Raw genomic sequence first — 461,373 nt, 5'->3', positions numbered from 1 at the left:
AATCACAGCATTTTATAAAAAAGATGACTACAATAATATTGGGATTAGTTATAATCGTTTGGGCACTTTCAAACTTGCCATCAGGAGTAGAGCCAGGTAGCAAAGATAGTTTAATTGGAATAGTAGGTTCAGTTATAGCACCAATATTTAAACCAGCAGGTTTTGGAACATGGCAAGCTGCAGTATCACTTATAACAGGTATTGGAGCTAAGGAAGCAGTGGTAAGTACTTTAGGAACAGTATATGGAGTAGGAGAGGATAATCTTACTACAATTATTCAACAGGTATTTACACCTCTTTCAGCACTATCCTTCATGGTAATGTCTCTTTTATATTGTCCTTGTGCAGCTACAATAGGAGCAATAAAAAGAGAAACAAATTCAAGCAAATGGGCTTTTGCAGCAGTAATATATACTTGTGTAATTGGATGGATAGCAGGAGTATTAGTGTATCAAATAGGAAAGCTTTTAGGTTTTAGTTAAAAAAATAGGGAAGTCCACGCTTTTGTTGAGAATGATTATTAATATTAATTGCAATGTGGACTTCCTTTATATTAGGAAAAATGATTAAAAAGGGGGATCTTCCATGAGTGTTTTGGTAATAGGAGGAGATAGAATCTGTAACATAAAAGAAAAGTTAAGGCAGAGTGGTTTTGACAGAATAGAACATGTAACTGGAAGAAAAAAAATGGATAGAAAAATAAAGATACCAGAAAGAACAGATTTAGTATTGGTATTGATAGACTATGTAGGACATAACGTAACGGAGATTGTAAAGGATGAGTCTAAAAGATGTGATGTGAAAGTTATGTTTTCCAAGCGATCATGGGCACATATGGAAGGAGTAATACGAACTTTTCTTAAGGAGACACCAAATGATAGGTAAGATACTTTTTAGATCTCGAGAAAAGAAAATTTATCATGATATAATTGAAAGCTTGGTAACAGCTCTTGAGGCTAAGGATTTATATACTAAAGGTCATTCGGAAAGAGTAGCTTTTATGACCTCTGAATTATCTAAAAAACTTGGTATAAAAGGATATGAATTAGAAAATATTCATATGGCAGCACATCTACATGACATAGGAAAAATAGGAGTACCGGATGATGTTTTAAATAAAAAAGGTAAGCTTGCACTGCATGAATGGGAATATATAAAAGTACATCCTAAAATAGGATTTGATATTCTAAGTAAGTCAAATAGGTTAAAGCATATTAGTAGGATGGTGCTATACCATCATGAAAGATGGGATGGTAAAGGTTATCCCGAAGGATTATCTAAAATGGATATACCTTTAGGGGCTAGAATAATAGCTGTCTGTGATTCTATTGATGCAATGACTTCAACTAGGCCTTATAGAGAAGCTATGAAATTTGAAGAGTGCATAAAGGAACTAGTATTGAATAAAGGATTAATGTTTGATCCATGGATTATTGACTATATTGAGGACAACTTAGGATTTATGAAAGATATTATGAATTTTAAACAAGCGTAGATGTAAAAGGGTGTTGGTAAAATTATGGGACAAATCAATTGTAAAAATTATATTGAAGATAAGTTAAAGTGTGGAGGATATAAAGTTACTTCACAAAGGCTTAACATAATAAAAGCCATTCATAAAAATAATAAACATATGAGTGCAGATGAAATATATAAAGAAGTGAAAGCTAAGAATATAGGTCTTACCACTGTGTATAGAAATCTTATGATTTTTGAGAAAATGGGATTAGTGAGAAAAATAAGCATAACTAACATTAATTATTATGAGTTAGAATTAATGAATGAATATAAAGTACATATACATGCTAGATGCAGTAAGTGTAATAAAATAATGGATATAGACGAAGTGGAAGCAACAGAAGAATATATGAGTTTAATTAAAAAACTAAAGAAAAAATTTAGAATTGCAGTTGAAAGTATCAGTGTTGTGGCTTCAGAATGCTGTGAAAGCTGCAATCCAAAATTTAAGGGAAGGTAATTTTCTAAATCTAAAATGAGGTGATTTTGATGAGTGTGGTGGAAAGTTCTATTAATAAAAAAATAAGCAATATTATATATAAATTTAAAAATAAATTTTCATTGGGAAGACAAGAAGGAGCTAACATTGATGATAAAATCGAAGTTAACGATAGTTCAATAGTGTATATCGAAAGTGAACTTAGGAAGGTTTCAAATAAAATATCTGATAATACTTCGGAGATAAAAAAATTAACTGATGAAATACAAAAATCAGCAAACAATAATTTAAGTGTATCAGAAAAGCTTATGGAAGAAATCTCTGATATATCTGCTAAATCTGAAGAAATGTATTCTTCTATAAAAGAAATTGAAAGTTCAACAGCCTTAATATCAAAAAAAGTTTTAGAAACTTCTCAAAACACTGAAATAATAAGTCATAAATCAAATAATCTAAAAGAAGGTGTGCTAGAGGCTATACAAAACTCTAAATCTATATTGGACAAGGTTAAAGTAGAGCTAAATAAAGCTATAGAAGACTCTAATGAGGTAGAAAAGATATATGGATTTTCAGAGGATATTATGAAAATAGCGAAACAGACTAACCTTTTGGCTCTTAATGCATCTATAGAGGCTGCAAGGGCAGGTGAGGCAGGTAGAGGTTTTACTGTGGTAGCAGGAGAGGTTAGAAAACTAGCTGAAGAATCTGAGAAAATTGTAAAGAGCATCAATAATATAATAAGTAATGTCAGTTCTTCCGTTAAGAAATTAAGTCAGTGTTCCACTGAAGTAGTTAATTATCTAGATGAAACTGTAACTAAAGACTATGATAAATTTATAAATGTATGTGAAGAATATGATAAGAATACGGTAAAATTTAGTGATATTATGAGTGATGTAAGTACATCTACAGAGGAGATAAGCGCTTCCGTAGAAGAAATAACTAAAGTAGTAAATGAGGTTACAAGCACTATAAATAACTCTTCTAATAATATTACAGAAATGTCTTTTGACATTTTAAATACAGTGGAAAAAGTATATGAAGTTGAAGAAAAGATTGAAGAAAATATAGAGAGTGTTGAAAAATTAGAGACATTAATCAAAGAATTTTAGTTTGGAGGGTTAGAGATGTTAATGAAGATTTTAAAAAGACTGTCTGAAGGTGGAATGTATTCAAATAAGTCGGTAGCAAGAGAATTAGGAATAGATGAGAGTTTAGTAGAACAAATGATATCCCAATTAGAAAACATGGGATACATTGAAAAAGATAATATGAGTAGCTGTAATGATAGTTGTGGATGCAGTTGCTCTCAAAAGTCAAACTGTTGTGGTAGCTCTGGTATTGATATTAATATATGGAAAGTAACCGATAAGGGAAGAAAGTATTCAAAAATTGCATAGGATATGAAAAAGCACTAAGAATTTTAATGATATTCTTAGTGCTTTTGTTAAGTTGCTCATATTTCGCTGAATGTAATATACTTTTATAATAATATTCTGATTTGTTATAGCATTTATTTGAAAAAAAGGGTTATTAAACACAATATAATATCCAAAATGCTACAAAATTTCCTTTTATAATCTTATAAAATATATTATACTATAAAAGAATTCATTTTTATTATAGGGGGGGAGTCTTATGAAAAAAGGATCTAAATTAAAACTTATCTTAACAACGCTAGTTTTATCCACTAGTATAGTATTCGGTTCTGGTTGTACTGATGCATCTAAGACATCAAAGGAAACTGAAAAAAGTACACAGGCAGAAGATACTAGGTACACAAGACCCGAAACTATTACATCAGCTGAAGAGGCTAAAAAGTTATTAGTTGATGGAAACAACAGATTTGTCTCTGGAAAAATTTTGAGTAAAGATTTGAGTGACACAAGACGAAAGGATTTATCAGTAAAGGGACAAAAGCCTTTTGCTGTAGTAATCACTTGCTCTGATTCTCGTGTACCACCTGAATTAATATTTGATCAAGCTCTTGGGGATATATTTGTAATAAGAGATGCAGGAAATGTTGTTGATCCAATAACATTGGGTAGTATCGAATATGGAGCAGAACACCTTGGTGGGCCTCTCATTGTTGTGTTGGGACACGAAAAATGTGGTGCGGTAAAAGCTACAGTTGATGGTGGAGAAGTACCTGAAAATATAGCAGCTATAGTTAATAAAATAAAACCTTCTGTTGAAAAAGCCAAAAGTTCTGCAAAAAACAAAGAAGACATCCCTGAGTTAGCTACTGATGAGAACATAAATAATACTATTGCAGAAATAAAGAAAAGCTCAGTTATTAAACATCTAGAGGAATCAAAAAAGGTGACAGTTGTAGGTGCTAAATATCATTTAGAATCTGGACAAGTTACTTTTACTCAATAATGAAGTGAAAACTTGAATCAGATGGGGTTTCGTCTACGACCCGGGGCTTTGCCCGTTAAATGCCATTTAGGCATTTACCCCCAACCTGATTCTTAGTTGAACGAATCCAGGGACGTAGCCGCTCGCAACGTACGCTTTGAGAAGCGGGAGTATTAGAGTGGGTAGTCATCGGATAAAATAATTTTTTATACAGGAATAAGGAGTTTTATTCCTGTATAAAAATTACACTTGAACTACTAGATTTCTTCCATTATTTTTAGCTTTGTAAAGTGCTTTGTCAGCGGCTTGTATCCATTCCTCCAATATTTGATATTTATTTTCTTCTCTTATGAGGGTTGCACTACCAATACTAATAGTAATGTGGATTTCTTGTCCATTTAGGTTGAAAATTTTCTGTTCAATATTTATTCTGATTCGTTCTGCTATAGAAAAAGCTGCCTTTTTAGAAGCAGAAGGTAATATTGCAATAAATTCTTCACCACCATAGCGTGCTACAGTATCTGAGTTTCTTATAGAATTTTTTAGTATTTTAGCAACTCCCTTTAATACAATATCACCCTGATCATGACCGTAAGTATCATTTATCTTTTTGAAGTAATCAAGATCCATAAGTAATAGAGAGGATGTATCTTGATTACAATCGTTGAATAGATTTTTCAACACTTGATCTATATGCCTGCGATTGAGTAAACCTGTCAAGAAATCAGTACAAGCTGCTTCTTTAAGTTCTTTACTCTCTTCTAATAATTTATTTTTTGTTTCATTTTTTTTAAGTATAATTTTGATCCTAACTTGTAATTCACGAAAATCAAAGGGTTTAGTAATATAGTCTACTGCACCTAAGGTTAAGCCCTCTAGTTTATCTTCTATGGAAGTTTTAGCAGTGAGAAATATTATGGGAATTTCTTTTTGATCTGGGTTTCCTAGAATTTTTTTAGCTACCTCAAATCCGTCCATATCTGGCATCATAATATCAAGAAGTATCAAATCACACAGATGCTCGTCAAGTAACTTTAAAGCATCATGACCATTTTTAGCCTGTAAGACTTCATACCCCAATTTTGAAAGCCGTTTAGTTAATAAAATAACATTAAACTGTTCATCGTCTACTACCAAAATTTTAGCCATAACTCCGTCACTCTCCCCTTTTATATATTATATGTATAACTTTTAAAATAGTTATATATGAAGTTACAGCTTTTTATTCAATACCATAATATAAAGTGAGGAGGATGAGGCTAATGAGAAATTGGAAATATTTATTTTTTATATTTATTACACTGTATACCTTAGTTTTTTCTATCGCAATTAATTTATTCGATAAAGAATCATGGGTTGGATTGTTTTTTATTGACACTATTTCTTTAACAGGTATTATAATTGGTATTATATTCTCATTCATTACAGTTATTAAATGTAATGAAAAAGCTAAATATTTTTGGTTGTTAATGCTCATTGGAAACACTAGTTATGCAATATCTGAACTGATATGTGACTACTATGATTTGATCTTGAAGATAAAAATTTCTTTTCCTAGTTTGTCAGATCTGTTTTGCTATTTGCAGATTTTCTTTTATATGATTGCTATTGCTTATAAGCTTTATGAAGTAAAAAATACCTATAAATCAGCAAAATTTTTTTTCGATGCAATTATTGTTATAATAGCACTTTCAACCATTAGTTGGGAATATCTTATGAATCCACTATTTATTCAAAGTAATCTGTCAAATTTGCATATAGTAACTTCAATAGGTTATCCAATAGGCGACCTAGTTCTACTCTTTGGAACTATTAGTCTATATCAAAGCTGTAATTATGTATTTCCTAAGACGGTAATACAAACTATTACTTTTGCATTTTTAATACTTATTTTAGCAGATTCATTTTATACATTTTTTTCATTATCTAATTCCTATAGTTCTGGAAGTTATTTTGATCCTCTCTGGCCAATAGCTATCATGCTAATAGGGTTTGCTGGACTTATTTATAGTGTCCAGTATAAATTTGAGACTAACCTATGCCATAATTCTTCGTTAAATTACTTTCAAGTTGATAAGCTTAGACTTTCTATTCCGTATGCCACTGTTATTTTTCTATTGATAGTTATTCTATTTAAACGAGAGAAATTAGATATCTTGTTTATAGGATTTTCAATTACTATTATTCTACTAGTTATACGTCAAATAATTACCTTACTAGAGAATCAAAATTTGCTGAAGCAGCTTAACATTTTGAATATGGATTTAGAAAATCAAATAACTGAAAGGACCCAAAAACTTAATGATATTAATACAAAGCTTATAAAGTCAAATGAATTTAAAGATGATATTATAGCATCTATGAGCCATGAACTTAGAACTCCTATACATGCTATTCTAAGTTATATTCAGCTAATTGAAGATGGTGATGATGGTCCCGTTGGAGATGAGATTTTATCGGATTTGCAGATAATTAAAAGAAGCTCAAAGAGGCTACTATTCCTTATTGCCAATCTTCTAGATTTAGCAAAAATACAAAGTAATAAAAACAGTGTAAAATTAGATAAAATAAAGCTATCAGATCTTATTCAACATACTTATGAAGAACTCTACTACCTAGCAGCGGAAAAAGAATTAGAACTATTGTTAAATATTGAAGACTCAGACAAGTTAGTACTATCTGACCAAATGAAACTTCAACAGATTTTGACTAATTTAGTAACGAATGCTATTAAATTCACATCAAAGGGATATATAAAGATATCTGCCAGTGTCAGTGATGATGCATTTCAAATCTGTGTGGAGGATACAGGGATTGGAATTCCCAAAGAATACCATAGCTATATTTTTCAAAAATTCACACAGATAGATCATGGCACTAGAAGACAATATGGAGGAACAGGAATCGGTCTAGCTATCGTCAAGAGTTTAGTAGATTCTTTACAAGGGAAAATAACCTTGGATTCTGAACCTAATTGTGGAAGTAAGTTTGTGGTGAACTTTCCTCTTTAGATGTTAAGGAGCAAATATTGACTTTTCATTTACTTCGTTATATGATTCAAAGTAAGTAATAATTTGTACCCAGAAGGGGGAAATACCTAGGATGAATAAAGATGATTATGTTGTACGTGCACAAACTGCATTATGGAATACTAGTATGAAAATTGGTGAGAAGGTTAAAAGTGAACTACAGGAATTTGGTGTGACTGAAACTCAGTTTAGTATGTTAGATTTACTATCAAAAAAGGAATCACACAAAGTTACTGATTTAGCTGAAAAAATGGGAGTGAAGCCAAGTGCAGTCACAACAATGATTGATAGATTGGCAAATAATGGGTTGGTTTCCCGACGCCACAGTGAAAATGATAGAAGAGCTGTATTAGTATCTATAACTGAGGAAGGCCGAGAAGTGATAAGTAAATTCGAAGGAAAATGCCGTAGTGTAATAAAAAGCTATCTTTCACATTTGGAACCCAATGAACTGGAAGCTTTAGCCACAATTTATGAGAAACTGGGGAACATTGATGAATAAACAGCAGTAATATAACTAGTATATGTTAACTTGTTATATTACTGTTGTTTATTATAATTTAGTCTAATCGCTTAAGTATACTTTCTGCAATTTCTACTGAACTTAATAATGTTGTTAAATCCTCTTTAGATAAGGTTATAAGTTTACGTGTTAGGTTTTCTTTAAGTGTTTCTAATAAGTTTTTGCAATACTCATTTCCTTTTTCAGTTAAACTAATATTTATAGTCCTTCTGTCCGTAGTATTATAAATTCTATAAACAAGGTTGCTTTTTACTAATTTATCTAAAATAATTGTCATTTGAGGTTTAGATATGAGAAGTTTTTTGCATATTTCGGAAATAGATAAGCTTCCCTGTTCATGAAGTGATCCTAATACCATTAGTTGATTTATAGACACTATGTCATTAGACTGCATATCAAGTCGAATAATTTTTTTAGTCATAATTGGACCAATAGTAAGTAATTTTTCAGCTAAAATATCTACTGTTTTTTTACACATATAGCATCCTCCTCGTAAAGATTAAAATAAAAATGCGTTGATTCTATGGTAATAAGACCAACGCATTTTGTTAAGAAATTTCCATTTTGGTATTTAATAGCTGAAAAGTTTATTTAACTACATTAATCTTGTCTCCATTACTTAATAAATTCTGACCTTCGATAATTACGTCGGCCCCTTCTTTTATATTTCCATTTATTTCTGTAACCTTATCATTTGAAATGCCAGTATCAACAGAGACTTTTTTAACTTTTCCATTCTCGGCTAGATAAAGATAGTTTACGTTATTCTCCATCTTAATTGCTTCGTTTGGTACGGTTAAGATATTATTCTTATTTTCAGAGGGCAAAGAAACTTTAGCAAACATACCTGCTGTTAGCTCGCCATTTGAATTATCTACTTTAACTTTTATTGTATAGGAGTTATCTTTTGAATTAGAGTTGGGACTAATTTTATCTATTACACCGGAGACTTTTTTATTCTCTAATGCGCTTATACTAACTTGTACAGACTGTCCAACTTGAACTTTTCCAATTATTTTATCTGGAACGCTTATTTCAGCTATAAAGCTACTTGAATCGATTATAGTAACTGAACCAGATTGGCTGCTAGCAAGCTGACCGACTTTAACATCCTTAGCCGATACCACTCCGGAAATAGGTGCAGTGATAGTAGCATTATTTAACTGAATTTGTGCAGAGTTAACTCCTGCCTGTGATTGAGCTACTTGAGCTGTTGCTACTTGTGTGGATTGAGGACCTGATTTTTCTATTAACAGATTTAAATTATCTTGAGCAGCTTTTAAATCCACGGAGTAGTTATCGTATTTTAGCTTTGCATTATCTAACTCTTGCTTTGATACAGCTCCTGCATCATATAATTTTTCCATCTTATTATAGTTGTCCTTAGCATTGTTATAAGCTATCTGTGCTTTGGCAACATTTTGTTCTGAAGATGTTATCTGCTGCTGAAGCCCAGAATCACTTGTTTTGGCTAAATTAGCGTTTGAGGCTGCTAATGCTGCCTGCTGAGCTTGAAGCTGTGCTTGAAGTTCAGCGGTATCTAGTGCAAATAACACCTGTCCTGCTGTAACCTTATCGCCTATATCTACATTTAAACTAGCAACCTTTCCACCGCTTTTAGGAAAGATTGTTACTTCTTGTACAGGATTTAATTTACTTGCATATTCTACTTCAGTAGATATTGAACCGACGGATACCTTTTCCACTTTTACGCTTTTTACATCTTGTTTTTCTTCTACTTTTTTGTTTTTGCCTAAAATAGAAGCGGAGCCAGCAATAATAAGTATTAATATTACACCGATTATTAAGTTCTTTTTATTTAAAATTCTAAACTTCATACTGTGTAACCCCCTTAGAATTTCTTTTTTTCTTAAATACAAACTTAGTTAAGTCATCCATTAAGGTATAAACTACTGGTATTACTATTGGAGAAAGGATAGTTGATGCTACCATACCACCAATTATTACTATAGCCATACTCTGTTTCATTTCACTTCCTTCACCCATAGACAAAGCAACAGGAAGCATTGAAACTATCATTGTTGCACTTGTCATTATAATTGGTCTTAATCTGGTAATACCAGATTCAATAAGGGCATCCTTTAAATTCATTCCTTTTTTCATTAATGTATTTGTGTAGTCTATCAACAAAGTACCATTTTTAGATGATAAACCCTCAAGCATTATTAAACCAATCATTGACATCAAGTTTAAAGTTTGGCCTGTTAATGCTAATAGACCAAATGCACCTATTATAGCACAAGGCAATGATACCATTCTTATAGCTGGAGTTAGGAAGGACTCATAAAGCACTACTAATATCATATAAACAAGGCATAATGAAGCTCCTAGGGCTAATCCAAGAGAACTGAAAGATTCTGCCATGTTTTTTTGAGTTCCGCCATAATTTATACTATAACCTGTAGGTATAGATAGAGATTTTAATTTAGATTTTATATCATTAGTTACTTCTCCGAGAACTCTACCTTGAAGATTTGCCCCTATGGTAATAACATCTTGTTTATCTTCTCTAGATAGTGATGGCTGACTAGCTGATTTTACAACTGAAGCAATCTGACTTAATGGTATTTGCTCACCAGATCCATTTGTAATTTTTATAGCTTTAATATCTTCAGCATTTCTTATTTGTCCATCCATAAACTTAAGTGTTATATCATTTTCTTCACTATTTGCCCTATATACTCCTGCTTTAGTACCTGCTAAAGCAGTTCTTACTGAGCTTCCTATATCGGAGGTAGCAATGCCGTATTGAGCAGCTGCTAGGCTATCTATATTTACTCTTAGTTCACTGCTTTTTATATTGGAAGAATTGCTTACATCGATAACTCCAGGTACTGTTCTTACTATCTTCTCAACTTCTTTTGATAAAGTTTCCAAAGTTTCCTGGTTATCACCTTTTATACTAATAGAAACAGGCTTACTGCTTCCACCGCCAGACTGGGATTCTGTTACGGTAAAATCTACTCCAGTCATCTTTTTACCAAAGTCACGAACTTGTGCTGCAAGCTCTGACTGGCTTTTTTTACGCTCACTCTTAGGGATTAGGTTAACCATAATTTCACCAGTGGCCTTATCTGAACTTCCTTGACTATTTGATCCAACCATTGAAAAGTAGCTCTTTACTTCCTTCATATCTTTTAAATATTTTTCAACTTGAGCAATTTTTTCATCTGTTTGTTTTAAGGTTGAACCTGGAGTAACAGACAAGTCAATAGTAAAAGAACTTTGGTCAGCTGTAGGTATAAACTCAGATTTTAATATTCCCATTGGAATAAGAGCTACACTGAGTACAATACAGATAATAACAGAAGATAAAACCTTTCCTCTATGTTCTAAGGACCATATGAGGGTGCTTTTGTATTTTTCTAGAACTTTACTAAAAAAGCCGTCTTTTTTAGTTTCTTCTTCTTTGTTTTCTCTCTTTAGTATACGGGATGAAAGCATTGGTGTAATTGTAAAGGATACTAAGAGCGAGAATATTGTAGCTACAACTATTGTAAGCCCAAACTCCCTAAATAGTTGTCCTATCATACCGGACATAAGAGCAATAGGAGCAAATACAACTATGTCACAAAGACTTATAGCTACTGCAGCCATTCCAACTTCATTACGACCGTCAATAGCAGCTCTTATAGGATTTTTTCCTAAGCCTAAGTGTCTTTGTATACTTTCTATTACAACTATGGAATCATCCACCAGTGTACCTACAACTAAGGACAGTCCCATAAGAGAGAGCATATTAAGTGTAAAATTAAGCTTATACATCATAAAGAAAGTAGCTATAAGTGATGTAGGTATAGCAACTAAAACAACTAGAGAAGAGCGGAAGCTGCGGAAAAATAAGTAAAGTACAACTGCAGTAGTTATAATTCCTTCTATGAGATTATGTTGTACTTGCTTTAGTGAAGAAGTAATAAAGGTGGTAGTATCAAAAGCGATATCAACTTTAATTTCGCTTGGAATAGTCTTTTTAATTGATTCTAATTCCTTTTTTACACTATTTGCTACTTCTACTACATTGGCATCACTCTGTTTCCCAACAACAACTGCCATAGTTTTATTACCGTTAAATCTTATTTGTGTAGTTGCATCTGGAGCATCCAAAGCTATTTTTGAAATTTCTCCTAGGCGTACAGTACCACCACTTGAAGTAGGCACTAGCATGTTTTTAGCATCATCTATACTGTGAAATTGGCCAATGACTCTAACGGATTGATCTAGCTTGTCTTGCTTAATTTCGCCAGCAGGCACATTTAGATTAACTGAGTTTAATTTACCTATTATAGTATTAATACTTATGCCATAATACTCCATAGCGGTTTTATCAAGCTTTATCATTAACTGCTTTTTATCGGCACCCATTAAATCTATTTTTCCAACACCAGGTATCTTTTCTAGTTTTTGCTTTAAAATATCAGATTCATTGTAAAGTTCATCATAACTGACAGTTCCATTTAGAGAAACTGCCAAAACTGGTATAGCATTAGTGTCCATCTTAAATATAGTAGGCTTGCCAGCATCTTCAGGAAGTTTTGATGAGGCATTTTCAACTGCTTTTTGAACATCAAGATATGCAGTGTCCAAATTAGCAGTGGATTTAAAGGTTACTGTAACAGTACCATAACCTTCCTTTGCAGAAGAATTAATAGTATCAAGACCACTTATTCCTGATACTGCATCTTCAATAGGTTTCACAACATCCTTCTTAATGTCTTCGGCACTAGCACCACTATAGATTGTGCTGACTGTTATAACAGGATTATTCATAGAAGGTAGTAAATTTGCTCCCATTTTTGTATAGCCAAAAACACCAAGTGCAATTAGCAAAATTACTACCATCCACATTGCAGCTGGCCTTTTTACTGATATTTCAGTTATTTTCATTTTTACCCTCCTAGCATAATATTTGGTTATTATTAAATATTAATACGATATTAATTTTAATATATATCAATATTTGATGTGAATTAATATTTAATATATGTTAAATATTAATATATATTAAATTATAGTATTATTTTACATGGAAATCAATAGCTTTTTATTAATTTTCATTACTGTTACTATTAAATTAAGGAATTTATTTAAAATATATATTGACATAGAAGTAGAAAGCTAATATAATATTAGTTAAATCAAATAAGTTTGCTAGGAATTTAATATAGTATAAATTTCTTATCCAGAGAGGTGGAGGGACTGGCCCTATGAAGCCCGACAACCGGCATTTTAATATGTAGCGGTGTCAATTCCTACAAAGTAATTTAAATTACTTTGATAGATAAGAAAAGTAGCTTGTTACATAATTAAAATTTTGTAATCAAAGGCTGTTTTTCTTATTTAAAGAAAAACAGCCTTTTAATCTTACCTAAATTCTTTACTCTCGTTTTTAAGAGGAGAGTATTAGATTGAGCAGTTATCAGACAAAGATAAAACCTAGTAAAAATATATGAATAATATGTACAAGAAGTGGGTTTGCAATTAATTATTAATTATTTACGTCAACTATAAAGGAGGATATGTAAAGTGCAAAAATTAAGTAACAGATTAGACTATTTTACTGAATCAGTAATAAGGAAGATGACTAGGATAGCTAATGATTGTGGAGCAGTAAATCTTTCACAGGGTTTTCCAGACTTTGACCCACCTAGAGAACTTATTGGTAGCTTAAAGGAAGCCGCAGAGAAAGGCCCTCATCAATATGAAGTGACTTGGGGATCAAAAGAGTTTAGAGAAAAATTAGCAAAAAAACAGGAAAGATTTATGGGAATACCCATTAACCCTGATGAAAACATAGTAGTAACTTGTGGTAGTACTGAAGCTATGATGGTAGCTATGATGTCTGTATGCAATCCAGGGGATAAGGTAGTAGTATTTTCACCATTTTATGAAAATTATACAGCAGATGCCATTTTAGCAGGAGCAGAACCTATGTATGTACCTTTAGTACCTCCAGAATTCAACTTTGATAAGGAAGTATTAAGACAGGCTTTTGAACAAAGGCCTAAGGCATTAATCTTATGTAACCCATCAAATCCTGTAGGTAAGGTATTTACTAGAGAAGAACTTATATATATAAGCGAGCTTGCAAAAGAGTATGATACTTATGTGATCACAGATGAGGTTTATGAACACATAATATTTAAACCTAATAAACACACTTATTTATCTTCTCTTCCTGGGATGTTTGAGAGAACAATATGCTGTAGTTCCTTGTCCAAGACATATTCTATAACAGGTTGGAGACTTGGATACGTTATTGCAAGTAAAGAGGTTATAGATAACTGCAAGAAGGTACATGATTTCTTAACGGTAGGAGCAGCTGCACCTCTACAGAAGGCAGCTTGTGCAGGCCTAGATTTTGAACAGGAGTATTATGATGAACTTAATAATACTTATGAGAGAAAAAAGAAACTGTTCCTAGATGGATTAGATGAAATTGGACTAAAATACTTCGATCCAGAAGGTGCCTATTATGTCTTAGTTGATATATCAGAATTCGGATGGGACAATGACTATGAATTCTGTAAGTGGATGGCAAAAGAAATTGGTGTGGCTGCTGTTCCGGGATCAAGTTTCTTTAGAGAAGATGTAAATAATTATATAAGATTTCATTTTGCAAAAAAAGATGAAACATTAATCGAAGCGATTAATAGACTGAAAAAATTAAAAAATAGTTAAATATTAGGAGGAATAAATAATGAATAAATTAAAAAAAATTATAGGAATAACACTAGCGTTAACATTAACTTTAGGATTTTCAGCTTGCTCAGGTAGTAAAACAACTACAGCTACACCTGAAAAAAATAGCAAAAATATAGTAATTGGAGTATGTCCTGGACCTTATGGCGACATGGTTAGAAAGGCAATAGCACCAGTTCTAGAGAAAAAAGGCTATAAAGTAGAAACAAAAGAATTTAGTGATTACGTACAACCCAATAAGGCTCTAGCTAATAAAGAAATTGATGCGAATTTATTTCAACACACAGCTTATTTACAAAAATTCTCAAAGGATAATAAACTAGATTTGTCACCAGTAATAGTTGTACCAACAGCTGGTATGGGTATATTCTCAAATAAAATAAAGTCTTTAGATGATTTAAAGACTGGAGCACAGGTTGCTATACCAAATGACCCATCAAACTTAGCAAGAGCTTTGATTTTATTAGAAAAACAAGGATTAATAAAAATTAAGGATAACATAGATGAGACCAAAGCTACTGAAAGTGATATTGTTGAGAATAAAAAAGATTTAAAAATTGTTATTACTGAGGCAGCTCAACTTCCAAGAACTTTAGATAGTGTAGATATTGCTGCTATTACTGGAAATTATGCAATTGCATCTGGGTTAGATTTTTCTAAAGCATTAAAGGTAGAAAAGCTAAGTGAAAATTATAAAAATGTAGTTGCTGTAAGAACTGAAGATTTAAGCAAAGACTTAGGAAAAGATATAAAAGAAGCTGTTGAATCTGCAGATTTTAGAACTGTTATTGAAGATCAAAATGGAATTTTCAAAGCTTTTGACAAGCCAGAATGGTATGTTAATAAGAAGTAAAAAAATGTCTAACGGAACTGCATTATACAAGGGTTTCTAGGTGGAAAGTTAACCTATACTTTGGAGTATAAGTCAACTTTCCACCTAGAAACCCCATAGATACTAAAATTATGATTAATAGTTTTAATGGAGGTGAGTTTATTGATAGAGTTAAAGGATGTTAGCGTGTTTTTTAATATAAAAGGAAACAATGTGGAGGCTGTTAAGGATATAAATGTTAAAATAAATAAAGGTGATATCTTCGGTATTGTAGGTTTAAGTGGCGCAGGAAAAAGTACTTTGGTTAGAACTATAAATCTGCTTCAAAAACCTACTAAAGGAAAGATATTTATTAATGACGAAGATATTACAGAATTAAAAGGGGAAGCTCTTAGGCAAATAAGATTAAAGATTGGAATGATATTTCAGCACTTTAACCTAATTAGTGGTAAGACTGTTTACCAAAATATAGAGTTTGCTTTGAAGGCTAATAATTATCCTAAAGATAAAATAGAAAATAGAGTAGAGGAATTATTAAAGTTAGTTTATCTACAGGATAAAGCAAAGGCATATCCTGCTAATCTAAGTGGTGGGCAAAAACAGAGAGTAGGAATTGCAAGAGCTTTAGCCAATAATCCAGAAATATTATTATGTGATGAGGCAACCTCAGCGTTAGACCTTGAAAACACACAAGAAATTTTAAAGTTACTAAAGGAGATAAATAAAAAGTACGGAATAACTATTGTTTTTATTACTCATGAGATGGAAGTGGCAAAATCATTATTTAATAGAGTTGCGGTAATGAATAGAGGAGAGATAGTAGAGGTTAATGATGTGTATTCTATTTTTGCAAATCCTAAGGATGAAGTTACAAAATCATTAATTCATAAAAATCTGAATATTGAATTGCCTCGAGGAGTAGAAGGTTTAATAGAAGAAGGAAAATTACTTAAAATATACTATAAAGGCGAAAAAAGTGTTAATCCTTTAATATCAGAGGTATCGAAAAAGTTTGAAGTTTATATAAGTATAATTCATGGAAAAATTGATTATATAAATGATAAGCCGTTAGGTATACTACTTATTAATATTACAGGAGACACAGAAGAAATAAGAAAAGCAGAAAATTATATAAGATGCAATGTGTCGCAGGTTGATAAAATTTATTCCTTTGAAAAAGAGGTGAAAAAGATTGGATAGTACTTTAGATATATTAGGAAGAGAGCTAGGAAAATCTTTCATAGATTCTATCCAAATGATAGGAATAGCTATGATCTTATCAATTGTAATTGGAGGAATTATAGGTTTAGTATTATATTTGACTTCTAATGAGTTGTTTTATAAAAATAAAATAATAAATAATATTGCAGGAATAGTTATAAACATTATTCGTTCGCTGCCTTTTGTAATACTTTTAGTACTTTTAATACCAATAACAAAAATTATTGTAGGTACAAGTATAGGTCCTAAAGCAGCGGCAGTTCCACTTTCTATTGCTTCGATAGCTTTTTTCGCAAGACTTGCAGAAGGTTCTTTTAGTGAAGTAGATAAAGGTGTTTTAGAAGCAGCTATTGCATCTGGGGCAAAAATGAGTTTAATCTTAAAGGACGTACTTATCGTAGAAGCACTCCCGGGTCTTATAAGATCTGTTACTGTTTCATTAGTAAGTTTAGTTGGATACTCTGCTATGGCTGGAATTGTAGGTGGTGGTGGTATTGGTGACTTAGCTATAAGATATGGATACTATAGATATGAAACAGGAGTAATGATATCTACAGTAGTTATATTGATAGTACTAGTTCAAGTTATACAATTTGTAGGAGATAGACTGTCATTAGTGTTTTATAAAAAATAATAAAGTAGACTTGGGTTAATATTTATGCAAAAACTTATGTATATCATTGTATAAAATTTATATTGTCAATCAAATATTCAAAAAGTGCTTGACTACGGTAATTTAATTTGATATACTTTAAAACATAGTAAATGCAAATTAAAAAACGAATATATACAATGTGATACAGAGGCCGCGGTTGTCATTAGTATTGTGTGTTTTCTTAAATGAACATTCAAGAAAGGGTCACTCGCCGAAATGCATGAAATAGATCATGTGTTGGGATTATACTGAATAAGTATAGTACTGTCTTCAGAAAGTTGCCCGATTTTCTAAAGAAGTGCTTATCATGTTGGGGCAAAAGGCGATGTTATTGTATATAACAGTCATGAGTACCTTTTGCTCGTGACTGTTTTTTATTACTTAGAAAAGAACAAACTTAATATATGCGATATGATATAGAGGTTGCAGTTGTCATTAGTACTCTTTAGGAAAGGGTCAACTGCCGAAATGCATGAGATAGATCATGTGTTGGGATTATACTGAATAAGTATGGTACTGTCTTCAGAAAATTGCCCAATTTTCTAAAGGAGTGCTTATCATATTAGGGCAAAAGGTGATGTTATATATAACAATCATGAGTACCTTTTGCTCGTGATTGTTTTTTTACTTTAAAAAATATAAAAAAGATTCAGAAAATGAAATTTAAATGGAAAGAGGATGGCAAGATGAAATTATTTGGAACAATGAATATAAATAATGAAGGTCATTTAGAAATAGGAAACTGTAATACCAATGATTTAGTAAAAGAATTTGGAACTCCTCTATATGTAATAGATGAACAATTAGTTAGAGATACTTGCAGAACTTTTAAAGGAAATTTCGTAGCGGATGGTGTTGATACTGAAGTTATATATGCATCTAAAGCATTTTCAAATATAGCAATTTATAAGCTTATTAAAGAAGAAGGATTATCTTTAGATGTTGTATCTGGAGGAGAGCTGTATACAGCTTTAAAGGCAGAGTTTCCTGCAAATAGAATCTATATGCACGGTAATAATAAAACAAAGCAGGAGCTTACTATGGCAATTGAAGCTGGGGTAGGAAGAATAATAGTAGATAACAGACAAGAATTAGAATTAATTGAATACCTATGTGAGGGATTAGATAAAAAAATTGATGTACTACTAAGAGTAAATCCAGGTATAGATGCACATACCCATGAATATATTCAAACATCAAAGGATGATTCTAAATTTGGAGAATCTATATTTAGTGAAGATATGATAGAAGTAATAAATAAATTTCAAAACAGTGAAAAAGTTAACTTAAAGGGTTTTCATTGCCATATTGGCTCTCAGATTTTTGAAGCAACATCCTTTTATGCAGCTGTTTCAGAAATGCTTAGGTTTTTAGACAAAGTGAAAAAACAATGTGGATTTATTACAGAAGAATTAAACTTAGGTGGAGGCTTTGGAGTATATTATTTTGAAGGAGATAAGCCAGTTGATCTAAGTAATTGTCTTAAAAATATGCTTTCAATACTTAAAGAGGAAAGCGAAAAATTAAGTTTAAATATACCAAAGGTAATGATAGAACCAGGAAGATCAATAATTGCAAATGCAGGTACTACTCTTTATGAGGTAGGAGGAACTAAAAAAACTTATGGAGGTAGAGAGTACATCTTTATAGACGGAGGAATGACAGATAATCCAAGAACAGCTTTGTACGATGCAAAATATGAGGCACTAGTTGCAAATAAATTTTATTCAGAAAATAAAAGAACCTATACTGTTGCAGGAAAATGCTGTGAATCTGGAGATGTTATAATAAAAGATATTGAGCTTCCAGAGGTTGAAAGAGGAGATATATTAGCAGTATTAACTACTGGTGCTTATAACTACAGCATGGCTAGTAACTACAATAGAATTCCTAGACCAGCAGCAGTTTTTGTCAAAGAAGGGCAAGCAAAGCTAGCGGTTAGAAGAGAAACTTATGAAGATATTATTAAGAATGATATAATATATACTTTTTAATTGAGGAGGAAGCTTATATGGATACAATAGTACAAAAATATGGAGGAACCTCTGTAGGAACTATAGATAAAATAAAAGCTGTTGCTAAAAAGGTAATAGATAGAAAGCAAAAGGGGGATAATGTTGTAGTTGTAGTTTCTGCAATGGGTAAATCAACAGATCACCTTATAGATATGGCGAAGCAGATTTCAGAAAATCCAAATAAAAGAGAAATGGATATGCTAGTATCTACTGGTGAACAGGTATCAATTTCTTTGTTGTCAATGGCATTTCATGAATTTGGGTTTGACTCTGTTTCATTGACAGGGTTTCAAGCAGGAATAAGGACAGAAGGTGCTCATACAAAAAATCGTATTTCTGATATAGATATCGAAAATGTTAAAAAACACTTAAATGATGGCAAAATAGTTGTTGTTGCTGGCTTTCAAGGTATAAACGAAAATGGAGATATAACAACATTAGGAAGAGGCGGGTCTGATACTACAGCTGTTGCCTTAGCTGCAAAGCTTAAATGTACTTGCGAAATATATACAGATGTTGAAGGAATATATAGTGTTGATCCAAGAGTTTGGCCTGATGCTAAAAAGCTAGATAATATAAGCTATGAAGAAATGATGGAAATGGCAAGCCTTGGGGCTGGTGTTATGGAAACAAGAGCCGTTGAAATAGGATGTAAATATAAAATACCTATTTATGTAGCATCAAGTCACGGAAATACTAAGGGAACTTATATAAAGGAGTATGATGAAACAATGGAAGGAAAAGCAATAACAGGTCTTTCAATTAGCGATGATGTTTTAATGGTTACGGTTAATAACGTACTACAAAACTCTAAAAATATAGCATTGGTATTTGAAAGATTAGCAAAATATAATGTAAATGTTGATATGATAAGTCAAACAGCTCCATTCAATGGATATGTAAATGTTTCTTTTACTACATCTAAAGAAGATGAAAAGACAATTGATCAAATAACTAAAGAGCTTAAAGAAGTAATAGAAGGAATTAAAGTATCTAAGGATTCAAATATAACTAAGGTATCTGTTGTTGGAATAGGTATGATGAAGCAAGCTGGAGTTGCAGCTGAGATATTCAGCATATTCTCAGATAACGATATTGAATTTAAGCAGGTAACTACTTCTGAAATAAGTATATCCTACACAATAGATGCTCAGGATAAGCAAAAAGCAGTAACAGTTTTAGCTAAAGCATTGAATTTATAAGATATAACTTAATCACAGGGGCTATTAATAGTTAATTATACTATAAAAAGTATTATGATAAAAAAATATTATATATGAGGTGATTGGAATGAAAAAAGCAAATGTTGGTATAGTTGGGGCAACTGGAATGGTAGGAAGAACATTTTTAAAGGTATTAGAGGAAAGAAATTTTCCTATTGATAACTTATATCTTTTCTCATCAAAGAAATCTGCAGGAAGTAAAGTAGAATTTATGGGTAAAGAGTATGTTGTAGAAGAGCTAACAGAAGATAATATTAAGAATAAAAAGATAGATTTTGCTTTATTCTCTGCTGGTGGAGATGTAAGCAAAGAGTATGCGCCTGTTTTTGCTAGATATGGTGCAGTTGTTATAGACAACAGTAGTGCTTGGAGAATGGATCCTGAAATACCACTAGTTGTACCAGAAGTAAATCCTGAAGACATCAAATGGAATAAAGGGATAATTGCAAATCCAAATTGTTCTACAATTCAAGCTATGGTTGCATTAAAGCCTTTACAAGATAAATATGGAATAAAAAGAATTATATATTCAACATACCAAGCTGTATCCGGTGCAGGGGTAGGTGGATACAATGATTTATATGAAGGTTATAAAGGAAACGCACCTAAGAAATTCCCATATCCTATAGCAGGTAACCTATTACCACACATTGATGTTTTCTTAGAAAACGGATATACAAAAGAAGAAATGAAAATGGTAGATGAAACTAAGAAAATACTTCACGATGATAATTTAAAAATTACAGCTACTACAGTTAGAGTTCCAGTAGCTTATGGACATAGTGAAAGCATTAATGTAGAACTAGAGAAAGAATTTGAACTAGCAGATATCTTTGAACTATATAAAAACGCTGATGGAGTAGTTTTAAAGGATGACGTAAAAAATCTAGTTTATCCAATGCCTATAGATGCAGCTGGTCATGATGAAGTTTTTGTTGGAAGAATTAGAAGAGACTTCAGCTCAGATAACGCTTTAAATTTATGGGTTGTTGCAGACAACATCAGAAAAGGTGCTGCTTCAAATGCAGTTCAGATTGCAGAGGTATTACTTAAAGATCTATAAAAAATAATAAAGAAATGTAAAGAATTAGGAGGAAATTATTATGTGTTTATTTGAAGGGTCAGGAGTGGCTATAGTCACCCCATATACAGAGAACGGAATCGATTATGAAAAATTGGGTGAAATAATAGATTGGCAAATAGAGAATAGTACAGACGCAATAATAATATGCGGAACTACAGGTGAATCTTCAACTATGACAGATGCAGAAAGAAGAAAGACTATAGAATTTGCAGTTAAAAGAGTAAACAAGAGAGTCCCAGTTATAGCTGGAACAGGAAGCAACAATACTGCTTATTCAATAGAATTAAGTAAATATGCAGAAGAAGTAGGAGCTGATGGATTATTAATAGTTACTCCTTATTACAACAAATGTACACAAAAGGGAGCTGTAGCACATTATAAGGCTATAGCTGATGCTGTAAAATTACCTATCATTCTTTACAATGTTCCAGGAAGAACTGGCTTTGGATTTAAAGCTACAACAGTATTAGAACTATCAAAAATAGAAAATATAAAAGCTATAAAAGAAGCCAGTGGAGATATAAGCTTAGTGGGTGAAATTGCTAGACTATGTGGAGAAGATTTTTATATCTACAGTGGTAATGACGATATGACACTTCCGGTTTTATCACTTGGAGGAAAAGGTGTAATATCTGTAGTTGCAAATATATTACCTAAAGATACTCATGATATGGTTATGGCATTCTTAAATGGTAATGTTAAAGAAGCAACAAGAGCACAGCTTAGAATGAACGGACTAGTAGGTGCCTTATTTATAGAAACTAATCCTATTCCTGTTAAGACAGCAATGAATCTTATGGGAATGAATGTTGGACAGTTTAGATTACCATTAACTGACATGGAGGAGGCTAACGTTAAGATATTAGCTAACTTTATGAAAGAATATGGTATTGACTTAAGGGGGTAAATTTATGTTAAAGCTAATAATTAATGGATGTAATGGAGCAATGGGACAAACGCTAACTAAAATAATAGGCGAAATGGAAGATGCAGAAATAGTTGCAGGTATAGATCAAAATCCAGAGAGATGTAAAAATAGCTACCCTGTTTATACTAATATACTGGATTCTAAAGAAGAAGCTGATGCTGTAATTGATTTTTCTAATCCAGGAAGTTTACCAGGCCTATTACAATATGGAACTAAAACATCAACAGCGCTTGTAATAGCAACAACAGGTTTATCTGCTGAAGATTTAGGGAAAATAAAAGAAGCTTCTGAAAAGATAGCTATATTCCAATCAGGAAACACATCCTTAGGAATCAACTTATTAACAAATTTAGTTAGAAAAGCAGCAGCTGTTTTAAATGAAACTTTTGATATAGAGATTATAGAGAAGCATCATAATAAAAAGATCGATGCGCCAAGTGGAACTGCATACATGCTAGCAAATGAAATAAATGATGAGTTAAACAATTCCAAAGAGTTTGTATATGGAAGAGAAGGACAAGTTGGAAAGAGAACTAAAAAGGAAATAGGTATCCATGCAGTTCGTGGAGGTACTATAGTAGGTGAACATACTGCTATATTTGCAGGATTGGATGAGGTAATAGAAATTAAACATACTGCAACATCAAAGGCTGTATTTGCTCAAGGTGCAATAAAGGCTGCTAAATTTATTGCTAAGCAAGATAAAGGCTTATACAATATGAAGGATGTACTTAAACTTGATTAAAAATAATTAAAAAAGACTAGTGAATTGCTTATTGTGCAGTTTACTAGTCTTTTTTAATGTTAAAAGTTAGTACGAGTAATGTCTGTTTATTGGTTAAAACATAGGTTAAAGAGATTAATATTTAAATAAAACTTTATTTTTTTATCACAGGAAAAAAAGAACAAGTACAATTTAGCTCTGTTATTAGTGGAAAATGGTTTTCTATTTTGAAATATATTTTTATGAAGGGTATTTCGGTGATATCTTTATTTAGAACTGAAAAGAATTTCAATAAATTCTTAGTGTTTTTTCCACCCTTAAACATTAACCCTTTATTAGGAACTTTTCCGCTTATCCAATTAAATACAATAGGAGTTATATCTATTTCTTCGCATATGCTTTTTTCATTTGTATAAAAACTTTTGTGTAGTGAAGAGACATATTCAGGTCTATTACTATAAGTTGTATATTTACTAAAGTATTCTGATAAAGGATATATTATATACTCACCCACATACGTGTTATTCATATTATGATTGTCATAATTACTGGAATTATAGTTATAATTGTTATCTTTACCATGTGATATAGGTTTTTTGAATAGAACCAAAGTTGCGCGCATATCTTTTATGTTTCCTGGGATTGAAGATATATCAAAATATAAGTAACTTATATATTTAATGGAGGATTCAGTTCCAATATATATATCGCTAATATTATCATTTGGAGATTTATTTGATATTGTTAAGCTTTTGATTGCAGGAATATCTAAACAAGGCATACATAACACCTCTAGAAATATTTATCTTTAGGGGGTTGAAACATAAAATTTCAAACCCTTCTAAATTGACTAGCTTATTTTAGAATATGAACCATATGCTTTTGCAGTTACGGTATCTGCGTCTGATGTAGCGGGAGTAATTGCAAGGTGGAAAGTATCTGTTCCTACCCAACTTCCTGCAGTATATTTGTTAGCCACAAAATAGTGTTCGGTTACTGCTGGCGCACTTTGTCTAACAAGAGAGACATCTACTAATACTGTAAAATCATAATCAGCAGATACTCCTTCTGCAGTTACTATTGTGGTAACTAGAGTACCGTCACTAGTTTGATTCAAAGTTAAATCTAGTTCTTTATTTAAAACTGTTGCCATAAAAATCATTCCCCTTTATGTTTTTTTTGAATTTCTCTATAATAGCATATGATATTCGTTCTTATTTGTTACTAATTTAGTATGCAAAATTGATTAAAAGAATATATATAATGATATTTAGTTTTTATTCTACATTAATGATTGTATATATAGAAAAACTAAATAAAAATAATGATATAGAAAATTCAATTATATCAAGTGTAGAAATGCCTGAAATTATATCGAAGCCTATAATTCGTTAAAATTTATCAATTAAGGATTGACTAAGGTGAAAAGAAAAATATCAGAAGTTCAGCTAATGACTGGAGTATCTTATATGATACCGATTATTGTAATAGGGGGAGTACTGATAGTTTTATCTATTGCCCTAAGTGGAGTAAAAGCAGGAACAGGTGCAAACGTTACTAATCCTATTTTGATAAAAATGATGAATATTGGAGCCAAAGCTTTTGGATTAATGGTTCCTGTTTTAGCTGGTTATATTGCTTTTGGTATAGCAGATAGACCAGGGCTTGCGCCAGGTCTTGTAGGCGGAGCATTAGCTAGTGAAATCGGAGCAGGATTCTTAGGTGGTATTGTAGCAGGTTTTATAGCGGGTTATACAGCAAAGTGGATAAAATCATGGAAAGTTCCAGCACAAATAAGAGCAATAATGCCTATATTTGTAATTCCTCTTCTAAGCGCTTTAGCAGTAGGTATAGTTATGTATATAGTCGGAGCACCTACAAGTAACCTTATGAAAGCATTGAAGATCACTTAAAGAAAAACAAATAGAATATTATTCTAGCTTTCCAATCACAATCATACAACATTGGGAAGCTAGTTCCATTTTTAGGATAACTGAATTATATTAAATATTAATCAGTTATTACAGTAGTAGCTTTATTATAATAGAGAGGAAGGTAAATTATGAACAGAATTATTAGATTAGAACTTGTTTTTAAGTATAGAGTCTGGGGTGGTACAAGATTAAAGCAATACTTTAATTGTGATATACCAACAGATAAGGCAGGAGAAGCTTGGGCTATCTCTGCACATAAAAATGGAGATTGTCAAAGTATTACTAAAAAGTGAAGAAAGTATAACCATTGATAAAATAGCTGAAAAAGTTAATGTATCAAATAAAACTGTTAGAAATGACCTGGAAAAAGTACAGGAAATCATAGAGGAAAATGGGTTAATTCTTTTAAAAAAAGCAGGGGTAGGAATAAGTGTTAATGGACCTGAAGAGAATAAAATTAATCTGTTACAAGCAATTACAAATAGAAATAATTATATAGAACCATATTCTTCTGAAGAAAGTTTACTATATTAAGAAAGCTATTCATGAGTAAAAAGAGGGTATTTGTTAATGAAATAGCAGAGGAATTATTTGTATCAAATACTACTATTCATAAAGATCTGGAAGAAGTTCAAAGATGGCTTGCAGATTTTAATTTGATTTTAATAAAAAAAGGAATCAAGGTATTGAGATTGAAGGGGAAGAAAATGATTATAGAAGAGCCATTTCAGAGTTAGTTTTTCAAATTAATAATTTAGAAAAGCAACAGCAATCATCTTATGTGGATTATGAAGGAAGACTAGATTATAAAACGAAAGAGCAGCTTAAATCAATAATTAATATAGATTATAAAAAATTAGAAGAATTAATAGCTAAAGTAGAAATAAGTATGGATTTTTCATTTTCTCAAGAAGCATATATAAGCTTATTGATGCACATTGCAATATGTATAAAAAGAATTAAAGAAGGAAATGATATTACTCTTTCACAAAAAGTTTTTAATAATATATATACTACTAAAGCATTTGAATGTGCAAAAGAGCTTAGCAAGGAGCTAGAATCTCATTTTAATATAAAGATTCCTGAACCTGAAACAGGATATATAACCCTTCATATATTAGGAAGTAAAATGCAGGAAAAAGACTTAGAGTATTTTCCGTTAAATAAAGTTGAGGAATTAAAATTAGAGGAACAAATAGCTAGAGACATGATAGAATTAGCAAGCAATTCTTTAAATATTGAGCTTGCAGAAGATAAAGCTTTTTTAAATGGATTAATATTGCATCTAAGGCCAACTATTAACCGATTAAGATATGGATTGAATTTAAAAAATCCTATGTTAGAGGAAATAAAAAGTAATTACCCAGAAGTATTTGGAATGGCTTGGATGTGTAATAGTATATTTGAGAAATATTTAGATTTAAAAATTCCAGAGTTGGAGATTGGATATATTGCTATTCATATCGGTGCAGCTGCTGAAAGAAATAGGAAAACAATAAAAACTTTAGTTATTTGCCATAGTGGCATTGGAACTTCACAATTGGTTTCCGCTAGATTAGAGAGGTCTTTTAAAGAGATAGAAACCATAGGTATTGTATCTTATGTAGATATAAAAGAGGAACTAATAGATAAGACGGAAATGATAATATCAACAGTACCTATAGATATAAATAAACCTGTTTTACTTATAAGCCCACTTATGACAAAAGAAGATACTAAAAAAATAGAAAAATATATTGAAAATAACTTAAATAAAACAAATGAAAAGGAAAAAAAGCCTATAAAAAAAGAGATTTTTTATAGAAGTAAAAAGTTTAATAAAAGAGAAGAAATTATTTATGATATGTGCAAAATTCTAATAGAAAAACAATATATAAATAGTCAATTTGAAAAGGATGTAATATCAAGAGAAAATATGATGTCAACAGAAGTTGGAAAAGGAATAGCAATTCCACATGGAAATCTAGAAAACGTTAAGGAGTCCTGTATTGCTCTAACGGTATTATAGCATCCTGTAAAATGGCACAGAATATGTTCAATTCGTATTTATGCTTTGCATAAGTGAAAAAGATAAAGGAAAAATGAAGAGTATAGTAAAGAAGCTATATGAAAAAATAGATGATTATAGCTATTTTGATGCATTAAAAAGCAATAAACATACTGGCATAAATATTTTAAATGAATTAGAATTTTAAGAAAAACCAAAAGAATCGTATAATCTTATACCCCTATTTACTACAGCTAAAGTAAGTAGGGGTATGTACTATATACTCTGTAAAAAAGTTTGAAGTTCTATGACTTCTTTTATAGTACCTTCCAACATTTGAGGTTTATTTTCAATTTCATCAGTATTTATGATTTCTATTTCTACTTCGTCAATAGACTTAAATAATTTATCATATAAATTTTTTATCATACTAATCACCTAAATACATAATATTTTAAAAATAAATTTTATCTATTATAATATATCGTACCAAATAATAGAAACTTTAGTGACTATTTTTTAATTATTTTAATAATGGAATTAAATTTGATTGAACATTGATATTGCATTATTAAATAATTTATGAAGCTTTGAAAAATGCCCCACATATTGCTTGGGCTACAGGAGGAAGTATGGCTCCCAAGGATACAATGGAACATTACTATAAGAAGAGAAAAGATATATTCGCTCGTAAAATATAATAAAATAGAACTTCTTATTATAAATTTTATACGAAAAAAAATTTTAATAGGACCATATTGCTATAAGCATATGGTCCTATTTTAAGTTTATTTGATAACTACTAGCTCTAATACTTTTAACTTTATAGTGAAATCATCTTCATAACGTCGAGAAGTGATTATTAATCTTCATCAGTGATAGTTTCTTCATCGTTAACTAATTCCACATTATTTAAATTTGACTTTCTATTATCTAAAGTATTGTGATTTACGTGTTCTGTAATCATGTTCTCAGGAGTGTTCATTATAAAGTTATGTAGATAAACTCTTCCTTGAGGAGAATTTGATATAGCATAGTTTTTACCATGCTTTTCATAGTAAACCCATGTATATCCGCTATTTAATACCTTATCTAAATCTTCTTTGTCTATCTTAGTTCTTGCCTTTTCTCTACCGTATTTATCTCTTAGTATTATAGAGATAGTTTTTTCGTCTTGTTTTTCATAATCATTAATACCTGCGTTTTGATTATATATTTCTATATTGCATCTTCTGTTATCAAGCGTATCTCCATTAATATGTCTAATAGGAGACTTAGGGTGTGCACCTAGAATAAATGAATGTAGAGTCTGTTTTTCTTTAGAAGGATAACTTACATTCTGAACTAAATAGCTGTTAAAGGTTTTATTCCATTCCGCGAACCAAGTACCCTTATCTAGCACCATCTTTAAATCTGCAGCGTCTATTTTAGTATCAATGATTGTTTCATCTTTTTTCTGCAATTTTATGTATGCAATGTTTCCTTTTATTTCATATTCATTAGCTTTGGCTTCATATTTACTTTTTATAATGATCAACCTCTTTCTTTTATTCCTTTATGGCATTATTCATATTAAATTTTACCAACATTGTTTATTATACCACATATTTGAAAGATGAATACTACAACATGGCGGTAATTTTCAGGCTATTCTCTTTGGAAAGGTCAATATATTTAGAGTCAACACTAATAATAGGTTCAGTAATAGCATGTGGCGGTATATACACAATCTCTCCAGACTGGCCGTTACTTAGCAGAACCTTTGATCCTACATAGCAAGCAGCTAAATTTTTTAAAAAAACATTCATTATATGTATGTCGAAACAGTGGATATTGCTATTCTGAAAGATTTGAAAAGCTTCAAAGGGAGTTTCTCTTTTTTTATATACTCGTTCCGAAGTAATTGCATCATACACATCCACAATAGCAATAATTTTAGAGTATAAACTCAACTCATTTTCGTTTATTCCCATAGGATATCCTGAACTGTCTGTTCTTTCATGATGCATTAAAATAGCTTTTTTTACTTCATCTGAAATACTATTTACTTTTTTCACGATATTATATCCGTAGAAAGGATGCTTTTTTATCTCCTCAAACTCATATGAATTTAATTTCCCTTTTTTATTTAAAATTTCAATTGGTACTTTTGTTTTCCCTATGTCATGAAGCATGCCAGCTTTAGCTACATCTTTAATTTCCCTTTCAGATAAGAATAACCATTTTGATAATAACATGCCGTATAGAGAGACATTTATACTATGATTATATGAATATTCATCTGCAGATCTTAATTCGTTAATCCATTTAACAGTGTAGTATTCATCATTTATAGAGCTATAAATAGAATTTGATATTTCATCTATTCTTTGAAAATTTATATTTTTTCCTTTAGATAAATCATTTATTAGTTCATTAATTTTTATGGCATTTTCTTTATAGTTTTTCTTTGACTTTAATAAAGTAGCATCAATAACTTTAGGTGATTCGTCCTTAGATGTCCCATATATCCAAATATACTTTATTTCAAATGTAACAAGTTTATTCTTTATATAATTATTTACAACTGTATTCTCTACAGCAATAATTGCACCATATTTACTTACTATTTTTTGTGCAATTACGTCTCCAGAAGTGCATTCTGAAACTAATATACATTTTTTCCCCATAATTATCTCCTTAAAAACATAAAACTTAATTTTTTAATTAATTTCATAATAATTATATCATTAAAATGAATTTTTTAGAATAATTTGGCATATAAAAGAGTTTTTATAAGCCGACACTGTTTTTTACAATGATGAAATTAATTAAGTTTTAATGATTATAATTCATTCAAATAAAAATAATTGCATTAAAATGAAAATGATAGTAGACTTTATAATAAAGGTTACATAGGGAGGAATAATTATGGATAAAACAATAGGTTTTATAGGATGCGGTAATATGTGTAAATCAATTATAGGTGGAATTGTTAAATCAAATATAGTTTTGCCAAGTAATATAATAGCATCTGGTTTAAATGAAAAAAACTTAAATGAAACTGCTGAAAAATATGGGATAAGAACAACTACTGATAATAATGAAGTGGCTAAAAATAGTGATATATTAGTTCTATCAGTAAAACCAAATATTTACCCAACTATTATTAAAGAAATAAAGAATCAGGTTAAGGATAATGTAATAATAGTAACAATTGCAGCGGGGAAATCTATTGAGAGCACTGAAGAGGCATTTGAGAGAAAACTAAAGGTAGTCAGAGTAATGCCTAATACACCAGCTTTAGTAGGAGAAGGTATGGCAGCTTTATGCACTAATGAAGAAGTAACAAAAGAAGAAACAGAGTTTATATTAAATATTTTTAATAGCTTTGGTAAGTCAGAAATAGTAAGCGAAAAATTAATGGATGTTGTAACTTCTGTTAGTGGTTCATCACCAGCTTATGTATATATGTTTATTGAAGCTATGGCAGATGCTGCTGTTTTAGATGGCATGCCAAGAAGTCAGGCATACAAGTTTGCAGCACAAGCAGTTCTTGGGTCAGCAAAGATGGTTCTTGAAACAGGAACACATCCAGGAGAACTTAAAGATATGGTTTGCTCTCCAGGGGGAACAACTATAGAAGCGGTAGCAACTCTTGAAGAAAAAGGATTAAGAGATGCAGTTATTTCAGCGATGAGAGTTTGTACTAAAAAGTCTAAGGAAATGTCTAAGTAGCGCTCAAATTTAATATATACAGATATTTATAATACTATATTTCAAGTATTGTTAATATAATATAATATAATATAATATAATATAATATAATATAATTTTAATATTTTACTAAGGGGGCAAATTGAATGTTCAAAACAAATGAGTATTTCGAAGGAAAAGTAAAATCAATTAGTTTCACTACAGCGGAAGGTCCTGCAACAATTGGAGTTATGGCTGTGGGAGAGTATGAATTCGGAACATCAAGTAAAGAAATTATGACAGTAACAAGTGGAATGCTAATAATAAAACTTCCAGGAACCGATGAATGGAAGGAATTCAAGCAAAATGAAACATTTGTTATAGAGGCAAATAATAAATTTAGGTTAAAAGTTAAAGAAGAGACTTCATATCTTTGTTTATATAGATAAACACGGCTGAAAATTGACTTATCCTGCGGGATATAAAACCAATCTTTAGCATGTTAAATGTTTTTTAGTAGTCTAAAAATCAGGATTCGTGAAAAACTTATAAAATCGTTATATTGACGATATTATTATATTGTAGTAATATGTCTTTGTAGGAAGAAATTAAATATTGAAAAATTAACAAGTAAACCCGGGGGGGCTGGTGTTACCAGCTGAGATTAAGAATAAAATTCTTAGACCCTATAACCTGATCTGGGTAATGCCAGCGTAGGAAGAGGATTTATATATTTTAAAAATGATTTATAATTTTAAAAATATAGGTACAAACCTCTTTGAGGTTTGTACCTTTTTTGTAACTCGTTATAATAAAATTGGGGGAATTAAAATGAAATTTTCAGAAAGTCTATATGAAAGTGTGGAAGATATTTGGCAATCTTATTATGAACATCCTTTTGTAAAGGGTATAGGTAATGGTACTTTAGAGATAGATAAATTTAAATTTTACATGATTCAAGATTATCTCTATTTATTAGATTATGCTAAGGTTTATGCATTAGGAATAGTTAAAGCTGACACAGAAGAGGTTATGCAGGGTTTTTCAACCATGGTTAATAGCATACTAAATGGTGAGATGAGTATTCATCGTTCTTATATGAAGAGACTAGGAATAACTTCTGAGGAGCTGAAAAATGCCAAAGCTTCCCTTGATAATATTTCATATACTCATTATATGCTGGCTGTTTCACAAATGGGTACTTTAGCAGATCTTTCAGTATCATTACTATCTTGTATGTGGAGTTATTTGGAGATTGGGAAAAACCTAAGTGCAATTCCAGGTTCCACAGAACATGAGTTTTATGGAGAATGGGTAAAGGGATATATATCAAAAGAATATGAAGAATGTACTCAATGGCTTATTGATTTAGTAGATAATCTTGCAGAGAATATGTCGGAGAAAGAGCTTCAAAAATTAAAAGAGATATTTATAAATACTAGTAAATATGAATATATGTTTTGGAAAATGTCATATAACAAGGGGATGTAACTTTTTATGTTGAAATTCTGTAATGTAAATTTTAAATATGAAAATGACTCAAAGCTTCTTATGAAGGATTTAAGCTTTGATGTAGATAAGGAAGAATTCATAAGTATAATAGGGCCAAGTGGTTGTGGTAAGAGCAGCATATTTAGGTTAATCTCAGGACTTGAAAGGAATTATGATGGAGACATTTTCATTAATAACAATAATATTAAAACTTTAAAGGGATACATAGGATATATGCCTCAGAGAGATTTATTAATATCCTGGAGAACTATTTTAGAAAATACTTCACTACCGCTAGAGATTGCTGGGAAAAAGTCAAAGGAAGCTGAGGAAGAAGCAAAAAAACTTTTAGAAAAGTTTGGTCTTGATAAATACAAAAATAAATATCCAAAAGATTTATCTGGTGGAATGAGACAAAGAGTTTCTTTTATTAGAACTTTACTTACTGGCTCAGAGATTATGCTCCTAGATGAACCTTTTAGTGCTTTAGATGCTATAACTAAAATTTCTATGCAGGAATGGCTTCTAACTCAATGGTCTACACTTAAAAAAACTATATTGTTTATAACACATGATGTAGAAGAAGCTTTATTTTTATCCAGTAAAATATTTGTCATTTCTGAAAAGCCTATTACAAAATTAAAGGAAGTAAAAGTTCCAATTGGATATCCTAGAGATAGACATATGTTAAATAGGCCAGAGGTAATAAGTATAAAAGAAGAACTAGTAAATGAATTGAAGCAGAGGATTGAACTATGAAGAAGTATAAATCATCAATAATTGTAGGTATTATATTTTTTATAATTTGGGAAGTTATTGCAAGAATTATAGATGCAGCTTATATACTTCCTTCTCCAAGCAAGATCTTAGAGAAAGCTTGGCAGTTAAAGGAGATTCTTTTTCTGGTGCATCTTCCAGCTACATTATTAGTTATGTCTATAGGTCTTTTTATATCAATAGTTCTAGGAGTAGCATTGGCTGTAGCTATGAGTTTAAGTGAAAAAGTAGAGAAGGCGATATATCCTATTGTAGTGGTGACCCAAACGGTGCCAATCACAGCGTTAGCACCAATATTTGTGCTTTGGTTTGGATATAGTATTTGGAGCAAAGTCATAGTAACTATATTGATAACTTTCTTCCCAATTACAGTGAATGTATATGACGGTCTTCGCTCAACTAAAAGGGAAATGGAAGAATTGTTAATTACTTATGGAGCAACTAAGAAACAAGTGTTTCTTAAATTAAAGCTTCCTTCATCAATGCCTTACTTTTTTTCAGCACTGAAGGTAGCGGTTCCACTAAGTGTAATCGGTGCAGCAATTAGTGAATGGCTTGGTGCTCAGTCTGGATTAGGTTATTTCAGTAAAAGGATGATGACACAACTAGATGGGGCGGCAGTTTTTGCTCCTATAGTAATATTATCCTTTGTAGCAATAATTTTGGTTTCTATAATTAATATATTAGAAAATAAAATAGTAAAATGGAGGAATGAAGTGTGAAAAAATTAAGAGCTGTATTATTTTTATTAATTTCCCTATGTCTAATATTTTCAGGCTGCGGAAACAAAAAAACTGCTGAAGATACTTCTAGTAAGCTAGAAGAAGTGGACTTAGTATTAGATTGGTATCCCAATGCAATACATACTTTTATATATGCTGCTATAGAAAATGGATATTTTAAGGAAGAGGGATTGAAGGTTAATATTAAATATCCATCTAATGCAACAGATCCTTTAACTCTACCAGCAGCAGGAAAGGCAACAATAGGAATCTATTACCAACCAGATATAGTAATGGCAAGAAGTAATGAAAAGGTTCCGATAAAATCTATTGGAGCAATAGTGCATACACCACTAAATGTTATTATTTCTTTAAAAGAGAAAAATATAAATACTCCAAAGGATTTGAGTGGCAAAACTATTGGATATTCAGGAAATCCTCTAAATACAGAGTATGTTAAGACTATGGTAAAAGCAGATGGTGGAGATCCCAATTCAATAAAAATAGTGGATGTGGGATTTGAACTCCTCTCTTCAATGATAACAAAGAAAGTTGATGCTACTACTGGTGGGCTAGTAAATCATGAAGTGCCAGTGCTAGAACATGAAGGTCATCCAGTAAATTACTTTGACCCAGCTAAATATGGAGTTCCTAATTATTATGAGGAAGTTTTTGTTGCAAGCGATAAAACTTTAAAAGAAAAACCTGAAACATTAAAGAAATTTTTAAAAGCTGCACAAAAAGGATATGAATTTACAAAAAATGATCCGGATAAATCCCTAAAGATATTATTGAATAATCAACAAAAGGATAATTTTCCCCTTATAGAAGAAGTAGAAAAGAAAAGTATTAATATACTCCTTCCAAAGATGGCGTCAGAAAAAGAACCATTTTTGTATCAGGATAAACAAGTTTGGGAGAATAACATAGATTGGTTATACAAACAGGGCTTGATAAAAGAAAAGGTTAAAGCAGAAGATTGCTTTGTAAATCTAAATGATGTTAAATAGATCTCTAGTTTAATATTGTTGAGTTAACTGATAAATGAGCCTGTATCTTTAGTAAAAAGATACAGGCTTCAACTTTAAAATACATTAAAGATTATGTTTAGGATTTTTAGATACCACTTCGATTGCTTGAGTCAGTTTACTTATAATATCTGTCTTGAATTGTTGATTTAATTCATTTAACCTTGAATATATAGTTCCCTTCTCAGTAACAACATATAAGGGTTTTAAGTTATTTAAAGCTATAGCTTTAATATCGTCAGTGCACTTTTCGCACTTACATATACCTGGATACTTATCCAGAACAAGCGGAAGATTTTCCTCAACGATATACTCCATATAATTTCTAATCATCTTTACCCCCAGCATTATAAATACTATCATTTCTAGGATAGGTTTATGTATAAATTATACAATATTAATACAAGTAAAGCAAAGAGGATTTACATTTCATTGCCAGCAGTAGAATTAAATTTTATTTACAATATTTTGACCGAACTGGCTACATCTTATTAAGCCTTCTTCATCAGGATTCCATAACTCTCTTATCCCATCATTTATCAGTTCAAAACCTGCCTTGTTTAATTCCTCAGAAATTATTTTTATGGATTCACCACCCCAGCCGTAGCTGCCAAAGGCTGCTGCTTTTTTCTCCTTAAAGCCAAGACCTTTTATCATTTCTAATATTGATGCGGTTGAGGATAAGATTCCTTTATTTATAGTAGAAGAGCCTACAAGTATTGCTTTGGATTTGAACACTTCAGATATAATATCATTTTTATCAGCTTTTGATGAATTAAATATTTTAATTGTAAGATCTTTATCTTTGGATTTAATACCATCAGCAATGGCTTCGGCAATTCTTCTTGTGCTATTCCACATGGTGTCATATATTAAAGTTATTTGATTTTCTTTATAATTTTTTGCCCATTCCATATACTTACTTATTATCTGAATCGGATTATCTCTCCATATTACACCATGGCTAGGGCATATCATGTCAACAGGTAAATTAAAACTTAGCACTTCTTCAATCTTTTTTACTACTAATGAACTATAAGGGGTTAGTATATTAGCATAGTATTTTAGTGCCTCCTGCATTAGTTCTGCATTATCTACCTTATCATTATACATTGATTCTGACGCATAGTGCTGTCCAAATGCATCATTACTAAATAATATATTTTCACCAGTTAGGTAAGTAAACATACTATCTGGCCAATGAAGCATTCTTGCTTCTACAAATATTAATTTACTACTTCCTAAATCTAGGGTGTCTCCAGTTTTAACCTCAACAAAATTCCAGTCCTGATGGTAATGACCCTTTATTATTTTAGCACCAGCTTTAGTGCAGTAAATAGGAGTATTGGGTATTTCTTTCATTAGCTCAGATAGCGCTCCGCTGTGATCTGGTTCCGCGTGATTTGCAATTATATAATCTATTTTGTTTAAATCTATTTGGTTTCTTAAGTTTGCCAAAAATTCTTTTGAAAATGGCTGCCAGACGGTATCTATTAAAACTGTTTTTTCATCTTTGATTAAGTAAGAATTATAGGAAGATCCTCTATGGGTAGAGTATTCTTCTCCATGAAACGTCCTTAGTTCCCAGTCTGTTTTGCCAACCCATTTAACTTTATCGTTAATTTTAAAACTCATATAACTTCCTCCAAATTGTACTATAATCTTAATACAACAGCTTAAAATATTTTATTAATATTATGAGCTAAAATATGCTGAATTATTAATAGAGTATTAATGATTAGCCTATATTTAATTGAGTGTTAATTGCTTAAACTAACTTAAATATAGAGCAAGCAAAATGAAAACCACCAACTAGCTAAAATGGCTAGTTGGTGGTTAAAACCTTAAAACACCAAAATAATTGCAATATATGCTTCTATACTGTATGCTTTAGCCTGTATCCCAGCTTTTGAGCTTTATAGTAGCAAGATACCAGTCCTGCAACATCATATCTAGCATCATGGAATCCAACATCATCACAAGCAAAAAGTTTTTTAGCACCTTTTAGCACTGTATCCTTATCTACATTAAGAAAATCCATTGTCTCTTCTAATCTAGGTTTTTTTAATCTTCCAGTTTTTGTTTTTGCTTGCACTATGTCTTTAAAGTATTCCATAGTACAAAAAAATTCAGATGGAGTCCAATTTATATTAAATATTCTATTAAATTCTGCAGAAACAAATTTTTTATCAAAATTAACATTATGAGCAACAAATATACCACCTTTTAAATCTTGTGCTACTTCCTCAGCAACAGATTTGAAAGTTTGACCATTGGATAAACGTCCTAAGGTTTTTACATCAAATCCATGTATTGCTTGAGCAGAAGGCTCAACATAGTTTACTGCAAAAAAGAAGTTTTTGGCACAACAAACCTTTTCTGATCCTTCTGCATTGGTATCACAAATGCAATATGTGAGTTGTAAGATTTCACCAGGCTCTAAGCCAGTAGTTTCTGTATCTAAAAAAACTTTTTTCATAAGTATAATAATCTCCTTCATAGACATAAAATATTATGTATACATTATAATATGTGTGTTTGCATAAAGTCTACTTTTCTTTAAGTGTAAGATTAACCTAATATAATAAAAAGCTCTTATGGTAATTAAATAAACCATAGAGCTTATGTTTGCTGAAATTAGTAATTTATGAAACTGTATGTAAGTTAATTATGAATGTTATTATAAAGTCCTTAAATTTCAATTTATATGCTTTCTTCAGAAGTATTAACAAGTAACTTCTCAATGCATGATTTGCCACCAGGGCAATTTTCAATATGGTCCTTAATTTTTTCAGCAATTTCTACAGTATTAATGCCTATGCTTTCAAATATAGACCCAATTTGAATTAAGCGCTGAGTTCTTTCGCTCTCAATTTTATTATCCATGACTAATCTCCCCCTAAAAAATTCTATATTATAAATATAGCATTAAGTAAGGCTTAAATCAAATAGAGAAAAGGACTATAGACGAAGGTATTTATCTCTGGATAAGCAAGTTACAGGAGATAAAAGTATTAGTTTTTCAATTTAAGTTATTTAAATACTAGCGTCATGACATTATCCTCATGGTGATGTTAAATATACTATCCACAGCATATTTAACATCTTTCAAGCTATTAGCATGTCCAAAACTAAATCTAACAGTACCTGCAGGGAAGGTTCCTAAGGTTTGATGGGCAGACGGGGCACAGTGAAGACCACATCTAGTCAAAATATTAAAGTCCTTACATAAAGTAAAAGCTACAGCTGCATTATCAAAATCAAAAGGAGTAAAATCAAGGGACACCACAGCAGTTCTATTTTTTATGCCATCTAAGCCTATTAATTTTACTTTAGGCATATTTTTAATTTCTGATATAAACTTTTCTGTTAAATATAATTCTTTTTCTCTTATATAGGATAGGCCTATTTCTTCAATATATTTTAGGGAAGCATTTAGTCCAAATACCCCAGGAATGTTCATAGTTCCACTTTCAAACTTGTCCGGCATATACTCTGGTTGATATTCACTATCTGAAGCACTTCCAGTACCACCTTCAATTAAAGGTGATATCATTGAAGCTAGTTTGTCATTAATTATAAAACCACCAATTCCCTGAGGACCTAGTAATCCTTTATGTCCAGTAAAAGCTATAGCATCTGCATTAAGTTTTTTCATATCTATATCCAAAAATCCAGCACTTTGGGCAGTATCTACTATAAAATATAGATTCTTTAATTTACAGAATTCACCTACTTCTTTTAAAGGTAAAATAGTACCACATACATTAGAGGCTTCAGTCATGATTACTGCTTTTGTGTTTGGTTGTATGTATTTTTCTAGTTGTTCAATATAAAGTTCTCCCTTGTTAGAACAAGGAATTTTAGAAAAGTTAATATCTCTTTTACACAATGAGTTTAAAGGACGCATAACAGCATTATGTTCTATGGAAGACACTATTACATGATCATTAGGTTTTAGAAGACCTTTTATTAGTACATTCAAGCTTTCAGTTATGTTTTTTGTAAAGATGACATTTTCAGCGGTTTCAAAGTTAAATATTGAACAAATTAATTCACGAGTTTCATAAACTATTCTTTCAGTCTGAAAAGCATCTTCATAAGTACCTCTGTTTATGTTGCAGCCTATATTTGTTATATAATTAGTGATAACCTCTGCTACATTAGGTGCCTTGGGATAACTAGTTGCACCGTTATCTAAATAAACTTTAGTCATACAAAATCTCCTCCTCTTACTTAAATATTATACAATGATTTTAAAGTATATAGTATAAATGAAAAAAATAGATAAATAGTTAACTATTAGTAAAACTTATTTAACAATTTAATGAAAATCTAGTAAAATAAAGAGGAAATAATAAAATTTATTAGGAGGTATAGTCTAATGAAGGGGAAATTGGGTATAGTCACTGCGGGCGCTTTAGTTGGTATTTTATCAGCATTGCTAGTGAAACTAGGAAATCCCGGAAATATGGGGGTATGTATTGCATGTTTCATAAGAGATACAGCAGGAGCTCTTGGATTACATAGAGCTGAAATAGTGCAGTATATTAGACCAGAAGTTATAGGTATTGTTCTAGGAGCCTTTATTATTTCTTTAAGCCAGAAGGAATTTAACGTAAGGGGAGGGTCATCTCCTTTTGTAAGGTTTGTACTAGGCTTTATTTTAATGATAGGTGCACTAATGTTTTTAGGATGTCCACTAAGAATGATACTAAGATTAGGTGGAGGAGATTTAAATGCGGTAGTAGGTTTAGTAGGTTTTACTGCTGGGATAGGTATAGGAATTATATTTTTAAATAAAGGTTTTAGTTTAAAGAGAAATTATAAACTTTCTAAATTTGAAGGTTATATTTTTCCAGTATTAAATGCAGCCTTACTAGTACTATTAGTTTCTGCACCAGCATTTATATTCTTTAGTAAAAAGGCACCAGGAGCAGAACATGCACCTATAATTATATCTTTAATTGTAGGATTAGTAGTAGGTATTATTGCTCAAAGAACAAGATTATGTATGGTAGGTGGCATTAGAGACTTAATAATGTTTAAAGATAGCTACTTAATTTCAGGATTTATTTCTATTTTTTTATTTGCTACCATAGGAAATTTAATATTCGGTTTTTATAAATTAGGATTTGCTGGACAACCTGTAGCCCATGTAGATGGAGTGTGGAATTTTTTAGGAATGCTTTTAGCTGGTTGGTGTTCAGTATTATTAGGAGGATGTCCATTAAGGCAGCTTATTTTATCAGCAGAAGGAAATATAGATTCTGTTATGACTGTTTTAGGAATGCTCTTAGGAGCTGCTTTCTGTCATAATTTCAGCTTAGCTTCAAGTGCAAAGGGACCTACAGTAAATGGTATGACAGCAGTTATTATTGGTTTTGTAGTAGTAGCCTTGATTTCCTATTTCAATATAGAAAGGACGGAAACTATAAAGATGAGAGGAGAGCTTAAAAATGAAACAGTTTGATGCTAGAGGGCTATCTTGTCCACAGCCTGTATTAGAAACAAAAAAGGCACTTGCAGAAAATCCTAGTGGAGTACAGATATTTGTAGATAATACTACTGCAAAAAATAATGTAGAAAGATTTATGAAGAATTCAGGCTATAAAGTTGAAGTTGAAGAAAGAAATGGAGATTTTCTGTTAACTGCGAGGCAATAAATATGACTGAGTATATAGCGTTGTTTTTTACTCACTCAGGAGCAATTAAGTTTGAAAGGTTTGTTAAGGGCAAGAATATAAAATCAGTATTGATGCCTGTACCAAGAAAACTTAGTTCATCCTGTGGAGTTGGAGTCAGATTTGAATTTAATAGTAGCATAAATGAAATACTTATAGATGAAATTGAAAGTTTATATGAGATTAAAGAAAGTAATTATAAAAAAATATATGTTTCAGACTAATTTTAGCTTTATAAAGTTTATCCTCAAATATAAAGTAGTATATGTGTATAGTGTATTAGTTTGTATGTCTGTACTTGATGCAGAGCCTTAGATATTAGTTATCTAGGGCTTTAAAATTTATAAAAATCCAATAAAAGTATAAGTCTAATTTATTTGATAACTAATATTGTTACATGATGGGATTTATAGATAAAATATTGAATTAATTGGAAAAATAAAAATCCATTATAAATATAAATTATTTGTCTATATATGACGATATATATCATAAATAATTAGAGATGCAAAAGCACAATTAACCTATGGGGAGGACTCTTATGAAGAAAATTAAAATTATGCATGGAATATTTATTTTGTGGATAATATCGTTGATAGCAACACTATCAATTGGTATAGTTGGAATTGTTGATATGTCCAATATGAACAAAAATGTTAACAAGATATATAGTGAAGAACTTGTTGGAACAAGGGTACTAGGTGAAATAAATGGTCAGATGGGAATTATAAGGAATGCATTGACTAAGTTAATTGATAGACAGTATGAAAGCTCTTATATTGATATAGTCAGCAGCAGTGATAAAATTATTAAGGCTAATATTGCTAAAGAGTTTGATTTAGTGACTGATCCTAAAGGAAAAGAGGCAGTTAACAATTTACAAAAAAAGTACAGTGAATATATGAGCAAAGTACCTGAATTGCAGCAAAAAAGAATGAATGGAATAGCAATTACAAAAGAATTCATGGATGAGTATGGAAAGATGGGTGATGAAGTATCTGCTGCTATACAAGCATTATCAGACTACCATAAGGAATCTGCAGAAAAAGTTATTAGCACAGCAACTTCTGAGTATAATTCAAGTAAAATAGTATTTATTATAATATTAACCTTTATGATTATATTTACAGCTGGTATTTTTACAGTAATTACATTATTTATTAGATTGTCAATTAAAGAGTTTACAGGAATATTAAGAGAAGTTTCAGAAGGTAAGCTTGATGTAAATATTGATACAAGATATAATAATGAATTCGGAATTATGAAAAAGGAGCTTGCATCTACAGTTAACGTGGTATCTGGTATATTACAAACCATTAAAATGGATGCTGAAGAAATGAGTAAAAATTCAATATCTCTATCTGCTGTATCAGAAGAAATGACAGCTTCTTCACTTGAGGCTAGTACTGCAATACAGGGAGTAGCTCAAGGTTCTACTTCACAGGCACAAGATCTTATTAGTATATCAGAGGTTGTAAATGATTTTGGCAGCGCTATGGATAATATAGTTCTTTCTGTAGACAATGTTAATAGTACAACTAAAAATATTAATGAAATGGCTGAAAACAGTAATTCAGAGCTAGGATACCTTTCTTCATCTATTAATAGTATTAAGGATTCTTTTAATAGTGTAACAATAAAAATGCAGGAATTAGGTAGTGATATTCAACAAATAAATTCCATTACCTCTCTTATTAATAGCATTGCTGAACAGACTAACTTACTGGCCCTTAATGCGGCTATTGAAGCTGCTAGGGCGGGTGAAGCAGGTAAGGGATTTGCTGTAGTAGCTGATGAAATAAGAAAATTGGCAGAACAGAGCCAAGCATCCTCTGCTAAAATTAATGATTTACTTAGTATAATTGCATCTAGAACTACAGAGGCAGTACAAACAACTAATAATGCAAGCAGCGAGTTGTCAGGTCAAGTATCCGTAATAGATAGTTCTGTATCTTCCTTTAAAAATATAATTGATGCTATTGAAAATGTGTTACCGCTAATCAATGCTGTTAATGTAGAAATTAATAGCATAAATAATAAAAAGAATGAAATAGTAAGTAAAATTGAAACTGCTTCTGCAGTAGCAGAAGAAAACTCTGCATCCTCAGAAGAAATAGCAGCATCGGTAGAACAGATAAATGCTTCAGCAGAAGGAGTAGTAAGATCTGCGGAAGATTTATCCAGTATGGCAGATGAAATGCTCACAATAATTCAACACTTCAAATTTAAATAGTAGATGAAATTTTAAAGGCTATCTAATGGATACCCTACGTAGATAGCTTTTATTTTTCTTCAAGATGCTCAAGATATTGACCACTAAGGAAATTCTAATAAAGGGTATAGGCTTAATGTAATATAATATATCAGAACAAATCTTTTCTTTTATAATATTCTAGTTATTAAGAATACTATAAGGAGATTTTGTATTATGGATGATAGATCTCTTTTTCAGAAAATATATTCATTAAGTGATAGGCAAATTGCTAAAAAGTATAAATACTTAGGAGAAGGTATAAGTAGAAAGGTTTATGCCATTGATGAAAACTATGTAGTGAAAGTATCAAAAAATAGTGATGGAATATATCAAAACAGAATAGAAAACTATGTCTATACAACTGTCGATAAAGATTTAAAAAAATATCTATGTCCAATAATATGTTTTAAGCCTGAAAGGATAATAATGAGGAGAGCAATACCAATATATGAACGTGGAAAAGATAAATGGATAGATCTTCATAAAATACGCTCAGAAGAAAGCTCATTTGGTGATTTAAATAGATTAGCAGCTAAATTTATGCTTGAATATGAAGATGTAATATCTGCAACTTCTTGGGGGTTTACGACAATGAAAATGTATTGATTGATTATGGCTGTACCAGTTATTTTGGTGATTTTGTTTACAGCGCTTTGTTCAAATGGTAATAAAATATTATTTTAAATATAGTTGTGGGTATTAAGTTAAATTGATATCATGCAAAGTGGTTATAAAATATTGTATCACTTTGCATTTTTGTTATTTTAATTATTCATGTGAGGTTTTATTTGTATAATCGAAAAAGTTTCCACATTTTTTTAATATAATTTTATTTGTAATAAAATAAGCTAAAGAAAATGCTAAACTATACGTTAATAGTATTACTATATTTTCAGGAGGAATTTATATGAATCTTAATAAATTAAAGCTATCTACTAAGTTAATTGTTGGTTTTGGATTAATACTTTTAGTATCCCTTTCGGTATCACTGCTATCAATTTACAGATTGAATCAAATACAGAAAATTGTCGGTGAGCTAGTTGATATGGATAATAAAAAGATTACATTTATGTATGATATGAGAGGATCTATAAATCAGATAGCAATCAGTGCTAGAAATTTAGCAATCAGTAATGATGTAAAGTACATGGAAGAACAGAAAAAAGCAATTGACGAAAATATTAAGAAATATAGAGAGTTAGAAAAAGATCTGGAGAAATTACTATATACAGAAAAGGGTAAGGAAATATTTAAAGAAGTTAAGACAAATGATCAAGCGGCGTTTACTGCCTTTGATAACGCAGTGAAAATAGGAACTAAAGTGGGAGTAACTAATGAGGAACTTCAAGTAGTACTTAATGGATTGGAAAAGCCTCAAAAAGATTTACTTAGTAGTTTAGGAAAACTGATAGAGCTTCAGGCGGAAGTATCAAAAAATAGAGCAGATCAATCAAAAGCAATAACAGAAAGTACATCTAGACAAACGATGATTTTTACTATAGTAAGTATTATCTTAGGAATATTAACAACATATTTAATTAGAAAAAGTATTATAAATCAAGTTAAAGAAGTGGCAAATGGTGCAAAAATGTTGTCAGAAGGTAATTTAAACTTTACTATGAAAGTTTCTTCAGAGGATGAAATTGGACAAGCAATAAAGGCACTAAATTCTAGTGTGGAAAATTTGAGAGGTAGCATAATAAGTGTAAAGGAAGAAAGTGACAGTATATTTGAAGGCAGCAAAAAAGCAAATGAAATGTTCTCCGAAGTAAGTGATAGAATACAACAAGTTTCTGCTGCTACGGAGGAAATTTCAGCTGGAATGGAAGAGTCTTCTGCAGTTGTTGAAGAAGTTACTTCTATGGCGGCAACAGTTCAGGAGGAAACAAATAATACTGCAATGAAAGCTCAAGAGGGCGTAAAGGTTGCCTTAAGTATACAGAGGAAGGCAGATGAAATTAATAAAGACTCTAAAGAGTCAAAAGAAAATGCTGAAAAAATGTATAGGGAATCAAAAATTAATCTGGAAAAAGCAATAGAAGAAGCTAAAATTGCTAAGGAAATATATGAAATGGCTTCAAGTATAGATAGTATAGCGCAACAAACTAATTTGCTTGCCTTAAATGCAGCTATTGAGGCTGCAAGAGCGGGGGAACATGGAAAAGGTTTTGCAGTAGTTGCAGAAGAAGTTCGTAAACTTGCTGAAGAATCATCCTCAGCAGTTTTAGAAATCCAAAATAAAGTTGGAACTGTTATAAGTGCAGTTGATGAACTTTCAAATTCTTCTAAGAACACCCTATTATTTATCGAACAAAATGTATTAAAGGATTATGAAAAACTTATTAAGATAAGTACTGACTACAAACAAGATGGAGATACGGTGAAAAATATTATAGAAGGTTTTGCAGAGATTTCTGAGAATATATCTGAGTCTGTTAATCAAATAACGAGAAGCATGGAAGATGTAACAGTGTCCGTTACAGAAGTAGCTAAATCTTCTGGTGATATCGCTGCTAATATAAGTGACATTAATAATAGAAATGATTTGGTTTCTAAAGAGACAAATAAAAATTCAGATAGTGCGAAGAAACTAGAGGAAATGATGAAAGGTTTTGTAGTTGGTTAATAACTAAAAATATTCCTATTGAAAAAGTTAGCTTATGTGTAGATGTAAGCTAACTTTTTTACCTGTAAAGACTATACTAACTATTGAAATTTACATTTTATGATACTATAATGGTTTAAACAGAAGAAATTGTCAAACAAGGGGGCTTTTAAATGAGTTTGGAAAGTGTAAAGCAGCAATTTGAACAAGAAAACCTGGGGTTAGAAGTTATGGAGCTTGGAGAGAGCACTGCAACTGTAGATTTAGCAGCTAAGGCTATTGGGGTAGAGCCTGGACAAATTGCTAAAACCATGGCTTTTGGACTAAAGGATAAAAATATAATTATAGTGTCTAAAGGAGATGCAAAAATAGACAACAGAAAATATAAGGATTATTTTAAGACAAAAGCTAAAATGCTAAGCAGTGATGAAGTATTAGAAATAACAGGGCATCCAGTAGGAGGAGTTTGTCCCTTTGGATTAAAAAATCCTTTAGAAATATATTTAGATGCATCATTAAAACAGTATGACTATGTTTATCCTGCAGCAGGAGCTCCAAATGCAGCAGTAAAAGTAACTTTAGAGGAACTTCCTCGAATTACTAATGGGCATTGGGTAGATGTGTGTAAATAGCTGAAGTTGAAATAGCAATTGAAGAAGAATAGAAATATTTAAAGAAGGTAGGGTTAAATTAATAACTCTACCTTCTTTAATCTATGTTCAGATAGGTAACAAATTGAAGATACAACTCTGCTGGATAGAATAAGTATTAAGTTCCTATTTATTTTAATTAAAAAAACATAAAAATACATATAAATAAATATGAATTTTTTACGATAAAGTAAGTAACTTTATTTAATTTTGTAAAAGTTTAGAGGGAGGTGACGGAAATGTGAATAAGGAGGAAAATACCCATTCTTATAGGAGCATTAATACTTATTAATATGTTGATTTCATGTACTCTGGTATATTATAAGGTGTCATCAAAGCTTTATAATTCTAGTGAAATTGAGATGAAATCTTTAAGCAATAGCTATACTCAAAATGTATTAGTTATGCTTAGTGAAGAGAAGGTAAAAGTACAAGGATTAGCAAATAAAAAATCTGTTGTTGAATTGTTACAACTTCATGATAATGCAGATGGTTCTGAGGCTTATAAAAGTGCTGTAGAATCTGTGAGTAAAGAGCTAGATGAATATGTAAAACAACAGGGGAATTTAGAACATACTTTTATAGTGGATAATAAGGGTACTATAATAGCAGACAGTGATAGGAAGCTTATAAATCAAAATTTAGCTGATAGAAACTATAATAAAGAGGCTCTAAGCGGTAAAGATGTAGTTAGTGAAACATTAACTTCAAAGTCTACTAAAGCTCAGATAATAGTAATAACTAGTACTATTAATTCTAATGGAGTTGTTTATGGATATGCTGCATCAGCAGTTAGAGCGGAGAATTTCTCAAAATATTTTAAGAATGTCACAGTTGCTGGAACAACTAACAGCTATGCTTATTTAGTAGATGAAAAAGATAATATGATTTATCATCCAACTAAAGAAAAGATAGGTAAACCAGTGGAAAATGATGTAATAAAGGCAATTACTAAAAAAGTACAAAGTGGTGAAAAGATAGAGAATTCTTCAGCTAAGTATATGTTTAATGGAAAAGAAAAAATTTGCTTTTATAGTATAATACCTGATGTTAATTGGATATTTGTTATAACTTCAGATAAAGCAGAAATAATTAATGATGCTAGAAAAGTTACACTTATGATTAGTATTATAATTCTTATTGTAGGTTTATTAGCAATGTTTGTTGGAAGTATTGTGTCAAAAAGGATAACAGATCCTATAGAAAAGGTTAAAGAACTTATGGACAAGACTTCTAACCTTGATCTAAAATATTCCCAGCAGTATGAGTATTTATTTAAATATAAAGATGAAACAGGAGATATGTTTAGGTCTATAGTTAATATGAGAAGCGTGTTAAGAAAATTAATAGAAGACTTGTTGGCAGTTTCAAAAAGTGTTAGTGACAATGCAGCTTTTGTACAGAAGCTTACAGAAGAGTTAAAATTATATGCAGAAGAAACTTCAAGTGAGACTGAAAATATATCTTCTGGTATGGAAGAAACAGCAGCTACTGCACAGGAAATTTCAGCAACCTCCAATGAAATGGAAAGAGCTGTAGCAAGTATGGCAGAAAAAGCAGAAAAAGGGTCGGAAAATTCTAATGATGTTTCTGTAAGAGCAGCTAAGCTAAGAGATTCTGCTGGAAAATCTATAAGAGAAGTAGAAAATATTTATAGAAGTGTAAAGTCTGAGCTTGAAAATGCCATTGAAGGTACAAAATCTGTAAATAAGATAAATGAACTTACAGAAGGTATACTTCAGATTACAAGTCAAACAAACCTTTTAGCATTAAATGCAGCTATTGAAGCAGCTAGAGCAGGAGAAGCAGGAAAAGGATTTGCTGTAGTTGCAGATGAAGTAAGAAAGCTTGCAGAAGAATCAGCAAGTACTGCAGGAAATATACAAAATGTAGTAAGTATAGTAGAGAATTCGGTACTTAAGTTAATAAATAGTTCTGAGAGTCTATTAAGTTTTGTTGAAGATACTGTAACAAAAGAGTATAAAAATATGGAAGATGTATCTAATCAGTATAATGATGATGCAAAGGGAATAAATGAATTTATGATAGACTTTAGTGCTGTTGCGGAGGAATTAAATGCCTCTATAGAAGGTATAGTAAAAGCTATAAATGAAGTAGCAGAAACTGTGACCAATGGGGCATCCGGAGCACAAAATATATCAGAAAAAGCTGCAAGTATATTTGAAAAAATACAGTATGTAAATTCAAGCGCTTTAGAAAACAAAAAAAGTGTGGATATGCTTGAGGAGATTATAAAGAAGTTTAATATTTAAGGAGAGAGCTGCATCTAGGCTTGTATAAGTTTACATGCAGCTCTCTCTTATAAGTTTTTTATTAAGATTAAAAAACTATCTCTTTACAAAATTACCCTTATAATGTAATATTACACTATAAGGGTAATTTTAGTTGTGAAACAATCTGATTAAAATATATAAGGTAGGAGAAGGGTATGGTTAAAAAATTTTTCGTTATTCTAAGTTCAATTTTAGTTCTATTGTTTATTATTGCGGGTGTGCATATGCTAGAGTTCCATAATAAATTTAAAAATTACCTAAAAACTACATATCCGAATGAAAAGTTCAGTGTAGGTATGGTTAAATATGATTTGATTATTAACAATATTTACTATTCGTCAGTATATTGTCTAGAAGATGGAACAAAATTTTATATACGTAGTACTAAAAGTGGGGAAATTTCTGAAGAATACTTACAAACTCTTAATATGAGTAGATTGAATAAATTACTAGAGGAATGTTTAAAAAAAGAAAAAATAAAAGATTCAATAAATAACATAAGGGCTGGGGTAGACAAAACCAGTGAATCTAATACTGACAAAAATATTGATTATAAAAACATTGATAAAACAGTATTTGTTGTATTTAATGAGAATAGATTTGAGAATAACCAAAAGTTTGCAGAAGCTATATATGAATTAATTAAAGTCTTAAAAAATAATGAAATAAAAATAAATTCAATAGTTTTTTGGTATAATGATGAAGAAAAGGCTTATGAAGTTAGATTAGAAAACGAAGATATTAATCGGGATGTTAATAAGATATACGAAAAAATTGAAGTTATTAAACAAATAAATAACTAAGATTTTTTTTGTTTAATTAGTTGGTGATGGTATTAATAGCATATTATATATGAAGAAAAGGAGATGAATATTTAGTGGGTTTATATAATTAATGTATATTTTCTTACTAAAGATAAGTAATGATTAGAGAAGAATTTATTAGTAAAGTGGATGAAAAGTTAAAGATTATTAGAACTGAAAAAGATTTAACTCAAGATAAAATGGCTAGCATACTTGGGATATCAAAAAAAACCTTAGTTCAGATAGAAAAAGGCAGAGGAAGTCTAGGTTGGAGTGGAGCAGTTACTTTATGTACCATATTTAAGGATAGTGAAATACTTCAAGTTACCTTTGGAGGAGACACTGAAGATATAATACTATCATTAGCCTTTCAGGGTTATGAAAATAATTATGAAAAGACTATGGGAGGAAAGGTGTGGTGGAATGAAATATGTAATCAGGGGAGGTATAGAGTACAACAAAATATTATATCAAAGCATTATAGAATTTTAGATGACATGGATAGACGCATATGTTCCTCCTTTGATATTGAATATATAAAAGAAAGAATGAATGAGCTCTGCAGTAAATGACTATGAGAGTAATAAAAAGTTATAGATGTAGGGGGTAAGGGGATGTGAAAAAAACTGAAAGCAGAGGAACTTTAAAGCTAGTACTTACAGCGATGCTAACTATTGTTTTTATATTTGGAACATTTATTTATCTTTCCTTTAATGGAAGTCCTGTTGAACGATATAAAACCAGGGGAAGAACCTTAAATTACTTGTTGGAAAAATATCCAAATACAAAATTTAAAGTTGAAAGAACTTTTTTCAACTTTAAGGATAATAGTTACAATGCTAAAGTTAAAGCAGAAAATAAGCTGCAAACTGAGTTTAATGTTACTTTCTATATAACAAATTATATAAGAGATACTTATATAGAAAAGAAATTTTCTCAAGAAGCAAAGATAATAATAGAGCCTAAAATTAGAAAAACACTCCCTAATGCTAATGTGTCAATTGATGTGTTTTTAAAAGAAGGAAGTAATTATGGTGAAAATAGTAAGTTCTCAATGGAAATAAAAGATATAGATATATTTTTAATGACAAAGTGGCAGGATGAGAAAATCAATAGAGAGATTTTTGCAAAAGAATGTGTAGACATTGTTAGATTATTGAATTCTGAAGGCATGTATTTAAGTGATTACTTTTTTTCCTGTAATGATGTTAAGAATGGTGATTATGTAGTTGATATAGGTAAAGATAGTGGCAGGAGCGAGGTGGAAATAAGTCTAGAGGAATTATTAAAGGGAGAAGAAATAAGCTATTTTAAACACCAGAACTAATGATAAAATAAGAGACTGGTTCATTTGCAGTTTTTCCAACTCCAACGATGGTACTATTCAACTTTCTTTCTCTCATAAGAATCACCTCAAATTTATTTTTTACATATTATTAAAATTTATGTTAATATAGTTAAGGAACATTTTTATTTATTCGATGACTACCCGCTCTAATACTCCCTACGCACGGTGTGAAAGCGACTCACACCGTGCGTAGGGAGTAAAGAGCGGCTACGTCACTGGATTCGTTCAACTAAGAATCAGATGGGATTCGAAACCCCATCTGATTCAAGTTTCCACTTCATCATTAATTAAAGGAGAAAATTAAAATGATTAAATTATTATGGTACACTTATTTTGGAATTTATCTTTTATTAAATACTATAGTTGGTAGAATAAAGTTATATTTTTTAAAAAGGAAGTCTACTGAACTTGCTGATAAATATGTGTATGATAAAGTGAAAAGTATATCAGATCATGTTTTAAAGAGATCTAAGACAACAACTATAGTAAAAGGACAAGAAAATATCCCTCAGGGGCCTTGTGTCTTTATAAGTAATCATCAGGCAATGTTTGATGGATTTCTTTTAATTTCATATTTAAATAAGCCTACTGGATATATTGCGAAAAAGCAGATTAAAAGCTATCCTTTAATCGGATGGTGGCTAAGTCAGCTGCATACAGTGTATATTGATAGAGACAATGTAAGAGAAGGAATGAAGGCTATAAATGAAGGTGTAGAAAACTTAAAAAAGGGGTATTCAATGCTTATTTTTCCCGAGGGAACAAGAAGCTTAAAATCAGAAATGGGAGAATTTAAAAAAGGAAGTATGAAATTAGCTCTTAAGGCAAAGGTACCGATAGTCCCAATTACTCTGGATGGAACTTATAAAGTCCTTGAAGTTGGAAATCAGGTAAGAGGACATTCACTTAAGATGACTATACATAAGCCTATATATTTGGATACTTTACCTGAAGAAGATAAAAAGAATTTATCAGAGATTCTATATGATACGATTGAATCTGCTTTATAGTAAAAGTAATATTATATGAGGATTTAGGGTATAGCTTCAGAAACTTATATATTAATTAAATGAAGAAATTACTTATAATTATAATTAAAAATTATAGGTAATTTTTTTTTGTTTTTGTAATAAAAAACAAAAATGTAGAAGTGATTGAATAAGACTTCCTTTTAAGTGAAATTTAGCAATACATACAATGCGAGTAATTGGCAAATATATAATTGTGAGAGTTTTAATCTGAAGGGAAAATAAGTTTGTTGAAAAAGGTGAACTAATTATGAAAAAAATATTTACTTGGTTTTTAATAACATTTTTATGTGTCAATTTAGGGTATACAGCAAGAGCTTTAGATAATAGTACTTCTGCATATGAAAGTTCTGATACCTATGAGACGACGATGAAACAGGATTTCTTATGCTTGATTATGGCTTATCCTGAGTATATTACTGGTATAGAACATAAAGGAGATGGAACTGTATATTTAGTAATGAGATCAGGTAAAAAGATTCTTTATGATGATAAAAAAGCCAAAAGTTTTGAACAAAAATTAGAAAATCCAGATTTACAAGATATGATGGAGCAAAAATATCCCCTAGAACCTATCTCTAAATTGATGGATAAAAATTGTGACCCTGGACGTTTTAGAGTATACGGTATATTGAAAGAAGTATATGGTGAATCTCAGAAACAAATAGAATCTAAACTTAAAAATGTTAATTTGGTGTACAGAAGTTTTCAATTTAATGGCAGCAATAAAGCAGCAGAGTGTTTGGATAGTGCAATTAAAGAGATTATACTAGTTGCACAGAAAAAACAGAATGTTAGCTCATGCCTGTTTCCTTGCAGCGGAACTTTTAATTATCGTTTGATATCAGGCACAAATCGTCTTAGTCCCCATTCTTTTGGTATAGCTATTGATTTAGCAAGGGATAAAAGAGATTATTGGAAATGGGCATCTCAGGAAGAAGGACAAAAAAGGTTAGCCTCTTACCCAAAGGAAATCGTAGAAGCATTTGAGAAAAATAATTTTGTTTGGGGGGGAAAATGGAGCCATTTTGATATTTTACACTTTGAATATAGACCTGAAATCATTTTGAAAGCTAGATACTTTGGAAATAAAAAAAGTAACTTAAGTACGTGGTATGATGGGGTACCTTCAGAAGAGATTGAAGGGAAAGATTATATAAAAAAAATTGATGATGCATTGAGATAAATAAACAAAATAAATAATTGTGATTATATTAAAGCAATTTGGTAATATGTCAAGAACAAAATGAAAAGAAAATCAAATGATTTCTTTAAAAATGGGTAACCTTAATAAACATACAGTCCAATGAGAAAGTATGTTCGTATAATTTATATAGATTAATCTACTCTATTTGAAGAGTAGAGCTGATTTTTAGCCAGCAATCCAAAAATCATACGAATAAGTTTACGAGATGTTAGCGCGAGTGCTCGTTTGTGCTGATGTGTAGTTACTTCAGCAAATTTCTTCTGATAGAACTCTTGATATTCAGGAATATGGCAAACAACACTTCCTGCAGCTTCTATGAGATAATAGCGTAAATAACGGTTACCAGCTTTGTTCATAGGTGTATTTTCAGCTTTAAAACCTCCAGATTGATTTTCTTTCCACACGATGCCAGCGTATTTAGCAATAGCATCATTACTAGGAAATGCATGCACACTTCCTAATTCAGCAAGAATGCCACTGGAGTAAACAGGGCCAAAACCAGGAATAGACATTAATATTTTGTATTCCACAGGATTCATTCCCATAACAGCTTTTTCAATGGCTTTGTTAATACCTTTAAGTTCTTTATCAAAAGCCTGAATACAGTTGAAAGAACAAGCAATAGAGGTTGTTAATGGCTCATACAAACATTTATCAAGACGGTATGAATTACGTGCAGCTTGCTGCAAAATTTCAGCAGTCATCTGAGGATTAGAAATCCTTTTCCGACTTTTTCTATTGACGAAGTCAACAAGTTCTTCAATTGATGTATTTGCAATATCTTCGGAAGATAGAAATTCAGTAAGTATTGAAGATGCGGTAGCACCGTATTTATTAGAAAAAGGATGATCTTCTCCCTGTAATAATGCAAATTCGCTGAACTTAAGAAATACATTGGATAACATGTAAGTTTTTTCTCTAGTTAAGCATTCAACAATATGAAGTCTGTGCCTTGTAAGTCTTTGCAGAGCAAGATATTGAGAACCACGCCAAGGTTCAATATGAATTCTGCCAACTCTTGCAAAGTCAGCAATAACAAAAGAGTCAATGCCATCATTTTTATCAAGAGAATTAAAGGATTCTTTGTAGTTAGCAACTTCCTTAGGATTCAAGCAGTAAACATAAGGTTTGTAAGTCATAAGTTTTTCACTAGCAGATAAAAAATTGGCTATATGTACTCCATAAAAGGAAGTAGATTCTAAGCCGATTATAACAGCTTTAAAAGTATTGTTTTCTAAAACCTTAACAAGCATGGATTCAAGTTGCTCTGCACCAAATTGCGTATTAGGAACAGGTTTCATCTTAATCAAGAATTCCTGTTCAAAATTAATAGCAGAGACAACATTTTGTCTCGCACCAATATCGATACCAACAAATAGAGTTGATAAGTAATCTAATTTCTTCATGAAATCACCACCTTTCAAAAATAATGAGGAAATTAGAAAGGATTATCCTAATCCAAAGTACTAACTGCAACCTCGCGTAATTAGCATTCATCCAGACGCAAAACCTTGCTGGTGGCTGCGAAAGGAGATGCAACATTTGTGTAAGCAGAATATGATACTTTGGTCAGGCTGCAAGCTTTACAGGCAATAACACAATGTGTTTTGCAGGAGGAATACAGCAGTAACCTTCGCTAAAGTTCCGTTATGACTATTTTAGCATTAGAAAATCCTTTAATAAATAGTAGGTTAAAACAGTATAGATCGGAAAGTATAAGAATCAGCAATACTGAATTGGGAGAATCCCCACTAGAAAAATTGAGATGCTTTCTTAATCTATACAAAATATAAAAAATAAATAAGTTTATAGGCAGTAAATAACTGCTATAAACTTATTATACGAGGAGTAATGCACTATGAATTTTTCTCCAAGAGAAGAAATTTTTAAAATTAAAATAAGGCCCATAATAATAGTAGTTTTAATTTTATTTATGAATGGATATCAACCTAACAGAGTATTAAGTAGTACTTTAGATTCTAAGGAGGAAGTTTCTAATTCGATAAAACAAATATTCGAGAATAGAAATAAAGCATTAGTAAATGGAGATTTAGAATTTATAGAATCCATTTATGATAAAAATACTAAATATGGAACATGGGCTTTTCAATATGAAGAAAGAAAAATGAAATATATTCAGAACTGGGGTGAAAAGCAAGGAGTAAAATTTATTGATATTACCCCTCAGGTGGTAATTAGAAGTATTAGAGGAAGTGATGATAAATACTCAGTTAACCTAATCTGTTCAACAGAGTATAAATATGCGTATGAAGATACTCCAGACATAATAAATATATCTAGAATTGGAACATCTCATATAGTGAGAATTGTAAACAAAGATGGTATGTGGATAATCAATAAGGAATGGTATAAAGATCCTTTTGCAGATTCTTTAAACTTAGATAACTTAAAAGTAGATTCTATGAAACAATACATGTTAGCCCAGACTCCTAGAGACTTTTCAGGTATAAACCAAAGAAGATTAAACGCAGCAGAATATGCTGAACAATATTGTGGAACTGCAAGTGAAGAAAAATATGGATTTAAGTATAATAAAAAATATAGAGATTATAATCCACAGGGTGGAGATTGCGCAAATTTTGCATCTCAGATTTTGTTTGAAGGAGCTAAGTTTAAAAAGAATTCTGCTTGGAATTATGATAGAAATGGTGCAACAAGATCTTGGTTAAATGCAGATGGATTCAAGGATTATATGATTAATAGTGGTAGAGCATCAGTTATTGCAGCTGGAAGCTATGAGAAAGTATATAAAGCATCTTACAAGCTATTGCCAGGAGATTTTGTAGCTTACGAGAAGAAAGGCGATATTACCCATATTTCAGTTGTAACCGGCGCCGATTCCAAAGGTTATTCTTTAGTAAGTTGTCATAATACAGACAGAAATAAGGTTCCATGGGATCTTGGATGGAGTGACAAAAACATAAAATTTTGGTTAGTTAGAGTACATTATTAGTTTTTTACAAGGTAGTTCTTAATATAAATTGATTTTTAGCTAAAAGAATTTAAAAAAGTAACACTACTAATCCTTCACACCTATGAAACATTGAAAGGATTAGTAGTGAATTAGGGAAAAAGCTTCGAATAAAAATATGTATAGCTTGATATTATATTTAACTTGACAAGTTTTTATGAAACTGTTAACATAGGACTATAGAAACAATAATTTTATATAACAGGATTGTTACTGATAATGCAGGCAAAACCTAAATTAAGATAAACTTTTTATGGTTTTATTTTAATTTGGGTTTTTTTGGTTAATTGTTACTTTTATAAGCTAGTACATTAAAATTTTTTACTAACAAAGTAAAAATATAAATTTAGAAAGTTGAATATTAATTAAAAAAGTTTATAATAACCTTGGAGTGATACAAATGAAAATTGAAAAAATACTAAATAATAATGTAGTAACCACTATAGACGAAGAAACAGGGCTTGAAAAGGTTATAATGGGACGAGGTATTGCATTTAAGAAAAAGATTGGAGAAGAAATTGATGAAGCACAAATACAGAAGGTGTTTTTAATTCAAAATAAGAATGAAAATTTAAAGTTTCAAAGATTAATAAATGAAATACCTTTGGAGTATGTGCAAGTCTCTGAAAAGATAATAAGTTATGCAAAGCAAATGCTGGATGTTGAGTTTGATGATCATATATATGTTGCATTAACGGACCATTTAGCTTTTGCAATAAAGAGAGCTCTTGCAGGTATACGAATTGAAAATAATCTTCTTTGGGAAATACAAAGAATACACAAAAAAGAATATGAGGTAGGACTTTGGGCTATTGAATTTATAGAAAAAGAACTAGGTGTAAAGCTTAAAGAGGATGAGGCTGGTTTTATAGCACTTCATTTAATCAATGGATCTATTGGAGAGATTATGCCCAATACAATGAACATAACTACAATAATCCAAGATGTGTTAAATATAATAAAGTACTACTTTATTATAGAATTTGATGAGGATGATTTGTCCTATGACAGACTTATAACTCACCTAAAGTATTTTGCACAAAGGATAATATCTCAAAAACAATTGACAGAAGATGAGGCACCTTTTCTTAAATTAATTAAAGAAGATTATAAAGATGTTTACAAATGTGCATTAAAGATTAAAACTTATATTCAAGACAACTATGATTATACAATAAGAGATGGAGAAATAGTATATTTAAGTCTTCACTTGCAAAGAGTTATGTCTAGTTTGAAGAAATAACTGATAATAAAACTTATTGAAATTAAACTTTTATTATATATATTTAGAACTTAATACAGGATTGTTACTGCTTTTGCAGGCAAAACCTAAATTGAGAGAATTATATGTTTAAGTTAATAGAGTTATGTGGTTAAATATTCGTTGCTTTATGGAATATTTAACTAAGGATAAATAGACTCTATTAACAAAATGTATACTCATCAGTTTGGGTTTTTTTATATAACTTTAAAACTTATTTTTAAGGAGGAGAAATTTATGGACTATAACAAAGTAGCCCAAAAAATATTACAATTAGTTGGTGGAGAAGAAAATGTTGAAAGTGCTACACATTGTGCCACAAGATTACGTTTTGTAGTTAGAGATGAAAAGAGAGTAAATCAAAAAGAATTAGATAGAATGAACGAAGTAAAAGGAGTTTTTTCAACAGCAGGTCAGCTTCAAATTATTATTGGGCAAGGTGCAGTTAATAAGGTGTTTAAGGCACTTACTCAGAATACAAAAATCGCACAAACAGATTTAAATGAGGCTAAAAAAGCAGCAATGAAGAATATGAATCCTTTTCAAAGATTTGCAAGAATGTTATCTAATATATTTGTACCAATCATTCCTGCAATAGTTGCCAGCGGTCTTCTAATGGGACTATTGGGAATGTGCAGCACCTTTGGTTGGGTAAATAATAAAAGTGGAATATATACCCTTTTGGATATGTTTTCTAATGCAGCCTTTGTATTTTTGCCAATACTAATCGCATTTAGTGCAGCCAAAGAATTTGGAGTAAATCCATTTCTGGCAGCAGCCTTAGGTGGTATATTAATTCATCCAGCACTACAAAATGCATGGACATTAGGTGAAGGTGTTAAAAATACAATAACTGTTTTGGGACTAAATGTAAGTATGGTTGGTTATCAAGGAACAGTTCTTCCTATTTTAATTGCTGTTTGGGTAATGGGATATATAGAAAGAGGATTAAGAAGAATTGTTCCGAATGTCATTGATATAATTGTTACCCCATTTTTAACATTAATGAGTACTGCGTTTATTTCGTTATTAGTAATAGGTCCTGTAGGGAGAATTATAGGGGATGGAATCTCTTTTGGATTACAAGCTTTATATAATGGTGCTGGAGTTTTTGCTGGAATTATATTTGGTGGATTATATTCAACAATCGTTATCACTGGAATGCATCACAGCTTCCATGCAATAGAAGCTGGACTTCTTTCAAACCCAGCTATAGGTAAAAACTTCTTATTACCAATTTGGTCTATGGCAAATGTGGCACAAGGTGGTGCAGCTTTGGCCGTATACTTAAAGACAAAAAACAAAAAATTAAAATCAATAGCTGCTCCTGCTGCTTTATCATGTCTACTTGGAATAACTGAAGCGGCTATCTTCGGTGTAAACTTAAGATTAATGAAACCATTTATCGCAGCTGCAATTGGTGGTGCGTTAGGTGGAGGTTATATAGTTTTAACTAAAGTTGCAATGACAGCTGTTGGAGTTACAGGTATCCCTGGTATAGCTATTGTTAAGCAAGGATCAATGGTTAACTATATAGTAGGTTTTGCTATAGCGTTTGGGGGTGCATTTATAGCAACATTTTTACTAGGATTTAAAGATGAAATTGAAGAAGTAGAGGCTGATAATGATACAGACACTAATAAAGAAGTTTCTTCAGATTCGCTAAAATGTGATATAATGGAAAATGATATAGTGTTAGCTCCTATGAAGGGAAAGGCAATGCTGCTAAAAGAAGTACCAGATAAAACTTTTGCTAATAAATTACTTGGGGATGGTATTGCAATAGATCCAGAAGATGGAGTAGTTGTGGCACCAGCTGACGGAAAAATATCCTTAGTATTTGAAACAAAGCATGCAGTTGCTATTCAAACAGATTCAGGAGCTGAGATTCTAATTCACGTTGGCATAGACTCAGTAAAAATGAATGGAGAAGGCTTTAAAGCCTTTGTAAAGAGTGGGGATATAGTAAAGGCTGGAGATAAATTGCTAGAAGTAGATTTGGAAATTTTAAGAGAAAAGGCTTCTTCAACTATAACTCCTATAGTTATAACTAACTCTGATAGGTTTAAAGCTGTAAAAGAATTAAGGGTTGGGCAGGTTAGTTTAAAAGATAAATTACTATTATTAGAAGTGTAAAAGTAAAATTGAATCAGATGGGAGTGTTTAGAGAAGAAATTCAGGTGTGATTTAGTAAATTAAGAATAACATTAAAAAAAGATAACTAGTGGCTTCAGATAGACTTTTGTTCAACTGAAGCCTTAGTTACATTAAATAGTAAAACTTTAAGTATAACTTAGGAAGGAGAATATAATGTCTAATAACATATTATGCGTAGGTGAATTATTAATTGATTTTATCTGTTCAGATGTAAATTCTAGTTTAACTGAGGGAACAAACTTTATAAAAAAGGCGGGAGGTGCACCGGCTAATGTTACAGCAGCAATATCTAAGTTGGGTGGACATGCTTCCTTTGCCGGAAAGGTTGGTAATGATCACTTTGGAGTATTTCTAAAAAACACTTTAGACTCTGTAGGAGTGGACACAAGCATGCTTGTATTAGATAATAACTCAAATACAACTCTTGCCTTTGTTTCATTAAAGTCAGATGGAGAAAGGGATTTTATATTTAATAGAGGAGCGGATGAATTATTAACTTATAAGGAGTTAGACAAAGAAAAAGTGTACTCCTCTAAGATAATTCATTTTGGGTCTGCTACCGCACTTCTTGGAGGTCCATCAAAAGTTACTTATTTAGAAGTAATGGAAAAAACAAAAGAAAAGGGGACTTTTATTTCCTTTGACCCTAATTATAGAGTGGATTTATGGAAAAATAGATTAGAGGAATTTGTATCTATATCTAAGAAGTGTTTAAAATACGCAGATTTTGTAAAAGTTAGTGATGAAGAAATAAAAATAATATCAGGAAAAGAAAGCTTGGAAGAAGGAATAAAAATATTTCATAAGCTCGGGGCAAAGGTTATAGCTGTAACCTTGGGGAAAGATGGAACTTTAATTTCTAATGGAACTAATATAGATACTATTGGTAGTATAAAGATAAAATCAATAGATTCTACAGGGGCAGGAGATGCTTTTGTAGGTGCTGTGCTTTATAAAATAGCACAGCAAGAAGAAGCTAAGAATATATTAGGTGATTTTCAAAAACTTAAAGAAATTGTTGCCTTTGGTAATAAAGTAGGTGCAATTGTATGTACTAAACTTGGGGCCATAGCTGCACTTCCTACCTTAGATGAAGTAGAAAAATGCTAATATACGTATAGTACAAAAGAGATGGTGATATTATGAACAAGAATGAAGAATTATTAAAAAAAGCTTATGATAGAATAGAGGAAACAAAAGAATTAGTAGAAAGTGATTATTATAGGTTAAAATATCACATTATGCCTCCTGTAGGGCTTTTAAATGATCCAAATGGCTTTGTGCAAATAAATGATGAATATCATTTATTTTACCAGTTTCACCCTTTTGGTACTAAACATGGTTTAAAATACTGGGCCCATGTTAAAAGTAAGGACTTAGTTAACTGGGTGGAGTGCCCTATAGCACTTGCGCCTAGTGAATGGTATGAGACACATGGATGCTATTCTGGAAGCGGAATTAATGATAATGGTGTATTAACTTTAATTTACACGGGAAATGTCAAAGATGAAAATGGAAATAGGGAAACCTATCAATGTCTTGTAACAAGTGAAGATGGTGTTAACTTTAAAAAGTATGAAAATAATCCTGTAATCTATAATCAACCAGAAGGATATACAAGACACTTCAGAGATCCTAAGGTTTGGAAAAAGGATGAAATATGGTATATGGTTATAGGTGCTCAAACTATAAATAATGAGGGAAAAGTTCTCTTGTTTAAATCCGTAGATTTAAAAGACTGGTCATTAGTAGGGGACACTGCTGGATCCAGTTTAAATGACTTAGGCTACTTTGGATACATGTGGGAGTGTCCTGATTTGTTCAGTTTGAAGGGTAAAGATATACTTATAGCATCTCCTCAGGGTTTAGAGTCAAAAGGAGATTTATATAATAATATATATCAATCAGGTTACTTTGTGGGAAAACTAAATTATGATTCAGGAAGGCTAATACATGGTGAATTTACTGAACTAGATAGAGGGTTTGAGTTCTATGCACCACAAACAACCCTTGACAATAAGGGTAGAAGAATACTAATAGCATGGATGGGACTTCCAGAAGAAGAAAATCACCCGACTACGGAGCATGGGTGGATCCATACAATGACTATATCTAGAGTATTAGAGTTAGTAGGCGATAAAATATACCAAAAGCCAGTAGAAGAGTTTAAGAGTCTACGTAAGAATGAAATGTTCTATCAGGATATTACAATAGATAACGACGTTATAGAATTAGAGAATATAAATGGTGATGTCTTAGAGCTATTGATAGAGTTTCAGGTAGAAGATGCAGCTGAGTATGGTGTAAAATTGAGGACCTCAGAAGATGGCAGTGAAGAAACAGTTCTTTTTTATAATAGAGAAAGTAAAAAGTTTGAGTTCAATAGAGAAAAAAGTGGAAGAGCACTTAGCGGTGTAAGACGATGCCAGCTTGAAGATAGAAAAATACTGAAATTAAATATCTTTATGGATAGGTCTTCTATAGAAGTCTTTATAAATGATGGGGAAGAGGTGTTTTCTGCTAGAGTTTTTCCTGATGAGAATAGTAAAGGAATTAAACTATTTGCTAGGGGTGGAAGAGTAAAAGTGAAAAATCTTATTATGTGGGATTTGCGGTAAGGATTAAAAATTATTATTGAGTTAGGGCACCCTTATAGTACTAATTGTATTATAGGGGTGTTTTGTTGTATGAAACTTTTTTTATATATAGGAAATAAACATCAACTATAAATCAACTACCATAATAATATACAAGTGAATTGTAATACAAGCCAGGAAGAGTGTATAAGAAAATTTGCAGTAGTAAACTTCAATGGAAATTAGCTTTATATGGCTTAAATAGATGGTTGGAACATTTTGAAATATAAAATTTATTCTTCGGCACCAAAAAAGTATTGACTATGAATCGGTTTCATAGTAGTCTATAAGTGTAGTTGTAATACAACTAAAATGGTGAGAAAAAGTATAGTGTAATCTAAATTAATATGTATAGGTTCTATTTGAAAAGTAATCATATACTAGGAGGGGCGATTATGATTGAAAAGTTAGAAACATTAAGAAGAATTGAAGAAGTTGGGGTAGTCGCTGTGGTTAGAGCTGAAAATGCGGAAAAGGCAGAGAAGATCTCTAAGGCTTGTATAGAAGGTGGAATACCAGCTATAGAAGTTACTTTTACGGTACCTGGTGCAGACAAGGTAATAAGTTCTTTAAAAGAAAAGTTTGCTAAAGAAGAGTTAATAGTTGGAGCGGGGACTGTGCTTGATAGTGAGACTGCAAGAATAGCAATACTTGCGGGGGCTCAATATATTGTAAGCCCGGGATTTGATTTGGAAACAGCTAAACTTTGTAATAGATATCAAATTCCATATATGCCTGGATGTATGACAATAACAGAAATGATAAGAGCTATGGAAGCTGGTGCAGATATTATAAAAGTTTTTCCGGGAAGTGCCTTTGGTCCAAGTTTCGTAAAAGATGTAAAAGCACCTCTTCCGCAGGCTCCTATTATGCCAACTGGCGGAGTTAGTCTAGAAAATGTGGATCAATGGATTAAGAATGGATGTATTGCAGTTGGAGTTGGTGGAAAGCTTACTGCAGGAGCTGCAACTGGAGACTATGAGTCCATAAGTGAAATTGCAAATCAATTTGTTGCAAAAGTAAAAGAAGCTAGAAGTAAATAACTTTAGGAGGAGACTTTGATGGCGAAGAAAGTAGTAACTATGGGTGAATTATTGCTTAGGCTGTCTACGCCAGGATACAAAAGATTCACCCAAGCGGAATCTTTTGATATAGTATATGGTGGGGCAGAGGCAAATGTTGCTGTATCCTTAGGAAACTGGGGAGTGAAATCTTATTTTGTGTCTCAAGTGCCTGATAATTTAATTGGGAAGAGCGCTCTTAATTATCTAAATAGATATGGAGTAAATACAGATTATGTAGTTAGGGATGGAGACAGACTAGGAATATACTACTTTGAGAAGGGTAATTCTGTAAGATCATCCAAAGTTATTTATGATAGAGCAAATTCGGCAATAACTCAAGTTGATGTAGATAAAATAGACTTTGATGAAATATTCAAGGATGCTGACTGGTTTCACTTTTCGGGAATCACACCGGCTTTGGGAGAGAGTTGTATAAAGCTTGTGGAAAAAGCTGCTGAAGCAGCTAAAAAGTATGATGTGCCTATAAGCTTAGATTTAAACTATAGAAAACAACTTTGGAGCTACGAAAAATTTGAAAAAGTAATGCCTAATTTACTGCAAAATGTGGATGTTTGCTTTGGATGGCTAAGCGGTGTAGAAGGAGAAACGGGAGAATACAAGGTGGCTGATTTTACAAAAGAAGAAGTGGATCTTGAGAGATTTGCGAATGTATTTAGTAAAATGAGAGATAAATTTAATATTAAATATATGGTATCAACTTTAAGAGAGAATTATTCTGCTAGCCACAATGCTTTATCGGCTTTTATTTATGATGGAAATGAAATATATCAGTCGAAGAAGTATGATTTTACTATTCAGGATAGAGTTGGGGCTGGAGATGCCTTTGCGGCAGGATTAATATATAAATTAGTACAGGGAGAAAATCATAAAGATGCTTTAGAATTTGGCGTAGCTGCTGGAGTTTTGAAACATACTGTGGATGGAGATGCTAATTTAGTTATGGAAAGTGAAGTAAATGAAATTGTAAAGGGTAACGTTTCTGGAAGTGTGCAAAGATAGAGGTATACAAATGGAAATATACATGTAAAAAGACATATAGTGTGATTAATACTTGCAACTCAGCTTGTATTAAATCGCTATATGTCTTTTTAATTTTTGTTATTTTAGGTATAATGTATTAGAACATCTTAAGTAATTAAGAATCAATATAGATTGATCGGGAGAATGATGTATGAAAGAGTTTAAAACAAGTGATATAGTTTTTAAAACAATACAGGAGAAAATATTTAATGGCGAATGGAAACCTGGTGAAAAGATTATGTCAGAGCCGCAACTATCTAAAGAATTAAATGTTAGTAGAGTGTCTGTAAGAGAGGCTATAGAGAAATTAGCTACTTTAAATATCATAAGTAAACGACAGGGAGAAGGTACCTTTGTTAATGATTTAAAACCATCTATCTATCTAAATAGCTTAATACCCATGATAACGCTAGATAAAGATAATTATTTAGATATTCTTGAATTTAGACTTATCACAGAGCCGAAAACTGCTAGAATGTGTGCTGAAAAGTGTAATGGTGATACGCTAAAGGAAATTGAAGAAAGCTACGAAAGAATGCTTGATTGGAGACAGGATATTAAAAAGTTTACGGAAGAAGATTTAAATTTCCACATGAAAATTGCAGAGGGAAGTGGTAATTCTTTAATTATAAAGGTGAATGAAATATTGAGAAATTTACTAGAATATCACCAAAGGGAGTTATATAAAACACTAGGACCTTCTGGTGGGCTTAGTGAACATAAGCTTATTTTAGATGCTATAAAAAATAGGGACTCCGAACTAGCAGATATTTATATGGTAAGACATTTAGAAAGAACTATAAAAGATATAAAAGAGATGAGATATAAATAAAGACTATAATAAATCAGTAAATGAAACACCCTTGTGATACAGTTGTATTACAAGGGTGTTTTGGTATGCTGAAATTTTTTTGCATATTGAAAAAATAAATATTAGTCATAAATCATCTGTTTTTCTAATACGAGCGAATTGTAATACAAGTTCCGGAGGCGTATAAGAAATTAGAAGTGTATAATGGTGTACAATAAAAACTAGATAAACTAGCTAATTTATGTGACTTAACACATTTTGCATATTAAAATTATAGTGATTTATCAAAAAAAGGTGTTGACCACGAATCGTTTTCATAGTACTATATATATAAGGTTGTAATACAACTTTGGCAACGATGAAACACATACTGAAATGAAATTCAATAAAAAATATTCGGCAGATGTAATACAAGTAAAATGATGAGGTGATTATTAAATGTTAAGAAGTCAAGAATTAAGAGAAAAGGCTCCGGAGCTTGATTCTCTAAGACTAGGATCAGGATGGAAGATAGAGGATTTGGAAAAACCACAAATAATAGTAGAAAGCAGTTTTGGACACAGCCATCCAGGTAGTGCTCATCTGGATGTTTTAGTAGAGGAAGCCTTTCAAGGGGTAACTGAAAAGGGTGGTAAAGCTGCTAAATATTTTGTTACTGATATATGTGATGGTGAATCACAAGGACATGATGGAATGAATTATTCACTTCTTTCTAGAGAAATGATGGCAAATATGATCGAAATACATGTACAAGCTACTCCTTTTGATGCAGGAGTGTTTATGGCAAGTTGCGATAAGTCTATGCCAGCCCATCTGATGGCTATTGCTAGACTGGATATGCCAGCAGTACTAGTACCAGGTGGAATTATGAATGCTGGTCCTGATATGCTTACGCTAGAGCAAATTGGAAAATATTATGCTCAACATGAGAAAGGGGAAATAACAAAAGAGGAGTTAACTTATTACAAACATAATGCATGTCCAAGTTGTGGAGCTTGCTCATTTATGGGAACTGCTTCAACAATGCAGGTAATGGCTGAAGCTTTAGGTATTGCACTTCCAGGAACAGCGTTGATTCCAGCTACTTTGGATGAGCTTAGAATAGCAGCAAGACGTGCCGGAGAGTATGCGCTTAAGCTTGTAGAGAAAAATATTAAACCATCAGAAATAATGACTAAAAAGGCCTTTGAAAATGCAATAATGGTACATGCAGCTATTGCTGGTTCAAGTAACAGTTTACTCCATATACCAGCTATTGCTCATGAGTTAGGAATAGAAATAGAACCGAAACTATTTGATGAGATACATAGAGAAATTCCATACATTTTAAATATAAGACCAAGTGGATTTTATCCTGGAGCATATTTTTGGTATGCCGGTGGAGTTCCTGCAATAATGGAGGAAATTAAAGAGTTTTTACATTTAGATGTTCTTACTGTTACAGGTAAAACCTTAGGTGAAAATTTACAGGAATTAAAGCAAAGCGATTATTATGAAAGAAGTAGTAAATTCCTAGAAGCTCTTGGAGTTAAAAAGGAAGATGTAATAAAGACTAAAGAAAATCCTATACAAGCACAGGGTGCTATAGCAATTCTTAAGGGAAATTTAGCCCCAGAGGGTGCAGTGGTAAAACATTCAGCTGTATCTAAAAAATTAAGACAGGTTGTATTAAAAGCCAAAGTTTTTGACTGTGAAGAGGATGCTCTAAATGCAGTACTAAAAAGGGTGGTGAATCCTGGAGATGCAGTATTTATTAGATATGAAGGACCTAAGGGGTCAGGTATGCCAGAAATGTTCTATACTACTGAAGCAATAGCATCAGATTCAGAACTAATAGAGTCAGTAGCACTAATTACAGATGGAAGATTCTCGGGAGCAACTAGAGGACCTGCAATAGGACACGTTTCACCAGAAGCAAGTGAAGGTGGTCCGATAGCTTTAGTTGAAGAAGGCGATCTTATAAAAATAGACATACCGGCTAGAAAGCTTGATGTTATAGGAGTAAATGGTGAAGAAAGAAGTGTAGAAGAAATAGAAGAAGCGTTAAAAGTTAGAAAAGAAAAGTGGGTAAAACCACAACCCAAATATACCAAAGGTGTTTTGAGTATTTATACTAAAAGAGCAACATCACCTATGAAGGGTGGATATATGGAGTAAAAATCTATATAGCAATATAAATTATAATCTGGATATATCACTACGCTATTATTTAGTGTTGATATATCCAGAGGGATAAAATAATGCTGAAGTTATATAATGTATTATAGTTTAAAAAGTCAGAATTCATCTATATATGTGAAATTTAAACGATTTAGTTTGTTAAAGTATTAACTAGAATTATAGTATGCAAATAATATTTACTACAAAAAATAAAATGTTTTAGGAGGAAAAAAATATGCCGTTATTGATTGTTGCAATTGGTGTTGCGTTATTATTATTGTTAATGTTAGGTTTTAAAGTTAATGGTTTTATATCCTTAATACTGGTTTCACTAGTTGTTGGTGTTGCAGAAGGAATGCCAGCTTTAAATGTAGTTAAGTCTATACAAAACGGTATGGGAGGAACCTTAGGTTATCTTTCTCTAGTTCTGGGTTTTGGAGCTATGCTTGGTAAGCTTATTGCGGACACTGGTGCCGCTCAAAGAATTGCCACAACTTTAATAGATAAGTTTGGAAAGAAAAATATTCAATGGGCAGTTGTTATTACTGGATTTGTAGTGGGAATTGCTATGTTCTATGAAGTAGGCTTCGTTCTTTTAATTCCGTTAGTGTTTACTATTGCAGCCTCAACAGAACTTCCGCTTTTATATGTAGGAGTACCTATGGCAGCGGCACTTTCTGTTACTCATGCATTTTTACCACCACACCCTGGTCCGACAGCGATAGCAGTTGTATATGGTGCAAACATAAGTATGACTTTAATTTATGGAATTATTATAGGAATACCTACAGCAATAGTAGCTGGACCTATATTTTCAAAATTTTTAAAGAGATTTGAACATGAACCACCAAAAGGTTTATTTAATCCTAAGATATTTAAAAATGAAGAAATGCCGAGTTTTGGAACAAGTGTATTCACTGCTTTAGTTCCAGTGATTTTGATGGCGCTTGCAGCAGTGTGTGAAATGACACTTCCTAAGACATCAGGAATTAGACACACTTTTGAGTTTATCGGAGACCCAGTTATGGCAATGTTTATCTCAGTTATAATTGCAGTATTCACTCTAGGAGTAAATAGAGGACATAAGATGACTGATGTTATGAATATAATTGCTGAATCAATAAGTGGTATTGCTATGATACTTCTAATTATTGGTGGAGGTGGAGCCTTCAAACAGGTCTTAATCGACAGTGGAGTAGGTAAATATATAGCAGCTATAATGGCTGGATCTACTATGTCGCCATTACTTTTAGCATGGCTTGTCGCGGCTATTCTTCGTTTATCTTTAGGGTCAGCAACTGTTGCAGCAATGACTACATCCGGAATCGTTCTTCCTATAATTGCTACTACTCATGCTAACCCAGCACTAATGGTACTCGCTACAGGTGCAGGAAGTGTTATATTCTCACATGTTAATGATCCAGGATTTTGGATATTTAAAGAATACTTTAATCTAAGTCTTGGAGAAACATTAGCATCCTGGTCAGTTCTTGAAACTATAATCTCTGTTATGGGATTGGCGGGAGTATTACTTATAAATATGTTTGTTTAGAGTATAATAAGTATCTTAAAACTATATAAATTGCTTTGATGTTTAAAAGATGTTGCTATGTAGATGGTAACATCTTTTTAATACAAGTGTAGATATTGCATGTAGTCTCCGAATGTGTATATAAACTACGAGATTAAATGTTCGTTATTGTGAGAAATATGGAAGTAATTTTTGTTTGAGTTTGTCATTTTGTATCAATTTAAGTTACAACATTCGTTATGTTACAAGAAAAATGTAAAAATAACAAGAAAATGTTCGACTTTTTATAGTGTTATGTTGTATAATATACATATATTAGTTAAAAACACGAATAATATCATATTTTCGGGTAAAAGGAGAGTATATAATGAATGGAGACAAGAAATCACTAATTTATCAACTTGATGGAAGACCATCCCTCGGAACAGCAATTCCGTTAGGACTACAACACGTTCTTGCGATGTTTGTTGGAAATGTAACACCTCTAATAATTATTTCTAATGCATTAAAATTGCCTGTTGAACAAAAAACCTTTTTAATTCAATGTGCAATGCTTATAGCTGGTGTAAACTCTTTAATTCAGTGTTATCCAATAGGACCAATTGGAGCTAGACTTCCTATTGTTATGGGTACAAGCTTTGGATTTTTAGCGGTATGTTTATCTATTGGAGGTAAATATGGACTTCCAGGTATTTTTGGAGCAGCGATAGTAGGTGGATTATTTCAAATAGTATTAGGACTTATAGTAAAACATATAAGAAAGTTTTTTCCGCCACTTGTTACAGGAACAGTGCTTTTATCAATAGGTTTAGGATTAATTCCAACAGGGATGAAATACTTTGCTGGTGGTGCTGGTGCTAAAGATTTTGGATCATTTCAGAATTTAGCTTTAGGATTTATTGTTTTAATTACTATTTTATTTTTTAAACATTTTACAAAAGGTATAACTAGTATGTCAGCTATACTTATAGGACTTATAGTAGGATATATTGTAGCAATTCCAATGGGAAAAATAAGCTTTGCAGCAGTAGCAAATGCTTCTTGGGTTTCATTTCCTATGCCACTTAAATACGGTATAGAATTTCATGCAGATGCTATATTTGCAATAATGCTTATGTATATAGTTTCTTCTGTTGAAACAGTAGGTAATGTATCTGGAATTACTCTTACAACTAAACGTCAAGCAACTGATAGAGAATTTTCAGGGGCCATAATACAGGACGGTTTTGGAAGTATTCTTGCGGCATTATTTAATGTATTACCAAATACATCCTATGGTCAAAATGTAGGTATTATTTCTATGACTGGTGTTGTAAATAGATTTTGTATTGCAACAGGAACAGCATTTTTAATACTTGCAGGTTTATTCCCTAAGTTTGGAGCAGTTATAGCTTTAATGCCTCAAAGTGTTCTTGGAGGAGCTGCTGTAGTAATGTTTGCTATGATGGTTGTAGGTGGTATAAACCAAATAACTTCGGAACCACTTCAAGGAAGAAATGGGACAATCATAGCAGTTGCACTAGGCTTAGGATTTGGAATTAGTGCAGTACCAGATGTATTAGCTCACTTCCCTCAAGGTTTAAAAATGGTTTTAGGGGGATCAGGGGTAGTTGTATCTGGAGGCTTAGCTATTCTATTAAATGTAATTTTACCTAAGGATAAGGTAGAAGTACCAGAAAAATCAGGAGAAAGCGTAGCCTAAACTAGAGAATAGAGTGTATAATATAGAATAGGGTTTCAGGGCAAAAATTTAACTTATACTGTGTAATATGTTGAATTTTAACTCGGAAACCCTATAGGTTTGTAGAAATTTTGATAGCTTGTAAGGAGGAATAATAGTGTTTACATTACTTAATTTAATACAACCAGAAACACTTGAGGAAGCATATAGCCTATTAATGGAAAGAAAAAATAATACTGTGCTTGGTGGCTGTGCTTTTTTAAGAATGGGTTCTAAAAGAATCGGTACGGCAGTGGAGCTCTCAAAGCTTAATTTAAATTACATAAAGGAAGAAGACGAATATATCGAGATAGGTGCAATGACAACCTTTAGAGATATTGAAATTAACCTTGTTTTAAATGAATATTTTAATGGACTATTACCTAAATCCATAAGCAATATAATAGGAGTACAATTTAGAAACATAGTTACAGTTGGTGCTACCGTTTATTCTAAGTATGGATTTTCCGATTTTATAACAGCATTATTAGCTCTAGATACTGAAGTTGAATTGTATAAGGCTGGAAGAATGCCTCTGGAAAAGTTTTTGGACAAGCCTTACGAAAAGGATATTTTAACAAGAATATTTATAAAGAAAAACGGAAGAAAGGCTTCCTATGGAAATTTAAGAAACGCTATAAGTGACTATCCTATATTAAATGTAGCGGTTTCAAGTATCGATAATCAGTGGAAGATTATTGTGGGGGCTAGACCAGCAAGAGCTAAAATTGCTAAAAATGCCTCAGAAGAATTATCAAAAGGAAGTTACAGTGACCAAGATATAGAAGCTGTAGCTAACATGGCAGCAGAAGAGATGTCCTTTGGGACTAATATGAGAGGTTCAGCGGAATATAGAAAGGCTATGTGTAAAGTACTGGTTAAAAGAGCAGTAATGGAGGTATTAGAATGCAGATAGAAGTTATTTTAAATAATAAAAAAGTTGCTTTTGAAGTAGCAGGAGATGAATTCCTAGCAGATACTTTAAGAGCCAATGGAATGCTAAGTATAAGAAAAGGCTGTGATACAAGCTGTTGTGGTCTTTGTACTGTATGGGTAGATGGAAAACCAACCTTATCTTGTTCGCTTTTAGCAATAAAAGCAAATGGGAAAAATATTACAACTATAGAGGGCGTTCAGAAGGAAGCAGAAGAGTTTGCAAGGGTACTTGTAGCAGATGGTGCTGAACAGTGTGGTTTCTGTAGTCCGGGCTTTATAATGACAGTACTCGCTATGAAAAATGAACTGGTAAATCCTACAGAAGAAGAAATAATTCATTATTTGACTGGCAACCTATGCAGATGTACAGGATATATGGGGCAGTTAAGAGCAGTTAAAAAGTATCTGGGGGTAGTTTAAATATGAAGATAGTTGGTAAAGGTATTGCAAAAATAGATGGAATGCCTATTGCTACAGGTAAACCTGTTTATACAGAAGATTTAGCAATGGCAAATGCTTTAGTGGTAAAAATACTTAGAAGTCCGCATGCTTTTGCAAGGATAAAAAATATTGACACATCAAAAGCAGAAAAAATAGAGGGAGTTGAATGTGTTCTTACTTATAAAGATGTTCCTAATGTAAGATTTACGTTGGCAGGGCAATCCTATGCAGAACCATCACCTTATGATAGATTAATTTTAGATCCTATAGTTAGATATGTAGGAGATGAAGTGGCAATTGTAGCTGCTGTAGATGAGAAAACAGCTGTGAAAGCTATGAAGCTTATTAAGGTTGAATATGAAGTATTTGAGCCTGTTTTAGATTTTGAAGAGGCAGAAGGCCATGAATCAGTAGTTCACCCAGAGGATGATGTTCATTGTAACTTTGATATAGGTATGGATAAAGAAAAGAACATAGTTTCCAAGCAAAAGGTAGAATATGGCGATGTGGAAAAAGAATTTAATGAATGCGATGTGGTAGTGGAAGATACTTATTACAATCAGGCACAAGCCCATTGCATGATGGAAACTTATCGTTCCTTTAATTATCTTGATCATACAGGCAGACTTGTGGTTGTAAGTTCAACACAAATTCCATTTCATGCTAGAAGAAAGCTAGCAAGAGCACTAGAAATATCACCAAGTAAAATAAGAATAATTAAACCAAGAATAGGCGGAGGCTTTGGTGGAAAGCAAACTATTGCAGTAGAAATATTTAGTGCTATTGTAACGATAAAAACAGGTAAGCCAGCTATGATTATATATGATAGAAAAGAAACATTTGAGTGCACAACAACTCGTCATGCTATGAGAACAAAGGTTAGATTAGGTGCGGATAAAGAAGGATATATAAGATCTATAGATATACAATGCTTATCAGATACAGGAGCTTATGGTGAGCATGCTTCTACAGTATTTGGAGTTGTTGGACAAAAGACTCTTCCTTTATATAATAAAACAAAGGCTGTTAGATTTATGGGGAATGTAGTTTATACCAATAAGACACCGGCAGGAGCTTTCAGAGGATATGGAGCAACTCAAGGTGCTTTCGCCCTTGAAGGTGCAGTTAATAAGCTTGCAGAAAAGCTAAACATGGATCCAACAGAAATTAGATTAATGAATTTAATAAAAGAAGGCGAAACTTCTTTACCATATGAAGGTAAGCTTTTAGGAAGTTCTGCGCTGCATAGATGTATAGATAAGGGTAAGGAAATAATAGGCTGGAATGAAAAATATCCAAGAAGAGAAGTAAGTGAAACCAAAGTAAGAGCTCTTGGTATGGCTGTTACAATGCAAGGTTCAGGAATTGCAGGTATAGATACAGCTTCAGCTCAAGTAAGATTAAATGATGACGGTAATTATACTCTTCTAATAGGTTCCACAGATATGGGAACAGGAAGTGATACAATACTGGCTCAAATGACTGCAGAAGTTTTGGAAACTTCCATGGATAAAATTATAGTAAATTCAGCAGATACAGATGTTTCTCCTTATGATCCAGGCTCCTATGCTTCAAGTACAACCTATGTTACAGGAATGGCTGTAGTAAAAGCAGCGGAAGCTTTGAAAAATCAAATTATTGAAAATGGTGCTAAGCTTCTTCAAGTATCTCCAGAAGAAGTAGAATTTGATGGGGAAAATATAAAAACTATTAATGGTGATAAAACCATGAGTCTAGAAAAAATGGCTGAACTTATGGTTTTAGGGGTAGGAAATCTTCAATTAGTAGGAAATGCTACTTATGGAAGTCAGGTGTCTCCGCCACCATTTATGGCAGGTTTTGCAGAGATAGAAGTAGATAAAGAAACAGGAAAGATAGATGTAATAAACTATGTAGCAGTAGGGGATAGTGGAACTATTATAAATCCAAACCTAGCTAGAATACAGGTAGAAGGTGGAATTGCTCAGGGAATAGGATTAGCATTGTATGAAGATGTTAAATTTAGTGAAAAAGGTAGATTACAAACAAATACCTTTATGCAGTATAAGATTCCATCTAGAAAAGATGTAGGGAATATAATAGTAGACTTTGAAGAAAGTTATGAGCCAACAGGTCCTTTTGGGGCAAAATCTATTGGAGAGGTTGTTGTAAATACACCAGCACCAGCAATAGCTCATGCTGTTTACAACGCTGTAGGAGTAAGAATAAACGCTCTTCCAATAACTCCAGAAAAAGTATTCATGGGAATGCAACAGAAACAGTAAAGGGTTCCCTTAAGGGAACTCTTTTAAATCTAAGAGGTGTTATATGGGACTAAAAAATTTGTTGGGTTTAAGAAAAGGTGATGTTATATCTATTGTAGGGGCTGGAGGAAAGACTACTTTAATGTATTCTTTAGCAGAGGAGCTTAGGGATGAGAATAAAGTTCTTGTGACTACTACTACAAAGATTTATATGCCAGAAGAAGAATATTATGATTTTTTAATTATGGGTAAAGATGGTTATAATGAATTTAATAAAGGTAATGGAGTGTATGCCCATGGTAAATCTGTAACAAACGAAAATAAAGTTAATGGATTAGATGAAAATGTTATAGATGGTGAAATATCATTCTTTGATTATGTATTAATAGAGGCAGATGGTTCTAAGAGAAAGCCTATTAAGGGATGGAATGAGACAGAGCCTGTTTTAATTGGTAAAACAACAAAAACTATAGGTGTTATAAGCATAGAGGTAATAGGAAGAGAAATAAATGAGTATAATGTTCATAGAGTAGAAAAATTTATGGAGATTACAAATTCAAAGAAAAATGAATCAATAACTATAGAGCATTTGACTTCACTAATATTTCATGATAAGGGGTTGTTTAAAGGTTCAAAGGGAGAAAAAATTCTATTTATAAATAAGATTGAAGGGTATAATGAAGCTACCTTAGCTTATAAGCTTTTAAATTGTATTAGAGAAAAAAATAAAAATTGTATAGATAAGATTATAATTGGAAGTTTGAAAAGAAAAGAATATGAATTGAAACTTGAATCTGATGGGGTTATTTAGAGTTTAAATTTGCTGGATAAGTTATAATTCCAAGGTTTAAAGGTGGAGGTTAAAATGATTAACGCCATAATTATGGCATCAGGGTATGGTAGAAGAATGGGTAAAGATAAGCTTTTGTTGCCTTTTAGAGGTAAGTTATTAGTTGAACATATTATGGAAAAGGTTATGGAATGTGATTTTTATAATAGAATAATTGTAGCAAGAGATAAAAGAATATTGAGTTTAGCCGCAAAAAAAGGTATTAAAGCTATAGAAAATAATAGTGCTCACAATGGTCAAAGTCAATCTATAAAATTAGGAATAAAAAATACTTTAAATGGCAATGGATATATGTTTTTCACAGGAGATCAACCTTTAATACAGATTGGTACTATAAGACTTTTAATGGATGCCTTCAATAAAAATAGTAATTCTATAATTGTTCCTAGGTTTGGGGACAAAAGAGGGAACCCTGTAATATTTCCAGTGAGGTTTGTAGAGGAACTTATGCTTATTGAGGGGGATAAAGGTGGAAAAGCCGTTATTAATAATCATATTAAAGATATAATATTTGTGGATATAGAGAATGAATATGAACTTATGGATATAGACACTTTCGAAGATTACGAGAAAATATTAAATATTAAGGAATGATAAATTATGTTTGAAGATATAGCTATAGTTAGAGGTGGGGGAGATATTGCTTCGGGAGCAATACAGAAGTTGTATAGAAGTGGATTTAAAGTCCTAGTTTTGGAAACGAAAAAGCCTACCTCAATCAGAAGAAATGTATGTTTCAGTGAAGCAATATTTGAACAATATGTGACTATAGAAGAAATAAAAGCTGTACATGTAAATAGTATAGATGAAGTGGAAAAAAACTGGGAAGAAGGAAGTGTTCCCGTTATTATAGATAAAGAAGGAAAATACATAGATATAATAAAACCAGAGATTGTGTTAGATGCTATATTAGCTAAGAAAAATTTAGGTACAAACAAAAATATGGCACCTATAACTATAGCACTGGGGCCAGGCTTTGAAGCAGGAAAAGATGTAGATGTAGTAATAGAGACAATGAGAGGACATAATTTAGGTAGATTAATATTTAGTGGTAGCGCTATGGAGAATACAGGTCTGCCTGGAAAGATAAATGGGTACTCAAAGGAAAGGGTAATATATAGTCCTGCAGAGGGTATTATTTCAAATGTAAAGGAAATTGGTGATTTAGTTAAAGCTGGAGAAACAATAGCTGTTGTAAGTAATATTGAAATTAAAACTTTGATTGATGGTATACTAAGGGGAATAATAAAAGAGGGCACTAATGTATTTAGAGGGCTTAAAATAGCTGATGTAGATCCAAGACTTACGGAAAAGGAAAATTGTTATACAATTTCAGATAAAGCCAGGTGTATTGGTGGAGCAGTTTTGGAAGCTATATTATATTTGAAAAATATTAGAACCGATATTCATCGAAAAAAATAAAAAAACTGATAGAGTGTGCAAAGCACAACCTATCAGTTTCTTACTGTTATAAAATTTTTACCTTCTTCTATGCTTAGGAAAATAAAAGATTGCTATAATTATTATTAAGACAAGTAAAGGTGCTCCTAAAAATAATAATTTGAATATTATAGCAATGACTGCAATAGTTATACCTATAGGTATAAGAACTGCTAGTATAGGAAGTGCTAATAAACTAACAGCCAGTCCAGTAATAATGAACAATCCTATAAATATAAGAGTTATTAAAGTTATCATAAAAATTTCCCTCCAAAATTCAACAAACAAAGTTTTTTGAAATGTTTTATATAGTATATTATACTATATAAAAATGTAATTACAAACTCTATTTTTACTAATATATAGCTTTATTTGGGCTAAAGAAATAGTTGGTAGTAAACTGCTTTTAATTGCTTTTAAAAGCTAATAATTGCTTTAATATATGAAAAAGACAAATGAAGTGAAAAAATATATTCCTTACTAATTTTAAAAATAGTACTTTCATAAGGATAATAATACCTATTATATGCTTTAGAAAGATATAATAGATCTTGAAAAAGTTAGTTCGCTCTTGTTAACATTAAATCATATGTATAAATTTTATTACTAGGAAACTATAGCAAGTGATAGATAAAAGGTAGAAAAATGAGTATTCTTTATACAAAATGAAAATTTGATAATATAGGAAGAAATTTAAAGAAATTTAGAAAAATGCGCCGAAAAAGCATATCAAACTGACTGTTAGAGTTGTTGTGTAATTACTTAATATTTTTTATACTATAGAAGTTTGTTTATAACAAGTGTATATAAGAAAATATTGGTAGTATATGACAGGAGGAACTCGGATGAACCTATTTAGAAAAAGATCTATAGAAGACTTTAAAGAATCATCTCAAAGAAGTGGACTTAAAAAGAAATTAAGTTCTTTTGATTTAGCAGCTCTCGGTATTGGGTCAATCGTAGGCACTGGTATATTTGTTGCAACAGGCCAGGGGGCAAAATTAGCAGGCCCCGGTGTTACGATATCATTTATAGTTGCAGCAATCACAAGTGCACTTTGTGCTTTGACATATTCAGAACTTGCAACTATGTTCCCAGTTGCAGGAAGTACATATTCTTATTCCTATGTAGCCTTTGGAGAACTTATAGCATGGATTATAGGTTGGGATTTGATTCTTGAATATCTTGTTTCTGCAGCAGCTGTAGCTTCTGGTTGGTCTGGAGCATTTATAGGAATTTTGCAGGGATATGGTATACATTTACCCGAAATGCTTATAAAAACTCCACTGGCAGGTGGAATTATGGATTTGCCAGCTATCTTAATAACAGCGGTAATAACCTGGTTACTTTTTATTGGTATATCAGAAAGTGCAAAGGTAAATAATATTATAGTTGGAGTAAAGATATTTGTAATACTTGTATTTATAGTTCTTGGAGTAACCCATGTACAACCTGTAAACTATCACCCCTTTGCACCTTATGGATTTAAGGGAATAATGTCCGGAGCAGCAATTATATTTTTCGCTTTTATAGGTTTTGATACTGTATCTACTGCAGCAGAGGAAGCTGAAAATCCCAAGAGAGATATACCAATGGGATTAGCACTTTGTGTTATAGTTGTTATCATACTTTATTTATCAGTTTCATTTGTACTTACAGGAATGGTTCCCTATAAATTAATAGATGTGGATAATGCTCTTCCAGGTGCTCTGTCACGAATAGGAATTACATGGGGATCAACACTAGTTGCTGTTGGTGCAGTACTCGGGATGATTTCCACTCTTCTTGTCACTCTTTATGGACAAGTTAGAATATTTATGGTTATGTCAAGAGACGGATTACTTCCGAAATCATTTTCTAATGTAAATAAGAAATATGGTACTCCTGGAACTTGTACAATAATAACTGGAGTTGTAACAGCTATTATGGCAGGATTGTTACCACTAGAAATAATAATAGATTTATGTAATATTGGAACTTTATCTGCATTTATACTTGTATCCGTTGGAGTTATTGTTTTAAGAAAAACTATGCCGGATGTTGAGAGAAAGTTTAAATGTCCTGGTGTTCCTTATACACCAATCTTAACAATAATTTTCTGCTTCTATTTAATCTCAAGCTTAAGTATATTTACATGGATTAGATTTGCAGCATGGCTTGGTATTGGAGTTGCAATATACTTTTTGTATGGTATAAAACACAGTACATTGAATTTTAGCTCAGATACAAGAAAAAAAGAAGCTTAAAGTTAAAGGTAATGAATATAGCTTGTAAATTAGGTTATGTTTATTACCTTTAATATTTATGCAAAATATAATTTTAAAATAAATAGGAATTAAGATTTAAACTAATGGGAAAGCTATTATAAAAATATAATTTGCAAATATTATATTATAAAGTTAGGTGAGGCTATGTGAGATGAAAATTCAATCAAATATTTTTTGTTGTGACATAAAAATAGTCAATTGTGTAATAAATTAAATAGAAGAGAATTACCTTGCAAGAATCACATAAAGATACAAGTAAATGTATAAAAAGTATTGAATAATTATATGGATAGCTATATAATTATTCAGAGAAAGATTATTAAAGGAAACAGGCAGGGGGAAATTAGAATGATAAAAAAGAGTTTAAAGAAATTTATTGCAGTAGCATTAATAGTAGGATCAATATTCCCGTTTTCAGCTTGTGGGAATAAAGATAATACTGTAAAGAATACAGATCAAAGTTCACAATCACAAGTTATGCAGAAAATAAAGAAGAATGGAAAACTTGTACTTGGAACTAGTGCAGATTATCCACCATATGAGTTCCATAGATCAGTAAATGGGAAAGATGAAATTGTAGGATTTGATATTGAAATAGCAAAACAAATAGCAAAGGATCTTGGAGTACAATTAGAAATAAAAGACATGAAATTTGATGGATTATTAGCCGCTCTAGATCAAGGAAATATTGATTTAATTGTATCTGGAATGACTCCAACTGAAGAGAGAAAGAAGAATGTAGATTTTTCAGATGTTTACTATACTGCAGTTCAAACTATAATTGTAAGATCTGGAGATAAAGATAAAATTAAGACAGTTGATGATTTAAAAGGAAAGAAAATAGGGGTTCAAAAGGGAGCGATTCAGGAAGAAATAGCTAAAAATCAAGTTTCTGGTGCTGAAGCTGTGGCTCTTCCAAAAATATCAGACTTAGTTTTATCATTAAAAAATAACAGAGTTGACGCAGTAATCTTAGAATCACCAGTAGCTACTTCAAATTTAAGTGCTAATAAAGATTTAGTTTTCTCTGATATAAAGCTAAATACAGAAGATGCAGGTTCTGCTATAGCTGTTAAAAAAGGAAGTTCAGACTTAGTAAACGAAATTAACAAGACTCTATCTAAACTTAAGGCTGATAAGAGTATAGATAAATTTGTTACAGATGCTAATAATTTAGTAGAGACTAAATAGAATATTCTAGTTTAGGCTGAACATAAATGTTAGGCAATTGTTATTGCCTAACATTTACTTTGAAATTAATAATAACTTAAATATAAAAATACAGGGAGGAACAAAGTATTGGATTTCAGTTTTTTATCAAAATATTATTTATTCTTTATAGATGGAGTTAGGTTTACAATATTACTTGCATTCTTTACAGTGTTAATTGGATCTGTGCTTGGAATATTACTAGCCTTAATGAGATTATCTAATAAGAAAATTTTAAATGTAATATCAGCAGCATACATAGAATTTATTAGAGGAACACCAATCCTTGTACAATTATATATAGTATTCTATGGTCTTCCGAATATTGGTGTTACCCTACCAGATACTGTAGCAGGTATCATAGCATTATCAGTAAATAGTGCAGCTTACATAGCAGAAATAGTGCGTGCAGGTATACAAGCGGTGGACAAGGGTCAAATGGAAGCAGCAAGATCTATAGGGATGTCGCATACTATGGGAATGAGATTTATAATTATACCTCAAGCAATTAAAAATATATTACCAGCATTAGGTAATGAGTTTATAACAGTAATTAAAGAATCTTCTATAGCTTCTATAATAGGTATACATGAACTTATGTACAATGCAGATACAGTTAGAGGTAATATATTCAGACCTTTTGAACCTCTAATAGTTGCAGCATTTATGTATTTTATACTTACATTTTCATTATCAAAACTTGTAGGTGCCTTTGAAAGGAGAATGAAAACTAGTGATTAAGGTAAAGGATTTAAATAAAAAATTTGATAAATTGCACGTTTTAAAAGGAATAGATATACACATACAAAAAGGTGAAGTAGTTGTAGTAATAGGACCTAGTGGTTCAGGTAAAAGTACATTTTTAAGATGTTTAAACTTACTTGAAGAACCAACAGGTGGAGAAATTGTTTTTGAAGGAATTCCTATAACTGATAAGAAAACTGATATTAATAAGTTAAGACAAAAAATGGGAATGGTATTTCAGCAATTTAATTTATTTCCACATTTATCAGTGTTAGAGAACATTACTATAGGTCCTAAAAAGCTTAAGGGTATGTCTGTGGAAGAGGCTAATAAAATAGCTTTTGATTTATTAAAGAGAATAGGTCTTAATGATAAGGCTGATTATTATCCATCACAACTATCAGGAGGACAAAAGCAAAGAATAGCTATAGCAAGAGCACTTGCTATGTCACCTGACGTAATGCTATTTGACGAACCAACCTCAGCTCTTGATCCTGAAATGGTAGGAGAAGTTCTAGACGTTATGAAGGAACTAGCAGCAGAAGGTATGACTATGGTAGTAGTTACTCATGAGATGGGCTTTGCTAGAGAAGTAGGAGATAGGGTTATATTTATGGATGGAGGAGTAATTGTTGAAGAAAATACTCCAGAAAACATATTCCCAAATCCACAACATCCAAGAACTAAAGACTTTTTAGCTAAAGTTCTATAATAATCAAAGCACAGCTTCAAATAGGGCTGTGCTTTGCGTTATAGGTAAATACTTTATTTGGAGGAAATTATGAAGGGTTTGATATTAAAAGAAGTAGAAAAGATAAAATATAAACTTTGGGAGATAAACGATTATATCTATAACAATCCTGAGATAGGGAATGAGGAATTTAAGGCGGTAAAGGAGTTAGCTGATTTTCTAAGAGAAAACAACTTTGTAGTAGAGTTGGGAATTTTAGATAAACCTACATCCTTTAAGGCAACATATAAGAGTGATAGAAAGGGTCCTAATATAGCTTATTTGTGTGAATATGATGCTCTTCCTGAGATTGGTCATGGCTGTGGACATAATATGATAGGTACCATGGGTGTAGGCGCTGCAGTTGCGTTAAGTAAGGTATTGGATTCAATAGGTGGGCAAATTACAGTTCTAGGTACACCTGCAGAAGAATGTGATGGGGCAAAGGTTGAAATGACTGAAAAGGGAGTATTTGACGATGTAGATGTGGCTATGATTTTACACCCTTCTGATGTTACTTATGAAAGTGGCAAATCTCTAGCTATGGATGCTATTCAATTTTATTTTAAAGGAAAGGCCAGTCACGCTGCTGCTGAACCAGAGGCTGCAATCAATGCTCTTGATGCTATAATTCTCACCTTTAATGGAATTAATGCTTTAAGACAGCATATTCCTTCAGATACAAGGATTCACGGCATTATAAAAGAAGGGGGAGTAGCAGCAAATATTGTTCCAGATAAATCTATAGCACAATTTTATGTTAGAGCGAGTACAAGAGAAGCTTTAAACAAAGTAGTTGAAAAGGTGAAAAATATAGCTAAGGGAGCTTCACTGATGACAGGAGCAGAACTTGAAATTAGTAATTATGAAATTTCTTATGATAATATGAAAACCAATATAACCTTATCTAAGGTATTTAACAATAACTTAAAATATGTAGGAGTAAAAGACATACTTCCTGCTAAGGAAAGTTATGGATCTGTTGATATGGGGAATGTTAGCAATGTAGTACCGGCAATACATCCTTATATAGGAATAGGTTGTTTTAATACTGCAGCACATACTAAAGGATTTGCGGAGGCCACTGTAACTGATGCTGCACATGAGGCACTTGTTCAAGGAGCTTCAGCCCTTGCACTTACAGGATACGAGGTAATTAAGGATAGCGAGCTTTTAATAAATATAAAAGAGGAATTTAATACTAGATAATATAGTTAAGAATCAATATTTCCAACTAAAGAAGAAGTAGGGAAAATTAATTTGACACTAATTTACTATAATGGTATAATGTTAAACAGAGTGTGAAGGTCACACGAAGGGGTACACCACCACGGGTGTAGTTTTTCGTGTGGCCTTTTTTGCATATACGGAAAGAGGTGAGAAAATGATAAAAGTAAATGGAAAAGAAGTAAATAATGCAAGTGGAATTGCTTTAGATAAGCTTCTTATTGATGAAGGATATTCCCTTCAGAGAATTGCCGTAGAATTAAATGGTGAGATAATACCAAAGGCTCAATACGGTCAGACAAATATTAAAGATGGTGATTCTCTGGAGGTAATTAGTTTTGTAGGAGGCGGCTAATATGAACTTATATATAAACGGGAAAGGAAGGGCAACGGATTGCTGTACTCTGCATTCGTTAAGGAAAGAGATATGTTCAGAAGATTCCTCAATCGTTATGATTTATAACGGATTTCAAACAGAAAATGATGTTCAATTATGTGAGGATGATAACATATCTTTTATAGAAAAGGGGGTAATGCCTTCAGAGGATGAATTGGAAGCATTAATGGTGTCAAGACATACACCCTATGTTCACGAAAAAGTAAAGAAAGCAAGGGTTGCAATTGCAGGTCTTGGTGGTCTGGGTTCTAACATAGCAGTGGCTTTGGCAAGAACCGGTGTAGGACATCTTCACCTGGTAGATTTTGATATAGTGGAGCCAAGTAATTTGAATAGACAAGCATATAAAATAAGTCATCTTGGGATGAAAAAAACAGAGGCGTTAAAATTGGAGCTTAAAGATATCAATCCTTATATTAAAATTACTACTGATGATATCAAAGTGACAGAAGAAAATGCTGTTTCTTTGTTTGGAAATTATCCAATTGTTTGTGAGGCCTTTGATAGACCTGAATACAAAGCAATACTGGTAAATACCTTACTAGAGCAGAAACCAGAGATCAAATTAGTAGCAGCTTCTGGATTGGCAGGCTATGAAAGCAGCAATATTATTACAACCAGAAAAGTCTTTAAGAATTTTTATTTATGTGGAGATAGAGAAACAGGTGCTGAGCCAGGAAGAGGGCTGATGGCACCTAGAGTCAGCATCTGTGCTGGTCATCAGGCAAATATGATTTTAAGATTAATTTTAGGTATAGAAGACGTTTAAAGGAGAAGATGAAAAATGAAAAAAGATACATTAATAATTGGAGGACATGAGTTCTCATCAAGATTTATACTAGGTTCAGGAAAGTACAATTTAGATTTAATTAAGGCTGCAGTAGAATATGCCGGTGCACAAATGATTACTTTGGCAGTAAGACGTGCAAATACCAATGGAACTGAAAATATTTTAGACTATATTCCAGAGGGTGTGACTTTACTTCCAAATACATCTGGGGCGAGAAATGCAGAAGAAGCGGTACGAATTGCAAGACTAGCAAGAGAAGTTGGCTGCGGAAACTTTGTAAAGATTGAAGTTATTCGTGATTCAAAATACCTGCTTCCAGATAACTATGAGACTATTAAAGCTACAGAAATTCTTGCAAAGGAAGGATTTATAGTAATGCCATATATGCACGCAGATTTAAATGTGGCTCGTGATTTAGTTAACGCAGGAGCAGCTTGTATCATGCCCCTTGCATCACCAATTGGTTCAAACAGAGGACTATCTTCAAAAGATTTTATAAAAATATTGGTAGATGAAATTGATCTTCCTATTATTGTGGATGCAGGAATCGGGCGTCCATCTCAAGCATGTGAAGCTATGGAAATGGGTGTTGCTGCAGTTATGGCTAATACTGCAATTGCAACTGCTGGTGACATTCCAATTATGGCAGGTGCTTTTAGACAAGCTATTGAAGCAGGACGAGCTGCATATCTTTCTGGATTAGGTCGAGTACTAGATAGAGGTGCGGCTGCATCTTCACCATTGACTGGATTTTTGGAAGAATAGGAGGTGCAATTATGAGCGAGGAACGTATAAATCATATGGAGTATATGCCAGGAATGGAAGTGCTCCAATCAGATGTAATGGATCAGGTTATTAGTCGTATGGAGGCCTATGATTATAACCAATATACAGCAGCAGATGTACAAAGAGCTTTGAATAATCATTCTCGTACAGTAGAAGATTTTGCAGCTTTACTATCCCCTGCAGCTGGTCCGTTTTTAGAGCAAATGGCTCAGCATGCACAGGAAGAGACAAGAAAGCATTTTGGTAATTCTATTTACATTTTTACACCTTTATATATTGCTAACTACTGCGAAAATTACTGTATCTACTGTGGTTTTAACTGTCACAATAAAATACGTCGTGCAAGATTAAATGCAGAGGAAATTGAGAAAGAATTGCAAGCAATAGCTAAAACTGGTTTGGAAGAAGTATTGATTCTTACTGGTGAAAGCCCCAAAATGTCCGATGTAAAATATATTGGAGAGGCATGTAAAATAGCGAGAAAATACTTTAAGTTGGTAGGTTTAGAAGTATATCCGATGAATTCTGACGAATATGAATATCTTCATCAGTGTGGTGCAGATTTCGTCACTGTATTCCAGGAAACATATAATTCAGATAAATATGAGACTCTTCATTTAGCTGGAAATAAGCGTATATTTCCATATAGAGTTAATGCTCAAGAGAGGGCATTAAAAGGTGGAATGAGGGGAGTTGGCTTTGCAGCGTTACTTGGACTGGATGATTTCCGTAAAGATGCCTTTGCTACAGGATTACATGCTTATCTTCTTCAAAGAAAATATCCACATGCAGAAATAGCATTTTCCTGTCCAAGACTTAGACCGATTATTAATAACGATAAAATTAACCCTAAGGATGTTCATGAACCTCAACTTTTGCAGGTGATTACAGCATACCGCCTATTTATGCCTTTTGCCAATATTACTATTTCAACTAGAGAGTGCCAGAGATTCCGTGATAATGTAATTGGGTTAGCAGCCACTAAGATTTCAGCAGGTGTCAGCACTGGAATTGGAAGTCATGTTGAAGAGGTTAATGATAAGGGCGATGACCAATTTGAAATTGCAGATAGCCGATCTGTAGAGGAAGTATATCAGGCGATTAAAGACCGTGGCTTGCAGCCAGTAATGAATGATTATGTTTATGTATAAATCATCTAAAAAAACCCCTTAATTAAAGGGGTTTTTTTATTTTATAAGTTACTATTTTTAATTCTATTATTAGTTAATTCTTAAAAATTATTTTTTGTTAAAACAAAATCGCATAGCATTAAATTTTAAGTGATGCTATTTAATGAATAACTTATTGCCAAAATGGTTAAAAGGTATATAATGATATTATAAATTAAAATATTTAGAAAGGAGTTTTGCATGAGAGAAACCTTAAGACAATTATCCAATAGACAGTTAGAAACATTAAATGTAATTCATAAGAAAGGGCTAATTACAAAGAAAAATTTGCAAGCAATAACGGGTATGACATTAACTACTTTAAATAGGGTAATGAAAAGTCTTGAAGATAAGAAATTAATAATAGAAGTGGGTACATCGGAATCAACTGGGGGTAGAAAAGCGGTAGAATACGGTGTGGCAAAAACAGGAGTATATGTTATAGGAATTGATATATCAAGAACATACGTAAAGCTGATTATATCAAATCTGAAAATGACTATAATAAAAAGAGAAGAGTTTTCTATGAATGATAGCTTTTCACCAGAAATAACCGTTGAAAAAATTATAGGTTTAATAGATCAGAAACTATTAGAGTTATCAATAGATAAAAGTGAAGTGTTAGGCATAGGGGTAGGTACTGTAGGACCATTGGATAGAGAAAAAGGTATTATGATAAACCCTAAAAATTTCTTTAATGAGAACTGGAGCAACGTTTCCTTAAAGGAGATGATTGAGCAAAAAACTTCGATTCCATGTTTTATAGATAATGGAGCTAATGCTGCTATTTTAGCTGAATACCTATTTGGTAATGGTAAAGATTTGAAGAGTATTGTATATATACATTGCGGAATTGGAATAAGATCAGCAGTTATAACCGACAGAATTATTATTAGAACAATGAATGATTCTGAAGATGCCTTTGCCCATATGATTGTAGAGTCAAATGGCGAAAGGTGTATTTGTGGCAACAAAGGATGCATAGAAAGTTATTCATCTATAGAAGCAATGATAAAAAGGTTTAATTTAAGAGTAAAAGGATCTAATAATGACGAAGAAATAAGAGAGGAAGATTATAAGAAAATATTTGATTTAGCACTTCGAAATAATGAGTTTGCTGCAGAAATTATTAATAAGGGTGCTGAAATTTTAGGCATTGGAATTGCTAATCTTGTGAGGATATTAAATCCTCAATTAGTAATTTTGTGCGGACCATTAATTAAAAATTATAAGTTGTACTATGATATGTGTATTAATACATTCCATAAGATTAATTATTTAAATAATGAGGTTATATTTAGTAAAGGTGGGAGGTTTAAAGAAGATGCCATTGCAATAGGTGCAGCCGCAATGGTAATAGAGCATTATATAGCAAAATGAGGAGGTAAAATTCAATGAGTAGTATTATTTTATTTATTGTTATAGGTTGTATCGCAGGTATTTTGAGTGGATTATTTGGTATAGGTGGCGGAATTATAATAGTACCTGCACTAATTTATCTATGTGGATTTAGTCAGTTAAAAGCCCAAGGTACATCACTTGCTATTTTGTTACCACCAGTAGGTATACTTGCTTTTATAGATTACTATAAAAAAGGTTATGTTAACGTTCAAGCAGGAATATTAATATGTATTTTTTTAGTGATAGGATCAGTTTTTGGGGCTAAGTTGTCTCATGTTATACCAGTAGATATGATGAGAAAATTATTTGGAATCTTAACGATGTTAATATCTATTAAATTAATTTTTGGTAAATAAAGATTATTGGAGGTGTTATAACTGGTTATGGTTATTGCAAAACAAAGGGGTTAGATTTTTTAGCATATTTAGATTTAATAGTACCAGTAATTGCACTTGCTCAAGGTTTTGGAAGAATTGGCTGCTTTGGAAGAGAAACCGATAGTGTTTTAGAGTGAGGCTAAAACTAATAACACATATTATAATGTTCAAAGGAGCTGTTCATAGCGATTTGAAAAATCGCTATGAACAGCTCCTTTATTTACGTATTTTAATATTCAATAGATTTCTTAGGACATTTATAAACACATCTGCTGCACTGGATACAGTCGTGGTGATTTATTGAGTCGTCTTTGTATTCATAAGGAGCAATGCCCATTGGACAACTTTTTTCACAGAGTTTACAGGATACACAACTTGTATTAACCTTCAATAATGCAGCACCATTTTTCTTATTGTTAAATCGGGAAACTAAAGCTGCTATACTTCCCATAGGACAGAAATTACACCAGGTTCTTTCATTGTAAAATAAGGATAGTACTATTCCAATTATAGTAGTGACAACTATTAGTCTATAGATTACAAAGCCCATGCCATAAAGGTTACCCCAGTTTTTCACCATACCAGTTGTAAACATAGTAAGCATTAGAATAGTAACAAATGCTCTGAAAAAAGATGATTTAATAAATTTAGGTACTTTTTTCTTATTGCTGAATTTTGATACTACATTATCATAGAAACTTCCTCGTGGACATAGATTTCCACACCAGAATCTTCCCTTAAAGAATGAAACAACAATTGGCGCAAACATACATAGTGTTGCAATTAGTCCAATTCTAAAATCAAACAAACCTATGATTATAAAAGCAATTAACAGTATATAAGAATATTTCTTCCAATAATTTAAAATAGGTTTCATAAAAATAACCTCCATAATATAATAATGTTATACCCCTATAGGGTATATTGGTATTATATTATAGGAATTTTTATGTGTCAATCTGTCAGGGTTCATTTATTGTTATTCATAAGGGGTTTTCTTAATATAGATTCCGATATCTCCCTATATCTTTATATTGCGATATAAGGATGTATAGTGACTTCCAGTAGTGAGTACTCCCTAAGTTCATCTATGTTTGAAATTTATTTATTAAAAGTAATGGATTTTGTAGGACAGGTATTAATGCAGGTTCCACAAGAGAAACAATCTGGTTTAATTTTATCTTTACTTAATATACTTTTCATAGCATTGGAAGGGCAGGCTGCTGCACATTCCTTGCAATTTATACATGTGGTAGGGTTCACTTTAATTCTAAACCTGCTGAATTTTTCAACAGTCCATCCTAAAAGACCAAAAGGACAGAACAGGTGACACCAAGGTCTGTAAATAAAAAGGCTGCTTATTAGAATTAGGGATATAAAAACAATACCTATTGATGTTAGAGCTGTTGGTTTAAATATAGTAAAAGGATTGATTGCTTCAATAATATCAAAGAACCACACAAAAGCAATTAAAGTAAATAGAATGAAAAATACAATTCGTAGTGTGTTAGAAACATAAAATGGAATTTTATATTGTTTAAAAATTCCCTCTCTATCTTTAGAATCTCTATTTAGGCGAAAAATGAAATCCTGAAGAGTACCAAGCTGGCATGCCCATCCGCAAATAAATTTGTTTGCAGCAACTACAATTCCTAAAAAAACTAGAAGAGCAATGACTCTAGGCGGAAATAAAATCCCCTTTATTGCAAAATTACTTACCATATCTTTAACTGTTGACATTGAATTTGGCTCAGGTCCGAGTATTACTCCAAAAATTAGAGTAGAAGATAGAAGTATGTATTTACTTAAAGCAGGTGACATTTTGTTTTTTCTCAATAAAAGAAAAACAACGATCATAAATACTGTCCATAGGATAAACTTTGCTACAATTAATACTACATTTTTGGAAGCTTCTTCTGCCTTAAAGTTTAAAGTCTTTTGTATCTTTGAACTTGCATCCTCTTCACTTATACCAAGTTCTCTCAATGTTTTTTCTTTACTACTGCTGTCCTTTATTTTTAAAGCATTTTGAATTAGTTCCTCTTGCTGATTGTTTTTACTAGCGATAGTGGCTATTGTCATATCTTCACTTACTATAATTTGTTTAGGGACATACAGTTTTTCTATATGTCCTCCAAAACGTTGTGAAATAAAGAAGGAAAGAGCAAAAATTATTGTAACAGTACTAAAAAATGATAGAATGACGCTTAATTTTGAATTCTTCATAGCACATAGTTCCTTTCAAAAATCTTTTATTTTAAGCTTTCTCTAGCTGTTTCAACTTCAAAATCTGGTACAAAGCTTTTAACATCCTTTAATTTAGTTTCCTTTGGCACTGTAGTAGGTATATTTAACTTTTTATATAATTCACCTATATCCATTTTTAAAGCAGTGGCAACTTCTTGGATAGTCATATAACCTTTAATTTCTTCCGGATTAAGAGTTTTAGAAGAAGTTACTGGTGCTGGAGTTGTTTGGTACACATTAGTCAGCTTAGTAATTCCAATACCACCGAAGAATATTGAAACTACAATAACTAGTACTGTTAAAGGAGCTATTCCTTTACCTAAGAATTTAAATTTAAGAGTATTCTTCTTTGGACAAGAGAATATACAGCTTTGGCAATTTAGGCATTCAGCAGATTTAATTGTTTTCATTTCAGAAACCTTAATGTTTGCAGGGCAATTTTTATTACATAATCCACAATTTACACAGGTATTTTCATCTCTAGTAATTTTGCTAGGGCTTACTTTTGATAATATTCCATAAAAGGCACCCATAGGGCAAAGATATTTACAGAAGAATCTATCGTATAACAGTGAACCAATAATTGTAACTAGCAATAATATAGATCCAACTGGGAACTCTTCTATAAGAGCAACAGGGCCTTCAATTACATGTCCATAGGCAGCCCATGGATCATAAGGTGACATCCATAATCCTGCAGTTTTCCATCCATAGTACAGGGTTACAAAGAGAACAACATATTTTAAATATCTTAGAGGATTGTCTATTTTTTTAGGTAACTCAAATCTTTTCTTAAAAAGCTTTTTGCCAAGCTTGCCGAAAAGTTCTTGAATAGTTCCAAAGGGACAAATCAGACCGCAGAAGCTTCTTCTAAAGATAAGTGCAAGGATCAATGTTAACCCCAGCAGGATGAAGGTACTAGAGAAAATCTTTTGTATAAAGGTACCGTTAAAGATTAAACTATACAAAGATTCTAGTGCACCATATGGACATAATGCATGGATTGAGGCGTAGTCTTTACCGCCAATAGCAGCATGTAAGTAGGATTGTATAGTAACAAAAATAAGAACAGCAGCTAATATTACATAACGAAGACTTTTAACTAATTTATTTTTCATAATTACTTATTCACTCCTTTTGATAAATTTTCACGAGTTTGAGCATCAGTATTTTCATCTTCAATAATTTCTTTAATATTGAATAATTCTGCAGTATCTATTTCACATTTTGTGTATCTTTCAAGAAGTATCAAGGAATATGGGCTTAGAAACTCATATTTTTCAATGATAACTTTACGTTTAACATAGTCATCGTAAGTAATAAGTCCTTCAGCATATTTTCCATTCAAAATATCTAAAAGTTTTATAAAATACCTGGTAGGGGGAACTGGTTTGTGTTTTGAGACTAAATATATAATTAATGCCATTAGAAGTACTATTATAGTCATAATATAGGGACTATATAAACCTAATCCTGAATAGTAACCGTGTCTCATAGCTTCACTCCTTTATATTTTTGTAATTTGAATCATACTGCATATTAGCTTCTTCCTTGTTTGCAATTTCATTATAGCAACCTTATTATCTGAAGTTGTGAAATAATTATGGACTTTATATATTTTTAAATACAATGGAATAAAAACTTGAATTATATAGGAATATTAGAGTGATTAGTTATGGGATAAAGCAAAAATAAATAAAGGTGAATGGGATTTGTAGTCCATTCACCTTTATTCATATAGATTATATTTTATTTAAGGCTTCTTCACATAATTTTTAGGATTAGGAGATTTTACAACAAAGAATTCAAGCAAATCTTCATCAAAATTATTTACATTCATTTTAATATTGTAGGGTATGTTAACAATCTGTCCACTATCATATTTATGTGGTTCCTGATCACCAAGTTTTAAGGTTAAAGTCCCTCTTATAATAATCATATACACATTTGAATTTGAATTGTGTTCAGGAAGGCCTGACCCCTTTGGAAGAACCATATGATTAATTGCTGAATAATCATCATCAATAACCTTTTCTATATTTTTTGTCTCTGTAGTTGAAAAATTATAAACTTTCTCTAGCATAAAAAAGCTCCTTTCATTTTAATATTTTTTATAGTATACTTCTTTTTAGAATTATAAAAAGTAACCATGGTAACTAATTTGAGGTGATTTAAAATAAACTTATATAGATATATAGATGTGATTTCTAATATTAGCCTTTTTAAAAGCTTTGCAAAGGAAGAGCTGATTAAAGTATTTGATACATGCAAACATAATATAAAAAAGTATGAAAAAGACCATGTTATTCATCTTGAAAATTATATATGTGATAATATAGACATTATTCTAGAGGGGAAAGTATCAGTTCAGAAAATAGATGAAAATGGCAGTGTATTGACAATCAATGTTTTCTCTGATAGAGATATTCTTGGAGAAAATCTTATATTTTCAAGTAGAAGTTATTATCCTATGACCATAACTTCTATGTCCGATGTCACTATACTTCATATACAAAAAGAATCAATACTTGATTTATGTGAAAAGAATCCAGTATTTATGCTTAATTTAATAACTGCAATTTCAGATAAAACCATTATTTTAACAGATAAAATAAATTCCATAACCTTAAAAACTATAAGGCAATGTATAATAGATTTTTTAAAATATGAATACCAAATACAAAAAAGTGATGTGATTAAACTTGGTATCTCTAAAAAAGATTTGGCTGAAAGACTAGGTATACAAAGAACATCATTAAGCAGAGAATTAAATAAAATGAGGGAAGATGGATTATTAGAATATGATGCAAAGACTATCACACTTAAAAAATTGATATTCTAAATTAGTGAGTATAATCTAAAAACCTAGAAGTACAAATATAATCATAATGCAAGCGAAGTAGAAACCTATGAACCTACATTATGACTATATCCTATAGCCTAAATTTTTTAATTTTTCATAATTGGTAAATAGATTTTTATAGTTGTGCCTTTGTTTAATTCACTATGGATAGAAAAATCACCCTGTAATAGTTCAATTATCTTTTTAGCGATGGAAATTCCAAGGCCAGTACCACTGTTTGAGGAACTTCTTGAGCTATCTGCCTTATAAAATCTTTCGCCTAAATGCTCAATATTACAGAAATCTATACCCACTCCTTTATCTCTAATAAGAACGAGGATGGAGTAATTATCCAATATAGATTTGATTAGGATTTCACTATTAAAAGGGGAAAATTTAATGGCGTTATCTAAAAAGATTAAAAATAGTTGCTTTAATTTATCGTAGTCGCTAAGTAGTGGCGGAAGACTACTATCTAAATCCAGAACTAACTTTATATTTTTATTCATAACTAGAGGTCTTATAGTTCTAGACATGTCATTAATAAGTGAGTTTGTATCGATTTTACTAAAACTCACCTGAACTCTACCAGACTCTAATTTACTAAGTTCTAGTAAATCTCTTACCATTCTTTCAAGTCTATTGGTTTCTTTCAAGAGCGTTATACAGCTTTCAGGAACTTGCGATGGAGAAATCATACCATCAACTATAGACTCTAGGTTTCCTTTCATTATAGTGAGCGGTGTTCTAAATTCATGAGATACGTTTGAAACAAAATCTTTTCGCATCTGTTCCAGAGCCTCTTTTTCACTTATATCCTGTATTAGAATTACCATACCAATGACTTTATCTGAGTCTATGCTAATTGGTGATAGGGAGAAATTAAGGGTTTTATTATGAAGCTTTTTTGATATAGCTTCCTTCTTATTATTGGTTATAGAATTTTTAATAAAGCTTTCCAAATCTAAAGCTTTTAGAACTGTTTTAATCTCAGGATTTAATTCACTTACGTTATAGGATAAAAGCCTTGCAGCAGAAGAATTAATATTTATTACCTCAAGCTCAGTGTCTAAGGCAATAATACCATCGCTCATACTAGTTATAATGTTACTAAGCTTTGTTTTCTCTTCAGTAAGTCTACTAATTGTATGTTTAAGCTTTAGTGACATCAAGTCAAAGGTGGAGGCTAGTTCACCAACTTCATCCTGAGAATAGATATCTGTCTTAATTCCATAGTTGCCTCTTGCCATTTCAAGTGCTGTAGAATTTATTTTTTTTATTGGTTTTGATATACCTTTAGAGAAATAATACCCCATAAAACCAGCAATAAATACTTCACCGATAAGAGCTAAGATTAAATATAAAAAGAAGTTATCCATAGAACTTGAAAGATCAGCAACAGAGGAATGTAGAAGTACAACTCCAATTACTTTACCAGTGCTGTCCTTAACAGGGGTTGAGATTGTCATCATTTTTTCTTCATAATATGGATTTAACAATTCATCGGAGCTTTCTATACTTTTTAGTCCATTTATTATAAGTAAATTATAGGCTTCTTTTATAGTGGCATTATCAATAGAAACTGATACATCATTTTCATTTTTAGAGATAGATGATAGTCTTTTTTCAGTGTCAACTATCCAGGTCTTTGAATTTGGAAGGGAACCTACAATGTTAAAAATATTTTTCTCATCCAGCAGAGTAGTCTTTTTCTGAAGCAGGGGAGATACAATATCAGAAATCTCATGGGCATGTTTTTTCATATTGGTTCTTTTAACCTCATATATATTATTTTTAAATATACTCAAGGCAATGATACCAATTAAAAGTGTTGAAATTACAACTATAGTTAAGAAACCAAAAGTGAGCTTTAAAGTAATACTTTTCTTAAACATCCTTCACCTCAAATTTATAGCCTAATCCCCAAATGGTTTTAATATCCCAATAGTATTGCCCATCCAATTTAAGTTTTGCCCTTATTCTTTTAATATGGGTATCAACAGTTCTAGGATCTCCAAAATAGTCTACTCCCCAAATGCTATCTAATAAGGAATCTCTTGAAAAAACAGTATTAGGAGAGCTTGCAAGGAGCCATAACACCTCAATTTCTTTTTTAGTTAAGTTAATGAATTGGTTTTCTAGCTTAACAGAGTAATTATTTATGTCTATTTCAAGAGGGGGATATTTTATTATAGTAGGCAAAGCTTTTTCTGAAGGCTGTATTCTTCGAAGAACTGCTTTTATTCTTGCCACTACTTCACCAGGACTAAAAGGCTTTACAATATAGTCATCTGCACCGTTATCCAGAGATAATATTTTATCAGCATCTTCACTTTTGGCAGTAATCATTATTATTGGAGTATTGGATTCTTGTCTGATTAGCTTACAGACTTCAGTTCCATCTAGTACTGGCATCATAATATCCAGTAAAATAAGATGAGGACTATAGGTCTTAAATTTTTCTAATGCATCTTTTCCGTTTAAAGCAGTAACAATAGTAAAACCTTCTTTTTCAATATAAGGCTTAAGAATTTTTATGATTTCAATATTGTCATCTGCTATCAAAATATTTTTATTCATATATAAGTATCACCTTCCTTTGACAATCTCTCCGATAACTATAGGCTCATTGGATTCCTTCAAGTTTTACTTCATTATATCATTCTTATTGTCTTTAAATGTGAAATAATTGAGGAATTTATATAGTTTTTAATAAAATAAATTGTGATAAAAATGTGATTAAATTATAGACATCATTTTTACAAAAATGACACAATCAGGACACTTTTTTATTCAAAATATATTTTATTATTGTATTGTACCCAGGAGGTATTAATTAAATATATTGGAGGAATTAAAATGAAAAACAAAAATTTAATCATAGCTTTAACAATGACTATTGCGGTAGGTATAGGAGCAACAGCATATGCAAGTACAGGATCAACTAATAGTACTAATGTAACTAATAGTACTTATCAAAGGGTTGGACTTGTAAGGGTTACCGGCATGAGAGGATATGATTACGTACAGTCAATTTTAAAGAATAATCTTGGAATGACAGATAAAGAGATAACAGATGGACTTAACTCAGGAAAGTCCATGTATGATTTAGCAAAGGAAAAAGGCATGACAGAAGAACAGTTTAAAGCAGCATTACTTGAGGAAAGAAATAAAGCTGTAGACAAGGCTATTGCAGATGGAAAGATAACAAAAGAGGAAGGCGTGGCAATGAAAGAAACATTGAAGAATAATCTGGAGAACTGCACTGGAATTCCAGGTGAAAGAATGGGTAATAGGGGAAGAGGAAAAGGCCAAATGGGTCATGGAGTTAGAGGAACAGGAAATTGTTATATAAATAATGTAGAGTAATAATAAAGGAGAATGGGATTTAGTGATCCATTCTCCTTTGCCTAGCATAGTAATAGGGATTTAAAGTGCTTGACATTTGTAATTGGATTGATATAATTATATTAAAGATATACCCTTACGGGGTAAGGGTAAAGTGTAAAAATGGAGGAAATATTATGAGTAAAATGATTAATATTACTAATAAAGCAGCTGAAAAATTAAATGAAGTTATACAAAAAGCTGATAGTCCTGAAAAAATAATGTTAAGGGTAACCTTTGCTGGTTATGGCTGAGGAGGCCCTAAGTTAGGAGTAGCTCTGGATGAGTTAAAGAATGATAACGATGTAGTTGAGGAAGTAGGAGATATAAAAGTTGTTTATGACTCCATGCTTGAACCATATGTAAATGGCATAGTTATTGATTATTCAAATAGCTTCTTTAACCGAGGATTTTCTATAAGAGGAGGAAGTTCTTCATCTTGTTAATAGATGAAAAAGTGGGTAGTCATCGGATAAATAGTGAAGGATGTGAATTGATTAAGATGCACAAATTTGATATTAAAAATTTAGAAAAACTAGACAATTCCAAAAGAAGAGAAAGTATGCCACCTGAAGAAACCTTAAAAAAGTTTAAAATAGGGGATAGGGGTACAATGCTTGATATAGGTTGCGGTATAGGTTATTTTACTATACCAGCGGCAAAAATCCTCACTAAGGGAAATGTGATTGGCGTAGATATAATGCCAGAGATTCTTGATATCGCAAGAGAAAAAGCAGGAGAAATATCAAATATAGAGTTCAAAAAAAGTGAGGAATATTCTTTTCCTGAAGAAGATAGTTCTATTGATTATGTTTTTGTATGTAATGTTGTTCATGAAATAGAGAATAAGGTAAGATTTTTCACTGAGGTAAAAAGAGTGTTAAAAAATGAAGGATACATTTATATAATTGACTGGGAAAAAAGAGATATGAAAGCCGGTCCACCTGTAAATGAAAGATTCTCAAAGGAAGAAGTAAGAGCCTTAGTTGAGCCTTTAGGTTTTACATTTTTAGAGGAAGTAAATATTAATACTGAGCATTATGGGTTAATATTTAAAGTATGATGAAAAGCTCTATAGATAGCTAAATTTAAAACTAAATTACCTATTTGTTTTGGTAATAGTGCTAAATATAGAGCTTTTGATATTTTAATGGTAAATACAAAAAACTATTGACTTAAATATGTGTATATCGTAATATATAAATATAATGATGAAAGGTTGATATTGTAACTAATCCTAAAGATTATAAATAAAAAGGATGATGATTTGTATGTTTTCATTTTTCAATAGAAATAGAGTAAATTCAATAAATGTTAATGAGTTAAAGGATTTATTAGGGAGAATAAATTTAATAGATATAAGGGAAACTTATGAATATAGGAGTGGACATTTACCAAAAGCTAAAAATATTCCTATGAGTAAAATATTATCAGAACCAGATAAGTATTTAAATAAGGATAAGGAGTATTATATAATTTGTCAGTCTGGTGGAAGAAGCATAAGCACCTATAGAAAGTTAAAGGCGATGGGTTTTAATATAGTAAATGTATCTGGAGGAACTAGCAGTTATAAAGGAGCATTAGCAAGATAACAATATAAAAATGTTTAATAAAACTAAGGAGTTGTTAATATGACAAAAGCATCAGAATATCATAAACAAGGTTATACATGTGGTGAAGCTATAATAAAAAGTTACAATGAAGAGCATAATACTAATATACCAATAAGTCTTGGCAGCAGTATGGGGACTGGGTATACTGTAGGAAGTTTATGTGGAGCGGTAGGAGGAGCAGCAGTAATAGTAAGCTCATTAAAGGGAAGAGAAAGCAACGATGAAACCAATGAAGCTAGAAAGTATACAAAAGAATTAATGATGAACATAAAAGAAAAATATGGAACAGAACTTTGCAGGGATTTAAAGAAAAATGGTGTTAGTTGTGCTGAAATTATAGATTACACATATGAAACTTTAAATAAAATACTTTAAAAAATAGTTTTTTTTAATTATTATATCGCTATATATAGATGTTACGATTATATAAAACTTCGAGAGGAGGAAAAACTATGGATAAGGATATTAGTAAATATATTGAAACGGCGGAAATACTTAAAGTACTAGCACATCCGGTAAGAATCTGTATAGTAAAAGGTTTACTAGATAACGGAGAATGTAACGTTAGTCATATGCAAAACTGTTTAAATGTTCCTCAGTCAACTATTTCTCAGAATCTACAAAAGCTTAGAGTTGCGGGAATAATTGAAGGTAGAAGAAGTGGTCTTGAAATATATTATAGGGTTTGTAATGAAAAAGTGGCTAATTTGATCAATATGCTTTTAAGCGGAGAGAAATAAATTATTATAATATTTATATTTGGAGGGAATGTATATGAAAAAAGTATTAATTGTAGGTGGAGTAGCAGGAGGGGCATCTGCGGCAGCAAGACTTAGAAGACTTGATGAAAATGCAGAAATAGTATTGTTTGAAAAAGGGGAGTATATATCCTTTGCAAACTGTGGATTACCTTATTATATAGGTGAAACTATAAAGGAAAGAGAAAAACTATTAGTACAAACTCCTGAGGCAATGAATGCAAGCTTTAATATTGATGTTAGAGTAAATAGTGAAGTAGTGGCGATAGATACTAAAAGTAAAAAAGTAAAGGTTAATAGCAAAGATAAGGGCGAATATGAAGAGAACTATGACTATTTAATTTTATCACCAGGAGCATCTCCTGTTAAGCCTCCTATACCAGGAATACAAAGTGACAAGATATTTACCCTAAGAAATGTACCTGATACTGATAGAATAAAAGCTTATGTAGATAAGGAAAATATAAAAAATGCAGTTGTTATTGGTGGAGGATTCATCGGAGTTGAAATGGCAGAAAACCTTAAGGAAAGAGGTTTAAATGTGGCCTTAGTAGAGGGAGCACCACATATATTAGCACCTTTTGATTCAGAGATGGTAGCTTTTGCTGAGAAGGAATTAGAAGACAACGGTGTTGGAATTGTACTAAATGATGGAGTTAAGGAATTTAAGGAGGAAGGAACTGGCTTAAGTGTAGTTCTAAATAGCGGAAAAACTTTATATGCAGATATAGTTATACTTGCTATAGGAGTAAAACCAGATACAGCATTTTTAAAAGAGACAGGCATAGAATTTGGTCCTAGAGGTCATATAATAGTAAACAATAAAATGGAAACTAATGTTGAAAGTGTATATGCAGTAGGAGATGCTATAGAAGTAGTGGATTTTATAAATGGAAGCAAAACTGCCATTGCACTTGCTGGACCAGCAAATAAACAGGGAAGAATTGCAGCAGACAATGTATCTGGTCTAAATTCAGTTTATAAGGGAACTATGGGAACATCTATAATAAAGGTATTTGGGTTAACTGGTTCAAGTACAGGAAACAACGAGAGAACATTAAAATCAAAGAATATACCTTATAAGGCAATATATCTTCACCCTAATTCGAGTGCTGGTTACTATCCAGGTGCAGCTCCAATGACAATAAAGCTTATTTTTAATAATGAAGGAAAAATATTAGGAGCACAAGCCTTTGGATATGTTGGAGTAGATAAGAGAATAGATGATATAGCAGTAACTATGAGGCTTGGCGGTACAATTTATGATTTAGCAGAGCTGGAGCTTGCATATGCCCCACCTTATTCTTCAGCTAAAGACCCTGTAAATATGGCTGGATTCATCGCTGAAAATATCCTAACAGGTAAAGAGGAAGTAATACTTACAGAAGATATAGATAATAGAGATAAAAATAATACTCAGCTTGTAGATGTGAGAACCGAATTAGAAGCTAGTAACGGTACTATTGAAGGCTCTATAAATATACCTTCAACTAATATAAGAGCTAGAATGAATGAGTTAGATAAAACTAAAGAAATATTAGTTTACTGTCAGGTAGGACTTAGAGGATATATAGCCGGAAGAATTTTAAGGGCAAATGGATTTAAAGTAAAGAACTTAACTGGTGGGTATAAGACTTATACTATGAGTAAGTTTAAACCAAAGGATGTTGTAATGAATAAGAATGATGAGGGCGGTTCTATGAATTTAAAAGGAAAGTCTTGTGATGTAAGTTTAGAAAGTAATTTAAATGAATATAAAGAAGCTGCTGAAGCATATAAAAAAGGAGACTTTGACAAAAATCTTGATGCTTGTGGACTATGTTGTCCAGGACCTTTAATGCGTGTTAACACAACTGTTCAGGATATGAAAGAAGGGGAAGTATTAAAGGCTACAGCATCGGATCAAGGCTTCTATGAGGATATAAAATCTTGGTGTGAAAAAACTAATAATGAGTTACTAAGCAGAGAAAAGGATAAAGGTAATATAATTGCTTATATAAGAAAAGGCAATAAAAAACAAGTAGCTGAAAATAATATGTCAGTTAATGCTGGTACTATTACACAGAAAGACAATAAGACCTTAGTTGTATTCAGTGGAGATTTGGATAAAGCTTTAGCATCTTTTATAATAGCCAATGGAGCAGCTGCTATGGGCAAAAAGGTTACAATGTTCTTTACCTTCTGGGGACTTAATATTCTAAGAAAGCATGAAAAAGTTAGTGTTACAAAAGGTTTTATGGATAACATGTTTGGATTTATGATGCCTAGAGGAGCTAAAAGATTAAAGCTTTCTAAAATGAATATGCTTGGAATGGGAACAAAAATGATGCAAATGGTAATGAAGAACAAAAACGTTTCTTCACTAGATGAACTAATCCAATCAGCTATTGACAGTGGAATAGAAATAGTTGCATGTCAGATGAGTATGGACGTAATGGGACTTAAACAGGAAGAGCTAATAGATGGAGTTAAGGTAGGAGGAGTAGGATACTACCTAGGAGAAGCTGAAGATTCTAATGTTAACTTATTTATATAATATAAATGCGTTGGTTTTGTTAACCAACGCATTTATTATAGGCTTTCATTTAAATCATATGGAGTTTCTTGATATACAAAATAATTGAGCCAATTTGAAAATAATAAATTTGCATGTGCTCTCCATTTTATTTCAGGGATTTTTGAAGTATCATCATTAGGAAAGTAATTTTTAGGTGGATCTATATTTAAGCCTTTTGCTATATCTCTATCATATTCTGCCTTTAATGTTAGGGCATCATATTCAGAGTGTCCCGTAATAAAAAATTGTCGGGCACCTTTATCTGCAACTAAATGAACTCCTGATTCATCAGACTCTGTTAGTATTTTTAAACTATCTACTTTCTCAATATCTTCACGTCTAACTTCTGTGTGTCTTGAATGAGGGACATAGAAAATATCATCAAAGCCTAACAATAATCTTGTGTTTTTTTCCACAATTTTATGAGCAAAAACACCAAACATTTTTTCCTTTAAAGGATATTTGGGGATTCCATAATGATAATATAATCCGGCCTGAGCACCCCAACAAATGTGAAGTGTAGAGTATACATGAGATAAACTCCAATCCATTATTTGTGTAAGCTCATTCCAATAATCAACCTCTTCAAAGGGAATTTGTTCTACAGGAGCACCTGTAATAATCAATCCATCAAACTTACTATTCTTTATATCCTCAAAAGTCTTATAAAAGGTCTCCAAATATTCTTCGGAAGTATTTTTAGGTATATGGGATTTTGGGTGCAGCAATACTACTTCTGTTTGCAAGGGACTATTTGCAAGTAGTCTAAGTAGCTGAACTTCAGTTGTTGTTTTAGTAGGCATAAGATTTAGAATAGCAATTTTTAATGGACGTATGTCTTGGCTAGAAGCCCTGCTTTCAGACATTAAAAATATATTTTCATCACTTAAAATTTTACTAGCTGGCAAATTATCAGGTATTTTTACAGGCATTACGCTAACCTCCAATGTAATTTTTAGAAATATTAATAAAATAAAAAGCCGTTTTTCTAAAAGAAGAAAAACAGCCTTGAAATATCATAGATTATTTATAATATTTGCTATTCTTCTTATCTTTCAGAATAAACACATTCTGCAGGAATTAACACCGCTACATTTAAATATAAATGCTGGTTGTTGGGTTTCATAGGGCCTGTCCCTCCACCTCTCTTGATAAGAACATAATATGTTAACTTTTAAAATGAACAAATTGAACAACTAATTAATAAATATGCTAAAGCATTTTTCATAAAATGTCAAGATGTTTTTCATAGCAGTTCATAGTGGTGTGGTGATTTTACTGAAATTAAAGGAAATTTCATTTAGAATTTGATTTTTTTATATAATATTTATATAATGTTATTGAAACTATAAGATTGATAGAAAAGGTGATTTTGTGAAGATTTCAACTAAAGGTAGATATGGATTAAAAGCACTGGTTGATATTGCTATGTATTCTAATTCTGAAGTAGTTACATTAAAAAGTATTTCTGCAAGACAGAATATTTCAGAAGGATATTTAGAGCAGATTTTTTCAACCTTAAGAAAAAGTGGTTTAGTAATAGGAAGAAAAGGGGCTCAAGGTGGTTATTCATTATCAAAACCTACCAACGAAATAACTATTGGAGAAATACTAAGAGTTTTAGAAGGTGACCTAGTCTTAGTAGATGTTAAGAATCTTAGTGTTGTTGACAATTTAGAAAAGTGCATAAACGAAAATCTATGGGATGTAATAAATAAAAATATAAATGATTATTTTGATTCTATAAATTTAGAAGATTTAGTTAACAAGTATAAGAGTGAATCAAATAATTTTATATATTTCATTTAATCAATTACATTCAGTGGAGAGTAAGTTTTCTCATTATTTTAGTGGGATTCACTTATTCTTTTGTTTTATATAATAGTAAAAACATCTATTAGAAGCTTTAGTTTAATATTAAAACCGGAAAGAATATAGGGACTATGAAAGGTTCGTGTGTATATTCTTTTTTTTATTCTTAAATATTACTTTTGTTCTAATATTTTACTTATATGGATTAATATAATCATAAATTTATAGTCTGCTAGTACGATAATTATCATATATAATACGTATAACTAGGAGATGAAATATGTTAAATAAACGAAAGTTAATGATATTGCTAAACTGCTTTTTATTTGTATTTTTTGTAATGTTTCCTGTTCAAGCTGCTTTACCATCTCCGCCAAATATAAGACTAGGAGGAGCTGACAGGTATGAAACGGCAGTAAAGGTTTCTCAAGATGGTTGGGCACAATCACATTATGTTATTTTAGTTTCAGGAGAAAACTTTCCAGATGCTATTTCTGCGGCACCACTGGCAAAAAAATATAATGGACCTATTTTAATAACAGAGGGTAATAAGTTAAATTCCTCAGTTTACGAAGAGATTAAGAGACTAAAGGCAAAAAATGTTATGATAGTAGGTGGGACAGGGGTAATATTACCAGCAGTTGAAGAAGAGTTAAAAGGTATTAATGTACAGGTTACTCGTATAAGTGGTCAAAACAGATATGAGACAAGTGTAAAAGTTGCAGAACTTATAGGTACAAGTAATGGTATAATACTAGCTTCTGGAGGAAACTTTCCAGATGCTTTATCCATAGCCTCCATTGCAGCTGCTAAGCAAATGCCTATATTACTTACAACAGATAAAGTATTACCTGATAGTGTTAAAAACTTCATAGATAATAATAGTACGAATAGTTATTATGTAGTAGGAGGAACCGCTGTAGTAAGTGATAGTATTATGAATACTTTGTCTAATGCCAAAAGATTGAGCGGTTTGGATAGATATGAAACAAATGTGAATATTATAAATGAGTTTTTAGGTAGTCTAAATTTTAGCACAGTGTATTTAACCTATGGTCAAAATTTCCCGGATGCACTAAGCGGTTCTGCTGCTGCTGCCAAGGATTCAGCACCAGTTATACTGACCAATTCTAGTGATTTTAAATCTCGGTCATTAATCCGATCAAAAATTGACTCAATATCCTTATTTAAAATATTAGGTGGAACAGGAGTTATATCAGATAGTTTAGTTAAAGAAATTATAAATCCTTCAAAAACTGTATTAGGATATACTACTTATTATTTTATTGGAGACAATTCATCCTATAATTCTTTATCTAATTACTCAAATTATATAGATGAAATTGCTACAGACACCTATTCAACAGATAGCCTAGGCAATATAAAAGGGTATATTCCTAGCAAGCAATTAAGCTATGCAAATAGTAATAATATTGTAACTTATGCAATGGTAGCAAATTATTTTGATGGCAACATTACTAAGACCTTGCTGGAAAGTTCTCAAAATAGACAAAGATTAATAAACAACCTTCTTCAGGCTGTAAAACAAAATAATTATAAAGGTGTAAATATAGATTTAGAAGGAATATACTCTTATAATAGAAATCATTTTACAACTTTTATGAGTGAACTTTATAGTGCTTTCCATTCCCAAGGACTTTTAGTAACAGTAGCTATTCCAGCTAAGACTTGGGACAATCCAGCAGATAGTTGGAGCGGAGCATTTGATTACGCACAGATCGGCAAGTATTCAGATAAAGTAATTATAATGGCTTATGATTTCCATTGGGCTGGTGGTGATCCGGGATCAATAGCACCTATAAGTTGGGTACAAAAAGTAGTTGAGTATACAGTGAAAGTAATTCCAAAAGAAAAAGTAGTTCTGGGACTAGCTGCCTATGCTTATGATTGGCCATCAAATGGAACAAAAGCAAAATCCTATAGTTTAAGCGAAGCCTATAGTGTGGCTTCTAAATACGGTGCTGAGATTAAATGGGATCCAGTTTCAAAGAGTTCCTACTATAAATATACTGATAGTTCTGGTATATATCATACTGTGTGGTTTGAAGATAGTACAAGCATTGGATACAAATTGGATATTGTCAACGATTATAATCTATCAGGAATTTCCATATGGAGATTAGGATTGGAAACCTCTGATTATTGGAAGGTAATTGGAACGAAGCTTAATAGGTAGATAGTAGTAATAATAAGGCAATGATATTTAAAGGTATCATTGCCTTATTTTTCTGTGGTGATATTTCAGGAAAAGCTATCCTTAAAAGTTTTGCTAGAGAAGTTGTAGAAACATATGGTAAAATAGATTATCTTATTAATTTATGACGGAAGGTGATATAATGCTAAAAACTAAGACTCTTGAAATGGGTGGAATTTACCGAGAAGATTTTGTAAAATACTTTCTCAAGATCGGAGGTAAGACGGAAGATCAAGAAACATTTAAAGGATTTTACTGGGAGGTACTGGTAGGTTCAGAAACTTGGAGAATGCTTGGTTCATTAAGAATACATCATGTTTTAATTACTTTTAATGTTGAGGAAGATAAATTTGATGAGTTCATTGCTGAATTTCGTTTAAACTTTCTCAGAGCCGGTGGGTAGACTATATCATATTCTTCTGAAAACTTAAAGTAGTAACGTTATAAGATATTAGTAATATGATGATATAATAAATGAGTTGTACTAGCACTCTGTTAGATAAGCATCAGTAGATATACTGATGCTTATTTTTTAAACTCTTTTTGAAGATATAGACAAATTTGAGTTAAGGCTTTATCTGCTTTATTTGTAATTTTACCCATTCCGATGAATCCGTGAATAACACCGTTATATCGAGTAACCTCCGCTTGAATTCCTGCTTTCTTTAACTTTTCTCCATAAGTCTCTCCTTCATCCCGAAGGGGATCAATTTCTGCTGTTATTATGAGTGTATCAGGTAGTTTACTAAAGTCTTCAGCTAGTAGAGGTGATGCGTAAGGATCTTTTCTATCTTCTTTTTTGGGTACATATACTGATATGTATTTTTCCATGTCTTCCTTTGAAATATTAAATCTACTAGCAAAATAAGACCAGGATTTGCTGTTAAGTTCAAATATGTTTGTAGAAGGATATATTAATACCTGGCAATCGATTGAAGGACCATTGTTATCTCGTGACATTGATGAAACTGCAGCAGACAGATTTCCGCCTGCACTATCTCCTACAATAGCTATATGGTTTCTATCTCCATCTAAAGTTTCTGAATTTTCATAAGCCCATTTAAGTACATTATATACATCAGTGAGAGCAGCTGGAAAAGGATTTTCTGGAGCAAGGCGGTAGTCTACAGATATTACAATTGCATTTGTATTTTGTGAAAGCTTTCTGCAAATACTATCATGAGTATCAAGGTTTCCTGCTATCCAGAAACCACCATGTGAATAGATAACTATAGGAAGAGAGCTCTCAGACTTAGGCGTATATATACGCACCGGTATTTTTTCAGAGTTTATCTCGATAGTAATGTTTTTAATATTAAAGAATGGTATAGGCTTATTAGACCATCTAGTTGACTGAGTATTTAAATATTCTCTAATTTCCTTTATTGATTTACCATTAAGTGATTTGGGATTAAGAATTTTGTCCAATTTTAGATTTGCGGAAATATACAGATTAAGCTTACCATCACTAGCTTTGTTTAAATTCTTAACAATGAAAAAACCAGATATAATAAGTATAAATATAATAACTGATATTATCTTTATAGTTTTTTTCATTTTATTTACCTCCACACATTATGAAAATTCTATAATAAAAAAGCTAGACTTATGTATGTATTTTTCACTGATTTTATTTTTATATACCTAAAATTATGAGAGCATTTTTATTAATTGCTTTAAAGGTAAGTTTTAATCACCCTTTTATATAAAATACATATAATATATTGTGTGTATTTTATCAGGAGGTAAACTATGTACTGTTATACCTATATAAATCAATTTGCTTGTATCTTTAATGAACTTCAATTGTGGACCCACATTTCTAGCGACCATCCAACTTTTCTTAAGACTGTAGCTGCTCTCTCTAAAATAAATTTACCAAAGGATACAGTGGATAAGCTTGAGGAGATTCATAAAGAATTTATGGGACTATATAATAATGTAGTATACTTAAAAAGAGTTGTAAATGCTAATCCTGCCCTATATGGACGACATATTGCAAATATAAAAAGACTAATCAATGAGTTTTTAATTCATGATACTAATGCTTTATCCTTTTATCCTCAATTGCTGAGATTTGGGAAAGAAAATGAAGCTTGGCAGGAGTTGGTTAAGCATATTATTGATGAACAAACTTTTATGCTTGAATTGTTTAAAGATTTAAGGCAACAAATAAGATAGTTTTTTAAACATTATATATAGAAAAGCTAAGTCTACAGAGCCTAGCTTTACAAATCCTAGAAGGGAACCTGAATTATCAGGAAAACATTAATGGAAAAAGTAAAATAAGCCCCAAATGTGGGGCTTATTTTAAAATATATTTGGGTCTTTTTTGTTATGTCCTTCACCTTGGTGCTTTAAATGATTAAACGCAGGTCCTTCAACATTATCACCATTATAGTTGAATCTAGAGCCGTGACAAGGACAATCCCAAGTTTTTTCGGCTTCATTCCATACTAATTCACAACCTAAATGTGTGCAAGTAATATCAACTATGTGCAGTTTTCCATCTTCATCGCGGTAAGCCCCTACTCTTTCACCATCTACGCTAATAACCTTGGCTTCTCCATTATTAATTTCTAGATCATCCGGTACAGGGGTAATTTTACCTCCTATAAGGGTAGATGCCACATTTAAATTAAAGGATGCTAACTTAGGTACTGAACTTATATTAAACCTTGATGGATTATATACTCCTTCCCATGGACTCTCACCTTTAGTAATCAGGCCTGTTAAAATTATTGCTGATGCCGTACTATTTGTCATACCCCATTTAGCAAAACCTGTTGCCACGAAGACATTAGAAGTTTTTGAAGTGATATATCCAACATAAGGAATACTATCTACAGGCATACAATCTTGTGTTGACCATCTAAATAGTATACTTTCTAAATCAAAGGTTTCTTTCGCAAAATTACCTAAGTTTTCATAGTGAACATTAGTATTTTTCTCACTACCTGTTTTATGATGCTCCCCACCTACTAGTATAATTTCACTATCATTAAGTTTTTGAGAACGGAGAGAACGTCCTGGATCCTCAGCAGTTATAAACATACCTTCAGGAAATGGCCCTCTAACTTTAACTCCTAATACATAGGATTTTTCTGCATACATCCTTGCAAAGTACATTCCAAGTCCGTCATAACAAGGATAATGAGATGCTACAATAACTTTAGATGCGGATATTTTTTTGTCTTGGTTTGTTAATACTATACAATTTTTGTTATCGTTATCATCAACATCAACAACTTTTGTATGTTCAAAAATATAACTTCCATCACCAGGTATTTCTTTGGCAAGTTCAAATAAATACTTCAATGGATGAAATTGTGCTTGGTCATCAAAGCGGACAGCAGCTTTGATATCAAAGGGGAGAGGGATTTTATCTAAGTATGAAGCTTTTATTCCTAGACTAGAAGCAGCTTTTACCTCTTTTTCAATTTTTTCTATGTACTCATCGGATTGAGTATATACATAAGCAGGACGCCAACAAAAGTCACAATCGATGTTTTTTTCCTTAATTAAATCTGCAATAAAGTGAATTGCAGATTCATTTGCCTCTGCATATTGCCTTGCTTTTTCATCACCCATTTTTCTTTTTGTTTTATCATAAATTAAATTATGCTGAGAAGTTATCTTTGCAGTTGTATGTCCTGTAGTACCGTGGGCAATTTTATTTGCTTCGACTATAGCAACCTTTAAACCTTTTCTTTTTAAAAGAAAAGCGGAGGTGATTCCAACCATACCTCCTCCGATTATAGCTACATCCACATTAATATCCTCGCTTAGTGTAGGATAATCCATTTTAGAAGTAGAAGTAATCCAATATGGCTCGTGAGTACTAGAAAAAACATCAAAGTTGGATAAATTTCCTTTATTCATTTATAAGATCTCCTTTAAAAATTATCAGTAATAATTTTAATAACTTATGTTTATCATGTGCTACAGATAAATATTTATGTATATATTCAATAACATAATTACTAATGATAGCTAAATGAGTAAAGGAGATTGATTCAAATAGGAATCATTAATTTAAGAAAGCCTTTGGGAACGTCACCCAAGACTTTCTTGTTTTAAATTCTGTGATTCAATACTAACTTAATCCTAATGCTTTTCTCTTTTGAACTATATGAGCCTCGATGTTCTTTGCAACTTGAACAGGATCATCACCAAGCGCTACCTTTCCGCCAGTTACATCTTCAGCCTTTTCGGTTAGAAGTTCTACTAATTGGGAAGCTCCTGTCATGAAAGGAACAGGTGACAAGTGAGTATAAGTACCATAAGCTACTGCGAAAATACCGTCAATTGTAGCCTTTTGTTCCATCCATTCTGGTGCAGTTACAGCTATAGGAAGATCAGAAACATCTACATCTAAATGATCTGCTAAAGCAGTAACAAGCATGGAGATTCTACCTGTATCTGTGCAGGTTCCAAAGCTTAGTACTGGAGGGATTTTTAATAGATTGCAAACTTCTCTTAGGCCTTCTCCTGCTATTTCATTAGCAGCTTCAAGGGTACATAGACCTGCAACTTCTAAAGCATGGTTTCCGCATCCACCAGCAACAACTAATATATCTCTTTTTATAAGTTCTTTTGTGAGATTTATAGTAACCCAGTCCTGAGGACCATTTCTTAAGGTTGAACAGTTTGCTAGAGCTACAACACCTTTGATTTTCCCAGCAGATATTACATCAACCAATGGATCTAGTTTATTGCCAAGAGCACCTAAAACTGCCTCAGTAGAGAAGCCAGTTATTGCTTTTTGTATTTTTTTAGGCACTTTAGCTTCAATCTTTCTTTCTTTTCTCTTTTTAAAGTTTTCTATGGCAAGCTCAATTAATCTATCTGCCATTTTATCAACTTCTGATGGGTCATAAGGAATTTTGTATTTAACTCCTGGTAAGTCAATTATTGTACTTACAGCAACTAAAGTAATTTGATATTTTTCAGCATACATATCTATAGCAGGAGGTGAGCAATTTTCTTCCATTGCGAATACATCTACAGTACCAGTAGCTAACAATGGCTCGATTGTTAACCAGTTTCCCATATGACCTACAAAAACATCATCTATTTCAAATCTTTGAAGCAATTCCTGACCAGTTTCTATAGAACCAACAATTCTAAGGCCTTTAGCTCCAGCAGCCCTTGCCATGTCTTGAACTTCTTTTGTTCTTGCTTTTAATATTGTTGCAACTCCAGGCCAAGGTTGGTGTCCATTGAATACCACATTAACATAGTCTGGATCCATTATTCCTAAATCCATATTTACTTCATGTGGTTTTGGTGTTCCAAAAAGAATATCTTGAACCATCTCTAGTCCTATTTGAGTATTGTATATGGTAGCTATTCCCAATTTTAAAGCTTTCATTGCTAAGGACACATGGCTACCATCTACGTTAGTTAAACAACTTGCTACACAGTTTTGTTCTTCGTGGATAGTTCCCGAAGGATAGATATCAAGTTTCTTCCAAACATCTTTTCTTTTTCTTGGAGCAAAAGCTTCAACCATTATATTGTGGTCATCTACTCCAATATGTTGTTGATCTTCAAGTAAAGTAGCAAGTTCAATTGCCATATCATTAATTTCTTGATTGGTATCTATACCGACCTTTTCACACATCCATTTAAGTTTATTTACATCTGTAATTGTAAATGGAGTCTTTCCCTCAGCTGTAGCCTTCAATGTACGGAAAGCTTCATAAGCATGATGGCTATATGTACCTGCTCCCATTATATTCTTAAGTAAGAAGTTTCTCATTGCCATTGCATCTGGTCCTATTCCGCAAACACCTTTGTCTTGACCACTTTTTTCACTTATCCTACAAGGGCCGTTGGAACATAGCTGACAGCTTAAACCCTGAAGACAGAAGTTACAACGGATTTTTTCTTGAGAAGCATATCTGTCAAAAACATTTGACATTCCGTCCTCCCTAATTCTTACAAGCATTTCTTCAACAGAGTCATGATAACTAACTCTGCCTTCTGATTTTTCTAATATAGTTTCACTCATAACAGGTTCACTCCTTTAAATTTTATCAGTAGTAAGTTTTCCCACATAATAGTTTTATTATGTAAATTTTTATGTAGAAAGATTTAATATTTACTATGAAAGATTTGTAACACATCTAAGATTCTTCTTTCAGCGATTAAATAAAAGAGAAAAAACTGAACCAGAAGATGATTTTTTATTAAGGAAAGTTAAAGAAAAATATAAAAAAGCTTATAATTGTATGCTTAAGGTTGAAAAATACCTAGAAACAGAGTTGTCCGATGAGGAAAAGTTGTATTTGACTATCCATATTCAGCATATGACTCAAAGATAAAATTAAATAATTTATGGATTGTTACTGGTAAAGCAGGTGAGACCAAAATATACATAGAGAAGCTGTATTTTATACACTTTTCTATATGTATTTGGTCTCGTCTTTTTTATATATAAAAACAATAATATAAAAATATGAAAGGAGATAACAAATGATAAATATTCTATGATAACGTCTTTGCTGAATTAAAGAAGTACAATATTGAACCATTGGTTACAATATCACATTACGAGGCACCTTTTAATCTTACTAGAGAATACAATGGTTGGGCAGATAGAAGAGTAATTGATTTTTATGTAAGGTATTGCGATGTTATCTTGAATAGATACAAAGATGTTGTAAAGTATTGGTTGACATTTAATGAAATTAATTGCTTAACAATGCCTTTTGGAACATTTTTGGCTGGTGTAATTATGCCTCAGGGCAATGGAGAGTTTACTAGTACTACTGGAGATAACGAGTAGATTAGATTCCAGGCATTACATCATCAGTTCATAGCAAGTGCAAAGGCAGTAAAACTGGGACATGAAATTAATAAGGAATTTAAAATAGGCTATATGATTGCTTATATGTGTTCTTATCCACTTACATGCAATCCAGAGGATTTACTACTAGCTCAGCAAAAGGATAACTTAAGCAACTTCTTATGTTCAGATGTTCAAGTGAGAGGGGCTTATCCAAGTTTTGCAGAAAGATACTTTAGAGAAAACAAAGCTTATCTGTAGTTAACAAGCTAAGAAGCTAATTATGTTAATATATTTAAAAAAAATAATTTATACTTGATAAAATACTATAATAACATTACTATTTAAAATATAGGAATCAAATTTTAAGTAAAATTGATTTAAAAAAGGGAGGAGATAGGATGGGATTATTTAGAAAAATATTATCAAGTGTAGGTGTTGGTGGCGCTGAAGTAAATACTGTGCTTTCACAGTCCACTGTAAGGATTGGAGAAGACATACAAGGTGTTGTTAATATTATAGGAGGCTCCGTAGAGCAAAATATCAACAGGGTAGAAGTAGAACTTAAGACAGAGTATACTAAAGAAGTAGATGATCGTAAAGAAAGACATACAGCAACTTTAGAAAAATTAATAGTAGGTAGAGATATACTAGTTAATCCTAATGAGAAGAAACAAATTCCTTTTACCTTTAGAGTACCTGACCATACACCAATTAGTATGAATCAAAGAAATGTGTGGGTAGAGACAGAGTTAGAAATTCCACTAGCAATAGATCCTGAAGATAGAGATTATGTAAATATTAAACCAAGTCATACAATGGAAGTTATCTTAGACGCAATGATAAATGTGCTAGGCTTTAGATTGAGAGAAGTAGAGTGTAAATCAGGGTATATTATTGGAGGTCAAGGCGGTTTTTTGCAAGAGTTTGAATTTGTACCTCAATCAGCATTTAGGGGAGCGTTAGATGAAGTAGAGATTACTTTTTTACCAGATGTTGAGGGAATTAACCTTTTTATTCAGGTTGATAGAAGGGTGAGAGGTTTTAGCTCTTTTATACAAGAAGCAGTAGGGTTAGATGAATCATATATAAGACTTACAATTACTAACTATGATGCATCACAAGGAAGTAGTTATGTAGCACAAATCTTAGAAAATACAATTAATAGCTATTGCTAAGTTTACACTTCATTAAGAGTTTAAAAAACCTCACTTTAAAATGGTGAAGTGAGGTTTTTAAGACAAATATTGGACTATTAAATAGGCATGAGATTATAGAAATCTATTTACAGTCCTAAATTATATACTGTTGATGCAACTATTTTATTTTTACCACTGTGCTTGGCTTTATAAAGTGCTTCATCTGCCTTATTAAAGAGTTCTTCTTTTGGTTCACCCTTATAGTATTCATGTACACCAACACTTACGGTGACATTGCTGTTTAACTCTATATGGCTCTCATCTTGTATTGCTTTTCTTATTGATTCTAGTAATGCTAGGGATTGTTCCAGTGTTTTGTTTGTTAATATTAATGCAAATTCTTCCCCACCATATCTAGCGGAAATGTCATCTACTGTAACCATTGTTTTTATTATACTTGAGATACGTTTAAGGATAATATCACCAACACTATGACCGAAAGTATCATTTATTTTCTTGAAATTATCAATATCTAATAAGGCTAACTGAAATCTGTTGTCAGCCCTTGAAGCTTGGTCTATTATAGTGTCGAAATATTCTTGAAATGTCCTATGGTTGTACATATCTGTCAAAGCATCGGTTTTAGACATTTTCTCCATAATGGCACTTCTAATTAATAGTTCCTGTTTATCCCTTGTCACTTTTTCTAAGTTATTTTCGAGCAAAAGCTGATACTCCTTGATCATCTGTAAATTTTCTATATATTTTGTTGTATTCCTGTATAGTATTATTGTTCCTATATATTTATTTTTACTAAACATAGGAGTTACTTCAATATTAAAGTAACAGATTCCATTTTCGAACTTGATTAATGTATCAAAACTTATTGAATCTTTTTTCTCAAAAGACATTTTTATATAATCTAGTAATTTGCTAGTATCTAGATTTTCTATTTTTAATGAATCCATAAATTCTTTAAAATCTTGATTTCTTCTTATTTCGTGCTTATCACTAAGCCAAAGCTGAGCTGCTTTATTAGAATCTATTATTTTTCTATTTTCGTCTATTACTATAAATCCATCCGATATATGGTCTACTATCTTCTGTAATGCAATGGGTACAATGTTAAACATATCTAACTTTAACGTTGCAATCCCAATTAGAAGTATCATTATAACTATACCGGGTATTGTTGAGTAACAACCTCCGCTTATTATGCCAAATGATGTTAAAACATTGATTGCTAATGGTGTACACATTCCTGCCACAAGTGTCATTGCTTGCTTTGAAAAAAGCCCTGAATTATTTACTGCGTACTTTATTAAATAACTCATTCCTATTGCTATGAATATGTAACAATAAATATAATGAGCCCACATTAAAGGACCTAGTACTGCATCTTTAATTATTATGCAAAATACTTTCATGAATAAATGATGTCTTTCGTTTGTTGCAACTGCTATTGCTGACCCTATAGGCAATATAAATAGTAATGCAAACCTCGATGTGATTACTATTCTTGTATGTGTAAAAACTACTCCTAGCAATAGTATGAATACTGATACTAGTGCTATACCAAAATAATTGCATGTTTGTATAAATGGATCAAAGTGGTATACATCTTCAGTAGCTACTTCTCCTAATGCTCCTATACACCAAATTAGTACACTTGACACTAGCATCATATATACATAATGAAATTGCTTTTTACTTTTTCTTGTACCAACATATATTATAGATGTTAAAATTATAATTGTAGATATTAGTACTAATATTACACTGATGCCCATACATTACCTCCTACTAAATACAGCTATCTTTAAACTAAATAATTTACTTCATATATAGTGGGCTGGAATTTCCTATTTAATCATTAATAACTTTTGTTTCTTTGAGTTTTTTAAAACAAAAGACCTTTATATTTTTTCCTTACATTTTATATTGACTTTTATGTCTTTAGTATAGCACGTTTATAGTATAATTTGTACTTCCTCATAAATTGGTATTTTATCTAAAGGCACATCTTGCTGTTCAAAGGGTATAATAAATTATCAGAAGTAGACACTAAAAAGGGCGAGTTGTGTTTATTATAGAGAGTAGATAATTAAAAAAATCATAGAATAATTAGCATTCTTACTTCATGCAAAAGAGAAAATTTGAATACAAAAATATAAAAAAGGAAGGGAGATACCATGACAGAGACAAAAGAATTAATAAGAACCGGGTGGAATTTAGATAACAGTTATGCTCAACTGCCAAAATCACTTTTTACCAGGACTAACCCAACTCCTGTACACTCACCAAAATTAGTTGTTTTGAACCATACTTTGGCCACATGCTTGGGATTAAATGTTCGGGCCCTACAAAATGATGATAGTTTAGAGGAGTTTGCTGGCAATCAGATTCCAGTTGGTTCTTCACCTATTGCACAAGCTTACGCTGGACATCAATTTGGTCATTTTACTATGTTGGGTGACGGTCGAGCTGTGTTGCTTGGGGAGCAGATTACTCCCTCAGGTGAGAGGTTTGATATTCAACTTAAGGGTTCAGGTAGAACGAGATATTCCCGTGGAGGCGATGGTCGTGCAGCACTTGGGCCTATGCTTCGCGAATACATTATCAGTGAAGCAATGCATGGGCTTAATATTCCCACAACTCGCAGCCTAGCAGTGGTAACAACTGGTGAATCAGTAATTCGTGAAACCGAGCAGCCTGGTGCAATTCTTACCCGTGTGGCTGCCAGCCATCTGAGAGTGGGAACATTTCAATACGTGGCAGAGTGGGGAAACATTGAAGAACTTCGCACCTTAGCAGAGTACACATTACAAAGACATTTTCCAGAGGTTGCCGATGACAAACCTTATCTTTCATTGCTTAAAGAAGTAATTAAGCGCCAGGCTACGCTGATTGCAAAATGGCAGCTGGTTGGGTTTATTCACGGAGTCATGAACACCGACAACATGACCCTTAGTGGAGAAACTATTGATTATGGTCCTTGTGCTTTTATGGATACCTATGACCCGGCAACGGTATTCAGTTCCATTGACGTCCGAGGTCGGTATGCCTACGGTAAACAGCCACAAATTGCCGCATGGAATTTAGCGAGGTTTGCTGAAACTTTATTGCCATTACTTCATGATAATCAGGATGAGGCTATCAAACTGGCTCAGGATGCTATTTCAGATTTTACTGAGTTGTATCACAGTAATTGGTTAGCGGGAATGAGGGCAAAACTAGGAATCTTTAACGAAGAGCCGGAAGATGAATCCCTTATTGAAGGTCTCCTCACCATTATGCACAAGTATCACGGGGACTATACAAATACCTTCCGTGGATTAACATTTGATAAGTTCTCAGACATGGAACTGTTTGATACTTCGGAATTTGCTCAGTGGAGAGAGCAGTGGCAATCAAGAGTAGGCAGACAACAAGAATCAAAAGCCTCCTCACAACAGCTGATGCAAAGAAGTAATCCGGCAGTAATCCCTCGTAACCATCGAGTAGAAGAGGCACTAGAAGCAGCAGTGAAACATGGAGACTACAGCGTAATGGATAGACTTCTTAATGTTCTTTCCTGTCCTTACGCCCATTCACCAGAACAGGGTGAGTATTCCATACTGCCTGGGAAATCAGAGCGTCCTTACCGAACCTTTTGCGGTACTTAATCAAAAGATGGAGCCCTATGGAATGCAACCAAAACTGAATTTGATGCTAAGATAGAATTATAAGGATCAAGAATAAAAACCAAAATGAACCGTACTGTACAAAAATTCAGTACGGTTGTTACATTTATCCGGAAATCTTTATTCCTGCTCCGGTCTGCCTGTCTTATCATAGGCAATTAGGTAAAGATTACTGTCATGCTGCTGATTTATTTGTTTTTCAGCTTCTCTAATGGATTTTAGCTCTTCTGTTGTTAAATTGCTAAAGGTATATCCTTCGGGCATAGTTTCCTTGCTCATAGATCCACTTCCTTTCTCTATAATATTATTTACAACTTATAGAAAAAATATTGATTGATTAAAACGTAAACATTAATGTAAGGCTTTTGCTTCATTTTTAATAAAAATGAATATAATGAAAATAAACAATTATGGATAAAGGTTTTATTATACGAGGAGTGTTGAATATGAAATCTGAAAGAGATAGATATGTTAAGTCACTTATGGAAAAGTATAATATATATAATGAAAGAGAATTAAATAGTGTAGCAACACATGAAGAATATAATAAAATGATAGAGTTAGAATTAAGTGTATTTAGAGGAGCCTAGAAGTAGGCTTCTTTTCATTAAAAAAATGTTTACTTATTATAACTAAAACATTTAATAAAGAATAAAGGACTAAGCAATAATAGATATAGGAGTTGATAGGAGAGATGATTAAAAGAACATACTTATTAGACACTAACATAGTAATAAAAATTTGGAGAGAATATCCTACTCTATTAGATGATATAGAAAAATCAGAGGAAATGGATTTTAAAATTCATCAAGATATAGCAGGTGAGTTATCTAGAAAAGAGTTTAAAGAAATAGGGGGAGTTCCTATACTTTCAAATAGGTTTATAAAGTTACTCAACCATATTATAAATAATGATAACAGTAAATCTACAGAAATTAATACATATAGTGACTTTATTAAGCATACTTCTAATAGTAACATGTATTTAGTTAATGGAAATAAAATTTCTGTAAATGACTTTAGCCTTATTCGTATTTGTAAAGAACATAAAGACTATATTTTAGTTACTGATGATAAAAAAATGATAAACAGTGCAAAGCATGTTTTGGATTCCTATAGGGTTTTAAATTTTAGAGAATTTATTGAAGACTTATTATAGTCAAACAGATAACTAATTAAAGATTGATATAAGGAATAAATTTTTGTCTTGAATTTATATATTACTTTTGATAGAATATAAATATTATATATTGATAATGAATATTAATTAATTATTATTTTATTTTAGGAGGACTGGAAATGTCATTTAAGTGGAAAGAAGATTATTGTTTAAATATTGATGAAATTGATGCTCAACATAAAAGACTTTTAGAAATAGGAGACGAGGTTTATGATATCGCTATATTGGATGATGGATATGATCATTATGATGAAATAATGACCGTAATTGATAAGCTGTTAGAATATACAGAATATCATTTCAGTTATGAGGAAAAAATGTTAAAAGAACTTAATTACAAAGAACTTCATGATCAAGAAGAAGAGCATTATTATTATATATATAAAATAAAATCAATAGCCTCAAGGGAGGATATTGATGATAATCAAAGAAAAACTATATTAGAACTTCTTGATTTCTTATCACAGTGGATTACTAACCACATTATGGTATCAGATAGAAAGTACGCTGATTATTTAAAGCAAAAATAGCTTAACAGTATATAACAAAGTCCCTATCTAAAATAATAGGTGGGGACTTTATTACATATAAAGTTGAATAAACTATTATTCTAATTCATAGAGAGTTTACTTATTTTTAATTGCAAAGATCTTTTTAGCTTCCCATAATCCTAATATGAGCTGCTTCCAAATACCTTCACTTTTTCTTGCTTTAATCATTACATAAGCAACTTTAATTGGAGAAAGTCTAGAGTCGTGTGCTATATATCTTGGTTCCCAGCGAGTGGGTGCAAATTTCTTCTTATAATCATGAAGTGCCTTAAAGTTATAACCTTGACTAATGTTTTTATAAACAAAGTCCATTCCTCTTTCAAGGAAGGTAGAACTTTCTTTTTCAGATAACATTCCAGCAAGAGGTGCTAGTCCAAGACTAACTATCTTAACTCCTTCGTTCTTCATCCTCATAGCGGCATCAACAATGGATTTTTCCATTACACCTGGAACTGAGTTTGAGCTCCTTCTCATAACATCTAGAAAATATCCTTGTCCATTATCAAAAGGGGAAAACATCAAAATTGCATGCAAATCATCATTTTCATCAACTGCAACAAAGTATCTTCTAGCTAGAGGAGTGTCCAAGTTTAATTCTCCCAAAGTAAATCCTAGCTTTCCATTTTTATTTGTAAGCCATTCTTCTGATATCTGTACTATTTTCTGCTCTAGATTATAGTCTCTCAGCTTCTGAGGGAAGTACTCTAATATTGTAATCCCAGCTTTTTCAGCTCTCTTTAGTTTCTGCCTTAATTTTAACTTACTACTGCCTTTTAGGTCATAAATATCTAAATCTAACAGGGCCTCTTCACCATATTTTGATATTAGAAATCCATGCTTTTTTAAAAACACTGAAAATTCCTTACTGATTGAGCAAAAACATACTCTACATCTTTTCATTCTACAAAAGGCTAAGAACTCTTCGAATAATCCTTCCATATTAGATTCTGAACAAACTGGGTTTCCCATACAAATTATTATCTTATCTATAACTACATAAGCAATGAAACCTTCTGTGTTTAACCCAAAGAAATGATTCTTATCTTTCTCTAAAGTAAGATAAGTTAGTGAATCTACTCCATACTGTTGCACTAATTTAGCTGCATAACTCCATTTATGACATGTTTCTCCTGCGCTGGAGGAGCCTTGTCTAGTTATTAGTTCTTTCGCAAATTGTTCCATTTAAGTTCCTCCTATAAATATCTAATTGGTACGCACAAGTAAATATACTTCGATATTGTAACATAAAAAGGTATTAGTGAGAAGCTGTAATTCATTACTTATTTGTTAGTGAGATTACAAAATCCCTAAACTTAGCTGCAATAGGGGACATGTAAGAATCTTTAATCCAACCCATATAAATAGTTCTATAGCCAATATCCTCTTTTATCTTTATTATAGAAATTGTATTTGTATTAAGAAGAGGATTATTGGGAACAATGGTAATACCAGCACCGGCAGCAACTAAGCCTCCAAGCATGCTAACTTCATTAGGTTCTATGGATATCTTAGGGGTATAACCAATAAACTCAGAATAAGAAACCATAGTGTCCTTGTCTCCTTGGTTAAAGACAATAAAAGACTCCTCTTTCAAGTCTTTTAAAGAAACTTCTGTATGATTTGAAAGAGGGTGGTTTTTTGGAACAATCAAAACATACTATTCTCTTTTTACTGGTATTGACTTAATTTCGGCATTTGCACTAATACTAGTGATTTTATCATAAAATCCTAAATCTATTTTACCATCCTTTAAATCTGTTAATACTTCTGGTGTAGATTCGTGATTAAATTGAAATTTAGTGTTAGGAAAGCAGCCTAAAAAATCACTAATGATAAAAGGCATGAAGTAAGTACCAATACAGTGAGTAGACGCAATAGAAATAATTCCTCTATCGGGGTTTGCCATATCTTCTAATTCACGAATTCCTTTTTCGATCTCTGACAAAGCTACATTAGCATGCTTTTGAAATGCTTCTCCAAAAGAGGTAAGCTTAATATTACGGCCATTTCTTTCAAATAAAGGTACATTTAACTCAGCTTCTAATTTGGAAATAGCTTTACTTAAAGCGGGCTGGGTTACCGATGCTAAGGCGGCAGCAGTAGTGAAGTTTTCAGTATCGGCTATTTTTTGGAAATATTGTAGTTGTTGTAAATTCATATATGCACTCCTTAATTATATGATTCCAACTATGAGTAATTAGGCTTTAACAATTGGAATTCTATATTTTATTAAAAATGAAATACTGTTTTCTATAACTTTAGGTTATAGTTAGGTGAATATTATTAATTAGACATAACTAATTGTTTGGTGATATAATCCTAATGTACTGATAAAAAGTTGTACACTTACATAAATTTATTATAAATTTTATTTATATATAAGTCAAAGAACTATTAAAATAAGAACTTTAGGGAGTGGATTATTATATGATGAATGTAAATAACGAAAAGTGTATTGGTTGTGGACAATGTGTTAAGGATTGTTTTCTAAGAGACATAGAAATAGTTGATGGTAAAGCTAAGATTAATAATGTAAGTTGTATGAAATGTGGACATTGTATTGCTGTTTGTCCTAAAGATGCAGTATGGACAGAAGAATATAATATGGAAGAAGTGAAGAATTATAATAAGGAAGATTTTTTAGTTGATGCAGACAATTTGCTAAATTTTATTAAATTCAGAAGAACTGTAAGACAATTTAAGGATAAAGAGGTAGAAGAAGAAAAGCTTTCTAAGATTATAGAAGCAGGTAGATATACTCAAACTGGAAGTAACATGCAGGATGTGTCCTTTATAGTAGTAAGGGATGGAATACAAGAGTTAAAAGAGCTAACTTTAGAAAGTCTAAAGAAAATAGGAGAAGAGTTATTAGCTAATTTGACTCCACAGACTACAGTATTTAAAAGATATGCAGAAATGTGGATAAAAATGTACGAGGATTTTAAAGCAAATCCTAAGGAAAATGATAAATTGTTTTTTAATGCTCCTGCAGTAATAATAGTTACAGCTAACTCAGATGTAAATGGTGCATTAGCTTCTTCAAATATGGAACTTATGACTAATGCTTTAGACCTTGGAACATTATTCAGTGGATTTTTAGTAAGAGCTTCACAAGGTAACGAGAAAATGATGAATTTTCTTGGTGTAAAGGAAGGTAAAAAAATAGTGACTTGTATGGTAATAGGATATCCTGATGTAAAATATTTTAGAACTGTACCAAGAAAAGAAGCGGATATAATTTGGAAATAAGTTGTTGATGGAGAGTTAATATAAAGGGTGAGGTGAAGAAAATTAACTCACCTTTATTTAGTTAAGCACATAAATAAAAATTATACTATTTCTGTAAGATTAACTGGAAATATGTTATAATTTATGTTATGTGATATAGTGCTGTCGTATTGTATTGATGTGCATTAATATGAAAGAATAAAATTGTATGGAAGGTATATCAACTTATGGAACAAAAATTAAAAAAACATATATACATAATATAGTAAAGAATTTTTAGAGAACTTTGAGAAAAGTATATTCTACAAATTAGGGGGGATAAAAATGAATATAACAGAGTGCAAAAGCACCGAATCAGGAAACAATCAGAAGTATTTAGGTAATAAAGGTCTTATAGCTTTCATAGCATTAATGAATGCCTTTATACCACTTTCTACTGATTTATATTTACCGGCTTTGCCTACCATGAGTTCATACTTTGCAAGTAATTCTGCTATAACCAATTTAACATTAAGCTCTTTTTTCGTTTGTTATGCGGTAGGGATTTTACTTTGGGGACCTTTAAGTGATAAATATGGTCGGAAACCTATTCTTACTGTGGGGGCAATAATTTATATAATTAGTAGTGTTTCCTGTGCACTTTCTACTGATGTTTATTTTCTTATTTTATCAAGGGCAATGCAGGGAATCGGTGCAGGTGGTATTACATCTGTTTCTGTAGCTATAATAAAAGATTGTTTTTCGGGTAAAAAAAGAGAAAGCATCTTGGCAATCACTCAATCAATTTCTGGTCTTGCACCTATGATTGCTCCAATTATCGGTGCTTTGATTTTGAAGTTTTCTGATTGGAGAGGTGCTTTTTGGGCCCTGACAGTAGTAAGCGTTATAAACCTGTTATTAACCATTTTGTATAGAGAAACACTAAAAGAGGAAGAAAGGTATACAGGAACTATCATAGGTTCTATAGGGCGTTTATTTACAGTATCAAAAAATAAAAGCTTCTTTATTCCAACAGTTATATTTTCACTAAATGCATTGCCATTTATGGGGTATATAGCTATCTCATCATATATTTATGTTGATTATTTTAGACTTAGTGAACAATCTTATAGCTATTTTTTTGCAGCAAATGCTTTGATATCTATTTTGGGGCCAGTTATATATGTTAAATTTTTAAGTAATATTAATAAAAAGGCTTTTCCAATAGGATGTTTTGCTTTATCTGTTTTCAGTGGATTATTGGTAATGTCAGTTGGTACATTGTCCCCAGTAATATTTTTGATGTCCTTTATTATTATGTCAGTAACTGGTAGTGCTATTAGACCTTTTAGTACTAACGTGCTCTTCGAACAACAAAAAGGGGATACAGGTTCAGCATCTTCACTAATTAATACTTTATTTACAATCTTAGGCAGCATAGGTATGTCAATAGCTTCCATGCCATGGGGGAATATGGTTGAGGGACTTGGAATTATAATAACTATTTTTTCATGTTTATCGCTCATAGGCTGGTATTTGTTTATGAAATCTAGTATTCCTTGTATAGGAGTAAAGAGAGTAGAGTATCCTTTAACTGAAAAATAAACAATATAGAATAAAGTTTATTATAATAATGCACTAGAAACATAATTTAACATAAGTTGCTAAATTTAGTTTTCATAGGTTGTTTCTAAAAAAATTAAAGGAGAGAAACATGATTAAGAGACTAGAAAGCTTTGAAATAGAAGAAGTTATGGATATATGGTTAGAGACTAACATTAGCGCACATAGTTTTATACCAAAGAATTATTGGATTAAAAATTATAATATTGTTAAAGAGCAGTACTTACCTGTGTCTACTACTTTTGTTTATAAAGAAAATGATATAATCAAAGGATTTATAAGTATTGTGGACGATTCATTTATTGGCGCATTGTTTGTTTTAGAAGAGTATCATAGACAAGGTATTGGCAAAAAACTAGTGAATTATTGCAAATCTCAATATTCCACATTAGAATTAGGGGTTTATACTGAAAATATATCAGCAGTGAATTTTTATAAAGATTGTGATTTTTTAATAAAGAAAGAGCAAATCAATGAAGACTCTAGTTATAAAGAATATATTATGTCATGGATAAAATAAAGACAAATCTAGATAAATCCCGGGAAACACTAGTTTATTAGGTGTAATAAACTAGTGTTTTTTTCTAAACTAAACATTATTGGTTAATTGAGATGAAAATTTATATAATGTTCTATTGAAATAAATAATATAAAGTTGTATAATGAATTATATAAAGAGTTAATTAATATCATATTAAAAGTTAGGAGAAAAGTGTATGGTTATTTTATGGTATTTCTTGTTTCCAATATTGTTTTTGAACTTTAACTTTAAAAAGAGTTCTAAGCTTGAACAAATTATAAGATATTTAATAGGTTTTGTTTATTCCTTTACAGTATTCTATGCTGGTAATGAAGATAGAAGTATATCATTTGTAATAGCAAACTTAAAGTGGGTTGCCTTGTTTCAGCTAATATTTGGTTCTGCTAGTGTTCTAAACAAAAGAAATCTAAAAGAGGGCAAAGATATAGTGGTAAATAAATTTAATGCTATGTTTTTAGTTCTTTTAGCAGCTAGTATAGTGTATTCTTCAGCTCCATACGTATATGGAGGAACAAAAAACCTATACACAATGACTAATGTAAAAGAAAGTGATAAGCAGTCACCTAAAATTGATACAGAAAATATTATAATTATTCCTCCAGAGACAGCTTATTATCAGATGCAGACACTAATAGGTTCACTACCTAATCCAAGTCTTTATAAAGTAGGACAGGTTACTCTTACTAAAACAGAAAAAGGCGCATATTATGTAGCACCTATAGATATAGAGGGTGATTTAAAGGCTTTTTTAAATAAGGAATTGCCTGGTATAATATATGTCTCAGCAGAAAGATTAGAGGATGCAAAGCTAGTATCTGTTTCTTATAAGTATGGTGAATCTCTTGTACTAAATCATAATATATATAGAAAACTAAGAGCTTATGCATCAGATAAAATACTATTAAATGCTAATGTGGAATTAGATGACAATTTAAATCCATACTACGTAGGCTCCTATGGACATTATAAGTATGGAAGAACTGGAATAATTGTAGAGGGAGTTCTTCTTTATAATACAAAAACTGGAGAGGTGCAGAATTTCTCAAAGGATAAGGTTCCAGCTTGGGTTGATCAGGTTTATACATCTCAAGTTGCAGAAACTTATAATAGATATTTCGGAAGATATCAAAGGGGATTGATTAACTCAGTAATTGGTCAAAAGGGTGTTCATATTCCAACTCAATGGGCTTCTAGTGTTAACTTAAAGGGGTTAGAAGTGGAGTCTAATCAGGTAGTTGGAGTTATAGGAAGCAATGGTGGTTTCTATTTCTTTACAGATCACACCAATACCTCTAGTACATCTACTACTATGACAGGATACACCCTAATGAATACAAGAAGTGGTGATATGACCTACTATAAAACACCAGGCTTCCTAAATGGAGAAGGATCTATGAACTCTATTGATAAGCTTTTAGGAGCTAATAAATCAAACTGGGCTACAGCTCAACCAATATTATATAATCTTTATGGAGTGGATACTTGGATTGTACCTGTAGTTAACAAGACTGATGGTTCCTTTGTAAAACTTGGACTTGTCACTGCTCAAAGTAAGTACTCAGTGCTTGCAGATAATAAGGCGGATCTATTAGAAGCATTTAAAAAAGCTATTGTTGATGGTTCAATAAATCAAAATTCTGATGTAAAAGTTAATAATAACTTGCAGCTAAAGAAAGTACAAAAGGAAGGCAAGATTGTAAGAATTAATGAGGTTGTGGAAAGTGGTAAGACTGTATTTTATTTGAAAATTGATACTGAATCTAATAGTATATTTATGGTGGATAAAGGTGTTAATGCAGATATAGTACTTGCAAGAGATGGGGACAATATAAAGCTAGAATATGTAAGTATAGAGAATCAAAAGGTTATTCCAGTTACAGAATTTATACTAAAACTTCAATAAAAATTCTAAAAGTCATTAATTAATATAAATAGAATCTATTAGGTTTTAGTGAATAATATACACTTGTTAATAAGGTTACCTATAAAAAACATCACCGTTTGTAAGTAGATATTTAAGCGACCTACAAGCGGTGATAAATATCTACTTCTGAGTTTTTCGCTGTATCAGAAATGAATTGAATAAATAGTAATAACTAAATATATAAAAACAATATATGGTATGGGATATATGTGGTCTGGTGGTGGAATAAATGAATAAGGTTACAGAAGCTTCATTTTATAGGACTTATTTTGCTTTTGGAGGACTGTTTTTATCAATTACTTTAGCTGTTGCTGCATTTATCTTATTTAATAGTGACATTCAAAGGGAGCAACTTATTCTTGCCATATTTATATACGTTTTTTTTATTTTATCACTGACAATTTCATTTATACTTTTATTAAAGAAAAAGATAACTTCAGTTATTAAAGCAATTGATGGCATCATAGATAATGCAATAAATAGGGAAAATTCTAAATGTATAAGCTATGAGGAAACATCCCTTTCAGCTCTAGAAAATAAAATGTACCGTTTTGTTTCCATGTCAAAAGCTACTACAGCAGCAATTGATGAAGAGCGAAATAAAATAAAAAGTCTTATTTCAGATATTTCACATCAGACAAAGACACCAATAGCTAATATATTACTTTATTCAGAATTATTGCTTGATAGGTCTACAATAAATCAGGAAGAACGAGAATTGGCAGAGGGCATAAGGGTTCAGTCTGAAAAATTTAAGTGGTTGATAGAATCCTTGGTTAAAATGTCAAGACTTGAAGTTGGAATTATATCTGCCAATAAAGCTCTTTTGCCAGTATTTCAAACTATTAGCAGGTCTATTGGCGCTGTGTTTTCTGAGGCTGAAAAAAAGAATATTCAAATTCACGTATCCTGCAGGGAAGACATTAAAGCATGTCATGATAGCAAATGGTCCAGTGAAGCTATCACCAACATACTAGAAAATGGTATAAAGTATACTGCTGCAGCAGGAAGGATTGATGTAACAGTTAAACAATATGAGATTTTTACGGAGATAGCCATTTCAGATACTGGAATAGGAATTAGAGAAGATGAAATTACCTCCATATTCAAGCGTTTTTATAGAAGTAAAGATGTATCTCAATATGAGGGGGTTGGCATAGGGCTTTACCTTTCAAGAGAAATTATAGCCTCACAGGGGGGATATATTAAGGTTAAATCTCAAATTAGCAAGGGCTCTGTATTTTCAGTATTCCTCCCTAATACTTAAATAAATATAAATATTACAAAACTGTTATATTTGAGAAAGCAGTTTGTTAGATTTATGGAGTATATTATGTTGATGTGAAGGATATATTTTGGGAGGAAACTGATATGCTAATTTTAAAGACTAGGGATTTAAAGAAAATCTACGGAGAGGGAGAGAATACAGTAAGAGCTTTAGATGAAGTAGATTTAAGTATTAATCAAGGGGAGTTTGTTGCTATTGTAGGCACTTCCGGAAGTGGCAAAAGTACACTTTTACATATGCTTGGAGGACTTGACAGGCCAACTTCTGGTTCAGTAGAAGTTGAAGGGAAAGAAATATTTAAATTGAGTGATGAAGAACTGACTATATTTAGAAGGAGAAAAATAGGTTTTATATTTCAAAATTATAACCTTATACCTATATTGAATGTCTATGAAAATATAGTTCTTCCTATTGAGCTTGATGGAAATAAAATTGATGAGGAATATTTAGAAAATATAGTATCTGTACTTGGATTGAAGGACAAGATAAACAACTATCCGAATAACCTGTCAGGAGGACAACAACAAAGGGTAGCAATTGCAAGAGCTTTAGCAACTAAGCCTGCCATTATTTTAGCTGATGAGCCTACAGGAAATCTTGATAGTAAGACAAGCCTTGATGTGATGGGATTATTAAAAACTACAGGTCAGAGGTTTAACCAAACCATAGTTATGATAACTCATAATGAAGAAATAGCTCAAATGGCGGATAGAATCATAAGAATCGAAGATGGAAGAATTGTAAATAAGGCGGTGAATACTGATGATAGAAACTGCTAATAAGAGGTCAATTTACAAGCTCTCCATCAGGAGTTTAAAAGCAAATAAACTTAGAAATATATTTATAATAATTTCAATAGCACTTACAACGATCTTGTTTACCTGCGTATTCACTATTGGAATGAGTATGTTAAAATCCATAGAAGAAAGCACTATGCGTCAGGTTGGAGGCAGTGCTCATGGTAGTTTTAAGTATGTAACTAACGAAGAATTTAACAAAATAAAAGACCATAAACTTATAAAAGAACTTGGTTACTCAATAATGGTAGGTTCCGCTGATAACAAAGAGCTCATAACAAGATCTACTGAAATACGATATGGAACGGATAAAGAAGCGGAATTAATGTTTTCTAAACCAACTAAAGGAAAAATGCCTGAAAAGGCAAATGAATTAGCTACAGATACGATAGTGTTGGATAACCTTGGAATACCACATGAAATAGGGAAAGAGATAACCCTTTCTTATAAAATAAACGGCAAGCAGGTTACGGACACTTTTATGCTTTCTGGATACTGGGAGGGAGATAAAGTTACCCCAGCTAGTTTAGCCTGGGTGTCAGATAAATTTATCAAAACGAGGCTTGCAGGTATAGATACAAAGCATGTTAAGAAAAGTATTAAAGAAGCCAATAGTATATCTGGTCTTATGTTTGTTGATGTAGTTTTTTCTAATAGTTTTAATGTAAAAGGTAAGCTTTTACAAATATTAAAAGATAGCGGATATACAGAAAAGGATATAGAAACAGGGGTAAACTGGGCCTATTCTATAGCAAACTTTCAGCTAGATTTCGGAACAGCACTTGGCTTGCTAGGTGCGATGCTGCTTATTTTATTAAGTGGTTATCTTATTATATATAATATATTCTATATTTCAGTGGCAAAGGATACTAAATTTTACGGTATGTTGAAAACCATAGGAACTACTGAAAAGCAAATAAAAATCATTGTTAAAAATCAAGCTAGAATACTCTCTGCGATAGGGATACCAGCAGGGCTCTTTATAGGATATATTCTAGGTTTGATACTACTTCCCTTTGCAATGCAAGTTTTAAGTATTACACAAAAATCCTTGTCCTTTAATCCTCTGATATTTATAGGTTCAGCCTTATTTTCAATTATAACTATATCAATAAGCTGCAAAAAACCAGCCAAGATAGCTTCGAAAATATCACCGATAGAGGCAGTAAGATATACAGGTCTTTCAAAGACGGAAAGGAAAAAAATTAAAAACTCAACTAATGGAGCAAAGGCTTCCAAGATGGCTTTAGCAAATATCTTCAGAAATTTTAAAAAGGCCTTTATTGTAATGCTTTCACTTTCTTTAAGTATAATACTTCTTAATAGTGTCTATACCATAGTTACTGGTTTTGATATGGAAAAATATATTAGCTATAATATGATTAGTGATTTCGCTATAGCTGACGCAGCATATTTTAATCCTGCTATGGGATATAATGGGCAAAATACATTATCAGAAAATACAATTAATGAAATAAACTCATTGCAAGGTTTAGAGCATATAGAAAGGGTATACTTTAGAGCACAATATCACAATCTTGATACTAAGGCCTTAAAATGGTTTGATACTTCAATTAAAAAAGAAGAAAAATTACGAGGAGGTGATGATTTATATATAAAGGAATCAAAACAAACATTAAGTAAAGGCGAAATACCTCTGAATATATACGGACTGGATAAGTTGATAGGACATAAACTAGAAATTGTCAAAGGGAATTTTGATGCAGGGAAATTTGCTTCGGGAAATTATGTAGTTATTGGAAGGCCATTCTTTTTAGGTCCAGATATGAAAGAAAGCTATTACGAAGTTGGAGATACTATAAAAATAAAATATGATAATGAAAAGGAAAAGAGCTATAAGGTTTTAGCAATAGGAGAAATTCCATATAATATTTCTTTGAAAATTTACAATACCTGTGGAATAGATATTTACATGACCTCTAATGAGTTCAAAGCTTTTGCAGACAATCCAATAATAATGACAGCAATATTTGATATGGAAGATAAGTATATAGATGGTACAGAAAAGTATCTTACAGACTATATTAAAACAAAAAATCCTATGCTTGAATATAAATCTAGAAAGACCTTTGAGAAGGAATTTGCAAAGACCCAATCTACTTATAGAATGATTGGCTATTCTCTCAGCTTTATAATTGCCCTTATAGGAATACTAAACTTTGTTAATTCTATGATAACAAATATAATATCCAGAAGACAAGAACATGCAATGCTTCAAAGTATAGGAATGACTAGAAAGCAGCTCTATAAACTACTAATTTTTGAGGGATTATACTACGCTTTATTTACTATATTAATAGTTTGTACTCTTGGAGTAGCTATCAATTACTTTATAGTTAAGACTGTAGCCGGTGGTATATGGTTTTTCACTTATCGCTTTACGTTAACACCTGTATTAATTTGTATACCTTTCCTTATAGTATTTTCTATAATAGCACCAGCTTTATGTTATAAATTTGGAAACAAGATGAGTATAGTGGAGAGGTTGAGAGAAATAGACTAATAGCCAAGAAAGTTAGTTTTAAATTATTAAATGTGCTATTAGAGATATTCATAGGAATATCTACACTAAGTCAATTAAGAATGGAGATAAATAGAGTGGGTTATAAACGTAATAGATTATTATATGGATTAATGATAACAATTGTAATTGCTTTAGGATTAACCTCAAGAAAGATGCATAATGTTATACCAGACTTTTTGAATACATATTTAGGTGACGCTCTTTGGGCATTAATGAGTTTTATTGCCTTTGGTTTTATTTTTAGAACTATGAAGACAAAGGGAGTTGCATTAATAGGAATAATATTTTGCTATCTTATTGAATTAAGTCAGTTATATCACGCAAATTGGATAGATAGTATTAGGAGAACAACCCTAGGAGGATTGGTATTAGGATATGGATTTTTATGGAGTGATTTAATAGCTTATGCTATAGGAATAGGAGTAGGTGTAGCTATGGAACTTCTATTTAATAAAATAAACCTATATATTATACTATCAAGAAAATAAGGCATGAAAAGTATAATATAGTTGAAGAATGGAGAGTCTATCATTAGTTATTGCAAACTATTAAAATAGTCTTTATTATTACTTATAAAATCAGTTCCTTTAAAAATGGAAAGAGATATACTTGGCCTCTTATTCCCTTTGAGTGGAAACCACTATCACATATTCTATTTAGAAAGCCAATACCACAAATTAAATGTAGTAAAAAATGGTGATTTGTATGTCTTTATATTATCTTCATATAAATCTGATATAATACTTAGGGAAAAAATTTATTGTATGAAGAGGAGAAAGTGATATGAGACGCAGCACAGCTTTACTAGTAGCCATAGCAATCAGCAGCTCCATATTTTCTTATGCTCATGGAGCTGGAATTGAAGACAGTCAGAACAAGTTAAACGAAATAAACAAATCTATTGAGCTAAAAAAGGATAAATTGAAAAATACTGCTGAAGACAAGAAGAATGTAGAAAAAGAATTAGAAGTCTTAGACAAAGATATGAATCAAGCAGCTTTAAGTTTACAGGAGTTAAAAAATAAAATTGTATATTTAAACGCCCAAATAAGTGAAAAGGAAAAAGAAATTGAAGTAAAAAAACAGGAGTTTTCTGAAAAGGATCAATTATTTAGAAAAAGAGTTAGAGCTATGTATATATCAGGAAACAGTGGATATCTGGATATAATTTTTAGTTCGAAAGATTTTCCGGATTTTATAAGCAGAATAGATATTATAAAAAAAGTTATGGAGTATGATAAGACTCTTATGAATGATATTAGAGAAAGTCAGGAAAATTTAGAAAAAAGTAAGACGGAATTAGAAAGTAATAAGAAAAATATTGATGTATTGAGGGCTGAGGCAGATAGAAAATATAAATCTCTGCAGTCTGTATCTAATGAAAAAAGAGAATTGGTTGCAAAACTTGAAAAAGATAAGAAGTTTTATGAAAGCAATATTTCCAGGGAACAATCAGAATCACAAGAACTTGCAAAAACTATTCAACAAATGAAAAAAGCCAGCAGTAAGGTTGCAGCTGCAAGGGGAAATAGTATCAGCTCATCTTCTTCACAAACAAGCTCTAAAGGAAAGTTGTTCTCTGTAACAGGAGGAGCATATCCAATCACATCTTCCTTTGGTATGCGGTTTCACCCTGTTTTAAATTACAGCAGGCTTCACGCAGGTATAGATATAGGGGTTCCAATGGGGACACCTATCTATGCATTAAAGGACGGTACAGTCACAGCAGCTCAGTCTATGTCCGGGTATGGAAATGTAGTTATGATTGATCACGGAGAAATAACCTCCGTTTATGCCCATAATTCCTCGTTAACTGTGTCTGTAGGACAAACTATCAAGGGAGGGCAGTTAATTTCTTATTCAGGTAATTCAGGTGTTTCCTCAGGGCCTCACCTTCATTTTGAAATAAGAAATTCAGATGGACAACCTATAGAGCCTAATGCTTATTACGTGCATTAAAAGTAGTGAAAATTGTAAATAAATGTTGTATACTCTTAATAAGGATAAATAGTAGCGAATAGTTACTAAAAGTTGGGGTTGTGATAATATGAAACAAAAAAAAGTAATTACTTTAGCAATAATTTTAGCTGTATTTATATCTTCAATAGGCTATCTTTTTTTTCAGTACAGTAAAATAAGTAATTTAAAGGATATATATTTTACTATCGACAAGGATTCAACTATAGAACAAATTGCTTTAGAATTAGAAAAAAAATCGGTTGTAAAATCTGAAAGTTATCTAAGATATTATGCAAAGGCTGCTGGTTTTAAGAATAATGTAAAAAGTGGTAATTACATTTTAAAACCTGAAATGAAATTTAATGATGTTTTAACTAAGTTTCAAAGCGGCAAGTCTGACTTTTATATTATAACAGTTCCAGAAGGCTATACATTAAATCAGATTGCTAGTAAATTAGAGAAAAACGGTTTGGTTAAGAAGAACAGCTTCATCCGTTCTAATTTGGAAGATATAGATACTGAGGCTTTTATTTCACACAAAAAAGACGTGTTTTATGATCTGGAAGGATATTTACTACCAGACACGTATTATATTCCGATGAATTCAACTGAGGAGAGTATAATAAAATTGATGTTTAACAATTTCAAGTCCGTATTTTCAGAGAAGGATATTTTGAGAGCAAGAGAATTAGGTCTGAGTATTAATGAAATTACAACTATAGCATCTCTAATTGAAAAAGAGGCTGCAAATGATAAGGAACGAAGTAGAATAGCTGGAGTAATATATAATCGTATTAAAAAAGGTATGGTTTTACAAATCGATGCTGCAGTTATATACGCAAATACAAAGGGTGAAAAAAATTTAGATAAAGTATATTATAATCATCTTAAGGTAGAATCAAAATATAATACCTATTTAAACAAAGGACTACCACCAGGACCTATTGCGTCTCCAGGTAAGGCATCTATAGAAGCTGCTTTATATCCTGAAGTTAACGATTATTTATATTATGTAGCAGCTAAAAATGGCCATGTATTTAGTAAAACCTATGAGGAGCATGTAGTAAATGTAAAGAAATATATAAAGTAGCTAAGAGTGCAAACTATTTAATTCATTTAAAGAATCAGTACGAAAAAAAAATTAAATTTTTATATAAAAGAATGAAGAGTTCATTTAGAATATTCTTTCGTTGATGCTTTAGCTGCTCTTGATATAAAGCCAGTAGGTATTGCCGATAATAATAAAAAAGATATTCTCATAAAAGCCATATCGGAAAAAGTAGGCAGTTATACTTCTGTAGGTACAAGAAGTCAACCAAATTTAGAAGTTATAAGTTCTCTAAAGCCAGATTTAATTATTGCAGATTTAAAAAGACACAAGGCAATTTATGAAGAACTAAATAAAATAGCTCCTACAATTGTATTGAAAAGCTTAGAGTCAAGCTATGATGAAAATATTACTGCTTTTAAAACCATTGCAAAAGCTGTTGGCCAAGAAGAAAAGTCAGAAAAACGCTTGACAGAACATACTGATTTGATAAATAAGTTAAAGACAGAGATAGCTTTTGATGGATCTAAAACTGTTTTACCAGCAGCAGTTAGAGAAGATTCTTTTAATACACATACATCTAGTTCATTTACTGGACAGTTATTAGAAAAGATAGGCATGAAAAATGCTATTCAGCAAACTAATGGTGCTTATGCTGAAATGAACTTAGAGCAGTTAGTGCAATTAAATCCAGACGTAATACTTGTAATGAAATCCTCAGAGAAAACAGTGATTGATCAGTGGCAAACTAATCCTCTATGGAAGGACTTAAAAGCAGTTAGAAATAATCAAGTGATTATAGTTTATGGAAATTTAAAGCATAAATTTTTACTTCCAACTTCAGCTATGTTAGGAACACTATTAATATTAGTATCTGATAGTATAGGAAAAGGACTTTTTGTGCCTGTTGAGATTCCAACAGGAATTGTAACCTCTGTTATCGGAGCTCCATATTTCTTGTATTTGCTTATAAAAAAATAGATAGTATCAGTGTTTGAAGAGGAGGAATAATAATGGCAATTTTGTCTGGAGAAAATTTATATATTTCTTATGAAGCTGTTTCAGTAATTGAAGATATCAGTCTTTCTATTCCAGAGGGGAAAGTAACTATCTTAATTGGAGCTAACGGTTGTGGGAAGTCTACTCTTTTAAAGTCTTTATCAAGACTAATTAAGCCCACTAAGGGAATGGCATATTTAGATGGAAAAGAGATACATAAGCAGTCTTCCAAGGATGTAGCAAAAAAATTAGGGATTTTGCCTCAAGGGCCTCAGGCTCCGGAGGGGTTAACTGTTAAAGAACTATGCCACTATGGCCGACATCCTCACAAAACCTTTTTATCCAAGCCTTCTAGGGAAGATGATGAAACTGTTAGATGGTCGCTAGAAGCTACAGGAATGCTAGAGTTTAAAGATCGTCCATTAGAAGCTCTGTCTGGCGGGCAGAGACAGAGAGCTTGGATATCTATGGCTTTAGCACAAGGTACCGATTTGTTATTGCTAGATGAACCAACAACCTATTTGGATCTAGCCCATCAAATTGAGGTATTAGAACTATTAAAAGAGTTAAACGAGAACTTTGGTCGTACAATTGTAATGGTACTCCATGACTTGAATGAGGCTGCTCGTTATGCAGATCACCTTATCAGTATAGCAAAAGGTAAGATTTATAAAGAAGGAAAGGCTGAAGATATATTTACAGAAAAAATGATATTAGATGTGTTTGGATTAGAGTGCTGCATCATAAAAGATCCAGTAGTAGGAAAACCTATGTGTGTGCCTACAGGCAGAAGAAATTCTAAAAAGAAAGTAAAATCTGTCTCCTAGGTGATATTGTATTCTAATTGTATGTAATAATGCAGTTAATAAAGAGTACACTCATAAAATAATATAGAATATGGTTATTTTATCAGGTAATACTACATCATAAGAGGTGGTATTTGTGAGGCATAAAAAGAACAAGATAGTTCACTTTCTTATATTTGGTAGTATATATTTGAACATAGAAGTATTTTTAAGAGCTATTGCTGGTGTATTAATAGGGGTCCAAGGAATATCTAAATGGAGTTTATGTGGATGGACTTCTTTATGGATGTTTCCTATAGGTGGTTTTTGTGCTGTAATAATAGGATCTTTTAATGATAAACCAGCGTACTACAATTTAAAGATGTGGCAGCAGGTAATTATGGGAGGATCCTTCATTATTGCAGTAGAACTGTTAACAGGACTATTTTTAAATGCATACCTAAATTTAAATGTATGGGATTATTCCCAAGATAAATTTAATTTTATGGGGCAGATATGCTTACAGAACTCTATTTTATGGTACTTTTTAAGTATAATAGTAATATGGCTTGATGACGTATTATCTCATTACTATTACGGAGATGAAAAGCCAGGCAATTTGTTCTGTTACTTAAAAAAGCTAGTTATGTTGCAATAGAAAACTATGGGTCAACGATATTGTTAATACCTTAGAAAACCCTTAATGTTTTTTAGTAATAATAAATAATGTACTTACAAGAGTTTGGTGATTCCTAGCTCTTTTTATTTTATACTGAAGTTATAAAGTAAATGGTGAACAGTAACTCATAAATAATGAAAGTTAGTGGTTCGCTAGTTTCTCTGGATGCATCTTCATAAAATCTTCACAGTTATGTTATAGTATAAATATACTTAATAAATTGGGGTGAGTTTTATGAAGAATATATTAATTATAGAAGATGAAGAAAAAGTATCGGGAGTAATAAAAGCATATTTAGAAAAAGATGCATATAAGGTTTATTCTGCGGCCAACGGAGCTGATGGATTAAAACTTTTCCATTCACATAATTTTAATTTAGTTATATTAGATTTAATGCTCCCTGATATGCAGGGTGAAGAAATATGCAGGATTATAAGAACTAAGTCAGATGTATATATCTATATGCTGACAGCTAAGTCTGCTCTTGAAGACAAAATAGAGGGTCTAAATATTGGAGCAGATGATTATTTGGTGAAGCCTTTTAGTCCTAGAGAACTGACTGCTAGAGTTAATGCTTTGTTCAGAAGAATAGATGCAGAGAGTAGTAACAACAATACAATTATTAGCGGTGATTTGAAGATTTTTAAGGATAGCAGAACAGTAACAGTAAAGGATGAGGAAGTTTCTCTAACCCCTAATGAATTTGATATTCTTTATTTGCTTGCAGTAAATAAGGGAAGAGCATTTAGTAGGGAACAGTTAATTGAAAAAGTCTTTGGAATAGATTTTGAAGGTTTTGACAGGACAATAGACGTTCATATAAAAAATATAAGAAAAAAGATAGAAGAAGATAGCAAAAATCCTAAGTATATTTTAACAGTTACAAGGTTAGGATATAAGTTTGGTGGTGAAAGCTGATGTACAGTATCAGGAGAAAACTAAGTATAATAATATTAGTTTGCTCAATATTAGCCACTATACTTACTGCACTCTTTGTAAATTTTACAATAAATAATAAGTTTAATGAATATATGCTTAACAATCAAGAGAAAAGAAACCAGAGAATAGTACAGTACTTTCAAGAAATATATAAGAGAGATAAGCAGTGGACAAAAGAATCAGGGATGGAGATGGAACATGAAGCTTTTATGAGCAATTATTGTTTAACACTATTGGATGCAAATAAAAAACTTATTTGGACAATGGACCCTAATGATATTAAAGAAAAAGAGCACTTAAAAGCTATTGATAATGCCAATGAAGGAGTTTATAATACTACCAATTTCCCTATAAATTACAACGGTAGTGTTGTAGGTTATATTGGAATAGGGCAATACTCTTCGGTACTATTATCCGCCGATGATATAAATTTTAAACTGTCAATAAATAAAGGAATTGGAGCAAGTATAATTCTTACACTTATTATTGTGATAGTTGTAAGCTTATACTTTTCAAAGCAATTCTCTGTGCCCATCAGGGAAGTATCAGATATTTCGGTAAAGCTTTCTAAAGGGGATTATAATTCAAGAACAAATGTAGATACAGATATACTAGAACTTAACAATCTTAAAAGCAGCATAAATACACTAGGAGATAGGCTTAATCAACAGGATATACTAAGAAGAAGGCTTATTTCTGACATATCACATGAAATAAGAACGCCTTTAAATGTACTTCAAAACAATTTAGAAGCGATGATAGATGGTATTTTTCCAGTGAATACGGAACAATTAACAGCTTTAAATGATGAGGTTATTAGATTTGGCAAACTCTTAAACAATTTAAATGTTTTGAAAAGGTTTGAATCAGAAGGTATTGTTTTAGATGAAGAAAAACTTCAATTAAATGAACTGATAACTTCTGTATGTGACGATTTCTTAATTGTCTCAAAAGAAAAGAATATCGAGTTAACTTATAATACTAAGCCTAATGAAAGCTATGTAATTTTAGGAGATAAGTATAAATTAAGGCAGGTATTTGTAAATATTCTATCTAATGCGGTAAAGTTTACAAATGAAGGTGGCAGCATATGGGTTAACTTAGCTAAGAAGAAAAATGAAATTATTGTTAGCATAAGAGATAATGGTATGGGTATTAGCAAGGAAGATTTACCGTTTATATTTGAAAGATTATATAGAGGAGATAAAAGTAGGAATAAGATTGAAGGAAGTGGGATAGGACTAACTATAGTGAAAAATATATTAACACTTCATTCAGCTTCTATAGATGTAGAAAGTGAAGTCAATAAAGGATCTAAATTTACTATACGCTTTAAATCTTTAAAATAATTGGTTCAAACATATTGTGTTTTTTTATAAAAAGTAGTAATATGAAGATATGATACCCCCACCTAGGGGGAGTCGATGAGATTGGCTAAATGGAAGGAGAAAGAAAAATGAAAAAGAGTATCATAGTTGAAGGAATGAGTTGTGGACACTGCGTTAACCATGTTAAGAATGCTTTAGAGGATATCAACGGAGTAACAGATGTAAATGTTGATTTAAATTCAAAAACTGCAGTAATTTATGCAAGTAGCGAAGTTAAAGATGGCGATATAAAATTTGCTATCGAAGATGCAGGATATGAAGTAGTTAGTATAGAAGAAGTATAATGATTAATAAGAAAACTCTGGAGCATGTAGCTGCCAGAGTTTTTATTATAATTTTATTCTCTATATTGTGGTTCCTCTGATTTTACAAACTCAAGTCTATTTTTTAGTGTCTGTGCTACATTTTCAGTTGTATGCGCCAGTTGTTTAAAAGTTTCCTTTGCCTGTTGATCGTTTGTATCTAGGGAAAATGTTTTTAATTGAGCTGCTAATCCTTGAGCACCTGTTAAAGCTTTTTCAAGGTCATTTACTGTAGCCATATTAAGTTCCTCCTTTAAAATATAAAATTTTATAACGTTATTATGTGTAGATTATAAAAACTTAGGTTACATACATAATGTAAGTATTTTTGCCTAAAATATACTTTGAGGTGATACTATGAATTTATATACTATCTTCTTTCAAGGTGAAAAGCTAAATATACTTGAATTATTTATTAGAGCATCTATTTTGTATTTTATGTTGTTTGGTTCAGCTAAGATAATGGGATTTCGTCAACCTGGTATACTAACATCATATAACTTTTTAATGGCTGCAGGTATTAGTCATATTGCAGCGTCTCGTATGGTCAATCCTAAATCAAGATTAATAGACGCAATAGTTATAATCACTATATACACTTTAATTAATTTATTTATTTCATACTTATATTTTAAAGCTCTATCTGTAGTTTCTCAAAAGCCTATAATACTGGTTAAAAACGGCAAGGTGATAAAGAATAATATTTCAAAAGCAAAGCTAACAATTGATAATTTATTTTCTATATTAAGGCAAAAAGATGCACATAATCTTGAAAAAGTGGAATATTTAATCGCTGAAGCTACAGGGGATTTTAGTGTTGCTGTAAATAACAATAATCTTCCTATAGCTAAATTAGATATGGCAATGGAATCATCACAAGACACTTTATCTCAAATTCTTATTTATAAAGGGAAAATAGATGAAAAAATTCTTAAAAAGAATAACTTAGATTATGATTGGATTGAGAAGGAAATTAAATCTAATAACATAGATAATGCAAATAATATTTATTTAGGAATTTTAGCTCCTGATAAAAAATTATATGTAAGTTCATAGGAGGGAGTTTATAGTGAGTTTTTTCGGTGTTATTAAAGATATTTCACTATTTGGGTATATAATAAGAACCTTTATAGTAGGTATAACAGCTTTTTTAGTAGGAAGATATATATTAAAAAGAACATTAAATCAGCTAACTGCTTATGACTTTGTATTGGTATGGATACTTGGAGCACTTACAGTTGCACCATTACTAGATGGAGAGATTTCTTTTACATATATAATGGCTCCGTTAATAACTTTATTTTTCTGGCATTATATAATTAGTTTAATATCTCTGAAAAATAGAGATTTATCTTTGTTTTTTAATGGTAAACCTATAATTTTAATAGATGATGGGAAAATAATAAGAAAAAATTTGAAAAAACATTTTATAAATGTTGATTTGCTTATGAGTGAATTAAGGCTTAAGAATATTTTTGATGTTTCGGAAGTCAAATATGTAATTCTTGAACCTAATGGACATTTTAGTACTATAAAAAAAGAAAACCTCAGATCAGTTACTCCAACAGATTTAAAGCTTACTGCGAAACCAGTAGATTTACCTTTGGTTATTATTAATGATGGAAAATTATTTGAAGAAAATCTAATTAAATCAGGAGCAAATAAAGAATGGATTATGAATAATCTTGCCATGTATAATGAAGATGATATGAAAAATATTTATCTTGCTACCATAGACAGTTCTAAAAAATTATATGTTTCTAAAAAAGATTAATAGTTCTGAAAGACTTAATATATTAAAGCCTAGTTGAAAACTGATTTTATCTTATCAAAATTTAGCTAAGCTTTTTTAAAAATTTAGTTCTTACTTATTTAGATTTTAAATTATATTTTAACCTAAGACACTATCGAAAGTATTAATGTATCTATATAATATTTTCTTAAGATCTAATATATCTTTCATTTCGTAGTATCCGGATTTTTTATAAATATAGTTTACTGGATTAATATCACGTAGTGCAAAAGCTTTCCTTGAAAAAGACTCATGGCTTATCTCTATTTTATCATCTTCACCAATTATTAAAACTTCATGCTTTCCTACTACGCCACTAGCACGTACTGCTTGGATAGGCATCTCTTTATCATAGGTTCACTATGCTTCCAGTCCATTTTCTATTTCATTTGATAGTTTTAGCGCAGTGCCTGGAGGTAATACTTTTTATTTTTGTGGTGAATCTCTGTAATATAATGGAATGCTTAAAAGAACAATAGTGGTAGGTTTGAAAAGCTTTAATGAATAATTAATTGAGGCTATACTATAGAAGTATTTGAGAAAGAACTTACTACCCCAATCAATATGATTTTTACACCAACTGAAGAAATATTTTTAGCTTCGGGCAAATCTAGAGGGTTTAAATAATGAAGCAGCTGATAAGAACTGATTACAAATGCCTATACTTTTAAGAATATAGGCATTCTTACCTAATTGTGGCTGGGGTATTTCCTACTGCTGTAGTAGCACAATATAATCTCTATATGGAATCTCCTGACTTACTATGTAATTTTCCTTTGGGAGTAATATAAAAGCACCTATAAGATCTTGTGCTGATTGTTGCTCCATTGTAGAAAGATTTTTAAGTATATTATGGTTAATTGGTTCTGCAACTAGGTGAAAATATCTAGTATTTCTACTGTAATGATATCTCGCAAATGGCACGTCTGGTGAAAAAAGTTTGTTTTCCCAAGTTCCCATTTATAATCCGCCTGAAGACTGATATATATAATATGAATATAGATGAAATTTTAGGACTGACTACTTATCAAGCCCTTTAATATATTCTTTCATCTGATCAGTATTCATTGGGCCTGTATGCTTTGATATAATATTTCCTTCTTTATCAATAAAAAAGGAAGTAGGAATTGCAGAAATTCCATATTGTGCTGCAACTTTTTGATTAGAATCCAAAAGTACCTTAAAGTTATAATTATTCTGATCTATGAATGTTTTAACATCACTTAAAGGTTCACCAATATCAACTGCAAGAATAACTAAATCGCTATTTTTTGTCTCCTGATAAAGCTTTTCAATTTCAGGCATTTCAGCTTTGCAAGGAGGGCACCAAGTTGCCCAGAAATTTAAAAATACTTTTTTTCCTCTAAGATCGTTTAGAGAAAGTTCATTACCATTTAAATCCTTTAATTTGAAGTCTGTAGCTTTCATTATAATAGAATCTTGATTTATTCCAACTAGCTCTGCAGTAGGTTTATTGCTGCTAGAATTAGTGTTACTCTTATTTGAACTGCTCTGAGTATCTTTAGTATCGTAGTTACTTGGCGATTTTGTTTTGTTATAGTTATTTACAGTATAAATAGCACCACCTACCATTAAGACAATGGTTAATGAAAATAGTATTTTCTTCATAATCATATCTCTCCTTCTTCTAAAAGTTAAAAAAGTTAAAGTAACGGCTTAAAGCATTCATTTTATTAGTAAAAATCATGATACCCATTATTATCATTAAAATACCACTTAATATAGAAACTGTAGGAAGATATTTAGAAAACTTTTTAAATTGTTTTGAGAAGCTTCCTATAGCAAGAGCTGTTAGTATAAATGGAACCGCAAGTCCAAGAGAATATATAACAAGAAGTAAAATACCTTTACTTAGAGTTTCCATACTGGTTGCATATATGAGAATAGAGGACAATATAGGTCCAATACATGGTGTCCAGCCTGCTGCAAAAGCCATACCCATAAGGACAGAACTAAACTTACCATGAATGCTATCAAAGGATATAAATCTTTTTTCATGATAAAAAAGTCTAATCTTAAATATCCCTGTAGTATGTAATCCAAATATAACTATTAGTATTCCTCCAAGTTTTTTAAAAATTATTTGGTGAGAGATAAGTAATTTACCTATAGAAGTTATAGATGCTCCCATAAAGACGAAGATAATAGAAAATCCTAGTACGAATCCAAAAGATCTGTACAAAGTAATAACCTTTGACCTACGGTCATTTAAGTTCTCAATGGAAGAACCTGTTAGATAACTTACATAAGCTGGAATCAGCGGCAGAACGCAAGGTGATAAAAATGAAAGAAGTCCAGCTGAAAAAGCTAAGAATACAGATATATTGGTCAAGGATAAATCCACCTCCGATAGAAATAGTTACAATAAGCAGAGTTGTTTTCTGAAAAAATTAATAATTAAATTTTCTCAGTATATGCTAAATAATATTATACAAGAAAAATGTGAAGAATTTATGTATAATATTAGATTATTAGAAAAAAATACTGTAAGAAAGGAGCAGAATCAAATGGATAAGGATATAAAGGATTTATTATTAAACATTCAGTCAGAAGTAAGACAAATCAATAATAGACTTGATCAAGTAGAAAGAATTGCATCTAATGGAGATTATGCTTATAGGGATAAAGATATAAATTCTAAGGAGTATAAAAATATGCATTAGGGTAAAATATCTAGCTTTACGTTAAATAATAGCTTACAGATTTATAGAACTTTATGTGGTTAAAACTTAATAAAGAAACAAGAAGCCTCTTCGTGTTTGATAAATTTTATGGAAAAGTATAACACAAGAAGGCTTTTTCAATTTCAAATTATTTCATAAGTTGTTATTGAAATAATTTAAATTATAACTTATAATTAAGACACACCCCTAGGGGGAGGGTGATGCGAATAAATAAATGTATACAGCATTTAAAAAATCTAAAAGGATAAATAGGTGACAATTATTATTTTAAGTTAGATATCATTTATTTAGATACAGAATCAATATTCATAATATCTTCATATCTTTCTGATAAAATATATATGAATAGTAAATAATAGATTTACTTTGTAAAATTATCAAGGATTAAAAAGTTTATAAAAAAATCCTATTAAATATAGCCATACAGTACGTATAAGAAATGAGGGGAAGAAAATGTCGAGCAGAACACTAAAAATAGAAGGAATGACCTGTGCCGCTTGTGCAAAGGCAGTTGAAAGAGCATCAAAAAAACTAGATGGTGTGACGGAAGCAAATGTAAATCTTGCTACTGAAAAACTAACTGTAAACTTTGATGAGTCAAAGCTGAAACTTTCAGATATACAACTTGCTGTTGAAAAGGCAGGCTATAAAGCTTTAGTTGAAGCTACAACCAAGACTTTAAAGATAGAAGGGATGACCTGTGCCGCTTGTGCTAAAGCAGTTGAAAGAGTATCAAAAAAACTAGACGGGGTACTGGAGGCAAATGTAAACCTTGCTACAGAAAAGCTAAGTATAAGTTTTGATGCTTCAAAGGTTGGTATTCCGGATATAAGGAAAGCAATAGAGAAGGCTGGTTATAAAGCTTTAGCTGAAGCTTCTACTAAAACACTGAAAATAGAAGGAATGACCTGCGCAGCTTGTGCAAAGGCTGTTGAAAGAGTATCTAAAAAGTTAGAGGGAGTATTAGAGGCTAATGTAAATTTAGCTACAGAAATACTAAGCGTAAGATTTGAGCCTTCTAAGGTTAAAGTACTGGATATAAAAAAAGCAATAGAAAAGGCAGGATATAAAGCTATAGAAGAAGATACTTCTGTAGATGTAGATAAGGAAAAAAAAGAAAAGGAAATAAAAGCACTATGGAATAGATTTTTAATATCTGCTATATTTGCAGTTCCACTACTTATAATAGCTATGGCACCTATGGTTGGTGAGAAATTTGGTTACATGCCTCCAGCTGCTATAGATCCAATGGTGCACCCGGAAGTATTTTCTGTAATACAGCTAGTGCTTGTATTACCTATAATGATAGCAGGAAAAAAATATTTCTCTGTAGGCTTTAAGTCATTGTTCAGAAGAAGTCCTAATATGGATTCACTTATAGCTATAGGTTCTTCTGCTGCATTTATATACAGTGTTTTTGCAGTTTATCAAATTCTCTTAGGAAATACGGATTATCATTTGTATTTTGAATCTGCAGGAACAATACTTGCCCTTATTACACTAGGTAAGTATCTGGAATCTGTTGCTAAGGGAAAAACCTCAGAAGCAATAAAGAAGCTAATGGGGCTTTCACCTAAAACTGCAGTGGTAATTAGAGAAGATGGAGAAGTAGAAATACCTATAGATGAAGTTGAGGTCGGAGACATAATTTTGGTGAAGCCCGGTGAAAAAATTCCTGTAGATGGTCAGGTTACAGAAGGAATGTCTTCTGTAGATGAATCCATGCTTACAGGAGAAAGTATACCTGTAGAAAAAAATGCTGGAGACTCTGTTATTGGTGCAAGCATAAACAAAAATGGTTCCTTTAAATACAGAGCTACTAGGGTGGGAAAGGATACGGCTTTATCTCAAATCATAAGGCTAGTGGAAGAAGCACAAGGATCTAAGGCACCAATTGCAAAATTAGCGGATGTTATATCTGGATACTTTGTACCTGTGGTAATAACTTTAGCTACAATAGGAGCTTTAGCTTGGTATATATATGGGGAAACTGGAGTGTTCTCACTTACAATATTTATTTCCGTATTAGTAATTGCTTGCCCTTGTGCCCTAGGATTGGCAACACCAACAGCCATTATGGTGGGAACAGGTAAAGGTGCTGAATATGGAGTACTTATAAAAAGCGGAAGTGCACTAGAAACATCTCATAAAATTCAAACTGTAGTTTTTGACAAAACCGGAACTATAACTGAGGGTAAACCTAAGGTTACGGATATAGTTACTATTAGTGGTATAGATGAAAAGTATTTGTTGCAATTAGCTGCTACTGCTGAAAAGGGATCAGAACATCCCCTTGGAGAAGCAATAGTTAAAGAGGCTGAAAATAGACAAATTGAATTTAAAAAATCAGATTTATTTAAAGCTATACCAGGACATGGTATAGAGGTGACCATAGACAAAAATAGAATTTTATTAGGAAATAGAAAGCTTATGGTTGATAGTAATGTTTCCTTAGAAGATTTAGAAGAAAGAGCACAGACTCTGGCAGCAGAAGGAAAAACTCCTATGTATATAGCTATTGAGGGAACACTTGCAGGTATAATTGCAGTGGCAGATACTGTTAAAGAACACAGCAAAAGAGCTATTGAAAAGCTTCATGAATTAGGAATTGAAGTGGCCATGATAACAGGAGATAACAAGAAAACCGCAGAGGCTATAGCTAAACAGGTAGGTATAGATAGAATACTGGCAGAAGTGTTACCTCAGGACAAGGCAAATGAGGTTAAAAAACTTCAGAGTGAGAATAAAAAGGTTGCTATGGTTGGAGATGGTATAAATGATGCTCCAGCACTAGCACAAGCGGATATAGGTATAGCGATAGGCTCTGGTACAGATGTAGCTATGGAATCTGCAGATATAGTTCTGATGAGAAGTGATTTAATGGATGTAGTTACAGCTATAGATTTAAGTAAGAAGACAATAAGGAATATAAAACAAAATCTATTCTGGGCCTTTGGATACAACATATTAGGTATTCCAGTAGCTATGGGAATACTGCACATATTCGGAGGACCACTTTTGAATCCTATGATAGCAGCACTTGCTATGAGTTTAAGTTCTGTATCAGTTTTAACTAATGCCTTAAGATTAAAAGGATATAAGCCTTTCATATAAGTTTATCCGATGACTACCCGCTCTAATACTCCCATCTTCTCCAAAGTGTATGTTGCGAGCGGCTACGTCCCTGGATTCGTTCAACTAAGAATCAGGTGGAGTTGAAACTCCATCTGATTCAAGTTTCACTTCATAAAATTAATCTATGAAGATTGTGTAAAAAAGAACGTGAAACTTTGACTTTGGTAAGGTATTCCTTCCATGCCTGACATAAGTCAAAGTTTCACGTCTTTATATAAAATTTTACTTTATATCACATATTATTGTTATCTTCATAAAATCTACATATAATTTTTGTATAATGTACTACATATATTTAAATTTTCAATAATTGCTAGAGTTAAGGAGAGATAACATTGAATAGAAGATTAAAAGAGCTATTAATGGTATTAGCACTTACGGTAACAGTTAATAGTGTAGTTTTTGCACAGCCGGCATCAAATACCAACAGTTCATATTCAAAGGTTCAGGAACTAGAAAGAAACATAGAAAACTTGGACAACCAGATAGAAGGAGTAATGACTAAAATTGCTGATAACAAAAATCAAATATTAGTGAAAGAAAAAAGTATTAAAAGTTCAGAAACTGAACTAAAAACTGCTGAAGGTGATATGAAAAAACAAAAGGAACTATTTAACAGCAGGATGAGAGCACTTTACATAAATGGTTCAAGTGGATATTTAGATATGCTGCTAAGTTCTAAGGGACTTGGAGACTTTATGTCAAGAGTTGATATGGTTAGCAGAATCATAAGCTTTGATAATAAAATCATTTCAGATTACAAGATAAAACAAAGGGATATTGCAGATAAATTAGACAAGTTAAAAGCAGAAAATCAAAAACTATTAGCATTAAAAACTGAAAATGAGAATAAACTAAGTGAACTTAATAAAAGTAAAAATGACCAAAAAAAATTAATAGATCAAGCTAAGCAGCAGCAAAGACAATATGCAGCAGCTGAACAATCAGCAGTAAGTGCAGCTGTAAATCAAGTTGCCAGTATAAGGAGTGAGGCACCTAAGATAACGTTATCTAGAGGAAGCTCACCTGTGACCAGTAATAATGTTGTTGCATATGCTTCGAATTTTTTAGGAACACCTTATTTATGGGGGGAACTTCGCCGAGCACAGGATTTGATTGCTCAGGTTTTACTCAGTACATATATAAACACTTTGGGATTTCTATAGGAAGAACTACTTATGACCAAATAAACGATGGTGTAGCTGTATCAAGAGATCAATTAGAACCAGGAGATTTAGTTTTCTACGGAAAAGGTGGTAATCCAACTCATATGGGGATATATATAGGAAATGGTGCCTATATACACTCTCCTCGTACAGGAGATGTAATTAAGATTTCACCTGCTGATAGAGGTGATTATATAACAGCCCGAAGAGTTAAATAGCATTTAGCTTAAACACAAACATATAGATTGTATAATAACAGACATTTTAAAAATCAAGTTTTTCTCCATATTTTCACCACATTTATAACTTATAATTAACTCAAAGAACAGATTAAATTTGTTAAAAAAATTAAATATGCTAGGAGGAAATTGATATGTTTTGTGGATTTGGAGGTCCAGGTATTGCAGCAGGTACTGGTTTTGGATTTAGTCCGTGGATGTATATGATGATGGGCATTAGAATGTTAATATTCATAGGTTTAATAATACTGGGAGTTAGGTTTTTAAAAAATTATACTATGAATTCGAACAGTGCTTTAAAAATACTTGATGAGAAATTTGCTAAAGGAGAAATTAGTGAAGAAGAATATATTAATAGAAGAACTGTTATTGTGCAAAAGAGATAATATAAGACATACTGATAGATGAAAAAATTGATTACAGACCCTCTAGCTTTAATTGCTAGAGGGTTGATTTATATTCAAATCTATAATACAAAGTCTTCTTTATATATTGGGTAGAATATTTATATAGAGTATAATTACATAAAGGAAGATATTGTGAGAAAAGAGGTAGCAATTATGAATGATGCAAAGACAATATTGGTAGTTGACGATGAATCTAAGATTGTCGAGGTAGTAGAAGCTTATTTAAAAAAGGAAGGATTTAAAGTGCTAACAGCGGCAGATGGTGAAAAGGCATTAGCAGTATTTAAGGATCAAATAGTTCATTTAATAATTTTGGACTTAATGCTGCCAAGAATATCAGGAGAAGAGGTTTGTAATAAAATAAGGGCAACATCAGATATTCCTATAATTATGTTAACAGCAAAGTCTGAAGAAGATCAAAAAATTGAAGGCTTAGCAATTGGAGCAGATGATTATTTAACTAAGCCTTTTAGTGCCCGTGAACTAGTAGGAAGAGTTAGGGCTTTAATTCGAAGGGCGTATAAAGATTCCAGTCCGCTTGCTGATTATTTGATTTTTAATGATGGAGATTTAGAAGTAGATATAAAAAAGATGAAGGTTAAAAAACGTGGTCAATATATAAATTTAACTGCTAATGAATTTAAGATATTGTTAGCACTTTTAGTAAACCCAGGTCAAGTGTTTTCAAGGGAGCAACTAGTTGAAAAGGCTTTTGGAATAGGTTATGAAGGCTTTGACAGAACTGTTGATAGTCATATAAAAAATATAAGACAAAAGATAGAAAATAACCATAAAGAACCTAGATATATTATTACTGTTTACGGTATGGGGTATAAGTTTGTAGATTAAAAGTAGGAATAATGATTTGAAATATTATAGGTTTATTAATGAATGAGGTGGACTAAATGAAAATGTCCTTAATGAAAAAGTTATCTATAAGCTTTCTTCTCACCGTAATAGGAGCGATATTAATAGCAAGTTTTGTTTCAAATTACATGGTGATAAGAAAGTTTAATAATTATTTAGTAGATGAGCATAAAGAGAAAGTAAATAAAATTATAGTTACTGCTCAAGATTTATATAATGATACAACAGGATTTTCGAATTTTAATAAAGACGAACTATTACGATATGCTGTATTAGAAGAACTTTATATACAAGTGAAAGATGCGAATGGAAATGTTGTGTTTGATTCAGGTAATTCTCATCTTCAGCATAAAAATATGATGGAAACAATGATGGGAAATATGATGAAAAATGGCATGGGTAAACATTTTAATATGAGCCTAGAAGAATATATGGAAGAGACACATTCTTTGGTAAAAGATAAAAAAAATATTGGGACAATAGTGGTTGGATATTTTGGAACTTCATATTTAAACCAAGGTGCACTGACTTTTAAAATGACATTAAATCATTCCTTTATACTTTCAGGTTTTATAGCATTAGTATTTGGACTAGGAGTAAGCTTTATTTTAGCTAAACAGCTTATGAATCCATTAGTTAAAATAACTAAAACAGCTAATGAAATGAGGGAAGGGAATTTAGCCGTTCGGTCAGAGGTTAAAAGCAAAACTAAAGAAATAGAAGAGTTATCTGCTTCAATAAATTATTTAGCAGAAACTCTGGAAAATCAAGAAATGCTCAGAAAAAGATTGACTTCTGATATGGCACACGAAATTAGAACACCGCTTACAACACTGAAAACTCATGTAGAAGCATTATTAGATGGGATATGGGAACCAACAGAAGAAAGATTTCAGAGTTTTTATGATGAGATAGAAAGACTAACAGACTTAGTGGATAACCTTCGTAATTTAGCAAAGTTAGAGCAGGCAGACTTAAAATTAAATAAGACAAAGTTTAACTTATCAGGTGAATTAGAAAAAATTATATTAAGTTTTGAGCCCCTTTATTCAAAAAATAATCATATTATTACCTCTAATATTGATGAAAATGTATGGGTACAGATGGATAAAGATAAGCTGAAACAGATAATGCATAATTTATTATCAAATGGTTATAAATACTTAAAATCACAGGGAAAAGTATTAGTAGAACTTAAAAAAGAAAAAGAAGGTATTTGTATTAAAGTCAAAGACAATGGAATAGGAATTCCGGAGAAAGATTTACCTTATATCTTTGAAAGATTTTATAGAACGGATTTGTCTAGGGATAAAAGTACTGGGGGTTCAGGGATAGGGCTAACTATCACTAAAAGCTTAGTGGAATCTCATGGGGGAAAAATAAGCGTAGAAAGTAAGGAAGGAGAAGGGAGCACATTTATCTTAGAATTTCCTAAAGGTATAATTTGTGAAAATGAGTAATTGTAATATTAGGATAATATGATATTTATCAATATACTGTAATAGCAAAAATTAAACGTACTTAACAATAGATTAAAAAAATTTGTTAAATAAGTTAAAACCCATATTTAGATTTTATAACTAAATACGGGTTTTAGCTTAAAAGATTCACAATAGCATCTATTTTTTAACTCCATAATGGATAGAAGCTATTCCACCAGTTAAGGATAAATACTCAGTTCTTATAAAACCAGTATCATCAAATAAAAACTTCAACTTTTCTTTCGGCATAAAGTTTTTTACAGAATCCCTAAGATATGCATAAGCACTTTTGTCTTTAGTGCCTATATAACCGATAGTGGGTAGAATAAAAGTTAAATATGCTGAATGAAGCTCTTTAAGAATAGGAAGTTCTGGATTAGATAGCTCAAGACAAACTAATTTTCCTTCAGGTTTTAAAACTCTATAAATTTCTGATAGTGCCCTATTTTTATCCTTAATATTTCTAAGACCAAAGGCGATTGTTACACAGTGAAAACTGTTATCTTCGAAGGGCAGCTGTATAATATCGCCTTTAATTAGTTTGTATTTATAATCTCCTATACTATGGTTAAGTCGTTTATAGCCAACATTAATCATTTCCTGATTGAAATCTAGTCCTATAACTTCAGCATTTTTACCTACTTTCCTGCAGGCATAGTCGATCATCTGACCTGTGCCGCAGCATAAATCTAAGACTTTATCGTTGACTTTCAAATCACACACCCGTATAGCTTTTTTTCTCCAGAGCTTATCTATATTAAAAGTTAAAATTGAATTCAACTTATCATACTTTTCTGCGATAGAGGAGAAAATATTTTGAACATCTATGGTATTATTCGCCATGCGTAGTATACCCCCTTTTTATAACTAAATGTATTTAATAACTACCGATGCATAACTAAAGAAGTTACATTAGTGGAAATAAGACAAATATTGTTAAATCCCAAATGGCATGAGAGATAATCACGGGAATGAGGCTCTTCTCTTTTTTATAAAGCCATCCCCAAAATAATCCACATACAAAAGCAGCTATAATTAGCATAAAGTTGGCTGTAACAATATGGACAGCTGTATATAACAATACGGAAAATAAATATCCTTTGTTCTCTCCAAATTTCTTATTTAAAGTATTTTGTATATATCCTCTCCAATATATTTCTTCACCTGGGCCAATTACAAAAAATAGTAACAATCCTATTAGTGTTAGATTAGCATTTGATTTATTACTATAAACTGATGCAATTTGAGCATCTTTAAAGGGAAACAGATATCCCGATATAATGTTTCCTACGAAAAATACTCCATATAAAGCTACAGCTGAGGTTATTCCAATAAAAATATGCCTCGGTTTTATTTTTCCAAATAGAAAGATATCTCTGTCAGCAAGGAATGCCATTAATATTAATAATAATATTGATTGACTCATTTGTATCCAAAAGTTAAAAGGCTTTACAACAAACATTAAGTACCATAAGATTGCTGCTGCAAATAGAGTAAAGGTTAAATATTTATAGTTTTTATTATTCAAGATAAAACCTCCTTTAATTTTATTTCATAGAAGAAAATAATATTGAAATAATAAGGATAACTCCAAATTGTCCTTGTAGTTTCGCTGTTTCTTGATCAAGTGTTGCCAGTTCAGAATTAGATCCATTAGATATATGCAATTTGTTTATGTTTTTCAACGCTGTTGGCAATGTAATTAAACAAAGTAGGCTCCACATAGGGGTAACTCTGAAATAAGTCATAGCTAAAACAGAAATATAGGATAAAGAAATTAAACCATAATAGATATAGTAGGAGCTCGTTTTTCCAACCATTATAGATAAGGTTTTTATTCCAGCTTTTTTATCATGATATATATCCCTAATATCATTTGCATGCAAAATTGCTGTAGTTAAAAGTCCAACTGGAATAGATAACAGAAGCACATTTGTACTAACTCTCTGAAGTTGAACAAAATATCCACCGAGCATCATTAAGGGCCCAAAGATTATAAATATTAAAGGAGCACCTAGACCTCTATACTTTAGCATAAGTGGCTTTCCAGTATAGAAATAACCGCTTAAAGCCCCGATAGTCCCTAGAATTAAAACAAAAGGTCCTTTTTTAAAAGCCAAAAATAATCCCAGCATACACCCTAAAGTTAAAACTAAGCGTCCTCCTTTAGATAGCTCTTCAGGAGTTAATAAATTTTCAAAAATAATACCACTAGAAGATCCAGATTCCTTTGTATCAACTTTATTTATAAAATCATCATAGTCATTAAGCATATTTGATGAAGCTTGCAAAAGTACAGCAGCTAATAAGGAAAGTAGATAGTACATTAATTGAAATTCTGATTCTTTTGTAGCAAATATAGCACCTATTGTAACTGGAATTATGGAAGCAGTTAAAGAAAAAGGTCTTGTAGCTCTCAACCATATTTTAAATTTATCTTTCATTTTTATCCTCCTAAATATATTTGTTATTATTAATCATGTAGTGATTTTAAAAAGCAGCAGATTTAAATTTTTGCTTTATATATACTATAAATTAAGAATGTGAAGATTTTATAAAGATTCTTAGAGGCAAGCTTTAGGTTTTGTTTAAATTAGGAGGTTGCTATAAGTTTTGTATGATTCAATCTATATATAATCTTTAAGTACCTGAACTTCACTAAATTTTAAAATTACTTAATCTTCATCTTTTCTTCACATGAAGTTTATATAATAGAGCGCAAGTAATGGAAATTGATTCTAGATAATAATTTATATAAAAATTGAAGGAGTTGTTGTTTAGTTGCATACTTTAGTTTGTGTGAAGCAAGTACCGGATACTACAGAAATTAAAATAGATCCGAAAACAAATACCCTAGACAGATCAAGTGCACCTACAATTATTAATCCTTACGATGCACATGCTGTAGAGGAAGCTGTAAAAATTAAAAATAAGTTTGGAGGTAAGGTTTCTATTATTTCAATGGGACCGTCACAAGCAGAAGAAGTTATAAAAAAGTGTATTGAAATGGGAGCTGATGAAGGTTATCTTCTTTCAGATAAAGCCTTTGCAGGTTCTGATACTCTAGCAACAAGTTATATACTTGCAATGGGAATAAAAAAAATTATGGAAAAGGAGCCTATCGACTTAGTGTTTTGTGGAAAGCAGGCTATAGATGGAGATACAGCTCAGGTTGGGCCGGGTATCGCTTCTAGGCTTGGAATACCGCAATTAACCTATGTGGAAAAAATAAAAGATTTAAATTTAAAAAGTAATACTGTAGTAATACACAGAAAAATTGATAATGGCTATGAAGTAGTTGAGTCAAAGCTTCCATGTTTAATTACAGTAGAAAAGGATATAAATGATTTAAGTTATTCTCCGCTGCCAAATATGATTAGGGCAGCACGTTATAAATCAACAGTTTGGGAAATTAGTGATTTTCAAGCAGATATGAGTCAGTTAGGACTTAAAGGTTCTCCAACTTCAGTTCGACGTATATTTCCGCCACCTCAAAGGCCTGGCGGGGAGTTGTTAGAGGGTGATGTTGATCATATGGTGAAGTTACTTACTTATAAGTTGAAAGGAGATATAGTTAGATGGCAGTTATAATTGCAGATTCCTGTAATGGATGTGAATTGTGTATTCCCAGTTGTCCCTTTGATGCTTTAGAGATTAGTGGGGAAGGTAAACTAGTAGCTAGTAAAGAAAAATGTATTGAATGCGGTAAATGTGTATCTGTGTGCCCGATTTCTTCATTGAATATTTTAGGTGATAAAAAGAAAGCTAAAGGTAACTTAGGGAAAGAAACTAATAAAAACCATATGGATTTAAAGATAGAAAAGCCTACTGGAGATGTATGGGTTTTTGCGGAACAATTTGAGGGGAAACTTGCATCTGTTACTCTTGAACTTATTGGTGAAGCAAAAAAAGTGTCTTTAAAGTTAGATGTAAAAGTATGTGCAGTTTTATTAGGTGATAAAGTCGAATCTATAATACTGGAACTTTTTGCACATGGTGCAGATACTGTATATGTTATAGATGATGAAGTATTTCACTTTTATAGATCAGAAACTTATAATAGGGCTTTCTGTTATTTAATAGATAAGTATAAACCAGAAATATTATTAATGGGAGCAACAACCACTGGAAGGGACTTAGCTGGAGCCGTTGCAACTGCAATGAAAACTGGACTTACAGCGGACTGTACACAGCTAGATATTGATTTAGATAAGGGAGTGTTACTTGCCAGTCGTCCAGCCTTTGGGGGAAACATAATGGCCACTATAGTATGTGAAAAACATCGTCCTCAAATGGCTACTGTTCGTCCACGAGTTATGCAGATGCCAGAACCTGAGGTGAATAAAACAGGCTCTATAATTAGAGAGTCTTTTAAAATTGAAGAAAAATCTCTTAGAACTTGGGTGCTAGAGATTATTAAGGAACAATCAGAAAATGCTAAACTTGAGGATGCTAAAATCATAGTTTGTGGTGGAAGAGGAGTGCAGAATCAGGAAGGATTTAAACTACTGGAAGAGTTAGCAAAGGTTATTGGTGGGGTAGTCGCAGGAAGTCGTGGTGCTGTGGAGAAAGGTCTAGTAGATTATAAACGTCAAGTTGGACAGACCGGTCAAACTGTATCCCCAAAGCTATACTTTGCTATAGGAATTTCTGGTGAAATACAACATACCGTTGGAGTACAGGGAGCGGAAACCATAGTTTCTATAAATACAGATCCAGAATGTGAAATGATGAAGTTGGCTACTTATGGAATCCAGGGAGATGTTTTTGAAGTATTACCTAAATTAATTATTAGTTTTAAGGAAGCTCTTGGAGATATTTCAAGTGCAAAACCTGAAGATTTGTGTGCAATTACGAAGGAGGTTTAAGAATTGGGTGAAAAATTTGATGTTATTGTTGTAGGCGCTGGAGTTTCGGGGCTTGCAGCAGCGTATGTAATGGCAAAAGAAGGTCTTAATGTTATTGTTATTGAAAAAGGTAAATATCCTGGCTCAAAAAATGTTATGGGTGGGGTATTATACCGTCACATGATGGATGAGATTATTCCAGATTTTTGGAAGGAAGCACCTCTTGAACGTCCTATTATTGAGCAAAACTTTTGGTTATTAGGCAAAGAATCTGTAGCAAAGACAGGTTATAGAGGAATGGAATGGTCAAAACCTCCTTATAATAACTTTACAGTCTTTAGAGGCAAGTTTGATCAGTGGTTTTCAAAAAAGTGTATAGAGGCTGGGGCATTGATTGTCAATGAGACTGTTGTAAAGGAGTGTATTGTAGAAAGCAATAAAGTTGTTGGAGTTAGAACAGATAGACCAGATGGAGACCTTTATGCTGATGTGGTTGTTCTTGCAGATGGTGTTAACTCATTATTAGCCAAAAGTCTTGGTTTTCATAAAGAATGGCGTAAGGATCAGGTAGCCCTTGCAGTTATGGAGGAATTAAAGCTGCCTTCAGATAAAATTGAAGATAGATTCAATTTGGACAAAGGTATGGGAGCAACTATAGAAATGTTCGGTGATGGGACCTTAGGAATGGTAGGTACAGCCTTTATCTATACAAATAAAGAACATATATCTATTGGATGTGGAGCTTTGCTTTCACAAATGATCGAGAGAAATGTTAAGCCCTATGAATTATTAGAGTATATCAAGCAGAATCCTGTTATTAAGCCTTTAATTGCAGGAAGTGAGGCAAGTGAGTATTATGCACACTTAATTCCGGAAGGAGGGTATAACAGTATACCTAAATTAGTAGGAGATGGAGTACTGGTAATTGGTGATGCAGCACAGCTTGTTAATGGTATTCATAGAGAAGGATCAAATTTAGGAATGACCTCTGGACGTTTTGCTGCTGAGACTATTATACAGGCTAAGAAACTAGGTAAATTCAATGAGCAAACACTTTCACATTATCAGGAACTGCTTAAAGAAAGTTATGTTATTGATGATCTAAAAAAATATAAGAATGCATCTAAAACTATGGAAGAAAATCCACAGTTCTTTAATCATTATATACCAGCAGTAAACAAGGTAATGAGTGAAATGTTTACTGTAGATGGAGTATCGAAAGGAGAAAAGCAAAAGTTAGCTATTAAACACATGGCTGGTGGAAAATCTTTATTAAGTATGGGTATGGATGGATTTAAAATATGGAGGGCGATGAAATAATGGAAGATACAAAAGTAAAAGTTAATATTGACGATAAGCTGTATTTAAATACTTACAATGTAGACACGCTTCCTCACCTAGCTATAAAGGATCAGAAGATATGTGAGACATGTAAGGAAAAGACCTGTACTTTCATTTGCCCAGCCCGTGTTTATGAATGGAAGGATGGACATGTTACTGTTGGCTATGAAGGTTGTCTTGAGTGTGGGGCATGCAGAATAGCTTGTTCTCACGATAACATTGACTGGAACTTCACAAGGGGAGGTTTTGGCATACAGTTCAGGTTGGCATAAGAGAATTATGAGTTACATAAAAATAAAAAATCTGAGATGTGATAAATGCATTTCAGATTTTTTAAAGTTATAGTTTACTAATAGCTAGTAAAGTCCGCTGCACTTAGTACATATAATAATAAAAGATACACATTAATATTCATTAAAGTGCAATATTAAGTATAAAGGTGGATGTTTATGGATTTAAGTAACTCATATTTAAATAAGCCAAATCTAAAAACTCTTAGTCTTGATACTGAAAACCAGGAAACACCAATTCACTTTATAACAGATGGAATAACTCCTACAAAATACTTTTATAGAAGAAATCATTTCTCCTACCCAAACCTAAACCAGCAATCTTTACTATTGCCAGTATACGGTGAAGTAAATACACCTCTCACATTTCCCTATTGCTATTTAAGGTCTATGCCAGGCAGGTCCATTGTCTCAGTTCTTGAGTGCTCTGGAAATAAAAGAGCCTATTTTAATCCTAAAACCTATGGAGACCAATGGCAAGATGGAGCAATAAGTCAAGGGATATGGAAAGGAGTCTCTTTAAGTAACCTATTAAATTTAACTGGTATAAAGAATACTGCTAAGGAGGTTTTATTTATTGGTCAGGACCAAGGAACTAGAACTGATTTGGATGGTATCTTTAACTATGCGAAGAGTCTTCCAATAGAAAAAGCACTTCATGAAGATACAATTATTGCGTATGAATTAAATAAAAGTATAATCCCTTACGAACATGGGTTTCCCCTAAGACTTGTTGTTCCTGAATGGTATGGAATGGCTTCAGTTAAATGGCTGAAGGAAATACAGGTAATTGATTATAAGTTTGAAGGACCTTTCCAAACTATTGATTACGTGTATTACCCTAATAAATATAATGATAAAGGTGCTGTACCAGTAACTACTATTAAAATTAATTCAATCATTAAACAGCCACTAAATTATTCCCTATTAGATACAAAAACTCACGAAATATTTGGTATTGCCTGGACAGGATCTGGTACTATTACTGATGTAGAACTCAGTTTTGATAATGGATCAACCTGGAAGAAAACAAATTTATATGGAAAGAGCAGTCAATCTTATGGATGGTCTAATTGGAGATACTTATGGGAGGTCAAAGATAAAGGAGAATATACTATTATGTGCAGAGCTAAAGGTTCAGCTGGAAACATACAATCATTAGAAGCTATATGGAATAGAAAAGGGTATGGATATAATGCTGTATATACTATTCACGTAAAAGTAGAATAGTGTGATAGAGGCATAGGAATGAGACTGGGACTATACTTTGCGATATTTAAAACCCCAGAGATATCCGGGGTTAAATTATTACTGGAAGATTTTAATGTAAAATCATATAAATGATTAAGGTATCTTATTTTTATATCTCCCTAATCCATGCTCATCATTTCATGATCAATAGACAGTATTTTGTTAATCATTACTTGCGCAGGATAGGTAATATATGATATATCGCCGAGAATAAAGCCATGCATAAATGGAGGACGAGGCATATCTTTCGGAGGTATAGGTTTTACTGATTTAATATATTCTTCAACTACAGATGGCACCATGTTATTTCCAGTTAAAAGAAGAGGGGTATGCTTGCCTATATGAGCAAAGGATACTCCAGCTATAGTATCCACCGGATGATCTAGCTCTCCGAAGGTAAAGTAATTAGGACTAATGTTCAGAATAAAACCTCTCCATAGTAAGATAGGTTTTGTTCTGCATAATATATTTATTTAGGATTTTAATAATGTATCAATGTTAATTTTTAAAAAGGTATCAACTAAGTTACTACCTATAGCTTATGCCATTAGGTGTTTTGTGTACTGAAACTGTTGATATCACTTTGTTGCTGGTATTATCAATTACACTGACAGTATCCTCACCCATATTAGCCACGTAAGCGTACTTACTATCTTTAGATATACGGAAACCGTGAGGGACATTACCAGTAGAAATTTTACCAGCTAAAGCATAACTTTTTGTGTCAATTACAGATACATTGTTGTCTTCGCTGTTTGTTACCAAAACATATTTACCATCAGATGTAAATACTATATGAGCAGGGTGATTGCCCACACCTACACTTTTAATAAGTTTATTGGTTTCAACATCGTAAAATAGTGCAGATCCATTCATACTCATAGAACCATGCTCAGTTTTGCCTTCTTCCATCATAGCGGCTGAGGTTGAAGCTACTATTTTACCATCCGGTGAAACTTGAACATTATGCGGAGCACCATCTACTTTAATGGTTTCTAATACTTTGTTTGTTGCCACATCTATTTTGGATATGCTTCCACCTTCATTCGCAGTATAGTAATAGGAAGATTTTTGCTCTATCTTAGTTGCATTAGGAGATTGTTCATTTTGTTTAGTGGTTTCATTTTTAGCTGTATACCACAACCAGCTAAAACTAAAGTAAAAGCCGTTAGAACCCCTATGACTTTGAAATATTTAGATTTAAACATTAGAATCATCCTTTCCTTAAGTTAATAAATCTCTCCATAAATTATTGTAATTAATTCATATTAAGGAATTCTGAATAATTTACATTATTTACCGAAAAATATACTAAGGTTGCATTTATAATTCAACACTTAGTATAAATAAAGTTAATTGTTTTTATTCTATGTTGCATAGTAACTTTATATATCAACAGAGAAAATGCTGCTAGAAAAATATTTTCTGGCAGCATCTAGACTACATACGCATTGACATTGGAAGCATGAATAGTACTATGTTTATAATACCTAATATTAGTATTAAAGCTCCATAAACTATTGAAGTTCCTAGGGACTTACTGTTCTTACCACCGTAATTACTCTTAGCAAGTCTATATGCAGTGTATATTGAACCTAAAGTTCCAAGGACAATTAAAAGGTACTGAAGAGCTTGTATTGTTGGGGTATCTAAAATAGCTGTTGAACCATGCATCTCCATACCGAATAATTCCACGAAAGTAAATAATATTGATTTACCTTCTGCTAGTAAGTGGAATAAGTTGTGGGCTATATGAGCAGCCATATCTAGTGGAATGATTGCGTATCCAAACTTGGCGAAGTTTTGTTTAACAGAATCCCCATTAAACTTCTTAGCAATCAATCCTGTTGCCGATAACATTAATATAGGAATTAGCATTGCAATAATAAATGTTATAGTGAAGGTTACATAGTAGCTATCTGTACCAGTAGCCTTTTCAAGCCAATTCAATATTGGTTCCCATATGTTAAGCATGGTGATATTCTGTACAAATACTATACCCATAATTACAACAGCAAGGAAAGATTCCTCCAGCTTAGGTTTACGGATAAACCATAATTCTCTAGTAGGTACACGTCTTGATATCTTAATAGAATTATTTGGACAACTCTTTACACAGTTTCCACAGAAGTTACACTCGGCATTGGTATCCATTGTTCTTGGAAACTCGAACATAGGACATCCTTCTACTTTACCATTTCCCTTATAACAGGCAGCAACATTACATTTATCACATTTTTCAGGAGTGGCTCTAAGTTCCATCATACCTGATCTAGTATAGTTACCAGATACTCCGCCTAAGAAACAGAGATATCTACACCAAGTTCTGCGTTCAAACACGGCTCCAGAAAATATTACTGCAAGAGTCATCATTAATAATAATGTTCCTGAACCTCTAGGTGACTCAACGACACCCCAAATATGATCACTCCAAGTTATTGCAATAAACATTGCATCTATAATCCAGATTCCATATTTTCTTAATAACTTAGGTACAGGACGATTATTACCAACAAATTTCTGAACTACGTCGTTAAGAAGTCCAAAAGGACATATTGCACACCAAAATCTGCCTAAAAGGAAGAATATAATTGGCAGCAAAGGCCACCATAATACCCAAGTAGCTGCTGTACCAAAGTTATCATGGGCACTAGTAGAACCAAATAAAAGTTCATAAACTATAAAAGCAAATACTACTGCCACTGGCCACTGAAAAATACCAGGATACCATTTACTTTTTATAAAGCCTGCAAATTTTTTGTTATCTAAAAGATTTTTATCCTCTGATGAATATGTTTTTTCCTCATCAACTGAAGTTTTCTTTTTTTCTGCCATAAACATTACCTCACTTTCTAGGATTTTACGGCTTTTTTATTCTTTTTTGATATTGCTGCAGTTACTATAATTAAGGCAGTTGCTCCTAAAAAACCACCAATAACAAGCCAGTTTGGACCACCACTTATTACGTCAACATCAAAGTCAGCCATTTTTTCCGTATTGTTTACTGCAAAGCTTGTTTTAACTTTCCAATGACCTTTATCACTAAACTTTACTGTTCCAACATATTCTCCATCTTCATGACCTTTTTTTAAGTCAATTACTTCAGGCTTGGCTTCTTTCATATTGTGGCTACTCATATCGCCATCGGATTCCATTTCAGCAACAACTTTAACGTTAGCATCAGTTACAGGTTTATCCTTATCATCGTATAGTTTTACTGTTAATTCATTTTCACCGGTTTTAGCGGTATCTCCTGGGAGAATAAGTGTCGCAGTAACTCCATCAACTTTTTGCTCTATCTTTTTTCCACTGCCGTCAGCTAATACCGATGTAGATAAAGTTAGAACCAGAGCTGAAATAATTGATAATTTTTTGATTGATTTGTTTTTCATTTTGAATACCTTCTTTCACTAAAGTTTTAAGTTTTTGTCATTTAGAATTAGTAGCAACAAACTTATGTCGCTGTTTTTATACTAGAATTTTTATTGAAAAGCTTACTTAACTTAGGCAGGATAAATCTATCAAGACCAAATAAATAAGCATTTGCTCCAGCAGCCATTAGTAGAATTGCTACAGTATATAAATTTGGATTTGTACTAGTTGTGCCAGCGAACATATAATTTAAGTTCATAAAGGCGCCACCAAGTAAACCAACAATTGTTAGAGCACCAAGAATTAAGGAAATTCCTACTAATACTTCACCATAAGCTACTAAATAGCTAAAAACTGTTGCATTAGGTAAGGCAACGCTCTCAACGAAGTTAGCATACCAACCCTGAACCAAAGGGTGATCTCCAGTTGCCTTAGCTAGTGCCCCCTTTAAGAAGCCTGTAACAGCTACACCAGCTTTATCACCTACCCAAACTGGGCTCGATATTTTTTCCATGCCCGCTGACAGCCATTGGTAACCAAGCCAAATTCTAAGGACTATCCATAAAGCAGCAAATCTTTTATCGCGGAAAATTTTCATCTTTATACTCACTCCTATCTTCTAACTAGAAATTTTATTTATTTAGGACTATAGTTAATTTACATTCTATTATTCATATATTAGAATAATGTGATATTTATTAATATACTGTAATAGAAAAAATTAAACATACTTAACATATAGACTAACAAAATATTATTTGTAAACGGAAGTTAAACACATGCTTACTATAATGCATTTACTGTCTTAGGGTTATAAAAATCTAAAACATAGTCTACTAGAATAATTAAGTTTTTCTTATATACTGTATCTTTTAAATTGTCAATAGAGGATTTAGCAGCAGATGCAAACTGAAAACCTTCTTCAATAGTTACAGTTTTCATTGCAGTAGAATCTTCATCTATATAATCATCTAATATTTGATATGCCATTCCTAGGTTTTCACCGTATTTAGAAAGCATGTTAGATTCCTCTTCACTGGCACCAACTATTAGGCTTCCAAGTCTACAACAAGCACTCATAAAAGCTGCTGTCTTTCCCTCAATTATTTTAAAGTATGTTTCTCGATCCGGAGAAGCATTGTTAGCATTTAATATTTCTGCTATACACATTGATTCGGTAACTCTGCCTATTGCTTGAGAGAACTCTCTAGGCAAAACATCTGAGAAAATAGTGAAAGCTCTTGAATACAAAGCGTCACCGGCTAGAACTGCTATCTTATTTCCAAAGGCTTTATTTAAGGTCTTTTGCCCGCGCCTCATTAGGTCGCCATCTATGATATCATCATGAATTAAACTGGCACTATGAATAAGTTCTAAACCTGCTGCTAGCTTAACTAACTTATCTTTTATAGATGGAGTAAGTTCATTATTTATAGCTCCTGCAGATAAAAAGGTTAAGGTAGGTCTTAACTTTTTCCCTGGAATTGAAAAAAAGTAAGTAAAAATATTTTCAGTAGTAGTATAATCTAATTTTGCTGCAATGACTTTTAATTCTAAATCAAGTTCAGTAAGTTCTTTTTTTATTGGAATTGAAATTTCATCAAATCTCATTTTTTCACCACCTATAGATTATAATAAAGACGTTTATATAATTGATTTCTTATACCTTAACTACAATTGTTATTATAAAGACTTGCTGTGAAGAAAATATGAAGAAATAAATCCTACGAGGAAAATAATTTTTACAATGTTAATCATTACCTGAAATATATCTCTTTTACTAACTGATTTAATAATATTAGACAGGCTATTTTTAAGGAGAGAACTCTTTATTATTTTGAGTCTCTCCTTAAAAACAGTTTTATTATTTCAAGCTTAAATTATTTCCTTGTCACTAACCTTTGATTCTTTACTATCGCAGCAACTTCCCTTTTTAGCACTCATCATCATTACTACCATAAAGACCATCATTATTGGACATAAAAATGGTGCTATTTTCCCAACTGCATTAGCAGCATTAGGACTTAGCTTTGCTATTAATGGCAATAATCCCATAATAACAATTGGTAATCCACAGCAGATAATCATATGCAGCATATGCTTTAATGGACTATGACCATGCTTTTTTTGTTTTTCTTTGTTATCTCCATGACAATTCATACTTATCCCTCCAAAATTAGTTCTTAGGTTTATAAAATAATTGTATTTTATTTGATTTAAGTTTTACTTTACTTGAATTATACATTGCACATATAAAGAAGTTATGAAGAAATAGAAAATCTAAAAATTTTTATAATTATATAAACAATATTAAGGGTATAAAGTTAAGTATTTAGAGCAAAATAAAATTTGTAAATATAGATATAAAAGATTTTAAGGAGGATTTAATTATGAATGCAACTTTAATGGCTCCTAATATGCAGTATCAATCTTGTATTGATGCTTGTAATAAATGTGCGCAGCTATGTAACGAATGTTTTAGAATGTGTCTAGTAGAACCAGATGTGAAGGCAAGAGAACATTGTATAGTTGATTTAGTTGAATGTGCAGAAATTTGCATGACAGCTGCATCATCAATGACTAAAAGAAGCTATCACGTAGACCGTATTTGCAATTTATGTGCAACAATTTGTGAAGAATGTGCAAGCGAATGTGGTAAGTTTAACGATGATCATACTAGAGCATGTGCAGATGCATGCCATCAATGTGCTGATGAATGTAGAAAAATGGATAATATGGTGTAAAAATAGTGAATTATAAAAAGGAGTAAATTCTTCAGAATTTACTCCTTTTCTGGTTCTGGTGATTTTTTCTTTCTTGAAGTTAAACTGAATCTTTGTATATTAGGATAGTCACAACTTCCAGATTCGTTTGGGCCTAATTCTAATCTTCTTAATGTTGAGTTATCTTCAAGTACTAAATCTTCTTTATTTTTTTTTGTCATCTATGTGTTCCTCCTAAATTATTTTTACATGTGATTTACTATGTCATAATCAAACCTATATCAATTACACAATATGTAAGCAAACACAGTTAGTAATAGAATAATATTACTAGCTGCGTTTATTAATTTACATACCAGTCATTTTTCTACATTCATTTGCACACATGCGGCACACATCTGCACATTTTTGACAGTGTTCATCTTTAAACATACTGCACTCTTTTGCACAAGCATCACAAATAGTTGCACAAGATTTACAATGTTCTTTTGCAAATTGTCCATTCATAGACATAAATGCTGCAGACATTTCACACATTTTTGCACATTCAACAAGAATTTTTACACAACTTCTTCTTGCATTTAAATCAGGTTCATTGATACATGCATCAAAACACTCATAACATGCCTGTGAACATTTGCTGCATGCGTCAATACATGATTGATAATTATTTGTTTTACATGATTCATTGTATGTAAAAGAGTGATGTTTATGTATGGAGTATTATGGTAAAACAGCATGTAATACAATAATAAAAGGTGTTGGGGTGTATATTCTATCAATAATTCTAGCCAGATTAATAGGGAGAAAACTTATATTTCAAATGACATTTTTTGACTTTGTCATAGTAGCAAATGCAATTGTTGGTCAGCAATTTACCTCAATGTCTGTTACAACTGCCGTTATAGTATTAGCAATATTAACAATTCTAATAGGGTATTTACATATTAAAAGTTTTACAGCAAGGAAGTTAATAAATTTAGAACCAGTAACTTTAGTTCAAAACGGAACTATTTTGGAAGAAAATATGAAGACTATTAGGCTAACAATTAATTTATGGGTATTTTAACGGTATAAGACCATCGCGTAAACTTGGAAAGTAAACTATAATAAACAGAGAAGTAGTATGGCTAATAAATGGGATATATCCTAAATATAGAGTTATAGCTGAGTTTAGAAAAGATAATATAGATGCACTAAATAGGGTATTTGAATATTTTGTTGATTTTTGCATAAAGCTTGGCTTATATGTCAAAGAACTTATAGCTGTTGACGGAACAGAAATTGAAGCATCAGCATCTAAGAGGAAGGATGCTACGTCGGCGTTATCAAGTTCTATGCATGTAAAAGATCTTTAGAACAATGTGAAGAAAATTGTGCCCCAACCTTAGGAGATAATAAGCAATGAAAATTTTACCATATGTTATTCGATGGGTTTTTATATTGTTAGTAACTTGGGCTGGTGTGCGCTTACTTAATCGGGAACAAATCTATTGCAAATATGACAACCTAGGACTTGTAGCTGTTATGCCAATTACTTTTTAATATTGATAGTCGTTAATTTTTGAAATTTATTTTCGACAAAATCTATAATACTATCGTTTAAAGAGAAAGTCAAAAAAGATGATTTCTTGTCAATGAAGAAATCATCTTTTAAAACTAAAATGTTAAACTTTTCCAGCAGGTTCTCTAGTTTCTCTTGGATTTGTAAAGCTAGGTGCTGTAGGTGAAGGATCAGCAAAATATCTTCCTGGAGTAGATAAGTCAAAATAAAGTTTTGAATCTGGTGTGACACCAAAATCTTTATTTGATCCTCTATCTTGCACTCTATTTAAAGCTTCTCTGAAAAGAGCATTATGTGCTTCTTCTCGATTTAGAAGAAAATCTATTGTTTCTTTAACATATTTATCATTAATTTGGCGATATAAGTACTCATACACAACCTTTGCTCTTTGTTCCGCAGCTATATTTGAAAGTAAATCTGCAGCAATGTCACCGGTGACATTGACGTAATCAGCTGTCCATGGATGACCTGATGAATTCACTAGACCTGGTGCTAATCCAGTTAATGTATGAGTTTCGATTTCACCGGCTACAGTCTTATTAAAGTCTACTTGGTGACCATTTAGGAGATTTATTGTTTGTGCAACCATTTCCATGTGGCTTAATTCTTCTGCTCCAATATCAAGAAATAAGTCATGTATTTCAGGATCCTTTATCCTAAAACTTTGAGAAATATATTGAAGTGCTGCTTTTAGCTCACCGTTTGGTCCGCCAAGTTGTTCCTGCATAAGTATAGCATACTGAGGATTTGGTTTTTCTACCTTTACCTCTCTTAATAGTTGTTTTTCATGTTTGAACATTATATTTACCTCCGTAGTACAGTTATTTAATTGAAATATATAGTTTAGTATTAGTAAACGTATATATTATTATTCAATGTTTAATCTCCTGTAATTATGGATAGATAATATAACTAGATTGTTAAATCACTTATCTTAAATTTTTCCAATTGTATATATGTACTGTAAGTCTATTTACTATACTTTTTAAATAAGTCATCAAGTGCTTCTCTTAGAAGGAATGCTTCCGTTCTATCGGTTGCCTTGGAAAGCCTAGAAAGTCTATCTAGTTGGGTTTTGGTAAAATAATTAGATTTTAAAACCATGCTTTCTGCTTCAGAAAGGCATATTCTATTTTTTCCCAATTCTTTTGCTCTAAACAGGGCACTATCTGCTACTCTAAAAAGTTCAACTACGTTTTTAGCGTCTCTTGGATAGCTTGCTACTCCAAAGCTTAAAGTGAAATAAATACTTTCTGCTTTACTTTCATCACCTAGAATAAAAGTGTTATCAGACAAATACCTTCTTATTTCCTCTAATTCCATGAAACTTCTTTCAGCACCCTTTTTAACAAGCAATATATTAAATTCATCGCCATTTCTACATACAATGTCCGTTGAAGATAAGTTGTTTTTTAATATTGAAACAAGCTTTTTTATAACTTCATCGCCAATAGAATCACCATGTAAATTATTCAAGATGTTAAAATCATCAATATCGGCAACTACTATGCTAAAGGGTCCTTCATTATTTGATATTAACTCTTCCATTTTTAATACTAACTCTTTTTTTGAAGCAAGTTTCTCATCCATAGGTAACCTCCATAAAATAAAATTATTAAGTTTTTATTCTCCTGAACCTATAATTTATAATGTTAACATCAAAATATATATACGTCAATATATGTATGTATGTATGTTAACTCTCATATATATATATTGACATATATATGTTAAAGTGATATGTTTATATATACAAGCAATATACATTAAAAAATAATAAAGTTTAAAGACGCTGAATCAATTTGAGCGGGAGAACCAATTTTTGGGGTGAATCTTGTTTTTATAAACAAGTAGGGTTAATTTCTTCGACCCGAATCCGTCAGCTAATCTCGTAAGCGTTGAAGGGAGGTTTCTTGGTATGCTTAACAATACTTTTTTTGGTATGCCTATAAATATTTAGAGCTTTGAATAAGCTGTAGAGACTTCTCTACAGCTTAATATTTTTAGCAAAATATTAAGGAGGTTAACTATGAAAAGAAATTATAGAAATATACCGATATGGATAAATGTTACAGAGGACCAGTGGAATAGCTGGGAATGGCAGATTGCTAATAGAATAACTTCAATTGAAGAATTAGAACGAGTAGTAAATCTTACTGAAGAAGAAAAAAAAGGTGTAAAAGCCAGTCTTAAAAAACTTAAAATGGCAATAACTCCTTATTATGCAACACTAATTGATGCTGATGACTATAATTGTCCAATTAGAAGACAAGCAATTCCTACTATTCATGAAACAAAGATATCTAAATATGACAGTAATGACCCATTACATGAAACTATTGATTCTCCGGTCCCCGGACTTACTCATAGGTATCCAGATAGAGTACTAATTCTTGTTACTGAACAGTGTTCTATGTACTGCAGGCATTGTACAAGAAGACGATTTGCAGGACATGAAGACAGTTCATTATCAAATGATGATATTTTAAAAGCTGTTGAATATATTAAAGTGCATAAGGAAGTACGTGATGTATTGATATCAGGCGGAGATTCATTGTGCATTTCCGATGAAAAACTTGAGTTCATATTAAAGAAACTCAGAGAAATAAGTCATGTAGAAGTTATAAGAATTGGAACAAGGGTACCTGTCGTTATGCCTCAAAGAATAACCAATAAACTTTGCAATATTATTAAAAAATATCATCCGGTTTGGATAAATACTCATTTTAATCATCCAAAGGAAATAACTAAGGAATCAATGTTAGCCTGTAAAATGCTTGTTGACTCCGGAATTCCATTAGGAAATCAATCTGTATTATTAAAAAATATTAACGATTGTCCCTATATTATGAAAAGTCTCATGCATGAGCTAGTAAAGAATAGAATAAGACCGTATTATATATATCAATGTGACTTATCTGAGGGAATTGAGCATTTTAGAACAACAGTTCTACTGGAATTGAAATTATAGAACTTTTACGGGGGCATACTTCTGGTTTGGCAGTGCCTACCTTTGTAGTTGATGCACCAGGAGGTGGGGGGAAAATACCTATAAATCCGCAATATTTAATTTCTCAGTCTTCTGAAAAGTTAGTATTAAGGAACTATGAAGGTGTACTATGCACTTATACTGAACCAGAGGACAAAACCCATCAGTGTAAAAATTGTGGACTGTGTGCAAAATTTAAAAAAGACGATTATAAAGGTCTAGAAAAACTCTTTAGAGATGAAAGAGTTTGCCTAACTCCAAGAAGTAATGTAAGAATGAAAAGGAGGGAACAGAATAATGAATATAGAATGTTGTAAATTGAATGATAAGAATTACTATACTAAAATAGATCAAGCTAAAATATATGTTGACTATATCAATAGCCGTATTAAAATAGTAAAATTCCACAATATTTCAGTCCAAAATATAAGAAGGATAGTATATTTTGCATCAAGACAGCATATAGGAAAAATTATTTGTAACTGTGATATAGAGTCTTTTGCAAACTTTGTTGAAGCAGAATTTCATCTAGAAGGAAAAATAGATGGTTACTTTAATGGAAAAGATGCATTTTGTATGTCCTATTTTATTAAAAGTAGTAGAAAACTTTATAGAAACAAAGATAAAGAAAATATAATTTTAATGAAGAGCTTAAATTTAAGAAATTCTTTTATATATAATGCTAATAATTTCAAATATCATATAAGGGATGCAAACGAAAATGATATAAAAAGTATGATTGAGTTATTTTCCAACGTTTTTTTCACATATCCTTCCCCTGTTCATGATGAAGAGTATTTAAAGAAGACCATGAATAAAAAAGTTTTATATAAGGTTGCTATTGATAACGGGAAAATAATCAGTATAGCTTCAGCGGACTTAGACAAGGAAAATTTAAATGCAGAAATAACGGACTGTGTAACTTCTCCACAGTATAGGGGGCAAGGTATACTATCTAATATTATTTATTCTTTAGAACAAGATCTTAAGCATAGGGGATTTATCGGTTTATATAGTTTATCTAGAGCGGTAAACCCTGGTATTAATTTTGTATTAAGCAAACATGATTATAGATTCAGAGGAAGACTAATAAATAATTGCAATATATGTGGTGGCTTTGAGAATATGAACATTTGGGTAAAAAATATAAATTAATGTAAAGTTATAATCTTTTAATTTTAACTCTATATAGTGTACTGTTTTAGATCACTATATAGAGTTAAAAATCTTAAAAAATAGTTTTTGTGAGCATGGATAAAATATATAATTATAAGATTTAGCCAAGTTGTTAGATAAATGGTAAGTATAATACATATATATTGAAAGCAAAACAAAAGAAACTTACTTAGGTTCTTTATAACTTATTCCAATTTTAATATATGAGGTTTGTTCACTTGAATCTTAATTAAAATTAAGATTTGTATTGGTTATTGGTTCAATTTGATATATAATAAATTACATTATTAATATTGAGCATGGGATTTATGAAGTAGCAAGGTAGTTCTAAATAAAATCACAGAATTAGAAAATTTATAATAAGATGGAGTATTAAGATGTTAACACATATGCTAGAATTTATAATAAGTTATGGGGTTATAGGCATTTTAATAGCAGCTTTAGTGGAACCAATTTTTATGCCAGTTCCTATGGAGCTGGTATTTATTCCTGTAGCTATGTCAAATCCTAAAAAGGCATTCTTTTATTCAATAATTTTAATAGCTTTTTCTGCAATTGGATCATTATTAGGGTATATAGTAGGTAAAAGTACAGGCAGGCATCTCTTATGTAAATTAGTTTCTGAGAAGACTTTAACTAAGATTGAGGATATGTATAATAAAAATGCATTTCTTACAATTTTAACATCTGCATTTACTCCAATTCCCTATGAGGCTTATGTACTTTCGGCAGGAATATTCAAAATAAATTTTAAGAAATTCATTACCTCAGCGGTGCTTAGTAGGGTAATAAGGTACATTCCTCAAGGAATTATTATAAGTCTATATGGAGATGCTTTAATAAATATAATAAAAAATTACACTATAGCATTAGGGTTAATTGTGTTCATAATGATATTATTAATAAAAAAAGCAAAGACCAGTGTTTCTTAAAGAAGTACTGGTTTTTGCTCATAATAATTATTGAGTATATGTTTGTCTAATCTTTTCTAAATCAGCATTTTTGATGTCATCAACAACTTCTATAATGCCTAGAATTCTACCATCCTTTACGATTCCATAGCCGCCAAGTTCGCTAAAGGTAATATCTAAATCAACAACTCCTTTTTTCCCATCAAAAGATTTAAAGGTGTCAGCAGTTTTGGCTGATACTAATTCGAATTTTCCATCTGGGTTATCAAAGGAAGTTAGGTCAAAGGTTAGTTTAGTTTTAATATCTTTATTTACTACAACTATAAGAGGTTTGAACTCATAACCAATACCCTTGATTGTGGCACTTTGATTTTTGCCAATTACCATTGCAGTGTTAACTATTGTTTCAGTTGATACTGTGCTTAAATCGCTTCCATATATGCTTGGAGTTTGTGGAGTAGTTGATGAATTACTGCTAGGTGGCACTGGACCGCCGCAGCAACCGCCACCGCCCGCAGGAGGAGCTGATGGATCTACCTTGGATGTGTCAACAGAATCTAGGTCATCTACTACTCGAATTACACCTCTTATCATACCCATCCAGCAGCTGAAGTTTAGGTCCTTATCTTCTGGTGTGAATTCTATTACATTTTCACCGTTATCCAATTGTTTCTTTATATTTAATGAAGGTACTACAATTGCATTGTTGCATGAGGTTATTTGTTTTCCATCTATTATCCACTTAACAGGAATACCTTTCTTTACATATAGTACATTAGGACTATATCCATTTCCATCTGCAGTCATATTTATTACTTGAACTCCGTCTTTTAAAACAGCTTTTGTACTGTTAGATCCAGAAGCAGCAAGAGATTGACTGTTACCTGATAACAGTGAGGCCATTGGAGGTACAAAATTTATACCAGCTAAAGATAAACCTCTATTACCCATTATAAATCCTAGAACAATTACAAGAACTCCACTAAACTTTAGAATTTTTTTAGTATATCCTTTGCTGAGTAGTCCTGAAACTGCACCAAAAGTTAACATTAAAGGTACTGTTCCTAGTGCAAATATAAACATAGAAAGAGCACCTTTAGCAGCGCTGCCTGTACCAAGAGCATATAGCTGCATAGTTTGAAGAGGTCCACAAGGCATTAAACCATTTAAAATTCCAACCATAAATGGAGTTTTAGGTTTATTCTTTATAGAGCAAAAGGACCAAGGGAGTTTAATTTGCAGCTTTCTAAATAGAGAAAAACCAGCCATATTAAAGCCCATAATAATCATAAATAAACCAGCAAATATTTGAAGAGCAGCTTGAGTTTTTATAGATAGTGATAGTACAGACCCTAAAGCCCCAACAATAGCACCTAGAACTGTATATGATATTACTCTTCCTACATTATAAAGAAGTGCAGGTTTTATTGCTGCAAATTTATTAGTATTTTCATTTGACAAACTTTGGGAGAGCATTATCCCACCGCACATTCCTACGCAATGTATAGAAGTAAGAACTCCAACTACAAAGAGCACAAAGTAAGTTGCTCCTTTAAGCATATTGTTCATATCAAATCCACCAGTTGAATTACCTATAAGGATAATTGCAACTGCTATCATTAATATGCCGGCAAGTCCAAAATTAGAGGAGTTCTGAGTGCTATATCCAGCATTATTTATAACACTTTTTATCTCTGCCAAACTGCAAAGATCAGAATCATATTCTATTTCTACAAATTGACCACTATAGTTAGCTTTCACATTAAAAACACCAACTAACTTTTTTAATGTTCTTTCTATGGTTTTCTCACAAGATGTACAAGTCATATTGTATACTTTTAGTCTTATATTTTTTATACTCATATATTCACCCCATTATATATTATCCTTCAATTTAATAATTCTAAAGATATGACCACTTTTAAGGTATATCTAAGGCCGTAGCTATCGAATAAGAATATTTGATAATAACAATATACATAATAGTTATGTAGAATTTATGAAGATGTGGAGAAAAAATATTAAAATATTCCATGACTGCCCGCTTTAACAATTCTATCTTCTCAAAGATATACATTACCAGTGGGGGGTCCACCATTTAATTAAGAGCCACGTGGAAAATGAAATCCCAACTGGTTCTTAGTGGAAACTCATAATGTTACCTAAAATTTATATAGTATCTACATAAAATCTTCATAACTAGTTGGTATAATAAGGGAAAATAATTTTTTGGGAGGAGATTAATATGAACATGACACATTATATGTCATTATTAGCTGAAAATCAGCCTTGGAATCTAATTATATTTATGGTAATTCCTGTAGTGTGCGCGGAATTTCTTACTATTACAGAATTTTTTATTATCTTTAATAAAATTAAGTCTGGTGGGTTAAGAACTCTAAATAAGATTGTTGGTATATTTGCTGGTTTTTATTTTACAGGAATTTTTGTATATCTATTCAATAATGCTGTTATTCCATTGACTCAAAGTGGTGGATGGCATACATGGGTAGATCAGGTGGCAGTTGGCTTCTATTTAAGTGGAGTTATTGCATTACTTCCAATTGCACTAATGGAACTTGGCATTATATTCAAGAATAAGTCTGATGATGAGAAAATGAAGATTCACTTTATTCTTATCAGTATTTTTTTAATTGTAGCACATATCGCTATGATATTCGGTATGGTTGACCCTTCAATAATAAATGATATGTCAGATATGGATCACATGAAAATGTAATGAAGTGGAAACTTGAATCAGATCGGGTAGTCATCGGATAGATAAACTGTGATAGATTTTGAGTTGCAATGCTTAAATCTATTACAGTTTTTTTATTTGTGTAAGGTTTATACATTTAATAGGTTTTGTTTAGAAACAGCAACTATAGAGTATAATACCAATTAAGTTGACAGAAATAAATAAGTATATTACTATTTGCTTATATTGTAATTTTTGCAATCAGGAGGCTTTATGGAAAAACAAGCTAAAATATTTAAAGCGTTAGCTCATCCTTTAAGACTGAAGATAATTAAGAAGCTAGCTAAAGGAGAACTTTGCGTATGTAAATTAAATGAAGATGTTGACTTTAGTCAATCTAATCTATCTCAGCATCTTAGGATACTAAAAGAAGCTGGTATACTAAACTCAAGAAAAGAAGGAATGTGGATGTATTACAGTATTGCTAATAATAAGGTTTTGGATATCATTTCGATGATTGAAGAAATAGATTAAGGGGTGAAAAATTTGAGAGATCTAAGGAAAATAGACATTCGAAATGTTGTTCGTGACAGCTACAAAAAAATCGCAGTTGGAAAAAACAATAGCTGTTGTGGCACAGAAGGTATATTAAAAAATTCTGCTGAAGAGATATCAAGAAAAATAGGATACTCAGATGAGGAACTATCAACGGTACCAAAAGAGGCTAATATGGGACTTGGTTGTGGAAATCCCCAATTGATAGCAGCTATTGAAGAAGGAGAAACGGTTATAGATCTTGGAAGTGGTGGAGGTTTTGACTGTTTTTTAGCCTCAAAAAAAGTTGGAGATAGGGGATATGTTATTGGAGTTGATATGACTCCAGAAATGATTAGCAAGTCAAGAGTACTAGCTGGAAAAAATAGGTATAATAATGTTGAGTTTAGACTAGGTGAAATAGAAAATCTCCCAGTGGCAGATAGTACTGCAAATGTAGTTATATCTAATTGTGTTATTAATTTATCCCCTAATAAACAAAGGGTATATAATGAAATATACAGAGTGTTAAAAAAAGGTGGTAGGATTGCTATCTCTGATATAGTTCTTATGAAAGCGTTAACGGAGGAGATGAAGCAGGATGAAAAGCTCTATTGTGGATGAGTAACTGGAGCATCTTCAGTTGAAGAACTAAGAGACTATTTAGAAAAAGCAGGTTTTAGTAAAATAAGCATTGAAACCCATGAAGTTTCAAAGGAGTATGCTGAAAAGTGGGGACATAACTTAAAAGTTGGAGAATATATTATGTCAGCCTCTATAAAAGGAAGAAAAGAATAAAGACGGCAGTCTTCAATGACAAAATATTCTTAAGTTGTTGCAATAATGTTGGGTGAAAAATTTTAACTGGGGGGAAATATCATGAATAAAGAATTATGGGAAAAGTGTGTAGAGTTTCACAGACATGAATGTCCAGGATTAGCAATAGGCTATAAAGCTAGCGAGGCTGCTAAAGAAAAAATGGAATTATCCTTTTCAAAGGATGAAGAAATTGTTTGTGTAACTGAAAATGATGCCTGTTGTGTTGATGCAATACAGGTTATAACGGGCTGTTCTACGGGAAAAGGCAATTTGATATGTAAAGATGCTGGAAAGATGGCTTTTTCATTTTTTAATAGAAAAAATGGTGAAGCTTTAAGGGTGGTTTTAAAGTCACTGAACAGGACTGGTGATAGAGAAAAGTTTAAGGAATATATTCTTAATGCATCCTGTGATGAGTTATTTGACTTTAAAAAACCAAATTTCAATGTTCCTGAAAAAGCTAGACTATTTAAAAAAATAGTCTGTGAAGTCTGTGGAGAAAGCACTGCTGAAAATAAGATTAGAATAATGGATAGTAAAAAGGTATGTGGAGATTGTTTTAAGGAACATTCTAGAGGTATCTAATTATGGATGTGGAATATTGCAGTAATTCAAAAAAAAATTACGCCTTAGAAGAAAGGTTTTGGGATGAGAGAGCTGAAGAGTACAATAAAAAAGATATACAGAAGAAAGAAAAAAGTGATTTTTCCGATATATTAGATTTTATTGAGCTAGGGCAAGATAGGAAACTTAAAAATGTATTAGATATAGGTTGCGGCACAGGATTTTATTCAATACAGTTTTCAGAGATATCTGAACATGTTACTGGTACAGATATCTCTGAAAATATGTTAGATTATGCTGAGAAAAATTCAAAGGAGAAGAATAGGAGGAATATAACTTTTGTAAAAAAAATTTGGTCAGAACTAAATTTGGAAGAGTTTAAGTGGAAGGAAAACTTTGATTTGGTTTTTGCCTCTATGACTCCCGCAATAGATAGTCACGAAGATCTTATGAAAATGATTAACTGTGGTAGAAATCTATTTTTTTTAAGCGGTTTTGCAGAAAGAAAGGATAGTATAAAGGATGAAATTTCTAAAGTGATTCTAGGCTATGATAATAGAAATCTTCGTAGAAACAAAGTATATCGTATTTTTAATCTCCTATGGGATATGGGGTACTATCCAAAGATAAACTACAAGGATTCTAATTGGATAAGATCCAAATCAGTAGATAAATTTTATGAAGAGTTTTTGATTTATTTTGGAGGTAAAAAAAGTTTAACAGAAGAAGATAAGGTTGTTATTAAGAATTACTTAGAAAGGGAAGCCGTAGGAGGTATAGTACAGGAAAAAACAACCTCTAAAGTGGCATGGCTTTACTGGAAAAAATATCAGTAATAGATCAAATTATATATTCATTATTGGCATTTGACCATAACTTTAAGTTGGTGTAATATGTAATTAGTTAGTGACAATTATTATAAAGGAGTGAAAATTATGTCAAGTTGCAATTCATGTCCATCAAATGATTCATGCGGTAAAGATAAAGAAAAATGCATGATAGAAAATAATCCAATGAATAACATTAAAAATGTTATAGGGGTTATGAGTGGTAAAGGTGGAGTTGGAAAATCCACAGTATCAGTTATGCTTGCAAAACAATTGAGAAAGCTAGGGTATAAGGTAGGGGTCTTAGATGCTGATATAACAGGACCTAGTGTACCAAGATTGCTTGGAATAAAAGATAAAAAAGCAGGAGCTACCGAACAGTGTATAATTCCAATAGAGACAGAAGATCAAATAAGAGTTATATCATTGAATTTATTAATTGAAGATGAGAATCAACCTGTAATATGGAGAGGCCCGGCTATCTCTGGAATTGTTAAACAATTTTGGACTGATGTATTATGGGGGAATTTGGATTACCTAGTAATCGATATGCCTCCAGGAACAGGAGATGTAGCTTTAACTGTAATGCAGTCCATTCCTATCAATGGGATTGTTATGGTATCCATACCACAGGATTTAGTTTCAATGATTGTTTCAAAGGCTATAAATATGGCAAAAAAAATGGATATAAGAGTTTTAGGTGTTGTAGAAAATATGAGTTACATAGTTTGTCCAGATTGTGATAAAAAGATAAGATTATTTAATGGAGAAAATGTAGGTCAATTCTTAAGAGAAAGTGATTTGCAACTTCTTGGCGAATTACCAATGGTAAGCACAATATGTAATATAGCAAGCCAGGGTTATGAAAATTCAGGTGAAAGTATAGATGAATTATTTAATCCGATTGTAAAAAATATTTTGGAAAGACTATAGAGAACTAAATTGTAATTACACATATCCATAACCAACTTGTAGGTCTATTAAATAGTGGATTACAGTTGGCTATGGATATTTTATATTAATCAGTATTATTAATATAAACATATTTAGAAGCAGGAGGATTTACCTTTTTAATACTTTGTACTTTTATTAATGGAATTAAAAAATTTTCTTTTGAACTACTATCAGTATAGTTTGTAGTATCAAGTACTCCTGTTATTTGTACCCAAGTATCTTTATCTAGGTTTTGCCCGTCGTAATTACATAAAAATCCAATTATTTGTGTATCTGCTGCACAATATACCATAAGCATTCTGGCAATAACAAATTGATTATGTTTTATACTATCATCTTTATAAACAAAACCTGTTAACGTTATCCTATAATCTTTAAATTTGTTTGGATCATCATTGATTCCATTAACATAAGTAAAAAAGTTTTTTTCATTTAAAATAATTTCATTATTTTTAGTAATAGTAGAGTTTTCTTTAATTGCTTTCGCATTTGTTTGAGAAGTATTTTGTACTACATTAACGCCTTTTGCGTCTGCTATTTGTTGATTTAATCCAACTGGATCAACCAAAATGCCAATGATTATTGGAATGGCAAATATTAAGTAACCAAACTTTGCCTTACCGTTTGGGGTATTTATTATTTTAGGTAATTGAAAAATTCCAAGAATTAAGAGAGCTATAGAAGCGAACAGAACATATTTACTCATACTAGGAGATATAAACATAGTTACATTTCCTGAAGAAACTAATTTATAGAAATAGAATGAAATTGCAAGAAGCAGTATAAACCAGGTAAATTCACCTATGTTAAAATTAATTTTTTTATTAGTAGTCAATTTAAATACCTCCCCAAATTTTTAAGCTAAGAGGAATTATGTAATTTGCAAATACAGCCATAACAAAGCATATGGAGACTATGAGAAAAATAAGCTTTATTGTAAATCTTCTGTTAAATGTTCCGGTTAGCATCAATGTATTTTTTATATCAAGCATTGGGCCAAGGATTAAAAATCCAATTATAGAGCCTACAGTAAATTGCCCAAGGAAAGTTCTGGCAATGAAGGCGTCTGTTTGAGAACAAATACATAATAAGTAAGCTAAAACAAACATAGTTAATATAGAGTAGACTTCACCCTGTCCGATAGAAAGTATATATTTTTTTGGTATATAGGTTTGAACAAAGGCTGATATAAGAGCACCTATAATAAAAAGCTTACCTGTATCATATGTCTCAGAACTTGTATGATAGATTGTATCAGATAAAAAATGAAGTTTATGCTTCACTTTATTATGATTATAATCATGATGTCCAGTGCAACTACAAACACAACTATTTACTTGAATGCTATACTTTAATACCTTTCCTGTATGTAGCAAATCTATTAGGTATCCTATAAGGACTGCACCTATAACTCCGCATATTAATCTTGAAATCAGTATGTATAGTTTTCCTGCAAATGCATAGTAAGTTGAAATTAGCACTATTGGATTTACTATAGGTACAGAAAGCATAAAGGCAATAGCTATGCCTGTAGGAACTCCTTTTTTTATAAGTCTTCTAGTTACAGGGATTATTGCACAATCACATACTGGAAAAACTAGGCCAGCAAGTGCTGCAAAAAATAAACCTATAATTTTATTTTTAGGCATTATTTTTAATATAGTTTCTTCTGAAATAAATATTTGAATAAATGATGAAATAAGTGAACTGAAGGTGAACCAACAACTAAAAAGATGGAGGAATTAATCAAATACTGTAAGGAAAATAAAATAAAAACCATATTTGTAGAGGACATGGTAAGTCCAAAGGTTTCAGAGACCGTTGCTAAAGAGGTTGGGGCAAAAGTAGAAAAGATATATACTGTTGAAAGTAAGGAAGATAATAAAGATTATATTCAAAGTATGAAGGATAATTTAGAATTAATATATAATAGTTTAAGGTAGAAACTAAATTTAGATATCTTTATGAAAAGTACTCTGGTAAGAAAAGACATATACCAAAGTACTTTTTATATTTGAGAGTAGAAGTAACTTTACAGTGTTTCCTAAGCTAGGAACAGCATATATTTTACGTTAATTTAACAATTTATATTATTTAAACTTGTTCTACTCTGTATTTAATATAAATATCAATAATTAAATACACATAATGATAAGAGGTGAAGAACAATTGATAGTTGAAAAGAATGGGGTAGCTAAAAAGTTTTTAATAGCAACTATATTTCTGCCATTTTTAGCTATTCTATATTTAAGTATTCCGTTACTAGTAGCTCCATTACATTTTTCCTATTCTAATATTAAACTCAGTTTCTTAGCCCCAAATAAAGTATTGCAAGGTTTTTCTACAATTTTTTTAAGCATAGTCTTAGAAGCAATTCCATTTATAATGATTGGAACAATATTGTCATCTATAATTCAGATATTTGTAACAGAAGAAACCTTGGGGAGAATAATTCCTAAAAATAGGTTATTAGGATTAATATGCGCTGCCTTAATAGGATTAGTATTTCCTATATGTGATTGTGCAATTGTACCTGTTGCAAGAAGATTAATTAAGAAGGGACTACCGTTACATATAGGTATTACATTTATGCTTTCAGTACCTATAATAAATCCTGTAGTACTTGTTTCCACTTACTACGCTTTTTCAAACAGCATTTACATGGTTATTGTACGTGCAGGTTTAGGTATTATCGGAGCTATGATAATTGGTAATATAATTGGCAATTTGGAAGAAAAAAATTCTATATTTAAAGCTGAAAAGAGAGTGAATTTCCATTTCAAGCCTCATCATGAACATCATGAGGACCACCATAAAAATTGTGGATGTGGACATTTACATCATAATATAGGAAAAAAGCATAATATTAAGTCAACAATCATAGAAGTACTTGATCATACTACTATAGAGTTACATGACGTTGGGAAATTTTTAATTGTTGGCTCTTTTTTATCTGCAATTATGCAAACCTTTATATCAGAGAAATATATTGCATTAGTTGGACACCATAAGACATATTCAGTACTTGTCATGATATGCTTAGCATTTTTATTGGCAGTGTGTTCTGAAACAGATGCATTTATAGCAAGAACATTTGTGGGTCAGTTTACAACAGGATCTATAATAGCATTTCTTATATTTGGACCAATGATAGACATAAAGAATACACTTATGCTAAGTGGAACTTTTAAAACTAAATTTGTAATAAGACTTGTTTTTGTGATTTTTCTAGTTTGCTTTATTATAGGAGAACTAGCAAATTTACTAGCTTTTAAAGGAGGATTAGTATTATGAAGCTTAATAAAAGTGAATTTAAATGGTTTCTGATACTTATAGGTTTTACCTGTTATGTTTTTAATCTGCTATCTACTGGTAAAATCTATCTTTTTCTTAATCCAAGAATGGTAAAGTGTGTCTACTTATCTTTTACTATTTTTCTTCTGCTGTCTATTTTTCAATTTAGAAGACTCTCTCTATCTACAGAAAATAGTAAAAGGAAGATTTCCTTTTGTATATTTTTAGTTCCACTGTTTCTTGGTGTTTATATAAACCCACAGGGATTGAATAGTGAAGTTGCCACAAAACGAGGGATAACAGTAATATCAAATGTTTCAACAAAACAACCTAAGAACGATACTTCTAAAATCCAAAAGAAAAGTTCAGCAAATGATTCATTAAAGGATAGTACTTTATTTATTGATGGAAAGAATTTTACCCATATAACAGATGATATTTGTTATAATGATCCAAATAAATACGAAGGTAGAAGAGTAACTATTATAGGTTTTATATATAGAGATGACCCAAATTTAAAAAATGAGTTTTTAGTTGCAAGATTGATGATGGTTTGCTGTGCTGCTGATACAGAAGTTGTAGGACTATCCTGTGATTGGTTGAAGGCTTCCATACTGAAAAATAATGAATGGGTTAAGATTACAGGAATAATTAAGTTAGAAACTTGTAATATTGATGGTGAAAAAAATATTAAACCGATTATAAGCGTTGAAAAAGTAGAACCTGCTGAGCAACCTAAAAATCAATATGTATATCCAGAATAGGATATGTTTTATAACTATTATTTAATTTAAGAAGAGTTATAAGATAAAAAGGTATGCTTATTTAATGTTTAGCATACCTCTTAACATTAAAATGGTTCAATTTTACAGCCTACATCTATAGGCTTAGCATAATATACTGAAGTTGTTACAATAGCATCAATTCCTGTTTTTGCATAATCCTCAATATTATTTTCATTAATGCCTCCAGCAGCTAAAATAGCTATGGAAGGATTAATATCTCTAATAATATCTACATTTCTCTTTAATGTATTAAAGGGAATTTTATCGAATTGAAGACCATCTACACCTTTTTTAGAAAGATCTATTGCTGTTTCTAAATCTTCCACTTCAACTATTACTTTTTTTTCGCAGGTTTTAGATTTAACTTTATTTAGTATTTCTGTCAACCCATCAATGCCGCCTAAAAAGTTTAAATGCTGTTTAAAAATTAATATAGTTTCTGATAACCCTAATCTATGAGGAAATCCACCGCCAGCTATCACTGCTTTTATTGCTAATTCCTTTGTTCCAGGTATGTTTTTTCTTGTAGTAATAACAGAAATATTTGGATTTATAGCAGCTATCTTATCTACTAAGTTCTTTGTTTTTGTAGCAATACCTGAACTATAATCTAAAATATTCTGGCAGGTCTTCCATGCTATATGTAAGCTTTCGGCACTTCCTTCACCTTCAAGAAAAATTTCGTTTTTCTTTATTAGGCTGCCAGAAGCACAGCTTTTAGTTACGTTTATATTTAATTTATTAAATATCCGTGCAACCTCTTCTGTACCACATAAAACAGCATTCTCTCTTGAAAAAAACTGTATTTTACCCTTTTGTCCACCAATTTCTAGAACTAAAGTAGTTAAATCTATGTATGGAACATCTTCTTTGATAAATCTATCAATGGTTTCATTGGAAATATACATTTGTAAAACCTCCTAGTGATATCTATTTTGATGAAGTAAAACTTGAATCAGATGGAGTTTCAACTCCACCTGATTCTTAGTTGAACGAATCCAGACGTAGCCGCTCGCAACGTAATTTTTTGGAAGAGGGAGTATTAGAGCGTGTAGTCATCGGATAAAATTACGAAAAGTATCAAAACGTATTATAAAATCTATAATTTATATGGATCATTCGTTTTTGTGCTGTTAAATACATTATAAAAAGTAATAACGTAAATTGCAACATAATTTTGTGTGTTTATTGGCATTTGACAACAATATTTAATTCGTATAATATGTAATCAGTAAATTCTAATAATTTGGTAAAAATAGGAATAGGGGTGAAATATATGTTTGCAGAAAATTATACAGATACAGTTATGGATCATTTTGTGTGCCCAAGAAATTCAGGGGTAATAAATAATGCAAATGGACAAGGAGTTATTGGAGAGGGGGGCTGTGGAGATTATTTAAGTAGATTTAGAGAATATGTGGTGGTGGTTAAGTGAGCCTAAAAATAACAACACTTATAGAGAATAGTCAAGGAGATAATAAAGAATTAATTAATGAACATGGACTATCTTTATATATAGAAGTTGATGAAGTTAAAATTTTATTTGATACAGGTAAAAGTGGAGATTTTATTAAAAATGCAGAAAGATTAAAGGTTGATTTAAGTAGATTAGATTATGTTATATTAAGTCATGGCCATTATGACCATAGTGGTGGTTTTGAAAAGCTTGTGGGAAAGATAGGAAGCTCTTTTAAGTTAATTGTGGGAGAAAAATTCTTTAATGCTAAACATAAATTGTTAGGAAAAGATAGATATAAGTATAATGGTAATCCTTTTGAAGAAGAATTTATTAAGCTTAATAGTATTCCTATAAAATATATTAATGAAGACATATTTAGTATTAATGAAGATATAATGATATTTTCTAATATTGAAAGAAAAAATAGTTTTGAAAAACTTAATGAAAACTTTTTTGTAAAACAAGTTGATGAATATAATATTGATACTTTTTTAGATGAAATTGTATTGGCAATAAAATTAAACGGTTACTTATTTGTTGTACTAGGCTGTTCTCATGTAGGATTAGTAAATATATTAGAAACAATATTAAAAAGAACAAATATGCCAATCTACGGAATTTTTGGAGGAACTCATTTGATTGAAGCCGATGAGTTAAGATTAAATAGTACAATTAACTTTTTAACAGATAAGCAGATCAGGATTTTAGGAATGTCTCACTGTACAGGAGAAAATGCGGTAAAAGAGTTTAAAGAGAAATTTAAGGGTAGCTTTATTCATAATAATACTGGAAATATAATAAATGTAAAATAAAATTATGATTATTTGGAGAGAAACGCTTTTAGGAAATTTACAAAAATATAAATTTTCTAAAGGCGTTCTATTTTTATGTAATTGGCATTTGACAATAATAAAAAGTTGGTGTAATATGTAATTAGCAAATGCCAATTATAATTAAGGGGAGTGAAAATCATGTCAAGTTGTAATTCATGTCCAACAAATGATTCATGCAGCAAAGATAAAGAGAAATGCATGATAGAAAATAATCCAATGAATTGTATTAAAAATGTTATAGGAGTTATGAGTGGTAAAGGTGGAGTTGGAAAATCCACAATATCAGTTATGATTGCTAAACAATTAAGACAGTTAGGATATAAAGTTGGAGTTCTAGATGCAGATATAACAGGACCTAGTGTACCGAGACTACTTGGAGTAAAGGATAAAAAGGTAGAGGTTAGTGATACGTATATGTTTCCGGTAGAAACAGAAGATGGAATAAAGGTTATGTCATTAAACTTGTTAATTGAAAATGAAAACGAACCAGTAATATGGAGAGGGCCGATGATTGCAGGAGTGGTTAAGCAATTTTGGACTGATGTATTATGGCAAACTTTAGATTATTTGATAATTGATATGCCACCTGGAACAGGGGATGTAGCTTTAACTGCAATGCAGTCTATTCCTATTAATGGTCTTGTTATGGTATCTGTGCCGCAGGATTTAGTTTCAATGATAGTTTCAAAGGCTATAAATATGGCAAAAAAAATGGATATCAAAATTTTAGGTGTTGTAGAAAATATGAGTTACATAGTCTGTCCTGACTGTAGTAAGAAAATAAGGCTATTTAATGGGGAAAATGTAGATGAGTTCTTGAAAGAAAGTAATTTACAACTCCTTGGTGAATTGCCAATGATAAGTACAATCGGTAACTTAGCAAGTCATGGTTATCAAGATTCAAGCGAAATTTTAGATGAATTATCTAATTCAATAGTAAAAAATATTTTAAAAGAGATAAAGGAGGAAAAGTAAATGAAAATTGCAATATCTGCAACTGGAAAGGATATTTACAGCTTACTGGATATGAGATTTGGAAGATGTGATTATTTTCAAATTCATGATAGTGAAAGTGGAGAAGTTAAAGTCGTTGAGAATAAAGGTCAATCCTCGGATGGTGGAGCAGGAATAGCAGCCTCACAGCAATTAGTAGATGAAAATGTAAACGTAATAATTACAGGAAGTCTTGGACCAAATGCTTTTAAAATTATTGAAAAATCAGATATTAGAGCATATAAATGTGGGAATATCTCTATAAATAATGCTTTAGAAAAATTTAAAAATAGTGAATTGCAAGAAATAACAATTGCAGGTCCAGCACATAATGCAATGGGCCATTAGTAAATGAGGAGGAATAGAGCTTGAATATTGCAGTACTAAGTGGAAAAGGGGGAACAGGAAAAACTACAGTTTCTACCAATCTTGCACTAGTTTTAAATGCAAATTATATTGACTGTGATGTAGAGGAACCAAATGGATTTATATTTTTAAAGCCCTCAGATATTAATAAAAAAGAAGTGGAAGTTGAGAATCCTTTTATTGATTATGCTAAATGTACTCATTGTGGGACTGTGCTGGTGTTTGCCAATTCAATGCTTTAGCAAGGGTAAAGGAATGTATAATTCTTTTTGAAAAATTATGTCACAGCTGTGGTCTTTGCAAAATTGTATGTAAGCATGAAGCAATAGAATATGAAAAAAGAGCTATTGGAGTTATTGAGGAAGGAAATAAAGATGATGTTCAGTGCAGGAGAGGGGTATTAAATATAGGAGAGCCAATGGCAGTACCTATTATTAAAGAGCTTTTAAAGGATATGAATAGTGGTACTAATATATTGGATTGTTCACCAGGAACCTCTTGTAATGTGGTTAACACACTTCAGAATGTAGATTTAGCTATACTTGTAACGGAACCTTCAGAATTTGGACTCCATGATTTAAAAATGGCAGTGGAGCTTGTTAGAAAGTTCAATATACCTATGGGTATAGTAATTAACAAAAATACAAGTGATGAAAATATAATAACTAAATATTGTAGAGAAGAAAATATTCCTCTACTAGGTTATTTACCTTATAGAAGAGACATTGCAAAACAGTATTCAACAGGAGAAATGCTTATAGAAAATAAGGAATATAGAAGCTTTTTTGAGAATATTGCTAAAAGCGTAAAGGAGGCATCACTGTGGAATTAGTAGTATTAAGTGGAAAAGGAGGAACAGGAAAAACTACAGTTGCTGTTGCTTTATCAGAACTTGCCAAAGAAGCTATAATGGTAGATTGTGATGTGGATGCTCCTAATTTTTATCTGTTTTATAAAGGAGAAGACTTAAAGCAGGATGACTTCTATGGAGGTAAAAAAGCTGTAATAGACAAAACTCTTTGTACGCAGTGTGGAATATGCGAAAAATACTGCAATTTTAATGCTATAAAGGATAACGAAATAAATGTTTATAAATGTGAAGGCTGTGGAGCCTGTGTTTATGTTTGTACTGAAAAGGCTGTTAAATTACTAGAGGAAAAAAGTGCAGATGTATTTATAACAAAAACTTCAAAGGGAATATTGTCTAGAGCAAAAATGGAGATTGGCAGTGAAGGATCAGGAAAACTCATTAGTGCTCTTAGAAAAAATAGTAAGGAATTTAAGAAAAAAGAAACTGAGGATATTAACCCGCCATTGTTAAAACAGATTAAAGGCATGTTTAAAAAAGAAACTGAACTAACTGTAATTGATGGATCACCAGGCATAGGATGTTCTGTAATTTCTTCTGTAACAGGTTGTGATTTAGTACTTATAGTTACAGAACCTACAAAATCAGGTATGGAAGATTTTATGAGAGTAATGGCTCTTTGTCAGCATTTTGGAGTTCTTACGCTAGTATGTATTAACAAGTATGACATTAATGAAGAAGTGGCAAAGGAAATTGAAAATTTCTGTAATGAAGAAGACTTTAAAGTAGTAGGAAAAATACCTTATGATGACACCGTTATGGAGTCAATTAATCAATTAAAGCCAATAACTAATTATGCTGATAGTCCTGCAAAAAAAGCTATAGAAAATATGTGGAATAATATAAAAACTGTTATCTACTAAAAATTAGTATGGATGGGGGAAGTTTAATGAGTAAAGTATTAGAAATTTATAAAGAAGGTTACAATTGTGCAGAGTCAATAGTAAAGACTATAAATGAAGAGAAAAAATTAAATATACCTGTTTCAGTAGCAAGTCCCTTTGGAGCAGGCATGACCGTTGGAAGCACATGTGGTGCAATTTCAGGAGCACTTGTGGTTTTAGGGGCAGTAAAGGGAAGAGAAACAAGCAAAGAGCAAAATAATTCCAAGAGTTTAGCCAAAGAAGTTATGAGTAAAATTGCTGAAAAATATGGAACCTTTGAGTGCAAAGAGTTAAAGAAACAAGGAGTATCCTGCAATGAAATTATAGAGTATGCTTACAAAGTTGTGGAAGAGTATGTAAAATAAAAAAATATAAAAACACTAATATATTGGAGGAATGTAAAATGATAATATCAATTGCAAGTGATGGAAAATTAGTAAGTGGGCATTTTGGTCACTGTGAAGGTTTTGCTACTTATGAAGTTGAGGAAGGAAAAGTTTTAAATAAAGATTTTGTGCAAAACCCAGGACATAGACCAGGATTTTTACCAGTATTTTTAAAGGAGTTAGGAGCTAATGTAATTATTGCAGGTGGCATGGGAGAAGCAGCACAACAGCTATTTAACGAAAATGGAATAGAAGTAGTTGTTGGAGCAAGTGGTGTTTGTGATGATTTGTTACAGCGATATATAAAAGGTGAATTAAGATCAACAGGCAGTATTTGCAGAGAACATCAACATGAAGGTCATTGTGAAGATTAATATTAAGGAGAATTAGATGGATAGGGATTTGATTTATTTTAAGAAAATAATTGAGAGTAAGGGTTACAAGTTTACAATCCAAAAACAATGGGTATTAAAAGCTATAATTGAATCCAGTATCCATCTAAATGCTGAAGAAATATATAAAAAGGTTAAAAATTATTCAGTTGGTCTTGCTACAGTTTATCGAAGTTTGAAAATGTTTAATGAGCTAAATATAATAAAAGAAATAAGTATAAATAGTGTAAACTATTATGAAATGAAGATTTTTAGTGGAAAACCCTTGCATATACATTTTAAATGTATAAAATGTAATAGTATAATAGATATAGATAATAATTCTTTAGCGTTAGATTATTTAAGGTTAAATAATAAAATTGAGAAGGAAAATAATTTAATTGTATCTGATGCCAACATAATGTTAATTGGCTTATGTACTAAATGCAGGGAGGATGAAAATGCCAAGACCAACTAAGTTTAGAAGAGTTGAGTTTTTCCCAGAGGATAACTATTTTGTACCATGGGGAAAACCTAAATGTGAAATTGAAGAAATAGTTTTAAAGGTGGAAGAACTTGAGGCAATGAGGCTTAAGGATATAGAAGAATTAAATCAAGAAGAGTGTGCTGAAAAAATGCAAGTATCCCGCCAAACCTTTCAAAATATAATTGATGTTGCCAGAAAAAAGGTTGCCATAGCACTAACAGAAGGAAAGGCTATAAGAATTAGCGGAGGATATTATACTACAAATCACTGTAAGTTTAAGTGCATAGATTGTGGAGAAGTTTATGAAATAAATTATGAGCAGGATAAATTAACTTGTCCTAATTGTGGTTCTCAAAGAGTGATGTGTAGTAAAAAAGCTGGATTTTGTGGACGCTGGTGTAATGGAGAAAACTTAACATAGTATATAATTGAGAACAAAAATACTTCTAAATTAAAACGGGAGATTCTATAGTGTTTTCTACAGCTATTATTGTTGTTGTTAGAAAAAAGTAAAAGATCAAGTATTTTTATTGCTTAAAAGGAACTTACATAGATTGTGTTTCCACAAATCTATGTAAGTTCCCTATAAAAAATAAAAGGGGTCATATTTAATTTTAATTCATCTCATAGATCTTTAAATTTAAGATTTATCAGATAAATAATGATTAATATCAAAATCAATCTTTTTACCAGTCCTTAACATGTTTCTCAAGTTAAGAATTTTATTGTCAAATTTGCTTAATACTTCTAAGTTTATTTTTTCAACATTATCTGTTTGAATTATTTTATCAATTCCACCATTCTTTATTACAATTCTTTTATCTCCCATAAGAGCTAAAATAGGATCATGGGTAGACATTAGAACTATCTTCTCTTTTTTTACTAGTAATTCCAGTGCTTTTTTTCTGTCTACTCCTGCGTTTTCAATTTCATCTATTAAGACAATTGGAGACTTACTAAGCAATGCTGTGTCAGCAATCATAAGAGCTCTTGACTGTCCACCGCTAAGTTGTGTAATGGGGACGGTATTTGAAAATACTTCACCAGCAAGTTCATTTGCACACTGAAGTATTAACTTTACAGTTTTCTCAATGTTATTAATCATTCTACTTTCTGCATGCATGGTAATAAACTCCGAGACAGTTACATCCATGACAAAATTCATATTTTGAGATAACTGTGCAATGAGATTGTTTTCTACAGAAAATCTCTGGTCTTCATCTGGGGTTTTTCCATTAATAAGTATTTGTCTTTTAGAAGGAGTGTCTTTTTGCGCCAAACATTCTATATCTCCTAAAAGTCTGCTTTTACCAGAACCTGTAGGTCCCACAATAGAAACTATTTCTCCTGGCTTTAGTATAAGCTTTGTATTTTCCTTCTCTCCAAGTTTATTATAACCTCCCACTATAGTTACGGATGCAATCTTATTTTCATTTTCCTTAGTGAGTTTGTTGAAATTTTCTATAAATAGTATAAAGTTATTTAAAATTTTTTCTCTACTAATACCCAAGTCTTGTAGATTGGTATCTGTAAAATTGCTAATTAATTGATTTATTGAACTATTTATATTTAAATTTTTAATTCCTAAAGTAAGAAAGAACTCTTGTATATAAGGATATTTTTCAATTACTTTGTATAGGGGCATTGTTTCTATACAATTATCTAAATTATTATGCATTGATATTCCACCTTAAAGCGCTATTTTTTTACATATCCGCTCTGATAATTATTTCCTATTCTTGTTTCTCCAAGACAATATGAGCAGACAGCAGAGGGCATTGTAAATCTTAAACGGCTGTTAGTTATTTCTTTTATTGAAAGTCCACTATTGAGATTTCTACATAAGCTAAATATACCCTGACCTGTAATACCGTTCACAAAGATTATTTTAACCTTTGGATTTGCTTGACGTATTTTGAAAGAAAAAACCTCCCTTTCTGCTTGTGATACTATATCACCTTTAGTTACCACAACTATATCAGCAAACTTAAGCATTGGCCCTATTTTTTTAGGAGTATCAACACCAGATAAGTTGTCGATAACACAAAGAGCTAAAACACCCTTTATATGAGGTGAACATCTGTTGCAAAGACCTGCACTCTCACTTATTAGTATATCTAAGCCAGTTTCAATTCCCCAATTTACACATTCTTCAATATTAGTTACAAAGAAATGATCAGGACAAAGGTTTCCGGATAATCCCATTTTTACAGGTATTTTTATTTTTTCATATAGTACATCATCATAGGTGTATAAACAGTCAAATTTAAGAACACCTATATTTAAACCAGTAGCTTTTAAGTTTTCAATCATCTTTAAAATTACAGAGGTTTTACCTGATGAAGGGGGGCCAGATACAGTAATTAATTTCATATAAATCACACTCGCTATAATTTATTTTGTATGTCCCTTCCATGCCTTAAAAAATATTTTATTTGCCTTTAACCTGAGTTCTTCGATATTATTTGTTCTTATATAATCCCAGCCCAACCACTTAAATTTTGCGTTTTTAGGAAGATGGTTGTCCACATTAGGATTAAGTGCAGGATAATAATTACTAGCACAGTTTGTTCCGAATTCAGAACTGGTTAAAAATTTATCAATACATCTGTTTCTTTCAATTTTGATTCTTTTGAAATAATACAAACAGGGCATATAAGTGCACCATCTTCAGGCCAAACAATTGAAACATTCTCTTGTTTTGGGCATGATTTTGCAAAGAATAATGGCATAACATAAATTGCAGCGCCTTCTGAATTTGACGTACCAGCAGTTTTTGACATTTTAACTGGATGCCAAGCATCTTTAATATTTTTGCCAAGGGTTTCTATACCCTCATCCCCAAATTCTTTATAGAAGTAATGTATTTGATCACCATATATTTCATCCTCTGATCCTCCTACTATTATGTTGTTTTTGTAAATAGGATTTAATAGATCAGTCCAAGCTTTAGGTAAAGGAAGATCTCCTAATTTTTTATTGTCAATAACCATTAAAACTGGCGATACAGAATACATAGTATAGATACCTTCTGGATCTAAACAGCCTGCCTCTAAAAATTCTTTATTTATGTTTTTATCCTGTGTTGATTTAAAGAAACCTTTATTTACAAGATTTTTTACAAAGTTATTATTAAACATATCTTTAAAGCCTAAAGCTGAAAAAATGTCTGGAAACTCATCGATGGTTTTACTATTTAATAGCTGTTCAACATCGTCATTACCATGACAGCCAGAAGGAATATAACATTTTAAATTTATATTTGTTTCCTCTTTACATTTTTGTAAGGTGTTTTCAATACTTTCTCTAAAAAGTTGTCTCATAGGACAGCTTGTCAAACCTAAAAAATTTAAATTCTTTAAATCATTTTCCTCAGTCATAAGTAAATTTTCTAAAGTTTCATACATAAATAATAACCTCCCTTTGTTTAATCTATTTTATTTTTTAAAAAATGATAATTGGTATATAACGTAATGAAACGTGATAAAAATTATTTTTCGATATGGTGTTTAGTTGTTTTGAGTTTTGTTAGAAAAGTAGTGAATTGTTAATATTAAGTATATTATAATGCTAAAATTATAAATTTCAATATATTTTTTTTAAAAATTAACATTGGTTTTCGAGAAATATCGATAAAAACTAATAAACAGAAGATGAATGGTTGAATTTTCAGTATATTCTTGTTAAAATGAGTATAACATAACATGGTGAAACATGACAATATGTAATCGAATGTAATTTTTAGTTAAAGGATGTGTAATTATGAAAAGAAGATTAAGATGTATAGCTATTGCTATTTCTGCAATTATTTTTTTATTAGCTGGATGCAGTAACAATACAAACTCACAAAAAACAGAAGAAAAAAAGCCGCAGACAAAAACAATTACTGATGCAGCAGGAAAAAAAGTAGAAGTACCTTTAAATATTAATAGAATAGGAGATGCTTGGCAGGCTCATAATGAGGTACTAGCTATGTTAGGAGCGGGAGATAAGGTAGTTGCCACCATTCTCACAGAAAAAGCAAGACCTTGGTTATATAAGGTAAATCCTCAAATGAACAAGGCAGTTACAGTATTTAGTACAGATACTGTGAATACAGAGGAACTTGTAAAAGTAAAACCAGACATTGTATTTACGCCTTTAAATGATAAAAGTGCAAATAAAATATCAGATTTAGGTATTTCGACTGTCCAATTAAATTTTACTGATTTTAAAGGTTTAAAAGAATGTTTTAAACTTACAGGGGATATTCTTGGAGATGAGGGAAAGAAAAGGGCAGAAGAATACATATCTTATTTAGACAACAAACTCAATATGATAACTGATGTAACCTCTAAAATACCAAAGGAGCAAAGACCTAAGGTGCTTCATGTAACATCACTTTCACCACTTACAGTAGATGGAAGCAATACAATAATTAATGCATGGATAGAAACAGCCGGTGGGGTAAATGCTGCTGGTGAAGTAAAAGGAAACAATAAACAAATATCTATGGAGCAGATGTTAAAGTGGAATCCAGACGTTGTAATATTGAGCAGCAATACTTTAATGAAGATAAACAATGGGAAAAAAATTATGGACACATTGTTAAAAGATCCAAACTGGCAGCAAGTAAGCGCTGTTAAAGCAGGAAAAGTATATTTTAATCCAGATGGAGCTTTTTATTGGGATAGATACAGTGCAGAAGAAGCTTTGCAAATACAGTGGTCTGCAAAAACTTTATATCCAGATAAATTTCGTAATATAGATATAGTTAAAGAAACAAGACATTTTTATAAAACCTTTCTAAACTATGACCTTTCGGAGGAAGAGGCTAATAAAATTATAAATGATGATCCGCCTATAAAATAGCTATATAGGGTTATAGACCCTGTAGTTTAAAATTTCTCAAACACTATCTGTTGAAAATTTATAATGAAAGGATGTAAATATGGAAATACAAGGAAAAATTAATAATTACTGGTCGAAACGAGCTAATGAATTCAGTGAATGCCGCCTTAAGGATTTGGAGGGGTTTCAACGAAAAATTTGGATAGATATTATTAGTGAAGCAGTCCCTGAAGGAAAAGGGCTTCGGGCCTTGGATTTAGGTACAGGGGCAGGGTTTTATGCCTTTTTGCTGGCTGATTTAGGTTTTGAAGTAACCGCTGTAGATTATTCGCAAAATATGATAGATAATGCAGTAAAAAACTCAGAAAAGCTTGGATACACAGATATTAAATTTATTAAAATGGATGCTCAAAATCTAGAATTTCAGAACGAAAGTTTTAATTTCATAATCTCAAGAAATGTTACATGGACATTGCTAGATCCTAAAAGGGCTTATGAAGAATGGTGCAGAGTACTTGTGCCTGGTGGTAAAATCATGAACTTTGATGCCAATTATGGACAAGGGTTTAAATTGGCAGAAGAAGCTGGTCAAAATTATAAGGAAATGCAAAATTGGTCACGCAGTACATATAGCCGTGCGGTTCAAAGTGAAGAACTTATTCGCCAGCGTAACGATTTTGCAAAACAGCTTTATATATGTGATATTGTGAGACCACAATGGGATGTAGATATACTGCTTCAAAATGGTATTAGTAAAATAACTATTGATACAGAAATTAGCAGTAGGGTATATGTAGATATACAAGGTAATGAAGAAGGAAATAGTGATAAAAAAAGTAGTAAAAGAAAATTTGGATCTGATTCAAATTTGTTTATGGTTTATGGTATTAAGGAAAGTTAAAGGAAAGGAAACTATCACATTATGAAAAATATTTTTATAACTGGTGAAAGAGGAATAGGAAAATCTACATTATTAGAAAAAATTATTAAAAACGTAGATTGTTCTATAGGTGGATTTATTCAAGAAAAAATATTTACTGATAAAACAACATGCTTTAATGTAGTTTCACTCTACAATTTGGAAGATAGTTATACCATTGGAATTTATCATAGAGAAAAAGATGTATTATATTCGGATATGAATGTTTTTAATAGTATTTCTAAAAATATTTTATTAAAAAGCTTAGGAGATAGGGAATTAATAATACTTGATGAATTAGGATTCATGGAGGAAAACTCCCCATTATTCAAAGATACTATTATTAAAATTCTCAATTGTGATACACCGGTTTTAGGAGTGTTAAAAGAATGTGATACAAACTTTATTCAACAAATAAAAATGAGAGAAGATGTAAATGTAATTAGAATTAATGAAAATAATAGAAATTCAATGGAAGATAAAATTCTTAATATGTTAAAAATTAACAATGTAAACTTAGTTCCAATAACTAATAAAAAAGATTGAGAGGAAACAAAAGGTGAATAAAAACCTAAAATTATTATGACTGTAGCAAATTCAGATAAAATACAGACAGACATAGGTATACCAGTAATATATGTAACAGGTATGACGGATTGTCTATACAAATATGGAATTAACATGCTTGCAAGTACTGTAGTTACAGATCGTAATAGAGTGTGGAATTGAATTAAGCAGGGAGGTGGAAGTGAGTTTTTTAACAATAGAGCATTAATGGTTAAAATGGATGGGAAAGGTGAAATTAGAGGAGGAGAGTTTTAATGGATGAGGAAAAAAAGGCTTTAGAATTTGATGAAATAGCAAGTAATGTATTTGCGCCTATTTATTCAGTTATTGCTTCTCAAATAAAAGAAAAAACAAATATAAATAAAGGAACATGTCTTGATATAGGTTGCGGCGGTGGGCATCTTGGTGCTGAGGTAACTAAGATAACCAATATGTTTACATTTTTGTTAGATATATCTCCTTATGCTTTAAAGATTGCTGACAATAGAATCAAAAATAATGATTTAGATTATAGAATGGAGACACTCTGTGGGGATGTTCATAATATTCCCTTTGAAGATGAAACAATAGAACTTGCAATTAGCAGAGGATCTATATGGTTTTGGGAAGATCAGGTGAAAGCTTTTAAAGAGATTTACAGAGTGCTTTCAAAGGGAGGCTGTGCATATATTGGAGGGGGCTATGGTAATGCAAAGCTTAAAAAAGAGGTGTTCGAAAAAATGGAAGCAAGGGAAGGAGATTGGGAAGAGCGCAGAAAAGGCTTTGTAAAAGACAACAATGCAGAAAAATTCAATAGGATATTAACCGAAGCAAATATACCTTCCTATGAAATAATTGATGATGATTCAGGCCTCTGAGCTTTTATCAAAAAATAATCTGCAATATCTAATGTCTGATGTTGTTACCCTACATTTTAAGGATATTAAAATAAGGAGGAGAAATAAATGTTAAAACCATTAGAGATAACGGATTCGTTAGAAAGTTCAAAATTAAAAAATCAAAAGGAAAAGCTAGTACAAAGAAAAACAACTTATTTTATGGTTATTATTGCAGCCTTGCCTGTATTGGCTATTTTAATTTCCTTAGTTGTAGGAAGATACTCAATAACTTTACCAGAATTTTTTAACGCTATGATATCAAAAGTTTTTGGATTGAGTACAGGAGAGCCTAGTACTATTGAAACAGTGCTCTTCAATGTTAGAATTCCTAGAATTTTGTCAGCGTTAATGGTTGGAGCAGCTTTATCTGTGGCTGGGGCTACCTATCAGGGCTTATTTAAAAATCCAATGGTATCCCCAGACATACTTGGGGCTTCTGCTGGTGCCGGATTTGGTGCAGCCTTTGGGATTCTTTTATCTTTTAGTGCTTTTGGTGTACAGATTTCAGCATTTCTATTTGGACTTACAGCTGTCACTATAACTTATTTAATAAGTGTGATTATAGGAAGAGGAAACAATGCCACGTTAGTACTTGTATTGACAGGTATGGTTGTTCATGCTTTATTTTTATCTTTTATTTCAATAACAAAGTATGTGGCTGACCCCTATGAAAAGCTGCCAGCAATAACTTTTTACCTTATGGGAGGACTGGCTTCTGCCACCATGAAAGATATAAAAATAATGCTGCTACCATTGATTGTAGGAGTTATACCACTTGTTTTATTACGATGGAAACTTAATGTACTTTCCTTTGGAGATGAAGAATCAAAGTCTCTCGGTATTGATACTTCAAAGTTAAGAATAATTATTATACTTTGTTCAACTCTAATTACAGCTGCAGCTGTATCAATTAGTGGCATGATTGGATGGATAGGACTTATAATACCCCACATATCTAGAATGGTTGTAGGGCCTAATTTTAAAGTGCTATTACCTGCTTCATTATTCATCGGCAGTACCTTTCTAATATTAGTTGATGATATAGCTCGCTGTGCCTTTGCTATGGAAATCCCTCTAGGAATTCTAACATCACTAATTGGAGCACCTTTTTTTATTTATCTTTTAATTAAAGGAAGGAGAGGATGGATATGAAATTAGAGGTTAAAAATGCTATTTGCGGTTATGGTACAAGAATTGTGGTAAAGGATATTTCCATGAATGTAAATTCTGGAGAAATATTATGCTTGCTAGGACCTAATGGTGTAGGAAAAACAACTCTTTTTAAGACTATATTAGGTTTTTTAAAGTTAAGAGGTGGAGAAATACTTTTAGACGGAGAAAATATACATAATTGGTCAAGAAAGCAATTAGCTAAAACTATTGGTTATGTACCTCAGGCACATACTCCTCCTTTTCCCTTTAAAGTATTTGACGTAGTATTGATGGGAAGAACTGCTCATCTTTCAATGTTTTCTTCTCCTATGAAAGAGGATGTAAGGATTGCAGAGGAGGCCATAAATACTTTAAAGATATCCTATTTAAAGGATAAGATATATACAGAAATAAGTGGTGGGGAAAGGCAAATGGTTTTAATTGCTAGAGCTCTTGCTCAACAGCCCAAAATACTGATAATGGACGAACCAACCTCTAATTTGGATTTTGGAAATCAGATAAGAGTATTAGAACAGATAAATAAGCTTTCTGAAAAAGGACTAGCAGTTGTTATGACCTCACATTTTCCTAATCATGCATTTCTATGCTCTACAAAAGTAGCACTTATGCGAAAAAATAATGTATTTACAGTGGGGAATGTGGATGAAGTTGTGACAGAGGATATGCTTAAGGAGGCCTATGGTATTAATGTGAAAATTATTACTACCATTAATTCTAATGGGAATAAGGTAAAAGCATGTATACCTATGATTAACTAATAAGAAAACAGGGGGAGATAAAAGTGAAAAAAGTATCCAGATTATTAATTCTATTATTGATGATTATGTTTTCTTTTGCGGGATGTGGGAAAAGTACAGTTTCAACAAATTCTGTAAAAGAAAATAAGAAAATCGTTGTGACAGATGGATTGGGAAGAAAAATAGAACTATCCAAGCCGGCAGAACGAGTTTTAACTAATTATACTGTACCAGTTCAAATGATTTGTACGTTAGGTGCACAAAAAACTCTAGTTGGTGCAGATGGAAATACCTTAAAAAATCCAATAGTAACTACTTTGTTACCTAACTCTAAGGAATTACCAGATTTCAAAAACAAAAATACTTTTAACATGGAGCAAGGAATTGCTTTAAAACCAGACCTTGTTTTAATAACTGCGGCAAATAAAAAGCTTATAGATGATATCGAAAGCCGTGGATTAAAGGTCTTTGCTATAAAAGCAGAAAGTCTTGATGAGTTAAAATCCACCATGACAAATCTGGGAATGGCCTTAGGAAAAGAAGAAGAAGCAGCAGCTTTTAATGATTACTATATGCAAAAGATAGATTTTGTAAAAAATAAGCTTAAAAATGTAGAACAGAAGGATAAACAAAAAGTATATATTGCAGGTTCTGACATGTACTCAACAGCTGGCAATGATATGTTTCAGAATTCTCTGATTGACTTATGTGGAGGAATAAATGTCTCTTCTGATTTAAAAGGAGGATGGGTTAAGGTTTCAGCAGAACATCTAATACAATGGAATCCAGATGTAATAATACTTACACAATACTGTGGAGTAAAACCGGCAGATGTACTCAATAACGGAAGTCTGAAAACTGTAAACGCCATAAAGAATAAAAAGATTTATCTAATTCCTTCAAAAATATCCCAATGGGACATGCCTTGTCCACAAACAGTTTTAGGGATATTGTGGTTAAGTGAGAGATTAAATCCTAAAGTATTTAATGATACTGATGTTATCAAAGAGGCAGATTCATTCTATGAAAAATTCTATGGTACTACTTTTACAAAGCTTGGTGGAAAAGTAGATTAACATATAAAAGGAGATGTATTTTATGAAAATAAAAGAAATATTAAGTTCAGTTCTAGGTTTTTTACTGGTTTCTACTATGTTTATAGGATGTGGACAAAAGGCACAAACTACCACTAATCAAAGTAATGAGGAGAAAGAATCTCTACTTGTCTATTGTGCTGCAGGAGTAAACAAGCCAATGGAGGAAATAGCACAAAGTTTCGAAAAAAAATATGGAACTAAAATTGAATACACTTATGCTAATTCTTCAGATCTTATAGCTCAAATGGAGGTTTCACATAAAGGTGATCTTTGTGTACTAGCTTCAGATGAAGATTATCAAACAGCAAATAAAAAAAGCTTAACTTCAGAAAAAAAGGATTTGGTTTATCATGTACCTGTAATTGCTGTACCTAAAGGAAATCCTGCAGGAATTACTAGCATAAAGGATTTTTCTAAATCAGGAGTAAAAGTTATATTAGGAGATCCTAAAACATCTCCACTAGGCAAGCTAGCATCCAAATTATTTGAAAAGGCTAGTATAGTGGAACAAGTTAATAAGAATGTAGTATCTACAGTTACTACAGTAAATGAAATAGTAACATTTCTTTCTATGAAAAAAGCAGATGCATCGATTATATGGGAAGATAATGCTTTGAATGCAGCGAAAGATATAGATTTAGTACAAATTCCTAAAGAAGAAAATACAATTAAAGTGGTACCTATAAGCACTTTAAAAAGTTCTAAAGATGCGGAATTAGCTAAAAGATTCATGGACTTTACTGCTTCTGATGAGGCTAAACCGATATTTGTTAAATATAATCTAAAGCCTGTGAAATAAAAGGTATTTAGGTTGAGTCAAATAATAACTTGAGAGGCTAATTAATGATGTTTAACAGGAATTACAAAGATATTCTTTTTAAAGTATTTATATCTATATTTGCAATAATATTTATAGCTCTTATAGTTTTTACTATGTGTGCAGTTATGCAAAGGGGTTTTGCTACACTAATAGAAAGTTTAAGTGATAAGGAAGTTCAATTTGCAATTAGGTTGACTCTATACACAGCAACTGTGTCTACTATAATTTGTTTAATATTTTCTGTACCAATATCTTATGGACTAGCTAGGTACAATTTTGGGGGAAAGAAAGTTATTAATTCTATAATACAAATTCCTAATTCCATACCACCTATTGCATCAGGAATTGCTTTGTTATTATTATTCAGTACAAAACAAATGGAGAGTATTGTAAGCAAATTAGGGATAGATCCAGTTTTTTCTGTAAAAGGGATTATATTAGCACACTTTTTTATTAATACTCCCTACATGATAAGGATTTTGAGAACAACCTTTGAAAATATTAATCCAAAGCTTGAATTTGTAGCTAGAACACTAGGGTATAGCAGTTGGGGTTCCTTCTTTAAAGTAACTCTACCTATAGCTAGAAATGGTCTAATTTCAGGAATTGTAATAACATGGACAAATGCATTAGGGGAATTTGGTACTGCACTTATGCTTGCAGGAGCTATTCGAATGAAAACAGAAACTTTACCAGCGGCTATATTTTTGAATTTATCTGGTGGAAATTTAGATAAAGCCTTATCAGCTGCTATTATACTAATAATTATGTCTATAGTTTGTTTGTTTATATTTGAACATCTAGGAAAAGGAAATATAAAAAATACTAAATAATATAGTGAAAAAGGGGTCGACACTATGCTTAAAGTAGAGCGCATTAATAAAAAAATTGGTGATTTTAAACTTAAGGATATAAGTTTTGAAGTAAAAGAAGGAGAATATTTTGTAATACTAGGACCTACAGGAACAGGGAAAACTATAGTTTTAGAAACTATAGCTGGTATATATAATCCTGATAGCGGCAGTATATACATAAACAATATAAACATAAGTAATGTGCCGCCGGAACATAGAAATATAGGATTTGTATACCAAGACTATTTATTGTTTCCGCATTTATCTGTTAGTGAAAATATCATTTTTGGGTTGAAGGCAAAAAAGATATCTAGATGCAGTAGGGAAAAGGCTCTAGATGAAATAAGTACAATGCTGAATATAAAACACTTATTAAAAAGAAATCCTTTGACCTTAAGTGGAGGAGAACAGCAGAGAGTTGCCTTTGCAAGAGCTATTATAACTTCACCAAAAATATTATTGTTAGATGAAGTAAGTAGTGCATTAGATCCAAATACTAAAGAAGTATTTCAGCGTAATTTAAAAAGTCTTCATAAAAAGCTTAGGACTACAACTATTCATATAACCCATGATTTTAATGAGGCAATATATTTAGCAGACAGAATAGCAGTCATGAAAAATGGTGAGATACATCAAATAGGAACTGTTGATGAAATATTTAACTATCCTAAATCAGAGTTTGTAGCTGATTTTATAGGATATAATAAAGTTAAAATGAGAAAACGAAGTTTGTATTAGGTTAAAATGTGACATTGAATTAGAACATAAAAAAGTATAAATTTAGCTGGTTGAAGTGGTTATAAGCCACCTTCACCAGCTTTGTAGATTACTGAAATGGAATTCATTACACTAAACCAATTAATCTTACAGTGCTTGCAACTATAAAGCAAATAGCAATGCCAGTAACAGTTGGCACAAGGAAAGAAATAATGGTCCATTTAAGGCTTTGAGTTTCTTTTTTTATAGTTAAGCAGGTGGTAGCGCAAGGCCAATGCATTAAAGAAAACAGCATAGTACATACAGCTGTTAACCAGGTCCAACCGTGAGAAACAAGAAGTGTTCTTAATTGTTCTAAGCTATCAAACTCAACTATGCTTCCTGTAGACATATAGCTCATAATTATTATAGGGACAACTATTTCATTTGCAGGGAAACCTAAAATAAAGGCCATTAAAATATAACCATCTAATCCAATAAGTTTTGCAAAGGGATCAAAAAAATTAGCACAATGGGTTAAAAGACTTATATTACTTATATGAATATTAGCCATTGACCATATAACTAATCCTGCTGGTGCTGCTACTACCACTGCACGAGCAAGTACGAAGAGCGTTCTATCAAATATAGATCTTATGATAATTTTACTTACTTGTGGTTTTCTATAGGGTGGTAATTCCAAAGTAAAAGTAGAAGGAATACCCTTTAATATTGTCTTTGATAGAATTTTAGATATTGTTAATGTTATTATAACACCTAGTATAATAACACTAGTTAGAATTAGCGTTGATACTACAGATTGAAAAGGTCTTGCTATAATTCCAGCAAAGAACATGGTTATAATTGCTATTAGAGTAGGAAATCTTCCGTTACAAGGTACAAAGTTATTGGTTATAACTGCGATTAATCTTTCTCGTGGTGAATCAATTATTCTACAGCCTACTATACCAGCAGCATTACAACCAAAGCCCATGCACATTGTTAATGCCTGTTTTCCACAGGCGCAGGCTTTTTTAAAAAAGTTGTCAAGATTAAAAGCTACTCTAGGTAAGTATCCTAAGTCCTCTAGTAATGTAAAGAGAGGAAAGAATATAGCCATTGGAGGTAGCATAACGGATACTACCCAAGCAAGAGTTCGGTACATACCCATAACTAATAATCCATGTACCCAAGGTGGTGTGCCTAACCAGGTGAAAAAGTCGGTAAGCCTGTCCTGAAACCAAAACAGTCCAGTAGCAATTATTTCTGAAGGTATGTTGGCACCAGTAATAGTAAGCCAGAAAACTACGCCTAAAAGAAGAATCATAATAGGGATTCCAAATTTCTTCGAGGTAAGATATTTATCTATCTTTCTATCAGTGCTATTGTAATGTTCATTTTTAACAGAGACTACGGTTTTATTTATTTTTTCTGCAGTGCTTACTAGTTTACAAACAATTTTATCACGAAATGTATCTGAATCGATTTTCTGTTCATTTAGAAAAGCTCTAACTTCATTGACTTCTTTTATTAGGTTATCTTCTTCAGTTAAATTGAAGTTAAGATAGTTATTAATAGAAGCTAACAGCTTTTTATCTCCTTCTATAAGCTTTAATGCTAACCATCTAGGATTAAGTTTATCTTGAAGCAGTGATTTGACTGCCTCTTCAACTTTAGATAAGGCTTTTTCAATTAATTCATCATATACAATATTAATAGTATTAGGAGTAGTTTTATTAGAAGCTACTTCAAAAACTGCATCCATTAATTTATCTAAGCTTTTTTTGTTAACAGCACTTGTGCCCACTACAGGAACTCCAAGTTGCTTTGATAGTTCTTCTAAATCTATGGATATTCCTTTTCGTTTTGCTTCATCCATCAGATTGACACATATAACAACCTTAGAAGTAATCTCCAGTGTTTGTAAAACAAGATTTAGATTTCTTTCTAAGCAGGTGGCATCTACTACAATTACAGTTGTATCTGGATTTCCAAAGCATATAAAGTCTCTAGCAACCTCTTCTTCAACGGAGCTTGCCATTAAGGAATAGGTGCCTGGAATATCAACTAAAATAAAATTGAGATCTTTATAATAATACTTTCCTTGAGCATTGGTAACAGTTTTACCAGGCCAGTTACCTGTGTGTTGGTTTAAACCAGTTAAGTTATTAAAAACGGTGCTTTTTCCAACGTTAGGATTGCCAGCTAGGGCTATTATTTTATCCTTTGATGTAGTTTTATCAATTCTAAGTTCTTTTTCTAATACTCCTGCTCCTGTTGATGTATTGGTTAGACCCATTAATATTCCTCCCTAAAAATACTACACTTATATATAACTTAAAAATAGATTTATGGATATAAATTTAAAGTTTTTCTACTAAAATCATGGATGCTACTTCAGTACGAAGAGCAATTACAGCACCCCTAATGAGATAAGCAACAGGGTCACCAGAGGGACTTTTCTGTAAAGATTCAACCACTGTATTATCAATTAATCCTAAGTCTAACATTCTTCTTCTTACTAAACCGTCAGAAAGTAGTTTTTTGACTTTACATTTTTTACCTAGCGGTAAATCGCTAAGTGGAATATCATAATTATTCATGTATAAAGGGACCTCCTAACAAAATGATTTTCTGTAGAGAAAAAAACTTTCCCTACACTAAAATATGATAAATACTTTTTAAGTGTTACTAGTATAAATAAAATATAGAAGATAATTTTATGATTAAAATAATGGTGGTGATTAAATGGACGATACATTTCATACTGTCCGTGGATATGAATTACAAAGGAATAATAAAAATATACTCACTTCTGCATTAGAGGATTATCTTGAGATGATTTATAGGAATAGTCTAAGTGAAGCTTATATTAGAATAAATATACTTGCACAGTTATTAAATGTTAAAGCTTCCTCAGCTTCGAAGATGGTAAAGAAGCTAGGACAGTTAGGCATGGTAAACTATGAGAAATATGGAATTGTAACTTTAACAGATGAAGGTAAGAAATTAGGGGAATTCCTGTTAAATAGACATAATACAATTGAAAACTTTTTATCTTTTATAGGATGTAAGGAGAATGCGCTAATTCAGACTGAATTGATGGAACATATTATTACTACTGATACAGTGAAAAATATGCAAATTTTATATGAATTTTTTGAAAATAACAAAGACATATTAGAAAAATATAAAGATTATAAAAAACAGGCTTATTATTAGATTTTTTCCGGAAGTTACTTTTAAACGTCCTGTTAACGGCAATGAAACTTTGATGTCAATAGACAAGGCAAGAAAAATGTTTGTGTTCTAAAGGATTTAGAATTCAATGATAATTACAGAGTATCTAGAGATTAAAATAGATTTTCTAGAAACTTTATTTCCAGGTAAAGTTGTTATAGTTATTCAAAATGGGGCACCTAATATAAATAATTTGGGGAAATTAAGATTATCTATTGATAGGCTGGAAACCCGTTTGAGGCAAGCTGGAATATCCTCAATAGAAGATGTCAAATATGCAACAATTGAAGTAAGTGGTCAGCTAGGATATGAATTGAAGGATAACAAGAAACCTTTAACAAAGGAGGATTTTATGACTCTAATGGCGGAAATATCACAAATGAAAGAAATGATAGGAGACAATATAAAACCTCAAGGCAATAAGAATGAACAAAATAATATTTTTCAAGAGATTAGTAGTAGGAAGTTTGAAGGAAATAAAAAAGAACCGTATAAATATTTATAAATTAGCTGGTTGAAGTGTTATAGAATGCTTTTACCAGTTTTTTTAAATTTCTTTTGTCAGCACTATTTATGCTTAAAATATTTAAATTGGCATTTGACAGTAACCTAAAAATGGAGTAATATTAAATTGGCAAATGCCATTATTGTTGGGAACGATTAAAGATTTGAAGGAATATTAATGAAGATAGCAATTTCATCAACAGGAAAAAATGTTGAAAATTTACTTGGTATGAGATTTGGAAGATGTGAATATTTTTAAATTCATGACATAGAGAGTGGAGAGGTTAAAGTTTTGGAAAATGAAGGTCTAAATTCCAGTGCTGGAGCAGGAATTGCTGCATCAAATCAATTAGTTGATGAGAAAGTAGACGTTATTGTTACAGGAAGTCTTGGACCTAATGCTATTGAAATTATTGAAAAAGCAGGAGTTAAAGCATATAAATGTGGAAATATAGCTATAAGTTCAGTACTTGAAAAATATAATAAGGGTGAACTAGAAGAAATAAAAATGCCTGGTCCTGCACATCATGGAGGAAGCCATTAGATTGGAGATGAGTATATAGTGAATATAGCGGTGCTTAGTGGAAAAGGAGGAACAGGAAAAACTACAGTTTCTACAAATCTTGCCCTTGCACTAAAGGCAAGTTACATAGATTGTGATGTAGAAGAACCAAATGGTTTCTTATTTTTAAAGCCTACAATAGATAAAACAGAAAAGTTTTGGTAGAGTACCCCTTTATAGATGATGACAAGTGTACATCATGTGGAGCTTGTATGGATTCATGTCAATTCAATGCTCTTGCAAAAGTAAAGGATGATATTATGCTTTTTCAAAAATTATGTCATGGATGTGGGGCTTGTGAAATTGCATGTAGATATGATGCCATAGCTTATAAGAAAAGAGAAATAGGCAAAATTTAAATTGGAAAAATAAGAGATATAAATTGCAGTAGAGGAATTTTAAATTTAATAAGAGTAGTAGCCTTATGTGAACACTTTGGTATTTTTACTATGGTATGTGTTAACAAATATGATATAAACAAAGAAGTAACTAAGGATATAGAAAACTTTGTTAATGAAAAAGGTTTAAAATTAGTGGGTAAAATTCCATATGATGATACTGTTATGAAGTCTATAAGTGAGTTAAAACCTATAACTTTTTACAAAGATAGTATAGCAAAACAAGCTATTGAAGATATGTGGAGTAATATAAAAAAATATATAAAATGATTAAAAATAAATTAAATTTATTAAATGTAAATATGAGGAGGAATATTAAATGAAAATAGCAGTTGCAAGTGAAGGAACTTATGTAAGTGGAGATTTTGGACATTGTGAAGGTTTTACAATATATGAAGTAGAAGAAGGAAAATCATTAAATAAGAGTTTTACTCAAAATCCAGGACATAGACCTGGCTTTTTACCAGTATTTTTAAAGGGATTAGATGTAAATGTTATTATTGCTGGCGGAATGGGAGAAACAGCAAAACAGTTATTTAATGAAAATGGAATTGAGGTAGTAGTTGGAGCACAAGGTCTATGTGATGATGTTTCAGGAAAGTATATCAAAGGTGAATTAAAATCAACAGGAAGTGTGTGCACAGAACATCAACATGAAGGACATTGTAATGAATAATTAAAAAAGATAATTATAAAAATAGGGGGAATTGTTATGGGAAAAGTTCAAGGAAATATGAAATCATGTCTTCAACCAGTGCCTAAAGTACTAGTTTCTTGTAGGGGTATTGATGGTAAAAATAATGCATTAGCGGTAGCTTACTGCTGTAATTGTAGTTTTGATCCACCAATGGTTATGGTAGGTATTGTTCCTTCAAGACATTCTTATAAAATGGTAAAAGAGACAGGAGTTTTTGTAGTGAATCTTGTTACAGAAGAACAAAAAGAAATGTTTGATTATCTAGGCAGTCACAGCGGCAAGGATGAGGATAAATTTGTAAAGCTTAATATTAAGGTTGAGGAAGGAATAAAGGTAAATGCTCCTTTATTAGCAGATTGTCCTGTAAATATTGAGTGCAAGGTAGTAGACTCTATAGTAACTGGTTCTCATGAGATGTTTGTTGGAAAAATCGAATACGTACACGCTGATAAATCATTAGTAGATGAAGAAGGTAATATAAAGTATTCTGATGTAGCTCTTTTATAAGCCTTCTAAAACTAAATGAGTGGTGTTTCATCACCACCCATTATTGGTATATAAACTATTTTAATGGTATACTGAATTTATAACTTATTATTGGGGGGATTTTCATGAGTCAAAATCAATTTTATACTAATTTATTTGATAGGTTCAAAAAACTAGTAGAAGATAATGGCTTATTAAATGAGGAAGTGAAAATAACAGGAAGAACTTTAACCACAGAAGAGGCAATAGGAAATACCGAAAGAAAGGACTTTCCTATTATAAAAGGAAAGGAAAAATTACTTGAAGCGGATTTTAGAGGTGTAAAAGGTCAGGCTTTTACAGATATGCCTAATAATTTTCAAGGAAATTTAAAACAAATAGTTGAAATGTCCTTAGAAACAAATTTTGATACTGCTGTATATATTGCTACTTTAAATGCTGTATGTAGATATTTAAAAATAACAGATAAAACAGTGCATTGTAAAGATGGAGAACCTGAAAACTGTGCTTCAGAATTAGTAGAATACATAAAAAATAAATATGGAAATCCTAAAATAGCATTAATAGGATTTCAACCAGCAATGTTAGAGAATCTAGGCAAAAACTTTAAAGTTAGAATTGTGGATTTGGACACTAGTAATATAGGAAAAGTTAAATATAGTGTAATGGTTGAGGATGGAAGTAAACCAATTGATGATTTATTAAATTGGTGTGATATTGTGGTTGCTACTGGTAGTACTATAGCTAATAAAACAATAACTAACCTTTTGTTAGATAAACCAACTATATTTTTTGGAACTACTCTTGCTGGAGCAGCAGCATTGATGAAACTCGAAAGATTTTGTCCCTGTTCAAAATAATGAAGAAGAATAAGGAAAATGTCAATGGATAAGGAGTGATTTTAATGGGAAAAGTAGTTTCTTTGAATATTAGTGAGAAAAGAGGAGTTGAAAAGACACAAGTTCCTTTGGTTAATGCAATTGAAGGATTTGGTATTGAAGGCGATGGACATGCAGGAGCTTGGGATAGACAGGTAAGTGTTTTTCCTGTAGAAGCTTTGGAAAAGGTTCCTTCTGATAAAATGGAAGAAGTTAAAAGTGGAGGATTTACTGAAAACATTACCATATCAGGTATTTCTCTTGATGACCTTAATGTTGGAACTGTAATCCAAATTGGTGAGGCTATAATTAAAATACTACATATAGGGAAAGAAGAATACAAGGAACATAGTAGACCTTATATAGTAAGTAGAGAAGGTAGATTTGGCACAGTAGTTAAAAGTGGGAAAATAAATATAGGTGATTCCGTAGAAATAATAGAAATGTAGATAAAGTGAGGGTAAAGTATGAAAATTGCGGTAGTAGCAGAAGGTAAAAGCCTGGATAGTCAGGTGTCAGAAAAATTTGAGAAATGCTTATACTTATTAATTGTTAATATGAATGATTTAAGTATTACAGCTATCAATAATGAAGAATTATCTGGAGAAAATCTCGCTAACGAGATATTAAAGTATGACTGCGAAGCAGTAATTACAGGTGATATAGAAAAAAGAGCATTTGATATTTTGGCAGATGCTTGTGTAACAAGATATTATGGTGTTGGATATTCAGTTGAAAAAGCACTTGAATTAATGGATAACAGATCCTTAAAATTAATTAGAAGCTATGATGGAACAGACAATTGTGGCGGTAATCATCATTAATTCAAAAAGAGTGAAGAATAATACTTTCCAGTAGAGAACAATTCTATTGACTATGTTTTTATATGTAATGTTCTTCATGAGATAGAAGATGAAGTAATCGTTAATACTGAACATTATAGGTTAAAATTTGAAGTATAGTGAAAAAGCTCCTTGATTAGCAGAAATGTTACTCAAGGGTCTTTTTTATATTATTAGGTTATAACACTAATCAAAAACCAGTGGTATTTTAGATAAAATATATCTTATAAAAGTTTGATTTTCCATTGAATATGAAATGCTAAAAGGCCAGCTGGAATGGCTTTGAAAACTATTCCAGCTGACTCTTTAATATTTTTGTGATAAATAAAAGTTAATTGTGGCATTCGTGTTCATGGCAACAGTCACCAGAATCTACAAGAGAGCCGTCAAGCCAACTTTGAGCTACTGCATTTATATCACCTGAACATCCACGTACTACATCAATGCCAGAGTTATTAAGTACTCTTACTGCACCTTCACCCATATTACCTGCAAGCATAAGCTTAACACCCATTTCTGAAAGAATACTTGCAATATTTGATTTACAGCCACAGCCTACTGGTGATGGAACAACTTGTGAATCAAGTATTTGTTTAGTAGATGAATCAACTGTAAAAACAGTGAAGTATTCACAGTGACCAAAATGGTCGTCAATTTGATTTCCACGAGATGGTAGTGCAATTTTCATATTAATACCTTCCTTCTAAATTATTTAATAGAGTAACATTTTTAATGCATATAAGTTACTGACATATGTCCTTTATATATTTATAATAAACTTATAAGTGGCATATGTCAATAACTATTATGTGATACTGACAGTAATATTGTAGAAGTAAGCCTTGCTAAATAAAGTGGATGGTGCTATAAAAGATTAAATTGGAGGTTTATTAGTTTGATTAAATTGATATAATAGATTCAAGACAAACTTAGCTAAGTGAGTGATTATATGAGGATTAATATTAAAAGAGATAGCAAAATTGCTTTATATATTCAAATAAAAAATCAAATAAGAGATATGATTTATTCTAAAAGACTTCCTCTAAATTATGTACTGCCATCTGAAAGAGAACTTGCTAAGATATTAGATGTTAATAGAAGTACAGTTAAGAAGGCTTATGAAGAACTTAAATCAGAAGGTCTTATTAATTCAGAGGTTGGACGGGGAACTTATGTTGTTTTTTGTGATGAAGATGAATTAATTACTAAATCAAATAATTGTAAAAAGCACTTGTTTTGGGATGAAATATATAATGAGAGTTCTAAAAATAATTATGCTGATGTTATGAGTAGAATAATGAAAATTAGTGATAATGATAAAACAATTTCTTTCGCTGGTGGTATTCCGTCACCTGATTTGTTTCCAAAAGATGAATTTGGAAAAGTTCAGATGGATTTATGTAAAAGCAAATTGGAAATTATGTTTTTACATAGTCCAGTATCTGGAAATAACGAACTAAAAAAAGAGATTAAAAAGTTAATGTTGAATAGAGAAGTTAGGGTATCAACTAATAATATCATGATTACTTCAGGTTCCCAACAGGGTTTAGACTTGATTGCGAGAACCTTTGTAAATTGTAATGATGTAATTTTAGTCGAAGAGCCTACATTTTTTGGAGCTATCCAATTATTTCAGACCTTAGGTGCCAAGGTTGTGGGTGTACCAATTGATGAAGATGGAATTCGAGTTGATGTACTGGAATACTTAGTAAATAGACTTAAACCTAAGTTTATTTATAGCATTCCAAATTTTCAAAATCCAACTGGAATTACAATGAGCTTGAAAAGAAGATATGAACTTATGAAAGTTGTTGAAAAATATGGCATACCAATAATTGAGGATGATCCTTATGGTGAAATAAGATATGAAGGAGAAGAATTGCCATCTCTAAAAGCGTTAGATAAAAATGGTTATGTTATTTATTTAAGTACATTTTCAAAGGTTATTTCATTTGGCTTAAGAGTAGGATGGATAGTTGCACCAGAAAGAGTAATCAATAAATTAAGTTTGGTTAAGCAATTAACTGATTTGCATGTAAATACTTTAGGTCAGCACATGATATGTGAATTCCTAAGGCAAGGTTATTATGAAAATCATATAAAAAAAATTAGAAAAGAATATCATTTGAAAAGAAATTTAATGATTAAAAAATTAGAAGAAAACTTTAAAGAGTTAGAGTTTTATAGGCCGCAAGGAGGATTTTATTTGTGGTGCAAATTTCCGGATAACATTGATTTCAATTTATTATTGGAAAAGTCAATGAAAAACGGAGTAAACTATATCCCGGCAAATTTCTTTTATGCTAATAATGAGGTAGAAAGCAAATTTATTAGATTAAATTTTACTTATCCCGCAAATGAAGAAATAATTACAGGTTTAAAAAGGCTAAGGAATAGTTTAGATGAAACAATTAAGGAAACAAATTGAACTAATAATATTCAAGGATTAGATTTATTTAGAAGTCACAATAATGAATATATTATATTAGGAGGAATAATTTATGGAGCAAAATGATGTGCGTTATCATGCATATTTACAAATATTAAAAGAAGAGCTGGTTCCAGCTATGGGATGCACTGAGCCTATTGCTATAGCATATGGTGCTGCTAAAGCAAAGGAACTATTGGGCACAATTCCAGATAAAGTAGTAGTTGAAGCTAGTGCAAATATTATCAAAAATGTAAAAAGTGTAGTTGTTCCTAATACGAATGGATTAAAGGGTATTGAAGCAGCAGCTGCTGCTGGTATTATAGCAGGTAAATCAGAAAAAGTATTAGAGGTTATTTCAGAGGTAAGGGAAGAAGAGAAGAAGCTTACAAGAGAATACCTTGACAGAAAATGTATAGAAGTAAAATTAGTAGATTCAAACATAACCTTTGATATTATAATCACTATGTATGATAAAGAATCCTATGTAAAATTACGTATAGCAGAATACCATGTAAATATCGTATATGTGGAGAGAAATGGAAAAGTTATACTTGATGTGGGAAACATAGAAGGAAAAGAAAAAGGGCTCACTGACAGAAGTTTATTAAATGTAAAAGATATTATTGATTTTGCTGACAGCGTGCTTATAGAAGATGTTAAAGAAACTTTAGGAAGGCAAATAGAATATAATTCAGCTATAGCAAAAGCAGGTCTTGAAGGAAACTACGGTGCCAATGTAGGAAGTGTCCTCTTGAAAGCCTATGGAAATGATATAAAAATTCGTGCAAAGGCTATGGCAGCGGCAGGTTCTGATGCAAGAATGAGTGGCTGTGAATTACCAGTTATCATTAACTCAGGAAGCGGTAATCAGGGGATGACAACATCCTTGCCTGTTATAGAATATGCAAAAGAATTAAAGGTTAGCGAGGATAAGTTATATAGAGCATTAGTAGTATCTAACCTTATAACACTTCATCTAAAAACAGGTATTGGACGTTTATCTGCATTTTGTGGCGTAATATGTGCAGGCTGCGGTAGTGGTTCAGGTATTGCTTATTTACATGGTGGTGATTACAAGGAAATCGCACATACAATAGTAAATGCAGCTGCAATTGTTTCAGGAATTGTTTGTGATGGAGCCAAGCCATCCTGCGCGGGTAAAATAGCAGCGGCTGTTGATGCAGGGATTTTGGGGTATTACATGTATAAGGAAGGACAGCAATTCAGAGGTGGAGATGGCATTGTTGCAAAAGGAGTGGAAAATACAATCACCAATGTAAGTCATCTAGGGAAAATTGGTATGAAAGAAACAGATAAAGAAATTATTAATATAATGCTGAATAAATGTTGCTCTTAAGAGAGTATATAAGGCACAAAATAAAAGATTGTATTGGAAATCTAATACAATCTTTTATTTTGCCTGTAGAAAGAATTTGAGAAGATACATACTTCAAATTTAGACGTAAGAAATAATTTTAGTATAAAAATTTATTGACATATATCGGATATAGAGTACAATGAAACTAAAATAGCATATGTCAATAACTAAGAGGAACTGTTAACTTTGTTGTAAATGAGGTGAATGATTTATGCCTAGACCAAGAAAATGCAGAAAAGTATGTTGTTTGCCCGAAAGAGATATATATGGGCCCCTTAACGTTCCAGTTAATGAAGATCATCTTATAACTATGACTGTTGATGAATATGAGACAATACGACTAATTGATTTGGAAGGATTTACGCAGGAAGAGTGTGCTAATAAAATGAATATTGCGCGGACAACGGTTCAGGGGATATATAATGATGCTAGAAGAAAGCTTGCGGAGTCATTAGTGAATGGAAAGGTGCTAAGAATTGAGGGAGGAGACTACATACTTTGTAATGGCTTTGAAAAATCTTGCGGTGGTGACAGATGTTGTAGACATAGATATGATAAAAACTTTGTAGGAAATGAGGATAAAGATGTATAAAAGAATTTTAACTGGCACTCAAATCATAATGTAATTAAAGGAGGTAGAAAAATGAGTGAAAATTGTAATAACACTTCCAACACATGGTGCAGTGAATACAGTGAGATGAATAGTTTAAGAAATCGTGCGGTGGAACTGTTTAAGCAGGGGTATAATTGCTCTCAGTCGGTATTTGCAGCTTTTTGTGAAGAATGTGGAATGGATTTTCAAACAGCACTTAAAGTATCATCTTCCTTTGGTGGAGGTATGGGTAGGCTGCGGGAGGTTTGTGGAGCAGTAAGCGGCATGTTTATGGTAGCTGGTATGAAATATGGTTATATTGATCCGAATGATAGATTGTCTAAGGCAGAACATTATAAGCGCATTCAACAGCTTGCTAAGCAATTTAAAGAAAAAAATGGCTCTTTAATTTGTAGAGAGCTTTTAGGATTATCTACTCAAAATGAAAGCTACATACCTGAGGCAAGAACAGATGAATATTACAAAAAGCGTCCATGTGCAGAGCTTGTTGGTGATGCGGCAGAAATCATGTATAAATTTATGAAGTAAAAATTTGAATAAGAAAAGGAAGGGGGGAAATCAAATATTGAATTCCCCCTAATTATATTTACTAGGCAGTCAAATTTTCTTCCATAACTTTGAACTCATCTATTACTGATGCATCAGGTTGTTCTGTTAAAAGACTTACAACCACAACAGATATAAGTGATAGAGCAAAACCTGGAATCATTTCATATAAATAGGATGATAATCCAGAAACAATCCATATAATAACTGTTAAACCACCTACAATCATACCGGATAATGCACCCCATTTAGTCATTCGCTTCCAGTAAAGACTTATTAGAATAAGAGGTCCAAAAGCAGAACCGAATCCAGCCCACGCTTGTCCAACTATATTGAGAATAGTTTTATTTGGAACATATGCAAATATTACTGCAAATGCAGCAATTATAAGCACAGATATTCTTCCTATAAACATTTGAGTTTTTTCTGATGCTTCTCTATTTAAAAATGTAAGATAAAAATCCTTTGTTATAGAACTTGAACAAACTAAAAGTTGAGAAGAAAGAGTACTCATAATGGCAGCAAGTACTGCTGAAAGTATTATACCAGTGATAAAAGGATGGAATAGTATATCTCCTAGACGAAGAAAAACTAGTTCTGGATCTTTTAGAGGCTGATTAGTAGATGTAAAATATACAAGACCTATAAGTCCACTTGCCATAGCTCCTAAAAGTCCAATAGCCATCCAGCCTATCCCTATTCTTCTTGCTGATTTTAGTTCCTTAGCAGATTTAATGGCCATAAAACGAACTATAATATGAGGTTGTCCAAAATAACCAAGTCCCCATGCTAAAAATCCAAGAATTGTAGGTAAGCTTGTTCCTCTAAGGATATCAAATAATGCAGGATCAATATCTTTTACTTTAGTTACGAAGGTACCAGGATCTACGCCTACATTCATATAAGCTACAACAGGAACCATAACTAGTACTACAAACATAAGGCTGCCTTGGAAAAAGTCTGTTAAAGTTACAGCTAAGAATCCTCCAAAATAGGTATATATTACAACTATGGCTAATGTAACTACTACACCAGAGTTGTAAGTAAGTCCTAATAAGTCCCTAAATAATTTTCCGCCAGCCACAATACCAGAGGAAACATATAGAGTAAAAAAAACAAGTATTATTATACCGGATACAAGTCTTAGCATTTTAGATTTATCTTTAAATCTATTCTCAAGATAGTCTGGAACAGTTAAAGAATCACTAGCAACTTCCGTATAGATTCTAAATCTTGGAGCTAAAAGACGATAGTTAAAATAAGCTCCTATAGTTAATCCCACGCCAATCCACATACTAGAAATACCTGTAGCGTACACAGCTCCAGGAAGTCCCATAAGCATCCAGCCACTCATATCACTGGCACCTGCAGATAGGGCAGTAACCATAGGGCCTAAACTTCTGCCTCCAATCATGTAATCTGAAATATCTTTGGTTTTTCTATAGGAATGATATCCTATTGCAAGTAAAATCACTAAGTATAAGCCAATTGCTAAAAGTGAGTAGTATTTCATATGAATTCTCCTTTATTGTATTATAAATTTTATAAAATGTATAAAAATACATAATTATATTATCATATTTATAAACATTTTGGAATAAAAAAGGATAAATTAAGCAAACCTTTATATCATTGAAGGATTCTTTTTATTTTAATTTATCATCAGCAAAATTATTGCTAAGTACAGAGCCCTTCTATTTTCGAGGGAGCATCTAATTTAGTTAGGGTATTAGCCTCTTTCATAAAAAACTTGTCATAGATAAAGAGTTTTTGACCTTTTAAAGAAAAAATTATATTATAAATATTAAAGGTTAAATTAAAAGAGGGAGGCGAATAAAATGAAGTCACCAATATCTATTGGAGCAATACTATTAATTTTATTTTTCATATTTTTATATATGATGTCTTGTTATTATATTGGTTTAAAGGGTAAGAATATATTTTCATATAGAAATAAAAAAATGACAACAAGGGTCTATTGGATTATATTCTGGCTTTTAGCACTTTCCTATATTATAAGTGCTTTGTTTAGAAGTTTTTTATCTGTTAATAACTTATTAACTTCAATATCTACATCAATTGGAACAATTTGTCTTGCTGTTATATTTTATTTAATTGCAGTTTTCCCTATTGTGGATATTATGAGATTTATATTTAGAAAAGCAGGATATAGAGGTACTACTAGAAATTATTTAAGTAGATTCTATGGAAATGGGATAACAGTTTTTTTATCAGTGTTTATACTCATAGGTTTTGGAGCATGGAATGCCGCTCATCCTATACTTACAGAGTATAACTTAAATATTAATAAAACCGCTGGCAAAATTAAATTTCTAAATATTGTAATGATCTCTGACGTACACCTTGGAACAGGTGTTAAAGAAAAAGGTCTTGATAACATGGTAGCTTCCATAAATAAATTGAATCCAGATATTGTTTTATTTGGCGGTGATATAGTGGATGAGAGTACCACTACAAAATTAAAAGCCTATTCTGCTAAAGCCTTTAAGAATATAAAATCAAAATACGGTGTATACGATATTACTGGAAATCATGAATATATTGAGGCAAGTCTACAGGAAACCCTCTATTATTTAGAAGAAGGAGATGTGAAACTTCTCCAGGATGAGGCAGTAAAAATTGATAATAGTTTCTACATAGTAGGAAGAAATGACCCTGCAGTCACTCGTATATCAAAAGAAACTGTAAAACCATTGAGTGAAATATTGAAAAATATTGATAAGACACTGCCTGTTATAGTACTAAATCATAGACCATCAAACTTGCAGGAAGCTGAGAATGAAAAAGTAGACTTACAGCTTTCTGGGCACACGCATAGAGGTCAATTTTTCCCTAACAACTTAATTACAAGAATGGTCTACGAAGATGATTATGGGTATCTTAAGAAAGGTGATTTTAATTTAATAGTTTCATCAGGTTATGGTACTTGGGGGCCTCCAATACGAATTGGAACCAATGGAGAGATAGTTAATGTTAAGCTTAAGTTCAAACAATAAACGAAATAAAACTAAATATAATAACTTTAATTTAAAATGCTTGACATTTGGAATTAAAGTTATTATATTATAATTATAGATACCCTATCAGGGTATAAAAATATTGACTTAATAATCACTATATCGTAATATATAAATATAGTGATTATACATAGACTTTTAAGAAGTATGGGGAGGAAATGAAAATGATAAAGGCATCAGAATATCACAAACAAGGATTTACATGTGGGGAGGCTATTATAAAAACCTATAATGAAGAACATAATACTAATATACCCATAGGTCTTGGTAGTAGTATGGGGGCTGGATATACTGTAGGAAGTTTATGTGGAGCTGTAGGAGCAGCAGCAGTGATAATAGGCTCATTAAAGGGAAGAGAAAGTAGCGAAGAAACAAATGAAGCTAGAAAGTATGCAAAAGAATTAATGATAAACATAAAAGAAAAATATGGAACAGAAGTTTGTAGGGATTTAAAGAAAAATGGTGTTAGCTGTGCTGAAATTATAGATTATACTTATGATATTTTAAATAAGATACTTTAGTTTTAAGTAATGAAGTGGAAACTCGAATCAGATGGGGTTTCAAACCCCACCTGATTCTTAGTTGAACGAATCCAGGGACGTAGCCACTCTTTACTCCCCTTTAAGAAGAGGGAGTATTAGAGTGGGTAGTCATCGGATAAAAAGTATATAGCGGAGGATAGGTTATTACAAGTTATCCTCTTTCAATATTAATGTATATTTAAATACAGGAATTGCTTTGAAGAAAAACATATAAAAAATTTTGAAGTTTAAATCATTATATCGTAATATATAAATATAATGATTATACATAAACTTCAAAAGAGGAGGGGAAAATCATAGATAAGAATGTTAATAAATATAATGAGATTGCTGAAATGCTTAAAGTATTAGCACACCCAGTAAGAATTTGCATAGTAAAGGGGCTCTTAGACAAAGGAGAATGTAATGTCAGTCACATGCAAAACTGTTTGGACGCTCCTCAGTCTACCATATCTCAGCATCTTCAAAAACTCAGAACGGCAGGAATAATTGAGGGTAGAAGAAATGGCCTTGAAATATATTATAGTGTTTGTAATGAAAAAGTAGCTGAATTAATTAATGTGATTTTAAGTGAAGATAAATAAATTAATATAATATTTATGTTGGGAGTGGTTGTTTATGAAAAAAATATTAATAGTTGGTGGGGTAGCAGGTGGAGCATCCGCCGCTGCAAGACTTAGAAGGCTTGATGAAAATGCTGAAATAATAATGTTTGAAAAAGGAGAGTATATATCCTTTGCAAATTGTGGATTACCGTACTACATCGGAGAAACTATAAAAGAAAGAGAAAAATTATTAGTACAAACTCCTGAGGCTATGAATGAAAGATTTAAAATTGATGTTAGGGTAAATAGCCAAGTAGTGGCAGTAGACACTAAAAATAAAAAAGTTAAAGTTAATAGTAAAACTAAAGGTGAGTATGAGGAAAACTATGACTATTTAATTTTATCGCCTGGAGCAGCTCCAATTAGGCCTTCTATAGAGGGAATACAAAGTGATAAAATATTTACACTAAGAAATGTACCGGATACTGATAAAATAAAAGATTATGTGGATAAAGGAAATATAAAAAATGCAGTTGTTATTGGCGGAGGATATATTGGAGTTGAAATGGCAGAAAACCTTAAAGAAAGGGGTTTAAACGTAGCCTTAGTTGAAGCAGCGCCACATATATTAGCACCTTTTGATTCAGATATGGTGACTTTTGCAGAAAAGGAATTAGAGGATAACGGAGTAGGGATTGTATTAAATGATGGAGTTAAGGAATTTAAAGAAGATGGAAATGGACTAAATGTAGTTTTAAACAGCGGAAAAGCTTTATATGCAGATATAGTTATACTTGCTATAGGGGTAAAGCCAGACACAGCATTTTTAAAAGAGTCTGGAATAGAGTTTGGACCTAGAGGTCATATAATAGTAAATAACAAAATGCAGACTAACGTAGAAGGAGTATATGCTGTAGGAGATGCTATTGAAGTAGTTGATTTTGTAAACGGAAGTAAAACAGCTATTGCCCTTGCTGGACCAGCAAATAAGCAGGGAAGAATTGCAGCGGATAATGTATGTGGATTGAATTCAAATTATAAAGGAACTATGGGTACAGCAATTATTAAGGTATTTGGTTTGACTGGTGCCAGTACAGGTAATAACGAAAGAACTCTAAAAGCCAAGAATATACCATACAGGGTTATATATGTGCATCCTAATTCAAGTGCAGGATATTACCCAGGTGGAGCACCAATGTCAATAAAACTTATTTTCAGTGATGAAGGAAAGATACTTGGAGCTCAAGCCTTTGGTTACGTTGGAGTAGATAAGAGGATGGATGACATAGCAGTTACTATGAGACTTGGTGGAACAATTTATGATTTAGCAGAGTTAGAATTAGCATATGCGCCACCTTATTCATCAGCAAAGGACCCTGTAAATATGGCTGGATTCGTTGCTGAAAATGTTCTAGCAGGAAGGCATGAAGTAATATTACCAGAAGATATAGATAATAGGTACAAAGAAAAAACTCAGCTTGTAGATGTAAGAACAGAATTAGAATATAGTAATGGCAGTATAGAAGGTGCTATAAATATACCTGTAGACAATTTAAGAGATAGAATAAATGAGTTAGATAAAAATAAAGAAATCTTAGTTCATTGTCAGGTAGGTCTTAGAGGATATATTGCTGCAAGAATTCTAATGGCAAATGGATTTAAAGTGAAAAATTTGACCGGTGGATATAAAACTTATACTATGAGTAAGTTTAAACCTAAGAATGTTGTAATGAACAAAAGTGACGAGGGTGATTCTATGGATTTAAGAGGAGATAAAAGTAACGTTAGCTTAGAAAGTAATTCTAATGAATATAAGGAAACTGTCGAAGAATATAAAAAGGGAAGTTTCGATAAAAATTTAGATGCTTGTGGATTATGCTGCCCGGGACCGTTAATGCAGGTTAATGCTTATATTAAGGATATGAAGGAAGGGGAGGTCTTAAAAGCTGCAGCATCAGATCAAGGTTTTTATGAGGATATAAAATCTTGGTGTGAAAGAACTAATAATGAATTACTAAGCAGAGAAAAAGATAATGGAAATATAGTAGCCTTTATAAGAAAGGGTGGAAAGAAGCATGTGGCTTCCAATAGTGACTTAGGTGAAGGTGGAGCAACAGCACAAAAAGACAATAAGACATTAGTTGTATTTAGTGGAGATCTGGATAAAGCACTAGCATCCTTTATAATAGCAAATGGAGCAGCTGCTATGGGTAAAAAGGTTACAATGTTCTTTACTTTCTGGGGACTTAATATTTTAAGAAAGCATAAAAAAGTTAGTGTTTCAAAGGGGTTTATGGATAAGATGTTTGGATTTATGATGCCTAGAGGAGCCAAAAGATTAAAGCTTTCTAAAATGCATATGCTTGGCATGGGTACAAAAATGATGCAAATGGTAATGAAAAACAAAAATGTTTCCTCATTAGATGAGCTAATTAAAGCAGCTATTGACAGTGGAATAGAAATAGTTGCATGTCAAATGAGTATGGATGTAATGGGACTTAAAACAGAAGAACTAATAGATGGAGTTAAAGTAGGTGGAGTAGGTTACTATCTAGGAGAAGCAGAAGATTCTAATGTTAATCTATTTATATAATATTAAAACCGGGCGAAGATTTGCCCGGTTTTAATATTAGGTAATTTAATTCAAGTTTCACTTAATGGAGAATACTGTAAAGGTGCTGATTTTTCATATATTGAGGTTATTGAGAATATATGCTAATATTAAAATACTTTTAATGTAAAGTTAATAATAAGTAAAAAGGGGAGAGGAATATTGAAGAAGATAATCACTTTAGTTGCTTCCTTTGCTATAATTTTTGGAGCATCAAATCTTGTTATGGCAAGAACTAACTATAATGTAAATAGAATATATGGGGAAAACAGATACAAAACCTCAATAAATATCTCTAAAAACTTTAGTAATGATAAAGTGGACAATGTAATCATAGCAAGTGGCAATAATTTTCCAGATGCTTTAGCTGGAAGTGTTTTGTCGAAAAAATTAAATGCACCGATATTGCTAGTGGATAAAGATATTGAAGGTAGCAGAGATTCTATAGAATATATACAGGATCATTTAAGTACAAATGGAACAATATATATTTTAGGTGGGAATGCTTCTGTAAGTGAAAGCTATGTAAATTATATTAAGTCTCTAGGATACAATAATGTAGTGAGATTAGGTGGAAAGAATAGATTTGATACAAATAATTCTATAGTTAACTTTATGAACATAGAAAAGGGAACACCTATAGTTATTGCTAATGCTTATGGATTTGCAGATGCATTAAGTGTTTCTAGTGTAGCTGGTTCAAAAGGATATCCTATTCTAATGAGTGATTCTAAAAAATTATCTGAACAAATAAAAGAGCAAATCAGAAATATTCAGCCTTCACAAGTTTATTTAATAGGTGGACAAGGATCTTTAAGTGATAATATAATATCTGAGGTCAAAGATCTAGTTCCATCCTTAGATAATAACATAGTGAGAATAGGTGGAAACAGTAGATATGATACATCGTTAGAAATATGCAAATATTTTAACTTAAATTCAGAAACAGCTGTAATTGCTAATGGACAGAACTTTCCAGATGCTTTATCTGGCAGTACTTTAGCTTCAAAAGAAAATGCTCCAATAATACTTACTGATGGAAAAGATATATCAAAACAAAAAAAATACATAGACGGCACAGATTATAAAAATCTGATTATCCTTGGGGGGACAGGAGCTGTAAGTCAACTATCAGAAGATTTGCTAAGTGGAGCAATAAGTGAATTAGATATAATAAAAAGCAAAAGTCTTTATAGCTTTGATATGAATGATGATAATGGACAAAATTATACAATAAATATTTTTAGCGATGATAATCAAATAAAAGAAGCTTCATATTTTTCAGATGAAGATTGGGCATATGTTTGGGCTGGTGCATCAGAAGGGGATAAATTAAGTAGAGGTCACTATAAAATAGCTTTGTCAAAGGGTGGAGAAGGTAATCCAGAAATATATGATGTTGACAACAATAAAGAGTTAACATTAAATCTAAGCAGAGAATTAATTAGGATTCATAAAAATACACAGGAGGGTCAGCCGGACTTTTTACTGATGGGTGCACCTCAGTCTAGTAATGCTTCAGCTATTGAAGTGTACTATATAAAAAATGGACAGCTTCAATTAGCAAATTTTGTAGCTGGAGGAGAAAGTTCTGATTATGCTTATACCTTTAACTCTGCAAGTCTTTTCTTTAAGCAAAAAGAGAATAATTTTTTTGAAACATCTAGCTATGATAATGTTGAAAGCTTTGGTTTTTATATTGAGTCCTGGAAGTTTAGTCTAGATAGTGGAGATTTTTCTCTTTTAGGTGATAGATTTATGAGTATGGATGATTATGTTAATTATTCTCAAGACTAATAAATCACAAATTTTTATAAAAATATATTGACAAAGAAGAAATAATTGTTAAAATAAAATTAGCACTCAGTTGAAGAGAGTGCTAACAAAAAAATAATTTAAAAAGGCGTTTTTAATTTTCATATTAGTAAGATTTAGTTGAAACAACAGAGTAGTAAGAACGGCTTGATTAATTTTAAAAATAACCATGCCAGCTTACTGTGAGTGGCATGGTTTTTATTTTTATTTGGATTATAGACTGTGCAAACTATGTACAGTTTATTTATGAATATAGCTTAGACAAGGAGCTTTATACCTTGCACATAAAAAGATTAATGAAAGGAAATGATAAAATGGCTGTAAAAGAATTTAAAGCAGAATCAAAAAGACTGCTAGATTTAATGATTAACTCAATTTACACAAATAAAGAAATATTTTTGAGAGAACTTATATCAAATGCAAGTGATGCAATAGATAAAAGTTACTATCGTTCGCTTGTAGATGAAAATGTTACTTTTAATAAAGAAGATTTCTATATTAGAATTGTTGCAGATAAAGAAAACAGAACACTTACAATTTTTGATACAGGTATAGGAATGACAAAGGATGAGCTTGAGAATAATCTTGGTACTATTGCTAAAAGTGGTTCCTTTGCTTTCAAAAATGAAAATGAACTAAAGGATGGAGTGGATATCATAGGTCAATTTGGTGTTGGTTTCTACTCTGCCTTTATGGTATCAGATGTGGTTACTGTAAAGAGCCGTGCTATCGACTCAAATGAAGCATATAAGTGGGAATCAAAGGGTGCCGAAGGATATGATATCGAACTATGTGATAAAGAAACAGTAGGAACTGAAATTATATTAAAAATCAAAGAAAATACTGAAGATGAAAAATATGATGAGTTTTTAGATGAATATAAACTAAGATCCTTAGTTAAAAAATACTCTGACTTTATAAAATATCCAATAAAAATGCTTGTAAAGAAAAGTAAGTTAAAAGAAGGCAGTGAAAATGAATATGAAGACTATTTTGAAGATGAAACTCTAAATAGCATGGTTCCAATATGGAGAAAAAATAAAAACGAGTTAAAGCCTGAGGATTATGATCAATTCTACATGGATAAGCACTTTGGCTTTGAAAAACCACTAAAGGTAATTCATGCAAATGTTGAGGGTATGGTAAGCTATAATACTATACTTTTCGTTCCTGCAAGAGCACCTTATGATTTTTATACAAAGCAGTTTGAAAAAGGGTTAGAGCTTTATTCAAATGGCGTATTAATAATGGAAAAATGTGCTGACTTATTACCAGACTATTTTAGTTTTGTTCAAGGTTTAGTTGATTCGGCAGATCTTTCTCTTAACATTTCAAGGGAGCTTTTACAGAATGATAGACAGCTTAAGCTTATTGCAAAGAAAATAAAGGATAAAATTAAGAGTGAGCTTTTATTAATGCTTAAGAATGATAGTGAAAAATACAATGAATTTTACAAGAACTTCGGAAGACAGCTTAAATATGGTGTCTACTCTGATTATGGAATGAATAAAGGTGAGCTTGAGGACTTAATAATGTTCTACTCTTCTACAGAGAAAAAGCTTGTAAGTCTTGATGAATATGTTTCACGTATGAAAGAAGATCAAAAGTTTATATATTACGCAACCGGTGACAGTATAGAAAAAATTGAAAAATTACCACAAACTGAACTAATTAAAGACAAAGGTTTCGAAATACTATACTTTACAGATGACATTGATGAGTTTGCTATTAAAATGCTTATGAAGTACAAAGAAAAAGAATTTAAGTCTGTTTCTAGCAAAGATTTAGGCTTTGAAGCTGATGAGAAAGAAAGTCAAAAAGAAACAGAAGAGAATAAGTATCTATTTGATTTTATGAAAGAAGCTTTAACTGGTAAAGTTAAAGAAGTTAGAGCATCAAAACGCCTTAAGACTCACCCTGTTTGTCTTGCTAATGATGGTGAAGTATCTATTGAAATGGAAAAGGTACTTAATATGATGCCAGATAATCAAAATATAAAGGCCGATAAAATTTTAGAAATAAACACAAATCATCAAATGTTCAATGCTATTAAAAAGGCATTTGAAGAAGATAAAGATAAGATAAAGATGTATTCAAATCTATTATACAATCAAGCATTACTAATTGAAGGACTTCCAATAGAAGACCCTGTACAGTTTGCAAATGATGTGTGTTATTTAATTAAATAAGAATTTACTAGAGAATGATAAAGAAGAAGAAGCTCTAAAACAACGAGATTCTTCTTCTTTGTTTATAATTTTCGAATTAATTGGTATACTTATGAAAGTGAGTATTAAAAACTTATGTTAAGGAGTTGTTAGCATTGACAAATTTAGTAAGCCAAATTTTAAGTAAGATGATAGCATATTTTGATGGTGACGTTAAGAGAATAAATCATGCAATGAAAGTTCATGGTTTTGCTAAAAGCATTGGAGAACTTGAAGGAATTTTAGAAGAAAAACTTAAAATCCTCGAAGTAGCCGCTGTTTTACATGACATTGGAATTAAGGAGAGTGAACGAAAATATTCATCATCTGCTGCAAAGTATCAGGAACTAGAAGGACCGCCTGTAGCTCGTGATATTTTACAGGGATTTAATTTAAGTAAGGATTTCGTAGATAGAGTTAGTTATTTAATAGGGAATCATCACACACATAGTAAAATAGATGATACTGACTTTCAAATTCTTGTAGAAGCAGATTTCATTGTAAATATTTTTGAGGATTCTCTAGGAAAAGAGCAGGCTCGTTTAATTAAAGATAAATATTTCAAAACTAATAGTGGTATTTCTTTTATAGAAAGTATGTACATTAATAATTAAAACTACATAAATTGAATCCTTAAAATTTTATAGGGGGAACAGAATGAATAAAAATTTTAAAAACATGATAATAGTTTTTGCAGGCTTTTTTTTCTTGTCTTTATTTTCTAACACAGTATCACCTTTTATAACAACTATAAAAAATACCTACAATGTGTCAGCTGATGTTATAGCAATACTCCCACCTGTAATTTACTTTGCTTCATTTATGATGAGTATAATTGGAGCAAAACTTATGTCTGTATTAGGCTTAAAGAAAGGATTATATCTAGGGCTTTTATTTGCAATTTTTGCAAGCATTATAATTATATTTTCAAGATCATTCTATATTCTTTTATTTGGATATTTTATATCCGGTCTATCGGTAGGTATGTCAGGATTATTCTTAGGAACAATCCTTTCAGTACTTCCAGCGGAATACCAAAAATTTAGTCTTGCAAATGCATGTTATGGATTAGGTGGAATTCTAATTTTACCAATAGATAGATTTATATTGAAAAGTGGAATAAGCTTCAATTATACTTATACCATTCATGTAGTAGTTATAGCCTTATTTATTATTTTTGCAACAAAAATTGATCTTACATCATCATTTAAGAATAATTATCAAAGTAAGGTTTCTTTTGATATATTAAAAAATCCTTTAGTGTTATTGCTTTCTATTGCAATATTCTTTTATGTTGGAGCAGAAATATCAACAACTAACTGGACTGGAAGTTTTTTAGAAAAATACTATGGGGTTAGTAAGGAAGAAGTTCCTAATATCCTTTCAAGCTTTTGGATTTTATTTACCATTGGAAGAGCAGTAGGGGATAAGCTCCTAGAAAAAGTAGGTAGATTACAATTTCTTTTAGTTGCTCCTATACTATCTGTTATAGGTATATTTATTATTTTATTCGGTACAGATAAAGTTCACGCCTTAGTAGGTCTTTCGGTTATAGGTATATCTATATCCGTAATATATCCTGCACTTCAAGGCTTTATTGTACAAAATGTGGATAAGAGGAGTGTACCCTCTGCGTCTGCTGTTATAATAATTTTTAATAATCTTGGGGCTACCTTTTTAACTTATATTATAGGTTTTGCAGGAGGAATAAAAATTACTTACGTTTTTATAATACAAATATTATTTTACCTATATATAGTGCTGGTTTCTGCACGTTATTTAACATTTAAAACTAAAAAGCAATTAAGTTAAAATAAAAAAATAATTTTAGGTAGCAAAAATAGGCCTTTTCTGTCCTCAAAATCACGACAGGAGAAGCCTTTCTATATTTTAAGGGTTAAAATTTTCTAAGAGAAATTTTAATTATTAAAATATAGTGAAAAGCTGTAGTTGAATAAAAAGTATTATTTTGTTATAATAAGTATGTTTTTTTAATGTTCGAATCCTAAGTATTATATTAATATTCGAATACTAATTATTTTGATAATGGAGATGAATTAGTTTATGTTTTCTGAATTACTTAATTATGTTATGAAAGATTTTTTATCAGTTTTTTTTACCTTTTTAATAGTTTTAATAGTTATTCCAGTATCCATTTATTCCTTGGGATATCTAAAGGAATATAAAAAGAATTATTCTATAAAGTATTTTTGGATTGTGTACCTTATATTTATTTTTTCAATGATAGCAGTGGTACTAGCTGGGGATGGCATAGTTTTTATGGTGTTTTGGGAAGTTATGTCCATATCTTCTTTTTTTCTTGTGATATATGAACATAAAAATAAAGAGACTTTAAAATCAGGAATAAACTACTTTGTAATGACACATATAAGCGGATTGTTTCTAATGCTTATGTTTGGATTTATATATAAATTTACAGGGACTATATATTTTACGGAAATTGTTAAAATGCAAAACTCAATACAGGATAAAGAGCTTATATTCACGATTGCACTTATAGGTTTTGGTGCAAAGGCAGGGTTGTTGCCTCTTCATGCATGGCTTCCTAAGGCTCATCCATCAGCACCATCGAATGTTTCTGCGCTAATGTCTGGAGTAATGCTTAAGGTTGCAGTATATGGCTTTATACGAGTTGTTTTTATTCTTTTAGGAGAAGTTTCCTATAAATGTGGCTTCGTAGTGTTACTTTTAGGAACCATTACAGCAATATACACAATAATAAATTCACTTCTACAATGTGATAATAAAAAACTTCTTGCGTATTCAAGTAGTGAAAATATAGGAATAATATTTGCTGTAATTGGACTAGCAATAATTTTAAATAATTTAAAATTATATGAAGGATCTGTACTAGCATTAACTGCAGGACTTTTTCATGTATTAAATCACGGTGTATTCAAAAGCTTGCTATTTGCTGGAGCAGGAAGTACTTTATATGCTACAGGAACAAAAAATATGAATGAATTGGGTGGGCTTTACAAAAAAATGAAATTCACAGCAGTATGTATATTTATTGGAACTGCAGCAATATCCGCTGTGCCACCACTAAATGGTTTTGCTAGTGAAAGCTTAATATTAATATCATTTATTAAATCAGCATATCTGTTAAATAGCAAAAAATTATTATTAGCTATTATTTTATGTGGCAGTATACTTGCTTTAGTTGCAGGAGGGGCAATATTTTCTTCTGTTAAGGCCTTTGGAATAACTTACCTAGGTGAGCCAAGAAGTGAAAAAGCAGTGCATATTCATGAAATACCTCTTTCAATGAAAATAGGGATGGGAATTTTAGCCTTATACTCAATTGTTTTTGGTGTTTTTTCACCCTTTATTATAAGTAGGATATCTAGAGGGTTATCAAACATTTTATTAAAAAAGCAATATACAGTAGATGCTTTTGGATATGAAGTTACTATTATTGCAGCATTATTTACTTTAATAATAGTATTCATATTATTGATTTCAAAAATATTAGATAAAGGTAAGAATCTAGAATTTAATGCAACCTGGGCATGTGGTTTCAATACCTTTAAAGGTAATATGCAGTATTCTGGAGATGGCTATAGTCAACCAGCAGCAAGATACTTTGGAACCTTTGCAGGTTACAAAAAAGAAGCTAGTGTTAGAAACGTAATTCTACTAAAGCAGAAAACTCAAGATAGTATAGAGAGAATACTATATAGACCAATAATTAGTTTTTTTAATCTTCTTTCTGATAGGATTGTGAAAATACATTACGGAAAAATACAGATTTATATAACTTACATATTAATAGCATTACTTCTTTCTATAACGGTTGTAATTAAATTTGCCTAGGGAGGTGAACATAAATGTTAATAAATTTTATTCAGAGCTTAATTTTACTAGTGGCTGCTCCATTTTTTATTGGAATTCTTAAAAGAATGAAGGCAATAATAAGGGGATATGAAGGAGCACCAATTTTTCAACCTTATTATGATATAAAAAAGCTTTTATCTAAGGGGCGGGTAATATCAAAAAGCAGTTCTTTTATAACTTCAGTAGGACCAACAATTATATTAGGGGCAGCAGTACTTTTGGCTTTTCTTGTTCCTGTAATATGGACAACTTCCAAAGCTTTAACAGGTAATATATTTATTATAATTTTTGTAATGACTATAATTAAGTTTATCACCACATTAATAGGTCTTGACTCAGCAAGTACCTTTGGAGGAATGGGAAGTAGTAGAGAGCTCTTTATATCCATGTTTGCTGAACCAGTTGGATTTTTAATAGTTGCTTTTTTGTATTTTGAAACAAAGAGTTTTAATATATATGATATTGCATTAATTAACAGTTTAATCAAGGGCTTATCTACTGCCCATATTGTTGCAGCAGTTGCATTTTTAATATGGATTACTGCTGAGAATGCCAGAATGCCTGTAGACAACCCAGAAACTCATTTAGAATTAACAATGATACATGAAGCTATGATACTTGACATAAGTGGACGGGACCTTGCTTATATTGAGCTGTCATCTTACATAAAGCTTATTGCGTCTCTAACTATATTTGCAAATGCTTTTATACCTTTTGGTATTGCAACTTCAGTAACCTTAGTAGCACTGATACAGGCATTAGTTCTATATGTAATAAAAATAATAGTGATTTTATTTGTTATTGCTCTAATAGAAACTACGATGGCAAAGTTTAGATTGTTTAGAGTACCAGAACTACTTGCAGTTTCCTTTTGTTTTGCTTTAACTGCAATATCAATTATTTACTTGAATTAATAGTACCACTAAAATTGAATAGGAGGCATGAAGATGCTTGAGATACTAGCTGCGGTTATATTAATTTCTGCCATTATAATGGCAGGTTTAAGAAGAATAAGTCTTTTAGTTAAAGGATTTTCAGTTCAATCCTTGGCAATAGCACTTATATGTTTTACGCTTGGATATTTAACTCGTGAAAGTCATTATTACTTAATAGGAGTTTTAACTCTAATTGCTAAGGTTATTATGATACCTTATATTGTCAATAAGTCAGCTAAGGATTTAACTATAAATAGAGAACTGAACCCAATTATAAATGGATGTTGGTCAAGCATTTTAATTGGAATATCTATTGCAATAACCTATGTTGTTTTAGAAAATTTTCATAGTGATTTTGTAAATGCTGGATTTGTCCTAATGGTTGTTGGAGTACTTATACTTGTTGCGAGAAAAAAGGCAATTACTCAGATGATGGGCTTCTTAACTCTGGAGAATGGTCTGGTGCTTCTGGAAATATCTATGATTAGAATGACTTTGATAATTGAGATACTTATTATATTGGAAGTATTAATTCTTTCTGTTATTATGGCAATTATGATTTTTTACATAAACAAAACCTTTAATACAGTTAATACTGATTATCTTTCAAATTTAAAGGAATAGGTGGTGAAGTAATGGAATTTATACTTATGCTATTTATTTTTATAATGACTATGGCTTTATCATTAGTTATAAAAAATATTAGGATAACTTCAAATATAAATATTATTGGGTCAATTATAAACTTTATAATTTCTCTTTATCTTGTAAGTTTATTTGATCATAAAGATTCAATTTTGTATTTTAATAATTTAGTACATTTAGATTCATTAAGTGTCATTCAATTATTTATTATAACAGCTGTTACTTTGATTTCATCAATATATTCATATAGATATATATTAAATGAACTTAATGAAGGAGAGATATCTGAGAGAAGAGCAAGAATATTCTATTTCTTATTTAATGGCTTTGTAATGTCTATGGTGCTGGTAGGCATAAGCAATAATGTTATGGGAATGTGGATAGGACTTGAGGGAACAACTCTTGCAACTGCTTTTTTAATAGGTTTTAATAAAAACAAACTATCATTAGAAGCTGCATGGAAATATATTGTTATATGTTCAATAGGATTGGGTATAGGGCTTATTGGAATAATACTTTTTATATATGCAGCAGGACTTGGCACTTCGGAAATAAATTTAAACTGGACAAGTCTTCTTGATTCATATAAGTCTTCAAATATTTTATATACCAAGATAGCTTTTGCATTAATATTTGTAGGTATTGGAACTAAGGTGGGCTTTGCACCAATGCATACATGGCTTTCAGATGGTCACAGTGAAGCACCCTCGCCTATAAGTGCAATGATGTCTGGTATACTTTTAAACCTAGCGCTTTATGTTATTATTAGGTTCTATATAATATTGAAGCATATATGTGGATTTGAAAATTTAAAAGCTTTTTTTGTAGCCTTTGCCCTTATTTCTTTAATTGTGTCATCCTTTAGTATCCTTAGACAGACAAACTATAAAAGACTTCTTGCTTTTTCATCTATAGAAAATATGGGGATTATATCTTTAGGCATAGGTTTCGGAGGATATTTAGGTGTATTCGGAGCAGTATTACATTCAGTAATACATGCCTTTGGAAAGACGCTCTTATTTTTAACTGCAGGGAATATTCTTGCAGCGCGAAAAACTAAAAGAATAAATAAGGTACATAAATTAATTAAAACAATGCCTAAAAATGCTGTGTTGCTAGTTACAGGAATGCTTATAATAGTTGGAAGTCCACCTTTTGGATCTTTTTTCAGTGAATTTAATATTTTAATTTCAGGTATACAAAAGGGGAGATATATTTCCGTTGGAATTTATTCACTATGTTTAATTCTGGTTTTTGTAGGATTTTTGAATATTTTTATAAAAATGGTTTTTAATAATTCTGAGGAGAACCAAGCTGAAAAAATAGAAAAAGATGATGATAACATATTACCACTTATTTTATCATTGATATTTGTAATTTTAATTACAGTAACATTTAATAACTATTTTTGCACAATATTAAATAAAGCAGTATCAATTATAGGTGTTTAAGCAGAGAGCCAAAATCTGTGATTTTGTGCGAATCGCTTACTCCTCTGACGTAAGGAAGAGGAGTTTCATAATGACTATTGAAAGTATGAAAGAAACACTTTCATGATGTTTTGTGACTCAAGAAAGGGATGAATATAATAATGAGGATACATGAGGTTAATGAAGATATATTAAACTTAGAATTCAATGTGAATACTGAAATAAAGAATGGAAATGAACTATATGTTTATATAAAGAAAGAAGATATAAAAGATATCGTAGATATAATGTTTACAAAATATAGGCTATACTTTGCAGGAGAATTCTGTATGCAGAGGGATAATTTTTTAATAAGTATTATACTTACAAATAGAAAAAAGGGATACTTTGTTATATTAAGATATGAGACGGAAAAAGAAATAATTTCTCTTCAAGGCTTTGCAAATCAAAGTCATTTATTTGAAAGAGAAATAAAAGATCTATTTGGTCTCCAAATAGTTGATGGTGAAGACAAAAGAACTATAGTAAAACATGAACTTTGGGAAAAGGATGTATATCCATTAAGAAAAGAATTTGAATACGGAAGAAAAATTAGAGATTTAAATCAAACTGAAGACTATGCCTTTAGAGAAGTGGTTACAGAAGGAGGGTATCAAATACCAGTTGGTCCTGTCCATGCAGGAATTATTGAACCTGGCCATTTTAGATTTAGCGTTATAGGTGAGCCAATAGAAAACCTACAAATAAGACTTATGTACAAGCACAGGGGTATTGAGAAAATATGTGAAAACACAGATATAAATAAATTAAACTTAATATTTGAAAGAGTTGCAGGAGAGTCATCGGTAGCCTATGGTGAAGCTTATGCGCAGCTTATTGAAAAAATGATAAAATATGGAGTTTCAAAGGAAATAAGGGCACTAAGAGTTGTACTTTTAGAACTTGAGAGAATTTATAATTTTCTTGATGATGTAGCTGGTATATGTGTTGATATTGGCTTTAGTTATCCAGCAAAAAAGTTTGGTTATTTGTCAGAGATTATACATCAGCTCTGTGAGAGAATTACAGGAAGTAGATTTTTAAGAAATTCAATAATTCCCTGTGGAACTAATATCAATTTTACTAAGGGCAATAAAATTGATATTCTTGAAACAGTTAAAACTGTTGAAAAGAGATTTAATGAGATAGTAGACATAACTTTAGGTTCAGTATCCTTCTTAGATAGAGTTGAGCATACAGGCATTGTAGAAAATAAAATAGCAAAGCATCTTAATATGACTGGTGTTGTGGGAAGAGCATCTGAAATTCATTATGATGTTAGAAGAAGTTTTCCTTATGAAATATATAAAGAAATAAAAAAGAGTACAAATTTTAAAAAGCTAGGGGGAGTATTTGAAAGATACAGCCTAAAGCTTGAAGAAATAAGGGATGCCTTTAAATTTATAAGGGAATCTTTAGATAGTATAAATGATGACATAAAGAAAAGTAGAGAAAAAATTCGTATTGAAGAAGGAAAAGAAGGTTTTGCAGTGGTTGAAACAGTAAAGGGAGAGTTAATTGTATATGGAAAGGTAGGGGAGAATAACGAATTTGATAGAGTTTATCTTAAAACCCCTTCTTTTACAAATTGGAAAGGGCTAACTTATGCAGTTTTAGGTGAGATCGTTCCTGATTTTCCTCTATGTAATAAGAGTTTTAATATGTCATATTCTGAAAATGATAGGTAGGTATGGATATGAAAATTTTAATAGATAGATTTAAATATAGAAGTGAAACTATTAAAAACCCTCTCAATAATAACAGTAATTCCTATGGAAAAATTATTGTTGATGAAAATAAGTGCACAGGCTGTAGAGACTGTGTAAAAGAGTGTATAACAGATGCTATTAAATTTACGGATAAGATAAGTATAGATAATAAAAAATGTATATATTGTAGAGAATGCATAGATAACTGTACTTCTAAGGCACTAACTATGAGCAGTGATTACAAACTTGCAGAAATGGCGGCTGAAGGGGATGAGCTTAAAAAAAAGATTTATAAAAGATTTAGCAGATCACTTATGTTAAGGTCTGTTGATACAGGCTCCTGTAATGCTTGTATGCTTGAACTTTCAGCATCGCAAAATAACTATTATTCATTATCAAGATATGGTATTAACTTTGCAGCATCTCCAAGACATTGTGATGGAATTGTGGTTACGGGGCCTGTTTCAATTAATATGAAAGAGGCATTACTTAAAACCTATTATGCTATGCCAGAGCCAAGAATTGTTATTGCTGTAGGAAGCTGTGCTCATAACGGAGGAGTATTTAAAGAGGGATACGGAAATTATGAGAGCTTAAATAAAATAATTCCTGTAGATCTTGTAATACCAGGATGTCCACCGTCGCCACAAAGCATTATCTATGGAATGTTGAAGTTAATGAACAGAATATAATACAGTAAAAGCACAATGAATATAATTGAAATTCATTGTGCTTCTTTTAATTATGAAAATTAAAGTTCAAATCTTTCATTAGAATTCATTTTAGACATCCATTTTGCGTGATTAAAATAAATAATTAATTTTAATCGCGCAAAATGGATTGTAGTTATTGGAAATTTAGTGTAAAATAATTACATATAATTTGGTGATTTTAGGATAAATAACAATTATTTTGGAGAACCTTGTGAAAGTATAATAAAAGCATGGAGGAGCTAAAACTATGACTATAAATTCTAATAGCTACATCGATGTAGATTCACTTGAAATAAAGGATGTTATCGATATCAATGTACTGCAAAACTTTCAGGATAACTTTGCAGAGAGCATGAATATTGCTAGTGTAACTGTAGATATTAATGGAAATCCAGTAACTAGACCTAGCGCTTATACAGATTTTTGTATGAATTTTATGCATGCTACCCTCGTAGGCGAGAATAGATGCGCTGAATCTCATAGAAAAGGTGGGGAAGAAGCTGCAAAACGTGGAAAACCGTACATATATAAATGTCATGCAGGATTAATTGATTTTGCAGCACCTATATTAGTGGATGGAAAACAAATAGGAACAATTTTAGGTGGACAAATATTAACATTACCTCCTATAGACTCAGAGTTCAAGAAAATTGCAGAAGAAATAGGGGTCAATGAAGGTGAATGCATAGAAGCATTAAAAAAAGTGAAAATTGTTGCAGAAAAAAATGTAAAAGCTGCAGCAGAGGTGTTATTTATAATTGCAAATGCTCTGTCAAAAATAGGCTATGAGGAATTAAAACTGAAGAAAATATCTAAAAATTTAGAGATTGAGGTAATAAAGAAAAATTTATTATTAGAAGAATCTAATAAATATAATAATTTAAAAACCCAGCTTTTTTCAATTATATCTCATGAATTAAAGACACCAATTAATATTATATATAGTTCTTTGCAGCTATTAGAAAGTTCTCATATGGATAGTTCAACTATGCCTATGGCTGGAGCATTTTTTAAATATTCAAATATAATGAAGCAAAATTGCTTTAGATTGATTAGGCTGATTAATAATGTAATAGATATGAATAAAATAGAATTAGGTTTTTTTTGTTTAAATTTAAAAAATGATAATATTATAAAAGTCATTGAAGATATTACTTTATCTGTAGTTGAATATGCAAGCCTAAAAAATATTGATATTGTTTTTGACACGGAGATAGAGGAAAAAATAGCTGCATTTGATTCAGAAAAACTTGAAAGAATCATGTTAAATCTATTGTCAAACTCACTTAAATTTACGAAGGCTGGAGGAAGAATAAATGTAAATATATACGAGAAAGAGGAACATTTACTAATTTCAGTAAAAGATACAGGAGTAGGTATTCCAGAGGATATGCTTGAAAAAATCTTTGATACATTTACACAAGTAGATGCTTCATTTAGAAGACATGCAGAGGGCAGTGGAATTGGTTTATCTCTTGTAAAATCCCTGGTGAAAATGCATGAAGGCGAAATTAGTGTAATAAGTGAACTGGGTATTGGAAGTGAATTCATAATTAGGCTACCTATTAGGCTTATAGAAAACGACTCTAATACATACAATCATGAAAATAGTGGAATAAATGGTAATGTAGAAAAAACTAAAATCGAATTCTCTGATATTTATTTTGTATAGTTATGATCCTTAACTTAATTTTCTTATAATATTAAAATATTCATAAGTACCGAATGTTGAAGAGAAATGATTTTAGTTAGTCACTTGTCCAGAAGATGTTGTGTTTTATAGAAAAATTCTACAAAATAAGTTATAATATGATTATAATATGATAAATTTAAACAATTTATATGGAGACGGGTGGTTAATGGTGTTAAAAAAAATGAAAATATCTCAAAAATTATTTGCAACAATTACAATTAGTGTATTATTTTTAATCCTTGTAGGTATTGTTAGCTTGTTAAATATGAATACCATGAATAATAATGCGGAAAAAATTTACAATGTTAATTTGCTAGCCTTAGAAAAATTATATCCTTTTCAAAGCAATGTTAACAAAACACTAAGGAATATGGAACACATTATTAATAGTAATTTTAAATATGATGTTATCAGTACGGAAGAAGAATTAAAAAAGATTACTGATACTAATAATCAGCTTCTTAGTGAATATGAGAAAATACCACATTCAAGTCAAAAGGAAGAGGAATATTATGGTAAAGCAAAAATAATACTAACTAAATACAGAGATGTAAGAGAAAAAATAGTAAGCAGTGCCAAAGAGGGGAATTATGAAGAAGCTATTAAGTTATATAATGGAGAATATTTTCCATTAAAAGAAGAGTTAGATGATAGCATAAATATGTTAATAGAAGACAATGTTAAATCTGCTGAGAATAGTTTTAATTCAAGCGGTGAAGTTTTCGAAAGTACTACTAAATTATATACTGCAATTATTGTAATTGTAGCTTTAATTATGACTATACTAGGTTTTGTATTTACAAAATGGCTTAAAAGGAGAATATCTGATATAACAAGTTATGCTGAGAACTTGGCTCAAGGAGATTTAACACAAGAAGTAAAGATAACAACCGAAGATGAAATTGGACAAATGGGAAGATCTTTAAATGTTGCTACAAGCAATATGAGAGAGCTTGTTTCAGAACTTATAAATGGAATGCAGGACATGAGTGCGGCAAGTGAAGAGCTTACGGCTACTATGGAAGAAGTTTCTGCAACAATGGAAAATATAAAGCAATCTACTCAGGGAATTGTTCAAGGGAATACAGAGTTAAGTTCTTCAACAGAAGGGTTAAGTGAAACATCAGAAGAAATAGGGGAGCTTACAAATAAGTTGGCGGACAGAGCTGTAAATGGGGACAAGGCTTCTACAAAAATTATGGAACGAGCAATAAACGTAAAGAATAAAGCAGAGGAATCATCAATTACTGCGACAAAGCTTTATGAGGAAAAGGAAGCCAAGATTAAGAAGGCAATATATGATACAAAAATAGTAGTAGAAATAGGTAAAATGGCTGAAGTTATAGGCGAAATAGCGGAACAGACTAATTTATTAGCACTTAATGCTTCAATAGAGGCTGCTAGAGCAGGTGAAGCAGGCAAGGGATTTGCCGTAGTAGCTGAAGAAGTAAGAAAATTAGCAGAACAATCTGCAGATGCAGTAACAAAAATAAGAAAAACAATAGTAGATGTGAGAGATGCTATTAAAAACTTGGTGGTTAATAGCAATGATGTATTAAAATTTGTAGATATTCAGGTTAAACCAGACTATGAAATGTTAAAGTCAGTAGGACAGCAATATCAGCAAGATGCAGAATTTCTAAGTCAAATGTCAAAAGAGATGTCACTATCATCAAATACAATTTCAAATAGTGTATCAGAGATGAATGCTTCAATAATGAGTGTATCTGCAACAACACAGCAGTCAGTGGGAAATTCAGAAGAAATATTGGGAAGTATATCTCAAGCAACTGCAGCAGCAGAAGAGGTTGCAAAACAAGCCCAAAGTACTTCAGAATTATCAGAGAAGCTTACTCAAATGGCTCATAGATTTAAAGTTTAGAATATAGTAATCTTCCATAATAATTAATACTTTGTAAAACTTGTTATACAAATAAAAAGCCTGTATTCTTTTAATTAGAATACAGGCTTTTGTAATGTGTAGTATACAATTAACTGATATGTCTAAATATCAATTATTTCAGCATTTTCAACAGAATCATTAATAAGTTTTTCTACATCTAATTTGGATTCAGAATTCTTTATAAGTCCTAATATAGGTTTTGTCTTAGGATGTTTTGGCACAAATATAGTGCAGCAATCCTCATAAGGAAGGATGGAAGTCTCATAAGTACCAATTTGTCTTGCTATATCCATAATATCAACTTTATCCATTGCTATAAGAGGTCTGAAAATAGGAATACTCGCTGCATCTGAACTTACAACAAGACCTTCCATAGTTTGGCTAGCAACCTGACCAATGCTTTCACCGGTAGTTAGAGATTGAATTTTATGTTTTTCTGCAAGGTTGTTGGCTATAGCCGCCATGAATCTTCTCATAATAATAGTAAGCTCATCATCAGGACATTTCTCAATTATCTCCATCTGAATGTCAGTAAAAGGAACGATAAATAATCTCAAGGAACCAGTATATTCTTTCAATAATCTTGCTAGTTCTTTAACTTTATCTTTTGCTCTTTCAGAGGTATATGGATGACTATGGAAGTAGACTGCATTTATTTTTACGCCTCTTCTAGCCATTAAGTAACCTGCTACAGGAGAGTCGATACCACCAGACAACAGTAGAAGGGTACTTCCGTTAGTCTCGTAAGGCATTCCGCCTACTGCTTTATTTCTTTTTGAATATACATATGCATCTTCCCTTATTTCTACGTTTAATATACATTCAGGATTATGTACATCCACTTGTATATTCTCAATGTTACTAAGAATATAGGCTCCAAGCTTTGAGCTTATTTCTTGTGATGTACCAGGAAAGCTTTTGTTAGCTCTGTTAGTTTCTACTTTGAAAGTTTTGTATCCACTGTCAGAAATCTGTCTAAGGGCCTCTTCACAAATTAAATTGAAATCTCTTTCAATTTGCGATACAACACATACCTCTGCAATACCAAATACTTTTTTTACCTTTTCAACTACCTTTTCTAAGTTCTCAGAATATATGAACCATCGTCCAGAATCTGTTATTAATTCATACTTCACATCTGCTAAAACTTTTTCTATATTCTTTTTTAATTTTCTTTCAAAACTGCCTTTATTTAATCCCTTTAAAAAAATTTCAGGTGCATATTTAACCATTAGAAGCTCTTTCATTTACTCAATCTCCTTAAAAATGTTAATGATTTATTTAGGTTCTCAATAACATAGTTTACTTCTTCTTCAGTATTTAATTCATTAAAACTAAATCTTATAGTACCCTCAGCCTCTTTTTTACTTAGACCTATCAGTGGAAGTAGGGAACTATGACTAAGTTTTTTTGAAGAACAGGCAGAACCTGTAGAAGCAAATATACCTTTATCCTCCAAAGCATGAATTAAAACTTCTCCTTTTACTCCCGGAAAAGATACATTTAATATGTTTGGTATAAACTCAGGCTGAGAAGGACTATTAATCAATACATTATCTATTGATGATAATCTTTGGATAAAATATTCTTTAAGATTATGTATCTTTTTATAGTTTTCTTCAAGATTTTTATATATTTTATTAGCTGCAAAAGCAAATCCACAAATAGCAGCTAAATTTTCTGTACCAGATCTGAAGTTACTTTCCTGGCCACCTCCATGTATCAGAGGCTCAGGCCTTAAGTCCTTTCTAACATAAGCAAATCCAATACCTCTTGGTCCATGAATTTTATGTCCACTGGCTGAAAGCAAGTCTATTTTATATTTCTGTACATCTATTTTTAGTTTGCCAAAGCTTTGCACTGCGTCAACATGGAATTTTGCTCTGCTGCTATTTTCTTTTATTAATATTCCTATCGCCTCTAGATTTTGAATAGCACCAAATTCATTGTTCACATGCATAATGCTTACAAGTGCAGTTTCTTTTTTTATGGATTGCTTTAGTTGTTCTAAGTTGATTTGACCGTACTTATTGACATCTAGATAGGTAACTTCTATGCCTTGCTTCTCCAAGTAGCTATATACGCCTGCTACACTTGGATGTTCAATTCTAGTAGTAATCATATGAAGTCCTGGTCTTATAAATCCCTTTATTAAAAAGTTATTACTTTCGCTACCCCCTGAGGTAAAAATTATTTCTCCTTCGCTGCAATTTAATATATCTGCAAAAATTTTTCTGCTCTCTTTTAATTTTCCTTCTGCCTTCACCCCAAGTGAGTGAGCAGAAGAGGGATTACCATAATAATTTTTCATTATATCACTCATGATATCTATAACTTCATCGTAAACCCTTGTAGTGGCACTATTATCAAAATAAACATCCATAATTTAACACTTCCTTAATAAAGTTAATGAAACAATTAAATTCCTATGTTTCAGATAAGTTTTATGATGTGAAACTTGAATTAGATGAGAGTTTCACATCTAATTCTTAGTTAAACGAATCCAGGAACTTAGTGCCACTTAGATATGTACAACAACTCTATTTACTAAAGTAAATTAGAGTTTTAATTCCCCAGTTCTTATAGAAATGGCAAATTAGTGGCAGTTAGTTATCGGATAAATTATCAGAAGAATTATAAACTAGTATGCGAATATTGTCAAGAAATTTCATTAAACTATAAATGTTTTAAAAAGTCTATTGACAAATCAATGGCAGACAATTATAATTCATATATATCCAATATATCATATATAACATATTAAAATACTAGGATTTGATTATCAAGAGTGGTGGAGGGACTGGCCCTATGAAGCCCGACAACCGGCATTCTCATTCGAATGTAGCGGTGTCAATTCCTGCAGAATATTATTTATTCTGGAAGATAAGAAAAAGGTTGAATTTAAGATAAATTAATTTGAACTTAAATTTTAGGCTGTTTTTCTTATACAAGGAAAACAGCTTTTTATTATAGGTTCTTCAGCAAAATATTAATAATATATTTAGTTTAGATTTTGAAAGGGGAAAAATAATGATAGAGATTACAGAACAAATACAACAAAGTATAGAGAACTTTAGAGAAAACTTACAACTGTATAAAGAAGGAAAGTTAGAGGCCTTTAAACCTTTTGGTGCATCTATGGGAATTTATGAGGAGAGATTGACTGGTACATATATGGTGAGACCAAGAAACCCAGGAGGAACTGTAACATTAGATCAATTTAAGGCTATAAGTGAAATTGCTAAAAAATACGCTAAAAATAGAATACACTTTACAACAAGGCAAGATGTTCAGTTTCATTCAGTGGAAATTGATGATCTAAATAATGTATTAGAAGATTTAATAAAAGTTGGATTAACTACAAAAGGAGCAGGTGGAAATACTGTAAGAAATGTAGCTTGTTCTCCACTTTCAGGAGTATCTGAAGATGATATCTTTGATGTAACACCATATGTTAAGGAAGTTACAAATCATCTTATGAGTGATCCGGCTAATATGAGTCTTCCAAGAAAATTTAAAGTGGCTTTTTCTAATAGTCCTGAAGATACTGCTAATGCTACTATATCTGATATAGGCTTTATTGCTAAAATAGTTGATGGTAAAAAAGGATTTGAAGTATATGGCGGCGGTGGTTTAGGTGGAAGAGCCAGAGCAGCTCTAACTTTATCAGACTTCATCGAAGCTAGTGAGGTAGTATACTATGTACAGGCAATGAAGGAAGTATTTGAAAAAGAAGGAGATAGAATTAACAGACACAAGGCTAGACTAAGATTTGTAGTACACAGATTAGGTGAAGAAGCCTTTATTGAATTATTTAAAAATCAACTTGCAAAAGTGAAAAGTGAACAAAAACTAGATGTTAAGATAGAGTTAAAGGAAGAACAAGAAAAGGGGATTGAAGATAAAAAAGTTACAGTTGATGAGAAATATAAAAATATAGTGGTACCACAAAAACAAGAGGGATACTACTCTTTATATATTCACCCGCAAAACGGTAATATCAGTACTAATAATTTAGATGAGATTTTGAATTTCCTAACTGATTTAGATTATGAAGTATCTATAAGATTAACACTTACTCAAGGAGTATTTGTGAGAGACTTAAAAGAAAAAGACTTACAGACCTTAGCGGATATAGTTTCTAAGTTTTCCTCAAACAATAATTTTGATAACTCAATTACTTGTGCAGGACCAAGAATTTGCAATTTAGGTATTTGTAACTCACAGGGACTTCTAATTGATATAAATGAAAACTTTAAGAAGCATGAAGAAAGACTAGAAGGTGAATTACCAAGAGTGTTTATATCAGGATGTCCGAACTCTTGTGGACAACATCAAAAAGGCTTAATTGGATTCAGTGGAAAAGCAAAACGTACTGAAGATGGCCTTATCCCAACTTATGCTGTGTCCTTTGGAGGAAAAGTAGGAGCTGGTGTAGCAAAGCTTGGAGAAGTATATGGAGACATTCCAGCTAAGAAAATTTCTAAATTTTTATTAGAATTAGCCCTTTTAAAAAGAGAGTCAGGATATGTGGACTTTGAAGAATTTATAAAAAATAAATCCTCGGAAGTAAAAGCTTTAATAAGTAAGTATGCTACTTTAGAAAGCTTCAGCGAGAATCCTGGCTTATATTATGATTTCGATTCGGAGGACAAGTTCTCAGTAGGTAAATAAATTTAAGGGGATTATCCAAGAACCAGAAAACATATCAAAGACAAATAAATTTATTTCTAGAGTACTTTTATAGATACTATGTAAAGTGGAATTAAACAAATATTGAAGAGGGGGATGGGCCTTGAGTTTAGTAATCGAAGGCATAAGTAAAAAATATAAAAAAGATAATACAGAGCTAGAAATACTTAGAAGCATAGATTTAACCGTAAATGACGGAGAATTTGTATGTGTTTTAGGTCCTTCAGGCTGTGGTAAATCTACTCTTTTGAATATTATAGCTGGGTTTGAAAAACCTAGCAGTGGAAGAGTTGTTTTGGATGGAAAAGAAGTAAGTTCACCAGGACCAGATAGAGCTGTGGTATTCCAAGAAAACGCACTTTTTCCATGGTTAAAAGTTATAGATAATGTGGAATTCGGAATGAAGGTAGCTGGAGTTCCTAAAAATGAAAGAAGAGAAAAGGCTCTTAAATACTTAAAAATGATGAATCTTACTAAGTTTAAGGACGCTTTTATTAGTGAACTTTCCGGAGGAATGAAGCAAAGGGTATCTATTGCTAGAGCACTTTGCTTAGATTCGAACATACTTCTTATGGACGAACCTTTTTCAGCTCTTGATAGTCAAACAAGGGATATCCTTCGAACAGAAACTCAGAAAATATGGTGGAATACTAAAAAGACTATAGTATTTATAACTCATAGTATTGAAGAAGCAGTACTTTTGGCTGATAGAGTTATTTTAATGCCAGCAAGTCCAGATTCTGAAAAGAAAGAATTTAGAATACAGTTAGCGAGACCTAGAAGGATAGACAACGTTGATGTAACCTATATGGTTTCATCAATTATGAAAGAATTTAAAAAGGAGGTGGAAGAAGTTGCAAGAGCAGAGTTCGATGAAGGATGGGATCTGGAACAAGATTCTATTCTATACGATAATGATAGTAATATGGGTATTGGCCTCTAAGCTAGGTAGCTTTCCATCGCCGGTCAATGTCTATAAAAGCCTTCTTAAACTTACAGCAAATAATACCTTAATAGTTGCAGTACTTATAAGCTTAAGGAGACTTGTAGCAGGTTTTATAATATCTCTTATTCTGGGATCACTTATAGGACTTCTTATGGTAAAGCTGAAAAACACCAGAGACAGTTTAGGTAAGTTTATTGGAGGCCTACAAAGTATGCCTAATGTGTGCTGGGTACCTTTTGCAGTTTTATGGTTTGGGCTAAATGAAAAAGCTATATTATTTGTAATAATTATAGGGTCAGTTTTTGCAGTGTCAATGGCAATAGAAAGTGGCATCAAAAATTTTACACCTTTATATATTAGAGTTGCAGAAATGGCAGGAGCTAGAGGGTTTGCTCTATATAAGGAAGTGATTTTTCCAGAGTCTATTCCCGTGATCTTGGCAGGAGTAAGACAAGGTTGGGCATTTGCATGGAGAGGCCTAATAGCAGGGGAAATGATAGCTTCTTCAATGAATGGTCTAGGACAAATATTAACTGAAGGTAAGAAATACAACGATATAAATCAAATTGTTGCAATAATGGTAGTGATTCTTTTACTAGGATTTTTAATTGATAAGTTAGTATTTGAAAAAATAGAATCTGCGATAAATCGTAAATATGGATTTGGAAAGGCGTAATAAGAGTTATTTTAAATCTAATCGATATTTAGTAATATTTATCTGAAAAGGAGTGCCATATGAAAAAGAAAATACAAGTAAAACAGTTAGAAACAGATATATTAATTATTGGCGGAGGCACAGCAGGATGTTATGCTGCCCTAACCATAAGGGAACATTCAGATGCTTCTGTATTAATTGTTGAAAAAGCAAACATCAAGAGAAGCGGCTGTCTGGCAGCTGGAGTTAACGCAATTAATGCTTACATTGTAAAAGGCAGAACACCTCAAGATTATGTAGATTATGCCAAAAAGGATGCCGATAACATTGTAAGAGAAGATTTGCTTCTTACTATGTCTGAAGGACTAAACAGAGTAACAAAAAAGATGGAAGACTTAGGCCTTGTTATTTTAAAGGATGAAAATGGCGATTACGTAGCTAGAGGAAACAGAAATATTAAAATAAACGGAGAAAATATAAAACCTATTTTAGCAGATGCAGTGAAAGCTCTTTCTGATGTAACAGTTATGAATCAAGTGAATGTAATTGATTATATTGTAAAAGACAACCAGATACTAGGAGCCTTTGCAGTTGGCGTAGAAGAGGAAACTCTTTATGAAATCAGAGCAAAAAAAGTGATATGTGCCACTGGTGGTGCAGCAGGGTTGTACAGACCTAATAACCCGGGGGTTTCTAGACACAAGATGTGGTATCCTCCTTTTAATACTGGGGCAGGTTATGCTATGGGAATCCGTGCTGGTGCGGAGATGACTACTTTTGAAATGCGATTTATTGCATTAAGATGTAAGGACACAATAGCACCTACTGGAACTATCGCACAGGGAGTAGGGGCAAAGCAGATAAACTCAAAAGGAGAGGTTTATGAGACAAAATATGGTCTTACTACTTCTGAAAGAGTTTATGGAACAGTAAAGGAAAATCAAGATGGAAGAGGACCTTGTTACTTAAGAACAGAGGGAATTAGTGCTGCACAGGATGAAGAACTTAAAAAAGCATACTTGAATATGGCGCCGAGTCAAACTCTTAAGTGGGTAGAGGCAGGCAAAAATCCAAGTGAACAAAATGTAGAGATCGAAGGAACAGAGCCATATATAGTAGGTGGTCACACTGCAAGTGGATATTGGGTTGATACGAAAAGAGAAACCACAATTAAAGGCCTTTTCGCTGCAGGCGATGTGGCTGGTGGCTGTCCACAAAAATATGTAACAGGTGCATTAGTAGAGGGTGAAATTGCTGCAAAGGCTGCAGTAGAAGGGATAGAAAAGAATAAACATAATACTGTTATTTTATCACAGACAGAGCAAGACTTATTAATTAAGTCAAAGAGAGAAGAAGTGGAAAAGGTATTAAATTTGGAAAACACTATGTTTTCTGCTGAAGAACTAGAGGAAGCTATGCAGAAGGTAATGGATGCCTATGCAGGAGGAATTGGAACTAATTATCAATTTAACGAAAAACAGCTTGCACTAGCAGATGAAAAAATTGAACAGATTATAGAGCTAAGCAATAATCTTCATGCAGGAGATATGCATGAATTGATGTTTGTATATGAACTAAAAGAAAGATTAACTCTTTGTAAGTCGGTAATTGCTCATTTAAGGGCAAGAAAAGAAACTAGGTGGCATAGTTTTGCAGAGAATTTGGATTATCCAAAGAAGAGTGATGAATGGCTCAAGTATGTTAATTCAAAGATTGTGGATGGAAAACTTACTATCTTATTCAGAGATTTAGTAGGAAGAGGTGAAACATATGAGCATATCAATTAATAAAGATAAATGTGTGGGCTGTAAAAAATGTTTGTCAGTCTGCCCAGGAAGTCTTATAAAGTTAGATAAGGATGGAAAAGCCTATATAAAATATCCAAAAGACTGCTGGGGTTGCAGTTCTTGTATAAAAGAGTGTAAAAAGTGTGCAATTTCATTCTTCTTAGGAGCAGATATTGGAGGAAGAGGAAGCCGCCTGACTGTTGATACGGAAGGGGATATTGTCCATTGGAATATTGAAAAAAGTAATGGATCTGTACAGACCATTGATGTAAACCGCAAGGATTCCAATAAATATTAAAAAAGGCTTTAGCCATGTGGAATTGTAAAAAATCATAGGCAAATAAAACTTTAAAAATGTTAGACAGTATATTTATAAGTTATATAATAAGCAAAGTCTGCAAAAATAGGAGGAATTAATAATGAGTGAATTATCACATCTTGATAAATTAGAAGCAGAAGCAATATATATTATTCGCGAAGTAGCTGCTGAATGTGAAAAACCAGTAATGTTATATTCAATAGGAAAAGACAGTTCTGTTATGTTACACCTTGCTATGAAAGCATTTTATCCGGAGAAACCACCATTTCCTTTCATGCACATAGACACTACATGGAAGTTTAAAGAAATGACAGAGTTTCGTGACAGAAGAGCAAAAGAATTGGGAATAGAAATGATCGTTCATAGTAATGAAGAGGCTTTAAAACAAGGAATTAATCCCTTTGATCATGGGTCAGCTTATACAGATATTCTGAAGACACAGGCTTTAAAACAAGGGCTAAAAAAATATGGATTTACTGCAGCCTTCGGCGGAGGACGTCGTGATGAAGAAAAGTCACGTGCAAAGGAAAGAATTTTTTCTTTCCGTAATGAGGCGCAAGCATGGGATCCTAAAAATCAGAGACCAGAAATGTGGAAACTGTATAACACTAGAATTCATAAAGGCGAGAGCATGAGAGTGTTCCCTATTTCAAACTGGACTGAAAGAGATATTTGGCAATATATTAAAAGGGAAAATATTGATATTGTATCATTATATTCTGCAAAAGTACGTCCAGTAGTGTATAGAGATGGCAATATTATTATGGTAGACGATGATAGAATGAAGTTATTACCAGGAGAGAAGGTTGAACACAAAAAAGTTCGTTTTAGAACTTTAGGATGTTATCCTCTTACAGGAGGTATGGAGTCAGATGCTGTAACTTTAGATGAGATAATTGAAGAAACATTGAGTGCAGTATCATCTGAGAGAACCACCCGTGTTATTGATACTGAAGAAGTGGGCAGCATGGAGAGAAGAAAGAGAGAGGGGTATTTCTAATATGAAGAGCTTATTAAAGTTTATAACATGTGGTAGTGTGGATGACGGAAAATCCACTCTTATAGGACATATTTTATATGATGCAAAGCTTCTATTTGCAGATCAGGAAAAGGCTTTGGAGTTAGATAGCAAGGTTGGTAGCCGTGAGGGAGCCATTGATTATTCTTTATTATTGGATGGTCTTATGGCAGAGCGTGAACAGGGTATTACCATCGATGTTGCATATCGTTATTTTACAACAGATAGACGAAGCTTTATCGTAGCTGATACACCAGGTCACGAAGAGTATACTAGAAATATGGCAGTTGGTGCATCCTTTGCAGATCTTGCCATTATACTTATTGATGCAAAACAAGGGGTGCTTGTTCAAACAAGAAGACATGCAAGAATTTGTTCTTTAATGGGTATCAAACATCTTGTATTTGCTGTGAATAAGATGGATTTAATAGGATTTGATCAGGAAAGATTCCTAAAAATTGAAGAACAAATTAAGGAATTAGAGAAAGAACTCTCATTAGAAAATATTGCAATTATTCCTGTATCTGCTACAGAAGGAGATAATGTTACGAAGAAGTCAGAAAATATACCATGGTATACAGGAGAACCTATTTTAACTTATCTTGAAAATGTAGATGTTGAAAGTACTTCTGAGGAAGAAGGTTTCTATATGCCAGTGCAGAGAGTATGTAGACCAAATCATACCTTCAGAGGTTTTCAAGGACAGATTGAAGCTGGTAGTATTGCAGTAGGAGATGAAATAACAACACTTCCAAGCAATGAAAAAGCATTAGTTAAAAGCATTCATTTAACAGATAAGAATGTAGAAAGTGCAGGAAAAGATCAACCTGTCACAATACAGCTTAATAAGGAAGTGGATGTATCTAGAGGATGTGTACTTACAAAGGATACAAAGCTTGTAGCTAGCAATTTAATTACTGCAACAATTCTTTGGATGGATGATTCTGAGTTAACTCCAGGTAAGGATTACTTTGTAAAGATTGGAACAAAGATGCTGCCAGGTGTTGTTACAGAAGTAAAATATAAAATTGATGTAAATACTGGAGAGCATTTAGCAACCGGATTTTTAAAGAAAAATGAAATAGCAGTTTGTGATATTTCACTTTCTCAAAAGATTGTAGTTGATAAGTTTAATGTTCATAAAACTCTTGGAGAACTTATATTAATCGATCGTATTACTAATATGACATCAGCCTGCGGTGTTGTAGAAGATATATTCAATAGCGAAAACAAGAAGGATAACGTTGCTTTTGAGTATAATGATCTACAAGCAAGAGGAGATATTTTTGAAGAGTTTTATTATAACACAGAAAGTTTATCTCTATCAAAGTATAAGTCAATAGGACATACCTATACAGTGGGAGATGAAATTCCAGTTAAAGGTGAGAGCTATAAGTATCCAGAAAATATTGATATTTTAGTTCTTCGTGACTGGGTAGCTATCAAAGTTCGTGATAAGAAAATTATTGATATTCAATCAATTGACGGATATGAATATGCAGGAGTGCCAGTTGTTAACGGCAGAGGTTTTGCTGTAAAGGTGAACTCAGCTGAGGAAATTTCAGAGTTCTTAAATGAATATAAGAAAATGAATGAAGAAAATGAAATAGAGTTCTTGAATAAATGGCTTAGCTTAGAAACTTATAGAAGAGTAATATTTCATAGCAATTACTGGGTAATATAATTACTGAAAGTATAAGATTAGCATTATCATAATTATAGATAAACAGAACAGAAAGTTGACCTATCTTTTTAGTAGGTCAACTTTCTGATATAAAAGAAAAAGAACAGACTCAAATTCAATAATATTAATATCTAAAGGCCGATTATACAAATTAGTAAAATCAGTCTTTGATTTTTTTAGCTAATCTATTAGAAAAACTCAATCTCAAGTTCAGACAATAAGATACCTCTATTATCAATTTAGAAAAAGTATGTTATAATTTTAAAAATATACACACAAATTGATATATTTAACTAAAAGAAAAATTGGGGTGGTTTTTATGACTAAAAACAAAATAATTAATGCAAAAATTGCATTAGATTCTTTAAGCACTTATAGGGGGCTATTACAAGATAAGGTGTTAAATGAGCTTAATGGTTTACTTACATATCTATTAAGTCAGGAAAAAGAGATTAGTACTATTATCAATAAATATAATGATTTTTATTATTGCTTAATAAATAGCAATTCTACAAATACATTTAAAAGCTACATAATAAACTGTATTCTCTTTGATACTAACGTATTTTCAAAAGCAGCTGAGATAAAAGAATTTAGTAGTATAAATAATTGTATAAAAAATGCTGTGGTTAACGATTTATTATGCCTTCAAAGGATTGCATCACTTTCAGCGGAGGATATAAAAAGCTATTTAAAAGAGACCAATCTACATTGGGATTATGAGATTAATGTAGTAATGGCTCTTCCAGTATGGGATTTTAAAGATTATATAAGCAGTAATTCTAAAATTAATAGTATATTTGAAGAATTTAACACATCGGAAGACTGGAATTTATGTATCGAAAAATTAGCAGATTTCTATAAAGAAAATGGAACTGGAATCTTTGCAAAATATAAGGGATTTGTATGGGAAAAACAAAATAGCATTGGAAGATTAAAAGGTATTGATGCTCCAGATCCTATAAGAATCAGTGATTTAATAGAGTATAATTTTGAACGTAAAATTATTGTAGAAAATACCCTTAGCTTTTTAAAAGGCAATTCAGCAAATAATATACTCCTATATGGTGATAGAGGGACTGGTAAATCCTCAACGGTAAAGGCCTTGCTAAATGAATATTGCGATCAAGGTTTAAGAATTATTGAATTACAAAAAGCTTTTGTTTCTGATTTTTCTGAGGTAATAAGAGCTATTAAGAACAGTTCTCTAAAGTTTATTGTATTCATTGATGATTTAGCCTTTGAAGACAACGAAGAGAATTATACGGCCCTTAAGGCTGTTTTAGAAGGTGGATTAGAAAGTACACCTAAGAATTTAATCATATATGCAACATCAAATAGAAGACATCTTATAAAAGAAACCCATAGTGGCAGAGAAGATGAAATACATAGTTCTGATGCAATGCAGGAAAAATTATCACTTGCAGATAGATTTGGAATTACAGTGACATTCTTGTCTCCAGATCAAAATAAATACTTAGAAATCGTAGAAGGTATGGTTAGAAATAGGGGCTTAATAATAGAAAAAGAGCAGCTTAAGAAGCAGGCACTAGTATGGGAAATGAGATATAATGGACGTTCTCCTAGAACTGCAAAACAGTTTGTGGATTGGTTAGAAGGTCAATTAAATTAAGAATATGTAACAATAGAGTTTGTACTCAAATAATGAAAAGGAGGTAAGTTTTATCAGTTTAGTAATATATTCTGATAAATAAAATAGTGCTATGAATAATGAAACTATACTTAAGCCTATTAAAAATGGAGATGATGGGAGTTATTATATTGATTTAAGAATCATTACTGAGAATAATGAGAAAATCACATCCAAGCAAGTACTATTGCCATTTTTTCATAATACTGTTTTTAAAGAATTAGAGATAACTTGTGATCATATTCCACCATGGTTTGGTATGGAACTTAAACAGTTAAATTTGCAATTTTACAGCGAGCCTATAGAGGAAACAGGATTTAAGGTAAAAGTATATCCCATAGATTATCAAATCTAATACAAACAGTATCTTTTATTTGGAATTTGTATGAAAAGGAATACTTAATATCAAGCTCTATTTATTGTTTATTTACATCAACAGAAATAAACAATAAGTAGAGCTGCTTTTATATATTCGGTCATTATTTATAAAAATTTTGAATTTTTAGGATATATTAAACGATTTAGTGAATAAAAAGGAATTATAATAAAACTATAGCAAAAAACATTGTTAAAATACAGATTATCTTTAAAAAAATTGACTAAATACAGTTTTTATGATATTTTTTTTGTATATAGGAATAATATTTTAGGAGGACTTTTATGAACAATGAAAAACAAACTATAAAAATTGCAAGTGCAGATCCTTCTGCGTTAGGATTATTTGGACTAGCCATGGTTACCTTAGTAGCATCATCACAAAAATTAGGGATTACTACTGGCTTATCTTTTGTAATTCCATGGGCAGTTTTCTTAGGTGCATTTGCTCAGTTATTTGCATGCATTAATGATTCAAAGCATGAAAATACATTTGGAACAACTGCATTTGGTGGATATGCATTCTTCTGGATGGCTGTTGCGACTTCATGGTTATTTAAGATGGGCGTATTTGGAAAACAATTAGCTGTTGTTGATGACAAACAGCTTGCATTTGCTTTTCTTGGGTATTTAATTTTTAGTGTTTTTATGACAATTGGAGCAATGGAAACACATAAGGTATTATTTGTTATTTTTGTACTAATAGACTTTTTATTTATAGGTTTAACATTAAGCACTTTTGGGATAGCTGAACATGCTACACATCAACTTGCAGCATATTCAGAACTAGGTATAGCGATATTTTCATTTTATGGGTCAGCAGCTTCAGTTTTAAATAAACATTTCGGAAGAGTTTTCTTACCAGTTGGGAAACCATTTGGAATTTTCAAGAAGTAAATTGAATATTACGCAAGAGTGAATATACTGCAACTTTAAACGGAACTTTAAAATATAAGTTCCGTTTTTTACTTACTTTGATAGTAATTTTTCAAATTCTTCAATGATTTCTTTTTCTACAAGATTCATATTTGTTTTTCCAATATAACTGAATTGAATTTGATTTGTCCTAACAAAACTCATAGCTCGATTATAAGTTGCATGATTCATAAAACCAGTATAGAAAAATATAAAATCAGTATTGTTTAAAATATCAATTTCAAAATTTTCGTTAAATCCATTTAGGGGTCTTATTTGAGGATATTTTTCTCTAAATTTTCTTCGCCACTTTTTAGAGCCACCTATAATTAACACCTTTTTATTAGTAACATAATATTCTAATGTTTTATCAGAAACTTTTGGAATATAGTCATTTTGTACTTGAAAAATATATTCTCTTAAAGCATTTAATTCACATCTATACTTTCGTTCTTCTGATAATTGAATTTCCAACGACTTGATTTTATTTTGTGTGATATTTAATTCGGATTTATGGTTTTTGCTTATTTTATTTATTTGATTATTTAAACTTTCATTAAATAAAATTTTTTCTTGCTCAAGTGAGTTTAATTTGGCTTTAAGTTCTGTATTTTCTTCTATAACATCATGAAGCTTTTCCTCAAGAGAGTTTATTTTAAAGAGTAAAGTGTCTTCGTTATTTTCAAAGTATAAGACTCTTGCTTTTTTATATTGATCAATTAAGGACTTTGTAAAAATACCATTTACAAGGGTTTGAAGTATGGCTTTGGAATCCAGCTTATTATTGGATTTCTTTATGTAGGAAAGGATTATTTCATCGATATTTAGAAAATTGTAATTATAAAAAATATAATTTGGATCTAGTTTATTAGCAAAGAATAAGTTTTTTAATATATCCCTGAAGTTCTCTACATCCTTATTATTGCTATCTTGAAGATCCTTATAACTATATATCTTGCCATACTCTTTATGCAATAGTGTCTTAATTTCCTGTATTTTATCCTTATAGCCCTTTAATTCTTCGTCGATGTTTCTTGTTATAAAACTACTAAATTCAAAGTGCTTTAAATCCTCAATAATTGATATGAGAAAGCCTTGATCTACTAACTCAGCAGAGCGATACATTCCTAAATAGAAATATATTGCACCGTATAATCTTGAAAATATTATTCTATTTGTCTTATCCATTTGAGAATATTTTTTAGCAAGCTCCCTTTTATCATGCTTTTTAACAGAATTATAAACTGCAGGATAATACTTTCTAAGGAGCTTAATCATATTGTTTCTTAAATTAGCATCTATCTCTGAAACTAAAAGGATGCCTAATACTTTTCTCGCGTGAATCTCCTGCTCTAATGTGCCTTGTTTCATGATAACATGATTTATACATGTAGAGTTTTTAGCAGCATTATAGTATTTTAAACTATCTGAGGTATATAGATTATTTACGTCCCTTATCATTTGGTTGTTAACAACTAGTGCAATGCTTATATTAGCAAAAATATAGTTTATTAAAATATCAGAAGGTATGTTCCACTTTAAACCTATTACTTTTGAAAAGTTTTCAATATTCATGTACATTGTATCTAGAGTTTCTTCAGTATATTCCATTTGAAAAACACATCCTTTAATCTAAAAGTAAGTTTGGAGATACATGTCAAATCTTCATTTGTTTTAAGAATCTTAAGTTTATATTATTAAAATTATATACTCATTATTAATAACAAAGCAATATTGAACTGAAACAAATATCAATAAGCAAGCTAATAATAATAATAATTAAATCTATGAACATAATTTTAAAAAAGTTTTTCAAAGTTTTTTATTTAAATTTTGTAAACACTCAAGTTTTGTGGTAAAATAGAAAGAAATTTGTTACACACATATTAAATTAGGGGGCAATTAAATGTATAAAATTCAAAAGTACAACAATGTTTCACAGGAAAAACTTGATGTAATGTCAAAGGATTTGTATGAAATTGGGGAACATTTCGACAATCCTGATGGAATCATACTAAGAAGCTATAACTTACTTAATAGTGAGCTTCCTCAAAGCATTAAAGCAATTGCAAGGGCTGGTGCTGGGGTTAACAATATACCAGTAGACAGATGTTCTGAACAGGGAATTGTTGTTTTTAATACTCCTGGTGCTAATGCAAATGGTGTTAAAGAACTTGTTTTAACCTCTCTTTTTCTTTCTTCAAGAAAGATTAATAAAGGAATAAGTTGGGCCAAGTCTCTTAAAGGAAAAGGTGAAGAGGTTCCAAAATTAATAGAAAAAGGTAAGTCTAACTTTGAAGGTCCAGAAATCAAGGGGAAAAAACTTGGAATTATAGGTCTTGGAGCTATAGGTGCAATGGTTGCTAATGATGCTATAGCACTTGGTATGGAAGTAATAGGATATGATCCTTTCATATCTGTAGATCAAGCTTGGAGACTTTCACGAAACGTAGAAAAGGAGACAAATCTTGATAACTTGCTTGCAGTATCAGATTATATTACTATTCATGTTCCGCTAAATGCTAATACAAAAGGTATGCTTAACAAAGAAAAGTTTGCGCTTATGAAAAAGGGAATAAAGATAATAAACATGGCAAGAGGTGGACTAGTTGTAAACAATGATTTGCTTGAAGCAATAGAAGATGGTACAGTAAGTTGCTATGTTACAGATTTTCCGGATGATGAATTATTAGATAATGAGAATGTTATTACAATTCCTCATTTGGGCGCGTCAACTCCGGAATCAGAAGAAAACTGTGCAACTATGGCAGTAGAGGAGCTTAAAAACTTCCTTGAGAGAGGGAATATAAAGAATTCAGTGAATTTTCCAGATTGTGAACTTAGTCACTCGGGTAATCCAAGACTTCTAGTTGCTAATCTTAATGTTCCTAACATGGTTGGACAGATAACCACCATATTAGCTGGAAATAAAATCAATATTTCTGATATGATAAATAGACATAAGGGCAACATTGGATACAATATAATTGATGTTGAAGGAGAAGTAACAGAAGGAGTACTGGAAAAAATTAAGGCAATTGAGGGAGTAAGGATGGTAAGATTTATTCCATAACTACTGGCTTTAATCTGATTGATTATATATATGAACAATAAACATATATAAACCATTGTCTGCAGGTGGCTTAAGTGACCATTGCAGGCAGTGGTGTTTTTTTATATAGGTCTAATTTTATCCGATGACTACCCGCTCTAATACTCCCATCTTCTTCAAAGTGTACGTTGCGAGCGGCTATGTCCCTGGATTCGTTCAACTAAGAATCAGGTAGGGTCTCAAACCCCATCTGATTCAAGTTTACACTTCATATTCTTAAGGGGCATTAAGATAAAATGTGGTTATTAATGGTGCTATTTATAATGATTTGATTGTCGCATTGTTATCTTTACATTAATTTAAAATTAGATAAAATGAATGAGTGAGAAATTATCGTTTCAAATAAGAAATAAGGTTTTATCAGTAAATGATTATGAAAAAATCAAATTAAATAAAAATTAATAAGAATGCAATTGCAAAATAGAGCATGTATTGAATAATTAGTAATTATGATGCAATTTTATTGATAAATTAATATTTTGTTTGCATAATGTGAAAAATCATATTGCAAAAATGAATGATAATGCAGTATAATATAATCAGATAAAGAAGGAAAATTGCAGGATTTTTTATAAATATGGCATTTAACTTAAAATTACTTTATTTGCAAAATTGTTATATAGAAAGGTGATTAGAATTGATTAGATTAGAAGGTGTTCATAAATACTATGGAAACATGCATGTGTTAAAGGGAATTGACTTGAACATAGCAAGCGGTGAAAAATTAGTTATAATAGGACCTAGTGGTTCGGGAAAAAGTACGCTTATTAGGAGTATGAATCTATTAGAAAAACCCTCTGAAGGTAAGGTTATAGTAGATGGTATTGATATTACAGATCCTAAGGCACCAATTACAAAAGTGAGACAATCTGTTGCTATGGTTTTTCAACAATTTAATTTATATCCACATAAAACAGTTCTTGAAAATGTAACCTTAGCACCGATTTTAGTAAAAAAGGTCCCTAAAAAGGAAGCAGAAGAATCTGGAATGGCATATTTAGAACGGGTTGGTTTAAAAGACAAAGCCAATGCATACCCTGCACAGCTTTCAGGTGGACAACAACAGCGTGTGGCTATTGCTAGGGCTCTTAATATGAAGCCGCAAATTATTCTCTTTGATGAACCTACATCCGCATTAGACCCTGAGATGATTCAAGAAGTGCTCGATGTTATGGTGAATCTTGCTAGTGAAGGAATTACAATGGTGGCAGTAACTCACGAGATGGGTTTTGCACGTAGAGTAGCAGATAGAGTAATCTTTGTTGATGGGGGAGAAATTTTGGAGGAAGGACCACCAGAACATTTCTTTACTAACCCAACTCATGAAAGAACTAAGTTATTTTTAAGTCGTATAGTTCATTAAAAATATAAATATAAATATAAAATTTATTGATAACATAAGAGGGGGAAAAAATATGAAAAAGTTAAAAGTACTTATAGGAAGTTTAGTTCTTGTTACAGGATTAATGTTAACAGGATGTGGATCAACTGCTCAAAAAACAGATGCTGCTAAATCCTCAGGAGCTGACATTAAAGCTATAAAGGATAGAGGAACACTTAAAGTTGGAGTTAAGGTGGATGTTCCAAAGTTTGGATATAAAGATCCTAAAACTTCAAAAATAGAAGGTTTTGAAATTGATATCGCTAAGGCAGTGGCTAAAAAGATTTTAGGTGATGAAAATAAGGTTGATTTACAAGCAGTGACTGCAAAAACAAGAGGACCACTTTTAGATAGTGGACAAGTTGATATGATTGCAGCTACATTTACTGTAACAGATGAACGTAAAAAGAGTTATAATTTCTCAGATGCATACTTTACAGACGGTGTAGGGATAATGGTTAAAAAAGCAGCTGGGATACAGGATTTAAAAGGATTAAATGGTAAAAAGATAGGTGTAGCTCAAAGTGCTACAAGTAAGCAAGCTATCCAAAAAGAAGCAGATAAAATTGGAAGTAAAGTTACTTTCTTAGAATTTGCAACTTATCCAGAAATTAAAGCAGCTTTAGACGCTGGTCGTGTAGATGCTTTCTCAGTTGATGGAGCTATTCTTAATGGATATTTAGATGACTCTACTGTAATCATAGATCAACGTTTCAGTCCACAAGATTACGGAATAGCATCTAAAAAAGGTAATGATGAATTAGCAAAAGCTATAAATGATACTGTTAATGAAATGAAAAAATCAGGTGAACTTGATAAGTTAATACAGAAATGGGGGATTAAATAGTGCCAGGTCCTTTTGCAGCATTTAAGTGGCAAGCACTTTTTAGTGATTGGTCTATTTTTGCACAAGGATTTATTACAACAGTTTTAGCCTCTGTTATTGCTTTGACATTAGCAATGGTATTAGGTGTTGTTTTTGGAGTTTTGGGAGCATCAAATTATAAAGTTCCTAAAAGGATAAATAAAATTTATGTTGCTATTATACAAAATACTCCATTGGTAATCCAAGTGTACTTTTTATACCATGTATTGCCTCACTTTGGAATAATGCTATCAGTCTTTGTAGTTGGTGTTATTGGAGTAGGAATATATCATGGAGCATATATTGCAGAAGTAGTTAGAGGTGGTATTGAAGCAGTTCCAAGAGGTCAAATGGAATCAGCCGTTTCTCAGGGATTTACTTATATTGAAGCTATGAGGCATGTTATATTGCCTCAAGCAACAAAACTTATATTTCCACCGCTTACTAACCAAGCTGTTAGCTTAATAAAAAATACTTCAGTAATGGCTATGGTTGCTGGAGGAGACTTAATGTATCAAGCTGATTCATGGTCAAGTAATAATCTTTATTATGGACCAGCCTATATTATAACAGCATTGCTTTATTTACTATTATGTTTACCTCTTGCTAGGTTTGCTACAAGATTAGAACGTAGAACTGGGGTGGGAGTATGATAAGTGAAGTTTTTAAGCCAGAAGTATTTATATTTTTATTAAAGGGATTAGGGACTACATTATATTTAGCAGCAATGACTATTATATTTAGCTCAATCTTCGGAATAATTTTAGGAATAGGCCGTTTTGTAAATCATAAAATTATTAGTCCTATAGCAACTACGTATATTGAATTTGTACGTAATACTCCGCTTCTTTTGTTTATACTGGCAATACGTTTTATGGCCAATTTAGAGCCACTAAATGCAGGTATTACAGCAATGACAATATTTACAAGTGCTATTATTGCTGAAATTGTTAGAGCAGGATTAAATTCAATTAATAAAGGACAATGGGAAGCGGCAACATCACAAGGTTTTAATTATGTGAAAACATTAATTCATATTATACTGCCACAAGCTTTGCGTAATATGATACCACCTTTAGTTTCAACATTTATTACTGTAATCAAAGATACATCCTTTGTATGGGTAGTGGGAATTGAAGAACTGACAGGTAAAGGAATGATTATCATGGGACAGTATGCACAAACTTCTCAGGTTATTGCAATATTCTTCCTGATAGGATCAATGTATTTTATAATTAATTATGTGTTATCAATTGTTGCTCATAGACAGCAATTAAAAATAGTACGTTAATAATAGGGTTTTAGAGCTGAAGTTTAAATTATATTGCTGATAATTTAAATTTCAACTATAAATCCTCGTATGAAATAAAAGCTGGAGAGATTTTGTTTAGTAATCTCTCCAGCTTTTATTTTTGTTATTTCAATTCGTAATTGAGGACTCGTATAGTTAACTTACAAAGAAGGCAATTCTGATTGAAAGTATATTTGTACTATAATCTTAAGCAGGATTAGTCTATTTAGCAGTTGTGAAAAGTGAAATGATGGCCCATATCATAATAAAGCTTACAATAATAGTAATATTGCATAAAGTTCCCACCAGTTTTTCATCATAATTAAATTGTATGGCATAAGGAATAACTGCTGAACCAATAGGCAATATAAGACCTATAAGTAGTGTATAACGAAAAAGGGAATCAAAAGGTAGCAATACGAAAAGAACAGTCCCAATAGCTAGTCCAATAATATATCTTAAGGATAATATCTTAAATATGTTTTTCCAATAGCTTTTATCAAAGGAAAAGTTTAAATATATACCTAAAAGAAGAAGAGATAGTGGAGCATTTGCTTTTGATATTATTTTAGTGATATCTATAATTGCTGAAGGATAGTGAAAGCCAAATAGATTTAGTGTAAGCGTAACAATATAAGTCATTAGGGGTATAGAGGTAAGTAGTTTTCTTATAATGATTTTAAAGTTAATATGCTCTTGGTCAGGAGCGAAATAGCTAGCGATTATATAACATGCTCCAAAAACTATTAGTGCGTTGCCCATATCAAACATACCAAAATATTTTACACCGTTAGCTCCCCAGATTGATTCAACAAGAGGATAGGCAAATAATCCTATATTAAAACCTGGTGTTAACATGGCCAAGGTTCCTCTTATAGTTTTGGCTTCTTTTTTAAAAACATAAATACCAATTAAAGACATTAATAATCCGAAAAGGAAACCTCCTATGGTTAAAAAAATCAATGATAAATCAAGAATTATAGAGTTAAAGGTATTTATAATTAATGATGGTAGTGTAATATTGAATATAACTCTTGCCATGCCTTCTCCATCTTTTTCATGGATGATATTAAGTTTTTTAACTATATATCCTAAAGCGATAATTGATAAAGATAAAATAAATTGAGTATTTACATTTTCCATTATAGAGACATCTCCTTTGTATATTCGCTATAAAGCATCTTTAAAAATAACTAGTAAATATGCTAGTCTACTTTTGAAGATGAAGAATACTTTTCGAGCAAGTTTTACAAATTTTATTAGGAAAATTATAAACTAGCAAACAAATATTGTCAAGCAATGACGACAAAGCATTATTCTAATTATAGAAGTGAATATAATAAAAAGTTACAGAAAACTAATATCTTAAAATATAGATTATTATTTTTAAAATAATCTATATATTATCTTATAATTTAGTGATATAATTTTTATAAAATTTAGTTTTTTAAATATGGAATAAATAATTATTATATGAAGGGGAGGGGAATGCTTACAGAATTTAATAATATATGTAAGCATGATAAGTTTATGATTGATAATAAAGCATTTTATAAGTTAAGTTATGGGTTGTATGTTGTAAGTTCTGTTTCTGAAGGCAAAAAAAATGCTCAGATTGCCAACACGGTTTTTCAGATAACGTCAGATCCACTTATGGTTGCGGTAAGCATTAATAAGCAAAATCTTACTAATGAATACATACACAAAAGCAAGGTTATAGGCATCTCAGTTCTATCTGTGGAAACTCCTATGGAATTTATAGGACAATTTGGATTTAGATCTGGGAGGGATACTGATAAATTTGTAGGCATATCATATAAGATAGGGGAAAGTGGAGTTCCTATAGTTTTGGACAATGCAGCAGTATATTTTGAATTAGAAGTTGAGAAAGAGTTAGATGTTTCAACTCACACAGTATTTGTTGGTAGGGTATTAAATGCAGAAGTCCTTAAAGATATGGATCAAATGTCATATCAGTACTATCAGGATATAAAAAGTGGCAAAATACAAATGAATTTGCATGATAGTATGGATAAAACAGAAAAACCTATAAAGGTAACAGGTGATATGCCTAAATATCAATGTTCAATATGTGGATATATTTATGATTCATCTGTCGGAGATCTAGGCTCAGGTATTTCAGCAGGAACTTTATTTGAAAATATATCAGATAACTGGAGTTGTCCGGTTTGTGGAATGCCTAAAGACAAATTTGTACAAGTTTCTTAAATAAAAAGTAGGTTCTTTAGATTAAGTATCAAAGAACCTACTTTATTATTTAAGAAATTTTTAGGTTTAAAAATATACCATAAGATTAATATGAAGGCTATTGTTTTAGTTTACTCTTTATACTATTACCTGCATAGAGTATAAAGGTGGCAACACCAACAATCCAGTGTAATCCAAAAATTGCTCCGCCAAGACCGTATAGTTTTAATTTATTAAAGTACTTCTTTGCAAAGGAATTAAATAAATCTTCAATTTCTTTAGGGCTCATAGCCTTAATTTGATTTTCTGTAATTCCTCTAAAATCGACAGAGCTAATTATATTAGAAAAGTTTCTTGATGCTGAGTCTAAAACAGAAGTAAGAATTATTTTTACAACAGCTTCCTTTGAGGCATCATCAATAATATCTAATTTCTTACCAATAATATCTGTTAATATAGACTCTAGTACACTTTTTGTATCCTTATTCCAATCTACATTTTCTAGGATTTTTTCTATTGAATAGGATAGACAATTATTAAGCTCATCTAGATCCAGTAAATACTCTAATGTTTTTTCTTTCAAGTCTTTGTCTAAAAGGTTTATAAATTCACTAGTGCCATTTTTGATTGAAATACTACCATAAATTAATTCGCTTAATCTATCTGATAAACTCTCCACATAAGCTTTATCTATTCCATTTGTAAATGTACTAATCTTATTAGATAAAATTATACTTTCGAAAACACTGAAAATAAGGGTTGTATATTTAAGTGATAGGGTTTCCCTTTTTTCAATAATGTTGGTTATAAATTCTTTAGCTGTAAAGTCTATTTCATCTTCAAATATATTTACTAGATCCTCAGGTTTATTTATCGACAAAATATCAAAGAACTCTTTTAAATTAACATCTGTTATCCAATTAAATAAGCTATCAGTAATTTTAACAGTCATATGATCTAATCTTTGTACATTTTTTTCGTCATTAACAAATTTATTGATAACTTCTAAAACCTGACCCTGTTGAAGGGATAAATTCAAATTGCCTATAGTACTATTACAAATTTTATTGTTTATGAAATTTTCTAATACTGTGTTGAGTTCATCTTTTTTACTTTCAATAAATGCAGGAAATTTATCATTTATTAAATTATTTATAACAGAAGATACAATGTCATCTCCACCCAGCATATTATATCCCATCAATTCAATAAAGTTTAAGCTTTCCTTTGTAGTAGTAATGGCAACTTCTGATATAACTTTCTGGTTAGCAGTTAAGCCTGTTAAAATAGCCTTAATGGTATTGTCCATTATATAACTAAAATTATTCTCGATTATTTTCACAAAGAATCCACCAAACAATTGGCCTAGTTTCTTATCATTAGAAGTTTCTTTAGAAGCTATACCCTCTATCCAATTTAAAAGCTTTAGTCTTGTGTCTTCAGAAGTAATTTTACTGCTTATAATATTTTTTATATATTCTTGATATTTTATAATGTTATCTTGGTCAAGTAGTTCTTTAACTGACTTATTCTCTATATCTTCATATTTAGTTGATAACATTAATAATAATTCATTTCGTTTATCCTTATTATTAATGCCTGTTACTACATTATTAATTTCTTTCTCAATTTTATCAGTGATTTGCTTTTTTATTAATGTTTTAAAGTTCTCTGGTATTATCTTGAAAACTTCAATGTCTTCTTTTAGCAGATTGTCTAATGCTGCATATACTGACTGATTGGAATTTTTAATTCTTAGTAGAATATCTTCTTCTAATCTATTTTTAACTTTTGAGAAATCAACTTTACTAAGAGCTAAAGTTTTTGTTTGCTTAGATAAAGAAGTAGCAATTTGATATTTATTAGTGTAGATTGAGTTCTTAATATATTTGAAACTCTTATCAGCAATTGCTTCCGAATGGTTATTAAAAAAATCCACTACTAATTTATAATTATCCTTTGAAATTGTATTTTTAATTGAGTTAAGGATAATATCTGCATTCTTATTAAATAATTCTTCCATGCTGTTTTTCTTTAATAGTTCTTCATCTACAAAAGTACTCATAGATTTTGCAAACCTAGGTTTTCTACTGACTATAACTCCTGGTGTAAAAGGAATCTTAACTCCAAGTATTCTTTTTTCATAATAAGGCTTAAAAAGCATTTCTAAAGCTTGAACGTTAGTAAGCCAACCAACAAAGGCATAAACTGCCACACTAATAAGTGTAGCTGTAAGGTAATTATACTGAGTAACAGAGTTATCGAAGAAGTACATACCAATTCCAACTATGGCTCCAAGTAGTGCACCGATTACGGTAATTGGCTTCATTTCCTTTCCCATAAACTCTTCAATCATTGTTTGGAGTTCTTCATCTTTTAATTCACGCAAATTACTTGAAACAGCCTTTTTTATGGTCCCATTTAATATGTAAGGTAAGTTTTTCTTCAGTGTCGAAAGTGTAAAATTTGTTGCTTCACTTTTTATATTATCTAGACTATTTATTGTGTCTAAGAACAGTTTCAAATCTATATTTCTACTATTTTTTAAAAGTAGCTCTATCTTATTTGATATCTCTTCTATGAAGTCCTTAAGCAAGTTGTCTCTTAGATTACCCTTTAGGCTATCATACAAGCTAAGTGAACCTATAGATTTCTCTAGCTCTGTAGAAATGGATTTTATAATATTGCTTTCATTGCTATGTAAATTTTTTATAACTAATTTTTTAATAGCATCATAATTTGAAGACAATAAATTATCGCTTACAAGTTCACCTAAATTTAGGGTGTCTATATTTTTAACATTTTTTATAAGCTCTTCAGTAATTGTTTTAGTAGCTTTTTCTGTGTATATGTATTTATGTTTTAATAAATCAAGTACTGGATATTTAATATGATTTTCAAAAAACTTTACTAAACTGATACTAAATATATCTCCAACCTTTTTATTTAAAAGACTAGAAAAATAATCCTCTGGTAGATAATCTATATAATTAGCAATGTTATAATTTATAGCATTACTAAGACTCTCAGCTGTAAATACTTTGTTTTTTTCTAATTTATAGATAATATCAGATATTTTCTCCTCTCTTAGATACTTAATTATTATAAGAGTTATGTCTTTACTTATAGAATCTATATCGGCATTTTGTTCTAGGTAATCAGTGATTTTAGATACTATATCAAATTTTTTAGCTACGTCATTTAAGAACTTGTCTCTAACTAAACCTAAAACGTTCTTTTTCATTCCATCATCAATAGAACTTATAGTATCATCTATTGCTTTTTCTATTAAACCCTCTATATCCTCCTTATTTTTTTCTATCCATAGTATTATCTCTTTTATAGCATATTGCAATTTATCTTTGAAAAAGCTTTCTACATTACTCTTTAAGTCGTCAGAAAGCAACTCTAAAACAGGTTTGTCAATGCTTTTTAGAAGATTGTGTAGTTCTTTACTGAAGTTGTTTATTAGCCTTTTCCCATTATCAGATACAGTAAAATCTTTTATTTTATCTATTAAACCCTTAGAGAATTTAATATTATCTGCATTAGCTACTAAATCTATAATACTTTTTTCTAAAAGTTTTTCTTCCAATGAACTTAATATTTTATTTATTTCTAAAGTTTTGAGGGTATTCTCAAAGACAGCATCCATGTCTTTGTCGAAATTATTTTTTAAGTCAATATGTAAGTTTTTAAGTATATCTTCAAGATTTTTGATTACAACATCCGAGAGTTTATTTCCAAAGAATTCACCAAAGTTTATGTTTTTATTCTCATTATAAAAATCCTTAACATTTTCTTCAATGAAATCACTGTTGTTTAATATATGCAAAATAGATTTAAACAATTGATCACTTATGTATTCACCCTGTTTTTTATTTAGGATATCTTTTAAATATATATTCTTACAAATATCATCAAAAATATTAGGTAAGTGTTGATTAAGATAAATTTTCATGTAATTCTCAGTCTTATCTATTGTGGAATTAAAACCATTAAGTTCTCTTAGCTTTAAATTAGAAGTATTTTCGTAAATAGATTGATTTAAAAAATCATCTACAAAATCAACAATGCTATTTTTAAAGGATTCCTTTGATAGTTCCTCTTTTAAAGTCTCTGGATTAATTATGTCTCTTTCAACTAAAGTACTTATATTATCAATAAATTCCTCTCTAGTTTTTATTATTACTCCTCCGAGTTTTAAGCTACCAACTCCGTATTCTCTAAATATCATTTTAATTGCTATAGAATTTGTTATATATCCTGTTATTGAACCAGTTAAAACTTCTTTTATCAAATCAAATTGCATATGGTCCTCCTTTAAGTAATTTTTTTATGCTGTAGTTCAGTAAAAATCTCCACCTATAACCCCTTTAAAGAATTGGAAGAAGTTTTACTTTATTCAACGTTATAATATTATATTTGCTCAATATTGTCAACGAATAAGGGGGTCAAGCTCAGTTACTTGGTTTATTAAAAAAGCACCAGTTATACTTCAACTGGTGCTGGAGACTTTTAATTAATCTTCATCACATTCACATTCATATATAGATCTATGATATGGTGGATGATATGGTCTTGGATAGTGTGGTCTTGGATAATAAGGACGAGGATAATATGGTCTTGGATAATAATAAGGATGAGGATAATATGGACGTCTACGTCTGCGTCTTCTAGGACGTCTCTGTCTATAGCCTGGGTCCCAATCATCTTCTTCGTCATATTCATACTCATATGGATCGTCATATTCAGCATATTCATCTGCCATAGGCATTGAATATCTGCATAGAGGACAGTAAGACATAGGATAAGTAGGGTTGCTTATATCATCAGTCTCGGAGTAATTTTCTATTATATCTTCAGTATTGTTGTCTTTGTAGTTAATGTCGCTCATGAAATACCTCCATAAAATTTACTACACTACTATAATATGAATAAGTATCTGAATTGTTACTGAAAATTAAAAAATAATTTTTTAGGAAAAAAAGGGATATTACTAAAATATTTATTTAGAACGCTATTTATTTGAGAAATTACTTAAAAAATAAAGGTAAATTGTAAGAAAAATTAGATTTGAAGAAAAAATAAGTTGAAAATGTATTCAGTATTGTTAAATAGTAAAAATCAACAGAAATAAATTGATAGATTATTAAAAATATAGTGAAAAAATTAATAATTTAATAAAAAGTTATTGATTATCTAGGAAAAACATGTTATATTTTAAAAAAGGTCAAATAAAACAAATAATTCAGAAAATAAAAGGAGGAATTCAAAATGAGACAGGTAGCAATTTATGGAAAAGGTGGAATTGGAAAATCAACTACAACTCAAAATCTTACAGCAGGACTTGCAACTATGGGCAAAAATATAATGGTAGTAGGTTGTGACCCAAAAGCAGATTCAACAAGATTATTATTAAATGGACTAGCTCAAAAATCAGTATTGGATACTTTAAGAGAAGAAGGAGAGGATGTAGATTTAGATTTAATATTAAAATCAGGTTTTGGTGGAATTAGATGTGTTGAATCCGGTGGTCCAGAACCAGGTGTTGGATGTGCTGGTAGAGGTATAATAACTTCAATAAATATGCTTGAACAATTAGGCGCTTACACTGAGGATTTAGATTATGTATTTTATGATGTATTAGGAGACGTTGTTTGTGGTGGTTTTGCTATGCCAATCCGTGAAGGAAAAGCACAAGAAATATATATAGTTGCAAGTGGTGAAATGATGGCATTGTATGCAGCAAACAATATATCAAAGGGTATTCAAAAGTATGCAAATAGTGGTGGAGTTAGATTAGGTGGCATAATTTGCAACAGTAGAAAAGTAGATAATGAATATGAATTACTTGATGCTTTTGCTAAAGAATTAGGAAGTCAATTAATTCACTTTGTACCAAGAAGTCCAATGGTTACAAAAGCAGAAATAAACAAGAAAACTGTTATAGATTATGATACAACTACTGAACAAGCTGATGAATACAGAGAATTGGCAAGAAAGATAGATGAAAATAAGATGTTTGTTATACCAAAACCAATGACACAGGAGAGATTAGAAGAAATATTAATGCAATATGGTCTTACTGACTAATATATAGGAATAGGAAGTGTTACTTTGATAAAGTCAAAAAAACAAAATATCCCCCATTTTGCGAGAATGAGAGATATGCCTTCACAAAAGTAATACTTATGTAAAGTTTTACAATAACATTATAACACAAAGAATAAAGGAGGTCAATTTATGTTAATGATAAAAGCTATATTGAGACCAGAAAAAGTAGGATTTGTACTATCTGAATTATGTGATGCAGGTTTTCCTGCAGTCACAAAATATGATGTAGTAGGTAGAGGAAAACAAAGAGGGGTAAAAGTAGGCGAAGTTTACTACGATGAAATACCAAAAGAAATGATTATGCTAGTAGTAAAAGATGAAGATAAAGATGATGCAATTAAAATAATTATTAAAAATGCTAAAACTGGTGAAAAAGGAGCATTTGGAGACGGAAAAATATTCGTAGTACCTGTAGAAGAGGCTTACACTATAAGTTCTAACTCAAAAGAGCTATAAAAGGAGGCCATAGAGATGAAAGAAATTACTGCTATTATTAGAATGAATATGGTTACAAAAACAAAAGAAGCTCTTTTAAAGAGTGGATTTCCAGCATTTACTTGTAGAAAAGTAATGGGACGTGGAAAAAGAAAAGTGGATTTTTCCTTTTTCACTACAGAATTTCAGGAAAAATTACAGGATAAAAATATTGCAGAACAAGTTACAGAAATGCATAGATTAGTTGCTAAGAGAATGATAACAATTTTGGTAGACGATGCAGATGTTCAAAATGTAGTAAACACCATTGTTGAAGTAAACCGTACTGGTAATCCAGGAGATGGAAAAATATTCGTTACCAATGTAGTAGATGTTGCAAGAGTAAGAACTGGCGAAACAGGAACAGCTGCAATATAAAATGGGAAGAGGTGAATGTTAATGAGTGATATGAAACAAGTAATGGAACAAATTCTGGAAAAATATCCAGCTAAAACTTATAAAGTTAGAAAAAAACATATGGTTGTAAAGACAGAAGAAGATCCAAATCCAATTATTGAAGCCAATACTAGAACAGTACCAGGAATAATAACAGCAAGAGGATGCTGTTATGCAGGTTGTAAAGGTGTTGTTATGGGACCAATTAAAGATATGGTGCATATAACTCACGGACCAATAGGTTGTGCTTTCTATACTTGGGGCGGAAGAAGATTTAAATCAAAAGCAGAAGAAGGCGGTAAAAATTTTAATGAATATGTATTTTGTACCGATATGCAGGAAAGCGATATAGTTTTTGGTGGAGTTCCCAAGTTAAAAGAAGCTATAAAAGAAGCGGTAGAACTTTTCCATCCTACAGGAATAGGTATATACGCTACATGTCCAGTTGGTCTTATAGGTGACGATATAAACGCTGTAGCAGCAGAAGCAAGAAAAACTTATGGTATACCAGTACTTGCATTTAGCTGTGAAGGTTACAAAGGTGTATCACAATCTGCAGGCCACCATATAGCAAATAATACTGTAATGAATGATATTATCGGAACTGGAACTCGTGAACACAAAAAGTATTCTATAAATATATTAGGAGAGTACAACATCGGTGGAGATGCTTGGGAAATGGATAGATTCCTAAAGAAAATAGGCTATAACATAGTGGCAACTCTTACTGGTGATGCCAGCTTTGAGAATATTCAAAATGCTCATCTAGCAGATCTTAACTTAGTACAATGTCACAGATCTATAAACTACATTGCAGAAATGATGGAAACTAAATACGGAATTCCATGGATTAAGTGTAATTTCATAGGTGTAAATGCAGTTATTGAAACTCTAAGAGACATGGCTAAATTCTTCGATGATCCAGAACTTACTAAGAGAACTGAAGAAGTTATTGCTGAAGAAGTTGCTGCAATTCAGCCAGAATTGGATTTTTACAGACAAAAACTTACAGGAAAAACAGCTTGTCTTTATGTTGGTGGTTCCAGAGCACATACTTATCAATTTTTATTAAATGATCTTGGGGTTAAGACAATTGTGGCAGGTTTTGAGTTTGCTCATCGTGATGACTATGAAGGAAGACAAGTTATACCAACAATTAAGATTGATGCTGATAGCAAAAATATTCCTGAATTAACAATCACTAAGGATGAGGAAAAATACCGTGTTGTAATTCCAGAAGAAAGAGCTGAAGAACTCAGAAAGCAAGGAATTCCATTTAATTTCTATCAAGGTATGGAAACAGATATGAGTCAAAATACATTAATAGTAGACGACTTAAATCATCATGAAACAGAAGAGATTATAAAGAAATTAAAACCTGATATGTTCTTCTCAGGAATAAAAGAAAAATATGCAATTCAAAAGATGGGAGTTTTATCAAAACAGCTACACTCTTATGATTATACAGGACCATATGCAGGTTTTAAAGGAGCAGTAATATTTGCAAGAGAAGTAGCAGCAGGTGTTTATACTCCAGCGTGGAGTTATGTTACTCCACCATGGAAAAAAGAGCCTATGTTAGAAGGAAAAGTTGTAGGAGGTGACGTGTAATGTTAGATGCTACACCAAAGGAAGTATATAAAAGAAAAGCTTTGGCAATAAACCCAGCTAAGACTTGTCAACCAGTTGGAGCTATGTATGCAGCTCTAGGTATACACAATTGTCTTCCACACAGTCATGGTTCTCAAGGATGTTGTTCTTATCATAGAACTGTACTTTCAAGAACCTATAAAGAACCAGCTATGGCATCCACTAGTTCTTTTACAGAAGGTGCCAGCGTATTTGGTGGAGGAGCTAATTTAAAGACAGCTGTTAAAAACATTTGGGCACTATATAACCCAGATATAATAGCAGTTCATACTACTTGTTTATCAGAAACTATAGGTGATGATTTACCTACTTATATAAATGATATGGAAATACCTGAAGGTAAAACCGTTATACATGCAAACACACCAAGTTATCAAGGTTCACATGTTACTGGTTATTCTAGCATGATAAAGGGTATGGTAGATTATCTTTCAAAGAATAGTGGCAAGAAAAATAGTAAGATAAATATAATACCAACTTTTGTTGCTCCAGCTGATATGAAAGAAGTAAAAAGAATATTTAAATTAATGGGTATTCCTTTCATCATTATGCCAGATACCAGTGGAGTATTAGATGCTCCAACTACAGGGAAATTTGAAATGTACCCTAAGGGCGGAACAAAGATAGAAGATATAGTTGATGCAGGAAATTCCGAATTAACTTTAGCTCTTGGAAAATTTGGTGCAGAGGCAGGTGCTAAAGCTCTTGAGAAAAAATGCAAAGTTCCATATAAAACATTAAAAGCACCTATAGGTATAGATGCTACAGATGAATTCTTAATGGCAATATCTGCAGCAACAGGAAAAGAAGTTCCAGAAGTGCTTGAAGAAGAAAGAGGGCAATTGGTTGATTTAATGTTAGATAGTTATCAATATTTCAATGGTAAAAAAGTGGCTTTATGTGGAGATCCAGATACGATTATACCTCTTACTCAGTTCTGTATTGCTTTAGGAATGATTCCAAAGTATGTAATTTCAGGGACTCCTGGAGAAGAATTTGAAAAAACAATTAATGCAATGCTAGCTGAAGCTGGTATAGAAGGAAGCACAGTTAAAGCTATGGGAGACTTCTTTGATCTACAACAATGGATTAAAAATGAAGGTGTTGATTTATTAATTGCAAACAGCTATGGAAAATTTATAGCTAGAGCAGAAAATATACCTCATGTAAGATTTGGATTCCCTATTTTAGATAGATATGGACATTATTATACTCCTGATTTTGGGTATAAGGGTGCAATAGCATTAGTAGAAAAAATATGTAATGCTATGCTTGAAAAAATTGAAAGAGAATGTCCAGAAGAAGATTTTGAAGTAGTAAGATAGTATAACCTTAAACCCCTAATTATATTATATATAATGCGGGATATGTTACAGGTTACAAAAATATTGAATACAGTTGGTACCGGCAATATATCCCGCTGAATTAAAATTATAAGAACAAAATTTTATATAGAATAATCTAACACTGATGAAAGAACTAATATTACAAATAAGTTGCATACAAGTATAGAGAATTATAATTATAAGATTTATTAGGAGGTGAGTTCATGGAGAATGTAAAAAAAGATTACTATAACAAGATAACTATTGACGAATGTTTGGAGACTGTAGACGAAATAAAATATGAAAAGAAAAGAATAGATCTTATTAAGGAAAGAGAAGCATCTGTTTGTTATAATTCAAAAAATAAAGGTGAAAATTTTAAATGTGATGCAGAAAGTGTATCCGGTTCTGTTAGCCAAAGGGCTTGTGTATACTGTGGTGCAAGGGTAGTATTGAACCCTATTACAGATGCATATCATATAGTTCATGGACCTATTGGGTGTGCAAGTTACACTTGGGATATAAGAGGAAGTTTGAGTAGTGGAGAAGAGGTATATAGAAACAGTTTTTCAACAGATTTAAGAGAAACTGATGTTATATTTGGTGGTGAAAAAAAGCTATCTGGCGCCATCGATGAGATAGTTGAAAAATATAAACCTAAAGTAATTTTTATTTATTCAACTTGCATTGTTGGTGTTATAGGTGATGATATAGATGCAGTTTGTAGAGAGGCTGAAAAAAAATATTCAATAAGAGTAATACCAGTAAAATCTCCTGGCTTTGCAGGGAATAAGTCTACAGGTTATAAGGCTGCCTGCAATGCCATAATTAATTTAATGAGTACTAAAAAAGTAATCGATAAAAGAAATGCTATTAACTATCTTGGCGATTTTAATTTAGCAGGAGAAGCCTGGATAATTAGTGACTATTTAAAGAGAATGGAAATTGATATAATAGCTAAAATTACAGGAGATAGTACATGCAGTGACTTAATGAATGCTCCAATGGCGAGATTAAACATTGTTCAATGTGCAGGCTCTATGACTTATCTAGCTAAGCAGATGGAAGAAATTTATGACATACCTTTCTTAAAAGTAAGCTTTTATGGAATTCAGGATATTAAAAATTCCTTGTTTCAAATTGCAGATGCTATAGGTAATGAAAAAGTTAAAGAAAAGGTAAGAAAATTCGTGGAAGAAGAAGAAAGGAAAATAGAAAAGGAACTTGAATATTATCGCAGTAGATTAACTGGGAAAAAAGCAGCTATTTTTGTAGGTGGAGGATTTAAAGCAATTTCTTTAATAAAACAATTCAATGATCTAGGTATGGAAACTGTCATGGTAGGAACACAAACTGGCAAGCCAGAGGATTATGAAATCATAAGAAGCATATCAAATGAAGGTACAGTAATATTAGATGATGCAAATCCAGCAGAATTAGAAAAATTTATGTTAGAAAAAGGTGCAGATATATTGGTTGGAGGAGTAAAGGAAAGACCACTAGCCTATAAATTAGGAGTTGCATTTTGTGACCATAATCATGAAAGAAAACATGCCTTATGCGGCTTTGAAGGTGCAGTGAATTTTGCAATGGAAATAGATTTAACTGTTAATAGCCCTGTATGGAATTATGTATAAATAATAGGCTTAAATTTTAGAAAGGAATGTGAGGTGGCTAGCGTGAGCAGTAGAAATTTTGTTAATTTAAATGCAAATCCATGTAAGATGTGTATGCCTTTAGGAGGGGTTTTAGCTTTTAAGGGTATTGAAAATAGCATGGTTATCTTACATGGATCTCAAGGGTGCAGCACTTATATAAGAAGACATATGGCTACTCATTACAATGAACCCATAGACATAGCATCCTCCTCATTAACGGAAAATGGTACTATATACGGAGGTACTAAAAATCTAAAGACAGGATTAAAAAACTTAATTAAACTGTATAACCCATCTACTATTGGTGTTTTAACTACTTGCCTTGCTGAAACTATCGGTGAAGACATTGACAGAATTGTTAAAGAGTTTTCAGAGGAAGAAAAAGAACTTGATATGACAGCTTTAAAAATAATAACAGTGCCAACACCAGGCTACAGCGGCAGTCAGGCGGAAGGGTATTATAGAGCTTTAAGAAGGATAGTAGAACAGACTTCCGAACAGGGAGAAAAAAATAAAAAAATCAACATCATAGCTGGAAATTTAAACCCAGGGGATATTAGAAATATAAAACAGATCCTAGAATCCATTGGTGTAGAGTGTATTTTATTGCCAGATGTATCAGAAACCTTAGATGGGCCTCATAATAAAGAGTATAAAAGAATACCAGATGGAGGAACTAAGCTTTCAGATATTAAGGATATGGCAAATTCAATAGCCACAATTGAAATGGGTATGGTTGTTGATGAGGAAGATTCACCAGGATTATATTTGAAAGAAACCTTCGGAGTACCTCTTTATAAATGTGGAATTCCAATAGGACTTAAAAATACAGATGAATTTTTAGCTTTAATTCAAATAATAAGTGGAAAACAACTTCCTGAAAGTTTTAAAAATGAAAGAGGAAGATATATAGATGCTATGATTGATAATCATAAGTATAATGGAGAAGCTAGAGCCTTAGTGTATGGGGAGCCAGAATTAGTTTTAGCTATCGTTAAAACTTGCGGGGAAAATGGTATTCTACCTAAAATTATTGCTACAGGATCAAAAAATAATAAGCTCAAAAGTTTACTAGAGAATGAAATAAAAGATTTTATTGAGAAGTCTATCATTTTGGATGATACAGATTTTGAAACTATAGAAAAATATGCAAAGGAAGAAAAGATAAACATAATGATTGGAAATTCAGATGGTAGAAGAATGGCCAGCAGACTTAACTTAAGTATTGTAAGAATAGGATTTCCAGTTCATGATAGAGTTGGAGCACAGAGACAATTTTTTACTGGATACAATGGATCCTCATTTTTTATTGATAACACAGCAAATATAATTTTAGAACATAAAGAAGAGAGTTTTAGAGATGAGGCTTTCCAAAAGTATTACAAGGAAGGGGTCGAAAAAGTTATGGATAGAAAAACAATTAACATGGAAAAAACATTTACCCATCCATGTTACAATAAAGGAGCTCATGATTATGCAAGAATGCACATACCTGTAGCCCCTAAATGTAATATAAGCTGTAATTATTGCAGCAGAAAATATGATTGTGCAAATGAAAGTAGACCCGGTGTAACCAGCGAAGTACTTACACCAGAAGAAGCTTTAAATAAATATAGAGAAGTTAAAGAAAAAATTCCAAACCTTAAAGTCTTAGGCATAGCAGGTCCAGGAGATGCCCTTGCGAATTTTGAGCAAACTAAGAAGTCTATAGAGCTTATCAAAAAAGAAGATCCAGAAGTCACTTTCTGCCTATCTACAAATGGATTAATGCTTCCTTTTTATGCAAATGAATTAGTTGAGCTAGGAATTTCTCATATCACTATAACTATTAATGCAGTGGACGTAAGTATAGGAGCAAAAATTTATAAAGAAGTTAATTTTTTAGGTTCTAAATATACAGGAGAAGAGGCAGCTGAAATACTTATGAATAACCAATTAGCAGGTCTTAAATTTTTAGCTTCAAAAGGAGTAGTATGTAAGGTTAATACTGTAATGATAAAAGGAGTTAATGATGAGCATATAGTTGAAGTTATTAAAAAGGTAAAAGAATGCGGTGCTTACATTACAAACATTATGCAGATGATTCCAGTGCAAGGCAGTGTTTTTGAGAGCCAGCCTATGGTTAGTAATGTAGAATTAAATGCAATGAGAACTGAGTGCGAAAAGTATGTTAAACAAATGTATCACTGCAAGCAGTGCAGAGCAGATGCTATAGGAACTTTAGCACAGGATAGATCCATAGATTTTAGAAATATAACAAAGTGTTCTGGAGACTGCAGCAGCAAAAAAGATATCATAGACTTGAAGGGAAGCTTGGAAAACAAAAAAGTTTATAAATTTGCTGTGGCTACGAAAACTGGTATAAATATAGATTTGCATTTTGGACATGCTAGTGAGTTTTATATATACTCATATTCTGCAGGTGACATAAACCTTTTAGAAAAGAGAAATGTTGATAAATATTGTAATGGTATAGAGGAATGTGATGAACATGAGGATAAAATTAAGAAAATAGTTAGAGCTATAGGTGACTGTGATGCAGTACTTGCTTTACGTGCAGGAGAACAGCCTATCCAAAAACTAGCTCTTAAAGGAATAAAATTTGTTCAGACTTATGATGGCATAAAAGATGGCATATTAAAGGCAGTGGCACAAATAGAAGATGGATGTAGCAAAGAAGGGATAGTGTAGATAACTTATAAATAAAACTAAAAAAATATATAAATAAGAAGGAGGTAAAACTGGTTTTTGTGGTAAATTATGAATAAAAAATAATGTAAGGATAATACTATATGTGAAAAGTAAATATGTCGCAAAGACACATAGTGAAAGTCGGGCATGTATTGAATTGCTTTTTACAGGGAGAGCTAACAGCTTTAACTCTGTTGAACTTGAATAACAAAGGTATTCAAGGCTAACGAAAGTTTGCAGAGTTTTAATACAAGAGTATTAACCTAAGTGGTTGAATCCTGTGATGCCACCACATTAATAATGTGAAAAATCGATTTGTGACGATTTTAGAAACTAGGGATTAGCATGTCTGTTAATTGTGAAGAGAAAAAAAAGATTATTCTAGATAAGAGTTTAATTGAGATATTTAAAGTCCATAGACACATTAACGGTGCTTATGTAATTGAATTCTTAGACTTAATGAAAGTAATAGGAGTGGATTATTTTCAGGTAAACAGCAGCACTCTGGATAAAATGATGATTTATCCAGAGTTTTCTGGTTATTGTGTATATAACATAGAAAACACGGAAGACTTGAGATATTTATATATTTATGACTTTAAATATTTGTCCATAGATTTTGAAAAATTTTCGACTATACCTTTAATGGAATGTAAAAATAAAATAGATAAAAGTAAGATAATAATGAATATAGCATTAAAAGATTTAAAGGCTTCCAATATAGAAACTATAAAATATATTCTATCCTGTTATGATATAGAGTTTTTGATGGTAACAAATTTATCCAAGTGCAATAACTCCTCATGGGAAGATTTTATAATAAAATTGAAGAAAACTTTTAATTTAAAAATCGGTTTTTGTGCTGAAAATTCATTATGTATGGGAACTGCAGTGAGTATAGAGTTATGTTTAGACGGAGCGGATATGATTGCTGGAGCATTTAATGGATCAGAGTATGGTTTTGCGCCTATAGAAGAAGTGCTAACTGCACTAAAAGTAATAGGAGACTGTAATATAAATGGAGATCTATCACTCTTATATAAACTAACAGAATTATATAAAAAGCTAACTTATAAAGTTATACCAGGAGATAAGGCTGTTATAGGCCAAGATATATTTAAATATGAATCTGGAATACATGCAGATGGAATAGAAAAGAATCCTTTAACCTATGAACCCTATAGCCCAAGTGAGGTAGGTCAAAAAAGAGAATTATTAATAGGAAAACATTCAGGTGGTAAAGCAGTATGCAAAAAATTAAAAGAGCTGAATATAGATTATGGAACAGTTGATGTGAATTTGTTACTGAGTAAAATAAGAAATAAAAGTATTTATTTAAAAAGAAATATTAGAGACGAAGAGCTTTTCGCTTTGTGTGAAGAATTAAGGGGAGTAGTCATCGGATGAAGTGGAAACTTGAATCAGATTGGATTTCAAACCAATCTGATTCTTAGTTGAACGAATCCAGGGGCGTAGCCGGTCTTTACTTTGCTGACGATAGGAAGAGAAGTATTAGAGCGGGTAGCCATCGGATAAATACTTAAGGTGGTGAGTTTGGGATGAAGGTCAAAATAGTAGATACTACTCTAAGGGATGGCGAACAGAAGCCTGGTATCGCATTTAGTATTAATGATAAGATTCAAATAGCGAAGGATGTTGATGAAATGGGAGCATACCAAATTGAAGCAGGTGTGCCAGCTATGGGTGGGGAAGAGAAGAAGAGTGTAGAAAAAATAGTTTCACTTGGACTGAAAAGTAAAGTATCCTCATGGAATAGAATGAATGAAAAAGATATACAAAACTCTATTGATTGTGGTGTTGATATAATTCATATATCCATTCCTACTTCTGATATACAGCTAAGCTCAAAGTTAGCTAAAGACAAAAACTGGATTATATATAATATGAAGAAAAATATAACCTTTGCAAAGGAAAAAGGCTTTGAAGTAACAATAGGCTTTGAAGATGCTTCAAGGGCAGAGGAGTCTTTCCTAATCGAATTATGCAAGATAGCCTTGAGACTAGAAGTAAAAAGAATAAGGTATGCAGATACAGTTGGAATTTTATATCCAAGGAAGACTTATAACATTATAAAGAAGATAAAAGAAAGTGTTCCTGTGGAAATAGAGTTTCATGGTCATAACGACTTTGGTATGGCAATAGCGAATTCTATTACAGCGGTACAGGCTGCTGCTGAGTATGTTGATTGTACAGTTTCAGGAATAGGAGAAAGGGCAGGGAACTGTGACTATTTAAAATTTTTAACGGTTTGTAACAAATTAGGAATTAGGTATCTGTAAATAAAAGCCTATTTATTTTAATGGAGGAGATTACAATGTGTAAAAAAATAGCAGTTGTTTTAAATGATAGTGGACAAACAGAAACAATACATGAATCAAGTGTTATTAAAGTATATTCAAAAGAAAAAGATCAATGGGAGGAAATAAATCAATTTCCGTTCACTCTTAAAGGATTAATGGTAGTAAAAGCAATTAGAGAGAATATGCTTTATCTAGTAGAAACATTAGGTGAATGCAAAATTATAGTGGCAAAGAAATTAAGTGGTGTTCCTAATAGTATGCTGGATATGTCAGGATTTACAATAGTTGAAGTAGAAGGTGAACCTGAAGAGTTCTTAGATGATGTACTAGAACGTATAGAAGAATATGAGATATCTTTGGTTGAAGCAGCTAAGGAAAAAGAAATTAATACAAGACCAGTATCACCAAAGGATGATGGACATTACTATATAAATCTTAAAGAACTTCAAAATAAAAATTCGGGAGTCACTTCTAAACAAGCATTATTACCTTTTCTAAATAATACTATTTTTCATCAATTGAAAATTATTTGTAGCCATGCACCAAAATGGCTCGAAGAGGAATTAAAAAGAACTAATATGAAGTCTACTATTGAAATGGTTAACCCTAATGAATATAAGATAGTAGTCTGCAAAAAGACCTGTGATGAAGTATAAAAATATTTTAGTAAAAGAGATCTTTAAAAGCATGGTGATTATATTGAACTGTAGCCTTAGTTTAATATAATTACCATGCTTTTCTCAAAGAGTATAGTGTGACAAGTTGTGCATCTAGCTTCTTTTAATTAAGAATCAGGTGGAGGTTAAATGCCATTTAGACAGTCAACTTCCACCTGATTTAAATATTACTTCATATTTGCAGTCTTGTAACAATTTCTCCGCCTTCAATATGTTTGTCCATTATTTCCTCAACATCATCTGGAGTTACAGCACCATACCAAACTCCCTCAGGATAAACCACCACTATAGGTCCTTGACTACATATCCCAAAACATCCGGTGTTAGTCATCATAACTTCTCCGGTTAAATCTCTGCTATCTATTTCCTCCATAAATGTATTTACAATATCTACAGATTTTTTTGAATAGCAAAATCCTTGCTGTTTTCCATTGGTTCTACAACTAGTACATACAAAAATATGATACTTTGGATTGACCATAATAATTACCTCCTAAAATATTATTAATTATAATTTTTAAAGTACTCTTTAAGGAGTACTTATATTAACAACCTGGGCAAACCGTACAGTTACTTTTTGGAACTCTAATAGGTTTAAATTCAAGTCCTTGTCCATTATTTTCTGTACTAGATAAAATTATAAAACCTTCGTATTCATCTATCAGTTCCTGTGGAATAAAAAAATTAATATCTTTGATCTTTTCTACGATGTCACCAGGTTGCTGCTCTTCACAATTAATATTAAAGGTTACTCCTTGGCAGTTTTTACCCATATAGGTTACTCGCAAATCGTAGTTTTCCAAACAATGACTATCTAGAAAACCTTTGAATTCTTCGTAAGCTTCATCACTAATTCTAACATTACTCATAAAATTACCCCCTAGCATAAAAGTATGAATTTACTAATTTTGCAATACAACTATTATAAAATAACATTTTATCAAATTAAAATAATATATTTTAATAATATTATAATTATTATACTATTATTTTAACGAATTATCAATAAGCTTTAGAGAGATTCTTAAATTTGATATCGATTTCTTAATAATTAGATTTCTGTGTCTTTACGTAAAGAAATTATATAAATGTAAATAAACTTCATATTTTGTTGTACAAATTATTAGAAAAATAATCTTTAACAACAAAACATGAAGTTTATATTTTAAAAGTACTATAATATAAAATTCATCAGCATTACTTCATATTTATATATATACTAAACTAAAATGTTTAATAGTTAACATTAAACGTAATATACTAAATAGAACTCTTATGCTTAGCATAAAATTCTTCGTAATTTTTCAACTCTTTTTTTAAAAGAGATGGAGTATCAAGCTTATATGGACAGTGATTTTTACAGTTTCCACAGTCTATACAATTGTTAATAAGCTCCATTTTTTCTTTGAAGTTATCCTTTAAGAAGTCTTGGTAAGGAGCTCTTCCAAGCAGCAAAGTTATTCTTGCAGAAGTAGGAATTTCAATTCCAGCAGGACAAGGCATACAGTATCCGCAGCCACGGCAGAAATCTCCTGCTAATTCAGCACGATCCTTATTAATAATAGCCCACATAGATTCATCTAATGCTGGCGGATTTTTTTCAAAAGAAATAAATTCATCCAATTCAGCTTCTCTCTGTATACCCCATATTGGCACTACATTATTAAATTGTCGCAAGAATGCAAAAGTAGAGGCTGCGTTAGTTATAAGTCCACCAGATAATGCTTTCATGGCAATAACTCCTATATCTTTCTTTTTACACTCTTCAATAAGCTTTAAGTCAGCATCAGCAGATAAAGAGCTTAAAGGAAATTGTATGGTATCATATAGGCCAGAATCTGCAGCATTTAAGGCATTTTTTATTCTATGATTTGTAATTCCTATGAAACGAACTAGACCTCTCTTTTTCCCCTCTAAAAGTCCTGCATAAATGCTGTCAGAGTCATCGGGATTCGGAAGTTCGTCTGGATTATGTAACTGAAGAATATCTACGTAATCTGTTTTTAAATTATTTAAGCTTGTTTCAAGATGCGTTAAAAGGGTTTTTTTATCTTTTGCATGACTTTTAGTAGCAATTATAATATCTTTTCTCACATCTGAAAGGGAGTAGCCAATCTTTTCTTCGCTGTCAGTATACATTCTTGCAGTATCAAAAAAATTTATTCCGTTATCATAAGCTTTTCTTAAAATTTTCTTGGCCTCTTCAAAGGAAACCCTTTGTATAGGTAATGCTCCAAAGCCGCTTCTTGTTACCATTAAATTAGTTTTTCCTAGTCTTATTTTATCCACTTAAATCACTCCTCCGTATATAAATAATAATGAAAAATTTAACAGCTATTATTAAATTATATACTAAAATTAAACTATAGTACAAGAATATACCTCTTATGATATTTTCACAATACAGCTTAATTTACAAGTAAATCCATAAGAAATTATTGATTCTTTTACCTTTATATAGTAATATGTTAGTAAAATAATACCTATTACTATTTAAAAATAAGTTTCACTTCTTTTTTTCTAATAGTAAAGTTGGAGGCAATGAAAAATTCCTTTTATGTGGGCACTTTAGGAATTTGGAGCTAGTGGTGCAACCTGCCAACAATTAATTAATATTAATTGTTGTTTTTTGTGCAAAAAAAAATTATATGTTTAAAATTTCAAAATAAAAGAGGAGAATTAATCATGATAAAAATTTTAATTGTTGATGATTCTAGCTTTTCTCAGAGAATAACAGCTAATCTAATAAGAAAATTTTTAAGTGATGTAGATTTGTATTTTGCAAATGATGGACAAGAAGGGCTTGAAGCATATAAAAGTATAAATCCAGATTATACATTCGTAGATTTACTAATGCCAAAGATAAGTGGAAAAGAAATGATAGAATTTATAAAGAAATTCGAGAATGATGCAAAAATAATTGTAGTTTCTGCTGACGTACAAAAAAGTGTAAGAGAAGATATGGAAGTATTAGGCATAATGTCATTTATAAACAAACCTTTCAATGAAGACAAGGCAAAAATTATATGTGATATGATAAGGAATGATTTAAAATGAATGAAAATGAAATAAGAAAAGATGTATTAAAAGAATTGTTTAACATAAGTGTTGGTAAATCTGCCAGCATCCTTTCAGAAATAATTAATAAAAAAATATTATTAAATGTGCCTGATATAGAGATATTAGATTTAAAAGCCAACAGAGATCAATTAGATGAATATTTTAATGATATCATAGAAGGGGCGCTAATGGTATCGTCTATTTCTTTTAACGAAAAATCAGCTGGAAAGGCTAGTTTAATTTTCCCAGCTGATAAAATGAGAAATTTTATAAATCTTTGTTTACATGAGGACAGTGATGATGAATATAGTGATTTAAATTTTACAGATATAGATTTCGATATTATTAAAGAAGTAGGTAACATAGTTTTAAATTCTATTATTGGAGAAATTGGAAATTATGTAAATATAAAATTTAATTATATGCTACCTGAGGTAAAAGTATTTAATAGTATGAATATTGAGGAATTTATTGAAAACAAAGATTACTCATATATTTTAATGTTATATGTAACTTTTAATATAGAAAATTCAAAGATTGAAGGAGCAATTGTAATTAACCTAACATTAAAGTTTTTAGATGAGATATTAAAAAAAATATATATGATGGAAGTCGATTTTAATGGATAAAATATTATTAAATGCGTTAAATTGTATAAGTGAAGGAACTATAATATTAAATGATAAGTGTCAAATACTGTACTGGAATAACTATATGGAATATTTAACTGGAATGAAATTAGAGAATGTATTACAAAGTAATATATATGATATTCTGCCAACCATGAATAAAAAGTATTTTAGAGACTTAGTAAAAAATGTAGTTAACCATGAATGTAAGATGTTTTTCTCAGCAGCGATGCATAAAGATTTAATAAGCAGCAATAAAAAATTAAACTTAAAAATAAGCAAAATGAAAAGCGAAAATAATGATTATGTAATTCTTGAGTTTATTGATGTAACTAATCAATTTCTTCATATTGAACAATTAAGAAAATATGTCCATGATCTATATTTATTAAATAAAGAATTAAAAGAAAAAGAGAAGATCATAGAGGAGTTAGCTTATTATGACAAATTAACTAAAGTTGCAAATAGGACATTATTTTATAAATATGCGGAAAAGTTTTTATATAATGCTAAAAGAAATAATAGTTTGTTAGGACTAATGTTTATAGATGTCAATAAATTCAAGAGTATAAACGATACTTATGGTCATGAAATAGGGGATAAGGTTCTAATAAAAGTTGCTAGTATACTTACGGAGGCTACAAGAAAAAATGACGTAGTTGCTAGGTATGGTGGAGATGAATTCTTAATATTGTTACCTAATGTTAAGATGATAGATAACTATAAAGTAATAGCTTCGAGGATTACTAATAATAAAAATAAAATTATAAATATTGATGAAAAACAAATAAAAATATCATTAAGCATAGGAGTTAGTTTTTTTCCTAAGGATGGAGATAATATTGACAAATTGATAGTAGAAGCAGATAAGGCAATGTACATTGCTAAAAAAAGGGCTGGAGAAGATAATTGCTTTTGCAGCTTATAATTAAATTATTCGAAAATATAACTAGGATACAAAATAAGCCGTATAGCAATTGTTGTATGGCTTTAATTTGTATTATTCATAATGTAAAGTTTCCACCTTTTTATAGATTATTATTTGATAAGTAGATAATATGATAGTATAATAATTATAAAATTAATAAGAATAAATACCCAAAATTATAATGTTTATTGTTTGTAATTATTCTACATTAAAATTATATTCAGTGATAGAGAATTTTAAGGTATAGATAGAAGGTGGAGAAATGAGTAACGTAATACTATATATAATAGGTGGTTTTTTTGTTGTCAGTGGAATTGATTATGTTTTAGGTAATAAATTTAACCTTGGAGAAAAGTTTGAAGAAGGGGTAAAATCAATGGGAGTTCTAGCTCTCAGTATGGTAGGTATCTATTCATTAGCCCCTATGATTTCAAATTCCTTAGGTACTGTTATTATTCCTATATTCAATACATTGAACTTAGATCCATCCATATTTGCAGGTTCTTTATTAACTACAGAAATGGGAGGCTACCAAGTAGCAAAAGATTTAGCTCTAAATAGTAATATAGGATTGTTTTCAGGGGTTATTTTAGCATCAAGCTTAGGTACTACTATAAGTTTTACAATACCTCTTGGAATGGGGATGATTTCTAGAGAAGATGAAAAGTATTTTTCTATGGGAATTATGGCAGGCATGGTTACTATTCCTGTAACATGTATAGTTGGGGGAATATGTCAGGGATTAAATTATAAGGATTTAATGTTAAGTATACTACCAGTTGCAGTATTTTCACTACTTATTGGTATAGGGCTTTTAAAAATTCCTAATGCTTTAATGAAGGTATTTGGTTTTTTTGGAAGAGCGATAATATCCCTTAGTGTTATAGGATTAATTTTACAAGGAATACAGATTATATTTCATGTACAACCCCTTTCAGGATTACTTCCCTATTCAGAAGGGCTTAATCTTGTAGGCAAAATGGCTATAGTTTTAGGTGGATCATATCCTATGCTTGCAGTTATAAATTATTCTTTAAAAAAATACTTTGATAAATTTGGTGAAAAGATAGGTATCAATGGCGCAGCTGTAACAGGATTGATTGGAAACTTAGCCAGTAATTTGCTAGCTTTTTGCATCTTCAAAGATATGGATGCGAAAGGAAAAGTTCTCTGTACAGCTTATGGTGTAAGTGGTGCATTTATGTTTGGAGGACAATTTGGATTTGTATCAGGCGTAGCTCCAGAAATGGTGAAGGGATTTATTTTTTCTAAGCTTATAGGAGGGATGTGCAGTATACCTGTAGCATTATGGATATATAACCGTCAAACAAACCGCAAAGTTGAAGCTTCGATGGGCGCAGCATAAGGTTTGGTATAAGGATCAACTTTGGGTATGAGAAGTCAAGAAGTATTTATTAGCCTAATATTAGAAAAATGGGGGTGCTTAGTTTGTCAAAGATTAATATTAGTCTTCAAATAATTCCGAGTGTAGAGGAAGAAAGAATATATCCAGTAGTGGACAAAGTTATAGAGTATATAGCTGAAAGTGGTGTTAAGTATGAAGTTGGGCCAATGGAAACTACAATGGAAGGTGAGTTTGATGAACTGATGGAAATTGTAAAAAAAGCTCAAGAAATATGTGTTAAAGAAGGTGCCAAAAGAGTTATATCAATGGTAAAGATAGATTATAAGCCTGAGGGCGTTACTATTGACGAAAAAGTGGCCAAGTATAGGAAATAACTATAGTTAGAAGTTGTAGTTGAACTACAACTTTTTCTATTTGGAATAAAGATTGTTTTAATAAATATTTAATGACTTTGAAGGATATTTATTTTAAATGTAGAATATAAAACATAATTTATATGTCGTATATATTCTATTTATGTTAAATTTAAATAGAATATGAGGAGGAAATAAGATGAGAAGAAAAAGAAAAACATTAGCATCAATAATAGTGACGACTATAATTGTAGGATTATTAGCCGGTAGCGTAAATGCAGAGGTTGCAACAAAAAGATTAGCTGGACAGACACGTTATGATACCTGTCAAGAAGTTGCAAAGAATGGGTGGACAACCTCAGAAAATGTTATTATAGCCAATGGTGAAAATTATCCTGATGCACTAGGAGCGGCAGCTTTGTCTCATAAATACAATGCGCCAATATTACTAGTACATGGCAAGTCGTTAAAAGACAACCCTATTTTAGTAAGTGAGTTAAAAAGACTAAACGCTAAAGTAATTACAATACTAGGTGGAGTTGGTGTGGTTTCACAAAGTATTGAAGATTCACTTAAAAAAAGCGGATACACATTACAAAGGTTATCTGGAGAAGACAGATATACAACAGCTGTTAATATAGCAGAAAAGCTAGAAAATGTAAGTGAAATTATTATATCTAATGGTGAAGATTTTGCAGGTGCTTTATCAGTAGCTCCAATATCCGGTACAAAAAACATTCCAGTGATATTAGTTTGTAAGGATAGTGTACCAGGAGCAGTAGAGTATTACCTTAAAAATCATAATATTAAAGCTACATATGTACTGGGAGATAAAACTGTAATATCGGAATCAGTTGCTAGTAAATTCCCTAATGTACAAAGAATAAATGGTAACACCCGTTATGACTTAAATAAAAACATTATAGAAAATTTTAAAGCAAGTATGAATTTCAATACCACTTATATAACCTCAGGAGAAGGTTTTGCAGATGCATTAAGTGCTATAGGTTTGGCGGTTAAAAGTGGCAACCCAATAATATTTGCGAGCAATACTAGTAACAGCGATATGAGACAGTTATTAATAGGAGAGTCTATTAAAAGTAATATTATATTAGGTGGAGAAGGGATATTACCTGCACAAGTAGTAAGTAGTTTATTTCAGCAAACCTCATCAGTAAGTGAAGTTAACTATAAAACTGTTCCTTTAGCTGATAGAAGACAGTCTCTTCTTGGTGATGATGAAAAAAGTGGGGATTTTGCCAAGGTAGATGGAAAATGGCAGTACACCAGTAAGGAAGCAAAAACAAAAAACATAGAGGTTGTTACTGTTAAAGTATGGGACTATATAGATAACAACGATAGAAGTAAAGGAAAGCACACTGTATCAAAAGATATTCAAGTAAATAAAAAAATATCAGTAGAGGTAAAACAAATATTTGATGAAATATATAATCTTCCAGAGCAATTTACAATTAAGGATGTTGGTGGATTTAGAGACAAGGACCCATGTATCAATCATCCAGCTGGTGCAGCTATCGATATAAATCCAGATGAAAATTACTTCATTCAATTAGCAAAAGATGGAACAGTGAAACAACAAGTTGGGAAGTATTATAATCCTTATAAGGATCCATATTCTATTACACCGGAAGTTGTTAAAGTGTTTCAAAAATACGGTTGGGACTGGGGTGGCAATTTTCCGAACTCAAAGGATTATATGCACTTCAGCTATTTAGGTGGTTAATAAGAAAGGATTTTGATTATTTTGAAGGACAAAAAGATTTTTACAGACAAAAAATTTATTACTATTATTGCAACATTATGTTGTTTATTATGGGGAAGTGCTTATCCCGCTGTAAAAAGCGGATATGAGTTATTTAACATATCAACCGGCGATATTCCCTCTAAGCTTGTATTTGCTGGCTATAGATTTAGTATAGCAGGCTTAATTCTACTTGTTATTGCACAAAGGTATGGAAAGAAGATATTTAATATTTCCAAGAAAAACACTCTAGATTTATTTTACTTAGGTATTATTCAAACAACATTACAGTATTTATTCTTTTATATTGGACTTGCTAATACTACTGGCGTTAAAAGTTCTATAATGAATTCTACTGCTACATTCTCTAGTGTTATTTTGGCTCATTACATATATAAAAATGATAAGTTAAATGTGCAAAAGACTGTTGGCTGTGTTGTAGGATTTATAGGAGTTATGATAGTGAATTTTAGTAGTGATTTATTAAATTTTTCATTTAATTTTTCGGGGGAAGGTTTTATAATAATTGCAGCATTCGTTTTTTCAGTAGGTGCAATTTATGGAAAGAAACTTACTAAAAGTATGGATGTAATGGTAGTAACGGGATACAGTCTTTTTTTAGGAGGCGTAATATTAGTGTTTATTGGAGTTGTTTTTGGTGGGAGAGTTTATCATTTTACAACTACGTCCTCAATATTATTGATCTATTTAGCATTGTTATCTTCTGTGGCTTTTTCATTATGGAACCTACTTCTAAAATATAATAAGGTGGGTCCAGTATCTGTTTTCAATTTTTTAACGCCTATTTTTGGCGTAATACTTTCAGCAATTTTTTTAGGAGAAAATATTTTTGAATACAAAAACATTATTGCACTTGTGCTAGTAAGTTCAGGTATATGGATGGCTAATAAAGAAAAGGTTAGCAATCATCAAAATATAGTTAAAGTGAAAAAGACAGTTTAGAAAAATAGCACAGATACTTTATTAATAATTTAGTTACGAATTTTTAATCATTTGTTTATTGTTGATAATTATAATATAATTAGTATGGATTTATTATTATTTATAGGGTGGTTTAACAATGGATATTGTAGAAATACTTGATGAAATTAATAAAACAAGTGAGAAAGTAAAGGATAAGATTGCTCCTGTTGAGATGTTAAAAAAGTTCAATGGCGGAAGATCTGGAGCAGGAGTGTACATGGTAGAATATGGATCAGACAATAGAGTAGGGATTTTAAAAGTAACTAGTAGCAATGAAGCTGAGGTTTTTTACAAAGCCTATGAGTTAGCTGCAAAAAATAATATGCATAAGTTTATTGCCAAGTCTATAGCTAATTATGAACTGAAAAAAGAAGCAGGGGTTATTTTATATGCTAATTTATATGATTTAGCAGGAGATGATATCTATAAAAGTGAAACCTTTTTAGATAAGGTAGTCAATGAAGATGAGCTTAAGGATAGTATAATATCAAAGATGACAAAGTTTTTATTTAGCTGGAATAAAGAACATATTAAAAAACATTTATCTCCTGTGGATATAGTTAAAAATGAACTTTCTTATAGATATATGGACAATAAATATGTACAAGCATTTGAGGATATAGGAGTAGATAAGTTTACTAAGTGGATATCCTTAGATGGAACGGATTTAATGCTGCCTAATCCATATTACTATTTTAATAGTGAAGATGTTTGGGATAACTTGAAGGTTATATGTCTTACTGCACATGCTCATGGAGACTTTCAGGGAGATAACATTATCATAACTGAAAATAAGCCTGTTATAATTGATTTTTGTGACCTAATTGATGATTGTAATGTTTTTCATGATTTAAGATATCTTGAATCAATTACATTAGGAGATTACTTACAAATTGACAATGAATGTAATAGAGAATTATGGAGTAGAGTCTGTGAAAGTTTAAGTGAAGGCATAACAGAAGTTGATATACCCCAAGGTAAGGGGATGAGTCTCTTAAGACAACTTATGCCTAAGCTTAGAGAAAACGTTAAGTTAGTTGTTTCTGATAGCAGAAATAGTTTGTATAACCCTTCCTTTTACTTGGCGGGTGTGGCTTCTGGATTAATTAATATGAGAAAATACAGTGATAGTAATAAGAAGAAGGCTGCTTTTATATATGCCGCTTATAATTTAAAGATGTTTCTTAAAGATGAGGCAGTTAATATGTACAATCCAAGATTAGATTCATGTATGATTCTTAACTGGAAAGCAGAGAAGATAGAAAATGCCTTTGTTGTTTTACAGCCAATCAGTTTAAGAGCATAGGCATAGCGTTAATATAAGATTCTAGGTTTTGTAAAGAAAATTTGGCATTAGTTCTAAGCGTTAGAGGCTTACTTATTAAATCACAGGAGGATTTGGACAAAGGAAGTTATAAAATATTATCAGAAATTATAAAAGAGGAACAAAAACATGTTGATGATATAGATAGCTTACTAAGATAAGTTTTTAATTATAAAATAAAGATTTGTAAAAGATAAGCACCAGTTGCATATAAATGCAATTGGTGTGTTTTAATGGAGCTAATTTTATATTTTATACGGTTATAATAGGAATTCGTAGGCTAGATTATATAATTTAAGAAGGTTTTTCAATTTCTTTATTTATAATTACGGGATTGCCTTTGGTTTTCAAATGAAGCTTTTCCTTTTTTAGGGTTTCTTCTATATGCTCATTTTCCTCAAACCGATTTTTATAAACATGGACATCTTCTAAAACTACCCAATGTTTACTAATATCAATTTGTTCTTCTCTAACAGGTATTCTTATAACTTCAATATTTTCATCGGAGTCCTTATTTAAACATTTCTTTTCAATAACAAGTACCTCTTTACTTATAGGTACAGTTAAGTTTTTTTCTTCTGTCAATATCTCTTTATGAATATCTACATCCCCTGTTTTTATCCACTTTTTTGCAATATCTAATTGTTCTTCGCGGAGTTGTAGAGTTACATTAATATCGTCGGCAACTTTTTCGGAATCTTTGTTATTATCTATTCGGGATTCCTTTTGGCTAATACTGTCTTGATCAATCTCCTTTTTTTCTCTGCTAAATTCTGATGCTTTAAACATAATTAATCCTCCAAAGTCTAGAAAACATAAATATAAAGTTTTTTTCGTAAATTAGTGTAGTACAAGAAGTTGAGGTGTTTTGTAAAAAACACCCCGTAAATCCAATTTATGATTTGAGAGGTGTTTTATATTTTCTATTTATCCGATGACTACCCGCTCTAATACTCCCATCACACGGTGTGAAAGCGATTCGCACCAAATCAAAGATTTGGGCTCTCTGATTTTCTTCAAAGTAGGAGTAAAGAGCGGCTATGTCCCTGGATTCGTTCAACTAAGAATCAGATGGAGTTTGAAACTCCATCTGATTCAAGTTTTCACTTCATTCTATTTTAATGAAAGCCAGGGTCTGTTTTTTCGTCAACTATATCTGTATCACCGCTAGAATTCACATGAGCTTCTTCTCTTTTTAGAGTTTCTGTTACTTGTTCAGTTTCTTTTACTTCTCGTTTGTGAGCTGAGATCTCACCAGTTACTACAGTATGCTTACCAACCTCAACCTTTTCCTCACTAACAGGAATACGAATTGTTTCTCCAGAAGTAATAGGTGAGTCACTTGGTTCACTGCTTATTTCTCTTCTTTCAATAACAACTTCTTCATGAGTAACAGGTACATCAACTGTCTTTTGGTCCTCAACAATTTCTTTACTAAGAGTTACTTCTCCAGTATTTACTTTGTTTTTAGTAATATCTAATTCCTCTTGACGAAGTTGAAGAGTTCCATCATCTGAAGTCTCTTTTCTATCTTTATCCTTATCATAATCATCATCGCTTCCAAATAGTCCAAAAAAATCTTTCATAATTACCCTCCATATAATAGTGTGACTTAATATTTGTATTTATTTTGTCCCTGTGAGACGTAGGTTATCCGAAAAAATTTTGGAAAAGTAATCAATAAATACCATAATTTTTTTGGTTTTGTGCTATAACAGTTGAGTCCATTTTTTCCCCAATATGAAGGTGTAGATACATCAAATTATGTACTTGAAAATGATGAAGTTAGAATTACTTAATATTAACACTTTATGGATTTATTTGTACAATTATAAATAATATGGAATATAATGGCGAACTATGATATCATTTATTATGTAAGGATGCTATTTAGATTTAGCCAATTATAATGTTTTATATTCTAAAATAGATGTTGCGTATTTTTCTTATAAGGTAAACAATCATTAATTATGGTGAATTATTAACGGAGGTATTTGCATGAAATTTGAATTAGCATTATTAGCAGTAAAAGATGTTAATGTTTCAAAGCAGTTCTATAAGGAACTTTTTAATCAAGAAGTTGTTCTTGACCTAGGACGAAATGTAACATTTAGTGGTGGATTTGCAATACAAGAGGATTTTGCATGGCTTACAGATGTGCCTGTTAATTCTGTTATAGAGAAATCTAATAATATGGAACTGTATTTTGAAGTGGATGATTTTGATAAAATTATACAACAAATAAAGAACTATAAAAATATAGAATATGTACATCAGCCAAAGAAACATGAATGGCAACAACGAGTTGTTCGTATTTATGACCCAGACCATCACATTATAGAGATAGGAGAGTCTATGGCAGTTATAGCAAAACGTTATCTTGCTGAGGGCTATTCTATAGAGGAAACTTCAAAGATTATTCAGCATCCAATTGAATTTGTTGAAATGATAAACAATGAACATCATACTAAGTGAAACATATGATGTTCTACTTAGGTGAAGAGTTTATAATGACAAAGGTACCTGGCATCTGTGAAATTTAGGTAAAAGAACTTGAAGTATTATGACAAAATCTGAGGGGGAACAGGTACCTTTGTGTAATTCATAGACTGAACAGGTTATGTCTATAATCGGAAGTGTGCGCCTTGTTTCCGAACAATCTATATAGAAATATATAATAAAATCGGACTACTAGTAAAAGTTAAAAAGCAAGTAGAACTCGCCATTTGAATTGGTAGGGAAAGTACCTACATGACTCTGTGTGAGGGGTGACAAAATTTCTAATACTCCGACGTGCCCAAACAGTACCATGTTTGATGTGCGAAGCTCGGTGAAGGTGCGGAAAATGTTATCTGTGATGATAGTAAGTACGCTGGAAGCTAAAAAATAGTCATGCTCAGAATGTCTTGCAGACTGACAAATTACCCGAAAGTACGGCTCGTAAATTATAGGGTTTCAAATAAGAAGAAACTCGCCCCATGTGGGGTATTGTCGTTGAATTACATATACTTCGGTGGAATTCAACTGAAAACCGTAAAGGTTGAAGGCTTTTAATATTAAAATCACACTGATTAAAAGTGGCAGTCGGGTTAAAGGGTGGAGCTAAAACTGTTATGTAAAGCTAAAGTGACGGGAACAAGGGAACTGCAATAGGATGCGTTAAAAAAAAAAACGTAATGGGTGGTATACTAGTCCTAACCAATAGGAAATGATTGGTTAAATTGCAGGGCAGCAGCCTGTAGTAGTGATGAAGCTTCTGTAATGGTAGCAGAGCGAAGGGGCATAGTTTGTACAGTAAAACATGTGACCAGTCTGTCAAGGAAGCCGTAGGCAAAACTGACTAAAACCATAAATACCAAATCCAAAGGAGGCGGTGAATGTGGCACAAAAATTTGACTACCTAAAATCTGAAGCAGAACTCCGAAAAATACTAGATGAGCTATATAATATTTCAAAATTAGCAACATTAGAAGGTAAAAGACCCTCGGTTAGAGGGCTAGTGGAAATCATGACATCAGAAATAACAATAGTTACTGCGATACACAATATTAAGTCTAATAAAGGCAGTAAAACACCTGGGATTGACTCAAAGACAATGCAAAAGGATTATTTAGAAAAACCCTATAAATGGGTTATAGGAGATATTCAAAGTGCATTTGTAAAATTCACTCCACAAAAAATTAAGCGCGAGTACATTGACAAACCAGGTAAACTTGAAAAGCGACCATTGGGTATTCCTTCTATAAGAGATAGGATTGTACAAGAGTGCATTAGGATAGTGCTTGAGCCAATTCTTGAGGCGCAATTCTTTAATCATTCATATGGATTTAGACCTATGAGAGATGCACAAATGGCAACTCAACGATTGACTGATTTAGTTCATAAAACAGGATATTATTGGGTTGTCGAAGGAGATATAAGCAAATGCTTTGATAAAATTAATCATGGTATATTACTCAAGCGATTATATCACATGGGGGTTAAAGATAGACGAATACTCCAAATCATTAAAGCTATGCTTAAAGCAGGTATTGTTGGTGAATGTGAGATTAATGAAGATGGAACCCAACAAGGCTCAATAATTTCGCCATTACTATCCAATGCATATATGGATATGTTTGACGAATGGCTGGCTAAGCAATGGGAGAATAAATCTACTAAATTTAAGTACTCTATTCAATGGGGAAAGATGGCTGCATTACGAGAAAGAACAAACTTAATACCTGCATATCTGGTAAGATATGCGGATGACTTTTGTGTAATAACAAATAGCAGAGAACATGCAGAATTCTTGAAAAATAAAATACAAGAATTTTTATATAATGACATGAAACTAAACCTATCAAATGAAAAAACGTTAATAACTGATATACGTAAGGATTATATACATTTTCTAGGATATGAATACAAAGTGGTTAAAGGCAAAGCAAAGAAAGGCTATAGCACAAGAACAATGCCCGACAGGGATCGTTTAAAATCTAAGGTAGACTCTATATGCGAAGATATTAAGAATATCCATATTCATTCTAGCAGGGAGCAGGTTATACATAATATAAATCTGACTAATAGTAAAATTCGGGGACTAATAAACTATTATAGTAATTGTTCATGGGTAAATGTAACTATGCAAAAATTTGCTCATAGAATATCAACAGTTGCCAGTGGACGATTAAGAGAATATAAAGGCAGGTGGATACCTGCTGATGAAACCCAAAATCTCAGTAATATCCATAAGGACTATAAGCAGAAAATCCCTGCAATAAGATATGGAGATATTTATATAGGTGTAACAAACTTAGCATTTTGCAAATGGGAAAGGATTTTTCAGAAAAATCAAAAGGAGAATCCTTTTACAGAAGAAGGGCGCCAAATATATTTCAAACGAACAAAGAAAAAATGGCAGAATGCAAGATTAGAGGAAATACTAACTGAAAAGACATCAATGTTAATAGGCAATGGTATGACCGATAAGGACTACAACTTTGAATACTATATGAACCGAGCTTACGCATTAAATCGGGACAAAGTAAAATGCAGGTGTTGTGGGAAATGGCTATATACAGGCACTGTATATATACATAGAATAAATCCAAATCTACCAATAAATAAAATAAACAAAGTATCTAATCTTGCATCAATGGACAAGGATTGTTTTGAATTAGTCAAAAATGCAACAGCTAATATTAATCACTTAGAAATAAAAACAAGAAAGAAAATAGAGAGTTTTAGGAAAAGACTTGGAAATTCACATGGAAAAAATAGCTGTATAGATGGAACGCCGTATGATGGGAAACTATCACGTACGGTGTGAACCGGGGGAAAGGCTACTCTGACTGCCACTGTCGTGGTAAAAGCAGTAACCTACCTATCGGTATTCAATTAGCTTATAATTTTAGAAACTTATTAAAGTTTAGGACAAGATACGGTTATGCTTACCACACCAAATTCTAAAACTGATATTCTAGATTTCATGAAAAGGATAGAGTTTGTATCGCATATGAAAAATAAAGGTTTGGTTAATATAGTAATGGGATTTTAAGAAATTGGACAAAAGAATAATTGCTTTATCGAATAAGATATAATATTAAATAACAATAATTTATATAAGATATTAGACCTACAGTTGTGAGCTAATATCTATTTTTGTTTGTAATAAATGTGTGAAAAAGTAAATTATATGATATAATTGTAAATAAAAAAGCTAAATTTAGCATATATTCAAAATATCGTCATATAAAATAGTATTATAAATATAAGTAGAGTTAATTTTATAATTATAGGAGGTATTTCTTTGAATATTTCAAGCGATATTAGAAAACTGAGAAGAATTCACGCGGAAAAAAGAATGATTCCATTTATAGGAGCGGGATTATCTACTCCATTTAACATCCCTAACTGGGACAAATTGATTTCAATGCTAAGTGAAGATTTAATAGATGATACAGACATAAAAGATATGATTCAGCAAGAGGTAAGTAATAAAAGATATTGGGATGCAATGGAATCAATTAAAAAGTTTAGTTTTAAAAATGACTTTTATATTCAGAAAACTGTTGTAGATATAATTAAGAAACAAGAGAAGGAAGCTATTGATCATAATTATTCAGACTTAGCTAATTTGAATGCCCCTCATTATCTAACAACTAATTATGATAATTACTTAGCAAACAATATGAAAAGTGGATTTCAACCTGTAGTATTAAGTGATTCAGACAATAGTACACAAGATTTGGCTATGGAGAAGGATGGAAAAAGAATTGTTCATTTACACGGAATTTTGTCCAAGCCAGGATCGATTGTGTTAGGAAAAACAAAATATGATGAGGTATATTCGGACGAAAAGTATGTGGCGCTTTTTAACTTTTTTAGGAGTGGGTATACTTTTCTATTTTTAGGGTTTTCTTATTCTGATATATACATTGAATATTTAATGAAAAAGTATAACTACATATTTAATGACTATCATTACATATTGCTAGCAAATCCGACAGATGAAATAAGACGTAAGTTTATGGATGAATATAATTTAACAGTAATTGGATATACTGTGGTGGATATAAATAATTCACAAGAGCACATTGTAGCAATCAGAGAAATTTTGAATGCTATCAATTCTAATGAGGTGAGCGGAAATTTTTAGAAGCTCCTCCGACTAAAGATGAACTTAAAAAGTTGGAAGGAGCGCTTTTTGTAAAAAAACTAAAAAAAGAAGAAATAGACAATGAGACAATCGGATATAGTAAAAAGACTTTTTTTTATGCTGATGGTTATATAAGAAAGTTAGAAAAATACAATTTACCTATTGAAGTAGTAGAGGATACATTTAGCAACTGTTACAATGTATATTCAGATATCAGATATAGAATGTATAGAAAAAATAAGAACAGCCAAAAGCTCGTTGAGGAAGTAATGGATAACCTATCAGACTATAACTTCAGTAGTTTAAACCTTTATGCACAGCCTAAATCTGTTCAAAAAACTGGAATAATTCATATATTAGCTAATGATGGAAAAAGAGATGTGTTCTGGGGAGAGGTAGATATAAATGAGTAGCGTAGATTTGCCAGCTTCCATAAAATTAGTTTTTGAAAATAAAAAATTGTTAACTATGAACTTACTCGTAACTGCATATGTTCTTACACTTAGGAAAAAGAAGATAAATATTTATGAATGCTTATTTTACTATATATTATCTCTAATAAGTTTTAGTGAAAAGGCTGAACCTAAGTATGATAAAAAGGAGTTTCAATATAATTATTTTAAAATAGATAAGACATTGAAAGAACTATTGATTTATCTCGCTAACAGTGACCTTATTAGTTTAGACAGTAATAGTAGTAAGAATTTCTCTGAAATATCAATAATAGTAACTGATAGGGGAAAAAAGATGGTAAGTGACTTACAAGGACCATATTTTGTTGATTTGAAGGAAAAGATAAAAGTCAGTTCTACTACGCTTAAGTATAAAAAGCAATATTATAAACAGTTTGTAGGTGAGGTTTTATGAAAGGAATTTATGTAAGTAAATTAAGAGTAGAGGGTGAGCATTATAGAAGAACTCTCCAATTTGATAGAGGGCTTAATATTATAGCTGGAGATATTTATTCAGGAAAATCATTAGTATTAAGATTAATTGATTATATTTTTGGTAAAGGGGAAATTAATTTAAAGGTTCAAAAAGCTCTAGACTTATATTGCGATAAAGTCTTTCTAGAGATTGAAATAAGCGGGAAAATATATACATTTAGGAGAAATTTGAAAAAGGCTAGCTCTAAGTTTTATATATACTTTTGTGAATTAAGTCGAATTGCAGATTTTACCCCTAAGGTTATAGATAAAGGCGCATTTAGTAATTTTATATTAGATTTATTAGGTATGCCTTCATGCAAAATATTAAGACATAAAAGAAACAGCCCTGATAGACAATTAGAGACAATCAGCATTAGGGATGTTTTTAGGTTTGTTTATATAGATCAACACGATTTAGGTACAAACAATTTTTTGAAGAATAACGTAGAAAATAAAGCTAGAAAGAATAGGCCTACCTTTGAGTTAATAACAAATTTTATTGTTGAAGATAAGGAAGGCATTAAAGAAAAAATTGTAGAAGAAACCAGTGAAATAAATAACATAGATAAAATTGTCTCAGGGTTAAAAACGTATTTAAGCGAATCGGATTTTATGACTTTAGAAGATACTAAAATTAAAAGGACATTTGAGAAGGAAAAGTTAGATAACCTAATTATTAAAAAAGAGAATTTTATTAATGATATAAAGAAAAAGAAAAGTGAAGTTAGTCCAATATATAAACAAATAATAGGGGATATAAGAGATATTATAGATAAGGTAGGAAGTATAAATAAGAATATAAATGATTTAGAATTTGATTTAAGCGCAAAGAAGCAATTATTAAATACATATATTAAAGAAAAAAAAGAAATTGAAGCCACGAAAGAGGCTAACTTTTATTTAGAGGAAATAAAGCATGAACTACAGTGTCCGTTATGTAATTCAAAAGTAGTAAGCATAAAAGATTCTGATATAAATGAAACTATATTATCTAATGTGGATCATGAGCTAGATGAAAAAATACTAATGTTAACAAATTTAATTGATGGTATAGAGAAAAATAAGGAAGAACTTATATGTGAAAAAAAGTATTTGCAGTCAAAGGAGCAATTTCTTCAGAAGGCAGCTGAAAAATATAAGAAAAATGATGAAGTTGAGTTACCATATATAGCTGAAATTGAAAATATTAATATACTTATTGAAGAGGCTAGAAAGAATATTTCAGCATTTTCAGAAGTAGTGAAAATTTATAATAAGGTTGATGAGAAAGAAAAAGAGCGAGAGCGTAGACAAAGCCTACTAGATAATCTTAATGAGAGTCTAAATTCTCTGTTAAAAGATATAAAATTTAAAGATAACATATTAGAAAAAATAAATGATTCTTATATAACCTTATTTGATGCACTAGGGTACTCGATAGAAAAAGATAAAACATACATATCTAAAGAGGATTATGTAGCATATTATGATGAGGCTAGTGTTTTTGAACATGATAGTGGTGGAGTTTTGGTTTGCATTCAAATTGCATTTTTAGGTGCTATACTTATAACGCAAAACTCGTTTGAGGAATTTGGCTTAAACCATCCTAACTTACTAATGCTCGATACAATTGGAAAATATCTTGGAGCATATAAATCTATCTATACTGATAAAGATGAAAAATTTGAGGTTATGGATGAAGAATTATATAAAAACTTATATGAATTACTAAAGATTATATCAAAACAGAGTCAAATTATTATAGTAGACAATACACCACCAGTAGAGGAAAAAAAATATATCAGATATATTTTTAAAAATGAAGATACCAAGAAAAAGACTATTAGTAAAAGTGGGCTTATAGATTTAAGTAAAAATGAAATTTAAATATCTAAACGTGGTACTAATTGTCCAGAATATCTAAGCTTAGTATTAGGAATTTTAAAAAGGTGAGCTAGCTGTTAAGTCACCTTTTATTTATAGTATGCTTGATTGTTTATAATAGGGTATGAGCGATAAATTTGGTCAAATATAATAGTAGTTTGTAAACATACGTCCGTATCCATAGTACTTATAGCTAATGTTCCATCAACGGCATAAATGACAACCTCGTTATGGCATTTATAAAATGATTGATAATAATTCTGGTTTGGCTTCAGCGTATTTCTTTTCAAATTTATTGGAGGACATTTATAGACAACAATAATTTTAAGTATGGACTACCTGAAGAACTCAGTAAATTGCTTTATCTTATAGATGAAGGCAAGGAAGCTATTAAAATTAAAGATATTGTTATTAATCAATAGATTAGAAATTTATAATGGCATTAATCATATAATTGGACTTGCAGTAGTTATTCTTATAAGGCTAATAATGGGTAGCTATACACTATTAAAATTCTGTACAGTAAGTGTCGGTAATGAATAAGTAGCTGGAGTACTCTTTATCTATGTTCAAAATGTAAACAATGTAGTATAAAACCACATAAAGGACTGCATATGAGCAGTCCTTTTCAAATATTAGTATGCCAACTTTTGATTTTTCAATGATATATTGTGTTTTGATTTAACATAAAGCAATCAATAACAGTGGATAATAGGTTTTCTTTGATGAACAACATCTGAATTATATTACGTCTTCTTTTAAAATTTCGTAACATACGGATGCTTGAGTGTCTAGAACATTCCCTATAAACTTTGCAACTTCCAGGTGTGCAGGATGAGCAAGATATGCATTCATATCCTCTATTGATGCAAATTTCGTAATCAGAATTATGTCACAAGCTGTTTGGCTGGGACGAATATTTATTTCAGCTTGTATATCTAAAAGAACCTCTATTTTTCCTTTCATACTCAAAAGAACTTCCTGTGTCTTTTTAATATTTTCAATATTTCTATTTTTTAATTTTAAAAGTAAATTGTTTACTATCATTTTTTACCTCCTTTAATGTATCGCCCATAAATCTTTTTCATTCTCCTTTGAATCGTTTTTAGATGGTGCGTATTGTACCGCCATCAATAGTATGCTCACTTCCAGTAATGTAGGAAGCTCTGTCTGAAGCAAGAAAAGCAATAAGTTCAGCTATTTCCTCAGGTTTCCCCGGACGACCAAGCGGTATACCGCCGAGGGCATTCATTAATTCTTGACGTGCACCGTTATAATCATTCCCGGAATTCTGTGTCATTCTTTCAATAAGACGCTCGGCAGCCTTTGTTTCCGTAAAACCTGGGGCAACTGTATTTATTCGTATTCCTTCAGGACCGAACTGAGTAGCCAAGTTCTTACTGTAATTTGTTAGTGCTGCCTTCGCCGCAGAATATGCCATAGTCATATTTCCTGGGAGTCTTCGCTGTATGGAAGATATATGAACTATCACACCTTTATGTTGTTTAAGCATAAACGGCAAAAATCCGCGATCCAAGCGTACAGAAGCAAAAAGATTAGCATTAAATGTATTCATCCAATCCTCGTCACTCAAGGCTAATGCTCCGGCAGTGGAGGATGAGGAACCACCTACATTATTAACTAATACATCCAATCCACCAAATTTTTCAAGGGTATCCTTGATGATCTTCTCAGTACCTTCCGGTGTACTGACATCTGCCTGAATAAATCCAACAGAATCAGGTAAACCTTCTGAAACAGTTCGAGCTGTTGTTATTATTCTTGCTCCTGAATTGAGCAAACGCAGGACAATAGCATTTCCAATGCCTTTGGTTCCGCCGGTTACAAGTACGCGTTTACCCTCAAATTCTTTGCTTATATCAAATAACAATAAATTATTTCCCATAATAGAAATACCTCCTTGTTTTTAAGTTGTTTTACTTAATTAATATAACTAATATAACTTGACGACAGTACGTCATGTTTGGGAATGATATTTATTTACCATTGTATCCAACCGTATTGAGATCTCCTTACGCACACTTTGAGGTTCTATCACCTCCAGCATTGTACCGAAAGAAAAAAGATAATTGTAAATCCATTCACCATCGGGCATGGAAACAATCACAGTATAGGAGTCATCCTTGTTCCTTATTATATTTTCTTCTTCAAAATCGTCATATACACGATAAGCTCCTTCAGGTGATATTTTAAGAGTCAGCTTAACCTGCCTGTTACATGCTTTGTCAGGAGATTTAGTCATAAGCTCCTGTGAGCTTTGATGCATACAAGACTCTTCTGTAATATGAATATCAGACATACGACTTATCTTAAATGTTCTTAATGCCATTTTCTGCAGGCAATATCCTTGTAGATACCAGGCTTTGTCTCTAAAGAGCAGTTTAAGAGGTTCAACTTTACGGTGGCTTTTTTCTCCACTTATATTGAAATAGAAAAAAATAATTACCAAATGTTCAAGTATGGCATCTTTAAGAAGGCTGAAAACTTCTTTTTGGTTTTTATCGTTACCCCAATTAGAAAAATCGACTTCAATCCAGTTCATATTACTTTTTTTGAAAAGACTGTTCAATTTTGATAGCACATCATCAAGTTCAGGATATTGAACAGCCGACAAGCTTTGAAGAGCCAGCAGAATTTTATCCTGTTCTTTTTCCGAAAGCAGTGATTTATCAAGTACAAAATTATCAAGCAGAGAGATTCCTCCACCTTTACCCTGACTTGCATATATAGGAATACCTGCTTGGCTCAATGCATCAATATCCCTATATATAGTCCTCGCAGATACTTCAAAATGTTCAGCCAGTTCGCCTGCTGTTATAGACTTCTTCTCAAGCAGAATATATATGATTTGAAATAATCTACTTATCTGCATAACATCACCTCATTTAAAGTATAAATCACTTAACTTGACAACACTATGTCATATTATGTGATTTTTTAATGAAAGTATGTGTTATTCTTATCACCATTTCCTCTAAACAATATTTTCATTTTTGAATATAGGAGAATAAAACATGACGTGGTGTGGTCAAGTTATACTTGTTACTATTAAAAGTATTCCCCATACACAATATGGGAGAAATAAAATAAAAAAATTATATAAAGGAGAAAAACTATGATTAAAAAGATTGAACAATCTATTGAAACATATTTTACCTCAACTAGTGATTTAGATAAAAGGTCTTTTCTTTCAATTTTTGCTGAAGATGCTGTTGTAATTGATGAAGGTCAAGAGTATAAAGGGTTAATAAAAATTACGGAGTGGAGTGAACAGTATCATTTTGCTTTCAAGCTTAAACTAGAAATTATAAACATTATGGAGGAAAGTCCTCAAACTATCGTTACGGTTAAAGTGGATGGTGATTTCGATAAAGTCGGATTGCCGGATCCATTGCTTTTAGACTTCTATTTTACAGTAGTAAATAGAAAGGTAACAAGACTGGAAATTTTATTTCCTTCTAGCAAACAGTAAAAGAATATTAGGCGAGGAGAGATATATGAATAATACTGATTTTATTAAAGTTAATTCTGAGGCATGTACTAAATGTGGATTGTGTGTAAAAGTATGCAGAGGAACTCTAGTCATGAGTAACATCTGACCAAAAGTTGCTAAAGATCTTTGTATTGAATGTGGACATTGCGTCGCGGTTTGTCCAAATGCAGCTTTGAACAGTATCAGGACTCCCTTACAGAAGCAAATAGCAATAAAAAAAGAGTATATTATAGATTCGGATCCTGCTGCAGGCTTTCTTCGTTCTAGAAGATCTGTGCGCAGCTTTCAGAAGAAGGGGGTATCTCGGGATACTGTTAGTGAGCTTCTTGATATAGCCGGATTTGCACCTACAGCCTGTAATTCCCAAGGAATTTCGTACCAGGTGATAGACAATCCTGATACTTTGCATCAAATTACTTCTGTTATAGCAGATTGGGCTGAGCATTCTATAGAGACAGGTTCTTTAAAGAATTCACTATGGGTTCAAAATACCGCTTCTACTATAGCTCAATATCGTAAAGATGGTAAAGACACTATTTTAAGAGATGCACCATATTTAATAGTAGCAACAGCTAAGAAAGAACAAAAAACACTTGGCCGTGATAACACACATTTTTCATTAGTATACGCTCAATTATATGCTCAAACATTAGGACTAGGTAGCTGCTGGTCATGATTGCTTGAGTATTGTGTTACAGATGAATATAAGCCACTACTGAAAATACTCAATATTTCCCAAAATAGAGTAGTAACCTCCGGGCTATTAATAGGATATCCGTTATATAGTTTTAAACGATTAGTGGATAGGGCTCCTTTGCAGGTTACTTGGAAATAAGGAACGTGGGAAGTTATTAATAGATAAAGAAGAGAAAGATATTATTCTGCATTTAAGATTGTTTATTATTAGGCTAAGGTAGACAATATATTAGCACTTTTTAATAAAATGCAGCATAGAATGCCATCAATTTTATAATTGTTGGCATTTTCTATGTTCAGTAAAGATAAGATAGCCTAATTTATCAACTTCCCATTATCCATATAATTGGACGTGCTGTTGCTATTCTCATAAGGCTAATAATGCGAAGAATAATAGCATTCAACATTAGTCTTGAAAAGAATTGTGACGTTATAAGAGGCGAAATGTTTCAGGAGCTCTTACATCATGGTTTGAAGCTGGTTGGGAAGAACTAACCTACGATGGTGAATTATTTTAAGGAAGGTGTAATTTTTATGTATATGCAACACGGGCGTATGGATATATGGGATTTAGATATAGATTCATACGATGATGTATTTTTAACAGATTTATATGATGACACAATAATTGACTTTGTTGGAATGTATCTTGAAGAGCCTTTTGAGATTTATTCATGTTTAAAAAGGTACAATGAAAACGAATGGACAGTGAATGTTCTTTTTAAAGATTTTATTAAAGCAGATGCCATAAAGTATGTGTATGAAGATAGAGTACTTCATTTTGCTGATGTTCTAGATTTTGGACTAGCCAAATACGAATATGATTCACATAGAATAACTTTTCTGATTAAGGATAATATGTCACTAAAAGGAGCTTATGAACACATAAGTCTTTTTCATAAAGAAATAATTGAGGATTGCAATTGCTTCGAGGCGAAGAAGCTAAATCAAAAGGTAAAAGGGGACATCACTACTCAATTACCAATTTACTATAGAGCTATGACTAAGATAAAAATGGAAATTGAGAATTTTAAAATGGAAAGCAAAGATAATGGATACAAAGTCATCGATGTAAGTGGTAGGGTAAAAGATATAAATAGTATTGAAGAAAAAGTATACAGGAAACAAGTATCTCAGTATTCTATTTGTAATACATTTGATGATATTGCTGGAGTTCGATGTACCTGCGAATTTTTGGATAATGTATATGAGGTTATGGAGTATTTACAAACACATCCACTAATGAAAATTATTCAGAGTGAAGATAAAATACAGTCACCCTCTATTGAAGGATATCGTGGAATACATATTATTGCAGTAACAGACATATATTACAGAAATACCTTATATAAAGATATTAAAGTTGAAATTCAAATTAGAACTTCTTTTCAAAATACATGGTCAATGAAAACTCATCAACTTACATATAAAAGAAACAAAGATTTACAACCTGAAATAATTGAGATAATGTGTGAGTTAAGTAATACACTTAATAATGCGGATATTATCTCGCAAGAAATGAAAAATAAAATAAGATGTCTGTAAATATTCTGAACAGTTGTGATATTTGAAGAATTTATCTGTGTTATTGATTAGTCGGAACGTTGGGGGTAAGATTATTGTTATACAAACCGAATGGTTTTAAAATAAGAATTAACGAAATCAACTTCCTATTATTCATATAATTGAACATACTGTGGTAATTCTAGTTAGGCTAATAATTGTAAGATGAGTACCCCTAAAAATTCCTTTTTATATCAATTGGAAAGTGCCGGGAAAGTAAAATATTATATAATAAATATGTTTGAATTACGATAGGCTATGGCATTGAAACATATTTTAAGTACCTTAGATTCTAAATATAATTTTGAACTGCTTATCAAGAGGGAACATAGCTAGTTTTCTGTAAATCAGGTACACTATGCTCCCTACAATTATTTTTTTCGTGATTTTAGACTATTATTTAGAGAAGAATCTACGATATAAACCTCATCTAGGTTTAGTTCATACAAATTATAAATTAACCTATCAATTTTTCTTAGCGCTAACTTAAAATCATTTGTATCAAATCCGAAGTTTTTAAGCCCCATTACTTCGTTAACTATTAACGTAGCAACAGATTTATTAAAAGCTATTGGTATCTCCTTTAGTTGATTTGTGCCAACATTAAAGTACCCTCCATTTAAAGCTGAAGATTTAAAGTAATATTTGTAGAAGAATGAGATTAATCTACTATTCAATAATGCTAGTATAAATTTTAAATTTATATCACTTTCATAGATAATACTAGTTGATTTTCCTGCAAGATATTTACCAGAATCATAATAGCATTCCAGCCTTTTACTCATTCCAGCTACAATAATTTTTTCGGAATTAGCTTGTTCACTTCTTAAACTACTAAACTGCTTGAGATCATTATCTAGTACTATTGGATATGCATAAGATGTCTTTATATATTGTGTGGGTTTAATGCCCCATAAGCTTATATATGGATCTACAGTGCCAGTATTAACGAATTTTTTATGATTACTATTTATCAGTGAAGGATCTTGTAAATCAGATAAATACTTTTTAAGTTCATACGCTTCTGAGACTGTTGCAGCCTCAGCAACAGTAGCAATTTTTCCTAATTGGTGATGTACTAACATTTTGTCGATGATTTTAATTATTTTAGGTTCTTCAACGAAGTATCTGTCCCAATTAATATCCCTATAAAATAATTTGCTGTTTACAGTTACATCGGACCACTTGTTGGTATGCTTGTTAAATAATTGAATACTAACTGGAATTTTTGCTTTGTTTTTTTGAGCGAGAATACCACTGGATATACATTAGCATCATCAAATACCTTAATTTCAGAGTAATCTCTAAAACTAAGAATTGAATACTGAGAGAGCATACTTCGTATTTGTTTCGAATAGTTTGCCCCAGTAAGCTTATTAGGAACAATGTAACACATAATACCATTTGTTTTTAATATTTTCAAACCTTTCTCAATAAATGGAATATACATATCCCAATTACCTTTTGCTTATTAGCTGTTGATAGCCATAAAGATAGTCTTGTAATTTCAATGCTTTCATTATTTAAATCTACACCAAAAATATTGTTCTGTAATATGTTTTTATCTAGCTCCTGGTAAATGTCGCTACCTATATTAAAGTATTTTTCTTGGCCATTATTAAGGTTATTTATTTCTGCATTAACTTTCAATGCCTCATTAAGAAGATAAGTGAACGCTTGGTTTAGGAAGGCGCCGCTCCCACAGCTTATATCTATTACTCTGATATTCAATAATGTACATCTGTACTTTTCCCAAAAGTTTAAGTGCTTCTTGTATTTTTTCACTATAATATCATTTTCGGTTTCAGTTTTATGAAACTTATAATTTCCATTAAGTAAACTAAAAGCTTTTGTTTTATCTGCCTCCGATAAGTCAGGAAGGTCATAATATCCAAGTTCAACTTTCTTATCATCAAGCCACTTACCAATAGCCTGGTGTACCATATATCTTGTAACATATTCAGGTGTATAGTAAATGCCCTCCCTTTTACGCATATTTATTGTTGATTTATCTACATTGTTATTATAGAGCGCTTTCAAATTCTCAATATCAGATATGCTTTGCTCAAAGATTCGACCAAGAATATCAATATTAAGCTCATTTGAGTAGTTATAATTGATTATTTGTGAGAGCATGTTTAAAGCAGAATCCGAAATATCGAGGTTATCAAGTTCAGGATCTTCCTTAAAAAGCCCACCATTAAACTTATGTATATCTGAACTAGAGTTTCCCAAATCTATTGCATTAAATAATAACTTTAGATTTCCCCAAAGAGAGTTTAAAAATGGATTAAAAACTTTCTGCAAAATATTATGTGGTAATAATTTATCAGGGGAATCTTTACAAAAACAAATAAATATTATTCTATCTAATAGTTTCTGAACTTTTTCTATTGCAATAGTAGTATCAATATTAGAATTTCTTTGAAGTATGTCCCTAATTAAACTTATTCTAATATTTTTAAAAGTTCTATAAAAGTCCTTCGTTATATTTTTTTCTTCTTCAATACTCATTGAATATAATCGATCTACTATTGAGTCTGATGTCTTACTAATAAGATTATCTTTGCTTAAAATATAGTAAAATTTAAGGAATTCCTTTGGAGTAACTAGTGATTTAATATCAAATTTCTCGTAAGATAACATGTTTGAAGCAAGATACAGACGAATTTCTATAAAATTAGATACGATAACCCATTTGCAGCTGCTACCATACTTAGGTGCATACCCAAAAGCTTGTTCAATAGGAGTTCTGTTATCGTTTAATCTCCTTTGTTTTACATCTAGATTACAACTAGCATCTTTAAGTTCTACAACAACTCTAACATCCCTTTCACTGGTGCTAAAATATCCAAGGTTTGCATCTGGTTTGCTAGCATCGAATTTTGTTGATTGTTCAGCGATTAAGTTAAATTCACCATTAAAAGGGAGACTGGTATATTCTAATATTTTATCAAAGAAATGATTTAAAAATGTACTCTGAAGCTCCTTCTCTGTAAAAGAGAAGATGCTTTTATCTTCAATTCCTGCATTCCATTGTTTTATTAATAGGAGCTTTTCATCGATTTTGGGTATTAAGTTCATAACATATTTTTCTAAACATTTGTTTAAAGAAACAGAATTAAAAATAGTATTATGATTCATTTTATAACTCTATTTATTGCTCTCATGAAATCTTATGAAGTTGAGATGTAAATCATAACCATGATAATGACAAATAGAAGTAATAATCATTGAAATGCACTCTAACACAGGTCATTTCTGGATTCATAAAATTAGAAACGTAGAATGTATAAAAGATTGAAGGGATTAAGAAAGATTTGTGCTAGTACAATTTCCAAATATTCATATAGTTGAATTAAGCGTGACCGTACCAATTAGGCTAATAATATAAAGTTAAAGTATTCATGGATAAAGAAGAGATAAAAAATCAAATTGAAGAATTGATTGATGATTATGAATTATTGAAAGATATTGCAATTACAATGAATGCTAAGAATAATATTCAGAAATATTTTATTGAAAAAATTACTGACATGGAATTTTCGTCAGTAATTTTTTTGTTTGCAATTTATAGAGTTTAAGGGAATAAAGGCTAGGGCTAATTCAGTGTAAAAGTAATTTAGAGTTAGATAAGCTAATTACGATAAATTATGCTTACTATTATATTAGTAATTTCTGAAGTATTGTTAGAGAGCATAAATTCATGAGTATACCTTGAATTTATACAGTTAACTAAAATTAAATCATTTTTAACAGTTTCAAAAACCTTATCATTAATATTAGCGTTAAATCCACCATTTACAGTGTAAAAACAAATTGCTGCTAAATCTTTATTTAATGGAGTTTTATATTCGAATTTAAGTTGTCCGCGAGGGCTGATATTAAGATGAAGTAATTCACCATTATAATTTTCCCTTGTCATTAAATTAAAAACAGAAGCTTTACCATAAGTTTTAGTTTTCCAATCGCCCATAAAGTGGTCTTGTTCAAAGGCGTTAAGTAGTTTCTTGTACTTATTTTCATGGTCGAGAGTTATTTTTCCTTCTATAACCATGAATTTACGCGAAACTTTTGGTAGACTACTAAAAGTAGATTCTGATATATCGATTTTTGCAACCCCCAACCTCCATAAAAAGTTTTTACTGGCATAATCAGAATTTAACGGATATGTTGTCAATTCTGTAGCCATGCCTCCAGACCAAAATGTTGGCTTATAATTTTCTTGCCTTAGTAATTGTACATTATATTCCATATATTAATTGCACCTCTTCTTACTTCTTATATATTTTTTATATTTATTATATTAAAAGATATATGCATAATCAATTAAGTTAACTTTATATAGGGTCCTTCTTATCATGAATAGCAAGCTCAAGACAAGTCTCTCACAATGAGGTCTGACCCCATTGCAGGAACTGAAAGTTCCTGCTTGCTACAAAAGAAGTAGGAATTTCTACTTCTTCTGAAAAATTTTATAACCAATCTTTAAATTTATCTAATTTATCTTTGAGTAATTTCTTTTCATTTTTCTTTTGCCATTCATTAAAACTTGCTAATCCTATTAATATAAAACCAGATATTATTAAATAAGCCCACCAAGGTAAACTTCCCCAAAATGGTTTAGTTTGAATCAGTATATTAAATGCTAAGGTTGCTATTCCTACAAAGAAGTAGCATCTTATTCTATATTGCATACCAACAATAATAGATAGTACAGAAAGTATTCCAAGTATAATAGCAGTGTAGGTTGAATTCACAGCGATTAATAATCTCAATGAAACAAATCCTAATATAAGCCATTGAACCTTGTAGGCTATTTTTTTATCATTCTTCCATGCATTATTTATAATAAATTCTGCTAGAAGCACCCATGGCAAGTAAGAGGCTATACAATAATAAAAAGAACTATGGGTCATATATTCTCCTATTAGTAGATAGTATGGTATTAGTGAAGATACTATAGATAATGAGAGAATAATATTTTTAATTAAATTATCAGATACTCTTTTTACTTGTGAACTTAATAAGTATACAAGTAGTAATCCAGGAATAAGTCTATATATTAAACTCATGTTATAAGAGTTTTCCCACATAATAGGATACATAAACAATGCAGCAGAGAAGTAGAAATCAATAAACGTAACCTTTTGATTTTTTATAATATATAAATCCTTGGATAGCATTTCACCAACGAACTTAAATATAATTAATACTGCTGCTAGGATCAGCATTGTAATAATCTTATAATTTGGAATTGTTAATCCATCAGTAAATTTATTAATAGCATATATTAAGGATGCTAGCGGGATAAGATTAAACATAGACAAACTTCTTTTGTGAATAACATATAATACTGTTACCGCAAGAATTACTAGTTTTAATAATTCAGTAGTTCCAAAAGGGTAAATAAAGCTGAATTGATATTGACTGCAAACTCCAAAAATTACGAAGTAATAAGAAATTCTATCTTTCCAGATTCCTTTTGATAAAAACCATATAATAAAGATAATATATGAAGTTAAAACTATAATATTTTTTGAACCAATTATAATATGGGTATTGAAAGAAACTAAGGAACTCACAATAAGGGTAATATTAAATAAAATTAAATATAAGAAGGTTTTTATCTCAAATTCCTCTTTCATCCTTTTCAGTGATAGGAATAATAACAAGCTTAAAATAATTGCTTCTAATCCTAATTTTATAGGCCTATTGCCAATCCCTGCTGATGCCATACATATATACATCATTACCAATGAAGTTGCCATACTGCTTGTTTTTAAGTGTAGAGTATATTTGTAATTATTTTTGTAATATAAGAAAAAGAATATTATTGCTGATAGTATAAACATATAGATTCCAAACATATTTGAATGATCTCTAAGGATCTTATATATCGGATATAACGTATTAATAAGTAAATATGAATAATATCCTGCCACCATTAAGAATAGTGATGCGGCATAACTTAAAATTTTACTCTTTATTGAATAAGATACATAAGACATATTTATAAATAGTAGCATATATGATATTAAAAGTATAAGATATTCATGTTCATAAGAATTCATAGCTGCAAATATTGTTATTATAAAAAAAGTAGCCAATGCAACTATTCCGCTTATAACTCCAAATAATTTGCCTAAGAATTCATCTTTTCTATAAATCCTTTCCATAGCAAGAAAGAATAACCCCATTAATGAAAATAGTAAAAGTTCTATTGATTTAAAATCAAAGTGTATGAATTTAAACATTCCATAAGCCATCAATGCACTAAATATATAACTATAATTCCTTTGCTTAGTTACTAACATTAAAGATAAAAACGCTATTGCAGAGAGCATAATATTTATACCATTCAAGGTACAGTTAAGACTTAATTTTAATAGTAATACAGTGAAAAAAGAAGTGATAATTGGAATATATTTTATTAATTCTTTTGATAAGAGGTTTAATTTAGAATTATCCTTAATTTTATGATATAAAAGTATTAATAAACTACAATATAAGATCATTCCTAAAAAGAATATTTCCCTAGTATTCTTAATTTGCAATACTATAAACATCATGGTTACTGTATCTGCCACCATAGTAAACCACATAAATAATTTAGAATTTAGTTTGAAAGCATTAGCTGCATATAGGGCAGTACAAATAATGCTACCTAGTATACCTAGGACATATCTACCGCCGCCATAAAAGGATAGCCATGATCCAAACAGTTCAAAATAACCAGCGGATAATATAGAAATAGGTAAAAACAATGCTGATAAACTTAAAAATGCATATGCAGTTTTATGAATTTTAAGCACTTTCTCTGAAACAATACTTATTCCATAGAATAAGAAGCAAACCATAAATATGAGTATTGTTTTCATTAAGCTGCTCATAATATCCCAGGTGCTTGTTGCTAAGATTACCCCTCCCAATAAAAGAAGGATAACACCTACAATCATAATTATTGATATATTTCTTTCTCTTATTTGTTCTGGTGAAACTACAGGTTTAGGTTTTTGTGGTGATATATTATTTGATAATTGATGAGAGGCCTCCTGTATCAATTGCTGAGAATAATCATAGTCATATTCATCATATGCCTGCTTAATAGTATTAAAGGTGTCATCATTGATATAATTTAATTGCTTTAATTTAAGGGCTTCAGACTTAAAAGTTGCAGCTCTTCTTTTATGATCATTCAAATTATCCATAGAATCATCTCCTTTTTAAGATTATATATTGTACTCAATACTTTTATGCCGTACTTTTAAAGTCGTTATGACTTTATTGGGTAAAATTGCTCCTATAGTGTAATTTTACACTACAAGAGTAATTTTGTAAATAGGTATGCTGCTTGGAATATTTTCGATAAAGGTTGGATTAATGGATATACTTTCAGAAGAGATGATATCAAAGAAAACAGGACTAGCAGCATTATAACTATAATAGAAAATCACCACTTTTGTAAAAATTGCAAAAGTGGTTTAAAAAAATTTTTTCTATGGGTATACTAGTTTTAGAAAATATAATATTTGGTTCTTAATGTTAGTTTATAAAAGTGGGTGATTAAATGCTAAGTGATAAATCAATCAATTCTTTCCTAGAGAATATAGCTTCTAAACCATTAACTCCAGCAGCAGGAAGTATAGCCGCCTTGAGCGCAGCTTCTGCAGCAGCATTAACTGAAATGGCTGCTAACCTTACCTTAAAAAAACCTAAATATCAGGATATTTCAGATAAAATGAAAGAAATAGCTGAGGAATGTTCTTCCTATAGAGAGATTTTTCTTAATGATATTGATAATGATACAAAAGCCTTTAAGAAAGTAATAGATTCCTATTTAATGAAGGCAGACACAGAGATTGAAAAAGAAATTAAACAAGAGGAATTACAAAAAAATTTTAAAACAGCTATAGAGATACCTCTAAGTATGGCTAATAATATTGTAGAGTTAATTAATATTATAAGGTTTGTCGATAAACATGGATGTGAAACATCAGCATCAGATGTAAAGCAAGCTTATATTTTGGCAGAATCTGCAGTCCGTTCATCAATTTTTCTTATAAAATCAAACCTTGTCTTTGTCCATGATCAGGATTTTCAAACTAATATTTCAAAGAAAATTGATGAATTAGAGGCAGAATTGGAAATGTGATAAATAACATACTTATTATGTATTAATTTTAGGTAATATTTTGATGTAGGGTTGAATTTTTTTATCACAGTATTCTTATCTTTTATTGAATTAAAAATTTTTGTTAGACCATAATTTAAGAATATTGGTAAAGTAATCTCCCGAGATGTTATTATGGTAAGATTGTGGGAAAGTGATAGCTATATAGATGATAATACTTTAACTGTTAATGTTACTAGTCTCAGAAAAAAGCTTTCAAAAATTGGCATTAGCCTTTCTTCTATAAAAACTATGATTGAGTGAGTCTAATATTACAGAGTTGTAAGGTTAAAAGAGGAAATGTAAGCCAAAGCTATGGCTAGGCATTTCTTTTTTTCTTATAATCATAGTATAGTCAAAGTGAGACGAGGAGGAAAAAACATGAAATTACTAGAAGTGAATAATTTGAAAAAAATATATGCAACAAGATTTGGTGGAAATCAAGTTCAAGCATTAAGTAATGTAACATTTTCAGTGGAAAAAGGTGAGTATGTAGCCATTATGGGAGAATCGGGTTCAGGGAAAACCACACTACTTAATATCCTGGCATCTTTAGATAAACCCACCAGTGGTGAGGTTTTACTGCAAGGTGAGAATATTGTAGCAATGAAAGAAAGTGAAATTACTGCATTTCGCAGAGACAATTTGGGTTTTGTATTTCAAGATTTCAATTTGCTTGATACGTTCTCTCTAAAGGATAATATATTTTTACCTCTTGTTTTATCTAGAAAGTCCTATGAGGAGATGGAAAAGAGATTAATACCTATTACCGGGAAGTTAGGTATACAAGATATATTGACAAAGTTTCCTTATGAGGTATCCGGTGGGCAAAAGCAAAGGGCGGCTGTTGCCAGAGCATTGATTACGGCACCGCAGCTTATTTTAGCTGATGAGCCAACAGGAGCACTTGATTCCAAAGCCACAGATCAACTTTTAAAACTGTTTTCGGAAATTAATAAGGATGGGCAAACGATTCTTATGGTTACCCATAGTACTAAGGCAGCAAGCCGCGCAGGAAGAGTGCTTTTTATTAAGGATGGAGAGATATTCCACCAGCTTTATAGAGGTTCAATGTCCAATGAGGAGATGTTTGAAAAAATCTCAAACACACTTACGGTTATTGCCACTGGAGGTGGAGTAAATGAGTAAACTATTTTACCCAAGGTTAGCAGTAATAAATATTGAGAAGAATAGTAAGACCTATTTTCCATTTATAGTTACCTGTATATGTACCATTATGATGTTTTATATGATGCATGCTATTTCAATAAATAAGGGGTTGGATGGTGCAAGTGGATCTGAAAGTCTAAAAATCATTCTCCGTTTGGGAACAATCGTAATAGGAATTTTTTCAGCCATATTTCTTTTTTACACAAATAGCTTTTTAATGAAAAGGCGTAAAAAAGAAATTGGACTGTATAATGTGTTAGGTCTTGAAAAAAAGCATATTGCTAAGGTGATGTTTTTTGAAAGTATTTTTACTTCCTTTGTCAGCCTAACAGCGGGACTCATTGGCGGGATTATTCTTAATAAACTTATGTTTCTTTTGCTTTTAAAGATACTTAGCTTTAAAGTGGCCTTTGGTTTTTCTATTTCAGTGCCATCTATAATAATAACTTTAATTGTTTTTATAGGTATTTTTTTTGTAACATTGTTATCAAACTTAGTTCAAATTAGAATACTAAAGCCTATTGAACTTTTAAAAGGGACGGAGCAAGGAGAAAAAGAGCCAAAAACTAAATGGATTATGACTATTATAGGAGTTATAACTCTTGGTGCTGGATATGGAATAGCATTGAAGGTACAATCACCACTTTCTGCTCTAAATTTGTTTTTCGTTGCAGTTATTTTAGTTATGATAGGAACCTATACCATTTTTACAGCAGGAAGTATTGCTGTGTTGAAGCTTCTTAGAAAGCATAAAAGGTTTTACTACAAAACAAACCATTTTATTGCCATCTCCGGTATGTTGTATAGAATGAAGCAGAATGCAGTGGGACTTGCGAATATCTGTATCTTAAGTACCGCAGTACTTGTGATGCTTTCCACTACAGTTTCTTTATATGTAGGAATGGAAGATGTTCTGAGAACTCGATTTCCAAGAAATTTAATAATAAGTGCTTCACAAATTAGTAAAAGCCAGGCACAAAAGCTAGATGAGATTTTAGAGGTTGAAACAAAAAATAGTAAAATAGGTATAAAGGACAAACTTAACTATTGGAATAATAGTTTTGCAACTACAAAAAAAGATGGTAGATTTTTATTGGCCAATGAATCTGGTTATAGTTCAAATATCTCAATGATAGTGCTTATGCCTATTTCGGATTATAACAGATTAGAAGGAAAGAATATTACCCTTGCTGATGACGAAGCAATCATTTTTTCAAAAGTAAAGAATTATGATAGGAATAACATTACCATTGATAACAAAACCTTTAAGATTAAAGAAGTATTAGATAAACCTGTAGCAGGAATGGAAGATCAGATGCAGGATATAGTAGATTCCTATGTACTGTTTGTAAATAATATAGATGCTATAGGAAAAAAAGGACATAAAGAATATACAATTGGATTTGATGTTCAAGGAACAGACAAGGACATTTTAGCACTATCTAAGGATTTGAATGAAAAATTTATGGAAAATAAGATAGAAGTCCATATGGATAGTGCTGCAGGTAGTAAAGAAGATTTCTTTATGGCATATGGTGGATTGTTCTTTTTAGGTATATTTTTAGGTACATTATTTTTAATGGCAACAATGCTGATTATTTACTATAAGCAGATCTCAGAAGGGTATGATGATAAGGAACGTTTTGAGATCATGCAAAAGGTAGGAATGAGCAAAAAAGAAATAAAGAAAACGATCAGAAGCCAAGTATTAATGGTGTTTTTTCTACCTCTTGTTTTTACAGTAATCCATATTGCTTTTGCATTTCCAATGATTACAAAGCTACTTGCCGTTCTAAATTTGAAAAATGTATCTTTATTTATGCTTTGTACTTTAATAACAATCCTTGTTTTCGCAGTAATTTATGCAGTTGTATTTTCTCTAACTGCAAGAGTATATTATAAAATTGTTGAATAAATTTTCAGCAATTTTAAGAATGATTAAGGCCATATCAAAAAGTAAGAAAATTGATATTAGATGGCTTATAAATTTAATAATTAACTGTAGGTAGCTTAAATAGCTACCTACAGTTAGTTATTTTTTATAGTCTAGTCTGTATATTAAAAAACTATTATGAGGAGTTTTATCATACAAATAAGGTACTTTTATTTCCTTTACAAGTATAAAGGGTGTATTGTTATCTAGAAAGTATATATAATCTTCGAATGAATAGTATAATATAATATCTACAGTTCTTTCATGTTCTTCCACAGAATTTAAAATGTTTCTTACAACCTTCATAAATATTTCTACAGAAAAAGGGTTAAAGAAGTAGAATTTATTATCTAATGGATTTATCTTATATTCTTCTGCAAAACAATTTAAGAAATTAATTTTGTCATTTTTTCTTTTATGTTTTTTAAAATAATCTTTTTTATTATCCATAGCTTCTTTGTAGAAAAAGGCACTCATTTCTATACCTGTAACAGTGGAGTCAAAAAAGTGATTTATATAAAAGTTAAATCTTCCTTTACCACATCCAAAATCAATTACACTATCTTTAGAAGTAAAATTATATTGCTTAGATAATAATTCTAATGCAGAATAGGATGTTGGTTCATATATGTTGTAGTGCCACAATTCATTAGTGGATTTTTGTTTCCCTGAGGTTTTGATACTCAATAATTTTTCGTAATATTTTTCGTCCATTGAAGTTCTCCTCTAGCTTTAAATTTTAGTAAGTTCAAATAACTAATTTAAAGTATATAATTTTGAAATGCATAGAGCAAGTAAGAATTCAAGTTTAATATACATTTACTTCATGCTATTATGTAGATTATAATATTACGTATACAAGGAGGTAATGATATGGATAACTTGATTGAAAATATAGAATTCTCAAAAGTACTCAATTTAAAAGATTTAATATCATATCAAAGAGGTCAGATTATAATCAAGACTATCGTCCAAACAGCTGCTACTAATATTACTATTTTTGCATTGGATAAAGGAGAAGGTATGACTACCAATGTGACTTCTGGACATGCTATAGTTCAAATATTAGATGGTACAGCTGAAGTTATGATAGGTAGCGATGTTTTTACTATTAAAGAAGGTGAAACAATAGTATTGCCTTACGATAAGCCTCATGGACTTGAAGCTATTGAAAGATTTAAAATGCTTTTAACGGTCATAAAACACTAAACAATCTGGGTACACAGATATACTAGTCTACTAATTTGTGCCATATTTTTCTTAATGTAGTTCAGTGCTGAAAACTGAACTACTCTTTTAGTTGAATATAAAAAATAAAATAACAAGAAAAGACTTCATATTATATTAACGGGTTTACTTTAGGCGTGCAAACAGGAAAAATACAATAACTTTTGAGTGCAAAATTGTAGTGATTTTAGCACTCTATTTATTTGTTCTAAGTCAAAGGGTTAAGGTTGTTTTACTTATAGCAAGGCGTACCTGAGGTCCGCCAAGGACCCCAGGGGCTGTTAACAAATTGTTAATAATTTGTTTTGCTATCAAAGTATACCCAACCAGGTACGGTCCATAAATATCTAGCAACATGATCGGTAAGTCCTGTATTCTCAGAGCCATCGAGCTTTACTTTGAATAAACCTGTTTGTTCAGGTATTCCACCAAACTCAGTAACAGTATAATAGATATAATCATTATATATGTTTATACTGCTAATAGTTCTTATAGTAAAAGTTATATAGTTGGTGGAAGTGGGGTTGTAAGCGATAAAATAGCATCACAGCTAAAAGGTAATACAAGACTTGGAGGGGCTAGCAGGTATAGCACAAATGCTGCTGTATTAAACCAGTTTGCTAACGAATTTAGTTACGACAAAGTTTATGTAGCTTCTGGCGAGAACTATCCAGATGCCTTAAGTGGAAGCGCTTTAGCAGCTTTAAGTAATTCTCCTTTGATTTTAGCAGGAACTTGGGTAAATCCTTCAGTAATGTCCTCAATAAAAGCTCAACATGAAAATTATAATAATGTGATAATTTTAGGTGGAACTGCAGTGGTTTCTGATGCAGTAGCAAGTAATATTGTAAGCGGAGTGGATACGATCGCTTCAGCGGCTATTAGAAATGAGTTTGAAAAAATAGGGTTTGTATTTAGTTCAGAAACAACTGCTTTATATGACAAAGATGGAATTACTATTGGGCTAGTAAATCAAGGTGAATATTGGCAGCTTGCTGTAAAGACTTGGGGAGAAGAGGAAGAGAGTTTATTTTATAGAGGAATGAGCATAATTCTAGGGCAAGATGCAGCTTGGAGCAGTTTAATCTATATTGACTACGCGCTAGATATGCCTGATTCCGTTCATACAACTGAATATGTTCGTACATTTGTCAGTGGTGATAAATTGGTTGTGCATATTTTTAATCCAAAGGAATAATAGAGTATAAATAAATACTAGATTAGCGTGTCCATTAAACCTGGGGCTGTTGCAAAATGAAATTTTGCAGTAGCTCCTTTACTTGCTCAAAGAAAGAAAAACTCTTTACTTTTATTCTACTAACACTACAAATAAAATTTTTAAATAAGTGGGGTTTAATCTATTCATATAAGTTATTAGACAAAAATATTAAATATTATTATGATATTAGTATAAAAGTTACATTAAGGCTCCTTGGTAAAGAGGTTAAGACGCCACCTCTCACGGTGGAACCAGGGGTTCGATTCCCCTAGGAGTCACCATTATGATTAGATATATTAACTTAGTGCAATGTGTAAGGAGCTGATATTTTGAATTATGATATATTGAAAGCTTTACCTCAAGAAGATAGGGAAAGATATTTAAGGGAGAAATTAGGTTCGGAAAAATGTGAGATTCTGGATAAGTATAACTTGCGTTCTAATTCTCGATTTTATTGGGAAAGGCATCAGGATAAATATCCAGTTCAAGAGTATTTTAGTAATAGATTTGCAATGAAATCCTCATCGTTAGGAATGATTTTTCATATAAATCATTTATGTTTTGCGAAAGTTAAGTATTTTGAAGATCACTGGGATGAATACATTCCCTGTAGATACGATTGTAAGAAGGGAATTATAGAAACCGAGCTTTATGATATGGAATTCATAAAACAAAAAAGTACGGGTATTGTAATAGATTTAAGAGAACTAGCAAGAATTCATTGGTTAAAGGATTTTAAAGATTTTTGTGCGTATTTAGAGAAGATGCAAGAAAATCAATTGAAAGCCATTTAAAGTTTTAATATGAAAGACAATTAGCAAGTGGGGCATTTAGCCCCACAAAGGTACCTGGCTCCTGTCAGATTTTGATAGAATACGTTAGATTATTATGACAAAATCTGAGGGGAACCAGGTACTTTTGTGTGAGGGAAACGAACACTTGCTTATGCCCTCAAGCTGCATTAGAGGGTATTACAATAAATCAAAAAAATGCAGACAAGTATGTGCGACTTCGACACCCGGTGGAGGATTTATACTACACATTTGTCAAACGTCATAGTTTTTATAGTAGAGTAAACATATCTATATAGAGTATAAATATATTAATGGGAGATAAACAGTGAATATAGGGATTATTGTTCTTTTGATAATTTTTGCCACAAGTCTAACATTCCAATGCCTCATTAAAAATACTATTACTATGACTATTATGATGGGGATAGTTGGGGGGAATTACTATATTGTACAAACCACAAAATTTAACACTCTTTGAGTATTTGTCAATGGGTGTTATCTTAGGGTTAGTTAATTCCATATTTTGGGGCGAAAACTAGAATAGGTATAACCAATTAAAGGAGAAAAGAATGATTCATTTAAATTATTTTACATTCCCCAATGAGAATATGGAATTAGATTTTATCATGGATGAAAAAAGAACATGCTATGATTCCTTTTATCCATTTAAGATACTATCAAAACATGGACTTGAAAGAATTGATTTTGAACCAGCCACCATTTTATATGGAGGAAATGGTTCAAAATCAACAGCATTAAATGTTATAGCAGAAAAAAAATGAAACCCTCGGCTAATTAATTAGTCGAGGGTTTTCCTTATATTTGCACTAACATAACAAAAATGTAACACTAATGAAATACACTTCAATTGATGATACCAATAAAATCCTATAAAATAAATTACATGAAGTAAATTTAACAAAAAAAGGGAGAGCTATAAATGAAAAACATATTGAGTGTAGAAAAAATTGAAAAATATTACGGTAGTAAAGATAATGTTACAAAGGCTATAGACAATATCAGTTTTAAAGTAGATGAGGGAGAGTTCGTCGGAATAATGGGACCCTCAGGAAGTGGTAAAACTACACTACTTAACTGCATATCAACTATTGATAATGTTACTACCGGGAAGATAATGATAAATAATAGTGATATTACCAGGTTAAAATCAAAAGAGTTAGATAAGTTTAGGCAAAATGAGTTAGGTTTTATATTTCAAGACTTTAACTTATTAGACACCCTTACAGCTTATGAGAATATTGCTTTAGCATTAACAATAAAAGGAGAGAAAAGTTCAGAAATAGATGAAAAAATAAAATCAGTAGCTGAATATTTAGAAATAGGACAAGTGTTGAATAAATATCCTTATCAGATGTCTGGTGGACAAAAGCAAAGAGTTGCTTCAGCAAGAGCAATAGTAACTAATCCATCCTTAGTGCTTGCGGATGAACCAACAGGGGCGCTGGATTCAAAATCTGCTAGAATATTGCTTGAAAGACTTGAAAGTCTAAACAAAGATCTGAATACCACTATACTTATGGTTACTCACGATTCTTTTACAGCAAGCTATGCTCATAGAATACTTTTTATTAAAGATGGAAGAATCTTTAGCGAGCTCATAAGAGGTAATGACACCAGAAAAGAATTCTTTAATAAAATTATAGAAGTTATAACTCTCCTTGGAGGTGATGATAACAATGTATTCTAAGATAGCTTTGAGCAATATAAAGAAAAGTTATAAGGATTATACTATATACTTCTTAACACTAATACTGGCTGTTTGTATATTTTATAGCTTCAACTCTATAGATTCACAAAAGGCACTTATTGATATGAAATCTTCAAATGCAAAGTACATATCTAAGATAACTGAACTTATGTCTGGTGTGTCAATATTTGTATCAATAATATTAGGTAGTTTAATATTATACGCAAATAACTTTTTAATAAAGAAACGTAAAAAAGAATTAGGAATATATATGACTTTAGGTATGGGGAAAAGAAAAATATCTAGAATTTTAGTAGCAGAGACCTCTATAGTGGGAGGTATATCTTTAATTGCTGGTCTTATATTAGGAATGGCAGCATCACAGGTTTTATCTGCTTTTACCTTAAAGTTATTTGATGTTTCCATGAATGAATATAGGTTCACTGTTTCAATAAGTGCTATAGGTAAGACTATATTATACTTTGGAATTATGTTTTTGCTTGTAATGATATTTAATGCATTTGTTATTTCTAAATACAAGATAATTGATTTACTGGCTGCAGATAGAAAAAATGAAAATATGAAATTTAAAAGTCCAGTTATATATTTATCATCCTTTCTGTTAAGTGCAGCATCACTAGTGCTTGCATATGGAACTATACTAAAGATAGGTATAGATACAAGAAATCCTATGTTTATGCCATCACTAATCCTTTCCATAGTGGGTACAGTATTATTCTTCTTTAGTTTATCTGGAGTTATATTATATATAGTAAATAATAATAAAAATGTATATTTAAAAGGATTAAATATATTTGTAGTAAAACAAATAAATAGCAAGGTTAATACAAATTTCCTATCAATGTCATTAATATGTTTAATGTTGTTTATTACAATACTTGTATTAGCTACAGGAATAAGTCTTAAGAAAAATTATGAAGTAGGGCTCGAAAAAATAACGCCCTTTGATGCCAGTTTGATAGTATATGGTGATGACAAAAATAGAGAAGATGCACTTAATAAAATTAATTTTAAAATAGGTAAAAATGAAAAATATGTAACTTATAATGAATATGAGTCAGTGGTAGAACTAAAGGATTTATTTAGAACCGGAGATAACATATTAAAACATTATGGGGCAAGCTTTGTAAAAATATCCGATTATAATAAAATGTTAAAGTTAAAGGGTGAAAAAGAAATAAATCTAAACAAGGATGAGGTTTTAATCTTATCGAATTATAATAAATTAGTTAAGCCAATTAATGAAGAGTTAAAAAATAGCAGTAAAGTTAATATTAAAGGAAAAGAATACATTGTTAAAAATAATAAGGCCATAGAGGGAAATCTGGATACTTTTATAGGATCAGATAATTATTGCACAATAGTTATAAATGATGAGTTTTTGCATGGTTGTAAAGTTTTTAAATCAGTAGTTAACATAATGTATTCAGATAAAAATAGAGAGGAAAACAATAAAAAGTATGAGGAAATTACCAAGAATTCTATTAACGGTAAGTATAAAAGCTTAAATATTCCACATATATATGCTTGTTCAAAGGATGATATTTATTCTCATGAAAAGGGGTCAACAACATCAATATTGTTTGTTGGAATATATTTAGGTATAGTATTTTTAATAACCAGCATGGCAGTACTGGCTCTTCAACAATTATCAGAAGCTAGTGATAGTATAGAAAGATATAAATCCTTAAAGAGAATTGGTGCAAACAAAAAAATGATAAACAAAACAATCTTTCTTCAAACCTTGATATATTTTAGTCTTCCAGTGATGCTTGCATTAATTCATTCAGTTATCGGTGTTGCAGTAGTTAATAAAGAGATAAGTAATTATAGCCAAATAGATATTAGATTTTCAGCTTTAATAACAGCTTTAATATTTGCTGTAGTCTATGCTGGGTATTTCTATACAACCTATACAGGATATAAAAATATAGTAAAAAATAGTATTTAGTTTTATAATTATTAAGGTTGTTAAATTTTGTTTTTCAAAGTTTAATGGCCTTATATTTATGGCAGGGGGAACATAATGAGGAAAATTATTATTATTGAAGATGATGAGGTTATAAGAGAAGAATTACAAAATTTTTTAACAAAGTATGGATATGAAGTAAAAGCTCCTATAGATCTTAGTAACGTAATAAAATATGTTGCAAATGAGAATGCAAGTCTTATATTACTGGACATTAATCTTCCGCTGTATGATGGTTATTATATATGCAGGGAAATACGCAAAACATCAGAGGTTCCAATTATAATAGTTACAAGCAGAGACAGCGAAGTAGATGAATTAATGAGTATGAATTTAGGTGCAGATGATTTTATAACCAAGCCTTATAATACAGAAATACTATTAGCCAGGATAACAAATATTTTAAAAAGAACCTATGGAAGCTTAAAAGCTACTACTATATTAAATTACAGAGATTTTAATTTAAATCTTTCAAATGCAACGGTTATTTATAAAGACAAGTCCTTAGAGTTAACTAAAAATGAGGTTAAGATACTTTCATGTTTAATAAATAATAAGGGGGATATAGTAAAAAGAGATTCACTTATGGAATACTTGTGGAAAGCAGATTATTTTGTAGATGACAGCACTTTAACTGTTAATATTAATAGATTAAGAAAAAAGCTTGAAGAGATAGGGATAGAAAACCCAATAGAAACACGAAGAGGGCTAGGGTATATTATGCCATGAGTATAGGGGAATTTATTAAAGATAAAACTGCCATAATACTATGCAATATGTTAATGTTTATTATACTGGCAGCTATAATGCTTGCTATTAATGTTAGCTTCATTATAATTGTATTTGTCTTTTGTATCTGGCTTTTTCCATTGGTTTCATATATGGCTTTAGAATTTATAAAATATAAAAATTATTATGATGAGATTAATAGCATATTAGACAAATTGGACAAGAAATATCTACTTCCAGAGATGATAAAGGAAGGAAACTTTATACAGGGAGAAAAACTAAACTGTATTCTTAAAGAAACAAGCAGAGATATGCATGAGCATGTGAAATATTATAAAGATATGCAGTCAGATTATAGAGAATACATAGAGACTTGGGTCCATGAAATTAAAACACCAATAGCTTCTGCAAAGCTAGTAATTGCAAATAATCAAAATGAAGTAACTAATAAAATAGATTTCCAGATAGATAGAATTGAGGGATTTGTAGAACAGGTGCTTTATTATTCTCGAAGTAATAATGCTTATAAAGACTATATTATAAAACAAATTAATCTTGATAATGTAGTAAGAAATGTTGTGAAAAGAAGTTATAGAGATTTTATTCATAAGAAAATAAAATTAGATATAAAAGATATTAACGAAATTGTATATAGTGATGGAAAATGGACTGAATTTATTATAAATCAGATAATCGGAAACTCTATAAAATATTCAAGTAATAAAGAGCCAATGATAAATATATGTTCAGTTAAGAAAGCTAATTCAGTAATGTTAATTATAGAGGATAATGGAGTAGGTATAATAGAGAAAGATATAAATAGAGTCTTTGAAAAAGGCTTCACTGGTGAGAATGGAAGGAGATTTAGCAAAAGTACAGGAATGGGTTTGTATCTATGTAAAAAGCTTTGTTCAAAATTGGGATTGAAAATTAGTATTGATTCTGAGGGTAATAAAGGAACTAAAGTTACATTAATATTTCCTTTGTCATGTATGGCAACTTTTACAGATGATTAAGGATATATTAATTATTTATAGGAGATGAGTTTCTAATGTCATTAAAGATTAAAGTATATTCAGATTGTGTTTGCCCATTTTGTTTTCTAGCTAAGTTTCCTTGATATAAATAAAAGATTTACTATAGTATTAGAAGACTAATCGTCAAAAGAGAACTAGAAATTTTAATCAATTTCTACGTTCTCTTTTAAATTTGTACTAGCACAGAACTTAATTTTATTTCTTGAAATTTAAACTGAACCATAATATTATAACTTACTATAAAAGAATATATCTGCATAAGTATTTTAAGCTAATATATTCATTTGTTTCTTTATGCAAAGAAGCTTATAGGTAGAGAAAATGTAAAATAAAGCAATTTGGTAATATGTCAAGAACAAAATGAAAAGAAAATCAAATGATTTCTTTAAAAATGGGTAACCTTAATAAACATACAGTCCAATGAGAAAGTATGTTCGTATAATTTATATAGATTAATCTACTCTATTTGAAGAGTAGAGCTGATTTTTAGCCAGCAATCCAAAAATCATACGAATAAGTTTACGAGATGTTAGCGCGAGTGCTCGTTTGTGCTGATGTGTAGTTACTTCAGCAAATTTCTTCTGATAGAACTCTTGATATTCAGGAATATGGCAAACAACACTTCCTGCAGCTTCTATGAGATAATAGCGTAAATAACGGTTACCAGCTTTGTTCATAGGTGTATTTTCAGCTTTAAAACCTCCAGATTGATTTTCTTTCCACACGATGCCAGCGTATTTAGCAATAGCATCATTACTAGGAAATGCATGCACACTTCCTAATTCAGCAAGAATGCCACTGGAGTAAACAGGGCCAAAACCAGGAATAGACATTAATATTTTGTATTCCACAGGATTCATTCCCATAACAGCTTTTTCAATGGCTTTGTTAATACCTTTAAGTTCTTTATCAAAAGCCTGAATACAGTTGAAAGAACAAGCAATAGAGGTTGTTAATGGCTCATACAAACATTTATCAAGACGGTATGAATTACGTGCAGCTTGCTGCAAAATTTCAGCAGTCATCTGAGGATTAGAAATCCTTTTCCGACTTTTTCTATTGACGAAGTCAACAAGTTCTTCAATTGATGTATTTGCAATATCTTCGGAAGATAGAAATTCAGTAAGTATTGAAGATGCGGTAGCACCGTATTTATTAGAAAAAGGATGATCTTCTCCCTGTAATAATGCAAATTCGCTGAACTTAAGAAATACATTGGATAACATGTAAGTTTTTTCTCTAGTTAAGCATTCAACAATATGAAGTCTGTGCCTTGTAAGTCTTTGCAGAGCAAGATATTGAGAACCACGCCAAGGTTCAATATGAATTCTGCCAACTCTTGCAAAGTCAGCAATAACAAAAGAGTCAATGCCATCATTTTTATCAAGAGAATTAAAGGATTCTTTGTAGTTAGCAACTTCCTTAGGATTCAAGCAGTAAACATAAGGTTTGTAAGTCATAAGTTTTTCACTAGCAGATAAAAAATTGGCTATATGTACTCCATAAAAGGAAGTAGATTCTAAGCCGATTATAACAGCTTTAAAAGTATTGTTTTCTAAAACCTTAACAAGCATGGATTCAAGTTGCTCTGCACCAAATTGCGTATTAGGAACAGGTTTCATCTTAATCAAGAATTCCTGTTCAAAATTAATAGCAGAGACAACATTTTGTCTCGCACCAATATCGATACCAACAAATAGAGTTGATAAGTAATCTAATTTCTTCATGAAATCACCACCTTTCAAAAATAATGAGGAAATTAGAAAGGATTATCCTAATCCAAAGTACTAACTGCAACCTCGCGTAATTAGCATTCATCCAGACGCAAAACCTTGCTGGTGGCTGCGAAAGGAGATGCAACATTTGTGTAAGCAGAATATGATACTTTGGTCAGGCTGCAAGCTTTACAGGCAATAACACAATGTGTTTTGCAGGAGGAATACAGCAGTAACCTTCGCTAAAGTTCCGTTATGACTATTTTAGCATTAGAAAATCCTTTAATAAATAGTAGGTTAAAACAGTATAGATCGGAAAGTATAAGAATCAGCAATACTGAATTGGGAGAATCCCCACTAGAAAAATTGAGATGCTTTCTTAATCTATACAAAATATAAAAAATAAATAAGTTTATAGGCAGTAAATAACTGCTATAAACTTATTATACGAGGAGGATATTTTATGTCAAAAGAAAATATAATGCATACATATGGAAGATTTGACGTGACATTTGAAAATGGGATGGGCTCAAGACTATTTGATACAAAGGGTAAAGAATATATAGACTTCGTATCAGGGGTTGCTGTAAATTGTCTAGGTCACAGCCACCCTGCAATCATAAATGCTATTAATGAGCAAAGCAAAAAACTTATCCATATATCAAATTATTATTGGAACACACAGCATTCCGTTTTAGCTGAAAAACTATGTAATTATAGTGATCACAACAGTGTTTTTTTCTGTAACAGCGGAACGGAAGCAATAGAAGGCGCTATAAAGATAGCTAGAAAATATGGAAAAATAAAAGGCAGTGCTGACAAAAATATAATAATATATATGAAAAATTCATTCCATGGTAGAACTATGGGGGCGTTAGCAGTAACTGGGCAGGGAAAGTATCAGAAAGACTTTGTACCATTAATGGGTGGGGCAAGGAATGTAAATATTAATGATATTGAAGAGCTGAGAAGTATTTTCAATGAAAATGTATGTGCAGTAATTATTGAGCCAATACAAGGAGAAGGTGGAATAAATAGTGCCTCAATAGAATATCTAAGAGAATGTCGTGCACTATGTGATAAACATAATGCTTTATTGATATTTGATGAAGTTCAATGCGGTATAGGTAGATTAGGAACTTTATTTGCTTATAAGAAATTTGAAGTAATACCTGACCTCATTTGTCTTGCAAAAGCATTAGCTGGAGGATTACCTATAGGTGCCATAGTGGCAAATGAAAGAGCTTCAATACTTCAGCCCGGTGATCATGGCAGTACCTTTGGAGGAAATCCTTTGGTTTGCGCTGTTGCTAATGCAGTAATTGATGAACTTACAGTTGGAGGCGTTATATCATCTATAGAAGAAAAAAGTAAGTATTTTGTAAATAGGCTTAATGAGATAAATGGCAAGTTAAAGTTTATAAATGAAATAAGGGGATCAGGTTTATTATTAGGACTTAAGATTAACATTGATGTCAAAACCTTCATTAACAAATGTTTTGAAAAAGGACTTCTTGTAGTAAGTGCAGGGCCAGAAGTAGTAAGACTTCTACCACCACTTAATGTTACTGTTGAAGAAATAGATAATGTAGTCAATATTTTTGAAGCAGTTGCTTCAGAATTGTGCTAGTATGTAAGACTAAGGAGGAGAATATGAATAAGCTATACTTTATATACAACAATAACAAGGAACTATTAATTAAGGTGGAAGATGGAGATATATTGATTCCCAATGAAGATAATATAAAAAGCTTAAATATGAGTTTAAGTAGCTTAGACCTTTTGATTTCAAAGGATAATCAGGAATTTCTATTTGCAGAAACACATGATGTTACAAATGTATCTTCGCCTTTCCAATTTCTCAAGCTACAATCACTGTTGGGATTGCTTGATGAAGTTACTTTTAATTTGGCTGCAAAAGCCTATCACCTTATTGGTTGGAATAATACATATAAGTACTGTAGTAAATGCAGTACTTTGCTTAAAGATAAGGAGGATGAAAGAGTAAAAATTTGTCCTAGCTGTGGTTTTCTTAACTTTCCTAAGATATCTCCTGCTATAATAACAGCTGTTATTAAAGATAAAAAACTATTACTGGCGAAGCATGCTGTTTTTCCAAAAGAAAGATATAGTGTAATTGCAGGATTTGTGGAACCAGGTGAAACTTTCGAAGACTGTATCTCTAGAGAGGTTTTTGAGGAAACTGGTATAAGGATAAAAAACATAAAATATTTTGGAAGTCAACCTTGGCCTTTTCCTGATTCTCTAATGATAGCATTTATATGCCAGTATGAAAGTGGAGAAATAAAAGTTGACGGCAATGAAATTATTGATGCTTCATGGTACAGCGTGGATAAGTTGCCTGAAAACATTGCCTTAAAAGGTACTATAGCAAGAAAACTTATAGATTTGTGTATTAATGAATATGAAGTGAAACTTGAATCAGATGGGGTAGTCATCGGTTAAATGATTGTTACTTAGTATATAGCAAGGTGCTGTCCTCAAAATAGAGTTGAATGTACGAACAATGTTCGATGATAGCTGAATAATACGATGTTTTAAAAAACAATATGTTTACTATATTATACAAAAATGGTAGTATACTTATATAAAAGATATGTCATATAGCCATAAAGGTTAAATCATGATTGTAGAAAGCTTAAAATTATGATAGAAAATATAGGAGGGTCCGAGATGAGGAAACAATTTATACCTTTAGCTATAGTGCTAGTGATTGCTATGTGTATAATTTCGGCATATACCGGAGAAAAAGAAATTATTTTCCCGGAAATTTCGGCTCTTGCTATTGGTGCTTGGGTTATGGAAAAGTCAGCTTGGGGAAACAAAAATCTACATTTTTGGCTATCTCCAACTATTGCGGCTGTGACCGGATTGGTCATAACTAGATTTTTGCCATACTCGCCCTTTCTCATGATTGCCGGAGCCTTTGTCCTTGTTGTTCTGCAGTTGAAGATTATAGGCTCAGAAGTGACTCCGTCCTTTTCAGCGGCAATTCTTCCAATTCTAACTCATACTCAAAGCTGGTATTACCCTTTGTCTGTATGCATACTTACAGGAATAATTGTCTGTGGCAAAAAATTAATAGATAATTCTTACAAAGAAAAGGGGACAAGTATTGGAATCCTGAAGAGTTTTAAAGAAAGAGAAAAAATTAACCTCACCCAGGAGGAATTGATAGTCTGGGTTAAGTTATTAACGAGTATCATGCTTGTTTCAGCAGTTGCTTTATATTTCCATTGGGACTACATTATTGCTCCACCTTTGATAGTTGCTTTTGTAGAACTTGCGAAACCAAAGGGGAAACTACATTCTAAGACTGGGCTAGTTTTTATATCACTGGTGCTTGCGGCTTTTTCGGGAGTTTTATGGTTATACCTCATATATTACTTATTACATTGGCCAGTTTGGATTTCAGCTGGTTTGTCTATGTTCTGTATTTTTCTTATTTTCCATTTTCTACGATTTGTATTGCCGCCTGCAGCAGCTATTACTTTGTTGCCAATAATTATACCATTTAAGAATTTATGTATGTATCCATGGCAGGTTTTAGTTGGTAGTGCTATATTTTTACTGATTAATTTATCTTGGTTTAAAAAACTACCAGTATCTAAATTTTTATTTATCCGATGACTACCCGCTCTAATACTCCTATCTTCTGCAAAGTGGGAGTAAAGAGCAGTTACGTCCCTGGATTCGTTCAACTAAGAATCAGGTGGGGTTTGAAACCCCATCTGATTCAAGTTTCCACTTCATTAAACATTTGAATAGAAAATCGAGTAGGAGCTAATAATTATTCTATTAACCGTTAGAACTGCAGTAAAATTGTAGTATGAATGCTTGATTAAAGCTGTAGGCGAACTTAATGCTAAGTTCACCTACAGCTTTAAATATTTTTCAATAGTATTAAGAACTATAGGTATACCTCTTTTAATTTTATCCTCATTTACTTTACTAATGCTTATTCTGAAGTAATGATCGTTTTTATATTCTTTTAGGAAGCACATGTTGGTATTTAACAATTCTATATTGTCATTTTGCAGCGAACTTATCACTTTATCATATTGAAGATTGCCATCTACATATATACAGGAAAAATATCCGGATTTAGGAACGTTCCATTTTATATTAGGATGAGTGAAGGAGGATATGGTATCTTTTAAATAAAGCATTCTATCACAATACAATTTACTCATTTTTTTTCTATGAATGTCAAACATACCACTTTTTAAATAAATCTCTAGAGCACCTTGAGATAGTGTTGGGCTATTCATATCTGTCCATTTTTTATAATCTAAGAAAGTATTCATTAGCAATTTAGGCAATATAAGTGCTGCAACTCTTAAACCAGGCATAAGAATTTTAGAATAACTTTTTAAATAGATAACTTTTTGTGAAGTATCATAACTGAATAATGGATCATTTTTTTTATTTATTTCTAGGTCTGCGACAATATCATCTTCTACTATATAAACATTATACTTTTCTGCCATTTTGGCTATTGATTCCTTTTCTTGCCTATTATAAGAATTCCCCGTTGGATTATGAAATCTAGGAATAGTATAAAAAAATTTAATATTTCCGTATTTAAACATATTTTCTAATGCATCTAGGTTTATTCCGTCAAGGCCTCTTTCAATTCCTAATGCAGATATATTGTTTAATTCTAAAGATTTTATCATTCCATAATAAGTAGGCTGCTCAACAAGTATATTAGACTTATTATTTGGAAAGGGCATAGTTGATAAAATGTTTAATGCTTGCTGAGAACTTGAAGTTATAACGATGTTATCTGGTTTTGTAAATATTTGATATTGCTGCAGATGCTTTGCTAATGCCCTTATTAAAGAGTTTAATCCACGGGGATCTGAATAATTAAATAGAGTTTCTTTATATAATTCTATAGACTTATTTAAACAATGCTGAAAATCTTTATAGGGAAAAGTTTCAACATCTGGAACTCCTGATGAAAAATCAATAATGGAATTTTCAGAGGAAGTATTTTCGCGAAAATCTTCTAATAGGTAATAGCCGCTTTTAGGGGATGAATAAATAATATGCTCCTTTTCAAGTTTATCATAAGCTTTTAATACTGTACCAATGCTGCAATTGAATAATTGGGACATATCTCTAATAGAAGGTAATCTTTTTTTATAGGTAAAATTTCCTTTTGAAATTTCATTTTTAATGTATTCAATAATTTCTTCATATCTTAACAATTTACGTAGCTCCTTTAGTTCTGTAATAGCACAGATGGTGATTTTATTTCTTGATATCTAAATTATACTATAATAACATTAAAGTGTAATCAAACTTTTTCTATAGGAAAGTTCTATTATTATTTAGTATTGGATGGTGTTAACTATGAATACAAAATTAATTGAAAAAGCTGAAAAAGAGCACACTTTGAGTAAATTGCAATTAGTGACTCTTCTTAAAGATAGCAGCATAGATAATGAACTTTTTGCAGCAGCTGATAGAGTTAGAAAGAGGTATGTAGGAGAAGAAGTTCACTTAAGGGGAATTATTGAATTCTCAAATGTATGTAAACGAGACTGTTTATACTGTGGATTAAGAGCATCTAATAAAAACCTAAAAAGATATAGATTAATGCCAGATGAAATAATATATTTAGCCAACAAAGCAGTAGAATACGGATATAAAAGTATTGTTTTACAGTCTGGAGAAGATGAATATTATACTGTTCCTATTCTTAGACATATGATATCCAGTATAAAGAAGCTTGGAGTAGCTGTTAGCTTAAGTTTAGGTGAAAAAACTTTTAAGGAGTACAAGGCTTATAGGGAAGCGGGAGCAGATAGGTATTTAATGAGAATAGAAACTACAGATAAAAAACTGTATGAAGCTTTAGATCCTGGTATGAGTTATGAAAATAGAAAAAGATGTCTTAGAAATCTTAAATCACTAGGGTATGAGGTTGGTACAGGTAACTTAGTAGGATTGCCTAACCAAACCATAGAATCCTTGGCAGATGACATATTATTTTTTAAGGATATAGATGCAGATATGATAGGTTTGGGACCATTTATTCCGAATAGGGATACGCCCTTAAAGGAGTTCAAAGCAGATAACTTTACAATGAGCATAAAGACTATGGCTTTAGTAAGACTTCTACTACCAGATGCTAACATACCTGCTACAACAGCTATGGAGTCCTTAAATAGAAATGGAAGAATAATTGCACTTACAAGCGGTGCAAATGTGGTTATGCCAAATATAACTGAAGGAGAGTATAGAAAGCTGTATGCACTTTATCCAGGAAAAATATGTGTTAATGACACTCCTGGCCATTGCTGGAATTGTATTTCAGGCAAAATAAGGTCTATAGGAAGAATGGTTTCAGGAACTAGAGGCGGAAGAATAAAAAGACTAGAACATAATTTTTAATTATTTATCCCCCCTCATATGGGGAGATGATAATTCAGGCTTATAATATAAAAAATCAAATATATAAATTATATTAAATGAGAGGAATTAAATGATGATAGAAATTACAGAAGAAATTTTAAAAAGTGTTGAAGAATTTAAAAATAACTTACAACAGTATAATGAAGGTAAGATTGATAATTTAAAATCCTTCAGTTCAATTATGGGAATCTACAAAGAAAGGCTGAATGATACATATATGGTAAGACCAAGAATTCCTGGTGGAGTTATAACAATAGATCAATTGAAGGCAATAAGTGAAATTGCTAAAAAGTATGCTGAAGGTAAGATAAGATTTACTACAAGACAAGATATCCAATTTCATTCAGTAAAAATCCAGTATTTAAGCAATGTGTTGGACTCTTTGATAAAGTGTGGATTAACTACAAAAGCAGCTGGTGGAGATGGTGTAAGAAATGTTGCATGCTCACCGCTTTCTGGAGTAGCACGTGATGAAGTTTTCGATGTTACTCCGTATATGAAGGAAGTCGCAAATCATATGATGAAAGATCCTGCTAATCTTAAACTTCCAAGAAAATATAAAATAGCTTTTTCAAATAGTACAGAGGATACAGTAAATGCTACAGTAACCGATATAGGTTTTATAGCAAAAATAGTTGATGGAAAAAGAGGATTTGAAGTATATGGAGCCGGTGGATTAGGCGGCGGCTCTAGAGTAGGCTTAAAGCTTGAGGACTTTATAGAGGATACAGAAGCATTATATTATGTACAAGCTATGAAACAAGTTTTCGAAAGAGAAGGGGACAGAACTAATAGGCATAAGGCTAGACTAAGATTTGTTGTTCAAAGATTGGGTGAAGAAAAGTTTACTGAGATGTTCAAAAATGAACTAGAGAAAGTAAAAGTTGAGCAGGATTTGAAGATTAAAATAGATTTAGAAGAAGAAAATATACAGAATACAATGGAAAGTAATAAACCACTTTGGGAAAAGAAGTACGAAAATATAATATATGAACAAAAGCAGTCAGGGTATTATTCTTTGTATATTCATCCTCAAAATGGAAATATGCACACTAATGATTTAGATAAAGTATTAGATTTTATAGCAAGTTTAAATTATAAAATATCCATAAGATTAACTATGACTCAAGGTTTTTATGTTAGGGACTTAAAAGCAAAAGATGTACAGGCTTTAATTGATATAACATCTAAATTTTCATCTATATTTAATATAGATAACTCTGTAACCTGTGCAGGTCCTAAAATTTGTAACTTTGGTATTAATAATTCTCAAGAATTACTAAACAATATAATTGAGGCTTTTAAAGATAAAAATGATGATGTAAGAAGTGCATTACCAAGAATACTTATATCAGGATGTCCTAACTCCTGTGCACAACCTCAAAAGGGACTTATCGGACTTATAGGGAAGAAAAGACGCACGGATAGTGGACTAGTTCCTGTATATTCAGTGTCTTTCAATGGAAGAGTAGGTGCTGGTGGTGCGAAGTTTGGAGAAGTTTACGGAGAGATTCCTGCTAAGAAGATGACTAAATTCTTTTTGAAGTTAGCAGAGATAAAAGTAAATTCAGGTTATATAGATTTTGTTGAATTCATAGAAAAGAAGGAAGCAGAAGTAAGAGAATTAGTTGACCAGTATTCTTTAATAGAGAGCTTTACCGAAAATTCAGATCTATATTCTGATTTTTAATAAATTTGTTATTGTGAAAATTAAATTAAGAGCAAGGGGATAAAATTATAATATCAAGCTACAATAAATTGAAAGAGTATCATTGATTGAATTGATACTCTTTTTACCTATTTAGAAATCAAAGCCCTGTTTTTTATCAGTTAAATATTTTTGTATAGTATCTAACACTATAGGAATACCTTTCTTAATTTTTTCTTCATTTGTTTTGCTTATACTAATTCTAAAATAATTATTAGTTCTATATTCTCTCAAAAAACAGGTGCTTGTATCTAATAATTTTATGTTTTTATTTGATAATGCACTCATTATTTTGTCATACCGCAATTTATTATCTACATATATACAGGCGAAATATCCAGACTTAGGTATATTCCATCTTATCTTAGGGTGTTTAAGTGATGAAACAGTATTTTTTAAACAAATCATTCTATCAGAATATAATTTGCTTATTTTTTTTCTATGTTTTTCAAGCATACCACTTTTTAAGTAGATTTCTAGAGCACCCTGAGATAATATTGGACTGCTCATATCTATCCATTTTTTATATTCTAAAAAAGTATTTATGAGTAGCTTAGGTAATATAACTGCCGCAATTCTTAAACCAGGTACAAGAATTTTAGAGTAGCTTTTTAAGTAAATAACTCTTGAAGCGGTATCATAAGAGAACATTGGATCAGATTTTTTATCAAGTTCTAAATCTGCCATAATATCATCTTCTACAATATATACATTGTATTTTTCTGCCAATTTTACAATTGCTTCTTTTTCTTGTCTAGTATAGGAGTTACCTGTTGGGTTGTGAAATCTGGGAATAGTATAAAAAAATTTAATATTTCCATATTTGAATAATTTTTCTAATTCATGAAGATTTATTCCATTAAAGTTTCTTTCAATTCCTAATGTAGAAACGCTATTTAATTCTAAAGATTTAATTATTCCATAGTAGGTTGGTTGCTCGACCAGGACCTTAGAGTTTCCATTTGGGAATGGCATAGTTGATAAAATACTTAGAGCTTGTTGAGATCCTGTGGTTACAACAATGTTATCTGGATTAGTAAATATCTGATATTCGTTTAGATGTCTAGCTAAGACCTGTATCAATGAATCTAATCCACGTGGGTCACAATAAGTAAAAAGATTTTCTTTATACAGTTCGATAGCATTGTTTAAGCAATGTTGAAATTTTTTATAAGGTAAAGTGTTAACATCAGGAGCTGCTGAAGAAAAATCAATTAAGGTATCTTCACAAAAAGTGGTATTAGAAAAATCACTTTCTAACACATAATATCCGCTTGTTGACAGTGAATAAATAATATGCTCCTTTTCAAGTTCATTATAGGCTTTTAAAACTGTACCAACGCTGCAATTAAATAATTCGGATATTATTCTAAGTGAAGGCAACTTTTTATTTGCAGCAAGGTTTCCATTTGAAATCTCATTTTTAATATATTGAATAATTAATTGATATTTTAGCAATTTAAACATCTCCCGTATTTTTGTACTATAACAATTTAAGATTTTGTTCGTTGATACTTCGATTATACTATAATAATATGAAATTATAACAAAAGTATATTATATTTTAGGAGGATGTTATTATGAAAAATTCAATTAAAAGTGTAAGGGTTGCAGCAGTCCAATCATCACCAGTTATTATGGATCTTGATGCTACCGTTGAGAAAACTCTTGCATTAATTAAAGAAGCAGGGAAAAAGGGGGCAAATATAGTAGTTTTTCCTGAGGCGTTTATTTCTGCCTATCCAAGAGGTCTTTCTTTTGGGTTTGTTGTGGGAAGCAGAACTATGGAAGGACGTAAAGATTGGCAGCGTTACTATGAAAATTCTGTAGCAGTACCAAGCGATATTACAAATATTCTTGGAAAAGCAGCTCAAGAAGCTGGAGTATACTTATCCATAGGAGTCACAGAAAAAGATGGATCAGGAATAAATAACACACTTTATTGTACAAACTTATTCTTTGGACCTGATGGGGAACTTTTAGGGAAGCATAGAAAGCTCAAGCCTACAGGTACAGAACGTTGTATTTGGGGAGAAGGTGATGGAAGTACCCTTACTGTGCTAGATACGCCTTATGGTAAAGTGGGCTCACTAATATGCTGGGAAAACTACATGCCATTAGCTCGTATGGCTCTATACTCTAAGGGTGTAACCATTTATATTGCTCCTACAGCAGACTCAAGAGAAGAATGGCAGTGTACTATGAGACATATAGCATTAGAAGGAAGATGCTTTGTAATTGGTTGTAATCAGTACGTAGAAAAAAACATGTACCCAACAGACCTAAATTACTATCATGAATTAGAGTCCCAATCAGAGGTTATGTGTCCAGGAGGAAGCTGTATAGTTGACCCTTTTGGTAAGTATATAGTTGAGCCTGTTTATAACAGAGAAGAAATATTAATTGCGGATTTAGAATTAGATCAAATTGTTCAAAGTAGAATAGATTTTGATGTAGTGGGTCACTATTCAAGACCAGATGTATTTAAATTTTCTATAGTAGAATAGATGTAATTTGTATTAACTAAATCACAAGACAGGTCAGACTTTATTTGGTTCCTTAAAATAAAGTCTGACCTATTAATTTTGTACACTAAAAGGTATACCAAAAAATGTACTTTTATGATAGTATTATTAAGAAAAAATCAAAAACAAATAATAGGAGATAGAAAAATGTATGTAGCGTTTGGTAATCAGATTGTAGATAGTAAAGACATAAAAGAAATAATTGAAACAAATTCAGAATTTAAAGTAGTAAAAGATATGAGTAAAGGCTCAAAAAGAGAAGATATATTAGCTTTTAACTTAAGCGTAGATGTAAATACTTTAAAAAGTATTATGGAAGAGGAATATAATGAAACTGAATTAACTGAAGATGATTTATTTGAGGAATATCTTACCTTAGCAGAAGATGCTGCAACTGATATCGAAGAATATATACCATCAGGAGCTATTTTAGATATTCGGGCATATAAGTGGGATCAATCGGATAATGATATAAAATTAGTTATAGCTATAGCTCATGAAGATGTTGGAGAAGCAAAGCTAAGGGATATTATGAGAAGGCTTATAACACAGGTGGAGTAGTGCAGGATTAAAAATAAGTGAGCTTTTCTAAGCTTGTCTGTTTTTGCGAGAACGTACATAGATTTGCTTTATACAAATCTATGTACGTTCTCTTTCAGTCTTTGCTTATACAGATGTATATGATTTATACAAGATTTATTTTGGAGTTTCCTTCTTATTCTCATTAACCATAGCTTTATTGAAAAAGTCCAGCATTTTTACACCAGTCAATGCCTCTACAGTTTCAGGAAGCTGAGACATAATGTCGTTAACATACCCAGTAATTTTAGCAGCACCTTTTCCGTCGTTAAGACCATTATCAACAATAACAATTTTTTCGGTTTTAGATAATGGCTCAGAAATAGCTCTTGCAATTTCAGGTAATTTTTCTATAATCATTTGAGTCATAGCGGCATCATTATATTGTTTAAAGGCTTCTGCTTTTTTCATCATAGCCTCTGCCTCTGCTTTACCCTTTTCTCTAATTATATCTACCTCTGCCATACCTTGAAGTTTTAAAGCCTCTGCTCTTGCCTTACCTTCTAATTCAATTGATTTAGCTCTTGCTTCTGCATCTGCAATTTCCTTGTATCTAACTGCATCTGCTGTTTGTACTTGCTTATATTTATCTGCTTCCGCCTGCTTCTTAACTGTAGCTTCAAGTTCCCTTTCTTTTCTAATAGATTCTTTTTCGGCAAGTTCTATTTCTTTTTCTTTTCTAGTTATTTCTACTTGAACTTCAGCATCAGCAAGTTCTTTCTCCTTTAGTTTTTTGGTGATTTGAACCTGCATCTGCGTCTCAGTAACCTCTTTTTTTACCTTATTAGATTCAATTTCATAGGCAAGGTCCGATATGGCCTTTGCCTGTTCCTGTTCTTTTCTATATTCTTGTATCTTTAATTCCTTTTGTTTTGTTGATTCAGCGATTTGAGTTTCTGATAGAATTCTTCCTGCTTCTCCTTCTCTAGATGCCTCCGAAGTTTTAATTTTTGTTTCCTTTGCTGCTTCTGCTTCTGCGATTAAAGCATCTCTTTTAACTACCGCAATTCTTGGTTTGCCAAGAGCTTCTAAATAACCGTTTTTATCTGAAATATCCTTTATAGTTAAAACCTTTAATTCAAGTCCCATCTGTGCAAGGTCTATTGCAGCAACTTGTTGAACATGAGAGGCGAAGGTCTCTCTGTCTTTATATATTTCTTCTACAGTCATTTTAGATACAATTTCTCTAAGCTTACCTTCCAGAACATTCTTTGTTGTGTGAACAATAACTTTAAGAGTATACTCCATTCCATGTGAGGTATTGAATTGTTCAGCTGCGGATAAGATCGAATCAGTATCAGATTTTACCTTTACAACGGCAACTCCATCTGCAGATATACCTACTCCTTGTCCTGTTAAGGCACCATCAATTTTTATTTCTATCTCCATATTCTCCAGTGAAATTTTATCTGTTCTTTCTAAAAGTGGTATTACAAAACCACCGCCACCAGTAATAACTCTCTTTTTAAGACCTGTTACCACCAATGCTTTGTCTTGGGGCACTCTTTTCCACATAGAAAATAGCCCGAGTACTAGAAGTAGAATAACTGCAACAATGATCCCAGGAATAATAAGATTTGATAAACTAAACATATTTTTTCCCCCTTTAATTATATACTTATATTTGGTAAATTTTATCTATTCATTTAAAGGCTGAACATAAAATATAGTATCTTTAATCTCATATATAATTACATTCTCACCTTGTAGAACTGATTTTTTATTAATATGTTGTGCGGGAGCATTATACTTACTTCCATTAACAACATATGATATAACTCCAAAACCGTTTTCTAGTATTGGTGATATAACTACAGCCTTTATTCCTATTAGAGTATTTTGAGGAACAGCACTTGTATTTTGTGCTTTATATAAGGGGAGAACTATACATCTATATAGGGCAAATGAAACTATGCCACCTAACACAATCGCCAGTACAAATGTATATAATTCATTTAACTTATAATAATTCCCCATAATTCCCACTCCACCAAATACAGTAATAAATGAAACTATAGTTATAGGTTTTAGTGGTAAAACCGTAAATGTAGGTTCTGATCCATGAGTATCAATATGCCCATCAAGATGAATAGCTTCAAACAATCCACCTATTAAAAATGTTACTACGGTATATATTACTCCTACTAAAAAAATAACAGTATATATATGTTCCATAAAATCCCCCCTTAGATTCTATAAATAAGATTTTTCAGTGAAAAGATTATGTCAGTTCTTATATAATGTATATGATTATTAGATTATATAATTGTCATAATAACAATAAGTATAATAAGTTATTTGATAACTTATTATGCGATATAGTACATTATACCATATAATGCATTTTAATCAAATTATTACCGCCTCATATTAGCTAATTTACTAATGAAAATAAGCAAATATTAGAATTAAATTTCAGTTCCTTACTAAAGCTTAACTATGCTAATTATTCAAAGAAAATTTTAAAGATATAACCATATTATAGAAAATTTTTTTTGAGCATTATTGACAATATAACTAACATATACTATAGTTACTATTGTAGTAGTAACTATAAAATAATCTTAATGAGCATTTAAAGAAAGGAAAATAAAGTTGATAGATGAATCGCTATTTATTAAGTTACAAAATTTTGGATTAAATCAGTATGAAGCTAAGGCTTACGTAGCTTTGCTAAGTACTGGAACATCCAATGCTTATAATGTTAGTAAAGCATCAGGAATACCCCGTGCTCGTATTTATGATACTTTAGAAGCACTTACTACTCGTGGAGTAGTTATGTTTGAAGAAAGTACTGATGGTAGTAAGAATTACACTGCTTTGCCAGCAAGTGTATTTTTAGAGCAGGCACGTGAAAAATGGACCAATACTTATAATCATGTTGAAAAGGAACTTAAGGCTATAGAATCTCAAGATAAAAAAGATAATACCTATGTTTCAACGGTAAGGGGTGAGAAAAATATTTTAGCCTTTTGCAGAAATTTGATACGTGATGCAAAACAGAGAGTGATTATCTCCATTTGGGACACCATGTATTCAGAATTGGCTGATGACTTAAAGGCCTGTGCAGAGCGTGGCTGTAGTGTTAGCGGCATAACTTTTGAAGTGGAAAATCCAATAAATACTTTAGATAAGCACCGAAAAAATAAATCCCATAATAGTATTGATAAGAAAAAGTGGTTTATTCTTTCAGTTGATAGTAAGGAATTGTTATATGGTCATTCCTCAGAACTTGATAGTAATGCTTTTTATACTGATGATCCAACTCATATATATTTACTTGAGGATTACATATTTCATGATGTTCTGGTTAACCGTATTTTAGAAAAAGAAAATAAGGAACAGGTAACAGAACTTGTATTAGAAATATTGTCTAAAATGAAAATTACTTTTTAGTCTTAAAAATTGTTATATTTTTTTATATAAAAATTATTCAAAGGGAGATGGAAATTGATATGAAGCTAGTTAACTTTAAGGTAGGAGAGCAAATTAAGTTAGGTATTAAGAGTGAAAAAGGTATCATTGATGTAGCAAAAGCTGCTGAAGACTATTCTCTTGGGATACCAACCACTATAGAGGAAGTTATTGAAAAAGGAGAAAAATCTTTATCTCAATTAGCTGAATTGACTAAAAAAGAAATTGAAACAATTGCAGAAGAAACAATTATGTATGCACCATCTGTAACAAAACCAGAAAAGATTCTCTGTGTTGGTTTAAATTATATAAGTCATTCAGAAGAGTCTAAGATGGATATACCTACTTCACCAGTTCTATTTAGTAAATTTAATAATGCACTGGCTGCCCACAATCAAATTATTTCATTGCCAAAGTCTGCCGAAAAATTCGATTATGAAGCAGAATTAGTTATTGTCATTGGAAAAGAAGCTAAAAATGTTTCCAGGGAAGAGGCTCTTTCCTATGTATTTGGATATACTGCTGGAAATGACTTATCTGTTCGAGATCTCCAATTTAGAACATCACAATGGCTACTAGGTAAAACCTGTGATCACTTTGCTCCTATTGGGCCTTATTTAGTAACAGCTGATGAAGTGGATGCTACAAACCTAGAAATCAAATGCAAAGTAAATGGTGGTCTTCGTCAAAGCGGAAATACTAAGGATATGATTTTTGATTGTGCTACTATAGTAAGTTACATATCTGATTATATGACATTAAAACCTGGAGATATTATCTTTACTGGGACACCAAGTGGAGTTATCTTAGGTTATCCGGAAGATAAACAGCAGTGGTTAAAGTCTGGAGATGAGATAGTTGTTTCTATTGAAAAGATTGGAGATTTAGTGAATATATTAGAGTAAATTTAATTTAATTTAAGGTAGCTTTAATAAAAAACTTCTAATAATTTATGCAGTAATATGATTGAAAATATATGAGAATATTAAAATGAATTCTTCTAAATGTATAGAGAAGAATACCAGAAAGTAGACTTATTCCGGAGTGCAAGTCTACTTTCTGCTGTGTTTATCTACATTTTAAAATTTAGAAGGATTTAAAACTTTATATATCTTTATAGTTAGTTGTTATCAAAGTCATTTCCTTTAAAAACAATATTTTTAAAGGTGATGTTATTCTTCTCATTGGTCAAATTCTTTACTGAATTATTCTCAATAGTTGAATCACTAACGGATAGCTTTGAATAAATATCAAGGTTAAATAAATCGCCGGAATCCTCTGAAAGTATTTTGTTATTAACTATATTACATTTTACGAAACTGGCATCGCTGTGAATAGCATTAATTGAATAGAATTCCATATTGTCCTTGAAGGTTGAGTTATAAAAGCTAATATTTGTTGAATTGTTTATGGTCATGATTCCATAAGAGCAATCTCTAATAGTAGAATTTATAAATTGGAGATTATCAACATTGTCTAGAGTCAATCCTTCTGTTCCGCAACCAAATAAATCAGAATTATTTACTTTGATGTCTTTGCAATCTTCAAATCTAAAAACGCCACCTACACAGGATCCTTTATCAGGATAATGACCAGCTACTATGCCTGAAATATTTATATTGTTAGAATTTTTAAAGTGCATGACATAAGCATATCTTGGATCAATTAAAAGATTTACCTTTGAATCTTTGTCACCTTCTATAGTAAAGTTGTCTATATCCTTTATTTCAAGCTCATAACCATCAAAAACTTGATTATATACAACATATTTGTTATCCAATATTTTAGGTTCTAATAAGTTATAATCACCTGATTTTAATAGAATTTTAGTATTTGGAGCTATGTTTTGTATAAGTTCTTTTGAATTACTTACAGTAACTACCTTCTGAGTAAGGATACCTGAAGGGTTTACAGCGTTAACTAACTCTTCTTTTACATTGTTAGGAACGGCACCTTCTCCACCTAAAATCATAACATTTTTAATATCTCTATCTTTAATAAGATTTTCTATTTTATCAAAATTGTTATTGTTAACTAAAATTACAGGTGAGTTAGTTTTTGCGGCTAAAGCGCAGCCGCTTAGACTATCAGGGAAATCATTCCCAGAGGCTATAAAAATAGTGCTAAAGTCTATCTGATCCTTAAATTTAGTAATTACATTAATATTTCTATCATATTTGTCATTACCATCTATTCTTTCTGGATTAAGCTTAGTCACTGAATTAAAAATATCCTCAGATAAAGAGGCTGCGTCTCCAACAACATAGGATTTATATATGTTTTTACTATTGATAAAAGCAGCAGAAGTCTTATTTAAGCTATCGCTAGGACTTAACAATATAGGTATATTTTTAATGGAAGCTATAGGTGCTGCTGATAGAGCATCGGCAAAATTTTCACCATTAGCAATAAAAATCTCATCACATGTACCTAAATTTTCAGCAATCTTAGAAGAGGTTTCATATCTATCTGCTCCAGCTATTCTGCTGATATTAATGTTAATAGAATGTAGTTGAATATCTATGTTATCAGATATTACCCCTGATCCACCTAATATAAATACTTCTTTGACAGCAAGTCTCTTAAGTTCGGATATTATATTATCGCTTAAAGAATACTTTGAAGTAAGAATAATAGGACAATTATATTTTTTCGCTAGAGGTGCAGCGGATAAAGCATCTGGGTAATTTTCACCACTAGTTAAAATAGCATAGTCAGAACTTTTCCAACCTTCTTTTGAAATGGCAAGAGATGTAGAATATCTATCATTTCCAGAAACTCTTTTAACAGTTATGTTGGATACTGCAGTGTCATTAGATGCTTGTACAGTAGTTGTGGAGATTGTTAACAGGGATATAAATAAAATACTGATTGATATTAGAATTTGAACATAAAGTTTTTTTAATTTAGTACTCTTTCTAAAGTAAAATATTAAGTTATTCACGTAATCACTCCTTTATGGTTATTTGTTCATATTTTAACATATATTTCATTTGGTGTGAAGAAAATTCATTTTCCAACCACGATAGAAGAGGTTTCAATATACTAATAAAAATTGTGGATTATATATCTATTTAGTAGTAAAATATTTTAGTAATGATAATAAGTACAAACTTTAAAAATAGCTTATATATGAGAATAACAAGGAGGAAGACATAGTGGAGAAAATTGCAAGCTTTACAATTGATCATTTAAAACTTTATCCAGGAGTATATGTTTCAAGAAAAGATAATGTAGGAGACAATGTTGTTACAACTTTTGATATTAGAATGACTAGGCCTAATTTTGAACCTGTTATGAATACTGCCGAGATGCATACTATTGAGCATTTAGCTGCAACTTATTTAAGAAATCATAGTGTTTTTGGATCAAAAACTGTTTACTTTGGACCTATGGGATGTAGAACAGGGTTTTATCTTTTATTAAATGGTGACTATAAGTCTAGTGATATTATTGATTTGTTAGTTGATATGTTTAAGTTTATTTCAGAATTTGAAGGGGATGTCCCAGGAGCATCAGCTAAAGATTGCGGAAACTATCTTGATATGAATTTACCAATGGCAAAATATTTATCTAATAAGTTTATTGAAAATGTACTTACAAATATTGGTGAAGGCAATCTAAATTATCCAGTATAAGGATTATAAAAATTAACAATAAGCCCTTATGATATAAAAAGTTATCATAAGGGCTTATATGCTGATTATCTATTAAGTTTTGTTTTGATGCTTATACAGTAGTCTAATCATATAAAAAGAATTGTAGGATAAAATTCAAATAAAAGCATAATTATCATTTAATATGGTATAATTATTTTGGTATAATAAGGGTGAGTATTAAATGTTGGATGAAAAATATCCAGTTAATTTAATTAATAACTAAATTGTTGAAAGGTTGAGATATAATGAGTAAAGTTCTTATTGTTGATGATGCAGCATTTATGAGAATGATGTTAAAAGATATACTAGAGAAAAATGGATTTGAGGTTATAGGTGAGGCATCGAATGGAGTAAAGGCAGTTGAACTGTATCAAAATGTAAGGCCAGATATAGTTACAATGGACATTACAATGCCAGATATGGATGGTATAGAAGCGGTGAAGAAAATCAAAGCCATTGACTCTACAGCTAAAATAATAATGTGTAGTGCTATGGGGCAACAAAATATGGTTATGGAAGCTATAAAAGCAGGTGCTAGAGATTTTATTGTTAAGCCATTTCAGGGAGATAGAGTAGTAGAAGCTATTAAAAAAGTATTATAGACTTATAGGTATCAGATTAGAAGTCTATTTTAAAATTATTGAAATGAGGGTTTAATATGTCAGAAGTTTTATCTCAAAGTGAAATAGATGCCCTATTAGCAGCTATGGCAGCAGGTGATATAATTGACGATGGTGGCAGTAATAATTCTGGTAATGAAAATGATGTTACTGAGACTGTACTTGAGGATAGCTTAAAGTTCTCTGATGAAGATATACATATATTAGAGTATATTCATAAGGAATATGCTCAGATTATATCCAGCAATATGTCTAAAAATTTAAATGTGAGGGTATCTTTAGCATCTATACAGGAAATACGTTATAAAGAATTTAGTAACTCTATTCCGTATCCTGCTGTTATAAATTTATTTAAATTGAATCCATTAGAGGGATACTTATTATTTGAAACAAGTCCTGAGCTTGTAGTTCAAATTGCTAATGTCTTTTTTGGTGAAGATGTAAGTGGAGATGTGAGTAAAGCAGAATTTTCTGAAAGGGATAAAGACATCTCTATGAAAATAGTTAAGGAGTTCATAGAGGATTTAGAGAAGGCATGGGATAAGGTTTTAAAAGTAAACTCTACAATAGAGCATGTTCAAACTAATCCAGCTAAAATTACAATGTTTACTGAAAATGAGTCAGTTGTTTTAGCGTCATTTTCCATAAGTATTTGTGAGGTAAATACTTTATTTAATATATGTATTCCTTATTCAAGTATAGAAAATTATTTAGGAAAACTAAAAGTAAAAGGTTCACCTTGTGAGTTTAAATTGAGTAATAATTTTGGTGATGCAAACTTAAATATAAAAGTGGTACTAGATAATATAGAGCTATCCTTAGGAGAACTTATGAATTTACAAAAAGGAACGATTTTAAGTACTCATAAAAGATATCAAAATAAAGTAAGTATATTAGTTGAAGAAAAACATTGTTTTAATGGTGAAGTTGGCTTAATGGAGAACCGAAAAGCAGTTAAAATAGTAGATTGTTTAGAGAGGAATGATTAAATATGAGTAATGGACTTTCTCAAGAGGAAATTAATGCTTTACTAGAAGGTAATGCTAGTGATAAAGTTGAAGATATAACCCCATCAGATAACAGTATATTAACTGATATTGAAAAAGATGTATTAGGTGAAGTTGGCAATATATCTATGGGTTCTGCAGCAACGGCATTGTCGGATATGATAGGTAAAAAAGTAAATATAACAACTCCAGTTATTTCAGTAACAACACTAAAAAGAATGAGAGAAAGTTTTGAAATACCTAATATTGCTTTAGAGATAAAATATACAACTGGTATATCAGGAAAAAATATTTTGCTTATGAAAGTTTCAGATGCTGCTGTAGTAGCTAATTTAATGATGGGTGGAACAGGGGAAGTTGAGTCTCAAACATTATCAGAAATAGAGGAAAGTGCTGTTTCAGAAGCTATGAATTTGATGATGGGTTCAGCAGCAACAGCTATGGCAACTATGTTTTCTAGAAAAGTAGATATATCTCCTCCAAAGTCAAAGATTTGGGATTCTATGACTTCTAATATGGCAGAGGATATTGATGATGAAGATGAGGTTATTCAAGTAGCATTCAAACTAAATATACAAAATTTATTAGACAGTATAATCATGCAGGTGCTATCAGTGGAAACAGCAAAGAAAATAGCATCAATAATGATGGGCACAGAAGTTATTGATGAAGTTCCAAATGTAGTAATTCAAAGTAAGCAAGATGCTGTGGAAAAGATAAAAGATCAAGTTATGGTTATGAATGAATCAGAAGCAAAGGAAAAAGCAGCAATAAGTACAAATAGTTCTTCTTTAGATAATGATTTTTCTGATAATAAAATACAGAAAGTTGGATATAAACAATTTGATTATTCAGATAATTTATCTAAAAATACTAGTTCAGTAATGGATGTACCTTTAAATATACAAGTTGTCTTGGGAAATGCTCAGCGTAGTGTAAAAGAGATCTTAAATTTTAGTAATGGTACTTTGCTTGAACTAAATCAATTAGCTGACCAACCGGTGGAATTACATGTTAATGGAAAAGTTATTGCATATGGTGAAGTAGTATTAGTAAACAATTGTTTGGCTATAAACATAATAGATATTAATAAAGACAATGTTTAAGCTTAATTTGTAAAAATGGACTTTATTTAGAAAGTCAAAATTAAAATCTTACATAAATGAACTGTTGAAAAAAGAAAGTATATTGAAAAAATGGATAATTTTATGGAAATGTTCGTGAAAAAGGTTTATAATATAATTGCATTAGTTAAGTCTGATGCAGTTATTTTTTTGGGTAAATTTAGCTTTTATGTAATCACGTAAATTTAACTATGATTATACTATACTTGAGTTAATAACAACATTAATTACAAATGTGAACAGTCATATTAGCAACGAACTTAAAATATCCTTTAGATTGGGTGAAAGAGTATGAAAAATAATTTAGGGATAGTCATCTGTAAGAATTTTATTGAAGAACTTGAATTAGTATTAAAAAATATTAATATAAAAAATGTTATAGTTTCAACTTTTTCCTCTGAATGTAGATGCGTTAAAAAGGAGAAAAATGCTTCAATTATGGAAGCAATTAGAAGATGTGAGGAAACGTGTAGCAAAATTATTATAATATGTGGGACATGCTGTAAAAATTTAAACAAGCTTACTGTTAATAAATATAAGCTTGAAATATATAGAACAAAATATTGTTTTGAATTATTTACTAATAAGGATATAATTTTGGATTTTATTAGCAAAAAATTATACCTTCTTACACCTGGGAAGCTTAAAAAATGGGAAAAAGATATTAATGCGTGGGAAATTAATAGGGAAAATATAGCAAAGATTAGACTTTTAGATACAGGTATACATGAAGATAGTCTTAAAAAGCTTGAAGAAATATCAGAGTATTTAGATATTCCCTGTGACTCATTTTTTATTGGAATAGATGTTTTTACTATGTTTATAGAAAAATGTATACTTCAATGGAAATTGGAGTGTGAAAGAGAGGATATCTCAGAACATAAAAGAACTGAAAATCTTAGATTGAAAATTCAAGAACAAAGTAAATTATTAGGTGAGGCAATGGAGTATGATAAATTAAAAAAAGAATTTTTTGCTAATTTATCACATGAATTTAAAACTCCCCTAAATGTAATGACTAGTACATTGCAACTACTTAAGTTAATAGGATTGAATGGCAATGATAGTGAAAATGAAGAAAAAATAAAACAATATTATGATATTATGAATCAGAATTGCTATAGATTATTGCGACTTGTGAATAATTTAATTGATATTACAAAAATTGATACAGGATACTTTAAGATAAATTTAAGAAATGAAAATGTAATAACGGTCATAGAAGATATAACCTTAGCAGTAACAAGTTATGCAAAAAATAAAGGTTTAGAAGTAACTTTTGATACAGATATTGAGGAAAAAGTAATGGCTTGTGATGCAGAAAAAATTGAAAGAATTATACTTAACCTTCTTTCAAATGCGATAAAATTCACTCCTGCAGGAGGAAAAATATTGGTGAGCATTGTAGATAAAAATTCAAGCATAATAGTATCTGTAAAAGACAATGGTGTTGGAATTCCATATGCTATGCAGAAGTCTATTTTTGAAAGATTTATACAGGTAGATAAGTCTTTCTCAAGAAATAGGGAAGGTAGTGGTATAGGTCTTTCTCTTGTAAAATCTCTTGTTGAAATGCATGGTGGGGTCATAGGAATTCTTAGTGAATATGGTAAAGGTAGTGAATTTGTAATAAAGCTGCCTGTGAGAGTTTTAAGTGAGGAACAAACCACAATTTTAGAAGCTAATATAGCTAGAGCAAATAGTGCGCAGAGGATAAGCATAGAGTTTTCAGATATATATGATTAAAACCTATGGACGATACAAAAACATAAATATGAGTATTAGGCTTAGTTGAGTTGCTTAATCTCATGTTTATGTTTTTTATAATTCCTTAAGAAATTGATGATAAGAAGTTTTTCAGGATATGCTCATACTCTTTGTCATACATAGAGTATGAGCCTACGTGTACTGAGTCATCAAATAAAACTAGCCTGCTTTTTTTATTTTTAAGTTTTTTTTCCATAGCAATACTTTCAGTATGTGGAATAGTTATATCTCTTTTTCCATGTATTAATAATATCGGTATATTAGATTTATTAAGGATCTTTAAGGGGCTGACAGCATTATAGTCAACTCCATAAATAAGCTTAAAATTTAAAAGTATCAGAGGTACAAAAGGAAAATCAGGAAGTCCAGTCCATACTTTCATGTTACTCTTTAAGTAATCCTTTAAATCACTAAAAGGTGAATCAGCAATAACAAAGCTCACAGTAGTTGTTTTATTTAACACACTTAAAGCTGTAGCTGCTCCCATGGAGAAACCTATAAGACCTATTGTATCTCCTAAGCCTTTTGATTTTACAAAATCTATAGCACCTAAAAGATCCTGCTGTTCATTAAAGCCTATAGTAACTCCGTTCTTACCAGCATATCCACCATGACCTCTAAAATCAAATAAGAAAGTATTATATCCTTGATCTAAAAAAAGCTTGGCTAGTTTAAGATGGTCTACCTTTACATCGTAAGGAGTTCTTCCGCCAACCATAAATTTAGAATCTCCATAACCATGACATACTATTATAGTTTTATTGCTGTTGCTGTTTGTTATAAGATATCCAGCTAAGATTAAATTACCTTTCAAACTATGAAAGGCTATCTTTTCATAATTTTCTATACCATATTCTTTTATATTTGGCTTCGGATTAAGTGAAATAGGATGGCTGAATTTAATTACGATATAAATAGAAAAGGCTTCAAGTAATAAAATCGCGAGCAGGATAAGAAATAGTACAATTTTTATCGTCTCATTAATATTAAACCCTCCTTGTTAATTTGTAATTTTAATATGACTCTACATAAATATTATAGTTTATATAGTAATTACATTATACAATTAAAATAAATATTTTAATAACCTTACATCTTAACCTATGGATGTAAGGCTATATTTACATATAAATAGTAAATTATATATATATATTTATGATAAAATGAATATAGTGTCAAAAGGTCATAAGATTAATTAACTATAATGTGGAATATGATGATCAGAATAAGAGGGGATGGCTTCTATGAAACTTAGCATAAATATGATACATGATAAATTAGAGGAGTATGATAAGGATTTATATGTTGGAGATACTGTAGTTCCATGTCTTGATACTGTAAGGATGTTTGATAGCTCTATGAAGGATTTTTCTGAAAATGTTTTATATATAGGATTTAAAGATGACTTTCCAGAAACATCGTATATAAATAGAGTTATAAATTTTATATGTATCGGTAATCCCCAGGTCACAGATAACATGAATTGTAAAATAAAATTTAATGTCCTAAGTATTAAAGAGAACATAAAGTTGAGCTGGCTTTTTAATAGTATTCAGGAGATTTTTAAATTCTATGATCAGTGGGAAATGGAACTTGAGGATGCTGTAAAAGAAGATAAAGGAATACAAGAGCTAATTGATTTAAGTGATAAAGTATTTAGTGGATCTATTATTATATATGATTTAACATATAAGGTCTATGGAATAACAAAAAAAGAACTTAAAAAAATTAGCTACCTTTGGGAAAGTTATTTAGTTGGTTATTTATCCTATGAAACTATTAAATTTATTTTAAGGGAAAAAGTAATTCAAAAAATTATAGATTCTGAAATGCCTGTTTTGTTTAAGTTTCAGGATTTAGATAGATATATATTAGCTAATAATATTACTTGGGAAAAAAAGATTATTGGTTTTATTCATATACTTCAAGAAGAGCAATATAGTGAAGATTCAAGAAAAAGTGAGCATGAGCTTCTTAGCTATTTTTCCTCTGTTGTAGCACCTCTTCTACCAGGTGCTAAATCTAATAAGAGTTCACTAGATATAATGTACGAAAATGTAATTATTGATCTTATAAAAGGCAATATCAGTAGTGAAGAACTAGTGTACGACAGGCTTTGTTTGCTTGGCTGGAAAGTAAAAAAAATATTTCGTATATTAAAAATTGTAATAGATAAGGAGCATTGCAACAGCTATACTTTAACTTATCTTTGTAATCATTTAAATTACATTAGTTCTGGAAGTAAAGGAGTTATATATGACAACGGTATTGTCATGATAATGAACAAAAATGTTAAAGAACCAATGTCAGATAAAGAGTATGATGAATTTATGGTCGTACTCCGTGCTAAAAATGCATATGCAGGCATAAGTGACTATTTTTACAATCTTAAAGATACAAGGGAATACTATGTCCAAGCTGATATGGCTGCTAAGTACTGCAAATTTGTAGATTCTTCAAAAATACTGATTGATTATAACTTAGCAAGTAAATATCATGCAATGGAATTGATTTCTTCAAAATACAATTTGAAAGTATTTTGTCACCCATTAATATTGGAAATTATAGAATATGATAAAAAAAATAATACAAATCTTTATACAACACTTAAAGAATATCTGATTAATGAAAGAAATGCAAATGAAACTGCTAGAAAATTGCATCTGCACAGAAATTCCTTGAATTATAGAATTGCTAGGTTAGAAGAGCTATTTAGCTGCAATTTAGAAGATATAAATGTAAGGCAAAGATTAATTTTATCATTTATTGCTTATGAATATTTAAGTATGAGCCCTACTGTTTAGTAGGGTTTTTAGTTTTTGATTAGTGCAAAGTGGACTAAGGATTACAGGTTTTTTAAAAATTATTTTGTCATTATGCATAAAGCTATTTTCAAACATTTCCTTTAATATTAAATAAAAAGTAAATTGCATATATTTTACAACAACAGACAAAATATTTTATACTAGGGGGAATTAGAATTATGAAAAAGTTTACTTCAGAAGAAATTATAAAATTTGCATTGGAAAGTGGATCTACTTTAGCAGGAGTTGCCAATGTAGAAGACTTAAAAAAGGCACCTGCTTTTACTGTTATACCTAAGATGCCTGAATATAACGGTGTTGGAACTTATATGCGTGGTGAAAATGATGAATTTTTGACAGGAGTTGTATGGCCAGAAGGAATAAAAAGTGTAGTTGTTCTGGCTTATCATCATCCATTAGATGATCCTAAGTTAGATTATTGGTTTGAAGGTCACAACACAATTGGTAATAGAAAACTTATTGGAATTGGTAAAAAGCTCCAAAGTATTATGTCAGAACAGGGAATAGATACATACGCCTTCAATTATCATATAGAAAAAGGAGGAGTATTTTTAAAGGATACAGCAGTAATAGCTGGTCTAGGTTGTATTGGAAGAAATAATCTGCTTGTTACTCCAGAGTACGGCTCACACATAAGATTAAGGGCAATTGGATTAAACTTGGATTTACCATCTACTGGGCCATCAGGTTATGACCCATGTTCTACATGCACAATAAAATGTTGGGAAAAGTGTAGACAAAGTGCCTTTGCAAAAAAAATATACTTAGAAACGAATTTGGGCAGAAATGAACTTCCGGGAAGGGTAGGGAATTTTGATAGAACTTTATGTAATGTTCAAATGCAAGAAGATGAAGAAAATATGCAACTAATGGAGATACCTGCAATTTCCGTTGAAGGGCCTATCAATGCAATAAAGTATTGTAGGACTTGTGAATATTCATGTCCCATAGGCAAATAGTAATCCGTACATAAGTTATGCTAATGAAAAAAATCAGCAAGTATAAGATAAATAGATGAGAGGAAAGAGCATTTTACAATGCTACAAAATAAAAGGGGGGATTTTTGTGAATACGAATTTGGAAACAAAGCCTGTGGACGCAAAAGAAGATAACAAACTTCAAAGAGGTCTAAAAGCTAGACACATGAATATGATTGCTATTGGAGGTTCCATAGGAACCGGTTTATTCTTTGCAAGTGGTAGTGCAGTAAGCACAGCTGGACCTGGAGGTGCTGTACTCGCCTATATAGTTATGGGGATTTTGGTTTACTTTTTAATGACATCTCTTGGTGAAATGGCAACAATGTTACCTATTTCTGGATCATTCGAAACCTATGCAACAAGATTTGTTGATCCAGCTTTAGGATTTACTCTTGGGTGGAACTATTGGTTTTGTTGGGCAATATGTGTTGCAGCTGAGTTGGTTGCAGGTTCCCTTATCGTTAAATTTTGGTTTCCAAATACAAATACTACTTTATGGAGCGTACTATTTTTAATAGTTATTTTCGCTCTGAATATTTTATCTGCGAGAGCTTATGGTGAAGGTGAATATTGGTTTGCAAGTATTAAAGTTATAACTATAATTATATTCCTAATAGTAGGTGTACTTATGATATTTGGCATTTTAGATGGACAATCAATTGGATTCAATAATTGGGTGTTATCAGATGGTGCTGGTAAGAAAGGTCCTTTTGTTGGTGGTATGCTTTCTATGATTAATGTTTTCTTAGTTGCGGGATTTTCTTTTTCAGGTACAGAAATAGTTGGACTTGCAGCAGGGGAATCAGAAAATCCGGAGGAGAATGTTCCAAGAGCAATAAAAACTGTTTTCTGGCGCATTTTATTATTTTATATGGGAGCAATTATAGTAATTGGATTTTTAATTCCATTTACTGATCCAAACCTTTTAAAAAGTGGTGCGGATAATATTGCATACAGTCCATTTACCATTGTATTTCAAAAGTCTGGTTTAGCTATTGCAGCTAGTCTTATGAATGCAGTAATACTAACATCAGTACTTTCCTGTGGCAATTCAGGTCTTTACGTCGCATCACGTATGTTATATGCTTTGGCAAAGGAAGGAAAAGCTCCTAAGGTCTTATCAAAGGTTAATAAACGGGGAGTTCCTACTAATGCTCTATATGCTACAACTATCGTAGCTTGTTCTGCATTTGCTGCATCCTTGGTTGGAGATGGAAAAATATATTACATACTATACAATGCATCCGGTATCACAGCCTTCTTTGCTTGGCTAGGAATAGGGATTTGTCACTATAGGTTTAGAAAAGCATATCTTGTTCAAGGCAGAAGATTAGAAGATTTAAAGTATAAAGCTAAATGGTATCCCTTTGGTCCTATTTTGGCTATAATACTTTGTACAATTGTTATATTTGGTGCTAACATATGGATATTCCAAGCAGAAACCTTTAGTTGGTTTGATTTTATAACAAATTATTTATGTATTCCTATATTCATATTCTTGATAATTGGTTATAAGATGTTTAAGAAGACAAAGATAGTTCCACTGACAGAATGTGATTTTGAACATAGAGAATAATAATATTATTTAGTTTAAAATAATTTATTCATTAATTGCAATATAAGATTAAAAAAAATCATGTGACAAAATATATAAAATATTATAAAATTTTATCCAGCTGTTGACACATAGTGCTTAAGATGTTAAGATAATAAAAACGAAAATTCAGAAAAGCAATTTTCATAAAAAAATAAATTCAAAAAAGATATTGACAGCATATAAAAAATATAGTATGATTATAAACAATATATGAAAAAGCAATGACAGGATTAAGTAGATGTGTTAAATATTTCTTAGAGAGTGGGGTATGGTGGAAACCCATAAATATACATTTCGAAACTCACCCTGTAGCTGCAGGCTGAACTAATAGTAAGCTATGCCGGTGAAAGCCGTTATTTTAATGAAGTAAGAAATTTGGGTGGTACCGCGACAGACCTTTCGCCCCATGAAAAGCATGGGGAGGGCCTGTTTTTTTATACCTTCCGATATTGAAAATTGTGTAAAATAAGGTTATTTAATACATAAAATAGAATATATATAAAAGTTATGATAGGGCAAAGTAGATATGTTAAGTGTTTTACAGAGAATGGGGCACGGTGGAAACCCATAAATACACATTTCGAAACTCACCCTTGAACTGTAGGCTGAAGTAATAGTAAGCTGATCCGGTGAAAGCCGTTATTTTAATGAAGTAAGAAATTTGGGTGGTACCGCGACAGACCTTTCGCCCCATGAAAAGCATGGGAAGGGGTCTGTCTTTTTATTATAATAATTTAAATATTTTTATAGATACTAAATAAAGCTAAACAGTTTTTCATCTGGCCAGTGAAAAATTCAAATATATTTTTATACACATTCAATGTAAAAAACTTAAAAACTTGTAATTATGAGGGTGAGTATAAATATCAATGTCAATAAACAAAATAATTATAGAAATACTAGGAGGAAACAAAAATGGCAAAGATGTATTATGATAAGGATGCAAACTTAGGTTTATTAGAAGGAAAAAAGGTAGCAATTATAGGTTATGGAAGTCAAGGGCATGCACATGCTTTAAATTTGAAAGAAAGTGGAGTAGATGTTTGTGTAGCACTTTATAAAGGAAGTAAATCATGGGAAATCGCTCAAGAAGCAGGACTTAAAGTTTTAGAAACTAGTGAAGCTGCAAAAGAAGCTGATTTTATAATGATATTAACACCAGATGAGAAGCAAGCAAAGATTTACAAGGAAAATGTTGAGCCAAACCTTACAGAAGGAAAATCTTTAATATTTGCTCATGGATTCAACATACATTATGGACAAATTGTTCCACCTGCAAATGTAGATGTATTTATGGTTGCACCAAAAGGACCTGGTCATACTGTAAGAAGTCAGTACTTAGAAGGAAAAGGAGTACCATGTCTTATAGCTATACACCAAGATTACAGTGGAAAAGCTAAAGATTATGCATTAGCTTATGCTAAAGGAATTGGTGGTTCAAGAGCAGGAGTACTTGAGACTACATTCCAAGAAGAAACTGAAACAGACCTTTTCGGAGAACAAGCTGTACTTTGTGGAGGAGTTACAGAGCTTATAAAGGCAGGATTTGAAACTCTAGTAAAAGCAGGATATCAGCCAGAAAGCGCATATTTTGAATGTTTACATGAGATGAAATTAATAGTTGACCTTATAAATGAAGGTGGACTTAGCTATATGAGATATTCAATAAGTGACACAGCAGAGTATGGTGACTATTGTACTGGAAAGAGAGTAATTACTAAGGAGAGTCGTCAAGCAATGGAAGACACATTAAAGGAAATCCAAGACGGAACTTTCGCTAGAAATTGGATACTTGAAAACCAAACTAATAGACCATCTTTCAATGCAATAAGAAGACAGGAAAAAGAGCATCAAATAGAAAAAGTAGGAAAAGAATTAAGAAAGATGATGCCTTGGGTTAAAAATAAAGAGTAAAATTAAATTTTAAGTTTAGCATTAAGAGATTCTTTATCTCTTAATGCTAAAACAAAATGTAGTGCAGGAAGGGATGATTTGTAATGGGAAAGAAAATATATATATTTGATACTACCTTAAGAGATGGAGAGCAAACTCCAGGAGTAAGCTTGAATATAGATGAAAAATTAGAGATTGCAAGACAACTTCAAGTACTTGGAGCAGATGTAATTGAAGCAGGATTTCCCTTTGCATCCAAAGGAGATTTTGAAGCTGTAAAGGCTGTTGCACAAAATATAAGAGGGCCAATTATTGCTGGACTTGCAAGAACGTCCAAAGATGATATAGATACTGCCTGGGAAGCATTAAAATATGCTGAAAAACCTAGAATCCATACCTTTATCGCCACTTCAGATATTCATATGGAGCATAAGCTAAAGATGAAACCAGAGGAAGTTCTAGAAAGAGCACGCACTATGGTAAAGTATGCAAAAAGTCTTTGTCCAAATGTTGAATTTTCAGCGGAAGACGCAACAAGAACCCGTCCAGAATTTTTATATAAAGTAATAGAAGCTGTTATAGAAGCTGGTGCAGATGTAGTAAACATACCGGATACTGTAGGATATACAACTCCAGGAGAATATGGAGCTTTTATTAAAGGAATTAAAGAAAGTGTACCTAACATTGATAAAGCAATTATAAGTGTTCACTGTCATAATGATTTAGGATTAGCGGTAGCAAATTCTCTTGCAGCTATTGAAAATGGAGCTCAGCAGATAGAATGTGCAATAAATGGATTAGGAGAGAGGGCTGGAAATGCTGCTTTAGAAGAAGTAGTAATGACAATTAAAACTCGTTCTGATCGTTTTGAAAGCTATACAGATGTAGTAACTGAGCAGATAACAAGAACAAGCAATTTAGTAAGCCATTTAACAGGAGTACTAATTCAAAATAATAAAGCTATTGTAGGTGCTAATGCTTTTGCTCATGAATCAGGAATACATCAACATGGAGTTTTAAATTGCAGAGAAACTTACGAAATTATGACTCCAGAGTCTGTAGGTTTGAAGAAAAATTTAATAGTTCTAGGAAAACATTCAGGAAGACATGCCTTTGAGCAGCGCTTAAAGGAATTAGGCTATGATCACTTAGAAGGTGATAAGATAAATGAAGCTTTCCACAAATTTAAAGACTTGGCAGATAAAAAGAAGGATATCTCTGATGAAGATATTGAAGCATTAGTTAAACAACAAGTGTTTCAGGTTCCAGAAGCCTTTAATCTTGAATATTTCCAATTTTCTAGTGGAAATAGTATAGTTTCTACATCTACTGTTAAGATAAATTATAATGGTAATGCTGTTGAAGAAGCTGCCTGTGGAGATGGTCCAGTAGATGCTACCTTTAAGGCTATTGAGAAAGCAACAGGAATAAATGTTAAGTTAAAGGATTATTTCTTAAAAGCTGTAGGAAGTGGTAAGGATGCTTTAGGAGAAGTTACTGTAAAAGTTGAAAAGGATGGAAAAATCTATTCTGCTAAGGGCGTAAGCACAGACGTTGTAGAGTCTAGCGCAAAAGCTTTCATAAATGCTATCAATAAAATACATTATTATGCTAATCATATGGAATAATATTTATTTATGCAGTTTATAAGAAAAATAATCATTATGATATCAGAAAATTAGGTATTTGCAACTGTAAATAAGTTATTTAATACCATTAAATAAAGTAGGAGGAAACGTATATGGCAATGACAATGACACAAAAAATATTGGCTGCTCATGCAGGATTAGATAGTATAAAGGCAGGACAGTTAATTGAGGTGAATTTAGATTTAGTACTTGGTAATGATATAACTACTCCTGTAGCTATTAATGAATTTAATAGAATTGGTGTTGATAAAGTTTTTCATAAGGAAAAGGTAGCTATCGTGCCAGATCACTTTACCCCAAACAAAGATATAAAATCAGCAGAACAATGTAAATGCACAAGAGAATTTGCTTATAAGATGGGCATAAAAAATTATTTTGAAATTGGTCAAATGGGTATTGAGCATGCACTAATTCCTGAAAAAGGACTTGCGGTGGCTGGAGATGTAATAATTGGCGCAGACTCACATACATGTACTTACGGAGCTTTAGGAGCTTTTTCTACAGGAATTGGAAGTACAGATATGGGAGCAGGCATGGCTACTGGAAAGGCATGGTTTAAGGTTCCAGAAGCTATAAAATTTGTAGTTACAGGAAAAATGCAGCCTTGGGTAAGCGGAAAAGACATAATTCTGCATATCATTGGAATGATAGGAGTAGATGGTGCACGTTATCAATCCATGGAGTTTGTAGGGGAAGGCATTAAAAATCTATCTATGGACGATCGTTTTACTATAGCAAATATGGCTATTGAAGCTGGAGCGAAAAATGGAATATTCCAGGTAGATGAAAAAACTGTTGAATATATAAAAGAACATTCGGATAGAGAATATACTGTTTATGAAGCAGACGCAGATGCTGAATATACAAGAGTTATAGAAATAGATTTAAGTACAATTCGTCCAACAGTAGCATTTCCTCACCTTCCTGAGAACACAAGAACAATTGATGAGGTAGGAGAAGTAATTATAGATCAGGTAGTTATAGGATCCTGTACTAATGGAAGAATAGATGACTTAAGAGCAGCAGCTAAAGTCTTAAAGGGCAAAAAAGTAAATCCAAGGATAAGAGCAATTATTTTCCCAGCAACTCAAAAAATTTATCTTCAAGCAATAAGAGAAGGACTTATTGAAATCTTCATAGAAGCTGGAGCAGTGGTTAGTACACCAACTTGTGGACCTTGTCTTGGAGGACATATGGGAATACTAGCTAAAGGTGAAAGAGCAGTAGCCACTACAAATAGAAACTTTGTAGGAAGAATGGGACATACAGAAAGCGAAGTATATTTAGCAAGCCCAGCAGTGGCAGCAGCTTCTGCAATCACAGGAAAGATTTCATCACCAGAGGAGGTTTAAACAATGATAAGTGCAAAAGTTATTAAATACGGAGACAATGTAGATACAGATGTTATTATTCCAGCAAGACATTTAAATACAAGCGATCATAAAGAGTTAGCATTACATTGTATGGAGGATTTGGATAAGGATTTTCCAGCTAAAATAGAATGGGCAAAAGTTATGATAGCAGGAAAGAATTTTGGCTGTGGTTCTTCTAGAGAGCATGCACCTATAGCTATAAAAGCTTCAGGTATAGAATGTGTTATAGCTGAAACCTTTGCAAGAATATTCTATAGAAATTCAATAAACATAGGTCTACCTATAATAGAATGCGCTGAAGCAGCTAATGATATTGAAGAGGGAAATGAAGTTGCTATAGATTTTAAAACAGGAATCATTACTAATGTTACTAAAGGAAAAACTTATACTGCAGAAGCTTTCCCAGAGTTTATGGAGAAAATTATAAGAGCAGAGGGATTAATAAATTACTTAAAACAGGAACAGAAAAATCAGTAATAATTAGGTAGAGGTGAAGTTCATATGAAAATAGCAGTTATGCCAGGAGATGGAATAGGAAAAGAGGTAATTAAGCAAGCTATAAAAGTGCTTAAGGCTGTAGAAAATAAATATAAATGTAAATTTGAATTTAATGAAGTATTACTTGGAGGGGCAGCTATAGATGCTACAGGAAGTCCTATTCCTCAGGAAACAATAGATGTAGCTAAAAGCAGTCAAGCGGTACTTTTAGGAGCAGTAGGAGGTCCTAAATGGGATCACTTCCCAGGTGATAAAAGACCTGAAAAAGGGCTTTTGACTATAAGAAAGGAAATGGGAGTATTTGCAAACTTAAGGCCGGCAATATTATTTCCTCAATTAAAAGCTGCTTCAAACTTAAAGGATGAAGTATTAGGTGATGGTTTAGATATAATGATAGTTAGGGAATTAATAGGTGGAGCATATTTTGGAGAGAAAAAAAGAGTGGCTGTTGATGGTGGCTACAAAGCATGGGATACAATAGAATACTCCACTAATGAAATAGAGAGAATTGCAAAGAATTCCTTTGAAGTTGCAAGAAGAAGAAATAGCAAAGTTACTTTAGTAGATAAGGCAAATGTATTAGAAAGCTCTAGACTTTGGAGAGAAGTTGTTGCAAAAGTAGCAGAAGATTATAGCGATGTAGAGTTAAACTATATGTATGTAGATAACGCAGCTATGCAGCTGATTAGAAATCCTAAACAATTTGATGTAATACTTACTGAAAATATGTTTGGAGATATTTTAAGTGATGAAGCTTCAATGTTAACTGGATCTTTAGGAATGCTTCCTTCAGCAAGTCTTGGTGAAGGTAACGTAGGAATTTATGAGCCTATCCACGGTTCGGCTCCAGATATTGCAGGACAGGATAAGGCAAATCCTATTGGAACTATAATGAGTGTTGCTATGATGCTTAGATATAGCTTTGATATGGAAGATGCTGCAAAGGATATAGAAGCTGCAGTTCTAAAGTTTTTAGATAAAGGTTACCGTGGCCTGGACATTATGCAACCAGGAATGAAGGTTGTAGGAACAGAAGAAATGGGTGACCTAATAGCAAGCGAAATCTAAAAAATAGCTTTGAAAAATGATTTTGAAAGGGGGACGTCTCATGAAGGTTGCTGACGCAATTGTTCAATGTTTAAAGGAAGAAAAGGTAAATACTATATTTGGATATCCAGGAGCTGCTGTAATTCCTTTATACGAAGCTTTAAGGAAATCTGATATTAAACATGTATTAGTTAGGCAAGAACAAGCTGCTGGTCACAGTGCCAGTGGATTTGCAAGAACTAATAAAACAGTGGGAGTATGTATAGTTACATCAGGTCCCGGAGCAACAAATCTAATTACTGGAATAGCTACTGCTTATATGGATTCTATCCCTTTGGTTATAATTACAGGTCAAGTTAATTCTACTCTTATTGGTAAGGACGTCTTTCAAGAGGCTGATGTTGTAGGATCTACAGAATCTTTCACAAAACATAATTATTTAGTCAAATGTGGAAAGGACATTCCTAGAATTATTAAAGAAGCTTTCTATATAGCTTCTACAGGAAGACCAGGACCGGTATTAATAGATATACCAGTTGATGTTATGTTAGAAGATATAGAGTTTTCATATCCAAAAGAAGTAAATATTAGAGGATATAAACCTAAGTTTGAAGGGCATAAGGGACAGATAAAAAAAGCATTACAAAGGATTAAGGAGAGTAAACAACCACTTATTTGTATAGGGGGAGGTATTATTTCCGGCGGTGCAAAGAAAGAGTTGCAGGAATTTGTAGAAAAATCCAAAATTCCTGTGGTGCATACATTAATGGGAAAAGATGCTATTGATGCCGACAGTCCTTATTATGTAGGATTAATAGGTTCCCATGGATTTTCCTATGCTAATAAAGCTGTGACAAATTCAGATCTTTTAATACTTATAGGAACTAGAGCGGCAGATAGAGCTATAGCAGGCTCAAAATTCGGAAAGGATGCTTATGTCATCCATATTGATATAGACCCAGCGGAAATAGGAAAAATTCTAGGGCCTAATATTCCTGTAGTAGGACATTCAAAGAAAGTTCTAGAAGAATTAATAAAGGATGTAGAGCCGGTGCAAGCAGACCAGTGGCGTGAGCAAATTACAACATGGAAAAGAGAAGTGCAAAGGGCACCTAAGTTGAATGACATGGTAAGTCCTAAATATGTATTGAAGAAGCTTTCTGAACTTGTAGAAGAAGATACAGTGATGACCGCAGATGTTGGTCAAAATCAAATTTGGTGTGCAAGAAATTTTGATATAAAAGGAGAAAGAAGTTTCTTTACTTCTGGTGGTCTTGGAACTATGGGTTATTCTTTGCCTGCAGCTGTTGGAGCCAAGATAGCAGATCCTAGCAGGAGAGTCATAGCTGTTATGGGTGATGGCAGCTTTCAAATGAGTATGTTTGAATTTGGTACCATAGTTGACAATAATGTAAATGTAATAATATTGTTATTCAATAATTCTGGTCTTGGAATGGTTAGAGAACTTCAGAAGAATACTAATATTGGTAATTTTGGGGTACAATTTAACCATAATCCTGACTTTGTTAAAATAGCAGAGGCTTATGGATTACGTGGCAAGAGAGTTACTTGCAATGAAGAATTTGAAGCTGTTTATAGGGAAGCAGCGGACAGTAAAAGTGCCTTTTTAATAGAATGTATAGTTGATCCTCAGGAAAGTACGCTATAAAAGAAGGGAGTGTTAACTATTAATAAATATATTTTATCTGTATTAGTGGAGAATCATTCAGGTGTATTAAGTAAAATTTCTGGTTTATTTAGTAGAAGAGGTTATAATATTCATAGCTTAACTGTGGGGATTACAGAAGATCCAACCATATCACGTATGACTATTGTTATATCTGGCGATGAGCAAATGCTCGAACAAATTAGCAAGCAGCTAAATAAACTTATTGATGTTATAAAAATAATAGAATTAGATCCTTTAAAGTCCGTATGTAGAGAACTTGCCCTTATAAGGGTTTCCATGAATCAAAATAATCAACCTATAATTACAGAAACCGTTAACATTTTTAGAGGTAAGATTGTAGATTTAGATACTAAAAGTGCTATTATAGAAATAACTGGTGATGAAGAAAAGGTATCTTCATTTATTGATTTAATGAAGCCTCATGGTATTAAAGAAATAGTTAGAACTGGACTTACAGCTCTAGAAAGATAACAGGGAAAAGGAATATATTTTATTCACGAATATATTCCACTTTTTTATTTTTTGCAACGTTTTCAGTGGTGTTTTTATTGATTTATTAAAAAAATACACATATTTTTAATAAATTATTATTTTTATTATAAAAAAGTATTGAATTTTGCTTATAAAAGTGCTATCATAAATAATCATAACAAATAAATTAATAGTTTTGAAAAGGCAACGGCGTCTTTAAATATTGAGATTTCTAGAGTCTCCTATTTACAGGCGCCTTTTTGTTATTCTTGATTCTATTAATTGAAATAATAATTTTATATTTACACAAGGGGGCTTGAAAATGAATAATATTAACGGAGCAGATACTACCTTTATAATTTTTTCAACTGTATTAGTATTTCTAATGACTCCAGGATTAGCTTTATTTTATGCAGGAATGGTTAGAAGAAAAAATGTACTAAGTACTACGGCAAAAAGTTATGCGGCTATGGTACTAATATCAATTCAATGGTTGTTAATAGGATATACCCTATGTTTTGGAACAGACATTGGGGGACTAGTAGGTAATTTTCAATGGTTTGGGTTAAATGGTGTTGGATTTGAACCAAATGCAGATTATGCGGCAACAATTCCACAACAGGCATTTGTAATATTTCAGCTCATGTTTGCGATAATAACTCCAGCTTTAATATCTGGAGCAGTAGTAGAAAGAATGAATTTCTTAGCATTTTCAATATTTATTGTACTTTGGTCAACTTTAGTATATGATCCAATTGCACATTGGATGTGGGGTGTTGGAGGTTGGATAAGAAACCTAGGAGCACTAGACTTTGCTGGTGGTAATGTAGTTCATATTAGTTCCGGTGTTTCTGCATTAGTTGCAGCGATAATGCTTGGAAAGAGAAAGAAGTTAGAAACAATTACTCCTCATAATCTACCTATGACCTTTTTAGGAGCAGGACTTCTTTGGTTTGGATGGTTTGGTTTTAATGCAGGAAGTGCATTAGCGATAAATGATATAGCTTTCAATGCGTTTATAACTACTAATACTGCTACGGCAGCTGCTGCTATAGGTTGGAGTGCTTGTGAGTACTTCCATAGAGGTAAAGTAACATGTTTAGGTATTGCCAGTGGAATAGTGGCAGGCCTTGTAGCTATAACTCCTGGTGCAGGCTTTGTTACTCCACTATCATCTCTAGTAATAGGACTTGGTGGAGGAGCTATATGCTTCTGTGGTGTTACCTTTATTAAACACAAATTTGGATATGATGATGCGTTAGATGCCTTTGGATGTCATGGTATTGGCGGAATGTGGGGCGGTATAGCAACAGGAATATTCGCTTCAACAACTGTAAATGCAGCAGCTGGACAAAGTGGATTATATTATGGCAATATAAAACTTTTAGGTGTTCAATTGATTGCTATGTTAGCTACAATTGTATATTCTGCATTAATGACTTTCCTAATATTAAAAGTAGTAGATAAGTTCATTAAGATTAGAGTAAGTGATGAAGAAGAGAATAGTGGATTGGATGTTTCACTACACGGAGAAGAAGGCTATGGTCCTTTAGGTGTTTAGTTCTAATTGTGAAGAATGTATGTTATAATTATAATAAAAAAGTAAGGGAGGCCTATGTATGGATGGAAAATTAACTAAAATTGATATTATTACGGCTCCAAGTAAATTCGAAGAGTTAAAGGATGAATTAAACAAGATAGGAATTGCAGGAATGACTGTTTCAAATGTTCTAGGTTGTGGAATGCAAAAGGGCCATAAAGAATTTTATCGTGGTAAAGCGGTGGATATCAATCTATTACAAAAGATAAAAGTAGAAATTGTTGTTTGTGAAGTTCCTGTGGAAACTGTTATAGAAACTGCAAAAAGAGTATTGCATACGGGTAACATGGGCGATGGAAAGATATTCGTTTATGATGTTGCTAATGTTATACGCATAAGTAATGGTTCAGAAGGAAGAGATGCTTTACAATATGATAAATAATGGGAAGGGGAAAAATTTTGAGTTACCAATCTGATAAAGAAGAATTATTGAGAAAAGTTGAAGAAATGGATATAGAATTTATACATCTACAATTTACAGATATAATGGGCATTATGAAAAATGTTTCTATTACAGCTGAGCAATTGGAAAAAGCTTTAGATGGCAAAATAATGTTCGATGGTTCCTCAATAGATGGTTTTGTTAGGATTGAAGAATCTGATATGTATCTGAAACCAGATTTGTCAACATTCACTGTTTTCCCATGGACCAATTTTCATAAAGAGGCACGATTAATATGTGATATTTATAAAATGGATGGCACTCCTTTTGAGGGGTGCCCTCGAAATACACTGAAAAAGGTGTTAAAAGAAGCGGAAGAAATGGGATATGTAATGAAGGTAGGACCAGAGTGTGAATTCTTTATGTTTCATACCGATGAAAAAGGGAATCCATCTCTAGAAACCCATGATGACGCAGGATATTTTGATCTTGCACCTATAGATTTAGGTGGAAATGCAAGAAATGAAATGACTATAACTTTAAAACAAATGGGATTTAAAATTGAAACATCTCATCATGAGGCAGCCCCAGGACAGCATGAAATAGATTTTGAGTATGATGATGCTTTATTAACAGCAGACAACATTATGACTTTTAAAATGGTTGTAAGAATTATTGCTCAAAGAAACGGCTTACATGCAACATTTATGCCAAAACCTAAGTTTGGTATTAATGGTTCAGGTATGCATCTTAATTTGTCATTATCAACATTAGATTGCAAAAATGCCTTCTATGATGAAAATAATGATTTAAAACTTTCAGAAATTGCCTATCACTTTTTAGGCGGTTTAATGAAACATGCTAGAGGATATACTGCGTTAACTAATCCAATAATTAATTCATATAAGAGATTAGTTCCAGGATATGAGGCACCAGTGCTAATAGCTTGGTCTGCAAGTAATAGAAGTCCATTGATTAGAATACCAGCGGAAAGAGGTATGGGTACAAGAATCGAACTTAGGAGTCCGGATCCTTCAGCTAATCCATATTTGGCTTTAGCTGTTACCTTAAAAGCTGGTTTAGATGGTATAAAAAACAAAATACAACCTCCAGAACAGGTTACTAGCAATGTTTATGAAATGGAAACTGATGAAATTAAGGAGAGAGGTATAGAAAGACTACCTATAAATTTATATGAAGCTATAAAAGAGCTGTCTAAAGATGAAGTAATAAAATCATCACTTGGAGAGCACATATATAAGAGATTCATAGAATCGGCATTATATGAATGGAAAGATTACTCTAGATATATATCGCCATGGGAGCTTGATAGATATTTGAGAAAATTTTAAGACTATAAGTTTTGTCATATGAAGTGTTTCTTTTCGGAGTGATATTATGGAAAAGTATAAAATACTAGTTGCTGGTAGCGATGACAGATGTAGAGAGATGGTTAGTGAACTTCTTAAGAAAAGAGGACACAAGGTTCATCAGGCAGCCGACAGTGGTACAGTTTTAAGAATAAGCAGAAGTATAGTTCCAGATTTAGTAATAATGGATGTTAATTTATCTGGTATCAATGCTTATAAAACTGCTAGAATAATAGAAGAAGATAAAGTTTCAAGTGTAATATTTATTACTAATAATCTTGATTCAGGATTTTATGAAAAAATAAAAACTATGAATATATTTGCTTATATAATTAAGCCTATAAATTCTGAGCAGTTATATCAAACTGTAGAATTCAGCATATATAACATTGAGAAGGTTAAGAATCTTCAAGAGAAAATTTTGAGTCTAGAAACTGCTTTAGAGAGCAGAAAAAAAATAGATAGAGCAAAGGGAATTGTTATGAAAAGGCTTAAGATTTCGGAAGATGAGGCTTATAAATATTTGCGAAAAAAAAGCATGGATTTGTGTATATCAATGGATAAATTATCAGAAAAGATTATAAATAAGTATGGATAGTAATAAAAACCGTGTAAAAGCACGGTTTTTATTATGGAAAGAATCTTAAAATATGGAAAGAAACTTGACGTATTGATATTTATCGAAATATAGTATAATATTACTATATTAGCATTACTTTGGTTAAAATCAAATTAAAATGACTATAATGACACCTAAACTGCAAATTATATTTTATTAAGTTGAGTCTTTGTAAGAATTGTCGAATGAAAGGCTTAAATCTAATACTGGGGCATTATTAGGTTAAAAAACTAATGCAGAGAAGGTGAAAAACAGAAAAAGGGGGAATTATAATGGATTTTATAGAAACGTTAGGAAAACTAGTGGGCAAATACTTTGCAATAATTGTTATAGTTGTAGCAGCGGATGCACTTTTACAGCCTACGAATTTCTTGTGGGTTGTACCAAAAGTCTCTTTACTACTAGGAATTATAATGTTTGGTATGGGTATGACTTTGAGAAAGGATGATTTTAAAGAAGTATTTACAAGACCTAAGGATGTCTTTATAGGGGTTGTCTGCCACTATGTAATAATGCCGGCTATAGCATATACATTATGCTTAGTTTTTAATCTTCCAAAAGAATTAGCTATAGGTGTAATACTTGTAGGATGCTGTCCAAGCGGTACATCCTCTAATGTAATGTGCTATTTGGCAAAGGGAGATTTAGCACTTGCCGTTTCTATAGGTGCAGTATCTACACTGCTTGCTCCAATTCTTATGCCAGGTTTAATATTGCTTTTAGCAGGTAAGTGGATATCAATACCAGCACTTAAGTTATTTATGGAAATTGTAAAAATAATCGTAGTTCCAATACTTTTAGGTGTGATTATCAATAGCTTATTAGGTGAAAAAGTTCAAAAGGCTACAAAAGCACTTCCTCTTGTATCAACTATAGCTGTAGCTTTGATAGTTGGAGGAGTAGTAGGTGCAAATTCAAAGAGACTAATGGCTACATCATTACTTATAATTGTAGTAGTATTAATTCATAATTTAGCTGGTTACATACTAGGATATTTGTCAAGTAAAGCACTTGGTATGGGAGAGGCAAAAAGAAGGGCTGTAACTCTTGAAGTGGGTATGCAAAATTCAGCTTTAGGAGTATCGCTAGCTATGAGTTTCTTTACACCTGCAGTTGCAATACCTGCGGTAATATTCAGTGTATGGCTTACTATGACAGGATCAACTCTTGCAAGTTTCTGGTCTGCTAGAGAACCAAAGGAAAATGAGAAAATATCGAAAAAATTAGTAACAGAAATTTAAATTTTAAAAATTAAAATATTATAAAAAGGTAAAGGTGCATTTTTTATAGGCACCTTTAGCTTAGATTATCGAAAAAAATATAATTACTAGGATATTTACTTTAGAAATGGTTAAGATAATATTGACAAATAATCATATTGGAGGGCAAAATAATGGAAACAAAGAGTCATGTAGATCCTGAAAAATTAGCAAGATTAAATATAAACCAATCATTTGAGTATAGGGATGTTGTTAGTGATGATTTCCCATTTAGTCAGCATGCAGAAGATGGAGCATTGTTTAAAAGAGAAGTTGAAGCTGGAGCATATGATAATGTAGTGGTTAGCGACCCAGGTGCTGCACATATAAAATATAAAAGAATATAGTACTATGAGATAAATTAATTAAAGAATCTTATATTATTATAGGAGTTGAGATGAAAAAATTAATTATAGCATTTTATATATTTAATTTTGAATCAAAAGGCCTATAAGAAAAAATGCAGAAGATTGAAGTCCTTCTGCATTTTTATTTGTATTAAAACCAAGTGTATCGATACATTTTGTAATTTTGCAAATTTGTTCTATTATAGTCACATACTACTAAAAAAGTAGCAAATTCTAAAGTTTTTATTGGGGGTTATTTTATGGAAAAATATGAATTAAACAAAAATCTAGCTCAAATGCTAAAGGGCGGAGTAATTATGGATGTTGTAAATCCAAAGGAAGCGGAGATAGCAGAAAAATCAGGTGCTTGTGCAGTAATGGCATTAGAAAGAGTTCCTTCAGATATAAGAAAGCAGGGTGGGGTTGCTAGAATGTCTGACCCTAAAATGATTAAAGAAATACAAGCAGCAGTTTCAATTCCGGTAATGGCTAAGGTAAGAATAGGTCATTTTGTGGAAGCACAAATACTTGAAAGCTTAGGAATAGATTATATAGATGAGAGTGAAGTTTTGACACCTGCTGATGAAGCTTATCATATAAACAAAAGAGATTTTAAAGTACCTTTCGTTTGTGGAGCGAAAAATCTTGGAGAAGCTTTAAGAAGAATTGGTGAAGGTGCGGCTATGATTAGAACAAAGGGAGAAGCAGGAACAGGGAATGTCGTTGAAGCAGTTTGTCACATGAGATCCATGATGGAAGAGATGAAGAAGGTTAAAAATGCTTCAGAACAAGAATTAATGACAATTGCTAAGGAATTAAATGCGCCATATGATCTTATTAAATATGTTTGGAAAGAAGGAAAGCTTCCTGTTGTTAATTTTGCCGCTGGCGGAATTGCTACTCCGGCAGATGCAGCCCTTATGATGCAGCTTGGTTCTGAAGGCGTATTTGTTGGATCAGGAATATTCAAATCCTCTGACCCTGAAAAGAGAGCAAAAGCGATTGTACTTGCAACTACTTATTATAATGACCCTAAGGTACTTGCTGAAGTTTCAGAGAACTTGGGTGAACCAATGAGTGGACTTGATCTAAGGGACATAGATAATAGGTATGCTGAAAGAGGTTGGTAAAATGAGAATTGGAGTACTATCACTTCAGGGTGGCGTAGTTGAACATATGAATCATATAAGAGAATTAGGTTCTGAAGCAGTAGAAGTAAAAAAAATTGAAGACATAAAGGATATAAATGGGTTAATCTTTCCAGGAGGAGAAAGTACTACAATTGGTAAAATTCTAAGGGAGCGAGATATGCTTATTCCTCTAAGAGAGAGGATAATATCAGGACTTCCTGTATGGGGGACTTGTGCTGGAATGATTCTCCTTGCGAAAGAAATTGAAAATGATGAACATACGCATCTTTCTGTTATGGATATAAGGGTTAGAAGAAATGCCTATGGGAGGCAAATTAATAGTTTTGAAATTACAGAAAGAATTAAAGGAGTTTCTGAAAATCCAATACCACTTGTTTTTATAAGGGCGCCCTATATTATTAGTTATGGTGATGATGTAAAAATTATTCATATGGTTAATGGAAACATTGTGGCCGCTAGACAAAACAACATTCTTGTAACTTCATTTCACCCAGAGTTGACTGAAAATATAGAATTTCATAAGTATTTTTTATCAATGTGTATAATTTAAAATATTAAAAGAGCTGTGCAATTGAAAGAATTGAACAGCTCTTTTACATATACAAAATTATTTATTGAGTTAAATGAATTTGTATTTAATTAGTAAATAATTACAAAATGGTATGATAATCAAAAAAAGTGACATAATAGTAGAAGAATGGCCAGACATTAAATATTTATTACTCATATCATTTTAATATAAATCAGAATAGAATTTTTTAAGATAATTAATAGCGAGATAAAAGTGGTTATTAAAAACTTATAAAGTTGTAATTAATAATTGAAAAGTAATTGCTAATATGATATGATTAAATACAAATAATGTTAAACATCACTAGGAGGGGAAATTTTGTTTTTTAACAAGGAGAAAATTAAGTATTTTGATTTAATTGTTGCAGTAATATTATCTTTTATAATAATCCAAGCACTATTAAATTATAAAAGTATATTTTTGTTAGTAGGAAAGGCTGTGAATATTTTATATCCTTTTATTTTGGCTTTTATAATAGCATATGTTTTAAATCCTGTAATGAATTTTTTGGAGAATAAATTAAAATTAAAAAGAGGACAAAGCATATTAATAACATATGCCTGTATAGTAACCATTATAGTAGCTTTCTCAATGTTGTTGCTTCCTAAAATATTTAATAATGTAATAGAGATTGCCCAAAGTATACCATTGTTTACAACAGAGATGTACAAATGGATGAATAGTCATAATGTAGGAATGTTACTAAATTCAGAAGAATTTATAAGAAATAATGTAGGTGGATTAGTACAAAAGTTTAGTGTATTGACTTCAAATTGGTTAAATATAATTTTATCGACAACTATATCTTTTACTAGTTCACTAATAAACATACTATTCGGATTGATAATATCCATATATATTCTTTTTGATAAGGAAAAATTTAAGGATTTTTCAATAAAACTTACATATATAACCTTTCAAGAAAAATGGGCAAATAGAATAATAGAGCTTATAAGAAATATTGATAAAATGATAAGTTTGTACATAGGAACAAAAGCTGTGGATTCACTGATAATAGGAGCGATAGCGCTAGTAGCTCTTATTTTATTTAAATCTCCATATGCAATGCTCATAGCGATAATAGTAACTATTACAAATATGATACCTTATTTTGGTCCTTTTTTAGGTATGATACCACCTTTTTTAATAAATTTTTTCTATGATCCTAAAAGAGCTTTATGGATTTTATTATTTTTAATATTACTTCAGCAGTTTGATGCATGGTTTCTAGAGCCAAAGCTTGTAGGCGATAAGGTAGGATTAAGTCCATTTTTGCTAATTTTAGGGATAACTATTGGTGGTACCTTATTTGGCATATGGGGAATGCTTTTGGCATCTCCAATTACGGCAGTAATTAAAATATATATGGAGCGATGGTTTGAATATAAAATAAGAAAATGTTAACTTTTTCTATCAAATTACGATAATAAATGTGAGATTAAAATAGGGGGATTAAGGATGGTCAAAGTTAAGTACAAGGATAAATTGCAGGTAAAGTTAACTATTGCATTTGTATTGATAATCACCATAGCTGTTTCTGTGCTATCTACGATGATTTATAGGAATAGCTACAACTTGTTGGTAAACAATTTAGGCAGCAGAAGCACTAAAGTGGCAGAAGCTGTTGCTAAAAAGATTAATGTTGAAGAACATAATAAGCTGAAAACCGCTGCAGATGAAGAAACAGAAGTCTACAAAAAAATCACTGAACAACTTGTAAAAATGAAAGAGGCAAGTGGTGCAGAATCTGTATATACAATGAGAAAAAGTGAAAATGGACAGTATACGTATGTTGCAGACGGAGAAAGTTTGGATAGTGAGAATAAGTCACATATAGGTGATGTGGAGAAGGAAGTAGATATAGGATTTCAAGATGCATATAAAGGAAATGTATACTATTCAAAAGTAATAGATATTTCATCCTGGGGAATTCTTGTATCAGCATACTATCCTTTAAAAGATACAAATAATGAAGTGGTTGGTTTTGCTGGTGTTGACTATGATGTTGAGAAAGAATATAATCAGTTTCAAAAATTTAAAATTCAATTGTTTATAATTGCAATAGTCATATTAGTAATTACTAGTATAGCAGGAGTAGTTATTTCGAAAAATATGTCAAAACCAATTATAAAAGTAACGGAACTACTTAATAAAACTGCAAGTTTGGACTTGGCTTATGATTCAAGTTATGATGAATTGAAAAAATATAAGGATGAGATAGGGGTTATGGTTAATTCCTTATTTGTTACAAGAGAAGTATTAAGGGAGCTTGCAATATCAATATCAGGTAATTCAAAAAATATTAATACACATGCGGAAACATTATCATTAGTATCTCATGAAATGACTTCTTCTGTTGAAAATGTTTCGGCATCCATAGAAAATGTTGCAAAAGGCACAGGTGCTCAAACAGAAGATTTACTTAATGTTACTAGCAAATTAGATGATTTTAGTGATCATTTAAGTAATATTGTAAAAAGAATAAAAGATATACATTGTGATACCACAAAAATAAAATCAATGGCAGATAGAAGCGGCAATGATATGGAAAATCTTATGAGAAAATTGGATAATATTATAGTTTCTTTTAATGATCTTGTTGCTAAAATTTCAGGTGTTGGTGAGGATATTAATAAAATAAATGATATAACTAACATTATTAAGGGTATTGCAGCTCAAACAAATCTGCTGGCATTGAATGCATCCATTGAGGCAGCAAGAGCGGGAGAAGCTGGACGAGGTTTTGATGTGGTTGCTGGAGAAATAAGAAAACTTGCAGAACAGGCTGAAAACTCATCAGAAAGTATAAATGGACTAATTAACAATATATCAAATAATACAAATATAATGCTTAAAGCAACTGATACAATGGAAGATGAACTAAATAATGAGGTTGCTATAATAAATAATTCAGTGGATTCGTTTAAAAAAATAATCGATTCAATAGATACCGTAATACCTAAAATTGATGAAATAAGCAAGTCAGCAATAAATATAGATAAAGAAAAAGATACTATTATAGAAAGAGTAGAGATTATATCTATTGAAGCGGAAGAAATTTCTTCATCCACGGAAGAAATAACTGCTTCCTCAGAGGAAATGAATTCTGCAGCAGAAGAGGTTACTATTTCAGCTAAAACGTTAAGTAATATGACAAAAGGCATGATGGAACAGGTATATAAATTTAAGCTATAAAACAAGAAAATGTTCAATTGCTAATATTAAATTTTGCTATGCTGAAACCTATGGTGTTAAATACCTTAAACAACTATAACATGTGTATTGACATTATAGTAAAGTAATGGTATTCTTGAAGCATAAAGAAAATAAATCTTCAGGGCGGGGTTTGATTCCCCACCGGCGGTATAGCCCGCGAGCCGTAAGGTATGATTCGGTGAAACTCCGAAGCCGACAGTAAAGTCTGGATGAAAGAAGATAGATATGAGATGACTTTATCTATACTGAATGTTATATTCATGTATTTGCTATAAAAGTTATTCTATATTTGTGAAAGTTAACGCTCTGAAATTTTTTCAGGGCGTTTTTATTTTTTATCGAATCTGTATTCTTTTAAAATAATTGGGGATTTATTTAATTATATAAGTATTTTAACTAAACAAGACTGGAGGAATTGTATGGAAATCAAATATATGCAAAGGGCATTAGAATTAGCAGCCAAGGGAATTGGGTATACTAATCCTAATCCTCTAGTTGGAGCTGTAATTGTAAAACATGGAAAGATCATTGGAGAAGGTTATCATGAGGTTTGTGGAAGTAATCATGCAGAAGTAAATGCATTTAAAAATGCCACTGAAGATGTCAGTGATGCTACAATGTATGTGACCTTAGAACCCTGCTCACATTATGGGAAAACACCACCCTGCGCAAATGCAATTGTTGAAAAGGGAATTAAGAAGGTTGTTGTAGGGTTAAAAGATCCCAATCCTCTAGTGGCTGGAAAAGGAATTCAAATACTAAAGGATAACAATATTGGAGTTATCACTGGAGTTCTGGAGGAAGAGGGGAGAAAGCTTAATGAAATATTTTTAAAATACATAACAACAAAGAAACCCTTCTGTATCCTAAAGACCGCTATGACCTTAGATGGAAAAATTGCAGCTTATACTGGTGATTCAAAATGGATTACAAATGAATTATCTAGAAAACATGTTCATCAGTTAAGACATAGAGTATCAGGTATTATGGTCGGAATAGGTACAATATTAGCAGATGATCCGCTTCTAACAACAAGATTGGATACCGGTAATGGAAGTGATCCAACAAGAATTATAGTAGACAGCAGTTTGAGAATTCCATTAGAAGCAAAAGTTCTTCATGTGGAATCGAAGGCAAAAACAATCGTTGCTACTACAGAACTAGCAGATAAGGATAAGATAAAAGCTTTAGAGGATATGAGGGTAGAAGTTATTATTACTCCATTAAAAAATAATAGAGTGGATTTATCATACCTTATGAAAGCTCTTGGAGAAAGAGGAATAGATAGTGTACTTTTAGAAGGTGGAAGCGAATTAAACTACTCAGCTATTGAAGAAGAAATTGTTGATAAAGTTAATGCTTTTATTGCTCCCAAGATCATAGGAGGCAGGGAGGCAAAGACACCTATTGGAGGAACAGGGAAAGCAGTTATGAGCGAAGCAGTTTCTATTGAGAAGCTTCAAATACATAGCTTTGGTGATGATGTTATGTTGGAAGGATATATAAAGAGAAAATAAATAATAGCAAGTATGAGATTTTATTCAGTAAATATATAAAAGTTATGCAAAGAAAGGAGAATTCCTTCATGTTTACAGGGTTAGTAGAAGAACTAGGGAGTATTAAAGCCATTACTAAATCCGCAAAATCAGCTAAGATTACTATTAAAGCTACAAAAGTATTAGAAGGAGTAAAGCTGGGGGATAGTATTAGCACAAATGGTGTATGTCTTACGGTAACGGATTTTAGTACAAATTATTTTACTGTGGATGTAATGGCAGAAACTATGAGAAGAAGCAACTTAAAGAATTTATCTTCAGGAGATGAGATTAATTTGGAAAGAGCCTTAAGGTTGGGTGATAGGCTGGGAGGTCATATGGTTAGTGGTCATATCGATGGAGTAGGCTCTATATCTAAATATGAAAATGAGGATAATTCAGTTTGGATCACAATCAAAACTCCACCGGAGCTATTAAAATATATTATAGAAAAAGGATCTATTGCTATTGATGGAGTAAGCCTAACAGTAGCCTATGTAGATGATATATGTTTTAAAGTATCAATAATACCACATACAAAGGACGTTACTACATTACTTACAAAAAAGATAGGTGACGAGGTTAATTTAGAGTGCGATATGGTTGGCAAATATATTGAAAAGCTAGTGTCTGTTAAGGAAGAAAAAAATACGAAAAAAGATATTGATCTTAAATTTCTAAGTGAAAATGGATTTATGTAATAAAAAGGGGGAATAAGAAATGCATAAGTTTAATACTATAGAAGAAGCTATTGAAGATATAAAAGAAGGAAAGATGATAGTTGTAGTTGATGATGAAGATAGAGAAAATGAGGGAGATTTGTTAATGGCAGCGGAGAAGGTAACTCCGGAAGCTATAAACTTTATGGCTACATATGGTCGTGGTTTAATCTGCACCCCGATTACAAGAAAAAGACTAGAGGAATTAGAAATGCCTCAAATGGTAAGTAAAAATACAGATAATCATCAAACTGCTTTTACAGTATCTATAGATGCTATTGAAACTACAACAGGAATATCTGCATATGAGAGAGCTGCTACAATAAAGAAAATGTTAGATCCAAATGCTTCTGGCAAAGATTTTAGAAGACCGGGACATGTATTTCCGCTGGAGGCTAAAGAAGGCGGAGTATTAGTAAGAACAGGACATACAGAGGCCGCTGTAGATCTACCAAGACTTGCAGGTCTATATCCGGCAGGAGTGATTTGTGAAATTATGAGTTCAGATGGAACAATGGCAAGAACTCCTGAACTTTTGGACTATGTAAAAGAACATAATTTAAAAATAATTACTATAGCAGATTTAATTGCTTACCGTAGAAAAAGTGAGGTCTTTGTAAAAAGGGTAACTGAAGCTAAAATGCCTACAAAATATGGTGAATTTAAAATAGTTGGATATGAGAATGCTCTAAATGGTGAGAATCATGTAGCTTTAGTTAAAGGAGATATTTCTGGTGAAGAGCCTGTTTTAGTAAGAGTTCATTCTGAATGCCTTACAGGAGATGCTTTTGGCTCATTGAGATGTGATTGTGGAGAACAATTTGCAGCTGCAATGGAAAGAATTAATGAAGCAGGAAGAGGTATTCTTCTATATATGCGTCAAGAGGGAAGAGGAATTGGACTTATTAATAAATTAAAGGCTTATGCTCTTCAAGATCAAGGAATGGATACCGTTGAGGCTAACTTGGCTTTAGGTTTTAAAGCTGATCTTAGAGATTATGGTATAGGTGCTCAAATGTTAGTTAATCTTGGGGTGAAAAAAGTAAATTTAATGACAAACAATCCTAAAAAGATATCTGGTCTTTCAGGATATGGAATAGAAATTACTAATAGAGTACCAATTCAAATGAACCATAACGAAAGAAATGAATACTATTTAAAAACCAAAAAAGAAAAATTAGGTCATATATTAAATTTTAGGGAGGAAAAATAAATGAAAATTTACGAAGGAAAATTAGTAGCGCAAGGATTAAAATTTGGAGTTGTTGTAGGAAGATTTAATGAATTTATAGGAGGAAAGCTTTTATCTGGTGCAATTGATGGATTTAAACGTCATGGTGTAGAAGAGGAAGATATCGAAATTGCATGGGTACCAGGAGCTTTTGAAATACCTCTTGCAGCAAAAAAAATGGTAAACACTAAAAAATATGATGCGGTTATATGCCTAGGAGCTGTAATAAAAGGATCAACACCGCACTTTGATTATGTATCATCTGAGGTTTCAAAGGGAGTTGCAAGTGTATCCCTTGAAACAGGAGTTCCAGTTATTTTTGGCGTGCTAACTACAGATACTATTGAGCAAGCTATAGAAAGAGCAGGAACAAAGGCAGGTAATAAAGGTTTTGATGCAGCAGTTACTGCAATTGAAATGGCTAATTTACTAAAAGAAATATAACTTTTGGAATAAATTCAGGTAGAAAAATTCTATCTGAATTTATTTCTTATGGGAAGAAGGTTAAGATAATGATTAATTTTAAAGATGTAAAAACTATTTTCTTTGATTATGATGGAACCCTACATGACAGTATGAAAATTTATGGTCCTGCTTTTAAAAAGGCTTATTCTTATCTTGTGGAGAACAAATTTGCAGAATTAAAAGAATGGTCAGATGAAGAAATTGGCTATTGGTTAGGCTATAACAGTCAGGAAATGTGGCAGACCTTTATGCCTAATTTGCCCAAGGAAACCCGTGATAAATGTAGAGAAATAGTTGGTGATGAAATGAAGTTTCTTATAGAAGAGGGAAGAGCAGTTTTATATGAAGGTGCAATAGAGACTTTGGAGTATCTAAAAAATAAAGGCTATAATCTAGTTTTTATTAGTAATTGTAGAAGATACTATAGAGATTCACATGATAAGCTATTTGGACTGGGAAACTATTTTGAGGATATGATATGTTCAGAAGAATATGATTTTATTCCAAAATATGAAATTTTGGCTAGAATAAAAGATCGTTACCCTAAAGAGATGGCGATTGTGGGAGATAGAAAGCATGATATAGAAGCTGGAATAAAAAATCAAATATACACTATTGGGTGCAAGTATGGTTTTGCATCAAAGGGTGAATTAGACAATGTGGATGTTGTTATTAATAATATTACTGAGTTAAGAGAGTATTTTTAGATGTCAGAAATATTTAGTATAGTTTATAAATAATTGAGATAAGAATAGAAAAATATTTGACTTTAGTAAGAAAAGATATATGGATAAAGTAAAGGTTAAGGAGTAAAATATATATTATAATGAATTCTATAACTTGAAGTTACAGCTTTATTTAACTATTATTGGAGGATTTCATTGTGTATTTGAAAGGAGTGAATAAGATGGAAATACAAAGCTACATAGATCATACACTACTAAAGCCAGAAGCAACTGAGGAACAGATAGTAAAAATATGTGAGGAAGCAAAACAAAATAAATTTGCATCCGTATGTGTAAACCCTTTTTATGCATCTTTAGTAAGAACAAACCTTGAAGGCAGTAGTGTTAAAACTTGTGTTGTAGTAGGGTTTCCTTTAGGTGCCAATACTAAGGAAGTGAAGGCTTTTGAAACAGAAAATGCCATTGAAAATGGTGCACAGGAAGTTGATATGGTAATAAATATAGCTGCATTAAAGGATAAGAAATATGATGTTGTAGAAGAAGATATAAAGGCTGTTGCCCAAAAAGCGAAGGGAAGAGCATTAGTTAAGGTTATAATTGAATGTTGCTTGCTAAATGAAGAAGAAATAGTAAAGGCTTGTGAGTTATCTGTTAAAGCTGGTGCTGATTTCGTAAAAACTTCTACTGGTTTTAGTACTGGAGGAGCTAAAGAAGAGGATGTAGCTTTAATGAGGAAAACTGTAGGAAATGAAGTTGGAGTGAAGGCTTCCGGAGGAATCAGAGATTTTAAAACAACAAAGGCTATGCTAGAAGCAGGTGCTAATAGAATTGGAGCAAGTGCTGGAATAAAAATTGTAGAAGAGTCGTTAACTTAACGATGAAGTAGAAATTCATAATACTGTGAAATAAACAAAAACTGCATCAGGTTGAAGTAACCTAATGCAGTTCTTTTATTAAGTTTAAAATACCTCGGTGTGAGATTATTCCTTTGTTGTTAGTTTAAACCTAGGACCCATTATACCATCCTTATGTGTAATAAGTGCACTAGTAAAAAAGAAAGAAAAACTTTTATCAGCTACAATTTTAATACCCTGATCTATTACCACATCATCGTTTCCTTTTTGTTCATCCAGAACAATTTCAAGTTGAAGACCGCCTCAGCCGACACCACATTTAGATATTCTGACAGCTTCTTTATTTTGTTCCTCTAGCATTCTTTTTAATAAAGGGACAGATTTTTCGTCAATAGATACTACCATAAACAAACACCATCCTATAAATAAATTGTTTTATCCTATAATAATATTTTGATTATGTGATCTTATATAAATAGAGACTAGGAGTTTTTGTAACTATACAATAGCCTCTAAAGTATTTGAAGGGAGATCCAAAAACTTTTAATTGTATGCTTTTTAGTTTATTTCGAATTATCTAATAATAGTATTTACAGATATTCTTATAATTAGCCAAAGTATATAACACCAAATTATCTCTATTTATATAAAACCACAATATTAAATAAATATTTATTTTTTAAGGCTGAGAAATTTCCTCAGCCTTAAATTTATATTATTACTTTTTCTTTGTCTCTTTAGTTGCTGCAACTTCTTTAAGTGCTGCAGGTTTATCGAAAACATTTATATACATTTGCTTAAGTTCGCTTATTAATGGATATCTTGGATTAGCTCCTGTACATTGATCATCAAAAGCTTGTTCTGACATATCATCAAGAGTTGCATAGAATTTTTCTTCAGTAACTCCAGCTTCTTTTATAGTCATTGGAATGTTAACTTTTGCTTTTAATTCATCTATAGCTTTGATTAATGCTTCAACTTTTTCGTCATCTGTTCTTCCACCTAATCCTAGGAAGTCAGCGATTTCAGCATATCTAGCTTTAGCATTTGGATATTTGTATTGAGCGAATGCAGCTTGTTTTCTTGGATTTTCTACTGCATTGAATCTTATAACTTCATTTATTAATAATCCATTAGCAATTCCGTGTGGTATGTGGTGAGCAGCTCCTAGTTTGTGTGCCATTGAGTGACATACTCCTAAGAATGCATTAGCAAATGCCATACCAGCTATTGTTGAAGCATGTGCCATATTTTCTCTCGCTTCAACGTTAGTAGTACCTTCATTGTATGCTAGTGGTAAGTTTTTGAATATTAATTTTATTGCTTGTAACGCTAATCCGTTAGTGAACTCAGAAGCCATTATTGATACATAAGCTTCAAGAGCATGAGTTAAAGCATCTATACCTGATGCAGATGTTAATCCTCTTGGCATTCCCATCATTAACTCAGCATCAACTATAGCCATATTTGGAGTTAATGCATAGTCAGCTAGTGGATATTTAGCACCTGTTTGCTCATCTGTAATAACTGCGAAAGGAGTAACTTCTGAACCAGTACCAGCTGATGTTGCTACTGATATCATCATAGCTTTTTGACCCATAGTAGGGAATGAGTAAACTCTCTTTCTTATATCCATAAATCTCATAGCAAGATCTTCGAACCTTACTTCTGGGTGTTCGTACAATACCCACATAATCTTAGCAGCGTCCATTGCTGATCCACCACCAACAGCTATGATTGTATCTGGCTCAAAGCTTATCATATCTGCAGCGCCTTTTTTAGCTGTAGCTAAAGTTGGATCTGGTTCTACGTCTGTGAATATTTTATAAGCAACGCCTATTTCATCAAGAACTTTTGTAACTTTGTCAACGTATCCTAATTGGTAAAGAACCTTATCAGTTACTATATAAGCTTTCTTTTTATTTAAGTCTTTTAGTTCTTTTAATGAAACTCCAAGACTACCGTATTTAAAGTAAACTTTTTCTGGAATTCTAAACCAAAGCATGTTTTCTCTCCTCTCAGCTACACTCTTAATATTTAATAGGTGTTTTGGTCCAACGTTCTCTGATACAGAGTTTCCACCCCATGAACCGCAACCTAATGTTAATGATGGAGCTAGCTTAAAGTTGAATAGGTCACCGATTGCACCTTGTGCAGCAGGCATGTTTATAATAGTTCTACCAGTTTTCATAGCTGCGCCGAATTTTTCAACTTTATCTTGTGCAGTCATTGTGTTTATATATAATGATGAAGTATGTCCGTATCCGCCGTGTTCAACAAGTGTTACTGCCTTTGCAAGAGCATCGTCAAAGTTTTTAGCTCTGTACATAGCTAGAACAGGGGATAGCTTTTCGTGAGCGAATGGTTCAGAAAGCTCAACTGATTCTACTTCTCCAATAAGAACTTTAGCAGTTTCAGGAACTGTTATTCCAGCAAGTTCAGCTATTTTATAAGCAGATTGTCCAACTATATTAGCATTTAGAGCACCGTTTATTAATATTACGTTTCTAACTTTATCTATTTCGTCCTTCTTTAAAAGGTAAGCGCCTCTTTCTTCAAATTCTCTCTTAACTTCATTATAAATTGAATCAGCTACTATCACTGATTGCTCAGAAGCGCAGATAACACCGTTATCAAAGGATTTTGAAAGTAGTATTGAACTTACAGCCATTTTAACATCAGCTGTTTCATCTAGTATAGCTGGTGTATTACCTGCACCAACACCGATTGCTGGTTTACCTGATGAATAAGCAGCTTTAACCATTCCAGGACCACCTGTTGCAAGTGTAAGATCAGCTTCTCTCATTACAATCTGAGAAAGTTCAACGGAAGGTTGATCTATCCATCCAATTATTCCTTCTGGAGCACCAGCTTTAACTGCTGCATCAAGCACTATTTTAGCTGCAGCTATAGTTGAGTTCTTTGCTCTTGGGTGAGGGGAGAAGATGATACCATTTCTAGTTTTTAATGCTATTAAAGCTTTGAAAATTGCAGTTGATGTTGGATTAGTTGTTGGAACAACAGCAGCTATAACACCAATTGGTTCTGCAACTTTAGTAATACCGAAAGCAGTATCTTTTTCAATAACACCACAAGTCTTTTCATCTTTGTATTTATTATATATATATTCAGAAGCGAAGTGGTTTTTTATAACCTTATCTTCAACTATTCCCATTCCTGATTCTTCTACAGCCATTTTAGCAAGTTTAATTCTTGCGTTGTTTGCTGCCATAGCTGCTTGTCTAAAAATTTCATCAACTTGTTCTTGACTGAAAGTAGAGAACTCCTTTTGAGCAGCCTTTACTTCCGCTAGTTTTTGCATTAATTCATCAACGTTTGTTACTTTCATTAATTGGCACCTCTTTCATATTTCTTTAAATTAATATATTTAAGGGGTTATGTAATCTGCGAAGCTAGAAAATTATCTGAACACTTTGTTTAATCAGTATTTTCTGCACTCACTTTATGATATTATTATGCAATATAGTTTGTTAAATGTCAATCAATATTTAGATAATTTTTCATGTTTTTTTTCTAAAAAACGGTGTAAACGGTGTCATTAAAGGGTTATTTGGAAATAAATTAAATAAAAACAAGAAATGTAACGTTAAATATTTAACAATATCTATAAATTGAGATCTACAGGATAGCAATATTTGAAAAAAATATTGTTAATTGTTAAATAATACATTAAATCCATTTAGAAACAAAATTTTAAAGACGAGTAGGGGATATTTTTAGAAGCTGGTAGAATAATAACTTTGTAGTTTGAAAAAATATAATTACTAATCTAAAGAGGTAGTATCGTATATCTGAAAGGATGGTGTAGATATTGTCGCATAAAAGAAACAAAATATCAGAGGAAAAAGTTAAATATAAGAAAAATAAATTTAAAGTAGAATCAGCCAAAGAACTAGGAATAGATTTAGGAGACGTTGATAGTATAAAACCGGCTTCGGATAAGACCAAATCAGTAGATGATGGCATGTATGTAAGCATAGTCAGATCCTTTAAAAAACTATAAAATTTAAGGCTGAGATAATTTCTCAGCCCTAAGTTTCATTTTATTATTTCTTTTTAGTTTCCTTAGTTGAAGCAACTTCTTTAAGAGCTGCAGCTTTATCAAAAACATTTACATATATTTGTTTAAGTTCGCTTATTAATGGATATCTTGGGTTAGCTCCTGTACATTGATCGTCATAAGCTTTTTCTGTCATAGCATCAAGAGTTGCATAGAATTTTTCTTCTGAAATACCCCATTCTTTTATAGTCATTGGCATACCAACTTTTGCTTTTAATTCATCTATAGCTTTGATTAATAATTGAACTTTTTCGTCATCTGTTCTTCCACCTAATCCTAAGTAGTCAGCAATTTTAGCATATCTAGCTTTAGCATTTGGATATTTGTATTGAGCAAATGCAGCTTGTTTTCTTGGATTATCTACTGCATTGAATCGTATAACTTCATTTATTAATAATCCGTTAGCAACTCCGTGTGGTACGTGGTGTTCAGCTCCTAGTTTATGTGCTAATGAGTGGCAGATTCCTAAGAATGCATTAGCAAATGCCATACCAGCGATACATGAAGCATGACCCATTTTTTCTCTTGCTTCTTTATTAGTTGCACCTTCGTTGTATGCAAGTGGCAAGTATTTAAATATTGTGTCTATAGCTTCTAAACACAATCCATTAGTGAACTCAGAAGCCATTATTGATACGTAAGCTTCAAGAGCATGAGTTAAAGCATCTATACCTGATGCAGCTGTTAATCCTCTTGGCATTCCCATCATTAATTCAGCATCAACTATAGCCATATTTGGAGTTAATGCGTAGTCAGCTAATGGATACTTAGATCCTGTCTTTTCATCAGTAATAACTGCAAAAGGAGTAACTTCTGAACCAGTACCAGCAGATGTAGCTACTGATATCATCATCGCTTTTTCGCCCATCTTAGGGAATGTGAATACTCTCTTTCTTATATCCATAAATCTCATAGCAAGATCTTCGAAGGCTACTTCTGGATGCTCGTACATTACCCACATAATCTTAGCAGCGTCCATTGCTGATCCACCACCAACAGCTATGATTGTATCTGGTTCAAAACTTCTTAATTGTTCAGCACCTTTGTTAGCTGCTGCTAAAGTTGGATCCGGTTCTACATCACAGTAAATTTTGTAAGCAACGCCTATATCATCAAGAATTTTTGTAACTTTATCAACGTATCCTAATTGATAAAGAACCTTATCAGTTACTATGAAAGCTTTCTTTTTATTTAAGTCTTTAAGTTCTTTTAGTGCAACTCCAAGACAACCATATTTGAAGTAAACCTTTTCGGGAACTCTAAACCAAAGCATATTTTCTCTCCTCTCAGCTACACTTTTAACATTTATTAGATGTTGTGGTCCAACGTTTTCTGATACAGAGTTTCCACCCCATGAACCGCAACCTAATGTTAGAGAAGGATTTAACTTAAAGTTAAATAGATCCCCGATAGCACCATGTGATGAAGGAGTATTTATTAATGTTCTACAAGTCTTCATAACAGCACAGAATTTTTCTATTTTATCCTTTGCCTTCATTTCATCTACATATAATACTGAAGTATGTCCAATTCCACCATGTTCAACAAGTGTTTTAGCTTTTGCAAGTGCATCATCAAAGTTTCTACCTCTGTATAAAGCTAAAACAGGAGATAACTTTTCATGTGCAAATGGTTCTTCTAGTCCAACAGACTCTACTTCACCGATAAGAACTTTAGCTGTTTCAGGAACTGTTACACCAGCAAGTTCAGCTATTTTATAAGCAGGTTGTCCAACAATTTTAGCATTTAAAGCGCCGTTTATTAATATTACGCTTCCAACCTTAGCTACTTCATCTTTCTTTAAGATATAAGCTCCTCTGTCTTCAAACTCTTTTCTAACTTGATTATATACTGAATCAACTGCTACAACTGCTTGCTCAGAAGCACAGATCATACCATTATCGAAAGTCTTTGAAAGAAGTATTGAGTTTACAGCCATCTTAATATCAGCTGAATCATCGATTAAAGCTGGTGTATTACCAGGACCAACACCTAGAGCTGGTTTACCTGATGAATAAGCAGCTTTAACCATTCCTGGACCACCTGTTGCAAGGATTATATCGGCTTCTTTCATTACTATACCTGAAAGTTCAACTGTAGGTTCATCTACCCATCCAATTATTCCTTGTGGAGCACCAGCCTTAACTGCTGCATCAAGTACTATTTTAGCTGCTTCTATAGTTGATTTCTTTGCTCTTGGGTGAGGTGAGAAGACTATACCATTTCTAGTTTTTAAAGCTATTAAAGCTTTGAAAATTGCAGTTGATGTTGGATTAGTTGTTGGAACAACAGCAGCAACAACTCCTATTGGTTCTGCAATTTTAGTAAGACCAAATGCTTCATCTTTTTCAATAACATCACAAGTCTTTAAGCTTTTGAATTTATTGTATATGTATTCTGAAGCAAAGTGATTTTTAATAATCTTATCTTCTGCTATTCCCATTCCAGTTTCTTCTGCTGCCATTTTTGCAAGTGGTATTCTAGCAGCGTTTGCTGCCATGGCTGCTTGTCTAAAAATTTCATCAACTTGTTCTTGAGTGTAAGTAGCGAACTTCTTTTGAGCAGCTCTTACCTCCGCTAATTTTCCCATTAACTCATCAACATTTGTCACTTTCATTACATAGCACCTCTTTCGCATTTTTTTATTTTAATACAGGAAGGGGTATTTTAAAAATTCGAAATTATAGAATACATTTTGACAAATTAAACGTTTTTGAAATGTATTTTCGAAATATTCCGAATTTCCTTATGATGATATTATGCAATATAACCCTCAGAATGTCAACCATATTTAGTAAAAAATATTGATATTTAGGTAAAAGTGCTAAAAAATACATAAAAAACGCTGATTACAGCTAGTTTTTTTATGTTTCAATTTAATATCTCTGTTTTGGTTAGGTTAAGAGGGATACTTTTGTCAGTTTGTGAAATAATAACTTTTCAAGCTTGCAAAAAATAATTATTAATCTACTAAACATTTAACGATAACTATTAATAATAACGTATAACCTAACAATAATTAGGGGGAATATTATTAATTATTAAAAGATACATAATCTCAATCTAGAAACAAAAATTTTTAGGGAAGGGTAGGGGATATTTTTAGTACTCGTTAGAAAGATCATTTTGGAAAAGTCATATCTCCGGAAAAATCATTCTTTTGTTGTAAGCTTAAATCTAGGTCCAAGCATTCCGTTTTTATGTGTGATAAGTGCACTTGTGAAGAAGAAGGAAAAGCTTTTATCTGCCACAATTTTAATATCTTGATTTATTACCACATCATCATTTTCCTTTTGTTCATCCAGAACAATTTCAAGTTGAAGGCCACCTCAACCAACACCACACTGTTTGATTCTAACAGCTTCCTTATTTTGTTCCTTTAACATTTCATTTAATAGAGGGACAGATTTTTTATCAATAGATACTACCATAAATAACCTCAATCCTTTCAAAGTTGGTATAAAAATAGATAAAATTTAAGGCTGAGATAATTTCTCAGCCCTAAGTTTTATTATTTCTTTTTAATTTCCTTAGTTGCAGCAACTTCTTTAAGAGCTACAGCTTTATCAAAAACATTTACATATATTTGTTTAAGTTCACTTATTAATGGATATCTTGGGTTAGCTCCTGTACATTGGTCATCATAAGCTTTTTCTGTCATAGTATCAAGAGTTGCATAGAATTTCTCTTCTGAAATTCCCCATTCTTTTATAGTCATTGGCATACCAACTTTTGCTTTTAATTCATCAATAGCTTTGATTAATAATTGAACTTTTTCGTCATCTGTTCTTCCGCCTAATCCTAAGTAGTCAGCAATCTTAGCATATCTAGCTTTAGCATTTGGATATTTGTATTGAGCAAATGCAGCTTGTTTTGTTGGGTTATCCACTGCATTGAATTTTATAACTTCATTTATTAATAATCCGTTAGCAACTCCGTGTGGTACGTGGTGTTCAGCTCCTAATTTATGTGCTAATGAGTGGCAGATTCCTAGGAATGCATTAGCAAATGCCATACCAGCGATACATGAAGCATGACCCATTTTTTCTCTTGCTTCTTTATTAGTTGAACCTTCATTGTATGCAAGTGGCAAGTATTTAAATATTGTGTCTATAGCTTCTAAACATAATCCATTTGTGAACTCGGAAGCCATTATTGATACGTAAGCTTCAAGAGCATGAGTTAAAGCATCTATACCTGATGCAGCTGTTAATCCTCTTGGCATTCCCATCATTAATTCAGCATCAACTATAGCCATATTTGGGGTTAATGCGTAGTCAGCTAATGGATACTTAGATCCTGTTCTTTCATCAGTAATAACTGCGAAAGGAGTAACTTCTGAACCAGTACCAGCTGATGTTGCTACTGATATCATCATAGCTTTTTCACCCATTTTAGGGAATGTGAATACTCTCTTTCTTATATCCATAAATCTCATAGCAAGATCTTCGAAGGCTACTTCTGGATGCTCGTACATTACCCACATAATCTTAGCAGCGTCCATTGCTGATCCACCACCAACAGCTATAATTGTGTCTGGTTCGAAACTCGCCAATTGTGCAGTACCTGCTTTAGCTGTAGCTAAAGTTGGATCTGGTTCAACGTCTGTGAATATTTTGTAAGCAACACCTATTTCATCAAGAACTTTTGTAACTTTATCAACATATCCTAATTGATAAAGAACTTTATCAGTTACTATGAATGCTTTCTTCTTGTTTAAGTCTTTAAGTTCTTTTAGTGCAACTCCAAGACAACCATACTTGAAATAAACCTTTTCAGGAACTCTAAACCAAAGCATATTTTCTCTCCTCTCAGCTACACTCTTAACGTTTATTAAATGTTGTGGTCCAACGTTTTCTGATACAGAGTTTCCGCCCCATGTACCGCAACCTAATGTTAGGGAAGGATTCAACTTAAAGTTAAATAAATCACCTATACCACCGTGTGATGAAGGAGTATTTATTAATGTTCTACAAGTCTTCATAGTAGCAGAGAATTTTTCTAGCTTATCTTTTTCCTTCATTTCATCTACATATAATACTGAAGTATGTCCAATTCCACCATGTTCAACAAGTGTTTTAGCTTTCGCAAGTGCATCTTCAAAGCTTTTACCTCTGTATAAACCTAAAACAGGAGATAATTTTTCATGTGCAAATGGTTCTTCTAGTCCAACAGACTCTACTTCACCGATAAGAACTTTAGCTGTTTCAGGAACTGTTACACCAGCAAGTTCAGCTATTTTATAAGCAGGTTGTCCAACGATTTTAGCATTTAAAGCACCATTTATTAATATTACGCTTCCAACCTTAGCTACTTCATCTTTCTTTAAGATATAAGCTCCTCTATCTTCAAACTCTTTTCTAACTTGATTATATACTGAGTCAACTGCTATAACTGTTTGCTCAGAAGCACAGATCATACCATTATCAAAAGTCTTTGAAAGAAGTATTGAGTTTACAGCCATCTTTATATCAGCTGAGTCATCAATTATAGCTGGTGTATTACCAGGACCAACACCTAGAGCTGGTTTACCTGATGAATAAGCAGCTTTAACCATTCCTGGACCACCTGTAGCAAGGATTATATCAGCTTCTTTCATTACTATTCCTGAAAGCTCAACTGTAGGTTCATCTACCCATCCGATTATTCCTTCTGGAGCACCAGCCTTAACTGCTGCATCAAGTACTAATTTAGCTGCAGCTATAGTACATTTTTTTGCTCTTGGGTGAGGGGAGAAAACTATACCATTTCTAGTTTTTAAAGCTATTAAAGCCTTGAAAATTGCTGTTGATGTTGGGTTAGTTGTTGGAACAACAGCAGCAATAACTCCTATTGGTTCAGCAATTTTAGTAAGACCAAATGCTTCATCTTTTTCTATAACACCACAAGTCTTTAAATTCTTGAATTTGTTGTATATGTATTCTGAAGCATAATGGTTTTTAATAATTTTATCTTCTACTATTCCCATTCCAGTTTCTTCTGCTGCCATTTTTGCAAGTGGGATTCTTGCGCTGTTTGCCGCCATAGCTGCTTGTCTAAAAATTTCATCAACTTGCTCTTGAGTGTAAGTAGCAAACTTCTTCTGAGCAGCTCTTACCTCCGCTAATTTTTGCATTAGTTCATCAACATTTGTAACTTTCATTAATAATAGCACCTCTTTCGCATTGTTTTTGATTCGTATACAATATTAGTTATTCTTATATTGGAATATAGAAAATAATCTGAAAAATATAGTTATTCGATATTTTCTGCACTCCCTTTATGATGTTATTATGCAATATGGTCCATTAAATGTCAATCTATATTCATAAAAAAACATTGACATTTGTATAAATATGTCTAAAAATACATTGTAAACGTTGTAGTGGCGTGGGTTCTTAGAAAAAAATATATAAAATTGTTAGACGAAAGATGTGAAAATGTTAAGAAATTAACTTTATTTTGACAAAGATAACATAGCTATTACTGATATTTACAATATGTAATTATATTCTGTCAAAAAAAATTAATATATTTCAATTCAATATCATGATTTTTGTGAGGTAAGAATGGATGTTTTTACAACATTGTGAAAGAATATTGAAATATTCGTTTTAAAAACTTGCAAAAATAAAATATTTTAATAGTATAGTAATTAGAGGTGAATGTAAAAGAAAGTTATGGTTGTGCATTTGTAGAATAAAAATGAAGTAAAACATAAATGAAATGTTTTTTATGACTTAGAGATGTTGCTTGTTAAGTGTTATTCAAACATTAAACAAGCAACTGATACTAGTGAAGTAAGCCTAGGAATCATCTGACCTTGGTGTGTAATTATCGAACAAAAAGCTAAATATAATACAAGAAAAGCTGAAAATGATAATCGCCAAATATAAAAATATCTTCGCACAAAATTGTAAAATGTTAGATTTATGAACATAAGAATCATTATCCATATGAAGTTTGTTTATTAATTAACTTAGTTTAACCTCTAAGCCTAGAGTTTTTATCATTTCGATATCGTCTGAAATTTTATTTCCAGAAGTAGTTAAATAATTCCCTGTAATAGGACATTAGCACCTGCTTTAAAACAGTTCTTATAGGCATGGGTTGAACATATCTTTCCGTAGTATTTTCTGCTTGTGGCAAGGTTATAATGTTGTCAACTAAAAAGGCCTAATCCAGATATTGGATTAGACCTTTTTCTAAAAATTAATGTTATATGATGAATTGAGGTTAAATAGTAGCTTGAAGTTCTCTTTCTTTTCCTAAAAAAAATACAGCCAAAGCACCAGGACCGCCATAAGAGCCTATAACAGGCCCTATATAACTCATAACAACATCTTTAACCTTAAGTTTGCTCAAGATAAGATCTCGTAACGCTAAGGCATCATTTAAACAATCTCCATGAGAGATTGCTATGGTTTGATTTTCAGGATTTTCTATTTTTTGTGCAACCTTTTCATAAAGAGCATTAATGGCTCTTTTTCGCCCTCTAATTTTATCTAAAGGTAACACGTTGCCTAAATTACTAATTGTTAAAAATGGCTTTATATTTAAAAGTGTACCAACAAAAGCAGAAGCAGCAGATATTCTTCCACCTCTCTTTAAATGGTTTATATCATCTACTAACATGTAAGTGTTTAAATTTTCCTTAATGCTCTCAAGATGGTTTACAACAAATTCAGCTGTTGAACCTTGTGTCTGCAGTTCTAATGCATTTAAGACCATTATACCTTGACCTAAGGATGCTGTTAAAGTATCAACTATATAAATATTGGAATTTGGATACTTATCCTGAAGCATATGTTTTGCTATGTGAGCACCGTTTACAGTACCACTTAATCCACTAGAAGCTCCAATATAGAGGACATCATTTCCAATCTTTAATATCTTCTCAAAAGCATCATAAAATGAATGACTGCTAGGTTGGGAAGTCTTTGGAGTTTGGCCTGATCTCATATCATTATAAAAGCTTTGTAAAGGGTAGCTTGTACCAAAATCATCTAAACGTTCAACCTGATCATAGTGATAAGTTAAGCTTACATAAGGTATTTTTAATTTTTCTACAAAAGTAATCGGTAAGTCACAACAGGTATCAGTAATAATCGTAAAATTTTTCATCTTTTATCCTCTTAATATAAAATAAATTTTGACAAAATGGCTTACTTTTTATTATTTTATACTTTTATTCTACAAAAAACAATGATTTTATTAAAGTTATGAAATGCTATTAACTGCAAACTTTTCATACTTAGGCAAGATAAGAATAAATAGTGTCATAATGTATAGAAATAAACACATCCCTTTGATATAATTATTCTAGTTAAATTTATTAGATAAGTATTAATATTTATAATAGATTAAATACTTAATATATAATGAATTTACTAAAAGGAGGTGTAGGCAGTGGATGAAGAGGGAAGCAATCAATTTTTTCAAGAAGACGATTTACTAATATTTGCAGAAGTAGATGACGAATTTGAGGAAAAAAAGGAAAAATGGAATGTATTAATTGTAGATGATGAAGACCAAGTTCATTCCTTAACTAAATTAGTTTTATGTGATTTAGAATTTGATAATAAAAGAATTAATTTTATAAGTGCCTACTCTGCAGAAGAAGCAAAAGAAATATTAAGAAACAGCATTGATGTTGCAGTCATATTACTAGATGTTGTGATGGAGACAAAAAATGCTGGATTAAAGTTAATAGAATATATTAGACAGGATTTAAAGAATAATATAGTTAGAATTATTTTAAGAACAGGCCATCCAGGACAAGCTCCAGAGAAAACGACTATAATGAACTATGATATAAATGATTATAAAGAAAAAAAAGAACTTACTCCTCAAAAACTATGCACTACAGTAATTTCATCTTTAAGAGCTTATAGAGATTTAACTGCCATTTATTCTAATGAAGTATCATTGAAAAGGCTTATTAGGGCATCTTCCAATATTTTTAAATTACAATCTGTAGATAAATTTGCAGATAGAATTCTAAAGTATATTCAACATATTATTGGTGAAAATGAAGAGTATGGTTCAATATCTGGTTTCGCTGCTACGAAAAGAGAACAAGAATTTGTTATTATTGCAGCTACTGAAGAGTATGATGAATATATAAATAAGAATATTAGTGAAGTGATGCCGCAAAAAAATATAAATGTAATATTTAATAATTATTATAAAAATAGAGTTTTTTACCTAATGGATGGAGTTGTTATATGCTTTAAAAATGAAAATACATATGAAAATATAATATATGTTGAAGGAATAGATGTATTGAATGATTTCAATAGAAATCTAATTGAAACTTTTTCAAGAAATGTTGAAGTTGCTTTTGATAATATATATCTAAAGCAGGAAATGGAGAATACCGAAAGAGAAATTATATTTACATTGGGGGAAGTTGCGGAAGCTCGATCCAAAGAAACAAATAATCATGTCAAAAGAGTTGCAGAATATTCTTATCTTCTTGCGTTAAAATGTGGATTATCTAAGGAGGAAGCAGAAATACTAAGAAAAGCCTCTGCTATGCACGATATAGGAAAATTAGCAATTCCGGACAATATATTGAATAAACCTGGAAAGTTAACGGATAAAGAATTTGAGATAATGAAAAGCCATTCCACTGCAGGAAAAGAGATACTAAAAAACTCAGGAAGAGAAGTTATAAGCACTGGTGCTATAATAGCTTATCAACATCATGAAAAGTATAATGGTAAAGGATATCCGCTGGGACTGAGAGGAGAAGAAATTCATATATATGCTCGTATAACAGCAATTGCAGATGTGTTTGATGCCCTCGGAAGTGAAAGAGTTTACAAAAAAGCTTGGGATTTAGACAAAATTCTTGTTTTGTTTAAAGAAGAGAGAGGTAAGCAATTTGATCCTAATCTTGTAGATATTTTTTTAGAAAATATGAATGAAATACTTAAAATTAGAGAAAGGTTTAAAGATTAAGATTAGTACGAAAAATATTTAAAAAATGAAACATAAAAAAGTTTAATATGAAAAAAATAGTTATAAGTGTATTTTAGTTTTACAATATAGAAATTGGAGGCTTTTTTATGAATCATTTAATTGTATATGCACATCCTAGTTCAGATAGTTTTTCAAATAAGATACTAACTATATCGAAGGAATTTTCTGTTGAGAAAGAATATAAAACTGAAGTGAGGGATCTTTACTCTATAGGATTTAATCCTGTATTAAAGAATTCAGATTTAAAGGGAATGCATGGTGGTGAAACACCAGAAGAGATTAAAAGAGAGCAAAACTATATACAGTGGGCAGATTTAATTACTTTCATATATCCAGTTTGGTGGACTGGAATGCCTGCTATTCTTAAGGGATATATCGATAGGGTATTCTCATATGGCATAGCTTATAAACATGCCGATGGAGGTGTAGAGGGGCTATTAAAAGGAAAAATGGTGCTTTTGTTTAGTCCTATGGGAACTTCAAATGAGGAATATGGCAAAATTGGAATGCTTGATTCTATGAAGCAGACTTGTGATGAGGGCATATTTAAGTTTTGTGGTATGAAGGTAATGAAGCATGTGTTTTTTGGATCAGCATCAAATTTAGAAAAAGAAATGATAAACGAATACTTAAAGGCAGTTCCATTAGTTATGTCTAAATGTCTTTCAACAAATAAATCTGGTGAAGAAGGCGAACAGAACAAAGATATAAAGGAAAATGGAGAGAATAAGGACAATAAAGAAGATAGTAAAGAAAGTAGTAAAAATAGTAAAGATAGTAGTAAAAATAGTGATAAAGATAAGGCAAATAATAGCAAATCAGAAAACAAAGATATCAGTAGTAATAAGTCTAGTATGGAAAATTCTAAAAGTAAGTAGCTGAAATAAAGTTGAAGGTAAAACCATTTTGAAGAAACTTCAAAGTGGTTTTACCTTTAATTAAATACATAAAGGAGTAACATTAATGAATACACTTGAAGTTATAATTAGATTATTTTTAGCAATAGGGGTTGGCGGCCTAATAGGATATGAACGAGAATACCAAAATAGGCCAGCAGGTTTTAGAACTCATATTCTTGTATGCGTTGGTGCAGCTGTAATTTCAATGATACAGCTATATGACGTGGATCAGACTGTTAATATGATATTAGCTCATCCAGAATTAGCAAGTGCACTTAAGGCGGATATAGGAAGAATAGGAGCACAGGTTGTAAGTGGCATCGGTTTTTTAGGTGCAGGAACAATAATACATCAAAAGGGTTCAGTAAAAGGACTTACAACCGCAGCTAGTTTGTGGGTAGTTGCTTGTATTGGTCTTGCTGTAGGGTTGGGATATTATACTTTGAGTATTTTAGCTACCATTACTGTGGCTGTAGTACTTGTAAGTTTGAAAAAATTTGAGTCTAAATTTCTATATAAATTAAATCTTATAAAAATTGAAATCTTATATTTAGACAAGCAGCTTATGGTTCAAAAAATTCAAGATTATTTCCAAAGTAAAAATATAAAGGTTAAAAATATAGAGTTTATATTAGAAGATGAGATGGAAGACTGTGAGTCTAAGTATAGAAGAAGCTTATATTCTATTTTAGTGCCAAGGTATATAAGTACTGGAGAAATTATTGAAGCTTTAGCATCAAATAGTGAGGTTATAAAGGTTACAATTATTTAAAGTATGATTATACAGTAAAGTGATTTTAAAAGTAATATGTAGAATTAAATAGATAAAATACTAATTCTAGATAATAAACTTAAACAAAACATAAATTTGAACAAGACATATTAAGGGTATAAGAAAAACAAACTTTTTATGTTTTGTTTTATGTCTAAATATATGCATTCCTAAGAATATGCCCAAAGATCCAAATATTGAAGCTACAAAAAAGAGATTTGACTCAGGCACCCTCCATTTGCTTTTTATAGATTTTTTTTTATCAGAATACATCAATAACACTCCATATAAATTTATAATCAGTACATAATATAAAAATATTTTCATAAGTTAAACTCCTTTTAAATAATATAGTTATAATTATATTATAAAAACATATTTTATAATAGTACTGTAATTCCTTCATTCATTAGCAATTACAGGAATCTTAACACTAGTAAAAAATGAAGAATTAATAGTTGGAGAAATACAGTTAGATGTAATATAATAAAAAGATAGCTTAAGTTTTATATGGAGGTAAAGACTGTTGTTGAAGACTAGTGAAAGAGATAAATCAAATTTCCAAGCTTATAAGGTGCATATAACCACCATTATTATTTTAATTTTTATTGCTCTTTTAGCAATCCTAATGTTGGTATTTATTAATTTACATATAGAAAGAGAATATAGAAATTTATTTTATATTGAAATAGGGTTAGTTATTTTAATACTTGTATCTTTAATTATATTACTTGTAAATGTATATAAAAAATTATTTTTACCACTAATTGAACTTTACAAAGGAATGAAAGGAATAGGGTTAATAGATGACATTTCGCCTAATTTAAATAGTGATAAGCTAATGCCAGCATTTTTTGAAGTAGAAAGGATTTTTAATAAGTTAAACTCTTTAATTTTACTGATAGAAAACCTAAGTAGAAATGTACCTTTTAAATATATATTGAATTATATATTTGATTCATTTATTGAATATATTCCATACACATATATTGGAATTGCACTGATTGATGACAATGGAAAATCAATTAAAGCTTCTTATGGAATTTCAGGAAAATATCATAAAAATTTGTCTGAAAGATTACTAGGGTTTAAAGTGCATATTAATGGGACTAGCTTAGGAAAAATTATAGAAGCTGGTGAAGAAAGAATAATAAATGATCTTGAGGAATATGTCAAGGGAAAGCCTTTAAAAGAATATAATCGTATTTTATTAGAAGAGGGGATAAAATCATCTATTACATTTCCATTAAAGAATGATAAAGAGGTAGTAGGAATAATATTTTTCTCCAGTAATGCGAAGAATGTGTATAAAAAGGAGCATATTAGTTTTTTAAAAACTCTTGCAAATAGCATAATGCTTAGTTTAGAAGAGGATATACTAATTGATGATCTTATAATAAGTTCTACTTTAGCTCTTGCTATGCTAACGGAAGAAAGAGACCTTGAAACTGGCGATCATTTAAATAGGATGAAGACTTATTCAAAAGTAATAGCTGAACTGTTATCCCGAGAAAATGAATTCAAAGATATAATTGATATAGAATATATTAATAATATTGAAAAATTTAGTCCCCTTCATGACATAGGAAAAGTAGCAATTAGGGATGATATATTATTAAAGCCAGGAAAGTTATCCCAGGAAGAATTTGAAATCATGAAGACTCATGCAGTGTATGGGGCTAAAGTGCTAAAAATGGCAGATGAAAATTTAAAAAAGAAGGGGAGAAGTGTTTTTAATTTAGGAATTGAAATAGCTGAAGGACATCATGAAAAATGGGATGGATCAGGATACCCCTATGGTAAAAAAGGTGAAGAGATACCTCTAAGTGCTAGAATTGTGGCAGTAGCGGATGTATTTGATGCACTAACAAGCAAAAGACCTTATAAAAGAGCATTTACATTTGAGGAATCTATTGAAATAATCATTGATGGGTCAGGAAAACAATTTGATCCTAATATAGTTAATGTGTTTGTTGAAAATATACAAATGATAAAGGACATCTATGAGCAATTTCAGATGAAAGACTAATAAAATATGACTAATAATATAGACAAAAATATGATATACTGTAAATGCGATAATTTAAATTGACTTTATAAAAGTATGGAGATGATTTGTATGCAATTGTGTTCTGTGTGTAATAAAAATATAGCTACTGTATATACAGCTAAAGTTGAAAATGGAAAAACTGAAATGGTTGGTTTATGCATAGATTGTGCAAAAAAAATGGGAGTGCCTATAATAGAACAATTAATGAAGCAAGCTGGAATGACACCTGAAGATATGGAAAATTTATCTGAACAAATGAATAATATGCTTCAGGATATAAATATAGAAGATACGAATAACAATTCTCTTTCAGACTTTCTAAAAGGTACATTTCCAGTATCGAAGGATATGGACAACAGCCATCAGAAAACTGAAAATAAAGAAAAAGCTCCAATTGGAGAAGAAAAATCAAACTCGAAAACTAAAGGTGGATTTTTTAAGAAGAAAAGAAAGAATTTAGATACTTATGGAATAAATTTAACTGATAAAGCTAAGGGGAACAAAGTAGATAAAGTTATAGGAAGGCATAGAGAAATAGATAGGGTTATTCAAATTCTCAATAGACGAACAAAAAACAATCCTATTTTAATTGGTGAACCTGGAGTTGGGAAAACGGCAATTGCAGAGGGGTTAGCTGTCAGAATTGCTGAAAGGCAGGTTCCTTCAAAGTTATTTGATACTGAAGTATATCTTTTAGATTTGACTGCAGTTGTGGCAGGAACACAGTTTAGAGGTCAGTTTGAAGGAAGAATGAAGTCTATTATAGAAGAGGCTAAGGATTGTGGGAATATTATTTTAGTTATCGATGAGGTTCATAACATAATAGGCGCAGGAGAAGCACAGGGAGGAGCGATGAATGCAGCTAATATTTTAAAACCTGCTCTTGCTCGTGGTGAAATTCAGGTAATTGGTGCAACAACTTTAGAGGAATATAGAAATCACATTGAAAAAGACTCTGCGCTAGAAAGAAGATTTCAGCCAGTTATAGTTGAAGAACCTAATGTAGACGAAGCAATAGAGATTCTAAAGGGTATAAAAAAATACTACGAATTATATCATCAGGTTTCAATATCAGATGAGGTAATTGAAGCTGCTGTAAAATTATCAGAAAGATATATAACGGATAGATTTTTACCAGATAAGGCGATAGATGTGATAGATGAAGCTAGTTCAAGAGCAAATTTAAAGAATCAAGGACTTGTCGAATTGAGGGCCTTAAAGGAAGAATTAAAGGAAATACAAGAAAAAATAGAAGAGTATGCTGCAAGTGATGAGTACGAAAAGGCTGCACAACATAAAGTAGAAGAGTGCAGAATTGAAGATAAAATTAGAAAAATAGAAGAAAAATGTTTAGATGAGCAATTGACAATAGAGGATGTTGCCTTCGTAATTGAAGCATGGACAAAAATTCCAGTGCAAAGAATTACAGAAGAGGAAACGGAAAAGCTTCTAAACCTTGAAGATAGATTGCATAAAAGAGTTATTGGTCAACACGAAGCAATAGCAGCTCTGTCAAGAGCAATAAGACGAAATCGTCTAGGATTTAGAAAAAAGAAAAAGCCTTCCTCCTTTATTTTTGTAGGACCAACTGGTGTCGGTAAGACGGAACTTGCAAGAGCTCTTTCAAATGAACTTTTTGGAAGTGAAGAAGCATTAATTAGGCTTGATATGTCTGAGTATATGGAAAAACACACTGTTTCAAAATTAATAGGTGCACCTCCAGGATATGTAGGATATGATCAGGGGGGTCAGCTAACTGAAAAAATAAGAAGAAAACCGTACTCTGTTATACTGTTAGATGAAATTGAAAAAGCACATCCAGATGTGTTTAATATGTTATTACAAATACTGGAGGATGGAAGACTTACCGATAGTCAAGGAAGAACAGTGCATTTTGATAATGCTGTAATTATTATGACATCTAATGCTGGAAATAACTTTAAATCTAATGGAATTGGATTTGCTCATGAGGGATACAATGCATTAGAAAGTCGTGTTAAGGAAGCATTAAAGGAAACCTTTAGACCAGAGTTTCTTAATAGGGTTGATGAAATTATTGTGTTCGCATCCCTTTCTAAAGAAGAACTTCATAAGATTATTGAATTAATGCTTAATGAAGTAATGGATGAAGTAAAAGAAAAAGGCATGAGCATAGAAGTATCCGAAGAAGTAAAAGACTTTGTCTTAAAGGTTGGATACGACGAAAAATACGGTGCAAGACCTTTAAGAAGGGCTATTCAGAGATATATTGAAGATGAAATTGCTGAACAATACCTACACAAGAAGTTTAGGGATGGTTATCACATTAAAATAAATTTAAAAGAGGGTAAAGTTATTTTAGAGTAAAATAGAATATAGTTTAAGCCGCATTCTTCATTTAGGATGCGGCTTTTAGCTGTCCAATTATTAAAATAAATAGTATAAACATAAATATGAAAACATAAATAATAACTATATAATATTTATCAAGATGAATATAACCACGAATTGGCAGTAATTAAGAAGGAGGTAAAAAATGAATTTGTTGCAGTATGTTGTTGCTGCTTCAGTAGTAGAGGCTTTATGGGAAACCACAAAGATGTTTTGGCAAAATGGGAAGCTTAGCTATGATAGAGTAGGAGCTGTATTTTTTGCAGAGCTGATTGCTATTGGAGCTAATATAGACTTTTTAGCTGCAGTAGGATTACCGATATATATACCTTATGCAGGAAGAATACTTACAGGACTGCTTATATCAAGAGGAGCTAATTTTGTACATGACCTTTTAGGAAATTTGAATAATATTCAACAAAAAACAAAAACTAAATAGATTATAAAAGTTTAATAACCAGTAAGATAACACCTTTGTAGGCGATAACCTTACTGATTATAATGGTCAATATAGATCGGTTTCAATGCTCTGCACCATGGCGTCCGTATTGTCTTCAATAAAATTAATTACATTTTGAATTTGACTATCTGCATGTCGTTTATTAGTACTTACACAGGCTATTCCAATAACAATAGATTGATGTAAGTCTTGATCTTCAATTTCCGCAATTGATACGTTGAATTTGTGTTTTGTCTTATCAACGATGCTCTTAACTATCATTCTTTTTTCTTTTAATGAATGAACCCAGTTTGCAAACAAATATATTTTAGCTGTTCCGATAATCAAAACTATCACTTCCTTTATAAATAGTATATACAAATTCATATAAGTATAAAATAATTTTCTACTGGAAAATATAATATTTGAAACTAGTACAATAGAACTAAAGTTGTAAAATTTAGTTAAATTTACTTTGGATATCTATTTAGAAGTCGAGGTGTTCAAATGATTAAAATATTCACGGATTTGCCAGAAACATTAATTTCTTCAGTATCTATAATGATTGGAGCTATAATTGGAGGTGTATTTAGCTGGATTGTGGCTAAGAAATCTACAGACAAAACTATAGAAGTTCAGAACAAGATAGTAGAAGATAACAGAAGATATGCTGAAAATATAAGATTAAAAAGGAGCCGTGAATATGCCAATATTATAAGATTGGATATATGCACTGCCTTATTTAACAGTATAAGAATTTTAAAGAATTGTAATGATAAAAAAAATACAGAGATATACCCTATACCTATGGATAGAGAGTATTCAGGAGGAGTTGCATACCTAAAAAATGATTTTGGTTTGAAAGAGATGAGCTATATATATCAACTTTATGGAATTATTGAAAAGCTTAATAGGGATACAAATAACTTTAATTATTATGATGATAAGAGTTATGAGATAGTTAATCGAGATTGTACAATTTTTATACGGAAGCTTTTTGGAGAAAATATTACAAAGATATTGGAAGTAGATATAGATAAAATAAGCTATAAGGATTTATATTATAATAACTTTATTAAGGAAGGGTATAAGGAAACACTAAGAAAACTAGATGATATTTGTGATGAGGAATAATATATTTAGACGAGGCTTTATGGAGTATAGATTTTTACCAAGAAATAGTGGAACATAAGAAATCCTATGTTCCACTATTTATCTTTTTTATTCTTGTTTTCCAGAGTATGACCATTATTAGAGTTTTTATCAGAATTTTTTTTGGAATTATCACTGGATTTATTATTTTTTGATTTTGTAGGATTTTTATAGTCCTTATTGTGCTTTTTATAGATTGTAGTATCATCGGATTTTATATTTGTGTCATAATTGTCAGCATCGGAATTTTTATAATCAACTTTACTATCTTTATTAGTGTTTTGATTCTTTTGTTTGTCTTCATTTTTTGCTGGTAAGTTATCATCAATTATATTGTCAATGTTACTATTTTTGTCTATGTTGTTGTTATACTCGTTAGTGGTATTCGTAATCTCTTTTTTGTTATCTGAAGAAACACTATTTTCGTTTTTAAGGTTTTTATTATAGATTATAGTACCATTATTGTCTATCTGCACACTTAAAGAATCTTCACTAATTTTCTTTTCAAATGAGGATAAGCTTAGTTCTTTTCCTTTGACACTAATTTGAACGGTTTTGTTGTTCTTAACATAGTTATCATCTATGAACTTATCTTTTTTTGATTGATCCAAGACTAAAAGTAAAGCATCATCTACAGTTTTATTTTTCAAGGATACTTCCTCTAAAATTTTTTTGCCATCTTCATTAATTGGATTAGTAGAGATAACTTTTCCCCACATATTCGACTTAAGCTCTATAGAAGGGTTTATAGTAATGGTAATTGTAGAGACAGGCTTATAGTAGGCATAAGCACCTCCACCGCCAAAGAGTGTAAAAAGTACTAAGGAAGCAACTGAGGCGTATTTAAAAATACTACTTCTGATAAAAGATGGTTTAATAATTTCGCCGCAGTATTCGGAACCGATCATAGGTAAAGACTCTTTTTTGTTTAATCTAACTTTCACAAACTCTCCATCACTAGTCATAAGATATAGGGTACTATTTTCAATTTTCATAACAATACCACTTCTACTATTCATTAATATCACCTACCTTTATATTTAAGTATGATCGTAAATATATATACTCCTCATTTGAAAAAATTAAGATTAAAGTTAGAATGTATCTTCTCCATTTTTCTATCAATTTTCTATTTTCGCCAGTAAGGAGACAAATTTGTTTTATTGGAAGCATTTTGTTACTATAGATATAGTCAACTATAAATGATTCCTTGGAGCAAACAAATGCTAAATTCAACAGCTTATCTTTGGTATCTCTATGGCTTGGGGAAGATTCTACTAACACTTCAAAAGAAAGCTTGTATTCATTTAACTCTTTTGAAAAAGCCATGATCTCCTCATTTCTTCTTAGGTTTTCCTGTTGAATTTCATAACTAGTTAAGGAATTCTTAGAATCTATGAATTCTAGTTCCTTATCATCTGAATTAAAAATTAAATATGGGTTGTTTGAAGTCTTTCTAAAATAATCTATGAGAGCATTTTTAATCAATACTTTTGCATAGCTAAAGAAATTACCTTTACTTTCTATGTAAGTCTTACAGGCATTGTCAAAGGCTATTAGTGCAATGCTTAGCTCGTCATCATTTTCCCACTGAAGATTTCTTTTGCAAATGTTAGAAGTGATACTATATATAAAGTTTTTATTTTTTTCTATAAAATCATCTCTGCTGCCAATAAGTTCTTCCTTTAGAACCATTTAACCACCTCATTATTTAATACGATATTATAGTCGGATTTAAAGGGGTACATCTTAATATAAATTCTAAATTAATATATGTAATTTTAAGTAGATATATTAATTCGACAATATTAGTAACAAGTTTATTTAAATTTGGGAGTGTTTTAAAGAAGATTATAGAAAAATTTGAAGTTGGCAAGTTATATTTCTAATTTATAATTCATATATTTAAAAAATAATATAAAATAAGTGTCATATAGGTTATATGTTAGTAATATATAAATTAAGAATAAATCGGTGCAGTATTTACTGCACTAGATATTATAAGTAGGTGAAAAAATGGCTACTGAAGATTTTTTCACGTTTAGTGAATACATGAAAAAGGAATATGATACATTAACTGCATCTATGGAGGATTACTTAGAAATGATATATCGCTTATCTCAGCAGATAGGCTTTACTCGTATCCATGAACTAGCTAAGGCTTTAAATGTTCAGCCTCCCTCTGCAACAAAAATGGTACAAAAGTTGTCAGAATTGAAGTTTGTAAATTATGAAAAATATGGAATAATAATACTTACAGATAGCGGCAAAACTATGGGGAAATACTTACTTAAAAGACACAATATAATTGAGGGTTTCTTTAAAGTTTTAGGAATCTCAGACAGCGTATTAGAGCAAACTGAAAAAGTAGAGCATACTATAAGTAATGAAACAGTAGAATATATGGAAGATTTTATAAGCTTTATACAGGAGAGACCTGATATAATAAGTGATTTTGATTTGTTTAGGAAAAATAGAAAAAATAAATAAAATGCAACTAGTCTTATAATAATATTAATGGTTCAAAATACTGACCTAACTGACAGTGCAAAACATATCAAAAATCATAATAATAAAATAATCTAAAAATTAACACAATATTAATACTTTTTTAAGTGATATCTAATACTATTTAACTCTTAAGTATGTTATAATTATTTATATATATAACACAAATTAATGAAGAGAAAAGGAGTTAAATTATGGATTTCGTAAATAAAAACTTTTCAGGAACATTTAAGATAATAATAGCAATAGCGGCTATGTTTGTATTTATTAAAATTCTCCCGCTGCTTTTAATTGTAGGGCTTATAGCATGGACAGGATTTAAGGGGGTTAGATATTTTAAAGCTAGAGCACATAAAAAAGTTAATAAACATGAGAAAATGGATGTTAGTACAAATATAGATGGTAATGGTGATCCTTTTGATTTTACTGGTAAAAATGTTGTTGATGTTGAATATGAAGAAATTCGAAAATAAGTTTAAATTAGAGTAGCTGTTATTAAATGATGAATAGGCATATTGAAAAATATAAGAAATAAGAGTATGATGAAATAAGAGCTTGTTAATTTACTGAATGGAGGATTAAGATGATTAAGACAGCTATTTTAACTATAAGTGATAAGGGATCAAGAGGTGAAAGAGAAGACGGTACAGGCCCTGCTTTAAAAGAAAAGCTAGACTCCAGTATATACAGCATTGAATATTATAAAATAATACCAGATGATTTAAATGAAATAGCGGAAGAGTTGAAGTATCTTTCTGATAAACTAAAAGTAAATTTAGTATTGACTAATGGAGGAACAGGTTTTTCTAAGAGAGATGTAACTCCAGAAGCTACTATGAAAGTTATAGAGAAGTATGTACCTGGGATAGGTGAAGTGATGAGGAATTCTTCTCTAAAGATAACTCCAAAAGCTATGCTTTCAAGGGCCATTGCAGGGATAAGAAACGAAACCTTAATTGTCAATCTGCCAGGAAGTCCCAAAGGAGCAGTGGAAAACTTAGAAGTTATACTACCAGCTTTGCCTCATGGTATAGAAATACTTACAGGAGAAGCATCAGAGTGTGCAAGATAGGGTCAAATATTATTTAAGGACAGAGATTTCTGTCCTTAAATTTTTGTCTAATATTGGGCTGTTTTAATAATTCTATGTGATTTATGATTTACTTTTGCAAATATAGTGTTAATAAAAAAATTAATTGTATTTAAAAATAAAGTTAACTATACTTATAACGATAATATAAAAGTGAGTACAAATATATGACATTACAGGGAAGGAAGTGGATTTATGCGATATATTCCTACCTTTTGCTTGCGCGAAGGAATGAAAATCGGCAAAAATATTTACTCAACTGATGGGGTTGTTTTATTAGCAAATGATGTAATATTAAATGATGAATATATAAAAAGCCTTGTAAAAATTGGGGTTAATGGGATTTATATTGAAGACGATCTATCTCATGATATACATATAAAAAATGTAATATCTGATGAACTAAGAGTTAAGGCTGTAAAGTCTATGAAGGTAATATATAATAGTCCAGCGGATCTTTCGAGAACACTAAATACAGTAGAATATCTAGCTAAAAGCATCATGTTAGAAATTTTGAATAGTAAAGGCGTAATGGTAAATATGATAGATATAAAAACCTTTGATGATTATATGTACAGTCATTCAGTAAATGTAGCTGTGTTATCATCGGTTATAGGTATGGCACTACATTTAGATTTAAAAAAAATAGAAAGACTTACAACAGCGGCACTTTTACATGATATTGGGAAGGTTTTTATACCAAAAGATATATTAGATAAAGAAAAAGTATCGGAAGCTGAATCAAATTTAATTAAGAGTCATTCTGAAAAAGGGTATAGGTATATAAAGGAGCACTATAATATACCTGTTACCACATATGTGGGTATTTTGCAGCACCATGAACGTTTTGATGGTAAGGGCTATCCGGATGGAAAAAAAGGAGGGGATATTTCTAAGTTTGCTAGAATAATAGCTATTTGTGATGCTTATGATAACTTAGTTGCAGAAAGACCCAATAAAAAAGCCTATATACCATCCGATGCAATTGAATATATAATGGCTAATAACGGACAAATTTTTGATCCGAAATTAGTAAAGATATTCTTAAGAAAAGTTGCTCCATATCCTTTAGGAACGGTGTTGAAATTGAGTAATGGGGAATCAGTTATTGTAATAGAAAATAATGAAGACTGCTCTATACGTCCGAAGGTTAGAAATATAGATAATAATAATGTCTATGATTTGACTAATGATTGGAACCTAAGAAATGTCACTATCATAGGGGTTGAAAATGATTAAGGCTTTAAGACGCAATTTTTAGCGTCCTAAAGCCTTTTTTATAGCTGTGTACATGCTTCAGGCAAAAGCTCAATTAAAGTGATTTCTAAGAAATCAACTAATGCTTAAAATAGCATTAAAAATAATAAAATTCTATTGAAACTCTAATCATGAAACTTTACGTTAAGTAAATCTAGAACAAACATGAACAAAGGTATTCCAATCAATAGTCCCCATGTTCCCATGAAATGTTCAGAAACTATAAGAATTACAAAGGTAAAGAATATAGGAAGTTCAGTTTTTGATGACATAAGTTTTGGATTTAAAAAATAACTCTCAAAAGCATGTATCAATGCAATCATTACTAAAACATAAACGACTTTAGTAAGACCACCTATTTTAAATGCAATCAGTGAAAGCGGAATTAGTGAAATTACAACTCCTGCCACAGGTACTAAGCTTAATATAAATATCATAAAACCAAGAGTAATTAGCTGAGGGAACTTAAGTATATAAAGCATTATCATAGAAAGTATTGTGTTAGCTAAAGCTATAAGGATTTGTGCTTGAATAACCTTACCAAATGAATTTAAAAAGTTATTAACAAAATAGTGTAAATACGTATATATGCCTGATGCCTTACTTTCTTTGAATTTATCTAAAAAACAACATATTTTTTTCTTCTCCAGTATGAAGAAAAGACTCAACATTATTGCAATAAAAATATTAACACTCCATTTTCCTACATTTGCAGCCAATTGAAAAGTAACATTAAATCCGGATTTTATATAACTTTTTATATCTATTTGCTGAAGTACATTAAGTAGATAGCTCTGAATTATATCAGAATCTGAGTTGGGTGATAAATCCAAATCAGTTGCTTGAGTTATTATATATTTACTTTGAGCTACAAGCAGTGGTATATATCTGACCATTATTAAAACTATAGATACAAATAATAAAGTATATAAAGTAATAGTAATAAGATTTTCCTTTGCTGGGGTCATTCTTTTAAATTTACCTACTATTAAGCCTTGTAGACTGTTCATAAGATAGGTAAATAAAAAAGTAAGTAAAAACAAGTTAATTAGAGACCTTGCTACATAGAAGCACAGAATTATTAAAGTAAAGAATAGAAGTTTTTTTGTAGATTCCTTAAAAAAAAATTCAGTAATAAAGTTCATAAAATTTCTCCTTATAGTATTACATTTAAGTTTTCACTTCATATAATAATGTATTGTATAACTTATTATAAGGATTATACATATAAACTTTCAAGTATTATTTAATAAAAAAAATTATATAATTTTAAATTTATTTTATTAAAAACTATATAGTTGCTTTTTAAATTTATATTTCTTTCATTGTAACGACACCAATAAGTCCTGGTCCTGTATGTACACCAGCCACAGGACTTATGTCTCCGAAACCAAGGTAAGTTATGTTTTCAACATTTCTAAAGAGTTCATAAAATTTCATACCTTCCTCTTCTGCTCCACCATGCATAACCCAAATTCTACCCTTAGTAGATTTTAAAATATCTGTGGATAATTCAAATAAGATACTAAGGGCCTTTTTCTTGCCGCGAACCTTTGCATAAGTATAATATATACCTTCAGAATCAATAGATATAATAGGTTTAATATTTAAAAGTTCTCCAACAGTACCAGATACTTTTCCTATTCTACCGCCTTTTATCAAATACTTTAAAGTATCTACAATATAGAATACGGATATACTATCTCTTATTTTAGGAAGCATTTCAATTATTTCTTCATAGGTCTTTCCTGATTCTATAAGTTCTGCACACTTTATTATAATAGCACCAGCACCTAAAGTCAGAGACTTAGAGTCAAAAACAGTAGTTATTATTTCAGGATGACTATCACTTACTAGTTTTAAAGTATTATAAGTTCCCGATAAGCCAGATGAAATAGGAACAACAATAGCATGTGTATATTTCTCTATTTCTAATTCTAGGAAAAGGTTTTCTATATCTTGTATAGAAGGCAGTGAAGTATGAGGTGTTTCTATGTGTAAATTATCATACACTTCTTTTGGTGTTATATTAACCCTATCTATAAATTCTTTATCTTTATATACAATCCTAAGAGGAAGTACTTTTATATCAAACTTATCTATTGTTTCTTTGTCTAAATCTGATGTACTATCAGTAACCAACGCAATTTTAACCATAATATACCTCCTTACCATTAAATATATTATATCATACAGTATACCGCTATCACTAGTGATATATAGCACTAGTGATAATAAAAAAATTTTATTTTTATGTATATAAAAGTATAAAATGGATAATATAAGACCTGTAGAAGAATTAAAATTGTTAAGTCAATATTGATTTAAGATCTTAGTAGGATTTTAAGTTAGTAAAATAAAGGCATTTGTGGTGTTAAAAAGTTACACTGATGCTGTTGTGAAGATTATTCATGTTATTAAAGGTTTTCAAATATTATAAGGGTTGTAGTGTTTGAAGCTGGAGTTTTTATATAGAGGAAGGATTAAAACTTCGTAAATATGTTGTATAGTCTAGCAAAGATTTGAATGAGTTGAGAAATGCTTATTTGCTTCGGGAATCCCAAATAGATATACACTGATTTGTTCAAGTCGTATTGACGATAAATTTTGATTCTTCTATATTTTCCTGCAGGGGGGATAGGTGCTGGCCACACCTATCCTTATTTAGATATTAAATTTTTTTCAAATATCTAAAATTATTTCATTGTAATTATATTCAATATAAACTGGTAAACTATAGGTATAACAATTGCGGGAAGCAAATTGGCTACTTTAATTTTCGTAATATTAAGCATATTAAGTCCAAGTCCAATAATCAATAGACTCCCCACTGCTGTCATATCTGTAATAACAGATTGGATTAAGATTACCTTAAGTGAAGCTGCTCCTAAAGTTATAGCTCCTTGATATATTAATACTGAGAATGAGGACAGCATTACACCGATACCTAAGGAAGAAGCAAAAATGATTGAAGCAATTCCATCAATTATAGATTTTGCAAAAAGTATTTTATGATCTCCTTCCAGTCCACTTTGGAGAGATCCTACTATAGCCATTGAACCTACACAAAACATCAGACTTGTGGTTACAAACCCTTCAGAAATTTTTATTCCCTTTCCCTTAAATTTATCTTCGATTTTATCACCTAGTTTTTGAAGAAGGTTGTCCAAGTCAATTAACTCACCTATGAGCCCACCAATAACCATAGAGATTATAATTAAAAGGGTATTAGAGCCTTTAATAGCACCTGAAATCCCTATAAACACTATACAAAGTGATAATCCTTGCATAATAGTATTACTTATCTTTTCTGGTACACCATTTTTTAGTAAGATTCCAACTATACTTCCAGCTATAATGGCAGAGAAGTTAACTAAAGTTCCTAGCATAATAACAACTCCCTATAAAATATTAACATATTTGCATACACAACTTACATTTTAGCAAAAAAAGAATAAAATTACATAAAAAATATATAATTATTTTTAAAAATTATATATTTTTTACATGTTCTCATACTTAAAAGAATATTAATAAAGTAAGAGGGTAAGAAAGAAAAAGTTGACTAAAGAACAAATGTTCTATATAATGTAAATATGAACTTACCCAAACAAATGATTGGGGGCGAAGATAAATGGATGAATATAATCTTTATGTAAAAATCAATTATAAGACTCTAGACAATAGAGAAAAAGTAGCAGTTGGTGGAACTAAGGTGAATAATGGAAAAATCAGCTCCAGTAGATATTTAATTGGTGGAGGAGTTTATAATAGAAACGGTGGATCAGTAATATTTACAGCAAAAAACTTAGAGGAAATAAAGCAAATAACAGTGAATAAACGGGATATGTCAATGAATTATAATGTAGCTGTCATTCCAAAAGGAATATAAATTAATCTTATAAATTTAATGTTATTTTTTAAAACCAGCAGAAACCTGTTAGTTTTAAAAAATAACACTAAATTATACTAATAAAAGGTGCAAGTTTATAGTCTTGCACCTTTCGATTTAGTAAAGAGGTTTTATAAACATCTGTGTCCAGTAGCATCTTCCGGAAGAATCTTTAGCAAGCCCTACACCTATTTCAGTATAAGTTGGATTTAAAATGTTACTTCTGTGACCAGGTGAGTTCATCCAACCAGTCATAACTGCTTCTGGTGTTGTCTGACCCATTGCTATATTTTCACCAGCAGCAGAAAACTTGACTCCAAAGGATTCCATCATAGTGAATGGAGAACCGTAGGTTGGAGATGTATGAGAAAAATAACCTTTATTTATCATATCTTGAGATTTATATCTAGCAACCCTTGAAACCTGCCAATTAGCTTTTAGTGGCTGTAATCCTACCTTTGATCTTTGAACGTTTACTAATGCTATAACTCTATTTTCAGTTGTTTTAACATCTAAGTTAGGAATTTTCAATACTTGACCAGGGTAAATCATAGCTGCATTAGTTATTTGAGGATTTGCTGATATAATTTCGCTTAATCCTACTTCGTATTTCACTGCTATTTTCCACATGCTATCACCAGGTACAACTGTATGGGTTGTAGGTTGAGCATGAACCTTAGTACCAGCTAACATTAAAAATAAAAAAGTACTTGCAATGATATTTTTTCTTTTCAATTATAATCACCTCAGTGAATATTGTGTGGAAGTAAAGCTGCTTTTATGTCATGTATATTGTGTTAGGATTGCAATTATATTACTACATTAATTTTATAACCACATTTTGGACAGGTTTCTTCCTTTAAAATAACTTTTGTAGAAAAATTAGATCTATCGATAACAATTTCATTACATTTTGGGCAATGGGTATTGTTAGTTATGTTAGGTACATTACCTACATAAACATAATTTAAATATTCTCTAGCTATATTGCTGGAATTCTCCATTGTATTTAGGGAAGTGGCTGGAGCATCAAATTTATAAGAAGGAAAATATCTAGATAAATGTAGAGGTATGTTAGGATTTAAGCTAGATATCCACTTGCATAAGTTTTTTATTTCGTCATCTGAGTCATTATATCCTTCAACTAATAGCGTAGTTATTTCTAAATGTAATTTGTCATGCATCTTTTCAATATTATTCATAACTATCTTTATATCTCCACAACAAATATCTTTATAGAATTTATTATTAAAGGCTTTAAGATCTATATTTGCAGCATTAATAAAGGGTAATATACTTTGGATAGGTTCTTCACTTATGTATCCGTTACTTACTAGAACTAAATCTAAATCTTCATTTTGAGATTTTTCACATACATCACGAATATATTCATACCAAATAGATGGTTCATTATAAGTAAAGGCCAAACCTATATTATCTTCTTGTTTTAAGGCGAAATTTATAAGCTCTTCAGACTGAAGGAACTGAGTTTGGGGCTTAGTTTGAGAGATTGTGTGATTTTGGCAAAAACCGCACCTAAAGTTACATCCAAAACTACCTACTGAAAGTATGAAGCTTCCAGGTTTATAGTGATAAAGAGGCTTCTTTTCTATAGGATCTAAGGATGCAGAACTAATATTTCCATAATTTAAAGTATATAGTATACCGTCTTCAACTTTTCTGGCACCGCAAAATCCTATACCGCCTTCCTTGATGTGACAGTTTTGGGGACAGAGCTTACATAAAATTTTACCATTTTCATCTTTAGTATAAAAAAGTGCTTCTTTCTTCATGAATTTTTTATCTCCTAACAACAAAAATATAAATAAATCAATAACAGTAAGTTTAATACAACCTGAGGCTATTTATGTCTAATAACCTCAAACCTTTCAATGCTGTAGTTTTCATTTTCTTCTATTCCTGCTTTATTTAAAGCAATGCTTATCTGCTCCTTAACTGTATCCACACCACTTAAATCAGGTAAAAGCAAACCTGTTCGGTGACCACTTCTTACTATAACACCAAACTTTTTTGGATCTAGCATTTCTTTTGAAGCTTTTTCTGCAGGCATTAGAACATCTACAGAATAAACTATATTGTTAAGTTCTTCTTCTTCAACAGGATTAAATCTAGGATCCCTCTCACCAGCTTCTATAGCGTTTTTCATAATCTCCTCAGCAATATTGTCATAAGAAGGAAAAACTGTACCTATACAGCCTCTGAGTTCACCGTCCATTTTAAGTGAAACAAATACGCCTCTTTTTTCATTTAACATTTCTTTGGTAACATATGATGGAGTTGCTATAAATTTTCCTGTTTTTACATGATATTCTAAGGTCTCTCGAGCTAATCTAACGTACTCATCCTCAGAGTCTCTAATTACCTTCATAGCTTCATCCTTTAGATTGGAAATTTTTTCAACAATGTCCACAGCGCCACCTTCGCTGGTACTAAGTTTTACAACACCGTAGCCTATTCCGAAAGGAGCCTCATAGGATAAAACTTCTCCTTTAAAGTTTTCTTGATCCATAGTGCCTAATAATATATATACAGACCTTAAACCACACTCTCCTGCAGATTCGATTATATTTTTATCCATTTTAAATATATTTAATGCATTACCATTTTTAAGCATATCTAACAGTTCGGTGTCGAAAGTTTTACCATGAGGACTGTAACCATAAGGAGCATCTTCAGTAACTCTATGAGATAAGTCTCCAGATGCTATTATTACTGCTTTTGTATTAGAACGTTCTACCGCTTGCTTTATAACTACTCCGAATTTGTAAAGTTCTACTTCTGAAAGAAAACCATAAGTTATATGGACTAATTTATAATTATTGAGTTTTTGGTTTATAAAATATAGTGGTACCATAGTACCATGATCTAGTTCATATTCTATATTAAATCTTCCAGCAGAGTCTTCACTAATAGCAACCATAGGTATTCCCATACCAAAGGCGTATTTTACAATTTCCTCTGTTAATGAAGAGTTTAGAACAGAATTAAATTGTACATCTGGAGCATTAAAATTGCTAAAGTCTCCTGATAAGTAGTCACTGTCTGAAACTGAAATGGCATCTCTGAAGACAGGGCCATGAGGAGTGATAATTATTATAGTATCAGGATTTAGTTTGTTAATTTCATCTGCCACTTTTATACATGCTTCCATAGTTGCTGAAGCCTTTCTTTCCTCACCTTTTCCGATTTCAGGTATTATAATTGGTGGATGGGGCATTAAATAGTATCCAAGTATATTGCTCATAATTAAAACCTCCGATGATTAAAATTTTATATTTAAAGTTTATCACTTAATATAAATTTAATACAAAAAAGATTGACCTTTATTCTGCATAGGTGTATGATAAATATAGTACACTAATATAATATGGAGGTGTTATTGTGGGAATAAGCTTTGATCCTAAAATTCCTATATATATACAGATAATGCATTTAGTAAAAAGAGATATAGTTATTAAAAAGTTAAAACCAGGGGATAAGCTGCCTTCAGTGAGAGATATGGCATCAGAACTTCAGGTAAACCCGAATACTTTACAGAGAGCGTATCAGGAACTTGAACGAGAGGGTATAACTTATACACAAAGAGGAATGGGAACATTTGTAAGGGAAGATACTGATATGATTGGGGAATTAAAAAAAGAAATGGCAAAGGAAATCATAGATAACTTTATGAAAGGTATGAAGAATCTAGGGTTCACGGGAAAGGAAATTTTAACGGTAATTGAAGATAAAGTTAAGGAGGAATTTTAATATGGATGTTATACTAAAAGCTTCAAATTTGGAAAAAAGCTATTTTAACAAAAAGGCTTTAAATGGATTAGATTTAGAGGTTAAGAAGGGAAGAATAGTAGGGATTTTAGGACCGAATGGAAGTGGCAAAACAACTTTTTTAAAGATAGCTGCTGGGATTTTGTCAAAAACTAATGGTGAACTATTGATAGATGGTCACAAGCCAGGAGTCTACACAAAATCTATAGTATCATATTTGCCAGATAGAGAGTACTTGTTTAAGTGGATGAAAATTAAGGATGCAGTTAATTTTTTTAAGGATTTTTATAAGGATTTTGACGTAGAAAAATGTAAAAAGTTATTAGAATTTATGAATTTAGATATAAATAGTAAAGTTAAGACACTTTCAAAAGGGATGACTGAGAAATTATATTTAACTTTAGTTCTTTCAAGAAAGGCAAAACTTTATATTTTAGATGAGCCTCTAGGAGGCGTAGATCCTACTACTAGAGAAAAAATACTAGATGCTATACTAGACAATTACAGTGAAGATAGCTCAATTATAATTACAACACATCTTGTAAATGATATTGAAAGATTATTTGATGATGTGGCTTTTATATCAGGGGGAAAAGTAGTGCTAAGTGGTAATGCAGAAGAATTAAGAAATGAAAAGGGATTATCTATAGATCAGTTATATAGGGAGGTATTTAAATAATGCTTAATTTAATAAAGTATGAACTAAAGGGATACTATAAAGATTTTATTATAGTTATAGGCATAATAGCTCTGATAAGTTTATTTTTAATTTCAAGAATAAATGTATGGGAAATACAAGCGATAATTGTAGCTTCTTTTATGGTAAGCTTTGCTGCTGCAATTGTGGTGTTCATATGGAATATAAAAATATTTAGTAGAGATATGTATGAGGATACGGGGTACTTGTTATGTACACTGCCACAGCATGGATATTCAATTTTAGCTTCAAAGCTTGTAAGTGCACTTATTCAGGCTTTAATAGTTGGAGCAATAACGATGTTATTCAACTATATAATCTTAATGAATACACATAAGATGGATATAAATTTATCAATTATGGTAACAGATATTATGAGAAATGTAAATCCAAGCTTTGTTGTTTTTATGGTACTTGCAAGCTTCCTTGAGTATTTTTACTTTTTATTAGTAATATATTTTTCTATAGCTTTAAGCAAGGTAGCAATCAAAAAGAAAAAGATGGGTAAGATGAGTAGTTTTATTATATTTATAATTATATCTACAGTGTCTGGAAAAATTACACAGTTCTTAGTGGAAACTTTTCCTAAAGACATAAATTTAAATATGCTTTCTAACGAATCTCGCTTATTTGTAGAGGGAGCTCAATTAATGCCAATTAACATAGCAGTTACGATATTTAATATTGTTGCATTTACATTAATGTTTTTAGTAACTTCTCATATTATAGAAAATAAATTAGATTTTTAAAATAATTAAGGATCCTAGGCATCATATTTAAGATGCTTAGGGTCTTTTAAGTTAACAGTTATTAATATTGATAATATTGTACAAAATGATATAATTAACATGTTAACGATTAACAAGTTGAGGAAGAATAAAACTTATGAAAAAAATTAGTACATTAAAAGACACTTTAGAAGAGGAAAGACAACTATATGAGGAATATAAAAGAAAACTTTCAGAACTGAAGAAGGTGCAAAATGAGAAAGATGCTGTAGGACAGGTATTTACGAAAGGACTTTTGCCTATTTATGTTTTATATGTTTTAAGCACAGGAGCCACTAATGGTAATGATATAGCTAATAGGATAGGAGATAGAACAAAAGGAAGATGGATTCCTAGTACCGGTGGAATATATCCTATTTTAAAAAAAATGGAAAAGGAAAAAATGATTATTGGTAAATGGGATGATTCAAAAAGCAAAATACAGAAGATATATACTATAACTGAGGTTGGAATTGAAGAGTTAGAAAAACGAAAAGATCTTTTAAAAGGAAAAATACACGAGGCCTTGGAAGTTTTTAAAATAGTATATAAAGATTTATATGAATAAGGAAACTATAGCTGAATGTATAGTTTCCTTTTTTTTGATTACACTATATAGTAACTACCTAAGATTTTGCTTTTTATAATCCCTAAGACTATAGTTTTTTGGTCTGTTTATGATATAAAGTCCATAAATAATTGTAAGTAATGCAGCAGCATAAGGCACTGTAACTTCTATAATACTTGGAATATAGGGGGACAATAACTTGTCTTCTAATAACATCTTAAAAGAAGTATGAGCAAGTACAGCTCCGCCTATATAGGTTACTATAGGATGCTTGTTCATCAATTTAGCCACATATTGACTGCCAAAAAATATAATAGGGATATTGAGGACAAGACCGAAAACTATAAGAACTAAGCTTCCTTCTGCAGCACCAGCAATTGCAAGTACATTATCCAAGCTCATTGTTATATCTGCTATAATAATGCTGCAAATGGCTCCCATAAACTTACTAGAAACATGTATATTTGCATTTTCTTCTTTACTATCACTTCTAACAAAGTTCCAAGTGATTTTAACAAGGAGAAGTCCACCTATTAACTTAATAGGAAGCCAGTCAATCATTAGAATATATGTAATAAGACAAGCAAAAATAATTCTTAATGAAACCGCGGCAAAGACTCCAATAGCAGATGCTTTTTTTGCATATTTTTCTGGAAGATCCTTTGTAGCTAATGCGATTACGCCAATGTTATCACCACTTAGAACTATATCTAAAAGAGTTATCTGCATTGCGCCTAATAAAAATGTACCTAAATCACTCATATTTAATCTCCTTCTTTTTTTATACTGTAATCATTAAATACTATTTTACCACAGTTAAAGAATAAGTCAAAATTCATATATATTATCATTTATACTTATTAAATTATATTAGAATACTAAAGTTTATATAACTATTATATATTAATATCTTACTGATTTATATTAATTGAAAAGTTTAGAAAACTTAATAATAAAAGTATGTACATATGCCTAATATATGTAATATAATATACTAGGACCAAGAGAGAAAATGCATAATTGCTTATGTTCTTATTTTTTACAACATAATTTGCAATGAAAATGAAAGAAAAAAAGCATAAATTTATTATTTGGAATTAAAAAGCTCAAAAAAGGAGAAGTAGTTTTATCATGGGAGTTTTAGTAGTAGATGATTCAAAATTTATGAGAAATATTATAATAGAGATATTAAAAAGAAATAATATTGAAATCGCAGGAGAGGCTTCAAATGGAAAAGAAGGTATATTAAGATATAAAGAACTAAAGCCGGATGTGGTTACAATGGATTTAACAATGAGAGAACTTGGTGGATTGGAAGCAGTTAAAGAAATTATAGAAATAGATCCTAAGGCACAAATCATTGTATGCTCGGCTATGGGGCAACAGGAAATAATAAAAGAAGCAGTAAAGGCTGGTGCTAAGGGATTTATTATTAAACCTTTTGATGAAGAGGACTTGGTTAAGGAAATCAATAAAGCGTTAAAGCATAGAGCTTAATATTAAAAAAAGATAAGAAAAAGAATTTATCCAATGACTACCCGCTCTAATACTCCCATACGCACTCTGTGAAAGCGATTCACACAAAATCATAGATTTTGGTTTTCTGCTTTTCTCCAAAGTGGGAGTAAAGATCGGCTACGTCTCTGGATTCGTTCAACTAAGAATCAGGTGGGGTTTAAAACCCCATCTGATTCAAGTTTACGCTTCATACGAGAAAATAAAACAGTAGGCTGCAATTTACGCGCAGCCCATTGTTTTAGGTATAAGAGTAGATTCTATGTTATCTTTAGAATTTTTCATTTTACAAAAGATATTAGAACATGTAATGCAACTGTGATCTTTATATTGATTAGAAGCTATACTCTCATCAGCTCCATAGATATAGGACATGGACTTCGATGGATAAAGCATGCAGTTATTAACAATAGATATAGTATTACTTTGTAATCTAGATATTATTTCCCTTTGATATTCCAAATCTATATCACCATCTCCAGGTACAATTTTATTGGTAAGACCTAAATTTATGTCATTGTATTTTTCACATATTGTAGTAAATAGTTGATCACTTATATCGAATAAGAAGTAACTAGCTATTGCATCAAACAGAATTGCTTCGTAAAATTTTCCATCCTTAAATAGACTATTCACTTTATCTACAGAATTTTGACCAATAGTTACAGCACAATAGATTACAAATTTACAATCTTTTAATGAAATTAACTTTAATTCGTCTAATTTTCTTTCGATTTTAAATAGACCTAAAGGCTTAGAATATTTTTTCACTAAAGGAAGCATATTATCATATATTTTGCTCAGTACCTCATAGGGAGGTGATTGGCAATAAGATTGAACTGAACTAATAATATTATTTTTATTTAATTGAAATTTAAAATCAGATATTGTATTCATGAGTTTCACCTCTTATTTAATAACATTCCTTATATATAGTATACCCATATTGAATAAAAAGTGCAAGTTGATACAAATAAAAATTCATAAATGTATAAAAAATAGATAGATAAAGGCCAATTTGAGTGCCAATTAGGTGGGTGGTGGACTGAATCTTGCAAAATGGAAGAATGGACGTCAATGGGGTTATGGTGACGAGGATGATTTAAAATTAACTTGTAAAAAATGAAATTTTATATTTAAAATATTTCAAAATTGCAATTATAAAATCATTTAAAAGAAATGTTTAGCATAAGCGCCTAATAGAAAAATAAATAATTATTAAGGTAATATTTTGATAAATGGCTTAATATCATATATCAGAGCAATAAAAATGAAAAAATTTAAAGTGAAATAAATTATAGGAAAATAAAATATAAAATAAAAAATCTATTGACAAATGAATTTTTAGGTATTATTATCGTCACATACGTAAATTTATTTTGAATGAAATTGTTATTTTTGGAAATAATAAAAAATTTAACTTGGTTATTGACATCATCAATAATGTATAGTAAAGTAATAATAACATTTTGTGAATATACCAAAAATTCATACATAAAAACAATGATAGGGAAGAGTAAATGGAGAAAGGTTTTAAAGAGAGTGAGATTAGGTGAAAGCTCACAAACTGGAATCTATTGAAAATCACCCTTAAGTTGCAGGCTGAATTAATTAAGCTGTGCCGGCGTAAGTCGTTATTTGATTGAGTAAAATATTTGGGTGGTACCGCGACTAAACTTCTCGCCCCAGTGAGAAGTTTGGTCTTTTTTTATATAATTTTATAAATAAATATGATTTTATAATAAATATGATTAGGAGGAGTCAAAATGGAGAAATTAAGGGTTTATTATGATAAAGACGCTGAAATGGGTCTGTTAAGGGGAAAAAAGGTGGCAGTTGTAGGCTATGGAAGTCAAGGACACGCACATGCCCTAAATTTAAAAGATAGCGATGTAGAAGTTATGGTTGGATTATATAAGGGAAGCAAGTCATGGAAAATTGCTGAAGAAGCAGGTCTTAGAGTATTAGAGGTTGCGGATGCAGTTAAAGAAGCTGATTTTATAATGATATTGTTACCTGATGAAAAGCAGGCGAAAATATATAAGGAAAGTATTGAACCGAATCTAAAAGAGGGAAAGGTTTTAATGTTTGCTCATGGCTTTAATATTCACTATAGCCAAATAGTACCTCCTTCAAATGTAGATGTAATTATGGTAGCACCAAAGGGACCTGGTCATACTGTAAGAAGTCAATATCAAGAAGGAAAAGGAGTACCATGTCTTATAGCTGTATATCAAGATTATAGCGGAAGAGCTAAAGATTATGCATTGGCTTATGCTAAAGGAATTGGTGGAGCAAGAGCAGGAGTACTTGAAACTACATTTAAAGATGAAACTGAAACAGATTTATTTGGTGAGCAAGCTGTACTTTGTGGAGGAGTTACAGAACTTATAAAGGCAGGATTTGATACTTTAGTTGAAGCTGGATATGCTCCAGAAAATGCTTATTTTGAATGTTTACATGAAATGAAGCTTATCGTAGACCTTATGAATCAAGGCGGTCTTAGCTATATGAGATATTCAATAAGTGATACTGCTGAATATGGAGATTATTCTGTAGGTAAGAGAATTATAAATGAAGATACAAGAGCAGAAATGAAAAAAGTACTTCATGAAATACAAGACGGTACTTTCGCAAGAAATTGGATCCTTGAAAACCAGGCCAATAGACCATCCTTTAATGCTAAGAGAAGAGCAGAACAAAATCACACTATAGAAACTGTAGGGAAAAATTTAAGAGCTATGATGTCTTGGACTAATAATAAGTAGTAAAAATATAAATAGATATCACACTCCAATATTCAATTCTAAATACAGAAATTCTAAGTATAATCTCTAATCTGATTTAAACATTTTGGTCTAACTTTTACACATTAAAGATTGCAAAAAATGAAAAAAGTTGAATGTTCGTATAATATTGATTATTAATAAGGGTTTAGTATCACTAATGTGTATTAGTGTACTAATTCAATATTGTTATAAATTTTTATTGAAATTCCAAGAATAAGGGGGCTATCATTATGAAATTACAAGGTGCACAAGTACTTCTAGAATGTTTAAAAGAGCAGGGTGTTGATACAATATTTGGCTATCCAGGTGGAGCAGTATTACCTATTTATGATGCCCTATATAATACAAGGGAAATAACACATATATTAACAGCGCATGAACAGGGAGCTACTCATGCTGCAGATGGGTACGCTAGATCGACAGGGAAAGTAGGGGTTGTTATTGCAACTTCTGGCCCTGGTGCTACAAATACAGTTACGGGTATAGCTACAGCTTATGGAGATTCTGTTCCACTATTGGTTTTTACAGGTCAAGTTTCTCAAAGCTTAATCGGAAGAGATTCTTTTCAGGAAGTAAATATTGTAGAAATTACTAAATCTATTACAAAAAAGAATTACATTGTAACAGACCCAAATGAACTAGTATCTACTATAAGAGAGGCTTTTAAAACAGCTATATCAGGAAGACCAGGACCAGTACTTGTAGATTTGCCTAAAGATATACAGGTTGCAGAAATTGATTATAATTTTGAAGAATCAAAAGTAGCAATGGAAAATCTAGAATATACAAATGAGTATGCGGAAAATATAAATGATGCCGCTAAATATATAAATGAAAGCTGCAAGCCTGTAATTTATGTAGGTGGAGGAGTAGTAAAATCCAATGCAAGTGAACTTCTTAGAAAATTTGTAGAAAAAATTAATGCTCCTGTTTCTTGTTCACTTATGGGTATGGGTGCTTTTTCAGGAGATCATGAAAATTATATGGGCATGATAGGTATGCATGGAAGTAAGTGTTCAAATCTTGCAGTATCAAAATGTGATGTGCTTATTGCAGTTGGGGCGAGATTCAGTGATCGTGTAATAAGCAAAGTTGAAGCCTTTGCACCTAATGCAAAAATAATTCATATTGATATAGATTCAAAGGAATTAGGAAAAAATATAGATATTGATGTACCTCTAAAAGGTGATATAAAAGATGTTCTTAGTTCACTGATCGAGAGAGTTGATAAAAAAGAAAATATAAGTTGGATGGATCAGATTAAAGAGTGGCAAAAAATTAAGCCTGCTGAGCAAAAAAATGAGTATTCTGTAAGTCCTAAACATGTTATAGAAAAATTACAAGAATTAATTAAAGATAATTTCATTATAACTACTGAAGTTGGTCAAAATCAAATCTGGACTGCTCAATACTTTAAATTTACAGAACCAAGAACTTTAGTTACATCAGGGGGGCTTGGAACTATGGGATTTGGTCTTCCAGCCGCAATTGGGGCAGCGGTTGGAAATCCAAATACTAAGGTAATAAATGTAGCAGGTGATGGAAGCTTTAAAATGAATGCTCATGAACTTGTTACTGTTGCAAAATATCAAATTCCTATTGTACAACTTGTACTTAATAACCATGTTCTTGGTATGGTATACCAATGGCAGGAACTGTTCTTTCAAGGTCATTTTAGTCATACCAAATTTGGAGATGAGGTTGACTTGATGAAGCTTGGTAATGCTTATGGAATAAAAACTATGAAAATAAGAAATAACGAAGAAGTTGAAGAAGTATTAAAAGAAGCTTTAGCACTAAATAAACCAGTTATAGTTGAGTGTGATATAAATAAGAACGAAAAGGTATTGCCTATAGTACCTCCAGGGGCACCAATAACTGAAAGTATTGGATAACTAAAATGCAAAAGAGGCTGTTTGGCACTAATAACAAATAATACAATATATTGCGTTTGTTATTAATTCACAAAACAATATATTGTATATAAGTTGCCTAATGCAACAGCCCCTTTTAGCTTAAGGAATTTTTAATTGTTGATTTTGTAATATCTTTATTGTTAAATTCATTACAATTTTTTCCTTAATGTCTTTCAACATATAATTAATAGGTGTTTGGTATTTTGACTTAGTAGGATTTTCAAAAATATCACACTGGATAATTTCAGATTTCACTAATTTGCAAAAGATTTCTTCGTTGAAAAGTTCTGTGAATTTTAAGTTCTGTTCACAAAGAGTATCTCCTAGTATAGTATTTTCACCAGGGTCACAAGTCTTAATGAAATTTTTAGACATCTCCACTTCATTTTGAGTGAAATTTTCTATGAATATAGGTCTATTTAGAAATATAATTCTTGTGGTACAGTTAAAAGGCACTTTAACTGTTGTATGTTTTATATTTCCACACAATGCATTTTTGTTAGTGCAGTTTTTAGTAGCATATTCTATATTCTTTCTAATAAAACCACTTATAAATATTATTCCCACATCAGGATCACCATCTCCAGAGTTAGGAATAAGTTTGCATTGGGTTAAATATACATTTTTTCTAATTCGTTTAATTTCCAAAGCAGGGTATTGTAACTTTATAGATGAGACAATAGAAATAGTTACTTTGGGTTCAGATAATACTACCGGAACATTTATCACAGCAGGTTTACAAATAGTTGATGGAGTTTGGGGAGTATTTGGGCAAAGAGGTAAGGTCTCTGATTTGACACTTACTTCACAACATTTAACTATAGTTTCTTTGCTTGTGTATTTTTTATCCTTGCACTTATAAAGTTTATAGTGTTTTTGTGATTTATAATATTTATTAAATTTATCTCTGTAGATTTCTATGCAGTTAGCTTCATTATAATCATCATCAACAGATTTGTCATAGAAATTATCAGAAGGATCATTATCTTCACATCTATTACGACTATCATCAGGATAGTCATTGTCTACAGATTTGACATAGAGATTGAGAGAAGGATCATCATCTTCACATTTATTACACTCATCATTAGGATAATCGGTATCAACAGATTTGACATAGAGATTGAGAGAAGGATCATCATCTTCACATTTATTACACTCATCATTAGGATAATCATTATCAACAGATTTGACATAGAGATTGAGAGAAGAATCATTATCTTCACATTTATTACACTCATCATCAGGATAATCATTATCAACAGATTTGACATAGAGATTGAGAGAAGGATCATCATCTTCACATTTATTACACTCATCATTAGGATAATCATTATCAACAGATTTGACATAGAGATTGAGAGAAGAATCATTATCTTCACATTTATTACACTCATCATTAGGATAATCATTATCAACAGATTTGACATAGAGATTGAGAGAAGAATCATTATCTTCACATTTATTACACTCATCATCAGGATAATCATTATCAACAGATTTGTCATAGTAATCCTCAGGGAATTCATTCTTTAAACATTCAATATAATTATATCCAGAATTATAGTTTTCTGTGAATTTTTCTTTTTTTTCATGTTTTTTATGTTTTCTATGTTTTTATGTTTTCTATGTTTTTTTGTTGAATCATTAAAATCTTCACTATTCGCAGAGTTAGAATCGGTATTTTTCATGATTATATCAGATATATCACTAACATCATTACTATTAAGAAGTTGATTACTTGTTTTTTCCTTATGTTTCCTTCTACGATGTTTTTTGCTATGATCTTTATGATTTTCTGTAGAGTGATGTTTTTTTGAATGATGTTTTTTACTCATAATTGTATTCTCCTTTTTTATAGAGATAATGATATAAATAAACTTTTAACTACTGCTAGTACAATAAATAATAAAATTGAAGGGGAGAGCTCTAGTTAGAGCTTCCCCTATTTTATTAAGATTTATCTAGCAACTTGACTTAGCAAATGCTTGAAGATTTGGGTTGAATACATCAAGGATGTTATTAACACCTACATTTGTAGCTGCAATTATTTTAACGGTGTAAGTGCAACATCCTGGACAGCTGTTACATTCACAATGGCTGAAACTAAAGGAAGTAGTAATCTGTTCAAGGTTAGCATCAAAATCAACTGCAAAGTCCCAAGTTCCACAGCAAATCTCATCTCCGTTATCACATTGTTTACATAATGCGAAAGTTAGTCTTGCTGGAAAATTATCTGCAACAGCTATATATTTTACAATAGCTGAAAAATCAAATTTTACTACTGGCATTTTTAAACAACTTGTATCTATAGTGAGGCATCCTAAAGGTCTAGGGGTAAATGGTGTTGTATCTGCTAGAGCAGCAACCCCTGGTATTGATACTGATGTTCCCTGAGCACATTCAAAAAGTATTGGATATGGGCATGGGCTCTTAGGGTAGCATTTAGCAAATTTGTGATCATCACAGCATTTCTCATATTCATGATAAACAGGTTTTTTTGGTTCACGATATTCACATTTATCATAATCAGGTCTTTTTGGTCCATAGCATTCACATTGATCATAATCAGGTCTTTCGTAATCATAGTTTAATTTCATAAAAAAGTCCTCCTCTTTCTTATCATAAGGTGTTCCAATCTTTATTCTTTGAAAAAATTAAATTCTTTCTACTATAATGTATGAGCTACTTAGTATATTTGTTACTATTCGTATGAATATTCTTTTTCTAATGTATAGTCTATATCTATGCACTGATTTTTACATAGATAGTTATATTGTTCATGAAACCCTTAAGATTTTAGAAAATCTAGCATAAATCTTCTGCGTTAAGAGCTACCTGCTGTTTTTGTAATACTTTTATTTTTAGAGTTAAAAGTACTTTTTCTGTAATTTTACGGAAACTTTGTTCTGTAGGATCAGTACAACTTGTTTGTGGGCAATTATGAATATCTGCTTCATTAAAGATTGCTTTTACTAATTCACAGAAAATTGGTTCATTAAAGAACTCAGTGGTTTTAAAGTTTTGCTGACAAGGATCCTTTCCAATTACAGGCTCTCTACAAACATCACAGCTTTTTAGAGTATCTTGAAATATTTCTGCTTCGGTTGTAGGTGGATTTTGAAGAAAAATAGGCCCTCTAAGAACAGGTTTTCTGAAGAAACAAACTGTAGTTGTGCATTTAAAAGGTACCTTAAAGGTACAGTGTTTAATTCTACCGCATATAACTTCATCATTTGAGCACTCTTCAGTAGCATATTCAATATTCTTTCTAATAAATCCTTCAATGAATAAAGTTCCTGTAGTATCACAAGGATCTGTAGGAAGAAGGTGACATTGAGTTACATATACATTCTTTTTAATACGTTTTATTTCTATGGCATTGTCTTCTAATTTGAGTTCAGCCATAATTGGGATTGATACATTTGCTTCAGCTAACACTATAGGAATTTTTGTAACAAAAAGGCCTTTATCTATAGTTTTAGGAACTACAGGTGTATTTTCACAACCAGGTTCTGTCTTTGCATCAACAACTTTTCCACACCAACGTTGTGGAGCACATTCAGATTCACTTTGTGAACATGAACATGTGCTATCAGCAGTTTCCTCAACGTATCCAAGAATGTTGTCATTAGCTTCGTTCTCTTTATTCATATTTGTATCCTCCTCGTATAATAAGTTTATAGCAGTTATTTACTGCCTATAAACTTATTTATTTTTTATATTTTGTATAGATTAAGAAAGCATCTCAATTTTTCTAGTGGGGATTCTCCCAATTCAGTATTGCTGATTCTTATACTTTCCGATCTATACTGTTTTAACCTACTATTTATTAAAGGATTTTCTAATGCTAAAATAGTCATAACGGAACTTTAGCGAAGGTTACTGCTGTATTCCTCCTGCAAAACACATTGTGTTATTGCCTGTAAAGCTTGCAGCCTGACCAAAGTATCATATTCTGCTTACACAAATGTTGCATCTCCTTTCGCAGCCACCAGCAAGGTTTTGCGTCTGGATGAATGCTAATTACGCGAGGTTGCAGTTAGTACTTTGGATTAGGATAATCCTTTCTAATTTCCTCATTATTTTTGAAAGGTGGTGATTTCATGAAGAAATTAGATTACTTATCAACTCTATTTGTTGGTATCGATATTGGTGCGAGACAAAATGTTGTCTCTGCTATTAATTTTGAACAGGAATTCTTGATTAAGATGAAACCTGTTCCTAATACGCAATTTGGTGCAGAGCAACTTGAATCCATGCTTGTTAAGGTTTTAGAAAACAATACTTTTAAAGCTGTTATAATCGGCTTAGAATCTACTTCCTTTTATGGAGTACATATAGCCAATTTTTTATCTGCTAGTGAAAAACTTATGACTTACAAACCTTATGTTTACTGCTTGAATCCTAAGGAAGTTGCTAACTACAAAGAATCCTTTAATTCTCTTGATAAAAATGATGGCATTGACTCTTTTGTTATTGCTGACTTTGCAAGAGTTGGCAGAATTCATATTGAACCTTGGCGTGGTTCTCAATATCTTGCTCTGCAAAGACTTACAAGGCACAGACTTCATATTGTTGAATGCTTAACTAGAGAAAAAACTTACATGTTATCCAATGTATTTCTTAAGTTCAGCGAATTTGCATTATTACAGGGAGAAGATCATCCTTTTTCTAATAAATACGGTGCTACCGCATCTTCAATACTTACTGAATTTCTATCTTCCGAAGATATTGCAAATACATCAATTGAAGAACTTGTTGACTTCGTCAATAGAAAAAGTCGGAAAAGGATTTCTAATCCTCAGATGACTGCTGAAATTTTGCAGCAAGCTGCACGTAATTCATACCGTCTTGATAAATGTTTGTATGAGCCATTAACAACCTCTATTGCTTGTTCTTTCAACTGTATTCAGGCTTTTGATAAAGAACTTAAAGGTATTAACAAAGCCATTGAAAAAGCTGTTATGGGAATGAATCCTGTGGAATACAAAATATTAATGTCTATTCCTGGTTTTGGCCCTGTTTACTCCAGTGGCATTCTTGCTGAATTAGGAAGTGTGCATGCATTTCCTAGTAATGATGCTATTGCTAAATACGCTGGCATCGTGTGGAAAGAAAATCAATCTGGAGGTTTTAAAGCTGAAAATACACCTATGAACAAAGCTGGTAACCGTTATTTACGCTATTATCTCATAGAAGCTGCAGGAAGTGTTGTTTGCCATATTCCTGAATATCAAGAGTTCTATCAGAAGAAATTTGCTGAAGTAACTACACATCAGCACAAACGAGCACTCGCGCTAACATCTCGTAAACTTATTCGTATGATTTTTGGATTGCTGGCTAAAAATCAGCTCTACTCTTCAAATAGAGTAGATTAATCTATATAAATTATACGAACATACTTTCTCATTGGACTGTATGTTTATTAAGGTTACCCATTTTTAAAGAAATCATTTGATTTTCTTTTCATTTTGTTCTTGACATATTACCAAATTGCTTTTAATCCATAAGTGAATATGAAAGAATTCTAATATTTCATATTCTAGTTTATAATATGCAGTGTATTGAAATATGTCACTTAGTTTCTTATATTAGACTACTTATAATTGCATAAATTAAAACTTCAATGGTATAATAATTTTTATCCGTTGGAATGTTTGCACGATAACTAATTATCAATAATCTTCAAGCTATTATAAGTTTCAGTACAAGTATACTAACATTATAGAGCTCTGATCGCTCTATAGTACTATTACCAAAAGAGTGTTAAAGAAAGGAAATTTTTGTATATGAATAAAACAATTAAAGTTAAAATATATGGAGTAAAAAAACAGCTAATAAGTTCAGGTTGTGGTTGTGGTAGTGGTAATAAAAAAAATAGTTGCTGTAATTCTTCAAAGGGAGAGAAAAAAGGTTGCTGCAGCGGTGAAGTCGGGTGTAATAACAAAGGAAATAAATGTTGTGCAAATAATGAAATAAATATGTCGAAAACTATTGGAGATGCATATAAAGAATTAAGGGAATATATCAAAAGTAGTGATGTGAAAAATAATACAGAGCTCAAATTTATAGATATAGATACAATTAATTCACAGGACGATGAATTTCTAAGGATAAAAGAACTGATATCTTCAGGCTTTGAAGCTCCAATAACTGTTGTAGATGATATAATAAGATACTATGGTGGTATATCAAATATTTATATTTATAAGGATATAAAGGAACTCATAGAATAAGTTTTGCTGGTTATGTATAATTAAGCTAAGAATATTTCTCTTATCTAAGATAGGCGAACAAGAAGTAATATATGGAGGTAAGATTTCATGAGGGCTTTTATAATAGACTTTGATGGCACTGTAACAAGAGAAGATGTAGGTTTTTCTATAATAAAAAACTTTGCATCAGAAGGTTGGAAGGAAATAGGACAGCTTTGGATTGATAAGAAAATAGGTACTATAGAATGTGGTGAAAGACTATGGAACTTAGTTAAAAGTACCGACAAAGAAATAAAAGAGTATGCTAATAACTTTGAAATTAATCCGGGTTTTAAAGAGTTAGTTGACAAAATAAATGATAATTCTTATAAGTTGATAATTGCTTCTGATGGATATAGTGTATATATAAATGAGATATTAAAGAAAAATGGGATTGAAAATTTAGATATATTCTGTAATGATGCAGATTATAATAATGGATGGAAACTTTCTTTTTCAAATAAAAATGAAGAGTGTAGTATATGCGGAAACTGTAAAAGAAAACTAGTTGAAGATTTGAAACGTAAAGATTATAAAGTTTATTATATTGGAGATGGATATTCAGATATATGTGCCTGTATTCATGCAGATGTTATATTTGCAAAATCTCATCTGAAAAGATATTGCGAAAAACATGAGATACCGTATTTTGGTTTTGATACTTTTTATGACGTATTAGATCATATTTAAAGTTAATATAAATCTAGGGGTTTAAGACGGAAACTTAAATTTAAAGTTAAAACTAACATTAAGGCTTGCTTTGATAATTTTAAAAAATCTATTATCAAAATAAGTCTTGTTTTTATGTATGTAGTTAAATATATTGACAAAAATTACTTTTAAAAATAGAATAGTTATATCATATTAAAATACTCAGAATTTATTAGGAGCGATAACAATGGAAAGAGAAATTTATATGGATTATGCAGCTACGACTTATATAAAACCAGAGGTCTTAGAGGAAATGAATCCATATCTTACACAATACTTTGGAAACCCATCATCAATCTATCGAATATCTAGAAATACTAAAATGGCAATAGACATTGCTAGAGAAAAAATAGCAGGTGGTATTAATGGAAGACGTGATGAGATATTTTTCACTGGCGGCGGTTCAGAAGCAGATAACTGGGCAATAAAGGGAATAGCCTTTGCAAACAAGGATAAAGGAAACCACATAATTACAACAGGTATTGAACATCATGCAGTTATGCATACTTGTGAATATTTAGAAGAGCTAGGTTTTGAAATCACTTATTTACCAGTTGATGAGTTTGGTTTTATAAACATAGAAGACTTAAAGAATTCAATTAATGATAAAACTATACTTGTATCTGTGATGTTTGCTAATAATGAAATAGGTACGATAGAACCTATTAATGATATAGGAAAAATTTGCAGAGAAAAGGGTATTGTATTTCATACGGATGCTGTGCAGGCTGTAGGGAATATTCCTATAGATGTTAAAGCTATGAATATAGATTTGCTCTCGATAGCTTCTCACAAATTTTATGGTCCTAAAGGTATAGGTGCTCTTTACATCAGAAAAGGTATTAAAATACATAACCTTATTCATGGAGGAGCCCAAGAGAGAGCAAAAAGAGCTGGTACAGAAAATGTAGCAGGTATTGTTGGAATGGGTAAAGCTATAGAACTAGCAGTTCAAAATATGGAAAATGAAGCGAATAGATTAAGCTGTTTAAGGGATAAGCTTATAGAAAGACTTCTACAAATACCGGGCTCTAAACTAAATGGGGCAATTGGAGAAGATAGGCTTCCAGGTAATGTGAACATGAGTTTTGAGGGCATAGATGGAGAGATATTGGTTATGAAGCTTGATAACTTGGGTATCTTTGCTTCCAGCGGCAGTGCTTGTTCTGCAGGAGCAATTGAGCCTTCACATGTATTGCTTGCTCTAGGAATCCCTGCTGAATTAGCAAAAAATTCTTTAAGGCTTTCTATGGGTTCAGGAACTACAGAAGAGGAAGTAGAGTATTTAATGAAGGTAATTCCAGAAACCATAAAAGAATTTAGAAAAAGTAATGAAAAATGGAATAATAGATGAAGTTGAAACTTGAATCAGATGGATTTCGTCTGCGACCTGAGGCTTTGGCCGTTGAAGCAAGATTACGTCAAGTTAGTCAGGTTAAATAAAATTTAGTTATTTAACATCTAACTGATTCTTAGTTGAACGAATTCAGGGCGTAACCATTGAATAAATTTATATTAGAAAAGGTGATAAACGTGAAGAAAAAAGTTGTAATTGGTATGAGTGGAGGCGTAGATAGTTCTGTTGCTGCATACCTGTTAAAGGAACAAGGATATGATGTTATAGGTGTAACTATGCAGGTATGGCAGGAAGATGAGGAATATGAAGCAAATGAAGGTGGCTGTTGCTCTTTAAGTGCTGTAGATGATGCTAGAATGGTAGCTTATATGTTGGATATTCCTTTTTATGTTATGAATTTTAAAGACATATTTAAAAAGAATGTTATAGACTATTTTATTGATGAGTACATGGAAGGCAGAACGCCAAATCCTTGTGTGGCATGTAATAAATTCATTAAATTCGATGCTTTGTTAAAGAAAGCAATGGAGTTAGGAGCTGACTATGTTGCTACTGGACACTATGCAACTATAGAAAAGCATAATGACAGATATTTAGTTAAAAGATCTGAGGATGATAAAAAAGATCAAACATATGCTCTTTATAATATTACACAATTTCAGCTTTCTCATACTCTCATGCCTTGTGGTGAGTATAAGAAGGAAAGAATTAGAGAGATTGCTAAAGAAATAGGCCTTATTGTTCATAATAAAAAAGACAGTGAAGAAATTTGTTTTATTCCAGATAATGACCATGGATCATATATAAAAAAGCAGGTCCCAGATAAAGTTAAAGAAGGTTATTTTGTTGATAAGCATGGTAATATATTAGGTAAGCATAAAGGAATAGTTTATTATACTATAGGTCAGAGAAAGGGATTAGGGATAGCCCTTGGAAAGCCGGTTTTTGTTACAGATATAAACCCTTTAACTAATGTAGTAGTACTTGGAAGTGAAGAAGATATATTTAAAACTGAATTAGTTGCAAAGGATATAAACTTTATTCCTTTCGATAAATTAGAGGACACTATGGAAGTAGAAGCTAAAATAAGATATTCAGCTAAGCCTGGAAAGGCATGGATAACTCCTCTTAAAGATGGAAAAGTAAAAGTTAAGTTTGATGAAAAACAGCGTGCCATAACAAAAGGTCAATCAGTAGTATTTTATAGTAAGGATCTTCTAGTTGGTGGCGGAATTATAGACGAAATTTTATAGGCAGATGAAATAGGGAAAGATACCTAGGCTTTGATAAGTAAGTCCTGGTATCTTTCTTTTTTATTTGTTTCGCTTTGAAATAGCATTAAAATAATGCAAGATAGTGTACCCTATAGATTTGAATTTTCGGTATAAGTTTTTATTATAAAACAAGAGAAGGATATAAAGAATACAAATAAAGGATTGTGAGGAATGTATGATAAAATGTAATAGTAGTAATTGTATTTAGTTTTGAAATAATATCTGGGAAATTTAAATATAGATAGGAGATGTGTTTTTATGAATAATTTGCCTGAGATATTTGATGATTTTAGCGAATCAAGAAAAAATGGATTTATAACTATTAAAAACTTAAAAGATGAGGGTAGTAAGGTTGTAGGTACATTTTGTACTTTTACCCCTTGGGAAGTTATACATGCAGCAGGTGCAATCGGGGTTTCACTGTGTGCAAAGAGTGATGAAACAATACCGGATGCAGAAAAGCATCTTCCAAGAAATTTATGCCCTCTTATAAAATCCAGTTATGGGTTCGCTATTACAGACAAATGTCCATATTTTTATTTCTCTGACTTAATAGTAGGCGAAACAACTTGTGATGGTAAGAAAAAGATGTATGAATATTTAGGAGAAATAAAAAATGTACATGTTATGCAGCTTCCTCAAACCTCTAAAGGTGAAGATGCATACACGGTGTGGAAGAATGAAATTGTTAAACTTAAAGAAAAATTAGAAAAAGAATTTAATGTAGAAATAACAGAGCAGGATTTAAAAGATTCTATTAAATTGCGTAATAGAGAAAGAAAAGCCTTAGTAGATTTTTATGAACTTGGAAAAATGTGTCCACCTCCTATAACTGGTCTTGAGTTGTTAAGGGTATTAAGTGGTGCGTCCTTTAAATGGGACAAGGAACAGGAAATAAAGGAATTGGAAACCTTAGTGAGAGAAACTAAAGAACAGTATGAACAAGGAGAAAGAAAAGTTTTGCCAAATGCTAAAAGAATACTTATAACAGGATGTCCTATGGGCGATGCTACAGAAAAAATCATAAGAGCTGTAGAAGAAAATGGTGGAGTAGTTGTTTGTTATGAAAATTGCACAGGAGTGAAAGAAACTTGCAGACTGGTGGATGAAACTGTTGATCCTATAGATGCTCTTGTTGATAAATACTTGAACATTGGATGCTCTTGCATGAGTCCAAATGATAATAGAATAAATCTTATGTCAGAACTAATTGATGATTATAAGGTTGATGGTGTTATAGATGTAATTCTTCAAGCCTGCCATACTTACAGCGTTGAGACTTATAGTATAAAGAAATTTGTGAATGAAGAAAAGAATGTTCCTTTTATGAGTATAGAAACAGATTATTCACAGACAGATGTAGGTCAAATAAATACTAGGATATCTGCGTTTATAGAGATGCTATAAAAAGATTCAAGTAAGACCTAATCTATTTATTTACAAACTGTTCTTATATAGCTGAAGCTATGGGTGCACCACTTGAATATTCTAATGATGAGCCTGCAAACTGTGCCGACCATATTATAAAAAGCGAAGAAGACCTAGAAAAAATACATGTTGCAGATGCACAGGATGGAAAGTTTCCTGTTTATTATAAAGCATTAGACTCCGGTGATTTGTCCTAGGGGGATGATGAGTGCTTGTGTAACAGAGTTATTAGATGATATAGAGGAGAACCACAATACTAACTACAAGGCTATGGCTCAAGTTGTTAGAAGAATATATGATAACATTGGCTTTGAAAATTATGGAGTACCTTTTGCTATGATAGTTGAAGCGGAACCCCTAGGAGCTAAAGTGCAAATTGGAGATAAAATAGTTGAAGAGAGGGTTATAGAATATAATAACGCACCTCTTGAAGAAATTATGAAAAATCACAAAGTAGTTCCTAGAAATGAAAGCAGAATGAGCACAGTATTAAGGGCTATTGAAGAGCTTAAAAATGATGAAATTCCTGTAATAGGCAATGTAACCGGGCATATGAGTACAGCAACTTCTGCTATAGATCCATTGATGTTTTTAAAGATGCTTAGAAAAGAGCCAGAGAAGGCTTATGAATTTTTAAGATATATAAATGAATATTTAATTAAATCAATTACAAAGAATTGTATTGACTATAGGTAAAATAGATTTAACCTGTGGAAGGATAAAAGAAGTACTTAATTCAGTAGAAATGCTTAAGAATCAAGGAGAAACAGCAGTGCTTAGCGTAGAAGGACCTTTTACAATAATATCATCCCTTATAGATCCTATGGTATTTTATAAGGGAATAAGAAATAACAAGGAAGCTATAGAAAGGATTTTAAAAGCTATAGAAGACAATATTGTTGACTATATATTAGAAGGCATTAAAAGGGGTGCTAAAATAATATCCTATGGAGACCCAGTAGGAGCATTAGATATTGTAGGGCCTAAAGTATATAAGGATTACAGCGGAAAAACTACATATAATATACTAAAAAGAGTAGGGCCTTATCTACAGGATGTAATAATTCATCTTTGTGGGAAAACATCTACAGCTTTTGAATCTATAGGCTTTAGCTAGTCTCAAGCTTTAATTTTTGATGATGATATAACTTACGGTGAGGCAATAAATAAAATCTTAAAAGAAAGAAAAGATGTAAAATTTATAGGAAATTCCTTTATAAAAAGAACTCCATTAAAGATAACCAATTCTGTAGTGTGGGAGATCCTTATACAATAAGAAGAAGCTGTCTCAAAATAGAAGGTTATTTTGAGACAGCACTTTTTTATAATGTATCTAAAGGCTATGATAATACAAATAAAGTATTATAAGGAATATATGATAAAATAAAATAGTAGTGCATGAGCGGTATAAAAAATGTTTGTTTTTTTATACAATAACATTAATTGAACAAAAGAAAGAAGAGGTTAGTGGAATGCCAAAAGTTAACTTTATAAAAGAAAATATTGTAATAGAAGTAGAAGAAGGCACAAAATTGATTGATTGTATTAGAAAAGCAGGACTTAAAATAGAAACACCCTGCAACTGTATTGGAGTTTGTGGTAAGTGCAAGGTTAAGGCATTTGGAGAATTATATTCCAAGACAGATGAGGAACAAAAGTACACTGAAAATCATGATATAAGACTTGCATGCTTGGCTAGGGTAAAGGGGAATGCTACCGTAGAATTATTAAAGGAAGAGAAAAGCCTAAAAACAATCAATAGGGGATTTTCAATACAAATAGAAGTAAACAACAGTATCAAAAGAGTAAGACTGCCATTATTTGATGAGAAAAGTTTTGTTCCCTACAAAGATACCTTGGATTTTAAAGTAAGCGACATTAATGTAATAAAAGAGCTGGGATTAGTAGAAAGAAAAAAGAATAAAGAACTATATGGCATAACCTTTAACAATGAACTTTTAGAGGCTAAGGAATTTATAGATATACCATTAGGGGTAGCTGTAGACATTGGTACTACCGGAATTTCTGCATACCTAGTAGACATGGAGAGTGGAGAGGTTCTGAACAAAGTTTCTGCATTAAATCCCCAAACAGAATTTGGAGGAGATGTAATTTCTAGAATAACCTACTGTATTGAAGAAGATGGAGTAGACCTTCTAAGCAAGTCTATAAGAAAAAAGATTAACCTTATGATCAACAAATTGGTAAGTGAAGGATATAGTATTGAGAGTGTATATAGTGTAATAATAGCAGCTAATACAACAATGCTTCATCTTTTTTTAGGAGTAATACCAGATGCTATTGCTCAAGCTCCATATAGACCGGTTTTCTTAGATAAGTTAGATTTTAAAGCAATAGAATTAGGTATAGAGATAAATGAAAAAGGTATTTTAACATTACTTCCTTCTGCTTCCGCCTATGTAGGTGCAGATATTTTATCAGGAATTGTTGCAGTAGATTTTCAAAACAGAAAGCATTCATCTATTTTTATTGATATTGGTACTAATGGGGAAATAGTTGCTATTTCAGAGGGTAAAATGGCAGCAGCTTCTACTGCAGCAGGACCAGCATTAGAGGGAATGAATATTTCCTGTGGTTCAAGGGCAGAGGAAGGTGCTATAGATAGCTTTAGTATAGATGAAAATTATAATATAACATATACAACTATAGGAGGAGAAAAAGCCAAGGGAGTCTGTGGCAGCGGCCTTTTGGATATTGCAGCAAGTTTAATCAAGTCAAATGTAGTTCATTTTACCGGGAGATTTAATAAAGAACTACCGGAAAGTCTAAAAGACAGACTTAAAGACAAAAAGTTTTATATAACAGAGGACATTTATATATCACAAAAAGATATAAGACAAATACAATTAGCAAAAGGTGCTATAGCCTCAGGAATATCTATGCTTTTAAAGGAAATAAATATTGGAATTGAGGATATTGAAGAGGCTGTTATAGCAGGAGCCTTTGGATATCACTTAAACCCAGAAAGTATAAGTATCGTTGGGATTATCCCAAAGGGTTTTAGAGGAAAAATAAATTTTGTTGGAAATTCTTCTATTGAAGGTGCAAGAATTGCACTTATTAATAAAGAAAAATTTAAAGAAATGAGTGAAATGAAAAAGAGAATAAGAGTAATTGAACTTTCTACAAGAGAGGATTTTCAAGACTATTTTATTAATGCTTTAAATTTTTAACATGTATATATAGTGGAAAGAGATGGCTTTGATGTTTTTGAAATAACCAGTGGATGCATTTGCTGTATTATGAAAAAGGACTTTGTAAAAATATTTAGCAAAATTCTTCAAGAATACAGCCCAGAAAGAGTGGTCATTGAACCTACTGGTATTAGTATTCTAAGTGAAATAATTGATATTTTGAAAAGTCCTGAGTTTGTAGATAGGTGTACTATAAATTCAAAATCACCAATTATCACTGCAAATTGGAGTGAAATGAATCATGAAGAAATACAAAAGCTGCTTAGATTAGACCTAAGTATAGATTTTAGTAATTTGTTTTACACAGAATATAAACCATGCAGTGATAATCAATTTGATACCTTGGGTATAAAAACATCAAAGAAATTTACAGAAGATAGTCTTAAAGAGGTTCTAGAAAAATTAAAAGAATCTGAATTTGGAATAGTTATAAGAGGAAAAGGGTTCTTAAAAGGTGCTGATAAAGACTTAGAGTTTAGTTATGCAAATGGACAATATGAAATATATGAAAGTAAGCTGGAATCTACTGGCAAGCTTTGTATAATAGGAAAAAATATAAATCAAAAGAAAATAAAGGCTCTCTTTAATACTAAAATTGGAGGATTATTTAAGTGGTAGATATATTAATAGATAGCATTAATGATACAGCAAAACCATACCCATATTATTTATAGTTTTTTTCCTTGTAGATTATTTAATGAATGCCATAAATAAAGATAATCATTTAATAGACAAGCTTTCAAAATATGATTGTTTTGGAGGAGCCATTCTTGGCGTAATACCACAATGTGGAATTCCTGTTGCAATGGCTAACTTATACAGTGGTGGACTTATATCCATTGGTATGCTAGTAGCAGTGTTTATATCTAGTTCAGATGAAGCTCTTATTATAATAGGTGCTCATCCAGAAAAGCTATTACTTATGTTTGAAATTATGATTTCCAAAGTTATATTAGGAATACTTTGTGGATATGCGGTGAACTATTTTATTAAGGAAAAAAGGAACAGATTTAAAATATACGATATAGCTTGTGGTTGTGTTAGGTGTAAAAGTGATAGAAATATATTTGTTAGAAATCTAATGTATACTCTTAAAGTTTTTATATTTCTTGTAGTTACAGTTTTTCTTATAAATTTAGGTATGGAGAAGATTGGAGAAGAGGGGCTTAATACTATCATTGGAAAAAGTTCTTCTGAGCTTTTAATGTGTTCTGAGCTGTATATGCTGGTATTGACGTTGTAAAGCCCCATCTGAAGGCAAAAGAAAATGAAGATAAACATAAGATTGTTATTGGAGTTGTACAAGGGGATACTCATGATATAGGCAAAAATTTAGTTAAAATTATGATGGAAACAGAGGGATTTGAAGTTATTGATCTTGGAAGGGATGTCCCAGTAAGAGATTTTATTGATAAGGCAAAGGAAGTTGGAGCAAGCATAATAGTACTATCTACTCTTATGACTAATACTATGAATGGCATGGCTGAAGTTATAAAAATATTGGAAGAAGAAAACTTAAGGGAAAAGATTAAAGTTATGATAGGAGGGTGGCCTATTTCTCAAGGGTTTGCAGATAAGATAGGAGCAGATGGCTATACTACGGACGTTTCAAAAGCAGCTAAGTTTGCAAAAACTTTAGTAAGTAAAATGCATAGTAAAAACATATAAATAAAAAAAATTATAGGGGGAGCAGTATTATGAAGGATCAAATGACACCAATGGAAAGGTCTATTGCCTTAAGTAAGGGACGAGTGGTAGATAGACTACCTTGTAATCTTAACATAGCTAATGGAGTAGCAAGAATACATAGATGTAAGATTTCCGACTTTAATGTTAGCGGTAAAACTATTGCTGAGGCGCAAATATCGGCTTATAGAAGATATGGAATGGATGGAGTAAGAGTTTTTACAGATTTATATGTTTGGGCAGAAGCTATGGGATAGAAACTTATTTTACCAGAAGATAACACTGCAGACCTACTTAAGCCTGTAGTAGAAAATATTGAAGATATAGATAAAATTAAAATAGCAGATCCATATAAAGATGGAAGATTACCTGTATTCATAGAGGCTATGAAATATCTAAAAGATGCTATCTGTGACGAAGTACCTTGTTCAGCGGGGATTGTAGGGCCTTTTTCAAATGCTTTCTTTCTTATTGGAACCCAAGAAATGACAAGGTTATTCTTTAAAAATCCAGAAGCAGTTCACAAGCTTTGTGAAATTTCCCTTCAAACGTGTATTGAATATGCCAAGGTAATAATAAACTTAGGTTTAACACCTACTATATCAGAACCCTTAGGGTCCTGTACAATAATAAGTCCAAAGCATTTTGGAAAATTTTGCCTTCAATACTTAAGAAGATTAGTAGAGTTTATAAATTCAAAAGGAAAGGCAACAGTGATTCATATATGTGGAAAGACAGAAAAAATTTGGAATGATATAGGCGAGATGGCTTCTATTGGAGTAGTTGGTTTTAGTATGGATAACATTGTTAGCTTAGCTGAATGTAAAAAAACAATAGGGGATAAAATGAGGATGCTGGGAAATGTAGATCCATCTAATGTAATGTATGCTGGAACTTCTAAAGAAATTAGAGGATGCTGTTATTAATTGTGTACTTGAGGGATATGATAGTCCTAAAGGGTATACAATAATGTCCGGATGCAGTCTTCCAGTAGAGACACCTCTTGAAAATATACAGACTAAGATGGAGACTGCAAGGGAAATAGGATATCCGATAGATCCTGAGAAACTTCAAAGAATGCTTGGGAAGCAGCATTAAATAATAAAAAAGTTGTAGTGCAATTACAATTATGGTATTACCTGGGAAATGATTTTCGGGAATTTATGAAAAGACTAAAAAAAGGATCTTTGTTATCTATAGCAAAGACCCTTTTTTTATGCCAAAATTATATTCCAATATAGCTAATATTATGAAAATTAGTATATAAATAGAACTCATCTTTCGACGTTAAATTAAATGCCTTAGCAAGTAGGGGGAAATATAATGGGATGATTTAGTCAAAAGGTTGTCATTTTTGAATAATATGTCAAAAAAATATTTTATCATACGTTAATAAATAATTCAATAACTATTTAAAAATGTGATAATGCAGAATGAATGTATATAATCGATATTTGATGTTTACTATAGACAATTGTATAATTTAAGTATATTTATGGTAAACGTATACGGTAGTGTAAAAGTAAAAAAATTTTTAATATCATTAAGTTTTTATCTGTATGTATAGACATAATACTTGTAAATGTTGTAAGTTGGATAATCTTACTATAAATTATGCTGAAACTAATTACATAAAACTTTGATAAATATAGTATTTTTGTTTTATGTAATGCTGATTTAAGTTATACATGAAAAAAGTTGTATAAATTATCATTGAGTAAGTGACAGCAGAAAAAGGAGGAAATATATGCTGGATGTATCTGTAAAAAAATTGAGTTTTTCTTATGATAGCGAACTGATATTAGGTGATATAAATATTGAGGTTAAAGCTGGAGCCTTTGTTTGCTTACTTGGTCAATCCGGTTGCGGAAAAAGCACATTTCTTCGTTGTTATACTTCCTGCAGCTTCTCCTGCAATACTCTCAGGCTGCGCTATTGCACTTAAATTTTCATTTGTAATGCTTACAGTGGCGGAAATGTTTGGGGCGACCTCAGGCATGGGCTATTTTGTTCAATATTACTCTGATTTTGCACGCTTTGATCTTGTAGGTGTTGGATTCATCTTTATCGCAATTGTATTGGTTGGAATTATGTGCTTGTTGATGTAATGAAGTGTAGAATTTTACGTTGGACTATAAACGACTAATACTTCTGTAAAGACTGCTGGGAAATTCAAAGAACTCCAATTATTACGTACTCATAGTATTTATGATAAAATTGTTTATCCGATGACTACCCGCTCTAATACTCCCTATTTTCAAAGAGGGAGCATTAGAGTGGCTACGTCCCTGGACTCGCTCAACTAAGAATTAGGTGGGGGTGAAACCCCATCTGATTCAGGTTTCCACTTCATAAAATTAATAAAAATAGGGTCTTTGTCATCTATAGCAAAGACCCTATTTTTGTGCCAATATTATATCCTAGTAAACCTAATATTATAGACATAAGTATATAAGTAAAGCCATTTAGCTTATCCCTTCCCTGAAATAGATTAAATCCTTCATACATAAATGTTGAAAAGGTAGTATAGGCTCCAAGAAATCCATCACCGAAAAGTAAATATAGATTTCTACTAGCATTAGCGCTGCTTATAATTCCAAGCAGAATAGCTCCAGTTATATTTATTAATGCAGTTCCTACTGGGAAATGTGATTTGCAATGATCAGAAATATATTTTCCAAAAGAAAACCTTGTTAGGCTGCCGAAAATTCCTCCGATACCTACTAATAAAAATTCCATAATAACACCTCTTAATAGTTTAATTCGAAAGTAGCATGTCCTAGTTACCTTTAAGTATATAGACTTAGGTCAAGAGTCAGATTAATTTAAAATCTTGTTTAAGTTACTTCTTCACTATTAATATGCTTACTTGAATATTTCTTAAGGACTTCTCTAGCTAAAACAACGCCAAAAAAGGCAGCTACAAGACCTAAAATCACTGAGTTTACAATATAGGAAAGAGAAGAAAAATAATAGCCTTTGTTTATAAGTTCAGAGCCTTCCTTGCAGAGAGTAGAGAAGGTAGTATAGGCTCCTAAAAAACCAGTACATATGCCAAGTCTTATGTCTACATCCATTTTGAATATTTCAAGTGCTGCTGTGGTTATTAGTGCAAGAATAAAGCTTCCTGTTACATTGATAAATAGAGTATTTATAGGTATTAATTCTTTATAATTATGGAGAGGAATAGTTTTTATCCAAAATCTTAAAATTGCACCTAAGAATCCACCGGCACCAATAAAGATATATTTCTTCATTTAATCACCCCTTTTTCTTATATTAATATACTATATTTTATTTATGATGTACAAGCAATTTAATAATTAACTGAATAATGGATTAAAACTGTTAAGATTTGTCCATAAATAAGGTATTAAATTGTGACATAGCCTTTAATTAAATGATATAATATTTATTGCGTGTACACAGGAGGTTTGATAAATGATTGAGGAAGCAAAAAAACTATTAAAAAGATATTATGGATATGATACCTTCAGAGAAGGTCAGGAAAAAGTCATAAATAGTATATTAACAAGTAAGGATACCTTTGGAATAATGCCGACTGGAGCTGGTAAATCTATATGTTACCAGATACCAGCTCTTATGCTGTCCGGAATAACTATTGTTGTTTCACCTTTAATTTCACTTATGAAGGATCAAGTAGATTCTCTTAATAATATAGGTATAAAGGCATCTTTTATAAATAGTACCCTTGACCAACATGAAGTTCAGGAAAGAATACTTATGGCAGTAAGTGGATATACTAAGTTGCTATATGTGGCACCAGAAAGATTGGAGTCAGAAAGTTTTTGTCAGTTACTTAAAACAATGCCGGTTTCTATGGTGGCTATTGATGAATCTCACTGTGTATCTCAATGGGGACATGATTTTAGACCAAGCTATAGGAGTATTGCCCCGTTAATAAGGAATATATCTCCTAGACCTATTATTTCTGCATTTACAGCCACAGCTACTGAGGATGTAAAGAATGATGTTGTAAGATTATTAGGACTTAAAGACCCAGATATATACACTACAGGTTTTGATAGAGAAAATCTTTTCTTTTCTGTGATTAGAGGAGAAAATAAGAAGGATTATATATTAAAATATGTTGAGGATAATAGGGAAAGCGTAGGGGTAATTTATGCCGCCACCAGAAAAGAGGTAGACAGTATCTATGAACTTCTTAAGATTAAAGGTTATTCCGTTGGCAAATACCATGCTGGCTTAAACGATTCTGAGAGAACAAAGGCGCAGGAGGATTTTTTATATGATAACATTAATATTATAGTTGCTACCAACGCTTTTGGGATGGGAATAGATAAATCTAATGTAAGATACGTAATTCATTATAATATACCTAGAAATATGGAAGCTTATTATCAAGAAGCTGGTCGTGCAGGAAGAGATGGTGAGCCTAGTGAATGTATCTTGTTATTTGCTGCACAGGACATAGTGCTTCAAAAGTTTTTAATAGAGCAAAGTATATTCTCTGAAGAAAGAAGAGTTAATGAATATAGAAGACTTCAAGATATGGTGGATTATTGCCATACCACAAAGTGTTTAAGAAAATATATTCTTGAATATTTTGGAGATGAAAGTGGTAAAGAAAAGTGTGATAACTGCAGCAATTGTAAGGATGAAACTGAGCTAACAGATATAACTATTGAGGCGCAAAAGATATTCTCCTGTATTGCTAGAGTGAAACAGAGATTTGGTACTGTGCTTGTTGCTCAGGTACTTAAGGGATCCAAGGATAAAAAAGTAATAGAACTCCAGTTTGATAAACTTTCGACTTATGGGATTATGAAGGGTTATACCATAAAGGAAGTTAAGGATCTTATAAATATTTTGATTGCAGACAACTACTTAGCTCTTTCAGAGGGGCAGTTTCCTGTAGTTAGGCTTAAAGAAAGAGCCGTGGAAGTACTTAAGGGAGAACAAAAGGTATTCCAAAAGATACAGAAGAGAAAAGTAAAAGCTGCAGAAGATAATTCTCTATTTGCAATCTTAAAAGCTTTAAGAAAAAGTATTTCTGAAAGAGAAATGGTTCCGCCATACATAATTTTTGCAGATAGTACTCTACGTGAAATGAGTGAAAAATATCCTATTGATGAAGAGGCTATCCTTAGTATTAAGGGTGTGGGAGAGTCAAAGTTAAAAAAATATGGAGAAGAATTTTTAAAGGTTATTGTAAACTATGTTAAAGATAATAATTTACAAGGGATGAGCGGAACGTTAAATTATAACGAGCATAACGAAAACCATAAGGAAGTTGCTATAGAAAAGGAAGAAATACCAAGTCATGTTATAACATTGAATATGTTTAATGAAGGAAAATCATTAAAAGAAATAACAGAACTTCGAAATTTGAAATTTACCACGATTGAAGATCACATAATGAGATGTGTATTAGAGGGTATGGATGTTGATTTAGATTCGATAATACCTAAGCAATATGAGGAGGCTATTATTGAAGCTATAAAAAAGGCAGGAGCAGAAAAGTTAAAGCCTATAAAAGAAATACTTCCAGAGGAAGTTAGTTACACTGCAATAAAGGCTGTATTATGCAAAATTAAAATTAAGATATAATTTTAATTTAAAAAAGGATGTATAGATGTGATTTACACAAAGCTATACATCCTTTTATCTATGTCATATAAAAGTTATGTAAATGGATAATTATTTACACTTTAATTATAGTCAACGAACGAAGAAGCCTCCTTTTATATTCTACTAAATATGCTATAGCGAAAATTGTTAAAAGGGTAACGATTGTTACAGACTTTTATATTGATTTTTATTATAGTGGAATAAATAACAAAATAGTTTTTATTTGGGAGGGAAATAAAATGAAATTATTGATTATATGTTCAGAAAAAAGTGACAGATTGCCAGAAAACGAATTTTATATAAAAACGGACACTAGATTTGCTAATACGAAATTTACACCTCACTTAAAAAATACAAAAGAAGTATGTACAGTCTGCGGAAAAGAATGTACGTGGTGCAGAGGAAAATATAATTTGAATTTTAAAGATAGTATCACTCAAATAGTTAAGCTTCCTGATTTCTATCAACTATTTGAGGATGAACCTTTAAAGTATCTTCCAAGTAAATTTGAAGAACACGATTTAGCAGTAGTTATAGGAATTCATCAAGATATACTTGTTGAACTGCCTAGGATTATAAAGGAAAGCGGTGGAAAGGGATTATTAGTTCCTTGTGAAGGTAAAGAATGGCTTTCAAAATGGACTAGAGAACTAGTTATAGAAGAGTGTAAAAAGTATAATTTACAATATTCATTTCCTAAACCTTTTTGCACCTTAAGATATGATAAGTTTCCTATAATTAATCAATTTATTGACGAATTTAAGTTAGGAAAACCAAAGTTTAAAATATATGTAAATAATGATGATGTTATAGTTGATGTAAAGGTTATTATTTCCGCCCCATGTGGTAATGGTTACAATATTGCAAAACATCTTATAGGTAATAAACTTGGAGAAGAAGCAAAAAAATCTGTAGCTAAATTCTGGCACAGCTATCCTTGCCTTGGTGGTATGCACGTGGATAACGAACTAGGAGACACTCCCCTTCATATAGGTGGATATACTCATTACAGTGCACTAGAATATGCTGAAATTGTTAGAGTTGAAAAATAGGTTATTATACTATTTTTCAATTAAAAACTAGGAACAAGCCTCGCAAAATACTTGCATAGTACTAATAAAAGTTCTTTTGAGTATATGCAAGTATTTTTTTGAGGTGTTTTTTGTAATATAATATATGTATACATAGGTTCTGTTTTATAAAAAAATATAATTTAGGAGGTGAAACAGGGAAATGGAAAACGTTATATTTGCTTTTAGTTTAACCCTTTTCGCAGGTCTATGCACAGGAATAGGCAGTGCTCTTGCTTTTTTTGCCAAGAAGACTAATACTAAATTTTTATCTATAAGCCTTGGTTTTTCAGCAGGAGTAATGATTTATGTTTCCATGATTGAAATATTTTTCAAAGCGAAAACTTCCCTTACAGCTGAACTTGGAATAAAAGCAGGGTCATGGCTTACAGTTGGGGCTTTTTTCGGAGGAATGCTTATTATTGCACTTATTGACAAAGTCATTCCAAGTGGGGAAAATCCCCATGATATGTATAAAGTTGAAGATATTAAAGATAGAGATAGTCACTCCAATTCTAAACTACTAAGAATGGGAATATTCACTGCACTGGCTGTTGGAATACATAACTTTCCGGAAGGTCTTGCAACATTTATCTCTGCACTTCAGGAACCATCAATAGCTATACCAATTGCAGTAGCTATAGCTATACACAATATACCAGAAGGAATAGCGGTATCGGTACCTGTTTACTACGCTACAGGGAATAGAAAGAAAGCTTTCTTATATTCTTTTCTATCTGGTATTTCTGAGCCTGTTGGGGCACTTGTTGGTTATCTAATATTGATGCCTTTTATGAACAATCTGGTGTTTGGTATAATTTTTGCAGCAGTAGCAGGAATAATGGTATTTATATCTCTTGATGAGTTACTGCCTTCTGCTGAGGAATACGGTGAACATCATCTTTCCATATATGGACTTGTAACCGGTATGGCAGTAATGGCCATCAGCTTGTTATTGTTTATATAAAAATAAATTAATAAATCAGTAGTGAAAAAACCGGACAAAAGTCATTTTTTATCCGGTTTTTTAGGCTTACTTAAATTATAAATTCGCAAAAAATTTGGCAATGATTAATATAATATTAACATATAAAATATTATGTAAAGAAACCAAATGTAAACTAAATATAAAAAATAATAATCTAAATAGATAACATATTAAATATTATGTTAATTAGAATAAAAGTTAACCAAAATAAGCATTATAAATATAAAACTTTTGTTCATACTATAAATAAGAAATATTTGGTATAATTAAATAAAAGTCATAAAAGGTGGTTTTGAAATGGGATATGGAATTAAAGAAGTAAAAGGTAATGCGGAAGGAATGGTTCTAAAAAAACTTAGTATTAACGGTAATGTATGTGGTAGTTATGCTGAAATATCCATACATCAAGATTATGAGAACAAAGGGGAAAAAGACATCGAAGGAATATATATGTTTCCGATTCCCCAAACAGCGTTGATTTCAAATTTTGAAGTTGAAATTGGAGGAAGAACTTTAAAGACTATAGTTGAAGAAAAAGAGAAAGCTATAAAAATTTATGAAAATGCAAAAACAAGAGGTGATAATGCTTTTTTATTAGAAGAATTTAAACCTAGACTATTTAAAATAAGTATAGGTAGAATTATTTCTGGTGAAACAGTAAAAATAAAATTATCCTACATAGATGATCTTCAGTATAAAGACAATACATATAAACTTGTAATCCCTTCTATATTTGAACCAAGACAACCAGAGGAAGGAACAACTATCAATAACTTGAAGCAAAGTATATTAAAAAAGTTTATTAATGATGATAGTGAACAAAGAGATTTTGAGTTTAAAACTAATATTTTAGTTGAATCACTTTGTCCTTTAGAATTTGAATCTCCTTATAACAAATTAAAAGTAGAAAGAGAAGGTGACACTGTAGCTAGAATTAATGTATTAGACGAGTATGAATCTATTGATAAAGATTTTGTACTTATAATGAAAGAGCAAAACCCTTTAGAAGCTGATGGAATGATATATGAATACAAAGAAGGAGAGCAAGAAAGAGGATTAGTTTATATTAGAATGGTACCAGAACTAGAGGATTTCGAAGAAGAAAAAAATGAAAGCTATGTTTTTCTTATAGATATTTCAGAAACAATGAAGGGAAATAAAATAGAGCAAGCTAAAAATGCATTACAGCTTTGTATTAGAAATCTTTCAGAAGAAGATACCTTTGATATTGTTGCTATGGGCGACAGTCTAAAGTATTTTTGGGATGAAGGCATGGCACAATTTAATGCAGATACTTTAAGAAAAGCATCAAGATGGATAGATAGCTTAGAAACAGAAAGTGATGCGGATATTTTTAGTGGTATAAAGCATAGCATCGAAAATGAAGGCGGGCATAATACAATACTAATCTTTACTGATGATCAAGTAGAAGAAGAAGAGGAAATACTAAATTATGTAAGAGTCAATATAGGTGATAATAGAATTTTCACCTTTGGTATAGATTCTGCAACTAATAATTATTTTCTTAATAAGCTAGCACATGAGAGTTATGGAAAAGCGGAATTTACTAATAAGGGAGAAAGAATAGAAGATGTCGTATTAAGACAGTTTAATAGAATTCAAAACCCAGAGGTGGAAGATATGAAAATTGATTGGGGCACCTTGAAGGTTGAGTCAACATATCCAAGAACTATTGATTATATGTATGATAGAGAGCCATTTTCTATTTTCGCAGATGTACTAGGTGATGTTAGTGGTGAAATCACAATAAGAGGTATGATTGGAAATAAGGAATATGTGAAAAAGGTAAATTTAGATAACTTTAATACTGAGGAAAATACAAGTCTTCTTAAAAAAGTATGGGTTAGAAAGAGAATAAAGTCTATAGAACAAAGTATGCGGACACAACGTGGAGAAGTTAAGGAATCAATGAGAAGAAAGGTCATAGAATTGTCTAAAGATACAGGACTTATAAGTCCAGAAACCACATTTATTTTCTTAGAATTAAGAAATGAGCCTGTACTTGGTATTGAACTTAGAAATATAATTCCAATTAAAGTTGAGGAAAGTACATTAGCTGATAAGGCTGATTTAGAAGAATTTCAGGAAAATGATCAGGTAGGCTTTCAGTTTAAATCTAACAATGAATATATAAAGGAAAGTGATAGGAAACATCTTGATGATAACATATATCTTGATAGGATATATCCAAGAGAAAAACTTCTAAGAATAATTGCAAAAAACCAGTTAGCAGATGGAGCCTTTGTAGACTATGAAGATTATAGTATAGAAGATAAGATAGAAACTACTGCTATGGTATTATTAGCTTTTAGTATTGGAAATGATGATATAGATATTTATTTTAATCAATTAAATAAATCTATGGAATTCATTTATACTAACTGTATAGAGCCAAACTCTAAATTAGAAAGTAGAATTGCAAAAATGACAATTCTTGCTTTAAATGGTGCTATAGAAAAGAGAATACTTAAAGTTAAAAATTTAGAGAAGGCACACAAAACTGTTAGTAATTTATATAAGATTCTAACAGAAAGAGAAGATACTGAAGAAATTTTAAATAATCTAACAGACTATTCGTTTAAGAAAAGTGTAATTTCACTATTTAAAGTAAGTGAAGATGGAAAAAGTATTACAGAAAAAATAGTAATAAGTGTTGAAAATAATTCTATATTTAGTATGGCTAAATTAGCTGTATTAAAAGGATTAAAAACTTTGTAAATGAGAAAATTCAGGATTTATTTATAATCCTGAATTTTCATTTCATAATCACCTTAAACTAAAAAATATGAAGTGAAGCTGGAAACGTGCACATATTATTGCTTTGATAGAGATGTAAGTATAAAAGTTATTGTTTTGCATGAGGAAATTTAAGGGAGATAAAAAATGATAGAATTAATAAATGTAACTAAGAGTTACAATGGCAAAATAAAAGCAGTTGATAGTCTTAACCTAATTGTTCCTAATGGTGAAATATTCGGTTTTTTGGGACCAAATGGTGCAGGAAAGACTACTACTATAAAGATGATTACAGGAATCATAAATCCCATTAGTGGAAATATATTAATAAATGGAATAGATATAAGAAAAGAATCTATAAAAGCAAAAAAACAATTTGGATTTGTTCCGGATAATCCAGATATGTTTTTAAGGCTTACAGGTATTGAGTATCTAAACTTTATGGCAGATATTTATGATGTAGGAATTGAAGAAAGAATAACTATTATAAAAAAATTATCACAGAGATTTGAAATGAGTAATGCACTTAAAGATCAGATTCAAAGCTATTCTCATGGTATGAGACAGAAAACAGTTATTATGGGTGTGCTAATACATAATCCATCTGTATGGATATTAGATGAACCTATGACAGGTTTAGATCCAAAATCTTCTTATATTCTAAAGGAAATGATGAGAGAACATGCAGATAAAGGAAATACAGTATTTTTTTCTACACACATATTAGAAGTAGCTGAGAAAATATGTGATAGATTTGCTATTATAAATAAGGGCAAAATATTGTTTTTGGGAACTTTTAAAGAATTGAAAGAACAGTTTAAAGAAGATAAGTCTTTGGAAAATATATTTTTGGAGATGACTGGAGATGAATAAATATATAAGTTTAACAAAAGTACTTTTCAAGAATGGAAGTAATTCTCTTACTATAGATAAGAAAAGAAGAACAAAAACTGTAGTTCTTTGGACTATTCTTGCAGCTGCCTTTCTACCAACAATAGCACTTATGTTTAGTTTTGTTTCCAAGGCATATGATGTGTTATTTGAAGTAAATCAGCAAGGATTAATTTTAGCTTTAGGAATCTCATTTGTATGTATGTTTATATTTTTCTTCGGTATTTTCTATTCACAAAATGTGCTCTATTTTGCTAATGATATAGAAATTTTACTGCCATTACCTTTTAAGCAGTCTCATATACTAGGAGCTAAATTTACAGTAGCATTATTTTATGAGTATTTGACTGAAGGGATTATACTTCTTCCACTGCTTATTGTGTATGGAACAAAAAGTAATGGATCATTTTTATACTATTTGTATGGAATAATTTTATTTTTGATTTTACCTATAATACCATTAAGTATAGCCTCATTTTTAATTATGTTAATAATGAGCTTTACAAATGTAGGAAGACATAAAGATAAATTAAAAGTTATAGGTGGAGTGTCAGCAATGTTTATAGCTGTTGGTATTAATAGTTGGATGCAAAAAATTGGTATGTCAACTACTAATCCTGATGAAATGCTTAAAATATTAAGGTCTGGAAACAATTCATTAATATCAATTTCTAACAAAATATTTCCAGGATCATCTATTGCTACAAAAGCGCTAATTTTAAATAGTAGTTTTCAGGGATTTATCAATATGCTTATGTTTTTAGGGGTCACAGCAGCCATTGTAGTAGTATTCTTAGCGTTGGGAGAAAAGCTATATTTTAAAGGGATAGTTGGGATTTCAGAAATATCATCAAAAAGAGAGGAAATAACTTCTAAGGAATTAGTAAAATCAGTATCACAAAACTCATCAATTAAAACACTAGTGATTAAAGAACTAAAAATCCTTTTTAGAACACCTGCTTACTTTATGAACTGCATATTAATGAATTTTTTATGGCCAGTATTTATTTTAATTCCGATTTTTACACAACCAGAAATAATGAATAATATAAGGGTAACATCTATTCTTGTAAGAGACTCGAAATTTATGGGATTAATTGCAGGGCTTTCTATATCAGCTAGTTTATTATTAAGTTCTAGTAACGGTATAACTGCGACAGCTATATCAAGAGAAGGCAAAAATCTATTTATAAGCAAATATATCCCTGTAAGATATACTATCCAGCTTACTGCAAAGTTATTATCAGGAATAATAATGAGCATAGTAGCTATTTTAATAATGTTGTTAGTTGGTATTATATTAATTAAACCACCAGTATTCTTGCTATTAGTAATACTATTTTTATCACTACCAGCAATTACTTTTATCTCAATAATTGGAATATTAATTGACTTGAACTTTCCAAAACTAAACTGGGATAACGAAGTTAAAGCTGTAAAACAAAATTTTAATGTAGTTATAACTTTGTTAATTGGTATGATTACAGCTGCAGCAATAGGATTTTTAATAGTAAAATTCGAAAATTACTCTTTTGTTGTTAGTATAACATTGTCTTTAATTTTGTTGATAATAGATTTTATTCTATATAAATTTACTATGGCTAAAAGCATAAATATAATACAGGAAATTGAAAGTTGAATAATGTCTATTATTTACTTGAAAACGTTGAAATTTCAAGTAAATTGGTATAAAATTAGCTTATATTGTCGTATTTAATCGTTAAAATATAAAGGATTTGGTGGTGTAAGTTAATGAATATAGTTATTGTTGGAGCAGGCCAAGGTGGATGTAATATTATACGTTCTTTTACCAATATCGAAGACATTAAAATTGATATGGTTATAGATAGAGATATGGATGCTTTAGGTATTAAATTGGCAAAGGATCAAGGAATTCGATGCAGTAAATCTATTGATGATATAAATCCAGATAATACTGATTTAATTTTAGAAGTAACAGGTAATAAAAATGTTTCTAGTATTCTATTAGATAAGTTTAAAGATAAGTGTACAATACTTGATTCTAAAGCAGCTCTATTAATTATATCTTTAGTAAAGAAGGATATGGAGACTCTAAATAAATTAAATAACAGTATGGAAACAATTGCAGACACTTCTTATACAATAGAACAACAACTAAGGCATATAACAGGTAGTGTCGATAGTATTCATAAAGTTAGTGAAAATTTGGTTTTTTGTACCGAAAATTCAAATGAATATATAATTAAAACTGATGAGATAGTTAAATATGTAGATAAAATGGCTAAGCATACTAAGATATTAGGGCTAAATGCTGCGATTCAAGCCGCTAGAGCAGGAGAACAAGGTAAAGGATTTTCAGTAGTAGCAACAGAAATACAAAAATTAGCTGAAAGTAACAAAAACTTTAGTGTGGAAATTGGAAGGATATTAAATCAATTATCTGATGAAATAAAAAAAATTAAAGATGAAACTGCTAAATTAAATCATTTATCTGAAGCGCAGGTGGATGCCTCAGATAAAGTTAATTTAGCAGTTGATAGACTTGTAAAAGAGACAAGTTAATACATAACTATGAATGGTTTGTTTCAAAATTACTTTTGTCAAATAATTTTGAACTTGCTTAAAAAATATGGGACTTAGTATTGAAATAAATTTAATTTCAACATTAAGTCTTTATTTTATTTCAACTACTGTAAATTTATTTAAAATAATCCACAAAATTTAATTTTTCCATGAAATTTTGTGTCGAAAAAGATTATGTAGGTTGACTACATTAAACGTCAAGTAATATTAGTTTAAATAATATTTAATCAATCCTTTAATAATAATAAATTTAAGGTGAAATTAATGTAATTGTGTGCTAAAATATAGAAGTAATTGGATGATAAAGAAAAATATGATATGTTTTCCTAAAAAGGTATTTATTTTTTTTCTAATGCAGTCGATAATTAATTAAATCTCATATATAATGTTATAACATAAAAATTAAAAAATGTTTTCGAAAGGAATAATTATAAAAATATTAATAAAATTTTATACATATATTATTAGTAACAAGGAGAGTATTTTTATGAGTAGTATAAGTCCTATTAGAACAAAAAAAGAAAAATGTACAGGCTGTAACAAATGTATAAGAGAATGCCCAATACTTGGTGCGAATATTTCTTTTATAGATGAAAATAATGAAAGCAAAGTAGTTGTAGATGAAGTAAAATGTATAAGTTGTGGAAAATGCATTGAAGTATGTCAACATAAGGCTAGGTATTTTGAAGACGATACCGAAAGATTTTTTGCTGATCTAAATAATGGAAAACCAATAAGCGTAATTGTAGCACCAGCAATAAGAGCTAACTTTTGGGATTATAAAAGAATACTAGGATATTTAAAAAACTTAAAAGTAAACGGTATATACGATGTATCTTTTGGTGCAGACATAACTACATGGGCGTATCTAAAATATATTAAAGAAAATAACATTAAATCCTTAATAGCACAACCTTGTTCTGTAGTCGTTAACTATATTGAGAAATATAAGCATGATTTAATTGAATATCTAGCACCTATTCATAGTCCTATTATGTGTACTGCTATATATCTTAAAAATTATACCAATATGATAGATTCTATAGCTTTTTTATCGCCATGTATAGGCAAAATAGTTGAAATTAATGATAAGAATACTAAAAGTCTAATAACATATAACGTTACTTTTAAGAAATTAATGAATTATATCAAAGAACACAATATAGATATTAGCAAATATAATGAAGTGGATTTTGATAATATTCCTTCCAGTCTAGGATGCGTATACAGTATCCCTGGTGGATTAAAGTCAAATATTGAAGCTAGAAGAAAGAACTTGCGAGTAAAACAAGTTGAAGGTCCTAATGAATTTAAAAACTACTTAGATATATATAATGATTATGCAAAAAAAGGTAAACAAATACCTAATGTTGTAGATATACTAAATTGTTCTAAAGGGTGTAACCAAGGAACTGCATGTGTAGATGGACTAAATGATTATGATATAGAACACAAATTTTTGAAATTTAAAGAAGAAAAGCTTCAGGAAAAAGAAAATATGTTTAAAAACAGAATACGAGCTATAGATGGGTATTTTGATAAAAAGTTAAGATTAGATGATTTTATAAGGGCGTATTCAAAAGAAGAAATCCATCAGATTAAAGAACCTTCTGCTTCAGATTATAATAATATTTTTAATGATATGTTAAAATATACAGATGAAGATAGGGAATTAAATTGTTCTGCTTGTGGTTATGATACATGTAATAATATGGCTAAAACAATTTTCAATGATATAAATATGAAGGAAAATTGTATGTACTATATAAAAAAGGCTATTGAAGTTGAAAATAGGAAGCTTGAAGAAAAGAACTATCAAATACAGAAAGCACTAGATGATATTGAAATAATGAATAAAGAAAGGGAAGAGAAGGCTAGAAATTTAAATAATTATGTTAAAGAAATTGCACTATCTATAGATGAGGTAGCTAAAGGAAGTGAGGAAAGCTCTATCGCTATTCAAAATATATCTAAAGAATTGGAAGAAATAATTAATACTTCAAATTTACTTAAAAATGGAGTAGATGAAATGAAAAATAGCGTTGAACATTTTTCTAACGCTTCTAGAGAAATTGTAAATATAGCAGGACAAACAAGTCTTCTTTCGTTAAATGCTTCTATCGAAGCTGCTCGAGCAGGAGAAGAAGGTAAAGGATTTGCAGTTGTTGCTGAAGAGGTTAAAAAGTTAGCGGAACAATCTAAAAATGTTGCCACATCAACTAAAAAAGATGAGGATGTAATGATTAATTTAGTTGGTAAGATATTGGATGTTTCGGATAATTTAGCTAGTAAGATAGATAGTATTACTAGTTCTATTCAAACTATTTCAGCTACAATAGAGGAAACTACTGCAAAGGGAGAAGAGATTGTTTTATCAACAAAAAAACTTGTATAACCAAATATATAAACAAAAAACTCTCTACGATAACAGAAGCAAAAAGTTTCTGTAATATCGTGGAGGGTTTTGAATATATTAATATTTTTTCTTTTCCCAATTTTTTTCTTTATATGCAAGTACACCATTTACAATTAAGGACTTATAACCTAAAATATTGCGAAGCTTAATTGTAATATCTTTAATTTCTTCGTTATTCATTTTTTTAGGAACGTAAACTGTAATTTCATCTTTTATGAAAAAGTCATACATATTGATATAAGATGGTTTTCCAACCTTGACCACAGGAACGTAAACTGGTCCTGAGCAGCAGCCTCCTCTATTGTCCATTTTTATATAAATATCTTGAACATTTCTTTTATTTAGATACTCTTTAACTCCTTGTTTAATTTCGATATTCATAATAACACCCCGTTTTTATTAAGTTTTTACAATTAAGTATACTATAATATATTGTACATCTTATATCATTTTCTTGGCAACGTTTAAAATTACTTTATTAATTAAAACTTTAAAAATAGCACTAGTCTAAGATAAAAATATGATAATGATTTGATTTTAATCAATCTACATAGTCAACTACAACCAACACTGAAACAAAAAAGAAATTCCTTGGGTTATTTGGTTAATATTATTAGCTGCGAAAATTAAATTTCGTGGTTATTTTTTTTTTAATGTGGAAAAAGAATATTAGGAGGACTGTGTTATGAGTAAAATTAAGAAAGTGGCAATATGGATTTTATCAATAATTTTATTAATAGGTATGATATTTACAGGTTCATATTCATTTGCTAAATATAAATATAATAGTGATCTTGTTAAAAATGAAACTTCTAAAGAAGATACCAGTGAAGCACCAGAAGTTGAAGAAAAAAATTATGAAACAGAAACAAATATTAAAAATATCCTTCTTGTTGGAGTAGACACTAGAGGGGATTATGAAGATAGTAAGACAGATACTATAATAATTGCAACTATTGATCCTAATACAAAAAAAGTTAAACTAACTTCATTAATGAGAGATATGTATGTTGAGATACCAGGAAAAGGTTACAATAAAATTAATTCTGCTTTTCAAATTGGTGGTATAGAATTATTGAAAAAGACTATAAGATATAATTTTGATCTAAATATAGATTATTATGCGTCTATTGATTTTCAAGGTTTTCAGTCATTGATTGATAAGGTGGGAGGAATAGAATTAGATGTTAAAAAACATGAGGTTAATGAGATTAATAAGTATATAGAAGAAGTTAATGGAAGTAAGTCTACTGTTATAAACAAAGAAGGTATGCAGTTTCTAAATGGACAACAAGCACTATCATATTGCAGAATAAGAAAAGTCGGAAATAGTGATTATGAAAGAACTGAAAGACAAAGAAGGGTGTTATCACTTCTACTATCAAAATTAAAAGAAGTGAATACTACAAAACTTCCTTCCATATATTCTACTATTTCACCTTATGTGAAAACAGATATTTCATTTGGTTCAGTATTAAAACTTGGATATACTGTCTACAATTTTGATAGTTATACGCCTGATACATTAAGGCTTCCAGTTGATAATTGTTATAAAGACACTTATATTAAAGGAATGTCTGTTTTAATTCCAAACTTAAAAGAAACTGCAATAGAATTGCATAAATTTATATATCCTAGCACAGAATCATATAATGTAAAAGTTCCTGATAATTCATCAATATATAATGGTCGTAAAGCTGAAATAACTACTATAAATGAGAATGTAGTTTCTATGTGATCTACTCAAAGAATAACAAGGTAGTATGATAGTATATTGAACTTGTTATTCTTTGAAAATATTTAGCAAAAGTATTGACAAAAAATAAAAACAAGTAATATAATGAATTGTAAATCATAAAGTAAATTCATTGAAAAGAAGAGTACTTTTTAACAAACCTCAACAATAACACATAAGCGAGCAGGGATGGTGGAAGCCTGTGAGGAAGCTAAAAAGGAAGAGAGCCTTGGAGAAGCTTGCGAAAAAGGTATAATGATGCATTCATTAAATCACAAGCAAGCCGTTAACTGCGTTAAAGTTTTGAGTGGACTTGGTATAATGGCCTTGTCAACAAGAGTGGTACCACGGATATATTCCCGTCTCTATATATTAGAGACGGGTTTTTATAATTATAATAATTAATTTGGGATATAAAAAGAGTAATTGTTTACTTACCTTTTAAAAATATCAATTCCCGAGAATTAACTGGAGGTTTGAATATGGATTACAAAAAATTAGTTGCTGAAAGAATAAAAGAAAATGTAGATTTGGAATTAGAAACTATCGAGAAGCTTATAGAAATACCACCACAGTCCCGTATGGGTGATTATGCTTTCCCTTGTTTTCAACTATCAAAGACTTTAAGAAAAGCACCAAACATGATTGCTCAAGACATAAAAGAAAAAGTAAATCAGGATGGTTTTGAAAAGGTAGAAAACTTAGGACCATATTTAAACTTTTTCGTAGATAAGTTAGCATTTACAAAAAACACTATCGAAAAAGTTATTTCCAAGGGAGATAAATACGGTTCCTCAGAAATAGGAAAAGGAAAAAACATAACAATAGACTATTCATCACCTAATATTGCAAAACCTTTCCATGTAGGTCATTTATTTAGTACTGCTATAGGAAATTCACTATATCAAATATTATCCTCCCAAGGATATAACTGTATAGGTATTAATCATTTAGGAGACTGGGGTACTCAGTTTGGAAAGCTTATATCTGCCTATAAAAAATGGTGTGATGATGAAGCTTTAGAAAAGGACCCTATAAAAGAATTACTAAGAATATATGTTAAATTCCATGATGAAGCAGAAAAAGATCCATCCTTGGAAGATGAAGGCAGAATGTACTTTAAAAAGCTAGAAGATGGATGTGAAGAAGAAGTTAAGCTTTGGCAGAGATTTAAAGATCTAAGTTTAAAGGAATTTAAAAATGTTTATGAAATGCTTGGAGTAGAATTCGATTCCTATGCTGGTGAAAGCTTCTATAATGATAAAATGGATGATGTAATTCAGGAAATAGATGATAAGGGTATACTTGTAGAAAGTAATGGCGCAAAGGTTGTAATGCTTGATGAATACAATATGCCACCATGTATTATAAAAAAAGCTGACGGAGCAACTATTTATGCAACACGTGATTTGGCTGCAGCAACTTATAGAAAGAAAAACTATGATTTTGCAAAGAGCATATATGTAGTTGGAATGGACCAAAGTCTTCATTTTAAACAATTGTTTACTACATTAAAGCTTATGGGACATGATTGGGCAGATTCATGCAAGCATGTAGCCTTCGGACTTGTAAGATTTGCTGATAAGAAGTTATCAACAAGAAAAGGGGATGTTATATTCCTTGAAGACTTGTTGAATGAATCAATAGAAAAAATATTAGAAGTAATAAATGAAAAGAATCCAGATCTTGAGAATAAAGAAGAAACTGCTAAAAAGATAGGCATAGGAGCTGTAGTATTTACTTACTTGAAAAATAATAGAGAAAAAGATATAGTATTTGATTGGAAAGAAATGCTAAGTTTTGATGGTGAAACAGGTCCATATGTACAATACAGTTATGCAAGAGGTAAGAGTATACTAAGAAAAGCAGGAGAAATAACTGGCGACGTAGATTATAGTAAATTAAATTCTATAGAAGAATTTGAACTTATAAAATCACTTGAGGGCTTTAATAAGGCTATATTAGACGCTATAGATAGACTAGAACCTTTTATGGTGACAAGATATATAATAGAAGTAGCTAAAGGTTTTAATAAATTCTATAATGCTCATAATATAATAAATTCACAGGACGAAGAAACAAAGAAAGCTAGATTGAAACTTGTAGAAGCTACTTGTCAGGTAATAAAGAATGGATTAAAGTTAATTGGCCTTGAAGTAGTTGAAAAGATGTAGATTTGATTATTAAAAGTGGCAATGAATTTGTATTCATTGCCACTTTATGGTATTTTCCGTTTTCAAACTAATTCCTTTGTTATATAATATTATTATACTCCTATTTTTATATAGATGGCTAAGGAGTAAAATCAAAATTTGATTTTACAAAAAAGAACTTTTATTAACAATTGTTTGGGGGACTTTGAATGTTTATAAAAGAATATAATGACCTACTAGACATACAGGATGATGTATTTGATTGCTATAGTATGATGGATATAGCATATTTTGATATAGAAACAACTGGTTTTGATAGGGAAGAAGATAGTTTAATATTAATATCTCTAGGTAGATTTATAGATTATAATAATTTTTATATTAAACAATACTTTGCCGAATCTTTAGAAGATGAGAAGGATATTTTAAGTGAATTTGAAGCAGATTTAAAAAAGTATAGTATGTGGTGTTCATATAATGGTATAGCCTTTGATGAACCCTTTATAAAGAAAAGGATGGAGAAACATAATATATTCTTTGAAGCTCCAAAGCATCATATTGACTTATACAGGCGTATTAGACCGTACTATAAACAACTTGGTATGGAAAGGTGTAATCTTAAAAGTGTTGAAAAACATATTGGAATCCAAAGGGAAGATAAAATTGATGGAGGAATAAGTGTAGATTTGTATGAAGAATTCTTAGTTACTTATGAACAAGCATTAAAGGAAACAATAATGCTTCATAATTACGAAGATGTTTTAAATCTTCCAAAGATACATGAATTTATTTATAAAGTTGAAAATAACCACAACCTAATTAGGGAAGATGGTATAACGGATAAACAACTAAAATATTTAAAAAGTCTATTAAAGAAAAACGAATTACAATTAAATGCTGATTTGGAGCGAATATCTAAGAAAGCAGCAGCTAGAATAATAGATCAAATTTTAAAAGGATATAGAGACTGTGAAGAAATGACAAATATAATAAACAATAGTTATTAGCAGAGTTTAGTGTTAATAACTATTGTTTATTATAGCATGATTTTCATAGATAAGTAAAAAAATAAGTCTTATGTATACTTAAAGACATAATTATTAAATATTTTGCTAATTAAAAACATTTAGACTTTAAGTTGAATTTAAAGTATAATAGAATTAAAAAAGGGAGGATAGTTATGATTAGTAAAATTATGCATTCAAATATAATAAAATTAAAAATAGAAGATACATTAAGTAAAGCCATTGATATAATGAATGACAATAAAATAAACGGGGCCCCAGTAGTAGATGATGACGGAAAGCTTGTAGGTATGATAGTTAAAGCTGATATATATAGGTTTCTAATGGAGGAAGGTCATTATGAAACTTGCCCTGTAGATTGGGTTATGACAAAAGAAGTTATCACAGCGTCTATAAGCGAAGATATCTTAGATATTGCAAAAAGACTAAGACAAAATGATATAATAGCAGTTCCTATTATTGATGAAGGTGTTATTGTCGGAATAGTTACTATTGAAGATATAATGGATTATATTATAGAAAAGTACAACAAATGAATAGAATAATTTAGATAAAAATTAGTTTTAAACATAGAAAAACTCAAGTATTATTAAGTACTTGAGTTTTAGTTAAAATCTTATTCTATTTAAGGTGTTTTCTTGTAACTAGAACAGTGACTAGAACAAGAACCGCAATCACATTTACCAGCTGACTTTTTCTTTATGTTCTTATAAAATATATAAACTGCAGACATAACTATAATTGAAGTTACTATAATTTCAAAAGACATTTTAAAACCTCCCAACCTTAAAATAAAGATCCAATTCTAAATACTATAAAGGATACAATCCATGCAAGACCAAACTGATATAGTACAGAAAATATAGCCATATTATTTCCGTACTCTTTTTTCATTGCAGCTACAGCAGATATACACGGAGTATATAATAATACAAAAACTAAGAAAGCATAAGCTGAAATTGGTGTGAAGTGATTTAATAGTGTTACATTTAAATCTCCTCCATAAATAACGCCCATAGTACCAAGAACTACTTCCTTAGCCATAAGTCCAGTTAGCAAGGAAACAGAGTTTTCCCAAGAACCAAAACCAAGAGGTTGAAAAATTGGACTTATTAATTTTCCAATAGAAGCAAGTATACTGTTGTTCATTTCAGTCATTCCTGAAAAATTAAAATTAGATAAAAACCAAACAATAACTGATACTGAAAAAATTATTGTTCCAGCCTTCTTTAAGAAGCCCTTTCCTTTATCCCATGTATGAATCATAAGATTTTTAAACTCAGGTAGTTTATATTCTGGAAGTTCTATTATAAAAGGTTCTTCGTCCTTTTTAAACAATGTATTTTTAAACAAAAGTCCTATTATAAAAGCAGTCAATATTCCAATAGAGTACAGTGAAATAATTACACCAACTGCATGTTCAGGGAAAAAAGCAGATATAAAAGCTGCATATACAGGAAGTCTAGCATTGCAGGACATAAGCGGAGATAAAAGAGCTGTAAGTTTTCTATCCCTTTCGCTTTCTAATGTCCTTGCAGACATGATTCCTGGAACTGAGCATCCAAAGCTTATTATAAGTGGAATAAATGCCTTTCCGGATAAACCAATTCTTCTCATTACCTTGTCCATCATTAGAGCCGCTCTTGCCATATAACCACTATCTTCAAGTATAGAAATTCCTAAAAATAGTGCTAGTATAACTGGCAAAAACACGATAACAGAACCTACTCCAGCAACTATTCCATCAACTAATAATGAGCTAAACCAAGGAGCAGTGTTCGCTAGAAGCTCCTTCAAGTAAGGTATAAAGCTAGAATCCATAAAATCGCTAAAAATATCTGCTAAAGGTTGTCCTACCCAACTGAAAGTAAACTTAAAAATCAAAAATAAAATTGCCAAAAACATTGGGTAAGCTAAATATTTATTAAGTACAATTTTATCTATTTTTTCTGAGATTGAAATAGAATCCTTTTTTGTATACTTTAAGCATTTACTTAAAATACTACTTATATAATTATAAGTCTCTTTTTCGTTCTGAAAATGACATCCATTCTCAATTGAAGAACTTAAAAAATCACCTCCCTGAAGTATTCTTTTAAGTTCATCGATACCTCTGTTTTTGGAAGCTACTATTGGAACAACCATAACATTTAATTCCTTAGATAATCGTGAATAATCTATTTGCATACCTTTTGATTCTGCTACATCAACCATATTCAAAACTAAAATTATCGGTTTATTAAACTCTTTCAATTGAGTTGAAAGATAAAGATTTCTATCCAGATTAGATGCATCGACTATATTTATTACTACGTCTGCATTACCATTGAGTAAAAATTCCTTTGCTACTTTTTCCTCATTAGAATATGTATCCATTGCATAAATTCCTGGTAGGTCTACAATTCTTATAGAACTGTCTAAAAAACCTTCTTTTTTATCAACAGTAACACCAGGCCAGTTGCCCACGTATTGGTTAGAGCCAGTTAAAATATTAAAAAGAGAAGTTTTTCCTACATTTGGATTACCTAACAAAGCTGCTGTAATCATAAAAGTCCTCCTGTGTAAATAAAATTTTGAAATTAATCATTTTTAACAAAAATATTTTTTGCATCTTTTTTTCTAATAGCTAAATTGAAGCCTCGTAGATTTATAATAATAGGATCACCAAAGGGAGCAGATGCTTTATAAGCAACTTCAGTTCCTTCTATACAACCGAGAGCAAGAAGTCGTTTTGCTAACTTTTCATCTCCGCAAATATAATCTATTAAAGCTTTTTCACCTGGTTTTAAATCACAAATACACATATTACCACCTCGTAATGAAAATCATTATCATTTATTTAATTTAATAATATCATCTTTGCTAGGGCTTGTCAAGAATGATGTGTTAAAATAAGCCAATATGTGTTATTATTTAAAAAAGAGGGTTAGTATAAGAATTAATATAATTTATGATTGCAATCTTTATATCATAATTGCATATATTATAGTTAACACAATAAAATCCCAAATATGTTTTGAATTAATGAATATAAGTTTTTATTTTAAAGGAGGAGTAAGATGAACATAGCAGCTTTTTTTGATATAGATGGAACCTTATATAGAGAAGGATTAATAGCAGAAGTATTTAAAAAATTAGTAAAGTATGAGATAATTCCCTCTGATAGATGGTATAAGGAAGTTAAACCAGAGTATGACAGGTGGGATAAAAGACAGGGAAATTATGATAACTACCTATTAAAGATGGCTGACATATACATTGAAGCTATCAAAGGACTTCATAAGTCACAAATTGAATTTATAGCTAAAAATGTAATATCTCAAAAGGGAGATAGAGTTTATACTTATACAAGAGACAGAATAAAATGGCACAAAGAAAAAGGCCATAAAGTAATAACAATTTCAGGAAGTCCTATCGAATTAGTAAGGGAAATGTCTATCAAGTACGGGTTTGACGACTATAGAGGTGCGGCATATGTTTTAGACGAGAATGATATATATACCGGTGATGTAACACCTATGTGGGATAGTGAGAGTAAAAAGAAGGCTATTAATGAGGTAGTAGATAAGTACCAAATTGATATTAATGAAAGTTATGCCTATGGAGACACTGCAGGAGATTTTTCTATGTTTAGTATGGTTAAATATCCTATATGCGTAAATCCAACAAATGAAATTCTAAAAAAGGTATTGAATGATGAAGAGCTTAATAAAAGGATACAAATAGTAGTTGAAAGAAAGGATGTAGTATACAATCTTAAGCCAGAATGTATTAATAGTTTCTAGATTTAAGTTACACTTTAATTTATATATGTATGTGAATATATAATAAAAAATGATATAATATTACAGCAGAGAATTTTGCATAATTAATTGGAAAAGAGTGGTATAGTGATAGAAAGACATGAAACTGTAAACGTGAGCACTGTAGAAGAACAGAATTTGCTTACAATAGAAGGAAACAGTCATTTGTTTAAGGATGCCTTGTTTTTTGACTTAGAGCATTATATATACAAAAAACCTATATGTATAGGGGTTTTTGGATGTTGTTATTTTGACATGAAAGAAAATAAGCTAGAAGTTACTCAGTATATGATTGAAAATAAAAATGATATAAAAAGTATATTAAAACTTGCTAGAGACTATTTTAAACTTATGTACGAAAAATATAATAAAAGGTATATAATAACTTTTTCAGGCAATAATGATTTTACAGTAATTAACTATTTATTTGAGAAGTATAAAATAGACTTTGATATAAATGAACATTTTTTTCATCTTGATTTACAAAAACAATATGAAAAGGAAAAACGGGAACCTATTGGCCTAAAGGCACTTGAAAGAAAATTTAGTATTTTTAGAGATAGTGAGCTTATTAGCGGATCTAACCTTGCAAAGACTTTTAGCAAGATTATTAAAGATAGTGATTATATATCAAGAATGCCAGAAGATAAAAAAGAAAAAATACTTTTATATAATCAGCAAGATGTAGTAAGTTTATTTCACATATATGTTAATTGGAATAGTGTAGTTAATAGTAATATATTAGATGAAACCACAGAATAATTAAATTATGGATTAATAAGGAGTTTGATTAATGTTTAGTCCAATAAAAAATACAAAGGTTTATGAACAAGTAATAGATCAAATCAAAGATATGATTTCAAATGGTACTCTAAAAAAAGGAGATAAGCTTCCTTCAGAAAGAGAACTGGTAGAACATCTACAAGTAAGTAGAACATCAATAAGAGAAGCATTAAGAGCACTTCAAATTATAGGACTAATTGAATGTAAACAAGGTGAAGGGAATTATATAAAGGAAAATCCGGAGAATAGTTTATTTGAACCTTTATCAATAATGTTTATGCTTCAAGAGGGTAGTCCTGAGGAAATTATAGAAGTAAGAAAGATTATAGAGGTAGAGACAGCTGCTATGGCTGCACAGAAAATAACAAAAGAAGAGCTAGAGAATTTAGATATATTGATAAAAGCACTTAGAAGTACAACGGATGAAAATGATAACGTAAAAATAGACAAAAAATTTCATTATGAAATTGCAAGAGCTTCAAAAAACTTTATAATAGTTAATATATTAAATGCGATCTCTTCATTAATAGATTCATTTATAGAGGACGCACGAAAAAAAATACTTACAGCTGAACAAAATAAGGAACTTC

The 461,373-nt window shown here is 31.3% G+C and carries 443 protein-coding genes, 1 tRNA gene, 17 pseudogenes, 9 riboswitches and 4 other annotated features (2 of these 474 only partly in view); of the genes and pseudogenes, 342 read left to right on the top strand and 119 right to left on the bottom strand.

The window, feature by feature from the left end; genetic code table 11:
• The 7 genes from feoB (CLMAG_RS16120) to CLMAG_RS16090 all read left to right on the top strand — a co-directional run.
• Window positions 1-482, top strand: partial view of a ferrous iron transport protein B gene (gene feoB / locus CLMAG_RS16120; RefSeq protein WP_066624626.1) — the end only. 1,564 nt of this gene lie to the left of the window's left edge; 482 of the gene's 2,046 nt are visible here — the last part of the coding sequence; its start codon lies beyond the left edge, outside the window; the stop codon is at window positions 480-482.
• A gap of 103 nt (window positions 483-585) precedes the next feature.
• Window positions 586-885, top strand: a complete 300-nt coding sequence (locus CLMAG_RS16115; RefSeq protein ID WP_066624625.1) for a DUF2325 domain-containing protein — start codon at window positions 586-588, stop codon at window positions 883-885.
• A complete protein-coding gene (locus CLMAG_RS16110; protein WP_066624623.1) occupies window positions 875-1,495 on the top strand; it encodes an HD-GYP domain-containing protein in 621 nt (206 codons plus the stop codon). The genes CLMAG_RS16115 and CLMAG_RS16110 overlap by 11 nt, the downstream gene beginning before the upstream one ends.
• Before the next feature lie 24 nt (window positions 1,496-1,519).
• The gene (locus tag CLMAG_RS16105) at window positions 1,520-1,978 is read left to right on the top strand and encodes a Fur family transcriptional regulator (protein WP_066624620.1); all 459 of its coding nucleotides are present in this window, start codon (window positions 1,520-1,522) and stop codon (window positions 1,976-1,978) included.
• A 29-nt stretch (window positions 1,979-2,007) separates the two neighbouring features.
• The gene (locus CLMAG_RS16100; protein WP_066624617.1) at window positions 2,008-3,069 is read left to right on the top strand and encodes a methyl-accepting chemotaxis protein; all 1,062 of its coding nucleotides are present in this window, start codon (window positions 2,008-2,010) and stop codon (window positions 3,067-3,069) included.
• A 15-nt stretch (window positions 3,070-3,084) separates the two neighbouring features.
• The gene (locus tag CLMAG_RS16095) at window positions 3,085-3,357 is read left to right on the top strand and encodes a winged helix-turn-helix transcriptional regulator (protein ID WP_066624615.1); all 273 of its coding nucleotides are present in this window, start codon (window positions 3,085-3,087) and stop codon (window positions 3,355-3,357) included.
• A 238-nt stretch (window positions 3,358-3,595) separates the two neighbouring features.
• Entirely contained in the window at window positions 3,596-4,339 is a 744-nt protein-coding gene (locus CLMAG_RS16090) for a carbonic anhydrase (RefSeq protein ID WP_066624614.1), read from the top strand.
• A gap of 222 nt (window positions 4,340-4,561) precedes the next feature.
• Here CLMAG_RS16090 and CLMAG_RS16085 read toward each other — a convergent pair whose 3' ends face one another.
• Window positions 4,562-5,467 (bottom strand): diguanylate cyclase, encoded by a 906-nt coding sequence (locus tag CLMAG_RS16085; protein ID WP_066624612.1) that lies wholly within the window; start codon window positions 5,465-5,467, stop codon window positions 4,562-4,564.
• Between the two features lie 113 nt (window positions 5,468-5,580).
• Here CLMAG_RS16085 and CLMAG_RS16080 point away from each other — a divergent pair, with 113 nt between their 5' ends.
• Both CLMAG_RS16080 and CLMAG_RS16075 read left to right on the top strand, forming a co-directional pair.
• The gene (locus tag CLMAG_RS16080) at window positions 5,581-7,329 is read left to right on the top strand and encodes a DUF4084 domain-containing protein (protein ID WP_066624610.1); all 1,749 of its coding nucleotides are present in this window, start codon (window positions 5,581-5,583) and stop codon (window positions 7,327-7,329) included.
• Between the two features lie 91 nt (window positions 7,330-7,420).
• Window positions 7,421-7,849, top strand: a complete 429-nt coding sequence (locus CLMAG_RS16075; RefSeq protein WP_066624609.1) for a MarR family winged helix-turn-helix transcriptional regulator — start codon at window positions 7,421-7,423, stop codon at window positions 7,847-7,849.
• 58 nt (window positions 7,850-7,907) lie between these two features.
• On the opposite strand, the gene CLMAG_RS16070 is transcribed toward CLMAG_RS16075, so the two are convergent.
• The 3 genes from CLMAG_RS16070 to CLMAG_RS16060 all read right to left on the bottom strand — a co-directional run bounded on the left by CLMAG_RS16070 (window position 7,908) and on the right by CLMAG_RS16060 (window position 12,775).
• On the bottom strand, window positions 7,908-8,348 hold the full coding sequence (locus tag CLMAG_RS16070; protein WP_066624608.1) for a MarR family winged helix-turn-helix transcriptional regulator: 441 nt from the start codon (window positions 8,346-8,348) through the stop codon (window positions 7,908-7,910).
• Between the two features lie 109 nt (window positions 8,349-8,457).
• A complete protein-coding gene (locus CLMAG_RS16065) occupies window positions 8,458-9,708 on the bottom strand; it encodes an efflux RND transporter periplasmic adaptor subunit (RefSeq protein WP_066624607.1) in 1,251 nt (416 codons plus the stop codon).
• Window positions 9,698-12,775, bottom strand: coding sequence for an efflux RND transporter permease subunit (locus CLMAG_RS16060; protein ID WP_066624604.1), 3,078 nt, complete (start codon window positions 12,773-12,775; stop codon window positions 9,698-9,700). The genes CLMAG_RS16065 and CLMAG_RS16060 overlap by 11 nt, the downstream gene beginning before the upstream one ends.
• A gap of 288 nt (window positions 12,776-13,063) precedes the next feature.
• Window positions 13,064-13,176: riboswitch (SAM riboswitch) on the top strand.
• 238 nt (window positions 13,177-13,414) lie between these two features.
• On the opposite strand from CLMAG_RS16060, the gene CLMAG_RS16055 reads away from it, so the two are divergent.
• From CLMAG_RS16055 to dapB, 9 genes are all read left to right on the top strand, one after another.
• Complete coding sequence (locus CLMAG_RS16055) at window positions 13,415-14,569, top strand: pyridoxal phosphate-dependent aminotransferase (protein ID WP_066624602.1); 1,155 nt, start codon at window positions 13,415-13,417, stop codon at window positions 14,567-14,569.
• Window positions 14,570-14,588: 19 nt separating this feature from the next.
• Window positions 14,589-15,443, top strand: coding sequence for a MetQ/NlpA family ABC transporter substrate-binding protein (locus CLMAG_RS16050; protein WP_066624596.1), 855 nt, complete (start codon window positions 14,589-14,591; stop codon window positions 15,441-15,443).
• A 141-nt stretch (window positions 15,444-15,584) separates the two neighbouring features.
• The gene (locus CLMAG_RS16045; RefSeq protein ID WP_066624593.1) at window positions 15,585-16,622 is read left to right on the top strand and encodes a methionine ABC transporter ATP-binding protein; all 1,038 of its coding nucleotides are present in this window, start codon (window positions 15,585-15,587) and stop codon (window positions 16,620-16,622) included.
• Complete coding sequence (locus CLMAG_RS16040) at window positions 16,615-17,277, top strand: methionine ABC transporter permease (RefSeq protein ID WP_066624589.1); 663 nt, start codon at window positions 16,615-16,617, stop codon at window positions 17,275-17,277. The genes CLMAG_RS16045 and CLMAG_RS16040 overlap by 8 nt, the downstream gene beginning before the upstream one ends.
• 158 nt (window positions 17,278-17,435) lie before the next feature.
• Window positions 17,436-17,609: riboswitch (Lysine riboswitch) on the top strand.
• Between the two features lie 98 nt (window positions 17,610-17,707).
• A riboswitch (Lysine riboswitch) is annotated at window positions 17,708-17,861 on the top strand.
• 123 nt (window positions 17,862-17,984) lie between these two features.
• Window positions 17,985-19,292: a diaminopimelate decarboxylase gene (gene lysA / locus CLMAG_RS16035; protein WP_066624587.1), complete on the top strand. Its 1,308-nt coding sequence runs from the start codon at window positions 17,985-17,987 to the stop codon at window positions 19,290-19,292.
• A gap of 17 nt (window positions 19,293-19,309) precedes the next feature.
• The gene (locus CLMAG_RS16030; protein ID WP_066624579.1) at window positions 19,310-20,515 is read left to right on the top strand and encodes an aspartate kinase; all 1,206 of its coding nucleotides are present in this window, start codon (window positions 19,310-19,312) and stop codon (window positions 20,513-20,515) included.
• Between the two features lie 88 nt (window positions 20,516-20,603).
• Entirely contained in the window at window positions 20,604-21,599 is a 996-nt protein-coding gene (locus CLMAG_RS16025; protein WP_066624577.1) for an aspartate-semialdehyde dehydrogenase, read from the top strand.
• Window positions 21,600-21,639: 40 nt separating this feature from the next.
• Window positions 21,640-22,527, top strand: a complete 888-nt coding sequence (dapA, locus tag CLMAG_RS16020) for a 4-hydroxy-tetrahydrodipicolinate synthase (protein ID WP_066624574.1) — start codon at window positions 21,640-21,642, stop codon at window positions 22,525-22,527.
• Window positions 22,528-22,531: 4 nt separating this feature from the next.
• Window positions 22,532-23,293, top strand: coding sequence for a 4-hydroxy-tetrahydrodipicolinate reductase (dapB, locus tag CLMAG_RS16015; protein ID WP_066624572.1), 762 nt, complete (start codon window positions 22,532-22,534; stop codon window positions 23,291-23,293).
• Between the two features lie 133 nt (window positions 23,294-23,426).
• On the opposite strand, the gene CLMAG_RS16010 is transcribed toward dapB, so the two are convergent.
• Complete coding sequence (locus CLMAG_RS16010; RefSeq protein WP_066624566.1) at window positions 23,427-24,053, bottom strand: DNRLRE domain-containing protein; 627 nt, start codon at window positions 24,051-24,053, stop codon at window positions 23,427-23,429.
• 69 nt (window positions 24,054-24,122) lie between these two features.
• A complete protein-coding gene (locus tag CLMAG_RS16005) occupies window positions 24,123-24,425 on the bottom strand; it encodes a hypothetical protein (RefSeq protein WP_066624563.1) in 303 nt (100 codons plus the stop codon).
• 110 nt (window positions 24,426-24,535) lie between these two features.
• Between CLMAG_RS16005 and CLMAG_RS34365 the strand changes: the two genes are divergently transcribed.
• From CLMAG_RS34365 to CLMAG_RS34360, 7 genes are all read left to right on the top strand, one after another.
• Window positions 24,536-24,667: a hypothetical protein gene (locus tag CLMAG_RS34365; RefSeq protein ID WP_278330768.1), complete on the top strand. Its 132-nt coding sequence runs from the start codon at window positions 24,536-24,538 to the stop codon at window positions 24,665-24,667.
• A gap of 26 nt (window positions 24,668-24,693) precedes the next feature.
• Window positions 24,694-25,185, top strand: coding sequence for a PTS transporter subunit EIIC (locus CLMAG_RS16000; protein WP_066624560.1), 492 nt, complete (start codon window positions 24,694-24,696; stop codon window positions 25,183-25,185).
• 149 nt (window positions 25,186-25,334) lie between these two features.
• A complete protein-coding gene (locus CLMAG_RS32500; protein ID WP_161486985.1) occupies window positions 25,335-25,499 on the top strand; it encodes a hypothetical protein in 165 nt (54 codons plus the stop codon).
• Window positions 25,468-25,740 carry an HTH domain-containing protein gene (locus tag CLMAG_RS30865; RefSeq protein ID WP_082831956.1) on the top strand — a complete coding sequence of 91 codons (273 nt, stop codon included), beginning with the start codon at window positions 25,468-25,470 and terminating at the stop codon, window positions 25,738-25,740. Before CLMAG_RS32500 ends, CLMAG_RS30865 begins: the two co-directional genes overlap by 32 nt.
• Window positions 25,741-25,751: 11 nt before the next feature.
• Window positions 25,752-25,943, top strand: a complete 192-nt coding sequence (locus CLMAG_RS30860) for an HTH domain-containing protein (RefSeq protein ID WP_082831955.1) — start codon at window positions 25,752-25,754, stop codon at window positions 25,941-25,943.
• A 44-nt stretch (window positions 25,944-25,987) separates the two neighbouring features.
• The gene (locus CLMAG_RS30855; RefSeq protein WP_082831954.1) at window positions 25,988-27,214 is read left to right on the top strand and encodes a BglG family transcription antiterminator; all 1,227 of its coding nucleotides are present in this window, start codon (window positions 25,988-25,990) and stop codon (window positions 27,212-27,214) included.
• Between the two features lie 40 nt (window positions 27,215-27,254).
• On the top strand, window positions 27,255-27,401 hold the full coding sequence (locus CLMAG_RS34360; protein ID WP_139264105.1) for a hypothetical protein: 147 nt from the start codon (window positions 27,255-27,257) through the stop codon (window positions 27,399-27,401).
• A gap of 68 nt (window positions 27,402-27,469) precedes the next feature.
• Here the strand turns inward: CLMAG_RS34360 and CLMAG_RS32495 are convergent, their stop codons facing one another.
• The 3 genes from CLMAG_RS32495 to CLMAG_RS15985 form a co-directional block, all read right to left on the bottom strand.
• Window positions 27,470-27,622, bottom strand: a complete 153-nt coding sequence (locus CLMAG_RS32495) for a hypothetical protein (protein ID WP_161486984.1) — start codon at window positions 27,620-27,622, stop codon at window positions 27,470-27,472.
• Window positions 27,623-28,055: 433 nt separating this feature from the next.
• Window positions 28,056-28,730: a hypothetical protein gene (locus tag CLMAG_RS15990; protein WP_066624557.1), complete on the bottom strand. Its 675-nt coding sequence runs from the start codon at window positions 28,728-28,730 to the stop codon at window positions 28,056-28,058.
• A gap of 85 nt (window positions 28,731-28,815) precedes the next feature.
• A complete protein-coding gene (locus tag CLMAG_RS15985) occupies window positions 28,816-29,862 on the bottom strand; it encodes an HD-GYP domain-containing protein (protein WP_066624554.1) in 1,047 nt (348 codons plus the stop codon).
• A gap of 241 nt (window positions 29,863-30,103) precedes the next feature.
• Between CLMAG_RS15985 and proC the strand changes: the two genes are divergently transcribed.
• The 6 genes from proC to CLMAG_RS15955 all read left to right on the top strand — a co-directional run bounded on the left by proC (window position 30,104) and on the right by CLMAG_RS15955 (window position 34,868).
• The gene (proC, locus tag CLMAG_RS15980) at window positions 30,104-30,910 is read left to right on the top strand and encodes a pyrroline-5-carboxylate reductase (protein WP_066624551.1); all 807 of its coding nucleotides are present in this window, start codon (window positions 30,104-30,106) and stop codon (window positions 30,908-30,910) included.
• 125 nt (window positions 30,911-31,035) lie between these two features.
• The gene (ppnP, locus tag CLMAG_RS15975; protein ID WP_066624547.1) at window positions 31,036-31,317 is read left to right on the top strand and encodes a pyrimidine/purine nucleoside phosphorylase; all 282 of its coding nucleotides are present in this window, start codon (window positions 31,036-31,038) and stop codon (window positions 31,315-31,317) included.
• A gap of 179 nt (window positions 31,318-31,496) precedes the next feature.
• Window positions 31,497-31,606: riboswitch (TPP riboswitch) on the top strand.
• 93 nt (window positions 31,607-31,699) lie between these two features.
• Complete coding sequence (gene tenA / locus CLMAG_RS31790; RefSeq protein WP_066625067.1) at window positions 31,700-32,359, top strand: thiaminase II; 660 nt, start codon at window positions 31,700-31,702, stop codon at window positions 32,357-32,359.
• A 6-nt stretch (window positions 32,360-32,365) separates the two neighbouring features.
• Window positions 32,366-33,118, top strand: coding sequence for an ABC transporter ATP-binding protein (locus CLMAG_RS31785; protein WP_066624545.1), 753 nt, complete (start codon window positions 32,366-32,368; stop codon window positions 33,116-33,118).
• Complete coding sequence (locus CLMAG_RS15960; RefSeq protein ID WP_066624543.1) at window positions 33,115-33,858, top strand: ABC transporter permease; 744 nt, start codon at window positions 33,115-33,117, stop codon at window positions 33,856-33,858. The genes CLMAG_RS31785 and CLMAG_RS15960 overlap by 4 nt, the downstream gene beginning before the upstream one ends.
• The gene (locus CLMAG_RS15955) at window positions 33,855-34,868 is read left to right on the top strand and encodes an ABC transporter substrate-binding protein (protein ID WP_066624541.1); all 1,014 of its coding nucleotides are present in this window, start codon (window positions 33,855-33,857) and stop codon (window positions 34,866-34,868) included. The genes CLMAG_RS15960 and CLMAG_RS15955 overlap by 4 nt, the downstream gene beginning before the upstream one ends.
• An 84-nt stretch (window positions 34,869-34,952) precedes the next feature.
• Here the strand turns inward: CLMAG_RS15955 and CLMAG_RS15950 are convergent, their stop codons facing one another.
• From CLMAG_RS15950 to CLMAG_RS15930, 5 genes are all read right to left on the bottom strand, one after another.
• On the bottom strand, window positions 34,953-35,219 hold the full coding sequence (locus CLMAG_RS15950; protein WP_066624534.1) for a late competence development ComFB family protein: 267 nt from the start codon (window positions 35,217-35,219) through the stop codon (window positions 34,953-34,955).
• Window positions 35,220-35,333: 114 nt separating this feature from the next.
• A complete protein-coding gene (locus CLMAG_RS15945; RefSeq protein ID WP_066624532.1) occupies window positions 35,334-36,521 on the bottom strand; it encodes an anaerobic nitric oxide reductase flavorubredoxin in 1,188 nt (395 codons plus the stop codon).
• Window positions 36,522-36,762: 241 nt separating this feature from the next.
• A complete protein-coding gene (locus CLMAG_RS15940) occupies window positions 36,763-37,365 on the bottom strand; it encodes a 3'-5' exonuclease (RefSeq protein WP_066624530.1) in 603 nt (200 codons plus the stop codon).
• A gap of 224 nt (window positions 37,366-37,589) precedes the next feature.
• Entirely contained in the window at window positions 37,590-37,772 is a 183-nt protein-coding gene (locus CLMAG_RS15935; RefSeq protein ID WP_066624528.1) for a hypothetical protein, read from the bottom strand.
• Between the two features lie 163 nt (window positions 37,773-37,935).
• Window positions 37,936-39,102: an aminotransferase class V-fold PLP-dependent enzyme gene (locus tag CLMAG_RS15930; RefSeq protein WP_066624526.1), complete on the bottom strand. Its 1,167-nt coding sequence runs from the start codon at window positions 39,100-39,102 to the stop codon at window positions 37,936-37,938.
• 168 nt (window positions 39,103-39,270) lie between these two features.
• Here CLMAG_RS15930 and yedE point away from each other — a divergent pair, with 168 nt between their 5' ends.
• The 13 genes from yedE to CLMAG_RS15865 all read left to right on the top strand — a co-directional run bounded on the left by yedE (window position 39,271) and on the right by CLMAG_RS15865 (window position 52,738).
• Window positions 39,271-40,359: a YedE family putative selenium transporter gene (gene yedE, locus CLMAG_RS15925; protein ID WP_066624524.1), complete on the top strand. Its 1,089-nt coding sequence runs from the start codon at window positions 39,271-39,273 to the stop codon at window positions 40,357-40,359.
• Complete coding sequence (locus CLMAG_RS15920) at window positions 40,346-40,552, top strand: sulfurtransferase TusA family protein (RefSeq protein ID WP_066624522.1); 207 nt, start codon at window positions 40,346-40,348, stop codon at window positions 40,550-40,552. The genes yedE and CLMAG_RS15920 overlap by 14 nt, the downstream gene beginning before the upstream one ends.
• Window positions 40,553-40,554: 2 nt before the next feature.
• Window positions 40,555-40,794 (top strand): putative Se/S carrier protein, encoded by a 240-nt coding sequence (locus CLMAG_RS15915; protein WP_066624521.1) that lies wholly within the window; start codon window positions 40,555-40,557, stop codon window positions 40,792-40,794.
• 317 nt (window positions 40,795-41,111) lie between these two features.
• Window positions 41,112-42,803, top strand: coding sequence for a methyl-accepting chemotaxis protein (locus CLMAG_RS15910; RefSeq protein WP_161486983.1), 1,692 nt, complete (start codon window positions 41,112-41,114; stop codon window positions 42,801-42,803).
• Between the two features lie 195 nt (window positions 42,804-42,998).
• Window positions 42,999-43,430: a hypothetical protein gene (locus CLMAG_RS15905; protein WP_066624517.1), complete on the top strand. Its 432-nt coding sequence runs from the start codon at window positions 42,999-43,001 to the stop codon at window positions 43,428-43,430.
• A gap of 301 nt (window positions 43,431-43,731) precedes the next feature.
• On the top strand, window positions 43,732-45,450 hold the full coding sequence (locus CLMAG_RS15900; protein WP_066624514.1) for a methyl-accepting chemotaxis protein: 1,719 nt from the start codon (window positions 43,732-43,734) through the stop codon (window positions 45,448-45,450).
• 152 nt (window positions 45,451-45,602) lie between these two features.
• Window positions 45,603-46,061: a YbaK/EbsC family protein gene (locus CLMAG_RS15895; protein ID WP_066624506.1), complete on the top strand. Its 459-nt coding sequence runs from the start codon at window positions 45,603-45,605 to the stop codon at window positions 46,059-46,061.
• A gap of 311 nt (window positions 46,062-46,372) precedes the next feature.
• A complete protein-coding gene (locus CLMAG_RS15890) occupies window positions 46,373-48,352 on the top strand; it encodes a methyl-accepting chemotaxis protein (RefSeq protein WP_242873049.1) in 1,980 nt (659 codons plus the stop codon).
• A 176-nt stretch (window positions 48,353-48,528) separates the two neighbouring features.
• Complete coding sequence (locus CLMAG_RS15885; RefSeq protein WP_066624504.1) at window positions 48,529-49,176, top strand: hypothetical protein; 648 nt, start codon at window positions 48,529-48,531, stop codon at window positions 49,174-49,176.
• A gap of 119 nt (window positions 49,177-49,295) precedes the next feature.
• On the top strand, window positions 49,296-49,748 hold the full coding sequence (locus CLMAG_RS15880) for a helix-turn-helix transcriptional regulator (protein ID WP_066624502.1): 453 nt from the start codon (window positions 49,296-49,298) through the stop codon (window positions 49,746-49,748).
• Window positions 49,749-49,792: 44 nt separating this feature from the next.
• Window positions 49,793-50,503 (top strand): YfjL-like protein, encoded by a 711-nt coding sequence (locus CLMAG_RS15875; protein ID WP_066624500.1) that lies wholly within the window; start codon window positions 49,793-49,795, stop codon window positions 50,501-50,503.
• A gap of 326 nt (window positions 50,504-50,829) precedes the next feature.
• On the top strand, window positions 50,830-51,534 hold the full coding sequence (locus CLMAG_RS15870; protein WP_066624497.1) for a lysophospholipid acyltransferase family protein: 705 nt from the start codon (window positions 50,830-50,832) through the stop codon (window positions 51,532-51,534).
• Window positions 51,535-51,802: 268 nt separating this feature from the next.
• Window positions 51,803-52,738 (top strand): M15 family metallopeptidase, encoded by a 936-nt coding sequence (locus CLMAG_RS15865; RefSeq protein ID WP_066624495.1) that lies wholly within the window; start codon window positions 51,803-51,805, stop codon window positions 52,736-52,738.
• A 152-nt stretch (window positions 52,739-52,890) separates the two neighbouring features.
• Here the strand turns inward: CLMAG_RS15865 and CLMAG_RS15860 are convergent, their stop codons facing one another.
• Window positions 52,891-54,165, bottom strand: a complete 1,275-nt coding sequence (locus CLMAG_RS15860; RefSeq protein WP_066616512.1) for an IS110 family RNA-guided transposase — start codon at window positions 54,163-54,165, stop codon at window positions 52,891-52,893.
• Window positions 54,166-54,617: 452 nt separating this feature from the next.
• On the opposite strand from CLMAG_RS15860, the gene CLMAG_RS15855 reads away from it, so the two are divergent.
• From CLMAG_RS15855 to yqeB, 17 genes are all read left to right on the top strand, one after another.
• The gene (locus CLMAG_RS15855; RefSeq protein ID WP_066624492.1) at window positions 54,618-55,733 is read left to right on the top strand and encodes an amidase domain-containing protein; all 1,116 of its coding nucleotides are present in this window, start codon (window positions 54,618-54,620) and stop codon (window positions 55,731-55,733) included.
• A 418-nt stretch (window positions 55,734-56,151) separates the two neighbouring features.
• On the top strand, window positions 56,152-56,994 hold the full coding sequence (gene licT, locus CLMAG_RS15850) for a BglG family transcription antiterminator LicT (protein WP_066624486.1): 843 nt from the start codon (window positions 56,152-56,154) through the stop codon (window positions 56,992-56,994).
• A gap of 255 nt (window positions 56,995-57,249) precedes the next feature.
• Entirely contained in the window at window positions 57,250-59,148 is a 1,899-nt protein-coding gene (locus CLMAG_RS15845; RefSeq protein WP_066624484.1) for a sucrose-specific PTS transporter subunit IIBC, read from the top strand.
• 174 nt (window positions 59,149-59,322) lie between these two features.
• On the top strand, window positions 59,323-60,279 hold the full coding sequence (locus CLMAG_RS15840) for a carbohydrate kinase family protein (RefSeq protein WP_066624482.1): 957 nt from the start codon (window positions 59,323-59,325) through the stop codon (window positions 60,277-60,279).
• Window positions 60,280-60,311: 32 nt separating this feature from the next.
• On the top strand, window positions 60,312-61,787 hold the full coding sequence (locus CLMAG_RS15835) for a glycoside hydrolase family 32 protein (protein ID WP_066624475.1): 1,476 nt from the start codon (window positions 60,312-60,314) through the stop codon (window positions 61,785-61,787).
• Between the two features lie 413 nt (window positions 61,788-62,200).
• Window positions 62,201-62,848 (top strand): bifunctional 4-hydroxy-2-oxoglutarate aldolase/2-dehydro-3-deoxy-phosphogluconate aldolase, encoded by a 648-nt coding sequence (locus tag CLMAG_RS15830; RefSeq protein ID WP_066624461.1) that lies wholly within the window; start codon window positions 62,201-62,203, stop codon window positions 62,846-62,848.
• An 18-nt stretch (window positions 62,849-62,866) separates the two neighbouring features.
• Window positions 62,867-63,889 carry a sugar kinase gene (locus tag CLMAG_RS15825; protein ID WP_066624459.1) on the top strand — a complete coding sequence of 341 codons (1,023 nt, stop codon included), beginning with the start codon at window positions 62,867-62,869 and terminating at the stop codon, window positions 63,887-63,889.
• Between the two features lie 172 nt (window positions 63,890-64,061).
• Window positions 64,062-64,742: a FadR/GntR family transcriptional regulator gene (locus tag CLMAG_RS15820; protein ID WP_066624457.1), complete on the top strand. Its 681-nt coding sequence runs from the start codon at window positions 64,062-64,064 to the stop codon at window positions 64,740-64,742.
• A gap of 417 nt (window positions 64,743-65,159) precedes the next feature.
• Entirely contained in the window at window positions 65,160-66,878 is a 1,719-nt protein-coding gene (ilvD, locus tag CLMAG_RS15815) for a dihydroxy-acid dehydratase (RefSeq protein WP_066624450.1), read from the top strand.
• A gap of 238 nt (window positions 66,879-67,116) precedes the next feature.
• Window positions 67,117-68,433 (top strand): gluconate:H+ symporter, encoded by a 1,317-nt coding sequence (locus CLMAG_RS15810; protein ID WP_066624447.1) that lies wholly within the window; start codon window positions 67,117-67,119, stop codon window positions 68,431-68,433.
• 346 nt (window positions 68,434-68,779) lie between these two features.
• Window positions 68,780-70,114, top strand: a complete 1,335-nt coding sequence (locus CLMAG_RS15805) for a uracil-xanthine permease family protein (protein ID WP_066624444.1) — start codon at window positions 68,780-68,782, stop codon at window positions 70,112-70,114.
• A 136-nt stretch (window positions 70,115-70,250) separates the two neighbouring features.
• On the top strand, window positions 70,251-71,048 hold the full coding sequence (locus tag CLMAG_RS15800; protein ID WP_066624441.1) for an FAD binding domain-containing protein: 798 nt from the start codon (window positions 70,251-70,253) through the stop codon (window positions 71,046-71,048).
• On the top strand, window positions 71,039-71,488 hold the full coding sequence (locus CLMAG_RS15795; protein WP_066624440.1) for a (2Fe-2S)-binding protein: 450 nt from the start codon (window positions 71,039-71,041) through the stop codon (window positions 71,486-71,488). Before CLMAG_RS15800 ends, CLMAG_RS15795 begins: the two co-directional genes overlap by 10 nt.
• Window positions 71,489-71,490: 2 nt before the next feature.
• Window positions 71,491-73,773: a xanthine dehydrogenase family protein molybdopterin-binding subunit gene (locus CLMAG_RS15790; protein ID WP_066624439.1), complete on the top strand. Its 2,283-nt coding sequence runs from the start codon at window positions 71,491-71,493 to the stop codon at window positions 73,771-73,773.
• Between the two features lie 43 nt (window positions 73,774-73,816).
• Window positions 73,817-74,563, top strand: a complete 747-nt coding sequence (yqeC, locus tag CLMAG_RS15785) for a selenium cofactor biosynthesis protein YqeC (RefSeq protein WP_066624438.1) — start codon at window positions 73,817-73,819, stop codon at window positions 74,561-74,563.
• Window positions 74,564-74,617: 54 nt separating this feature from the next.
• On the top strand, window positions 74,618-75,196 hold the full coding sequence (gene mocA / locus CLMAG_RS15780) for a molybdenum cofactor cytidylyltransferase (RefSeq protein ID WP_066624437.1): 579 nt from the start codon (window positions 74,618-74,620) through the stop codon (window positions 75,194-75,196).
• Between the two features lie 6 nt (window positions 75,197-75,202).
• Entirely contained in the window at window positions 75,203-76,024 is an 822-nt protein-coding gene (yqeB, locus tag CLMAG_RS15775; RefSeq protein ID WP_066624435.1) for a selenium-dependent molybdenum cofactor biosynthesis protein YqeB, read from the top strand.
• Between the two features lie 57 nt (window positions 76,025-76,081).
• Here the strand turns inward: yqeB and CLMAG_RS15770 are convergent, their stop codons facing one another.
• Window positions 76,082-76,300: a hypothetical protein gene (locus CLMAG_RS15770; RefSeq protein WP_066624433.1), complete on the bottom strand. Its 219-nt coding sequence runs from the start codon at window positions 76,298-76,300 to the stop codon at window positions 76,082-76,084.
• A 587-nt stretch (window positions 76,301-76,887) separates the two neighbouring features.
• Between CLMAG_RS15770 and CLMAG_RS15765 the strand changes: the two genes are divergently transcribed.
• From CLMAG_RS15765 to CLMAG_RS30845, 12 genes are all read left to right on the top strand, one after another.
• A complete protein-coding gene (locus tag CLMAG_RS15765; protein WP_066624431.1) occupies window positions 76,888-78,288 on the top strand; it encodes an APC family permease in 1,401 nt (466 codons plus the stop codon).
• A 369-nt stretch (window positions 78,289-78,657) separates the two neighbouring features.
• Window positions 78,658-79,500, top strand: a complete 843-nt coding sequence (locus CLMAG_RS15760; RefSeq protein WP_066624429.1) for an ABC transporter substrate-binding protein — start codon at window positions 78,658-78,660, stop codon at window positions 79,498-79,500.
• A 108-nt stretch (window positions 79,501-79,608) separates the two neighbouring features.
• Complete coding sequence (locus CLMAG_RS15755; protein ID WP_066624427.1) at window positions 79,609-80,259, top strand: amino acid ABC transporter permease; 651 nt, start codon at window positions 79,609-79,611, stop codon at window positions 80,257-80,259.
• Window positions 80,252-80,974: an amino acid ABC transporter ATP-binding protein gene (locus tag CLMAG_RS15750; RefSeq protein ID WP_066624425.1), complete on the top strand. Its 723-nt coding sequence runs from the start codon at window positions 80,252-80,254 to the stop codon at window positions 80,972-80,974. The genes CLMAG_RS15755 and CLMAG_RS15750 overlap by 8 nt, the downstream gene beginning before the upstream one ends.
• Window positions 80,975-81,043: 69 nt before the next feature.
• Complete coding sequence (locus CLMAG_RS15745) at window positions 81,044-82,201, top strand: M20 family metallopeptidase (protein ID WP_066624423.1); 1,158 nt, start codon at window positions 81,044-81,046, stop codon at window positions 82,199-82,201.
• A 175-nt stretch (window positions 82,202-82,376) separates the two neighbouring features.
• Window positions 82,377-82,574: a sulfur carrier protein ThiS gene (gene thiS, locus CLMAG_RS15740; protein ID WP_066624421.1), complete on the top strand. Its 198-nt coding sequence runs from the start codon at window positions 82,377-82,379 to the stop codon at window positions 82,572-82,574.
• 1 nt (window position 82,575) lies between these two features.
• Complete coding sequence (gene thiF, locus CLMAG_RS15735) at window positions 82,576-83,385, top strand: sulfur carrier protein ThiS adenylyltransferase ThiF (RefSeq protein ID WP_066624419.1); 810 nt, start codon at window positions 82,576-82,578, stop codon at window positions 83,383-83,385.
• A 15-nt stretch (window positions 83,386-83,400) separates the two neighbouring features.
• Window positions 83,401-84,171, top strand: coding sequence for a thiazole synthase (locus tag CLMAG_RS15730; protein WP_066624416.1), 771 nt, complete (start codon window positions 83,401-83,403; stop codon window positions 84,169-84,171).
• Between the two features lie 11 nt (window positions 84,172-84,182).
• Window positions 84,183-85,343, top strand: coding sequence for a 2-iminoacetate synthase ThiH (thiH, locus tag CLMAG_RS15725; RefSeq protein ID WP_066624414.1), 1,161 nt, complete (start codon window positions 84,183-84,185; stop codon window positions 85,341-85,343).
• Between the two features lie 219 nt (window positions 85,344-85,562).
• Window positions 85,563-86,741: an ROK family protein gene (locus tag CLMAG_RS15720; RefSeq protein ID WP_066624412.1), complete on the top strand. Its 1,179-nt coding sequence runs from the start codon at window positions 85,563-85,565 to the stop codon at window positions 86,739-86,741.
• Between the two features lie 14 nt (window positions 86,742-86,755).
• Window positions 86,756-87,118: a sulfite exporter TauE/SafE family protein gene (locus tag CLMAG_RS15715; protein ID WP_066624410.1), complete on the top strand. Its 363-nt coding sequence runs from the start codon at window positions 86,756-86,758 to the stop codon at window positions 87,116-87,118.
• Complete coding sequence (locus CLMAG_RS30845; RefSeq protein ID WP_082831975.1) at window positions 87,115-87,276, top strand: prolipoprotein diacylglyceryl transferase family protein; 162 nt, start codon at window positions 87,115-87,117, stop codon at window positions 87,274-87,276. The genes CLMAG_RS15715 and CLMAG_RS30845 overlap by 4 nt, the downstream gene beginning before the upstream one ends.
• 92 nt (window positions 87,277-87,368) lie before the next feature.
• On the opposite strand, the gene CLMAG_RS15710 is transcribed toward CLMAG_RS30845, so the two are convergent.
• From CLMAG_RS15710 to CLMAG_RS15690, 5 genes are all read right to left on the bottom strand, one after another.
• Entirely contained in the window at window positions 87,369-88,016 is a 648-nt protein-coding gene (locus tag CLMAG_RS15710; RefSeq protein ID WP_066624408.1) for a 4Fe-4S binding protein, read from the bottom strand.
• 224 nt (window positions 88,017-88,240) lie between these two features.
• Window positions 88,241-89,365 (bottom strand): 4Fe-4S binding protein, encoded by a 1,125-nt coding sequence (locus CLMAG_RS15705; protein WP_066624405.1) that lies wholly within the window; start codon window positions 89,363-89,365, stop codon window positions 88,241-88,243.
• Between the two features lie 26 nt (window positions 89,366-89,391).
• The gene (locus CLMAG_RS15700; RefSeq protein ID WP_066624403.1) at window positions 89,392-90,504 is read right to left on the bottom strand and encodes a 4Fe-4S binding protein; all 1,113 of its coding nucleotides are present in this window, start codon (window positions 90,502-90,504) and stop codon (window positions 89,392-89,394) included.
• Between the two features lie 2 nt (window positions 90,505-90,506).
• Window positions 90,507-90,881 carry an SHOCT domain-containing protein gene (locus CLMAG_RS15695; protein WP_066624402.1) on the bottom strand — a complete coding sequence of 125 codons (375 nt, stop codon included), beginning with the start codon at window positions 90,879-90,881 and terminating at the stop codon, window positions 90,507-90,509.
• 258 nt (window positions 90,882-91,139) lie between these two features.
• On the bottom strand, window positions 91,140-91,469 hold the full coding sequence (locus CLMAG_RS15690; protein ID WP_066624391.1) for a cupin domain-containing protein: 330 nt from the start codon (window positions 91,467-91,469) through the stop codon (window positions 91,140-91,142).
• Window positions 91,470-91,586: 117 nt separating this feature from the next.
• Here CLMAG_RS15690 and CLMAG_RS15685 point away from each other — a divergent pair, with 117 nt between their 5' ends.
• The gene (locus CLMAG_RS15685) at window positions 91,587-92,228 is read left to right on the top strand and encodes a Crp/Fnr family transcriptional regulator (protein ID WP_242873048.1); all 642 of its coding nucleotides are present in this window, start codon (window positions 91,587-91,589) and stop codon (window positions 92,226-92,228) included.
• 107 nt (window positions 92,229-92,335) lie between these two features.
• Here the strand turns inward: CLMAG_RS15685 and CLMAG_RS15680 are convergent, their stop codons facing one another.
• The gene (locus CLMAG_RS15680; RefSeq protein WP_066624385.1) at window positions 92,336-94,123 is read right to left on the bottom strand and encodes an ATP-binding protein; all 1,788 of its coding nucleotides are present in this window, start codon (window positions 94,121-94,123) and stop codon (window positions 92,336-92,338) included.
• Complete coding sequence (locus tag CLMAG_RS15675; protein ID WP_066624383.1) at window positions 94,116-94,808, bottom strand: response regulator transcription factor; 693 nt, start codon at window positions 94,806-94,808, stop codon at window positions 94,116-94,118. Before CLMAG_RS15675 ends, CLMAG_RS15680 begins: the two co-directional genes overlap by 8 nt.
• Before the next feature lie 279 nt (window positions 94,809-95,087).
• Here CLMAG_RS15675 and CLMAG_RS15670 point away from each other — a divergent pair, with 279 nt between their 5' ends.
• From CLMAG_RS15670 to CLMAG_RS15645, 7 genes are all read left to right on the top strand, one after another.
• A complete protein-coding gene (locus CLMAG_RS15670; protein ID WP_066624381.1) occupies window positions 95,088-95,597 on the top strand; it encodes a hypothetical protein in 510 nt (169 codons plus the stop codon).
• Window positions 95,598-95,761: 164 nt separating this feature from the next.
• Complete coding sequence (locus tag CLMAG_RS34755) at window positions 95,762-96,061, top strand: HesB/IscA family protein (RefSeq protein ID WP_341420342.1); 300 nt, start codon at window positions 95,762-95,764, stop codon at window positions 96,059-96,061.
• Window positions 96,055-96,678, top strand: a complete 624-nt coding sequence (locus CLMAG_RS15665; RefSeq protein ID WP_242873047.1) for a class I SAM-dependent methyltransferase — start codon at window positions 96,055-96,057, stop codon at window positions 96,676-96,678. Before CLMAG_RS34755 ends, CLMAG_RS15665 begins: the two co-directional genes overlap by 7 nt.
• Window positions 96,679-96,886: 208 nt before the next feature.
• Complete coding sequence (locus tag CLMAG_RS15660; protein ID WP_066624378.1) at window positions 96,887-97,207, top strand: rhodanese-like domain-containing protein; 321 nt, start codon at window positions 96,887-96,889, stop codon at window positions 97,205-97,207.
• A 39-nt stretch (window positions 97,208-97,246) separates the two neighbouring features.
• Entirely contained in the window at window positions 97,247-97,603 is a 357-nt protein-coding gene (locus CLMAG_RS15655; protein ID WP_066624376.1) for a C-GCAxxG-C-C family (seleno)protein, read from the top strand.
• Window positions 97,604-97,680: 77 nt separating this feature from the next.
• Window positions 97,681-97,968 carry an ArsR/SmtB family transcription factor gene (locus CLMAG_RS15650; RefSeq protein ID WP_066624374.1) on the top strand — a complete coding sequence of 96 codons (288 nt, stop codon included), beginning with the start codon at window positions 97,681-97,683 and terminating at the stop codon, window positions 97,966-97,968.
• Window positions 97,969-98,002: 34 nt separating this feature from the next.
• Entirely contained in the window at window positions 98,003-100,522 is a 2,520-nt protein-coding gene (locus CLMAG_RS15645) for an FAD-dependent oxidoreductase (protein ID WP_066624372.1), read from the top strand.
• Window positions 100,523-100,557: 35 nt separating this feature from the next.
• On the opposite strand, the gene metA is transcribed toward CLMAG_RS15645, so the two are convergent.
• Window positions 100,558-101,475: a homoserine O-acetyltransferase MetA gene (gene metA, locus CLMAG_RS15640; RefSeq protein WP_066624363.1), complete on the bottom strand. Its 918-nt coding sequence runs from the start codon at window positions 101,473-101,475 to the stop codon at window positions 100,558-100,560.
• A 113-nt stretch (window positions 101,476-101,588) separates the two neighbouring features.
• Window positions 101,589-101,701, bottom strand: a riboswitch (SAM riboswitch).
• 216 nt (window positions 101,702-101,917) lie between these two features.
• Here metA and CLMAG_RS15635 point away from each other — a divergent pair.
• From CLMAG_RS15635 to CLMAG_RS15625, 4 genes are all read left to right on the top strand, one after another.
• The gene (locus tag CLMAG_RS15635; RefSeq protein ID WP_066624360.1) at window positions 101,918-102,352 is read left to right on the top strand and encodes an RrF2 family transcriptional regulator; all 435 of its coding nucleotides are present in this window, start codon (window positions 101,918-101,920) and stop codon (window positions 102,350-102,352) included.
• Between the two features lie 283 nt (window positions 102,353-102,635).
• Window positions 102,636-104,552, top strand: a complete 1,917-nt coding sequence (locus CLMAG_RS15630; RefSeq protein ID WP_066624357.1) for a cell wall-binding repeat-containing protein — start codon at window positions 102,636-102,638, stop codon at window positions 104,550-104,552.
• A gap of 20 nt (window positions 104,553-104,572) precedes the next feature.
• Window positions 104,573-104,698, top strand: a complete 126-nt coding sequence (locus CLMAG_RS34355; RefSeq protein ID WP_278330740.1) for a hypothetical protein — start codon at window positions 104,573-104,575, stop codon at window positions 104,696-104,698.
• 14 nt (window positions 104,699-104,712) lie between these two features.
• Window positions 104,713-104,973: a MoaD-like domain-containing protein gene (locus tag CLMAG_RS15625; RefSeq protein WP_242873046.1), complete on the top strand. Its 261-nt coding sequence runs from the start codon at window positions 104,713-104,715 to the stop codon at window positions 104,971-104,973.
• Window positions 104,974-105,095: 122 nt separating this feature from the next.
• Here the strand turns inward: CLMAG_RS15625 and CLMAG_RS15620 are convergent, their stop codons facing one another.
• A complete protein-coding gene (locus CLMAG_RS15620) occupies window positions 105,096-106,127 on the bottom strand; it encodes an alpha/beta hydrolase (protein WP_066624353.1) in 1,032 nt (343 codons plus the stop codon).
• 195 nt (window positions 106,128-106,322) lie between these two features.
• Between CLMAG_RS15620 and CLMAG_RS15615 the strand changes: the two genes are divergently transcribed.
• Window positions 106,323-106,751, top strand: a complete 429-nt coding sequence (locus tag CLMAG_RS15615) for a DUF2935 domain-containing protein (protein WP_066624351.1) — start codon at window positions 106,323-106,325, stop codon at window positions 106,749-106,751.
• 129 nt (window positions 106,752-106,880) lie between these two features.
• Here the strand turns inward: CLMAG_RS15615 and CLMAG_RS15610 are convergent, their stop codons facing one another.
• Both CLMAG_RS15610 and cooS read right to left on the bottom strand, forming a co-directional pair.
• Window positions 106,881-108,452, bottom strand: coding sequence for an FAD-dependent oxidoreductase (locus tag CLMAG_RS15610; RefSeq protein ID WP_066624348.1), 1,572 nt, complete (start codon window positions 108,450-108,452; stop codon window positions 106,881-106,883).
• Window positions 108,453-108,666: 214 nt separating this feature from the next.
• A complete protein-coding gene (gene cooS / locus CLMAG_RS15605) occupies window positions 108,667-110,586 on the bottom strand; it encodes an anaerobic carbon-monoxide dehydrogenase catalytic subunit (RefSeq protein WP_066624341.1) in 1,920 nt (639 codons plus the stop codon).
• Window positions 110,587-110,677: 91 nt separating this feature from the next.
• On the opposite strand from cooS, the pseudogene CLMAG_RS30840 reads away from it, so the two are divergent.
• The 3 genes and pseudogenes from CLMAG_RS30840 to CLMAG_RS15595 all read left to right on the top strand — a co-directional run.
• Window positions 110,678-110,899 (top strand): annotated as a pseudogene (locus CLMAG_RS30840) (PRD domain-containing protein); the annotation flags it as partial.
• A 161-nt stretch (window positions 110,900-111,060) separates the two neighbouring features.
• A pseudogene (locus CLMAG_RS15600) lies at window positions 111,061-111,609 on the top strand (family 1 glycosylhydrolase); the annotation flags it as partial.
• Window positions 111,610-111,764: 155 nt separating this feature from the next.
• Complete coding sequence (locus tag CLMAG_RS15595) at window positions 111,765-112,541, top strand: sporulation protein (protein ID WP_066624339.1); 777 nt, start codon at window positions 111,765-111,767, stop codon at window positions 112,539-112,541.
• A 107-nt stretch (window positions 112,542-112,648) separates the two neighbouring features.
• On the opposite strand, the gene CLMAG_RS15590 is transcribed toward CLMAG_RS15595, so the two are convergent.
• Window positions 112,649-114,292 carry a histidine kinase N-terminal 7TM domain-containing diguanylate cyclase gene (locus CLMAG_RS15590; RefSeq protein WP_066624336.1) on the bottom strand — a complete coding sequence of 548 codons (1,644 nt, stop codon included), beginning with the start codon at window positions 114,290-114,292 and terminating at the stop codon, window positions 112,649-112,651.
• A 402-nt stretch (window positions 114,293-114,694) separates the two neighbouring features.
• Here CLMAG_RS15590 and CLMAG_RS15585 point away from each other — a divergent pair, with 402 nt between their 5' ends.
• Window positions 114,695-116,167, top strand: a complete 1,473-nt coding sequence (locus CLMAG_RS15585) for a protein adenylyltransferase SelO (protein ID WP_066624327.1) — start codon at window positions 114,695-114,697, stop codon at window positions 116,165-116,167.
• 138 nt (window positions 116,168-116,305) lie between these two features.
• On the opposite strand, the gene CLMAG_RS33005 is transcribed toward CLMAG_RS15585, so the two are convergent.
• A complete protein-coding gene (locus CLMAG_RS33005; RefSeq protein WP_169809805.1) occupies window positions 116,306-116,464 on the bottom strand; it encodes a hypothetical protein in 159 nt (52 codons plus the stop codon).
• 167 nt (window positions 116,465-116,631) lie between these two features.
• Here CLMAG_RS33005 and CLMAG_RS32490 point away from each other — a divergent pair, with 167 nt between their 5' ends.
• The 3 genes from CLMAG_RS32490 to CLMAG_RS15575 all read left to right on the top strand — a co-directional run bounded on the left by CLMAG_RS32490 (window position 116,632) and on the right by CLMAG_RS15575 (window position 117,895).
• Window positions 116,632-116,775, top strand: coding sequence for a hypothetical protein (locus tag CLMAG_RS32490; RefSeq protein WP_161486982.1), 144 nt, complete (start codon window positions 116,632-116,634; stop codon window positions 116,773-116,775).
• Window positions 116,776-116,879: 104 nt separating this feature from the next.
• Window positions 116,880-117,344 carry a PIN domain-containing protein gene (locus CLMAG_RS15580; protein ID WP_066624325.1) on the top strand — a complete coding sequence of 155 codons (465 nt, stop codon included), beginning with the start codon at window positions 116,880-116,882 and terminating at the stop codon, window positions 117,342-117,344.
• A gap of 140 nt (window positions 117,345-117,484) precedes the next feature.
• Entirely contained in the window at window positions 117,485-117,895 is a 411-nt protein-coding gene (locus CLMAG_RS15575) for a bacteriohemerythrin (protein ID WP_066624323.1), read from the top strand.
• 96 nt (window positions 117,896-117,991) lie between these two features.
• On the opposite strand, the gene CLMAG_RS15570 is transcribed toward CLMAG_RS15575, so the two are convergent.
• Window positions 117,992-119,098 carry a bifunctional lysylphosphatidylglycerol flippase/synthetase MprF gene (locus tag CLMAG_RS15570; protein ID WP_066624317.1) on the bottom strand — a complete coding sequence of 369 codons (1,107 nt, stop codon included), beginning with the start codon at window positions 119,096-119,098 and terminating at the stop codon, window positions 117,992-117,994.
• Between the two features lie 94 nt (window positions 119,099-119,192).
• Window positions 119,193-120,074, bottom strand: a pseudogene (locus tag CLMAG_RS15565) (LysR family transcriptional regulator).
• A 269-nt stretch (window positions 120,075-120,343) separates the two neighbouring features.
• On the opposite strand from CLMAG_RS15565, the gene CLMAG_RS15560 reads away from it, so the two are divergent.
• The 17 genes and pseudogenes from CLMAG_RS15560 to CLMAG_RS15485 all read left to right on the top strand — a co-directional run bounded on the left by CLMAG_RS15560 (window position 120,344) and on the right by CLMAG_RS15485 (window position 137,922).
• Window positions 120,344-121,165, top strand: a complete 822-nt coding sequence (locus tag CLMAG_RS15560) for a nitroreductase family protein (protein ID WP_066624316.1) — start codon at window positions 120,344-120,346, stop codon at window positions 121,163-121,165.
• A gap of 303 nt (window positions 121,166-121,468) precedes the next feature.
• On the top strand, window positions 121,469-122,728 hold the full coding sequence (locus CLMAG_RS15555; RefSeq protein WP_066624314.1) for a multidrug effflux MFS transporter: 1,260 nt from the start codon (window positions 121,469-121,471) through the stop codon (window positions 122,726-122,728).
• A 109-nt stretch (window positions 122,729-122,837) separates the two neighbouring features.
• Window positions 122,838-123,266 carry an N-acetyltransferase gene (locus CLMAG_RS15550; RefSeq protein ID WP_066624312.1) on the top strand — a complete coding sequence of 143 codons (429 nt, stop codon included), beginning with the start codon at window positions 122,838-122,840 and terminating at the stop codon, window positions 123,264-123,266.
• Between the two features lie 196 nt (window positions 123,267-123,462).
• Window positions 123,463-125,190, top strand: coding sequence for a hypothetical protein (locus CLMAG_RS15545; protein WP_066624302.1), 1,728 nt, complete (start codon window positions 123,463-123,465; stop codon window positions 125,188-125,190).
• A 250-nt stretch (window positions 125,191-125,440) separates the two neighbouring features.
• Window positions 125,441-126,478, top strand: coding sequence for a sensor histidine kinase (locus CLMAG_RS15540; RefSeq protein WP_066624299.1), 1,038 nt, complete (start codon window positions 125,441-125,443; stop codon window positions 126,476-126,478).
• 104 nt (window positions 126,479-126,582) lie between these two features.
• A complete protein-coding gene (locus CLMAG_RS15535) occupies window positions 126,583-127,278 on the top strand; it encodes an ABC transporter ATP-binding protein (protein ID WP_066624296.1) in 696 nt (231 codons plus the stop codon).
• The gene (locus CLMAG_RS15530) at window positions 127,262-129,820 is read left to right on the top strand and encodes an ABC transporter permease (protein WP_066624293.1); all 2,559 of its coding nucleotides are present in this window, start codon (window positions 127,262-127,264) and stop codon (window positions 129,818-129,820) included. Before CLMAG_RS15535 ends, CLMAG_RS15530 begins: the two co-directional genes overlap by 17 nt.
• Window positions 129,821-129,915: 95 nt before the next feature.
• Window positions 129,916-130,329 (top strand): ribosomal maturation YjgA family protein, encoded by a 414-nt coding sequence (locus tag CLMAG_RS15525; RefSeq protein WP_066624290.1) that lies wholly within the window; start codon window positions 129,916-129,918, stop codon window positions 130,327-130,329.
• 295 nt (window positions 130,330-130,624) lie between these two features.
• Window positions 130,625-131,800, top strand: coding sequence for a murein hydrolase activator EnvC family protein (locus CLMAG_RS15520; protein ID WP_066624287.1), 1,176 nt, complete (start codon window positions 130,625-130,627; stop codon window positions 131,798-131,800).
• A gap of 88 nt (window positions 131,801-131,888) precedes the next feature.
• Window positions 131,889-132,890, top strand: a complete 1,002-nt coding sequence (gene mltG / locus CLMAG_RS15515; RefSeq protein WP_066624284.1) for an endolytic transglycosylase MltG — start codon at window positions 131,889-131,891, stop codon at window positions 132,888-132,890.
• A gap of 93 nt (window positions 132,891-132,983) precedes the next feature.
• Window positions 132,984-133,637: pseudogene (locus CLMAG_RS33775) on the top strand (ABC transporter substrate-binding protein); the annotation flags it as partial.
• A gap of 3 nt (window positions 133,638-133,640) precedes the next feature.
• Window positions 133,641-133,829 (top strand): iron chelate uptake ABC transporter family permease subunit, encoded by a 189-nt coding sequence (locus CLMAG_RS33770; protein WP_278330854.1) that lies wholly within the window; start codon window positions 133,641-133,643, stop codon window positions 133,827-133,829.
• A 32-nt stretch (window positions 133,830-133,861) separates the two neighbouring features.
• Window positions 133,862-134,674 carry an ABC transporter ATP-binding protein gene (locus CLMAG_RS15505; RefSeq protein WP_066624278.1) on the top strand — a complete coding sequence of 271 codons (813 nt, stop codon included), beginning with the start codon at window positions 133,862-133,864 and terminating at the stop codon, window positions 134,672-134,674.
• Between the two features lie 115 nt (window positions 134,675-134,789).
• Window positions 134,790-135,290: a putative ABC transporter permease gene (locus CLMAG_RS15500; RefSeq protein WP_066624276.1), complete on the top strand. Its 501-nt coding sequence runs from the start codon at window positions 134,790-134,792 to the stop codon at window positions 135,288-135,290.
• A 255-nt stretch (window positions 135,291-135,545) separates the two neighbouring features.
• The gene (locus CLMAG_RS15495) at window positions 135,546-136,229 is read left to right on the top strand and encodes a response regulator transcription factor (RefSeq protein ID WP_066624274.1); all 684 of its coding nucleotides are present in this window, start codon (window positions 135,546-135,548) and stop codon (window positions 136,227-136,229) included.
• Window positions 136,229-137,599, top strand: coding sequence for a sensor histidine kinase (locus CLMAG_RS15490; RefSeq protein WP_066624272.1), 1,371 nt, complete (start codon window positions 136,229-136,231; stop codon window positions 137,597-137,599). Before CLMAG_RS15495 ends, CLMAG_RS15490 begins: the two co-directional genes overlap by 1 nt.
• 107 nt (window positions 137,600-137,706) lie before the next feature.
• Complete coding sequence (locus CLMAG_RS15485) at window positions 137,707-137,922, top strand: heavy-metal-associated domain-containing protein (protein WP_066625058.1); 216 nt, start codon at window positions 137,707-137,709, stop codon at window positions 137,920-137,922.
• Between the two features lie 53 nt (window positions 137,923-137,975).
• Here CLMAG_RS15485 and CLMAG_RS15480 read toward each other — a convergent pair whose 3' ends face one another.
• Window positions 137,976-138,179 carry a DUF1657 domain-containing protein gene (locus CLMAG_RS15480; RefSeq protein WP_066624265.1) on the bottom strand — a complete coding sequence of 68 codons (204 nt, stop codon included), beginning with the start codon at window positions 138,177-138,179 and terminating at the stop codon, window positions 137,976-137,978.
• A gap of 118 nt (window positions 138,180-138,297) precedes the next feature.
• Between CLMAG_RS15480 and CLMAG_RS15475 the strand changes: the two genes are divergently transcribed.
• The gene (locus CLMAG_RS15475) at window positions 138,298-138,996 is read left to right on the top strand and encodes a YetF domain-containing protein (protein ID WP_066624263.1); all 699 of its coding nucleotides are present in this window, start codon (window positions 138,298-138,300) and stop codon (window positions 138,994-138,996) included.
• A 13-nt stretch (window positions 138,997-139,009) separates the two neighbouring features.
• Window positions 139,010-139,714 carry a DUF421 domain-containing protein gene (locus tag CLMAG_RS15470; RefSeq protein WP_066624261.1) on the top strand — a complete coding sequence of 235 codons (705 nt, stop codon included), beginning with the start codon at window positions 139,010-139,012 and terminating at the stop codon, window positions 139,712-139,714.
• Window positions 139,715-139,831: 117 nt separating this feature from the next.
• On the opposite strand, the gene CLMAG_RS15465 is transcribed toward CLMAG_RS15470, so the two are convergent.
• From CLMAG_RS15465 to CLMAG_RS15450, 4 genes are all read right to left on the bottom strand, one after another.
• On the bottom strand, window positions 139,832-140,074 hold the full coding sequence (locus CLMAG_RS15465) for a dihydrodipicolinate reductase C-terminal domain-containing protein (RefSeq protein ID WP_139264104.1): 243 nt from the start codon (window positions 140,072-140,074) through the stop codon (window positions 139,832-139,834).
• 369 nt (window positions 140,075-140,443) lie between these two features.
• Complete coding sequence (locus tag CLMAG_RS15460) at window positions 140,444-140,692, bottom strand: hypothetical protein (RefSeq protein ID WP_066624259.1); 249 nt, start codon at window positions 140,690-140,692, stop codon at window positions 140,444-140,446.
• 60 nt (window positions 140,693-140,752) lie between these two features.
• On the bottom strand, window positions 140,753-141,361 hold the full coding sequence (locus CLMAG_RS15455) for a TlpA family protein disulfide reductase (protein WP_082831952.1): 609 nt from the start codon (window positions 141,359-141,361) through the stop codon (window positions 140,753-140,755).
• A gap of 19 nt (window positions 141,362-141,380) precedes the next feature.
• Window positions 141,381-142,085 carry a cytochrome c biogenesis CcdA family protein gene (locus CLMAG_RS15450; RefSeq protein WP_066624253.1) on the bottom strand — a complete coding sequence of 235 codons (705 nt, stop codon included), beginning with the start codon at window positions 142,083-142,085 and terminating at the stop codon, window positions 141,381-141,383.
• A gap of 82 nt (window positions 142,086-142,167) precedes the next feature.
• Between CLMAG_RS15450 and CLMAG_RS15445 the strand changes: the two genes are divergently transcribed.
• The 7 genes from CLMAG_RS15445 to CLMAG_RS15420 all read left to right on the top strand — a co-directional run bounded on the left by CLMAG_RS15445 (window position 142,168) and on the right by CLMAG_RS15420 (window position 149,711).
• Window positions 142,168-142,416, top strand: coding sequence for a hypothetical protein (locus CLMAG_RS15445; protein ID WP_153040993.1), 249 nt, complete (start codon window positions 142,168-142,170; stop codon window positions 142,414-142,416).
• A 474-nt stretch (window positions 142,417-142,890) separates the two neighbouring features.
• Window positions 142,891-145,551 carry a heavy metal translocating P-type ATPase gene (locus CLMAG_RS15440; RefSeq protein ID WP_073392983.1) on the top strand — a complete coding sequence of 887 codons (2,661 nt, stop codon included), beginning with the start codon at window positions 142,891-142,893 and terminating at the stop codon, window positions 145,549-145,551.
• A gap of 356 nt (window positions 145,552-145,907) precedes the next feature.
• Window positions 145,908-146,738 carry a coiled-coil domain-containing protein gene (locus CLMAG_RS15435; RefSeq protein ID WP_242873045.1) on the top strand — a complete coding sequence of 277 codons (831 nt, stop codon included), beginning with the start codon at window positions 145,908-145,910 and terminating at the stop codon, window positions 146,736-146,738.
• The gene (locus tag CLMAG_RS33765; RefSeq protein WP_242873044.1) at window positions 146,657-146,956 is read left to right on the top strand and encodes a C40 family peptidase; all 300 of its coding nucleotides are present in this window, start codon (window positions 146,657-146,659) and stop codon (window positions 146,954-146,956) included. Before CLMAG_RS15435 ends, CLMAG_RS33765 begins: the two co-directional genes overlap by 82 nt.
• 155 nt (window positions 146,957-147,111) lie before the next feature.
• Window positions 147,112-147,363, top strand: coding sequence for an SHOCT domain-containing protein (locus CLMAG_RS15430; RefSeq protein ID WP_066624234.1), 252 nt, complete (start codon window positions 147,112-147,114; stop codon window positions 147,361-147,363).
• 174 nt (window positions 147,364-147,537) lie between these two features.
• The gene (locus CLMAG_RS15425; RefSeq protein ID WP_066624232.1) at window positions 147,538-148,233 is read left to right on the top strand and encodes a response regulator transcription factor; all 696 of its coding nucleotides are present in this window, start codon (window positions 147,538-147,540) and stop codon (window positions 148,231-148,233) included.
• 56 nt (window positions 148,234-148,289) lie between these two features.
• A complete protein-coding gene (locus CLMAG_RS15420; protein ID WP_066624231.1) occupies window positions 148,290-149,711 on the top strand; it encodes a sensor histidine kinase in 1,422 nt (473 codons plus the stop codon).
• A gap of 159 nt (window positions 149,712-149,870) precedes the next feature.
• On the opposite strand, the gene ubiE is transcribed toward CLMAG_RS15420, so the two are convergent.
• From ubiE to menA, 3 genes are all read right to left on the bottom strand, one after another.
• Complete coding sequence (gene ubiE, locus CLMAG_RS15415) at window positions 149,871-150,575, bottom strand: bifunctional demethylmenaquinone methyltransferase/2-methoxy-6-polyprenyl-1,4-benzoquinol methylase UbiE (protein WP_066624228.1); 705 nt, start codon at window positions 150,573-150,575, stop codon at window positions 149,871-149,873.
• Between the two features lie 64 nt (window positions 150,576-150,639).
• Window positions 150,640-151,260, bottom strand: a complete 621-nt coding sequence (locus CLMAG_RS15410) for a CPBP family intramembrane glutamic endopeptidase (RefSeq protein WP_066624226.1) — start codon at window positions 151,258-151,260, stop codon at window positions 150,640-150,642.
• A gap of 19 nt (window positions 151,261-151,279) precedes the next feature.
• Window positions 151,280-152,176: a 1,4-dihydroxy-2-naphthoate octaprenyltransferase gene (gene menA, locus CLMAG_RS15405; RefSeq protein ID WP_066624224.1), complete on the bottom strand. Its 897-nt coding sequence runs from the start codon at window positions 152,174-152,176 to the stop codon at window positions 151,280-151,282.
• A gap of 337 nt (window positions 152,177-152,513) precedes the next feature.
• On the opposite strand from menA, the gene CLMAG_RS15400 reads away from it, so the two are divergent.
• From CLMAG_RS15400 to CLMAG_RS15380, 5 genes are all read left to right on the top strand, one after another.
• Complete coding sequence (locus CLMAG_RS15400; protein WP_066624221.1) at window positions 152,514-153,323, top strand: electron transfer flavoprotein subunit beta/FixA family protein; 810 nt, start codon at window positions 152,514-152,516, stop codon at window positions 153,321-153,323.
• Window positions 153,311-154,600 (top strand): FAD-binding protein, encoded by a 1,290-nt coding sequence (locus CLMAG_RS15395; RefSeq protein WP_066624217.1) that lies wholly within the window; start codon window positions 153,311-153,313, stop codon window positions 154,598-154,600. Before CLMAG_RS15400 ends, CLMAG_RS15395 begins: the two co-directional genes overlap by 13 nt.
• Before the next feature lie 3 nt (window positions 154,601-154,603).
• On the top strand, window positions 154,604-155,899 hold the full coding sequence (locus CLMAG_RS15390) for an FAD-dependent oxidoreductase (protein WP_066624214.1): 1,296 nt from the start codon (window positions 154,604-154,606) through the stop codon (window positions 155,897-155,899).
• The gene (locus tag CLMAG_RS15385; RefSeq protein WP_066624211.1) at window positions 155,899-156,192 is read left to right on the top strand and encodes a ferredoxin family protein; all 294 of its coding nucleotides are present in this window, start codon (window positions 155,899-155,901) and stop codon (window positions 156,190-156,192) included. The genes CLMAG_RS15390 and CLMAG_RS15385 overlap by 1 nt, the downstream gene beginning before the upstream one ends.
• A 177-nt stretch (window positions 156,193-156,369) precedes the next feature.
• Window positions 156,370-157,440 (top strand): sulfite oxidase, encoded by a 1,071-nt coding sequence (locus CLMAG_RS15380; RefSeq protein WP_066624204.1) that lies wholly within the window; start codon window positions 156,370-156,372, stop codon window positions 157,438-157,440.
• A 140-nt stretch (window positions 157,441-157,580) separates the two neighbouring features.
• Here CLMAG_RS15380 and CLMAG_RS15375 read toward each other — a convergent pair whose 3' ends face one another.
• The 7 genes from CLMAG_RS15375 to CLMAG_RS15345 form a co-directional block, all read right to left on the bottom strand.
• The gene (locus CLMAG_RS15375; protein ID WP_066624201.1) at window positions 157,581-157,835 is read right to left on the bottom strand and encodes a hypothetical protein; all 255 of its coding nucleotides are present in this window, start codon (window positions 157,833-157,835) and stop codon (window positions 157,581-157,583) included.
• A gap of 154 nt (window positions 157,836-157,989) precedes the next feature.
• Window positions 157,990-158,604, bottom strand: a complete 615-nt coding sequence (locus CLMAG_RS15370; RefSeq protein ID WP_066624198.1) for a YncE family protein — start codon at window positions 158,602-158,604, stop codon at window positions 157,990-157,992.
• A 297-nt stretch (window positions 158,605-158,901) separates the two neighbouring features.
• Window positions 158,902-160,296 carry a 4Fe-4S binding protein gene (locus tag CLMAG_RS15365; RefSeq protein ID WP_066624189.1) on the bottom strand — a complete coding sequence of 465 codons (1,395 nt, stop codon included), beginning with the start codon at window positions 160,294-160,296 and terminating at the stop codon, window positions 158,902-158,904.
• 17 nt (window positions 160,297-160,313) lie between these two features.
• Window positions 160,314-160,853, bottom strand: a complete 540-nt coding sequence (locus CLMAG_RS15360) for a FixH family protein (protein WP_066624187.1) — start codon at window positions 160,851-160,853, stop codon at window positions 160,314-160,316.
• Window positions 160,854-160,915: 62 nt separating this feature from the next.
• Complete coding sequence (locus tag CLMAG_RS15355) at window positions 160,916-161,431, bottom strand: TQO small subunit DoxD (RefSeq protein WP_066624185.1); 516 nt, start codon at window positions 161,429-161,431, stop codon at window positions 160,916-160,918.
• Between the two features lie 188 nt (window positions 161,432-161,619).
• Window positions 161,620-162,444: a polyprenyl synthetase family protein gene (locus CLMAG_RS15350; protein WP_066624179.1), complete on the bottom strand. Its 825-nt coding sequence runs from the start codon at window positions 162,442-162,444 to the stop codon at window positions 161,620-161,622.
• A 264-nt stretch (window positions 162,445-162,708) separates the two neighbouring features.
• Window positions 162,709-162,993 (bottom strand): hypothetical protein, encoded by a 285-nt coding sequence (locus CLMAG_RS15345; protein ID WP_066624176.1) that lies wholly within the window; start codon window positions 162,991-162,993, stop codon window positions 162,709-162,711.
• A 230-nt stretch (window positions 162,994-163,223) separates the two neighbouring features.
• Here CLMAG_RS15345 and CLMAG_RS15340 point away from each other — a divergent pair, with 230 nt between their 5' ends.
• A complete protein-coding gene (locus CLMAG_RS15340; RefSeq protein WP_066624173.1) occupies window positions 163,224-163,577 on the top strand; it encodes a four-helix bundle copper-binding protein in 354 nt (117 codons plus the stop codon).
• Window positions 163,578-163,615: 38 nt separating this feature from the next.
• On the opposite strand, the gene CLMAG_RS32485 is transcribed toward CLMAG_RS15340, so the two are convergent.
• Both CLMAG_RS32485 and CLMAG_RS15335 read right to left on the bottom strand, forming a co-directional pair.
• Entirely contained in the window at window positions 163,616-163,777 is a 162-nt protein-coding gene (locus tag CLMAG_RS32485; RefSeq protein WP_161486981.1) for a hypothetical protein, read from the bottom strand.
• Window positions 163,778-163,904: 127 nt separating this feature from the next.
• Window positions 163,905-164,273, bottom strand: a complete 369-nt coding sequence (locus CLMAG_RS15335; protein WP_066624170.1) for a four-helix bundle copper-binding protein — start codon at window positions 164,271-164,273, stop codon at window positions 163,905-163,907.
• On the opposite strand from CLMAG_RS15335, the gene CLMAG_RS15330 reads away from it, so the two are divergent.
• A complete protein-coding gene (locus tag CLMAG_RS15330; protein ID WP_066624167.1) occupies window positions 164,272-164,625 on the top strand; it encodes a DUF421 domain-containing protein in 354 nt (117 codons plus the stop codon). The two genes, CLMAG_RS15335 and CLMAG_RS15330, sit on opposite strands and share 2 nt — an antisense overlap.
• Window positions 164,626-165,223: 598 nt before the next feature.
• On the opposite strand, the gene CLMAG_RS15325 is transcribed toward CLMAG_RS15330, so the two are convergent.
• Together CLMAG_RS15325 and CLMAG_RS15320 are read right to left on the bottom strand one after the other, a co-directional pair.
• A complete protein-coding gene (locus tag CLMAG_RS15325; protein WP_066624164.1) occupies window positions 165,224-165,919 on the bottom strand; it encodes a manganese catalase family protein in 696 nt (231 codons plus the stop codon).
• Window positions 165,920-166,089: 170 nt separating this feature from the next.
• Window positions 166,090-166,710: a GGDEF domain-containing protein gene (locus CLMAG_RS15320; RefSeq protein WP_066624162.1), complete on the bottom strand. Its 621-nt coding sequence runs from the start codon at window positions 166,708-166,710 to the stop codon at window positions 166,090-166,092.
• Window positions 166,711-166,900: 190 nt separating this feature from the next.
• Window positions 166,901-167,033, top strand: a riboswitch (cyclic di-AMP (ydaO/yuaA leader).
• Between the two features lie 116 nt (window positions 167,034-167,149).
• On the opposite strand from CLMAG_RS15320, the pseudogene kamA reads away from it, so the two are divergent.
• The 3 genes and pseudogenes from kamA to CLMAG_RS15305 all read left to right on the top strand — a co-directional run bounded on the left by kamA (window position 167,150) and on the right by CLMAG_RS15305 (window position 170,217).
• A pseudogene (gene kamA, locus CLMAG_RS15315) lies at window positions 167,150-168,426 on the top strand (lysine 2,3-aminomutase).
• Entirely contained in the window at window positions 168,407-169,264 is an 858-nt protein-coding gene (gene ablB, locus CLMAG_RS15310; RefSeq protein ID WP_066624159.1) for a putative beta-lysine N-acetyltransferase, read from the top strand. The pseudogene kamA and the gene ablB overlap by 20 nt, the downstream one beginning before the upstream one ends.
• 398 nt (window positions 169,265-169,662) lie before the next feature.
• Window positions 169,663-170,217 carry a YqaA family protein gene (locus tag CLMAG_RS15305; protein ID WP_066624156.1) on the top strand — a complete coding sequence of 185 codons (555 nt, stop codon included), beginning with the start codon at window positions 169,663-169,665 and terminating at the stop codon, window positions 170,215-170,217.
• Window positions 170,218-170,244: 27 nt separating this feature from the next.
• Here CLMAG_RS15305 and CLMAG_RS15300 read toward each other — a convergent pair whose 3' ends face one another.
• Window positions 170,245-172,059 carry an urease accessory protein UreH domain-containing protein gene (locus tag CLMAG_RS15300; protein ID WP_066624153.1) on the bottom strand — a complete coding sequence of 605 codons (1,815 nt, stop codon included), beginning with the start codon at window positions 172,057-172,059 and terminating at the stop codon, window positions 170,245-170,247.
• Between the two features lie 382 nt (window positions 172,060-172,441).
• Here CLMAG_RS15300 and CLMAG_RS15295 point away from each other — a divergent pair, with 382 nt between their 5' ends.
• The 6 genes from CLMAG_RS15295 to CLMAG_RS15270 all read left to right on the top strand — a co-directional run bounded on the left by CLMAG_RS15295 (window position 172,442) and on the right by CLMAG_RS15270 (window position 176,571).
• Window positions 172,442-172,936, top strand: a complete 495-nt coding sequence (locus CLMAG_RS15295; protein WP_066624149.1) for a DUF6803 family protein — start codon at window positions 172,442-172,444, stop codon at window positions 172,934-172,936.
• 231 nt (window positions 172,937-173,167) lie between these two features.
• A complete protein-coding gene (locus CLMAG_RS15290) occupies window positions 173,168-173,428 on the top strand; it encodes an ArsR/SmtB family transcription factor (protein ID WP_066624147.1) in 261 nt (86 codons plus the stop codon).
• A 3-nt stretch (window positions 173,429-173,431) separates the two neighbouring features.
• The gene (gene arsM / locus CLMAG_RS15285; RefSeq protein ID WP_423231077.1) at window positions 173,432-174,226 is read left to right on the top strand and encodes an arsenite methyltransferase; all 795 of its coding nucleotides are present in this window, start codon (window positions 173,432-173,434) and stop codon (window positions 174,224-174,226) included.
• A gap of 81 nt (window positions 174,227-174,307) precedes the next feature.
• Entirely contained in the window at window positions 174,308-174,832 is a 525-nt protein-coding gene (locus CLMAG_RS15280; RefSeq protein WP_066624145.1) for an FmdE family protein, read from the top strand.
• A gap of 2 nt (window positions 174,833-174,834) precedes the next feature.
• The gene (locus tag CLMAG_RS15275) at window positions 174,835-175,647 is read left to right on the top strand and encodes a class I SAM-dependent methyltransferase (protein WP_066624142.1); all 813 of its coding nucleotides are present in this window, start codon (window positions 174,835-174,837) and stop codon (window positions 175,645-175,647) included.
• A 99-nt stretch (window positions 175,648-175,746) separates the two neighbouring features.
• On the top strand, window positions 175,747-176,571 hold the full coding sequence (locus tag CLMAG_RS15270) for an Mrp/NBP35 family ATP-binding protein (RefSeq protein ID WP_066624139.1): 825 nt from the start codon (window positions 175,747-175,749) through the stop codon (window positions 176,569-176,571).
• An 85-nt stretch (window positions 176,572-176,656) separates the two neighbouring features.
• Here the strand turns inward: CLMAG_RS15270 and CLMAG_RS15265 are convergent, their stop codons facing one another.
• Together CLMAG_RS15265 and CLMAG_RS15260 are read right to left on the bottom strand one after the other, a co-directional pair.
• The gene (locus CLMAG_RS15265; protein ID WP_066624137.1) at window positions 176,657-177,427 is read right to left on the bottom strand and encodes a TIGR03943 family putative permease subunit; all 771 of its coding nucleotides are present in this window, start codon (window positions 177,425-177,427) and stop codon (window positions 176,657-176,659) included.
• Window position 177,428: 1 nt separating this feature from the next.
• Entirely contained in the window at window positions 177,429-178,253 is an 825-nt protein-coding gene (locus CLMAG_RS15260) for a permease (protein ID WP_242873061.1), read from the bottom strand.
• Window positions 178,254-178,301: 48 nt separating this feature from the next.
• Here CLMAG_RS15260 and CLMAG_RS15255 point away from each other — a divergent pair.
• The 3 genes and pseudogenes from CLMAG_RS15255 to CLMAG_RS15245 all read left to right on the top strand — a co-directional run.
• Window positions 178,302-178,535 (top strand): annotated as a pseudogene (locus CLMAG_RS15255) (metal ABC transporter solute-binding protein, Zn/Mn family); the annotation flags it as partial.
• A gap of 226 nt (window positions 178,536-178,761) precedes the next feature.
• Window positions 178,762-179,886, top strand: coding sequence for a permease (locus CLMAG_RS15250; RefSeq protein ID WP_242873042.1), 1,125 nt, complete (start codon window positions 178,762-178,764; stop codon window positions 179,884-179,886).
• Window positions 179,883-180,650, top strand: a complete 768-nt coding sequence (locus CLMAG_RS15245; RefSeq protein ID WP_066624133.1) for a TIGR03943 family putative permease subunit — start codon at window positions 179,883-179,885, stop codon at window positions 180,648-180,650. The genes CLMAG_RS15250 and CLMAG_RS15245 overlap by 4 nt, the downstream gene beginning before the upstream one ends.
• Before the next feature lie 86 nt (window positions 180,651-180,736).
• On the opposite strand, the gene modD is transcribed toward CLMAG_RS15245, so the two are convergent.
• A complete protein-coding gene (modD, locus tag CLMAG_RS15240; RefSeq protein WP_066624131.1) occupies window positions 180,737-181,579 on the bottom strand; it encodes a ModD protein in 843 nt (280 codons plus the stop codon).
• Window positions 181,580-181,947: 368 nt separating this feature from the next.
• Here modD and CLMAG_RS30835 point away from each other — a divergent pair, with 368 nt between their 5' ends.
• From CLMAG_RS30835 to CLMAG_RS15195, 10 genes and pseudogenes are all read left to right on the top strand, one after another.
• Window positions 181,948-182,106 (top strand): iron-sulfur cluster assembly scaffold protein, encoded by a 159-nt coding sequence (locus tag CLMAG_RS30835; RefSeq protein WP_082831950.1) that lies wholly within the window; start codon window positions 181,948-181,950, stop codon window positions 182,104-182,106.
• The gene (locus CLMAG_RS15235; protein ID WP_066624129.1) at window positions 182,103-182,942 is read left to right on the top strand and encodes an MBL fold metallo-hydrolase; all 840 of its coding nucleotides are present in this window, start codon (window positions 182,103-182,105) and stop codon (window positions 182,940-182,942) included. The genes CLMAG_RS30835 and CLMAG_RS15235 overlap by 4 nt, the downstream gene beginning before the upstream one ends.
• Window positions 182,943-183,101: 159 nt before the next feature.
• Entirely contained in the window at window positions 183,102-183,938 is an 837-nt protein-coding gene (locus CLMAG_RS15230) for an Mrp/NBP35 family ATP-binding protein (RefSeq protein ID WP_066624121.1), read from the top strand.
• Window positions 183,939-184,304, top strand: coding sequence for a NifB/NifX family molybdenum-iron cluster-binding protein (locus CLMAG_RS15225; RefSeq protein WP_066624118.1), 366 nt, complete (start codon window positions 183,939-183,941; stop codon window positions 184,302-184,304).
• Between the two features lie 20 nt (window positions 184,305-184,324).
• A pseudogene (locus CLMAG_RS15220) lies at window positions 184,325-185,154 on the top strand (P-loop NTPase).
• On the top strand, window positions 185,145-186,053 hold the full coding sequence (locus CLMAG_RS15215; protein WP_066624115.1) for an ATP-binding protein: 909 nt from the start codon (window positions 185,145-185,147) through the stop codon (window positions 186,051-186,053). The pseudogene CLMAG_RS15220 and the gene CLMAG_RS15215 overlap by 10 nt, the downstream one beginning before the upstream one ends.
• Before the next feature lie 26 nt (window positions 186,054-186,079).
• Window positions 186,080-186,439: a C-GCAxxG-C-C family (seleno)protein gene (locus tag CLMAG_RS15210; protein WP_066624113.1), complete on the top strand. Its 360-nt coding sequence runs from the start codon at window positions 186,080-186,082 to the stop codon at window positions 186,437-186,439.
• A gap of 38 nt (window positions 186,440-186,477) precedes the next feature.
• The gene (locus CLMAG_RS15205) at window positions 186,478-186,834 is read left to right on the top strand and encodes a NifB/NifX family molybdenum-iron cluster-binding protein (protein ID WP_066624110.1); all 357 of its coding nucleotides are present in this window, start codon (window positions 186,478-186,480) and stop codon (window positions 186,832-186,834) included.
• A 16-nt stretch (window positions 186,835-186,850) separates the two neighbouring features.
• Complete coding sequence (locus tag CLMAG_RS15200; protein WP_066624107.1) at window positions 186,851-187,309, top strand: Fur family transcriptional regulator; 459 nt, start codon at window positions 186,851-186,853, stop codon at window positions 187,307-187,309.
• The gene (locus tag CLMAG_RS15195; protein WP_066624104.1) at window positions 187,293-187,739 is read left to right on the top strand and encodes a DUF134 domain-containing protein; all 447 of its coding nucleotides are present in this window, start codon (window positions 187,293-187,295) and stop codon (window positions 187,737-187,739) included. The genes CLMAG_RS15200 and CLMAG_RS15195 overlap by 17 nt, the downstream gene beginning before the upstream one ends.
• Window positions 187,740-187,958: 219 nt before the next feature.
• Here CLMAG_RS15195 and CLMAG_RS15190 read toward each other — a convergent pair whose 3' ends face one another.
• From CLMAG_RS15190 to CLMAG_RS15180, 3 genes and pseudogenes are all read right to left on the bottom strand, one after another.
• Window positions 187,959-188,996 carry an ATP-binding cassette domain-containing protein gene (locus CLMAG_RS15190; protein WP_066624102.1) on the bottom strand — a complete coding sequence of 346 codons (1,038 nt, stop codon included), beginning with the start codon at window positions 188,994-188,996 and terminating at the stop codon, window positions 187,959-187,961.
• A gap of 20 nt (window positions 188,997-189,016) precedes the next feature.
• The gene (locus CLMAG_RS15185) at window positions 189,017-189,691 is read right to left on the bottom strand and encodes a GTP-binding protein (protein ID WP_066624100.1); all 675 of its coding nucleotides are present in this window, start codon (window positions 189,689-189,691) and stop codon (window positions 189,017-189,019) included.
• Window positions 189,692-189,712: 21 nt separating this feature from the next.
• Window positions 189,713-190,458: pseudogene (locus CLMAG_RS15180) on the bottom strand (ABC transporter substrate-binding protein).
• 622 nt (window positions 190,459-191,080) lie between these two features.
• On the opposite strand from CLMAG_RS15180, the gene CLMAG_RS15175 reads away from it, so the two are divergent.
• From CLMAG_RS15175 to CLMAG_RS15130, 11 genes are all read left to right on the top strand, one after another.
• Complete coding sequence (locus tag CLMAG_RS15175) at window positions 191,081-192,169, top strand: ABC transporter substrate-binding protein (RefSeq protein ID WP_066624097.1); 1,089 nt, start codon at window positions 191,081-191,083, stop codon at window positions 192,167-192,169.
• Window positions 192,170-192,248: 79 nt separating this feature from the next.
• The gene (locus CLMAG_RS15170) at window positions 192,249-193,049 is read left to right on the top strand and encodes a class I SAM-dependent methyltransferase (protein WP_066624095.1); all 801 of its coding nucleotides are present in this window, start codon (window positions 192,249-192,251) and stop codon (window positions 193,047-193,049) included.
• Between the two features lie 21 nt (window positions 193,050-193,070).
• The gene (locus CLMAG_RS15165) at window positions 193,071-193,613 is read left to right on the top strand and encodes a nucleoside-triphosphatase (RefSeq protein ID WP_066624092.1); all 543 of its coding nucleotides are present in this window, start codon (window positions 193,071-193,073) and stop codon (window positions 193,611-193,613) included.
• Window positions 193,614-193,649: 36 nt separating this feature from the next.
• The gene (locus tag CLMAG_RS32480; protein ID WP_161486979.1) at window positions 193,650-193,796 is read left to right on the top strand and encodes a hypothetical protein; all 147 of its coding nucleotides are present in this window, start codon (window positions 193,650-193,652) and stop codon (window positions 193,794-193,796) included.
• A gap of 92 nt (window positions 193,797-193,888) precedes the next feature.
• Complete coding sequence (locus CLMAG_RS15160) at window positions 193,889-194,491, top strand: class I SAM-dependent methyltransferase (protein WP_066624087.1); 603 nt, start codon at window positions 193,889-193,891, stop codon at window positions 194,489-194,491.
• A gap of 87 nt (window positions 194,492-194,578) precedes the next feature.
• Window positions 194,579-195,664 (top strand): FecCD family ABC transporter permease, encoded by a 1,086-nt coding sequence (locus CLMAG_RS15155; protein ID WP_066624078.1) that lies wholly within the window; start codon window positions 194,579-194,581, stop codon window positions 195,662-195,664.
• Complete coding sequence (locus CLMAG_RS15150) at window positions 195,661-196,443, top strand: ABC transporter ATP-binding protein (protein ID WP_066624077.1); 783 nt, start codon at window positions 195,661-195,663, stop codon at window positions 196,441-196,443. The genes CLMAG_RS15155 and CLMAG_RS15150 overlap by 4 nt, the downstream gene beginning before the upstream one ends.
• A gap of 23 nt (window positions 196,444-196,466) precedes the next feature.
• A complete protein-coding gene (locus CLMAG_RS15145; protein WP_066624076.1) occupies window positions 196,467-197,498 on the top strand; it encodes an ABC transporter substrate-binding protein in 1,032 nt (343 codons plus the stop codon).
• Window positions 197,499-197,520: 22 nt separating this feature from the next.
• A complete protein-coding gene (gene modA, locus CLMAG_RS15140; RefSeq protein WP_066624074.1) occupies window positions 197,521-198,318 on the top strand; it encodes a molybdate ABC transporter substrate-binding protein in 798 nt (265 codons plus the stop codon).
• Between the two features lie 44 nt (window positions 198,319-198,362).
• The gene (locus tag CLMAG_RS15135) at window positions 198,363-199,172 is read left to right on the top strand and encodes an ABC transporter permease (RefSeq protein ID WP_066624072.1); all 810 of its coding nucleotides are present in this window, start codon (window positions 198,363-198,365) and stop codon (window positions 199,170-199,172) included.
• Window positions 199,173-199,196: 24 nt separating this feature from the next.
• The gene (locus tag CLMAG_RS15130; RefSeq protein WP_066624069.1) at window positions 199,197-199,931 is read left to right on the top strand and encodes an ATP-binding cassette domain-containing protein; all 735 of its coding nucleotides are present in this window, start codon (window positions 199,197-199,199) and stop codon (window positions 199,929-199,931) included.
• A gap of 106 nt (window positions 199,932-200,037) precedes the next feature.
• Here CLMAG_RS15130 and feoB (CLMAG_RS15125) read toward each other — a convergent pair whose 3' ends face one another.
• A complete protein-coding gene (feoB, locus tag CLMAG_RS15125; RefSeq protein WP_066624062.1) occupies window positions 200,038-202,188 on the bottom strand; it encodes a ferrous iron transport protein B in 2,151 nt (716 codons plus the stop codon).
• A 64-nt stretch (window positions 202,189-202,252) separates the two neighbouring features.
• On the bottom strand, window positions 202,253-202,492 hold the full coding sequence (locus CLMAG_RS15120; RefSeq protein ID WP_066624060.1) for a FeoA family protein: 240 nt from the start codon (window positions 202,490-202,492) through the stop codon (window positions 202,253-202,255).
• Window positions 202,493-202,637: 145 nt separating this feature from the next.
• On the opposite strand from CLMAG_RS15120, the gene CLMAG_RS15115 reads away from it, so the two are divergent.
• The 10 genes and pseudogenes from CLMAG_RS15115 (at window position 202,638) to CLMAG_RS15075 (ending at window position 207,478) form a co-directional block, all read left to right on the top strand.
• Window positions 202,638-203,111, top strand: a complete 474-nt coding sequence (locus tag CLMAG_RS15115) for a metal-dependent transcriptional regulator (protein ID WP_066624057.1) — start codon at window positions 202,638-202,640, stop codon at window positions 203,109-203,111.
• Between the two features lie 106 nt (window positions 203,112-203,217).
• Window positions 203,218-203,634: a YetF domain-containing protein gene (locus CLMAG_RS15110; RefSeq protein WP_242873041.1), complete on the top strand. Its 417-nt coding sequence runs from the start codon at window positions 203,218-203,220 to the stop codon at window positions 203,632-203,634.
• 177 nt (window positions 203,635-203,811) lie between these two features.
• Window positions 203,812-204,177 (top strand): annotated as a pseudogene (locus CLMAG_RS15105) (NifB/NifX family molybdenum-iron cluster-binding protein).
• A gap of 18 nt (window positions 204,178-204,195) precedes the next feature.
• Window positions 204,196-204,620: pseudogene (locus tag CLMAG_RS33760) on the top strand (4Fe-4S binding protein); the annotation flags it as partial.
• A 24-nt stretch (window positions 204,621-204,644) separates the two neighbouring features.
• On the top strand, window positions 204,645-204,863 hold the full coding sequence (locus CLMAG_RS33755) for a hypothetical protein (protein ID WP_242873066.1): 219 nt from the start codon (window positions 204,645-204,647) through the stop codon (window positions 204,861-204,863).
• A gap of 49 nt (window positions 204,864-204,912) precedes the next feature.
• Window positions 204,913-205,269, top strand: coding sequence for a NifB/NifX family molybdenum-iron cluster-binding protein (locus tag CLMAG_RS15095; RefSeq protein ID WP_066624056.1), 357 nt, complete (start codon window positions 204,913-204,915; stop codon window positions 205,267-205,269).
• Between the two features lie 36 nt (window positions 205,270-205,305).
• Entirely contained in the window at window positions 205,306-205,797 is a 492-nt protein-coding gene (locus CLMAG_RS15090; protein WP_066624053.1) for a flavin reductase family protein, read from the top strand.
• A 104-nt stretch (window positions 205,798-205,901) separates the two neighbouring features.
• Entirely contained in the window at window positions 205,902-206,636 is a 735-nt protein-coding gene (locus CLMAG_RS15085; RefSeq protein ID WP_066624050.1) for a Rossmann-like domain-containing protein, read from the top strand.
• Window positions 206,637-206,680: 44 nt separating this feature from the next.
• Window positions 206,681-207,103, top strand: coding sequence for an MOSC domain-containing protein (locus CLMAG_RS15080; protein ID WP_066624047.1), 423 nt, complete (start codon window positions 206,681-206,683; stop codon window positions 207,101-207,103).
• An 18-nt stretch (window positions 207,104-207,121) separates the two neighbouring features.
• Window positions 207,122-207,478: a NifB/NifX family molybdenum-iron cluster-binding protein gene (locus CLMAG_RS15075; RefSeq protein ID WP_066624044.1), complete on the top strand. Its 357-nt coding sequence runs from the start codon at window positions 207,122-207,124 to the stop codon at window positions 207,476-207,478.
• A gap of 349 nt (window positions 207,479-207,827) precedes the next feature.
• Here CLMAG_RS15075 and CLMAG_RS15070 read toward each other — a convergent pair whose 3' ends face one another.
• The gene (locus CLMAG_RS15070; RefSeq protein ID WP_066624041.1) at window positions 207,828-208,184 is read right to left on the bottom strand and encodes a NifB/NifX family molybdenum-iron cluster-binding protein; all 357 of its coding nucleotides are present in this window, start codon (window positions 208,182-208,184) and stop codon (window positions 207,828-207,830) included.
• 261 nt (window positions 208,185-208,445) lie between these two features.
• Here CLMAG_RS15070 and pdxR point away from each other — a divergent pair, with 261 nt between their 5' ends.
• The 4 genes from pdxR (at window position 208,446) to CLMAG_RS15050 (ending at window position 212,446) form a co-directional block, all read left to right on the top strand.
• Window positions 208,446-209,924: a MocR-like pyridoxine biosynthesis transcription factor PdxR gene (gene pdxR, locus CLMAG_RS15065; RefSeq protein ID WP_066624039.1), complete on the top strand. Its 1,479-nt coding sequence runs from the start codon at window positions 208,446-208,448 to the stop codon at window positions 209,922-209,924.
• 73 nt (window positions 209,925-209,997) lie between these two features.
• Window positions 209,998-211,284, top strand: a complete 1,287-nt coding sequence (locus tag CLMAG_RS15060; protein WP_066624037.1) for an L-cysteine desulfidase family protein — start codon at window positions 209,998-210,000, stop codon at window positions 211,282-211,284.
• Between the two features lie 232 nt (window positions 211,285-211,516).
• Window positions 211,517-211,897 (top strand): DUF134 domain-containing protein, encoded by a 381-nt coding sequence (locus CLMAG_RS15055; RefSeq protein ID WP_066624035.1) that lies wholly within the window; start codon window positions 211,517-211,519, stop codon window positions 211,895-211,897.
• Window positions 211,898-212,002: 105 nt separating this feature from the next.
• Window positions 212,003-212,446, top strand: a complete 444-nt coding sequence (locus CLMAG_RS15050; RefSeq protein WP_175562153.1) for a C-GCAxxG-C-C family protein — start codon at window positions 212,003-212,005, stop codon at window positions 212,444-212,446.
• Window positions 212,447-212,507: 61 nt separating this feature from the next.
• Here the strand turns inward: CLMAG_RS15050 and putP are convergent, their stop codons facing one another.
• Window positions 212,508-213,977, bottom strand: coding sequence for a sodium/proline symporter PutP (gene putP, locus CLMAG_RS15045; protein ID WP_066624031.1), 1,470 nt, complete (start codon window positions 213,975-213,977; stop codon window positions 212,508-212,510).
• Between the two features lie 325 nt (window positions 213,978-214,302).
• Here putP and CLMAG_RS15040 point away from each other — a divergent pair, with 325 nt between their 5' ends.
• The 16 genes from CLMAG_RS15040 to CLMAG_RS14965 all read left to right on the top strand — a co-directional run bounded on the left by CLMAG_RS15040 (window position 214,303) and on the right by CLMAG_RS14965 (window position 236,126).
• Window positions 214,303-215,481, top strand: coding sequence for a metallophosphoesterase (locus tag CLMAG_RS15040; RefSeq protein ID WP_066624030.1), 1,179 nt, complete (start codon window positions 214,303-214,305; stop codon window positions 215,479-215,481).
• A 185-nt stretch (window positions 215,482-215,666) separates the two neighbouring features.
• The gene (locus CLMAG_RS15035; protein ID WP_066624027.1) at window positions 215,667-216,023 is read left to right on the top strand and encodes a C-GCAxxG-C-C family (seleno)protein; all 357 of its coding nucleotides are present in this window, start codon (window positions 215,667-215,669) and stop codon (window positions 216,021-216,023) included.
• A 317-nt stretch (window positions 216,024-216,340) separates the two neighbouring features.
• Window positions 216,341-216,628 (top strand): ArsR/SmtB family transcription factor, encoded by a 288-nt coding sequence (locus tag CLMAG_RS15030; RefSeq protein WP_066624024.1) that lies wholly within the window; start codon window positions 216,341-216,343, stop codon window positions 216,626-216,628.
• A 34-nt stretch (window positions 216,629-216,662) separates the two neighbouring features.
• Entirely contained in the window at window positions 216,663-219,182 is a 2,520-nt protein-coding gene (locus tag CLMAG_RS15025; RefSeq protein WP_066624022.1) for a CoA-disulfide reductase, read from the top strand.
• Between the two features lie 180 nt (window positions 219,183-219,362).
• A complete protein-coding gene (locus tag CLMAG_RS15020) occupies window positions 219,363-220,997 on the top strand; it encodes a cell wall-binding repeat-containing protein (protein WP_066624020.1) in 1,635 nt (544 codons plus the stop codon).
• A gap of 332 nt (window positions 220,998-221,329) precedes the next feature.
• Window positions 221,330-223,204: a molecular chaperone HtpG gene (gene htpG, locus CLMAG_RS15015; protein ID WP_066625050.1), complete on the top strand. Its 1,875-nt coding sequence runs from the start codon at window positions 221,330-221,332 to the stop codon at window positions 223,202-223,204.
• Between the two features lie 134 nt (window positions 223,205-223,338).
• Window positions 223,339-223,836, top strand: coding sequence for an HD domain-containing protein (locus CLMAG_RS15010; RefSeq protein WP_066624019.1), 498 nt, complete (start codon window positions 223,339-223,341; stop codon window positions 223,834-223,836).
• 43 nt (window positions 223,837-223,879) lie between these two features.
• Window positions 223,880-225,034 carry an MFS transporter gene (locus CLMAG_RS15005; protein ID WP_066624017.1) on the top strand — a complete coding sequence of 385 codons (1,155 nt, stop codon included), beginning with the start codon at window positions 223,880-223,882 and terminating at the stop codon, window positions 225,032-225,034.
• 252 nt (window positions 225,035-225,286) lie between these two features.
• Complete coding sequence (locus tag CLMAG_RS15000; protein ID WP_066624015.1) at window positions 225,287-227,059, top strand: proton-conducting transporter transmembrane domain-containing protein; 1,773 nt, start codon at window positions 225,287-225,289, stop codon at window positions 227,057-227,059.
• A gap of 14 nt (window positions 227,060-227,073) precedes the next feature.
• Window positions 227,074-227,994, top strand: coding sequence for a respiratory chain complex I subunit 1 family protein (locus CLMAG_RS14995; RefSeq protein ID WP_066624012.1), 921 nt, complete (start codon window positions 227,074-227,076; stop codon window positions 227,992-227,994).
• Between the two features lie 33 nt (window positions 227,995-228,027).
• Window positions 228,028-228,639: a hydrogenase gene (locus CLMAG_RS14990; protein WP_066624006.1), complete on the top strand. Its 612-nt coding sequence runs from the start codon at window positions 228,028-228,030 to the stop codon at window positions 228,637-228,639.
• 11 nt (window positions 228,640-228,650) lie between these two features.
• Window positions 228,651-230,111, top strand: a complete 1,461-nt coding sequence (locus CLMAG_RS14985; RefSeq protein WP_066624003.1) for a proton-conducting transporter transmembrane domain-containing protein — start codon at window positions 228,651-228,653, stop codon at window positions 230,109-230,111.
• Between the two features lie 140 nt (window positions 230,112-230,251).
• Window positions 230,252-231,817, top strand: a complete 1,566-nt coding sequence (locus CLMAG_RS14980; RefSeq protein ID WP_066624001.1) for an NADH-quinone oxidoreductase subunit D-related protein — start codon at window positions 230,252-230,254, stop codon at window positions 231,815-231,817.
• Between the two features lie 8 nt (window positions 231,818-231,825).
• Window positions 231,826-232,530 (top strand): NADH-quinone oxidoreductase subunit NuoB, encoded by a 705-nt coding sequence (gene nuoB / locus CLMAG_RS14975; RefSeq protein ID WP_066623998.1) that lies wholly within the window; start codon window positions 231,826-231,828, stop codon window positions 232,528-232,530.
• Between the two features lie 268 nt (window positions 232,531-232,798).
• Complete coding sequence (locus tag CLMAG_RS14970; RefSeq protein WP_066623996.1) at window positions 232,799-234,223, top strand: sensor histidine kinase; 1,425 nt, start codon at window positions 232,799-232,801, stop codon at window positions 234,221-234,223.
• A gap of 187 nt (window positions 234,224-234,410) precedes the next feature.
• Window positions 234,411-236,126, top strand: a complete 1,716-nt coding sequence (locus CLMAG_RS14965) for a methyl-accepting chemotaxis protein (protein ID WP_066623995.1) — start codon at window positions 234,411-234,413, stop codon at window positions 236,124-236,126.
• Window positions 236,127-236,248: 122 nt separating this feature from the next.
• Here CLMAG_RS14965 and thiI read toward each other — a convergent pair whose 3' ends face one another.
• Both thiI and CLMAG_RS14955 read right to left on the bottom strand, forming a co-directional pair.
• Entirely contained in the window at window positions 236,249-237,394 is a 1,146-nt protein-coding gene (thiI, locus tag CLMAG_RS14960) for a tRNA uracil 4-sulfurtransferase ThiI (RefSeq protein WP_066623994.1), read from the bottom strand.
• Window positions 237,391-238,530: a cysteine desulfurase family protein gene (locus tag CLMAG_RS14955; RefSeq protein WP_066623992.1), complete on the bottom strand. Its 1,140-nt coding sequence runs from the start codon at window positions 238,528-238,530 to the stop codon at window positions 237,391-237,393. Before CLMAG_RS14955 ends, thiI begins: the two co-directional genes overlap by 4 nt.
• Window positions 238,531-238,923: 393 nt before the next feature.
• Window positions 238,924-239,037, top strand: a riboswitch (SAM riboswitch).
• Between the two features lie 140 nt (window positions 239,038-239,177).
• On the opposite strand from CLMAG_RS14955, the gene CLMAG_RS14950 reads away from it, so the two are divergent.
• From CLMAG_RS14950 to CLMAG_RS14905, 10 genes are all read left to right on the top strand, one after another.
• Window positions 239,178-240,821, top strand: coding sequence for a nitrite/sulfite reductase (locus CLMAG_RS14950; RefSeq protein ID WP_082831948.1), 1,644 nt, complete (start codon window positions 239,178-239,180; stop codon window positions 240,819-240,821).
• 121 nt (window positions 240,822-240,942) lie between these two features.
• A complete protein-coding gene (locus tag CLMAG_RS14945) occupies window positions 240,943-241,782 on the top strand; it encodes an ABC transporter ATP-binding protein (protein WP_066623991.1) in 840 nt (279 codons plus the stop codon).
• Window positions 241,754-242,461, top strand: a complete 708-nt coding sequence (locus CLMAG_RS14940; protein WP_242873040.1) for an ABC transporter permease — start codon at window positions 241,754-241,756, stop codon at window positions 242,459-242,461. The genes CLMAG_RS14945 and CLMAG_RS14940 overlap by 29 nt, the downstream gene beginning before the upstream one ends.
• 59 nt (window positions 242,462-242,520) lie before the next feature.
• Window positions 242,521-244,227, top strand: a complete 1,707-nt coding sequence (locus CLMAG_RS14935) for an adenylyl-sulfate reductase subunit alpha (RefSeq protein ID WP_066623990.1) — start codon at window positions 242,521-242,523, stop codon at window positions 244,225-244,227.
• Entirely contained in the window at window positions 244,211-244,525 is a 315-nt protein-coding gene (locus CLMAG_RS14930) for a 4Fe-4S dicluster domain-containing protein (protein WP_066623989.1), read from the top strand. The genes CLMAG_RS14935 and CLMAG_RS14930 overlap by 17 nt, the downstream gene beginning before the upstream one ends.
• 121 nt (window positions 244,526-244,646) lie before the next feature.
• Window positions 244,647-245,546: a sulfate adenylyltransferase subunit CysD gene (gene cysD / locus CLMAG_RS14925; RefSeq protein WP_066623987.1), complete on the top strand. Its 900-nt coding sequence runs from the start codon at window positions 244,647-244,649 to the stop codon at window positions 245,544-245,546.
• 1 nt (window position 245,547) lies between these two features.
• The gene (locus CLMAG_RS14920) at window positions 245,548-247,248 is read left to right on the top strand and encodes a sulfate adenylyltransferase subunit 1 (protein ID WP_066623985.1); all 1,701 of its coding nucleotides are present in this window, start codon (window positions 245,548-245,550) and stop codon (window positions 247,246-247,248) included.
• 319 nt (window positions 247,249-247,567) lie between these two features.
• Window positions 247,568-248,881 (top strand): ATP-binding protein, encoded by a 1,314-nt coding sequence (locus CLMAG_RS14915; protein ID WP_066623983.1) that lies wholly within the window; start codon window positions 247,568-247,570, stop codon window positions 248,879-248,881.
• Between the two features lie 91 nt (window positions 248,882-248,972).
• Window positions 248,973-249,254 carry a Fe-only nitrogenase accessory AnfO family protein gene (locus CLMAG_RS14910; protein ID WP_066623980.1) on the top strand — a complete coding sequence of 94 codons (282 nt, stop codon included), beginning with the start codon at window positions 248,973-248,975 and terminating at the stop codon, window positions 249,252-249,254.
• Between the two features lie 305 nt (window positions 249,255-249,559).
• The gene (locus tag CLMAG_RS14905; protein ID WP_066623978.1) at window positions 249,560-250,171 is read left to right on the top strand and encodes an acetate uptake transporter; all 612 of its coding nucleotides are present in this window, start codon (window positions 249,560-249,562) and stop codon (window positions 250,169-250,171) included.
• A 72-nt stretch (window positions 250,172-250,243) separates the two neighbouring features.
• Here CLMAG_RS14905 and CLMAG_RS14900 read toward each other — a convergent pair whose 3' ends face one another.
• Window positions 250,244-251,800: a hypothetical protein gene (locus tag CLMAG_RS14900; RefSeq protein WP_066623976.1), complete on the bottom strand. Its 1,557-nt coding sequence runs from the start codon at window positions 251,798-251,800 to the stop codon at window positions 250,244-250,246.
• A gap of 295 nt (window positions 251,801-252,095) precedes the next feature.
• Between CLMAG_RS14900 and CLMAG_RS14895 the strand changes: the two genes are divergently transcribed.
• From CLMAG_RS14895 to CLMAG_RS14875, 5 genes are all read left to right on the top strand, one after another.
• Window positions 252,096-253,262, top strand: coding sequence for a phosphoglycerate dehydrogenase (locus CLMAG_RS14895; protein ID WP_066623974.1), 1,167 nt, complete (start codon window positions 252,096-252,098; stop codon window positions 253,260-253,262).
• 676 nt (window positions 253,263-253,938) lie between these two features.
• Window positions 253,939-254,664 carry an amino acid ABC transporter ATP-binding protein gene (locus tag CLMAG_RS14890; RefSeq protein ID WP_066623972.1) on the top strand — a complete coding sequence of 242 codons (726 nt, stop codon included), beginning with the start codon at window positions 253,939-253,941 and terminating at the stop codon, window positions 254,662-254,664.
• Window positions 254,665-254,716: 52 nt separating this feature from the next.
• Window positions 254,717-255,529, top strand: a complete 813-nt coding sequence (locus tag CLMAG_RS14885; protein WP_066623970.1) for a transporter substrate-binding domain-containing protein — start codon at window positions 254,717-254,719, stop codon at window positions 255,527-255,529.
• Window positions 255,529-256,200, top strand: coding sequence for an amino acid ABC transporter permease (locus CLMAG_RS14880; RefSeq protein WP_066623968.1), 672 nt, complete (start codon window positions 255,529-255,531; stop codon window positions 256,198-256,200). The genes CLMAG_RS14885 and CLMAG_RS14880 overlap by 1 nt, the downstream gene beginning before the upstream one ends.
• Window positions 256,197-256,838: an amino acid ABC transporter permease gene (locus tag CLMAG_RS14875; RefSeq protein ID WP_066623965.1), complete on the top strand. Its 642-nt coding sequence runs from the start codon at window positions 256,197-256,199 to the stop codon at window positions 256,836-256,838. The genes CLMAG_RS14880 and CLMAG_RS14875 overlap by 4 nt, the downstream gene beginning before the upstream one ends.
• Before the next feature lie 222 nt (window positions 256,839-257,060).
• On the opposite strand, the gene CLMAG_RS14870 is transcribed toward CLMAG_RS14875, so the two are convergent.
• Window positions 257,061-257,981 carry an AEC family transporter gene (locus tag CLMAG_RS14870; RefSeq protein ID WP_066623963.1) on the bottom strand — a complete coding sequence of 307 codons (921 nt, stop codon included), beginning with the start codon at window positions 257,979-257,981 and terminating at the stop codon, window positions 257,061-257,063.
• A 387-nt stretch (window positions 257,982-258,368) separates the two neighbouring features.
• Between CLMAG_RS14870 and CLMAG_RS14865 the strand changes: the two genes are divergently transcribed.
• Complete coding sequence (locus tag CLMAG_RS14865) at window positions 258,369-259,067, top strand: flavin reductase (protein ID WP_066625043.1); 699 nt, start codon at window positions 258,369-258,371, stop codon at window positions 259,065-259,067.
• Window positions 259,068-259,164: 97 nt separating this feature from the next.
• On the opposite strand, the gene CLMAG_RS14860 is transcribed toward CLMAG_RS14865, so the two are convergent.
• Entirely contained in the window at window positions 259,165-263,358 is a 4,194-nt protein-coding gene (locus CLMAG_RS14860) for a DUF445 family protein (RefSeq protein ID WP_066623955.1), read from the bottom strand.
• Window positions 263,359-263,568: 210 nt separating this feature from the next.
• A complete protein-coding gene (locus tag CLMAG_RS14855; RefSeq protein WP_175562148.1) occupies window positions 263,569-263,943 on the bottom strand; it encodes a hypothetical protein in 375 nt (124 codons plus the stop codon).
• A 380-nt stretch (window positions 263,944-264,323) separates the two neighbouring features.
• Between CLMAG_RS14855 and nifH the strand changes: the two genes are divergently transcribed.
• From nifH to CLMAG_RS14805, 10 genes are all read left to right on the top strand, one after another.
• Entirely contained in the window at window positions 264,324-265,142 is an 819-nt protein-coding gene (gene nifH / locus CLMAG_RS14850) for a nitrogenase iron protein (RefSeq protein ID WP_066623954.1), read from the top strand.
• Window positions 265,143-265,292: 150 nt separating this feature from the next.
• Window positions 265,293-265,619, top strand: coding sequence for a P-II family nitrogen regulator (locus CLMAG_RS14845; RefSeq protein ID WP_066623953.1), 327 nt, complete (start codon window positions 265,293-265,295; stop codon window positions 265,617-265,619).
• A 15-nt stretch (window positions 265,620-265,634) separates the two neighbouring features.
• Window positions 265,635-266,015: a P-II family nitrogen regulator gene (locus tag CLMAG_RS14840; RefSeq protein ID WP_066623951.1), complete on the top strand. Its 381-nt coding sequence runs from the start codon at window positions 265,635-265,637 to the stop codon at window positions 266,013-266,015.
• A gap of 30 nt (window positions 266,016-266,045) precedes the next feature.
• Window positions 266,046-267,644, top strand: a complete 1,599-nt coding sequence (gene nifD / locus CLMAG_RS14835; RefSeq protein WP_066625032.1) for a nitrogenase molybdenum-iron protein alpha chain — start codon at window positions 266,046-266,048, stop codon at window positions 267,642-267,644.
• Entirely contained in the window at window positions 267,644-269,008 is a 1,365-nt protein-coding gene (gene nifK, locus CLMAG_RS14830; protein WP_066623950.1) for a nitrogenase molybdenum-iron protein subunit beta, read from the top strand. Before nifD ends, nifK begins: the two co-directional genes overlap by 1 nt.
• Window positions 269,009-269,301: 293 nt before the next feature.
• Window positions 269,302-270,645 carry a nitrogenase iron-molybdenum cofactor biosynthesis protein NifE gene (gene nifE, locus CLMAG_RS14825; RefSeq protein ID WP_066625027.1) on the top strand — a complete coding sequence of 448 codons (1,344 nt, stop codon included), beginning with the start codon at window positions 269,302-269,304 and terminating at the stop codon, window positions 270,643-270,645.
• A gap of 42 nt (window positions 270,646-270,687) precedes the next feature.
• On the top strand, window positions 270,688-273,357 hold the full coding sequence (nifB, locus tag CLMAG_RS14820) for a nitrogenase cofactor biosynthesis protein NifB (RefSeq protein WP_066623948.1): 2,670 nt from the start codon (window positions 270,688-270,690) through the stop codon (window positions 273,355-273,357).
• A gap of 345 nt (window positions 273,358-273,702) precedes the next feature.
• Entirely contained in the window at window positions 273,703-274,764 is a 1,062-nt protein-coding gene (locus tag CLMAG_RS14815; protein WP_066623945.1) for a homocitrate synthase/isopropylmalate synthase family protein, read from the top strand.
• A 152-nt stretch (window positions 274,765-274,916) separates the two neighbouring features.
• Entirely contained in the window at window positions 274,917-275,657 is a 741-nt protein-coding gene (locus CLMAG_RS14810) for a beta/alpha barrel domain-containing protein (protein WP_066623942.1), read from the top strand.
• A gap of 35 nt (window positions 275,658-275,692) precedes the next feature.
• A complete protein-coding gene (locus CLMAG_RS14805) occupies window positions 275,693-276,334 on the top strand; it encodes a Fe-only nitrogenase accessory AnfO family protein (RefSeq protein ID WP_066623940.1) in 642 nt (213 codons plus the stop codon).
• 193 nt (window positions 276,335-276,527) lie between these two features.
• Here CLMAG_RS14805 and CLMAG_RS14800 read toward each other — a convergent pair whose 3' ends face one another.
• The 3 genes from CLMAG_RS14800 to CLMAG_RS14790 form a co-directional block, all read right to left on the bottom strand.
• Window positions 276,528-276,836 carry a 2Fe-2S ferredoxin gene (locus CLMAG_RS14800; RefSeq protein ID WP_066623938.1) on the bottom strand — a complete coding sequence of 103 codons (309 nt, stop codon included), beginning with the start codon at window positions 276,834-276,836 and terminating at the stop codon, window positions 276,528-276,530.
• 64 nt (window positions 276,837-276,900) lie between these two features.
• On the bottom strand, window positions 276,901-277,224 hold the full coding sequence (locus tag CLMAG_RS14795; RefSeq protein WP_066623936.1) for a HesB-like protein: 324 nt from the start codon (window positions 277,222-277,224) through the stop codon (window positions 276,901-276,903).
• Between the two features lie 391 nt (window positions 277,225-277,615).
• Window positions 277,616-278,644 carry an aldo/keto reductase gene (locus tag CLMAG_RS14790; RefSeq protein WP_066623934.1) on the bottom strand — a complete coding sequence of 343 codons (1,029 nt, stop codon included), beginning with the start codon at window positions 278,642-278,644 and terminating at the stop codon, window positions 277,616-277,618.
• Between the two features lie 236 nt (window positions 278,645-278,880).
• Window positions 278,881-278,964, top strand: a riboswitch (cyclic di-GMP riboswitch).
• A 76-nt stretch (window positions 278,965-279,040) separates the two neighbouring features.
• On the opposite strand from CLMAG_RS14790, the gene CLMAG_RS14785 reads away from it, so the two are divergent.
• The 9 genes from CLMAG_RS14785 to CLMAG_RS32475 all read left to right on the top strand — a co-directional run bounded on the left by CLMAG_RS14785 (window position 279,041) and on the right by CLMAG_RS32475 (window position 286,922).
• On the top strand, window positions 279,041-279,412 hold the full coding sequence (locus CLMAG_RS14785; protein ID WP_066623931.1) for a response regulator: 372 nt from the start codon (window positions 279,041-279,043) through the stop codon (window positions 279,410-279,412).
• Window positions 279,409-280,044, top strand: coding sequence for a chemotaxis protein CheC (locus CLMAG_RS14780; protein ID WP_066623928.1), 636 nt, complete (start codon window positions 279,409-279,411; stop codon window positions 280,042-280,044). The genes CLMAG_RS14785 and CLMAG_RS14780 overlap by 4 nt, the downstream gene beginning before the upstream one ends.
• A complete protein-coding gene (locus CLMAG_RS14775; protein WP_066623925.1) occupies window positions 280,037-280,972 on the top strand; it encodes a sensor domain-containing diguanylate cyclase in 936 nt (311 codons plus the stop codon). Before CLMAG_RS14780 ends, CLMAG_RS14775 begins: the two co-directional genes overlap by 8 nt.
• A gap of 262 nt (window positions 280,973-281,234) precedes the next feature.
• Window positions 281,235-282,338, top strand: coding sequence for an ethanolamine utilization protein EutH (gene eutH / locus CLMAG_RS14770; protein WP_066623923.1), 1,104 nt, complete (start codon window positions 281,235-281,237; stop codon window positions 282,336-282,338).
• An 83-nt stretch (window positions 282,339-282,421) separates the two neighbouring features.
• Window positions 282,422-282,712, top strand: a complete 291-nt coding sequence (locus tag CLMAG_RS14765; protein ID WP_066623918.1) for an MTH1187 family thiamine-binding protein — start codon at window positions 282,422-282,424, stop codon at window positions 282,710-282,712.
• Window positions 282,713-282,890: 178 nt separating this feature from the next.
• Window positions 282,891-284,435, top strand: a complete 1,545-nt coding sequence (locus tag CLMAG_RS14760; RefSeq protein WP_066623915.1) for a cell wall-binding repeat-containing protein — start codon at window positions 282,891-282,893, stop codon at window positions 284,433-284,435.
• A gap of 21 nt (window positions 284,436-284,456) precedes the next feature.
• A complete protein-coding gene (locus tag CLMAG_RS14755) occupies window positions 284,457-285,416 on the top strand; it encodes a DMT family transporter (RefSeq protein ID WP_066623913.1) in 960 nt (319 codons plus the stop codon).
• 118 nt (window positions 285,417-285,534) lie between these two features.
• The gene (locus CLMAG_RS14750; protein ID WP_066623909.1) at window positions 285,535-286,743 is read left to right on the top strand and encodes a hypothetical protein; all 1,209 of its coding nucleotides are present in this window, start codon (window positions 285,535-285,537) and stop codon (window positions 286,741-286,743) included.
• A 41-nt stretch (window positions 286,744-286,784) separates the two neighbouring features.
• The gene (locus tag CLMAG_RS32475) at window positions 286,785-286,922 is read left to right on the top strand and encodes a hypothetical protein (RefSeq protein WP_161486978.1); all 138 of its coding nucleotides are present in this window, start codon (window positions 286,785-286,787) and stop codon (window positions 286,920-286,922) included.
• 133 nt (window positions 286,923-287,055) lie between these two features.
• Here the strand turns inward: CLMAG_RS32475 and CLMAG_RS14745 are convergent, their stop codons facing one another.
• Both CLMAG_RS14745 and CLMAG_RS14740 read right to left on the bottom strand, forming a co-directional pair.
• Window positions 287,056-287,550, bottom strand: a complete 495-nt coding sequence (locus CLMAG_RS14745; RefSeq protein ID WP_082831945.1) for a YsnF/AvaK domain-containing protein — start codon at window positions 287,548-287,550, stop codon at window positions 287,056-287,058.
• A gap of 329 nt (window positions 287,551-287,879) precedes the next feature.
• Window positions 287,880-288,347 (bottom strand): YsnF/AvaK domain-containing protein, encoded by a 468-nt coding sequence (locus tag CLMAG_RS14740; RefSeq protein WP_066623906.1) that lies wholly within the window; start codon window positions 288,345-288,347, stop codon window positions 287,880-287,882.
• Between the two features lie 412 nt (window positions 288,348-288,759).
• Between CLMAG_RS14740 and CLMAG_RS14735 the strand changes: the two genes are divergently transcribed.
• The 7 genes from CLMAG_RS14735 to CLMAG_RS32470 all read left to right on the top strand — a co-directional run bounded on the left by CLMAG_RS14735 (window position 288,760) and on the right by CLMAG_RS32470 (window position 296,736).
• Window positions 288,760-289,236, top strand: a complete 477-nt coding sequence (locus tag CLMAG_RS14735; protein WP_066623904.1) for a glyoxalase/bleomycin resistance/dioxygenase family protein — start codon at window positions 288,760-288,762, stop codon at window positions 289,234-289,236.
• Window positions 289,237-290,140: 904 nt separating this feature from the next.
• Window positions 290,141-292,072: a reverse transcriptase domain-containing protein gene (locus CLMAG_RS14730; RefSeq protein WP_066623902.1), complete on the top strand. Its 1,932-nt coding sequence runs from the start codon at window positions 290,141-290,143 to the stop codon at window positions 292,070-292,072.
• 480 nt (window positions 292,073-292,552) lie between these two features.
• Window positions 292,553-293,401 carry an SIR2 family protein gene (locus tag CLMAG_RS14725; protein WP_066623900.1) on the top strand — a complete coding sequence of 283 codons (849 nt, stop codon included), beginning with the start codon at window positions 292,553-292,555 and terminating at the stop codon, window positions 293,399-293,401.
• A 32-nt stretch (window positions 293,402-293,433) separates the two neighbouring features.
• Window positions 293,434-293,814: an ABC-three component system protein gene (locus tag CLMAG_RS14720; RefSeq protein WP_066623897.1), complete on the top strand. Its 381-nt coding sequence runs from the start codon at window positions 293,434-293,436 to the stop codon at window positions 293,812-293,814.
• Window positions 293,807-294,268 (top strand): hypothetical protein, encoded by a 462-nt coding sequence (locus tag CLMAG_RS14715; RefSeq protein WP_066623895.1) that lies wholly within the window; start codon window positions 293,807-293,809, stop codon window positions 294,266-294,268. Before CLMAG_RS14720 ends, CLMAG_RS14715 begins: the two co-directional genes overlap by 8 nt.
• Window positions 294,265-296,196 carry a coiled-coil domain-containing protein gene (locus CLMAG_RS14710; RefSeq protein WP_066623893.1) on the top strand — a complete coding sequence of 644 codons (1,932 nt, stop codon included), beginning with the start codon at window positions 294,265-294,267 and terminating at the stop codon, window positions 296,194-296,196. The genes CLMAG_RS14715 and CLMAG_RS14710 overlap by 4 nt, the downstream gene beginning before the upstream one ends.
• Window positions 296,197-296,598: 402 nt before the next feature.
• A complete protein-coding gene (locus tag CLMAG_RS32470) occupies window positions 296,599-296,736 on the top strand; it encodes a hypothetical protein (RefSeq protein WP_161486977.1) in 138 nt (45 codons plus the stop codon).
• A 198-nt stretch (window positions 296,737-296,934) separates the two neighbouring features.
• Here the strand turns inward: CLMAG_RS32470 and CLMAG_RS14705 are convergent, their stop codons facing one another.
• From CLMAG_RS14705 to CLMAG_RS14695, 3 genes are all read right to left on the bottom strand, one after another.
• Window positions 296,935-297,240 (bottom strand): Dabb family protein, encoded by a 306-nt coding sequence (locus CLMAG_RS14705; RefSeq protein WP_066623890.1) that lies wholly within the window; start codon window positions 297,238-297,240, stop codon window positions 296,935-296,937.
• 58 nt (window positions 297,241-297,298) lie between these two features.
• Complete coding sequence (locus CLMAG_RS14700) at window positions 297,299-298,099, bottom strand: SDR family oxidoreductase (protein WP_066623879.1); 801 nt, start codon at window positions 298,097-298,099, stop codon at window positions 297,299-297,301.
• Between the two features lie 72 nt (window positions 298,100-298,171).
• A complete protein-coding gene (locus CLMAG_RS14695) occupies window positions 298,172-299,086 on the bottom strand; it encodes a helix-turn-helix transcriptional regulator (RefSeq protein ID WP_066623877.1) in 915 nt (304 codons plus the stop codon).
• 243 nt (window positions 299,087-299,329) lie between these two features.
• Here CLMAG_RS14695 and CLMAG_RS14690 point away from each other — a divergent pair, with 243 nt between their 5' ends.
• From CLMAG_RS14690 to CLMAG_RS14680, 5 genes and pseudogenes are all read left to right on the top strand, one after another.
• Window positions 299,330-299,686: a nuclear transport factor 2-like protein gene (locus CLMAG_RS14690; protein ID WP_066623875.1), complete on the top strand. Its 357-nt coding sequence runs from the start codon at window positions 299,330-299,332 to the stop codon at window positions 299,684-299,686.
• Between the two features lie 25 nt (window positions 299,687-299,711).
• Window positions 299,712-299,813, top strand: coding sequence for a 4Fe-4S binding protein (locus CLMAG_RS34750; RefSeq protein WP_341420338.1), 102 nt, complete (start codon window positions 299,712-299,714; stop codon window positions 299,811-299,813).
• A 9-nt stretch (window positions 299,814-299,822) separates the two neighbouring features.
• Window positions 299,823-299,879 (top strand): annotated as a pseudogene (locus CLMAG_RS35000) (4Fe-4S binding protein); the annotation flags it as partial.
• Window positions 299,880-300,383, top strand: coding sequence for a nitroreductase family protein (locus tag CLMAG_RS34745; protein WP_341420337.1), 504 nt, complete (start codon window positions 299,880-299,882; stop codon window positions 300,381-300,383). It begins immediately after the preceding pseudogene.
• Between the two features lie 575 nt (window positions 300,384-300,958).
• Window positions 300,959-301,948: a GTP pyrophosphokinase gene (locus CLMAG_RS14680; RefSeq protein ID WP_161486976.1), complete on the top strand. Its 990-nt coding sequence runs from the start codon at window positions 300,959-300,961 to the stop codon at window positions 301,946-301,948.
• 389 nt (window positions 301,949-302,337) lie between these two features.
• Here the strand turns inward: CLMAG_RS14680 and CLMAG_RS14675 are convergent, their stop codons facing one another.
• The 3 genes from CLMAG_RS14675 to CLMAG_RS14665 form a co-directional block, all read right to left on the bottom strand.
• Entirely contained in the window at window positions 302,338-303,051 is a 714-nt protein-coding gene (locus tag CLMAG_RS14675) for a TaqI-like C-terminal specificity domain-containing protein (RefSeq protein WP_066623867.1), read from the bottom strand.
• An 86-nt stretch (window positions 303,052-303,137) separates the two neighbouring features.
• A complete protein-coding gene (locus tag CLMAG_RS34995) occupies window positions 303,138-303,416 on the bottom strand; it encodes an Eco57I restriction-modification methylase domain-containing protein (protein ID WP_066623865.1) in 279 nt (92 codons plus the stop codon).
• Window positions 303,386-305,110 carry a DNA methyltransferase gene (locus CLMAG_RS14665; RefSeq protein WP_066623863.1) on the bottom strand — a complete coding sequence of 575 codons (1,725 nt, stop codon included), beginning with the start codon at window positions 305,108-305,110 and terminating at the stop codon, window positions 303,386-303,388. The genes CLMAG_RS34995 and CLMAG_RS14665 overlap by 31 nt, the downstream gene beginning before the upstream one ends.
• A 263-nt stretch (window positions 305,111-305,373) precedes the next feature.
• Between CLMAG_RS14665 and CLMAG_RS32465 the strand changes: the two genes are divergently transcribed.
• Window positions 305,374-305,550: a hypothetical protein gene (locus CLMAG_RS32465; RefSeq protein ID WP_161486975.1), complete on the top strand. Its 177-nt coding sequence runs from the start codon at window positions 305,374-305,376 to the stop codon at window positions 305,548-305,550.
• A gap of 53 nt (window positions 305,551-305,603) precedes the next feature.
• Here the strand turns inward: CLMAG_RS32465 and CLMAG_RS14660 are convergent, their stop codons facing one another.
• Both CLMAG_RS14660 and CLMAG_RS14655 read right to left on the bottom strand, forming a co-directional pair.
• On the bottom strand, window positions 305,604-306,221 hold the full coding sequence (locus CLMAG_RS14660) for a HutD family protein (RefSeq protein WP_066623860.1): 618 nt from the start codon (window positions 306,219-306,221) through the stop codon (window positions 305,604-305,606).
• Window positions 306,222-306,441: 220 nt separating this feature from the next.
• Window positions 306,442-309,177 (bottom strand): hypothetical protein, encoded by a 2,736-nt coding sequence (locus tag CLMAG_RS14655; RefSeq protein ID WP_066623857.1) that lies wholly within the window; start codon window positions 309,175-309,177, stop codon window positions 306,442-306,444.
• 359 nt (window positions 309,178-309,536) lie between these two features.
• Here CLMAG_RS14655 and CLMAG_RS14650 point away from each other — a divergent pair, with 359 nt between their 5' ends.
• The 4 genes and pseudogenes from CLMAG_RS14650 to CLMAG_RS14640 all read left to right on the top strand — a co-directional run bounded on the left by CLMAG_RS14650 (window position 309,537) and on the right by CLMAG_RS14640 (window position 313,224).
• The gene (locus tag CLMAG_RS14650; RefSeq protein WP_066623854.1) at window positions 309,537-310,121 is read left to right on the top strand and encodes a cyclodeaminase/cyclohydrolase family protein; all 585 of its coding nucleotides are present in this window, start codon (window positions 309,537-309,539) and stop codon (window positions 310,119-310,121) included.
• A 117-nt stretch (window positions 310,122-310,238) separates the two neighbouring features.
• A pseudogene (locus tag CLMAG_RS34740) lies at window positions 310,239-310,403 on the top strand (winged helix-turn-helix domain-containing protein); the annotation flags it as partial.
• A 117-nt stretch (window positions 310,404-310,520) separates the two neighbouring features.
• On the top strand, window positions 310,521-311,288 hold the full coding sequence (locus CLMAG_RS14645; RefSeq protein ID WP_066623852.1) for an ABC transporter ATP-binding protein: 768 nt from the start codon (window positions 310,521-310,523) through the stop codon (window positions 311,286-311,288).
• On the top strand, window positions 311,281-313,224 hold the full coding sequence (locus CLMAG_RS14640; protein WP_066623850.1) for an ABC transporter permease: 1,944 nt from the start codon (window positions 311,281-311,283) through the stop codon (window positions 313,222-313,224). The genes CLMAG_RS14645 and CLMAG_RS14640 overlap by 8 nt, the downstream gene beginning before the upstream one ends.
• A 117-nt stretch (window positions 313,225-313,341) precedes the next feature.
• Here the strand turns inward: CLMAG_RS14640 and CLMAG_RS14635 are convergent, their stop codons facing one another.
• A complete protein-coding gene (locus CLMAG_RS14635) occupies window positions 313,342-313,956 on the bottom strand; it encodes a class I SAM-dependent methyltransferase (RefSeq protein WP_066623848.1) in 615 nt (204 codons plus the stop codon).
• Between the two features lie 159 nt (window positions 313,957-314,115).
• Here CLMAG_RS14635 and CLMAG_RS14630 point away from each other — a divergent pair, with 159 nt between their 5' ends.
• Complete coding sequence (locus CLMAG_RS14630; protein ID WP_066623845.1) at window positions 314,116-314,451, top strand: cupin domain-containing protein; 336 nt, start codon at window positions 314,116-314,118, stop codon at window positions 314,449-314,451.
• Between the two features lie 310 nt (window positions 314,452-314,761).
• Here CLMAG_RS14630 and CLMAG_RS34990 read toward each other — a convergent pair whose 3' ends face one another.
• Window positions 314,762-314,923 carry a hypothetical protein gene (locus CLMAG_RS34990; protein ID WP_423231080.1) on the bottom strand — a complete coding sequence of 54 codons (162 nt, stop codon included), beginning with the start codon at window positions 314,921-314,923 and terminating at the stop codon, window positions 314,762-314,764.
• Window positions 314,924-314,962: 39 nt separating this feature from the next.
• Between CLMAG_RS34990 and CLMAG_RS34735 the strand changes: the two are divergent.
• The 8 genes and pseudogenes from CLMAG_RS34735 to CLMAG_RS14590 form a co-directional block, all read left to right on the top strand.
• Window positions 314,963-315,328: pseudogene (locus CLMAG_RS34735) on the top strand (cell wall-binding repeat-containing protein); the annotation flags it as partial.
• Window positions 315,329-315,895: 567 nt separating this feature from the next.
• Window positions 315,896-315,969 (top strand) — tRNA-OTHER (locus tag CLMAG_RS14620).
• A gap of 48 nt (window positions 315,970-316,017) precedes the next feature.
• The gene (locus CLMAG_RS14615) at window positions 316,018-316,482 is read left to right on the top strand and encodes a hypothetical protein (RefSeq protein WP_066623834.1); all 465 of its coding nucleotides are present in this window, start codon (window positions 316,018-316,020) and stop codon (window positions 316,480-316,482) included.
• A gap of 569 nt (window positions 316,483-317,051) precedes the next feature.
• Window positions 317,052-317,258 (top strand): annotated as a pseudogene (locus CLMAG_RS14610) (AAA family ATPase); the annotation flags it as partial.
• 164 nt (window positions 317,259-317,422) lie between these two features.
• Window positions 317,423-318,190 carry an ABC transporter ATP-binding protein gene (locus CLMAG_RS14605; RefSeq protein ID WP_066623829.1) on the top strand — a complete coding sequence of 256 codons (768 nt, stop codon included), beginning with the start codon at window positions 317,423-317,425 and terminating at the stop codon, window positions 318,188-318,190.
• Window positions 318,180-320,162, top strand: coding sequence for an FtsX-like permease family protein (locus tag CLMAG_RS14600; RefSeq protein WP_066623827.1), 1,983 nt, complete (start codon window positions 318,180-318,182; stop codon window positions 320,160-320,162). The genes CLMAG_RS14605 and CLMAG_RS14600 overlap by 11 nt, the downstream gene beginning before the upstream one ends.
• Window positions 320,163-320,237: 75 nt before the next feature.
• The gene (locus CLMAG_RS14595; protein WP_066623825.1) at window positions 320,238-320,909 is read left to right on the top strand and encodes a response regulator transcription factor; all 672 of its coding nucleotides are present in this window, start codon (window positions 320,238-320,240) and stop codon (window positions 320,907-320,909) included.
• Complete coding sequence (locus CLMAG_RS14590) at window positions 320,906-321,925, top strand: sensor histidine kinase (RefSeq protein ID WP_066623822.1); 1,020 nt, start codon at window positions 320,906-320,908, stop codon at window positions 321,923-321,925. The genes CLMAG_RS14595 and CLMAG_RS14590 overlap by 4 nt, the downstream gene beginning before the upstream one ends.
• A gap of 473 nt (window positions 321,926-322,398) precedes the next feature.
• Here CLMAG_RS14590 and CLMAG_RS14585 read toward each other — a convergent pair whose 3' ends face one another.
• A complete protein-coding gene (locus CLMAG_RS14585; RefSeq protein ID WP_066616512.1) occupies window positions 322,399-323,673 on the bottom strand; it encodes an IS110 family RNA-guided transposase in 1,275 nt (424 codons plus the stop codon).
• Window positions 323,674-324,124: 451 nt separating this feature from the next.
• Here CLMAG_RS14585 and CLMAG_RS14580 point away from each other — a divergent pair, with 451 nt between their 5' ends.
• The 3 genes from CLMAG_RS14580 to CLMAG_RS14570 all read left to right on the top strand — a co-directional run bounded on the left by CLMAG_RS14580 (window position 324,125) and on the right by CLMAG_RS14570 (window position 327,312).
• Window positions 324,125-325,291 (top strand): aspartate aminotransferase family protein, encoded by a 1,167-nt coding sequence (locus CLMAG_RS14580; protein WP_066623820.1) that lies wholly within the window; start codon window positions 324,125-324,127, stop codon window positions 325,289-325,291.
• A gap of 23 nt (window positions 325,292-325,314) precedes the next feature.
• Window positions 325,315-326,127 carry an NAD(+) diphosphatase gene (nudC, locus tag CLMAG_RS14575; protein WP_066623817.1) on the top strand — a complete coding sequence of 271 codons (813 nt, stop codon included), beginning with the start codon at window positions 325,315-325,317 and terminating at the stop codon, window positions 326,125-326,127.
• Window positions 326,128-326,355: 228 nt separating this feature from the next.
• Window positions 326,356-327,312, top strand: coding sequence for an HPP family protein (locus tag CLMAG_RS14570; RefSeq protein ID WP_066623814.1), 957 nt, complete (start codon window positions 326,356-326,358; stop codon window positions 327,310-327,312).
• Between the two features lie 245 nt (window positions 327,313-327,557).
• On the opposite strand, the gene CLMAG_RS14565 is transcribed toward CLMAG_RS14570, so the two are convergent.
• Window positions 327,558-328,898 carry an aminotransferase-like domain-containing protein gene (locus CLMAG_RS14565; protein WP_066623811.1) on the bottom strand — a complete coding sequence of 447 codons (1,341 nt, stop codon included), beginning with the start codon at window positions 328,896-328,898 and terminating at the stop codon, window positions 327,558-327,560.
• A gap of 145 nt (window positions 328,899-329,043) precedes the next feature.
• Here CLMAG_RS14565 and hydE point away from each other — a divergent pair, with 145 nt between their 5' ends.
• Together hydE and CLMAG_RS14555 are read left to right on the top strand one after the other, a co-directional pair.
• Complete coding sequence (gene hydE, locus CLMAG_RS14560; protein WP_066623808.1) at window positions 329,044-330,087, top strand: [FeFe] hydrogenase H-cluster radical SAM maturase HydE; 1,044 nt, start codon at window positions 329,044-329,046, stop codon at window positions 330,085-330,087.
• Window positions 330,088-330,178: 91 nt separating this feature from the next.
• Entirely contained in the window at window positions 330,179-331,798 is a 1,620-nt protein-coding gene (locus tag CLMAG_RS14555; RefSeq protein ID WP_242873039.1) for a nitrite/sulfite reductase, read from the top strand.
• Window positions 331,799-331,909: 111 nt separating this feature from the next.
• Here CLMAG_RS14555 and CLMAG_RS14550 read toward each other — a convergent pair whose 3' ends face one another.
• Entirely contained in the window at window positions 331,910-333,274 is a 1,365-nt protein-coding gene (locus CLMAG_RS14550) for an aminotransferase-like domain-containing protein (protein ID WP_066623805.1), read from the bottom strand.
• Between the two features lie 122 nt (window positions 333,275-333,396).
• Between CLMAG_RS14550 and CLMAG_RS14545 the strand changes: the two genes are divergently transcribed.
• A complete protein-coding gene (locus CLMAG_RS14545) occupies window positions 333,397-334,323 on the top strand; it encodes a carbon-nitrogen hydrolase family protein (RefSeq protein ID WP_066623802.1) in 927 nt (308 codons plus the stop codon).
• A gap of 165 nt (window positions 334,324-334,488) precedes the next feature.
• Window positions 334,489-334,902: a hypothetical protein gene (locus tag CLMAG_RS14540; RefSeq protein ID WP_066623799.1), complete on the top strand. Its 414-nt coding sequence runs from the start codon at window positions 334,489-334,491 to the stop codon at window positions 334,900-334,902.
• A 135-nt stretch (window positions 334,903-335,037) separates the two neighbouring features.
• Here the strand turns inward: CLMAG_RS14540 and CLMAG_RS14535 are convergent, their stop codons facing one another.
• Together CLMAG_RS14535 and CLMAG_RS14530 are read right to left on the bottom strand one after the other, a co-directional pair.
• Window positions 335,038-336,513: a flotillin family protein gene (locus CLMAG_RS14535; protein ID WP_066623797.1), complete on the bottom strand. Its 1,476-nt coding sequence runs from the start codon at window positions 336,511-336,513 to the stop codon at window positions 335,038-335,040.
• 45 nt (window positions 336,514-336,558) lie between these two features.
• A complete protein-coding gene (locus tag CLMAG_RS14530; protein WP_066623788.1) occupies window positions 336,559-337,095 on the bottom strand; it encodes an NfeD family membrane protein in 537 nt (178 codons plus the stop codon).
• 420 nt (window positions 337,096-337,515) lie between these two features.
• Here CLMAG_RS14530 and CLMAG_RS14525 point away from each other — a divergent pair, with 420 nt between their 5' ends.
• Both CLMAG_RS14525 and CLMAG_RS14520 read left to right on the top strand, forming a co-directional pair.
• The gene (locus tag CLMAG_RS14525; protein ID WP_139264253.1) at window positions 337,516-338,316 is read left to right on the top strand and encodes a TrmB family transcriptional regulator; all 801 of its coding nucleotides are present in this window, start codon (window positions 337,516-337,518) and stop codon (window positions 338,314-338,316) included.
• A 59-nt stretch (window positions 338,317-338,375) separates the two neighbouring features.
• Window positions 338,376-339,239 (top strand): fumarylacetoacetate hydrolase family protein, encoded by an 864-nt coding sequence (locus CLMAG_RS14520; protein WP_066623785.1) that lies wholly within the window; start codon window positions 338,376-338,378, stop codon window positions 339,237-339,239.
• A 215-nt stretch (window positions 339,240-339,454) separates the two neighbouring features.
• Here the strand turns inward: CLMAG_RS14520 and CLMAG_RS14515 are convergent, their stop codons facing one another.
• Window positions 339,455-341,278, bottom strand: coding sequence for a cell wall-binding repeat-containing protein (locus tag CLMAG_RS14515; protein WP_066623782.1), 1,824 nt, complete (start codon window positions 341,276-341,278; stop codon window positions 339,455-339,457).
• A gap of 214 nt (window positions 341,279-341,492) precedes the next feature.
• Between CLMAG_RS14515 and CLMAG_RS14510 the strand changes: the two genes are divergently transcribed.
• The 5 genes from CLMAG_RS14510 (at window position 341,493) to CLMAG_RS14490 (ending at window position 346,490) form a co-directional block, all read left to right on the top strand.
• Window positions 341,493-341,972 (top strand): S-ribosylhomocysteine lyase, encoded by a 480-nt coding sequence (locus CLMAG_RS14510; protein WP_066623779.1) that lies wholly within the window; start codon window positions 341,493-341,495, stop codon window positions 341,970-341,972.
• Between the two features lie 266 nt (window positions 341,973-342,238).
• The gene (locus tag CLMAG_RS14505; protein WP_066623776.1) at window positions 342,239-342,595 is read left to right on the top strand and encodes a response regulator; all 357 of its coding nucleotides are present in this window, start codon (window positions 342,239-342,241) and stop codon (window positions 342,593-342,595) included.
• Window positions 342,596-342,651: 56 nt separating this feature from the next.
• Entirely contained in the window at window positions 342,652-343,602 is a 951-nt protein-coding gene (locus CLMAG_RS14500; RefSeq protein ID WP_066623774.1) for a flagellar motor switch protein FliM, read from the top strand.
• A 2-nt stretch (window positions 343,603-343,604) separates the two neighbouring features.
• Window positions 343,605-344,726, top strand: a complete 1,122-nt coding sequence (fliY, locus tag CLMAG_RS14495; protein ID WP_066623772.1) for a flagellar motor switch phosphatase FliY — start codon at window positions 343,605-343,607, stop codon at window positions 344,724-344,726.
• 309 nt (window positions 344,727-345,035) lie between these two features.
• Window positions 345,036-346,490 (top strand): sensor histidine kinase, encoded by a 1,455-nt coding sequence (locus tag CLMAG_RS14490; RefSeq protein WP_066623762.1) that lies wholly within the window; start codon window positions 345,036-345,038, stop codon window positions 346,488-346,490.
• Between the two features lie 85 nt (window positions 346,491-346,575).
• Here CLMAG_RS14490 and CLMAG_RS14485 read toward each other — a convergent pair whose 3' ends face one another.
• Window positions 346,576-347,325, bottom strand: a complete 750-nt coding sequence (locus CLMAG_RS14485) for an alpha/beta hydrolase (RefSeq protein ID WP_073393313.1) — start codon at window positions 347,323-347,325, stop codon at window positions 346,576-346,578.
• Window positions 347,326-347,755: 430 nt separating this feature from the next.
• On the opposite strand from CLMAG_RS14485, the gene CLMAG_RS14480 reads away from it, so the two are divergent.
• From CLMAG_RS14480 to CLMAG_RS14405, 16 genes are all read left to right on the top strand, one after another.
• Window positions 347,756-349,315, top strand: a complete 1,560-nt coding sequence (locus tag CLMAG_RS14480) for a PucR family transcriptional regulator (protein ID WP_066623758.1) — start codon at window positions 347,756-347,758, stop codon at window positions 349,313-349,315.
• A gap of 179 nt (window positions 349,316-349,494) precedes the next feature.
• Window positions 349,495-350,295 carry a hypothetical protein gene (locus CLMAG_RS14475; protein WP_066623757.1) on the top strand — a complete coding sequence of 267 codons (801 nt, stop codon included), beginning with the start codon at window positions 349,495-349,497 and terminating at the stop codon, window positions 350,293-350,295.
• Window positions 350,296-350,479: 184 nt separating this feature from the next.
• Complete coding sequence (locus CLMAG_RS14470; protein ID WP_242873060.1) at window positions 350,480-351,892, top strand: amino acid permease; 1,413 nt, start codon at window positions 350,480-350,482, stop codon at window positions 351,890-351,892.
• Between the two features lie 233 nt (window positions 351,893-352,125).
• Window positions 352,126-352,323: a binding site (T-box leader), on the top strand.
• An 88-nt stretch (window positions 352,324-352,411) separates the two neighbouring features.
• Window positions 352,412-352,609 (top strand) — a binding site (T-box leader).
• A gap of 219 nt (window positions 352,610-352,828) precedes the next feature.
• Window positions 352,829-353,827, top strand: coding sequence for a ketol-acid reductoisomerase (gene ilvC / locus CLMAG_RS14465; protein WP_066623754.1), 999 nt, complete (start codon window positions 352,829-352,831; stop codon window positions 353,825-353,827).
• A gap of 83 nt (window positions 353,828-353,910) precedes the next feature.
• Window positions 353,911-355,434 carry a 2-isopropylmalate synthase gene (locus tag CLMAG_RS14460; RefSeq protein ID WP_066623753.1) on the top strand — a complete coding sequence of 508 codons (1,524 nt, stop codon included), beginning with the start codon at window positions 353,911-353,913 and terminating at the stop codon, window positions 355,432-355,434.
• 113 nt (window positions 355,435-355,547) lie between these two features.
• A complete protein-coding gene (leuC, locus tag CLMAG_RS14455; RefSeq protein WP_082831941.1) occupies window positions 355,548-356,807 on the top strand; it encodes a 3-isopropylmalate dehydratase large subunit in 1,260 nt (419 codons plus the stop codon).
• Window positions 356,808-356,810: 3 nt separating this feature from the next.
• On the top strand, window positions 356,811-357,305 hold the full coding sequence (gene leuD / locus CLMAG_RS14450) for a 3-isopropylmalate dehydratase small subunit (protein ID WP_066623750.1): 495 nt from the start codon (window positions 356,811-356,813) through the stop codon (window positions 357,303-357,305).
• Between the two features lie 24 nt (window positions 357,306-357,329).
• The gene (gene leuB / locus CLMAG_RS14445; RefSeq protein ID WP_066623747.1) at window positions 357,330-358,394 is read left to right on the top strand and encodes a 3-isopropylmalate dehydrogenase; all 1,065 of its coding nucleotides are present in this window, start codon (window positions 357,330-357,332) and stop codon (window positions 358,392-358,394) included.
• A 40-nt stretch (window positions 358,395-358,434) separates the two neighbouring features.
• Entirely contained in the window at window positions 358,435-360,042 is a 1,608-nt protein-coding gene (ilvB, locus tag CLMAG_RS14440) for a biosynthetic-type acetolactate synthase large subunit (RefSeq protein WP_066623733.1), read from the top strand.
• 18 nt (window positions 360,043-360,060) lie between these two features.
• Window positions 360,061-360,534, top strand: coding sequence for an acetolactate synthase small subunit (ilvN, locus tag CLMAG_RS14435; RefSeq protein ID WP_066625012.1), 474 nt, complete (start codon window positions 360,061-360,063; stop codon window positions 360,532-360,534).
• Between the two features lie 322 nt (window positions 360,535-360,856).
• Window positions 360,857-362,095, top strand: a complete 1,239-nt coding sequence (locus CLMAG_RS14430; RefSeq protein WP_066623730.1) for an ammonium transporter — start codon at window positions 360,857-360,859, stop codon at window positions 362,093-362,095.
• A 58-nt stretch (window positions 362,096-362,153) separates the two neighbouring features.
• Complete coding sequence (locus CLMAG_RS14425; RefSeq protein WP_066623728.1) at window positions 362,154-362,516, top strand: P-II family nitrogen regulator; 363 nt, start codon at window positions 362,154-362,156, stop codon at window positions 362,514-362,516.
• On the top strand, window positions 362,516-363,868 hold the full coding sequence (gene glnA, locus CLMAG_RS14420) for a type I glutamate--ammonia ligase (protein WP_066623726.1): 1,353 nt from the start codon (window positions 362,516-362,518) through the stop codon (window positions 363,866-363,868). The genes CLMAG_RS14425 and glnA overlap by 1 nt, the downstream gene beginning before the upstream one ends.
• Window positions 363,869-363,914: 46 nt before the next feature.
• Window positions 363,915-364,484: an ANTAR domain-containing response regulator gene (locus CLMAG_RS14415; RefSeq protein ID WP_066623724.1), complete on the top strand. Its 570-nt coding sequence runs from the start codon at window positions 363,915-363,917 to the stop codon at window positions 364,482-364,484.
• Window positions 364,485-364,777: 293 nt separating this feature from the next.
• Entirely contained in the window at window positions 364,778-365,746 is a 969-nt protein-coding gene (locus CLMAG_RS14410; protein WP_066623722.1) for a bile acid:sodium symporter family protein, read from the top strand.
• Between the two features lie 152 nt (window positions 365,747-365,898).
• Entirely contained in the window at window positions 365,899-366,111 is a 213-nt protein-coding gene (locus tag CLMAG_RS14405; protein WP_066623720.1) for a hypothetical protein, read from the top strand.
• An 81-nt stretch (window positions 366,112-366,192) separates the two neighbouring features.
• Here the strand turns inward: CLMAG_RS14405 and CLMAG_RS34345 are convergent, their stop codons facing one another.
• Entirely contained in the window at window positions 366,193-366,321 is a 129-nt protein-coding gene (locus tag CLMAG_RS34345; protein WP_278330640.1) for a hypothetical protein, read from the bottom strand.
• 50 nt (window positions 366,322-366,371) lie between these two features.
• Between CLMAG_RS34345 and pdxS the strand changes: the two genes are divergently transcribed.
• The 10 genes from pdxS (at window position 366,372) to deoC (ending at window position 376,560) form a co-directional block, all read left to right on the top strand.
• On the top strand, window positions 366,372-367,241 hold the full coding sequence (gene pdxS / locus CLMAG_RS14400) for a pyridoxal 5'-phosphate synthase lyase subunit PdxS (protein ID WP_066623718.1): 870 nt from the start codon (window positions 366,372-366,374) through the stop codon (window positions 367,239-367,241).
• A gap of 1 nt (window position 367,242) precedes the next feature.
• Window positions 367,243-367,812: a pyridoxal 5'-phosphate synthase glutaminase subunit PdxT gene (gene pdxT, locus CLMAG_RS14395; protein ID WP_066623717.1), complete on the top strand. Its 570-nt coding sequence runs from the start codon at window positions 367,243-367,245 to the stop codon at window positions 367,810-367,812.
• Window positions 367,813-368,151: 339 nt separating this feature from the next.
• A complete protein-coding gene (locus CLMAG_RS14390; protein WP_066623715.1) occupies window positions 368,152-369,237 on the top strand; it encodes an AI-2E family transporter in 1,086 nt (361 codons plus the stop codon).
• 54 nt (window positions 369,238-369,291) lie between these two features.
• Window positions 369,292-371,028: a methyl-accepting chemotaxis protein gene (locus CLMAG_RS14385; protein ID WP_066623704.1), complete on the top strand. Its 1,737-nt coding sequence runs from the start codon at window positions 369,292-369,294 to the stop codon at window positions 371,026-371,028.
• 131 nt (window positions 371,029-371,159) lie between these two features.
• Window positions 371,160-371,274: riboswitch (FMN riboswitch) on the top strand.
• A 194-nt stretch (window positions 371,275-371,468) separates the two neighbouring features.
• On the top strand, window positions 371,469-372,566 hold the full coding sequence (ribD, locus tag CLMAG_RS14380; protein WP_066623694.1) for a bifunctional diaminohydroxyphosphoribosylaminopyrimidine deaminase/5-amino-6-(5-phosphoribosylamino)uracil reductase RibD: 1,098 nt from the start codon (window positions 371,469-371,471) through the stop codon (window positions 372,564-372,566).
• Window positions 372,567-372,634: 68 nt separating this feature from the next.
• Window positions 372,635-373,285, top strand: a complete 651-nt coding sequence (locus CLMAG_RS14375; protein ID WP_066623692.1) for a riboflavin synthase — start codon at window positions 372,635-372,637, stop codon at window positions 373,283-373,285.
• A gap of 19 nt (window positions 373,286-373,304) precedes the next feature.
• Window positions 373,305-374,516 (top strand): bifunctional 3,4-dihydroxy-2-butanone-4-phosphate synthase/GTP cyclohydrolase II, encoded by a 1,212-nt coding sequence (locus CLMAG_RS14370; protein ID WP_066623689.1) that lies wholly within the window; start codon window positions 373,305-373,307, stop codon window positions 374,514-374,516.
• Window positions 374,517-374,978, top strand: a complete 462-nt coding sequence (gene ribH / locus CLMAG_RS14365) for a 6,7-dimethyl-8-ribityllumazine synthase (protein WP_066623680.1) — start codon at window positions 374,517-374,519, stop codon at window positions 374,976-374,978.
• A gap of 68 nt (window positions 374,979-375,046) precedes the next feature.
• Entirely contained in the window at window positions 375,047-375,706 is a 660-nt protein-coding gene (locus tag CLMAG_RS14360; RefSeq protein ID WP_066623678.1) for an HAD family hydrolase, read from the top strand.
• 200 nt (window positions 375,707-375,906) lie between these two features.
• Window positions 375,907-376,560: a deoxyribose-phosphate aldolase gene (deoC, locus tag CLMAG_RS14355; RefSeq protein ID WP_066625004.1), complete on the top strand. Its 654-nt coding sequence runs from the start codon at window positions 375,907-375,909 to the stop codon at window positions 376,558-376,560.
• A gap of 105 nt (window positions 376,561-376,665) precedes the next feature.
• Here deoC and CLMAG_RS34340 read toward each other — a convergent pair whose 3' ends face one another.
• Window positions 376,666-376,791: a hypothetical protein gene (locus CLMAG_RS34340; protein WP_278330634.1), complete on the bottom strand. Its 126-nt coding sequence runs from the start codon at window positions 376,789-376,791 to the stop codon at window positions 376,666-376,668.
• Between the two features lie 466 nt (window positions 376,792-377,257).
• Window positions 377,258-379,888 (bottom strand): bifunctional acetaldehyde-CoA/alcohol dehydrogenase, encoded by a 2,631-nt coding sequence (gene adhE, locus CLMAG_RS14345; RefSeq protein WP_066623676.1) that lies wholly within the window; start codon window positions 379,886-379,888, stop codon window positions 377,258-377,260.
• A 483-nt stretch (window positions 379,889-380,371) separates the two neighbouring features.
• Here adhE (CLMAG_RS14345) and CLMAG_RS14340 point away from each other — a divergent pair, with 483 nt between their 5' ends.
• Window positions 380,372-380,563, top strand: coding sequence for a hypothetical protein (locus tag CLMAG_RS14340; protein WP_066623673.1), 192 nt, complete (start codon window positions 380,372-380,374; stop codon window positions 380,561-380,563).
• A gap of 43 nt (window positions 380,564-380,606) precedes the next feature.
• Here CLMAG_RS14340 and adhE (CLMAG_RS14335) read toward each other — a convergent pair whose 3' ends face one another.
• The 5 genes and pseudogenes from adhE (CLMAG_RS14335) to CLMAG_RS14320 form a co-directional block, all read right to left on the bottom strand.
• Window positions 380,607-383,237, bottom strand: coding sequence for a bifunctional acetaldehyde-CoA/alcohol dehydrogenase (adhE, locus tag CLMAG_RS14335; RefSeq protein WP_066623671.1), 2,631 nt, complete (start codon window positions 383,235-383,237; stop codon window positions 380,607-380,609).
• Between the two features lie 535 nt (window positions 383,238-383,772).
• The gene (locus CLMAG_RS34335) at window positions 383,773-383,898 is read right to left on the bottom strand and encodes a hypothetical protein (RefSeq protein ID WP_278330631.1); all 126 of its coding nucleotides are present in this window, start codon (window positions 383,896-383,898) and stop codon (window positions 383,773-383,775) included.
• Window positions 383,899-384,131: 233 nt separating this feature from the next.
• Entirely contained in the window at window positions 384,132-386,762 is a 2,631-nt protein-coding gene (gene adhE, locus CLMAG_RS14325) for a bifunctional acetaldehyde-CoA/alcohol dehydrogenase (protein ID WP_066623669.1), read from the bottom strand.
• Window positions 386,763-387,573: 811 nt separating this feature from the next.
• Window positions 387,574-387,698, bottom strand: a pseudogene (locus CLMAG_RS33745) (biotin synthase BioB); the annotation flags it as partial.
• 137 nt (window positions 387,699-387,835) lie between these two features.
• Window positions 387,836-388,723, bottom strand: coding sequence for a DegV family protein (locus CLMAG_RS14320; protein WP_066623667.1), 888 nt, complete (start codon window positions 388,721-388,723; stop codon window positions 387,836-387,838).
• Window positions 388,724-389,008: 285 nt separating this feature from the next.
• Between CLMAG_RS14320 and CLMAG_RS14315 the strand changes: the two genes are divergently transcribed.
• The 3 genes from CLMAG_RS14315 (at window position 389,009) to CLMAG_RS14305 (ending at window position 392,257) form a co-directional block, all read left to right on the top strand.
• Window positions 389,009-390,565 (top strand): DUF3369 domain-containing protein, encoded by a 1,557-nt coding sequence (locus CLMAG_RS14315; RefSeq protein WP_066623665.1) that lies wholly within the window; start codon window positions 389,009-389,011, stop codon window positions 390,563-390,565.
• 107 nt (window positions 390,566-390,672) lie between these two features.
• The gene (locus tag CLMAG_RS14310) at window positions 390,673-391,464 is read left to right on the top strand and encodes an NAD(P)H-dependent oxidoreductase (protein ID WP_066623664.1); all 792 of its coding nucleotides are present in this window, start codon (window positions 390,673-390,675) and stop codon (window positions 391,462-391,464) included.
• A gap of 85 nt (window positions 391,465-391,549) precedes the next feature.
• On the top strand, window positions 391,550-392,257 hold the full coding sequence (locus tag CLMAG_RS14305; protein ID WP_066623662.1) for an MgtC/SapB family protein: 708 nt from the start codon (window positions 391,550-391,552) through the stop codon (window positions 392,255-392,257).
• A 66-nt stretch (window positions 392,258-392,323) separates the two neighbouring features.
• On the opposite strand, the gene CLMAG_RS14300 is transcribed toward CLMAG_RS14305, so the two are convergent.
• Window positions 392,324-392,584, bottom strand: coding sequence for a DUF1294 domain-containing protein (locus CLMAG_RS14300; RefSeq protein WP_066623657.1), 261 nt, complete (start codon window positions 392,582-392,584; stop codon window positions 392,324-392,326).
• 199 nt (window positions 392,585-392,783) lie between these two features.
• Between CLMAG_RS14300 and CLMAG_RS14295 the strand changes: the two genes are divergently transcribed.
• The 3 genes from CLMAG_RS14295 (at window position 392,784) to CLMAG_RS14285 (ending at window position 397,116) form a co-directional block, all read left to right on the top strand.
• Window positions 392,784-394,286 (top strand): HD-GYP domain-containing protein, encoded by a 1,503-nt coding sequence (locus CLMAG_RS14295; RefSeq protein ID WP_066623651.1) that lies wholly within the window; start codon window positions 392,784-392,786, stop codon window positions 394,284-394,286.
• Between the two features lie 90 nt (window positions 394,287-394,376).
• Entirely contained in the window at window positions 394,377-396,653 is a 2,277-nt protein-coding gene (locus tag CLMAG_RS14290; RefSeq protein WP_066623648.1) for an ATP-dependent Clp protease ATP-binding subunit, read from the top strand.
• Window positions 396,654-396,822: 169 nt separating this feature from the next.
• Window positions 396,823-397,116 carry a hypothetical protein gene (locus tag CLMAG_RS14285; RefSeq protein WP_066623647.1) on the top strand — a complete coding sequence of 98 codons (294 nt, stop codon included), beginning with the start codon at window positions 396,823-396,825 and terminating at the stop codon, window positions 397,114-397,116.
• A 66-nt stretch (window positions 397,117-397,182) separates the two neighbouring features.
• Here CLMAG_RS14285 and CLMAG_RS14280 read toward each other — a convergent pair whose 3' ends face one another.
• On the bottom strand, window positions 397,183-397,464 hold the full coding sequence (locus tag CLMAG_RS14280; protein WP_066623644.1) for a DUF503 domain-containing protein: 282 nt from the start codon (window positions 397,462-397,464) through the stop codon (window positions 397,183-397,185).
• A 159-nt stretch (window positions 397,465-397,623) separates the two neighbouring features.
• Between CLMAG_RS14280 and CLMAG_RS14275 the strand changes: the two genes are divergently transcribed.
• Window positions 397,624-398,250 (top strand): hypothetical protein, encoded by a 627-nt coding sequence (locus CLMAG_RS14275; RefSeq protein WP_066623640.1) that lies wholly within the window; start codon window positions 397,624-397,626, stop codon window positions 398,248-398,250.
• 74 nt (window positions 398,251-398,324) lie between these two features.
• Here CLMAG_RS14275 and CLMAG_RS14270 read toward each other — a convergent pair whose 3' ends face one another.
• Both CLMAG_RS14270 and CLMAG_RS14265 read right to left on the bottom strand, forming a co-directional pair.
• Window positions 398,325-399,287: an anti-sigma factor domain-containing protein gene (locus CLMAG_RS14270; RefSeq protein WP_066623638.1), complete on the bottom strand. Its 963-nt coding sequence runs from the start codon at window positions 399,285-399,287 to the stop codon at window positions 398,325-398,327.
• Window positions 399,280-399,963: a sigma factor gene (locus CLMAG_RS14265; protein ID WP_066623636.1), complete on the bottom strand. Its 684-nt coding sequence runs from the start codon at window positions 399,961-399,963 to the stop codon at window positions 399,280-399,282. The genes CLMAG_RS14270 and CLMAG_RS14265 overlap by 8 nt, the downstream gene beginning before the upstream one ends.
• A 321-nt stretch (window positions 399,964-400,284) precedes the next feature.
• Here CLMAG_RS14265 and mntR point away from each other — a divergent pair, with 321 nt between their 5' ends.
• The 4 genes from mntR (at window position 400,285) to CLMAG_RS14245 (ending at window position 403,105) form a co-directional block, all read left to right on the top strand.
• Complete coding sequence (mntR, locus tag CLMAG_RS14260) at window positions 400,285-400,758, top strand: transcriptional regulator MntR (RefSeq protein ID WP_066623633.1); 474 nt, start codon at window positions 400,285-400,287, stop codon at window positions 400,756-400,758.
• Between the two features lie 212 nt (window positions 400,759-400,970).
• Window positions 400,971-401,249: a hypothetical protein gene (locus CLMAG_RS14255; RefSeq protein WP_066623631.1), complete on the top strand. Its 279-nt coding sequence runs from the start codon at window positions 400,971-400,973 to the stop codon at window positions 401,247-401,249.
• 110 nt (window positions 401,250-401,359) lie between these two features.
• Window positions 401,360-401,848, top strand: coding sequence for a MogA/MoaB family molybdenum cofactor biosynthesis protein (locus tag CLMAG_RS14250; RefSeq protein ID WP_066623627.1), 489 nt, complete (start codon window positions 401,360-401,362; stop codon window positions 401,846-401,848).
• Between the two features lie 213 nt (window positions 401,849-402,061).
• Window positions 402,062-403,105, top strand: a complete 1,044-nt coding sequence (locus CLMAG_RS14245; RefSeq protein WP_066623626.1) for an HD-GYP domain-containing protein — start codon at window positions 402,062-402,064, stop codon at window positions 403,103-403,105.
• Window positions 403,106-403,248: 143 nt separating this feature from the next.
• Here CLMAG_RS14245 and CLMAG_RS14240 read toward each other — a convergent pair whose 3' ends face one another.
• The 3 genes from CLMAG_RS14240 to CLMAG_RS14230 form a co-directional block, all read right to left on the bottom strand.
• Window positions 403,249-404,268: an AI-2E family transporter gene (locus CLMAG_RS14240; protein ID WP_066623620.1), complete on the bottom strand. Its 1,020-nt coding sequence runs from the start codon at window positions 404,266-404,268 to the stop codon at window positions 403,249-403,251.
• A gap of 166 nt (window positions 404,269-404,434) precedes the next feature.
• Entirely contained in the window at window positions 404,435-405,280 is an 846-nt protein-coding gene (locus CLMAG_RS14235; protein WP_066623618.1) for a DegV family protein, read from the bottom strand.
• Window positions 405,281-405,819: 539 nt separating this feature from the next.
• Window positions 405,820-406,512, bottom strand: coding sequence for a DUF554 domain-containing protein (locus CLMAG_RS14230; protein ID WP_066623616.1), 693 nt, complete (start codon window positions 406,510-406,512; stop codon window positions 405,820-405,822).
• A gap of 245 nt (window positions 406,513-406,757) precedes the next feature.
• Between CLMAG_RS14230 and CLMAG_RS14225 the strand changes: the two genes are divergently transcribed.
• Window positions 406,758-407,015, top strand: a complete 258-nt coding sequence (locus CLMAG_RS14225; RefSeq protein WP_066623615.1) for a hypothetical protein — start codon at window positions 406,758-406,760, stop codon at window positions 407,013-407,015.
• 117 nt (window positions 407,016-407,132) lie between these two features.
• On the opposite strand, the gene safA is transcribed toward CLMAG_RS14225, so the two are convergent.
• The 3 genes from safA to amrA form a co-directional block, all read right to left on the bottom strand.
• Complete coding sequence (gene safA, locus CLMAG_RS14220; RefSeq protein ID WP_066625002.1) at window positions 407,133-407,708, bottom strand: SafA/ExsA family spore coat assembly protein; 576 nt, start codon at window positions 407,706-407,708, stop codon at window positions 407,133-407,135.
• A gap of 116 nt (window positions 407,709-407,824) precedes the next feature.
• Window positions 407,825-408,808, bottom strand: coding sequence for an AmmeMemoRadiSam system radical SAM enzyme (gene amrS / locus CLMAG_RS14215; protein WP_066623613.1), 984 nt, complete (start codon window positions 408,806-408,808; stop codon window positions 407,825-407,827).
• Window positions 408,809-408,876: 68 nt separating this feature from the next.
• Complete coding sequence (amrA, locus tag CLMAG_RS14210) at window positions 408,877-410,280, bottom strand: AmmeMemoRadiSam system protein A (protein WP_066623607.1); 1,404 nt, start codon at window positions 410,278-410,280, stop codon at window positions 408,877-408,879.
• A 137-nt stretch (window positions 410,281-410,417) separates the two neighbouring features.
• Between amrA and CLMAG_RS14205 the strand changes: the two genes are divergently transcribed.
• From CLMAG_RS14205 to CLMAG_RS14190, 4 genes are all read left to right on the top strand, one after another.
• The gene (locus CLMAG_RS14205) at window positions 410,418-410,786 is read left to right on the top strand and encodes a GntR family transcriptional regulator (protein ID WP_066623605.1); all 369 of its coding nucleotides are present in this window, start codon (window positions 410,418-410,420) and stop codon (window positions 410,784-410,786) included.
• A 1-nt stretch (window position 410,787) separates the two neighbouring features.
• Window positions 410,788-411,483 (top strand): ABC transporter ATP-binding protein, encoded by a 696-nt coding sequence (locus tag CLMAG_RS14200; protein ID WP_066623602.1) that lies wholly within the window; start codon window positions 410,788-410,790, stop codon window positions 411,481-411,483.
• Complete coding sequence (locus CLMAG_RS14195) at window positions 411,483-412,250, top strand: hypothetical protein (protein WP_066623594.1); 768 nt, start codon at window positions 411,483-411,485, stop codon at window positions 412,248-412,250. The genes CLMAG_RS14200 and CLMAG_RS14195 overlap by 1 nt, the downstream gene beginning before the upstream one ends.
• Window positions 412,251-412,386: 136 nt before the next feature.
• The gene (locus CLMAG_RS14190; protein WP_066623592.1) at window positions 412,387-412,836 is read left to right on the top strand and encodes a PadR family transcriptional regulator; all 450 of its coding nucleotides are present in this window, start codon (window positions 412,387-412,389) and stop codon (window positions 412,834-412,836) included.
• A 54-nt stretch (window positions 412,837-412,890) separates the two neighbouring features.
• Here CLMAG_RS14190 and CLMAG_RS14185 read toward each other — a convergent pair whose 3' ends face one another.
• Window positions 412,891-413,598, bottom strand: coding sequence for a TerC family protein (locus CLMAG_RS14185; RefSeq protein ID WP_066623587.1), 708 nt, complete (start codon window positions 413,596-413,598; stop codon window positions 412,891-412,893).
• A gap of 369 nt (window positions 413,599-413,967) precedes the next feature.
• Between CLMAG_RS14185 and CLMAG_RS14180 the strand changes: the two genes are divergently transcribed.
• Complete coding sequence (locus CLMAG_RS14180; RefSeq protein ID WP_066623583.1) at window positions 413,968-414,333, top strand: response regulator; 366 nt, start codon at window positions 413,968-413,970, stop codon at window positions 414,331-414,333.
• A gap of 240 nt (window positions 414,334-414,573) precedes the next feature.
• Here CLMAG_RS14180 and CLMAG_RS14175 read toward each other — a convergent pair whose 3' ends face one another.
• Window positions 414,574-415,248 carry a hypothetical protein gene (locus tag CLMAG_RS14175; protein WP_066623582.1) on the bottom strand — a complete coding sequence of 225 codons (675 nt, stop codon included), beginning with the start codon at window positions 415,246-415,248 and terminating at the stop codon, window positions 414,574-414,576.
• A 597-nt stretch (window positions 415,249-415,845) separates the two neighbouring features.
• Window positions 415,846-416,042: a binding site (T-box leader), on the top strand.
• Window positions 416,043-416,117: 75 nt separating this feature from the next.
• On the opposite strand from CLMAG_RS14175, the gene ilvC (CLMAG_RS14170) reads away from it, so the two are divergent.
• Together ilvC (CLMAG_RS14170) and ilvB (CLMAG_RS14165) are read left to right on the top strand one after the other, a co-directional pair.
• A complete protein-coding gene (ilvC, locus tag CLMAG_RS14170) occupies window positions 416,118-417,119 on the top strand; it encodes a ketol-acid reductoisomerase (protein ID WP_066623576.1) in 1,002 nt (333 codons plus the stop codon).
• Between the two features lie 251 nt (window positions 417,120-417,370).
• A complete protein-coding gene (gene ilvB / locus CLMAG_RS14165) occupies window positions 417,371-419,035 on the top strand; it encodes a biosynthetic-type acetolactate synthase large subunit (RefSeq protein ID WP_066623574.1) in 1,665 nt (554 codons plus the stop codon).
• 120 nt (window positions 419,036-419,155) lie between these two features.
• Here ilvB (CLMAG_RS14165) and CLMAG_RS30820 read toward each other — a convergent pair whose 3' ends face one another.
• Window positions 419,156-419,743 (bottom strand): CsxC family protein, encoded by a 588-nt coding sequence (locus CLMAG_RS30820; protein WP_479723208.1) that lies wholly within the window; start codon window positions 419,741-419,743, stop codon window positions 419,156-419,158.
• On the opposite strand from CLMAG_RS30820, the gene CLMAG_RS30815 reads away from it, so the two are divergent.
• Window positions 419,658-419,918 (top strand): hypothetical protein, encoded by a 261-nt coding sequence (locus CLMAG_RS30815; protein ID WP_082831937.1) that lies wholly within the window; start codon window positions 419,658-419,660, stop codon window positions 419,916-419,918. The two genes, CLMAG_RS30820 and CLMAG_RS30815, sit on opposite strands and share 86 nt — an antisense overlap.
• 670 nt (window positions 419,919-420,588) lie before the next feature.
• On the opposite strand, the gene CLMAG_RS14155 is transcribed toward CLMAG_RS30815, so the two are convergent.
• From CLMAG_RS14155 to CLMAG_RS14145, 3 genes are all read right to left on the bottom strand, one after another.
• Window positions 420,589-420,894: a hypothetical protein gene (locus CLMAG_RS14155; protein ID WP_066623562.1), complete on the bottom strand. Its 306-nt coding sequence runs from the start codon at window positions 420,892-420,894 to the stop codon at window positions 420,589-420,591.
• Window positions 420,895-421,020: 126 nt separating this feature from the next.
• Window positions 421,021-421,656 (bottom strand): DUF4489 domain-containing protein, encoded by a 636-nt coding sequence (locus CLMAG_RS14150; RefSeq protein ID WP_066623559.1) that lies wholly within the window; start codon window positions 421,654-421,656, stop codon window positions 421,021-421,023.
• A gap of 208 nt (window positions 421,657-421,864) precedes the next feature.
• The gene (locus tag CLMAG_RS14145; RefSeq protein WP_082831936.1) at window positions 421,865-422,710 is read right to left on the bottom strand and encodes a CsxC family protein; all 846 of its coding nucleotides are present in this window, start codon (window positions 422,708-422,710) and stop codon (window positions 421,865-421,867) included.
• Window positions 422,711-423,162: 452 nt separating this feature from the next.
• Here CLMAG_RS14145 and CLMAG_RS14140 point away from each other — a divergent pair, with 452 nt between their 5' ends.
• The 16 genes and pseudogenes from CLMAG_RS14140 to CLMAG_RS34730 all read left to right on the top strand — a co-directional run bounded on the left by CLMAG_RS14140 (window position 423,163) and on the right by CLMAG_RS34730 (window position 437,092).
• Window positions 423,163-424,437 (top strand): IS110 family RNA-guided transposase, encoded by a 1,275-nt coding sequence (locus CLMAG_RS14140; protein ID WP_066616512.1) that lies wholly within the window; start codon window positions 423,163-423,165, stop codon window positions 424,435-424,437.
• Window positions 424,438-424,848: 411 nt separating this feature from the next.
• Window positions 424,849-425,295 carry a hypothetical protein gene (locus tag CLMAG_RS14135; RefSeq protein WP_066623554.1) on the top strand — a complete coding sequence of 149 codons (447 nt, stop codon included), beginning with the start codon at window positions 424,849-424,851 and terminating at the stop codon, window positions 425,293-425,295.
• Window positions 425,296-425,382: 87 nt separating this feature from the next.
• The gene (locus tag CLMAG_RS14130) at window positions 425,383-426,003 is read left to right on the top strand and encodes an MtnX-like HAD-IB family phosphatase (protein ID WP_066623551.1); all 621 of its coding nucleotides are present in this window, start codon (window positions 425,383-425,385) and stop codon (window positions 426,001-426,003) included.
• 208 nt (window positions 426,004-426,211) lie between these two features.
• Window positions 426,212-427,378: a cysteine desulfurase NifS gene (gene nifS / locus CLMAG_RS14125; RefSeq protein ID WP_066623542.1), complete on the top strand. Its 1,167-nt coding sequence runs from the start codon at window positions 426,212-426,214 to the stop codon at window positions 427,376-427,378.
• A 158-nt stretch (window positions 427,379-427,536) separates the two neighbouring features.
• A complete protein-coding gene (gene mnmA / locus CLMAG_RS14120; protein WP_278330850.1) occupies window positions 427,537-428,634 on the top strand; it encodes a tRNA 2-thiouridine(34) synthase MnmA in 1,098 nt (365 codons plus the stop codon).
• A 279-nt stretch (window positions 428,635-428,913) separates the two neighbouring features.
• Window positions 428,914-430,062, top strand: coding sequence for a double-cubane-cluster-containing anaerobic reductase (locus CLMAG_RS14115; protein WP_066623528.1), 1,149 nt, complete (start codon window positions 428,914-428,916; stop codon window positions 430,060-430,062).
• 20 nt (window positions 430,063-430,082) lie between these two features.
• Window positions 430,083-430,280: a uroporphyrinogen decarboxylase family protein gene (locus CLMAG_RS31760; protein WP_278330848.1), complete on the top strand. Its 198-nt coding sequence runs from the start codon at window positions 430,083-430,085 to the stop codon at window positions 430,278-430,280.
• 4 nt (window positions 430,281-430,284) lie between these two features.
• Entirely contained in the window at window positions 430,285-430,779 is a 495-nt protein-coding gene (locus CLMAG_RS14110) for a uroporphyrinogen decarboxylase family protein (RefSeq protein ID WP_082831935.1), read from the top strand.
• The gene (locus tag CLMAG_RS14105) at window positions 430,766-431,200 is read left to right on the top strand and encodes a uroporphyrinogen decarboxylase family protein (protein WP_066623525.1); all 435 of its coding nucleotides are present in this window, start codon (window positions 430,766-430,768) and stop codon (window positions 431,198-431,200) included. The genes CLMAG_RS14110 and CLMAG_RS14105 overlap by 14 nt, the downstream gene beginning before the upstream one ends.
• Before the next feature lie 355 nt (window positions 431,201-431,555).
• The gene (locus CLMAG_RS14100; protein ID WP_066623523.1) at window positions 431,556-433,277 is read left to right on the top strand and encodes an ASKHA domain-containing protein; all 1,722 of its coding nucleotides are present in this window, start codon (window positions 431,556-431,558) and stop codon (window positions 433,275-433,277) included.
• 12 nt (window positions 433,278-433,289) lie between these two features.
• Window positions 433,290-433,916, top strand: a complete 627-nt coding sequence (locus CLMAG_RS14095) for a GTP-binding protein (protein WP_073393228.1) — start codon at window positions 433,290-433,292, stop codon at window positions 433,914-433,916.
• 37 nt (window positions 433,917-433,953) lie between these two features.
• Window positions 433,954-434,966 (top strand): annotated as a pseudogene (locus CLMAG_RS30810) (putative manganese transporter).
• A gap of 29 nt (window positions 434,967-434,995) precedes the next feature.
• Window positions 434,996-435,910, top strand: a pseudogene (locus tag CLMAG_RS14085) (uroporphyrinogen decarboxylase family protein).
• A complete protein-coding gene (locus CLMAG_RS33740) occupies window positions 435,870-436,082 on the top strand; it encodes a uroporphyrinogen decarboxylase family protein (protein ID WP_242873037.1) in 213 nt (70 codons plus the stop codon). Before CLMAG_RS14085 ends, CLMAG_RS33740 begins: the two are co-directional and overlap by 41 nt.
• A 649-nt stretch (window positions 436,083-436,731) precedes the next feature.
• The gene (locus CLMAG_RS34985) at window positions 436,732-436,929 is read left to right on the top strand and encodes an ATP-binding cassette domain-containing protein (RefSeq protein ID WP_082831934.1); all 198 of its coding nucleotides are present in this window, start codon (window positions 436,732-436,734) and stop codon (window positions 436,927-436,929) included.
• Entirely contained in the window at window positions 436,835-437,092 is a 258-nt protein-coding gene (locus CLMAG_RS34730; RefSeq protein WP_073393230.1) for an ABC transporter permease subunit, read from the top strand. The genes CLMAG_RS34985 and CLMAG_RS34730 overlap by 95 nt, the downstream gene beginning before the upstream one ends.
• A gap of 274 nt (window positions 437,093-437,366) precedes the next feature.
• Here the strand turns inward: CLMAG_RS34730 and crcB (CLMAG_RS14075) are convergent, their stop codons facing one another.
• Both crcB (CLMAG_RS14075) and crcB (CLMAG_RS14070) read right to left on the bottom strand, forming a co-directional pair.
• Window positions 437,367-437,723: a fluoride efflux transporter CrcB gene (gene crcB / locus CLMAG_RS14075; protein ID WP_066623518.1), complete on the bottom strand. Its 357-nt coding sequence runs from the start codon at window positions 437,721-437,723 to the stop codon at window positions 437,367-437,369.
• 98 nt (window positions 437,724-437,821) lie between these two features.
• Window positions 437,822-438,241, bottom strand: coding sequence for a fluoride efflux transporter CrcB (gene crcB, locus CLMAG_RS14070; protein ID WP_066623512.1), 420 nt, complete (start codon window positions 438,239-438,241; stop codon window positions 437,822-437,824).
• Between the two features lie 184 nt (window positions 438,242-438,425).
• Between crcB (CLMAG_RS14070) and recQ the strand changes: the two genes are divergently transcribed.
• The 8 genes from recQ (at window position 438,426) to CLMAG_RS14030 (ending at window position 451,263) form a co-directional block, all read left to right on the top strand.
• On the top strand, window positions 438,426-440,576 hold the full coding sequence (gene recQ, locus CLMAG_RS14065) for a DNA helicase RecQ (protein ID WP_066623509.1): 2,151 nt from the start codon (window positions 438,426-438,428) through the stop codon (window positions 440,574-440,576).
• A 260-nt stretch (window positions 440,577-440,836) separates the two neighbouring features.
• Window positions 440,837-441,649, top strand: a complete 813-nt coding sequence (locus tag CLMAG_RS14060; protein WP_066623500.1) for a DUF166 domain-containing protein — start codon at window positions 440,837-440,839, stop codon at window positions 441,647-441,649.
• A gap of 181 nt (window positions 441,650-441,830) precedes the next feature.
• Window positions 441,831-442,634, top strand: a complete 804-nt coding sequence (gene zupT, locus CLMAG_RS14055; protein ID WP_066623498.1) for a zinc transporter ZupT — start codon at window positions 441,831-441,833, stop codon at window positions 442,632-442,634.
• A gap of 318 nt (window positions 442,635-442,952) precedes the next feature.
• The gene (locus CLMAG_RS14050; RefSeq protein WP_066623495.1) at window positions 442,953-445,394 is read left to right on the top strand and encodes a VIT and vWA domain-containing protein; all 2,442 of its coding nucleotides are present in this window, start codon (window positions 442,953-442,955) and stop codon (window positions 445,392-445,394) included.
• Between the two features lie 165 nt (window positions 445,395-445,559).
• On the top strand, window positions 445,560-446,285 hold the full coding sequence (locus CLMAG_RS14045; protein WP_066623490.1) for an ABC transporter ATP-binding protein: 726 nt from the start codon (window positions 445,560-445,562) through the stop codon (window positions 446,283-446,285).
• Window positions 446,278-447,942 (top strand): putative ABC transporter permease subunit, encoded by a 1,665-nt coding sequence (locus CLMAG_RS14040; protein ID WP_066623488.1) that lies wholly within the window; start codon window positions 446,278-446,280, stop codon window positions 447,940-447,942. The genes CLMAG_RS14045 and CLMAG_RS14040 overlap by 8 nt, the downstream gene beginning before the upstream one ends.
• 113 nt (window positions 447,943-448,055) lie before the next feature.
• Window positions 448,056-448,847, top strand: a complete 792-nt coding sequence (locus CLMAG_RS14035; RefSeq protein ID WP_066623487.1) for a methyl-accepting chemotaxis protein — start codon at window positions 448,056-448,058, stop codon at window positions 448,845-448,847.
• 508 nt (window positions 448,848-449,355) lie between these two features.
• Window positions 449,356-451,263, top strand: coding sequence for a [Fe-Fe] hydrogenase large subunit C-terminal domain-containing protein (locus tag CLMAG_RS14030; RefSeq protein WP_066623483.1), 1,908 nt, complete (start codon window positions 449,356-449,358; stop codon window positions 451,261-451,263).
• 78 nt (window positions 451,264-451,341) lie between these two features.
• On the opposite strand, the gene CLMAG_RS14025 is transcribed toward CLMAG_RS14030, so the two are convergent.
• Complete coding sequence (locus CLMAG_RS14025; protein ID WP_066623481.1) at window positions 451,342-451,665, bottom strand: CC/Se motif family (seleno)protein; 324 nt, start codon at window positions 451,663-451,665, stop codon at window positions 451,342-451,344.
• Window positions 451,666-451,969: 304 nt separating this feature from the next.
• On the opposite strand from CLMAG_RS14025, the gene CLMAG_RS14020 reads away from it, so the two are divergent.
• From CLMAG_RS14020 to CLMAG_RS14000, 4 genes are all read left to right on the top strand, one after another.
• A complete protein-coding gene (locus CLMAG_RS14020) occupies window positions 451,970-453,022 on the top strand; it encodes an LCP family protein (RefSeq protein WP_066623478.1) in 1,053 nt (350 codons plus the stop codon).
• A 121-nt stretch (window positions 453,023-453,143) separates the two neighbouring features.
• Window positions 453,144-453,389: a binding site (T-box leader), on the top strand.
• 112 nt (window positions 453,390-453,501) lie between these two features.
• Window positions 453,502-455,193 carry an arginine--tRNA ligase gene (gene argS, locus CLMAG_RS14010; RefSeq protein ID WP_066623469.1) on the top strand — a complete coding sequence of 564 codons (1,692 nt, stop codon included), beginning with the start codon at window positions 453,502-453,504 and terminating at the stop codon, window positions 455,191-455,193.
• 188 nt (window positions 455,194-455,381) lie between these two features.
• The gene (locus CLMAG_RS14005; RefSeq protein ID WP_066623467.1) at window positions 455,382-456,179 is read left to right on the top strand and encodes a ribonuclease H-like domain-containing protein; all 798 of its coding nucleotides are present in this window, start codon (window positions 455,382-455,384) and stop codon (window positions 456,177-456,179) included.
• Between the two features lie 173 nt (window positions 456,180-456,352).
• Window positions 456,353-456,733: a CBS domain-containing protein gene (locus tag CLMAG_RS14000; RefSeq protein WP_066623464.1), complete on the top strand. Its 381-nt coding sequence runs from the start codon at window positions 456,353-456,355 to the stop codon at window positions 456,731-456,733.
• Between the two features lie 89 nt (window positions 456,734-456,822).
• On the opposite strand, the gene CLMAG_RS30800 is transcribed toward CLMAG_RS14000, so the two are convergent.
• From CLMAG_RS30800 to CLMAG_RS13990, 3 genes are read right to left on the bottom strand one after another with little or no spacing between them, the layout of a single operon-like run.
• Entirely contained in the window at window positions 456,823-456,966 is a 144-nt protein-coding gene (locus CLMAG_RS30800; protein WP_073393232.1) for a FeoB-associated Cys-rich membrane protein, read from the bottom strand.
• A 17-nt stretch (window positions 456,967-456,983) separates the two neighbouring features.
• A complete protein-coding gene (feoB, locus tag CLMAG_RS13995; RefSeq protein ID WP_066623461.1) occupies window positions 456,984-458,744 on the bottom strand; it encodes a ferrous iron transport protein B in 1,761 nt (586 codons plus the stop codon).
• 32 nt (window positions 458,745-458,776) lie between these two features.
• Entirely contained in the window at window positions 458,777-459,001 is a 225-nt protein-coding gene (locus tag CLMAG_RS13990; protein ID WP_066623458.1) for a FeoA family protein, read from the bottom strand.
• A gap of 255 nt (window positions 459,002-459,256) precedes the next feature.
• Between CLMAG_RS13990 and CLMAG_RS13985 the strand changes: the two genes are divergently transcribed.
• From CLMAG_RS13985 to CLMAG_RS13975, 3 genes are all read left to right on the top strand, one after another.
• Window positions 459,257-459,982, top strand: coding sequence for an HAD-IB family hydrolase (locus CLMAG_RS13985; protein ID WP_066623455.1), 726 nt, complete (start codon window positions 459,257-459,259; stop codon window positions 459,980-459,982).
• A 105-nt stretch (window positions 459,983-460,087) separates the two neighbouring features.
• Window positions 460,088-460,762, top strand: coding sequence for a ribonuclease H-like domain-containing protein (locus CLMAG_RS13980; RefSeq protein WP_066623449.1), 675 nt, complete (start codon window positions 460,088-460,090; stop codon window positions 460,760-460,762).
• Between the two features lie 31 nt (window positions 460,763-460,793).
• Window positions 460,794-461,373, top strand: the 5' portion of a protein-coding gene (locus CLMAG_RS13975) for a FadR/GntR family transcriptional regulator (protein ID WP_066623447.1). It continues 113 nt past the right edge of the window; the window shows 580 of its 693 coding nt (coding positions 1-580); the start codon lies at window positions 460,794-460,796; its stop codon lies beyond the right edge, outside the window.

Origin of the sequence: Clostridium magnum DSM 2767 (assembly GCF_001623875.1) — a bacterium.
GTDB classification, from domain to species: Bacteria; Bacillota; Clostridia; order Clostridiales; family Clostridiaceae; genus Clostridium_AM; species Clostridium_AM magnum.
This window is presented reverse-complemented; position numbering and strand designations above follow the sequence as displayed.

Excerpts from the sequence above, each read along its gene's own strand:
- CLMAG_RS14100 (WP_066623523.1), top strand. The coding sequence starts at position 431,556 with ATGCCAAAAGTTAACTTTATAAAAGAAAATATTGTAATAGAAGTAGAA.
- CLMAG_RS33005 (WP_169809805.1), bottom strand. The coding sequence starts at position 116,464 with ATGAGCAAGGAAACTATGCCCGAAGGATATACCTTTAGCAATTTAACA.
- nudC (WP_066623817.1), top strand. The coding sequence starts at position 325,315 with ATGAATAAGCTATACTTTATATACAACAATAACAAGGAACTATTAATT.
- CLMAG_RS15730 (WP_066624416.1), top strand. The coding sequence starts at position 83,401 with ATGAAAAAAGATACATTAATAATTGGAGGACATGAGTTCTCATCAAGA.
- CLMAG_RS14860 (WP_066623955.1), bottom strand. The coding sequence starts at position 263,358 with ATGCAATTTGATTTGATAAAAGAAGTTTTAACTGGTTCAATAACAGGA.
- CLMAG_RS15555 (WP_066624314.1), top strand. The coding sequence starts at position 121,469 with ATGAATATAACAGAGTGCAAAAGCACCGAATCAGGAAACAATCAGAAG.
- CLMAG_RS15350 (WP_066624179.1), bottom strand. The coding sequence starts at position 162,444 with ATGAGATTTGATGAAATTTCAATTCCAATAAAAAAAGAACTTACTGAA.
- CLMAG_RS14385 (WP_066623704.1), top strand. The coding sequence starts at position 369,292 with ATGGTCAAAGTTAAGTACAAGGATAAATTGCAGGTAAAGTTAACTATT.
- CLMAG_RS14785 (WP_066623931.1), top strand. The coding sequence starts at position 279,041 with ATGATAAAAATTTTAATTGTTGATGATTCTAGCTTTTCTCAGAGAATA.
- CLMAG_RS16105 (WP_066624620.1), top strand. The coding sequence starts at position 1,520 with ATGGGACAAATCAATTGTAAAAATTATATTGAAGATAAGTTAAAGTGT.
- CLMAG_RS14320 (WP_066623667.1), bottom strand. The coding sequence starts at position 388,723 with ATGAAAAATTTTACGATTATTACTGATACCTGTTGTGACTTACCGATT.
- CLMAG_RS14855 (WP_175562148.1), bottom strand. The coding sequence starts at position 263,943 with ATGAGCGACATTAACTACAAAGACAACAATACTGAAGATATAATAGAA.
- CLMAG_RS15615 (WP_066624351.1), top strand. The coding sequence starts at position 106,323 with ATGTACTGTTATACCTATATAAATCAATTTGCTTGTATCTTTAATGAA.
- CLMAG_RS14815 (WP_066623945.1), top strand. The coding sequence starts at position 273,703 with ATGTCTGTTAATTGTGAAGAGAAAAAAAAGATTATTCTAGATAAGAGT.
- CLMAG_RS14135 (WP_066623554.1), top strand. The coding sequence starts at position 424,849 with ATGAATAAAACAATTAAAGTTAAAATATATGGAGTAAAAAAACAGCTA.
- CLMAG_RS15820 (WP_066624457.1), top strand. The coding sequence starts at position 64,062 with ATGAAAGAGTTTAAAACAAGTGATATAGTTTTTAAAACAATACAGGAG.
- CLMAG_RS15945 (WP_066624532.1), bottom strand. The coding sequence starts at position 36,521 with ATGAGTTTTAAAATTAACGATAAAGTTAAATGGGTTGGCAAAACAGAC.
- CLMAG_RS15025 (WP_066624022.1), top strand. The coding sequence starts at position 216,663 with ATGAAAAAAATATTAATAGTTGGTGGGGTAGCAGGTGGAGCATCCGCC.
- pdxT (WP_066623717.1), top strand. The coding sequence starts at position 367,243 with ATGAGAATTGGAGTACTATCACTTCAGGGTGGCGTAGTTGAACATATG.
- CLMAG_RS15060 (WP_066624037.1), top strand. The coding sequence starts at position 209,998 with ATGGAGCAAAATGATGTGCGTTATCATGCATATTTACAAATATTAAAA.
- CLMAG_RS14045 (WP_066623490.1), top strand. The coding sequence starts at position 445,560 with ATGATAGAATTAATAAATGTAACTAAGAGTTACAATGGCAAAATAAAA.
- CLMAG_RS34360 (WP_139264105.1), top strand. The coding sequence starts at position 27,255 with ATGCTTTGCATAAGTGAAAAAGATAAAGGAAAAATGAAGAGTATAGTA.
- argS (WP_066623469.1), top strand. The coding sequence starts at position 453,502 with ATGGATTACAAAAAATTAGTTGCTGAAAGAATAAAAGAAAATGTAGAT.
- CLMAG_RS15000 (WP_066624015.1), top strand. The coding sequence starts at position 225,287 with ATGTTTTCTGAATTACTTAATTATGTTATGAAAGATTTTTTATCAGTT.
- CLMAG_RS14875 (WP_066623965.1), top strand. The coding sequence starts at position 256,197 with ATGATAAGTGAAGTTTTTAAGCCAGAAGTATTTATATTTTTATTAAAG.
- CLMAG_RS15950 (WP_066624534.1), bottom strand. The coding sequence starts at position 35,219 with ATGATTAGAAATTATATGGAGTATATCGTTGAGGAAAATCTTCCGCTT.
- CLMAG_RS15705 (WP_066624405.1), bottom strand. The coding sequence starts at position 89,365 with ATGAAGAATTCAAAATTAAGCGTCATTCTATCATTTTTTAGTACTGTT.
- dapB (WP_066624572.1), top strand. The coding sequence starts at position 22,532 with ATGTTAAAGCTAATAATTAATGGATGTAATGGAGCAATGGGACAAACG.
- CLMAG_RS15190 (WP_066624102.1), bottom strand. The coding sequence starts at position 188,996 with ATGCATAATAATTTAGATAATTGTATAGAAACAATGCCCCTATACAAA.
- CLMAG_RS16095 (WP_066624615.1), top strand. The coding sequence starts at position 3,085 with ATGTTAATGAAGATTTTAAAAAGACTGTCTGAAGGTGGAATGTATTCA.
- CLMAG_RS15305 (WP_066624156.1), top strand. The coding sequence starts at position 169,663 with ATGTTAACACATATGCTAGAATTTATAATAAGTTATGGGGTTATAGGC.
- CLMAG_RS14275 (WP_066623640.1), top strand. The coding sequence starts at position 397,624 with ATGATTAAAATATTCACGGATTTGCCAGAAACATTAATTTCTTCAGTA.
- CLMAG_RS14800 (WP_066623938.1), bottom strand. The coding sequence starts at position 276,836 with ATGGTCAATCCAAAGTATCATATTTTTGTATGTACTAGTTGTAGAACC.
- CLMAG_RS14645 (WP_066623852.1), top strand. The coding sequence starts at position 310,521 with ATGAAATTACTAGAAGTGAATAATTTGAAAAAAATATATGCAACAAGA.
- CLMAG_RS15490 (WP_066624272.1), top strand. The coding sequence starts at position 136,229 with ATGTACAGTATCAGGAGAAAACTAAGTATAATAATATTAGTTTGCTCA.
- CLMAG_RS16010 (WP_066624566.1), bottom strand. The coding sequence starts at position 24,053 with ATGCCTTGTTTAGATATTCCTGCAATCAAAAGCTTAACAATATCAAAT.
- zupT (WP_066623498.1), top strand. The coding sequence starts at position 441,831 with ATGGAAAACGTTATATTTGCTTTTAGTTTAACCCTTTTCGCAGGTCTA.
- CLMAG_RS15830 (WP_066624461.1), top strand. The coding sequence starts at position 62,201 with ATGATTGAAAAGTTAGAAACATTAAGAAGAATTGAAGAAGTTGGGGTA.
- CLMAG_RS34995 (WP_066623865.1), bottom strand. The coding sequence starts at position 303,416 with ATGTATATTCCATTTATTGAGAAAGGTTTGAAAATATTAAAAACAAAT.
- CLMAG_RS15460 (WP_066624259.1), bottom strand. The coding sequence starts at position 140,692 with ATGGGAACTTGGGAAAACAAACTTTTTTCACCAGACGTGCCATTTGCG.
- CLMAG_RS14700 (WP_066623879.1), bottom strand. The coding sequence starts at position 298,099 with ATGGGAAATAATTTATTGTTATTTGATATAAGCAAAGAATTTGAGGGT.
- CLMAG_RS14660 (WP_066623860.1), bottom strand. The coding sequence starts at position 306,221 with ATGGAATATAATGTACAATTACTAAGGCAAGAAAATTATAAGCCAACA.
- CLMAG_RS14245 (WP_066623626.1), top strand. The coding sequence starts at position 402,062 with ATGCGATATATTCCTACCTTTTGCTTGCGCGAAGGAATGAAAATCGGC.
- CLMAG_RS15360 (WP_066624187.1), bottom strand. The coding sequence starts at position 160,853 with ATGAAAAACAAATCAATCAAAAAATTATCAATTATTTCAGCTCTGGTT.
- CLMAG_RS15570 (WP_066624317.1), bottom strand. The coding sequence starts at position 119,098 with ATGGAACAATTTGCGAAAGAACTAATAACTAGACAAGGCTCCTCCAGC.
- CLMAG_RS15895 (WP_066624506.1), top strand. The coding sequence starts at position 45,603 with ATGAGTTTGGAAAGTGTAAAGCAGCAATTTGAACAAGAAAACCTGGGG.
- nuoB (WP_066623998.1), top strand. The coding sequence starts at position 231,826 with ATGAAAATTTTAATAGATAGATTTAAATATAGAAGTGAAACTATTAAA.
- CLMAG_RS15380 (WP_066624204.1), top strand. The coding sequence starts at position 156,370 with ATGGATTTAAGTAACTCATATTTAAATAAGCCAAATCTAAAAACTCTT.
- CLMAG_RS14060 (WP_066623500.1), top strand. The coding sequence starts at position 440,837 with ATGAAATTATTGATTATATGTTCAGAAAAAAGTGACAGATTGCCAGAA.
- thiS (WP_066624421.1), top strand. The coding sequence starts at position 82,377 with ATGATAAAAGTAAATGGAAAAGAAGTAAATAATGCAAGTGGAATTGCT.
- CLMAG_RS14735 (WP_066623904.1), top strand. The coding sequence starts at position 288,760 with ATGAAATTTGAATTAGCATTATTAGCAGTAAAAGATGTTAATGTTTCA.
- CLMAG_RS14290 (WP_066623648.1), top strand. The coding sequence starts at position 394,377 with ATGCAATTGTGTTCTGTGTGTAATAAAAATATAGCTACTGTATATACA.
- CLMAG_RS15080 (WP_066624047.1), top strand. The coding sequence starts at position 206,681 with ATGGGAAAAGTAGTTTCTTTGAATATTAGTGAGAAAAGAGGAGTTGAA.
- CLMAG_RS32465 (WP_161486975.1), top strand. The coding sequence starts at position 305,374 with ATGGATAAAGAAGAGATAAAAAATCAAATTGAAGAATTGATTGATGAT.
- CLMAG_RS15195 (WP_066624104.1), top strand. The coding sequence starts at position 187,293 with ATGCCAAGACCAACTAAGTTTAGAAGAGTTGAGTTTTTCCCAGAGGAT.
- CLMAG_RS15085 (WP_066624050.1), top strand. The coding sequence starts at position 205,902 with ATGAGTCAAAATCAATTTTATACTAATTTATTTGATAGGTTCAAAAAA.
- CLMAG_RS16070 (WP_066624608.1), bottom strand. The coding sequence starts at position 8,348 with ATGTGTAAAAAAACAGTAGATATTTTAGCTGAAAAATTACTTACTATT.
- CLMAG_RS14230 (WP_066623616.1), bottom strand. The coding sequence starts at position 406,512 with ATGCTAGGAACTTTAGTTAACTTCTCTGCCATTATAGCTGGAAGTATA.
- CLMAG_RS15440 (WP_073392983.1), top strand. The coding sequence starts at position 142,891 with ATGTCGAGCAGAACACTAAAAATAGAAGGAATGACCTGTGCCGCTTGT.
- CLMAG_RS32490 (WP_161486982.1), top strand. The coding sequence starts at position 116,632 with ATGAAATCTGAAAGAGATAGATATGTTAAGTCACTTATGGAAAAGTAT.
- CLMAG_RS15585 (WP_066624327.1), top strand. The coding sequence starts at position 114,695 with ATGACAGAGACAAAAGAATTAATAAGAACCGGGTGGAATTTAGATAAC.
- CLMAG_RS30835 (WP_082831950.1), top strand. The coding sequence starts at position 181,948 with ATGTTTGCAGAAAATTATACAGATACAGTTATGGATCATTTTGTGTGC.
- CLMAG_RS15480 (WP_066624265.1), bottom strand. The coding sequence starts at position 138,179 with ATGGCTACAGTAAATGACCTTGAAAAAGCTTTAACAGGTGCTCAAGGA.
- CLMAG_RS15455 (WP_082831952.1), bottom strand. The coding sequence starts at position 141,361 with ATGAAGAAAATACTATTTTCATTAACCATTGTCTTAATGGTAGGTGGT.
- CLMAG_RS14905 (WP_066623978.1), top strand. The coding sequence starts at position 249,560 with ATGAACAATGAAAAACAAACTATAAAAATTGCAAGTGCAGATCCTTCT.
- CLMAG_RS15920 (WP_066624522.1), top strand. The coding sequence starts at position 40,346 with ATGAAACAGTTTGATGCTAGAGGGCTATCTTGTCCACAGCCTGTATTA.
- CLMAG_RS15325 (WP_066624164.1), bottom strand. The coding sequence starts at position 165,919 with ATGTTCAAACATGAAAAACAACTATTAAGAGAGGTAAAGGTAGAAAAA.
- CLMAG_RS14570 (WP_066623814.1), top strand. The coding sequence starts at position 326,356 with ATGAGGAAACAATTTATACCTTTAGCTATAGTGCTAGTGATTGCTATG.
- CLMAG_RS31785 (WP_066624545.1), top strand. The coding sequence starts at position 32,366 with ATGTTGAAATTCTGTAATGTAAATTTTAAATATGAAAATGACTCAAAG.
- CLMAG_RS16110 (WP_066624623.1), top strand. The coding sequence starts at position 875 with ATGATAGGTAAGATACTTTTTAGATCTCGAGAAAAGAAAATTTATCAT.
- CLMAG_RS14175 (WP_066623582.1), bottom strand. The coding sequence starts at position 415,248 with ATGAATACAATATCTGATTTTAAATTTCAATTAAATAAAAATAATATT.
- CLMAG_RS14540 (WP_066623799.1), top strand. The coding sequence starts at position 334,489 with ATGTATGTAGCGTTTGGTAATCAGATTGTAGATAGTAAAGACATAAAA.
- CLMAG_RS14200 (WP_066623602.1), top strand. The coding sequence starts at position 410,788 with ATGGATGTTATACTAAAAGCTTCAAATTTGGAAAAAAGCTATTTTAAC.
- glnA (WP_066623726.1), top strand. The coding sequence starts at position 362,516 with ATGGGAAGGGGAAAAATTTTGAGTTACCAATCTGATAAAGAAGAATTA.
- CLMAG_RS15300 (WP_066624153.1), bottom strand. The coding sequence starts at position 172,059 with ATGAGTATAAAAAATATAAGACTAAAAGTATACAATATGACTTGTACA.
- htpG (WP_066625050.1), top strand. The coding sequence starts at position 221,330 with ATGGCTGTAAAAGAATTTAAAGCAGAATCAAAAAGACTGCTAGATTTA.
- CLMAG_RS15670 (WP_066624381.1), top strand. The coding sequence starts at position 95,088 with ATGAAAAACAAAAATTTAATCATAGCTTTAACAATGACTATTGCGGTA.
- CLMAG_RS14185 (WP_066623587.1), bottom strand. The coding sequence starts at position 413,598 with ATGAGTGATTTAGGTACATTTTTATTAGGCGCAATGCAGATAACTCTT.
- mltG (WP_066624284.1), top strand. The coding sequence starts at position 131,889 with ATGAAACAAAAAAAAGTAATTACTTTAGCAATAATTTTAGCTGTATTT.
- CLMAG_RS15040 (WP_066624030.1), top strand. The coding sequence starts at position 214,303 with ATGAAGTCACCAATATCTATTGGAGCAATACTATTAATTTTATTTTTC.
- tenA (WP_066625067.1), top strand. The coding sequence starts at position 31,700 with ATGAAATTTTCAGAAAGTCTATATGAAAGTGTGGAAGATATTTGGCAA.
- CLMAG_RS15115 (WP_066624057.1), top strand. The coding sequence starts at position 202,638 with ATGGACGATACATTTCATACTGTCCGTGGATATGAATTACAAAGGAAT.
- CLMAG_RS14715 (WP_066623895.1), top strand. The coding sequence starts at position 293,807 with ATGAGTAGCGTAGATTTGCCAGCTTCCATAAAATTAGTTTTTGAAAAT.
- CLMAG_RS15365 (WP_066624189.1), bottom strand. The coding sequence starts at position 160,296 with ATGGCAGAAAAAAAGAAAACTTCAGTTGATGAGGAAAAAACATATTCA.
- CLMAG_RS33765 (WP_242873044.1), top strand. The coding sequence starts at position 146,657 with ATGGGGGGAACTTCGCCGAGCACAGGATTTGATTGCTCAGGTTTTACT.
- CLMAG_RS14250 (WP_066623627.1), top strand. The coding sequence starts at position 401,360 with ATGATTAAGACAGCTATTTTAACTATAAGTGATAAGGGATCAAGAGGT.
- CLMAG_RS15660 (WP_066624378.1), top strand. The coding sequence starts at position 96,887 with ATGTTTTCATTTTTCAATAGAAATAGAGTAAATTCAATAAATGTTAAT.
- CLMAG_RS14130 (WP_066623551.1), top strand. The coding sequence starts at position 425,383 with ATGAGGGCTTTTATAATAGACTTTGATGGCACTGTAACAAGAGAAGAT.
- CLMAG_RS14965 (WP_066623995.1), top strand. The coding sequence starts at position 234,411 with ATGGTGTTAAAAAAAATGAAAATATCTCAAAAATTATTTGCAACAATT.
- CLMAG_RS14915 (WP_066623983.1), top strand. The coding sequence starts at position 247,568 with ATGACTAAAAACAAAATAATTAATGCAAAAATTGCATTAGATTCTTTA.
- crcB (WP_066623512.1), bottom strand. The coding sequence starts at position 438,241 with ATGAAGAAATATATCTTTATTGGTGCCGGTGGATTCTTAGGTGCAATT.
- eutH (WP_066623923.1), top strand. The coding sequence starts at position 281,235 with ATGAGTAACGTAATACTATATATAATAGGTGGTTTTTTTGTTGTCAGT.
- CLMAG_RS15160 (WP_066624087.1), top strand. The coding sequence starts at position 193,889 with ATGGATGAGGAAAAAAAGGCTTTAGAATTTGATGAAATAGCAAGTAAT.
- adhE (WP_066623676.1), bottom strand. The coding sequence starts at position 379,888 with ATGAAAGTAACAAACGTTGATGAATTAATGCAAAAACTAGCGGAAGTA.
- CLMAG_RS15205 (WP_066624110.1), top strand. The coding sequence starts at position 186,478 with ATGATAATATCAATTGCAAGTGATGGAAAATTAGTAAGTGGGCATTTT.
- CLMAG_RS14930 (WP_066623989.1), top strand. The coding sequence starts at position 244,211 with ATGAGCATATCAATTAATAAAGATAAATGTGTGGGCTGTAAAAAATGT.
- CLMAG_RS33755 (WP_242873066.1), top strand. The coding sequence starts at position 204,645 with ATGGTATGTGTTAACAAATATGATATAAACAAAGAAGTAACTAAGGAT.
- CLMAG_RS15465 (WP_139264104.1), bottom strand. The coding sequence starts at position 140,074 with ATGCCTATCCAAGCAGTACGTGCTAGTGGCGTAGTAGGAAAGCATGAA.
- CLMAG_RS14270 (WP_066623638.1), bottom strand. The coding sequence starts at position 399,287 with ATGAATAGTAGAAGTGGTATTGTTATGAAAATTGAAAATAGTACCCTA.
- ribD (WP_066623694.1), top strand. The coding sequence starts at position 371,469 with ATGGAAATCAAATATATGCAAAGGGCATTAGAATTAGCAGCCAAGGGA.
- CLMAG_RS14180 (WP_066623583.1), top strand. The coding sequence starts at position 413,968 with ATGGGAGTTTTAGTAGTAGATGATTCAAAATTTATGAGAAATATTATA.
- CLMAG_RS14155 (WP_066623562.1), bottom strand. The coding sequence starts at position 420,894 with ATGAGTAAAAAACATCATTCAAAAAAACATCACTCTACAGAAAATCAT.
- CLMAG_RS15175 (WP_066624097.1), top strand. The coding sequence starts at position 191,081 with ATGAAAAGAAGATTAAGATGTATAGCTATTGCTATTTCTGCAATTATT.
- CLMAG_RS15485 (WP_066625058.1), top strand. The coding sequence starts at position 137,707 with ATGAAAAAGAGTATCATAGTTGAAGGAATGAGTTGTGGACACTGCGTT.
- CLMAG_RS15910 (WP_161486983.1), top strand. The coding sequence starts at position 41,112 with ATGAAGAAAATTAAAATTATGCATGGAATATTTATTTTGTGGATAATA.
- crcB (WP_066623518.1), bottom strand. The coding sequence starts at position 437,723 with ATGGAATTTTTATTAGTAGGTATCGGAGGAATTTTCGGCAGCCTAACA.
- CLMAG_RS15155 (WP_066624078.1), top strand. The coding sequence starts at position 194,579 with ATGTTAAAACCATTAGAGATAACGGATTCGTTAGAAAGTTCAAAATTA.
- CLMAG_RS14150 (WP_066623559.1), bottom strand. The coding sequence starts at position 421,656 with ATGAAATTAAACTATGATTACGAAAGACCTGATTATGATCAATGTGAA.
- CLMAG_RS14885 (WP_066623970.1), top strand. The coding sequence starts at position 254,717 with ATGAAAAAGTTAAAAGTACTTATAGGAAGTTTAGTTCTTGTTACAGGA.
- CLMAG_RS14630 (WP_066623845.1), top strand. The coding sequence starts at position 314,116 with ATGGATAACTTGATTGAAAATATAGAATTCTCAAAAGTACTCAATTTA.
- modD (WP_066624131.1), bottom strand. The coding sequence starts at position 181,579 with ATGTATATTTCCAATGAAACCATTGATAGATTTATCAAAGAAGATGTT.
- CLMAG_RS15540 (WP_066624299.1), top strand. The coding sequence starts at position 125,441 with ATGAATAAGGTTACAGAAGCTTCATTTTATAGGACTTATTTTGCTTTT.
- adhE (WP_066623671.1), bottom strand. The coding sequence starts at position 383,237 with ATGAAAGTGACAAATGTTGATGAGTTAATGGGAAAATTAGCGGAGGTA.
- CLMAG_RS14110 (WP_082831935.1), top strand. The coding sequence starts at position 430,285 with ATGATGAGTGCTTGTGTAACAGAGTTATTAGATGATATAGAGGAGAAC.
- CLMAG_RS14655 (WP_066623857.1), bottom strand. The coding sequence starts at position 309,177 with ATGGATAATTTGAATGATCATAAAAGAAGAGCTGCAACTTTTAAGTCT.
- CLMAG_RS14695 (WP_066623877.1), bottom strand. The coding sequence starts at position 299,086 with ATGCAGATAAGTAGATTATTTCAAATCATATATATTCTGCTTGAGAAG.
- CLMAG_RS14415 (WP_066623724.1), top strand. The coding sequence starts at position 363,915 with ATGGAAAAGTATAAAATACTAGTTGCTGGTAGCGATGACAGATGTAGA.
- ribH (WP_066623680.1), top strand. The coding sequence starts at position 374,517 with ATGAAAATTTACGAAGGAAAATTAGTAGCGCAAGGATTAAAATTTGGA.
- leuC (WP_082831941.1), top strand. The coding sequence starts at position 355,548 with ATGGCAATGACAATGACACAAAAAATATTGGCTGCTCATGCAGGATTA.
- CLMAG_RS15290 (WP_066624147.1), top strand. The coding sequence starts at position 173,168 with ATGGAAAAACAAGCTAAAATATTTAAAGCGTTAGCTCATCCTTTAAGA.
- recQ (WP_066623509.1), top strand. The coding sequence starts at position 438,426 with ATGATTGAGGAAGCAAAAAAACTATTAAAAAGATATTATGGATATGAT.
- nifD (WP_066625032.1), top strand. The coding sequence starts at position 266,046 with ATGAAACAAGTAATGGAACAAATTCTGGAAAAATATCCAGCTAAAACT.
- CLMAG_RS15245 (WP_066624133.1), top strand. The coding sequence starts at position 179,883 with ATGAAGCTTAATAAAAGTGAATTTAAATGGTTTCTGATACTTATAGGT.
- CLMAG_RS16005 (WP_066624563.1), bottom strand. The coding sequence starts at position 24,425 with ATGGCAACAGTTTTAAATAAAGAACTAGATTTAACTTTGAATCAAACT.
- CLMAG_RS15210 (WP_066624113.1), top strand. The coding sequence starts at position 186,080 with ATGAGTAAAGTATTAGAAATTTATAAAGAAGGTTACAATTGTGCAGAG.
- CLMAG_RS15700 (WP_066624403.1), bottom strand. The coding sequence starts at position 90,504 with ATGAAAAATAAATTAGTTAAAAGTCTTCGTTATGTAATATTAGCTGCT.
- CLMAG_RS15595 (WP_066624339.1), top strand. The coding sequence starts at position 111,765 with ATGGGATTATTTAGAAAAATATTATCAAGTGTAGGTGTTGGTGGCGCT.
- CLMAG_RS15890 (WP_242873049.1), top strand. The coding sequence starts at position 46,373 with ATGTTGATTTCATGTACTCTGGTATATTATAAGGTGTCATCAAAGCTT.
- CLMAG_RS15855 (WP_066624492.1), top strand. The coding sequence starts at position 54,618 with ATGAATTTTTCTCCAAGAGAAGAAATTTTTAAAATTAAAATAAGGCCC.
- CLMAG_RS15475 (WP_066624263.1), top strand. The coding sequence starts at position 138,298 with ATGAATTTATATACTATCTTCTTTCAAGGTGAAAAGCTAAATATACTT.
- CLMAG_RS15340 (WP_066624173.1), top strand. The coding sequence starts at position 163,224 with ATGAATGCAACTTTAATGGCTCCTAATATGCAGTATCAATCTTGTATT.
- CLMAG_RS15545 (WP_066624302.1), top strand. The coding sequence starts at position 123,463 with ATGGTTATTTTATGGTATTTCTTGTTTCCAATATTGTTTTTGAACTTT.
- lysA (WP_066624587.1), top strand. The coding sequence starts at position 17,985 with ATGAAATTATTTGGAACAATGAATATAAATAATGAAGGTCATTTAGAA.
- CLMAG_RS15715 (WP_066624410.1), top strand. The coding sequence starts at position 86,756 with ATGAGTAGTATTATTTTATTTATTGTTATAGGTTGTATCGCAGGTATT.
- CLMAG_RS15680 (WP_066624385.1), bottom strand. The coding sequence starts at position 94,123 with ATGTTTAAGAAAAGTATTACTTTAAAGCTCACTTTTGGTTTCTTAACT.
- CLMAG_RS15610 (WP_066624348.1), bottom strand. The coding sequence starts at position 108,452 with ATGAATAAAGGAAATTTATCCAACTTTGATGTTTTTTCTAGTACTCAC.
- CLMAG_RS15425 (WP_066624232.1), top strand. The coding sequence starts at position 147,538 with ATGAATGATGCAAAGACAATATTGGTAGTTGACGATGAATCTAAGATT.
- CLMAG_RS14640 (WP_066623850.1), top strand. The coding sequence starts at position 311,281 with ATGAGTAAACTATTTTACCCAAGGTTAGCAGTAATAAATATTGAGAAG.
- CLMAG_RS15860 (WP_066616512.1), bottom strand. The coding sequence starts at position 54,165 with ATGAAGAAATTAGATTACTTATCAACTCTATTTGTTGGTATCGATATT.
- CLMAG_RS14140 (WP_066616512.1), top strand. The coding sequence starts at position 423,163 with ATGAAGAAATTAGATTACTTATCAACTCTATTTGTTGGTATCGATATT.
- CLMAG_RS14410 (WP_066623722.1), top strand. The coding sequence starts at position 364,778 with ATGGATTTTATAGAAACGTTAGGAAAACTAGTGGGCAAATACTTTGCA.
- CLMAG_RS15005 (WP_066624017.1), top strand. The coding sequence starts at position 223,880 with ATGAATAAAAATTTTAAAAACATGATAATAGTTTTTGCAGGCTTTTTT.
- modA (WP_066624074.1), top strand. The coding sequence starts at position 197,521 with ATGAAAATAAAAGAAATATTAAGTTCAGTTCTAGGTTTTTTACTGGTT.
- CLMAG_RS14460 (WP_066623753.1), top strand. The coding sequence starts at position 353,911 with ATGGGAAAGAAAATATATATATTTGATACTACCTTAAGAGATGGAGAG.
- CLMAG_RS16050 (WP_066624596.1), top strand. The coding sequence starts at position 14,589 with ATGAATAAATTAAAAAAAATTATAGGAATAACACTAGCGTTAACATTA.
- CLMAG_RS15590 (WP_066624336.1), bottom strand. The coding sequence starts at position 114,292 with ATGGGCATCAGTGTAATATTAGTACTAATATCTACAATTATAATTTTA.
- nifK (WP_066623950.1), top strand. The coding sequence starts at position 267,644 with ATGTTAGATGCTACACCAAAGGAAGTATATAAAAGAAAAGCTTTGGCA.
- CLMAG_RS15880 (WP_066624502.1), top strand. The coding sequence starts at position 49,296 with ATGATTAGAGAAGAATTTATTAGTAAAGTGGATGAAAAGTTAAAGATT.
- dapA (WP_066624574.1), top strand. The coding sequence starts at position 21,640 with ATGTGTTTATTTGAAGGGTCAGGAGTGGCTATAGTCACCCCATATACA.
- CLMAG_RS14475 (WP_066623757.1), top strand. The coding sequence starts at position 349,495 with ATGAAAAAGTTTACTTCAGAAGAAATTATAAAATTTGCATTGGAAAGT.
- CLMAG_RS14195 (WP_066623594.1), top strand. The coding sequence starts at position 411,483 with ATGCTTAATTTAATAAAGTATGAACTAAAGGGATACTATAAAGATTTT.
- CLMAG_RS15150 (WP_066624077.1), top strand. The coding sequence starts at position 195,661 with ATGAAATTAGAGGTTAAAAATGCTATTTGCGGTTATGGTACAAGAATT.
- CLMAG_RS14980 (WP_066624001.1), top strand. The coding sequence starts at position 230,252 with ATGAGGATACATGAGGTTAATGAAGATATATTAAACTTAGAATTCAAT.
- CLMAG_RS14040 (WP_066623488.1), top strand. The coding sequence starts at position 446,278 with ATGAATAAATATATAAGTTTAACAAAAGTACTTTTCAAGAATGGAAGT.
- CLMAG_RS15130 (WP_066624069.1), top strand. The coding sequence starts at position 199,197 with ATGCTTAAAGTAGAGCGCATTAATAAAAAAATTGGTGATTTTAAACTT.
- CLMAG_RS14580 (WP_066623820.1), top strand. The coding sequence starts at position 324,125 with ATGTCAAAAGAAAATATAATGCATACATATGGAAGATTTGACGTGACA.
- CLMAG_RS15960 (WP_066624543.1), top strand. The coding sequence starts at position 33,115 with ATGAAGAAGTATAAATCATCAATAATTGTAGGTATTATATTTTTTATA.
- CLMAG_RS15580 (WP_066624325.1), top strand. The coding sequence starts at position 116,880 with ATGATTAAAAGAACATACTTATTAGACACTAACATAGTAATAAAAATT.
- proC (WP_066624551.1), top strand. The coding sequence starts at position 30,104 with ATGGATAAAACAATAGGTTTTATAGGATGCGGTAATATGTGTAAATCA.
- CLMAG_RS14775 (WP_066623925.1), top strand. The coding sequence starts at position 280,037 with ATGGATAAAATATTATTAAATGCGTTAAATTGTATAAGTGAAGGAACT.
- CLMAG_RS15650 (WP_066624374.1), top strand. The coding sequence starts at position 97,681 with ATGGATAAGGATATTAGTAAATATATTGAAACGGCGGAAATACTTAAA.
- thiI (WP_066623994.1), bottom strand. The coding sequence starts at position 237,394 with ATGAAAGAGCTTCTAATGGTTAAATATGCACCTGAAATTTTTTTAAAG.
- nifH (WP_066623954.1), top strand. The coding sequence starts at position 264,324 with ATGAGACAGGTAGCAATTTATGGAAAAGGTGGAATTGGAAAATCAACT.
- CLMAG_RS14935 (WP_066623990.1), top strand. The coding sequence starts at position 242,521 with ATGAAAAAGAAAATACAAGTAAAACAGTTAGAAACAGATATATTAATT.
- CLMAG_RS14240 (WP_066623620.1), bottom strand. The coding sequence starts at position 404,268 with ATGAACTTTATTACTGAATTTTTTTTTAAGGAATCTACAAAAAAACTT.
- putP (WP_066624031.1), bottom strand. The coding sequence starts at position 213,977 with ATGAAATACTACTCACTTTTAGCAATTGGCTTATACTTAGTGATTTTA.
- CLMAG_RS14665 (WP_066623863.1), bottom strand. The coding sequence starts at position 305,110 with ATGAATCATAATACTATTTTTAATTCTGTTTCTTTAAACAAATGTTTA.
- CLMAG_RS14635 (WP_066623848.1), bottom strand. The coding sequence starts at position 313,956 with ATGGACGAAAAATATTACGAAAAATTATTGAGTATCAAAACCTCAGGG.
- CLMAG_RS14020 (WP_066623478.1), top strand. The coding sequence starts at position 451,970 with ATGAGTAAAATTAAGAAAGTGGCAATATGGATTTTATCAATAATTTTA.
- thiH (WP_066624414.1), top strand. The coding sequence starts at position 84,183 with ATGAGCGAGGAACGTATAAATCATATGGAGTATATGCCAGGAATGGAA.
- CLMAG_RS15430 (WP_066624234.1), top strand. The coding sequence starts at position 147,112 with ATGTTTTGTGGATTTGGAGGTCCAGGTATTGCAGCAGGTACTGGTTTT.
- CLMAG_RS15675 (WP_066624383.1), bottom strand. The coding sequence starts at position 94,808 with ATGAATAAAAATATTTTGATAGCAGATGACAATATTGAAATCATAAAA.
- CLMAG_RS14895 (WP_066623974.1), top strand. The coding sequence starts at position 252,096 with ATGTATAAAATTCAAAAGTACAACAATGTTTCACAGGAAAAACTTGAT.
- CLMAG_RS14840 (WP_066623951.1), top strand. The coding sequence starts at position 265,635 with ATGAAAGAAATTACTGCTATTATTAGAATGAATATGGTTACAAAAACA.
- CLMAG_RS14300 (WP_066623657.1), bottom strand. The coding sequence starts at position 392,584 with ATGAAAATATTTTTATATTATGTACTGATTATAAATTTATATGGAGTG.
- CLMAG_RS15550 (WP_066624312.1), top strand. The coding sequence starts at position 122,838 with ATGATTAAGAGACTAGAAAGCTTTGAAATAGAAGAAGTTATGGATATA.
- CLMAG_RS15420 (WP_066624231.1), top strand. The coding sequence starts at position 148,290 with ATGAAAATGTCCTTAATGAAAAAGTTATCTATAAGCTTTCTTCTCACC.
- CLMAG_RS15690 (WP_066624391.1), bottom strand. The coding sequence starts at position 91,469 with ATGCTAGAGAAAGTTTATAATTTTTCAACTACAGAGACAAAAAATATA.
- CLMAG_RS34750 (WP_341420338.1), top strand. The coding sequence starts at position 299,712 with ATGAATAATACTGATTTTATTAAAGTTAATTCTGAGGCATGTACTAAA.
- CLMAG_RS14940 (WP_242873040.1), top strand. The coding sequence starts at position 241,754 with ATGATAGTAATATGGGTATTGGCCTCTAAGCTAGGTAGCTTTCCATCG.
- hydE (WP_066623808.1), top strand. The coding sequence starts at position 329,044 with ATGAATACAAAATTAATTGAAAAAGCTGAAAAAGAGCACACTTTGAGT.
- CLMAG_RS14690 (WP_066623875.1), top strand. The coding sequence starts at position 299,330 with ATGATTAAAAAGATTGAACAATCTATTGAAACATATTTTACCTCAACT.
- CLMAG_RS14680 (WP_161486976.1), top strand. The coding sequence starts at position 300,959 with ATGGATATATGGGATTTAGATATAGATTCATACGATGATGTATTTTTA.
- CLMAG_RS14675 (WP_066623867.1), bottom strand. The coding sequence starts at position 303,051 with ATGTTAGTACATCACCAATTAGGAAAAATTGCTACTGTTGCTGAGGCT.
- thiF (WP_066624419.1), top strand. The coding sequence starts at position 82,576 with ATGAACTTATATATAAACGGGAAAGGAAGGGCAACGGATTGCTGTACT.
- CLMAG_RS14985 (WP_066624003.1), top strand. The coding sequence starts at position 228,651 with ATGGAATTTATACTTATGCTATTTATTTTTATAATGACTATGGCTTTA.
- CLMAG_RS14555 (WP_242873039.1), top strand. The coding sequence starts at position 330,179 with ATGATGATAGAAATTACAGAAGAAATTTTAAAAAGTGTTGAAGAATTT.
- menA (WP_066624224.1), bottom strand. The coding sequence starts at position 152,176 with ATGAAAGATAAATTTAAAATATGGTTGAGAGCTACAAGACCTTTTTCT.
- CLMAG_RS14810 (WP_066623942.1), top strand. The coding sequence starts at position 274,917 with ATGAAGGTCAAAATAGTAGATACTACTCTAAGGGATGGCGAACAGAAG.
- CLMAG_RS15905 (WP_066624517.1), top strand. The coding sequence starts at position 42,999 with ATGGATGATAGATCTCTTTTTCAGAAAATATATTCATTAAGTGATAGG.
- CLMAG_RS15320 (WP_066624162.1), bottom strand. The coding sequence starts at position 166,710 with ATGGATGAGAAACTTGCTTCAAAAAAAGAGTTAGTATTAAAAATGGAA.
- CLMAG_RS14535 (WP_066623797.1), bottom strand. The coding sequence starts at position 336,513 with ATGTTTAGTTTATCAAATCTTATTATTCCTGGGATCATTGTTGCAGTT.
- nifS (WP_066623542.1), top strand. The coding sequence starts at position 426,212 with ATGGAAAGAGAAATTTATATGGATTATGCAGCTACGACTTATATAAAA.
- CLMAG_RS15845 (WP_066624484.1), top strand. The coding sequence starts at position 57,250 with ATGGACTATAACAAAGTAGCCCAAAAAATATTACAATTAGTTGGTGGA.
- CLMAG_RS15560 (WP_066624316.1), top strand. The coding sequence starts at position 120,344 with ATGATGAATGTAAATAACGAAAAGTGTATTGGTTGTGGACAATGTGTT.
- CLMAG_RS30865 (WP_082831956.1), top strand. The coding sequence starts at position 25,468 with ATGGAGATTGTCAAAGTATTACTAAAAAGTGAAGAAAGTATAACCATT.
- CLMAG_RS15225 (WP_066624118.1), top strand. The coding sequence starts at position 183,939 with ATGAAAATTGCAATATCTGCAACTGGAAAGGATATTTACAGCTTACTG.
- CLMAG_RS14035 (WP_066623487.1), top strand. The coding sequence starts at position 448,056 with ATGAATATAGTTATTGTTGGAGCAGGCCAAGGTGGATGTAATATTATA.
- CLMAG_RS15090 (WP_066624053.1), top strand. The coding sequence starts at position 205,306 with ATGGGAAAAGTTCAAGGAAATATGAAATCATGTCTTCAACCAGTGCCT.
- feoB (WP_066624062.1), bottom strand. The coding sequence starts at position 202,188 with ATGGGTCTAACCAATACATCAACAGGAGCAGGAGTATTAGAAAAAGAA.
- amrA (WP_066623607.1), bottom strand. The coding sequence starts at position 410,280 with ATGAGCAATATACTTGGATACTATTTAATGCCCCATCCACCAATTATA.
- CLMAG_RS16115 (WP_066624625.1), top strand. The coding sequence starts at position 586 with ATGAGTGTTTTGGTAATAGGAGGAGATAGAATCTGTAACATAAAAGAA.
- CLMAG_RS15935 (WP_066624528.1), bottom strand. The coding sequence starts at position 37,772 with ATGGATAATAAAATTGAGAGCGAAAGAACTCAGCGCTTAATTCAAATT.
- CLMAG_RS14545 (WP_066623802.1), top strand. The coding sequence starts at position 333,397 with ATGAAAAATTCAATTAAAAGTGTAAGGGTTGCAGCAGTCCAATCATCA.
- ilvB (WP_066623733.1), top strand. The coding sequence starts at position 358,435 with ATGAAGGTTGCTGACGCAATTGTTCAATGTTTAAAGGAAGAAAAGGTA.
- CLMAG_RS30800 (WP_073393232.1), bottom strand. The coding sequence starts at position 456,966 with ATGTCTTTTGAAATTATAGTAACTTCAATTATAGTTATGTCTGCAGTT.
- cysD (WP_066623987.1), top strand. The coding sequence starts at position 244,647 with ATGAGTGAATTATCACATCTTGATAAATTAGAAGCAGAAGCAATATAT.
- yqeC (WP_066624438.1), top strand. The coding sequence starts at position 73,817 with ATGGGACTAAAAAATTTGTTGGGTTTAAGAAAAGGTGATGTTATATCT.
- mntR (WP_066623633.1), top strand. The coding sequence starts at position 400,285 with ATGGCTACTGAAGATTTTTTCACGTTTAGTGAATACATGAAAAAGGAA.
- CLMAG_RS15395 (WP_066624217.1), top strand. The coding sequence starts at position 153,311 with ATGGCAGTTATAATTGCAGATTCCTGTAATGGATGTGAATTGTGTATT.
- CLMAG_RS14285 (WP_066623647.1), top strand. The coding sequence starts at position 396,823 with ATGAATTTGTTGCAGTATGTTGTTGCTGCTTCAGTAGTAGAGGCTTTA.
- amrS (WP_066623613.1), bottom strand. The coding sequence starts at position 408,808 with ATGAAGAAAGAAGCACTTTTTTATACTAAAGATGAAAATGGTAAAATT.
- CLMAG_RS14590 (WP_066623822.1), top strand. The coding sequence starts at position 320,906 with ATGAGTATAGGGGAATTTATTAAAGATAAAACTGCCATAATACTATGC.
- CLMAG_RS14030 (WP_066623483.1), top strand. The coding sequence starts at position 449,356 with ATGAGTAGTATAAGTCCTATTAGAACAAAAAAAGAAAAATGTACAGGC.
- leuD (WP_066623750.1), top strand. The coding sequence starts at position 356,811 with ATGATAAGTGCAAAAGTTATTAAATACGGAGACAATGTAGATACAGAT.
- CLMAG_RS32500 (WP_161486985.1), top strand. The coding sequence starts at position 25,335 with ATGAACAGAATTATTAGATTAGAACTTGTTTTTAAGTATAGAGTCTGG.
- CLMAG_RS14145 (WP_082831936.1), bottom strand. The coding sequence starts at position 422,710 with ATGAATAAAGAGAACGAAGCTAATGACAACATTCTTGGATACGTTGAG.
- ilvC (WP_066623754.1), top strand. The coding sequence starts at position 352,829 with ATGGCAAAGATGTATTATGATAAGGATGCAAACTTAGGTTTATTAGAA.
- CLMAG_RS15625 (WP_242873046.1), top strand. The coding sequence starts at position 104,713 with ATGCTAAAAACTAAGACTCTTGAAATGGGTGGAATTTACCGAGAAGAT.
- CLMAG_RS14405 (WP_066623720.1), top strand. The coding sequence starts at position 365,899 with ATGGAAACAAAGAGTCATGTAGATCCTGAAAAATTAGCAAGATTAAAT.
- CLMAG_RS15645 (WP_066624372.1), top strand. The coding sequence starts at position 98,003 with ATGAAAAAAGTATTAATTGTAGGTGGAGTAGCAGGAGGGGCATCTGCG.
- CLMAG_RS14990 (WP_066624006.1), top strand. The coding sequence starts at position 228,028 with ATGCTTGAGATACTAGCTGCGGTTATATTAATTTCTGCCATTATAATG.
- CLMAG_RS16075 (WP_066624609.1), top strand. The coding sequence starts at position 7,421 with ATGAATAAAGATGATTATGTTGTACGTGCACAAACTGCATTATGGAAT.
- CLMAG_RS16030 (WP_066624579.1), top strand. The coding sequence starts at position 19,310 with ATGGATACAATAGTACAAAAATATGGAGGAACCTCTGTAGGAACTATA.
- CLMAG_RS14595 (WP_066623825.1), top strand. The coding sequence starts at position 320,238 with ATGAGGAAAATTATTATTATTGAAGATGATGAGGTTATAAGAGAAGAA.
- CLMAG_RS14750 (WP_066623909.1), top strand. The coding sequence starts at position 285,535 with ATGGATATTGTAGAAATACTTGATGAAATTAATAAAACAAGTGAGAAA.
- CLMAG_RS14745 (WP_082831945.1), bottom strand. The coding sequence starts at position 287,550 with ATGTTTAAAGCATCAGAATTTAGCAGAGAAAAAAAGGAGATTGATCAA.
- ilvC (WP_066623576.1), top strand. The coding sequence starts at position 416,118 with ATGGAGAAATTAAGGGTTTATTATGATAAAGACGCTGAAATGGGTCTG.
- licT (WP_066624486.1), top strand. The coding sequence starts at position 56,152 with ATGAAAATTGAAAAAATACTAAATAATAATGTAGTAACCACTATAGAC.
- CLMAG_RS15795 (WP_066624440.1), top strand. The coding sequence starts at position 71,039 with ATGCAGATAGAAGTTATTTTAAATAATAAAAAAGTTGCTTTTGAAGTA.
- mocA (WP_066624437.1), top strand. The coding sequence starts at position 74,618 with ATGATTAACGCCATAATTATGGCATCAGGGTATGGTAGAAGAATGGGT.
- CLMAG_RS13990 (WP_066623458.1), bottom strand. The coding sequence starts at position 459,001 with ATGTGTATTTGTGATTTAAAACCAGGTGAAAAAGCTTTAATAGATTAT.
- CLMAG_RS14585 (WP_066616512.1), bottom strand. The coding sequence starts at position 323,673 with ATGAAGAAATTAGATTACTTATCAACTCTATTTGTTGGTATCGATATT.
- fliY (WP_066623772.1), top strand. The coding sequence starts at position 343,605 with ATGAGTAATGGACTTTCTCAAGAGGAAATTAATGCTTTACTAGAAGGT.
- pdxR (WP_066624039.1), top strand. The coding sequence starts at position 208,446 with ATGAGGATTAATATTAAAAGAGATAGCAAAATTGCTTTATATATTCAA.
- safA (WP_066625002.1), bottom strand. The coding sequence starts at position 407,708 with ATGTTAGCTGGTACTAAGGTTCATGCTCAACCTACAACCCATACAGTT.
- CLMAG_RS14470 (WP_242873060.1), top strand. The coding sequence starts at position 350,480 with ATGAATATGATTGCTATTGGAGGTTCCATAGGAACCGGTTTATTCTTT.
- CLMAG_RS14780 (WP_066623928.1), top strand. The coding sequence starts at position 279,409 with ATGAATGAAAATGAAATAAGAAAAGATGTATTAAAAGAATTGTTTAAC.
- CLMAG_RS32485 (WP_161486981.1), bottom strand. The coding sequence starts at position 163,777 with ATGACAAAAAAAAATAAAGAAGATTTAGTACTTGAAGATAACTCAACA.
- CLMAG_RS15790 (WP_066624439.1), top strand. The coding sequence starts at position 71,491 with ATGAAGATAGTTGGTAAAGGTATTGCAAAAATAGATGGAATGCCTATT.
- cooS (WP_066624341.1), bottom strand. The coding sequence starts at position 110,586 with ATGAGTGAAACTATATTAGAAAAATCAGAAGGCAGAGTTAGTTATCAT.
- metA (WP_066624363.1), bottom strand. The coding sequence starts at position 101,475 with ATGCCTGTAAAAATACCTGATAATTTGCCAGCTAGTAAAATTTTAAGT.
- CLMAG_RS14530 (WP_066623788.1), bottom strand. The coding sequence starts at position 337,095 with ATGGAACATATATATACTGTTATTTTTTTAGTAGGAGTAATATATACC.
- CLMAG_RS14000 (WP_066623464.1), top strand. The coding sequence starts at position 456,353 with ATGATTAGTAAAATTATGCATTCAAATATAATAAAATTAAAAATAGAA.
- CLMAG_RS15765 (WP_066624431.1), top strand. The coding sequence starts at position 76,888 with ATGAACCTATTTAGAAAAAGATCTATAGAAGACTTTAAAGAATCATCT.
- CLMAG_RS15270 (WP_066624139.1), top strand. The coding sequence starts at position 175,747 with ATGTCAAGTTGCAATTCATGTCCATCAAATGATTCATGCGGTAAAGAT.
- leuB (WP_066623747.1), top strand. The coding sequence starts at position 357,330 with ATGAAAATAGCAGTTATGCCAGGAGATGGAATAGGAAAAGAGGTAATT.
- CLMAG_RS30860 (WP_082831955.1), top strand. The coding sequence starts at position 25,752 with ATGAGTAAAAAGAGGGTATTTGTTAATGAAATAGCAGAGGAATTATTT.
- CLMAG_RS14505 (WP_066623776.1), top strand. The coding sequence starts at position 342,239 with ATGAGTAAAGTTCTTATTGTTGATGATGCAGCATTTATGAGAATGATG.
- CLMAG_RS14520 (WP_066623785.1), top strand. The coding sequence starts at position 338,376 with ATGAAGCTAGTTAACTTTAAGGTAGGAGAGCAAATTAAGTTAGGTATT.
- CLMAG_RS15230 (WP_066624121.1), top strand. The coding sequence starts at position 183,102 with ATGTCAAGTTGTAATTCATGTCCAACAAATGATTCATGCAGCAAAGAT.
- CLMAG_RS14910 (WP_066623980.1), top strand. The coding sequence starts at position 248,973 with ATGAATAATGAAACTATACTTAAGCCTATTAAAAATGGAGATGATGGG.
- CLMAG_RS16085 (WP_066624612.1), bottom strand. The coding sequence starts at position 5,467 with ATGGCTAAAATTTTGGTAGTAGACGATGAACAGTTTAATGTTATTTTA.
- CLMAG_RS15810 (WP_066624447.1), top strand. The coding sequence starts at position 67,117 with ATGCCGTTATTGATTGTTGCAATTGGTGTTGCGTTATTATTATTGTTA.
- CLMAG_RS15630 (WP_066624357.1), top strand. The coding sequence starts at position 102,636 with ATGTTAAATAAACGAAAGTTAATGATATTGCTAAACTGCTTTTTATTT.
- CLMAG_RS14845 (WP_066623953.1), top strand. The coding sequence starts at position 265,293 with ATGTTAATGATAAAAGCTATATTGAGACCAGAAAAAGTAGGATTTGTA.
- CLMAG_RS14950 (WP_082831948.1), top strand. The coding sequence starts at position 239,178 with ATGATAGAGATTACAGAACAAATACAACAAAGTATAGAGAACTTTAGA.
- CLMAG_RS15745 (WP_066624423.1), top strand. The coding sequence starts at position 81,044 with ATGAAGGGTTTGATATTAAAAGAAGTAGAAAAGATAAAATATAAACTT.
- CLMAG_RS15535 (WP_066624296.1), top strand. The coding sequence starts at position 126,583 with ATGCTAATTTTAAAGACTAGGGATTTAAAGAAAATCTACGGAGAGGGA.
- CLMAG_RS15120 (WP_066624060.1), bottom strand. The coding sequence starts at position 202,492 with ATGAATAATTATGATATTCCACTTAGCGATTTACCGCTAGGTAAAAAA.
- CLMAG_RS15885 (WP_066624504.1), top strand. The coding sequence starts at position 48,529 with ATGGTTAAAAAATTTTTCGTTATTCTAAGTTCAATTTTAGTTCTATTG.
- CLMAG_RS15530 (WP_066624293.1), top strand. The coding sequence starts at position 127,262 with ATGATAGAAACTGCTAATAAGAGGTCAATTTACAAGCTCTCCATCAGG.
- CLMAG_RS15075 (WP_066624044.1), top strand. The coding sequence starts at position 207,122 with ATGAAAATTGCGGTAGTAGCAGAAGGTAAAAGCCTGGATAGTCAGGTG.
- CLMAG_RS14310 (WP_066623664.1), top strand. The coding sequence starts at position 390,673 with ATGAATCATTTAATTGTATATGCACATCCTAGTTCAGATAGTTTTTCA.
- CLMAG_RS15170 (WP_066624095.1), top strand. The coding sequence starts at position 192,249 with ATGGAAATACAAGGAAAAATTAATAATTACTGGTCGAAACGAGCTAAT.
- CLMAG_RS14375 (WP_066623692.1), top strand. The coding sequence starts at position 372,635 with ATGTTTACAGGGTTAGTAGAAGAACTAGGGAGTATTAAAGCCATTACT.
- CLMAG_RS14480 (WP_066623758.1), top strand. The coding sequence starts at position 347,756 with ATGAAACTTAGCATAAATATGATACATGATAAATTAGAGGAGTATGAT.
- ablB (WP_066624159.1), top strand. The coding sequence starts at position 168,407 with ATGAATATAGAATGTTGTAAATTGAATGATAAGAATTACTATACTAAA.
- CLMAG_RS15655 (WP_066624376.1), top strand. The coding sequence starts at position 97,247 with ATGACAAAAGCATCAGAATATCATAAACAAGGTTATACATGTGGTGAA.
- CLMAG_RS15505 (WP_066624278.1), top strand. The coding sequence starts at position 133,862 with ATGGCAATTTTGTCTGGAGAAAATTTATATATTTCTTATGAAGCTGTT.
- CLMAG_RS14650 (WP_066623854.1), top strand. The coding sequence starts at position 309,537 with ATGCTAAGTGATAAATCAATCAATTCTTTCCTAGAGAATATAGCTTCT.
- CLMAG_RS15985 (WP_066624554.1), bottom strand. The coding sequence starts at position 29,862 with ATGGGGAAAAAATGTATATTAGTTTCAGAATGCACTTCTGGAGACGTA.
- CLMAG_RS14865 (WP_066625043.1), top strand. The coding sequence starts at position 258,369 with ATGATTGATAATAAAGCATTTTATAAGTTAAGTTATGGGTTGTATGTT.
- CLMAG_RS14025 (WP_066623481.1), bottom strand. The coding sequence starts at position 451,665 with ATGAATATCGAAATTAAACAAGGAGTTAAAGAGTATCTAAATAAAAGA.
- ubiE (WP_066624228.1), bottom strand. The coding sequence starts at position 150,575 with ATGGCGAATAATACCATAGATGTTCAAAATATTTTCTCCTCTATCGCA.
- CLMAG_RS34985 (WP_082831934.1), top strand. The coding sequence starts at position 436,732 with ATGCTGGATGTATCTGTAAAAAAATTGAGTTTTTCTTATGATAGCGAA.
- CLMAG_RS14760 (WP_066623915.1), top strand. The coding sequence starts at position 282,891 with ATGAGAAGAAAAAGAAAAACATTAGCATCAATAATAGTGACGACTATA.
- CLMAG_RS15840 (WP_066624482.1), top strand. The coding sequence starts at position 59,323 with ATGTCTAATAACATATTATGCGTAGGTGAATTATTAATTGATTTTATC.
- CLMAG_RS14870 (WP_066623963.1), bottom strand. The coding sequence starts at position 257,981 with ATGGAAAATGTAAATACTCAATTTATTTTATCTTTATCAATTATCGCT.
- CLMAG_RS14115 (WP_066623528.1), top strand. The coding sequence starts at position 428,914 with ATGAATAATTTGCCTGAGATATTTGATGATTTTAGCGAATCAAGAAAA.
- CLMAG_RS15710 (WP_066624408.1), bottom strand. The coding sequence starts at position 88,016 with ATGAAACCTATTTTAAATTATTGGAAGAAATATTCTTATATACTGTTA.
- CLMAG_RS15035 (WP_066624027.1), top strand. The coding sequence starts at position 215,667 with ATGATAAAGGCATCAGAATATCACAAACAAGGATTTACATGTGGGGAG.
- CLMAG_RS14970 (WP_066623996.1), top strand. The coding sequence starts at position 232,799 with ATGACTATAAATTCTAATAGCTACATCGATGTAGATTCACTTGAAATA.
- CLMAG_RS14370 (WP_066623689.1), top strand. The coding sequence starts at position 373,305 with ATGCATAAGTTTAATACTATAGAAGAAGCTATTGAAGATATAAAAGAA.
- CLMAG_RS15095 (WP_066624056.1), top strand. The coding sequence starts at position 204,913 with ATGAAAATAGCAGTTGCAAGTGAAGGAACTTATGTAAGTGGAGATTTT.
- CLMAG_RS14005 (WP_066623467.1), top strand. The coding sequence starts at position 455,382 with ATGTTTATAAAAGAATATAATGACCTACTAGACATACAGGATGATGTA.
- yqeB (WP_066624435.1), top strand. The coding sequence starts at position 75,203 with ATGTTTGAAGATATAGCTATAGTTAGAGGTGGGGGAGATATTGCTTCG.
- CLMAG_RS14705 (WP_066623890.1), bottom strand. The coding sequence starts at position 297,240 with ATGATAGTAAACAATTTACTTTTAAAATTAAAAAATAGAAATATTGAA.
- CLMAG_RS15135 (WP_066624072.1), top strand. The coding sequence starts at position 198,363 with ATGATGTTTAACAGGAATTACAAAGATATTCTTTTTAAAGTATTTATA.
- ppnP (WP_066624547.1), top strand. The coding sequence starts at position 31,036 with ATGTTCAAAACAAATGAGTATTTCGAAGGAAAAGTAAAATCAATTAGT.
- CLMAG_RS34365 (WP_278330768.1), top strand. The coding sequence starts at position 24,536 with ATGATATTTAGTTTTTATTCTACATTAATGATTGTATATATAGAAAAA.
- CLMAG_RS15200 (WP_066624107.1), top strand. The coding sequence starts at position 186,851 with ATGGATAGGGATTTGATTTATTTTAAGAAAATAATTGAGAGTAAGGGT.
- CLMAG_RS15940 (WP_066624530.1), bottom strand. The coding sequence starts at position 37,365 with ATGAAAAAAGTTTTTTTAGATACAGAAACTACTGGCTTAGAGCCTGGT.
- CLMAG_RS32480 (WP_161486979.1), top strand. The coding sequence starts at position 193,650 with ATGACTGTAGCAAATTCAGATAAAATACAGACAGACATAGGTATACCA.
- CLMAG_RS14740 (WP_066623906.1), bottom strand. The coding sequence starts at position 288,347 with ATGAAAGATTTTTTTGGACTATTTGGAAGCGATGATGATTATGATAAG.
- CLMAG_RS15835 (WP_066624475.1), top strand. The coding sequence starts at position 60,312 with ATGAACAAGAATGAAGAATTATTAAAAAAAGCTTATGATAGAATAGAG.
- CLMAG_RS14255 (WP_066623631.1), top strand. The coding sequence starts at position 400,971 with ATGGATTTCGTAAATAAAAACTTTTCAGGAACATTTAAGATAATAATA.
- CLMAG_RS14265 (WP_066623636.1), bottom strand. The coding sequence starts at position 399,963 with ATGGTTCTAAAGGAAGAACTTATTGGCAGCAGAGATGATTTTATAGAA.
- ilvD (WP_066624450.1), top strand. The coding sequence starts at position 65,160 with ATGTTAAGAAGTCAAGAATTAAGAGAAAAGGCTCCGGAGCTTGATTCT.
- CLMAG_RS15770 (WP_066624433.1), bottom strand. The coding sequence starts at position 76,300 with ATGATAACTTTAATAACTCTTATATTTATAGGATTGTTCATTATTACT.
- CLMAG_RS15445 (WP_153040993.1), top strand. The coding sequence starts at position 142,168 with ATGCTAAATAATATTATACAAGAAAAATGTGAAGAATTTATGTATAAT.
- CLMAG_RS14900 (WP_066623976.1), bottom strand. The coding sequence starts at position 251,800 with ATGGAATATACTGAAGAAACTCTAGATACAATGTACATGAATATTGAA.
- CLMAG_RS14425 (WP_066623728.1), top strand. The coding sequence starts at position 362,154 with ATGGATGGAAAATTAACTAAAATTGATATTATTACGGCTCCAAGTAAA.
- CLMAG_RS14235 (WP_066623618.1), bottom strand. The coding sequence starts at position 405,280 with ATGGTTAAAATTGCGTTGGTTACTGATAGTACATCAGATTTAGACAAA.
- CLMAG_RS14050 (WP_066623495.1), top strand. The coding sequence starts at position 442,953 with ATGGGATATGGAATTAAAGAAGTAAAAGGTAATGCGGAAGGAATGGTT.
- CLMAG_RS15575 (WP_066624323.1), top strand. The coding sequence starts at position 117,485 with ATGTCATTTAAGTGGAAAGAAGATTATTGTTTAAATATTGATGAAATT.
- CLMAG_RS34355 (WP_278330740.1), top strand. The coding sequence starts at position 104,573 with ATGATATTTAAAGGTATCATTGCCTTATTTTTCTGTGGTGATATTTCA.
- CLMAG_RS15695 (WP_066624402.1), bottom strand. The coding sequence starts at position 90,881 with ATGAGACACGGTTACTATTCAGGATTAGGTTTATATAGTCCCTATATT.
- ilvB (WP_066623574.1), top strand. The coding sequence starts at position 417,371 with ATGAAATTACAAGGTGCACAAGTACTTCTAGAATGTTTAAAAGAGCAG.
- CLMAG_RS14225 (WP_066623615.1), top strand. The coding sequence starts at position 406,758 with ATGGATGAATATAATCTTTATGTAAAAATCAATTATAAGACTCTAGAC.
- CLMAG_RS15165 (WP_066624092.1), top strand. The coding sequence starts at position 193,071 with ATGAAAAATATTTTTATAACTGGTGAAAGAGGAATAGGAAAATCTACA.
- CLMAG_RS14500 (WP_066623774.1), top strand. The coding sequence starts at position 342,652 with ATGTCAGAAGTTTTATCTCAAAGTGAAATAGATGCCCTATTAGCAGCT.
- CLMAG_RS15330 (WP_066624167.1), top strand. The coding sequence starts at position 164,272 with ATGGAGTATTATGGTAAAACAGCATGTAATACAATAATAAAAGGTGTT.
- adhE (WP_066623669.1), bottom strand. The coding sequence starts at position 386,762 with ATGAAAGTTACAAATGTTGATGAACTAATGCAAAAATTAGCGGAGGTA.
- feoB (WP_066623461.1), bottom strand. The coding sequence starts at position 458,744 with ATGATTACAGCAGCTTTGTTAGGTAATCCAAATGTAGGAAAAACTTCT.
- CLMAG_RS15870 (WP_066624497.1), top strand. The coding sequence starts at position 50,830 with ATGATTAAATTATTATGGTACACTTATTTTGGAATTTATCTTTTATTA.
- CLMAG_RS14710 (WP_066623893.1), top strand. The coding sequence starts at position 294,265 with ATGAAAGGAATTTATGTAAGTAAATTAAGAGTAGAGGGTGAGCATTAT.
- CLMAG_RS15275 (WP_066624142.1), top strand. The coding sequence starts at position 174,835 with ATGGATGTGGAATATTGCAGTAATTCAAAAAAAAATTACGCCTTAGAA.
- CLMAG_RS15355 (WP_066624185.1), bottom strand. The coding sequence starts at position 161,431 with ATGAAAATTTTCCGCGATAAAAGATTTGCTGCTTTATGGATAGTCCTT.
- CLMAG_RS15070 (WP_066624041.1), bottom strand. The coding sequence starts at position 208,184 with ATGAAAATTGCACTACCATCTCGTGGAAATCAAATTGACGACCATTTT.
- CLMAG_RS15760 (WP_066624429.1), top strand. The coding sequence starts at position 78,658 with ATGATAAAAAAGAGTTTAAAGAAATTTATTGCAGTAGCATTAATAGTA.
- CLMAG_RS15495 (WP_066624274.1), top strand. The coding sequence starts at position 135,546 with ATGAAGAATATATTAATTATAGAAGATGAAGAAAAAGTATCGGGAGTA.
- pdxS (WP_066623718.1), top strand. The coding sequence starts at position 366,372 with ATGGAAAAATATGAATTAAACAAAAATCTAGCTCAAATGCTAAAGGGC.
- CLMAG_RS15345 (WP_066624176.1), bottom strand. The coding sequence starts at position 162,993 with ATGAATTGTCATGGAGATAACAAAGAAAAACAAAAAAAGCATGGTCAT.
- CLMAG_RS14305 (WP_066623662.1), top strand. The coding sequence starts at position 391,550 with ATGAATACACTTGAAGTTATAATTAGATTATTTTTAGCAATAGGGGTT.
- CLMAG_RS16100 (WP_066624617.1), top strand. The coding sequence starts at position 2,008 with ATGAGTGTGGTGGAAAGTTCTATTAATAAAAAAATAAGCAATATTATA.
- CLMAG_RS14995 (WP_066624012.1), top strand. The coding sequence starts at position 227,074 with ATGTTAATAAATTTTATTCAGAGCTTAATTTTACTAGTGGCTGCTCCA.
- CLMAG_RS14360 (WP_066623678.1), top strand. The coding sequence starts at position 375,047 with ATGATTAATTTTAAAGATGTAAAAACTATTTTCTTTGATTATGATGGA.
- deoC (WP_066625004.1), top strand. The coding sequence starts at position 375,907 with ATGGAAATACAAAGCTACATAGATCATACACTACTAAAGCCAGAAGCA.
- CLMAG_RS15825 (WP_066624459.1), top strand. The coding sequence starts at position 62,867 with ATGGCGAAGAAAGTAGTAACTATGGGTGAATTATTGCTTAGGCTGTCT.
- CLMAG_RS14430 (WP_066623730.1), top strand. The coding sequence starts at position 360,857 with ATGAATAATATTAACGGAGCAGATACTACCTTTATAATTTTTTCAACT.
- CLMAG_RS15385 (WP_066624211.1), top strand. The coding sequence starts at position 155,899 with ATGGAAGATACAAAAGTAAAAGTTAATATTGACGATAAGCTGTATTTA.
- CLMAG_RS15185 (WP_066624100.1), bottom strand. The coding sequence starts at position 189,691 with ATGAAATTAATTACTGTATCTGGCCCCCCTTCATCAGGTAAAACCTCT.
- CLMAG_RS15900 (WP_066624514.1), top strand. The coding sequence starts at position 43,732 with ATGAATCTTAATAAATTAAAGCTATCTACTAAGTTAATTGTTGGTTTT.
- CLMAG_RS16065 (WP_066624607.1), bottom strand. The coding sequence starts at position 9,708 with ATGAAGTTTAGAATTTTAAATAAAAAGAACTTAATAATCGGTGTAATA.
- CLMAG_RS14190 (WP_066623592.1), top strand. The coding sequence starts at position 412,387 with ATGAAAAAAATTAGTACATTAAAAGACACTTTAGAAGAGGAAAGACAA.
- CLMAG_RS15865 (WP_066624495.1), top strand. The coding sequence starts at position 51,803 with ATGAAAAAAATATTTACTTGGTTTTTAATAACATTTTTATGTGTCAAT.
- CLMAG_RS16080 (WP_066624610.1), top strand. The coding sequence starts at position 5,581 with ATGAGAAATTGGAAATATTTATTTTTTATATTTATTACACTGTATACC.
- CLMAG_RS16025 (WP_066624577.1), top strand. The coding sequence starts at position 20,604 with ATGAAAAAAGCAAATGTTGGTATAGTTGGGGCAACTGGAATGGTAGGA.
- CLMAG_RS14805 (WP_066623940.1), top strand. The coding sequence starts at position 275,693 with ATGTGTAAAAAAATAGCAGTTGTTTTAAATGATAGTGGACAAACAGAA.
- CLMAG_RS14795 (WP_066623936.1), bottom strand. The coding sequence starts at position 277,224 with ATGAGTAATGTTAGAATTAGTGATGAAGCTTACGAAGAATTCAAAGGT.
- CLMAG_RS15520 (WP_066624287.1), top strand. The coding sequence starts at position 130,625 with ATGAGACGCAGCACAGCTTTACTAGTAGCCATAGCAATCAGCAGCTCC.
- CLMAG_RS15050 (WP_175562153.1), top strand. The coding sequence starts at position 212,003 with ATGAATAGTTTAAGAAATCGTGCGGTGGAACTGTTTAAGCAGGGGTAT.
- CLMAG_RS14600 (WP_066623827.1), top strand. The coding sequence starts at position 318,180 with ATGTATTCTAAGATAGCTTTGAGCAATATAAAGAAAAGTTATAAGGAT.
- CLMAG_RS15280 (WP_066624145.1), top strand. The coding sequence starts at position 174,308 with ATGAATAAAGAATTATGGGAAAAGTGTGTAGAGTTTCACAGACATGAA.
- CLMAG_RS15915 (WP_066624521.1), top strand. The coding sequence starts at position 40,555 with ATGACTGAGTATATAGCGTTGTTTTTTACTCACTCAGGAGCAATTAAG.
- CLMAG_RS14605 (WP_066623829.1), top strand. The coding sequence starts at position 317,423 with ATGAAAAACATATTGAGTGTAGAAAAAATTGAAAAATATTACGGTAGT.
- CLMAG_RS15805 (WP_066624444.1), top strand. The coding sequence starts at position 68,780 with ATGAATGGAGACAAGAAATCACTAATTTATCAACTTGATGGAAGACCA.
- CLMAG_RS15620 (WP_066624353.1), bottom strand. The coding sequence starts at position 106,127 with ATGAAAAAAACTATAAAGATAATATCAGTTATTATATTTATACTTATT.
- CLMAG_RS14920 (WP_066623985.1), top strand. The coding sequence starts at position 245,548 with ATGAAGAGCTTATTAAAGTTTATAACATGTGGTAGTGTGGATGACGGA.
- CLMAG_RS15055 (WP_066624035.1), top strand. The coding sequence starts at position 211,517 with ATGCCTAGACCAAGAAAATGCAGAAAAGTATGTTGTTTGCCCGAAAGA.
- CLMAG_RS15720 (WP_066624412.1), top strand. The coding sequence starts at position 85,563 with ATGAGAGAAACCTTAAGACAATTATCCAATAGACAGTTAGAAACATTA.
- CLMAG_RS32495 (WP_161486984.1), bottom strand. The coding sequence starts at position 27,622 with ATGATAAAAAATTTATATGATAAATTATTTAAGTCTATTGACGAAGTA.
- CLMAG_RS14955 (WP_066623992.1), bottom strand. The coding sequence starts at position 238,530 with ATGGATGTTTATTTTGATAATAGTGCCACTACAAGGGTTTACGATGAA.
- CLMAG_RS16090 (WP_066624614.1), top strand. The coding sequence starts at position 3,596 with ATGAAAAAAGGATCTAAATTAAAACTTATCTTAACAACGCTAGTTTTA.
- CLMAG_RS14490 (WP_066623762.1), top strand. The coding sequence starts at position 345,036 with ATGAAAAATAATTTAGGGATAGTCATCTGTAAGAATTTTATTGAAGAA.
- CLMAG_RS33740 (WP_242873037.1), top strand. The coding sequence starts at position 435,870 with ATGCTGGAACTTCTAAAGAAATTAGAGGATGCTGTTATTAATTGTGTA.
- CLMAG_RS15110 (WP_242873041.1), top strand. The coding sequence starts at position 203,218 with ATGATAATTACAGAGTATCTAGAGATTAAAATAGATTTTCTAGAAACT.
- CLMAG_RS15930 (WP_066624526.1), bottom strand. The coding sequence starts at position 39,102 with ATGACTAAAGTTTATTTAGATAACGGTGCAACTAGTTATCCCAAGGCA.
- yedE (WP_066624524.1), top strand. The coding sequence starts at position 39,271 with ATGAAGGGGAAATTGGGTATAGTCACTGCGGGCGCTTTAGTTGGTATT.
- CLMAG_RS13985 (WP_066623455.1), top strand. The coding sequence starts at position 459,257 with ATGAACATAGCAGCTTTTTTTGATATAGATGGAACCTTATATAGAGAA.
- CLMAG_RS15295 (WP_066624149.1), top strand. The coding sequence starts at position 172,442 with ATGAACATGACACATTATATGTCATTATTAGCTGAAAATCAGCCTTGG.
- CLMAG_RS16060 (WP_066624604.1), bottom strand. The coding sequence starts at position 12,775 with ATGAAAATAACTGAAATATCAGTAAAAAGGCCAGCTGCAATGTGGATG.